The organism is Marinobacter sp. DY40_1A1 (genome assembly GCF_016597815.1).
Taxonomy (GTDB): Bacteria; Pseudomonadota; Gammaproteobacteria; order Pseudomonadales; family Oleiphilaceae; genus Marinobacter; species Marinobacter xiaoshiensis.
In genome coordinates, this window is the sequence record NZ_VCHA01000005.1 from 1 (window position 1) to 446,167 (window position 446,167).

Consider the following 446,167-nt stretch of genomic DNA (forward strand, 5'->3'; position numbering starts at 1 on the left):
GGCCTGCGCCGATGGTAGTGTGGCATTTGCCCATGTGAGAGTAGGTCATCGTCAGACTCTTAAGTCCAAACCCCAGCTTCTTGCGAAGCTGGGGTTTTTTTATGCCTGAAATAAATCAGATAGCTCGGACTTATTGAAATAGTTAAAAAAACACTTAAGGAAGCCATATCTCGAAAACACCACCACCCAATTCACCGCCATTGTGGAGCTTGATGTAGCCCTTTCGATCTCCTTCGCTATGAAGGTTGGCGACAGCAGATACGAAGAAGAGACCAAGGCTGGTACTTCCTGTATTAAAATCTAAAGACTTGAAGCTAAGGGGCCCTGTATGTTGCATACTTTCGGGGTATCCCTCTCCATCGTCTTCTACCCGGATTACAAGGTAACCTTCACGTTCGGCTGCAGTTAGTTTGATCTCGCTCTTTGTATACCGTATAGCGTTGTTGATGGTGTTGTTCAGGACCCCTGTAAGTAGATCTGTATCAAAGAAACCGTTTATATCGTCGGACTCAATAGAGCACTCAATTCCCAACCCCTCCAGAAGCGGTGTATGCCTGGCAAGGTGTTCAGACAAAAACTCAGAAACGGAATGTTCTTCTATATGGGCTGACAGGTTATTTTCGCCTAGCCGGTATATTCCCAGAAGCTGTACCAGATCGTTGTGTATTCGCTCAGCTTCGTATTGGAGAGTATTAAACTTTGAGGACTCGGTAAGCTTTGCTTCATTTTCTGCTCGAAGTTCGTCCAGTGAGTTGAGCAGCATCCCCAGCGAGTTTTTCATATCATGTACCGCCAGAGCGAGAACCATAGAAAAGTCGATGTTTCGGTTTTTCATAGGGTTAGTGCCTTCAGTTTTCGTTGTAGAGCCAGGTAGCGCCTGTATTGCCCATGCTGCTCAGGAAGATCATCCAAACGACTAATATGTTGCTGGCAGCGATCAGTCAGCTTGTCGATCGAGCCGGTATCTTCATGTTGTTTGATTAAGACCTGTATCAGATTCAGGTTAAGGGCGGGGTGATCTGGAATTATCTCAAGTGCTTTAGAGAAGGTTTCCTCTGCCTCTTTAAGTGCTCCGGATTCGAAAGCTGCGATCCCCTCCCGGTTAAGGCCGCGGGCTTTGATCTTCATGCGAAAGCTGACGGGTTCGTCTAACAGGCTTTCGATCTTTCTGGCTGCTTCAGGATCTTCACCATAGCTTTCGTGTAGGCGTGCCAGCAGCGTTTTTGCCTCCCTTACGTTGTCCAGGCGATACAAGGTTTTTGCGTAGTCCAGCCCCATCTCCAACTCCAGTGGGTGAATCTCGCTTAGCCTCTCGCTGATGCTTTCCAGCATTGAATTAGCTTTCTCCACTTCCCCGCGTCCTGCCTGTATTCTGCATTGGATAACCAGGCTATGAAGTTCAAGGGTTTTACTTTCCGAAAACTGTCTTTCCATGCTGGCAAGAACTGATATGGCTTCATGTGCTAATGCTTGGCTCCCTTCATCCGTATCACCATCGCTCAGGTCGCAAAGCGCGTGAGCTAGTGCTATATGGTGGTCGGGACTGTGATGAATGGAGTGAGCACCAAGACGAACCGTTTGCCGCCATGCTTCTGTAGCTGTTTCCATGTCCTGATTGGCTTCTGCCAGCTCCGCCAAGTGCTTTTGACGAAGCAGGGCGTTTGGGGAGCGGGTTGTTGCCAGTTCCAGAACGTTCTGGGCTTGCCCTGAGCGGTTTTGACGTTCCAGTCCCTCTGCCAAAAGGTCGTAGGCCTCCATATAGTCCGGGTGGCTCTTAATCAATTTTCGCAAGCTTTCAACTGCTTCGTCGTAGCGATGGTTCGCAAGGAGCACTTTATTGCGTCCGACTCGGGCCCATGAAAGTTCGCGCTGGGAAAGAACCTCGTCATACACCTTGATTGCGTAGGATAGATCCCCTAACAGGAAATAGAGTTCTCCCAAGGTTTTCATTAACCATGTTTTGTACCGCGGTAGTCGCGAGAGGGCTGCATTGCAAAGCGAAATGGCTTCCGGATAATTTTCCCGGTCTATTTCGCGGTTGATCGGGAGTAAAGCGTTGCGTTGACTTATCAGGCTGCTAAGACGCTTTTCCAGCATTGCGTGGTTGATTGGCTTCGTGAGGTAGGCATCTGGTTGGTATTCTCGGGCGCCCATTACCATTTCTCTGGATGACTCCGACGTGACCATGAGAAACAGGGAGGACCTTTTCAAAAGCTTTTTATGACGCAGCTCCTCTAAAATGTGTTGGCCGTTTTTGCCCTTGCCCAAGTTATAGTCACAGAGCACTACATCAACGTGGTTGTAGGTGCAATATTCAATGGCGGGTTTGGCATGGGCCACCAGCTCAACATTATCTGCACCGCAGCTGCGAAGCATATGACGCATAGAGATCCTGAAGTTCTCAAAGTCGTCAACGACCAGGTAAGACAGCTTTCCAAAAACATTTTCGTTGGGATCACTCATGAGCGTTTCTGTTTCAGTAACTTATTCACCATAGCTCTCAAAGCTGCGGGTTTAACCGGTTTATAGAGGATCTGATAACCACGATCAATAGCATCCTCCCGCACTTCCGGAGCCATATACCCTGTTATGAGAATGCCTGGTACGTCGTGTTGAACCGATTCGCGTATGGAATCCATTGCGTCCAGCCCGTTTTTATCGTCATCAAGCTGGTAATCCGCAAGTATAATGTCGGGCGTCCTGCCTTCTAGCTTTTCCAAGGCATTTTCCAGGCTCTCAGCAGGTGTGATATCGCACCCCCAGTTTCCTAATAAGGCGACCATTCCCTGCAGTATTGCAGGGTCGTTATCGATGCAGAGAACGTTCAGGCCACCAAGACTGGAAACGCGGCGAGAGGTTTTTGCGGTAATCTTCTCTGTGGCTTGGTGAGCCTCGCCGGCCTGCGCAAGTGGAACGGTTACTGCAAAGACACTGCCTTTGCCCTGCACTGATTGCACACTTACAGGGTAGTCCAACATTCCGCTGATACGGTCGACGATTGCTAAACCCAGGCCTAAACCTTTTTTGTCCTTTCCATGCTGAAAGCGGCGGAATTCCTCGAAAATCAGGGTTAGCTGGTCTTCCGGTATACCCGGGCCTGTATCCCAAACCTCTATGCGCAGGTAACCTTTCAGGCGCCTGCATCCCATCAGGATTTTACCTTTCGTCGTATAGCGAATTGCGTTGGAAAGGAAGTTTTGTATCACCCGTCTGAGCAGTTTTGCGTCTGAGTATATCCAGGCGGTGCTAGGTACTACATGCAGCTTGAGGCCTTGGTCCTCTGCAATCGCTGTAAAGTCAGTTGCCAGGTGGCGCATAATATCGTTAACCGGAAAAGCACCAAGGTCTGGTTCCAGAGCGCCTGCGTCGAGTTTGGAAATATCAAGGAGGGTGCTGATGATCTCTTCTGCTGCACCGAGTGAACTGTCGATGTGATCAACAAGTTCTCCTATCTCAGTGCTGGTGGCTTTGCCAGCAAGTGCTGAAGTAAAAAGGCGAGCGGCATTGAGGGGCTGCAGGAGGTCGTGACTGGCGGCGGCCAGAAAGCGGGTTTTACTTTGGTTCGCCTTCTCAGCAACCGACTTGGCTTTGAGCATCTGCTCGTTGATTACCTGCAGTTCCTGAGTTCGTTCTTTGACACGCTGTTCAAGATAGGTGTTGGTCTCTTTCAGGGCCTGCTCAGTACGGCGCATGGCTGTAATATCCTGAAATGTCGTGACATAGCCGCCACCGGGGATTGGGCTGCCATCTATCTTGACGACGGTTCCGTCAGGCCTCTGACGCTCATAGGATATGCGTTTGCCTTCGCGCATGCTGGCGTAGTGGTCGGAGATGATTTCATCAATACGCCGTGCTGGCAGGTGGACGTTCGTCAGGTTATACCGCATCAGGTCTTCTGCAGGTCTACCGGCTTTCACAAACCCTTTCGGATAGCTGAAAAGCTCAAGGTAGCGTTGATTCCAGACCACTACTTGCTGCTGCTGGTTTACCACTGATACGCCAAGACTGATATTCTCAATAGCCGATTGCAGCAGTTCCCGGCTGAAAGTCATGGCTTGCGAGGCTTCATCAACGATGCTGACCACGTCTTCGATCTGCATGTCGCGGCCCGTGAGGGTCGATTCCAGCACAACCCTGGCTGTAGATGCCCCAATCACCGACGCAAGCTGGCGTTCTACATATTTCATCAGGTGGGAGGATGCAGGGCGATGCAGATGCAGCCTCACTGCATTGCGGCGCTCATAATTATGAAAAATGGTCTCAGAGCGTTCCTCACCCATAAACCTGTCGCTAAGTGCTTGCAGGTCTGATGTGAGTATTTCACCTTGCCAGCTTTGGTGATGGACCGTATCGCCTTTTGGATGCGGGTCCTGAAAGAATGAGGCAATCTGTATTTTCTCGCGCACTCTTTGCTGGGTTACCAGTGAAAGCAGCACGTAAACCAGAGTGTTTGTGCCCAAGCTCCAGATAATGCCGTGGCTGGTCTCGTCGAGGTCCAGTCCGAAAAGAGCGGTCGGTCTGGTCCAGCTTAGTCCCCATATACCTTCGTTAATGAGTGAATCACTAAACCAGCCTGTTGATGCCAAGGCGGGAAGCAAAAGAGTGTAGCACCATATAAGAAATCCCAGGCCCAGCCCCCAGGCTGCGCCGGTGGCATTTCCGCGCCGCCACAGAATACCGCCTACCAAAGCAGGCCCAAATTGGGCGGCTGCAGCGAAAGATAAAAGTCCGAACGAGGTCAGGCTGTAATCTTCTCCCGCCATACGGTAAAAACCATAAGCCGTCAGCAGAACCACAAAAATAGCCACTCTGCGAATACCCAATAGCAGAGAACTCAGGTCGGCTTGCCGGTTCATCCTGGGACGGAAGAACTTCAGCAGGGCAGGCATGATGATTTCATTGCTTACCATGGTGGCGATGGCAACGGAGCAAACGATAACCATGGCAGCAGCAGCTGAGCCGCCGCCGAGGAACGCGAGAATCGCCAGCCACTCTTTGCCGGCCATAATTGGTAGCTGCAGAATGAGAATGTCCGGGTTACTTGCAATTGCTTCTGGCGCCAAAAGACCAGCGGCTGCAATGGGCAGAACAAAGGCGCTGGCCACAACGAGATAGACGGGCATTGCCCAGCGAGCGACTTCGAAGTCCCGGTGATCGGCGTTCTCGACTACCATTACGTGGAACTGTCTTGGCAGACAGATAATGGCAAGCATGGCAACGAGTGTCTGGGTGATGAACGCAGGCGCTTCAAGGCCATCGGTTGTAAGAATGCCGGTCAGGTTGGCTTCCTTTATATTACCTACCAAGTCGCCAAAGCCATTATAAAGCCCATACCCAACGAATAGCCCAACAGCTACAAAGGCAATAAGTTTGATCAGTGATTCAAATGCCACGGCCTGAATCATGCCGCGGTGGTGCTCTGTAGATTCCAAATGACGAGTGCCAAAAAGAACGGTAAATGCAGTTAGCGCGAGGGTAATGTACCAGGCCGCGTCGCTCCAGGCTGCTGTGCTTAACTCCTGGCTACCTGTGCCAGTGTTGGACAGCACACTAAAGCCCATTGCGATGGCTTTAAGCTGCAGTGCGATGTATGGCACGCTGCCAATCAGCGCAAAGGCCGCAATCATGGCGGCTAGCAGCTGGGACTTGCCATAGCGAGAAGCAATAAAGTCTGCGATAGAGGTGCTGTTGTTGCGCTTGCTAATATAAATGATACGTCTCAGCAGTGGCGCACCGAATACAAAGACCAGCAAGGGGCCCAGGTAGATAGGCAGAAAACCCAGGCCTTCTTGAGTGGCTCGGCCTACGGCTCCATAGAATGTCCAGGAAGTAAAATAGACGGCCAAAGACAGCGAATAAACATGCGTTCTGGCGAAGCGCCGGCTATAAAGTCCTGGATGCTTATCACCCGCCCAAGCGATGATAAACAGGATAGATATGTAGGTGATGGAAATTAAAACCAGCAGCCAGACACTAATCATATTTCTTTGTTTCCGTCAGGTAGGGCGGGTTACCAGGTCTTAATACCAGAATGTCAGCTGGAACATACCGTTGAATAAAGTTCGTCACTCCTCTCCAGGACCTTGAGGTTGTCTATTCGCGGTGTTCCGTCTGAGCCGAGAGGAACGAGCTCGCGAGTCGCACAGTTAATGATATGTACCCTGTGAGAAACGGCATCCGTTATCTTCTGTTCGAAGCGATACAGTGTAAATCTGACGATATTCGGATTGCTGGTATCTCCCCGGCCGATGCTGTTTGTGTCCACTGTAGAAAACGCAGTTACATAAGGATAGACCAGAGACCATGGGCGCCAGAAGATGCCTTTCCGCTCAGTGCTAACGACTACGGCTTCATCAGGCAGGCGCGATTGCTTGTGGTCAAACCAGGTGTATTCTCCGTAAATCAAATAACCAAGCATACCGATGCCGGCAAATACCGGAATTATCCATTTAGGCGCCATATTGCGGGTTGCGACCCGGATGCCTAAAGCAATACCAGCGGCACCCAGCCCGCAAAAAACGGTGGCGACAAGAGTCCAGAACATAAAATATTTTCCTTAAAAAAGAACGGGCTCCCTCATTGAGGAAGCCCGTCCAGAACAACCTGAGAACTCGTTGAGTCAATCAGGCCAGAGTATTACTTAGTGGTCTTGAGCTTGTCCGGCACCGCGTGGGTAACGAACGCTTTCAACCAGCTCCTGAATCTCAACGGGCGGCTCATCAGTTGCATTGGATACAACGAAGGCTACCGCAAAGTTAACCAGTGCACCAATAGCACCGATCGACAGGGGAGAGATTCCCAATACCCAGTTTGCAGGCGTGTCCGCAAGGTTAGCTGTGCCTGGAATGAAGAACCATCCTTTGTACACAAAGATATACGAAAGGGTGAACACCAAACCGCTCAACATGCCCGCAATAGCACCGGTATTGTTAATACGCTTGGAGAATATGCCCATCATCAGAGCGGGGAACAGTGAGGCTGCCGCGATACCGAAAGCCAGCGCTACAACCTGAGCTGCAAACCCGGGTGGATTGGCACCGAGGTAGGTTGCAACAACAATTGCTATAGCCATGGAGATACGGGCTGCCAGCAGTTCGCCTTTATCCGTGATGCCCGGATTGATTGAGCCCTTGATCAAGTCATGGCTGACTGCCGAAGATATGGCTAACAGGAGGCCCGCCGCTGTTGATAGTGCGGCAGCAAGGCCACCTGCAGCAATCAAGCCGATAACCCAGCCAGGGAGGTTAGCGATTTCGGGGTTGGCGAGTACGATGATGTCGCGGTTCACATCAAGCTCATTGCCTTTCCAGCCACGAGCTTCCGCCTTAGCCTGGAACGCTGTGCCGGGGGCGTCGGATGCATCATTGTACATCTGGATGCGGCCGTCTTCGTTTTTGTCTGTGAACTTGATCAGGCCAGTAACTTCCCATTCCTTAACCCACTGTGGGCGGTCTTCATATTTAATGGGTTCGGCTGCAGTGCCATCCGGGTATACGGTTGTCATCAAGTTCAGTCGAGCCATGGATGCAACCGCAGGTGCTGTCAGGTACAGCAAGGCGATGAACACCAAAGCCCAGCCAGCAGACCAGCGCGCATCAGCAACCTTCGGAACTGTGAAGAAGCGGATGATAACGTGGGGAAGGCCTGCTGTACCGATCATCAGGGTCAGGGTGAACAGAACCATGTTGAGGTGGCTGTCAACATCAGCAGAATACTCGCTGAAACCAACATCAGTAATAACCTGGTTCAGCTTGTCGAGAATCGGCATGCCAGAATCAAGGTGTGTTGAGAACAGGCCCAGTGCCGGAATGGGGTTACCGGTCAACTGGAAGGAAATGAATACAGCTGGAATCGTATAGGCAACGATCAATACGCAGTACTGGGCAACCTGGGTGTAGGTGATACCTTTCATCCCGCCGAGTACGGAATAGATGAAGATAACGACAGCAGCAATCATCAAGCCTGTTGTGGAATCAACTTCCAGGAAGCGAGAGAAAGCCACGCCGGCACCAGCCATCTGGCCGATTACGTACGTCAGGGAGGCAACAATCAGGCAGATTACAGCAACCAGACGAGCTTTTTTGCTGTAGAAACGATCGCCGATAAATTCCGGAACCGTAAACTTGCCGAATTTACGCAAGTAAGGTGCAAGTAGCATGGCTAGCAGAACGTATCCACCAGTCCAGCCCATCAGGTAGGCGGAGCTTGCGTAGCCACTGGCGGCAATAATACCTGCCATGGAAATAAAGGATGCCGCAGACATCCAGTCGGCACCAATAGCCATGCCGTTCGTAATAGGGTGAACGCCGCCGCCAGCAACGTAGAAGTCTTTTGTACTTCCGGCCTTGGCCCAGACAGCAATGAGTATGTAGATGAGGAAGGACCCACCTACAAACATGATGTTGATTGCAAATTGGCTCATACGCTTACTCCTCGTCCACGCCGAATTGTTTATCGAGTCTGTTCATGCGCCACGCGTAGTGGAAGATGAGTCCAATGAACGTGAGAATAGAACCCTGTTGGGCAAACCAGAAACCCAAATCGGTTCCGCCGATTGGGATACCTGAAAGCATAGGGCGCAGAACGATTCCAAAACCGTATGAGACCAGAGCCCAGACAATCAGGCTCCCAAATATAAGGCGAAGGTTCGCCTTCCAGTACTTTTCAGCATCGTAGCTATGACCTGACATAGGATTACTCCTGTCTTGTTGTTGTTTGTCTGCAGTGGGTATTTTGTGAGCTGAGAGAGCCAGAGAGTTTATTATTCATATTAGTACTTCCCCTACTTGTTCTCTTGACTGACTCTACCGGGAAGGTGACATATAGATATTGGCAAAAAGTCTAATTTTGGGTTGTTTGCGGTCGTAAGCGTCGGTTTCAGAAAGGGCGGCTGGCGCAATCACACCCCGTGAATGCTTTGCAGTCGGCGATGGTAGCGTAGTTTATCGTGCAGCTCCTTCAGGGTTTTCAAGCCGCTTTTATGGGCCTTGTTCAGTGCGATGAGGGTTAACTCGGCAGTCGCCAGGGCATCGGAAGCAGCATGGTGTCTGGCACTGACCTCAAGGCCAAAAAAGTCTGCCCAGTGATCAAGCCCCTTGCCTCCGGTGAGGGCGTCCGGAAAGAATGCAGGTAACAGATCTGCCACATCCATCCAAGTGTGGTTTCGGGTATAGCCGAGCTCAGCTTTCAGGGTTTTCTCCAAAAACTTTTGATCAAATGCAGAGTGATATGCGAGCACCGGATCACCGTTCATCCATTCCAGCAAAAACAGTAATGCGTCCTCGGTTTCGTGGCCTTGAGTGAGAGCTTCCGGCCCGATGCCGTGAATCAGTACTGTCTCGGTTAAGTCCAGTTCAGGGCGCCGCAAAATCAGATCGAATTGGTCGCTGAGATCTATAGCCCCTCCGTTGATGGCCACTGCACCAACGGCAATGACCTCATCCTTGCTTGCATTCAAGCCTGTGGTCTCTAGATCCAGTACTATCAGGCGGCACTCTGAGAGCAGTTGATCCCCGGGGACTTTGGGGTTGGGTGTCTTCTCTGGCGCAATGTTGCCAGTCTGGCCACCGCGGCGGCGTTCAATCCACTGCTTGATCTGTTCCAACATGGGACGGCGGCCTGGGTTCAGAGTTGATAGGTAACTTCGAGTTTCTGTTGCAGGCGTTGGGCCTGCCGGAAAGACTCACGGAGAATTCGCCTGTCCAGCGGATTCAGATCGTCCGGATCTATGTAGTTGGTGAGTTCGTCTCCGCGCTCCAGCATTTCCTGATGGGAACGCATGCGGATAGCCTGTATGAGGCTGTAGGCATCTTTCCATGCGTTAGCATCTTTTGCATCGAAAACGCCTGCTTTCGTAAGGTCGTCCATTCTTTCAAGTGTGTTTGCGCTTTTTACTCCATTGGCCAAGGCAAACACGCGTACTGACTCCACAAAAGGCGCAAGGCCTTGGCGCTTCAAATCGAGACTGCGCTTTTTGCCGTCCGTGACATAACGAAAATTGCGGAACATGGTTAGCGGCGGCTTTCTCTGAAATGCGTTGCCTGCCAGCATTTTCTGGAACAGGGCATTTTTCTGGATTCTAGTGAGCACTTTATCGAGGAGTTCATCCAGCGAGTCTGTTGGGCCATAAATGGCTCTCATATCCAGGAAGATGGATGAATACACAAGGTTTTGTGGGGTGGAGGCGTCTATGAACCGGACGAACCAGTCGTCCCATTCGCGGTCGCTCAGGCACAACTTTGGGTTGCTGGCCATGATGTTGCCTTTGCACAGAGTGAATCCGCACTCTGCAAGCTCATCGTTAACGACCCGGGCAAATGGCAGCAGCTTTTCCCGCACCTGATCTTCCGTCATGCCGTCAGGCGTTTGAAACAGGATGCCGTTGTCCTGGTCGGTCAGCAGAGTTTGCTCTTGCCGGCCCTCACTGCCGAATGTGAGCCAGGTAAAGGGTATGCCCGGGTCATTTTTCTTGATGTTAAGCTCAAGCACACGGCGCACAGTAACGTCGTTAAGCGTGGTTATGATCTTCACAACTTGCCCTGAATCAGCACCGTGGGCCAGCATGGCATCTACCAGTCGTGAAACGTCTGTGCGCAGGCTAACCAGAGTTCTCAAGTGGGTTGCGGTGCCAATTGTTCTGGCCAGGCTAACCAGATCCACTCGCTGCAGGGAAAACAGGTCTCGCTCGGATACCATTCCAATCAAGCAGTTATTCTCGTCCACCAGGCACAGGTGCGAAAAATGGTGTTCTGCCATTAGCATGGCTGCGGCAAAAGCATCTGCCGTTGCGGGCAGACAGCAAGGATCTTTTGTCATGATCTGGCGTACCGGGGCATCCAGAGAGCAGGTGTCTTCTGCAATCATGGTGCGCAGGTCCCGGAGGGTGAAAATCCCGGCGGGGTGCCGGTTATCATCAGTGATAACAATGCTGCCAACGTTATTCTCATGCATCCTGGCAACAGCTTTACGCACAGGCAAATCCGGCGTACATACAATCGGATTGCGAAGCGCATAACGGTCTAGAGGGGTGCTCAGGGATATGCTGGAGCCCATTGATGCCATTGCGCCGGTTTGTATGCGCTGGTTCACTTGGTCGAGCAGACTGCTTACGCCACGCAAACAAAAGTCACGGAAGGGCTCGCTTTCGGATATCAGGGTAATAAAGGCATCCTGTTCGATGCTCAGGCAGAAGGTGTCTCCGGCCGCGCGGTGCAGTGTCCGGGTGGGCCGTTCGCCTACAATGGCCGCCAGAGGAAAGCACTCGCCAATACTTATTTCGAAGGTGGTCTCGGTTTTGTCGGCTTTGTCATTATGGCGTTCGCCGCGAATCCGTCCCTGTTTAACAACGTAGAATCTGTTAACAACACCATCTTCTGCAGCGAGAACAACATCACCATCGGCATAGAAACGCAGCGTGGCGTGTTCTGCAAAGTGCGCGAGGTGGTCATCGTCCATGTTGGAGAAGGGTGCATGTGCTTGCAGGAAGACCATAATGGAGCGGGTATTCTGCGGTCGTGTATTGTCCTGGTTGGAAGCTGCCATGGCCGTTCCGCTCTTTCGTTATTATTGTGAGTTTACAGTGTAGAACACTGGACCGCGTCTCCACCCTACGATTTTGGTCGAATCTGCGACCGCTCTTAAAATGCGTGGAACAACTACGAGTAATCCCCCAGCTTTCTTTATGGAAGGACTGGCGGGTGGTAAGGTCTATTCATTCAGCAGGTTATTGAAAGCACGGCCATGATTACCAAAAATGATCGCCTCAGTTTTCTTGAGGAAATGAAGGATGTCAGACGCATCCGAAAGCCCAATCGGGCAGAGATAACTTCGCCCCGAGAGTTGACGCCTGGCCATTTGGAGCGCCAACGTTCTGCTGTGGAAAAGCCCCTCAAAGATGCCAATCCTCTCACCGCCGACTTTGTTGAGCCCTTGACCGCGCACGATATCCTTAGTTGGCAGCGCCCAGGTATACAGAATGGTGTTTTTCGCAAGCTTCGGCTAGGGCAGTATCCCATCGAGGCGAGGCTCGATCTTCATCGTATGACAGTTGAGGAAGCCCGCAAAGAGGTATACCAGTTTATTGAAGATTGTGTCCGGTACGGCCTGCGATCCGTCATAATTCTTCATGGCAAGGGTGAACGCAATCCTGATGGCATAGCTCAGCTCAAAAGCTATCTCGCCAAATGGTTGCCAGAACTCTTGGCGGTAATGGCATTCCATTCGGCCCAAAAGCGCCATGGAGGAACCGGGGCGGTGTATGTCATGGTGCGTAAAAGCGATAAGGAAAAACAGCGTAACCGGGAATTATATGGATCAGGCTAGTACTGCGCTTTTTGTTTTGTGCACCGGGGCTGAAACCAAAGCTGTAACAAACTGAATTTAGGAGTTTTCTATGAAAAAAATCTCATTGATAATATTTGTTGTTCTCGCGCTGGCGGGCTGCAAAGACCGTGTAATCTGGGATGACAACGGTAAGCTCGAAGAAAAGACGCAGAATCGTGAAATTTGGGATTCTAAAGGAAAGATGAATAAAGGTGAGCGTGAAGTCTGGGTTAATAAAGACGGCGAAAAGGTTGTGAAGTAAAGCCTATATTCAAGCCAGTTAAACGGCCTCCGACTACATAAAACAAAGAACCTGGCGAGAAGCCGGGGAAAAAGAGCGGGAGAGAGCAGGCATGGCACTGAGCCTTACAGTTAACGGCGAACAGTGGTCGCTGGATATTGAGGGTGATACCCCTCTTTTATGGGTATTGCGTGACGAACTTGGGCTCAAGGGTACAAAGTTTGGGTGTGGTGTGGGGCTTTGCGGTGCCTGCACGGTGCATCTGAATGGGCAGCCAGTGCGCTCCTGTTCGACACCAGTAGAGATGGCTGTTGGTGGTGAGGTGACGACCATAGAGGGTTTGGCGGAAGAGGGTCAGTTGCACGCCCTGCAAAAAGCATGGATTGCAGAGGGGGTGCCCCAGTGTGGCTATTGCCAGTCTGGCCAGATAATGAGTGCTGCACATCTTCTTGCAACCAATTCGGCACCTGCCCGGGACGATATTGTTGCTGCCATGACCGGTAATCTTTGCCGTTGTGGCACCTACTCTCGAATCATTGCCGCGGTTGAATCAGTTGCAGGAAATTCTCTGGCATACGATGCCTCTGGCACTGGAGAAGGAAACTGATATGACGATGAACCGACGTGATTTTCTGAAGGTGGGTGCAGGTGCATCCGGGTCATTGATGCTGTCCCTCTCACTCCCGGGTTGTTCCGGAATGCCGACAGGCTACAAGGAAGAAACGGGTGAGTGGAAACCGGATGCCTGGCTTGAGATAACGAATACGGACGACATTCATTTTACTCTGGCCCGAGTCGAAATGGGGCAGGGTACCTATACCGGCCTGACCACTCTGATTGCAGAAGAGCTGGAAGTTGACCCGGAGGCGATCACCCCCAGATTCGCGCCAGTGGCGCCGGAGTATCGTAACCCCTTGTACAAGCTGCAGCTCACGGGTGGCAGTACCAGTATATCCACCAGCTGGGAGCCGCTCCGTACGGCCGGGGCTTCGGCGCGGCAAATGCTCATTATGGCGGCTGCCAGGGTCTGGAATGTGGATGCGGATAAGTGCACCGCACGCCAGGGCCAGGTATTTCACCCCAATGGCCTGGATTCCTTGCGCTACGGACAGTTGGTAGAGCTAGCCTCCAAAGAGGTTATTCGCGGGGATGTTGCACTCAAGCCTGCCAGTGAGTGGAAGTACATTGGTAAGCAGCGAGGCAGGCTTGATGCCCAAGCCAAGTCCACAGGCACTGCGGTTTACGGAATAGATGTTGAGCTCCCAGGCATGGTTTACACCGTGGTAAGCCGGCCGCCCCAATACGGTGGTCGTGTAAAGGCCTTTAATGAAAGTGAAGTCCGCGCCATGCGGGGTGTTCTTGATGTGTTTGAGATTGAGCGCGGCGTGGCTATTGTTGCTGACAAGTACTGGAGTGCCCGAAAAGCCCAGAACGCGTTGAAAGTAGAATGGGACAACTCGGATGCCTTCTCGCTTTCCACTAGCGAGGTGTTCGCTTCCTACCGAAAGGCAGCCGACAAAGATCGCGGCAAGTCAGAGCGTAGCGAAGGCGACTATGAGGGGGCTGTAAAAAAGGCCGGTAAGGTATTTGAGGCAGAGTACAGCCAGCCCTACCTGGCCCACTCAACATTGGAACCGATGAATGCCACGGCGTGGTACAAAGGTGACAGCATTGAAGTTTGGGCACCTACACAGGCTCCGGATCTTGGCCGAATTGCAGCGGCTCGGGTAACTGATCTTTCCCCAAGTGAAGTCACGATTCATACCACGTTTCTCGGTGGAGGATTCGGTCGCCGCTTGACTCAGGATTTTATCGAAGAGGCTGCAGCAGTTGCCTATCGGGTAAAGAAGCCGGTGAAACTTATCTGGTCGCGGGAAGAGGATACGCAGCACGACCTGTATCGCCCCGCTATGTTGCACCGGATGCAGGCTAGCCTTGAAGCTGATCAGCTGACTGGCTGGCACCACCAGATCGTTGGTCCCCAGTTGCTGGACTGGTATGTGCGTAATGCCGCGCCGGCCCAATACCCTTGGGCGCCCAAGTTCATGTACGACACCCTGGGCAAGGTTGGTTTGCTAGCCGAAGGGATAGCGACCCCCAAGGACATGTCTGCGATTGAGGGGGCTATTGAGTACCCCTACAACGTAGAGAATCTTGATGTTCGACACACCCATACCGACCCCGGCGTCCCTGTCACTTTTTGGCGATCAGTGGGTTACTCCCATAACGGTTTTGCCGTTGAAACCTTTATGGATGAGCTGGCACACGAAACTGGAGAAGATCCCTATCAGTTCCGTCGCAAGCTATTGAAAGGCCAGCCCCGGCACTTGGACGTCCTCGACAGGGCTGTGCGAATGGCCGGCTGGGATACCCCGGTTCCGGAAGGTCGCGGGCGAGGCATAGCGTTGTTCAAAAGTTTTGGAACCTTCGTGGCGCAAGTGGTCGAAGCTGGTATAGAGAAGGGTGCCATCAAGGTTTACAAGGTGGCCTGTGCTGTGGACTGCGGCCAAGTGGTGAACCCACGCATTGTGGAAGACCAGATTGAAGGCGGGATTATCTTTGGACTGACGGCAGCCCTTTACGGCGAGATAAGCTTCGAGGGTGGCAAAGTGCAGCAGAGCAACTTCCACGATGTTCAGTTGATGCGGCAGTACGAGCGGCCAGAAGTAACGGTGGATATAGTGCCGAGTACCGAATCGCCAACCGGTGTTGGTGAGCCAGGAGTGCCGCCGGTTATCCCTGCACTGGGCAACGCGCTGTTCGCACTGACCGGCAAACGCCAACGCACCTTGCCTCTGAAAGCAGATGCCTGACGCACCAGCATCACAGATGACCAGTGGCCACGAATCGGTAGTCAAAGATGTTTTGTCATGGCTTGAGCAAGGCAGGCGGGTGTGGCTGTGCACTATTGTGGAAACCTGGGGCTCATCGCCCCGGCCCGCCGGGTCCTGGCTTGCGGTTAGTGATTCAGGGCAGTGGAGTGGTTCGGTGTCTGGCGGCTGCCTGGAAGAGGATCTTCTACGCCGAACTGTGGCAGAGGGCGCGGATTACCCGGTGGTCGTGGACTATGGCATTACCGACGGTGATCGTGACCATTTCCGGCTGCCCTGTGGCGGTCGCATCCGGTTACTGGTGGAACCCTTGGGCAGCACCGCATCGACCAGAAGCGGCGCGCTAGAGCATGTGCGGCAGTTGGCGGAGTCCTTGAGGAGCCGCCAGCCTGTAGCTCGGAGAGTCAGCCTGCAAGGCGTTGTTGAACTGGAGTTACCGGAGCCAGCTGCTCAGCCAGGTATTATGTTTGATGGTGAAGAGCTGCTCCAGATACTGCAGCCGGAGTGCAGGTTACTGCTGATAGGGGCAGGTGAGGTGGCGCGTTATGTGGCTGAATTTGCGACTGCTGCGGATTTCACCGTAACCCTTTGCGAGCCGCGGGAAGCTTTTTCCTCTGGTTGGGGGTACCCGCACCTGCCACTCGACCGGCGCTTGCCAGATGATCTGGTCGCCGAGTCTTTTAATGATAGCTGGTGCGGAGTCTTGGCCCTGGCCCATGATCCGAGAATAGACGATATGGGTCTGCTGGCGGCCTTGCAGTCGTCGGCATTTTACGTGGGTGCCATGGGCTCTAAACGAACCTCTGACACCCGGCGGGAGCGGTTGTTGTCACTTGGGCTTGGTGAGGCAGATTTGCAGCGCCTGAGGGCACCGATTGGCATTAACATTCCCAGTAAAACCCCCGCAGAAATTGCCATTTCTGTTGTTGCTGATCTGATTGCAGCACGGCATCATTTGCGCATAACTCACGAGCCATGCGCTTCATATTCTGGAAAGTAAAACCGTGCTTGATGTAAACCAATACGCTGTTGTTGCCGAATCCATCGCCGATGCCGGGCGTTTTCTGTACGAGCGCGGCTGGTCCCCGGCCACAAGCAGCAACTACTCTGCCCGAGTAGATCAGGATCATATTGCTATTACAGTGTCTGGCCGCCACAAAGGTCAATTGGGTGCAGGGGATGTCATGGTGGTCGATCTTCAGGGCAGGCCGGTACAAAGTGACAGCCGCGCGTCTGCAGAAACCTTGCTGCACACGGCGTTGTATCAGGTATTTCCGGATGCTGGCGCGGTTCTTCACACGCACTCTGTTAATGCAACGGTGCTAAGCAGGTTGGTGCCAGCAGGGGAGCTTCTGACATTTGATGGCTACGAACTGCAAAAGGCGTTTGATGGCGTGGAAACCCACGAGACAGCGGTGACGGTTCCGGTTTTCGACAACACCCAGGATATTGAAGCTTTGGCCAAGGATACCCAGGAATGGTTCCTGAAACACCCAGAGCAACCCGGTTACCTGATTCGCGGGCACGGGCTGTATACCTGGGGTAAAACCATGGCGGATTGCCTTCGGCATGTGGAGGCCTTTGAGTTTCTTTTCGAGTGTGAGCTTGCAACCATGAGGGTTCGCCCATGACGACATTGAGCATTTTTGACGCACATAACCCGGAAGCTGCGCCGGCAATCACCCATGATCCAGGTGAGATAGCCGCTCAGCTGAACAGCAAGGGTGTCCGTTTTGAACGCTGGCCCACCCAGAACCTGCCGGCGGATGCAGCACCGGAGGAGATTCTGGAAGCCTACAGCGCTGAGATTGCGAAGCTGAAGGCCGAGAGCGGATTTCAGACTGCCGATGTGGTCAGTCTGAATCCGGATAACCCCCAGAAAGACGCTTTCCGGAAGAAGTTTCTGGATGAGCATACCCACAGCGAGGATGAAGTGCGTTTTTTCGTTCGTGGTCAGGGCATATTCTATCTGCATCTTGGCGATCAGGTGTTTGCTGTTCAGTGCCAGAAGAACGATCTGATCAGCGTGCCTGAAGGTACTCGACACTGGTTTGATATGGGGCCGGAGCCGGAGTTTACCTGCATCCGCCTGTTTACCAATCCTGAAGGCTGGGTCGCGGAGTTCACCGGGGACGATATTGCCGGGCAATTGCCGCGCTATGAAGCTCTGGAAGGAGAAGCTGTATGATTCGGGTGATTCTTACCGACATTGAAGGCACAACCAGTTCCATTTCCTTTGTGCACGATGTGCTGTTTCCCTATGCCGCCGAGCATCTGCCGGAATTTATCCGCAAACATTGGGATAGCCCGGAAGTGTCGGAACAACTGGATGGAGTGGCAAAAGAGTCTGGTGCAGATCGCGAGGATGCCGGGGCATTGATCGAAGCACTGCAAGGGTGGATTCGTGAAGACCGCAAGGCTACATCGCTCAAGGCGCTTCAGGGCATGGTTTGGGAACAGGGCTACCAACAAGGTGAACTCAATGGCCATATCTACGAAGACGCCGCCCAATACCTGCAGCACTGGCACGACCGTGGTCTGCGTTTGTACGTTTACTCGTCTGGTTCGGTGAAAGCCCAAAAACTTATTTTTGGTTTTACCACGTCTGGCGATTTCACACCGTTTTTCTCTGGTTATTTCGACACCCGGATTGGTGGAAAGAGAGAGCCGGAAGCTTACCGGAACATTCTTGAGGAACTCGGTGTAGAGGGCGCGACTGTCCTGTTTCTCTCGGATGTTGAGGCTGAACTTGTGGCAGCAGAAGCCGCAGGTATGAAAACTGCCTGGCTGATCCGGGATGGTGATTTGCCCGAAACAGAGCGTTTTGTCGCCCGGGATTTCGCCGAGGTAGACGCTGCCTTGCTGCGGAAGCGGTAGTCGTTCGCTCGCAAGCACAAGCGAGTGCCGGGAGGTAAATATGTCTGCAACCCGATCTGCCAGGCTGCTTGTCTCCAGTGCAATTATCTTGCTGCTTGCCGGGTGCAATCCTTTCTCCGATGCCCGCCCCATGATGGATGAATACGTGGAGCGGGTTGGCCGGGTTCTGGACGCAGAGCCAGAGCTTTCAGAGATTCCTGCAGCAAGCCCCATTCCCAGACGTCGTAACCGTGTACTGCCAATGCCCGAGTTGGAGCTGGGCATGTTGGATTTTCTGTCTCTGTACGGCTGTGAACTGCAATATGTGGTGGGGGAGAAAAACTCCGTTATGGGCAAGGTGATGCAGCCCCTGAACCGCCTACGCTATGAAGTTCGTTTCATCCGCGCCGCCGGCGAGTGTCTGAAAACGGTAGAAGATGAAGAACTTCAGGATGTTTTAAACCAGGCTATTGCCAGCAAGCGTGAGTCACTGCCAATAGCCATCTGGAACGCTAGCTTGGGTTTGGAGGAAGTAGAAACCCTGTTCACGCTCGCCAAGGGTGAGTATCCGGTTGGGGCCGAAGATCCTCTCTCGGACCTTGCCCGGGATACCCGTCAGTTAAACAAAACCGTGGCAGCACTTCTCGATCAGAACCTTGAGGTAGATCTGGTCTTCTGGGGAAGCGTGCATCAGCGCTGGCAAGCGGAATATAGGGCAGGGCAACTCATCAACAGCAGCAAGCTGGTCGCTACGCGCCTCGACGATGCTACCCACCTGATTCAACAGCGGTTGGATAGTCGGCAGCTCTGCTTCAACGGCAAGCCCAACAGTCAATCGGATATCGTTCAGGGCATGTTTTTCAGTATCTACATAGGGAAGGTTCAGCCCTATCTGGCCGACTTGCGACGGGCTCGTAGGGATTTGATCGAACCTTTAACCGAGCTGGCGGAAATGCAGGCAGAGGTAATGCCAGCAGACTTTCGTGAGTGGCGACGCTCAGCGCTTGCCCTTGAGGGCGTGGAAAGTGTGTGGGCGAACCTGGATCGTGCCGTGGAGAGCCATACCAAAGCCTGGCAGTCTTTGCTTGAGCAGTGTGGGCTTAGACCCGGAGCATAGGGTAGAGCCTCCCTCACTTGACCGTGAGCTTACTGCAGCATCAGCGCTGGCTTGCCGGTGTTACCCTGAGTATTTCTTCAACGGTGGTCAGGCCGCTGGCCACTTTCTGGGCGCCGCTCAAACGCAGCGACTTCATGCCTTCGCGGTAGGCGTCCAGCCGCAACTGCTCCAGCTCGCAGTGGTCCGTAATCTGGCTTGTCAGTGCACCGGAAAGCGTCATGATCTCATACACCCCGGCACGGCCAAGGTAGCCGGTATTGCGGCACTCCAGACAACCCACGGGTTTGTGAAACTCCTTTGGTGGCGGAGCTTTCCAGGGCTTGGTTAGAGTCTGCCATGCCTGGAGGTCAACAGGCGCCGTTGCTTTGCAGTGCGAGCAAAGTGTTCGAACCAGCCGTTGGGCCATAACGCCTAACACGGTTGCGCGAATCAGGTAGGGCGGGATGCCCAGTTCCATCATTCGCGTCAGGGCACTCGGAGCATCGTTAGTGTGCAAGGTAGAAAGCACCAGGTGCCCGGTCAGTGCGGCCTGTACCGCCATTTCGGCAGTTTCCAGATCGCGAATTTCACCAATCATAATGATGTCAGGATCCTGACGCAGCAGAGCTCGAACGCCGGATGCAAACGTCAGATCGATATTAGTTTGAACCTGCATCTGGTTGAACGCAGGCTCAACCATCTCGATTGGGTCTTCGATGGTGCAGACGTTCAGCTCGGCAGAGGCGATTTGTTTCAGTGTGGAATACAGAGTGGTGGTCTTGCCTGAGCCTGTGGGGCCTGTAACCAGAACAATCCCGTGGGGTTTCGAAGTGACTTCTTGCCAGCGCTCCCGGTCTTCGCGATTGAACCCGAGCTGTTCGTAGGATTTCAGCAGCACATCCGGGTCAAATATCCGCATCACCATTTTTTCCCCGAACGCTGTTGGCATGGTGGCCAGGCGCAGCTCCACTTCGCTGTTGTCGGGTTTGCGGGTTTTCAGGCGACCATCCTGTGGGCGGCGCTTTTCAGCAACGTTTAATCGCCCCAAAATCTTCAGCCGGCTGGTAATGGCCATGCCCACATGCTCGGGGAATTCGTAAACACTGTGCAGTACGCCATCAATACGGAAGCGGATGTGAGTCAGGGTGCGTCGTGGCTCAATGTGGATGTCTGATGCGCGTTGGTCGAACGCGTATTGCAGCAGCCAGTCCACGATGCGCACAACGTGTTGATCGTTGGCATCAGCGCTGTCGCTGGCGCCTAAATCCAGTAGCTGCTCAAGATTCTGCTGGCCAGCTTTAATTCCTCCAGCCTGGCTGCCACTTGCTTTATTAACGGAGTTTGCGAGCTGGTAAAACTCCACAGAGTAACGGCGGATATCTTCAGGGTTTGCCACCACCCGGCGGATATCCTTGCGTACTGCTTGCCGAAGATTGCCTTCCCAGTCAACTTTAAAGGGCTCGGCACTGGCCACCAATATTTCATCCTGGCCAATCTCAACCGCGAGAATATCGTGACGCTGGGCGAATGCGTAAGACATGACACGGGCAATTGCAGGCGTATCTATTTTCAATGGATCGATATGGTAATAGGGCTGGCCTGCCCAATCTGCCAGCCACTGTGTCAGTCGCTCAAGACCAAGAGTCTTGCCACTTTTCTCGCTGGTGAGCGCTGCAATAGCCACAAGTTCCAGCGGGTGTCGCTTTGATGTGTGGTTGCTGGCCGCGCCCAGGTTGGCGGAAAGCACACGTTCCGCGCTCTCCTGGCCGATTTCGCCGTCGGCGACCAATGCCGTACAGATATCCCGCAGGGTCAAAGTGCTGCGCGGAGGCGCTGCCGGCTTCGATAAGGGTGCTGGTGACGTTTGCTCTGTTTTAGTGGAATTGGGCATAGGGTGTCACTTTCCGGTAATGGAGCATGTCAGACTGCAACCGGCCGGTTCACTTTCAGATGAACCATCGCCATGATGAATAACAGGAGCGTGAGTATCATAAGAACAACATGGCCGAGTGCACCTTGGCTTAGCCATGATGAAACAACGGCCTGAGTGAAGTAAAAAATCACCACAAAGGCTAGCCAGATATAACCACGATTGTTGCCACGGAACACGGGAACGATCAGTGCCAGCAGGGGAATCAGCTTGACGGATAGAATCAGTGCAATGGAAACCCCCTCGATTGGCGCTGGGTAGAAGGTTGTAATCAAAAGCGTTGCCAACACGGCCAGATAGAGAAATTGGGTCGCTTTTGCAGTGTTCCGGGCTTTGGGGTTATGGAGCATTGTCAGATTCCAGAAAAGTATAAATAGCTTTGCGTTGCATAGCCGTGTTCGTATCAATCAGCCAGTTTGAGCGCCAGTTTTGCGAGGCGTTCACCGAAGAGTTGGCAAAGTGCCTTCTCATGGTTGCTCAGGGGTTGCTGCTCTCCGGTGCCGGCCCAGTGCGAGGGGCCGTATGGTGTGCCTCCGGTTGTGGTCTTACTCAGGTTTTCGTCTGTGTAGGGCAAGCCGCACAACACCATGCCGTGATGAAGCAGGGGGATCATCATGGTCAGGATTGTGGCTTCCTGACCACCGTGCAGGCTGCCAGTTGACGTAAATGCCCCGGCTGGTTTGCCGACGAGCGCGCCGTTCAGCCACAGATCGCCGGTTGTATCCAGAAAATATTTGAGTGGTGCTGCCATGTTACCGAAGCGGGTAGGGCTGCCGATGGCCAGCCCGGCACAATTGGCGAGATCGGACTTGCTGACATAGGGGGCTCCCGCATCGGGAACCGCTGGCAAGGAGGCTTCGGTATCCGGTGAAACCACAGGAACAGAGCGCAGCTTTGCCTCGATGCCGGCTACCCTGGCGACCCCTCGGCCTATCTGGCTTGCCAGCTCTGCAGTCTGCCCTGTGCGGCTGTAATAGAGGATCAGGATGTACGGCAGTTGCTCAGGCACTTTGGCTTCCTTCAAACAGTGGTCGTGCAATTATAGAATGGTGAGTATGTTTTCCGGTGGTCGTCCCACAGCGGCTTTGCCATTGGCAAGTACAATTGGCCGCTCAATCAGTTTCGGGTTTGTTACCATAGCAGCAATCAGTTGATCGCGGCTCAAATCCGGGTTGTCCAGACCAAGTTCCTTGAACTCACTTTCGCCGGTGCGCATAAGCTCGCGGGGCTGGCGGTCGAGCGCCTCAAGAATATCGGAAAGCTCCTGTGCTGTTGGTGGTGTTTCCAGGTAGCGTATAATCTCTGGCTCAACCCCCCGGCTAGTGAGAAGTTCAAGCGCTTGGCGAGATTTTGAGCAGCGAGGGTTGTGGAAAATCCGGATGGGTTCTGTCATGTTCGTGCCTGTTTGTTGAATTGGAGCTGCAATTGTTTGTGGCGAGCAGTCTAACAGGAGGTTTTCCCTTGCAGAACCCTGTCATCTACCGGTTACCTCGTGGAGCGGTCGTTACAACTGTACTGTTTCTGATGGCTTTACTGGCAGGTTGCCAAAAAGTTGAACTGGAAAGAGCAGAAGGCACAAAGCTGGCCTGGAGCGACCTGCGGGGGCAGTGGGTCTTGGTGAACTACTGGGCCGAATGGTGCAAGCCCTGCCTGGAAGAAATACCGGAATTTAACGAGCTGGACAATGCTCCGGACATTACTGTTCTCGGGGTTAATTTTGACGATGTGAAGGGTGAGCAACTGGTTGCTCTCGGCAAGCGTATGGGTATTGAGTACACCATGCTTGCAAACGACCCTGGCCCTGAATTTGACTGGCAACGCCCGGTTGCCTTGCCAGCAACCTTTGTTGTGACCCCCGACGGAGATCTTCTGGAGGCTCGTTTTGGCCCTCAAACAGAAGAAGATATACGTGCATTAATCAGCGACTGATTGCTACAGGCAGTTTAAAGGTGCCTTTTTTCAGGCGCCGTTAATAGACTTTTAATACATAAGCAGGAACCAGCTGACGCTATGTCGCAGACTTTTGTACACCTTCGCGTGCACTCAGAACATTCCATGGTGGACGGCCTCGTTCGCGTTAAGCCTCTGGTCAAACGAGTGGTGGAATTGGGCATGCCGGCCGTGGGCCTGACCGAGCAGTCGAACATGTGCTCTCTGGTCCGCTTTTACAAGGCAACAACCGGTGCAGGCGTTAAGCCTGTTATAGGTGCGGATCTCTGGCTGGAGAACCCGGATGAGCCGGAAAGCCCGTTCCGTTTGACGTTGCTGGCCCGAAATGACAAAGGCTACCTCCACCTTACAGAAATTATTTCCCTTGGATATACCGAGGGGCAGAGGTATGGCAAGCCGATTATCCAGCGCAAATGGCTGGAGGAAAGAACCGAAGGCCTTATTGCCATGTCTGGCGCCAAAATGGGCGATGTGTGCAAGGCTTTGCTGGCGGATAAACCTGAACTTGCAAAGGCCAGGGCAGAGTACTGGATGAAACTCTATCCCGGCTCTTACTATCTGGAGTTACAAAGAACAGGCCGTCCCGGTGATGAGGACTGCCTGCATATGAGTGTTGAGTTGGCCCAGCAACTTGGGTTGCCGGTCGTTGCTACAAACGACGTGCATTTTCTTGAGGCTGAGGATTTTGAAGCCCACGAGGCTCGCGTCTGTATCGGTGAGAGCCGGGCACTGGATGATCCGCGCCGTGATCGTCGTTTTAGTGATCAGCAATACCTGCGCAGCGCCGAGGAAATGATTGAGCTATTCAGCGATATCCCCGAGGCGATTGAGAATACCCTTGAGATAGCCCGGCGCTGTTCGGTAACCGTGCGTATGGGCGAGTATTTCCTGCCCAACTATCCAGTACCGGAAGGTATGACTATGGATGAGTACTTCCGCAAGGTGTCTGAGGACGGCCTGGAAGAACGCTTGGCAAAAACCCTTTCCAAAGACGATCCGGAATACGAAAGCAAGCGCGAAGCGTATTTTAAACGGCTTACATTCGAGCTGGATATCATCATCCAGATGGGATTTCCCGGCTACTTCCTGATCGTAATGGACTTCATCAAGTGGGCCAAGAACAACGGCGTTCCCGTTGGGCCGGGTCGTGGTTCCGGTGCTGGCTCGCTGGTTGCTTATGCCCAGTTGATTACGGATCTGGATCCGCTTGAGTACGACTTGCTGTTCGAGCGCTTCCTTAACCCTGAACGGGTATCCATGCCTGACTTCGATGTCGACTTCTGCATGGAAGGCCGCGACCGGGTCATCGCCTATGTAGCTGAAAAGTATGGTCGGGAAGCGGTTTCCCAGATTATCACTTTCGGTACTATGGCCGCCAAGGCGGTAGTGCGGGACGTTGCCCGGGTGCAGGGTAAGTCCTACGGGCTGGCAGATAAATTGTCCAAACTGATCCCCTTCGAAGTGGGGATGACTCTGGAAAAGGCAATAGAGCAGGAGCCTGCCCTCAAGGAATTTCTGGAGCAGGATGAAGAAGCCCAGGAAATCTGGGAAATGGCCCTGAAGCTTGAAGGTGTGTGCCGAAACGCCGGTAAGCACGCCGGTGGCGTGGTGATTGCCCCCACCAAGATAACTGATTTTTCGCCGCTGTATTGCGATGATGACGGCGGCAGTCTGGTGACCCAGTTCGACAAAAACGATGTGGAAGAAGCCGGGCTGGTGAAGTTCGACTTCCTGGGTCTGCGCACGCTCACCATCATCGACTGGGCGCTGAAAATGATTAATCCGCGGCGGGAGAGCCGAGGCCTACCACCGCTGGATATCAGCGAAATTCCGCTGGATGACCCGGCTTCATTCGTGATGCTGAAAAAGGCGGAAACCACCGCCGTATTCCAGCTTGAATCCCGCGGGATGAAAGATTTGATCCGACGCCTGCAGCCGGACTCCCTGGAAGACATGATCGCCCTGGTAGCGCTGTTCCGCCCTGGGCCCCTGCAGTCGGGCATGGTTGACGACTTTATCGACCGTAAGCACGGCAAGCAGCCGATGTCCTTCCCGCACCCGGACTACCAATACGAAGGCCTGAAGCCGGTTCTTGAGCCCACCTACGGGGTTATCCTTTACCAGGAGCAGGTTATGCAGATTGCTCAGGTGATGGGTGGATATAGCCTGGGTAATGCGGACATGTTGCGCCGTGCCATGGGTAAGAAGAAGCCCGAGGAAATGGCCAAGCAGAAGCAGTTTTTCCTCGATGGTTGCGAAGGCAATGGCATCAACAAAACCCTCGCTGAAAACATCTTTGATCTGGTTGAAAAGTTTGCCGGCTACGGCTTCAACAAATCCCACTCTGCCGCCTACGCGCTGGTGTCTTATCAGACTCTGTGGCTGAAGGCCCATTACACGGCCGAGTTTATGGCTGCTGTTCTGACCGCCGATATGCAGAACACAGACAAAGTCGTCACGCTGGTCGAGGAGTGCCGCAACCTCAAACTGGATTTGGTACTGCCTGATGTAAGTCGTTCGGAATATACCTTCACGGTAAACGATGAAGGTCAGGTTGTGTATGGGCTGGGTGCTATCAAGGGGCTGGGTGAAGGCCCCATCCAGGCCATTGTGGAGGGTCGCGTCAGTGGTGAGCCTTATCAGGATCTTTTCGATTTTTGCCGTAGGGTTGATCTCAAAAAGATTAACAAACGCGCTATGGAAGCCCTGATTCGTTCAGGTGCCATGGACAAGCTCGGGGCCAGTCGGGCCCAACTGATGGCAAGCATCCCCAAGGCTGTCCAGCAGGCGGACCAGCAGTCGCGTAATGAATCCGTAGGCATGATGGATATGTTCGGCGATATGCTGGAAGCCGAGGAAGGTGGCGATCCTTATGCCGATGTGGCGGATGTGCGTGAGTGGCCGGAGAAGCAGCGGCTGAAAGGAGAGAAAGACACGCTGGGCCTTTACCTTACAGGGCATCCGTTTGATGAATATGAGCGGGAAGTTCGCCGTTTTGTTCGCTCTTCTATCTCGGATCTGAAGCCCAACAAATCACCGCAAAGGGTTGCGGGGCTTGTTGTAGCGCAAAGAACCATGAAAACCCGCACGGGTTCCACCATGTGCTTTATCACGCTGGATGATCGGAGCGCGCGGATTGAAGCCACACTGTTTTCTGAAGCCTTTTTTGAGAACCGGGAATTACTGCAGTCGGATCAGGTGATTGTGGTTGAGGGTCAGGTGAGCCACGATGATTACTCTGGCCAGATGAAAATGCGTGTCAGTTCGGTAATGGATGTGCCCAGTGCCCGGAAGCAGTTCAGTAAAGGCCTGAAGCTGAACCTTCACGCTGACCAACTTCAAAATGGTTTTCTGGACAAGATTGATAGCACTTTAAGGCCGTTTCGCTGCGAGGGCAGCCCGGTGTGGATTGAGTACAGCAGCCCCGAAGCCAGCACTCGAATTGAGCTGGGTGAAACCTGGCGTGTGCAGCCAGACGACAACTTGTTGCTGGAGTTGAAGTATCTGGTGGGCGACCAGTGCGTGGAACTGGTCTATGATTGAGTGAGAAAGACAAAGAGCTGCGCGGAAAGTTAAATATCTGTCAGGTTGCGGACTCATACCAATGTCCGCTTTAGCCATGAGCCGGGCACTGCTATCTTTGTACCAAATTCTGAATAGGCGGCGTGCTATCCCGCCTGGTAATAAAATGATGGAACATCATGAACCCTAATTATCTGGATTTCGAACAGCCGATTGCCGACCTGGAAGCCAAGATTGAAGAGCTTCGCATGGTGGGTAACGATACCGACATCAATATTTCTGACGAAATTACACGGCTGAAAAAGAAAAGTTTCAGCCTGACTGAGAACATATTTTCTGATTTGCATCCGTGGGATGTTGCCCGTCTTGCGAGGCACCCACGCCGGCCTTATACGCTGGATTACATCGAGATGGTCTTTGAAGATTTCGATGAACTCCACGGCGACCGCCGTTACGCAGATGACCAGGCCATTGTGGGCGGTACTGCACGCTTGAACGATAAACCTGTGATGGTTATCGGCCATCAGAAGGGGCGTGAAGTGCGGGATAAGGTGAAGCGCAACTTCGGAATGCCGCGCCCGGAAGGCTATCGCAAGGCCTTGCGTTTAATGGAAATGGCAGAGCGATTCAGAATGCCGATTCTCACGTTTATCGATACTCCGGGTGCCTATCCCGGTATCGGTGCCGAGGAGCGTGGTCAGAGTGAAGCCATTGCGTTTAACCTGGCGGTGATGTCCCGCCTCAAAACGCCTATCATTTCGACAGTCATCGGCGAAGGTGGTTCTGGCGGAGCGCTGGCCATCGGCGTATGCGATCAGTTGAATATGCTGCAATACTCAACCTATGCGGTGATCTCGCCGGAAGGCTGTGCCTCTATTTTGTGGAAGAGTGCGGAATTTGCCTCTCTCGCAGCAGAAGCCATGGGTGTGACTGCGGATCGCCTGAAAGATCTCGGGCTTGCGGACAATGTAATCACTGAGCCTCTGGGCGGTGCGCATCGTAACCCGGAAAAAATGGCTGAGGCCCTGCGTGAGACCCTGGCAAACGGGATGGCAGAGCTAAGTCGCTTGCCTTTGGATGAATTGGTCTCCCGGCGGTACGAGCGGTTAACCCGCTATGACACTGGGCGCTAAGCCCGCAATCGGGTACGCCTTTCCCGAGGCGTTGCTTGCGCCGGTTAAAGCCATTTCTGGCTACCGGCGTCTTTGGGTTGCCCTCAGTGGCGGCCTGGATTCCACCCTTCTTTTGCATCTTGCCGCACTCTGCCATTCCGGAGTGCGAGCGGTGCATATTAATCATCAGCTTCAGGCCAATGCTGGCGATATGGAAGTCTTTTGCCAGGAGCTCTGCGCCGGGTTGGGCATTCCTCTCACTGTTCAGCCTGTGTCGGTCAAACTCGGTGCCGGCCCTGGTGAGGGCCTTGAAGAGGCAGCACGTAAGGCCCGCTACAGTGTTTTTGAAACACTTCTTGAGCCTGATGATGTGTTGCTGATGGCCCATCATGGTGATGATCAGGCTGAAACAGTGCTGTTTCGAATGTTCCGTGGCAGTGGTGTTGCCGGTCTTGCAGGCATGCCTGAAGCCCGCCCCTTAGGCCAGGGCCGCCTTGCCAGGCCATTGCTGGGGGTCGAACGGTCGGAACTTGAGCTTCACGCTCGCCAGGCCGGACTTTCCTGGGTTGACGATCCCAGCAATACAGATCAGAAATTCGATCGAAACTTCATCCGTATCAGCATTCTTCCGGCATTAAAAAAGCGCTGGCCCGGGCTGAATCAGCGACTGCGGCACAGTGCGGGCGCTTGCTCGGAAAGTGATTTTTTGAACAAGCGGCTGGCGGAGTTGCAGTGGCAGTCACTGGGAGGACATAAGCGTCGCCTTCCGGTCGCGGGGTTAGGTGCGCTTACTCTGGCGGAACAGAAAAATCTTCTGCGTTGGTGGGTCCGGCGAGCCGGGTATGATGCCCCTTCAATAAGTGACTGGTCACAGGTGCTGGGCGATCTATTGCAGGCTGCAGAGGATCGGTCCCCGGAATTGCGGGCTGACAATTACAGCCTTAGACGTTTTCAGGGAGAGTTGTATTTGGTGCCTGAGGCCGCTGATTTGCCCCAGGAATCTGTAACGCTTCAACCTGGGCAGTCGGCGCAGTGGGGCGAGTGGACGATTCGTCTGATTCCCTCTTCTACAGCGAAAGCCGATGCGCCGCCAATACGAATATGTACGAGGCAGGGTGGAGAACGCATGCGTTTTTACGCTGGAGGCCAGTCAAAATCACTGAAAAAATGGCTGCAGGAACAGGCTGTTCCACCTTGGGAAAGGCTGCGCCTGCCCTTGATTTTCAGGGGTGTGGAGCCGGAAGAAGAACTCATCGCCATTGGCGATTTATGGTGTTCTGAACAATACTGCGGGAAGGCGCCGGCTGCAGGCTTGCAGCTGATTGTAGAGCGGGATTGTGATTGAGTCGCTGGGGGCTTTCTGGTAGTCTGGCGTCCCATCTTGAGATGACAATCTCCCTCCTTCACAGAACCTGACAATCATGGAATCTGCATGACGCGTTATATTTTCGTCACCGGCGGTGTTGTGTCCTCACTGGGGAAAGGAATCGCATCGGCCTCCCTGGCTGCGATCCTTGAGGCACGCGGCCTGAAGGTAACTATCCTCAAGCTGGACCCGTACATAAACGTTGACCCAGGCACCATGAGCCCGTTCCAGCACGGTGAAGTCTATGTCACCGAAGACGGCGCTGAAACCGACCTCGATCTTGGCCATTATGAGCGTTTTATTCGCACGCCCATGAGCCGCCGTAATAATTTTACGGCGGGCCGGGTGTACGAAGAGGTTATACGCAAAGAACGCCGCGGCGATTACCTTGGCGGTACCGTTCAGGTTATTCCCCATATCACCGACGAGATCAAGCGCCGTGTGGTAGAAGGTGCAGCCGGCGCGGATGTTGCTCTGGTTGAAGTGGGCGGTACTGTTGGTGATATTGAATCCCTGCCGTTTCTTGAAGCCTGCCGTCAGCTGAAGGTTGAAGTGGGCTCTGCCCGTGCGTTGTTTATGCACCTGACACTGGTGCCTTACATTGCCACCGCGGGCGAAATCAAAACCAAACCGACTCAGCACTCCGTGAAGGAAATGCGCTCTATCGGTTTGCAGCCAGACATTCTGCTGTGTCGTTCAGAGCATGAAGTGGACGCCAGCTCCCGCCGGAAAATCGCGCTGTTCACAAACGTGGAAGAGCGCGCTGTTATTCCGATGCGTGATGCAAAGTCCATCTACGCTATTCCCCGCATGCTGCACGAGCATGGCCTGGATCAGTTGGTTATTGATCATTTCAGGCTTGATGCACGGGAGGCGGACCTTAGTGATTGGGACGGTGTTGTCGAAGCACTGATGAATCCTGAGCAGGAAGTGACGATTGCCATGGTTGGCAAATACATGGAGCTGCTCGAGGCCTACAAATCACTGATCGAATCTCTGCTGCACGCCGGTATCAAAACCCGCACCAAGGTAAAGATCAATTACATTGATTCTGAAGACATCGAACGCGACGGCACTGCTGTGCTTGAGAGTGCCGATGCCATTCTGGTTCCCGGTGGTTTTGGTGAGCGTGGTGTGGAAGGCAAAATACGCACTGTGCAGTATGCCCGTGAGAACAAGGTTCCCTACTTGGGTATCTGCCTGGGTATGCAGGTGGCTGTTATCGAATACGCTCGTAACAAAGCCGGTCTGGTAGATGCCCACAGCACCGAATTCCGTGCGCACACACCAGAGCCCGTCGTAGGTCTCATCACCGAGTGGCTGGATGCGACCGGAGAGCGTGAAGAACGCTCAGACGACTCGGATCTTGGTGGCACCATGCGACTGGGTGCTCAGGATTGTGTGCTGACAGAGGGCTCGAACATTGCCAACTGCTACGGCAGAAGAACTATCCGCGAACGTCATCGCCACAGATATGAGGTGAACAATCACTTCCTGCCACAGCTCGAAGCCGCAGGTTTGGTTGTTTCCGGTCGTTCGACTGATGGTAAGTTGGTAGAAGTGGTAGAGGTGGCTGACCATCCCTGGTTTGTTGCTTGTCAGTTCCACCCGGAATTCACTTCGACACCCCGCGATGGCCATCCGTTGTTCAAGGGGTTCATTGAAGCAGCGCTGGCGAACCGCAAGGAATCCTGATCATGGCTCAGAGCACCGTTACTGTTGCTGATATCGACATCGCCAACGACAAGCCGTTCGTGCTGTTTGGTGGTATGAACGTTCTGGAATCCCGCGACCTGGCGTTTGAGGTTGCTGAAAAATACGTTGAGGTGTGCACCAAGCTGGGCATTCCTTATGTGTTCAAGGCCTCCTTTGATAAAGCTAACCGCTCTTCGGTTAACTCCTTCCGGGGGCCGGGTCTTGAGAAAGGCCTGCAGATTCTGGCCGATATCAAAAGCAAGTACGGTGTTCCGATTATTTCTGATGTTCACGAGCCAGAGCAGGCGGCGCCTGCTGCTGAGGTGTGTGACATCATTCAGCTGCCGGCTTTTTTGAGCCGTCAGACTGACCTGGTTGTTGCTATGGCAAAAACTGGTGCTGCAATTAACGTCAAGAAAGCTCAGTTTCTTGCGCCTCAGGAAATGAAGCACATCATCACCAAGTGTGCGGAAGCCGGAAACGACCGGGTTATCTTGTGCGAGCGGGGCAGCAGCTTCGGGTACAACAACCTTGTGGTCGATATGCTTGGCTTTGGCATCATGAAGTCGCTGAACGTGCCTGTGATGTTTGATGTGACTCATTCGCTTCAAATGCCAGGCGGCCGTTCAGATTCCGCCGGTGGTCGTCGTGCTCAGGTTACTGATCTGGCGTTGGCTGGCATGACTCAGGGCTTGGCGGGGCTGTTTCTTGAGGCTCACCCGAACCCGGACGAAGCCAAGTGCGATGGCCCTTGTGCGCTGCGCTTGAGCCAACTTGAGCCGTTCCTGCAGCGAGTTAAGGCTGTTGACGACCTTGTGAAGAGTTTTAAACCTATCGACACCGCCTGAATGGCGGTGTTCGTGTTTTAGCCTTGGTGGCACGAGCAAGCTGGTAGGGCCTTACGAAACACGCTGAGAATACGTCCATGTACGCTTGGCTACGCCATCCATGGCTTCGCACAGTTTCGTAAGGCCCTACCAGCTCGCTCTTGATCAAACCTTTATAAATGACCTTTGAAATTGTAAATCTGGAGACTTCCGAGAATGACCAAGATTGCCAACATTAAAGCCCGTGAGGTTATGGACTCCCGTGGGAACCCTACTGTCGAAGCAGACGTGATTCTGGAAGACGGTACCCTTGGCCGCGCTTGTGCACCCTCGGGCGCTTCCACCGGTTCTCGCGAAGCGCTGGAATTGCGCGATGGTGATGCGTCTCGTTACCTGGGTAAGGGCGTACTGAAGGCAGTTGCGGCTATTAACGGCAAGATCAACGATGCTCTGAAAGGCAAAGATGCTGCAGACCAGCGCGGGCTGGATAACATCATGTTGGAGCTCGACGGTACTGAAAACAAAGCCAATCTGGGTGCGAATGCCATTCTGGCGGTGTCGCTGGCAGCGGCAAAAGCGGCGGCTGAGTCTCTGGGCAAGCCACTTTATGAGCATATTGCAGACATCAACGGTACTTCCGGCAAGTTCAGCATGCCTGTGCCTATGATGAATATTCTGAACGGCGGCGAGCACGCGGATAACAACGTCGATATTCAGGAGTTTATGATTCAGCCAGTTACCGCCAAGAGTTTTTCAGAAGCTCTGCGCATCGGTGCTGAGATTTTCCATAGCCTGAAAAAGGTTCTGCAGGCCCAGGGCCTGAACACGGCTGTAGGCGATGAGGGCGGTTTTGCTCCTGACCTGCCGTCGAACGAAGCAGCCCTGGCTGTGATTAAAGAAGCCATTGAAAAGGCGGGCTACAAGCTGGGCACCGATATTACTCTTGCTCTGGACTGTGCTGCGTCTGAATTTTACAAGGATGGCCAGTACGTTCTGGCTGGAGAAGGCAAGAGCTTTGATTCTGAAGGCTTTGCTGACTATCTTGCTGGCCTGGCTGAGCGCTATCCTATCGTATCCATCGAAGATGGTATGGATGAGAGTGACTGGGACGGCTGGAAAGTGCTGACCGACAAGATCGGTGACAAGGTACAGCTGGTGGGTGATGATCTTTTTGTTACCAACACCAAGATTCTGAAGCGAGGCATCGACACAGGCGTAGGTAACTCTATCCTGATCAAGTTCAACCAGATTGGTAGCTTGAGCGAAACCCTGGATGCCATCAAAATGGCTCAGGATGCCGGCTTTACGGCGGTTATTTCTCACCGTTCTGGTGAAACCGAAGATACGACAATTGCGGATCTTGCAGTTGCTACCTGTGCCGGTCAGATCAAAACTGGCTCGCTTTGCCGTTCAGACCGGGTCGCCAAGTACAATCAGTTGCTGCGCATTGAGGAGGCCCTGGAAGGTAAGGCGCCTTATCGCGGGCTGGTAGAAATCAAAGGGCAAGGCTGAGCTATAGCCGCTTTTGGTTGTGTATAGCATCCTCGTAGTTTGAGGTGGCGAAAAGTTAAGGCCGTCGTGTTTTGAATGAAAATTCAGTCACGATGGCCTTTTTGCCCAATCGGTTAGAAGAACTTGTTGTGAATTTGCTCTAAGGTCTATACTTACCAACCGGTGTTGGTTTTTTGATCGTTTAACTCCTGAACGGAATCGGTATTAATGAAGTTGCTTTGGGCCCTCATGGTTGTTCTCATTCTCCTGCTGCAGGTGCGCCTGTGGATTGGGGAGGGCAGTTTTGCGCAGGTCTGGACGCTGGAAAAGTCGATTGCCGAGCAGCGGGAGGAGAATGCGGAGTTGTCCACTCGCAATGAGCGTCTGTATGCGGAGGTGCGTAACCTTCGTAATGAGCAGGGTGCTGTTGAAGAGCGGGCCCGGATGAATCTTGGGTTGATTCGTGATGATGAGACCTTTTTTCTTGTTGTTGAGCAGTAATTTTCGGGTTTGGAGTTCAGAGCGTCGGATAGGCCTTTTCCGGGAAACGCTACGAGCACATCCATGTGCGCTTGACGGTGGCCATCCTTGGCCACCGACATTCCCGGAAAAGGCCTATCCGCCACTCTCCAGGCATTGTGCGAAATTTCTATGACTTCTCCAAAACTCTGGTTGATTGTCCCAGCCGCAGGTATCGGTCAGCGGATGCGGGCCGAGTGTCCCAAGCAGTACCTCCGTATTAACAATCGCTTTATTCTCGACATCACCTTGTCACGCATTGTGGATTCCGGTTTTTTTGCCGGGTGCATGGTTCCGTTGAATGCAACGGATAGTTGGTGGCCTGAGTCTGATGCCAGTAAAGATGACCGTATTCAAACCTGTAGCGGCGGCGCGGAGCGGGCGGATTCTGTTCTTTCGGCACTGCACGCACTCAAGGAGCAGGTGGCTGCGGATGACTGGGTTCTGGTTCACGATGCAGCGCGTCCTTGTGTTCATCCGGCCGATCTTGCGAAGCTGGTTTCAACACTGGCGGATCATCCGGTGGGTGGTCTGCTGGCTGCGCCGGTTGCGGATACGCTTAAAAAGGCGGCGGCAGGCGATGTTCCTGAGGTTGTCGAGACCGTGGACCGCAGCCAACTTTGGCGAGCGTTAACGCCTCAGATGTTCCGTTATTCCATGCTGGTTTCGGCATTGGAGAGGGCACTGAAGGATAAACAGCCGGTTACGGATGAGTCCTCGGCTATGGAGTTTTCCGGTAATATGCCGGTTCTTGTGGAAGGTCGGCCGGATAATATCAAGATTACCGTGCCTGCTGACCTGGATCTTGCTGGCTTTATTCTCAGCCGGTTCTGAGTTTCTGGATTTTCCCGGAGTTGATTATGCGAATTGGTCAGGGCTTTGATGTTCATGCCTTCGGCGAGGGCGATGCCGTTATTATTGGTGGTGTTTCCATTCCTTACAGTCAGGGCCTGAAAGCCCATTCGGATGGGGATGTGTTGCTGCATGCTTTGGCAGATGCCCTGTTAGGAGCGGTTGCTCTGGGCGATATCGGGCATTTGTTTCCGGACACCAGTGCTGAGTGGGCGGGCGCAGATAGCCGCGATCTTTTGCGTCAGGTTATGGCTCGTGTCGCGGAGGAGGGGTTTAGTGTGCTGAACGTAGATACCACGATTATTGCGCAGGCACCCAAAATGGCGCCGCACATTGAGGCAATGCGTCTGAATATTGCGGATGACCTGGGCATCCCGGCCAGTCGTGTAAGCGTAAAGGCAACCACCAGTGAGAAGTTGGGATTTACCGGTCGGGGCGAAGGGATTGCTTGTCAGGCAGTGTGTCTGCTCGAGCCGGTGACGGTGTGAGTAAACCTGAAGCTAATGTAAAAAACTGGCGGCTGGACTGGCCAGTATCCGGTGGCGTGCGGGTAGCCCGTGCGCAGTTGAAAACCGTGCCGGAAGATTTTCGGGTTAGTGAGGTTTTGGAGGAGTTCCCGGAACAGGCGGAATCATCCGGTGTTTTAAGCGTTACTGGCGAAGGCGAGCACCTGTGTTTGCGTATCGAAAAAGTCGGTGACAACACGGAGTTTGTAGCAGGGGAGCTGGCCGCTCTCGCGGGCTGCCGTTCCTTCGATGTGGGGTTTTGCGGGCTTAAAGATCGCCACGCGGTAACCAGTCAATGGTTCAGCCTTTATCGTCCCGGTATGATGAGTGATGACATGGCTCTGATCGAACAGGTTTCAGAGCGCTGGTTGGTGAAATCGGCTCATCGCAGTGTGCGCAAGCTGCGCCGTGGTGATCATCAAGGTAACCACTTTGTGATTACACTCCGGCAGGTTAATGCTGATCGCGAGTGTGTTGAAGATGCGCTTGGCCGCCTGAAAGTTCAGGGCGCGCCAAACTACTTTGGGCCCCAGCGGTTTGGCTTTGCCGGCGGTAATCTGGATCGGGCGGTTCATATTGACCCTGCAGCATTGAATCGTGGTGGCGGGCAGGGGAAGCGCAGAGGTCGGGGGCGCGGCGCGGGCAAGTCAGGCGGTGGCAGAGACGACCGGAAAAACGTATTGTACTTTTCGGCCGCCCGATCCTGGTTGTTCAATGAAGTGCTCGCGGACCGGGTAGCAGAGGGAAGCTGGACAGTGCCTTTGCCAGGCGAGCCTTCGGAACACCCAACGGGCCCGTTGTGGGGCGATGGCGGAACTGGCGCCGGTGGTGAGGCAGAGCAGCGCGAGCGGGAAACCGTGGCCCAAACTCCTGAGTTGGCGTCTTTGTTTCTGGCCACTCGTATGAAGCCCGAGCGTCGACCGCTGGTCGCCATGGCAAAAGATTTGAGTTGGAACTGGCTCGATGATGGTGATTTGGAGCTGGATTTCTTTCTTGAACCAGGCCAGTACGCCACCACGGTTTTAGGTGATATTTTTGAGCTTGAGGACATGAGCCTCGGCCAACATAACAAACAACACGGCTAACCGTTGACGGTTGGTTAGTGTGCAGCTGGCAAATATCTGGAGTGTACTTTGCGTATTCTGTTGTCTAACGATGATGGTGTTCATTCACCGGGGCTTATTGCCCTGTATGAAGGCCTCAAAGGCTTGGGTGATCTTGCGGTAGTTGCACCGGACAGGGACCACAGTGGGGCGAGTAACGCTTTGACACTCAATCGCCCCCTTACGGTTGAGCGCCACCCCAATGGTTTTCGGTCAATCGATGGGACGCCCACAGATTGTGTGCATCTGGCGGTAAACGGGTTGTTCGATGAGCCTTTCGACCGGGTGGTTTCAGGTATAAACACCCACGCCAACCTGGGTGACGATATTATCTATTCAGGTACCGTGGCTGCCGCTACTGAAGGCCGTCATCTCGGTTTGCCTGCTATTGCGGTCTCTCTGGTTAGTGAGGGGCGTAATCATTACGACACAGCCGCCAGAGTTGTGCGCATGCTCCTTGAAAGCGAACGTCCTTTTGTTTTGGGGCCGCGCTCCATTCTGAATGTGAACGTGCCGGATCTGCCATGGGAAGAACTCTCGGGTTTCCGAGTCACCCGCCTGGGCGACCGGGAGCGAGCTGAGGGCGCTGTACCTATGACTTGCCCAAGGGGCAAGGAGCGTTACTGGATTGGTGCTGCGGGGAAGGGGGGTGATGCCGGCCCGGGAACCGATTTTTATGCCGTTGCGCAAGGTTACGTTTCTCTTACGCCAGTCCATATTGATATGACTCGCCATGAAACACTTGTGTCGCTCCGAACCTGGGTAGATTCGCTCCAGGCATCCATGGGGGATGATGTGTGAGTGGTGAGCTTCAGGGTATAGGGATGACGTCCCGGCGCACACGCATGCGTCTGGTTCAGCGCCTCAAGGAATCCGGTATCAGTTCTGATCGTGTGCTGGAAATAATGGGGCAGGTACCCCGTCATATCTTTCTCGATGAGGCATTGTCCCATCGTGCGTATGAAGACACAGCCCTGCCTATCGGCTATGGGCAAACGCTGTCGCAGCCCTACATCGTTGCTCGAATGACCGAGCTGCTTCTACGGCATGAGCCAGCCAGAGTGTTGGAACTGGGTACAGGGTCGGGCTATCAAACGGCGGTCTTGTCGCAATTGTTTGACCAGATTTACAGCGTTGAGCGGATCAAGCCGCTCCAGGATCGTGCCCGCGATCGGTTGCGGCAACTCAATATCCGGAATGTCATGCTCAAGCATGCAGACGGAGGTATGGGATGGCCAGATAGGGGGCCATTTGACGGCATTATTGTAACCGCTGCCCCTGTTGAGATCCCCCCAGAGCTTTTGGACCAGCTTGCTGACGGGGGAGTGCTGATAGCACCTGTCGGTGAAGAGCACCAGGTACTGGTTGAGGTGATACGCAAGGGGGATCAGTTTGAGCGGCGAGAGTTAGAACCTGTTCGCTTCGTGCCCTTGTTGGGTGGGGTTGTCCGTTGATCGATCAGCAACAGGAAGGCCAAGCAAAATGTTCGGCCCACACGCAACACCCCGCCTCAGTGTTTCTCAGAGGTATGGCGATGGGAGCGGCGGATATTGTTCCTGGTGTATCCGGGGGCACCGTGGCCTTCATAACCGGCATTTACTTCCGGCTTTTGGAGGCGATCAATGCTGTTCCGGGAGCTGTGTTCAGGGATCTGCTCCGGGGCAATGCAAGGTCCTTCTGGCAGGCTTGTGATGGCACTTTTCTCGCTACGCTGCTGCTGGGCATTCTTGTCAGCATTGTGACTATGGCCTCCGGGATCAGCTACATGCTGGCCGAGTATCCAATCCTGATCTGGAGCTTTTTCTTTGGGCTGATCGTTGCGTCTGTCTGGCACGTTGGGCGTCAGGCGAGGCATTATCGGGCATCGCTGGTCTGGCCCCTTGTGTTTGGTATTGCCGCCGCATGGTGGATCACAACCTTGTCTGCAGGACAGGTTAATCCATCGGCGCTGACGTTTTTCGCTGCTGGCGCTGTCGCGATATGCGCGATGATTCTGCCCGGCATTTCTGGCAGTTTCATTCTGGTTATTATCGGTATGTACGCTCCGGTTCTTGCGGCCATTAAATCCCTTGAGATCACCGTGTTGCTCTTGTTTATGGCAGGTTGTCTGGTGGGGCTCCTGTCTGTTGCAAGGCTCATCACATGGGCTTTCCACAATTACCACGACCATGTTTTGGCCTTGCTTACCGGTTTTATGATCGGCGCATTGAACAAAGTCTGGCCCTGGAAAGAAACGCTTAGCTGGCGAACCAACAGCTCGGGTGAGCAGGTGCCCTTGACTGAGGTCAGTATCAGCCCTTGGGAATTCCTTGATCTGACTGGCACAGACCCGCAGATTTTCATGGCTTTGGCAGCAGCCGCAACAGGCCTGGCGCTTGTTCTTCTGATTGAGTGGCTTGGAGGGCGTAAGCCGAAAACTGAACAAGTGTCAGGCGATCGCAGTTGTTAAGTCGTGTTACCTTTTCAGGCATGCTGTTGTTCCCGGCCGTAACAAAGGGCGGAGCAGGTAACAGAGATAGCCGGTAAGTAACTTGGAATTGATTTTAAAATGTGTAATAAATTAGCGAGTTACTTTTGAAACTTCAGGATCTTCTTTGATCAGATTCAGAGCCTGTAAAGATTATTCCTAACCGAGCTGGTGCTATTCCTGTGAGATCATTTCGTGGGTCAGCTAAAGCCGCACAGTCGGCTTCCCCGCGGTTCCTCGTTGGTGCCCAGTTTACCTTGTGGGTTTCTCAAAACAGTCGAACTTGCCTGTTCCTGTTAGGGCTCTTGTTGCTCTCGGGTGCCTTGTCTGGTTGTAATACCCAAGCCATTCATCAGGATGATATCTATAATCCTCCGGTGTATTGGGGGCGCCATGTTGTGCGCCCGGGCGAGACCTTGTACGGGATTGCCTGGACTTATGGTCGCGATTACCGCGAACTGGGAAGCGCCAATGGCATCAGTTCGCCCTGGACTATCCGTGCTGGGCAGGTGCTTCGCCTGGACCTTCGCGGTACAGCCCAACCCAGCAGCAATTCACGGGTAGCAACACAGCCAGCCAGACCAACTGCGACTACCTCGGCGGGGGCTTCTCGGGCAAAGCCCCCTGTGCCAACTCCTGCAAATACCCGGAAGCCTGCAGTTACTCGAAAGCCTGATACCTCTGCACCATTAGCGACACGAACCCAAACTGTGGCAGGTGTTTCATGGCGCTGGCCACACTCTGGCACCGTAATTGCAAGCTATTCAGCATCCGGAAAAGTCAACAAAGGCGTTGATATTGCAGGGAAAGCCGGGGATGCTGTTAGAGCTGCCGCAGATGGAAGTGTGGTCTATGCCGGCAATGGTTTGCTCGGATACGGCAATTTGATTATTGTGAATCATAACGAGCGTTATCTGAGTGCTTATGCTCACAACCGGAAGATACTGGTCAGCGAAGGAGAGGGTGTAAAAGCCGGGCAAGTCATAGCAGAGCTTGGTAGTAGTGGTGTAGATAGGCCCAAGTTACATTTTGAAATTCGTAAAAATGGAAACCCGGTTGATCCAGCACACTACCTTCCGCCGCGCTAGTGACAAATTCGGTGCGACAAATAACAAGAAAAGGTGGCTGTAGCTCATACAGGCCATTGAAGAAGTCCTGAAGAAATGCGAAGTATCCAATGCCCGCAATAAAAAGAAGTATCGGGCGAAAACCAGGATTGTTGAAAGGCGGGGTAAGAGATATGTCAGCAGAACAAGAAGATATCATTATTGATCGCATAACAGATGTTGATGGCTCTACAGACGTTGAAGACTCTGAGGAACAGCTTCTCGCAGAAGAAGAAAACGATAAGGTAGCTCCAGAAGCTACTGAAGTTGAAGGGAAGTTCTCTACCAAAGGTAGTTACTACAGTAATGCCTCCAAGCAGCTGGATCCTACACAGCTCTATCTTAACGAAATTGGTTTTTCACCACTCCTGACCCCGGAAGAAGAGGTCTACTTTGCACGCCTTGCGCGCAAAGGGGAGGAGTCCGGCCGTAAGCGAATGATTGAAAGTAACCTTCGGCTGGTTGTGAAAATAGCACGGCGCTATGTGAATCGCGGCCTGACCCTGCTTGACCTGATTGAGGAGGGTAACCTCGGCCTGATTCGTGCGGTTGAGAAGTTTGACCCGGAGCGAGGCTTCCGTTTCTCTACCTATGCAACATGGTGGATCCGTCAGACCATTGAGCGGGCCATTATGAATCAGACCCGCACCATCCGGTTGCCTATTCACGTGGTTAAAGAGCTAAACCTTTACCTGCGGGCGGCTCGAGAACTGACACAGAAGCTTGATCATGAGCCTACGGCTGAAGAAATTGCCCAGTTGGTCGGCAAACCAGTCAATGATGTAAAACGAATGCTTGGCCTGAATGAACGTGTTGCCTCCATGGATACACCCATTGGCCCTGGTGGCGAGAAATCCCTACTTGATACGGTTGCAGACGAAGGCGCGACTGACCCTGCTGATGTGTTGCAGGAAAATAACATGACCGCCTGCATTGGAAAGTGGATAGACCAGCTAAGCGAAAAGCAGCAGGAAGTGCTGTCCCGGCGATTTGGTCTTCGGGGTTACCCGGTTAGCACGTTGGAAGAGGTTGGTCAGGAAATTGGTCTGACCCGGGAGCGGGTTCGCCAGATTCAGGTAGAAGCATTGAGGCGTCTACGTGAAATCCTGGAAAAAGAAGGGCTCACAGGAAATCTGCTATTTAAATAGCCTTTCTGACGCAGCACCCTGAACGCCGGCCATGCATCATGGTCGGCGTTTTGTGTTTTACTGGCGCTGAAAAGTAGTTCTGCAAAAATAGCTCGCAAAAAGTAACCCTGCAAATGAGAACCAGGTGGCGCTTCACCTCGCGCGGTCGTTGGTAGAATAGCTGCGCCGGGGCTAAGGATTTGTACTTGGTGACGAATGAATTCTCATAATAATGACTGAAAAGGAAAGGACTATGAAAAAAGCGTTTTTGACAGGCTTTGCATCTCTTATGTTGGCGGCCACACTCTCAACACCTGTTGCAGCACTGACGGTTGGCGGTGTTGATGTTCCGGATACTTATACCGCTGGCAGTACTGAGCTGCAGTTGAACGGCGCGGGTACCCGGTCCAAGTTTTTCATGGATCTGTATGTAGGCAGCCTTTATGTGCCCCAGGCGCAGAATGATGGTACTGCCGTTGTTGAAGCGGATGAACCCCAGGCTATCACGCTGCACATTATCTCTGGCATGATCACCAGCGACCGCATGACTGAAGCAACCATGGAAGGCTTTGAGGCCTCAACAGATGGTGATATGTCATCGGTTAAAGCCGATATTGATCAGTTCATGTCTGTGTTCAAAGAAGAGATCAAAGAAGGTGATGTGTTTGATCTTGTCTATGTGCCTGGGGAAGGCGTTAAGGTACTGAAAAACGGCGAGCAAAAAGATACTGTGGGTGATCTGGCGTTCAAAAAGGCGTTGTTCGGTATCTGGTTATCGGATGCTCCCGCACAGAAGAGTCTGAAAAAAGAGATGCTCGGCAAGTAAGAGCAGAGCTACTTCAGCATCCCACTAAAAAGCCGGCAACTGCCGGCTTTTTAGTGTGCAAAATGACTGTTTACTGGTAGTCGTTTTTATCCTTGAACTCGCATAGATCCTCAATAATGCATGCGCCACATCTGGGCTTTCGCGCTACGCACGTGTAACGTCCATGCAGAATCAGCCAATGGTGGGCATCTAACAGGAACTCCTTGGGTACAAGCCGCATTAAACGCTTTTCCACTTCTAGTACGTTTTTACCCGGAGCGATACCCGTGCGATTGGATACCCGGAATATATGGGTATCGACAGCCATAGCCGGCTGCCCAAAAGCCGTGTTCAAAACTACGTTTGCCGTTTTTCGGCCAACACCGGGGAGGGCTTCAAGGTCCTCCCGGTTATCAGGGACAACGCTGTTGTGCTTCTCAACCAGTATGCGGCATGTCTTGATTACGTTTTCAGCTTTGGTGTTGAAGAGCCCGATGGTCTTGATGTATTCCTTCAAGCCATCCACGCCAAGCGCAAGTATCGCTTCGGGTGTATTGGCAACAGGGTAGAGTTTGTCTGTGGCCTTGTTTACGCCGACATCCGTTGCCTGGGCCGACAGAATGACGGCAATGAGCAGCTCAAACGGGTTGCTGTAGTTCAGCTCGGTTTCTGGTTTGGGGTTGGCATCCCGAAAGCGAGAGAATATTTCAATACGTTTTTCTTTATTCATGGTGTTTCGTTACGACTCCGATGATAAATCATGAGACGTTTCCGGTTACGCGCACGCGTTTGCTGCCGGGTGTTGCTGCAGGCTGGAGCGTCTTTTGACGTTCCTTGAGATGGCGGTCAATGCCATTTTTCATGGCGATCAACAGACCGAGACCGACGAATGCGCCGGGCGGCAGTACCATGAATAGCATGTCCGGATAGTTTGCAAAGGGCTTTATAACCCAGTCTGACGCCATGGGGCCCAGTAGCAGGTGCATATCAACAAACAGTGTGCCTTGGCCGATCAGTTCGCGTATACCGCCGAGAATGATCAGCACGACAAGAAAGCCTGCGCCCATCATTGCACCGTCAAGCAGTGCAGGGCCTGGCGCATTGCGTGAGGCAAAAGCATCGGCCCGGCCAAGGATGGCGCAGTTGGTGACTATGAGAGGGATAAAAATACCCAGAATCTGGTACAGCTCGTAGGTGTAGGCCTGCATCAGCAATTCCGCACAGGTTACGAACGACGCAATAATCATCACGAATGCAGGTAGCCGCACGGACTCACCAACGAAGTTCCGGATCAGCGATACTGCGAGGTTCGAACCCATCAGCACCATCAGAGTGGCAAGCCCCAGGCCAATCGCATTAACGACAGTGCTGGTAACTGCAAGAAGCGGGCACAGCCCCAGTACCTGAACCAGGGCAGGGTTGTTGTCCCAAAGCCCATCGCGAATGATCTCGCTGGAGGTTTTAGTTGCCATGATCAGAACTGCTCCACATTCAGGGATTCATCTGCCAGATCTCCGGGCGTAACCACCGGGCCTTGTCCGGAGGGGGCACTGTTCAGTTGCGCCTGGATTGCCTGCTTGTTCTGCCGGAAATAAATCAGGGATTTCTGTACGGCTTTCACCACGGCTCTTGGCGTGATGGTGGCTCCGGTAAATTGGTCAAAGACGCCGCCGTTCTTTTTCACGTTCCATTGCTTTGGTACGGGGTTTCCAATGGAGCGCCCTTCAAAATCTTTAACCCAATCGGATTTCCGGGTTTCTATCCGGTCGCCCAGCCCCGGGGTTTCCTTGTGTGCTATAACCCGAACACCCAGAACCTTTCCTTCAAGATCGATACCGACCAGCAGCTTGATAGTGCCTGAATAGCCGTCTGGTGCAACCGCTGGCATGATCATACCGACTGGCTCTCCGTCCTGGCGAGCTACCCATACTGTGACCGGCCCTTCGGTGGCCAAGCGATCACTGGCAGGCAGGACCAGAGTATCCCGGAGCAGATCGTTGTTGTGGTCACTCTCCGGGATAATCTCAAACAGTGCTTTGGCTTCTGCTCTGGCAGCCTGCTCCTTGATACGTTCACTGGTCAACGCCTGAGTAAACGCAATAGTACCGCCAGTAATGACTGCAAATATGCCAAGGCCAATGGCGCTGCGACGAATTGATTGAATCATGGTCGCCATGGTCAGCTCCTGCCTCCGCCAGAAAAGCCTCTGCGGGCCTTGTGATGGCCGTAGGTCCGTGGCGGCGTGTAATGATCGATAAAGGGCACGGCAAAGTTCATAAGCAACACGCTGAATGCAACGGCATCCGGATAGTTACCCCAGCTACGGATCAGATAGATAAGTATTCCAATACCCGCGCCATAAATCAGTTTTCCCTGGTGGCTGGTTGCTGCAGAAACCGGGTCGGTGGCGATGAAAAATGCGCCAAGCATGGTGCCGCCGGCCAACAGGTGCAGTGGAAGTGGCGCAAACTCATCAGCATTGCTCCCAAAGGCCAGGCTCATAACAATCAGTGAACCCAAAAACGCAACTGGAATGTGCCAGCTGATTATTCTGAGGCCGATCAGCACAAGCCCACCCGCCAGGAAGGCGGCATTAACCCACTCCCAGCCCCTGGCAAAACCATTGCCGAACGTGGGGTGGGCAAGAACTTCCTCCGCAGTGTGGGTCGCAATTTTATGTTTGTATTCGTCAAGTGGGGTGGCCATGGTCCAGCCGTCAACCGCGGTTTGCTGTCCTGAGGCAATGGTTGCCAGCGTATCTCCGAAGCCAGGAGCCTTGTCCCAGAGCAGCGCCGGTTCAGCCCAGTTGGTGGTCATGGCCACCGGGAACGAGATCAGCACCAGCGCGTAACCCACCATGGCGGGATTGAAAGGGTTAGAACCCAGCCCACCATAAAGCTGTTTGGCAATCACGATTGCGGAAATGACCGCCACAGCAGATACCCACCAGGGTGCAAACTGTGGCAGGGAAAGCCCCAGCAGCAGCCCGGTTACGGCGGCTGTGTTGTCCTTGAGAACAAACGTAATCGGTTTGCTGCGCAATTTGAGAACAGCTGCTTCCGAAGCCAGAGCGATGGCGATGCACCAGACAACGTTGATGAGGTTGCCCCAGCCGAAAAACAGGGTTTGTGCCAGCAACCCGGGCAAGGCCGCGAGTATGACCCACAGCATCACCTTAGAGGTTGGGCGAGCCTTGTGAGCATGGGGTGAAGACTGTTGAACAAACGCCATGAAAATCGGGCCTGATTCAGATTATTTGATGGATTGTGGTTCAGTTTGGGCTGCCAGCGTTTTGCGTGCATCCGCAAGGGCTTCTTCTGCCCGCTTGACCCGGTCGTGGTTCTTGGCAACAGCTCGTTCAAGCTTGTCCACGTTGTCTGCTTGTTGTGCTTTTGCATCTTCAAGCATGGCCTGCATGGTTTCCAATTTGGACTGCGCCTGAGAGAACTGTTTTTCCAGTGCATCCAAATCGGGCGCTTCCTGCTCTGCCTCTGAGGGAGGAGCTGCCTTTGCATTGCTGGCTTCAGCGCTGGCTTTTTTGCGTGCCAGGGCCTGCTCCACCAAAGCAGATTTCGCTGCTCGCTCGTCGACAGCCTCTCCGCTCGCTGCAGACTGCTCCGCTTCTGCTTTCTTTAAGGCCTGAGCTTCCGCAGCGGCTTTGGCGCGCTCTTTGCGGCGCAGTTCTTTCTCCTGCTGTTCGCGCTCAAGCCTTTGCTGGCGGGCTTCGAAACGCTCCCGAGCTCTATCTGCTTTCAGCTGTTCTGCCCGCTGTACGCGGATCTCGCCCTTGGCGTAGCGATAGTACTGCACCAGCGGGATGGAGCTGGGGCAAACGTAAGAGCAGGCACCGCACTCTATGCAGTCGAACAGATTCAAATGCTCTGCTTTTTCGAACTCTGCAGCTTTGGAATGCCAGAACAATTGCTGCGGTAGCAGTTCCATTGGGCAAACCTCTGCGCATTGACCGCAGCGTATGCACGCTTGCTCCGGTGGCGGTGCAGGAAGCTCACTGGCGGTCGCAGCAATGATGCAGTTACTGGTCTTGATAACCGGCACCGCTGTGGTGTTCAGGGTGTAGCCCATCATGGGGCCACCAAGTACCAGGCGACTGACCCGGTCTTGCTGCAAGCCTGCCTGTTCCAGTAGGTAAGCAATGGGTGTGCCCAGCAATACCTCAAAATTGCCCGGGCTTTCAGCGGCTTCACCGCTCACAGTGACCACCCGGCTAATAAGCGGCGAACCCTCGAAGACAGCATCAGACACGGCTACGGCGGTACCAACGTTCTGGCACATGACACCTATATCTGCCGGAATGCCGCCACTGGGCACTTCCATGCCGGTGAGGACCTGGATTAGCTGCTTTTCGCCTCCAGAGGGGTATTTGGTCGGGATAACCGCAATTTCAATTTGCGTGCCTTGAATGGCTTCGCGCAGCGCTGCGATAGCTTCCGGTTTGTTGTCCTCTATGCCGATCACGCAACGCTCGGGTCGCAGTATCCAGGCCATTATCTTTAACCCGGCAACGACCTTGTCGGCTCGCTCGCGCATGGTCATGTCGTCGGCAGTAATGTAGGGCTCGCATTCCGCGCCGTTGAGAATCAGCGTGTCAACCTTGCGGTCCCTGGGTGGTTTCAGTTTGATATCTGTAGGGAATCCCGCGCCGCCCATGCCGGCGACACCGGCTGAGTGAATCACGCCAAGCACCTGATTCCGCTCAAGAGTGCGGTAGTCGCTGATCGGGAAGCGCTCGCACCACTCGTCCTTGCCGTCTGGCTTCAAAACGATGCATTGGTCTGTCATGCCGGAAGGGTGAGGTACCGGGTAGTCACCAATGCTCTCGATCACGCCAGATGTAGGTGCGTGCACTGGAACGACCATGCCATGGCTTACGTCGGCTATTTTCTGGCCTTTCAGGACAACATCGCCAACCGCCACTACAGGCTCCGCGGGCTCACCGATATGCTGCTGCAGTGGCAACACCAGTTGCCCGGGAATACCTGCGGTTTGAATGGGTCGGCGGGTTGAAACCTGCTTGTTCTCTGCGGGGTGAATGCCGCCGCTAAAGTCCCAAAGCTTGATAGTTGAGGGCATCAGGAGTTGGCCTCCTGTTTGTCTGTAGTGATAATCCGGGGCTGCGACCAGGTCCATCCACGAATATCAGGCTCGATAGTGATCATGTCGATGCAATCAACCGGGCAGGGCTCCACGCATAGATCACAGCCTGTGCATTCACTTTCGATAACCGTGTGCATGTGTTTTGCAGCACCCAGAATCGCATCCACCGGGCAGGCCTGAATGCACTTGGTGCAACCTATACATTCATCCTCCCGTATCACAGCAACCCTGCGCGCCTGTTCCACTCCGTGTTCTGCATCCAGCGGTTGGGGGTCAACATCGAGCAGGTCGGCCAGCGCTTTGATAGTGGATTCGCCGCCGGGAGGGCATTTATTGATGGCACCACCCTCTGCAATGGATTCGGCATAGGGGCGGCAGCCGGGGAATCCGCACTGGCCACACTGGGTTTGCGGCAGCATTGCGTCGATCTGTTCCACCAGTGGATTGCCTTCTACCCGAAAGCGCTCCGAGGCAAAACCCAGCAAAGCGCCAAACGCCAGGGCAAGGCTCAGCAGAACCAGAACGGCGATAAGAATGCCTGTCCACATAATACTGCGTCTCCGTTAAACGCTGACCAGGCCGGTAAAGCCCAAGAACGCCAGTGACATCAACCCTGCGGTAACCATGCCAATCGCGGCGCCCTGAAAGGACACAGGGACATCAGACACGGCAATGCGCTCGCGCATTGCGGCAAAGAGCACCAGCACCAGCGAGAAACCGGCGGCAGCGCCAAAACCGTAGAGCACTGATTCAACGAAGTTGTTGTTTTTGTTCAGGTTAAGAAGTGCCACGCCGAGTACGGCGCAGTTAGTGGTAATCAGCGGCAGGAAAATACCCAGCACGCGGTAGAGCAGAGGGCTGGTTTTACGTACAACCATTTCGGTGAACTGAACCACCACGGCAATCACCAGAATGAAGGTGATGGTTTTCAGAAACACCAGATCCAGAGGCGCCAGCAGGTAGGTATAGGCAAGATAGCTGCATACCGATGACAGAGTCAGCACAAACGTGGTGGCCAAAGACATGCCCATGGCTGTTTCCAGTTTGCCTGAAACCCCCATGAAGGGGCACAGGCCAAGAAACTGCACCAGCACGAAGTTGTTCACCAGAATGGTGCTGACCAAGATCAGTAAGTATTCTGTCATTGTTGCATCACCGGATCGCTCTGCCTCGACCTTTGTTTACATCACACGCATGCCGGGCGTGGCACCCGAATCAGGAGACAGGATAAAAATATCCTTGCCGCCCGGGCCAGCCGCCAGAACCATGCCTTCGGACATGCCGAACTTCATTTTACGGGGTTTGAGGTTGGCTACCATGACCGTAAGACGGCCCTCCAGATCCTCAGGCTTGTAAGCAGACTTGATACCAGCAAACACGTTGCGCTCGCCTTGCCCCAGGTCAAGCGTCAGGCGAAGTAGCTTGTCTGCGCCTTCCACATGCTCGGCTTTGACTATTTTAACGACCCGCAGATCCACCTTGGCGAAATCATCAAACTCGATTTCATCAGCAATAGCTTCGCTGGTGTCCTGCTTGTCTGCCTGAGCTGGTTTGCTGATGGCAGCAGGCATCTCTCCTTTTGACGCATCCAGCATTTTTTCGATCTGTGCCATGTCTACCCGGCTCATCAGAGGGCTGAACTTGTTGATGCTGTGGTTTTCCAGCCGCTCGCTGCGATTGTTCCAGTCCAGCTTCGCGTTGAGGAAGTCCTCCGAAGCCTTGGCCGTCTCTGGCAGCACCGGAGCGAGGTAGGTCATCAACAGGTGGAACATATTCAGGGCGTTGGTGCAGATGGCCTGCAGTTTTTCGTCCTGACCTTCCTGCTTGGCTACGACCCAAGGCTGCTCATCGTTAACATACTGGTTGGCAATGTCTGCCAGCTCCATGATGCGGCGCATGGCACGGCCAAACTCACGAGCCTCATAAAAGGCTTCCAGCTCTTCGCCCGCTTCAATAAATTTCTTCAGCTTGTCGTGCTCAGTTACCTGGCCAAGCTTGCCGTCAAAACGCTTGGTAATAAAACCGGCACTGCGGCTGGCAATGTTGACTACCTTGCCAACCAGATCTGAATTCACTCGTGCGGCAAAGTCCTCGAGATTCAGATCCATATCGTCCACGCCGCCAGTCAGCTTGGCTGCAAAGTAGTAGCGCAGATATTCCGGGTTCAGGTGGTCCAGATAGGTGCGGGCCATAATGAACGTGCCCCGGGATTTGGACATCTTCTTGCCGTTAACCGTTACAAAACCGTGGGCCCAGACCGCTGTTGGCGTGCGGAAGCCTGCATCGTGCAGCATGGCCGGCCAGAACAGGGCGTGGAAGTTGATAATGTCCTTGCCGATAAAGTGATAGACCTCGGCAGTGGAATCTACCGTCCAGAAGTGTTCGAAATCCACGTCTTCCCGGTTGCAGAAGTTTTTGAAGCTTGCGAGGTAGCCGATAGGCGCATCCAGCCATACATAGAAAAACTTGCCAGGGGCATCGGGAATCTCAAAACCAAAATAGGGCGCATCGCGACTGATGTCCCATTCCTGGAGACCTGCATCCAGCCATTCAGCCAGCTTGTTGGCGACTTGAGGTTGCAAGGCGCCACTGCGAGTCCACTGAGTCAGGAATTCGGTGAATTCCGGCAGTTTGAAGAAGTAGTGCTCCGAGTCTTTCTCTACCGGCGTGGCACCGGACACTGCAGAGCGCGGGTTGATCAGCTCGGCCGGGGTGTAGGTTGCGCCGCAAGCTTCACAATTATCGCCATACTGATCGTCGGTTTTACACTTGGGGCAAGTGCCCTTGATGAAGCGATCCGCAAGAAACATGTTCTTCTCAGGATCGAAGAACTGGGTGATGTTACGAGTCGCGATATTGCCGTTTTTCTGTAACTGGCGGTAGATGTACTCAGAGAAGTACCGGTTTTCTTCCGAATGGGTGGTGTAGTAGTTATCAAAGCGGATGTGGAACCCGGAGAAATCCTGCTGATGTTCTTCACGGATCCGGTCAATCAGCTGCTCGGGCGTGATGCCTTCCCGCTCGGCACGGAGCATAATGGCGGTGCCGTGGGCATCATCGGCGCAAACGTAGTAGCAAGTGTGGCCTCGCATATTCTGATAGCGCACCCAGATATCGGTCTGAATGTATTCCAGCAGATGGCCCAGGTGAATGGGGCCGTTGGCGTAGGGCAGTGCGCTGGTAACCAGAATATCGCGCTGTTGCTTTGAACTCGCTTGCGTCATGGTGTATCCGAACCTTTCATCAGAGTAAGGGTTGTATGGTCAGAAACGGGCACAGATGATACCTTTTGAACAGATAATTTTCACCCGAAACACCTGTTTTCATGCTGAAAACCCGCATGAGCTTATTTCCGGAGAGCCAGATGACACAAATTTCAGAGCAGGCCCTGCAAGCGGCCGTGCGTGAATACCGAGATCCGTACCTGGAAAAGGATCTTTATGACCTGGGTGCCGTAAAGTCACTGGTAGCTGATGAAGCAGGCAAGGTTACGGTAATGATAGAGCTGCCATACCCGTCAAAAGGGATCGCAGGTGGCTTGAAGCAGTTAGTTGCCAATGCGCTGGAAAATGTTGACGGGGTTGAATCTGCTGAGGTTCATGTGGCTCAGAAAATTCACTCCTACAAGGTGCAAAAAGATCTGCCATCTGTTCCCGGTGTCAAAAACATCGTAGCTGTCGCATCGGGCAAAGGCGGCGTGGGTAAATCCACAACAGCCGTCAATCTGGCCCTCGCACTCCATGCCGAGGGTGCTCGTGTAGGCGTTCTTGATGCCGATATATACGGCCCCAGCATTGGCATGATGCTTGGGGTCCCCGAAGGCAAGCGCCCGGACGTGCGAGAAGAAAAGTATTTCGTACCCATGGATGCCCATGGCCTCCAATGCATGTCCATGGCCTTCGTGACCACCGACAAAACCCCTATGGTATGGCGCGGCCCGATGGTCAGTGGCGCTGTTATGCAACTCTTGCAGCAAACCCTGTGGGATGAACTTGACTACCTGATCGTCGACATGCCCCCAGGTACCGGCGACATTCAGCTCACCCTGGCACAGAAAGTCCCGGTTACCGGTGCGGTGATCGTCACCACTCCTCAGGACATAGCACTTCTCGACGGCAAGCGCGGTATAGAAATGTTCCGAAAAGTTGAAATCCCTGTGCTGGGTGTTGTGGAAAACATGAGCGTGCACATCTGCAGCAACTGTGGCCATGCAGAGCACCTCTTCGGAGCTGGCGGTGGTGAACGCATTGCTGATGAATACGAAACAACCCTGCTGGGCCAATTGCCCTTGCACATGACCATTCGCGAACAAACCGACGGCGGTATGCCCACTGTGGTTGCCGTACCTGAGTCCGAAGTGGCACTCCGTTATCGCGACATCGCCCGCCGGGTTGGGGCAGAGCTTTCCACAAGGGAGCGAAACCTGAGCGGGGCTATTTCAAGTGTGTCTGTGAAGTCACACTAGATAAGAGCTGGGAGCTGGTTTGCGCAGCGGACTGCTTGGTGGTCTGATCGCAGGCGCGGGAAAGGCGGTTCAAAAATGTCGTAGGCCAGGGATGGCCGGAGACAAGCCCACATGGATGTGCTTGAAGCGGTTTTTGAACCGCCTTTCCCGTGACTGCAGCCCCCAAAACCAGAACCCTCTGGGCGGCACAGCGAGGCTTCGACAGAACCCAGCCGAACAGGTAAACTACGCCCCAATTTTCCCAAGTAGAAACGAGATTTCGCCATGAGCATCAAAGCTGACAAGTGGATTCGCCGAATGGCTGAACAGCACCGCATGATCGAGCCCTTCGAAAGCGGCCAGGTTCGTGACGGTGAGCAAGGCCGAGTTATCTCCTACGGCACCTCAAGCTACGGCTACGACGTACGTTGCAGCAACGAATTTAAAATCTTCACCAACGTGCACTCAGTCACCGTCGACCCCAAAAATTTCGACGAAAAAAGCTTCGTAGACTTCACCGGCGACGTTTGCATCATCCCACCGAACTCCTTTGCCCTTGCGCGCACCGTCGAATACTTTCGAATTCCGCGCAGCGTACTCACCATCTGCCTCGGTAAATCTACCTACGCACGCTGCGGTATCATCGTAAACGTCACGCCGCTGGAACCAGAGTGGGAAGGGCACGTAACCCTGGAGTTTTCCAACACCACCAACCTACCGGCGAAAATTTACGCCAACGAAGGCGTCGCTCAGATGCTCTTCTTTGAGTCTGACGAAGTTTGTGAGACCAGCTACAAAGACCGAGGCGGAAAGTACTTTGGCCAGACCGGCGTAACGCTGCCAAAAACATGAACGCCAACCAGTTTCTTAAAGCTGTAGCCCAGTTGCAGGGATGGCGTGAATGCGCCTTCCTGCTGGCACTTGCCGAGCGATCATTTCCTAATTACGCGCTCTTTGCCGAAGCGGTTGACCTGAAAACCGGCGGCAAAATGCACCAGATACTCGATCTTGCGTGGGGCACACTCCAGCAGGCTGCAACCGAATCTGCCATACCGCAACTGCTGGTGAAACTCGAAGCCTTGTCTCCGGATGTTGAGGCCTACGACGCCTACGGCGTCTACCCGGCGTTTGATTTCTGCCAGTTGCTGGAGCAGGCACTGCTGAATCGACTGAATCCCTCAAAACATCGGGCCACAGAAGCCTCACAACTGGCAACAAGCACGGTGATGAGTTTTATTGAGTTGTCTGAAGGTGAAGGGCTGGAAGAATATGAGCTGGTTCGCTTGCTCGACTCACACCCCCTGATGAAAGAAGATAAAGCCTTCCAGCGCAACCTGGTGCTTGAGCTGAAACGCCAGCGTACGCCAGTAGAGCAGTTCATCTCCGAAATCAGGGAAATGGCTGCCAATGAGGGCGTCAGCAATCTTGGTATCTCGCCAGGAGACTGAATCCCTCCCGTTTTCAGAACAGGCTTACATTAATCCCGCTAAATGTTCAGTTCCGACCTATGGAAGCAACCCCATGAAACTCTCCACTTTTGGCCGTAAGTTCACTGCCGACGCAGGCATCACCTCATTGATGGATGACCTGGGTAATGCGATGGCGTCGGGCGACGATATGATCATGATGGGAGGCGGAAATCCGGGGCACATCCCTGAAATTCAGGCGCGGGTGCAGGAAATTCTGGCGGATATGAGTAAGAGTGAAAACGATGTTCGCCGACTGGTGGGAATATACGATCCCCCTCAGGGAGAAAAGCAGTTCATTGCGTCACTGGCAGACCTGCTAAGCCGAGAGTATGGCTGGGATCTTAAACCGGAAAATATCGCCCTGACCAACGGCAGCCAGGCTGCCTTCTTCATGTTGTTTAACATGTTTGGTGGCGATTATGGCGAAGGTCACCGCAAGCATATACTGCTGCCGCTGGCGCCAGAGTATATAGGTTACGCAGACGCCGGTATTGAGCCGGGATTGTTTCATGCTGTGCAGCCTGACATTTCGTTCACCGATGCTCACGAATTCAAATACCGTGTGGACTTTGACGCGGTAGAAGTCACGGGAGAAACAGGTGCCATCTGTGTCTCCCGGCCAACCAACCCGACCGGCAACGTGGTGACTGACGAAGAGTTGGCCAGGTTGGAGGAGATGGCGCGCCAGCACAACATACCTCTGATTGTGGATGGAGCTTACGGTACACCTTTCCCAAGCCTGTTGTTTGTAGATGCCAAGCCCACCTGGAACGAACAGATTATCCTGTGCCTGAGTTTGTCCAAGCTTGGCTTGCCGGCAGCTCGTACCGGGATTGTGATTGCTGCAGCGCCCGTCATAAAAGCCTTGTCTGGAATTAACGCGATCATGAACCTGGCCACAGGGAGCTTTGGTGCCATGCTGGCCGAGCCGCTGGTTCGTTCCGGAGAAATTCTGTCATTGAGCCGGGATGTGGTTTGCCCATTCTATAAGCGGAAGATGGAGCGGGCAGTAGCAGCGTTTCGTGAGGCTATGGGTGAAGACAGTTGCCGCTGGTACGTACACAAGCCTGAGGGTGCCATGTTCCTGTGGTTGTGGTTCCCGGAGTTGCCCATTACCAGCCTGGAGTTATACCAGAGGCTAAAGGCCCGTGGGGTACTGGTGGTTTCGGGGCATTACTTCTTCCCCGGTTTGCCTGAGGATGGCTGGAAGCATCGCGATGAATGCTTACGCGTGACCTATTCCCAGGACGACGAGCGGGTGGCGCAAGGGCTGCGAATTATTGCGGACGAAGTTAAGGCTGTGTGGGCCGAAGTGGATCGGGAGGTTTAACCTCCCAGGTCCACACTCTTGAGCTTGAGTTCGTACTTGCTGCCGTCTGGTTCCACCTGGAGCAGACGCACCAGTACGAATTCGCTGTCCGGATCAAACCACATCAACGTCTCTCGTTTGGAGTTTTCACGAATCTTCTCGGCTTTGAGGAGTGAAGAGCGGGAGCCATCGGTGCCACTGGCATCATCATTCACAACGGCAAACCGCTCGCTGTCGATTTTGCCGCGATCCAGAACCTGATACTCCATCTCACGCTTACCGTTCAGAACATCCTGGTGCAGTTGTACCTGAAATCCAAGAGGGTCGAGAATACCTTCCTGCAGCTCCACCTTGAATGATTTGCCTCTGTAATCTCCCGCAGCTACTCCGGCCTTCCAGTCGAAATCGATAGACTGCTTTCTGTCCTTGATAAGGAGGCCGGACAGGCGATACCGGTACCTGAGGGGAACAACCTTGCCATCTTCCCATTTCAGTACCAGGGATTCGTCCAGGTCTGCTATAAAAGACTTCACCTCTGTTCGGTAGAGCCATACATCATTGCCTTGGGAGGTGAGGATGCGTTTCGCGCTGCCATTAAGGGAGACGCCCTTTTCCATGGAGGCGCCATAACTGACCTCAAAAGGAAATAGATCCGGGGCCGACTCCGCCTGCGCAGCGCTCGTCAGCAACAAAGCCAGCGTGCACAGAAGGCTGGCTGCGATGTTTCGGCTTGTTTTCAGGGCGTGCACAGTACTTCGAGTTGGGAGCATTTCGTTGACCTCGAATCCTTCAAGTATGATGAAAGTCTAGCGGGTCGGTGGGCACTGTGTGGTGACAGTCTGGTAAGGTGCGCCTTAATTATCGGGGAGGCGCATGGGCGTTTTCATTACCTGGCCGTCGAACAGCACAAAATCGCTGCCCAGCTGAATCCGGCCTTCGCAAAACCAACGCACAACTATCGGGTACAACAGGTGTTCTTTGCGTTGTACCTTTTCGGCAAGGGTTTCACTTGTGTCGTCAGGCGCCACAGTTACTTCCGCTTGAGCGATTACGGGGCCACCATCCAGCTCTTCTGTCACGAAGTGAATGGAGACGCCGTGTGTATCATCGCCGGCATCCAGTGCTCTTTGGTGAGTATTCAGGCCGGTGTACTTTGGTAAAAGTGACGGGTGAATATTCAGCAGCTTGCCGCGGAAGGCCTGCACAAAGCTCGGGGTGAGGATGCGCATGAAGCCTGCAAGCACTATGACATCCGGGTTGTAGCGCAGAATGTGGGCGATTAAGGCTGCGTCGAACTCGTCTCTAGAGCCAAATCCCTTATGGTCAACGACAAAGGTCTCAATGTTGGCCTGGGCTGCGCGTTCAAGGGCAAATGCTTTTGGCTGGTTGCAGCCCAAAGCGATGACCTGGCCGGGGAAATCCCGTTCCCGGCTAGCGTCTACCAAGGCCTGGAAATTGGTTCCGCTGCCGGAGGCCAAAACCAGAATTTTGGGTAGAGTTGGTTGGTCTGCCTTCATTCTGAAAGCAACCCCGGCGCGTAGCGCACTACCGCCTCTTCTTCTGCGTTTTCAGCGCGCTCAATAACGCCTACCTGCCAGGCAGTCTCTCCGAGCACCTTCAGTGTATCCAGGGCCAGGTCTTTCTGACTATGCGGGACGCAAACGATCATGCCAATGCCGCAGTTAAAGGTGCGGTACATTTCTTCAATGGCAACACCGCCGGCTTCTTTAAGCCATTGGAATACCGGGGGCAGCTCCCAGCTTGCGGTATCGATAGCGGCAATCATACCCTTGGGCAGAACCCTGGGAATGTTCTCTGGTAAACCGCCGCCCGTAATGTGGGAGAGGGCGTTTACATCCACCTGTCGGATAAGCTTCAGCACGTTCTTGACGTAGATCCGAGTGGGCTCCATCAGGGCGTTTTCCAGAGTGGTGTCGCCAACAGCTTGTTTGAGGTCGGCGTTACTAACTTCAAGGATTTTGCGAATCAACGAGTAACCATTGGAGTGAGGGCCTGAAGAAGCCATCGCCAGCAAAACATCGCCTTCGCGCACATTACTGCCGTCTATTATTTCGCTGCGCTCTGCTACGCCAACGCAGAAGCCGGCCAGGTCGTAATCGTCGCCTTCATACATGCCCGGCATCTCGGCTGTTTCGCCACCTACCAGTGCACAGCCAGCTTGTTCGCAGCCTTCGCCGATGCCCGCCACTACCTTTGCGGCGATGTCTATATTCAGCTTGCCCGTGGCGTAGTAGTCGAGGAAGAACAGAGGCTCTGCGCCACCCACAATGAGATCGTTTACGCACATGGCGACCAGGTCGATACCAATGCTGTCGTGCTTTTCAAGTTGCATGGCCAGTCGGAGTTTGGTGCCCACGCCGTCGGTGCCGGACACCATGATTGGCTCTTTGTACCCTGGGGGAATCGCGACCATGGCACCAAACCCGCCAAGCCCTCCCAGAACCTCAGGGCGCCGGGTACGTGCGGCGGTTTCCTTGATGCGGCTGACAAGTTCATTACCGGCGTCAATATCAACGCCGGCATCGCGGTAGGTCAGGGAAGGCTTCTGTTCGCTCATGGGGATCTTAACCATTAGGCCAGTGGGTCAGGCGGCGGATTTTAGCAGGTGCGGTGTGGGGGTCCAAGTGCAATTGCTGCGAGCGGGTGCAGATTCGAGCAACTGGGCGGTCCGGCGCGGGCAAGATTGCATTTCAGCAACCCGGGTCGGCTACTCAGGCTCCGGGCCATGGTGTATCCTATGCGCCATTCATGCGAACAGCAGGGTGTTTCATGCCAGTACCAGACCAGAACCGGGCTCTAAAGTCCTTGTCAGCCCTTTGGCTTGCCATTATTTGTGCGCTTATGGTGGCAGTATCCACACCCGCGACAGCCGTTACGGTGTCAGGGCTTTATACTGTTGAGGTTCCTGTGACCGGCTCCGGCCCGGATGCTCTGGCGCAGGGCTATGCAGACGGGTTAGCCCGGGTTTTTGTGCGAATTTCTGGCACCCGTGAGGTGCTTGCACTGGACGGCGCCAAGGCTTTGATGGCAGATGCCGAATCCCTGCTTCTTTCCTATCAGGTGCTCCGTGGTGAAAATGGCGATAGCCGTTTGAGTATGGCATTTGGTGCAGTGGGTGTTAACCGTGCACTGGCGTCGATTGGTGCCCCTGTTTGGGGTGCAAACCGTCCTCTGACCTTGGCGTGGGTCGCCGTAGAAGATCGCGGTGTTCGCAAGCTCGTGACTGGGACGGGTGAAGGACTTGCCGACACCGGAGACTCCGGAATCTGGACTTCCGCATTTGCCCGCGCGGCTCAGGAGCGGGGGCTTCCGGTGACGCTGCCGCCAGCCGGGTTCAGCGATAATAGAGAGTTGTTATCGGACATCTGGGGGCAATTCACCGGTCGTGTCCGCACTGCCTCAGAGGGCGTTGAGCACGATGTGCTTGCTCTGGTTCGTGTCAGCCGCTCTGGTAGTCAGTGGCGTGCAGGCTGGGTGTTTGAAGGTGCAAAGCTTAATAGTAGTGAAGAGGCGGTCAGTGCCGATACGCGGGAAGCTTTGGCGGAAGCGTTGGTTAATCGTTGGGCAGAGTTGTACGCCAGCCGTTACGCAGTTGCAGCCGGCGAGGTTGGAGACTTGCCGCAGGTTGATATTGTTCTTCGCGGCGTTACCTCAGTTACGGACTATGGCAAGGCTACCCAGGTTCTTGAGGGGCTGACTCCGGTTGTAAGTGCAGGTGCGTCCCGGGTCAAGGGTGAGCAACTAACGCTCAGAGTGGCGTTTTCCGGTGAGTTGGATCAGCTCAGAGAATATATTGCCCTGGATTCCAGGTTTGTGCCGGTTGACGGTGAAGCTCCGGATATGCCGCAGCCTCGTTTGACGTCACCAGAAGCTCCTGCTAAGCCAGCTCAGACGCAACCCGGGCAGAACAGTCCGGAAGTAGCTCCAGAAACAGCTCCTGCTGAGCCGTCTATGTTTACCTACCAGCCATCTCCTGCAGATGAAGAAGAGGCTGAGCAGGCATTTGAGTCGCTCTATCAGGTCCTCTATTACCGCTGGCAACCTGTGCCGGTCATTGTGAATGATGGCGGGCAGTAAGCCGCAACCGGAGGCAGCACATTGAACACTTACGCCTGGCGCTGGATTCCCAATGCTTTGACGTTTGTGCGCATATTGCTGATTGCTCCTTTTGCCAGGGCGTTACTGGTACAAGAGTACCGCCTTGCGTTGTTTATATTTGCTGTCGCCTCGCTGACTGACGGTCTTGATGGTTTCCTCGCTCGGCACTTCAATTGGCGTTCACGCTTTGGTGCTGTGGCCGACCCTCTGGCAGATAAAGCGCTATTAATTACAGCCTATCTGGTACTGACCTACACTTCTGTCCTTCCGTTGTGGCTGTTCGCGCTCATACTCGGGCGGGATCTTCTGATTGTTGGTGGTGCACTGGTTTATCATTACGGTATCGGTCGCTTTGAAATGGAACCCAGCATGCCCGGAAAATTGAATACGTTGGTTCAGATTCTGGTGATTCTGGGCATTATTGTGATCATGGCCGGCTTGCCGGTACCGCCGGGGTGGCTGGATGCAGGAATCTGGCTGGTTGCGGCTTCAGCTGTGTTTAGCGGGGGCCATTACATGGTCGTCTGGGGTGCACGGGCAAGGAGGGCCAGGCAGTCGTGAGCGCATCGCAATTGGTTCTTGGTGTCCGCCTTCGGGATGATGCACGTTTTGATAATTTTCACGGGGATCGCAACCGGGAAGCTGCGCTGCGGCTTTTATCAGTGTTCAGTCAGCCTGAAGGGCTGCCGGTGGTAGTGGTGTGCGGCGATTCTGATACGGGCAAAAGCCACCTGTTGCAGGCAGCGTGTCACCATGGAGAGGCCGAAGGGAAAACAGCCGTGTGTATCAGTATTGCAGAACTGGAACCTTTCGGGCCAGAAGCGCTTGCCGGACTGGATACCATGGATGTTGTTGCCCTTGATGATCTTGACCGGATAGCCGGTAAGGCAGACTGGGAAGAGGCGGTTTTTCACCTTTATAACCGCCTGCACGACGGTGGGCGTATGCTCGTTGTCAGTCTCTCGGAGGTTCCTGGCTCCTTGCCCTTTGTGTTGCCAGATCTGGTCTCACGGTTGCATCACGGTGTTACGGTGCAGCTTGGAATTTACCGTGACGATGACCGGTTAAAAATTCTCATGGCCCGTGCCGAGCAACGGGGACTAACAATGACGGACGACGTTGCCGGCTTTATCATGCGCCGTGCACCAAGGCGTCTCGGAGAATTGTTGAGTATTCTCGATACCCTCGATGAAAATTCCCTGCAAGCACAGCGACGTCTCACTATTCCGTTCGTGAAAACGGTCATGCAATGGTGAGTCAAAGGCACAGACATAACCAAACACAAAGACAGCAATCAAACGATAAGACGCTGAATAAAGCGCCAGATGGAGAAATGACATGAGACGGGTAGTATTCAACCAGAAGGGCGGAGTTGGAAAATCCAGTATTACCTGCAACCTGGCAGCGATCAGCGCGGCAAGAGGCAAGCGCACGCTGGTTGTTGATCTGGACCCCCAGGGAAACTCAACACATTATCTCTTGGACAAACCGGCCAGCGAGCTCAAAGATACGGTTGCAGACATGCTAGAGCAAACGGTGGCCTTCAAGGTGTTCAACCGGCGCCCGGAGGAATTTGTTCACGCGTCGCCGTTCAGAAACCTCTATGTGTTGCCCTCCAGTCCAGAGTTGGATTTTCTGGAGCGCAAACTGGAAGCAAAGCACAAGATTTACAAGTTGCGGGAAGCCCTCAAAAAGCTGGGTGAGTCCTTCGACGAAATCTACATCGATACAGCGCCCGCCTTGAACTTCTACACCCGCTCGGCACTTATCGCGGCTCAGCGTTGCCTGATCCCATTTGATTGTGATGATTTTTCCCGTCAGGCGCTTTATAACATTCTCAATGAAATTGAAGACCTGCAGGAAGATCACAATGAAGAACTTGTGGTGGAGGGTATTGTCGCCAACCAGTTTCAGCCCCGTGCCAGCCTCCCCAAAAAACTGGTAAGAGAACTGATCGAAGAAGGGCTTCCAGTGCTGCCAGTACGCTTGTCAGCTTCTGTAAAAATGAAAGAATCTCACCAGTGTCGGCAGCCGCTCATTCACATGGCGCCAAAGCACGCGCTTACAAAGCAGTTTGAGGATTTGTATCGCGTGTTGAACGGTGAGACGGTAGAGCTTGAGCCCTTGGCAGATTGAGGGGGGATATTTATGTCAGGCACAGGTGACGTTACAGGGCAGGTGGCAGATTGCCTTCTTGGTATTGAGATGGAACTGCGCAAACTCGATATGTGGGCGGTTGAGCGCCCGCCGATTGAAGCATTCGACAGCACCGAGCCCTTTTGCATCGACACTCTGGCGTTTACCCAGTGGATTCAGTTTGTGTTTCTTGAGCGCATGAAACTCATTGTTGAAAATGGCCACCCTTTGCCCAGGGTTTCAGGCATTGCGCCTATGGCAGAGGAGTACTTTCGTGGTCGTCAGGAATCAGGGCGGGGGTTGGTACAGGAGCTAGAGGCTGTTGATCAGCTACTCTCTGGTAGCTGATCACTGTTCTTTCAAACTGAGCCGCCCGGCTCAGTCCAGGCGCATGGAGAGGTCAATGGCTTTGACATCTTTGGTCAGCGCGCCGATGGAAATGTAATCGACACCGGTTTCTGCAATGGGAACCAGTGTGTCTGTATTGATGCCACCGGAAGCTTCCAGCTTAGCTCGCCCCTCGTTCATGGCAACGGCTGTGCGCAGATCTTCCATGGAAAACTCATCAAGCATGATGATATCAGCTCCGGCGCTAAGGGCCTGCTCCAGCTCCGCGAGGTTTTCAGTTTCTACCTCTACAGGCTTGCCGGGGGCAATTCTGTGGGCAGCAGCAATAGCGTTGGCGATGGAGCCGCAAGCGGAAATGTGGTTTTCCTTGATCAGAAATGCATCCCAAAGCCCGAGACGATGATTGTGGCAGCCGCCGCAGGTTACTGCGTATTTCTGGGCAAGCCGCAACCCCGGCAGCGTTTTGCGGGTATCCAGAAGGCGTACGCTGGTGTGAGCAACTCGCTCAGCATAGCCTGCGCAGCTTGTCGCAACGCCTGAAAGGGTTTGCAGCCAGTTCAGAGCGGCTCTCTCTGCGGTCAAAAGGCTTCTGGCTGTGCCTTTCATGCGGAACAGGACCTGATTGGGGGAAGCGGATTCACCATCCTTGATCAGCCACTCCAGAGTAACTGAGCTGTCTACCTGGCGGAATACTTCATTCACCCATTCGCGCCCGGCGATGTGGGCTCTTTCCCGGGTAATAACATGACCGGTCGCCTGCTTCTCCAATGGAATAAGTTGAGCCGTGATATCGCCATCGCCGATATCTTCTCGCAGGCTTGCTGCGACGGATTCAATTCGTGACTGGCGTAGGCGTTCAGTGAATTTCATGGTCATGCATCCGCTTGTGTCTGGGGCCAAAGAGTTCTGAATCAGTTAAGGGGCACGATTCTATAGCCCGCTAGCGGTTTCGCCAAATTCTGCCAAAATTGTGATCTGGGTCTGCTCTACACAAAAGGTGACAATTTCTGACACAAGGTGACGCTACTAACTCGTATGATATGTAATCAGAGTAGTTTCAAAACGATGGTCAGGCGTTTCACATACCTTGGCTGAGGGGTGGTCAATGAAGCAGGAAAACAAGGTTGTCAGTTTTTCCGGGCAGAAATCGTTTTCACGGTTTGATCTGCCGCCGGCCCTTGTTCGCCTGCGAGACTCATCCGGTCAGTCCTTGAAGGGTGTGCTCGAACGTTTTTTCGAGCGTGCTGACGATGCCTTGTTTGAACTTGCGGATCGTGCCGGCTCCAACATGGATCAGACGGTCTATTTTGATGCCATGCGCGAATTGCGGCTGCGCCGCAAAGCCATGGTCGTTTCAATGCTGCAGTACGTCAGTCAGGCTTTTAATGATATTGGCAAATTCCGGCCCCGACAGACCGCAAATGCGCTGGACGAAGTTGACCGGGATTCCCTGAGCCTTCTGGAACACTCAGATCTGGAGCAACAGGTAGCGATTGATAACCTGATCAATAAGCTACGAAATCAATATCAGGCTCCCATCCAGCTTTTGTCTCTGCGGGTGAACCATCTGGTGACGGGAGTAGATCTCTCCGGCAGTCAGATGCCTCTCAGTCCCGAAGTGCTCTGTGGCGGTATTGCGGAGGCTTGTGCTGATCTCGATATCGACATCCGTGCAAAGCTTATTGTTCTCAAGCTGTTTGATCGCCTGCTGGCAGATACGCTTGGCGATTTTTATCAGGAAGCGAACCGCACGCTGGTTTCAGAAGGTGTTCTTCCAGACGTTAAACGTCCACCAGCCCGTTCAGCTGGAGCCAGGTCTGCGACCTCTGCCCCGGTGCCGCCAAGCTCAGTGCAGCAAGGCGCGGGCGCAGGATCGGGTGAAGTCAGCGGCGGCCAGTATTACAGTCATGACCAGATCCAGGGCGGTTCTTCCTATGCAACGTTTTCCGAATTGAGCGCGCTCCTGCATCAGCGAGGTGCATCCCAGACTATGTTTGAGCCGGACAGGGCTGATGAGGCCTACCTGGATACTGATGGCTTGTTGGCTCGCCTCAGCGAGGCGCAGACATCTTTCAGCCAGTGGGAAGGTGGTGAAGTTGCCTCTCTTGATCAGCGGCTTCAGCCGGTGCTCCGGGCGGCTAATGGTCAAAAAGCAAGCATCGGGCAGGTAGACAATGATGTCATCAACCTGGTCTCCATGCTGTTTGATTTCATCCTGGAAGACAGGCAATTGCACCCGGTTATGAAAACGCTTATCGGGCGTTTGCAGATTCCCGTTCTGAAAGTTGCCCTCAGCGACAAGAACTTTTTTAACCGTGGCGGCCACCCGGTAAGGAAGTTGTTGAACGAACTGGCACTATCCGCCATTGGCTGGACTGAAAAGCGGGCCGGTCAACGCGACCCCCTGCACGAAAAGATCGAGGCAGTTGTGGATCGGGTGTTGAGTGAGTTCACTAACAATGTGTCACTCTTTGAAGAGCTATTAAAGGATTTTTGCCACTTTACGGACCTTGATCGCCGCCGCCGGGAATTGGTAGAACAACGTTTGCGCGATGCCGAGGAGGGCAGGGCGCGGCAGGAGCAGGCGTCCCAGGTTGCTGATGCGCTGATTGCAGGGCATACAGCAGGCAGGGATATTCCTGAGCCTGTGCTCGAAATGCTCACGGAAGCATGGACAAAATACCTGCAGTGGGTGGTATTGCGGGAAGGAGAAGAAAGCGAGCGCTGGGCAGATGCAAAAGAGCTGACTGGTCACCTTGTTTGGAGTGTGGATCCTCAACCGGTTGAAAGCTCTACCCGAAGCGACCTGCTTCGCGCAATCCCGGCTATTGTGGATGACTTCCGCATGGCGCTTCAGGAAATTTCCTGGGATCCATTTGCAACAGATACCGCAGTTAGGGATCTCGAACTGGCTCACGTGGATGTGTTTCAGCGACTGGCAACGGCCCCCTTGCGGGCCGCACCTGTGGTGGAAGACGAAGAGCCGTTTGTTGAAGCTTTTGTGGCACCCGAAGCCGGGACTGGACTGTCTGACACCGGAGCACAGGCTGAAACGAACGAGCAGCAACAACATGTGCTGTCAGAACTCGTGATTGAAGCGCCTGCACAGCAGGCAGTGGAAGAGGTTGCGGCTGAGTGGTTGAACCGGGCTGACAGTCTTCGTGTTGGCGCCTGGGTTGAGCTGAGCCGCGACGAGACCAAGCTTCGCTGTAAGTTGGCGGCTGTTATCAGGGCCACGGGTAAGTATATATTTGTTAATCGCAGCGGTGCCAAGGTGGCGGAGTATCATCGCCAGGAACTGGCCTCTGCAATGGCGGCAGGTGCTGTGTGTATGCTTGATGATGGGCTTATCTTTGACAGAGCACTGGAATCCATCATCGACAACCTGCGCAATACCCGCAAAGATTGATCCGTGGTAACAGGTGTTACTTTGTGATTCAATCAGATCACAGTGTAATGCTCTGATAATAATGGATTCATCTTGCCCCATTCAGCCTGCGATCATGTTAGTACGACCATTTGCAGCGAAAACATAGAGACGCTTCGCGAAACCGGGCGTCTTGAATCTGCTCGCTGGTGCCCTTCGCCGAACTACGGCCCTCGCCCGGAAGGCACCACCATAAGCCTTCTGGTAGTGCACAATATCAGCTTGCCGCCCGGCGAGTTTGGTGGCACCTATATTGAAGACTTCTTCACCAATTGCCTGGATCCGGATTTGCATCCCTACTTCGCAACAATTGCCGGGATGCGCGTGTCAGCTCACGCACTGATTCGCAGGGATGGCAGCCTGGTTCAGTTTGTCAGCCTGTTGGAAAGAGCCTGGCACGCGGGGCGATCTTGCTTTGAGGGTGTAGAAGAGTGCAACGACTTCTCTATTGGAATTGAGCTTGAAGGCGCAGACGACATTCCTTACACGGCTGAGCAGTATCGGGCGTTGGCAGAAATCTCGGTAGTGATCGGTTCTGCCTGGCCCGATATAACCAACAACCGCATTACTGGCCACAGTGATATTGCGCCCGGTCGCAAGACAGACCCTGGGCCTGCATTTGACTGGCAACACTTTCAGGCGTCTCTGCAGGCAGTTCAGACTGGACAAAAACAGTGCTGAACTGTCTCCCAAAGGAGCTGTTTAGATGATTCTGGTGGTATTTCTCATTGCCTACCTGGTTCGCAGGCGGCTTGATAGCCTGAACGCGATATCCGGGGATGAACTCTGGCGGCGCTGGTTTCGCCAGGGCACCGTTGTTAAAGCAGGACGCGAATCAAGTATTGGGGCTGGCCTTTTTTTGATCGTCGTACCAGCACTGCTCGCTGCCTTGGGCATATATGCACTGGGGCTATACGGCTGGCGGCTTGCTGCCTACCCGCTGGAAATTCTGGTGCTTGTGCTACTTATGGGGTCGCCTGGCTGGCGGCAAGTGCTTGAGCCTTATGCGGAAGCTTGGCGGAAGGGCGACATGCAGGCTGCCTGGCACTTTATACAGGAGCGGCTGCCTGCGAACGAGCGGGGCGCTGCCGCATCACCAGATATCATGCACCTTGCCTTATCCAAAGCACTGATGCTGGCAGTTTTTCAGCGTTTCTTCCTTATTGCATTCTGGTATGTGGTGGGAGGCATAGGCCTGGCAATTTTTGTGCGGGGATTAGTCGCACTGTCTGAGCAGTGGCCGCAGGCAGGCGCCAGGCCATGGTATACCAAAGCATGTGAATGGTTTAGCTGGGTGCCGGTAAGAATGCTGTCAATAACTTTTGGGATTGCCGGTGACTTGTCGGGCTGGCTGCGTGAATCCAGAGCTGCGATGGCGGGTGTCACGAAAAAGGCGTCAGAGGTGCTCATGATTTCCGCCAATGGGTCGTTAACCGGGTATGCGCTTGATCCAGCCCGCTTTTCCCGGATTCACCAGGATGAGTGGGCCAGCTTTGGTGGCCGCAGTTTGAGTGCGGTGAGGGACCTGCTCAGCCGGAGTATGCTGGTCTGGATTTGCGCACTTGCTTTGCTCGTAATCGCAGGCGTTGTCTGAATCCTGGTTGGATAATAAAAATTACTTAAGTTTCCCCCTGTTTGGGCGATAATAAGAACAGAACATGCATTCATTTGTTTGCATTTCAAAGAGAGGGTCGATGTGAAGCAACTCATTAATCCCGCAGTAGCACTGATGAACCGGTTGCCGATGCTGTACAAGTTCAGCCTGATCAGCATCCTGTTCCTCCTCCCGATTGGTGGCTTGTCCTGGCTTGTGATGACAGAACTCAACCGCTCGGTCGCGACCATGACCCGGGGTGTGGAGGGTCTTGAACAGCTGCGCCAGATCGATCGCCTTGTAGACGCGTCTATTGATTATCGGGATTATCGGGCGCCAGCAGTAGCCAAAGATGAAGCTAGTCTCAAAGCTCTTTCTGACAAGATCGCCAGCGAAATAGGCTCTATTCTTGATAGCCTGACTGCAGAGCCGCGTTCTTTTGATACCTCCGGGGCTTGGGCCGACCAGGTAGAGGCGCTCAAAGCGGAGTGGCAGAGCATTCGTGGGGATGATAACTATCAGACCAACTTTGATCCCCAGTTTAAGTATTTTCAGGAATTTGTTCAGAAAGCGCTTGCACTGATTCCCGCCACGATAGAAACGTCAGGCTTGGGCCAAGGCGCCTCGAGGGAAAACCTGCTCATTCTTGGTCTTATCCGTGAAACTCTTCCAGATGCCCGCAGCGAATTGGGGCGGGCACGTTCCTATGGCCTGTTCGCTCTTGTTGACGGTCAGTTAGGTTATGCCCTCAGCGAAAATCTGAATGAAATATATGATGCGCTGACTAATCGTAGTTCACTGCTTTCGCCTGCCTTGACCCTCGCGGCAGATGCGTCGCCGGCGTTTGCCGCCTCGGCGGGAACTGCATTGAAAGATGTTGATGAAAGTCTTTTGAACGCACGTGAGTTGCTTGAAGTTAATATTATTGCGCCAATGCGGCTGGAGATGGCATGGCCAGATTATGATTCGCGCATTTCTGCGAAGCTGGGGAGCTATGTTGAGCTAAAAGATGCAGCGTTTGATGTGGTCGATGCCAATCTGGGAGCCAGGCTGGAGCAAGAGCTAAGCCAGCGTCGCCTCATAGTAGTCGCGCTGATTGTTGTTTTGCTTTTTGTTGTATATCTCTATGTTGGCTTCTTCATGTCTGTGCGCACTGCCATCAATCGCTTTAGTGAAGCAGCGCGCAAGGTTGCTGCTGGCGACATGACGACCCGGATTTCCCTTGATAATCGCGATGAGCTTGGTGAGTTGACGGGTGAGTTCAACAATATGACGGATCGTATGGCTGAACTGATACGCTCTGTAGGCCAGACAACACAGGAAGTTGATCAGCAGGCCACGCGAGTGAAGGACACAGCTGCCGCTAACAGCGAAGCAGTAACGCGTCAGATGGCCGAGAGTGGTCAGATTAATGAGGCTATGAGCCAGATGGTCGAGGCGGTGAGTGAGGTTACTGAAAGCGCCCACCGGGTTGCAGACAGCGCCACCGCTGCAGAGCAAGATACGGAAACTGGCCGCGGCGTTGTTTCCGATACCGTTGAAACCATCAACCGTCTTGCGACCGAGATTTCTGGCGCTGTAGATGTGATCAACCGGGTGAGTGAAGACAGCAACAACATCAGTCAGGTTTTGGTTGAAATCAAAGCCATCGCTGAGCAGACCAACCTTTTAGCCTTGAACGCTGCCATTGAAGCAGCCCGTGCGGGTGAGCAGGGGCGTGGGTTTGCGGTGGTTGCAGATGAGGTGCGCTCGCTGTCCCAGCGCACTCATAAGTCGACCGAAGAAATTGAAGGCATGATTTCACGACTTCAGAGTGGCGTAAAAGATGCCGTAGCGGCCATGACCAATAGCCGTGACGTTACTCAGACAACCGTTCAGAAGTCGGGAGAGGTTACTGAGGCGTTGAGCAGAATTGCCAAGGGTATTTCGGTGATTGTGGACATGAGCCACCAGATTGCCCAGGCCGCTGAAGAGCAGTCTGCAGTTTCCAAAGATGTGAATGCTAGCGTTGCTCACATTGGCGAGTTGGGTGCATCGACTGCCGCGAACGCTGAAGAGACTCTGGCTTCTTCCCAGGAGATGTCCGATTTGACGGCTTCTTTGCAGAGGCTTGTTGAGGCGTTTAAGGTTTGAGTTTTTAAGACGGCAAGGTGATCAGACGGTCAGGCAGCGTCATCCACCTCAGAAACACGCTGTGAATACATCCTTTTACGCTTGGCTCCGCCATCCATGGCTACGCACAGTTTCTGAGGTGGATGACGCTGCCTGACCTGATGTTGGAGCAAGCCGTCTCGCAGTTATAAAGGGTATTACATACCTGACTTCTTCTGATCCCACAGAATCTCTTCAGCGCCTTCCCGGCGCGCTAACACCCTTGAAGCTACGAATAACAGGTCTGATAAACGGTTCAGGTACTGGCGTCCCAGAGGGTTGATTGAATCCTCATGGCTGAGGGCTACCACTACACGCTCCGCACGGCGGCAAACGGCGCGGGCCAGGTGACACTGGGCCGCAGCCGGGCTTCCGCCTGGCAGGATGAAGTTTTTCAGAGGCGGCAAGGGCTCGTTCATTTCATCCAGCAGATTTTCCAGCCAGCTAATATGATCTTCAGTAATCGCCTTGCTTCCGGGAATCGCAAACTCACCACCCAAATCAAACAGGTGATGCTGAATGCGGCGCATGGATTCCAGCATGTCATCATCACTGTCCAGGGTTTCGATCAACAGGCCGATATGGCAGTTCAACTCATCGGCCATGCCCATTGCCTCAACACGCTGAGCGTTTTTGGCAATACGATTACCATCGGCCAGGCCGGTGGTGCCATCGTCACCTGTGCGGGTGTAAATCTTGGAAAGGCGGTTGCCCATGATGTTGCTCCTGGTAGTTTAAGCTGATTGGTTAAAAGCCTTATAGACCTTGTACTCGTTCGGTCAGCATTTGGTTTACCGGCGTGGCAATGCTATGGCACCTTCCGCATTGCACTAGATAGCCGTTGATATAGTCAATCTCTGTTTTACGACCCGCTAAAACATCCGCGCGCATGGAAGACGTATTGCTGGCGGTGTTTCTCGCCACAGTTTCTATACGCTCCCGAAGAACCTCCGGCGCAATGGCTTCTGAGGTCTCAGCTTCCAACAAAACAGATATCTCCGAGCAAAGCTCATCAATGTTCTGCTGATAAAGAGGTGAGTTCAGAATGTCTCCGTTAGGGCAGTCGAGCAGGGCTGTAAACGGATTTATCCCGGCATTCACTATCAGCTTCTGCCAAAGCCGCTGCAGAATGTTCTCCTCAGCATGAACCCGCAAGCCGGTTTCAGCTAGTTGCTGAACAACACTCGCGGTGTGGTCAGCGGCACTAGCCGTAAGCGCGCCCACCCAGGTATCTCCTGCTCCGGCGTGAACCAGTACTTCAGGGGAAGGGCGGTTCGCGCCTTCGGTAGTGCTGGCCGCCAAAATCGGCCGCTCCGGCCAGCGTTCGGCCACTTCCTGTTGGCTACCCAAACCGTTCTGAAACAAAACAACCGGCGTGTTTTCCGGAAAACGAGGGAGCCACTCTTCTAGCGCCGAAAACGTATCTCCGGCTTTCGTTGTCACAAGCAGAAGCCCCACGTTCTCAGGGGACTGAATCCATGGAAGGCTAACTTTGTCGCGGGCTTCACCAGAGTCCGGCGAAGCCGTCAGGCGGGGCTTTCCGAAACCTTGTGGAGCCATGGATGGCGGAACAGAGCGTACAAGGACGTATTCACAGCGTGTTTCGGAAAGCCCCGCCTGAAGGCTTACGCTTCTCCCAAGCCGATAAGCGTGCTCAGGCCGAGGCAAGAAACCACAAAGAGCAGAAGGCAAAAGGGCGGCCCAAAGCCGCCCCAAAGAACCCGCTCCAAGAATGGCGATCACCCCGCCACCCCCGGAACGCTTACCCGCAGACACCATGCCTACATGGCCTCAATATCTGCACGCTGCTGCTGCAATCGGCCCAGATTACCCTGAACCTCAGCCAGCTTCTCCTGCTCCTTGGCAACCACTTCCGCAGGCGCCTTCGCAGTAAACTTCTCATTGTTCAGCTTACCCTCAAGGCGTCCAATCTCCTTCTGCAAACGCTCAAGCTCCTTATCCAGACGCTTCAGCTCCGCATCCTTATCGATCAGCCCAGCCATAGGCACCAACACTTCCATATCGCCAACCAACTGAGTGGCACTCATGGGTGCTTTATCGCCTTCAAACCATTCAAGACTTTCCAGCTTGGCCAAAGAACTCAAGAACTGGCGATTCTCATTCATCCGACGTTGACCTTCGGCGCTGTTGCCACGGAACAGAACCGGAATCTTCTTCGCCGGGGAAATATTCATCTCGCCGCGAATATTGCGCACCGCCACAATTACACCCTTCAGCCATTCAATGTCTTCGACGGCTTTAGCATCGTGCTTGCTGGCGTCCACCTGCGGGAATGGCTGCAACATGATGCTGTCACCGGATTTTCCAGCCAGCGGTGCAATGCGCTGCCAGATTTCTTCCGTGATAAACGGCATGATCGGGTGCGCCAGACGCAGAACGGTTTCCAGCACGCGAACCAGGGTGCGGCGTGTGCCGCGCTTCGCCTCAACACTGCCGGTGTCGTCGCTCAGGCAAGGCTTGGAAAGCTCCAGGTACCAGTCGCAGTATTCGTTCCAGATGAACTCATACAGAGCGTGAGAGGCCAGATCGAAACGGTACTGATCCAGATGGCGGGTCACGTCCTGCTCGCACTGCTGCAGGGCACTGATAATCCAGCGATCCGCCAGAGACAGTTCTACCGGCTCACCATTTACGCCGCAGTCTTCGCCTTCCACGTTCATTAACACGTAACGGGCAGCGTTCCACAGCTTGTTGCAAAAGTTACGGTAACCTTCCAGTCGCTTCATATCCCAGTTGATGTCACGACCGGTAGTGGCCATGGCTGCCAGAGTGAAGCGCAGGGCATCGGTACCGTGGGCAGAAATACCTTCCGGGAATTCCTTTTCAGTCTGCTTGGCAATTTTCTTCGCCAGCTTGGGTTGCATCATGTTGCCGGTGCGCTTTTCCAGCAGTGGGGCAAGATCAATGCCGTCAATCATGTCCAGCGGGTCAATGACGTTGCCCTTGGATTTGGACATCTTGTCGCCGTGCTCGTCGCGGATCAGACCGGTCACATAAACGGTTTTGAAGGGAACCTGCGGGGTGCCGTCTTCATTTTTCATGAAGTGCATGGTCATCATGATCATCCGGGCGACCCAGAAGAAGATGATGTCAAAACCGGTCACCAGTACATCGGTAGGGTGGAAGGTCTTCAGGCGCTCAGTGATTTCCGGCCAGCCCAGAGTGCCGAAGGTCCACAGGGCAGAGCTGAACCAGGTGTCCAGAACATCGTCGTCCTGCTTTAGGGCGAAGTCGGCTGCCAGGTTGTGCTTCTGGCGTACCTCATCTTCACTGCGACCTACATAAATATTGCCTTCGGCGTCGTACCAGGCTGGAATGCGGTGGCCCCACCAGAGCTGGCGGGAAATGCACCAATCCTGAATGTCGCGCATCCAGGAGAAGTACATGTTCTCGTATTGCTTTGGCACAAACTGAATGCGACCGTCTTCGACCGCCTCAATGGCAGGCTCGGCCAGTTTTTTCGCATCGGCAAACCACTGGTCGGTCAGCATCGGCTCAATAACCAGTCCGGAGCGGTCGCCACGGGGAACGCTCAGTACGTGGTCTTCGATTTTCTGAACCAGGCCGGCGGCTTCCATATCGGCTACGATCTGCTTGCGGGCGTCTTCCCGGGTCAGGCCGGCGTAGGCGGCGGGCAGGCTGGCGTCGAGTTCGGTGTTCTCTGTGCCGTCACTGTTGAATACTTCTGCCTGCTCACGGATGTCCGCATCCTGAGTCAGCACGTTCATCATCGGCAGGTTGTTGCGTTTGCCTACGGCATAGTCGTTAAAGTCGTGTGCTGGCGTAATCTTCACGCAGCCGGAACCTTTCTCGGGGTCGGCGTGGTGGTCGGCAATCACCGGTATGCGGCGGTTTACCAGTGGCAGCATCACGAATTTGCCAATCAGGTGCTGGTAACGCTCGTCGTCCGGATGAACGGCTACGGCTGTATCTCCCAGCATGGTTTCCGGGCGGGTAGTGGCGACGACCAGATAGTCTTTGCCATCCTGAGTGGTGGCGCCGTCGGCCAGTGGGTAGCGCAGATGCCAGAAAAAGCCTTTCTCTTCCTTGTTCTCAACTTCCAGGTCGGAAATAGCGGTGTGCAGCTTCGGGTCCCAGTTCACCAATCGTTTGCCGCGGTATACCAGGCCGTCTTCGTACAGGCGAATAAATACTTCCTGTACGGCTTTGTAAAAGCCGTCGTCCATGGTGAAGCGTTCGGTATCCCAATCAACGGAGTTACCTAACCGGCGCATCTGGCCGGTAATAGTGCCGCCAGATTCTTCCTTCCATTCCCAGATGCGCTTGATGAAGTCTTCCCGGCCAAGGTCGTGGCGGGTTTTGCCCTCTTCCGCCGCCAGCTTGCGCTCAACCACCATTTGCGTGGCGATACCTGCGTGGTCACTGCCCACTTGCCACAGGGTGTTGTGGCCCTGCATGCGCTTGTAGCGAGTGAGGGTGTCCATGATGGTGTGCTGGAAGGCATGGCCCATGTGCAGGCTGCCGGTCACATTGGGTGGCGGAATCGCAATGCTGTATGCCTGACCTTCGCCGCTGGGGCGGAAGTAGCCTTTGGATTCCCAGTTTTCGTACCACTGGCGCTCAATGTTTTCTGGCTGGTAGGTTTTTTCCATGGGTTTTTCTGGCGACCGTTTGATTGATTCACAAGGGGAAATTGAAACGCTGGATTATACATGGTCGCTTGCCTTCGAGCCATGGAGCTCGGCTTTGGCAGGCGTGTCCCACCTCCGAGCCTGCGAAATCGACATGTAGTCGTGGAAGATGTTCGATATTTTTCTCTATAATCGCCGGCTTTGCTGCGTGGGTGCGCTGCAATAAAACTCAGTCATAGCTGGCTCAGGTCTTGCGCTGTGCACTCGCCGGTCACTCTGTAAGCATCTTAACGAGGGAATACCATGGATTTGGTTTACAAGAACGAGAAGCCGTTGCTCAGGATAGCGGTCGTGTTTTCAGCGGTTATCTGGCTTGCGTTGTTTGTCGGGACGTTCGGGATTTTGTTGTTGTACTTGCTTTTGGGCTATGTGTTTTTTCTGTTTGCGCATTCGGCATTTATCTCCCACCTGAAAGGCTCGGGTGTGCGCATAAGCCAGGATCAGTATCCGGATCTATATGAACGGATGGTTCGTTGTTCTGAAAAAGTTGGCGTCACAGAGTTGCCTGAGGCATACCTGCTTCGTACCGATTTTTTTAATGCGCTGGCCACCAAATTTCTCGGTCGTCATTTCGTGGTGCTGTTTACCGATGTCATTGACGCCCTGGAAGACCAGCCGGGCGCAGTCGATTTCTATATTGGCCATGAACTTGGCCACATACACCGCAAGCATCTTTCCTGGCGCGCGTTTGTCATGCCGGGCTCGCTGTTGCCGGTGGTTGGCCCGGCTCTGCGCCGCGCAGAGGAATACACCTGTGATCGCTACGGCGTTGCCTGTTGCCAGTCTTCAGAGGATATCAAGTCCGCCATAGCAGCCATTGCTGCAGGGGATACCCGTTGGAAGACCATCAATGTGGATGCATACCTCAGTCAGATTCAGGCAACCAGTGGGTTCTGGATGTCGTTCAACGAACTGACCGGCGACTATCCGTGGCTGACCAAACGCATGGCGACCGCCTTGGCACTGGCACAGGGCAGGGAGGTAAAGCATCCTCGTCGCAGCCTTGGGGCCTGGGTGTTATCGATGTTTGTGCCCCGGGTGGGTGGTGGTGCGGGCGGAGCTGCATCCCTGCTGGTGACTGTCGCGATCATCGGTGTGCTGGCTGCGCTGGCAATTCCTGCTTACCAGCAGTATGTCGAAAGGGCACGTTATTCGGCTGCATACTCCATGGCTCAGGAGGTACAGGCTCGAGTCACTTCCTACGCCACTGAGAACCAGGCTTGGCCGGTAACCATGCAAGAACTGGGGTACCCGGAGTTAATCCTGGAAAATGACGTGCAGAACTATTCAATTGATGTATATGACGACGGCATGATCGGGGTCGAAATGGGCGTGGATGATTCCGGCGAGTCCAAATATATCGTGCTTGAACCTGCCGTCGATGAGGGCGAGATCAGTTGGACCTGTTACGGCCAGAATGTGAACGAAAAGCATTTGCCGGCGAGCTGTCGTTAATCACGTCGCATTCGCACTCTGGAAGCTCTAATTCAGCGCTGCCCGGCAGTGTATGATCACGATCACGATCGCGATCGTTGATCATACACTTGGGCCTCGATACCTAAAGCGCGCAACTGCCTGAAATGTGATCGAGCCTGGTTGAGAACGACAGGGTCGCTATGGGCCACCAGGGCGAGGCGTTTGAATTGGTCCGCGTTTGCCGGAAGGGTCTGGGAGAGGATGATTACGGTATCCCAGTCCTCTGCAATTGGCGGGCACAATAGTATTCCAACAGGATCAGTACAGGGTGTGGCAGCATCGGGTATGACGCTGTGCGGGATGAATGCATCCGGGCTGAAGTTCCAGATTAGTTTGTCCAGTTCATCAGCTTGCTGCTGGGAGTCGCACACGATGCACACCCGGTCGCCTTGCTGCCAGGCTTTGCTTACAAGCTTGGTGGCGTGCAGGTTACGGGCGGCGGGAGTGTCTTGGAGGAGAATATGAAACCAGTAACGCTGGTTTTTATCCTCCAGAGCAGACGCAGTCCGAGAGTTGCCGGCAGCAGGGCTGCCGGCTTGTGAGAGCAAATTACTTTCCATTATTTTCCAGCGTGGGACATCAGGTAGTCGACCAGCAGGGGAACCGGGCGGCCAGAGGAACCCTTGGCTTTACCCGAATGCCATGCAGTTCCGGCGATGTCCAGATGCGCCCAGCGGTATTCCTTGGTGAAGCGAGCCAGGAAGCAGGCGGCAGTGATGGTACCCGCAGTGCGGCCGCCGATGTTGGCCATGTCTGCAAAGTTACTGTCCAGCAGGGTCTGGTACTCCTCCCAAATGGGCAGGCGCCAAGCCTTGTCGTTGGCACGTTCACCCGCAGCCAGCAGTTCGTTTGCCAGCTCGTCATTGTTGGCCATCAGGCCTGTTGTCTCGTGGCCAAGGGCAATGATGCAGGCGCCGGTAAGCGTTGCCAGGTCGATAACCACTTCCGGATCAAATTTCTTCACATAGGTGAGGGCGTCGCACAAAACCAGGCGGCCTTCAGCATCTGTGTTGAGGATTTCAACCGTTTGGCCAGACATGGTGGTGACAATATCGCCAGGGCGGCTGGCATTACCGTCGGGCATGTTTTCAGCAGCAGCGATAACCGCAACCACGTTAATTTTCGGCTTGGTCTCTGCGAGTACTTGCATGGCTCCGAATACGGCAGCTGAACCGCCCATATCGTATTTCATTTCATCCATGCCAGCGCCGGGCTTGAGGCTGATGCCGCCTGTGTCGAAAGTAATGCCTTTGCCTACCAGAACATAAGGCTTGTCTTTAGCATTACCACCACGGTATTCCATGATGATCAGGCGTGGTGGTTGGGCACTGCCCTGACCAACGGCAAGAAGGGAGTTCATGCCGAGCTTTTTCATTTGCTTTTCATCAAGCACTTCGGTCTTGATGCAGTCGTGTTCAGTGGCCAGTTTGTTGGCTCGCTCTGCCAGCCATGAGGGGTGGCAGATGTTCGGTGGCATGTTGCCCAGATCGCGGGCCAGATTCATGCCGCGACCGGTTGCCAAGCCCAGGTTAAACGCTTCTTTTTGTGCTTTTCCGGCATCAGAAGTGGCGACCAGAACTTTGTTGAGCTTGCGCGCTGAAGGCTTTTCGCTCTTGAACTCGCTGAAGCTGTAGAGCTGATCTTCCAGAGTACGGCCGATCAGGCTCAGCTTTGCCAGTTCGGAGCTAAGGCTGTCATTGCCAGTCAGGGCGGTATCGGTCAAGCTGATCAGCACACTCTTTGAAGGACCATCCTTCAGGGCACTTGTCATGGCCGCCAGTGCCTTTCGGAAGTTTGCGCCAGTGCGCTCGGTGTCCTTGCCTGTACCAACAACAAGCAACCGATCCCAAGGCTGGTCGTTAAGTGGAATCAGGCTTGTTTCAGCGTTTTTGCCATTGATGTCACCGGCTTTCTGGAGTTTGGTGATCAGCCCGCCAAGTGCGCTGTCTGCCCCAGTGGTGGAGGCTGGCCAGTCGCCCTGTTCCGGAAGGGCGACGACCAGGCAGTCGGCTTTGGTGCTCGCAATGGCATTGCTGTTCAGGCTGAAGTTCATGGAAACTCCTATAGTTATCCGGGGAAAGCCGCAATTGTGAGCGGCGAGAATGATTTGATCCTGTACCACCAAGCATTGGGGTTTGGAGGCGGATTATCAAGTTAGGCGGGCTACACTGTTATTCAGCCCCAAGGTTACATAGAATACTCGCAGTTTCCTCATTCCTCCATGTTCCGGTTTACACGGGCAGAGAAACCGTTTTGAGCATTATTTTCCGCTATCTCATACGTCAGGTTATGGTCAGCATGGTTGCCGTCTCAGGCATTCTTCTGCTGGTGTTTATGAGTGGGCGCTTTCTCAAATACTTGGCCGGTGCCGCGGAAGGCAAGATTGCACCCGGCGTGCTGTTTGAAATTATGGCGTATCGCTTTCCCGGGTTTCTTGAGCTTATCCTGCCGTTGGGGCTGTTCATTGGCATACTGCTGGCCTATGGCCGTATGTATCTTGAAAGTGAAATGACCGTGCTTTCCGCCTGTGGTGTAAGCGACGGTCAGTTGTTGTCAAAAACCCTGGTGGGCAGCCTTGCCGTCATGTTGATTGTCGGAAGCATGAGCCTGGTGGTTTCACCATGGGGAATGCAGCAGGTTGAAGAGATTTTTGCAGAGCAGGCCAAGGCAACAGAATTCGATCTGCTGGCGCCGGGGCGCTTCCAGAAGCTTTCGTCGGGCGGCCGCGTTACCTACACCGAAGCTCTCAGTGATGACAAACGCCAACTTCAGGGTGTGTTTATTGCCGAGTACGGGCAAGACGGAACCGGTGTAAACGTAATTACCGCCGATTCCGGCTCCCAGTTGATTGATGAAGAAACCGGTAGCCGCTTTCTTATTCTCGAAAACGGTGCGCGTTATGATGGGACGCCCGGAAAGCTGGATTACCAGATTACAAGTTTTGAAGCCTACGGTCTGAAGATTCGCAGCGGTAGTAGTGGTGATGTGGTTTTGGATGAGGGGGTTACTACCGGCCAGTTGATGCGATCGGACGATCCCCGCGACCGCGCATTGTTGCACTGGCGCTTTTCGTTACCGCTGATTGTCCCAATAGTGACACTGCTGGCAGTCCGGTTGAGCCGGGTTAATCCGCGACAAGGGCGATTTTTCCATCTATTGCCTGCCATGCTTGTGTACGTTGCCTATCTTGGTTTGCTGATTGTCGCCCGGGATGCCATGGCAGATGGCAAGGTGCCTGAATGGTTGGGCATGCTCTGGGTACACGCCATCTTCCTTGCGCTTGGTCTTTGGCTGCATTTTGGTCCGGCCTGGCTTTATAAGAGAAAGCTGAAGCGGGAGGGAGTGGTCAATGCGTAAGATTGATCACTATGTGATGCGCAATGTGGGCGGTGCCATGCTGCTGGTGATGCTTGTGGTGCTGTCCCTCGATCTGATTTTTGCCTTTGTTGCCGAGCTGGATGATACCCGTAACAACTACCAGATTCTGGATGCACTCTGGTTTGTAGCCCTTACCTTGCCGCGCCGGGTATACGACTACCTGCCTCTTGGGGCTTTTATGGGCTGTTTGATTGGACTGGGTGGCATGGCCAGCTCTTCCGAACTTACAGTGATTCGCGCGGCCGGGGTTTCTATAAAGCGGGTTGTCTGGTCTGCAATGAAACCTGCATTGGTGATCGTTCTGGCGGGTGTTCTTATCGGTGAGTATTTGGCGCCTCCTGCGGAGCGTGCTGCCCAGAGTCATAAGGCGGTTGCTCTTGGTGCGGGCCAGAGTGTGGCTGCTGCCCACGGGGTATGGCACCGGGAGGGCAATGTTTTTATGCACCTCAATGCTGTGCAGCCAAACGGTGTGTTGCACGGTGTTTCTTTGTTTCGATTCGACGATCAACGGCAACTGATAGCAGCCAGTTTCTCGGAGCGGGCAATTTATCAGGGCGACCACTGGCTGCTGGAGAACTCCACGACCACGCGCCTTGAGGGTGAATCCACCAGGCGGGTAGATCATAAGAGCCTGCGTTGGGACACTGGCCTGTCCCCAAGTGTATTGAGTGTGCTGATTGTTAAGCCGGAAAACCTTTCAATGACTGGCTTGTATACCTACGCAAACTACCTTGGCGACCAGGAGCTAAATGGCTCTCCATACTGGTTGGCCTTCTGGAAGAAGGCTCTGATGCCGCTGGGCACAGGCGTGATGGTGCTGGTGGCGATTTCCTTTATCTTTGGGCCACTGCGCTCAGTTACTATGGGGTTTCGGGTGTTTACCGGGCTACTCGTAGGGCTGCTGTTCAAGTATATGCAGGACCTTTTGGGCCCCATGAGCCTTGTTTACGGGTTTAGCCCGGTTCTTGCGGTGATTGTGCCAATTGGGATCAGTGCGGTGTTTGGTGGTGTGTTGATGCGCCGGGCAGGATAGCTACCCGGCATACCGGTTCAGCCAGCCTTGGCTTTATGGGGAACACTAACAACCATGCTGTCTGAAAATCTGTCTGTTATGGACAGGCCGTTAATGGGGTAAAAAAGCCCTATCATGGCTGGAACAGACAGGAACAGCGTTGCCGAACCCAGATAGTAGCCTGCCAAAATGGCCACAAAAAACACGGCTGCCGCGCTCACATACCTACGAAGGGCCTGGCTCCAGCTCACTGAGGAGCCGTCCAGATTTTCGATGCGAATCCGCCATACCTGCATGCCCAGTGTTTGCCCTATCCGCGTCCAGAAGTACGCAAAGAACAGGTACATCACCAGAAACAATACGAACGTCAGGCCGGGGTCGCCGGATAACTGACCCGCTTCGGCTTTCTGCTCCATGCTGTCCCAGCCGGTAATCCAGCCAGTTATCATGGTGTATATCCATGTGGTAACCAGAAGTACGGCAATACCGATCAGGCCGTCGTAAATAATGGCGAGTGATCGTTTGAGAAACGTCGCTGGGGGTAGCAGTTCATCAGCGGCGTGGAAGCGGCGGGGCATGGGCTCTCCTGTGATTTTTCACGTTTTTCCTGTACTCAGCGTGTGCTAGAGTAGCCGATTTGCACACGCATGTAAGTATTCGTATTCAATCGCGGATCCCGCCGCTTCCCGGTGGGATTTCTGGAAAGGTATCAACGGGCTATGAAAACCGCAGAGTTGCGACAGGCATTTCTCGATTATTTTAAACAGCAAGGTCATTCCATTGTTTCAAGCAGCTCGCTGGTGCCGGCAGACGATCCGACACTGCTGTTTACCAATGCGGGAATGAACCAGTTCAAGGACGTATTTCTTGGCCGTGAGGAGCGTGACTACACTCGCGCAACTAGCTCCCAGAAATGCGTGCGTGCAGGCGGCAAGCATAATGACCTGGAGAACGTGGGTTACACAGCGCGCCACCATACGTTCTTCGAAATGCTGGGCAACTTCAGCTTCGGTGATTATTTCAAGCGCGAAGCCATCAATTATGCGTGGACCTTTCTGACCGGCGAGCAGTGGCTAAACCTGCCCGCTGAGAAACTCTGGGTGACCGTTTATGCCGATGATGACGAAGCCTACGACATCTGGAATAAAGAAGTCGGCGTGCCAGTAGATCGTATTGTTCGCATTGGCGACAATGGCGGCGCACCTTACGCTTCAGATAACTTCTGGCAGATGGGCGATACCGGCCCCTGTGGCCCTTGTACCGAAATATTCTATGACCACGGCCCGGACGTAGCGGGCGGCCCCCCCGGAAGCCCGGAGGAAGATGGTGACCGCTACATCGAGATCTGGAACGTGGTTTTCATGCAGTACAACCGCACTGCTGATGGCGAGATGCTTAAGTTGCCCAAGCCTTCCGTCGATACAGGCATGGGCCTGGAACGTGTTACAGCTGTGATGCAAGGCGTACACAGCAACTACGAAATCGATTTGTTTGATGATCTTCTCAAAGCGGCTTCAGCCATACTTGGCGGTGCGGCGACAACAGAAGCCAGCCTGCGTGTGGTTGCCGACCATATTCGCTCCTGTGCCTTCCTGATTTCCGACGGTGTTATGCCTTCTAATGAAGGTCGAGGCTTTGTTCTTCGCCGGATTATTCGTCGGGCAGCTCGTCATGGCAACAAGCTTGGTGCCACCGGCCCGTTCTTCTACAAATTAACCGGTGCTTTGGTTGAGTTGATGGGTGAGGCCTTCCCGCAACTTGTCAGCAGCCGGAAGCAGATAGAGAGAGTGCTGCTGCAGGAAGAAGAGCAGTTTGTAAAAACTCTGGATAAAGGCTTGCGCCTGCTGGAGCAGGATATTGCCGAGCTGAAAGGCGACGTGATTCCCGGGCAGACGGTTTTTACCCTGTATGACACCTATGGCTTTCCTGTGGATCTCACCAACGATATCGCCCGTGAGCGTGGCCTGACGTTGGACTATGAGGGCTACGAAAAAGCTATGGAAAGCCAGCGTGAGCGGGCCAGAGCTGCCAGCAAGTTTGGCATGGATTACAACGCAGCAGGCCTGAGCATTGAAGGTAAAACCGAGTTCACTGGCCACGAGCATGTTGATGGTCACGAGCGTATCCGTGCCGTCATCGTCAACGGCGAGCAGAAAACAGCAGAAGCCGGCGATGAAGCAATTGTGGTGCTGGAGCGCACACCGTTTTACGCTGAATCCGGTGGCCAGGTAGGTGATACCGGGCTGCTGACCTGGAGCGGTGGCCGCTTCAAGGTGACCGACACTCGCAAGGATGGCGATAACCATCTGCATGTGGGCACTCTTATAGAGGGTGAGCTGTTCGAAGGACTGGAAGTAGACGCCCGTATTGACCACGCACGCCGTGAGCGGGTTCGCCGTAACCACTCTGCCACGCACTTGCTGCATGCGGCGTTGCGCAAAGTGTTGGGTGAGCATGTAGGGCAGAAGGGCTCTCTTGTGGATCCGGACAAGCTGCGCTTTGACTTCTCGCATTTTGAAGCGGTTACTCCTGAGCAATTGAAAGAAATCGAACGCCAGGTAAACGAACAGATTCTCAGTAACACAGCGGTACAGACCGACATAACAGACATGGAACAGGCGCAAGCAAAAGGCGCCATGGCGTTGTTTGGTGAGAAGTACGGTGATGTGGTTCGAGTGCTGAGCATGGGTACTGACAGCTATTCTGTAGAGCTGTGTGGTGGCACCCACGTAACTCGCACCGGCGACATTGGCCTGTTCCGTATAACATCTGAAAGCGGCATTTCTTCGGGTGTTCGTCGAATTGAAGCTGTTACCGGGTTTGGCGCCCTTGAGTGGGTGGACGACACAGAGCGCACTCTGCGTGAAGCGGCCCGACTGGTAAAAGGCAGCCGGGAAACGGTTATCGACAAGGTGCAACAGACCATTGAGCGCAATCGACAGCTTGAAAAAGATGTTGATGCCTTGAAGGCCAAGCTTGCCAGTTCCGCCGGAAGCGATCTGGCAGATTCTGCAGTAGAGGTTGCAGGCCTGAAAGTTGTCGCTGCCGAGCTGGAAGGTGCAGATCGCCAAACGCTTATGGAAACTGCAGACCAGCTTAAAAACAAGCTGGGAGAGGGTGTGGTTGTTCTCGCGAGTGTTGAAGATGGAAAAGTGACCTTGGTTGCAGGTGTTACAAAGTCTGCAACTGGTCGCATCAAAGCGGGCGATTTGATGAAGCACCTTGCGGCGTTGGTCGACGGCAAAGGCGGCGGTCGGCCCGATATGGCTCAGGGCGGTGGTAACGATGCCTCTAAGCTTGGGGAAGCCCTTGCCGGGGTGCCGGAGTGGGTTGGGAAAAATATCGCCTAAGCAACTATTTTTCAGAAGCGATCGGGGTTTATAATTCCGGTCGCTTGTTTATTGACGGGCAGGGTGCTCCGCCCTGCCATAGGCCTCGATTCGGATATTGGAAAGACAATGGCTCTGTTTGTTCAGAAATTTGGTGGCACCTCGGTGGGTACAACCGAGCGCATAGAGGCAGTGGCTGAAAAAGTAATTGGCTTCCGCAACGCGGGGCATGACGTGGTTGTTGTAGTTTCTGCCATGAGCGGCGAAACCAACCGGTTAATTGGGTTGGCCAGCGATATTATGGAAGATCCTGAGCCTCGTGAAATGGATGTGCTGATTTCTACGGGGGAGCAGGTAACCATGTCACTTCTCTCCATGGCGCTGCAAAAGCGAGGCTTTGATGCTCGCTCTTATACAGGTTCGCAGGTCCGTATTCTGACGGACAGCATGCACACCAAGGCCCGCATAAAACAGATCGACGAGCAGCGTATACGCGCAGATCTGGACGCGGGCCGTGTTGTAGTTGTTGCCGGGTTCCAGGGTGTTGATGAAGAAGGCAATATAACTACCTTGGGCAGAGGTGGGTCAGATACCACTGCGGTGGCTCTGGCGGCTACTCTGAAGGCGGATGAGTGTCAGATTTATACCGATGTGGATGGCGTTTATACAACGGACCCACGAGTGGTAGACAGCGCCCGTCGGCTGAAACAGATTACATTTGAAGAAATGATGGAAATGGCGAGCCTGGGATCCAAGGTTCTCCAGATTCGCGCTGTAGAATTTGCAGGGAAATACAACGTTCCGTTAAGGGTTCTTTCCAGCTTCGAGGAAGGTGAAGGCACCCTGATTACTTTTGAGGATAATAACGCCATGGAACAACCGGTCGTCTCCGGCATCGCTTTTAATCGTGATGAAGCCAAAGTCACTATCTCTGGAGTGCCTGATACCCCGGGCAGTGCGCTGCGTATTCTGAAGCCGGTAAGCGAAGCCAATATTGGCGTGGACATGATTGTTCAAAACGTTGGCGAGGATAACCGCACAGCTTTCACGTTTACCGTTCATCGCAATGATTTCAAGCGTGCTAAAGACGTCCTTCAGCGTGTGTCGGATGAATTGGGTGCCCGTGGTGTCAGCGGCGATACCAAGATCGCGAAGGTCAGTATTGTTGGTGTTGGCATGCGTTCCCATGCAGGTGTAGCAACTCAAATGTTTGAGGCACTGTCGAATGAAGGGATCAATATTCAGATGATCTCCACATCGGAAATCAAGATTTCTGTTGTGATTGATGAGAAATACCTTGAGCTTGCTGTGCGTGCGCTTCACAGTGCGTTTGAGTTGGATAAGCCTGGGGTGGAAGAAACCCTATAAAAGAGATTCATTTTCTGACCTTGTGCTCGCGTGTGTCCGTATAAGGGAATGTGCGTCTTATGGTTAGCCCGTGTTCTCACTATAAAAGTCGAACTAACTAAAACATTACTTGTCGGAACAGGTAGCTCAGGATAGGGAGTAAAGGATATGTTGATTTTAACTCGCCGTGTTGGCGAAACATTAATGGTTGGTGATGATGTCACCGTTACTGTGCTTGGGGTTAAAGGAAATCAGGTGCGGATTGGTGTAAATGCCCCGAAGGAAGTTGCTGTGCACCGTGAAGAAATCTATCAGCGTATTCAGTCCGAAAAGGGCGTGGATGAGCCGGAGCCGGGCAATAGCTGAGAAGTAAAAAGAAGCCGTCAGGGCTAAATTCTGACGGCTTTTTCATTTTCGGGTAAAACAAGGTTTAAAAAAGTCTTGTCAAGCCTATGAAAACAGAAAAATTATGGTAGTATACGCCCCGTTCTGAAGGAGAGGTGGGTGAGTGGCTGAAACCAGTTCCCTGCTAAGGAACCGTACGAGCAATCGTACCGAGGGTTCGAATCCCTCCCTCTCCGCCATTTTCTTTTTATAAGAAAAGCGGAACAGGTTGAAGTTGCATTCAACCAACTAAAGTGATCAATGCGCGGCTGTAGCTCAGCTGGATAGAGTACTCGGCTACGAACCGAGCGGTCGGAGGTTCGAATCCTCCCAGCCGCGCCACTTAACAGAATGATGATGAATGAACCCGGCTTTAGAGTCAGGCTCATAAGTCAGACAGGATTTGAACCGAAAAGAGGTTCGACCGAAGCACACGCAGTGTGCTGAGGAACGTCAGAGCGAAGCGACGGCGGCCCCGAAGGGGTGAGGGCCAAAGGCCCGAATAATCCTCCCATTGGCTCATACCCATCCGGGCAGGATAGAAAGTTATTGGCGGCTGTAGCTCAGCTGGATAGAGTACTCGGCTACGAACCGAGCGGTCGGAGGTTCGAATCCTCCCAGCCGCGCCATATTAAAATCAAAGCGCCTCAGTTTGTGTACCACACAGCCTGAGGCGTTTTGCTATCTGCAGCTGGGAGAATTTGAACCGAAAGAGGTTCGACCGAAACCTGCAAAGCAGGTTGAGGAACGCCAGAGCAAAGCGACGGCGGCCCGCAAGGGAAGGGCCGAAGGCCCGCCTAATCCTCCCAGCCGCGCCATATTAAAATCAAAGCGCCTCAGTTTGTGTACCACACAGCCTGAGGCGTTTTGCGTTGTGCCCCCGCAATCATTCCCACCTATGGGAATACCCCTACAGCTCAACAACTCCCAATTGACCACCGTCAAGTTCCTCCATTCCGCCCTTGCTAGACTTTCGTTAGTTACCTTATTAATCCGCGTCCAGTGCTAATGGATGGAGATCTCATGGATAAAATTCGCCGCACTCTGTTAGGGCAGATTGCCAAATTGACCGCTGGAGCAGCGCTTGTGCCCCTCAGCAGCATTGCCGCTGCTGGAATTAACGACCAGCCTGCGCGCCGAGAGGGAGATCCGGAGAAGCGCTATGCGATGCTGATCGATCTGAGGGCGTGCATTGGGTGCCAGGCTTGTACGGTTTCCTGCCATATTGAAAACGAGGCGCCTCTCGGTAGCTTCCGCACCATCGTCTCGCAATATGAAGTGGAGCACGAAGAAACGGGCAACACTGCCACCTTCATGCTGCCGCGCTTGTGCAATCACTGTGAAAATCCGCCGTGTGTTCCCGTGTGCCCTGTACAGGCAACCTTTCAGCGCAAGGACGGCATTGTTGTCGTCGACAACGAGGCTTGTGTGGGCTGTGCCTACTGCGTTCAGGCTTGCCCATACGACGCCCGGTTTATCAATGAGTACACCCAAACCGCTGACAAGTGCACCTTCTGTGCTCACCGCCTGGATGTGGGTCTTCTGCCAGCGTGTGTGGAATCCTGTGTGGGCGGCGCCCGTATTATCGGCGACATACGCGACCCCAACAGCCAGATCAGCCGCATGATGAAAGAGCACTACAACGAGTTGATGGTGCTCAAGCCGGAAATGGGCACAGCCCCACACGTGTTCTATTTGGGCATGGACGAGCGGTTCGTATCCCGGCCAGACGCCAAGCCCGCAATCTGGGATGTGCGTGACCAACAAGGTGAGGAGATTGGCTATGAATTCAGCGGTCATTGAGGTTCTGGCACCTCGTTATGGCATTGCCTGGTACCCATGGGCAGTCCAGTACTTTTTCCTGATTGCGATCTCATACTCGGCGCTGTTGTTGACGGTGCCGGGTTTGCTGTTCGGTAAGAAGAATTATGAGTCGCTGGCGAAAGTGGCCCTGTTGGTCACTGTGAGTTGCACTCTCGTAGGCCCTGTAGCTTTGTTGGCGGACCTGCATCAGCCGCTGCGGTTTTGGCATTTCTACGCGAACCTCACACCCTGGTCGTGGATGTCCATAGGCAGCTTGTTGCTACCCGTGTATCTCATACTGGTTGTGGCCTATGCATGGCTCGCATGGCGGCCGGCTATGCAGGTACAGGCTCAAGGGGAAGGGTGGATAGCTAAGCTCTCGGGCTGGGTCAGCTTGGGCCAGTGGTGTGCGCCTCGCTGGATGCTGGTAGTTGCGGGGCTTGGTGCGCTCGCCCTGTCTGTTGGCATCATGGTCTATACCGGTGCGGAAGTGGCGATCGTTAAAGCCCGCCCTCTCTGGAATACCCACTGGCTTCCAGTCATGTTCGTGCTGACAGGATTGGTCGCAGCGGCAGGATTGGTGATTCTGATTAACCGCCTGATGACTGGTAACGATCAGGAGGTTAACGAGCAGAGTCTTAAAGTGATCGTTGTAACCATGATTCTCTCTGCCCTGGTCGCGGCGCTTTGGATTTCTGAAGGTATTACCGGCTTTAGCCCCTCGGTTGAGCAGGCCTTTGCATCGCTACAGAGAAACCCTGAGTGGCGCGCAGTCGCGATCTACGGCTTGTTGGTGGGTATTGCTCTTACGCTCAGTGCCATCGCTATGCTGCGGCGCCCCGGCTGGATAGGGCGCTCCTGGATAGCAGGCTTGTTGGCCGTGCACATCGGCTGGACGTTTCGCTGGATGGTGCTGATGGAAGTGCAGACCGTGGCCAAAAACACGGCGGGCTACTACCACTATGCCATTGAGGCTGGTTCCAGCGGGTTGATGGGCATTATCGGAACCTTCGGGCTCTGGCTGGCCGCACTGCTGATTATTGACATTCTGGTGCCCTGGAAGAAAAGCCTCCAGGCGAGCAGCCACTGATTCACGTCTTCGGAGCAAAATAATGGACAAGAATCGTCGTAATTTCCTGAAAGGTGCAGCCGCTGCCGGCGGTGCTGCAACTTTCGCGGCGGGCTACTACGGCCCGCTGGAAAAAATGGGCAAAGGTCTGGTAAACGGTACTTCTGGTGTGGCCACAGCGGATCGGCTCCACGGCAACAGCCTGGCGCCTGAATATTCGGTTGATCCAAAAACCGGCCAGGTAACACTGAACCCGGACCAGCGCATCGCCTTTACCGTCTGCTACGGCTGCACTACCCAGTGCGGCGTGCGGGTGCGCATCGATAACAATGAGGAAAAGGTATTGCGGGTGTCTGGTAACCCATACCACCCGTTGTCCTCTGATGAGCATCTTGATGAGCAGACCCCGGTGCTGGAAGCTTTTCAGCGAATGAGCAATTTTCAGGATCAAGGCCAGCTTAACCGTTCTACCGCCTGCGCCCGCGGTAATGCGGCCATGTCTCAGCTGACCAGCGACCAGCGTGTACTGAAGTGCCTCAAGCGCACCGGCCCCCGTGGTGGCAATCAGTGGGAGACCATTCCCTTTGAGCAGTTGCTGGACGAAATTGTGGCTGGCGGCAACCTTTTTGGAGAGGGCGAGGTTGAAGGTCTGCGCTCTATCCGCGATGTAAAAACCCCGCTGGACCCGGAAAACCCGGAGTATGGCCCCAAGTCGAATCAGCTTCTGATGATGGAGGCAACGGATTACGGCCGGTCAGCACTTCTCAAGCGCTTCGCCTTCAACGCCTTCGGGACTCGCAACTACGGGCATCACGGAGCCTACTGTGGTTTGGCATTCCGTATGGGTTCTGGCGCTCTGATGAATGATCTGGCGAAGAACGCTCACGTGAAGCCTGACTACGCCAACGTAAAGTTTGCCTTGTTTATCGGAACCGCGCCCAGCCAGGCGGGTAATCCGTTCAAGCGTCAGGGCCGCTTGCTGGCGCAAGCCCGTACGACAGGCAACATGGAGTATGTACTGGTTGACCCTGCACTGACTGCGGCTGCATCCCATTCCGCCAGTGACCGTAACCGTTGGGTGTCGATCCTGCCGGGCACCGATACTGCCTTTGCCATGGCATTGATTCGCTGGATGCTGGTGAATGAAGCCTATGCCAAAGATTATCTGGAACTCCCCGGCAATATGGCGGCCAGTAAAGCAGGCGAGCCTGGCCACACCAACGCAACGCACTTGGTGATTGACGACGACAACCACCCCCGTGCCGGTTACTTCCTGCGCCTGAGTGACATCGGCCAGGCACAGGCAGGTGCCGACGATGATCACCCTGTTGTGGTGAACATGGCGGGCAACCTGGAAAGCTCTGAAGTAGCTGCGCGCGGCCAAATGTTCGTTGAGCGCACTGTGGAAACGAGCGCTGGCCCGGTAACGGTGCGTAGTTCATTGTTTAAACTACGCCAGGAGGCCATGCGATACAGTATCGAAGAATACGCAGAGTTCTGTGGCATTGAGCCTGATGTTATACGCAATCTCGCCAAGCGCTTCACAAGCTTTGGGCGTATGGCGGCAGCAGACACCCATGGTGGAATGATGTCGGGCTCTGGCTTCTATGCCTCATACAGCATCAATATGCTGAACCTGCTGGTTGGCAGCTTTAACCAGAAGGGTGGGGTGGCCAAAGGTGGCGGAAGCTTTAATGGTGTTGGTGCTGGCCCTCGCTACAACCTTGAAGATTTCCCCGGGAAAGTCGGGCCCAAAGGCGTGTTCCTGTCGCGATCCCGGTTCCCCTATGAAAAGACCAGTGAATACAAGCGCCGGGTGGCCGCGGGTGAATCTCCATATCCGGCGACAGCTCCCTGGCGCTCATTGGCCCCGCCGGTTCTCACTGAGCACCTGCTCTCTGGTCTGGAAGGGTATCCGTACAAGATCAAAGCAATGATAGGGGTTATGGCTAACCCCATGTATGGCCAGGCCGGCTTGACCTCCTTGTTGGAAGAAAGGCTGAAGGACCCGAAGAATATTGGTTTGTATGTGGCGGTAGACGGCTTCATTAACGAGACCAACCGTTTTGCAGACTACATAGTGCCGGATTCGGTTATGTATGAGGTTTGGGGCTTTACCGGTGCCTGGAGTGGCACGCTGACCAGGATGACCACGGCTTGCTGGCCAGTTGTTGAGCCTCGGCAGGCTAAAACCGCTGCGGGTGAGCCTGTATGCATGGATAACTTCTTTATTGAGCTGGGTAAGCGCCTTGAGTTGCCGGGTTTTGGTGATAATTCCATCAAAGGGGCAGATGGCCAGATGCACGGTCTGAACCGCGCCGAGGATTTTTATCTGCGCGCGGCGGCCAATATTGCCATGGCTGGAACGCCTTTACCGGTGGCCAGTGACGAAGACATCCACGCCAGTGGCATTGAGCCATTGCTGGGTCGAATCAAAGACACGGTAGCCGGGGATGAAGTTGGCCCTGTGGCTCACCTGTACTCCCGCGGTGGTCGTTTTGAAACCATGGAGAGCGCCTATGACAAGGATAAGCTCGGCCATGCCTGGAAGCGCCCCTTGTGCGTTTACAACGAGGCTGTGGGCACGGCAATTGACAGCTACAGTGGAAAGCGACTGGTGGGGACACCAACGCACCATGCGCCAAGGTTCTGGGATGGCTCTCTGTTAAGAGACCACTACCCCGAGAACGAATGGCCATTGCTGGCTTTCTCGTTCAAATCGAACCTGATGAACTCCTACGCCATTGGCCTTGAGCGCCTGCGCATGATCAAGCCTTATAACCCGGTGCTTTTGCACCGCAACGATGCTGAGAAGTTCGGTGTGAGTCACGGAGATACCATCAGTATTGAAAGCCCTGGAGGCAAGGTTCTCGCGCTGGCGTTGGTGGGGGATAACGTGCACGAAGGCGCACTCGGCATTGAGCATGGCTACGGGCATCGCGAACTGGGTGCTGCGAGCCATATCATTGATGGTGAAGAGCGCGCCGGGAATCCCTACCTTGCAGCGGGTGTGAACATTAACGATCTGGGCTTCTCGGACCCCACCCGCAAAGACGGCACAGCGACCTGGCTGGAAAACGTCAGCGGTGCATCTGTTCGGCAGGGATTGCCGGTACGGGTGCGTGTGGTAGAGGGTATGGCCTGATACTTGTGAGGGTAACGGCCCAGCAACGCTGGGCCAGAATCTCTGCATGGATCAGGGTTTCGGGCTGCCCATGATGGCTTCCATTTCATCGGAGCGCGGCGCACCCTGTTTCATCTGGATGGAGCCATCAGCTCCCTTGTAGTAGGTGCTTGGTGTAGCACTCAGCCCCAAGTCAGACATCAGTCGGTTGTTCTGTCTGATTTTTTTCGCATGCGCACTGACGATGTTGCGATCTACTTTAACGCCACCCTGAGCATGATTTTTCTGGTTTTCCTTCAGAGCTTCACCGGGGTTGTCTGAGCCCAGGATTGTCGCGGCCTTGGGCAGGCTGTCCTGTGCCAGTATGCCCACCATTACATGCCGGAGTTGCACCTTGCCCGCATCAATCCAGGGCTCCGCGGCTTGACGGAATCTGTGGCAGAACGGACAGTTAGGGTCGGTAAAGGTATAGACAATAATCGGTGCATCGGCATTGCCATCACGCACCCAATTGGCTTTCTCAATCTCACCCCAGGCTTTCTCGTTCTGAGGCCCCAGCACCAATTCCTGTATTTTCGGAGCCGTCAGGTTCTCGCCGCTACTATCCAGCATGTTGCCTACGATTACGTGTTCCTTGTCTGGCGTTAAATAAAACGCAACTGGGCCACCCTGCATGCTGCCAACATAACCGGTTATGCCTCCGGGGCCTTCAAAGGTCGCCTCGATAGTAACGCCACGGTCAACCAGAAGCTGAACCGGGTCAGGAAGTTTCTCTTGCGCCAGCACAGGAAGGCTTAACAGCCCACTGGTGATCAGCGCCGTTGCAAGCAGAGATCGCTTCTTAGAGAAATTTAACAAGCGCATAGTCGGTCTCCAGGTCAGGTTCAGTCCGCGCTAAAGCTTCGGAGATTGTGAGCAAGGGATGCTTTCGACAGCTCGCCCAAGTGGGCATTTACCTGCTTGCCGTCAGCATCGTAGAAGAGGGTTGTTGGTAAAGCCTGGCTCCCTGTTGTGCGGCCAAGGCTGGCGCCGGTGTCAGTCAGGACATTGTTCAGCGAGAGTTTGTGCTGGCCCATGAACTGAGTAATGGTTTCAGGGTATTCGCCCTGATTTACAAACACAAAGGTAATGTCCGGGTTTTCCAGTTGAGCTTGTTCCAGTACAGGCATCTCCCGGATGCAGGGCGGGCACCAGGTTGCCCACAGGTTCACCACAATGGGCTTACCTTTTGCTACTTCCTGAAGCGTTACCGGCGTGCCGTCCATCAGGCTGAAACTACTTTGAGGCATGCTTCTGGAGCTGCTTTCGACCAATGTGACCAGCATGGATATGGAACCCCAGGTTAGCATCCCGGTTGCTACAGCAATCGATAGTGGTTTGCGGATACTGGCGTGTCGCCAGAGTTTCCAGGCAGTCAGCGCAATGGCGCCGAGCACGCCGGCGACAATATGAAAGCCGCCATCCCGAATATCGACGATGCCCCACAGGTTATCCTGATAGTACTCGAAGTACTGGATTACAAAGCCGACTCGCGCCGCAACCATGGAGACCAGAAAAATATCAGACAGGGTTCCGGCAATAGGCACGCCGTGTTTTCGCCCGCTGATAGCGCCAACAACCAGCGCAAGCACGAAAGCGCCAAGCAACAGAACATGCCCCAAAGACAGGCTTAGCGGGCCTAAACTAACCGATAGCATCATCGCTCCTTGTTTATAACTTTATAACTGGCGGGCATACGACCCGAAGATCTCCCATGAGTTCCTTTTTCAGGCTATTGTTAGGCTCAATAGTTTGTTTTTTAAGGATGACTGGATATAAGCATGTTGTTGAATTGCGATATTGGTGAGAGTTTTGGTGCCTGGACGATGGGGCTGGATGAGCAGGTTATGCCCTATATTGACCAGGCAAACATTGCCTGCGGCTTTCATGCCGGTGACCCCTTGGTCATGCACAACACCGTTCGCTTGGCGTTGCAACATAATGTGGCTCTGGGCGCTCATCCTGCTTACCCGGACCTTCAGGGTTTTGGCCGTCGCCCTATGGTATGTAGCCCGGAAGAAATCCACGCCATGGTGCTTTACCAAGTGGGCGCTTTGGGCCAGATAGCGGCAGCGCAGGGTGGCAAGCTCAGCTACGTTAAACCCCATGGTGCACTTTATAACGACATGATGCGGAATGAAGCGGTGCTCAGGGCAATTCTTGGAGCGCTTGGTCAGACTACTGGCAAGCTTGCACTCATGGCGATGACAACTGCTGACAATGAGCCGTTAAAGGTGTTGTGTGCGGAGTATGGCGTTGAGCTATTACTGGAAGCCTTCGCGGATCGTGCATACGACGAAAACGGCTACATTGTTCCTCGCAGCATTGCGGGAGCCGTGCATCAGGATTGGGACGTTATTCTGAGCCAGGCAAAAGCGATTGCCGAAGGGGGGGGTATCCAGACGATTAGCGGGAAACCGCTTACTCTGGAAGCGGATACCCTGTGTGTTCATGGCGATAACCCCGAATCGGTTGCCGCCGTGCGAACTATTCGTCAGGCGTTGATGGCCTGACGAATAGCTCATGCAGGCAGGGCTGTGCACTTCCGGGCAACAACCTTTACCACATCAGGTCGTCGGGAATTTCATAGCCTGCGTACGGATCATCGTCACCCACATCGTCTTTTTTGCGGTCGTGGAGCACAACCACTGCCTGGGCATCACGCTCGATAATCTTGCGTGCAACGCCTTCAGCCACAATTTCATATTGATCATTCACCGCTACGATGGCCAGGCGACCACGGGATAGCTGGTCGGCCATGGTGTCGTCGACGTAAAGCTTCTTGATTTTTTTGTCGTGAACAAATTGGTATGAGGTTTCGCCCCGGCTACGATCCAGCCTGTTGGTTTCCACCAGTTGGCGAATTTGGGCCTGAATGGCTTTTTTCTCGGCTTCCTGCTGGCGTTTGAGGTTCAACTGACGATCCCGCTCGGCCTTTTCTTCACGGGCCTGCCGCGCACGGACCTCGGTCTCATTAACCTGTACGGCACCTTTGGGCTGCTGTTTGCGCTGTTTGTGTTTTTCATTGCGTATAGCCTTGGCCTTTTTCTGATCGGCCAGGCCCGCTTTCAATAGCTGATCCTGCAGGGACGCCATGGGACAACTCCGTTAATTGGTCATGATTTCTGGTATTCTATGGCGCTAGTATACGCCCTCGTGCTTACCTTCTTAACCAGCAACCGCTGATTCCGGGATTTTCTTGTATGCCTTCCTTTAAAGATCTTGATCTGTCTGCTGCCATGCAGGCCAATCTGGCCCAGTTGGGTTTTTCACAACCTACGGATATTCAGGCAAGAGCCTTGCCTCATTGCCTGGCAGGTCGTGACGTGATCGCCATGGCGCAAACCGGCAGTGGTAAAACCGCCGCTTTCGGTATCGGACTGATTGAAAGTCTCAAGCCGAAACTGTTTGCGGTGCAGGGGCTGGTGTTGTGCCCCACCCGTGAGCTGGCCGATCAGGTAGCGAAGGCACTGCGGGAAATGGCGCGGGCACAGGAAAACGTAAAAATTCTGACCCTCTGTGGCGGCGTATCCATTGGCCCACAAATTGGTTCTCTGGCCCATGGCGCTCATATCGTTGTGGGTACACCCGGACGAATCGCTGACCATTTGCGTAAAGGAACCCTGGATCTGAAGCGCCTCACGACTCTGGTTCTGGATGAAGCTGACCGTATGCTCGATATGGGTTTCCAGCCCGCCATGGAAGAAATTTTGAGTTACACGCCCAAGCAACGCCAAACGCTCATGTTTTCAGCTACCTGGCCAGACTCGATCCGTAAGCTCAGCGCAGGGTTTCAGCGGGAGCCGGTGGATGTGCGGGCGGAGTCGCAAAGCGTCAACACCGATATTCGTGAGTTGTTTTATGAAATTCCTGCCCCGGAGCGCACCCGAGCCATAGTGAGCCTGTTGTCTGAACATCAGCCTGCGTCCTGTCTGGTCTTCTGTTCCATGAAGCAGCAGTGCGACGAACTGGCGGCAGAGCTTGGCGCTCAGGGCTTCTCGGCGTTGGCGTTGCACGGAGATCTTGAGCAGCGTGAGCGCGACAGCGTGTTGGTGCGTTTTGCTAACCAGAGTTGCCAGGTACTGGTGGCAACAGACGTTGCAGCACGGGGTCTGGATATCAAGGCGTTGCCATTGGTTATCAATGCCGAGCCCGCGCGGGACCCGGAAGTGCACACTCATCGGGTAGGGCGCACGGGGCGTGCAGGTGAAGCAGGGCTGGCGGTTACGCTATGCAGCCCGGCGCAGGGTCATAAGATTAATCGTCTTGAGAGTGAGCGGGGGCGCCCGGTTACCTGGGGGGACACCGAGATTCTGCTTTCAGTGCCAGTCGAGCCGGTTGCCCCTGCCATGAAAACTCTTTGTATCGCCGCTGGTCGCAAGGAAAAGCTCCGCCCGGGAGATGTGCTTGGTGCACTTACCGGAGAGGCCGGCCTGGATGGTAAATCCGTGGGGAAGATTGATCTGTTTGAGTTTCAGTGTTTCGTCGCTGTAGAGGCAGGACAGGCCAAACGTGCACTTAAGCGCCTTGAAGATGGGAAAATAAAGGGTCGCAAGCTAAGAGTCCGGATGGTCTGAGAGTGCGTTGCCGTGGGCTTTCCCGGTGGGTTGGGGAGGTGGCGAAACGCTCGGAAAGTTCGTATAGCCATTTTTGATTTGGTTGCTCAGCGCGTCCGAAACCGGTAAATTACGCAGGATTTTGCCTCCCGGTTTATTCCGGTGCCCCTTAAAGCTCAAGCTTTAGGCGCTTCGGTTCCCCGGAAAAATCCACAAATAAATCACAGGTAGCTATTCAATATGGATGACCTGATGTCACAAGCCGTCGATCTGATGGTTGCGGGTATGGGCTTTGTGTTCGTGTTCCTGATTATTCTGGTGTTCGCGACCATGCTTATGTCCAAACTGCTTATCCGGTTTGCACCGCCTGAGCCGGTAACCCCGGCCAAAAAGCCCCGTGCCAAGCCAAAGGCACCTGTTTCAGTTGATCCTGATACAGCAGAGGCGATTAAACAGGCGATTGCCAAATTCCGGTCGCGCCACAAGAAGTGAGCCGGTAACCGATTAGATAGAACCTTTAAACAGAAGGCTGACACGATGACTGACACAAAGAAACCGCTGGGGATTACGGACGTTATACTACGCGACGCCCACCAGTCCCTGCTTGCCACCCGTATGCGGCTTGACGATATGCTGCCCATTGCCGAGAAACTCGACAAAGTCGGTTTCTGGTCTCTGGAATCCTGGGGTGGAGCTACCTTCGACTCCTGCATTCGTTACCTGGGCGAAGATCCCTGGGAGCGAATTCGGGAACTGAAAAAAGTAATGCCCAACACGCCTCAGCAAATGCTGCTCCGTGGCCAGAACCTGCTGGGATATCGGCATTATGCGGATGACGTGGTAGAGCGTTTCGTTGATCGTGCTTCCGAAAACGGCATTGATGTATTCCGCATTTTTGATGCGATGAACGATCCCCGCAACCTGGCAACCGCCATCAAGGCCGTCAAGAAAACCGGCAAGCACGCGCAGGGCACCATTTCTTATACCACCAGCCCGGTGCACACCATCGAGATGTGGGTAGAGCTGGCGAAAGAAGTTGCTGACATGGGCGCCGATTCCATCGCGATCAAGGACATGGCCGGTATTCTCAAGCCTTATGTGGCTTTTGATCTGGTTAGCCGCCTGAAGAAAGAACTGGATATCCCGATTCACATGCAGTGCCACGCGACTACTGGCATGTCTACCGCGACAGCTATTAAAGCAGCAGAAGCCGGTATTGATAACGTGGATACGGCCATCTCTTCAATGAGTATGACCTACGGCCATTCGCCCACTGAGGCGGTTGTTGCCATTCTTGAAGGCACCGAGCGCGACACCGGGCTGGACCTGGTGCTGCTGGAAGAAATTGCCAGCTACTTCCGTGAAGTTCGCAAGAAGTATGCGAAATTTGAAGGCAGTCTCCGTGGTACCGATTCCCGCATCCTGATTGCTCAGGTACCGGGTGGCATGTTGACCAACATGGAAGGCCAGCTCAAAGAACAGAATGCTGCGCATCGTTTTGACGAAGTGCTGGCTGAAATCCCCAAGGTTCGCGAAGACCTTGGTTTCATCCCGCTGGTAACGCCAACGTCGCAGATTGTTGGTACTCAGGCTGTTCTGAACGTTCTGACCGGCGAGCGTTACAAGTCTATTTCCAAGGAAACCTCTGCAATCCTGAAAGGTGAGTATGGTTCTGCGCCAGCGCCATTCAACAAAGAGCTGCAGGAACGGGTTCTGGAAGGTAAGGAGGCTATTACTTGCCGTCCGGCTGACAATATTGAGCCGGAAATGGACAAACTGACCGACGAGCTGAAAAAGCTGGCGGGCGAGAAGGGCATCAAGCTGGCGGATAACACCGTTGATGATGTTCTGACTTATGCTCTGTTCCCGCAGATTGGACTGAAGTTCCTGGAAAACCGTAACAACCCGGATGCTTTTGAGCCAGTGCCGACAGCTGAAGACGCGCTTCCGGCCAAGAAGGCCAGCGGCCCGGAAACTTACACCGTTGATGTTAATGGTAAAAAGTTCGTGGTTGCCGTTACTGAAGGTGGTGAAATCACTCAGATTCAGGGCGAGGGCGGTGCTGCATCTGCTCCTGCGGCGTCTGCTGCGCCAGCTCCCGCTGCCGGCGAAGGTGAGCCTGTTATCGCACCTCTGGGAGGCAACATCTTCAAGGTACTGGTTTCACCAGGTGATGCCGTTGAAGAAGGCGATGTGCTGATTATTCTCGAGGCCATGAAAATGGAAACCGAGATTCGTGCACCAAAAGCCGGCACTGTCGGCGAAGTCTTCATCAAGGTCGGTGATGCCGTCTCCCCTGATGATGAAATGCTGACAATCGCATAAAGGGCCAGCATTCCATGGATAAGTTAATGACGTTATGGACAGGTAGTGGCCTGTTCAATATAGAGTTTGGTCAGGTGATCATGATCGCCGTTGGCCTGCTTCTTCTGTTCCTTGCGATTCGCAAGGGGTTTGAGCCATTGTTGCTGGTGCCTATCGGGTTCGGCGGTATTCTGGCGAATATTCCGGAGGCAGGGCTTGCTCTGACTGCGGCGGAAAATGCAATCCATTTCGCTTTGAATGGCGGTAAAGGTGAGCTTTTGGCTGCGCTTGCGGCGCCTTTGGATGTTGCCTATCAGGCTGGTCAGGCGATTACGCCTGAGCTGAAAGAAGCCTTCAAGGTAGCCGTGAAAGAAGCCAGCTATTCCGAAATGGCAGCAGTTAATGCGGTTGCTCAGGATGCCGGCTACGGTAACGGCATGCTGTATAACTTCTATTCTGTGGTTATCGGCAGCACCATTGGTCCTCTGGTGATTTTCATGGGTGTTGGCGCAATGACGGATTTCGGTCCGCTGCTGGCGAACCCGAAAACCATGCTGTTGGGCGCCGCAGCCCAGTTCGGTATCTTCGGAACGGTTTTGGGTGCCGCATTGCTTGACTGGCTTGGTGTTCTGGACTTTACCATTCTGGAAGCCGCTGCTATCGGTATCATTGGTGGCGCTGATGGTCCTACGTCGATCTACGTTTCCAGTGTCCTGGCTCCGCATCTGCTGGGTGCAATTGCTGTCTCTGCGTACGCGTACATGGCGATGGTCCCAATGATTCAGCCGCCGATCATGAAAGCTCTGACGACTGAAAAAGAGCGGGCTATCAAGATGTCCCAGCTGCGCCCTGTCAGCAAGCGTGAAAAGATTGTTTTCCCGCTGGTTGTTCTGATCGCTGTGGTTCTGTTCTTGCCAGATGCTGCGCCTCTGCTGGGTATGTTCTGCTTCGGTAACCTGATGCGCGAATGTGGTGTGGTGGAGCGTCTGAGCGATACCGCGCAGAATGCCCTGATCAACATCACGACGATCTTCCTGGGTTTGTCTGTTGGCTCGAAGCTGATGGCAGACAAGTTCCTGGATGGCCAGACTCTGGGTATTCTGGGGCTGGGTATCGTAGCGTTTGGTGTGGGCACAGCGTGTGGTGTTCTCATGGCCAAGCTGATGAACAAGTTCAGTAAGGATCCGATCAACCCGTTGATTGGTTCTGCCGGTGTATCTGCGGTGCCGATGGCGGCGCGGGTTTCCAACAAGGTTGGTCTTGAGGCGAATCCGCAGAACTTCCTGCTGATGCACGCTATGGGGCCGAACGTTGCTGGTGTTATCGGTTCTGCTGTTGCTGCGGGTGTGATGATCAAGCTGCTTAGCTGATTGTTGCTCTTGTAGTGCTTTACAGAAAACCCCGCCTTTGTGTGGGGTTTTCTGCTTTTAGGGGCGTGACTTTGGGAGTATGAGCCGGCACGGGGCCGATTTTCAGGAACCGCTACGAGCACATCCCTGTGCGCTTGTCTCCGGCCGTCCATGGCCTCCGACATTCCTGAAAATCGGCCCCGCACCGACTCTATGAACTCCGGTGATATTTCCCTTTAATTCAGCGTTGGCAACACAAGCTTAGTGAAAATCCCGTGAGTTAACCGGAAGGGCCTGAATGAGGTGGCTCAGGTCCGAGAGTTTCCCCGCCATTACGTGAACAATCTCCCCCTCTCTTTCCAGAATGCCTTTTACGTGTAACAACCGTGCGGTGAGTAACGGCTTGCGCTGCCGGCGGGCGGTTTCCAGCCAGACGACTACGTTCACGTTGCCGGTTTCGTCTTCCAGGGTAACGAAGGTAACGCCGGAGGCGGAGCCGGGGCGTTGGCGGCCGGTTACCAGGCCGGCTACCTGTACCGGGATGCCGGCTTTGGTGGTTTTTAGTTGTTCGGCGCTTAGGCAGAACTGTAGGTGGCCTTGTTCCCGGAGCAGGGCCAGTGGGTGGCGTTGGAGGGTCAGGCCCTGGCTGGCGTAGTCGGCGAGGACGTTCTGGCCTTCGGTGGGTTCTGGTAGTTGGCTGCAGGTTTCCAGTTCGTAGTGTTCGTCTTCTTCTGCCGCAGCGAAGAGCTCTGAGGGCTTTTCGTGGCCCAAGAGTTGCCAGTAGGCCTGGTGGCGGTTAGCCGCGAAGGCGGGCATGGCGTTGGCGCCGGCGAGGAGTTCCATTTCGCGCTGGTTGAGGCCTGCCAGGCGGCGTAATTCGGCGGAGGATCGGTAGCCGGTTTCGGGACGGTTTTGGTGTAGGCGCTCGGCGGCACTGGCTGGGAATCCCTGGATGATTCTCAGGCCCAGGCGTAGTTGAAGGTCCGGGCCTTCCAGAGTGTGGTTCCACTGGCTGTTGTTGATGTCTGGAGGTAGTGTCACTACGTTGTGGCGTTTGGCGTCCTGTAGCAGTTGCGATGGGGAGTAGAATCCCATGGGCTGGCTGTTGAGTAGGGCGCAGTAGAAGGCGGCTGGGTAGTGGCGTTTTATCCAGGCGGAAATGTAAACGAGCAGGGCGAAGCTGGCTGCGTGGGATTCCGGGAAGCCGTAGCCGCCGAAGCCGCAGATTTGCAGGTATAGGCGCTCGGCAAAGTCCGCATTGTGGCCCCGTGCCAGCATGCCATTGATGAGTTTTTCCCGGAAGGGGGTCATGTCGCCGTGGGATTTCCAGGCGGCCATGGCGCGGCGGAGTTGGTCGGCTTCGCCAGCGGTGAATCCGGCGGCCACCATGGCCAGTTTGATGACCTGTTCCTGAAAAATGGGCACGCCCAACGTGCGTTCCAGCACGCCACGGATGGCGTCGTTGGGGTGGTCCACCGGTTCCAGCCCGTGTTTTCGGCGCAGGTAGGGGTGCACCATGTCACCCTGGATGGGGCCGGGACGGACGATGGCCACTTCGATGACCAGGTCGTAGAAGGTTTCGGGTTTGAGCCTGGGCAGCATGTTGATCTGGGCGCGGGATTCCACCTGGAATACGCCGATGCTGTCGCCTTTTTGCAGCATGTTGTAGGTGGCCGGGTCTTCCTGGGGAATGTCCTGCATGCGAAAGGGCTGGCCTTTCTGCTGGCTGATCAGCTCCAGGGCTTTGCGGATGGCGGTCAGCATGCCCAGTGCGAGCACGTCTACTTTCATCAGGCCCAGGCTTTCAAGGTCGTCTTTGTCCCACTGGATAACGGTGCGGTCTGCCATGGCGGCATTTTCTACCGGCACCAGTTCGCTCAGCGGGCCCGAACTGATAATGAACCCCCCCACGTGTTGGGAAAGGTGCCGGGGGAAACCGAGGAGGGTATTCACCAGAGCAAAGAACTGGTCTGCCACTTTCGGGTTGCGGGTCAGGCGTTTGTCGAGAATCTGCTGACGCCAGTTGGTGGCTTTGTCACGCCAGTCGATGCCTTCCAGTAGTTGTTCCACCAGTGCAGGGTCAAGCCCCAGGGCTTTGCCAACGTCGCGAATAGCGCTCTTTGGGCGGTAGCGGATAACGGTTGCGGCCAGTGCAGCCCGCTCCCGGCTGTAGCGTTGGTAGATGTACTGAATCACTTCTTCCCGGCGTTCGTGTTCAAAGTCCACGTCGATGTCCGGCGGCTCGTTTCTGTCTTTGGAAATGAAACGTTCAAACAGCAGGTCGACCTGGGCCGGGTTTACTTCGGTAATGCCCAGGCAATAGCACACGGCGGAGTTGGCAGCGGAGCCACGGCCCTGGCACAGAATGCCCCGGCTGCGGGCGAAGGCAACTATGTCGTGGATGGTGAGGAAGTAGTGTTCGTACTTCATCTCAGAAATCAGCCCCAGTTCTTTGCGTATCAGGGCCTGAACAGACAGTGGTGTGCCTGCCGGGTAGCGTCGCCGTTCACCTTCCTGAGTTAAGCGCTTCAGATAGGCGGCCGGGGTGTCCCCCTTGGGTACGAGATCAGGAGGGTATTCGTAACGCAGGCTGCCGGGCTCAAAGGTGCACTGTTGAGCAATGTGTAAAGATTCTTTCAGCCAGGCTTCGGGAAACAACCGTTGCAGAACCGGTAGAGGGCGCAAGTATCGTTCACCGTTCTGAAACAGGCAGTGGCCGGCGTTTTCCAGGCTGGTGTGGTTACGCAGGGCAGTTAAGACATCTTGCAATGGCTGGCGTTGCCGGCTGTGCATGTGCACTGCGCCGGTGGCGGTTACCGGGCAGCGCAAATGCTCGCAAAGCCAGCGAACCCGGGCCAGTTGTTGCTCTTCACCGGACTCAAGGGTGCGGGCGGCGGCAATCCAGAGGCGGTGCTCAAACAGCCGGAGCAACCATTCGCCGCAGGCCAGCGCTTGATCTGCATCGGCTTCAGCCGGTGAGGGCGGTAACCACAGGCACAGGCAGTCATCCAGGGCATGGGTTTCCGCATCACTATGAAAAAGCTGATATTGGCCTTTTTCTGCCCGGCGCCGACCGGTGGTTATAAACTGGCAGAGCTGGCCATAGCCTTTGCGAGTGCGGGCCAGAAGAATAAATCGGGGTGTGCTGGCATCGGGTGGGCTGTCGGCCAGCTCAAACCAGCTCCCGGTAATCAGTTTAACCGGGCTTTCTTTCAGTGCTGCCCAGGCTCGGGGGATGCCCGCAACCGAGCAGGCATCGGTAATGGCCAGTGCTGTATACCCAAGCTCTGCGGCGCGCTCCGCAAGCTCATGGGGATGAGAGGCTCCAGTCAGGAAGGTGAAGTTACTGAAGCAGAACAGCTCGGCATAAGAAGATTCGCCCATCAGCCAAACCATCCGTGTATAAACCAGCCTTCCCGCATATCCCGGAATACCCAGGCCAGTTGTCCGCTGTTCAATTGGGCAATGTAATAATCCCGGTGTACTCGCTGGCCGTCCCACCAGCCCCCGCTAATCCGTTCCGGGCCGGTAAACCAGGCTTTGGGGGTTTCTGTTAGCGGCTGAGGGCCTTGCAGAAGCCACAGAGGGCGACAGGGCAGTTGGCCTGTCGCTGCTATGGTTGCGCGGTTTGATCGTCGCACGTCTGAGGTGCTCCATGCCCGCTCGGGCCGGTGGTCATCCGTGGGTGCCAGCTGTTTAAGTGCATTCTCCCCAAGCCTTGCCTGCAGGCGGCTTATCAGGGTGTGCCAAGCTTCATTCAGGTCTTGGCTTTCGCCTAGCAAATCTTGCCCGCCGTGCATTTCCCGGCCTAGAAACCGTTTAACCGTCAGGCGCAACGATGCGACCGGAGCTTTAAGCGCCTGTTGTTCAAAGCGTAGGGTGATGAGGCTCAAAAATGCCTCCGCGCGGTGTTCCGGGCCGGATGTACGAATGCGAAGGTGCGTAGGTTCCCCGTTTCTGTGCTGAAGCACTAGCAGTAAGCAATCGGTATCCTGCTGGCGCCAACACAGATCTTTTTCCAGTTCAGAAAGCATGCGATGCAGTGGGAAAAGCAGCCCCTGTGACCGTTCAATATCCTGAACAAAGTCTGCTTGTTGCCGGAAGTGATGTGGTGGTTGCCAAGGGGGTTGAGGATCGGCTCTTGACCCCTGAATTTTCTGGATAGTCGCCAGGGTTTCGGGGGATAGCCGCCGCGCCATCTCTGCCGGGGGTAAACCGAAGACTTCACCAAGGGTGCTCAAACCAAGCCGTTTCAAGCGTGTGCTGGTGCGCGTATCAAACTCCGCGGCTTGCAGGGGTATTCTGCCTAGAGTCCGGAGGATTTGGGCTGTATCAGATGTGCATTCACCCATGCCGTTGCGTGCGATAAGGCCCGCAGCCAAGGGGGTGTGGCCAATGCCCAACCAGGCATTAAGCTGACGCTCGTGCAGTACTTCTTCTATTGTTCGCCAAGCTGCCGGAAGGCCGCCGTACAATCGCTGCAGACTGCCTATTTCAGCCAGCAAACCGTTAGGCGGAACCAGAACAATATGAGCCGCATAGCGGTACACCCAAAGGGCCTGGTCTTCCAGAATACGGGTTTCCTGTGCCTGGTCTGCTCTTACTATTCCCAGATCTGGCGCAAGACTAATGGCCGTTTTTAGCCGCATGCCAGCTTTCACGCCCAGATCCCGGGCAGCGGGGCAGGCCTGTATTACCTGTTGCCCGGAACCCTCCACAATCGCCAGGGCAGCGACGTTTTCACCGGAACGGCGAATGTGATCCAGTAGCAGGTGAGGAAAGTGTAAATGCAGCCAAAGCATGGAAGTTACCGTGCCGCCGTAGGCCAGGGGCCTTGAACCACTCGGGGTGTTTCATGGTGGGACAGGCTTGCCCGATGGGCTATGGCAAGCGAGCAGCGTTGCCCCGGCCAGCTACCGCGACGTTTCACTACATTCACTTTCAGGCTCTGCTGATGCTCAGGCTCCAGCTCAAGGCGCAAGGCAGCCGGGGAGTTTTGTTCGGCGTAATGGCGCTCACGAAAAAGCACGCAAACGTTGCTTCCGGCCTCAGCCGCCAACTGCAAGCGCCGGATTTCCCGGGCAGCCAGTTTGCCGGGCCAAGCCATTACCAGGCCGGTAACCGGGGAGCGCAGGCAGTTTTCCAGAGTCCATAGAAAATCGCCCTTGTCTTCAGTGTGGATCATGATGACCTGGTCCAGGTTGATGCCTTCTCTCGCCAGCGCCGGGGCATAGGGCGTGTGTGGCGGGTTCAGCCAGAACACGGTTTTGCCATCTTGCGAAAGCCTCTGCATTAGAGGCACTAACAGGGTCAGCTCACCGATACCGGGCGCGTCCAGCAGGCACTCGCTCAAAGCACCACGGGGCCAGCCAAGTCCGCCAAGCTGGTTATCCAGAGCCTGGTAACCGGTCGGTTCTGCCGGTTGAGTGGTTTTGTTGTGCCTGTGTCCCTGCCAGACACGGGCGTCCTGCATTAGCGTATTAATAAGCTCGCTCATGGCATATTTCCGAAATACTGTTTAAATGTACAGTATTCCGAAGAGAGGCTGATTTCAAGACGCCGGTTGATAAAATGAGTGAGCGGACCCATCTTGTATTATCTATAGCGGTAGAAAATTCGGATATCAGCTCGGAGGTTATGCATGAGTGGACTGGCTGAACAGCATTGTGAGGCGTGTAATGCTAGCGCCCCCAAGGTAACCGATGAGGAGAAGCGCTCACTGCACAAAGGCGTTCAGGATTGGGAAATTCTCAGCGTCGATGGCGAAGAGCAATTGCGCCGGGCATTTAAATTCAAAAATTTCGCTCAGGCTCTGGCGTTTACCAACATGGTGGGCGAGCTGGCTGAGGGAGAGAATCATCATCCGGCTATCTTGCTGGAATATGGGAAGGCGACAATAAGTTGGTGGACCCACTCAATCGGTGGGCTGCACAAGAATGACTTCATCATGGCTGCGAGAACAGACGCGGCTTACCACTGATCGTCTTTTTTTTCCTCGGCTTCAAGCTCTGCCTTGCGCTTACGGATTTTCTCCAGCTTGTCTTTCGGAATATGCATTTTGCTGGCTGAGTCCCGAAGCATGAACAGACTGCCCAATATCAGGCCCAGGGCAGCGAGTATAAAAATCCAGCCTATCATTGGCATACGCCAGGTTCCCTTTTGGTTGGTATCGTGTTGTTGAAGTGTTTTCTTCTATAGTGGAATGTCCTGGCCGGCTTTGCAGAACGTTCCATGTCTTATTAAGCATTATGGCAGCGTCTGCCGAAAACAGGAGTTCTATCAGATGGCAAAGTTATTACAGGTTGATTTTCCTTTTACTGGTCCTTTTGGTGCAGAAATGGCTGAGGCGCTAAAAGATCTTGCTGTTTCTATCACTGAAGAGCCCGGCTTTATCTGGAAAATATGGACAGAGAACGCATCTGAAAATGATGCTGGCGGGATTTACCTTTTTAAAACAGAAGAAACGGCTCAGGCTTATCTTGAAAAGCACACAGCAAGACTCAAGGGGCTTGGTGTTGAAAAAGTTCATGGCAAAATTTTTGATGTGAACCTGGACTTGTCGAAGATCACAAACGGGCCTGTTTAAGGTTCTGAGATCGGCGCAGAATACATTCATTAGCAAACAAACAGTGTTCAAGGAGCCCGTCATTATGAGCGATTCCAGCTACGTCCCGCCCAAAGTCTGGAAATGGGAGTCTGCAAGCGGTGGCGCTTTTTCAAATATTAACCGCCCCATTGCTGGCCCGACTCACGATAAAGAGCTGCCAGTTGGTAAGCATCCTTTTCAGCTTTATTCACTGGCTACGCCAAATGGTGTGAAAGTTACGATAATGCTGGAGGAGCTGCTGGAGCTGGGTATTAACGAAGCGGAGTACGATGCCTGGATCATCCGCATTAATGAGGGCGAGCAGTTCGGCAGCGGGTTTGTGGATGTGAACCCCAACTCCAAAATACCCGCGCTGATGGACCGGTCTCAGGATCCTGCTGTTCGCGTATTTGAATCTGGTTCCATACTGCTTTACCTGGCGGAAAAATTTGATCGGTTCCTGCCATCGGATATCAAAGGGCGCACCGAAACGCTTAATTGGTTGTTCTGGCAGATGGGCAGTGCGGCTTTTGTGGGTGGTGGCTTTGGACATTTCTTTGCCTATGCGCCTGAAAAGTACGAGTATCCCATTAACCGCTACACCATGGAAGTGAAGCGGCAGCTGGATGTGTTGGATCGTCAGTTGGCCAATAACCAGTATATTGCCGGCGATGAGTACACCATTGCCGATATGGCAGCCTGGCCCTGGTACGGCGCTCTGGTGACTAACGCCGTATACGATGCCGCAGAGTTTCTTGAGGCGCACACCTACACCAATGTGATGCGCTGGGCACTGGAGATTAAAAAGCGCCCGGCTGTGCAGCGTGGGCGTATGGTGAATCGCGCCTGGGGTGAGCCAGAAACCCAGCTGCATGAGCGCCACGATGCGAGCGACTTTGAGCACAAAACCCAGGATAAGATTGGTGGGGTTTCCGAAGGCTCCTGATTAATTAATTCAGGGATTTTGATGATTTCTGACATTGCCTACATCGTTGGTCTGACTGCTCTTGCCGGTATCTGCATCCCACTTGGCGGATTACTGGCAAGGGTTGAACGCATTGGTCCCAACTGGCTGGAACAGGAGTTTCGGCACTTTCTGATCGCCTTGGGCGGGGGCATTTTGCTGGGTGCCGTGACCATTGTGCTGATACCGGAAGGGCAGTCGAGCATTGGCGATTCTTTCTGGGCTATTCCCGCCATTATTGCCGGCGGCCTGCTGTTTTTCTGGATTGAGCGGATGCTGGGCGTTCATCATCGGGAATCGCCGCAGTTGATGGGGGTGATGCTGGATTTCGTGCCCGAAGCCGCCGCCTTGGGTGGGCTGATCATCGTTAACCCAAGCCTTGCGCCCTTGATGGCTGTGCTGATTGCTATGCAAAACCTGCCGGAAGGCTTTAACGCCTACCGCGAATTTCTGAACAAGCCAGGCTATACGCCAAGGAAAACTCTGGCAGTAATGTCCAGCCTGGCAATGGCCGGTCCAGCCGCGGGACTGCTTGGATACTTTTTCCTGTCTGAGCAGCCCGTGGTTCTGGGAACCATCATGCTGGTGGCATCTGGCGGTATTCTGTACCTGATTTTTCAGGATATAGCGCCCCAGTCCCGATTGGACAAGCACTGGGGGCCTCCACTTGGTGCGGTGTTAGGGTTTTGCCTGGCATTGTTCAGCGATATGCTGGTTACGCAGGCTTGAATTACTTCGGCCTCCGATCACCCTCCATAATCTTGGCAACAAAAACCGACTTTCCGTAGGTCTCGAATGACCACCTCATGGTGTCTGAGAGTGCCTTCATAACTTCGTCGTACTCGCCGAAGATTTCGGTGCTCATACGACCGGCGACAACTTGCAGGCCGGTCTCTTCCAGCCGGGCGATGAGGTCCCAGATGGGTTGTTTATAGTCATCCTTGAGGGGATAACAGCTCAGTTGTACAGACAGAAACATAATAGATGCCTCCAGTTTGTCTATTGAGTTAGTAGCCCATGGCCGAAGACGTGCTGCGCCTCGGGTCTGCTCCGCCATATAGCGTGCCATCTTCTCCAATCATAATACTCTGAATGGCACCCATAGCCGAGTTGGTGACCACCTTGTGCCCCCGGCTTTCCAGCAGGCGTATAGTGTCCTTGCTGATACCTTGTTCAATGCGAATTTCATCCGGCAACCACTGGTGATGTATGCGTGGCGCGTTGACGGCGGTTTGTATATTCATGCCGTGGTCAATCACGTTCATGATCACTTGCAGGGTTGTAGTGATAATGCGCGAGCCGCCAGGGCTGCCGGTGACCAGAAAGTTGCGGTCACCTTTGCGCACAATGGTGGGCGACATGGAGCTGAGCATGCGCTTACCAGGCCCCACTTTGTTTGCTGCGCCGCCAATCAGGCCGTAGGCATTGGGCACGCCCGGCTTGGCGCTGAAATCGTCCATTTCATTGTTGAGCAGAAAGCCGGCACCTTGTACGGTGATGCCTGAGCCATAACTGAAGTTGATGGTGTAGGTGTTTGATACCGCATTGCCCCACTTATCTACAACCGAAAAATGCGTGGTTTCAGGGCTTTCGTAGCTTGCTGGTTGGCCGGGACGAACCTCACTCGCCGGGCGAGCCTTGTCCATCTTGATGCCTTGCCGCAATTCGTCGGCATAAGATTTACTGGTCAGTCCTTTCAGTGGCACGTCTACATAATCCGTATCGCCCAAATATTCAGAGCGGTCGGCATAGGCCAGCTTCATGGCTTCGGCCATATAGTGAATCGTATCCGCCGAGTTGTGGCCCAGCTCTGAGATAGGGAAGCCTTCAAGAACATTCAGTATCTGCACAATGTGAGCGCCTCCAGAGGAGGGCGGTGACATGGAGTAGATATCGTAGCCCCGGTAGTTTCCATGCACAGGGGCGCGCACAGCCGGCTGATAGTTTTCAAGATCCTGTCGGGTAATGAGGCCGCCGTGCCTTTCCATTTCTTCAACAATCAGCCGTGCAGTTTCCCCTTCGTAAAAACCTTTCACGCCATCATCTGCAATACGCTGCAGGGTGTCTGCCAGTTCCGGTTGACGAAAACGCTCGCCGGCTTGCCAGGCGGAGCCGTCTTCCTTGTAAAAAGTTGCCTGGGTTGCGGGCCAGCGCTGAAGCCGCTCGCGGGCTTGTTCAAGACCTTCGCTGAAGCGCTTAGGAACAATAAAACCATCCCGGGCAAGTTTGATTGCCGGTGCCAGTGCCTGCTTCAGGGATATAGTGCCGTGGCGTTCCAGTGCCAAGGCAAGGCCGGCAACAGTGCCGGGGACGCCCGCAGCCAGATGGGTAAACCGGCTGCGATCCTTGACCACTTCTCCGGATTCATCCTGATACATGGCTTCAGTGGCGCCTGAGGGTGCTTTTTCCCGGTAATCTATGGCTTCCGGTTCAGAGCCATCGCCTTTTGAGATCAACATGAAACCACCACCACCGATGTTTCCGGATCTTGGCTGGGTGACGGCCAAGGCAAAACCGGCAGTTACAGCGGCATCCACAGCGTTGCCGCCGTTTTTCAGTACGTCCAGAGCTACCTCTGTAGCCAGGGTGTGGCTGGTTGCCACCATGCCGTTAGACGCGCTGGCGGGGTAAAAGCGCTCGCCCTCCAGAATGGCCTGGCTGAAAACCGGTGATGCCAGAGTTGCAAGGTATACAGTCAGGCTTGCCATCAGGGTGAGTGCGCGTAGCCTGCCTGAGGGTACAGTGAGTCGGGCTTTTCGAATTTGCTGGTGCGGGCCTCTGTCCATGTCTCCATTCCTCGTTTCTGATGTTCAGATAGGCTATAATAGCCCGTCATTTTATAGGGTGCGTACCGGCTAACCTTGGTTTCTGTTCGGGTTCCTGTTCGGGCTGCCGTTTCCGGCAAGAGTTTTCGTCGCATCCGCTTTCCCGTTTGTCAGTTAAGGAAAGGCTTTCATGGAGCATACCTACCGTCTTGTGATTTCCTGCCCCGATGGGGTTGGAATTGTCGCCAAGGTGAGTAATTTTCTGTCCACTTATAATGGCTGGATAACCGAAGCAAGCCACCACTCCGATACTCACAGTGGTTGGTTTTTCATGCGTCACGAGATCAAAGCCGAGTCTATCCCGTTTGGTCTTGAGCAATTCCGTGCGGCATTTGCGCCGATTGCCCGGGAATTCGATATGAATTGGCACATCGCCGATTCGGCCCAGCCCAAAAAGGTGGTTCTGATGTGCAGCAAGGAGTCCCACTGCGTGGCCGACCTCCTGTACCGCTGGCACAGTAAAGAAATCAACGCCGAAATTGTTGCTGTCATCTCCAATCATGATGATTTGCGCAGTATGGTGGAGTGGCATGGCATTCCATACCATCATATTCCGGTGAGCAAGGCTAATCGTGAAGAAGCGTTTGCCCAGGTCGACGAGCTTTTTGAGGGCTACAAAGCCGATGTGGTGGTGCTTGCGCGCTACATGCAGATTTTGCCTGCCGAGCTTTGTGCAAAGTACTCAGGCAAGGTGATCAATATTCATCACAGCTTTCTGCCGTCCTTTGCCGGGGCACGTCCCTATCACCAGGCATACAGCCGCGGCGTGAAGCTGATCGGCGCTACCTGCCATTACGTGACTCAGGACCTTGATGAAGGGCCGATTATTGAGCAGGACGTTATTCGCATCAATCACAGCGACACCATCGAAGACATGGTGCGTCTGGGTAAGGATGTAGAGAAAAATGTTCTCGCACGGGGATTGCGCTCTCATATCGAAGATCGCGTGATTACCCACGAAAACAAGACTGTAGTATTTGATTAAGGCTGACGCACAGTTGCCCCCAGCAGGGTGCGACTGTGGTAGAGTTGGCGGTTTGACGAAGAATAATTATGGGGCCGGGAAGCGGCCCTGAAACGACTTCCAGATAACGCAAAGGAACCTTTCTCGATGGGTGAATTAGCCAAAGAGATCCTGCCGGTCAATATTGAAGACGAACTGAAGCAGTCTTACCTCGATTACGCCATGAGCGTAATTGTCGGGCGAGCACTTCCTGACGTGCGGGATGGCCTCAAGCCGGTTCACCGTCGTGTTCTGTTCGCTATGTCCGAACTGAACAACGACTGGAACAAGGCCTACAAGAAGTCTGCCCGTGTGGTGGGTGATGTTATTGGTAAATACCACCCGCATGGTGACTCTGCTGTTTACGACACCATCGTTCGTATGGCCCAGCCTTTCTCTCTGCGGTATCCGCTGGTAGATGGCCAGGGCAACTTTGGTTCTATCGACGGTGATAACGCGGCAGCCATGCGTTACACCGAAATCCGCATGAAAAAAATTGCACACTCGTTGCTGGCGGATCTCGAGAAAGAAACCGTAGATTTTGTTGATAACTACGACGGCACAGAGCGCATTCCTGAAGTTATGCCTACCCGGGTTCCTAACCTGCTGGTGAACGGCTCTTCCGGTATCGCTGTAGGCATGGCGACCAATATTCCGCCCCACAACCTGACCGAAGTGGTTAATGGTTGTTTGGCGCTGATTGATAATCCGGATCTCACCTGCGATGAACTGATGGAGTTCATTCCGGGCCCGGATTTCCCGACAGAAGGTATCATCAACGGCCGTGCCGGCATTGTTGAAGCCTATCGTACCGGTCGTGGCCGCATCTACATTCGCGCCCGCCACGAAATCGAAACCGATAAGAAAACCAATCGTGACGCCATTATTATCACCGAGCTGCCGTATCAGCTGAACAAAGCTCGCCTGATCGAAAAGATCGCTGAGCTGGTGAAGGAAAAGCGGCTGGAAGGCATCACCGAGCTGCGGGATGAGTCCAACAAGGAAGGTATTCGGATCTTTATAGAGCTGCGCCGTGGTGAAAACCCGGAGGTTGTGGTCAACAACCTGTTCAAGCACACCCAGCTGCAGACGGTATTCGGTATCAACATGGTTGCGCTGATCAACGGCGAGCCAAGAATACTTAACCTTAAAGAAATGCTGGATGCGTTCGTGCGCCACCGCCGTGAAGTGGTCACTCGCCGTACTATCTTTGAGCTGCGTAAAGCCCGTGAGCGTGGCCACATACTTGAAGGCCTGACTGTTGCGCTGGCCAACATCGATGAGATGATCGAGCTGATCAAGGCCTCCCCAAGCTCTGTGGAAGCCAAGGAAAAGCTGATGGCCCGTGGCTGGGCGCCAGGTGATGTAATGGCGATGCTTGAGCGTGCTGGCGAAGATGCCTGCCGCCCGGACGATCTGCCAGAAATCTATGGCCTGCGCGATGGCCTGTACTTCATGTCTCCGGAACAGACCCAGGCTATCCTGGATATGCGTCTGCACCGCCTGACGGGCCTGGAAACTGAAAAGCTCCAGAACGAGTACAAGGAAATCCTGGAAAAAATTGCTGGCCTGCTTGAGATTCTGGCTGATCCTGATCGTTTGATGCAGGTTATCCGTGAAGAGCTGGAAGCCGTAGTAGAAGAGTTTGGCGATGAGCGTCGCACTGAGATAACTAGCTCACAGCGTGACCTCACAATCGCCGACCTGATTGATGAAGAAGAACTGGTTGTCACCATTTCCCACAGTGGTTATGCGAAGACTCAGGCAGTAGAAGATTACCAGGCTCAGCGCCGTGGTGGCCGTGGTAAGGCTGCGACCTCCATGAAAGACGAAGATTTCGTTGAAAAACTTCTGGTGGCCAACTCCCACGATACCATTTTGTGCTTCTCAAACCGGGGCAAGGTGTACTGGTTGCGAGTGTTCGAGATTCCTCGTGCCAGCCGTGCGTCTCGTGGCCGGCCGATGGTGAACATTCTGCCATTGGATGAAGGTGAGCGTATCACTACATTCCTGCCGGTGCGTGATTACCCCGAGAACCAGTTTGTTCTGATGGCAACGTCTGCCGGAGTGGTCAAGAAGACGGCTCTGCCCAACTTCTCACGCCCACGCAGCAGTGGCCTGATTGCCTTGTCTCTGGATGAAGGCGATACATTGATCGGCGCGGCAATAACCGAGGGCGATGCGGAAATCATGCTGTTTTCTTCAGCTGGCAAGGCGGTTCGCTTTAATGAAGAAGCCGTTCGTCCGCTGAGCAGAACAGCCCGTGGTGTGCGCGGTATCAGAATGCCAGAAGGCCACCAGGTGGTCTCCCTGATCATTCCACAGGAAGGCGGCGTTATTCTGACCGCGAGTGAGAATGGTTATGGCAAGCGCACTGCACTTGAAGAGTTCCCAACCTACGGCCGTGGCAGTCAGGGCGTTATTGCCATGCAGTGCTCCGAGCGTAACGGCAACCTGGTAACGGCACTGCAGCTGTTCGAAGGCGACGAAATGATGCTGATTTCCGACAAGGGCACGCTGGTTCGTACCCGTACGGATGAAGTATCGGTTCTCAGTCGGAACACTCAGGGTGTACGTCTGATCAGATTGAGCCAGGAAGACGAGCGCCTGGTCGGTGTGGAGCGGATAGCTGAAACCGACGATGACGACATCGAAGATGCTGATGTAGATGTTGAAGATACAGATATCGAAGGCGAAGACGTTTCAACCAACGAAAGCGAAACTAACAGTCCGGAACAGGATGCTGGCGAGGAATAAGCCAGCACTGCCGAACACCGAATCCGCAAGACGTGAGAGACCACAGGAACATGAGCAGGGCGTATAACTTTTGTGCAGGTCCGGCAACCTTGCCGGAAAGTGTGCTGGCACAGGCACGGGATGAAATGCTGGACTGGCGTGGCACAGGCATGTCCGTAATGGAGATGAGCCACCGTAGTGATGCGTTCGTTGAGATCGCCGAAACTGCTGAGCGAGACTTGCGTGAATTGGCTGGTGTATCAGATGATTACGCCGTACTTTTCATGCAGGGTGGAGCATCAAGCCAGTTCTCCACGATTGCTCTGAACCTGCTTGGTGACAAAACGTCTGCGGATTATGTAAATACTGGAATCTGGTCGAAAAAGGCCATTGATGAAGCCAGACGCTACGCCGGTGTGAATGTGGTTGCGAGCTCGGAAGAGGGCGGCTTCGTCAGCATTCCTGATCAAGCCACCTGGCAGACCAGTGCCGATGCCGCATACCTGCATTACACCCCCAACGAAACTATCGGTGGACTGGAGTTTGATTTTGTTCCCGATAGCGCCGGCGTTCCATTGGTGGCAGACATGTCTTCTACCATGCTTTCGCGCCCGGTAGATGTTTCAAAGTTTGGTCTTATCTACGCAGGTGCCCAGAAAAACATAGGCCCCTCCGGCCTGGTTGTTGTCATTATCCGGAAAGACCTCCTTGGCAAAGCCCGCAAGGACACGCCAACCATGATGAATTATCAGGTGATTGCGGATAACGGCTCCATGTACAACACGCCTGCAACATACTCCTGGTATCTTGCGGGGCTGGTTTTCAAGTGGTTGAAAGCCCAGGGCGGCGTAACTGCCATGGGCGAGACAAACCGCAGGAAAGCAGAAAAGCTGTACGGCTTTATTGATGCTAATGAGTTTTACGCCAACCCAATCGACCCACGCTTCCGTTCCTGGATGAACATTCCCTTCACCCTTCAGGATGACGCCCTCAACGGTGCTTTCCTTAAAGGAGCCGATGCGCGGGGCTTGTTGAATCTGGCAGGGCACCGCTCGGTGGGAGGTATGCGTGCCAGTATCTATAACGCCATGCCTGAAGCAGGCGTAGATGCCTTGATCCAGTACATGACTGAATTTGCGAAGGAGCGGGGCTGATCATGAGTGATGAGCAGACTCGCTTAGGAGAATTACGGGTAGAAATAGACAGCCTTGATCAGCAGATTATGGAGTTGATCAGTGCTCGTGCGAAATGCGCACAGGAAGTGGCCCATGTAAAAATGGATGCCAACCCTGGGGAGGATGTGTTTTTTTATCGCCCGGAGCGTGAAGCCCAGGTGCTGCGCCGTATCAAGGAGGCCAACCCCGGCCCATTGCCAGATGAAGAAATGGCGAGACTATTCCGGGAAATCATGTCGGCTTGCCTGGCGCTGGAAAAGCCCATGCATATTGCCTTTTTGGGTCCTATCGGCACTTTTACCCAAGCTGCAGCGCTCAAGCATTTCGGTCACTCAGTAGTGAGTGTGCCTTTGCCGGCGATTGATGCGGTTTTCCGCGAGGTAGAATCCGGAGCTGCTCATTATGGCGTTGTGCCAGTTGAGAACTCCACGGAAGGCATGATCAACCACACCCTTGATATGTTCATGACATCTCCGTTGAAAATTTGCGGTGAGGTGCAGTTGAGAATTCACCACCATCTGATGGTGTCGCCGGAATTCCGGGATCAGGAAATTACCCGCATATACTCCCATCAGCAGTCTTTTGCCCAGTGTCGCCAGTGGTTGGATACCCATCGCTACGGGATTGAACGGGTAACCGTTTCCAGCAATGCTGAGGCGGCTCGCCGTGCAGCCAAAGAGCCGGGTACAGCAGCAATTGCTGGCGATATGGCCGCAGAGCTCTATGGCCTGGAAAAACTGGCGAACAGCATTGAGGACCGGCCGGACAATACCACCCGGTTCCTGATTATTGGCCGCGAAGATGTCCCTGCTAGCGGGCACGACAAATCATCCATTCTTGTCTCCATGAGAAACAAGCCGGGCGCTTTGTATCAACTGCTTGAGCCGTTTCACAGTCATGGTATCAGCCTCACGCGGATTGAAACCCGGCCGTCACCAAGTGGCACATGGGCCTATGTGTTCTACATCGATTTTGAAGGCCACATGAGCGATGAGCAGGCTCGCAAAGTGCTTGCCGAGGTAGACGAAGAAGCCGTCGAGCTCAAGCGCCTGGGTTCCTATCCCATCGGTGTTCTTTAGTAGATAGTTTTAAGGAAGGTATATGGCCATCGATTATCAGAGCCTTGCGGTAGAAGGCGTTCAGGCTTTGTCTCCCTATCAGCCGGGCAAGCCAATCAGTGAGCTGGCCCGTGAGCTGGGGCTGGACCCCGCCGAAATTATCAAGCTTGCCAGCAATGAAAACCCTTTGGGCCCCAGTAAAAAAGCAATTTCAGCGGCCGAAAACGCGCTGAAGGAACTTTGCCTGTATCCCGATGGCAATGGGTTTGAACTGAAGCAAAAGTTGTCTGCATATCTCGGTGTGAACCCGGGCCAGATTACGCTCGGAAATGGTTCAAATGACGTGCTCGAAGTGATTGCCCGTTGTTTTGCCGGTGCGGATTCGGAAATTGTATTTTCCCAGTATGCGTTTGCTGTTTATCCAATTGTTACTCAAGCTATTGGCGCCAAAGCGGTTGCCGTGCCGGCCAAAGACTGGGGTCACGACCTGGATGCCATGGCGGCGGCAGTCACAGAGCGCACTCGCCTGGTCTTTGTAGCCAACCCGAACAACCCTACGGGCACCGTGCACGATTCAGACGCGATTGAAGCATTTTTGGGCAAAATTCCGGCCGATGTGTTGGTAGTCCTTGACGAGGCCTACTACGAATACATGACCGGAGAGAAAGACCCGGATGGTGTTGCGCTACTAAGCCGTTTCCCCAATTTGATCGTGTGCCGTACCTTTTCCAAAGCCTGGGGCCTTGCTGCTCTGCGCGTTGGTTACAGCATCAGCTCACCGGCGATTGCCGATATCCTCAACCGCGTGCGCCAGCCTTTCAATGTAAACTCCACTGCTCTTGCGGCCGCCGCCGCGGTGCTGGAGGACACAGATTATCTGCAGCGCTCCCGCGCTGCCAACACCGCTGGCCTGAAGCAGTTGCAAGAAGCCTTCGATCAGATGGGTCTTCGGTATATTCCCTCATCGGGGAATTTTGTGGCCGTTGAAGTGGGGCCGCAAGCTATGGGGGTATATCAGGCATTACTGAGCCACGGAGTCATTGTGCGCCCTGTAACAGGCTACGGCATGCCCAATCATCTTCGGGTGTCCGTGGGGTTGCCTGAACAAAACGAACTATTTATCAACGCCCTCGCAAAAGCGTTGGCGGCAGCAGGGCAGGGAGCCTGAGGTGCCAGTGCGCGAGCCGCTATTTCAGCGTGTAGCCATAATCGGGTTGGGCCTGATAGGTGGTTCGTTGGCGAGTGCCATCCGGAAAAACAACCTTGCTCGGGAAGTGGTTGGGGCGGATCAGCGTAAAGAGGATCTTCTGTTAGGTCAATCGCTGGGTGTAATTGATACGGTTGCGGAAACCACTGCAGAGGCAGTGCGGGGCGCAGACCTTATCGTACTGGCGGTGCCAGTGCAGGCGACCCGCAAGGTGTTAGAGGAGATACGCCCACACCTTGCAGCAGATGCCATTCTTACTGATGTGGGCAGTACCAAGTCTGGCTTTGTAAAAGATGTAGAGGCGGTATTTGGTGAGTTTTCGCCTCGCGTTATTCCCGGGCACCCGATTGCGGGATCAGAGCGAAGCGGCATTCGTGCGGCCAATCCGGATCTGTTCAGCAATCACAAGGTAATACTGACGCCTCCGGATAACGTCAGCGCCCCTCATCTGGAAAGGCTCCAGGCCTTGTGGGAAGCCTGCGGTGCCACTGTGCTTACCATGTCTGTGGCGTATCACGATGAAGTGTTGGCGGCGACGAGCCACTTGCCCCATCTGATTGCCTTCTCGCTGGTGGATACACTGGCTGGAGAAGACGAGAACATGGATATTTTCCGGTATGCTGCAGGCGGGTTCCGTGATTTTACCCGCATAGCCGCGAGTGATCCGGTTATGTGGCACGATATTTTTCTTTCCAACCGCGATGCCGTTCTCCGGGTTATTGACCACTTTACCCAGGATCTGGATCAGCTGCGCACAGCAATAGCGGATCAGGACGGCGCCACATTGCTGCGAGTGTTCGGCCGCGCCAAAGCAGCACGCGAACACTTTTCAAAAATGCTTTCAGGACAGGCTTACGTGACAAATAACAGTGAAAATCAGGTGACGTTCCGTCTTCAGCCCGGCGGCTCAGTAAATGGCGACATTCGGGTGCCCGGCGATAAATCCATTTCTCATCGCTCGATTATGCTCGGAGCGCTTGCAGAGGGCATAACTGAGGTAAAAGGTTTCCTCGAAGGAGAGGACAGTCTTGCAACGCTGCAGGCTTTCCGTGACATGGGTGTTGCCATCGAAGGGCCGGATAACGGCTTTGTGCGCATTCACGGCGTCGGAATGAACGGCTTGCAGGCGCCTCGTGGGTCAATATACCTCGGCAATTCAGGCACCGGCATGCGCTTGTTTGCGGGACTGTTGGCGGCGCAGCCATTTGCGTCCGAACTGACGGGTGATACCAGTCTTTCCGGACGGCCCATGAATCGTGTTGCCGATCCGTTAAGAGCCATGGGTGCTGTTATTGATACCGCCGAGGGCGGTCGCCCGCCTCTAAAAATTCACGGTACTCAGGATAAGAAGTTAACCGGTATTCATTACGATATGCCGGTTGCCAGTGCTCAGGTTAAATCCTGCCTGTTGCTTGCCGGCTTGTATGCCGATGGCACTACGTCTGTTACTGAGCCTGCACCAACGCGGGATCACACCGAGCGTATGCTGGCGGGCTTTGGCTACAAGGTAGAGCGTGAAGGTCCCACAGCCAGCGTTAAAGGTGGTGGCAAGCTGAAAGCCGGCGTGATTGATGTCCCGGCAGATATTTCATCAGCGGCCTTCTTTATGGTTGCCGCGAGCATTGCTCCGAATTCTGATCTGTTACTGCGCCATGTGGGCATGAACCCGACACGGGTAGGGGTAATTAATATTCTGCGCCAGATGGGTGCCAATATTGAAGTTATGGCCGAGCGTGAAATTGGTGGCGAGCCAGTGGCCGATTTGCGCGTTCGCTCAGCAGAGCTCAAAGGCATTGATATACCGGTAGACCAGGTGCCCCTGGCCATCGACGAATTCCCGGTGTTGTTTATTGCGGCTGTCTGCGCAACTGGCCGTACGGTTCTGACCGGCGCTGAGGAACTTCGGGTAAAGGAAAGTGATCGCATTCAGGTGATGGCTGATGGCCTTGCAACACTTGGGGTGGAAACCACGGTTACGGAAGATGGCATTATTATCGAGGGCGGGCAAACCATTAAAGGCGGCTCTGTTTACAGCCATGACGACCATCGCATTGCTATGTCTTTTGCAGTGGCCTCGTTGCGCGCCACCGAAGAGATCGAAATTAACGGCTGCGCGGTTGTGGCAACATCCTTCCCGGGCTTTGTGGAGCTTGCGAAGGAAACGGGTATCCAGATATCCGCCGAGGGGGCCGAAGGCGGCGCTGAACAGGGAGCACATTAATGTCGAAAGGCAAGGCACCAGTCATCGCAGTGGATGGCCCGGGCGGATCGGGTAAGGGCACAGTTACTCAAATGCTGGCCAAAAAACTGGGCTGGCATCTGCTCGACAGTGGCGCGCTATATCGGTTGACCGCGCTTGCTGCCATTCGCCAGAACGTGGCCCTGGATGATGAGGCACAACTGGTGCGCGTAGCGGCTTCGCTGGACGTTGCTTTCGAGCCCACCCCTGAAGGTGAGCCTGCGAAAGTGATTCTTGCAGGAGAGGATGTTACCTCGGAAATTCGTACCGAAACCTGCGGGGATAATGCATCGCGCATTGCTGTAATGCAGCCGGTTCGGGATGCACTTTTGCAGCGTCAGCGGGATTTTCAGCAAAGCCCCGGGCTGGTTGCTGATGGTCGCGACATGGGCACCGTAGTGTTCCCGGATGCCACCGTTAAAATTTTTCTGACGGCCAGCGCAGAAGAGCGCGCACGCCGGCGTTTCGGCCAGTTGAAGGCAGCGGGTGTCGATGTTAGTATTGACGCCCTTTTAGAGGAGATACGGGTTCGTGATGAACGGGATATGAACCGTTCCGCAGCCCCTCTCAAGCCCGCAGACGATGCGCAAGTCATTGATTCTACGGGGTTGAGTATACAGGAGGTGCTAGACAGGTGTATGGCCGCAGCAGGTCAGACCTGACTACACCTTTTTGTCGTTGAAATACCGGGAGCAGCGTAATCTGCCAGCCGCTGGCTGATTCCGGAATTTATTAACAGACCGTGTTGCTGGCGACACGGAGCATACTTGCATTGAACCTATAGGACTCATAATGAGCGAGAGCTTTGCGGATCTTTTTGAAGAAAGCCTAAAAGAAATTGACATGAAACCAGGTTCCATCGTCCAGGGAACCGTAGTTGATGTTGATAGCGACTGGGTCACAGTTAACGCCGGGCTGAAGTCCGAAGGTGTTATCCCCGCCTCCCAGTTCCTGAATGAAAAAGGCGAGTTGGAAGTAGCTATTGGCGACGTAGTCGACGTAGCACTGGATGCAGTGGAAGATGGTTTCGGTGAAACCCGTCTTTCCCGTGAAAAGGCCAAGCGTGCTGAATCCTGGAAGGTACTCGAGAAGTCCTTCGAAGCGGAAGAAGTCGTCAAAGGTATTATTAACGGCAAGGTTAAGGGTGGTTTCACCGTTGATCTGGCTGGTATTCGTGCGTTCCTGCCGGGTTCCCTGGTAGACGTTCGTCCGGTTCGCGACACTGCGCACCTGGAGAACAAGGAGCTCGAATTCAAAGTTATCAAGCTGGACCAGAAGCGTAACAACGTGGTTGTTTCTCGCCGCGCCGTTCTGGAAGCTGAAAACAGCGCCGAGCGTGAAGCTCTGCTCGAAACCCTGACAGAAGGTCTGTCAATTCAGGGTATCGTCAAGAACCTGACCGACTACGGCGCGTTCGTAGATCTGGGCGGTGTTGACGGCCTGTTGCACATTACCGATATGGCTTGGAAGCGCATCAAGCACCCGAGCGAAATCGTAAACGTTGGTGACGAGATCAACGTTAAAGTACTGAAGTTCGATCGTGAGCGTAACCGTGTATCTCTGGGTCTGAAGCAGCTGGGTGAAGATCCCTGGGTTGATATCAAAGGCCGTTACCCTGAAGGTACCAAGGTTACTGCACGTGTAACCAACCTGACCGATTACGGCTGCTTTGCCGAGCTGGAAGAGGGCGTTGAAGGTCTGGTTCACGTATCTGAAATGGATTGGACCAACAAGAACATCCACCCATCCAAAGTCGTTAATGTTGGCGACGAAGTGGGCGTGATGATTCTGGACATCGATGAAGAGCGTCGTCGTATCTCCCTGGGTATCAAGCAGTGCGTATCCAACCCATGGGAAGATTTCTCCGGCAACTTCAACAAGGGCGACCGCATCTCCGGTAAGATCAAGTCAATCACTGACTTCGGTATCTTCATCGGTCTGGACGGTGGCATCGATGGTCTGGTTCACCTGTCAGACATCAGCTGGAACGAAACAGGCGAAGAAGCCGTTCGTGAATACAAGAAGGGCGACGATGTTGACACCGTTATCCTGTCTGTAGATCCCGAGCGTGAGCGTATTTCCCTGGGTATCAAGCAACTCGAAAGCGATCCGTTCGCCGAGTTTGTTCAGCTGAACGATAAAGGCTCTATCGTCAAGGGCACTGTTTCCGCCATTGATGCCAAGCAAGCTACTATCGCTCTGAACGACGAAGTTGAAGCGATTCTGAAAGCTTCCGAAATCAGCCGTGACCGCGTTGAAGATGCGCGTAACGCTCTGAAGGAAGGCGAAGAAGTCGAAGCCAAGATCATCAGCATCGACCGCAAGAACCGCATCATCAACCTGTCTGTCAAGTCCAAGGACGTTGAAGACGACAAGCAGGCTATTGATACAGTGCGCAGCAAAACTGCAGAAACTTCCTCCGGTGCGACCACCATTGGCGATCTCATCAAGGAGCAAATGCAGCAGCAGAACGCCAACAAGGACTAATATCCGGTTGGTAAGAAAAAAACGGGCTCTAAGAGCCCGTTTTTTTTGTGTTTTTTTCTGATTTAGCTAAACTGAGGGAGTGGGAATTCGGCAATCATTGGCCGAATAAATAAGAAAAGAGGGAAGTGCCTCATGACGAAGTCAGAACTGGTCGAATTAATTGCCTCGAAACAAACGCAGCTCTCGGTTAAAGATGTTGAGTTGGCGGTAAAAACAATTATTGAGCATATGTCCCAGTCGCTTGCTAACGGACAAAGAATCGAGATCCGGGGGTTTGGTAGCTTCTCCCTTCACCATCGCGCCGCCCGTACCGGTAGGAATCCGAAAACCGGAGAGGCTGTGCAGTTGCCAGCAAAGTATGTTCCTCACTTCAAGCCCGGCAAGGAACTTCGTGAGCAGGTGAATGACAGTTTGAAGCAGGGTTTTTAGGCTTTTCATCTCTGAATTGAAACACCTATAATTCGGACACTTATCAGCGTTTGGGAGAGCTAAAGCTATGGCAGGATTACAGAAGATCCTTTTGATTCTGTTGGTACTGGTCCTGGTATTGCTGGCGCTTGTGTTCTCCCTGAATAACCAGATGGCGGTTGCTCTTAACTTTCTGGTATTTGAGACCAAGCCCCATGGTGTCGCCGTCTGGATTATCATGTCGTTTGTTATCGGTGCGCTGGTTGGAATACTGATCACCATTCTCGCCACATTCCGCACATCGATTTCCCGCAAGACTCTTCAGAAACGACTTGGTCGCGCCGAACAGGCATTGGAAAAATCCAAGGCCCAGAACGACCAGGCTATTTAATGGACATAGTGTTTCAGTGGCTACTGTTGACTGTTGCAGTTGCCGTTGGCTGGTTTGTCGGCCGGCTGGGTAATGGTCGTAGCCGGGCCCGAACAAAGATTGCCGATGAAGACTCTGTCAAAGATCGGTTGCAGTTTCTATTCACGAATTATTCAGATCAGGCCGTCGATAATTTTGTGCAGTCGTTGGCTGTAAACAAGGATACCGTAAGTCTCCACCTCTCTATTGGCAGGCACTTTCGCAACAAAGGCGAAACGGATCGAGCCATTCTCGTGCACCAGAATTTGCTCGCAAGGCCTGAACTGCACCCCCGGTTCTCCCCCCAGGTAACGCTTGAGCTTGCAATGGATTTCCTGAATGCCGGCTTGTTGGACCGAGCTGAAGCGTTATTGCAGCAGTTGATGGGAGATCGGGAGTACGGCCGAAAAGCTGCACAGCAACTCATCGAGCTTTATCAGCAAGAGCGGGAGTGGGGCAAGGCTGCAGATGTAGCTCGAGCCCTGACCAAAAATGATGCAGATCCCGGGATGTTCAAGGACCTTGCTTATCTTACCTGTGAGTTGGCGGAAAAGGCACTTGTGAAGGATGACCGCTGGGGCGCTCAGAAGCTTGCCAAAGAGGCGCTGGATTACGACCGCTCCTGTGTTCGCGCTACATTGATTTTGATGAAGATTCTGGTCCGGCAGGGCAGCTATCGAGATGCGGGTAACCAGGGGTTGAAAGTCTTTGATCAAAACCCGGATTTTGGGCCAGAAGCCATTGATCGCCTTATGAAGCTTGAACACGAGCATGGAGATATTGGCAGGCTGGTCAAAAAATTACGTAAATTATACGAGGCCTACCCGAGTACCAGCTTGCTATTGGCTCTGGTAGAGTCGGTAGAGCGAGTTGCAGGCCGCCCTGCCGCAATCGAGCTGCTGCGCATGGAACTGGAAATACGCCCGAGCATGAGAGGTCTGTTACGGCTTGTTGAGATGGCAGGCTATGAAAAGGGTATGACCACTGACGAAGGGCGCCTCGTTAGTCGTATCGGTCTCATGATTCTTGCCAACAGGCCGGTTTACCGTTGTGTAAGCTGCGGCTTCTCGGGGCAGCAGCTGCACTGGCTGTGCCCCAGCTGTAAACAATGGGAGACAGTTCGTCCCATACAGGGCGTTGAGGCTGAGTAGCTTTGTTCCCTGTTTTCAGTTTTTAACATCTACCTTCATTCTTTATCAAAACCTCGCAGGACATACCAACGTGCAAACTTCGAACGACCCCAATATCATCGTTGCTCTGGACTTCCCCTCTGCAAACCCGGCGCTGGAGCTGGCAGATAGGCTGGATCCGGCAAAGTGCCGGTTAAAGGTTGGCAAAGAACTTTTTACGCGCTCCGGCCCTCAGCTGGTTGAAAGCTTGCAGAAGCGCGGTTTTGATGTGTTTCTGGATCTGAAATTCCACGATATCCCTAACACGGCCTCGTCAGCTGTCGCTGCTGCTGCAGATCTTGGCGTGTGGATGGTAAATGTGCATGCGTCTGGTGGTGAGAAAATGATGTTGGCTTGCCGCGAACGTCTGGAGTCGTTTGGTAAGGATAAGCCGCTGCTGATCGCTGTAACGGTTCTTACCAGTATGGGCGCTGATGATCTTGCCGGTATCGGGATAAGCAGTTCTCCCGAAATCCAGGTTTCCCGCCTGGCAACCCTGACCCGTAACTGTGGTCTTGATGGTGTTGTCTGTTCTGCGCAGGAAGCAAGCAAGTTGAAAGCAGAGCAGGGTATCGACTTCAAGTTGATTACCCCGGGTATTCGGCCCTTAACCGCCGATAAGGGCGATCAGCAGCGCATCATGACTCCCCGGGATGCCCTGGCGGCTGGTTCTGATTATCTCGTTATAGGCCGGCCAATTACGCAGGCTGCCGAGCCATTTGCTGCACTAGAGGCGATTTACGCAGATGTGGCCGGAATCTGACCCGTCTAACCTGTTGTAACTCTGGTGGTTATTCGATCTGAGTAAAAGTCATTCATTTTAGGTCAATCATATTGGGCCAGTACTGGTCAACCCCTTAACCCCGACATTAGTCGGGTTTTTTTTGATTTATGACAAGTGTCACACTTCCTGCTTGGATCTGCTGATAGAGTCAACTGTAAGAATTAACAAAAAGCAAAAACTAACGGCGCCGAAGTGAATTAGTTCGGCGCAGCGCGAGCACCACTCACCCTTTGATGAGCCGTCAAAAATAACAAAACGGCCGCAGTGGGATTCCAAAATGACCAGATTTTTTTCAATGGCTGTTCTGTCAGTGTTTCCCATGGTTGCCCATTCAGAGTTAAGTCCAATTTCTGACGAGGCGCTTTCAGAAGTCACGGGGCAGGCATTCGTATCCGTTGATCGGCAGTACCATCCGGATGCAAACGACTCCACCGCCTATACGCGCGTGAACCTTGGAATGGATATAGAGGTCCAGACCAACGTTGATGTGCTTGAGTTGGGGCGTTATGAGCGAGCTGGTGAAAAACCGGGGTCTTCGGATGTCTATATTGAGGACTTTGCGCTTGGGTATATCAACAATCAAGCGTATTACAGTGCAAACCCTGCTATGCCCAGGCAACGAAAGGCTGATGGAAGCGCCTATGCGCAGGGTGAGATTGTTCCTTTTACTATCAGTGACCCGTTTTTCGAGCTCGCCCAGGATGAGGTTACCCGCGAAATTTTGGGTTTTAGAATTGGTTTTGGTGATGCGATGGGTGTGCTTTCAGGATCGATTAAGAGCCTGACGGGTAACGTGAACATTGAGATTCTGGATCGCGGTGAGGGGCTCAAAAATGCGGAATCCGATGGCAGTTTCGGTGACTCCCTTATCGTTGCGCTCGCCCCTTACCTGACAAGTGGTGACCCTCTGTACGCGAAAGCCCAGCTTGTTCATGGTGAAGGTCCGGATATTGGTTCGCTGGACCCGCTGCGAGCTGAGTATGCAGGTATTCCGGATGGGGAAAAGATTGTTATCAAGGATGTGGCAGGTATCACTCGCGGACTTCTGAGGCTTGTAGGTGGTACGGCGAGCTCCACTATTGATTTTGTGAACCCGGGCTGCGGCTTGTTCTGTGGAAAAGGCGATGTTGAGGTTACTGTTCAGGATTGTAAGGCGCTAGGTATCGGCGTCTGTTTCAGGCTTGATAGCTACAACAGCTTCCCTATAGGTGAGATTAGTGAGGTGGGTGGAGAACCCCGTTTAACGGGGCCGGTGGATGGTGTATTCATGTCTTTCCAGACAAAGGATCTGGAGTGGCTTAAAGATGTGAAGAAGGGAAACATTACTCCCCAGGATTTTATTCGCACAACCCAGGGTGCGTTCTTCAATATTCCTAACGGTGCAACAGTTGTAAATCTGGAACAGGCGCTTCACGGCATTCCCCGTTTGCGTACTGAGCATATTGATCGCGGTTTGGGGTTATTCTAGGTAGCGGGCTTTGCTGTGCGGCAGGGCAGCTTGGCTCGGAACGAAGCGCCAAGCGATAATAAGAAAAAACCCGCTAACTCATAGAATTAGCGGGTTTTCAAATAGTGGCTCCCCGAGCTGGGCTCGAACCAGCGACAAACGGATTAACAGTCCGTTGCTCTACCAACTGAGCTATCGGGGAACGTCGTCATGTGACGAGGCGCGTATATTAAGATTACGCCACGGCCTCGTCAACCCCTTACCGAAGTTTTTAGCCCAAAGCCTTCTGCAACCGCTCAATGGCCTTTTCCAGATTATCCATGCTCGTCGCAAAACTCAGGCGCATGTGGCCAGGGCAACCAAATGCAGAGCCCGGAACCAGTGCAACACCCGCTTCGCTCAGCAGCTTCTCTGCGAACTCCACATCGTTGCTGACACCTTCGGTGGCATCAATTGCTGCCTGGAAGCTTGGGAACACGTAGAAGGTGCCGTCGCCTTTCAGGCATTCAACACCCGGCAACTTGTTCAAAGCAGCTACCAGCCAGTCATGACGCTTTTCGAACGCCTTGACCATCTCTCCCACGCATTCTTGCGGGCCATCCAGAGCGGCCTGTGCTGCGGCCTGGGAAATGGAGCAAGGGTTTGAGGTGCTTTGAGACTGAATTTTCTTCATTGCCCCAATGGTTTTAGCGGGGCCTGCAGCATAACCGATACGCCAGCCCGTCATGGAATAAGCCTTGGATACACCGTTGAGAACAAAGGTGCGATCGTAAAGCTCGGGGCAAGCATTGAGAATGTTGCAAAATGGCTGACCCGTCCAGAGGATAGGCTCGTACATATCATCAGTAGCGATCATGATGTTCGGGTGCTTTTTCAGCACCTCGGCAATGGCCTTCAGCTCTTCCATGGTGTAAGCCATGCCACTGGGGTTGGAAGGGCTGTTGATCACGAACAAGCGTGTACGCTCGGTGATGGCACCTTCCAGTTGTTCCGCAGTGATCTTGAATCGGGTGTCTGCTCCGGTTTCGATGATAACCGGCTTGCCTTCAGCAACCAGAACCATATCCGGGTAGGATACCCAGTAAGGCGCGGGAATAATGGCCTCGTCGCCAGCATTCAGAGTCGCCAGGGCAAGGTTGAAAAAGCTCTGTTTGCCACCACTTGATACGAGTATCTGGTTGGCTTCGTATTCCAGGCCGTTGTCCCGTTTGAATTTCGCAATGATTGCTTTCTTTAAGGCTGGCGTACCATCAACAGCTGTGTACTTTGTCTGGCCACTTTTGATGGCCTCAATGGCTGCCTGCTTGATGTGCTCCGGGGTATCGAAATCCGGCTCGCCTGCACCAAGGCCGATGATATCCTGGCCCGCTGCGCGCAATTCGGCAGCTTTGTTGGTGACCGCGAGGGTGGGGGATGGCTTGATTGCCTGTACTCGGCTGGAAAGTTGAAGGTCCAAACTTGCGCTCCTTAAAGCTGCATCTGATAGGTCCGTGACCGGCGGGGTGTCTGAATCCTTGCCTTATGGCGGCTGATTTTCGCCCAGCCGTCGATCGCGTTGATGGTACCATGAAGCTGGCGTAACAATAAATTTCTCTCTTGGGCCAAGTCTTGCAACCGTAAGATATGGCTGGGATTCGTAGTTTGTATGAGTGGAGGTTGTGTGCCGATTATGGGCAGTAACGATTCCAGCAATTCAGGTAAAGAAGGCGTCTTCATTGTTGACTCGCCATTTGAGCCCGCAGGCGACCAGCCAAAGGCTATAGAAGGCCTGATTGACGGCATTCATTCGGGATTGGCAAGCCAGACATTGTTGGGCGTTACCGGCTCGGGCAAGACGTTTACCGTAGCTAAGGTGATTGAATCGGTACAACGTCCGACCATTGTCATGGCTCATAACAAAACCCTGGCTGCGCAGCTCTACGGCGAATTTCGCGAATTTTTCCCCGATAACGCCGTGGAATATTTCGTGTCTTACTACGATTATTACCAGCCAGAGGCCTACGTTCCGTCATCTGATACATTTATTGAGAAAGATGCCTCTATTAACGAGCACATCGAACAGATGCGGTTGTCCGCCACAAAAGCACTGCTTGAGCGTCCGGATGCGATTATCGTGGCAACGGTATCTGCAATCTATGGTTTGGGTGATCCCAAGTCCTACCTGAAAATGATGTTGCATCTGGATAGGGGCGACAAGATAGACCAGCGGCATATTCTGCGCCGGCTGGCTGAGTTGCAATACACCCGCAACGACATCGAATTCCATCGGGCCAATTACCGGGTGCGGGGTGATGTTATCGATGTGTTTCCGGCGGAATCGGAAAAGGAAGCTGTGCGCATCGAGTTGTTTGATGAAGAGGTGGAAAACCTCAGTTATTTCGACCCGCTTACAGGCGAAGTGCTCCGACGGGTTCCCAGGGTTACGATCTATCCCAAGTCGCACTATGTCACACCGCGGCAGACGATTCTGGATGCCGCGGAGCGAATCAAGGTGGAGCTGGACGAGCGCCTGCAGCAGCTCCGGGACAACAACCGCCTTGTGGAAGCCCAGCGGCTCGAAGAGCGAACCCGCTACGATATGGAGATGATGAACGAGCTGGGCTATTGCAACGGCATCGAGAACTACTCTCGCTACCTTTCAGGCAGGGAGCCCGGCGAAGCCCCTCCAACACTGTTTGATTACCTGCCGCCGAATGCGCTGCTGGTTGTTGATGAATCCCACGTGACCATTCCGCAAATCGGTGCCATGTACAAAGGCGACCGCTCCCGGAAAGAAACCCTGGTGGAGTATGGGTTCCGCTTGCCGTCTGCGTTAGATAACCGGCCCATGCGGTTTGACGAATGGGAGCGCATCGCGCCCCAGATGATCTTTGTGTCAGCCACACCCGGCAATTACGAAGCCGAACATGCGGGGCAGGTGGTAGAGCAGGTTGTGAGGCCCACTGGCTTGTTGGATCCGGTGATAGAGGTTCGCCCGGCATCAACACAAGTGGACGACCTGCTTTCTGAAATACACTCCCGGGTAAAGGTAGACGAGCGGGTTCTGGTCACCACGCTGACCAAACGTATGGCAGAAGATCTGACGGACTTCCTGATGGAGCACGATATTCGTGTGCGTTATCTGCACTCGGACATAGACACGGTTGAGCGCGTAGAAATTATTCGTGACCTGCGCCGGGGTGAGTTTGATGTGCTAGTGGGCATCAACCTTCTGCGTGAAGGGCTGGATATGCCGGAAGTATCGCTGGTGACCATTCTGGATGCCGATAAAGAAGGCTTTCTGCGCTCTGAGCGAGCATTGATCCAGACCATCGGCCGGGCCGCCAGAAACCTCAATGGTAAAGCCATTTTGTACGGCGACCGCATTACCGGTTCCATGCAGCGTGCTATTGATGAAACGGATCGCCGGCGTGCCAAACAGCAAGAGCATAACGAGGCCCACGGCATCACACCTCAGGGTCTTAACAAGAAGGTTGCGGACATCATGGAGGGTGCCGGCGGCGGAGGTCGTGGCCGGCGTAAATCCAGCCGGCCCGGTGATATGGCGGCTGAAGAGGCTGAACAGTATCGAACCCGTGTTGGCAGCCGTTCGCCACAGGATTTGCTCAAGGAGGTGACACGCCTTGAGGACGAGATGTACAAAGCTGCTGCCGAACTCGATTTTGAGGCTGCCGCCCGCTTGCGGGATGAAATATCCGGCCTTAAAGAGGCGGCCCTGAGAACCGGTTAAACCGGTTCTCAGGTAATATCAGCGCTTGGGGCCAACAATAACGGCGGCCCGAAGTGGCTGAACGCTGCCGTAGCGTGAAATTTGGCTGAATACCCGTTTATCCACCGGTAAATACTGTTTGTCTGCTACGGTTTCGCCGTCGTCTGCGTCTATTTCCGGATCGTGTAAATACACAAACTGGTCATCTATGGCGCATACCGTAACCCAGTGGGGCACGCGGCTGCGGTTCAGTTGCCAGGTACTGATCAATATGACTGGTATCTGGCCATTTAGCAGGGCCTGTTCCATGGCTTCCAGCGTCAGCGGATCGTGGTGTAACTGTATATCAGTTTGGCCAATATCGTGCAGGAAGCCTTCATGTACCAATTCCAGAACCCGCTTTTTGTCATCGTTGCGAACGGTGTCCCGGAATAGCGGGCCTTCCGTACTGATCCAGATACTGGCTTCAAAGCCGCGTTTCCATGCCGACAGCGCAAGACCATGGGGGCCGCAGCCGCCATGGCCGGCCAGCATGAAGATTGTGGTGGCCTCACGCCAGATTCTGAGTTCTTCCAGGGTGGTGAGTGATTGCTCCTCATCTAGCGCTGCCATGGCCATAATCAATGCGGCCGGGCCACAGGAAAAGTCAGTGGTTTGCGGATAATAGGGTACGGGCAGGAAATCCTGCGTGGGCTCATAAAACAGGATGCGGCGTTCAAAGCGCAGGGCCGTGCCCTGATCTTCGTAATAGTCCCGATAGGTACCAAACTGCCGATAGCCAAGGCGCTTGTACAGGGCAATGGCGCCGCTGTTGTCTTCCCGAACTTCCAGGCGCATGAGAATGCGGCCTGCTTCTGCTGCCTCTCGTTCCGCTGCCTTTACCAGCTTTTCACCAACACCACGGCCGCGCGCTGCTGGCAGCACTGCAATAGAATAGATGCGGGCCATTCGGGTAGCTGCGCTCATCAGGACCAGGCAATAGCCCAGAAGCTCGCTCACGCCCTCATTTTTTGTTTCTGCAACAATCAATCTGTCCCGGGGCATGTCCAGAAAACGCCGAAAGCTTCGGCGGGATAACCTGTCTTCCTTAAAACAGCGATGCTCAAGCTGCAAAAGTGCATTCAGGTCATCACTTGTGGCTTGCCGGAGTTGCAAATCGGACATGTATAAAGCGGCCTTGAGAATATAGGCATGGGGCATGCTGGTAGGCTTCCCGTATGCAGCTATTATGATTGAGAGTAACGAATTGGAAAATACGCTTATTATGAGTAAAAGCACTCATTATCCGTGGATTGTTCCAGCGCCACTGGCGGCGTATTGTTGCGACTTGTTTTCCAGGCAATTATCTCCGGGGAGGAGCGCCTTTAATGTCTCGTTTGCTTATCGTTGTAGACCGCACCAAGGACTGGGCTCCATATTACCCCAGTGAGGATGTACTGACGTTTGATCAGTACCTGCAGTTTTCTGCGCCGGCGAATAGCCGCGTGCGTGTAATAAACCTTTGCCAAAGCGCAAAATACCTGAGCCGTGGTTACTACTGTTCTCTGCTGGCTGAAGCCCGTGGACACCATGTGGTTCCATCAGTGATGACGTTGAACGATCTGAGCCGAAAGGGGTTGTTCTCTCTTGAGTTGGAAGAACTCGATGCCAGTGTCGTCAATTGGCTGGAAGCTGCTGGCTCAGCCATTGACCCGGCCAGCGACGAACGTAACGCTACCCATGAGGTCCGGATTCGCACCTACTTCGGGCAAACCGAACATCCGGATCTCAAGCCGGTGGCGCGGGCCTTGTTTGAGCGGTTTCCTTGTCCAATCCTTGAGATAGTGTTCCGGCGCAGGAAAACCTGGCAGATAGAATCCATGAAGCCCGCCGCCCCTGCAGATCTTAATGAGGCTGATCAGGATGTTTTTGCCACTGCATTCGATCGCTTCAGCAGCATGGTTTGGCGAAAGCCCAGAACCCGCCGCCGCTATCGCTTTGACCTTGCGATTCTGGTGAATCCGGACGAAGAAATGCCGCCCAGTGATGCGGTGGCGCTGAAACGCTTTGAAAAAGCCGGGCGCAAGCTGGGTATTAATGTGGAGCAGATTACGCGTCGGGATTATATGCGCTTGCCTGAGTACGATGGCCTGTTCATCCGTGAAACCACTGCCATAGATCACCACACCTATCGCTTTGCCCGTAAGGCAGAAGCGGAAGGCTTGGTAGTGATTGACGATCCCGCATCGATCCTGAAATGTACCAACAAAGTTTTTCTGGCTGATTTGCTGAAGAACAATAAAATACCTACACCGAAAACGCTGATTCTCTCAAAAGATCAGAAAGATGCAGTGGAGCAGGTGGTTCAGGAGTTGGGCTTTCCGGCCGTTATCAAAATACCGGATGGCGCGTTCTCCAGGGGTGTGACCAAGGCCGAAGATGAGGCATCCCTAAGGGCAGGGTTGAAAGACTTGTTCCGTCAGTCAGCGTTGGTGTTGGCACAAGAGTACCTTTACACAGATTACGACTGGCGTATCGGCGTACTGGGCGGGCGGGCTATCTATGCATGTAAATACATGATGGTGAAAGGTCACTGGCAGATCTATCAACATGGCGAATCAGCAAGTGAGAGCGGCGGGTTTGAAACCATGCCCACCTATGAAGTGCCGAGAAATGTTATTCAGGCGGCGTTAAACTCCACCCGACTGATCGGTAACGGGCTCTACGGTGTGGATATCAAACAGTCTGGAAACCGGGTTGCCGTTATTGAAGTTAACGATAACCCGAGTATTGATGCGGGTGTTGAAGACCTGTTTCTCGGCGGCGAACTTTACACGCTGATCATGCAGGAATTCCTTTCCCGAATGGAAGAGAATCGCCGCCGTTAATGGCCTTTAAAGTGAAGGATGCCGGGTGGCCCGTTTACAGGCCGGCCACCCAGATTCTTACACTGCCAAACCAGGGATAAGCTTCCAGATGCTGCCGGACGTTTTCAGGTGTGAAGACCGCCTCCGGGTCCTGCTCATCCAGAAAAATCTCCATATGCAGCTTGTTTCTCAGGTAATGAAGTCTTAGCCGGCTACGCTGTGGGATTTCCCCAAGGTGTTCCGCAATGATGCTTGCCACTTCTGCACGGGAGGGCAGTTGTTCTGTGGTTGCAAACTCATGATCTTCGTCGTTCTCGGCATCAATATGAAAGTTGATGTCGAGAATGTTATCCAGAGCGTTGCGCATTCCGGCGACCACTTGCATGCCTATCTGATGGCCTTCGGACACGCTGATTTCAGGGCGCACCACCAAGTGAATATCCAGAAGAATATCCTGCCCCATGCGTCGACTGCGAAGTTCATGTACGTTCAGAACGCCGTCAGTCTCCCGCGCTATGGTTTTCAGCATTTCGGTATCGTCGGGCGATAATCCTGTGTCTACAAGCTCCTGAACGCTGTCCCAGGTAAACTTCCAGCCAATGTGAATAATGATTACCGCAATTGCCACGGCCGCGAGCATATCCAGCCATACAAATCCAAGCATGGCACCGGCGGTTGAAGCCAGAACCACCAGGGAAGAAAGGGCGTCGGTGCGGCTGTGCCAGGCATTGGCGATAATCAAATCCGAGCGGATGGCCAGGCCGACATGCTTGGTGTAGCGGAAAATCCACTCCTTTCCCACTACAGAAATAGCTGCGGCGACCAGCACCGGCCATTCGGGAATGTGGTCAACATCGCCTTCAATCAGCCTGAGGGTGTTTTCCCAGGCAAGGGCTGCACCCACTGCAATCAGGATGCTGCCGAGTACCAGGGTGCCAAAGGTCTCTATGCGCTGATGGCCGTAAGGGTGACAGTCATCGGGTTCCTGGCGGGAGACTTTCATTACGCCCAGCACAACAACGTCGGATGCTACATCCGTAAACGAGTGAATGCCGTCAACCAGAAGAGCTTGGGAATGAAAAAGGGTACCGCCGATGACCTTGATGATTCCAAGGAAGGCATCAAGGATCATTCCTATAATGGTAACCCGGGAAGCTGCTTTCACTTCAACCGCCAGGTTGTCGCGGTTGCGTTGGGCTGGTGAAACGGGCTGTTGCATTGAAAAAAACTCCGAAAATTTCCGCATTCCTGCTTGATTTATACACATCATAGCAGTAGTGCCTTTGAATGACAGTTTGTTCAGAATCTTTTCTATTTTAAGTGAAATTTAAATAACATGTTGAAAATAAAAGAAAAATAAACTGGTTAAAAAATGATCAATCTGTAGATGGGCGCAGGTTGCAAGGGGTAGGCAAGGATGCTCCGCAATTTTCAACAGGGTTATCCACAGATTCCGTGGAAAAGCTCCCAAGAGCCTAAGTATACAGATGTTTAGCACTGTTGTTTTATGTTACCGGGCCGCTGTGGAAAACTTCCGGTATACTCGCGAGCACGTTTTATTGAGGAGCTTTCAGATGTACGGCGTTATCCGCAACCTGCTTTTCCGGTTACCACCCGAACAGGCTCATGCTGTTGCATTAAATGGCCTGGATCTGGCGCATCGCCTGCACCTGCTGGGTGCTTTTGCACCGAAAACAGAGGTGCTGCCAGTCAATGTGATGGGGCTTGATTTCCCCAACCCGGTGGGGCTCGCAGCAGGGCTGGACAAAAACGCAGATCATCTGGACTCTCTGGGCGCCCTGGGGTTTGGCTTTATTGAAGTTGGAACTGTTACACCACTGGCACAACCGGGTAACCCGAAACCCCGTATGTTCCGCCTGCCAGAGCACCAGGCCATTATTAACCGCATGGGTTTCAATAACGAAGGTTTGGCCCACATGCTGGAGCGAGTAGACAGGCGCAGCTATCGGGGCATTCTCGGGATTAATGTTGGTAAAAACAAAGATACGCCAAATGACGAATCCGAGTCGGATTATCGGAAGGGCATAGCAGCAGTTTATAACCGGGCAGACTACATCACGGTAAACGTATCATCACCGAACACGCCGGGTTTACGGGATCTTCAATTTGGTGATTCACTGAAAGGTCTGCTTCATGCTATTAAGGATGAGCAGCTAAAGTGTCAGAGCCAGCTCGGGCGTTACGTGCCAATTGCCGTTAAAATTGCTCCGGACATGGATGATGCAGGCATAAGGTTTGTGGCCTCCGCTCTGAAAGAAGCCGGGCTGGACGGTGTTGTTGCTACAAATACCACCATAAGTCGCGACGCAGTGGCAGGTCATGTCTATGGGGCCGAAGCCGGTGGTCTTAGTGGTGCTCCGGTCAGAGAGGCATCTTTAAGAGTTATCAAGGGGCTGTATGCAGAGCTTGGTGATGACTTACCCATTATTGGTGTGGGTGGTATTACAGATGGTGAGAGTGCAGCTGAAAAGATCCGTGCGGGCGCTAAACTGGTTCAGTTATACACCGGCTTTATCTACCGGGGGCCTGATCTGATCGGAGAGGCTGTTGAGGCGATTCGAAAGCTCAAATAGATAGGCGGGTGTAGAAACGACAGGCGGAAAACAAGGAAGGGCCCGCAATGCGGGCCCTCACGGGGAGTTAACCCCGTTGCGCTCATCAGCGCATGAGACGGGGCGGGAGGCCCCGTATTGGTTGTGCTGAATACTGCGTCAAATTGTGTGACAAAAGATCAGATTAAGAAGTCGGGGTTTAGCAAATATCACGCGGTGGTGACGTTTGCCATTTTGTGGATACCAGAGACGCCAGTCATGCCATCCCATTGATCTGTGCGGCCTTCTCGCCACCCATTCAACCATTCCTGGCGGACTTCTGCCTGGTCGAGCGGACAGCTGTCTTTGGACTTTCCGGACACGCCAGCGAGGTAACCCCGCTTGAATGCACGAGCGTACATATCTCTTTTCTGTCTTTTCATGCCGTTCCTCACTAATGGATTAACAGAACAAGCGTGTACACTTCTGCAGTGGCTTTGGCATGTGGAATCCACTCCGGGATAACCCACTATTGCCAGCTCCAGCCAGAGCAGTCAGGATCCTGTTAACGAAAGGGAGTTACCCTTTCCGAACGACGCGTCACCTACAAGGTAAGCCGAAGTTCGAGCATAAGTACACTATCGTTTTGATCTAACGGTTCGCTTTTTTTGATCTAAATTGAATAAGCGATTATCTGAAACCTATGAACGCTGCAATTCCCGTGACTTAGCGAGAGTTGCCTAAAGAACCTGGAGTTGAACTTGTCCAAATCTGTATTTTTTGTAAGTTGCCCAAAGGGTGTTGAGTACCTTCTGGCGGACGAGCTCGGCACATTAGGTCTCGGGCTGGTGAGAAACGCACCCGCTGGCGCATGGGTAGAGGGTACGCTTGAGGCCGGATACCGGGCCTGCCTGTGGTCGCGTTTGGCGAACCGGGTGATTCTCCATATTGATGAGGTAGCAGCTACCAGCGCTGACGAACTTTACGATGGCGTTGTCCACCTTGACTGGCAGCAGCACATCCCTGTGGATGGCAGCTTTCGAGTCAACTTCATTGGCGAAAACGAGGAAATCCGTAATACCCAGTTTGGTGCTCAGCGTGTCAAAGACGGAATCGTAGACCGATTTACTATGGGCGGCGGGAAACGCCCTGGCGTTGAAGCAAAAACACCGGATGTAACCGTGTCTGCCCGGTTGCATCGAGGTAAATTGGCATTGGGTATAGACATCAGCGGCCACAGCCTGCACCAGCGCGGCTACCGGACAGAGCAAGGCCTCGCGCCCCTCAAGGAAAACCTTGCTGCTGCTTTGCTGTTGCGTGCGGGCTGGCCTGAAATCGCTGCTGCAGGTGGCGATTTTGTTGATCCAATGTGTGGTTCCGGCACCTTGGTTATTGAAGCCGCCATGATGGCGCTGGATATTGCCCCTGGTCGCCGCCAGGAGCGTTTTGGTTTTGAAAAGTGGTTGGGTCACGAACCCGAAACCTGGCTTTCCCTTCGCCAGGAAGCTGAAAGGCGAGCCTATGAAGGAAAGCAGGGCAGAATACCGAAATTTTCAGGCTTTGATCAGGATGGCAGGGTCATCACGACCGCACGCAATAATGCTCAACGGGCAGGCCTTGATGGGTTACTTGAGTTTCAGGTGCAGCCGATTGAAGAGCTCTCGCTGGGTGAAGATCGGGCAGAAACCGGCCTCGTACTTGTAAACCCTCCTTATGGTGAGCGCTTGAGCGACAGGCAGGCACTGGCCGGTTTATACGAGTCATTAGGTGATGCAGTTAAAGCGGCCGCATCAGGATGGCGTCTGGGCGTGTTTACGGGTGCTCCGGAGTTCGGCAAGTCCATCGGCCTGCGCAGTTTCAAGCAGTACAAGTTGTTTAACGGCAAACTGCCAGCACAACTGCTTCTGTTCGCCATTGACGAGGCGAGTGTACGCACGCCTCGTGAGCCCGGATTACCGGGTGAAGTTCTGCCACGCATCGCGAATGAAGAGCGTGCAGCCATGCTGAGAAACCGCCTGAAGAAAAATATGAAGACCATTGGGCAGTGGGCTCGTAAGCAAAATATTGGCTGTTACCGCCTGTACGATGCGGATATGCCAGAGTATGCGCTGGCGATCGATATGTATGAGGGCAGGGTGCATGTGCAGGAATACGTTGCACCCAAATCCATTGATGAGCGTTCTGCGCGGGAACGCCTGGCTGAAGCACTGGCAGTGATTCCGGAGGCTCTGGGTATTGAGCGGGATCAAATGGTGTGCAAGCAGCGGCAGCGTCAGGCTGGCGTTAGCCAGTACGAAAAGCAGGATGCCAGCGGCGAGTTCTTTCAGGTGCAGGAACACGGTGTCACCCTCAAGGTGAACCTCAAGGATTATCTTGATACCGGGCTATTCCTCGATCATCGCCCTGTGCGCCATTGGATCCAGCAGAATGCTCAGGGTAAGCGTTTCCTGAACCTGTTCTGTTATACCGGTGCTGCGACTGTTCATGCGGTTGCTGGCGGTGCCAGTCGCTCCCTGAGCCTGGATTTGTCTAATACGTATGTTGGCTGGGCTCAGGACAATCTGAGGTTGAACGCGGCAGACCCAAGGAAGCACAAGGTAGAACAGACTGATTGTCTGGCGTGGTTGGCTGCAAAACCCAGGCCCGATCAGGTTTACGATTTGATCTTTATGGACCCGCCAACCTTTTCCAACTCCGCCCGTATGGCGGGTGTATTGGATGTTCAGAAGGATCACGGAAAATTGATCCGGCAGGCCATGGCAAGGTTGAGTTCAGACGGCTTACTGATTTTTTCCAATAACTTCCGACGCTTCAAGCTTGATGAAAATCTGGCCAAAGAATTTGAGGTTGAAGAGGTGAGTGCCAGCACTCTGGATAAGGATTTCCAGAGAAATGCACGGATTCACCGGTGCTGGCATATCCGGCAAAGTGCTTAGTGTTTGCGGCCGGTCACGCTCTTACGCTTTAGAACTCGTATTTGAGGCCGGTAGAGAACTGGAAGATATTGGCATCGGTGCCAGTATCTTTTGACAGCTTTCCGCCTTCAAAAACAAGATAGGTATCGCTGAGTACTTCGACATCCAGGCCTACTACCCAGCCTATGCCAAAACTGCTGTCCGGGAAATCGCCCTCCAGTTCACGGAATTGGGCGTTGCGGGGATCGCCCGGATTGCGAAGCTCTGCGGTTCCTTGAATATACGAGAATCCCGCCTGGCCATAGATATTGGCGTAGCTGGTAACGGGGTAGTGCAGGCCAATATACCAACTGGCAAAGTAATCGATTGAAAGGCTCAGGTCACTGCCTGGCACCTCAGCATCCCGAAAGCCGCTCCCTGCCCGAACCTCTGCGTGAAACAAATCGCTGAGGTGGCCCCCGACTACCAGCGTTCCGCCGCTACCTGTGGCTTCCTCTTTGGATGTCGTGCCAATGGAACGATGATTGAACGCAGTTACCAGAAGGCCAACGTAATGTTTGTCCTCACGGGGCGTTTCCTGCGCCAGGGTAGCCTGAGTGTAGAGCATGCAAGCAGGCACCAGTGAGAGGATCAGGTGCGATCGAACAACATTATTCATTAGTAACGGATTTCCTGACGTGAGCGGTTAGGGGCTGAGTTTGCCTTGTGTAACCGATTGTTACGTCGACCCGTGTCACAGTTTAGTCTTCCTCAAACAGGCCATGTTCCTGAGCCATCAATAGCAGGGCGTACACGCCGTTTTCCGGCAGTTGTGGCTCCAGACTTTCTTCAAACAGCAACTGGCGCCGGCGATCTTCCAGAGCGTCGCTGTCCATGCCAGTAATCAGGTCTGTAATCGGTGCGATCTCGAACGGGGCTTCTTGCTCCATCGCGGTAAAAATAAGATCAATCAGGATTTCGTCCGGATCCAGGCCGTCTACGTATACGGTCTGATCGGGCAAGTCTTGGTGCAGCTCATGAACAAGCTCGATTAATGGCACGCCCTGTTCTGCCAGGTAGTCCAGATCGATGTCGCCCAAGTCGCCGTCTTCTGATAGCCATTCATCCACAGGAGCTATTACCACGGTCTTCATCTGGCCATCTTCCAGCGACCAAGCCATTGCAATTGGAAACAGGGCATCTTCGGTCTGGCAGTACTCGATATCGAGAAATCTTGGTGTCGACATGGCAGGCTCCTTTTAGTGGCTGGCAATCAGTGGGTTCAAGGTTCTAGCGCAGGCGATTAATGTCTGTTGGTCAGGTATGAGGTATCAAGGCTTCATGCCATACTATTGCAATCCATACCATTCTATCAGGGACACCATGGAACAAGCTGAATTCAACAAAGATTTACTGAAATTTCTGAACGCCTCGCCGACGCCTTGGCATGCTGTGGCAACCATGAAAACAAGGCTGGATGCCGCCGGCTTCAAAGAACTGGATGAAAAAGAAGACTGGTCTCTTGCCAGGAATTGCAGTTATTACGTTATCCGCAACGGGTCTTCTATTGTCGCTTTCCGCACCGGGGCAAACGATGCAGTAACATCGGGTATCCGCATGGTTGGCGCTCATACCGACAGCCCGTGCCTGAAAGTTAAACCCAACCCCGAGCTGCGCCGAAAAGGCTATTATCAGCTGGGTGTAGAGGTTTACGGAGGCGTTCTGATGAATCCCTGGTTTGACCGCGATTTGTCGTTGGCCGGCAGGGTGACGTTTCTCGATGGCCAGGGCAAGGTCGTGGATACGCTGGTAGATTTCCGCAAACCGGTGGCCTTTATTCCCAGTCTCGCAATTCACCTGGACAGAGAAGCCAACACCAAGCGCACGGTGAATGCTCAGACGGATCTTCCGCCGGTACTGATGCAGGTGGCTGAAGACGATGCTACCAGCTTTAACGAGCTGTTGGGGCAGCAGATAGCCAGTGAGTCCGGACTCAAGGTACGCAAGGTTCTTGGCTATGAGTTGGGCTTTTATGATGCCCAGGAAGCAGGTTTTGTGGGCCTCCGTGAGGATTTCATTGCATCCGCCCGGCTGGATAACCTGCTGAGTTGTTACATTGGCTTGCAATCGTTGTTGAACACCTCGGGTGATGAGGCTGCACTGCTAGTGTGTAACGATCACGAAGAGGTGGGCAGCGTATCCTCCGAAGGTGCTCAAGGGCCATTTTTGACTGCGGTTCTTGATCGCTGGTGTGGCGCCGGCAAGGCAAAGGCCATTGCACACTCCATGATGATTTCAGCCGACAATGCCCATGGTGTTCACCCCAACTTCATCGACAAGCACGACGAAAACCATGGCCCCATTCTGAACCAGGGCCCGGTCATCAAGGTGAACCACAACCAGCGCTACGCAACCAACAGTCGTTCAGCCGCCGTTTACCGGCATATCAGTGATGAGCTGGGTTTGCCGCACCAGAGCTTTGTGGTGCGCAGTGATATGGGCTGTGGCAGCACCATTGGTCCGCTGACGGCTGCAAACCTGGGCGTAACCACGCTGGATATTGGCGTGCCGCAGTTTGGCATGCACTCGATTCGTGAGCTGATTGGTACTGAGGATGGTTTTACACTGTTTCGGGTATTGACCGAGTTCATGCAGCGCAAGCAGGTATTCTGAAGATTTTTGTACGTCTGAAATGAAAAATGCCGCTGCTTCATACGAAGCAGCGGCATTTCGGAATAAGTGGCTCCCCGAGCTGGGCTCGAACCAGCGACAAACGGATTAACAGTCCGTTGCTCTACCAACTGAGCTATCGGGGAACAGCATCAAGTCGGGCGGCATAGTAGTCGCTTTGAATTACCGGGTCAACCCCCTGATATAAAAGGTCAAAATTTGTACCGCAGTATGGCTCACCAATACCGCCCTCCAGCCTGGCTTCGCAGTGGCCATGTTCAATCCGTGTGGCCGGCGTTGTTTCGCAAGGTACACCTGCAGGATCCGGTAGCGGAAGTGCTCGCAACGGATGACAAAGATGATTTGCATCTGGACTGGTACCGACAGGGCAGCGGGCGCTTGGCTGTCATTTCACATGGCCTGGAAGGGCACAGCCGAAGGCCATACGTGAGAGGGCTGGCCAGGGCGCTTTTGGCCGAAGGCTGGGATGTTTTAGCCTGGAACTTCCGCTCCTGTGGCGGCGTGATGAATCATCAGCCAAGGTTTTATCACAGTGGTGCCACCGAAGACCTGCGACGGGTTGTCGATCATGGTCTGGCACAAGGTTATCAAACAGTGTTTCTTTCCGGTTTCAGTATGGGAGGTAACCTTACGCTGTTGTATCTGGGTGAGCAGAGTGAGCGCGTTGACAGCAGAATCTGTGGCGCAGTGGCGTACTCAGTTCCCTGTGATTTGGCGGGCAGTGCAGACAAACTGGCATTGCCCAGTCGGAAGATCTACATGCAGCGGTTTTTGAAGGATCTTCGCGTAAAAATGGCTGAAAAAGCGCAAAAGTTCCCCGATCTTATTGATGTGTCCGGTTTTGAATCAATCCGGAGTTTTCATGACTTTGATGAGCGCTATACCGCGCCACTGCACGGATTCAAGAGCGCTGAGGATTATTGGGAGCAGTGCTCTGCATTGGGCAAGCTGAGGCATATCCGGGTGCCGGCGCTGATGATTAATGCCGCTGACGATCCATTTTTATCACCCGCGTGTTTCCCGGAGTCGCCATCCGTACTTGGTGCCCACGTGAGCATGGACGCACCCAAGTGGGGCGGTCATGTGGGGTTCGTGGAGCATGGACATGGCGGCTTCTATTGGTCTGAGCGCCGGGCACTGGCATTTTTGCAAGGTGTGGTGTGAGCTGCGTTACTGAAGCAAAGGTTTGAGCACCGGCCATACGTTGTCAAGGAGTATGGGTTGGGCTTCGGCGGTGGGGTGAATGCCATCGCGCTGCATCAGGTTCTTTTGATCGTAGATATTGTCGAGAAAAAAGGGAACCAGAGCGGTGTTGTAGCTGTCTGACAGCGCTGGAAAGATGTCAGCAAACATTTGTGTGTAGCGCTGGCCGTAGTTGGGAGGTATTTGTATTCCTATCAGAATGGCGCGGGCGCCAGCGTTCTGAACATGCCCAACCATGGTTGCGAGGTTGGATTTGATTACATTGGGTGGAAAACCCCGCAGGCCATCGTTACCACCCAGCTCGATAATCACCACGGAGGGGCTATTCTTTTCCAGCAGCTCAGGCAGGCGGCGAACACCGCCATCGGTTGTTTCGCCGCTGATGCTGGCATTTATTACGCGCCAGTTGCCAAGGCCGTTGTTTTGTAAGCGCTCACGCAAGAGTTGTACCCAGGCGGTTTCTGTTGGCACGCCGTAGGCAGCGCTGAGGCTGTCACCCACAATCAGAAGCGTTTGCTGGCTGGCCATCACTGGCACGGCAATGAATGCCAGCAGAATGAATACGATTGATCTTGAATACAGCAGCACTTTATACATAAACAATCCGTATACCTTGATAAATGAACGTGCTTTTTCCGGGAGCCCCGTAAACAAAATGCAGACTACAAACTCCGATAGCCAGCGCCCGATGTTGCGCGTTGAAAACCTGACTCATCGCGTAAGCCTGGAAACAGACACGCTGACGATATTGAAGGCGGTCAGCCTTGAAATCAATCGGGGAGAATCCGTAGCCATAGTCGGCCGCTCCGGTTCCGGCAAAACCACCTTGCTTGGGTTGCTTGCCGGCCTTGATACACCCACCGAAGGCACTGTGGAGCTAGATGGCGCCATTATAAGCCGGTTAAGTGAAGATGAGCGGGCCCAATTGCGTGCTCATCGGGTGGGATTCGTATTTCAGTCATTCCAGTTGCTGCCGGCGTTGACCGCTTTGGAAAACGTGATGCTGCCACTGGAGTTGGCAGGTATGGAAGCGCCGGAAAAGCGTGCCCGTGAATTGCTTGAGCGGGTTGGGCTTGGTGAGCGGCTTACCCATACCCCTCGGCAGCTATCTGGCGGTGAACAGCAGCGGGTGGCCATTGCCAGGGCCTTTGCCTCTGACCCGGCCATCCTGTTTGCCGATGAGCCGACTGGCAACCTGGATAACCGCACGGGGCAGGAAATCTCTGATTTGCTGATGGCGTTGAATCAGGAGCAGGGCACCACACTGGTGATGGTTACCCACGATGAACAGCTGGCGGCGCGCTGCTCCCGGCAATTTCATATTGAGGCGGGCGAGTTGACTGAGCCAGTTGCTCAGGTGGAGCTTGCACACTGATGGCTGCTGCAAAAAAGCTCATGTCGGTGCGCCGCGACTGGCGCGAGAGAGATGTGCGGGTGGTGCTTGCGGCGCTTATTATCGCCGTCGCTACGGTAGCCACCATTGCCCTGTTTGCCAGCCAGTTGCAACGCACCCTGGTGTCTTCTGCCAGCTCATTCCTGGCAGCAGACAGGCAACTCGAAGCTGAAAACGGCCGCCCCGTGCCCGAGCCCTGGATTACTGAAGCCATGGATCGCGGGTTGGAAACAGGCCGCATGGTGGAGTTCTCCACCATGGTGTTTGGTAGCGATGCCTTTCAGCTTGTGTCGGTAAAAGCGGTCAGCAACGAGTACCCGTTGCGTGGCGAGCTTGAGATCCAGGGGCCGTCAGAAGGTTCGCGGGTTCAAGTGCAAAATGGCCCGGCGCCGGGCGAAGTGTGGATCAACCCCAGGCTTTTGAGGCTGTTGGATATTCAGGTTGGCGATACCCTCGAAGTCGGTAGCCGCAAGCTGACAGTGTCGGGCCTGGTGCTGCGGGAGCCGGACGGCGGGTTTAGCCTCTCTGCACTGGCACCCCGAGTGATGATGCACGTGGACGACGTGGCGTCGACCGGCGTTCTGCAGGAAGGTAGCCGGGTAAAATACGTTTACCTCTTTGCCGGCGAAGAAGCATCTCTCGAATGCTATTATCAATGGCTGCAACCTCAACTGGAGCCCAGTCATGAGTGGGAAGGAGTGCGCGACGGTGAAACCTTTTCACGCTCGCTTGATCGCGCTGAGAGCTTCCTGCTGTTAGGCGGCAGCCTTGCGGTCTTATTGGCCGCTGTGGCGGTGGCTGTTGCCAGCCGACAGTACGCACTTTCCCAACGCGACACCGTGGCACTACTCAAAACTCTGGGCCTTGGCAGTTCCGGCATCGGCCGGCTTTACCTCAAGCGGCTTGGGCTCTGGGGTGTGACTGGTATGGTCGGCGGCCTTCTGGTGGCCTTGCCGCTGTTCTGGATACTCACCCGATTACTCAGTGAAGCATTGGAAAGGCCTGTGCCGTTTCAGCTGGATTCAGCGGCACTCACGCCAGCGCTTTTAACAGCGGTCGTTTCATTGTTTGCCTTTGCATACCCACCTATCAGGCGGCTCAGAAACGTGCCGGCCATGCGCGTATTGCGCAGCCAGCCAGGCGAAACAGGGCGCGAAGCACTGCCTGACATGCTGATTGCTATTGTGGCCGTGTTTGGCTTGGTGTGGCTGTATGCGGGTGAAGTGTCTTTGGTGATTTCCCTTCTGGGAGGCCTTGCCTTGCTGTTGGGCGCTTTGGGCGTACTGGGTTGGGTGCTTGTGGCAACCCTTAGAAAGGTTCGAGGTGGCGGGCATGCCTGGCGCCTGGCGCTGGTTGGGTTGTACCGGCATCGCCGTGCCAGCTTGTCGCAAATTGCCGTATTTGCCATGACGCTCATGCTGGCAACAACACTGATTCTGGTGCGCACCTCCTTGCTGGACGACTGGCAAGCTCAGCTTCCAGACGATGCGCCCAATCACTTTCTGATCAACATTGCTCCGGATGCAGTGGATGAGGTTGCCGCCTACTGGGAAGAGCGTGGTCAGCCTCTGGACCAGCTATACCCCATGGTGCGTGGGCGGTTTACCGAACTGAACGGTCAGCCGGTAAAAGAAGTGGTGAGCAAGGACCAGCGGGTAGGTGCCCTTAACCGGGAACTGAACCTTACCTGGATGCCCTCGCTACCGGCTGACAACGTTATTGTGGAAGGCAGTTGGTTCGAGGAAGGCCAAACCGACGGTGTCTCCGTGGAGGCAGATCTGGCGGCCGCGCTTGATTTGGCGCTGGGTGATGAACTCACGTTCACCATTGGCTCCGACAAGGTCAACGCAACGGTCACCAGCATTCGCACGGTTCAGTGGGACAGCATGAAGCCCAACTTCTATATGGCGTTTCCTCCGGGCGGGGCTCTCACCAATATGCCCGCCACCTGGATAACCAGCTTTCATCTGCCAAGAGACCGTAAAAGCGAGCTGAATGAGTTTTCCCGGCGTTTCCCGACAGTGTCGCTGCTGGAAATCGACAATATTATTGAACGCATACAGGAAATTGTGCGGCAGGTTACCCAGGCCATAGAGGCGATTCTGGTGTTGATACTGGCAGCAGCCCTGGTGGTGATGGCTGCGGTCGTCAGCGCCACGCTTCAGGACCGGCAGCGGGAAGGCGCACTTTTGCGCACCCTTGGCGGTCGTCAGAGCCTGTTGGTGCGCAGCACTATGCTGGAGTTTGCCTTGCTTGGTGGCTTTGCAGGCATTCTTGGGGTGGCAGCGGCAGAAGCGGCGGTATGGGCGTTACAGTTCCGGATGTTTGAGGGCGCCTTCAGCTGGCACTGGCAAGTTGTTCTACCTATACCGATAATCAGTGCAGTGGTGCTTTCACTGTTTGGGCGCTGGCAACTTCGGCCAGTGTTGAGTGTTTCGCCTATGCTACTGCTAAGGCGCCTCGAGTGAGGTGATGCCTCCTGTACATGGATCTTTTGTTTCAGGGGGCGCACACAGGGAAAATAAATGCCTAAAAGACAAGGTTGGTATCGGCAGCCACCGCGGCTAAAAATAGCGGGGATGGTTGCAGGACTTTTTTCCCTGGTATTGATCGCTATGATCTGTGCCGTTTCCATTGTTCAGATTCAGGCTGCGATCACGGCCTATGCGGGTGGCGAAAGTATCTGGTCCAGATCCCAGCTTGCTGCAGTGATCTATTTTGATCGCTACGCCCTTTCTGGTGACCCTCAGGAATTGGAACAGGCCAGAAACAGGCTTTCTGTCCCGCTTGCCGATCGCGAGGCACGTTTGGCCATGGAGGCCGAATCGTTTGATAGAGGTGCGGCCAGAGCCGGACTTATTGCCGGCAATAATCACCCGGCTGATGTTGATGGCATGATCTGGCTCGTGCGCAACCTGTCTGATTTCGATGACTTCAAGAAAGCGATAGTTGCATGGCAAGAGACAGATCCCGGATTACTTGAACTTCGCGAAATTGGTAATGAACTGGAATTGGAATGGTCCCGAGCGCAGCCTGACCGGGAGAAACTGGCATTGCTGCGGCAACAGCTGGCGGAGGCAAACGACAAGCTGCAGATACATGCGGTGCGATTTCGCGAAGCTATGGCCAGTGCAACCAGAAGGTCAGCAAGCGTACTGTCTATTGTAAGCACAGTCTTTTTGTTGATCCTTGCGCTTGTGGCCTGGCAACTTAGTTCCCGCCTGACACGCTCGGTTCGGCACTCGGCACAGAATTTCCGCGCTATTTTTGAACAGGCAGCAGTTGGTATAGCTCAGCTCAGGAGCGACGGCCGTGTGCTTGATGTCAATGAAGCGCTCAGCGGAATTACCGGGTATTCCAAACCCGAGTTACTTGCCATGCGGTACGAAGACCTGTTGTTTCCCGAAGACTGGGAGTCCGGTCGCTTACAGCAGCAGGCAGTGATGCTTGGGGAATCTGCCAGCTATTCCTTTCAGCAACGCCTGAAGAATTCCAGCGGAGACGCACTCTGGGGAAGGCTCACTGTGTCTATGAGCGACTTCCCCAAAGATCGCACAAGCAATTATATCGTTGTACTGGAAGATATTTCCGACTCCTACCGCATGTCAGAGGAGTTGAGCTACCAGGCGAATCACGATGCACTAACCGGGCTGATAAACCGTCGGGCATTCGAGCGTCATCTGGAGACAGTACTGAGAGAGGCGCGCTCAGAACACAGTAATCATGCCTTGTGCTTCCTTGATCTGGACCAGTTCAAAGTTGTTAACGATACATCCGGCCATTTGGCGGGTGATGAGTTGCTTCGGCAAGTTGCTGCCATTGCCCGCCACTCACTGCGGGAGAGTGACATTCTTGCACGACTGGGTGGCGATGAGTTTGGCATTATTCTGCGCAACCTCTCGGCAGATGCAGCGTCCGACATAGCGGAAAAACTCCGTGCGGCAATTGAGGATATGACGTTCACATGGGAAGGCCGAAGCCACAGTGTGGGTGGCAGTATTGGTGTTGTGCCAATAACCCCCGGGGTTGCCAATGCCAGTTCGCTGATGCGTGCAGTGGATATTGCTTGCTACGTGGCCAAAAGCCGCGGACGTAACCGGACTTACCTTTCCGTTAAAGATGACCTTCAGATCACCGAGCAACGTACGGAAATGGAGTGGGTGAGTCGTATTCATGAGGCTTTGCAGGAAAACCGCTTCTTTCTTGACGCCCAGTTTATCCTGCCTCCGGCGAATACAGACGGTCGGATAAGGTACGAGGTTCTGGTCCGGATGAAAGGCGAAGACGGGAAAACTGTTCCCCCGGGCGCCTTTCTTCCTGCTGCTGAGAGGTTTGGAATCGCCCCCAAGATCGATCGCTGGGTGATCGACGAAGCTTTCCGCCAGTTAGTGGCTCATCCAACGCACCTGAATGAACTTGATGCCTGTCATATTAACCTGTCTGGTCGCTCATTTGACCAGCCTGATTTTGCTGACTTCGTGATCGAACGGTTACAGCATTACGGGCTATCGGGCAGCAAAATCTGCTTTGAACTTACTGAAACAGCGGCCATGCATAACCTTGCAGATGCTCAGAGTTTCATGGAACGCCTGAAAGGCTCGGAGTGCAGGTTTGCACTGGATGATTTTGGAACCGGATTGTCGTCGTTCAGCTACCTTCGACGGCTGCCGGTCGACTATCTGAAAATTGATGGTGTATTCGTGCGGGACATAGTCACTGACCAAACGGATTTGGCGATGGTTCGGGCAATAAACGATATTGGTAAAACCCTGAGGAAAAAAACCATCGCCGAGTTTGTCGAGAATGACGACACACTGGAACTGCTCAAAGAAATGGGCGTGGACTATGTGCAGGGATACGGGCTACATCGCCCGTGTTTGTTCCAGGATATCCTTACCGGTAGTTTGCGAGGATAGCGGCCAGTTCGCCGCTCTTGCGGATACGTGCCAACTCAGCGTTGAATTGATCGGCAAAAGGCCGGGCTTCCTTGCGCAGCATTATCCGGAATCCGTAGGAACTGATATCCCCTGAAGAAACTGCAAATTGATCCTGCAAACCTTCGTTTTTCAGTATCCACTTGCCCACAAGCAAATCCACTACCGCAGCGTCAAAACGGTCCCCGTGAAGTAAAAAGTTAAACATGTCCCTGTCCTGGGACACATCAAAACGCTTGATAGCACCAGACTCAAAATGCGGTTCCAGTACAGGGTAGATGTAGCCTAGATGGGCAACGACCGTTTTTGAGAAAAGGTCTTCGGGGGAATGATAGGTCTCGCCAGTGCTTTTGGGTGTAAAGAAAACCTCTTGCACATCCACTACAGGCTCTGTGAACAGAAAGTCGTCGGGGTTTTGTGTCCATTCAATTGCTCGGGAGGTGCCATCGATATAGCCATCCAGCAGCATCTGGTCCACGCGTTTGCGAGGGATCTTTTTAGCGACTATTTCATAGCCCAGGCGCTCGGTAATCAGCGAAACCACGTCCCACATGATGCCGGAGGGCGCGTCCTGATCAACGATCATATAGGGCGGGTAGCCGTTTGGTGAAATATTGAAGCGAAACACCTTTGCATCGTTCGCAGAAGCGGTGTTTATGGCCAAGGCAAACATAAGCAGGAAAGGCAGGCAGACAAAGCGTCTTGTAAAAACTGTAATCCAGCCGAGTGTCGGGTGCTTCATCAAAAGGGGCTCTCTGGGGGTGGTGCTGTCCGTGAAAGAACTGACCCGGCTAAATCCCTGCCAGAAAGGAAGCAATTGTTACTCGTCTGTCTCCTTATTTCAATGCTGTTGGGTAATCTTGTGTTAACCGGAAACGGGGCCAGTATGCAGGCCCCGTTTCTGTGTGGCTGTTGTATCAGGCCCAAGCGCGTTGCAGCACGGCTCGCGCGTCCTTCAGAGTAACCTCTTTAGGATTGAACATGATAGAACCGTCGTCGAGCGCCATTTCTGCAATCTGGTCGAGCTGATCTTCAGTAACCTTGCCTGTTTCTTTAAGAGTGCGTGGCAACTTGCAGCGCTTGTAAAGCGCATCTCTGAGCTTGCGCAGCGCTGAAATACTGGCTTCTGCACGGCGGCTGGCAGGAGTGGCAGCGTAGACCTCCGGGCCTTCCAGGTGCAGTAGCAGTTCACTCAGTGGCTCGCGAATGGTTTCAAGGTTGTATTCAAGCACATAAGGCAGGTACAGGCTCATGCACAGGCCGTGGGGCAGGTGGCAGATAGCACCAGTAGCGTGGCCAAGAGAATGTACAAGCCCGACCATGGAGTTGGAAAACGCTATGCCAGCCATTGTGGACGCCTGCGCCAGCTCAAGCCTGCCATCGCTGTCTTTAGGGTTGTCCATTACCTGCAGCAGAGAGCGGCTGACCTTTTTGATGGCCGCTGTAGCATAGGCATCGCTCAGCGGGTTTTTCGCCATACATGTGAACGACTCAACCGCATGGGTCATAGCGTCCATAGCCGTGGCGGCCGTAATGTGCGGCGGCAGAGTCAGGGTCATACGCGGGTCAATCACCGCCGCGTTGGGCAGCAGGTAAGAAGAGGTGAACGGCAGTTTTACGCCTTTTTTCTCGTCGGTGATTACAGCAATGGAGGTCACTTCGGAGCCGGTTCCCGCAGTGGTAGGCACCACCAGGAAGGGTTTGAGCGGGCGTTTCAGCACGCCGGCACCGGAGTACTTGGCAATGTCATCACCGCCTTCTGAAACCAGAATGTTTACAGCTTTGCCGGTGTCGATGGCCGAGCCGCCACCAATGGCAATAATGGAGTCGCATTTTTCCTTCCGGTAAACCGCGGCAATATCACGAACGACGGTGGTGGATGAATCTGGTGGCACATCGTCGTAAATGTTAACGATTTCTAGACCGCTTTCTTCGCAAGCTGCAATCACAGGGTCCAGTAATCCTGCGGCACGAACGCCCTTGTCTGTCACAACCATAGGGCGCTTGGCACCCAAGGCGCTTAGCTCGTAAGGGATATGCTCAAGGGCGGCTTTGCCGGCAATGACTTTTACCGGGCAGAAGAACTCATAGTAAGTGTTAGACATTTAGGCTCTCACTGTCTGGACAAAATGGGTGGCGACTTTCAGGTAAATCTGTGCGGCACTGATCAGCTTTTCCGGGAGGTGCAAGTTTGCCGGGTATTCTTTTACAGCACGCTCGGCAATGATCTTGGGCAGAATGAATGCCTCCAACCGGTTCAGTACCCGTGTCATGCGCACGGCGTAGCTCACATCGCCATCCACCAGCATGCGGTCATTGGCGAACGCGACCGAGGTTTTTTCCTGGAATGACAGCACCAGAAAGGCATGGGTAAGGTGCTTGAACTTGATGGACACGTCCACCGGGCGGGGGGCGGAGTCACCATGGTAATGGAAACGGCCGTTACCAATGTGCTCCACGATAAGCCTGGAACCCTCGGGCATTACCATCATTTCAAACAAGAACCCTTCAGGCAGTACTCGCGCCTCTCCCTGAACCTCGCTATCAACCTCACTGACCGCCTGTAGAGCCCGTCCCATAACCTGGAACATCAGCTCTACATAAAGGCGTTTAGCCTGCGAAGCCATCGGCTGGATACGTTTCGCTAACATGTCCGTCACCTGAATCTGGTTATTGATGACTAATTTTTAGAGTTATTGCTCTAGAAGTCAATGATCATGATGACAGTAAAATTGCGCATCCCCGGCAAACCCGGATTCAGAAACAAAAAAAGGCCGACATTCCAGGGAAGTCGACCTTTAGAAGCGTGATTTGCAGAGATGTTACTGGGTAAGCGCGGCCAGCTTTCGCCTGGCTTCTTCTGCAATTTCGCCGCTGGACTCCGCCGCTTTGCTGTAATAAGCGATAGCTTCCTTGCGGTTGTTTTCTTTCACGGCGATATCTCCAAGTCGCAGAAAGGCTATAGACGTTGGCACTACCTCGTTAGCGCGGGTCAGGTTCTCCCGCGCTTTGCTCAGATTATTAAGCTGCAGTGCGGTCAGACCATTGTGGATTCGATACATGAACATTTCGGGGTACATGGACACCGCTTTATCAAAATCAGCCTGGGCTTTTTCGGGCTGCTTTTGCTCCTGATAGATACCGCCACGCAAAGAATAGAACATGGCTTCGCGGGGTAGCAGGTTAATGGCCTCATTGACCTTTTTAAGCGCTGCATCCATATCGCCATTGGAGGCAAGTTTCATAGCTTCGTCGTGGGCGTCGTAAGCCGGTTGAGCCTTGCGCAGGAAAGCTGTTTTCTTCCTGTAAACATCTTCACCACGGTAGCCACCGCCACCTATCCTGGCGACCAGTTTACTGTTCTCCTGCACGCGCTTGGCGGAAGGTGGGTGGGTCGCAAAAAGGCCGTCTACAAATCCTGCCTGCTGCCCCTTCGAAAGCTGAAGAAAAATCTCTTGCAGCTCAACAGCAGCCTGCGGGTCGTAGCCAGCTTTTTTCATATAAACGATGCCGTAGTAATCCGATTCCAGCTCATCCCCCTGGCCGTATTGCGCCAGAGCAAGCTGCGCGCCGACAGCCGCACCACCCATAAGCAGACCAGCCCACTCATTATCAGACAGCGCAAACCCCAAACCGGCCACGCCCGCGCTGATCAGCATCCCCTTTTGCATACGTTGAACACTGTGGCGCGCCGCCGCATGCACAATCTCATGGCCCAGCACAGACGCAAGCTGGGCTTCATCACTAAGCTGAGTCAACAGGCCGCGGTTAATAGCAATCTTTCCACCAGGCAACGCCCAGGCATTCGGCACGCCGCTGTTAAGAACCACGAACTCGTAGGGCAGGTCAGGGCGGTCACTCACTCGCGCCATCTTCTCACCAACCTCCCTCACGTAGAGCGTAAGCTCGGGATCAACGTAAAACTGCCCGCCTTGAGTCTGCTGGGTGGGCGTATATTGCTCAGCACCCATGGCGAATTCCTGGCTCTCACCAATCAGCGAAAGCTGGTTCTCCCCGGTAACCGGGTTTACAGAGCACCCGGAAAGCACCAGCACAAGTGCCATAATTGGCGCACAACGTTGCAAGACGGCGTTTTTCACTCTCGACTCCTGTAATTGAATTCCTGAAACATATGATTACACGGCGGCTGCCTGCTTTACATACTTGAAAATTAAAACCGCTCCACTCCGGGGCTTGAAAACCCTCTGAACGACCCCATTTTCCTGCTAGACGAACTCACAAGCTGGATAACACGGGAGCAAGGGGCTTCTCCAAAACCGTGCGGAGCCATGGATGGCGGAGCCGAGCGTACAGGGATGTATCCACAGCGTGTTTTGGAGAAGCCCCTTGCTCCCGTGTTCACCTCAAATGTCGATTGCAGGAGAGATCAAAGAATGACAGTTGAATCGCAAAAAGAAACTCTAGGTTTTCAGACGGAAGTAAAACAACTACTTCACCTGATGATCCATTCCCTGTACTCAAACAAGGAAATTTTCCTCCGCGAACTGATTTCCAACGCCTCCGATGCCGCAGACAAAATGCGCTTCGCCGCCGTTAAAGATGACGGCCTTTACGAAGGCGACTCAGAGCTGCAGATCCGCCTGGATTTCGACAAAGAAGCCAACACCATCACCCTGAGTGACAACGGCATCGGCATGAGCCGTGAAGACGTTATCCAGAACCTTGGCACCATTGCCCGTTCAGGCACCGCAGAATTCCTCAAACAGCTCTCCGGTGATGAAAAGAAAGACAGCAAGCTCATCGGCCAGTTTGGTGTGGGCTTCTATTCTGCCTTCATCGTTGCCGACAAAGTTGATGTATTCACCCGCCGTGCAGGCACGCCAGCAGAAGAGGGCGTACATTGGCAATCAGCAGGTGACGGTGAATTTACCATCGAGCAAGTTACCCGCGAAAAGCGCGGAACCGAAATTGTTATACACCTTAAGCCAGACGCCACCGAATTTGCCGATGGCTTCCGCCTGCGCAACCTGGTGAAGAAGTATTCCGATCACATCTCCTTCCCGGTGGTTATGAAATCTGAGCCAACCGAAGAAGGCGAAGAGCCAAAAGACGAGACGATTAACGACGCTACCGCGCTGTGGACACTGCCTCGCACAGAAATCAAAGACGAGGAATACAAAGAGTTCTACAAGCACATTGCCCACGACTTTGAAGACCCGCTCACCTGGTCCCACAACAAGGTTGAGGGCAAGCTCGACTATACAAGCCTGCTGTACATTCCGGCCCGTGCGCCGTTTGACATGTACAATCGCGAAGCGCCTCGTGGTCTGAAACTGTATGTTCAGCGCGTATTCATCATGGACGACGCAGAACAGTTCCTGCCGTTGTACCTGCGCTTTGCCAAGGGGGTAGTGGACTCCAACGACCTGTCCCTGAACGTGTCCCGTGAAATTCTGCAGAACGACTCCACGGTAGACAGCATCCGCACAGCGCTTACCAAACGTGTGCTGGACATGCTAGGTAAGTTGTCCAAGAAAGATGCCGGTGAATACCAGAAGTTCTGGGATGAGTTTGGCACCGTTCTTAAAGAAGGCCCGGCGGAAGACTTCAGCAACCGCGAGAAAATCGCCGGCCTGCTGCGCTTTGCCTCCACCCACACAGGTGAGAGCACCCAGAATGTATCTCTGGACCAGTACATTGAGCGCATGAAAGACGGTCAGAACAAGATCTACTACATCACCGCTGACAACTTCATGGCCGCCAAGAGCAGCCCCCACCTGGAAGTCTTCCGCAAGAAAGGCATCGAAGTGCTTATCCTCTCCGACCGTATCGACGAGTGGATGATGGGTTACCTGAACGAGTATGACGGCAAATCCTTCCAGGACGTTGCCCGTGGTGATCTTGACCTTGGTGATGTGGAAACCGAAGAAGACAAGAAGCACAAAGAAGAAGCTGCTGAAGAACACAAAGAGCTTCTGGAGCGTATCAAAACAGCACTTACCGACCGGGTTCAGGAAGTGCGTGTCACCAACCGCCTGACAGATTCACCGGCGTGTTTGGTAACGGGCGATTTTGATATGGGAGCCCAGATGAAGAAGATCATGGAAGCGGCGGGCCAGAAGGTTCCCGACAGCAAGCCAATCTTTGAAATCAATGTAGATCACCCACTGGTTCAGCGCCTGGAAAGCGAGAAAGGTGATGAGCGCTTCAATGAGCTCGCAGCGGTTCTGCTGGATCAGGCTACACTGGCCAGTGGCGAGCAGTTGCAAGACCCGGGTGCTTACGTATCCCGCCTGAACCGTCTGTTGCTGGAACTGGCTAACTAAGCCCATGCACCAGATTATTGTGGACATAAGCATTAGCCCTGATGAGTGGATTAAATTTTATCAGGGCATTGCTACTGATGTTCACACCACGGCCCGGGACGGACGCTCCGTCCGTTTCCCGGCCCGTATCCTCTCCCGTTTCTATCTACGCGACGGCGTTCGTGGCTCCTTCCGAATTGTGTTCAATGAACAAGGTAAGTTTGAGTTCATTGAGCGTATTTAATGCCTCCTATTTATTGATAGTTAAAAGCTTTCGCAGTCTTTTCCGGAATTGATTATCCAGAAGGGCGTTGTAGTGCTTGAATGGTGGTTGAGGCTTACACCGAAACAAGGGATTGAGGAAAAGTTGCGAGGCACGAGTTTTGGCTCATCTATCCTCCAAAGCTTTAGTATCTCCAAGCCCGGGTATAAGCTGCTTAATTGTGTTTGGAACTTCAGAGGAATTGACCATGACCGATGAAAAATCGAATAAGAGCAAATGTCCGGTATCACACCTTACAACTGCCTTTGGTGCCCCGGTAGTCGACAATCAGAACTCGATGACCGCTGGCAAGCGTGGGCCTGTGTTGGTCCAGGATGTGTGGCTGAACGAAAAACTCGCCAATTTCGTGCGTGAGGTCATCCCTGAGCGTCGCATGCATGCCAAAGGCTCTGGAGCGTTCGGCACATTCACCGTAACCAACGATATCACCCGGTATACACGCGCCAAAATTTTTAGTGAAGTGGGTAAAAAGACTGAAATGTTTGCCCGCTTCAGTACCGTGGCAGGGGAGCGGGGCGCGGCTGATGCTGAGCGTGATATTCGCGGCTTCGCGCTCAAGTTCTATACCGAAGAAGGCAACTGGGACATGGTGGGCAACAACACACCTGTATTCTTTTTGCGGGATGCCAAAAAATTCCCAGACCTGAATAAAGCAGTAAAACGCGATCCAAAAACCAACATGCGTTCGCCGACGAACAACTGGGATTTCTGGACGCTTCTGCCAGAAGCCCTGCATCAGGTGACTGTAGTCATGTCGGATCGTGGCATTCCCAAGAGTTACCGGCACATGCATGGTTTTGGCAGCCACACCTATAGCTTCTGGAACGAAGCAGGTGAGCGTTACTGGGTGAAGTTCCACTTCAGAACGCAGCAGGGCATTGAGAACCTGACCGACGCCGAGGCTGCAGCGATTGTTGCTGATGACCGCGAAAGCCACCAGCGGGATCTCTTTGACGCTATCGAACGGAGCGATTTCCCACGCTGGAAAATGTATGTGCAGGTGATGCCGGAAGCCGATGCGGAAACCTACCACGTTCATCCGTTTGACCTGACCAAGGTTTGGCCAAAAGGGGACTACCCGCTTATCGAGGTCGGCGAATTTGAGCTGAACCGAAATCCTGAAAACTATCACATGGATGTTGAGCAGGCGGCCTTCTCGCCATCAAATCTCGTTCCTGGTATAAGCGTGTCCCCGGACAAGATGCTTCAGACACGACTAATCAATTACCCGGATTCGCAAAGGTACCGCTTGGGCGTAAACTATCAGCAGGTGCCGGTGAATGCTGCCAAATGTCCGGTTATGAGCAACCACCGCGATGGTCTTGGCCGGATGGACGGCAATTACGGTAGTTTGCCCCATTACCAACCAAACAGTTTCGGCCAGTGGAAAGATCAGCCCGAGTACGCAGAGCCGCCGCTCAAGATTGACGGCAATGCGGCCATGTTCGATTTCCGCGAAGATGATGACGATTATTACAGTCAGCCGCGCGCACTGTTTCAACTGATGACACCTGCCCAGCAGCAGGTACTGTTTGAAAACACCGGGCGGAATATGGGGGATGCTCCAGACTTCATCAAACAGCGCCACATCGACAACTGCACCCGTTGTGACCGCGCCTATGGCGAAGGGGTTGCCAAGGCTCTGGGTATGTCGGTCAAGTCGCCGGATGAATTATCTGCAGACCCTGAACTGGCAGAGTAATATCGGCTTGAATAAAAGCCCTCACGAGAAGTGAGGCAGTTGCCGAACTGCGCGGTTGCTTTTAGGGCTTCCGCGCATTTTTAATTTTGAATATATGGAGACCCTATGCGGATCATTCTTGCCCCGATGGAAGGGCTGGTTGACGCACCTATTCGAGAAACGCTCACAAAAGTTGGCGGGATAGACCGGTGCGTGACGGAATTTATCCGTGTGACCCACAGCATGTTGCCGCCAAGGGTCTTCTACAAGTTTGCGCCGGAGCTGCACAACCAGTCACTCACGCAAGTGGGTACCCCCGTGGCCGTTCAGCTTCTGGGTTCAGACCCCGAACAAATGGGCTGGCATGGCCGTAAGGCGGCGGAACTGGGCGCGACTCAGGTTGATATTAACTTTGGTTGCCCAGCGAAAACGGTGAACAAGCACAAGGGTGGCTGTGTGCTGATGCGTGAACCGGAATTGATGTATGAGATTGCAGCGGCGGTTCGCAAGGCCGTGCCCGCAGATGTTCCGGTAACCGCTAAAATACGCCTGGGGTATGACGATCGCTCAATGGGCGTAGCCTGTGCTCAGGCATTGGACGCTGCGGGCGCTCAAGAGATTGTTATTCATGCTCGCAGCAAAGTGGATGGCTACAAACCGCCTGCTTACTGGGAGGAAATTGCCAAGGCACGGGAGGCGGTGAAGGCCAAAGTCATTGCTAACGGCGAGATCTGGAGCGTGGCGGATTACTGGCGTTGCCGTGAGGTGTCCGGTTGTGAGGATGTAATGATTGGTCGGGGCCTGATTGCAAGGCCAGATCTGGCTCTCAAGATCAAAGCCAGCCAGCAGGGTGTTCAGATTGACGATATGACCTGGCCAGAAGCAGTGGTATTAGTGAAAGAATACGCCAGCGTGCTTCAGGGGTGGCTGGAAGACAAGTACGTAACCGGTCGCATCAAGCAGTGGCTGAACTTTCTGCGGCAGGGATTCCCTGAGGCTGAAGCTCTGTGGCCGCACGCCCGCAAGATCCGTGAGGTTGCGCCTATGCTGGCGTGCCTTGAGCAGGTTGTTCCTGCCTCCATTGCCAAATCCAAGGCTGCAGTGCAGGCAGCCTGATCTACCTTCAACTTTCCATATCGGGTGTGTACGAGCCTTGGGTCGCGGCTCCGTTCAGCCGTGCGCGTTTAAGCATGGCAGCCTGGGTGCGCGACCCGTTGTTCAAGTCTCCGGCCCAGGCTTTCTGTGCAGGCTCTTGTAGCGCACGACCGTAGGAAAAGCTCAGGTACCAAGGCTGTCGGCCAAGGCTGTTCATCGCGCTCAGGTTGAGAGTGGCTTCTTCCGGGGTTTGCCCTCCAGAGAGGAAGTTAATACCCGGAACGGCCGCCGGAACCACTCTGCGAAATACTCGTAAAGTGGCTTCTGCCACGACTTCCGGGGAGGCCTTCGGACACTCTTTGCCCGGCGTTACCATGCTTGGTTTAAGAATGATGGTTTCCAGTTGCACACGGTGGCGGCGAAGTGCATTGAAAACCTCTGCAATCACGATTTCGTTTACTTCCGCAGACCGCCCGATGGTGTGATCACCATCAATCAGAACCTCGGGTTCCACAATGGGCACAACGCCTATGGCCTGGCAGAGCGCGGCATAGCGTGCCAGCATTTCGGCGTTGGCCTCCACCGCCTGTCGTGAAGGCAGGGTGTCGGAAATATTGTACACGGCGCGCCATTTGGCAAAGCGGGCCCCCTGATTTTTGTAGATTTCCAACCGGTCGTCCAAGCCGTCCAGGCCGTAGGTTATTTCATCACCCGGGGCATTAATCAGTGGCTTCTTACCCTTGTCTACCTTAATGCCCGGCACAATTCCCTGGCTTTTCAGCAGGTCTGGAATGGTTACTCTCTCAAGGCTGTTTTGGCCAAGGGTTTCCTCAAAAAGAATCACGCCACTTATGAACTCACCAAGCCCGGGCGTGGAGAAAATAAGGCTGCGATATTCCTGGCGTTTGTCCTCGGTGGATTCAACACCAACGGCCTTGAACCGTTTGGCAATCGTGGGGTGGCTTTCATCGGCAGCGAGAATGCCTTTGCCAGGCTGAACAAGCGCCTGAACGGTTGCGTGCAATTCGGCTTGAATGCTCATATTGGCTCCTGTTGAAGGGGAAGGTATGTCGGGGCAGATATCCGTTGTGATATATCTTCAGTGTAGCCTGTTCATTTGGGGGCGGTTGGTATGACGCAGGATAAACTTGACCTGTGCTAAAACAATAATGGGTACATAGTCCTACTCTGTACATAACAAGGTTTCGGCAAGAACAAGGATTGGGTATGAAAACTGTTATCAGCGTAAGCCAAGGTTCATCCGAATACGATTACGATCTGGAAACCGAGTTTCTGGGACAAGCCTTCCGGGTGATCCGTGCCGGGACCGACGGAGATCTTTCTCGCGCGGTCGCGCTTCTGAAAACCTATCATGAGCGGGCCGACGCTTTTGGCCTCAGTATGGTATCCGATCATTATCAGGTTGGCTCTGTGAAGCTGGAACACCCGGACACCGCAAAGCTTGAAGCCTGTATTCCAGACAAACCGATAACCAGTGGCGCAGGGCTTCGGGGTATTCTTCAGGAGTGGGCTGTGCGCCTAACCCAAACCGAGTTGGGGCACTTCTTCGATAACGCCCGGGTACTCTTCCTGAATGGACAAGCCGGCTACCGGGTGGCAAAAGCCCTTTCCGAGCATACGGATAACCTTTTTTTTGCTGATCCGTATATGGACTTCGGCGTGCCACGGTTGCTCACCTCCCTCAAACAGCTGGAAACCTACAGCTCGTTGACCGCGCCGATCATGTTTCGCCCGTCAGCCTTGAAAACGCTTGAAACCGTGCTCCGCACGCCGCTGTATCGTCTTGGGGAGGGGCTGATCAAAGGCTCCCTGCATCAGGCTGCGAAAGACTCCCATGTTATCGTTGGCCACATGGGTGATCTGGCAAATTTCACCCACAAAGAGCTGGATGGCAAAACCATCATCACTTCCCGCGTAACGGAAGAGGCTCTGGACTGGATGCGGTCACGCAAGGTGGCCATGGTGGTGGATTACAGTCCCTGGCTGGAAGGTAGACCAGTGGGCGTGAATGTGATGGAAGCCATGATCAGCGCGGCGCTCTCACGTACCCCCGGCCAATTGGGTGCTGATGATTATCTTGGGGTGATTCAGAGCCTGGGTATTGAGCCGCGGATTCTCTACCCAAACGGTTATCGGCGGATAAACCGGTTTGCCTTTGTGATCCACCCTCTATCTCAGCAATACCTGACTAAAACGCGGCCACTGGATTGGGTTGCCAGTGTGTCACCGCCGATGGTGATGAACCTGGTGGAAAAAGCAGTGGCTTACGCGCCACCGTTCATCTATTCCAAAGTTAGCGGCATCAAATCGCCCACCGGGGATGAGGTGGAAGGGTGGCTGATTACCGTAGGCGGTACGCCAAAAGAAATCATGGCTCATGACCCCGAGTTTACCTATAGCCGACTGCTGGCTGCTGCCAATCTCGCGAAAAAGCTGGGGGCACAGATCATGGGCCTGGGTGCCTTCACAAAAGTGGTGGGAGACGCAGGCATTACCGTTGCAAAACGGGCACCGCTCCCGATTACCACAGGCAACAGTTACAGCGCTTCCGGTGCACTCTGGGCTGCCAAGGATGCGGTGAAAATGATAGGCCGCGCCAAGATAGGTAAAAACGGCAAGATGACAGGCAAAGCCATGGTGGTGGGCGCAACGGGTGCTATTGGGTCGGTATGCGCACGGCTGCTGGCCAAAGCGGTGGATGAGATTTATCTGGCCGCACCGGAACCGGCCAAACTTCTGGCTCTAAAGGAAAGCATTGAACAGGAGACGCCGGGAGCCATAGTACACGTGGCGGGCTCTGCTGACCGTGATCTGGCAGATATGGACATGATCGTGACAGCCACCTCCGGTGCCGGCAAACGCATTCTGGATATCATGAAAGTAAAGCCCGGTTGCGTGATCACTGATGTGGCTCGGCCGCTGGATATATCAGCAGAAGATGTGGCCAAACGTCCCGATGTGCTGGTAATTGAATCCGGAGAGGTTCAGTTGCCGGGCAATGATGTATATATGAAAAACATCGGCCTACCTGAAGGTGTAGCCTACGCCTGCCTGGCAGAAACTATTGTGCTGGCGCTGGAAGGCCGTTTTGAGAACTTTACACTGGGCCGCAACATTGAGTGGGAAAAGGTTCGGGATATTTACAAACTGGGCCTGAAGCATGGCATGACGCTGGCGGCCATATCCGGTGTGAACGGGGTATTCAATGAAGAGGACTTCGAGCGGGTGAGGGTGCTGGCGGCAAAAAGTGATGCCGGCGACTTGGCAGCAGCTACGCCGGACGCCTGACGCCCGGCTATCTCAGCTGGCTGTCTTTGCTGCCTCGGCGGTTGATGCCGCCTGATGTGGTTTCCTGCTTTTCCAGGGCCGCCTGGCAATTCACACACAGGCGTACACCGGAAATCGCTTTGCGCCGAGCTTCAGGAATAGGGCAGTCGCACTCTTCGCAGAATTCTGCACTTTCACCCCTGCCGAGCCGGCTACGTGCCTCAGCCACGGCATCCTCTACGCTCGCATCAATCTGATCTTGTACAGCCCCATCACGGGTCCAGCCACCAGCCATAACCTTACCCTCGGCAAAGCCTTTACCTGTTGTGATCCTTGAGCATACCAAAGCCAGGGTGATCGGGCTAAGGTATGGCATCGTAATAGTTTGTCCCATCCACAATGAAGGAATCAAAATGCTGTCAGCAAACAACTCACCACGACGCGGCGGAAAGTGGCCTCTTGTTACAGCGTGGCTTGCCATAGCCCTGTTGATCGTTGCAGGTGTGTTGATGGCCATTGCCGGGCCAGCTTACAAGGCAGAGTGGATCGGATTGGGTACTTCCTTCACGTGGTTGCGTCAGGGTGCACAACTGGCAATGGGCGCGGCTTTGCTTGGGCTGATAACTCTGGTACTTGCGGGTGTGTTGCGCCGGTGGCGGCCGGCTCTGGTGGGTGTGTTGGTAACCTTGGCGGTTGTGGCAATGGTTGCCATACCCATGCAGATGAAGGAGCGCGCCCAAAGCGTGCCCCCCATCCACGACATCACAACGGATATGGAAAACCCTCCTGCCTTCACATTGTTGGCGGCGGCCCGTGAAGAAGCCCCCAATGCCGTGGACTATCCCGGAGCGGAAACAGCGAAGCAGCAACAGTTAGCGTACCCCCAGTTAAAACCGATTCTGGTGGACGCGCCCCTGGCCAGTGTTATGGAAACGGTAAAAAGGAAGATTCAGGCCCGTGGCTGGAAGATTGCCGGAACCACCGACAACACCATCGAAGCCACTGCGACCACTCGCTGGTTCGGGTTTAAAGACGATGTGGCTATCCGTATGACGGAAACAGAGCAGGGCGTGCAAGTGGATATGCGTTCTGCCTCCCGATTGGGTAAGAGCGATCTTGGTACCAACGCCGAGCGGATTCAGATTTTCTTTGAGGATCTGGCAAAACGATAAAATAGTTTCTCAAGTCAGCCAGGGGGTATACTCTGAAGGAATAGGATTTGCCGCTTCATTTAACAGGTTGGCGGGCCTAACTCCTTCAGTGTGACCCTCAATGAAATCACCACTACGTCTTCGCTACCAAACTATTGAGTTCGGCAACGTGGACATTCACGTGTGCACTTTGCGTGATAATCAGCAGTTCGACGATCCAAACGATATCGCCCTCAAACTGGGCATTTCCTCTGCTACCTGGCCCCTGTTCGGGATTATCTGGCCATCAAGCCTGGTGCTTGCCCATTACATTGTGAACCATCCAACCGAGGGCAAGAGAATTCTGGAAATTGGCTGTGGAATGGCGCTTTCCAGCCTGCTTTTGAATGAACGTAATGATGATATTACAGCGACGGATTATCATCCTGAGGTGGGCGTATTTCTGGAGCGGAACACACAGCTCAATCACGGTAAAGCGATAGGTTATCAACGAGTTGACTGGGCGGACAAAGCCAGCGATCTGGGCTTGTTTGATATTATTATTGGTAGTGATGTGTTGTACGAAGACGAGCACATAAACCTGTTAGCGGATTTTATTGACCGGCACGCCAACACGGCCTGTGAAGTCATTCTGGTGGATCCGGGAAGGGGCAGAAAAAACAAGTTCAGTCGTCGCATGGAAACTCACGGGTTCAGCTTTTCTGAGGAAAAGCCGGAGTGTACAGACTATCTGGACAAGCCTTTCAAAGGGCATGTGCTCAAATTCCGGAGAGGAGATGCGCTGAGCCCGCCAGGCTCTGATTCAAGCAGCAATACCTGAATCGCTTGGTGTCCAGCGTGCACCGTGCGCCAGTTATTCAGCTCTTTTTCTCAAGCGCTTCCTTTAGCCCTGCAAACGGGTTGTGCGTTGCGGCTTCCCGGCGTTTTTCGGAACTGCCTCCGTAGCGCACAAAATCCTCAAACTTGCTGTGCTCTTCATCGTGACAGTACACGCACAACAATTCCCAGTTACTGCCATCGGCGGGATTGTTGTCGTGGTCATGGTCAACATGATGCACAGTAAGCTCACGCAAATTGATGCGCGTAAACTCACGGGCACAGCGGCCGCATACCCAGGGGTACATTTTCAGAGCGCGCTCTCGGTACCCACTTTCGCGTTTCGCAATATAATCACGCTGTTCAGCCAGCAGTCTGTCTACCTTGCTTGTGTTGCCTGTATTTTGGCTCATGCAGGATATTCCTTTAATAAACCGGAAGCGCCCCTCGGGTAAAGGGCTATTCCACTGTCGGGGCGTGATTGGGGCCCATGCTGTTTTGAAGATCAATCATCGACTGCTGGCTCACCTTTATCAAACCGCTTTGCGGGCGGTTCAGATCAACAACCAGTGTCATCAGCACTGCAAACGCCAGTATCAAGGGGATAGTGGCGACAAGTCGTCGTTTCCCTGTAAACCCGGCCTGAGTGCCCAGGGTGATCATCGTAAGCGCAATGATGGCGGATAGCGCTATCCATACAATGCCTGGAATACGGTTGCGCAACGCATCGGTCAGGCGTTTCTCATGCATATCAATCACATCGTTGACAGACTGGACCACCAGCGAAGTGTTTGTATTGGGGCGCGCAATGGCTGCTGCTGACACCTGCGCCCACAAGAGGCTATGGAGTTCAACAGATTCGGCTATCAGGGCGTTCAGGTTGCGGGTATTCGCAGCTTCTAACCGAACATCAACGTAGTCCTGCAAAAGCCGTTTAACTTCGGTTTTATATTGCTGATCAAGCAGATCAGCTCGCAAGTAGGCCGTGCCGATGCTGTTGGCTTCCTGAAGCACATCCTGTTTTCTTTGGTCATTCTGAGACGAGGCCATGGAAAAAGTGAATGCCAGCACAAACGCTGCCATAGCTAACAAACCACCAACCATTGAACCTAAAGACGCCATTGCGTCTTCATCCCGGCGAGTTCGGGTGCGTACGCCAAATTGGTAGCCTATTTCGCCGAAAGCCATCATCAGAAATGCAACTGCTACGTAAAGACCAGTTATAGGCAATGATTCAAACAACGCACTATTCATAGGTGCTCCAGCGCCGCGCAATGCTGCTCGTCTGCTATCGTTTTGGCAGAAAACGCGCGGCTAGAGAACAATATGAGGCTGGCAACAACTCCCAAATATTGCATAGCTATACCTCTTGAAGCAGGGCTTCGGGAAGCGGGAATCCAGCCTCTATATTAGTTCAAATGCGACAGAGCAAGCGTGATTTTCATCTCTTTCGACGCTCAGGATTCAGCACAGTTCTCTATTATTTTGCCGGAAGTGCCATCAGGCTTGTGGTGGAGCAGGGCAGCCTCAGCACCGGGCCCGGAGCCCTTTGTCCACCATTCCAGTTCGTTGCCAACGTAGCGTGAACCACTGGCAGACACTGCGATTTGCATGGTGTGCTTGGCACCCTTGTGCTGAATTACAGCAGATGTGTTGGAAGGGTAGGTTGCCGTAATCGTTTCGCCACTCTCGCATTGATAGGTGTGCGTGGCGGCTGTCTGGCTTCCGGCTTTTGCATCATCCTGTGGCGAACTTGCGCAGGCAGTGAGGAAAAGGGCAGACGCCAACGTAAGGGGAGCATAGATCTTCATACATACCTCAAAAGTCAGATGAGTGATGGAAAAGTTGATCAGGGTTCAATAAACCCTGAAAACTTTACTCCTGATAACAGAGCCATCTCCCGATGCCAAGTTGCCAAATCGTCTCTGTTGAATGAATTCAACGAATCGTGGCCACAAGCTCTGGCCATCACTTGCATCAACTCTACAGAGGCTTCAAAGAAATTCCTGAGCTGCCCGGCGGATTTTTCGACGTTCAAACGCTGCCGAAGATCTGCTTTTTGTGTGGCTATACCGGCAGGGCAGTTGTTTGTATTACACATGCGTGCAGCGACACAGCCTATTGATTGCATGGCGCTGTTTGCTATGGCTACGCCATCGGCGCCCAAAGCCAGGGCCTTCACGAAATCCATGGGTGTGCGCAGGCCACCGGTAATAATCAGGGTAACGTCGCCACCCGCGTCTTGCTCATCCAGATAGCGCCGTGCCCTTGCAAGGGCTGGTATGGTTGGCACACTGATGTGATCGCGGAACATTTCCGGCGCTGCACCTGTGCCGCCGCCACGACCGTCCAATATGATGTAGTCAGCGCTGGCATCCAGAGCAAACTGAATGTCCTTTTCAATATGGTTGGCGCTGAGTTTGAAACCAATGGGAATGCCGCCCGTTACCTCACGCACGCGATCGGCAAATTTCTTGAAATCTGCAGCCGTGTGCAAATGTGGGGGGAGATACAGCAGGCTCGCCTTCGGGAATACCGCGAACCTGTGAAATTTTACCGACGTTTTTATTGCCTGGCAGATGGCCGCCAGTACCGGTTTTTGCGCCTTGCCCACCTTTGAAGTGGAAAGCCTGAACATCTTTCAGTTTTGCTTCGTCATACCCGAATTGCGCACTCGCCAATTCGTAAAAATAGCGGGAGTTAGCGGCCTGTTCCTCTGGCAGCATTCCGCCTTCTCCAGAGCAAATGCCTGTCCCTGCCATTTCGGCGCCTTTCGCCAAAGCCAGCTTGGCTTCTTCAGACAGGGCTCCGAAACTCATGTCGGAAACAAGCAGGGGAATCTTGAGCTTCAGCGGCTTTCTGGCTCTGGGCCCGATAACCAGCTCGGTACTAACGGGAACATCTTCAAGCAGAGGCTGTGTAGCCATTTGCGCCGTCATCACCTGAATATCATCCCAGTGCGGCAGCAAATGACGGGGCACCCCCATGGAGGTCATAGGACCATGGTGCCCCATCTTTGATAAGCCATCTCTGGCCAGTTGATGTATGAACTCGACCGTAGGTTCCTCAACAGTGGCACTTGCCACGGGAATCTCACTTGCTCCCGCTTTGATGCCAGGCCCTTCCTTGCCAACTGCACTGGCATCAAACTGCTTATGAGTACCATCGCAAAACGGCAGATTTGCCGAATGTTTGCACTGGCACAAATAGGCATCACCAGATTTTTCAGCCGTGAAGGGTTTTGGTTTGAACTCAGTTCCCACGTGGGAACCGTCGCAAAACGGCTGTTTGCTGGAACGGCCACAGGTGCAAAAGTAGTATTCCTCGCCGTCTGCAAGATCCACTTTTACAGGCCTGTTATTCGCTACGATCGGGTTCATTAATTAACTCCAGGGTTCAGCGTCAGCTTATATGCCCATGCAGTTGGCGTAGTAGGTTGTAGTGGCCGGCCAGTCTGAAAAAATGCCGATTACACCCACTTCCTGAGCCAACACATCAATCACCGTGAACATGTCACCGTCATTGTTGATGGCATCGGTTACGCTCTGATAGTACCACCCGCCGCCAGAGTTTAGTGGCCCGCTGCGCTCAAGCGACCAGCCAATCAGGTCAAGGCCTGCGGATTTGGCGTTGAGAGCGTACTCGGAAGGTACAATTTCGTTGTTGCTGTTCAGGGTCAGCATTTTCCAGATTGCAGGTGCCAGAACAGGAACCCCTTGCTGAACGAGCTTCTCCATGTGTTCCAGGGATACGTTTTCAGGGGAGTGGTCGTCTTCATCAAGGAATACTGCCTGTTTTCCGAATTCAGGCGTTTCGTTTACCCAGAAAATCACGTCTTCCAGCAGGAACGATTGAGGCCAAACATCGGAGGGGCTAACGCCCGCCTGACGGTATTCATTGATCATCTGGCGCGCATAATCCTGCTGTGTGTACTCGCCTTCAAAAGGCATATCAACCACCGGGGTTTTCAGTTCCGGTGTAAATTGAACGCCCAACTCTTTGAGTAGTTCAATGCTTTCGCGATGGCTTAGCAAGGTACCGTTTGTTGAATATAAATCGGTTCGCCAGGCTGCAGTGCCGCCCAGATATTCCTCCGGGGTCGTTGCATCCGGGTTAAATGCGTCCATCTTTCCTCTGAGCGATTTAAACTCAGCCAATGTAATGTCGCTTGTGCGGCATTCAGCTTCTGCTTTTGTGCCTGTGGCCGGATCTGCAGGGGTGAAAGGCTTTGTGCACTTGGCGTTCAATTCCGGTACAGCCACTATGTTGGTGGTGGTGTGCAGATCATTCTGGGCGTGGCGGCACACAAGTTGCCTGTCCTTGGTAAAGGCCACGTCGCACTCCACAATCCCGGCCCCCATTCTGGCGGCAGCTATGTAGGATTCGCGGGTATGCTCGGGAAACTGCATGGGGGCACCCCGGTGGCCGATAGAGAAGGTCGACGACGTTACCGGCTTGGATTCACACGCTTGCAAGGACTGCTTCAGCTTGCCCTCGTCCATGTTGTTAACCAGGAAGTAAGGCCGTGGCCCAAGCTGAACCAGCGCCTGGCCATCTGTAGGGGTGGCTTCAGGTGCGTTGGTATCGTGGTGCATGCTGCTGCAACCAGACATAACCGCAAGAGAGCCAACTAGCAAAGGAAGGTACAAAGTGCGTTTCATGACAGAATCCTTCTGTATTTTTTGTTTAGGTTTGTAGTTCCGAGCTGAACATTAGTAGCCACCTCTTTAATGGTCAACTAATCACAGGTTGTGATTCGTCGCACTCAATAATGGCTATATAAGCGGGCAGATTTGCCCGTTGTTTCCGGGGTACGGAATCGGTATAAAAACGGTCAACATACTTGAACGTTGCGACCTTGCAGTGTGAATTCAGAGTCCATTTTCTGTGGTCTGCCACAAGCATACGGGTTCTGGTATTTGCAATGATTGCACGGCTAACTTCAGCCTCGCGGATTTCGTGATCCATCAAGCCTTGTTCCAGGTCCATACTTCCGGCACTGAAAATACCAAAGTCGGTTGTGAAAGAACTGAAGAAGCTGGTGACCTCGGGGCCAACCACATCGTGATGGTTGTGCCGGTACATGCCACCCGACACGATAACCTCAATACCCGGGTTGCTCGATAGGGCTGCTGCTACGCTGAGGTTGTTAGTCAGTATTCGAAGGGATTGATGATGAATCAACGCTTTCGCGACCTGCTCAACCGTACTGCCAACACCCAGACTAACGGTAGCGCCTTCCGGAATATCTGCCGCAACGCGTTTAGCCATCAGTTGTTTGACTAGCTGATGGGTGGGTTGTTCATCATGCAGGTAGGCCAGGTTAGAAGCGGGTTTTGCTGGCGGCAGGCTGACACCGCCATAACGGCGCCGTAACAAACCCAATTCGCACATCTTGTTGATGTCGCGACGAATGGTTTGCGTGGTGACGCCAAAGCGCTGAGCTATGTCTTCAACTTCGACATGCTCCTGTTCATGCACCCATTCCAGGATGCAGCGCTGGCGTTCTTTGGCACTCATCAGATTAGGTGCTCGGTCAGGTGCGATGTTGCAGCCAGGCCTCTGCCATTTCAGCAAAGCCCAAACCCGAGGGCTGGCTGACAATTGCCGCGGGCTGATGGGTCATAACGGGTAAATGCTTACGAATATTGGCCACACCAACACTCATCGGAAAACTGCGGAACATGCTCTCGTCGTTGGGTGCATCACCAATGAAAACAGAGCGCTTCTGCAAGGACTCGATATCCAGCCCCAGTAACTCCTGGCCCACTCGAAGCGACATAGTGGATTTGTCGAAATCGCCGAGCCAGATATTGATGTGGATAGAGCTTTGGCGAACGCTGAAGCCCTGAGCCACCAGAGGATCGTGAATCGCAGCTACCTGTTCAGGTGTCAGCGATTCCTGCTGGTTGTAGTCCACGGCAACGTCTACAAAACGGAAGGGTTGGTCTGTGGCCAGCTTGGCCTCGAAGTCCAGATCCAATGCGGCAACCGCATTCAAGATGGCCTGCTGGTCGCGGCGGTGTTTGGCCTCGTTTTCCCAGAAGTGCCAGCTAACTGTTTGTGGGGCAGTGCGTTCGGCATAGAAGGCTCCGCCTTCACCAATAACCGCTTTTACTGGCCAGGTACGAATGATCTGATCACACCAGCCAGCGCAGCCTCCGGTTACCGGGATGATACTGATGCCGGCCTCTGCCAAACGGCAGATAGCCTGATAGGTCTCTGGCAGAAGCCGGCCACCGGTGGTGAGCGTATCGTCCACATCGGTGAAGAGAATGTCGGCCTTGCCAAAATCGATACTGTCTTTCATAGAATCGGTTTTCCAGTCCATAGTGCGAGCGCCTGCCGCCCGAAACGCTCGGGCGACAAGCAACTCCAGGTCAAATTACTTTTTTGCGCAGGACGCTGGTCAGCGCCTCGCCCAGAATGACCAACACAACGATTGCGAGCAGGATAGTTGCAACAGTTTGCCAAGCAAACATGTCGATGGAACCCTGCAACAGCACCCCGATACCACCAGCACCCACCAAGCCCAACACAGTGGATTCACGGATGTTGATATCCCAACGGAGAATAATGATGGCAAAAAAGGCCGGCATTACCTGAGGCACAATCGCATACAGAACCACCTTCATTTTGCTGGCACCGGTTGCTTCCATGGCTTCCACCGGGCGGCGGTCAATCTCTTCTATCGCCTCGCCCATCAGCTTGCCGATAAACCCGACTGAGCGGAACATCACCGCCAAAATACCGGCCAGCACGCCGGGGCCAAAAATAGCCACGAACAGCAATGCCCAGATAATGGTGTTCACAGAGCGGCTGGATACCAGAATGAACCGGCCAATCCAGAGCGTGATCTTGTTCGGTGTGGTGTTCTGAGCCGCTATGTAAGACACCGGCAGAGCGATGAAAATCGTCAGCATGGTGGACAGGGTGGCAATGTGCACCGTCTCCAGCATGGCGGAGAAAATCGCACTCCACTTGCTGAATTCCGGCGGCCACATGCGTGCGCCCAAGCTTTGGATCTGGTTGGGCGCATCCCAAACCCAGGGCCAAAAAATATCAATATCACGCACGGCCCAAACAACAGCTATCAGCGTGGCCAGGTAGACCGCATAGCGCGTAAGCTGTTCTTTACGGTCGTAGCGCGACCAGACTCGGTCGGTCAGTTTTGCAGCGTGATCTACCATACTTTTTTCCTCACCCATCCGCTCAAGCCTTCACTGACCAGAATGATCGCAATAATCATCAGCAAAATGGCAAAGGCGAAATCGTAATCGTAACGTCCGAAAGCGTTCATCAGCGTGCCACCGATACCACCGGCACCCACAATGCCAACAACGGCCGATGCGCGAAGGTTACTGTCGAGCTGATACATGGATAGCCCGATCTGGCGCGGCATGATCTGTGGGAAAACCCCATAAACCAGGATTTTCATGTAACCGGCGCCAACAGAGCGCATGGCTTCAACCTGGCCCCAATCAATTTCTTCAATCTCTTCTGCCAATAACTTGGCAACGAAGCCGATGGAATAGAGAGTCAGGGTAAGAATGCCCGCCATGGGGCCAAAGCCCACCGCTGCAACAAACAGAATGGCGACGATAACCGGGTGAAAGCTGCGGGAGACGATAATAAGAGTCCGCCCCAGAATGTAAACGGGAAGGGGCGCTACGTTACGAGCCGCCATGACCGCAATGGGAACCGACAGGAGAACACCCAGCATGGTCGCCAAAAAGGCGATCTGGAAGCTTTCCTTGAAGCCCGTCCACAGCAGCCCGCCGCGTTCAAAACTGGGAGGGAAAGCGCCGCCAAAAATTTTGCCTGCACGGGGCAAGCCTTCAGCGATACGCTGCCAATCAAAAGGCAGTGTTGAGAATGCCCAGTACAAGTAGGCCAGGGTGATTGCGACCAATCCATAGCGAATCCAGGGATTTGCTATGAAAGGGGGCTTTTTCCAGACCCTGCCCGGCTGTGCACCGGATGCAGTGTTCCCGGATGTCATGCCGAAGCCTCCTCAGTTGGGGATGCAGGCTCACCAGCATCTTCTTCCGGCGACTCAATGCCACCGTAAATGGCATCCAGAGCATCCTGGTTGAAGTCTTTGGGTTCACCGTCAAAAATCATCTGCCCATGACGCATGCCGACAATACGGTCGGTGTACATACGCGCCTGAGTTACGTTGTGAATGTTGATTAGTACAGGCAAAGACATTTCACTGGCAAGGCTTTGCAGCAGGCTCATGATCTGCTGTGAGGTTTTCGGGTCCAACGACGCCGTGGGCTCATCGGCCAAAAGAATTTCGGGCTCTTGCATCAAAGCACGTACCACGGCAACACGCTGGCGTTCACCACCGGAGAGTTGGTCGGCACGTTTATCGGCGTAGTGGGCGATACCCACACGCTCCATGAGGCTGAACGCGCGGTCGATATCCGATTGTGGGAAGCGACGAGTCAAAGCCTGAAAGAAGGACACATAGCCCAAGCGACCGGAGAGCACGTTTTCCATAACGGTTAAACGGTCAATCAGGTTAAAGCCCTGAAACACCATACCGATCCGCCGACGAGAGTGGCGCAGGTCGCTTCCGCGAAGATTGACCAACTCGTGGCCGTTCAGCTTGATCGAACCCGACGTTGGCTCGACCAACCGGTTGATGCATCGTAACAAGGTGCTTTTACCTGCACCGGATGCGCCGACGATGGAAACAACACTGCTGCCTTCCACCTTCAGATTCAGGCCTTTGAGCACAGGTTCGTTTTGCCCGTAACGTTTTACGAGGTTGGTAATCTCTAACATGTGTTTACTCCGGATAGAGCCTCTGGCGCGATGCCAGAGGCTCCTGGGCTACTTATTTAAGGTTATCGCGGGTGTACTGAACGCCATTAGAGGCCTGGATGGTGCGGATGACCTTCCAGTTATCTTTGTAGTTGATGGGAATGAACGTTTCGACGCCTTCAAATTCCTCACCGAGCTCAGTGCCGGCAAACTTGAAGGTGTAAAACGCTTCGCGGATCTTCTCAACCAGATCCGGGTGCAGGTTGTGCGCATAGTTGTATGAGGTAGTCGGGAAGCGATCTGATTCCCAAACCAGACGCACGTCGTCTGTGTCATACAGCCCGCGAGCCGCCATACGCTCCACGACTTCTGATGCTACCGGAGCGGCATCATAGTCTTTTGCGACCACACCCAGCATGGACTGGTCATGGCTACCTGAGAAGGAAATCTCATAGTCTTCTCCAGGTACGATGCCCATCTCAGGGAACAGGGCCCGTGGAGCCTGGTTACCAGAGTTAGACGTTGGGGAAGTGTGAGCTACGCGCTTGCCCTTCAGATCTTTCATCTCATGAATATCTGAATCAACGTGGGTGAACACCTGCAACGTATAACCAAACTGACCTGTTTCTGAACCCATCAGCGCAAAAGGAACCGCACCAGCCAGGTTTACCGCAAAAGGCGTTGGGCCAGTGGAGAAACCAGCAATATGCAGACGGCCACTGCGCATAGCTTCTACTTGAGCTGAGTTGGACTGAACAGCAAAGAAGCGAACATCACGGCCGGTCACTTCCGAAAGATGATCGATAAACGGCTGCCAAATATCGGAATAAATGGCGGGGTCTTCAACCGGGGTGTAGGCAAAAATCAGGGTGTTGGGATCGTTCCACTTGGACTTGTCCGCAGGCAAGTCTGCAACCATGTCGCCATTTTCATCGCAATACAGAGTATCCAGTGCGCCTCTCTCGCAGTCGGCAAACGCCTGACCGCTGAAACTTGCCATCAAAACGGAAGCCGCTAAGGCAGCAGAGGGCAGTACCCCGGGAAGCTTTTTTTTATGGAAATTCATTGTGATTCTCCGTCGGGAGCGGTCCAAGCATGGGGTTCCATGCGGTTTAATTGAACATCTGGGGAGGGCCGACTCCAATTGGTTTTTTATTGCTAGATGTTCAATTGAACATTCATAGTAGCAGCAACTTGCCATGAGGCAAGACCGGGAGTGCATGAAATGAAGACACAACCTGAGAGCAAACGCGGGAAGAGAGGAACAAATGGATGCAGCGGTGGATGTGACAGCGCCATTCCACCGCTATTTGGGAGGGACTTACTGGTAAATAACTTCTCTTTTTGAAACCAGGCAAATGTTGTCGTTTGTGCCTTGAGCAGAGAGGTAAATGTTTACGGTATCATTTTCATTTTTCAGAATTAGGGTCTTGCCGTTCATGGTGCCTACATAGGCCCAGTCACCGAACACCTCTTCCCTGGTGAGCATGCAGGACTTTGGTAACGCAAAGGTTTCAACATAGGTGGTGTCGCATTTGCCTGATGACGTAGGCGCGGCAATCACAGTTACATGGGAATCGCCATCAGAGTAGCCCTTGCTCGACAAGGAAGCATAGAGGCGGTTATCCGGGTCGCCTGAGTTCCAGGTTGAATGGGTTGCATGGTTTTTATCACCAATAATGAAATCACCCATCTCTGCCAGAGGTGCCACACACTTTACAACACCATTCTTGACGGCCTGGGATTCAATAACCGTGGTATCGGCATTGGCATTCAAAGCAAACAAAACAGAAGCGGCCAAAAGGATTTTCTTCATTGTGTCTCCAAAATAAAACCAGTCTTCGCATAGTCTCAGCCGCCAGAGTGGCCGGCAGTTAAAGGTTGCGCTAACCCTAGCCCAAAGCAATTGTAACGGGAACACGGAACCCCTGAATTTTGCAGTGTTTTACGGAACCTTATCAACCTGCCTGGTTAACTAGCCTGGGGTGCCAGTTTTATGCGATGTAAAACTTCATAAGGGCCTTGCACCTCCCTGGTTTTGTATTGTGCGAATACAATTTCATTAACCATAAACTCGATATCCGGCGAGTGTATTCCGGACATTTCTTTCACTATGCATGAAGTGGAATGTGCCTGGTTGTAAAAGCCCAGTGTGACATGCGGCGTGTAGGGTTTCGGGTTTTGCTGGTGCTCAACAGTGTTGAGGCAGTTTCGGATAGAGCTCAAATAACCGCGTGGGTCAGCAATTTCCAGATAAGGGCAGGTGGCAAAGCTGTTGCACCTTGCTAACTGCAATGGGAAAGGCCGCAGATTGGCAGCCTCCAGTTGCTCAATGGTTCTGATTATTGACGGTGCAAGCGAAGGGGGGTCTTTCAGCAAGCCTTCCAAGGCTAACGTAATATGAGGCTGGCGTTGGTAGCCAGGATGCAAACGGTGGGAAAGATATTCCTGGTGAGAGTGTATTTTCTCGAGACAATCAGAACCTGTTGTTTCAATCGCCCAGAAACCAAAGTGCTCAATGCCTTTGTGCCATTCTTGGAAATCTCGCAACTCAGTAGCGTAGGTCGTTTTACGGTTCAAAAAGTCGGAAAACATAATCGAACGGCTGGGTTCTGAGTTTTGGGGTGCATAATGGCGCCCCAACAAGACTCGGAGCGCCATTATGAGGTGGCGTTTTACTGCACGTTTTCCGTATCGCCAAACTGCTCGGCAAACAGGGCGCTGGAGAGGTAGCGCTCGGCAGAATCCGGCAGAATGACCACAATGTTCTTACCTTTGTGTTCAGGCTGCTGGCCAACCCGGACAGCGGCAACCACTGCCGCACCACAGGAAATGCCGCACAGAATGCCTTCTTCCTGCATCAAGCGGTGGGCCATGGCCATGGCGTCTTCATTGGTGACTGTTTCCACCTGATCAACCATCTCCAGATCCAGATTCCCTGGCACAAAGCCAGCGCCAAGGCCCTGGATTTTGTGCGGTGCCGGCTTGAGGGCCTCGCCATTACGCACTTGGGTGATGATAGGGGAGTCGGCAGGCTCAACAGCAACCGTAGTAATGGCCTTGCCTTGGGTATTCTTGATATAGCGAGATACGCCCGTAAGCGTGCCGCCGGTGCCTACGCCCGCAACAAAAATATCCACGACACCATCAGTGTCGTTCCAGATTTCAGGGCCGGTGGTGTCTTCGTGAATTTGCGGGTTAGCCGGGTTATTGAATTGCTGTGGCAGAAAGTACTTTTCAGGCTCGGCCGTTGCCAGTTCTTCTGCTTTGGCAATCGCGCCAGGCATGCCCTTTGCAGGCTCGGTCAGCAGCAGGTCCGCACCCAGCGCTTTCAATACCTTGCGGCGCTCCAGGCTCATGGAAGAGGGCATTGTAAGAACAATCTTGTAGCCTCTGGCTGCAGCAACAAACGCCAGAGCTATGCCAGTATTGCCACTGGTGGGCTCGATAATGGTCATGCCCGGCTTCAGCACGCCCCGCTTCTCGGCATCCAGTATCATTGCCGTACCAATTCGGCATTTTACCGAATAGGCCGGGTTACGACCCTCAATTTTGGCCCAGATAGTAGCGCCATCGTTAACACGGTTCAGCCTGACCAGAGGCGTATTGCCAATAGACTGAGAGTTATCTTCAAAAATGCGGGGCATGGGTAATCTCCTTGGCACCGTGTTGCTTAATCGTAGTAGGCCTCAACCTTACCTTTCATAGTCATCAACAGCGGCTGGCCACGACGGTCCAACGCTTTGGGGGAGGCGATTTTTATCCAACCCTCACTGATGCAGTATTCCTCAACATTGGTGCGCTCTTTGCCATTAAGCTTGATAGCAATATCGTGCACAAAAACTTCAGCGACATGGTGCGGGCTGTTAGGGTTTCTTGAAAGACGATCCGGTAGATCTGGCAGTGATTTAGTATCGCTCATGGTAGTAACCTGCATTGAATAAAAGGAGCGCCATTCTAGGCAATATGGATTTGATGCTCAATCACAGCTGTAGGGTTGCCCCCTCTGCCATCCGGTTTACTGTCTTTGGATCAAAACCCGCTGGATAATATGACCAGCGGTGCGATCTTTTGCATCGCTGGCATGCTGGTCAGCCCGGCTTCGGGCTTCTGCTTGGCTGGCACTTGATACAAAGGCCGTAAACTGTTTGGTCACGGCTTGGTGATAATTCCTGAACGCAGCTTCACAGCCCGCCTGGGCACCCTTTGCAATGTCTGAAGGGGGTGCAGATGTGATATGGCTGAAGCGGTCGGATTCACTGGCCATGCAGTCCTGATACGCCTTGTATTTCTCGTTCAGATTGGCACTGAGGGCCTTCTTTTCATCAGAGGTCAAATTCGGCGCAGGCGAGAGAGCCGCGCAGCCAGCCAGCGATCCGCACAATGCCACCACCATGGTAGCGCCCCGCCAACGGGCAGCATTAAAGAAAATCATACCTGTCAACCCCTTATATTATGTATTGAGCCTTGTGTTCTAGCTTTTATAGAGCCGGGCCCGCTTTAATTCTACCTTCACGGGTAAGGGTTCAGAAAATACGGAAGCCAGCCCCAGTTCTTGGATAAACCCTTTAAGCTCTGAAGAGCCTGCCTCCACATTTTGATTGATTCGTTGCACCATCCAATAAGGATAACTCACGTTGTAGCGCGTCTCCGATTCTCCCTCAATCGTTAACCTGGCGTCTCCAAGGCGTTGGGGTATCTTATCTTTAGCGGGGTTTTCATCTGCCCAGGATTTCACCCCCTGAATAGCTTGTTCTAACAACGGGGCCTGCAGTGATGACATTGCCTGCAAAACAGGAATCAGTGTGTCAGGTAACTCATCATTTGGGAGCAAGGCTTCACAAGGCTGACCGAACGATCCATGCATTGCCATTAGCCACGTATGAAGATGATCGTATTTTTTAATTAGATCTACCGGTTCGGGGTCACGATGCAGGTGGGCGTATAGCTGGCCATATAGTGCAAAGTCTCCAATGGTAGGCTGGCCGCCTAATAGAAATGCATAGGCCTTAAAGTGCTCGTCCAACAGGGACAGAATGTTTTCAACCGCGACCTCTAACCTGGGCTCCATTTTTTTCGTGATGCCCAGTATTGGCAAATAGCCTGACATCTTTCCGGCGAATTTTTTAGCCACAGTGCGTTGTAGGACACCGGGGAAATAGGGGAGTGCATTCTTGCCGAATTCGCCAATGATAAACTTCAAGTTACCCTTGTAGTTCCAACGGTAGTGAAGAGAGGCCATGGGCAACCATTCATCAGCAAATAGCTCCACCAACAGGCTGGCAAGGGCTTGTTTTGGCGTTTCCGGGAAAACCGGTTTGAGTCGGTTTTCGGTTTCATAAACATCGATGATATGGCTTGAATCTTGTAGCACGGAGCCATCGAGCCGAAACACAGTGGGCATTATTATTTTCCCAACGGCAGGCTGCACTTTTCTGAAAAGCGTATGAGCGTTGGGTGGCTTGTAGTCGTAGGGAATATTTTTGTAGTTGAAATAACTGCGCACTTTTGCGGTGTATGGGGAAACATCCCACCCTAAGAGCTGGTCTTTTCTAGCCATTTTGTTCTCATTATTTTATGTTTTTTTGGCCGACGCTAAGCTGACGTTGATTGCGCAATATACTAAATGATTTCTTTTACGATCATGTTGCGAACCAGTTCAACGGCATCTCGGTCGTTGCCGGCAACCGCCACCCAGACCTTGCTTTTGCCTTCTCCCATAGCCAGGCATTTTACGACTACTCGGTTGCCTTTGTAGGTGCCATAAATGCCGTGCTTGTTCTCGACCTGATTCTCCAGGCCAATCTTTTGCAGGGTAAATGAGCTCTGAATTTCACAAGCTGCAGCAGACTTGTCGAGATCTTTGAACCAGGACCAAAGTTCCGGAGCTTTATAAGGTTCTTGGGCAAAACATGCACCACTGAGCAATACCAATGCCAGAATCCACTTTTTCATACACGTTCCTTGTCTTGAAAGTTAGCCTTGTCCCAGGCGTCTAGAATCAACTGCAAGCTGCTCAGGGGTAGATTGTGCTAATCCGAACCTATGAACTGAACAATGGGTGATTTCTTCTCATGGTTTTTAAGCCAGTCTCTCACCTCTACGGCTTTCGCTGCATCGTCTTCACCCACGATTCTTTTTAACCGCTCAACCTTCATGGAGTCCATCCTTGCCCCTCGCACATTTCTTTGCCATTGGTCGGTAAAAACCTTGGGAAGCTTGTGGGTAAGCTCTAATGACTTGAGTAGCTTCCATTCACTGCCGTCCAGCCATGCTTCATCACAAAAGCTACAAAGATCAATACGGTTTTTGTGGTCGCTCGATATAGAGAATTTGGTCATTATTTTGCTGCACTTTGGGCAGCAAAGGGCGGTTTTGGCATCGCTTTCCACAGTGACATCTGTGTCAACTTCCTCACTCTCGCCGATGGGCTGGTTCCTCTCCGCCCAATCACGATAGTAGAGCAGTGACAGCAAAGAGCCCTCACATTCCGGGCACCCCATAACGGGAAGTCCTTCTTCCATTCTCGTAGGCTTCAAATCAATATTTCTACATTTGGGGCACTGCATAATGCTTCCTTTTTTCAAAAAAATCCTGATGCGTGGTGTGCAGCATACTGAGGCGCAGCGTTATCTATCTCTCTCAATCACCTGCAGAAGATGCAAGCTGGCGATTGAAAGCGCAGCGACAGCAGCATTCGTTGTTATTGGATTGAACGCGCCACCCAGCAGTATGGGTTGAACCCGCATTACGAATGCCAGCAAACCTACCATTGCGGCTAATGTAAGCAGCAGCGGCCAACGCTGTCGCCAAAATATCAAGATAACAACGGCCATGGCAATCTCTAACACGCCAGCGATAGCGGCCAACTGAACCGCACCAGAATGTGAAAACCCTGCCGCCATGCTCATTGCCAGCTCATCCTCATGGGGGTAGAGCAATTTCGGAATCAAGCCTTGATAGAACCAGATAAAAGCAATGGTGCCCCGGCATACTGCGTAGCTTAAAAGTGGACTATTCACCCAGGAACCTTGAATCATGATCTTTGTTGGGAATCACACAAGCATCGTAGCGACCGAACAGCTTGTAGCGGTTTAATGCAATTCGGTCGTATAGCCAGTCTCGAATCACTGACGGCACAACCCAACCAATGCAGGCCAATGGCCACGGCCAAGGCAGTTCACGCATTACCCTGAAAAAGGCAGTAGATTTTGTATAAATATCCGGCCCCTCAGCAAGCAACATGGTTTCGTAATAGTCCGTCGGGAAACCGTGCGACTGAAGAATCGCCTGGCCTTCAGGTGATTGAACGGTCGCTAATTTAAATCGACGTTTTTTATCGAACCTAATGAGGAAGCGCGCCCATGCGGCGCAAAGTCGACACACGCCATCGAACAAAACTACCCGGTCCTCAGCAGCAATACTTGGTTGAGCTTGCGATTTCTGTTTCATATTAAACTGAAGTTATCGGTGCGTAGTGATTGAAGTGGGGGAGAACCCGAGGGCAACCAAATACTACTATAGGAAGGCCTGCCTTCACATGACGCACGTCGTCACTTGGAGAATTCGAACGGGGTTTTCTTCCACCTGATGTATACAGCCAAGAAGTTCGGATCTTGATTTGAGGGAGCGGCGCCGGCGATGCTGCTAAAGCGGGGAGGGGGGGAGACGATACAGCAAGAGTGAAATCTGAAAAGCCGACCTGAATGGCCGGCTATATCAATACTGCATCAGAAGAGATAAGAAGCACCCACAGAAATGCCAGAAATTTCTGCACCGTCTTTATCAATATAGCTCATGTACTCCGCATTCATCTGAACGTTGCTGCTAAGGTCAAAATTCGCACCAACGCCGTAAGAAATATCAGATTCAGACGCAGATACAGTTGCTGAACCGCCAGGCCCTTTAGCAGAAGCCGTCAGCTCACCCTTGGTAAAGCCCAAAACAACATAGGGATAGATCGGCGTTTCATTTGGAATGCCCAACACGCCATAGCCGCCAACAAGGTAATCAATTTCAACTTTAACGCTAACATTGCCAACGCTGGCGGATTCATCAGCAACGCCAAAACCCGCGCGCAACTCGGCTGCAAAATAGGGATTGACTTTGGTTCCCACTTTGGCGACCAGCGCACCCAAGTCTATGTCTTCCGAGAGCCCTTCTTCTTCATAAGTAACAAAAGCATAGTTCACACCTGCATAGGCTTGTTGAACATTACCTTGAGCAGATGCGAATACTGGAGCTGCCATCAACGCGACAAAAGAGCCCGCTAAAATAATCTTTCCCATTATTCTTCCTTAAATTTTAATATTTACCAGGTTGTGCCACATCATATCTTTGATGCTGCGAGACCATAGCAATCGCTTTTGGCATTTTCTATAGATTTAACAGAGTATTACAAAGGTCTGTGTGGCCGGGAATCGCCAACAATTCAGCGAGCATCCTATTCCTGTTTACTGCATCAGAGACGTTAAGCCTCAAGGGCAGGGGCCAAGTAGCGCTTCTGAATATACTCAAACGCAGCATTCATATTTGGCAGAACCGCTGTGGCCAAAGAGAAATCGTGGTTCCTGGTCATTTCGGTTGGAATGGCCAGGCACGCTATTCCGGCCAAGGCTGCGGCACGCAATCCATGCTCCGTATCCTCAATCGCTACACAATCTTCTGGCTTCAGGGACAGGCGTTCAAGGGCCAGCAGGTAGCAATCTGGTTCCGGTTTGCTTCTCATCACATCGTCTCCTGAAACAGTAACACTAAACAGCGATTCCAATTGATTGGCGCCAAGCGTTGCCCGCACACCATTTGCGCTGGCGCCAGTGACTACGCCGAGCTTTAAACCTGATTGGTGCAAAGACGAAACTGTTTGGATAACGCCGGGCATCAGAGGAAAAGAATTCTGTTCAAGATACTTGGCAGTTTGAAGGTTCTTCGCCTTCGCAAGAGCGACTGCCTCGGCCGGGATGCCAAACCGTTTGACCAGATCAACTGCGTTTGCAGGGGTCGGAACACCAGCATACAAGTCCTTGTATTGTTGTTCTGTCAGCTGAACCCCATAAGTTTTAAGAACCGTATTCCAGAGTTCCAAGTGAACCGGTTCGGAGTTTACAAGTGTTCCGTCGTGATCGAAAAGTACAGCCTGGATGGACATATCGCTAAGATTCCTTTGTCGTATTTACCAACCCCACCAGTCCCAAACTTTGGCTATAGCGCGCCAAACAGCCCCGAGAATAGATGGGAAGAGTTGCGGGAGTAGCAAAGCCAACACAGCAAATACGATGATGCAGGTGACGAGGTAGCTACTACTGAGAAAGCCATCCCAATAGACGGCCAGTTCCAGGTTTGCCCAGAGCCAAACGAACGCTGCGGTTGGGATAGAGAAGAACAGCGATGCGAAGAGACTGATCAGCCTCGATTAAATCGGCCCACTTTGTTCGCGATTTTTTGCCATGATAGATGACTTCCTTGTGTATAACGTCAGCGTCCGCACCCGCCTGTAATAATAAAGCAGAAGCACGCCCCATTCAGCTCATTGTCGGTGCTATTGAGGGCAGTTGAACATTAATGCTTGGTGAAGTGCTAATCTGACCTCAGTTTTCCGCTACGATCAAACAGTTCAGCGAAGTGACAGACAGCCTAACGTTTTCAGGAGAAGAAAAATGTCGGACACCAACATCGAACTTATTTCCACCATTAGCGAAGACAACACACTGGAACTTGCCCTGCGGGAGATCGAGATTCCCCAGCCCGGCGAAAACGAAGTGATCATCCGCATCGAAGCCGCTCCTATTAACCCGTCTGACCTGGGGGTGATGTTCAGCGCGGCCGATATGACGACTGCCAGCCAATCCGGTAGCGCCGATCGCCCGGTTATCCGTGCCGATGTTCCGGCCAAGTTCATGGGCGCCGTTAAAAAGCGGGTTGGCAAGGCTATACCCGTAGGCAACGAAGGGGCCGGTACAGTAGTAGCTGCGGGCTCATCCGCCGCTGCGCAAAGCTTGATGGGCAAAACCGTTGCGTTCATTGGCGGTGGTAGCTACCGCCAATATCTCTGTGCCAAGGTGCAAAGCTGCCTGGAATTAGAGCCGGGTACGACTGCAGCCGAAGGTGCTTCAAGCTTTGTTAACCCGCTGACCGCATTAACCATGGTCGAAACCATGCGAGCTGAAGGTCACAAGGCCATCGTTCACGCTGCCGCCGCCTCCAACCTCGGACAAATGCTCAACCGCATCTGCATCGCCGACGGCATCGACCTGGTCAATATCGTCCGCAAGCCAGAACAGGAAACCTTGCTGCGGGAATTGGGTGCCAAATACGTGGTTAACTCCAGTAGCGACAGCTTTATGGCTGACCTGACCCAAGCACTGATCGAAACCGGCGCGACCATCGCGTTCGACCCGATTGGTGGCGGTAAATTGGCCAGTGACATTCTCACCTGCATGGAAGCCGCCGTGTCTCGCAACACCACCGAATACAGCGTGTACGGATCTGATATCTATAAACAGGTTTATATTTATGGCGGGCTTGACCGCGACCCCATCACGCTAAACCGCAACTTTGGTTTTGCCTGGGGTGTGAACGGCTTTTTATTGTTTAATGCATTAGGAAAACTGAGCAAGGAAACCGCCATCGCCATGCGCAAACGCATAGCAGCAGAGATCAAAACCACGTTCGCCAGCCACTACACTCACGAAGTATCGCTGGCCGGTGCTTTACAGCTGGATGCGATGGCGGTTTACGGCAAACAGGCTACTGGCGAGAAGTTCCTGATCAGACCACAGAGCTGAGGTTTGGTGTGTGGCCGTGAGGCCATCCCAGGCTGCTGGGGGCAGAATGACTTCAGCGGCCTGGGTCTCTTTTTGTGCGGCTTAACGCCCCAATCACCGGGCCAGCGGTCTGGGGCAATTATAGTGGTAAGCAAGAGCGCAGCGACATCACAAACAATTGCGCAACGTAGCTGGCTCCGAGTACATTGGATTGATATAACTCTTCTTACAACACGTAACTTTCTTCAAAACATCAAGCCTATTTCTGGCGCATATACGCTTTCAAGCACCGAGTAAAATCAACACTTATCTGTTTCAAATATAAACAGGGGTATCAATTCGCATTAAACCTTTCACATTGTTCCTTGGCTTTTAATTCCGATGCGATAAAACCCTTCAGGCTAAACGACACTTTGTTCAGCAGAACGAATTCAGATACACCGCTTGTATTGTGCTCTTTCAAGGAAAAGGAAAGCTGGTCTCCTTTGCGCAACTGGCTGGGCAGTGAGGTAAAGGGCTGCAACTGGAACAACAATAATCCCACATCCAACGTATCGGTTCGCGGTGTGGCGATGATGATGGCATCTTGACTGTCAACGTTAGCAATCAGGGACACGATAACGGGCAGCGGCTGAGAGGGCTTTTGTCGCAAGGGTGTATACAGCATGAATATCGGGTTATCACAGTGCTTTGCACCGTAGAGTATTTGAAAAATTGAGTTATCGCTCATGGTCTCGGTGATCACGCCACGGGACTTAGGGTTGGTTTCGACGCTCCAGTTGCCGTAGTGCCAGATTTCAGTAGGTTCGCTTGTCTGAGCGTTTGGTTGATCGTAATCGAATCCCCTGAGAGGTTCTGGCAGGATCGGTGGAGTGGAATCCATGGAGTTTAGATGATCTGACCAAAGGTTATGGGTACGCTCTTTCGCCAGTCTATAGGCGCAGGACAAGTACATGGATCCGCGGATAGTGCCCTCTATCCAGGATTGATAGACGGAGTCACAATAATTTCGCTGGTAATCGAGCCAATTTGTTTGGCTTGCTTCCAGCGCCCGCACGACCTCGGGGTAGTCTCTACGGACCTCTTTTGCTTTTTGGTAGTAGCGCTCCATTTCCTGTTTTGCCGCCTTAACAACTTCGGTTCGGCATTGGTCGATGCTGACGGTGTTTTCACGATGGCCACACTCGACCATGCTAGTTGCGAAGGATGGGTAGTGTGCCAACAACAACGAAAGAATGATTAGTCTCTTCAAAAAACTTCCCCATACTAAAATTGAGCAATATCGCTAGTTTCCCGGAGCGCGAGCGCATCTCCTGGCACCCCAAGAAGTAATTGAGCCTCGGGGGCATTAGTGGCGGCGCTCACCTTGTTATGCCATCCCTGTGAAGCTGGATTGTTGCAGGGGTGTCAAGGCGGTTGGCCGCACCCTTCACAAAAAGTATTCTACTTTGACTCATGTAAATAATTATAACGCTGCCAACACGCGCAGCTTTGTAGTGGAAGCAAAGCCGAAACTAAAAGTTGTCGCTGTGCTTGGCCTTGTTAGCTCAATAAGTTCTCGACTAGTCCCGAGCCCTTTGCAACTTGATCAGTTGCACCTAAGTCATTGAAAGCAGCAAGCACAACATTTAATGATTCCGCCAACAACTCTGGACTTATGGATATTGCCGGGAGAGATGATAATTTAGAAGAGATATTTTCCTTTCCCCCTGCAAGGCTGATGCTAACCATCATAGCCACATAGTATTTAATATTTGTGACCATCTTCCTTTCTAAATCAAGGCCGCATTGCTCAGGTTTAAGGTATATTTCTACAGCCTTCATTATTTGTATGACCTTAAGATAAATATCTATAGGGTAATCTAAACTAAAAATCTTTCGATACTCAGTATCAGAGTTTATTAGCGTAGATGGTCTAGCCCTTGCGCTGTCCGGCTTCAGCAATGTTGTTGCCATCATTGCTTGTGCCATATAGGGAATGCTAATAATCTTAGCGACTGGCATACCTTGATTTTTATAGTGATTTTTCTTCCTGTCGTAGTAGAAATCATTTGCTTTTAGAAAATCTTCAATGTTTCTATGTATTTCATCTGAACTTCGCAATGACGCAGGAGGAATGGATGTCTGGCTATTTGTTGCCCTAATTATCCTATCCCTTGCTTCTTCATCTTCTTCACAAATAACACGAACTAAAACAGCTCGACCATCACCTTCTGTATTTTCTAACTCAGCAAAATGTTGGTAAATTTCATGAGATGTTTGTAGGCCGTTAACGATTTGTGGGTCTTCGATTGTTAATTGCTTACCGGCTAAGACAGCTTTTGGTGTGATTATGGTTACTCCATTATTTAGATACCAAAAGTTTTCAGAATGGATGTTTTCTAGTGTTTTTCGAATACCAGTATTTACAATAACACTTCCTTGATAATCACGTACGTTTGACTCAAATATACTCCTTGCCAAAGCTCCAGAATCAGAAATAAAGTCAAAGTATTTTGATAAAGAAACTAAACATATATAACTTCCAGCGTCAGTCCCAATTGGCGACTCAGAAACAGTGAGAATTCGTGAATTTGATGGGATATTACGTGTCATTTCAAGTAGTTTTGAAGCCCCAACAAAATCAAATGAGAACTCAGCACCACCAAACATTTTCCCTACATCTTCACGAAGTTTAGGGACCTTACCTGCAACGTTAGGGTGAACTTCATTACCCTGAGTTGCGTAGTAGTAATGTATCTCTAAGCGAGGAAATGTACTTGCTAATTTGGAATAGGCATCTCTGAATAGCTTAGTTTTATCTATCAAACCGCTATTGTACCGATCTGCATAATCATCGGGATCGTTAGCGAGGTTGAGCAGATCTTCTGCCGACTCTCGGAATTTTATTACTGCATCTTCCTTAAAAGAGGCAGAGGTTTTAGACTGAATTATAATAAGTTCGATGTGATTCTTTTTCTGATTAGAATTAATTGTCGTATCTTCTTTGATCAGTTCGCCATTTAAAAATGTATATATTGAGTCAATCCCACCATCACCACCATCACCTACTATTCCGTAAGCAATGTCATCATAGGTCAGATCGTAGTCTTTTAGGATTTCTGATGACGAGTAAATTTCGAAATACTCGGGTATAGATAGCTCGCCTCCAGACTCTGCACATCTTTCTGAAATTTTCTTAGCAAGTATTATCTGGTCATTTGTTTTTTGATTCATTCTAACTCTCTATCGATTGTAGCGAGATTCATTTGACGTGAAGCTAACGCCCGCAACACCGGACAATTTGTAGCGAAGCTGAAAATTGTTCCGTATGCTTGCACTTGTTAGCGTCTCTGTCGCGTGAATTGTATCCATCTACGATCCAGCAAATGTCTGGAAGCCGCAATTTTTTTAGAATTCTCTAACGGACGACCATTCATATGTCTATACTCATCGACACTATTAATAATGTGAACTTTTAAAGTATCGGGTTCAATACCCAAGAGATAAAAGTCGAATAACCGATGTAAATCAACTCGCAAAAGCAATCCATTTTGCAAGCTATTCGAATCAGCACCATCATATGGAGCGATGTGGGCCGCTTCGACGACTTGCGGAATTTTTACGCCGCTAATCAAACATGCACCGCCATAATACTCAAGCAAATCCCTTCGAAACTTAGCCTGCCCTTCACGTATGGTCTGGCGGACTAAATCAATACGCTTACTTTCTTTATTATCTTGCGCCGTGCCGTGGCTAAAACTACTTCTTGGAATATCGAGAGGCATAAACCCCGCGCGCTCAATAACTAAGTGCAACACCCTCTAATCGAGTACCGTGTTGCCATGGAAAAACACTATCATCACCTTAGTACCACCGACCGCGTTACGCTCATGTTCCTGAAGCGCCAGGGCCTAAGCCTTCGTGCCATTGCCAGTGAGCTGAACCGCTCACCCAGCACCCTGAGCCGGGAATTGCAGCGGCGTGCGGTTGAAGGCCGGCCCTATGATGCCGAAGCAGCAGAACTCGCAGCTCGTTCAGCACGTTTGCTATGCCGGCCCCGGCGCAAGTTGGTCGAGGGCACAGACCTCCATGAGGTGGTCGTCGACATGCTGCGAAACAAGTGGTCTCCTCAGCAAATCAGCGGCACACTGAAGACCATGTTTCCTCATCATCCTGAGTTTCAAGTCTCACATGAGACCGTGTACAAAGCCATTTATGCCCAGCCTCACGGCGAGCTGCGCAAGGAGCTGATTACCTGTCTGCGTCAGGGTCACACCAAGCGCCGTCCCCGTGCTGGCGGGGTTGATCGTCGCCAACAAATCCCGGATCTGGTCAGCATCCACTTGCGACCGCCGGAAGTCGAAGAACGACTGCTGCCTGGACACTGGGAAGGCGACTTGATCAAGGGTGCCTTCAATCGCTCAGCCGTTGGCACCCTGGTCGAGCGTGTCAGTGGTCTGGTGTTCCTGGCCAAGATGGATGGTGCCACCGCCACAGCGGCCGTTCAGGGCTTCAGTGCCGCGTTGAATCGGGTACCGCTGAAGATGCGCCAGACCTTCACTTACGACCAGGGCCGCGAGCTGGTGCGCCATGCTGAGATCACCCAAAAGACTGGCACGGCGATCTACTTCGCTGATCCACACAGCCCCTGGCAGAGAGCCATTAACGAAAACACCAATGGCTTGTTGCGGCAGTACATGCCCAAGGGGACTGATTTGTCTGTGTTCAGCCAGGATGAGCTCGACGCCTTTGCCTTCCAGCTCAACACACGGCCTCGGAAGCGGTTAGGCTTCAAAGCGCCACTGGAAGTGTTTATGGATCTGATCAACCGTACCCAGGAAGCGCCATCAGGCGTTCATTAAACCGAGTGTTGCACTTGGAGTTGGAGACCGCCCCCTTCCAAACTCTTGATAGAGTCATGGTCAATCAATTTATCAGGGCTTTGTAACTGTGAATCTATTCCCATGTGGTAACGGATATAAGCAAGCAGCACGGCAGCGTCTGCTTGAGATGAGAGCTTCGTATCTCTCATTCCCCACAAGACATTCAGCTCTTCGATCGACCAATTTGCTATAGCCTCTTTTAGTTCATCACTGACGATCCTGCGGCTTCTCTCCATTTTTCTGAGATTAGTCTTTAATAAGTACTGTTCGAACTCATCTTTGGTATCATCATCGGTGTTCCATTGTGGGATACCTTTAATACCGGCATCTAATTTTTCTTCGCGGCGCAATTCAATTTTTTTTCGTGCTTCCGCATTTCTTTGGGCAGCCTGTTTGTCTCTTTTCTTCAGCTGCTCATGCTGTTGCCGCAACGCTTCGAGTGATTTGACCTTTCTCTTCTTCATCATGTCCTTATTTGGTTGGTCGCTAACGCGGAGCACAGCGGCGGCCACCGGCCGCGCACTGATGCGGTTTGTTAAGGGGTCTATTAGCTACGTTTACCAAGACCGGGGGCTCCAGAGGAAATCTCATATCCTTTTATTTGGTTGAATCCACTCGCTCTGTGCATTTGCTCTCGCTTGATCCGCTGCTCCATAAGCACTATCTGCAGCGTAAACTTTGCTTTCACTTTCTGTGAATCGGCTTCAGCACGATCACGACGTAACCTCTCGAGATGATTTTTGAGCTGAGTTAGCGTGCTCTGCTTTCTCTTACGCTTCTTTTTCACATTGTCCCTCTATTCCCTTAACGCCAATATTAAGCGGCGCCCGACTAGGGCGTCCGGTGGACGGCCGCCAGGCCGGGAACGAACTTGAATGACTGGTTAAAACCTGACATCAGGAACCACCGGGTTTAGCCAACCGCACCAAGACATTGCTATGTTGCGATCCAGATTCGTTCTCATGCCGCGAACCGAAAAGATTGACCCACTGGCCCTGAACTAGCAGCAACTCCCCAGCACCAGCACTGTTCCCATTACTCGCAGTGTAATTGCCAGCATAGTTGAATTGAAATTGGTCGGGCGAGCCTGCGACTGGCTTGAGCTCATAACCTATGGACAACTCATTTGAAGAAACAAAGCCTTTATCCTCGCTCGATACGCCAACCTTTAAAAGACGCGACTTCTTCAGAAAACTGGGCAAAACATCAGAAGGTGTATTGTTAGCTTGGCACTCACAATACCGAACCTCCAGCACCAACGACTCACTCGCAAGATAATCTTCAGGAACGGGATTCCCGGCAAGGGCAAAGCCGGGGAGCAGGAGTAGAAAGAGTAGACGAAACTGCCAAGCAAAATGTGGTGCTATCCGTTGCATGTAACCTCCTGGTTTTTAGTTTTAACGCCCGGCTCCCGCGCCGGTTTGGAGCCGCAAAGCGGCGGAAAATCGGTCGCTGTGCAGCCGTTTGTTAAGCATTTGCGGCTGCTAGTTTGAAATCCTTGTCAATTGCCAGATCGGTGTTTAGCCGAATGCGCTTACACATGTGATTTGGCACTTCATCGCTTAAAGGCTCTATAAGGAAAAGATTTTCTGCACACCAAGACTCCACTTCGAGATTTGTAGACATTACACAGTGCGAGATTCCTAAGTCCTGTTCATCCCTTTTGACCGTGACCGTACCCATAACGGATAGTGTGCCGAACGTCTCATGGTGCTCAACTGGGTTTCCCTTCACGTCGACGAACTGCGCATTGTGTGATATCGAGCTTTTTTCAGCAGCGACTTCACATTGCGCTTTTTTATGGCTCCGAATATCAAACTCTGACTGATGGAAAAGCAGAAGCGTGCACAGCGTTATCTTGTCCGATAGAGAAAGGATCACGTCGGTGTCAAATCGTAAGCGATTAGCTCCGAGGACGCCTACCAACTCGTCGATCAGTTGATCTTGGGTAAAAGCAGCATTGCCACTGATGAAGCTCATTACGTACTGAATTGCTTCGAAAGTATTTTCCGATAGCTTACCGTCTTTATACTGAGCTATTTTCTCCTTTTTATCGATTTTAAAGCTGTTTTCTATTCTGCTTTTTAACCGAGATGCAGTTACGTTGAATTTTTCCTTTAGAATTTCTTCTCCGCATTTTTCAACCTGAAATATCATCAAGCGTTTAATCCAAAGCGGAAACGGCCGTGATAAATCCAATGTCTTTTTGGATGAATTATATTCTAGGAAAAACCTCATACTAAGATACATGGTTTCAAGAGCCTGGTTTGCCAGCCCTCTGTCCCGACTATCATTGTGAGCTACGAAGTCGGCTATCTCTCTGAAGACCCTGTGATCAGAGGAATAAGCGCGCAGCTTCATGAAAAGGTTGTCAATATCGTTTTCATCAAAATTGCCAGCTTCGATCTTATCGACAATCTTTTGGGTTTTAATTTTTTCCGCTGGCTTCACAATGCCACCCTGATCTTGTTGATGCTTAACGCCTTTATAAACGGCGCGCGTATCTTAGCGCGTCCAGTGTAGGCCACGTATTTTTGTGGTCGAAACGATGTTTTATAAACTTGTTATTTTTCGCATAAAAATATAGAAATTACAGAAAAAAATCCATGCACACAACATGCTACCATCTAAAAATAAACTTAAATGGCAAATATATTAGACTTCCAATTATTAGAGTATATAGAGAAATAGCTAAAAAAACGCCAAATGGGGGAGCTAAGACGGCAATGTATATCCCCGGTATTAACATTAGATCGTACCACATTGCTTTACCGCCACCGTGTCCACCCGAGTGGAGTAAAATATAAAAGGATCCGCTAACTGATACTAACAACCCAAACAAGTAACTAATAATTATTGTCGTAACCTTTACTACTTGTTTACTCATTCGTAATTCACTCCTGAAATATAACGCTGAGTACGGCGGCAGCTCCACCCGCTGCAATTACGGTTTCACTCAAAGCTAAATCCAAAGATGTGATTTTTGCGGAAAACCACAAAACCATACCGCCGATTAAGGCATCCAGAACGACAACTACCAACTCATCCATGAGGTCTATCCTTATCTTTTAACGCTTGCAGCATGCGCGCCTACGGAGTGGAGCCGAAGGCGCAATGTAGTGGGCGTCGCCGTGCCTGCACTGGTTAAGTGCCTTTATATGGCCCGACTGTGCACTCCGTCGGCCTGGATTCATCCCATGCTTTGATCAAGAGCGGTTTCGCCTTTTTATGCCAGAACCGAATTTTTCGGTAGTCCTGGGATTCGATATTTCCCTCTAACTTCTCACACGACTCGATAGAGAAGCTGGCGTCCACATTGGGGGACTTTACATGAAAATGCGGTGGTGGATGCTCATTCGAGTAGATCTCAATTTTCAGCCCGTTGACCCTTGCCACAAGTTTGCGAATTTCTATGAGAAACTCGTCTCCATCTTCTTCCCACACGGAACAGGGATTGTGGAGCAGCGCCTCTAGCCACTCAGCAAACTCATCCATGCCCTCAAGCTCGTCGGGATCAACGAGATGGAATCGTCCGAATTTTCGGTGTTGCTCCTTCGTTGGCTTCATGGTTTGCCCTAGCACTTAACAGCGTATTAGACCGCATTCTTCGTTATTCAATATCGTGACTTCCACATTTCAGGCATCGCGATTACGTGCTTCCTAAGCAAGCTACTCACAAAACTAGCCTAAAACCAAACAATTACAACCGCGCTGCAATGAAATTCCGTAATATCACCTCGCAATAACGAAGCGGTCACGCGATTACAAGGCTGCGGTAGGTGAGGGCACAAAAAAAGGCCCGAAGCGTTAACCCGGGCCTTCCTGTTTCTCTCGCTATCGAGTTACCTCAACCGCACTTACTATCCCCGCAAGACAAACAAGTCGCGCAACCATCCATCACAATCACCGCCTTGGTGCTGCACTTGCCGCACATGGTGGCATTGGGTGGGAAGTCGCCAGCCTTGTCATCGTTGGTTGCCTTGGCGTTATTGGCTTCAAACTCTGCACGCTTTTCGGCGAGGATGCGCTTGGTGGTTTCGCTCATTTCCTCGCTTTCCATTAGGCCTACGGCCTTCAGGTGCTTCTCGATTACCGCACCAATTTCTGCCACCAGGGAGGGCATGAATACGCCGCCCTTTTTGAAGTAGCCGCCGTTGGGGTCGTATACCGAGCGCAGTTCTTCAACCAGGAACGTCAGGTCGCCGCCTTTGCGGAATACCGCAGAGATTACGCGGGTGAGGGCGATTACCCACTGGAAGTGCTCCATGGATTTGGAGTTGATGAACACTTCGTACGGCTGACGGCTTTCGTGGTCTGTGTCTTCGTTCAATATGATGTCGTTAATGGTGATGTACATCGCGTGCTCGGCCACGGGCGGTTTGATCTTGTAGGTGGTGCCTACAAGAAACTCTGGCCGCTCGATGTACTCGTTCATTTGTACCAGTGAGGTTTCTGGCTGTGCTGCCGGCTGTGGGCTGGCTGCATCTGTGTCGGCTTTCTTTACCCGGTAGCCGACGATTTTATTGCTGATTTTAACTGTCATGTCTCTATGTCCTGTGTCGGTGTTCCGGATCAATACTTTCCGTAGGTGCCTTCTTTAAGCGCGTCAAACAGGTTGGCGGCGGTGTGCATTTCGCCGTCGTACTCTACCTGTTCGTTGCCTTTCAGCTCTACTTTGCTGCCGTCGTCGAGGGTGAACTCGTAGAGGGTGTTTTCAAGGTCTTTCTCTTTTACCAGTACGCCCTGGAAGGCTTCCGGGTTAAAGCGGAAGGTGGTGCAACCTTTCAGGCCCATGTCGTAGGCGTAGAGGTAAATGTTTTTGAATTCCTGATATTCAAAGTCGGTCGGCACGTTCGCGGTTTTGGAGATCGACGAATCTACCCACTTCTGTGCGGCGGCCTGGATGTCTACGTGCTGTGCCGGGCTTACATCATCTGCCGTGGTGAAGTAGCTGGGCAGTTTTTTGTCTTCTTCGTCTGAGAAGGGCATGGCACCGGGGTTTACCAGGTGGCGGTAGGCCAGCAGCTCGAAGGAGAATACGTCGACTTTTTCTTTGGTCTTACGGCCTTCGCGGATTACGTTACGGGCGTAATGGTGCGAGAAGCTTGGCTCAATGCCGTTACTGGCGTTGTTGGCCAGGGACAGGCTGATGGTGCCAGTAGGTGCAATGGAGGTGTGATGGGTAAAGCGGCCACCTTTCTCAGCCAGCTTTTCAACCAGCTCTGGCTCAACCTTGGCGATTTCCTGCATGTAGCGGCTGTACTTGGCGTGCAGTACGCGGCCTTTAAGCTTGTCGCTGATTTTGTGGCCATCTTTGGCCAGTTGCGGGTTTTTACCCATCATTTTCGGGGTAATTTCAAAGTCGTCGTCCATGATTGGCGCAGCGCCTTTCTCTTCGGCCAGTGCCAGCGACTGACGCCAGCCTTCTACGGCCATTTCACGCACAACGTCTTCTGTGAACTGTACGGATTCATCAGAGCCGTACGGCATGCGCAGCATGGCAAGGGTTGAGCCCAGGCCCAGAATGCCCATGCCGTGGCGGCGCTTGTAGGTGATTTCGTGGCGCTGTTCGGCCAATGGCAGGCCGTTGATTTCTACTACGTTGTCCAGCATGCGGGTGAATATGCCCACAACCTTGCGGTACTTTTCATAGTTGAAGCTGGCTTTATCAGTGAACGGGTAGTCCACAAATTTGGTCAGGTTCACAGAACCCAGCAGGCAACTGCCGTAAGGGGGCAGGGGCTGCTCGCCACAGGGGTTGGTGGCGCGGATGTCTTCACAGAACCAGTTGTTGTTCATCTGGTTGACCTTGTCGATCAGGATGAAGCCGGGCTCTGCGTAATCGTAGGTAGAGGTCATGATGGTGTCCCAGATGAACTGGGCTTTCAGGGTGCGGTAAATGCGGCACGCCACCTTGCCTTCATCGTTAACCACATAGCCATCCAGTATCGGGAAGTCGCGGTATACGAACTGGCTTGGGTCGGTCAGGTCCAGGCCTTCTTCTGCTACTTCTTTCTCGGTTACCGGGAATGAGAGGTGCCAGTCGCTGTCGTTGCGAACCGCTTCAATGAAGTCTTCAGTGATAAGCAGGGACAGGTTGAACTGGCGCAGGCGGCCATCTTCCCGCTTGGCCTGGATGAAATCGATTACGTCCGGGTGGTGAACGTCGAAGGTTGCCATTTGCGCGCCGCGACGGCCACCGGCAGAAGACACGGTGAAGCACATGCGGTCGAAGATATCCATGAACGACAGCGGGCCGGATGTAGTTGCACCGGCGCCGGCAACGTAAGCACCTTTCGGGCGCAGGGTAGAGAACTCATAACCGATACCACAGCCTGCCTTGAGGGTGAGGCCTGCTTCGTGGTTTTTCTCCAGGATGTCGTTCATGGAATCCTGAACGGAGCCAGATACGGTGCAGTTGATGGTGGAGGTTGCAGGCTTGTGTGCTTCGGCACCGGCGTTGGAGGTAATCCGGCCTGCAGGAATGGCACCGTTTTTAAGAGCCCAGGCAAAGTTTTTCATCTGCTCGGCGCGAACATTTTTGTTCTCTACCTGAGACAGGGCAACCGCAACGCGGTGATATGTGGCGTCGATGTCCTTGTCTACAGGTTCGCCGGTTTTGGTTTTAAGCTGGTACTTGCTGCTCCAGATGTCTAGCGACGTTTCCTGCATCGGAATCGTTGTAACCACTGCCTCTGCCTTAGCCTTAGCGTTCATTGCCACCCTCGATCTTTAATAATGTCTGTTGTCTGTCGATGACACCCTTTCGGCGGTGCCATATCCCTGTAAAACCTTGCTAAACCTGCGCTTGTGCTCTTGATTTTTGCGCGGCATTTATGTTTTGCCGCTAAAACACTATATGTGGTGCTCGGGAGAGCCTGTAATAGTGCTCCGGTACCTGATAACTACACCCGGGAAGCGGCTGCTTTAGGGGCTTTGGCCGCTAGTACGCTTGCTTTTGCGCAGGTTTGGTGTGAAGTGGTTTGCCCTATATATGGGCTTGTTGTGGGGTGAGTATAACAGGATATAGTGGTTTGTGAATTTAAGTGGGGCTATTGAGATGTGACTTCTCGCAAAGAAAATCAATGGGAAATGGCTTGCAAGAAATAAAAGTTCAGTAAATCCGTCGCTTGGGCTCTAAAAATCGAAATTACTACATGTTGTGATCAAAAAATGCTCTAGAGCGGTTGTTTTACTTAGTAAATACACACTGTTTGTGACTCCTGCACGTATTCAGATTGTATGTGTCGCTAAAGTAGTGATGTGGCGTCGAAAACCGTAGTGGCCCACAGGATGTGGTAACGACTATAAAAAGGAAAAGAACAATGAAAGGCCTGAAACCTACATTGCTAGCGCTGTGTATTGCGGGGGTTACACCTGCAGCCATGGCTGACATACAGCGCCTGGATGATTCCATGATGGGTAACATCACGGGGCAGGCGGGCGTAAGTATTGAACTTGAAACGAAAATCGATATCGGCCGCTTCCTTTATTTCGATGAAGGTGCGCTGGCTATCGAAAACATCAGTATTGGCGGTGCCGAGCGCACGGATTTCTTCGGGTTCGGCGGGATTGCCGGGCCAACCGGTACAGATCGGTTGGACAATATCCGGATTGATATTGATGTGCTTGCGGATGGCGATGCTGCGATTAATATCGTGCCAACAAACTTTGCTGCGGTGGATTTTCGTATCACCACAGGTGCCTGGTATCTGGCTGCCACAGACGGAAGTAATAATTCCACCGATCTGATTGGCAACTTTTTTGCGGAGGGCTTGATGGGGCGTGGCTCTATTCACATTGATACAGCAACCGATGTGATGCGCTTCAGAACAGCTTTCGCGATTGAGACCATGGAGTTTGATGTGCCATTCCTGGCGATTGGTGTGCGTGGCATGCAAATCACCGGTGCCGATTACGATCGCTCTTTCCCCAGTCCGTTGGATCTGTTTGCTGAGGTGGATCTTTATATCTACGAAGGCGCTCGGTTCTCTAACGGTTGGTCGTCTTTGGCGATTGAGATGCCGTCGTTCCGGGCGGATATCGGGATCAATGAACTGATTGTTGGCCAGCAGTCCATAGGCAGTATTTTTGTGGATGACCTTGCGATTACAAATACGTCGATGCGTATCTACGGTCACTAAGGGTTGGTGCAGTAACAAAAAAGCGGGAGCTTCAGGCTCCCGCTTTTTTGTTAACCGAGCAGTAAACTGTCGTCGTCTACCGTTAGCCCGCGCTGTTTTTCAAACAGTTCCAGAAGATCCTTCACTTCCAGGCCTTCCCGGTCTTTGCCTGCAATATCAAACACCACCTGGCCCTGATGCAGCATGACTGTGCGGGTGCCCACTTCCAGCGCCTGCTTCATGCTGTGGGTGACCATCAGAGCTGTCAGCTTTTGCTCGTTGATGATCTTGGTAGTGAGTTCCAGTACAAAAGCAGCGGTTTTCGGGTCCAGTGCTGCGGTGTGCTCATCCAGCAACAGAATGGCGGATGGAGTAAGACTTGCCATCAACAGGCTTACGGCCTGGCGTTGGCCACCGGAGAGTAGGCCCATTTTGTCGCCAAGGCGGTTTTCCAGCCCAAGGTTCAAAGAGGAGAGGCTTTCCCGGAATTTGTCCATGTACTGCCGTTTAACGGCGGTACTCAAGCCGCGGCGCTGGCCACGCTTTATGGCAAGCGAGAGGTTTTCTTCAATGCTAAGGCCTTCGCAGGTGCCTGCGAGTGGGTCCTGAAATACCCGTGCTACCCGGCCCGCCCGTTTATGGGTTGGCAGTTTGGTAACATTTACGTTGTCGACCACGATAGTGCCGCTATCGACCAGGGTTTCACCTGCCAGAGCGTTCAGGAAGGTGGACTTGCCGGCGCCGTTACTGCCAATCACGGTAACAAATTCACCCTGATTCACGGTCAGGCTCATGCCTCGCAGTGCAGGGTTCTCCAATGGAGTGCCCTTGCCAAAGGTAAGCCGGAGATCGGTTGCGCTGATCATAGTGCCTCCTCAGGCCTTTTTGCTGGTGAGTTTGTTTACCAGAGAAGTGCGAACCCCAGGCAGTACAATCGCCAAGGTAACCAGCACAGCGGTAATCAGGTTCAAATCTTGCGCCTGCAGGCCGAGGAAGTCGGCGTTCAGGGCAAAGGCAATGGCCAGGCGGTAGATGATGGCGCCAACTACGCAGGCAATCAGGGCGCGTACAACGGTTGATGGGGTGATAACCGCTTCACCACCAATCAGCGAGGCCAGGCCAATAACAATTACACCAACGCCCATGGTTACATCTGCTGCGCCTTGGCTCTGGGCAAACAGGGCACCCGCCAGGCCAACCAGGCCGTTGGAAACGGCAACGCCGAGAATGATCATGGCGCCTGTGGCAATGCCTTGGGCACGGGCCATTCTGGGGTTAGCTCCGGTGGCGCGCATGGCCAGGCCGGTTTCAGATTTCATGAAGCGCCAGAGCAGAATAAGGGCGACAACAATCACGATCGCAAACAGCAATACCGGCACCTGATGGTAAGCGATGTCCAGCGAGTACCACGGGGTGAGTACGGTTTCTTCACCTAGCAGCGCTATGTTTGGCCGCCCCATTACCCGCAGGTTAATGGAGTAGAGGGCAATCATTGTGAGGATGGATGCCAGCAGGTTCAGGATGTTCAGTTTTACGTTGAGTATCGCAGTGACCGCACCGGCGGCCATGCCGGCAAGAACCGCAGAACCGGTTGCCAGCCACGGGTTCCAGCCTTCCATAATAAGGACGGCTGCAACAGCAGCGCCAAGGGGGAAGCTGCCGTCAACGGTCAGATCCGGGAAATCGAGTACACGAAAAGAGAGGTAGATACCGAACGCAACCAGACCATAAATAAGGCCAGTTTCGACTGCGCCGTAAAATGCAATTTCACTGAGCATGGGAAAGATTCACTGTGGAAGAAAAACGGGCGGGCCCTTTATACAGAACCCGCCCGTGTAAGTCAGGTGTTACTTGCCACTACTAATCACTTCAGCAGCTTCTGCGAGTACGTCGTCTGGCAGGGTGATGCCCATGCGCTCACCAGCTTCGGGGTTTACAAACAGGTTGAGCTTTTCCATGGTTTCTACCGGCATGCCAGCTGGCTTTTCACCGTTAAGGATGCGCACAACCATAACGCCGGCCTGACGACCGTGGTCGTAGTAATCAAAACCCAGTGCGGCAACAGCGCCACGGGCAACGGTGGCTGTATCGGCTGCAAATACAGGGATCTTGGCGCGTTCGCCTACTGAGATAACTGCCTCAGCAGCGCTGATCACAGTGTTGTCTGTGGTCAGGTAAATAGCATCGGCTTTGCCTACCAGGGAGCGCGCTGCACCGAGCACTTCGGAGGTCTTGGTGGCAGCACCTTTAACCAGAGTCAGGCCGCGGGCTTCAAGGCGCTCTTCAAGCAGTTCAATAAGAGATACTGCGTTGGCTTCACCGGGGTTATATACGGTGCCGATGCGCTTGGCATTCGGAACCATGCGCAGCAGCATGTCGATGTGCTTGTCGATCGGCAACATATCGCTTACGCCGGTTATGTTCGCGCCGGGTTCTTCAGCAGTTTTTACGAGTTTAGCGCCTACCGGGTCTGTTACGGCTGCAAACACTACCGGAATATTGCGGGCAGCTGCTGCAACGGTTTGTGCGGAGGGCGTTGCGATGGCCACAATCACGTCGGTGTTATCGCCCACAAATTTACGGGCAATCTGGGAGGCGATAGCGGAGTTACCTTGGGCGCTTTCGTGCATGAGTTTCAGGTTTTCACCTTCAATAAAACCCTGTGCAGCCAGTTCATCTTTAACACCCTGGTGAACGGCATCGAGAGCAGGGTGCTCTACAATTTGCGTAATAGCGACAACACGAGGCTCTGCAGCCTGTGAAAGACTTGCCAGTGCCATTAATGACGCGCCCAGCAGGGTGCGCAGGGTTTTCTTGGCCATATGCCCATCTCCGAGGTATTTTTTCGTTATATGTGGTTATTAAGGTGCGAGAGTTTAACACAGCCCCACCAACGGGACACCAGAGCATGTTAACGTGGTGGGCGCCTGATCCGATATACCTGATTGAGTTTCTCTTCAGTTGGCCTAAGTCACGCTTTGGCTGGCCATAATGTGTTGAAATACCCTACTAAAGTCTAAATAATGCCCTTATAAATCAAATAACGAAAGCAAGGAAAATCCATGCAAACAAAAAATAAGCTTCCGCTGGATATGGTCTATCACTGGGAGGCTGCCAAGTCGAATTCCCTTTATATGACTCAGCCCATCGGTGATGGCAAGGTGGTGGAGTACACATGGGGGAGGGCCGTTGATGAAGCACGTCGCATGGCGTCTTATCTGAAATCTCTGAACCTGCCAGAGAAAAGCCGCGTAGGCCTGATTTCCAAAAACTGCGCGCACTGGATTATGACCGATTGGGCGATCTGGATGGCTGGCCATATTTCCGTGCCTTTGTATCCAACGCTCAACGCAGACACAGTCAACTACGTACTGAACCACGCCGAATGCGATGTTCTGTTCGTAGGCAAACTGGACGACTGGGATATGATGAAACCGGGCGTTCCTGAATCTGTTCGCTGTATTTCTTTCCCCCTGAGCCCCCCCAACGACTTTGAAACCTGGGATGACATTGTTGCCAAGTATCCGCCTCTTGAAGAGAAGGTTCAGCGCGATGCAGACGAGCTGGCAACCATTGTTTACACCTCGGGCAGCACCGGAAAGCCTAAAGGCGTGATGTTGAGCTTCCGTAATATGGCATTTGCAGCCGAAGGTGGCATGGAGGTTCTGCAGGTTGGTGCCAATGAGCGCATGCTGTCTTACTTGCCGCTGGCGCACGTGTTTGAGCGTACGTTTGTGGAGCTGGCGTCGTTGTATGCAGGCTTTCATCTGTTTTTTGCAGAATCTCTCGACACGTTTGTTGACGACATGAAGCGGGCGCAGCCAACACTGTTCCTTTCAGTGCCACGGCTGTGGGTGCGGTTCCAGCAAGGTGTTCTGCAGAAGCTCCCGCAGAAGAAGCTTAACAAGCTGCTGAAGATTCCTGTGGTAAGCAAGCTGATCAAAAAGAAAGTTCTCAAGGGGCTGGGCCTCGATAAGGTCAAGCTGGCTGGTAGTGGGTCTGCTCCGCTGGCCGGTGATGTGCTGGATTGGTATCGCAACCTCGGCCTGGAGTTGCTGGAGGGTTATGGCATGTCGGAGAACTTTGCCTATTCCCATATCAACAAGCCAGGGCGTTCCCGTACTGGTTATGTGGGCGAGTCCATGCCAGGAGTAGACACCAAGATTAGCCCCGCGGGTGAAATCCTGATCAAAAGCCCGGCAACTATGATGGGCTACTACAAGGATGAGGAACAAACCAAAGGTGTCTTTACCGAAGACGGCTACCTGAAAACCGGCGATAAGGGCGAAATCGACGAGATGGGCCGCCTGAAAATCACTGGCCGGATGAAGGAAATCTTCAAGACCAGTAAGGGTAAGTACATCGCCCCTGCGCCTATTGAAAACAAGTTGATGGCAAATCAGTCTATCGAATTGGTTTGTGTGTCTGGTGCCAACCAGACCCAGCCCTTTGCCATGATTCAGTTGGCGGAAGGCATCAGGCCCAAGCTTGGCGATCCGAGCGTGCGTAAGGAGCTTGAGGAAGAATTAACGGAGCTGGTTGAAAGGGTGAACAAAACTGTGGATCCCCATGAGCAATTGGCCTTCGTTATTATTGTTAGCGATGAGTGGAGTATCGAAAACAGCTTCCTGACACCAACGCTGAAGCTGAAGCGGAACGTGGTGGAAGACACTTACGAAGGCAAAGTAAACGAATGGTATGCGCAAAAGAAGAAGGTAGTTTGGCAGTAACGCATAATCCGTTTTGTTTTCAAATCAGGCCCGGCTCGCGCTGGGCCTGATGCGTTTTGGAACCGACATTGGTCGCATTGGGAAAGGCGAATGGCGGGCATAGAATTAACTCACATCAGGAGGGGGTTATGGCTCAGCTTTCCGCATTCCAACGGCGCATCCATGAGGAAATTCCACTTTCCCGCGCCCTGGGCATTGAACTGCATTCATGGGATGGCAGTTCGTTGCTTCTCAGTGCACCGCTTGCACCTAACATCAATCACCAGGGTACCGGTTTTGGCGGTAGTGTTTATTCGGTGGCCGTAACGGCAGCCTGGAGCCTCACGGAGCTTGCGCTGGCCGATCTTGGGTTGAAGGGAAATGTGGTGGTGCAGACAGGAAGTATTGATTACCTTGAGCCAGTGACCACTGATTTCTACGCCATTTGTCGCTTGCCAGGGGATGAAATTCCCGAGCGTTTCAGGAGGAGTCTGGCAAGGCATGGTAAGGGGCGTCTGGATTTGACCACAGAAGTGTTCTGCGGCAAACCGAACCCTTTGCCCAAGGGTGATCCGGTGGCGGTGTTTCAGGGCAGGTTTGTGGTTCAGGATGCCCGCTCAAAAGTAACACCGCAGCTTTGAGGTGTATCAGGCCATAGAGCGGGTATTGGAGATGGACCGGCTCATCAGAATGATTGGAATAATGCCGGCCAATACAATAATCAGGGCAGGTAGGGCGCTGTGGTACAGGCGCTCATCAGAGGCAAACTGATACACGTAAGTAGCCAGTGTTTCAAAGTTAAATGGCCGGAGTATCAGGGTGGCCGGCAACTCTTTCATGCAGTCCACAAACACCACCAGTGCAGCGGTTATAAGGGTTCCGCGTAGCATGGGCAGGTGCACTTTTACCAATGTTTTGCCTGGGCTGTTGCCCAGTGACCGCGAGGCCATGTCCATGCTCGGGGTAATCTTCTGCAGAGCACTTTCCACACTGCCGGCAGACACCGCCAGGAAGCGCACGGTATACGCAAACACAATAGCGAAGGCTGAGCCGCTCAGCAGCAGGCCGGTGCTCACACCGAAGTAATCCCGCATCAGGCTGTCCAGCCAGTTGTCAAAGCCCGCCAGGGGTACAATCACACCTACTGCCAGTACTGCCCCCGGCATGGCGTATCCCAGGCTTGAGAGGCGCATGAGCACCTGCATACCACGGGTGTTGTGGAGCCTGCGGCTGTAAGCAAGAGTAACGCCGATCAGGAGGGTGGTCAGGGCCGCAGTTCCCGAAAGGAACAGACTGTTAAAGGTGTTGCGTACAAAATCCGGGTTCCAGCTTTCACCAAAATACTCCCAGGCATAAACACCAAGTGTGACCCCGGGAATGACAAAGCCGAGCACTACTGGCACAGCGCAAACGGCTACGCATATCAGTTGTCGGGGGAATGACATGGTGAAACGGCGGATAGGGTCGCGGTTGTCTCGCGCTGCGAACTGTTGCTGGCGCCGGCGGGAATAGCGTTCAAGGGTGACCAGAATCACAACAAAGATGAGCATGGTGGTGGCTATCTGCGCGGCACCGCCCAGGTTGCCCAGGTTCATCCAGGTGTCAAACAGGCCTGCTGTCAGTGTTTGAACCGCAAAGAAGTCGACGGTGCCAAAATCGTTCAGTGTTTCCATCAATACCAGTGACAGGCCAACAGCAACGGCAGGGCGGGCGATGGGTAATACCACTTTGAAAAACGTGCTCAGCGCTGAGTGGCCAAGGCTGCGGCTAACAGCAAACAAGGAGGGCGACTGTTCCAGAAAGGCGGCGCGGGCAAGAAGGTAAACGTATGGGTAAAGCACAAGGCCGATCATCAAGGTGGCGCCTTCGAGGCTGCGGATTTCGGGGAACCAGTAATCCGCGGCGTTGGTCCAGCCAAAGATATCTCTCAGAGCACCTTGTACGGGGCCAGCATAATCCAGAAGGCTGGTGTAAACATAGGCAATAACGTACGCAGGCACGGCAAACGGCAGCAGCATGGCCCATTCAAAGAACTTGCGCCCCGGGAATTCGCACATGGTGACGGCCCAGGCGGTTGAAAGGCCGATGACCAGAGTAATGGCACCTACTCCGGCCATGAGTTTAATTGTTGTTACAAGATAGCGGGGGAGTGTGGTGTCCAGCAGGTGTGGCCAAATATTCTCTTCAGGGAAGAAGGCCAGGAATATAACAGAGAGAACCGGTAGTGCGACGATGGCTGTGGTGAGCGCGGCGCTGAACAACCAGCGGCGTGAAGTGCGCTTTGCCAGCAGGGGCTGGGTAAGCCCGGGGTTAACGCTGGTCGCAACCTCGCTCATAGGGTTCCTGTTAACAAATAAAGATGGAATAGGGTTTAACGTTGAAGGGTAGGGATTGTAGTCAGCTCAAATAGCCGCTGCAATGATTGGTGTCATTTGGCTGGTCGATTTAAAGGTAAAGCGAGGGTGGTTGTTTGTGCCACCCTCGCCAAAGCAATTTTACTCGCCGTCGTAATCTACGCGGTCAACCAGTTTCACAGCTGCGTTGCGCTTGTCTGCAATTTCCTGGAGGGAAAGGCTGTCTGGCTGGATTTTGCCCCATTCTGCTACCAGGCCAGTTGGTGTTACGTTCGGGTTTGCAGGATATTCAGTGTTCGCCTCAGCGTAAATGCCCTGAGCTTCCGGTGAAGACAGGAATTCCATCAGCTTGATTGCGTTGTCCCGGTTCGGGGTGCTCTTGGTCAGGGAGATGCCACTGATGTTGATGTGAGTTCCACGGCCGTCGGCGTTGGGGAACACCAGTCGAACGGCTTCTGCCGTTGGGCGCTGGCTCTCATCCTGCAGCATATTGCCGTAGTAGTAGCTGTTGCCGATAGACACATCACACACGCCTTCCGCTATGGCTTTAATCTGGTCGCGGTCGCCGCCCTGTGGCTTGCGGGCGAGGTTGTCTTTAAGGCCCTTGAGCCAGGTTTCCGTCTCGGCTTCGCCGTGGTGGGAAATCATGGATGAGATCAGAGCAATGTTATAAGGGTGCTTGCCGCTGCGGGTACAGATGCGGTTATCCCACTTGGGGTCAGCCAGTTGCTCGTAGGTTGTGATTTCACCTTCTTCAACGCGCTCTTTGGAAGTGAAAATCAGGCGCGCACGGGTAGTGAGGCCAAACCACTTGCCTTCAGGATGGCGAAGGTTTTCCGGTATGTTTTTCTCCAGTACGTCGTTATCCAGGCCTTGTACCAGATCGCGCTCTACCAGTTCGTTAAGGCGAGAGATGTCTACGGTCATCACAACGTCGGCTGGGCTGTTGCGACCCTCACGCTCCAGGCGCTCGGCCAGACCTTGCTTTGCAAACACAACATTGCTCTTGATGCCGGTCTCTTTTTCAAAAGCGTTTAGCAGAGGCTCAAGAAGATACGCTTGGCGGTACGAGTAGATATTCACTTCGCCGTCTGCGGAGGCGGCAAGGGGAAGAGCGGTGAGGGCGATTGCCGCAGTTGCAGCGAGTTTCATGCGCATAGTGCATCCTTTAATGAGTCTGTTTGGGTTCGCATCAGTGTTTAAGATGCGCTGTGACCTGTAAACGCCAACCATTCTCATTTCTATTACAGGTGTTGTCAATATTCCCTTTGGTGTACTTCTTCAAAATGGTGTTATTCTTTGCATTGATGCGCACACGATATAATTCGTATAAACACATAATAATCTACAATGTACCGTAGTTGAGCAGTGGAACCTTGTTGATGCCTGTAGATGACCGCAGAATACACTGTCGCACCGCGATGAGTGCCAAGGTAAAAGTAACCCACGAACGACTGGGGGAGTTTCTGTTTTGTACCCGGGACATATCGGATGGCGGCGTGTTTATAGTGGTAGAGAATGAGCCGTTCGTTCCGGAAATGGGTGACAGAGTGAGTGTGCAGGTGCAAGGCCTTCCCATTCCGGCACCTGTGCTGGATATGGTTGTTGTTCGCAAAACCATCGATGGATACGGTTTGCAGTTTGATGAAAGCGTAAACTAGGACACATTGGCAAACGGCATTGCCCACATATTCCCCATGAATAGATTAGGTATCATGACTGCTTCCCGATTTAATGCCTCTTTTAGCAATGGTTTCGCGCGTCTGCTGGTTATCGCCGGGTTGTTGGTGGCTCAAGCGGGCTGTGCAACCTATTACTCCCACTACGCTATGTTCCCCGCTGAAAACTCGAAGGGAGAGCCTCGCACTGTGCGTCTGTCCTGGGACACCGCCGAATACCCCGGTTGGTGGGTTTTATCCGACCGCGCCACGCCTTTAACTCTTGAAACCCAGTGCAGTGAGCGAGTCTGGAAGCTTTATGATGACAGCCATGCTGAGGCAGGAGGCTGTGGTGAAGGGATCCGTGCCTGCGGGCAGAGCGGGCAAGATCAGCTGGCACAAAGTGGACAGCCGGCAGATGCGGGTAGTCTGTGTATGTCGGTGAATTCTGCTGATCCGGAAGCGAGAATTGCAGGCATCCCCGGCCGTTTGGAGCTTCTGGTTGCCTGTGAGCCGGTTTCTCCTGTGCAGGGCGTAGGTAAAGAGGCAGTGAGTGTTGACTATATTCGGGCGTCAACGGTGCCTTATGCTGTTTACTCTCGCAAGGCGCCAAGGGGCTCTCTCAATGCTCGCCCTCCAAAGTTTGAGCGTTCGGTATGTGAAGCCAAGTGATTGGTATTTAGTGACCTGGCTAAGGTAAACATTGTGATGTCTGTCACGCTGCTACACTCGGTTTCCGGCTGAATATAGTCGTTACTGTTTGTGTTCCCGCTGTTACTTTAAGCTACCAAAATGTAATGGACTATTCCCTTTCATCGATTGAAAATAGTAGCAATCGAAGAAGTATTTGGCTCAAGGAGTGATGCGGTGGGTGTCTGTCAGAAAAAAGTAGCGGTGCATGATCTTGAGGTGGGCATGTTTGTGTCTGACCTGGATCGGCCATGGCATCAGACCCCGTTCCCTATTCAGGGTTTCCACATCCGTTCCGAAGACGATATTCGTGCGCTTGTCTCCCATTGTAAATGGGTTTTCATCGACGTTGCGGAAGCATCTGGTTCCGTTGAGCTTACTAGAATCGTGCGGCCGACTTTTGGCAAAAGAAGCCAACAGAAGAATGATGGCCGTGAACAGCTCCAGCTTCCGCCGCTCAGCATACGTGAGCCGGTAAAGTATCAGGCAAGTACCACGCTGAAGCGTGAAATGAAAACCTCCAAGCATCTGCTTGAAGATGCTGCAACAGCGCTTGAGCGGCTTTACTCCGCTATAAATACTCAGGAAACCCGTGACCTGCGCCCGGTTGCTGCCGTGATCAATAAAATGGTGCGTAGCGTTATTCGCCAGCCAGATGCGCTGTTATGGCTGAGCCGTATTCAGCAGCATGATAACCATATGTACCGGCATGCTCTCAATACTTGCGTTTGGGCGCTGGTTTGCGGCCGTCAGCTTGGTTTGAATGAAGGCTTGCTGAGTCATCTTGGATTGGGTTGTCTGTTGTCTCAAGTAGGTAAAACCCAGCTACCTCAAGATCTGCTCAGTCGGGAGGGGCAGTTGGGTCCGGAAGAATTTGCGTTGTACCGGAGCTATGTCGAAAAAGGTATGGCAATGCTGGAGGATAGCGGGCTTTCCCGTGCGGTTCTCAGTGTTGTGCAGGGCCACCGTGAGCGCCATAACGGTTCGGGTTTTCCTGAAGGTATTCGGGGCGACAGAATTCCCTTGCTGGCCAAGATTGCCGGGATTGCAGAGTTCTTCGAATCGCTCATTGAGCCCAGGGAAGGTTTGGGTGAACCGATGACGCCTGCAAGAGCCGTAACGCTACTTTATGATATGCGCAACATAGAGTTTCAGGATGAGCTTGTTGAAGGGTTTATACGTGCCATAGGCATTTACCCAACGGGCAGCCTTGTGGAATTGACCGATGGGCAGCGCGGTATTGTGGTGTCGCATTCTCCCGAGCGCCGTTTATGGCCGAAGGTGATGGTGATGTCAGATAGTAACCATTCGCCTCTGAAAGCGGCCAAGGTTGTTGATCTTGCGAAATATAACGAGAACCGTTCAGCAGCCCAGGTTCTGGCTATCAGGGAGTGCCTTGCTCACGGAACCGAAGGCCTGAATCCGGCTGGTTACGATGTTACCGGCTCAGAATCCCGTTGGAGTGTGAGCCGGTTAATCAGTCGATAACCGTTTTTACGGTGTAATAACAACTCGCAGAGCCTTCCGTACCCACCGGTAAGTAGATTCTGGCAAGAAGCTGGTCACAAGCTCGGACTCGCCACCGGCAGGTCCGTCTACAAAATATTCCACATCTGCCGTCTGCCAACTAAAAGAGTGCACGCCCACATCTTGTGGTCGGGTTGTGATGGCTTCAATATCGGCAAGCTCAGCACTGCCGCCAATACGACGTATTTCAAACCGCTTTATTCCAGTGTCGCTAGCCGAGTGCTTGGCTACGTGATTTTCCAGATAATATCGGTTCCCAATTGTGGTCGAAATGCTATCCAGCTCCCGGGTTAAATAGAGCCTGGCATCTTCAGCATCGACATCCTCCATGGAGCGAACCGAGTCGAGAATGCGTTGTTTTTTGTTGCGTAGATCTTCCTTGTACTCAACATTCGGGTCCCAGAGCGCTTCGTCTTCCGGGCGTTCAGGGGCCATGTCTATCTCTTCGTCAGTCGGGGGCGCTTTACACAGTTCATCATCTGGCGGGTAAAAACAGATGCTGGTCAGCAATTGATTAGCGGGAGACGGCGAGGCACCTGTTGCATTAAATTCGGCTTCACTTACGCGAAAATCAATTGGGCTGCTGAGATCGGGCAGGGCTGCGTTCAGCTGTTGTATTACGCGGTCACGGATATCGATGCCTTTGCCTTCCCGCAGGTTCTCAGACCAGTTGAGTGACATGAGAAAGCGGGTGAGGTTGGTCAATGATACGTTTGTAATGAGCTGCTGTTCGGTAATTTTGTGAGTGCTGAGACCTTCAGCATCGACGGCGGGTGTTGTCAGTTGGCTGCGCACTTCCGGTAAAAACTCAAGCAACGTGACCCATTCCTGTGCAGGTACGTCCTCCGCCAGAAGCAGATTGCCAACTTTGAGGCGGAGTGTCTCACCCGGGTAATACAGGAATTGGCCTTTGGTATCGGTTTTATTGTATTGGCTGGCGGTTTGGTAGCTTAGCCCGCTCACACCCAGTGCGTTTATGGTCCCTGTGCTCGGGCCATCATTATTATTGTTGCTGTCACTGTCCAGACAGCCAGAAAGAAGAGGTACGAAAATCAGCGCAGCAATGAACGCGCGGGGCAGAGTAAAGAGTGGGCGAGCAAGGTGAACGGCAGCCATGGTTCGTTGTACATTCCCTGAAGTTGGGCCGTGCCAGCTGAGCAGTCGTGGACGGCCTTCTGTAAATTGTTGTAACCGCATTATAGGGAGCCCAATCAGGGTATATCGGGATACCTGTCGCAGTTTGCAGATTTCAGGGGGCCTGAGTGAGCGCGTGCGCGACTTGAAAAAACGTGATGAGCCTCAATAAAAGAGTGTTCCCCGAACACTGCTTATTTTAATCGGAACCTTTTATGACCAACGCTCTGGAAATCGAGGGGCTTACCAAAACCTACGGTAGTGGGTTTGAAGCGCTTAAGGGAATTGACCTGAAGGTGACGCAAGGCGATTTCTTTGCCCTGCTGGGCCCAAATGGCGCTGGTAAATCTACCACGTTGGGCATTGTGTGCTCACTGGTTACCAAAAGTGCCGGCAAGGTAAGCGTATTTGGCTACGATATTGATACCCATCTTTCTGCAGCAAAAATGCATCTTGGTGTGGTGCCACAAGAGTTCAATTTTAACCAGTTTGAAAAGGTGTTTGATATTGTCACCATTCAGGCGGGCTATTACGGAATCCCACTGAAAAAAGCGGCTGTTTCCGCAGAAAAGTACCTGAAAAAACTCGGTCTGTGGGATAAGCGAAATACTCCGGCACGTATGCTCTCTGGTGGCATGAAGCGCAGGCTGATGATTGCCCGTGCCTTGGTGCATGAACCCAAATTGCTGATTCTTGATGAACCTACAGCGGGCGTAGATATCGAACTTCGGCGTTCCATGTGGTCATTTCTTGAGGAAATGAACCGGCAGGGCACCACCATCATTCTCACGACCCATTATCTGGAAGAGGCGGAGGCGTTGTGCCGGAACATCGCCATTATTGATCATGGTCGTATTGTTCGGAATACCAGCAAGCGGGAGTTGTTACAGCAGCTGAGCCTTGAGACCTTTCTGCTTGATACCGAGGTGTCGTTGGATAAGACGCCCGAGCTGGAGGGTTTTACCTGTCGGCTAGACGATGAGGGTGTTCTGGAAGTGGACGTACACAAGGGGCAAGCGCTGAACGATGTATTCATGCAGTTGGGGCAGCAGGGTATTAAAGTTATCAGTATGCGCACCAAGGCAAACAGGCTTGAAGAGTTGTTTATTCGCATGGTGGAATCCAATGCTCCCGAAGGCGAAAGCATAACGGAGGGCAGGGCATGAATGCTCAGGCTCTGTTCACCGCGTACAGTACCATTGTGCTGCGGGAAATTCGTCGGTTTACCCGTATCTGGCCCCAGACGCTGCTGCCACCCGCAGTTACTATGACGCTCTACTTTATTATATTTGGCAACCTGATTGGCTCCAGAATCGGTGAGATGGGTGGTTTCGACTATATGTCGTTTATTGTGCCCGGGCTGATCATGATGGCGGTTATCACCAACTCCTACGCCAACGTGGTGTCATCGTTTTTTTCCATGAAGTTTCAGCGCAGTGTTGAAGAACTGCTTGTTTCACCTGTGCCTAACTGGGTGATACTTGCGGGCTACGTGACGGGAGGCATGGCGCGTGGGCTGGGAATTGGTGTGATTGTCACCGTGCTGTCTCTTGCCTTTACGCAGCTGAAGATACACAACTTACCCATGGTTGTGGTGACGGTGTTTCTGACATCGGCACTGTTTGCGGTGGGCGGCTTTATTAACGCGCTGCTGGCGACGAAGTTTGACGATGTTTCCATCGTGCCCACCTTTGTTTTGACACCGTTAACCTACCTGGGAGGGGTGTTTTACAGCATCGACCTGCTACCGGACTTCTGGCAGGGCGTGTCTATGGCGAACCCGATTCTGTATATGGTAAACGGCTTCCGGTTTGGCATACTCGGCGTTTCTGATGTAAACCCGTTTGTGTCTCTTGGGATGATTCTGGTGTTCATCTTTGTGCTTTCCTTTATCGCGCTCAAACTGCTGGCGCGGGGCAAGGGTATCAGGCATTGATGCCAATCCAACTTCTGGCAACTGTTATGTTTAGGACGTTTTATGGCTCTTGATAATGCCCCGCTTGGCAAAACCAGCGACTACCCGGATCGGTACGATCCATCCCTTCTTTTCCCGGTAGCACGGGATGAAAATCGCCGACGAATCGGTCTTGAGGATGGGCGCTGGCCCTGGTTTGGGGGCGATTTGTGGCAGGCTTGGGAAATCTCCTGGTTACGCCCCGGCGGCATTCCCACAGTTGCCTGGGCAGAGATCCGGTTTCCGGCAGCGTCTCCGTCGCTTGTTGAGTCCAAGTCGCTCAAGCTCTACCTGAACTCCCTGAATCAAACCGTGTTCTCATCCGGTAATCAGGTTGAGGAAACGGTCACTGCAGACCTTTCCAGCGTGTGCGGTGCGGCAGTGAACGTTCGGTTTTTGAGTGTGGATGAGTCAGATACCGCCACCGGGCGCCCCTCGGGATACGAGTTGATTGATAACGAAAAGGTTGAGGATGTGGTGTATGAGTATGCACCGGAGTCGCTTGCAGCCAGCGGGCCGGTGGTTACCGAGAAGTTGTGCTCACACCTGTTGAAGAGTAACTGCCCCGTTACCGGGCAGCCGGATTGGGGCACGGTGCTGATAAGCTATACCGGCTCTGCCATCGATCGTGCGGGGTTGTTGCGCTACATCGTGAGTTTTCGGCAGAAGCAGGACTTCCACGAGCATTGTGTGGAAACCTTGTTTACGGATTTGTTGAGTCGCTGCAAGCCTGAGAGCCTGACAGTCTGTGCCCGCTATACCCGCCGGGGTGGATTGGATATCAACCCCTGGCGCAGTACGGAACCGGAAGAGCAGGTTGGCCCCAGGCTGATTCGTCAGTAATCAGTCCCGGGCGCTGTCTTCTTCATGCCGCAATCGCTCTGCGGCATCTTCCAGAGCATTGAGGATACTCTGCCGCTCTTTGCCGGTGATTTTTTCTGAATCCAGGTACATGGCAAAGCCGCTGTGTTCATGCTCCATGAAGCTGCGGTTTGGCCCCATGTCCCTGCGGAAGTCTACAACTTCGTAGATGGGCACAGGGCGGCCGAAGCCCTTCACGGTGATTTCGCCTTTATCACGGCACATGATCCGGTCTTTAATCAGTGAGAAGGTCTCGTAGGAAACGAGAATTTCCCCTGGCTCTGCGAGAGATTCCAACCGGCTGGCCAGATTCACCTCCTTGCCAATAATGGTGTAGTCCATACGGTTTTCAGCGCCAAAGTTGCCTACGGTTGTGTAGCCGGTGCTGATGCCCATGCGAATTTCAAGGGGAGATTTTATGCCCTGGCTGCGCCACTTCTGGCGCATGATTTTCATGTGCTTGCGCATATCAATAGCCATGGACACGCAGGCAAAGGCGTCTTCCCGCTGGCCGCGGCTGGTGGGATCGCCAAAGAAAATCATGATGGAGTCGCCCACGAACTTGTCGATGGTGCCACCATACCTGAGGGCCACTTCAGACATACCGTTGAAGTAGTGGTTGAGCAATTCTGTAAGCGCCTCTGGCTCCATTTCTTCCGACAGCTCGGTAAAGCCTTTTATGTCGGAGAAAAATACGGCCAGCTTTTTACGTTGGGTTTCAAGGCGCACGTCCCTTTCCCCGGTAAAAATGGATTGCCATACCTGGGGAGAGAGGTATTTGGACAGCTTGTGGGAGAGCGCTATGGACTGCTCCCGCTGGTTTTGAATCTGGGTTTTTGCCAGCATGAGGGCACGGGCCTGCTGGTGCGAGTAAAAGGCTGTTACACAGATGTAAAAGCCCGTGGCCAGTATAGAGGACAGGCTGGTGAGCAGAGGTGATTGAAATGAATCCGCAGTACCCAGAACAGCTAAAAAGGCCAGGGCGGATACAACCATGAACACGCAGCCAATAAGCCATTGCCTGATGCCGCCTATGATCAGCGCGCTGAACATCATCATGAGCCCGGCCGAAGCAGATGGAATGGCTACCAGCCCTATACAGCCGATAAAGCCACCTCCAATTACGCAATCAACCGTCAGCATTTTCTGACGAATGCGGGGGGAGTTTTTCAAAAACGTGCGGCGGCTTAACAGGTGCGCAACATGGGGCCAGACCAGGGCGCCGGCAACCAGCCACAAGTGCCAGGTCTGGAATACTTCTTCCCAGACCCCCATTACAATGATGATGGCGGTGGCTGTATATGCCAATACTCGCCCGCTATAGTCGGGCATAGGGGGGATGGCTACCGGTCTGTTCTGAGCCTCGGATGCCAGAGATTTCCCCAAGCTATTGCTGGCATTGCGCAGATCTGCCGGAGCACTCATCATGTAAGCTGATCACTCATGGTGCTTGAACCATTCAAGTTGGTTTTTAGTTTGTAAGGCATCTTTGAGAGCACAGATTGGAAGTACGACTAAAGGTTAGCAGTATTACGTATAACCCACAATTCACCGGCACGGTTTGAAGGCAAACCGGGCCGGATTCAGTTATTGGAAAACTATTGATATGAGTTCAGTCACTGACTTTTTGCTCAACAGGGCATCTGAGCCACGGCTGGAAGCGCCAGCTCCTGATGCCGCAACACTTGATCGGGCATTCAGGTGTGCAGCCCGGGCGCCCGACCATGCGCTGCTGCGCCCATGGCGTTATCTGGTAATTGAAGGTGAAGATCTGGATGCGCTGGGTGAGGTACTCGCGGTTGGCTACTCCGATTTAAGGGGTAAAACCGATGATAAGAAGCTCGATATTATACGCAATAAGGCTCACAGATCCCCCATGATCATTGTGGGAATTGCGTCCCCCAAACCCCACCCGAAAGTTCCGGAAGTTGAACAGATACTCTCGGCCGGTGCCAGTATGAGTTATCTGGGGCTTTCCCTTCAGGATGCCGGCTATGGGGTTATGTGGCGTACAGGTGAGCTGGTATACAACCGGCTGGTTCTGGAGGGGCTTGGCCTTGAAGAGGGGGAGTCTATAATCGGCTTTCTCTACACCGGCACTGTATCCTCGAATAAGCCTGCAGTTCCCAGACCTGAGTTGTCGGAATTTGTTGCGCGCTGGCCTGGGTAGTGGCCAGGTCAGCCTCCCCTGCTGATTCAGCGGGGGAAACACCTTGCCGCTTTTATCAGGCTTTGCCGTTTCTTTATCTGCATTATTGCTCTTCCCCTCTCTTTAATCCCCTTAAAGTGCCCGAATTCAGTGTGCTTCCAAAATCTGGCATCAGCATTGCTTTAGTTCTGCCATAGAACGAAACCGGCAAAGCTCAACATGGCTGGTGACAGTATTTCGGAGGTTGTATGGCAATCACTTTTGATAGAGCTCTTGGTATTCACCAGCATGCGCTGCAGGCGAGGGTTCAGCGTGCTGAAATCCTGGCGAACAATCTTGCCAACGCCGATACGCCGGGCTTCAAGGCTCGCGATGTGGACTTTCAGGCCATGATGCAGAAAGCCCAGGACAGTTTGAGCGGCATCAGCATGGAGAAAACCCATGCAGGTCATATGGATACCGCAGCAGGTGGGGGTGATTCAGATTTGCTGTATCGGGTACCAGATCAGCCCTCGGTAGACGGCAACACGGTGGACGCCCAGGCAGAACAGACCCGGTTCATGCGTAATGCGATGGATTACCAGGCGAGTTTCCAGTTTTTGAACAGTAAATTTACCGGCCTGACCAAAGCCCTGAAAGGCGAGTAATCCGCAGTTCCACGATTTGTGAAGGAGTATCACCATGTCACTGGGCAACATATTTGATATCGCCGGTTCCGGCATGACAGCGCAATCGCTGAGGCTGAATACTACCGCTTCAAACATTGCTAACGCAGAGACGGCGAGTTCCAGCACGGATACTACCTATCGTGCGCGCAAGCCGGTTTTCTCGGCGATCCAGCAATCCATGATGAATCCGGGCCAGCAAGGTTTTGGGGTTCAGGCAGGAGAGGATGCTGGTGCGGGCGTTCGCGTGGAAGGCATTGTTGAAAGCGATGCAGAGTTGCAAATGCGATACGAGCCCCACCACCCGGCCGCTAATGAAGACGGCTATGTGTTTTATCCCAACGTGAACGTGGTGGAAGAAATGGCAGACATGATGTCTTCCTCAAGAAGCTTTCAAATGAACGTGGACATTATGAACACGGCTAAATCCATGATGCAGCGCATCCTGACACTTGGTCAGCAGTAACGGGGCGGGGATTGAATCATGAGTGCAATTAACGCAACAGAAGCCTCAGATGTACTGGCGAATTACAGAAGCCAGCCACAGAGCGGTACCAGCGGCAAAGGCGACCTCGGCAAAAACGAGTTCATGGAGCTGATGCTGGCACAGCTGAAAAACCAGAATCCGCTAGAGCCTCAAGACAATGGTGAGTTTATTTCCCAGCTTGCCCAGTTCAGTTCACTGGAAGAAATGCAGAAGCTGTCGGGCACGGTTCAGGATGTAGTGGGACAGTTCCGCTCCACACAGGCACTGCAAGCCTCTGCAATGGTTGGAAAGACGGTACTGGCGCCATCAGAAGTCGGCATTCTTGGTGCGGAGGGTGAAATCTCCGGCAATATTCAGGTGCCTGCATCCACCGGTGGCGTCCGCCTGTCTATCCAGAGCCCCAACGGTGAACTTGTTCGTCAGATTGATCTTGGCAGCAGTTCCGCCGGAGTTAAAGCGTTCAGCTGGGACGGCAAGGATGGTAACGGCAATAGCTTGCCGCCAGGCCCTTATCGAATTGTGGCTGAAGCATCGTATCCGCAGGGCAGCTTGCAGCTTCCAACCCTTGTCAGCGCTAACGTAGACAGTGTGTCTTTGGGGCAGGGCGGGTCCGTTACTCTCAATCTGGCCGGCATGGGTTCCATCGCGCTGTCAGATGTTCAACAAATCAATTAATTCCGGTGTTAGACCAGGGGTGAATTATGGCTTTTAATACGGGGCTCAGTGGCCTGCGGGCTGCAGCGGTAGATCTGGACGTGACCGGCAACAATATTGCCAACGCCAGTACGGTGGGGTTCAAAGGGAGCAAGGTTCAGTTTGGCGACCTGTATGCCAGTGGCTTTTTGAGCGGTGGTTCCAATCCCATTGGTGACGGCGTAAACGTTCAGGACATCAAACAGTCTTTTAGCCAGGGCAACATCAGCTTTACCGATAGCGGTTTGGATATGGCCATCAGTGGTGATGGCTTTTTTATCCTGAATGCCGGTGGCGAAACCCGTTACACGCGGGCAGGGCAGTTCACTATTGATAAAGACGGTTTTGTGGTTAACAACCAGTCTATGAAAGTGCAAGGCTATACGGCCGATGATGACGGTAATCTGTCAGGCATTCGTGGCAATCTTGAAATTGCCACCGATAACCTGGCGCCGCGCCGTACTACCAGTTTGCGTACTGACGTGAACCTGGATTCCCGCCAACCCGTGCTGGAATCCCGAGTGCGGGATGTGGTGCCCTTGTCTTATAATGACATTCTTGGCGAAATGTTCGATGTCAGCTACACCGATGGTACTCCTTCCTATTCAGTAGACTTGGGGGGATTGCCCACCGCCCGTGCGATGGCCGATCAAATATCCAGTGCGCCCGGACTGAGTGCTTCCGCGACAACTACTGCGCCAATTCAGCACCCAACCACACCAGCCCCCGCCGGCTCGGTGCTCAACGATACTTATATTTCAACGGCGGGGACTTTTTCATTCAATCTCAGCGTTAACAATGCGCCTATTCCTATAGATACCAGCTCTGTGAACTCGCTGGCGGACCTTCGTGACGCAATTAACCGAACAAACGATAGCGCAATCTTCGCCACAATCGATAGCACAACGGGTGTGTTGAATGTTGTTCATAACCAGGGCGAGAATATTCAATTCAGTTACGGCAATGGCAATCCTGCTCAATCCATAGACCCTGCCAGTCCTGTAACTGTATATGGTGACGTTAATGCCGTAGGCGACCGAACCATTTTGGGCCTCACGGCTACTGGCGGCCCAACCAGTAACTTTGTTACGAGTTATGGGACATCTCCGATCCGCATTACCAATGAGTTTAACCCGCAGGATCAGCGTACCTATAACCACGCCACATCCACCTCAATTTTCGACAGTTTGGGGAACTCTCATGAGCTGACGCAGTTCTTCGTTAAAGAGCCTGCCCCCGGGAACGGTGTAGGTGTGAGTGAGTGGTCCGTGTATCTGCAGATTGACGGCGAAATGGTAGCGGGCACAGATGTTACTCCCTACACAGCAAGGTTTGATCAGGATGGTGTACTGCAATCCATTGACGGGGATGTCAGTGGTGAAATTCTGATCACAGACTGGATTCCAAAGGATAGCCAGGGATTGCCTAACGGTGCCGATGGCCCTCCTGCACCGGGCACCCCTGTGATTACTCCCATTCCGGAGCCACCAACGTCGTCGGCTTTTGTGTTGAGTCTTGCAGAAACCACCCAGTACGGTGCGTCCTTTGGGGTGGATGACCAGCGCCAAAATGGTTACACCACGGGCCGGCTGTCTGGTCTTGATGTATCCAAGCAGGGTGTGCTGTTTGCCCGCTACACCAATGGTCAATCCAAAGCTTTGGGCCAGGTAGCACTGGCTAGTTTTAACAATACTGATGGGCTGTCACCTGTGGGAGACACCAGTTGGGTTGAAACCTTCGAATCTGGCCAGCCAGTTATTGGCCAGCCTGATACCGGAACATTGGGTGGCATCAAGGCCAGTTCGGTGGAAGAGTCCAACGTGGATCTTTCTGCCGAACTGGTGAACCTGATCATTGCCCAGCGCAACTATCAGGCAAACGCCAAAACCATTGAAACCTCCGATGCGGTCACCCAGACCATCATCAACCTCCGCTAAACCGGCTTTGATATGAACATGGCATGACTCCTGCAGGAACGACTGTAAGAACACTGAAAACAGTCAAAATTCCGGCAGGAGTTTGCCCATGGACAAAGCACTTTATCTAGGTATGTCTGGCGCCAAACAGAATATGCTTTCCCAGCGTGCCCATGCCAACAACCTGGCAAACGTAAGCACCACAGGCTTCAAGAAGGACTTTGCCCAGGCGAGAAGTATGCCCGTATTCGGGGGGCATCATCCTACCCGTGCATACGCTATGGCTGAACGTCCCGGTACCGATCTGTCCGCAGGTGCACTTATGCAAACCGGCCGCAAGCTGGACGTCGCGATTGAGGGCGAAGGTTGGCTCGCCATTCAGAACAATCTGGGTGAGGAAGTTTTTACCCGTTCCGGCAGCTTGCAGATTGATGTTAACGGATTAGTACGTCTTGGTTCCGGCGAAATGGTGTTGGGTAATGGCGGACCCGTGGCGCTGCCTCCTTTTGACAACGTTCAGATAGGTGCTGATGGCACTATCTCTATTGTCCCGGTGGGTGGGCCACCAGATCAGTTGGTGGAAGTTGACCGGCTAAAGCTGGTAAACCCGCCATCAGATACCCTTGAGAAGGGGCTGGATGGTTTTATCCGGCGCCAGGCGGGGCAGGAAATTGACGGTGGTGAGCCTGTTGACGCAGCAATGCGAGTGGCCTCCGGGTTTCTTGAAAGCTCTAACGTAAATGCTGTGGAAGAGATGATTTCCAATCTTCAGCTCTCCCGGCAATACGAAATGCAGGTAAAGGTTATGCGCACTGCAAACGAGAATTCCGAAGCAGCGGCACGACTGTTGCAGAATCTTTGATAGCTATTGAAAACAACGCCCGTCTGGCCCGGAAGCGGCAAATCTTAGCCGCAGACCAGACACCGGCAAGGAGTAATAAAAATGCATCCAGCTCTTTGGGTTAGTAAAACAGGGCTTAGCGCTCAGGACACCAATATGTCCACCATCTCCAACAACCTGGCCAACGTGAACACCACGGGCTTCAAGCGAGATCGGGCGGTATTCCAGGATTTGCTGTATCAGATCAACCGGCAGCCTGGGGGCATGAACACGCAGAACTCTGAGTTGCCATCAGGTTTGCAGCTGGGTACGGGTGTGCGGGTTGTTGGCACGGCAAAGCAATTTAGCCAAGGCAACCTCCAGATTACCGAGCAGCCTCTTGATCTGGCGGTTAATGGCCGTGGTTTCTTACAGATTGAAATGCCGGATGGCCAAACCGCTTACACAAGGGATGGTCAGTTTCAGCTTAATGCCGATGGCGATGTGGTTACGCCCGAGGGTTATGCGCTCCAGCCCAATATAAACGTACCTGAAGACGCGACCACCATAACCATCGGAAAGGATGGCACTGTGTCTGTCATTACCGATGACCAGGCGGCACCCGTGAACCTTGGTCAGATCACTCTGGTGAATTTCATTAACCCGCAGGGCTTGCAGGCTATTGGTAACAACCTGTTCAAAGAAACCAATTCCAGTGGCGACCCCACAGAGGGCGAACCGGGCCTGGCCGGGCTGGGCACCTTGGAGCAGGGCGTAATCGAGTCATCCAACGTGGAAGTTGTCGAGGAGTTGGTGAACATGATTACCACCCAACGCGCTTACGAGATGAACTCAAAAGTTGTTTCTACTACCGATCAGATGCTCCAGTTCATTACCAACAATATTGGTTAATAAACTGAAAGAAGTGAGGAGTGTGCTCATGAAACCGATTACATCAACCTGGATAACCCGGCCAGCAGGAACTCTCCTGTTGGTTTGGCTGTTGATCCTGTTGCAGGGATGTACGGCCATGAGTCGGCCCCGGGCCGAGCCGAATGATCCCGCTTACGCACCAGTACGTGCTCAAGCCATGATGCAGCGCGATCCGGAGTCGGGCGCCATTTACCAGAGTTCCCGTAACTACAATTTCTATGGCGATACGGTTGCGCTGAATGTGGGAGACGTGCTGACAGTTACGCTTAAAGAGTCCACAAGAGCCAGCAAGAATGCGGAAACCAAGATCAACAAGGACAGTGATATTTCACTGCCAGAGCCCAATATTCTGGGCAGGAATGATTTTGGTATCGCAACATCCATCAAGAATGAAAGAGACTTTAATGGCAAAGCCGAGGCAGACCAGAGCAACAGTCTGGCGGGCAGCATTACGGTAACGGTTACAGAAGTTTTGCCAAATGGCGTACTCAAGGTGCGGGGCGAGAAGTGGATCTCGCTGACCAATGGCGATGAATATGTGCGTCTGACGGGGCTTGTGCGGCCACAGGATATCGATCCGGGCAACATAGTTGCATCCAGCCGTATCGCTGATGCCCGCATTGCATACGGTGGCACCGGAGACTTCGATCAGGCGAATCAGATGGGCTGGCTGGCCCGGTTCTTCAACAGTGAGTGGTGGCCCCTATGACATTTCGCCGGTGCGTGGTTCTCTCACTGATGCTTGCCGTAATGGCAGGGCCTGTAATGGCTGACCGACTGAAGGACCTGGCACGGATCAAAGGAGTACGTAACAACCAGCTCGTGGGTTATGGCTTGGTGGTTGGTTTGGATGGTACAGGTGATAAAGCACCATTCACCAATCAGACGTTTAGAAACATGATGAACCAGTTTGGTATCACTTTGCCCGAGGGGGTGAACCCGAACCTGGCGAACGTGGCTGCGGTGACTGTCAGTGCAACCTTGCCGCCGTTTGCCAAGATGGGGCAGGAAATGGATATAACCGTTTCATCCATCGGTAATGCCGACAGCTTGCGTGGCGGTACCCTGCTAATGGCGCCCCTGAAAGGCGCTGATGGTAATGTTTATGCTATGGCTCAAGGCAGTCTTGTGGTGGGCGGTTTTGGCGCTCAGGGGCAGGACGGTTCACGTATTACAGTAAACGTACCCAGTGTTGGCCGAATTCCCAATGGCGCGACCATTGAGCGTGAAATTGTCTCGCCATTTACTCGTGGTGACACGATTACCTTTAACCTGATGCGCCCGGATTTCACTACGGCCAGGCGCGTGGTGGAGGTGGTTAACGAGTTTCTGGGCCCTGATATGGCTTATGCCCATGATGCGACTGCTATCTCGGTCCGCGCCCCGCGCGACCCGTCGCAGCGTGTGAGCTTTTTGTCCATTCTCGAAAATCTCGAAGTAGAGCCGGCAGAGGAATCTGCAAAAGTCGTCATAAACAGCCGCACTGGCACCATTGTTGTTGGGCAAAATGTAAAAGTGAGCCCTGCGGCCGTTACTCACGGCAACCTTACGGTGACCATTCAGGAAAACCCGGCGGTTCAGCAGCCTTTGCCATTTTCTGGTGGCACTACGGCGATCGAATTGGATAGCCAGATTGCTATTACTGAAGACCCCGCCCGCATGTTCAAGTTTGGGCCGGCGGTTACGCTTAATGAAATTGTGCAGGCTGTAAACCAGGTAGGTGCGGCTCCTGGCGATGTAATGGCTGTGCTGGAAGCCCTCAAACAGGCTGGCGCATTGCGCGCTGAGCTTATTGTTATCTAGGTGATGTGATGCAGGACTATCAGCTTCAACAAGCCAGGGTATACACAGATTTTAGTGGTCTGAATGCACTGAAGCACAGCGCCGGGGATGACAAACAGGCGGCGCTGGAGGAAGTGGCGCGCCAGTTTGAGAGTATTTTTCTGTCTGAAATGCTGAAGTCCATGCGCAAAGCGGGAGATGTGTTTGCTGAGGGCAACTACCTCAATAGCAATCAATCTGAGATGTATCGTGACATGTTCGACAGCCAGCTCAGCCTCACCATGGCTGGCGGGCAGGGCACCGGGCTTGCAGATGCTCTTGTGCGACAGCTGAGCAAAAGCATTCCTGGAATGGATAAACAGGGTAGCCCCTTGGCTGCTCAAAAGAAGGTCCTGACGGATTATGAACGCAGCCTGCCGGTCATTTCACATCGTTTGCCAGAAAGAGTGGATGAAGTGGCAGAGGTTGCGCAGAAATCAAATGCAAACCCGGTCGCCCCAACGGCTATGTTGCCTGAACAGTTTGACTCGCCTGAGCACTTTGTAAGTACATTGCTGCCAGTGGCGGAAACGATTGCTGCGGATACCGGAATTAGCCCCAAACTGATGGTTGCTCAAGCGGCTCTGGAAACCGGTTGGGGTCGGCACATGATTCGTGGCGATGGAAACCAGCCCAGTTTTAACCTCTTTGGTATCAAGGCAGACAGACGTTGGCAGGGTGATGCGGTGACTATAACCACCACTGAGTTCCGTGAGGGTGTGCCGATGAAAGAGCGTGCTGATTTCCGCGCGTATCCGGATTACGAATCCAGCTTCCGTGACTATGTGGCCTTTCTGGAATCGAACCCCCGTTACCGTGATGTATTGGCCAGCGCCGATCAGCCAGACGTGTTTGCCAGAAAGCTGCAGGAAGCCGGCTACGCTACTGATCCGCAGTATGGGGACAAGATCAACCGGATAATGAACCGTGATTCTCTGATGACACTTTCAATGGGCAATGGAGCCGGGGAGTAAATTATGGCGGGACTGATTGGGATTGGCCTGTCCGGTATCCTTGGCCACCAGAGTGCTCTGAATACCACGGGCAATAACATTACCAACGCAAATACGCCTGGCTACAGTCGGCAGGAAGTGGTGTTTGAAACCCAGCAGGGGCAACGCACCGGTGCCGGTACAATCGGTAAGGGCGTTAGCATTGTAGACATTCGCAGGCTGGCGAATGAGTTCCTTGTGCAGCAGGTTCGTGAAGACAGTACTCTGGCCGGCGAACAGCAAACTCTGAATTCCGAACTGAGCCGGCTTGATAACTTGCTGGGCGGTGAGACCACGGGGTTGAACAATGCCCTGAACAACTTCTTTGCAAGCCTGCAGAATGCTGCAGAAGATCCTGCCTCGTTGCCGCAGCGCCAACTGGTTCTGAGCGAGGCGCAGCAGGTGGTTAATCGGTTTCAAGCCCTGAGCCAGGAGTTCATTCAGCAGCGGGAATCGATAAAGACTCAGATGCAACAGGGTGCCAAGGATGCCAATACCCTGCTTAACAGTATTGCCGATCTGAACCTGGCTATTTCTGAATCTCCGGGGCTGGCCCAGGGCAGAATGCCCAACGAGTTATTGGACCAGCGTGACGAAAAACTGCGCCAACTCTCTGAACTGGTGAACATACGGGTAACAGAAACAGAAGGTAGCCAGGTAAACGTTTCTCTATCCAACGGTCTGTCTCTTGTTGTTGGAAACAATGCTGCCCAGCTTGGTACCCGGAATAATGCCGAAGATCTTACCCGCCTGGAATTTACGCTCAGTACCGGTGGCCGCACTCTCAATATTGACGAACAGATTACCGGTGGAAAACTTGGTGGTTTGCGGCGTTTTGATAATGAGGCACTGAAACCCGCATTTGATGAATTGGGGCGGATTGCTATCGGGCTTGCTGCCAGCGTGAACCATCAGCACGAAATCGGGATGGATCTTGAGGGTGATCTTGGCGGGCTGTTTTTTAACGACATAAATGACCTGGCTGTGCAGCGAAGCCGTGTAGTGGCCAACGCCAACAATCAGTTGCCGAAAGATGGACGATTGGCAGTTGAGATTACTGACAGCACAAAACTGCCGGCGGGTAGCTGGACACTTCAGTTCAGTGGCGATGGCAGTAGCTTTGAACTTATCGACAAAGCCACCGGGAAGGTTGTTAATCAGGGCCGACTGCCGAACCCTGTGCAGTCTGAAATTTCCATGCCCGGATTTAATATTCGTATTGAGGGCGGCACGTTCAATGCGGGTGACAAGTACCTGATTCAGCCCAGCCGAAACGCTGCGCAGTCCATGGGCTTGCAAGTAAACCGGGAAGAAGACCTGGCATTTGCCAGCCCGATAAGGGCCACTACCGGTGAGCAGAACGTAGGCACCGGCAAGATTGACCAGGGCACCATGCTGGACGTGCGCAGCCCATTTACGGGTTCGTTGTTGCCGGGTTTTCAGACTGCCGGTGAGTTGGCGAATGGGCCTTTAACGATCATGTTTGAGGCGGGTGGCTCTACGGGCATAAGGTACGTTGTAAAGGGTCCGGAGGCTGTGCCTGGTGATCCTTCGAGTGCACCTACTATCGGCTCTCCAAGGGAATACACTGGCGGCAATATCAATCTGGTCTTTAGCAGCGACCCTGCTGCGGGAGCGGATTATCAGGGCTTTCAGTTCAAGCTGACAGGGCAGCCAGCGGTAGGTGATACCTTCGAGATTAACTACAACAGCAACGGCGTGTCAGACAACCGCAACGCTGAGCTACTGGCTGCATTGGGCACCGCTAATACACTGAACGGCAAAAGCCAGAGCTTCACTGAAGGCTACGCCGGTTTGGTTGAAGATATTGGTGTAAAAACACGCCAGAGCCAGTTTGATCTTTCTGCAGGAAAAACCCTGCTGGAGCAATCCACGGCCCAGCGGGAGTCTGTTTCAGGGGTGAACCTTGATGAGGAAGCCGGCAGGCTGATTCAGTACCAGGCCGCTTATAACGCCTCGGCACAGGTGATTTCAGTGGCCCAGGATCTATTCAATACGCTGTTGCAGACGTTCCGGTAGCAGACGAGGTGATGTGACATGATCAGAATTTCATCACAACAGGTGTTCTCAAGCGGTATTAACCGGTTGCAGGAGTTGAACAGTAACCTGAACAACACGCAACAACAGATATCCACGGGTAAGCGGGTGAATAAGCCGTCGGACGATCCGGTGGCTGCGGCCCGTATTCTCAAGCTTGATCAGGAGCTTTCACGGGTCAAGACCTACGAGCGCAACGTGGATTTAGCGGATAACCGGCTCAAGCAGGAAGAAAGTGCGCTAACCAGCGCGGTGGACGTTATTCAGCGCATCCGCGAGTTAACTGTGCAGGCGGGCAACGGGGCTTTGTCACCGAACGACCGCAAGTCGATCTCTTCTGAAATGAAAGAGCGGTTAGGGCAGCTGGCGAATATCGGGAACACCCGGGATGCGTCAGGTGAGTACATTTTTAGCGGGTTCCAGGGGTCGGTGCAGGCCTTTCAGGTAAATGACCAAGGCAAGTACGAATATAATGGCGATGAAGGCCAGCGCGTTCTGGAGATTGATGACGGCGTAACCGTGCCGATCAGTGATAATGGCAAGGGCATTTTTGTGAATGTGCCTGCAGCGGTGACAGGGCAGTTTGATGGTACAACCCCTGTCGGAGAGTCTATTTCAGGCGTTAAGGTGGTTAACGAGGCTGATTTGGCTGGTGCGTTTCCGGGCGGCTTCCCCAACGATATAACGCTTGAGGTAGATTACGGCGGGCCTACCCCCCAGGTGTTGGCCACTGATAATAACAGCACTCCACCGCGGACGTTGACTGTTACCCCGCCGGATTACGAGGATGGAGGTGTGTTTGTTGTTGCCGGGATCGAGGCAAGCATTACCGGCGTGACCGTAGCCACGACGGATACGTTCACGTTGAAGGTGGGTGAGAAGCAATCTGTCTTCGGCACCATCGAGAACCTGATTGCCGGCCTGGACTCAATCAATAAAGGCACTCCGGAAGGCCTGGCTGAATATGACGACTTGATCGCGCAATCTCTGGTGAATCTCGATAACGCTCAGGAGAGTTTTATCCTCAAGCAAACAGAGCTCGGCGGGCGCATGAACGCGGTTGAATCCACTAAAAGCTTTTTGGCAGATTCTTCGGTGTATACCAATGAAATCCGCTCGCAGCTGCAGGATGTTGATTATGCAGAAGCAATCAGTAACTTGAGTTTCCAGAGTTTTGTACTTCAGGCCGCACAGCAGTCGTTTGCCAGGGTTTCGCAGCTATCGCTGTTCGATCGTTTATAAATATTCGGGCCAGCGGGAAAACTCCTGTCTCTGTGTATTGATTTCACGGGCAGGCTCAGTATAATTCCCCCTCTCTTCGTTGGCGGCGTGGTGGAATTGGTAGACACGACGGATTCAAAATCCGTTGCTAGAAATAGTGTGGCGGTTCGAGTCCGCCCGCCGCTACCAAAATCTTACGAAGGTTTTTGGTTAAAAAGAGAAACACAAAACCAGCTTCAAGGCTGGTTTTTTTGTGCCTGTTTGTTTTTCGCTGGAAATACCCGATACGCCAATTTGAACATGCGGCGAATTTTTACGGGTGCTGATCCTACCTCTGAACTATAATATTTCTTCGAATTAAGTTGAGGCTTTCAAATGGGGGCCTTTGGGGCTGGCTGTCGATAATGCTCTATTAGCTATGGATAGATCTGAATGGGGATATAAGGGAATGAACATCATTATCAAATCTTTTTGCGTAGCCTTGATCATGTTTTTTGCGACGGCGGGTGCCGTGCAGGCAGCTGACACTGTCGAAGAATATATTCGGGAGTTTCCCAACCAGGAACAGGTCAAGATGATGCACGCCTGGCTGGAAAAAAATGAGAAAGGTACGTTTCAGTTTACCGGCTTGGTAGACCCCACCGACAGTACCGTTGTGACGCCCCAGGCCACGGTGAACTATGGGTACAACTGGTTCTCGGTTTCTGATGATCCCGCCATTGTTAAAACTCCGAAGTATGACAAGTTTTTCTCAGTTTCGATCTTTGATATGAAACACAATGTGCCTGCAGTGATTGTAAACCCGGACAAACCTATTCTGATCAAACGCCCGGGGCAGAAGGTACCTGACGGCGACTTCCATGTTGTTTCACTGGAAACTGATCAAGGCGTGATTCTTACGCGCATGGTTGTTGTGGATAACCTAAAAGAGGTTATGGGACTGAGTAAGAAGATCGTTATGGAAGGCGGGAGGGGTAGTATGGTTCGAAACGTGCAGCGCTTCTCCGCTGAAACAGAAAAGAACGCGCTCTCTGTTATAGATGCCATTGTATCTTATGCGAACCCGGATGTTGCTTTCGGGGAAGTTAGTGGCGACGTGAGTTTCCTAAATCTTGCCGCAGGTGTGAAACTGGGGCAGTTGGGGACGCCGGCCGATACTGTCCGCTACGGCATAATGCTGACGGATGATAAGGGGCAAGCACTCAATGGTAAGGATACTTATGTAGTTACCGTCCCTGCCGGGCTTCATTTGAAGGGTGGCTATTATTCGGTCACGCTTTATGGAGCAGACAACCAGCTACTGATTCCAAACGACAAGAAGATCTACGATCGCACCACTTTTTCATCTAAAGCAAATGTGGACGGCAGTTATACCTTGACTTTTAGCCCTGATGGCGAAGGGATTAATGGCATACCGACAGGCAAGGCTTTCTATGGGGTTTTGAGAGCCTATGTGCCTAACCCGGATGCAAACATGAAGGTTAAAGTTGTAAGGCAATAGTTTCTGGCAGAGGTTGGCTGGAACTGCATCCAAAGTGATTTATCCAACAAAAGGCGGCCGCAAATGAGGCTGCCGTGAGCTTCTGAGAATTAAGAGGGAGAGTATGAAAGGATCTACGGCGATGATGAAATATGTCTGCTTTTTTATTGCTGCACTTCTGGCCGGGTGCGCTAGCTCCGGTACGAAGGTTGAGCGAATTGATGCGGTTTCAGAGGTTGATAAAGACTATAAGCGCGTAATGGTGTTTGCGGTAACGGAAAAAGAGCACAACCGCTCAGCGATTGAAGCCGAGCTTGTAGCTGAATTGAACAAGAGTGACTTCAAGGCCAGTCGATTTGCAATGTCGAATTCTGACATCCCTTGGGGCGATCCTACCAGGCTGCAGAACCTCGTTGCAGAAGATGCCAGAGCCGGAAATTATGATGGTGTTCTGGTGGTTTCGCTTGTGAGCAAGCAGCGCGAATCACGGTATGTGCCGGAGCAAGTGAACTACCAGCCAATCGTTACATCCTTTGGGCCTCTCGCTGCATCTACCTACATGCAGACAACGGTAGCGCCAGCTGATTACGAAGAAACAACAACCTACGCGTTGAAATCGACGTTGTTTGATACCGACTCCGCCAAGCCCGTTTGGCAACTTTATTCCAGCACCGTTGATCCAACATCCATAGATTCTGCTGCCAAAGACTTTGGAGCGGTTATTGTTAAAGCGCTTGAAAAGACCTTGCCCCACGTAAAGAAGGGCAAATAAGGGTGTTCAGACCCTGGTCGGTTACACTGTGCTGCAGCGTGGGTTACTAGCGCTGCGTGGTTGTAACCAGGCTGGTGGGCGTGCGATACTATGCCGCCTCCGTAAGTGGGTGAATCCTGCTAAATCAGTCACTTACGGAAATTAACCAGCAGCGATCCGGAACTGGCATCTGCAGCTACCCCAATCAAGTCGCAGTAATGCGGCGCCTTGAATAGTCTGGTCCATGAACGTCTCCGATTTTCATTTTGATCTCCCGGATGAGCTCATCGCCCGGTACCCCCTCAGGGAACGCAGTGCTTCCCGTATGCTATGTCTTGATGGCAGTACCGGCGACACTGCACACCGGGCTTTTACCGATCTACCGGATTTACTCCAATCAGGCGACCTGCTCGTTTTTAATAACACACGTGTTATACCGGCCCGGCTGTTCGGCAAAAAAGAAACCGGTGGCCAGGTTGAAGTATTGGTTGAGCGAGTTACCGGAGAACATAGTCTTGTTGCGCATGTTCGTGCCTCGAAAGCATTAAAGGAAGGGCAGAGGGTAATCCTTGAAGATGGCAGCGCGCTGCGTATGACGGGGCGAAACGATGCCTTGTTCCATCTTGAAAGTGAGGCATGTGAGCCGGTGCTGGATCTGCTGGAGCGGATTGGGCACATGCCGCTGCCGCCGTATGTTGATCGTCCTGATGAATCAACCGATCGCGAGCGGTATCAAACCGTTTACGCGAAAGAATCCGGTGCGGTTGCTGCGCCGACAGCGGGCTTGCACTTTGATTCGGAAATTTTGGATGTTTTGAAGGCCCGGGGTATTGAAAGTACGTTTGTTACCCTTCATGTGGGGGCGGGTACTTTTCAGCCTGTGCGGGTAGAGAATGTAGATGAACATATTATGCACAGTGAAATAGTGCATGTGTCTCAAGATGCGGTGGATGCGGTCAAGCGAACCCGAGCCCGGGGTGGGCGAGTAATTGCTGTTGGTACAACGTCTGTGCGATCGCTGGAGTCTGCCAGTCGGAGCGGTCGCCTTGAACCCTTTCAGGGCGAAACCGATATATTTATCTACCCCGGCTATCGGTTCCAGACCGTAGACGCACTGGTGACTAACTTTCATTTGCCAGAATCCACGCTCATCATGCTCGTCAGCGCGTTTGCGGGGTATGCGCATGTAATGCGGGCGTACCATGAAGCGATTAGCGAAAAGTACCGCTTTTTCAGCTACGGCGATGCCATGTTTATTACCGGGCAGGAGCCGAGCAGGGGTATGCTGCTTGGCGCGCACGATGAGCCTGCGGCTAGCCCATCAACATTCAATACCGGAGATAAGTCGTGAGCCAGTCCTGTTTTATGACCTTTGAAAAACTGGGGGAAGATGGCCTGGCCCGGCGTGGCAGGCTGACATTCCCCCGTGGAACTGTCGAAACGCCAGCGTTTATGCCGGTAGGTACCTACGGCACGGTAAAGGGAATGTTGCCCCGGGATATCCACGAAACCGGCGCAGAAATTATTCTCGGCAATACATTTCACCTGATGTTGCGCCCTGGCACGGAAGTGATCAAGGCTCATGGTGACCTCCATGATTTTACGCAGTGGAAAGGGCCGATTCTTACAGATTCCGGCGGCTTTCAGGTGTTCAGTCTGGGTGAGATGCGAAAGATCACGGAAGAAAAGGTGACGTTTCGTTCGCCGGTAGATGGATCGCCGGTGGAGTTGTCACCAGAAATCGCGATTCAGGTACAGCGCGATCTGGGCTCTGATATCGTCATGATTTTTGACGAGTGTACGCCTTATCCTGCAACAGAGAAGCAGGCAAAGGAGTCCATGGAGCTTTCGCTACGCTGGGCAAAGCGCAGCAAGGACGCCCATGGAGACAGTCCTTCTGCGCTGTTCGGTATTGTTCAGGGCGGGATGTATGAATCCCTGCGCGATCGTTCCCTTGAAGGCCTTACAGATATAGGATTCGATGGCTACGCCATTGGGGGGCTTTCTGTTGGAGAGCCCAAAGAGGACATGATCCGAATACTCGACCATTTGCCAACCAGGATGCCGGCGGACAAACCACGGTATCTTATGGGTGTTGGTCGGCCAGAGGATCTGGTGGAGGCAGTACGCCGTGGCGTCGACATGTTTGATTGTGTCATGCCTACAAGAAATGCCCGCAACGGCTACTTGTTCACATCCACTGGAATCGTAAAAATCCGAAATGCCAGACATCGCCATGATACTGGTCCTTTGGATGAGCGGTGTGATTGCTATACCTGCAAGAATTTTTCGAGAAGCTATCTGCATCATCTGGATAAATGTGGAGAAATGCTCGGTTCGCAGCTGAATACAATCCACAATCTGCGCTACTACCAGAACCTTATGGCCGGATTGCGCGGGGCCATTGAAGAAGGTACATTGTCGAGCTTTATAAATGACTTCTATGCTCTGCGCGGCGAGACAGTGCCTGCCATGGGTAATGAGTAAATCCTTTTGCTTAATCAACGGAGAATTTTGATGAAATCAGTCAAGTTGTTTTTGGCCGGCCTTATGGCAATGATGCCAGCATTGGCAATGGCCCAGGCGGCCCCTGCTCCAGGTGGCATGGGTGTTATGGGTCAGGTTATCTTTTTTGCCGGCTTTATTCTTATTTTCTATTTCCTGATCTGGCGCCCACAGTCCAAGCGTGCGAAAGAGCACAAGTCACTTATGTCCGGCTTGAACAAGGGTGATGAAGTGATTACCTCTGGCGGCATTGCCGGAAAGATCACCAAAGTTGCTGACGACTTCATCGTTGTTGAGATTGCCGACAATGTTGAAGTAAAGGTACAGAAAGTGGCTGTAGCCGCCGCACTGCCTAAAGGTACGCTCAAAGACATCTGAGCAAGGACTCTCTGGTCGGCCCTGATACCTGCCGGCCTGAACCTTCCTGGCTGAAACACCAAGGCCGGCTTTTAGGCCGGCTACAAGGGATCCCATGCTGAACAAGTACCCGCTTTGGAAAAACCTGATTATCCTGGTCGCGATCGTGATCGGGTTTATCTACGCTTTACCTAACCTGTTTCCCGATGATTACGCTGTACAGATCACGGGTGCTCGCAGTAGCACCGAAGTAAACTCCGCTGTTCTGGAAAGAGCCGTAAAAGCACTGGAATCGGATGGCATTGAGGTTAAAAGCAGCACGCTTGAGGATCGGGATGCCCTTATACGGTTAACCAGTTCCGATGACCAGTTGCGTGCTCGCCCTGCCGTTCAGGCCGCTCTTGGCAGAGACTATCTCGTCGCGTTGAATATGGCACCGTCCACGCCAGCCTGGCTGAAAAGTCTGGGTGCAGGGCCGATGAAACTTGGCCTTGATCTGCGTGGCGGCGTCCACTTTTTGCTTGAAGTTGATATGGATACCGCTGTTGGTCAGAGATTGGAGGCGGTTTCAGGGCAGATCAAGCGAGAGCTTCGCGAAGAGCGCATACGCTACCGCGGGGGGGACGTTAAAGGTACCCGTGATATCGTTTTGAGCTTCCGTGACGAAGCGTCGCGCACCGAAGCCTTTAACCTGATCAAGCGTCAGTACAACGAGTTTCTGTTAGATGAGAAAACCGTTGGTGATGAGTTCCAGATTGTTCTTACGCTTTCTGAAAGCGAAGTAAACGCAATTCGAAAGTATGCCCTCGAGCAAAACCTGACTACCATTCGCAACCGGGTGAACGAGTTGGGTGTTGCCGAGCCTTTGGTTCAGCAACAGGGCGCTGACAGGATTATTGTTGAGCTCCCAGGTGTGCAGGATACTGCTCAGGCCAAACGGGTTCTCGGTGCTACGGCAAACCTGGAATTCCGCATGGAAGCCCGCCCGGATGCTCCCGCTGGCGAAACAGAGCAGTTCAGTTTCCGCAATGAGCGACAACGCACTGCCCGCCTGGAGCGGGACACGATTGCTACTGGCAATAATGTGGCAAACGCCCAGCAGGCTTTTGATGAAAATGGCCAGCCTCAGGTAAGCATCACTATGGATTCTATCGGTGGCGATTTAATGAATCGCGCTACGCGGAATGCCATAGGGCGGCGCATGGCAGTGTTGTTCATCGAATTCCGTACCGAAACTGAAACCAGAATGGTGGATGGCGAACCTGTTGAAGTCGACAAGCGTATCGTAGAGAAAGGAATTATCAGCCTCGCGACCGTTCAGTCTGCTCTGGGTAGCAGTTTCCGTATCACCGGCTTGGATTCCATACCTGAAGCATCCGAGCTTGCGCTGCTTCTGCGCGCAGGTGCGTTGGCGGCGCCTATGTACTTTGTACAGGAGCGTACCATTGGGCCTAGCTTGGGGCAGAAGAATATTGACGCGGGTATGATGTCGGTAGCTCTGGGTTTCATTCTTGTGCTGCTGTATATGCTGGTCTATTACCGGGGGTTTGGGGTTGTAGCAAATATCGCTCTGACCATTAACCTGATGCTTCTGATAGCTTGCATGTCCATTCTCTCCGCTACGCTAACGCTGCCTGGTATTGCCGGTATCGTTTTGACAGTGGGTATGGCAGTAGATGCTAACGTATTGATATTCGAGCGCATAAAGGAAGAGTTGAGGTCAGGGGTGTCGCCACAACTTTCCATTAACGCCGGCTATTCACGTGCGTTTGTGTCTATTTTCGATGCCAACATAACCACATTGCTAGTTGCAGTTATCCTCTTCGCAATGGGCTCGGGCCCGGTAAAAGGTTTCGCAGTGACGCTGTGTATCGGGATTATGACGTCCATGTTCTCAGGACTGATGGTCAGCCGCAGTATCGTCAATATGGTTTATGGCGGCCGCAGGGTCGAGAAACTGTCGATCGGAGGAAAAAACGCCAATGTCTGATGATCAGAAGCAAAAATTTGATTTTATGGGGTTTCGGAAGTTTGCTTCCGTAATCTCCATTATCTTGGTGGTTGCGTCTATTGTGCTGCTTGGAATCCGTGGCCTTAACTTTGGCATGGATTTTACCGGTGGTACGTCGGTAGAGTTGGAATATGCGCAGGCACCGCAACTGGATGAGGTTCGGTCAACGCTTACCGAAGCTGGTTACGAGCAGTTTGTCGTGCAGAACTTCGGCGCTGATACCATCGTTCTTGTGCGCCTTAACGAATCCGGTAATGATCAGTTAGCTCAGGAGATCGTCAGCGTTTTGACTCAAAATGGTGGCGATCTGAAGCTGATAGGCTCCGAATTTGTGGGGTCCCAAGTGGGCGACGAACTCAAGGAGAACAGCGGTCTTGCGCTTCTCATAGCGCTTGCGGTGGTACTCATCTATGTGGGTATGCGCTTCCAGTTCAAGTTTGGTATTGCGTCGGTGGTGCCTTTGGCCCACGACGTTATTATCGTTCTTGGCATCTTCGCGCTGTTCCAGTGGACGTTTGACCTCACAGTTCTTGCAGCTCTGCTTGCGATTATCGGTTACTCGCTGAACGACACTATTGTTGTGGCAGACCGTATCCGTGAGAATTTCCGGAAAATGCGGGTGGGTGAATCCTGGGACATTATCAATGAGTCTATCCATCAGACTATTGCTCGTACCATAAACACCTCTGGCACCACGTTGGTGGTTCTTCTGGCCCTGTATTTCTTCGGAGGCGAAGCCATTAACAAATTCGCTTTGGCATTGATTATAGGTGTGGTGGTGGGTACCTATTCATCTATCTATGTCTCTGCCAACTTGCTGATGGTGATGGGTGTTTCTCGCGAAGACCTCATGGTGCCTGCAAAAGAGGGCACGGGAGAGGGTGAAGAAGAGGAGCAGCCACCGGAGTGGCTCGACCGTATGTAGTTCAGGTTCCGGGTTAATAACCCGGGCACAAAAAAACCGCCACAATTAGTTGGCGGTTTTTTTGTGCCCTGAACCTGGGTTTGGCTTAGTTCAGGGGTTAAGCGTATTCAGCTCAGGCGGGTAGGCGACCACGGAACGGGTGCAATACCTTGAGAACCTCCCGGAACAGCTTCGGGTTGGCAACTACGAGTTGTCGCGCCTTGTCTGTTGAGGGGTTGCCTGAAAAATCTGCGGTAAGAGCACCGGACTCCATTGCCAAGGCTACGCCAAGGTCGAGATCTGCTGCATCAGGGCGGAAGATAACGGCAGCATCAAGAAGGCCGGCCGAAACCCGCGCTATATCAAGAACAACGCAGCCAGACGTGCGGAACATAGAGGAATTCTGGGCCAACACTGCGGCCATCTCGCCCCACAACAGCGGGTTCTCACTATTGCGCGCCTGGTCAAGCAGGTTAGTTGCAAACGCAGCTTTTTCAGCATGCTTGACGTCAGATACCCGAACTCGGCGGCTGTTCAGTGCGGCGCCTCGGCCACGGCTGGCAGAGTATTCTTCGCCGGTGACAGGATTAACCAAAAGAAGGTTTTCCGTACGGTTGTTCTTCTTTTGGGCCAATGCCAGAGCGAACTCAGGGATGCCACGAAGGAAGTTTTCGCGTCCCAAAACCGGGAAAATATGCCAGCTTCGCTCGCTGGTTCCGGCATCTGATTCATTCAGAGGCGCAATGGTGTGATCTTTGTAGGCCTTTTCGAGTTGCTCTGCAAAGTTGTCATAAATGGATTGCTCAACCCGGTCCAACTGGAAGCGACGTTCGTCGTCGTCTTTTCCGGTAGGCTCCTGGCGCTCGAAGTGGGCTTTCAGGTAATCCGACCCTTGACGCGCGACGCGCAGGGCCATTTTAATAGCTGGTTGCATCTGTGTGATCGTTATCCGGGAGTGTGAAGGCCGGGTATGATAGCAAAAGATCCCCTTCGTTGTATGTTTTTTGACTCAGGAAAAGCACGGATGCTGCTTTGTCAGGGAATATCCGGAGCGCAGAAGGTATCTGGTTTCTGCTATCATTGCCGCCCTTAAATTTTAACCTCGGGCTAGTCACCAATGCATAAGCCATCTCCGCCTCTGGAAGGGCCAGACGCGTTTCAGGATAAAATCCGAATTGTCCTGGTCGAGACCTCTCATTCCGGGAACATCGGGGCCGTCGCGCGGGCCATGAAAAACATGGGGTTGGCCAATCTTTGGCTGGTTAATCCCAACTCTTTTCCTGATGAAGCCTCATACGCTCGAGCGGCCGGTGCGTCTGACATACTCGACAGAGCCCAGGTGGTGCCAACCCTGGACAAAGCACTTGAAGACTGCATTGTTGTGATGGGTACCAGCGCCAGGGGTCGGAAAATTCCCTGGCCAGTATTGCCGCCACCAGAAGCCGCTGAGATTGCTGCAGAGAAGAGCTTGTCAGGCCCCGTGGCGATGGTGTTTGGGCGTGAGAACCATGGACTGAGCAACGATGAGCTCCACCTGTGTCATTACCATATTCATATTCCTACAAACCCGGATTACAGCTCGTTGAACCTGTCTATGGCGGTTCAGATTATGTGCTACGAATTGCGTATGCTTTTCTTGCGTAATCTTGAAGATGGCAAAGACAGCCCATACTTAAAGCCGATGTTGGCGCCAGGCGATGCTGGGTGGGATGTGCCGCCTGCCAAGGTGGGTGATGTGGAAGGTTTTTTTGGTCATCTTGAGCAGACGTTGCATGATGTGGATTTCCATCGTCGCGACAATCCCCGGCAATTGATGTCTCGCTTGCGCCGATTGTTCCAGCGGGCAAAACTCGATCAGATGGAAATCAACATTCTCCGGGGCATTTTGAGTGCCGTTCAAAAAGCGGCAGGCGTATCCGGAAACTCCAATTCAACCAAGGCCAGTACAGAGCTGACCGGGCAGGATAATGGCCATGTTTAGGCATTTGCGAGAAGATATAAACAGTGTTTTTCATCGGGATCCTGCCGCCAGGAACACCTTTGAGGTACTCACCAATTACCCGGGGCTTCATGCTCTGCTAATTCACCGGTTCTCTCATTGGTTGTGGAATGCCGGGCTAAAATGGCTGGCTCGTACAATATCGACCTTGGCTCGATGGTTTACGGGTATAGAGATACATCCCGGCGCAACCATTGGCCGGCGCTTCTTCATTGACCATGGCATGGGTGTGGTAATAGGAGAAACAACAATTATTGGCGACGATGTAACTCTGTACCAAGGGGTTACTCTCGGCGGAACAAGCTGGAATAAGGGTAAGCGGCATCCCACAATTGGCAATGGTGTGGTTGTTGGTGCAGGAGCCAAGATACTGGGGCCCTTTGAAGTAGGCGAGGGCGCCAAGGTTGGGTCTAACTCGGTGGTCACCAAGGCAGTTCCGGCTGGTGCGACTGTTGTTGGAATTCCCGGGCGAATTATCGTGAAGCAAAAAGCGGAAGACGATGCTCGCCGTAAGGTTATGGAAGAGCGCATGGGGTTCGATGCCTATGGCGTAACCGAGGAGATGCCGGACCCGGTGGCTCGCTCCATGCGAGCTCTATTGGATCACATGCATGCAGTGGATGATCGCATTGAGATCATGTGCAAGGCGCTGCGCAAAGTGAACAGCGAGTACCAGAACGGAGAGCTTCCGGTACTTGATGAAGGTGACTTTGATTGCGTGCGTGATGAAAGCGAGGAGCGCGGCTGAATACTTGACTGAATTACTTGGTCAATTCATACTCAGTCTCGCAAACTGAGATTCATTCCCATCATGGGGCTGATGCCATGAAGTTGACTACTAAAGGCCGCTACGCCGTTACGGCAATGCTGGATCTTGCTCTCCACGGGGGGCAGGGGCCGGTAACTCTAGCGGATATTTCAGCCCGTCAGGAAATATCGCTTTCCTATCTGGAGCAGCTGTTCTCACGTCTTCGCCGCCGGGAACTGGTGGTGAGTATACGTGGGCCCGGCGGTGGCTATCACCTTAGCCGCGGGGCGGCCAGTATTTACATTGCCGAAGTAGTTGATGCGGTCAGTGAGTCCCTGGATACGACCCGTTGTGGTAATAAGGGCGACTGTCAGAATGGTGAAAAATGCCTGACGCACCATCTGTGGTCTGACTTGAGTGATCAGATTCATCAGTTTCTTAGCGGGATCAGTCTCGGGGATCTGATGCAACGACATGAAATCCGCCAGGTAGCGGACCGGCAGAATCGCCGTCAAGCCGAAGGCGATTCCGACACAATTAATACCGAGCGTCTGATAGATCAGGCGCCCGCCTGAATCAAGCCTCTGTATTTTATGAAAAAGCCTGTTTACCTCGACTACGCGGCAACAACGCCCGTTGATCCCGCTGTTGCGGAAGAAATGATCAAATACCTGACGCCGGATGGTTTTTTTGGTAACCCGGCTTCCCGTTCCCACGGTTTTGGCTGGCAGGCTGAGGCGGCCGTTGAGGCTGCCCGAGGTCAGGTGGCTAGCCTGATTCATGCTGACCCTCGCGAAATTGTCTGGACTTCCGGAGCAACTGAATCGGACAACCTTGCAATTAAAGGTGCGGTAGCGGGCCGCGACAAAGCGCACATTATTACATCTGTGATTGAGCACAAGGCCGTTGTTGATACCTGTAAGTGGCTTGAAGCCCGTGGTGTTGAAGTTACCTGGCTGGAACCAGGAAGTGACGGTGTGATTCAGCCACAGCAAGTGTTTGATGCGCTTAAGCCAGAAACCATTCTGGTTAGCCTGATGCTTGTGAACAATGAACTGGGGTGTGTAACAGATATCAGCACGATTGGGGCCGAGCTGCGAGCCCGCGGTGTTCTGTTTCACGTCGACGCGGCCCAAGCTGCTGGTAAGATCGCTGTTGATGTTGCCACTATGCCTGTCGATCTTATGTCTCTCTCGGGGCACAAGGTATACGGCCCCAAAGGTGTGGGCGCACTTTATGTGAGGCGCTCGCCGGATGTTCGCATTGAGGCTCAGATTCATGGTGGTGGCCATGAGCGGGGTATGCGTTCGGGAACCTTGCCAACGCACCAGATTGTGGGCATGGGCAAAGCATTTGCAATCTCTGAGTTGGGTCTTGTGGATGAGATCCGCAAGCTGGAAGCCTTGCGTGCTGAGTTTCTTGGTGGTCTTGAAGGCTTGTCGGGGGTGTCGCTTAATGGCTCAGAGACGTGCCGTGTGCCGGGAATAATGAATCTTTCTTTTGAAGGCGTAGATGCAGAGTCTCTGATGCTCGGCCTTAGGCAACTGGCTGTTTCATCCGGATCGGCGTGCGCGTCTGCCACCATCGAGCCTTCTTATGTGCTTCGCGGTATAGGGTTGAGTGAAGAGTTGGCCCATCGCGCACTAAGGTTTTCCATCGGGCGCTTTACCACGTCAGAGGAAATTGCCTTTGCCAGCGCACAAATTGTTGATGTTGTTACCCGCTTGCGCGCAGTGCGGTAGGCAGTGGGCCTCTGACTGCGTATAATCGCAGGCCTGAAATTCACCCGTATTCCATAACCCAATCCCTATAGGAGAAGTACCATGGCTAATGAGCGCACGCTTTCCATCATCAAGCCCGATGCAGTTGCAAAAAATGTGATCGGTGAAATCTACAGCCGTTTTGAAAAAGCCGGCCTGAGCATCGTAGCGTCACGCATGATGCACCTTACCCAGGAGCAGGCTGAAGGCTTTTACGCTGAGCACAAAGAGCGTCCTTTCTTCAATGATCTGGTTGCGTTCATGACTTCTGGTCCTGTTGTGGTTCAGGCTCTGGAAGGCGAAGGCGCCATCCTGAAGAACCGCGACCTGATGGGTGCAACTAACCCTAAAGAAGCTGACGCCGGTACGATCCGCGCTGACTTCGCTACATCTATTGATGCGAATGCGGTTCACGGTTCCGATTCTGCAGCTTCTGCAGAGCGTGAAATCGCTTACTTCTTCAGTGACAACGAAATCTGCCCGCGCGGCTGATTTTGTTGGTCGGGGGCTGCCATTGGTGGTCCCCGCATTGATTATCTGATCGAGGTTATAGAATGACAGCTGCTGCTGAAAAGACCAATCTGCTGGGAATGCCGAAAGCCAAGCTTGAAGCTTTCTTTGAATCCCTGGGGGAGAAGCGTTTTCGCGCTACTCAAATGCTCCAGTGGATGCATCAGCGGGGTGTGGATGACTTCGATCAAATGACCAATGTGAGCAAATCCCTGCGGGAAAAGCTCAAGGAAATAGCTGTGATTCGCGGCCCGGAAGTTGTCTACGACGAAACGTCGAAAGACGGCACCCGCAAGTGGGTCATGCGTATGGATAACGGCAACAGTGTAGAAACTGTTCTCATACCCGACGGCGAAAGAGGCACCTTGTGTGTGTCTTCGCAAATCGGCTGCACCCTTGATTGCACCTTTTGCTCAACGGGCAAGCGGGGTTTTAACAGAAACCTGACGGCTGCCGAGATTATCGGGCAGGTGTGGGTGGCGCGCAAAGCTTTCATGCCGTTTGAGCCAGGTCCGGATCGGCCAATTACCAACGTTGTCATGATGGGGATGGGGGAGCCCCTGATGAATTTCGACAACGTGGTGGATGCAATGAATCTGATGATGGAGGATCTCGCTTATGGGATCTCCAAGCGTCGGGTTACCCTGAGTACTTCTGGTGTGGTTCCGGGCATTGATAAACTGGCAGAAGTTACCGATGTTTCACTGGCCATTTCCCTGCATGCGCCCAATGATGAACTGAGAAATAAACTGGTCCCGCTTAACAAGAAGTACCCGATTGCGGAACTTCTGGCGGCCACTAAAAGGTATTTCAGCCGTCTTCCTGACAAGCGCAAAGCCACCATTGAATACACGGTTATTGAAGGCATGAATGATAAGCCAGAGCATGCTCACGAACTGGCGGAGTTGCTGCGGGATATTCCCTGCAAGATCAACCTTATTCCCTTTAACCCGTTCCCGGAAAGCGACTTCCGTCGGCCTAGCATGAACGCTACCCGGCGTTTTCAGGCTGTTCTTAACGAGGCAGGCTACATCGCAACCATCAGAACAACTCGCGGCGATGATATTGATGCTGCATGTGGTCAGCTTGTCGGGCAGGTAGAAGATCGTACCCGTAGAAGCCAACGATACATCAATGTTCAGCAGGTGAATTCCTGAAAGGACGCTTGCAGTGCTTAACCCGCGAGGAACGCATTCTATGGCTAAAAAATTGCTAAATGGACGTTGTTCTGCAGCAGCCTTGTTGGTTGCTCTGTTAGTCACCGGATGTGTCACCACAACCGATAACCGTTTTTCCCGAGAAGCGGATCGTCAAAAAGCTGTTGATAATTATGTTGAGCTTGCTTCAGCCTATATTGGCCAAGGTAATATCGAGCGTGCGCGACATCACCTGGATCGTGCTCTCGAAATAGAACCGAATAGCCCTCAGGCCCTTGCCGCTCTAGGATTGATTTATAATGCTGATGGCGAGTCAGAGTTGGCCGAAGAGAACTTCAAAAAAGCAATCTCCAAGGACTCAGGGTACACGCGCGCAAGAGTGTATTATGGCGCCTTTCTGTACTCCAAGCAGCGGTTTGCTGAGGCGCGCGATCAGTTTAGTGCAGCGTCCAGAGATACGAGTTACAAAGATCGTGGGTCTGTTTTTTACAACCTGGGCATGACACAGGAGCGCCTTGGAGAGCAGGACGATGCAATCGTTTCCTATCGTCGCGCGTCGGAGCTTACCCGTGGCGACGCCCGCTCGTTGCTTTCGCTCTCCCGGGTGATGGTTGAATCGGGCGATGTGGCCGGGGCCAAGCGCTATTACGACCGCCTTTTGTTGATCATGCAGCGTAACCTGAATTTGCAGCATTCGCCCGAGAGTCTTTTTACGGGTATTCGTATTGCGCGTTATTCCGGGGATCGTAATCAGGAAGCCAGCCTGGCTTTGCAGTTAAAGAACAAATACCCGGAGTCGGTAGAGTACCAACAATACAAGGCATTGATTGCAAATGACTAGTGATGACTCCCAACAAAATGCAGCGAAAGAAGCCGTTGGCCAGCAACTGAAGCGGGCTCGGGAAAAGCAGGGGCTGAGCATTGCCCAAATTGCCGACGCCCAGCATTTGAGGAATGGCGTTGTTCAGGCTATTGAGAACGGCGACTATGCGCAAATCGACAGTGAGTTGTTCCTTAAGGGTTATGTTCGGGCCTATGCGAAGCAGGTGGGCCTGGACGCTGACGCCATTATTGCAGACCTCAATGTTGAGCTTGAGCCGGCACGAATCCAAAAAGCACGGGAAATGGAAGCCAACCCGTTAATTGATATTGAGCGCCGGAGGCGGAGAAAGCGCCGCATCGCCAAGCTTTTCTTGCTGATTGTGGCAATCGTGGCAATGGGTGCCCTGATCGTTACATTTGTTGTGCCGAAGTTTACTGCTGGCCAAGCAGACGCGGAGCTTCCTGCTTCAACTGATATTATGGCCCAGCCTGATGACGCGGTGCCGGAAGATGAGGTCAGCCTGCCTGTCGAGCCCAGCGGTGATGATGCTGGCAGTGGAGAAGGCGTGACGGATTCTGGCTATCTCGACGAAGCCAATGCGGAAGGATCGGAGGTCTTCGATAGTCAGGCTGAGCAGGTTGTCGAGCCTGAAGTGACGGGCCAGATACCCGCTGTGGCTCAAACCATAGAACCTGCTCTGGTACAGGTGCCGGTCAGCGATGAAACTGGTCCTGTGTCGGGGATGCTGGAAATTGCGTTCACGGGTGATTGCTGGGTGCAGGTACGTGATGCCAGTGGAAACCGTTTGGCGAGTTCCCTTCAGCGAGCGGGCGATACACTGCAGGTGTCTGGCAAAGCCCCTTTGAAGGTTGTTATTGGCGCTGTCAGCACCGTCGATAGCATTCGCTTCCAGGGAGAGACTGTAGACATAAGGGACTTTCCAGTAGTGAACAACCGTTCTGAGTTCACGCTGACTATCTGAACATCTTTTTGCACTTATCTATATCGGTCGTAAGCACATGAAACACGAATCCCCGATCAAAAGACGCAAATCCCGCCAAATCATGGTTGGGGACGTTCCCGTTGGTGGCGATGCACCCATAGCCGTCCAGAGCATGACCAACACCAATACATGCGATGTTGACGCAACGGTGGGTCAGATTACTGCGCTGCAGGATGCAGGTGCCGACATTGTCCGGGTATCTGTGCCCTCAATGGAGGCTGCCGATGCCTTCGGAAAGATTCGCGAGCGGGTGTCCCTGCCGTTGGTTGCAGATATCCATTTTGATCATAAAATAGCGCTGCGGGTTGCCGAGCTTGGTGTGGATTGCTTGCGTATCAATCCTGGCAATATTGGTCGTGACGACCGGGTGAGTGCTGTCATCAGTGCCTGCCGTGATCGCAACATACCTATGCGTATCGGCGTTAATGCCGGGTCACTTGAAAAAGAACTTCAGCGCAAATACGGCGAACCCACGGCGGACGCCTTGGTTGAGTCGGCCATGCGCCATATCGATATTCTTGATCGGCATGATTTCCAGAACTTCAAAGTGAGCCTGAAAGCCTCGGAAGTGTTCATGACGGTGGAAGCCTACCGCAAGATCGCGACCCAGATCGATCAGCCGCTTCACCTCGGCATCACCGAGGCAGGTGGGCTCCGGTCTGGCACGGTTAAATCATCTATCGGCCTTGGCATGCTGTTGATGGATGGCATAGGCGATACTATCAGGGTGTCGCTGGCCGCAGACCCGGTCCAGGAAATCAAAGTCGGTTTCGATATTCTCAAAAGTCTTCGCTTGCGTAGTCGGGGCATTAACTTTATTGCATGCCCAAGCTGCTCCCGCCAGAACTTCGACGTTATTCAAACCATGAACGATCTCGAAGTACGCCTCGAAGACGTAAATGAATCCCTGGATGTCGCCATCATCGGCTGCATTGTTAACGGCCCCGGTGAAGCCAAAGTGGCGGATATCGGTTTGACGGGAGGTAGCCCCAAAAACCTGTTTTACAGGGCGGGAAAGCCAAACCAGAAGCTTGATAATGCCAATCTTACTGACGATCTTGAACGGCTGATTCGTGAAGAAATCGCCCGGAAGAAGGAACAGGAAGATGCCATTATTGCGCGCACGGGCAAGTGATCGAGCGGGCACGATTTTCCAGCAGGAATTAAGGGTTTACATTGGCTAAGATTCAGGCAATACGCGGGATGAATGATATCCTGCCAGAACAGACACCCATCTGGCAGTTCGTTGAGTCCACCGCGCGCAGAGTGCTCCGGCAATATGGCTATCAGGAAATCCGGATGCCTATTGTCGAGCAGACAGATTTATTTAAACGCTCTATTGGTGAAGTTACAGACATCGTCGAAAAGGAAATGTATACCTTTGACGATCGTAACGGCGATAGCCTGACGCTTCGGCCTGAAGGAACAGCCGGGTGTGTTCGCGCTGCTGAAGAGCACGGTCTGTTGTTCAACCAGACCCGGCGGTTGTGGTATACCGGGCCGATGTTCCGGCATGAGCGGCCACAAAAAGGACGCTATCGCCAGTTCCATCAAATTGGCGTTGAGTGCTTCGGTATTCAGGGGCCGGACATTGATGCAGAACTGTTGATTCTTACTGCCAGGCTCTGGCAGGAACTGGGTCTTACAGATCATGCTCGTCTGGAAATTAACTCAATCGGGTCATCTGCTGCTCGCAAAGAGTTTCGTGGGGCATTGGTTGAATACCTCACGCAATACAAATCAGAGCTTGATGAGGACAGCCAGCGACGGCTCGATACAAATCCGCTGCGCATTCTGGACACCAAAGACCCGGGCACCCGCAAGTTGCTTGCCGATGCACCGCGTCTGGAAGACTACCTTGATGCAGAATCACGTGAGCATTTCGGGCGGCTAAAAGAGCTATTGGATGCTGCTGGCATCGCCTACACCGTTAATCCAGCCCTGGTTCGTGGGCTCGATTATTACGGGAAAACTGTTTTTGAGTGGGTTACCGAGAGCCTTGGTGCCCAGGGAACTATCTGTGCAGGCGGTCGGTACGATGGCCTGGTAGAGCAGCTTGGCGGCAAGTCGACGACTGCTGTCGGTTTCGCCATGGGGCTGGAACGTCTCATTCTGCTGCTGGATACCCTGGGGCTTGTACCCGAAGAGGCAAACAGCAATGCAGATGTGTATGTAACTGCTATGGGTGATGCAGCAATAGCACCTGCGATGGCGCTGGCAGAAACCCTGCGCAATCAACTCGATGGTCGGGTTGTAATCAGTCATTGTGGCGGTGGCAGCTTCAAAAGCCAGATGAAAAAAGCAGACAAAAGTGGCGCTCGGTATGCAGTGATTCTGGGCGACAATGAAATTGAGAATGCAACGGCAGGTCTCAAGCCGCTGCGTTCCGATGAAGAACAAAGCAGTGTGGCACAGAGTGATCTTGCAGCGGTGCTGGCGAAAGCCTTGGCGAACTGAATTCGTACCAATATAAAAGTAATAAACCATTACAGGAGTCATCATGGCGGAATTGCGCACCGAAGAAGAACAGGTTCAGGCGATCAAGGACTGGTGGAAGAAAAATGGCAGTTCTCTGCTCATTGGTATCGGTGCCGCCCTTGCGATTGTGTTCGGCTGGCAGGCTTGGCAGAACCATCAGGAGCAACAGCGAGCCGAAGCTGCCAACCAGTTCGCCACACTGTTGAACGCGTTCGGTAATCAGACGGATGAGACTGCCAGTGAAACCGTTGCGTTTGTGGCTAACACATTGCGCGAAGATCATGCCGGAAGCGCGTATGCCGTATATGGCAATCTGATTCTGGCTCGTCAGCAACTGGTTGAAGACCAGGATGCAGAAGCAGCCGTTGCGTCTCTTGAGTGGGCTCTGGAAAAAGCCGGTGACCATAAAGCACTGGCGCTTGTGGTTCGCAATCGCCTGGCTCGCGCTCAGTTCTCTGCCGAGCGTTATGATGATGCGCTGGCGACCATTGATGGCGCAGGGAATGCGGAAAGTGCCGATGCGTTTGCTGCAATTTTCTCTGAATTGCGTGGAGATATTCTTTTGGCAAAGGGTGACAAGAAAGGTGCGCTTGACGCTTATCTGGCGGCCCGTGAACAAAGCCAGCAAGGCCGCAGCGGTATTTTGGAGCTCAAGCTTTCTGATCTTGGCGTTGGAGAGGAGGCCTGATGAGGTTTGCTGGCAGCAGGCTGTTTCGGGCGGGTGTTTTTTCTGTCCTTATAGCAGGGCTGGGTCTGGCGGGGTGCAGCACAACCGATACCTTTGAACAACCGGTGCCGGTTCCTGAAGTGGACACTACCGTTACGTTTAAAACTGTCTGGAAAATGTCGGTCGGCGACGGGCATGATGACGATTTTCTGTATCTGGCACCATTGAATGCTGGAGAGGTTGTGTATGCAGCCTCCGCTGACGGTGCGCTGGTTGCTGTGAATTCGGAAACCGGGAAGTTGCTGTGGAAGCGGGAGCTTGAAGATCGCATATTTGCGGGTGTTGGCGGGGATCTGGACCAACTCTATCTGGTCACTCGTGAAGCAGATCTGATTGCGCTCTCCCGTGAAGACGGGCGCGAACTGTGGCGCAAGGCCTTGCCCACAGAAGCTTTGGCAGCACCTCAATCAAACGGATCTCTCGTGGTAACCCAGACAACGGATGGCAGGGTTCTGGCCTTTAATACAGCTGATGGCGAAATAGTCTGGCAGTACGATGGGGTGGTGCCAGCTCTGTCGCTGAGGGCCGCTGCCGCGCCATTGGTAGGCGGCGATGTGGTGATTGCGTCGTTCTCCAACGGAAAGCTCATGGCCTTGGCTGCCGAATCGGGCCAGCCTTTGTGGCAGTACGAAGTTGGGCAGCCTCAGGGACGCACGGAGCTGGAACGGCTGGTAGATATTGCGGGTCAGCCGTTGGTGCTTGATAGTGCGATAATGGTCTCTGGATATCAGGGAAAACTTGCTCTGGTCGATATACGTACCGGTCAGGAAATATGGAGCCGTAAGGCATCCAGCTTGCAAGCCCCAATGATTGGCGGTGGCAATATATATATGTCATCTGCTAACGGCGATGTTGTTGCCTACCGTGGCTCTGATCGCAGAGAGGTATGGCTTCAGGAGGGATTGTCCTGGCGCCAGCTGACTCAGCCGGCTGTTTACGACAACTATCTGGTTGTTGGCGATTACGAGGGTTATCTGCATGTACTGTCTGCAGATGATGGACGCCTTGTTGGTCAGACGCGCTATGATAGTGATGGCCTCCGGGTTCCATTGCAGCGCCTGGCCAATGGTAATCTGATGGTTTTCGGAAACAGCGGTAAATTGTCTGTATTCACACTGAGGGATCGGAACGGATCTGCGCTTCCTCAACGCTCTGGCCAAAGGCCGGGCCTAAATTAACTGTATAGCGAACCATTATGACCCCAGTAATTGCCCTTGTTGGCCGGCCAAATGTTGGCAAGTCGACATTATTCAACCAGATGACGCGTTCCCGCGATGCTCTGGTGGCGGATTTTCCCGGCCTGACCCGGGATCGCAAGTACGGTGAGGGCACTTACGAAGAGCAGCGCTTTATCGTTATTGATACCGGTGGCCTGACAGGAACAGAAGAGGGGCTGGATATCGAAATGGCCCGGCAGTCCATGCAGGCCGTAGACGAGGCAGACATAGTTCTTTTCCTGGTTGATGGACGTGCAGGCCTGACTGCCGGGGACGAAATGATAGCGGATCATCTGCGTCGGTCGGGCAAGCAGGCTCATCTTGTGGTTAACAAGACCGACGGACAGGATCCCGATGTAGCTGCGGCTGAATTTTATAGCCTCGGGTTTGCATCAACGTTTATGGTTGCCGCATCCCACAACCGCGGCATACGATCTATGCTCGAGATGCTCCTGCCTTCTGCAGAAGAGCGTGAAGCAGCCGATCGGGCGGATCGTTATCCGGGTATTCGCATTGGCATTGTTGGTCGTCCCAACGTGGGTAAATCCACACTGGTGAACCGCATGCTGGGCGAGGAGCGGGTGGTCGTTTATGACATGCCTGGCACGACCCGGGATAGTGTTTATATCCCTTATGAGCGCCACGAAAAACAATATACTCTTATCGATACCGCAGGTATTCGTCGCCGCAAGAATGTGAATGAAGCGGTGGAGAAGTTTTCCATTATCAAAACATTAAAGGCCATCGACGACGCCCATGTTGTGATACTGGTTATTGATGCCCGTGAAGGGCTTGTTGATCAGGATTTGCACCTGATCGGGTTTGTCCTTGATGCGGGCCGATCATTGGTCATTGCGGTCAACAAGTGGGATGGCATGGATCCTGAAGCCCGCGCTCAAGTGAAGGAGCAGGTGAAGCGCCGCCTGGACTTTCTCGATTATGCCGACAAGCACTATATCTCTGCGCTCCATGGCTCTGGCGTGGGGGTTCTGTACGAGTCAGTGGAAGCCTGTTATGAGTCGGCTATGGCTAAATGGCAGACCAACCGACTGACAGCCATTCTGGAGGATGCTATTGCTCAGCATCAGCCGCCTATGGTTCGTGGGCGCAGAATCAAGTTGCGCTATGCACATCAGGGGGGATCTAACCCGCCGGTAGTTGTTGTCCATGGCAATCAGACAGATGCCTTACCTGGCTCATACAAGCGCTATCTCGAAAACACGTTTCGCAAAGTGCTGAATGTGACTGGTTCACCAATCCGCTTTGAGTTCCGTTCCGCCGAGAACCCGTTCGCCAACAAGGTTGATCGGAAGACGCCTCGTCAGAAGGTTAAGCAGGACAATGATCTGAAGGTAGGTCGTCATGTGAAAAAGACCCGTCAGAAAAGCACCAAACGCTGACAGGCCTGTTTGTTGAGCGGGGCGGCTCAGGCCAGCCCCGCATCCTCAACCTGTTTTGCCTGCACCGCTGTCAGTGCAATGGTAAACACAATATCCTCTACTAACGCCCCCCTCGAGAGATCGTTAACCGGTTTCCTCAGGCCCTGAAGCATTGGGCCAATACTCACCACATTAGCGCTACGCTGAACCGCCTTATAGGTGGTGTTCCCGGTGTTGAGATCCGGGAAGATGAACACCGTCGCCTTACCCGCAACCTTGCTATTCGGCGCTTTGCTCCGCGCTACGCTTTCGATGGCTGCAGCGTCGTATTGCAGCGGGCCATCAATAAGCAGGTCTGGCCTGCGTTCACGGGCTATTCTGGTTGCTTCTCGCACCTTCTCCACATCGTGCCCACTGCCTGACTCGCCAGTGCTGTAGCTGATCATGGCAACGACGGGCTCCACACCAAACGCTTCTGCAGATTCAGCGCTCTGGATTGCGATATCGGCCAGCTCCTCTGCATTGGGGTCGGGGTTGATGGCGCAGTCACCGTACACCAATACCTGTTGTGGAAGCAGCATGAAGAAAACCGAAGACACTACTTTTGCATGGTCATGGGTCTTGATTAGCTGCAGGGCAGGGCGCACGGTGTTTGCGGTGGTGTGGATAGCGCCGGAAACAAGTCCGTCGGCCTCATCCAGAGCGACCATCATGGTGCCCAGAACCACGTTGTCTTCAAGCATCGCCTCGGCCATATCCGGCGCGAGCCCTTTGTGTTTGCGCAGTTCGACCATGGGAGCGATATAGTTTTTTCGCACCTCAATCGGGTCAATGATTTCAATATCCTCGGGCAGCTCAAAGCCTTGCGACGCTGCTACATCTCGAATTTCTGCTTCGTTGCCAATCAGGGCGCAGCGTGCAAGTTTGCGTTGGTGGCAAATGATTGCTGCCTGAACCGTGCGCGGTTCGCTGCCTTCTGGCAGTACGATGCGCTTGTTTGCTGCCCGCGCCCGCTCAGATAGCTGATAGCGGAATGCCGGAGGGGACAGCCGGCTCTGAACTTCAACGCGCAGGTGTTCCTGCAGCCAGTCTGTATCAATCTTGGTTGCTACTGCTTCCATTGCTTTCTCGACACGGTCGGGATCGTCGGTGGGAATCGCGTTGGAGAGGTTCGCCAGCATGTGGGCGGTTTCGTAGGTATTGGCAGGTGAGCTCAGTACTGGTAAGCCTGTATGCAGGGCCCGCGAACACAGGTCAATCACCCGTTGATCAGGCATAAGCCCGCCGGTCAGCATGAGGCCCGCCAGGGGAACGCCATTTAACGCCGCAACGGCCGTTGTCACAATAATGTCTTCGCGATCGCCGGGGGTCACCATCAGGGTGCCTGGACCCAGAGTTTCCGTCATATTGCGGATGGAGCGTGCGCAGACAGATACCCTTTGCACCCGGCGAGTGTGCATCTGGCCTTCATACAGCACCGGCACATTTAGCTCCCGGGCAATATCAGACACACGCGGTGCTAATAAATCAGACTGCCACGGGATCTGGCCCAGCAAGCGGAAGCGCCCATCCCGGAACACCTTGCAGCTATTGCGGTAGTCTGGAGTTTCACCTTCGGTCTGGCTGATATTGCTGTAGGGTTCCATTCCTGAGCGCTCGGGTTCACCAAGCTTGTTGAGGATAACGGCAATCACATCCTGAGCCGAGACATCGGAAAACAGGCGTGCAGCGAAATCCAGCTCCTCATCGAGTTCGAGAGGGCTGCTCTTGCCCGGTGTGCTGACCAACACCACGTCTGAACCCAGATTACGCGCCACTTCCACGTTAAGACGGGCTATGTAGGCTTCGCGACGGTCGGGAACAAGGCCTTCAATAATCACAACATCGACATCTTTGGCGACTTTCTGGTATTCGCCTACTACTGTCTCCATGAGCAGATCGGATTTGCCACGGTTAAGCAGGTGCTGAGCCTTCTTCAGGGGAATCGGTTCAGGGGGCTGCAGATGGCTCCGCGAACGGACAAAGGTCACGGATGAATCCTTACCATCGTTATGCCGCGACTCGGCCTGGTTTACTGACTGGTAAAAAGGCTTGTAGAATCCAACGCTGATGCCAACGCGCTCCATGGCGCGCAACAAGCCCAGACAAACAGATGTGAGCCCAGAATCCATTGAAGTAGGTGCAATAAACAGACTTTTAGCCATAGAAAGAGGTTCCGGTAGTTCAGGTAATAAGTTCTGGTGGCAGGTTCTGGCGATAGAGTAAGCTGACAGCCCGGCAGATCTATCTAAAACTGGCAGCCAGGCGCGAAGCCTCGCGTGCGATTACAAGCTCTTCATTAGTCGGGACGACCAGGACCGGGAATCGCGAACCGGCACTTTCTATTCTGCCACCGCTTTGACGACCGTTGTGCTCATTCCTGTCTGCATCCAGCTCAAACCCGAGCAACTTCAGATGACCTAGTGTTTTTTGCCTGACCCGACTGCTGTTTTCGCCAATACCGCCAGTGAAAACCAGTGCATCAAGGTGGTCCAGTGATGCCATCATGGCGCCAACGTACTTTGCCAAGCGGAAACAGAATATGTCGATGGCAAGAGCTGAAGGCTCGTGTCCTTGATCAGCCAATTCACACAGGGTGCGCATATCGTTGGTTTTGCCAGAGATTCCAAGGAGCCCGCTGTTCTTGTTAAGTTCCTTATGAACGTCGGCTAACTGCATACCCCGGGAACTCAGGTAATCAAAGAGCCCTGGGTCAATGTCACCGCAGCGGGTTCCCATTACCAGCCCTTCCAGCGGTGTTAGCCCCATGCTGGTGTCGACACTGAAACCATCTTTGATTGCCGTAATACTGCAACCATTGCCCAGGTGGGCGGAAATGATCGAGGTGGTTGCAAGGGTTTTGTCGAGTAGGCGAGCGGCTTCGTTGGCCATGAAGAAATGGCTGGTTCCGTGGAATCCATAACGCCTTACGCTCCAGTCCCGATAGAAGGATTCGGGCAGTGCATATAGGTATGCATGGGGTGCAAGAGTCTGGTGGTAAGCGGTATCAAACACGGCGACTTGCGGTGTTTCGGGAAATTGCTCCCGGGTGGCTTCAATCCCGGCAAGATTGACCGGGTTATGAAGCGGAGCCAGGCCTGCGCAGTCGTTGATGGCTTCAACCACATCATCGTTGATCAGAACAGCTTCGCGGAAGGTTTCGCCCCCGTGCACCACGCGGTGCCCTACAGACGTGGGGGCTGCCGGCATTAACTTACGCTCGCGAAACGCCAATACCAAAGCCGTCAAAGCCTGTTTGTGGTTGGCATTGCGCGGCAGAGGTACAGTGCGGTCATCACCATCGATTCGCGCAAATGCGTCTGATCCGTTCAGTCTCTCTGCTATCGCAGAGGCCAATTTGTTTTCATTTTCATCGAATAGCGCAAGTTTCAGAGACGAACTGCCGCAGTTAACGACAAGAATGGATTGTGTCATGTTTCCCTGGTTCCCTGAGTGTCACGTTTGTGTCTGGTGATTGGTATTGAGCCATTCATTGAACTCCCCGGCAGGGAGTGGGCGGCTGTAGAAATAGCCTTGAGACATATCACAGCCTTCCTGCTTCAGGAAAAGGGTCTGTGCTTCCTCTTCAACGCCTTCCGCTATGATAGTCAGGCCCAGGCTGTGTGCCATGTTGATTATCGCACGCACAAGGGAGCCTCCCCCTTGGGTTTTGGTCACATCGTTGATGAAGGTGCGGTCGATTTTCAGGGTGTCGAACGGGTAGCTCTTGAGGTAACTGAGAGCTGAGTAACCCGTACCGAAATCATCGACGGAGAGGCGAATGCCAGCCCTATCCAGTTCCCTGAGAATTTCGGCAGTTTCGATTGAGTTGTCTAGCAGCAGGCGTTCGGTAATTTCCAGTTCCAGCAACTGCGGAGCCAGGTCGTTGTTTGATAGCGCGCGCATCACTGCGTTGATAAACCCGGAGTCCCTGAACTGTCTTGGTGACACGTTGACTGAAATTCCAATGTCCCGGCCAGTGATTGCCCTCCAACCGGTGGCTGCAAGGCAGGCTTGCTCAAGCACCCATTCGCCAATGGCAATGATAAGACCTGTCTCCTCGGCCAGCGGAATAAAGCGATCCGGCATTATCATGCCCATAGCAGGGTTGTTCCATCGCAGTAGCGCTTCTACAGCGTGCACTTCGCCGGTAGCGGTCTTAACAATTGGCTGAAAATAAAGTTCGAACTCGTTCAGCTCCAATGCTCTCCGCATGCGGGATTCCATTTGTAGCCGCTCATGGGATACCTCAGACATTTCGGGGGTGAAGTGTGCGTATGAGCTTTTGCCCTGACGCTTTGCCTGATACATGGCAGCATCCGCGTGCTGTAGAAGGGTGCCGCTGTTGTCGGAATCGGTCGGGAAAATTGCAATACCGATGCTGGTCGTAACAAAAACTTCCTGGCCATTCAGGGTATAGGCCGGAGTAAAGTTTGAAAGAATGCGCTCAGCTACCTGTGCCGCGGATTCAGAGCCATTTAGCCCTGGCAGTATCACAAGGAATTCGTCGCCGCCAAGTCTTGCAACGGTGCTTGTTCCCCGCAGACAGCTGGATATTCGCCTCGCAGCTTCAATCAGCAGATTATCGCCGGCATCGTGGCCCAGGGTGTCGTTGATGTGCTTGAAGTTATCAAGATCCAAAAACATGACCCCAACCATGGAGCCCTCGCGGCGAGCTTGAGCCAGTGCCAGTTTGAGCCGGTCTAGCGCGAGCATGCGGTTAGGCAAACCCGTCAGTATGTCGTAGTTTGCCTGGCGCAATAACTGCTGCTCGTAGCGTTTTCGGATGCTAATGTCTTCACCAAGAATGAGGTAGCCCGTTGCTTCACCGGTGCCGTCCTTTATGGGTGTTACGATCAACTGCTCCCAAAAGCGCTCGCCATTGCGCCGTGCACTGTTCACTTCACCCTGCCACACACCAACGCGCTGAACCTGCAGGCGGATGGATTGCCATAGTTGGCGGTTTTCACGGATTTCCATGCTGTTGTCGCTTAATGCGCCAGGGTGTCGGCCGACAATCGCTTTTGCGTTATAACCCGTAAGCTGTGTGAACTTGTGGTTTGCAAACTCGACCCGCCACTGACGGTCGCAAATAACAACGGAGGAAGGGCTTTGCTCAATTGCCATGGAAAATTTATGGATTTCGGCGGCATCTTTTTCCTGGCGCACCATGTCGTCATTCAGACGCTCGCGCATCTGATTTATTGCATCGCTTACCCGACCAATTTCATCGTTGCGGTGCGACGGCGTGTCTGGACGGTCAAGAGTTAGAGGTGTGCCGAGGTTCTTCAGGGAGATGTCTTTGGCGTAGTTGGCCATAGTTGTCAGATGGCGGGTAACAAAATGCTGAAAAACCCAGATGATTAGTATCGATACAAAAAAAGTCTTAAGGAATTGAGTGGCGAGAATAATGCCTACCTTAACTTTCAGGTCCTCATAAACACGATCCAGATTGGCTGTTACCGTGAGTTCACCCAGCTTGAATGTCCCTTCGCCCTCGTGAACCAGGTCAAATTGGTGCGATTTGGTATCGGAACCTCGGGGGATCTCCCCCATAACCAGTTCAGAGTCGGGCTCAATGCCCAGCCTCAGATGAACAATGTCTGGCAGGCTGAGAATCCCTTCCATTTGGGTCTGGAGCAGTTTTTGGTCAAGGGCCCAAAGGCTTCGGGCCAGACTGGATGCGTATCCGGATTCAACCACATGCATGCGGCTGTCAATCTGCAAAAGGTCTTTGCGGTAATCAGAATAGATTTGAATAGCCGATGCAATCAGCGTGAAAACCGAGCTGAATAGAAGTATCCAAGCAAGCAGCCTGAAGGACAGGGGAGAGCCCGAGCGAAAACGTTGTAAGCGTGTCGGCAGTTTCGGCATCTTGTACGTCAGCCACCCAGTCCGGTTGATATAAGCGGATAGTCCATTATTGGCTGACTATAACAGTCCTGTTATCCAAATTCCCTGCAAATCCGCGAAAACGTGGGAGAATTATGTTCACTTTTGTATTCGCGTGTTTTTGAGTTACAGCAGTGATGCTGCCATTGATGTAGATCAATATCTGTATTCTGGAGTGACGTAATCTGAGCTTAATCAAGTTTGAATAAGGGCAGGAGAAGAATTATGTATATGGACGTGGTGGTTTTCGCTGGAATTGCGACTGTATTACTTATGGTGGCTTTTTTTGTTGGCGTAGGCATATTCGTGATGCGAGACCAAAAATCTCACGCTGCCAATCCAATAAAGAAGGATATCAAGCTGGATAGAAAGGCCGCCTGAAAGGGCGAGCCTTGACTTCGGCAGATAAGCGCATTTTTCTTCTCGGGTATTTTGAGAGGTAAAAATGGCGTCCCCTAGGGGGTTCGAACCCCTGTTGCCGCCGTGAAAGGGCGGAGTCCTAGGCCACTAGACGAAGGGGACGCAACGCTTTAAACCTTTGCCTCGTCGAGGTGGCGCGTATATTAGGTAAGCCTTTCACCCCTGTCAACGTTTTTGATGTAAAAAAACGAATAAGTTATTTGGTGGCATCTTCGAGCGCTTCTGCGAGCGTCGGATAGCGAAACACGAATCCGGCGTCGATCAGTCTTTCTGGAATCGCCTTTTGACCTGTTAGCAAGAGCCGTGACATGTCTCCCAGCGCCAGCTTAAGCACTTGTGCCGGAACCGGGAAAATGGCGGGTCGCTTGAGAGTGTGAGCGAGGCAGCTCGTAAACTCACGGTTGGTGACAGGGTTGGGACTCACTACATTGTAGGCTCCGGAGGCCTGTGGCGACTCCAGCATCCAGATAAGAGCCGCTACTGCATCCTCACGATGAATCCAGGGCATGTATTGATGCCCGGAACCGAGTCGCCCGCCGAGTCCAAGTTTAAACGGTAAAACCATGCGCTTTAAAAAACCTCCCTCAGGACCTGCCACAATGCCGGTTCTGGAGAGGCATATGCGTACCCCAAGGGGCTGCAGCTTGAGTGCTGCATTTTCCCAATCCCTGCACATCTGGTGAGTAAACTCATCGTGAGGCGCAGTACCTTCGGTTACTCGTGCGTCACCCTGATCACCATAAAAGCCAACGGCTGAGCCAGAAACCATGGCCTTGGGTTTTTGTTCCCAGCTCTGAATGACCTTTGTCAGGGTGTTGGTCAAGCCAATACGACTATCGGAAAGTGCTTGTAGTCGCTGGTCACTCCAGCGCTTGTCGGCGATGCCTTCCCCTGCAAGATTGATCACGGAATCGTAACCCTGGTGGCCGCGGAGGCTTTCAAGGTTATGAATCACCTCCACCGGGCCACACAACATGCGTACCACATCGGCAGGCTGCCGGCTTAAAACAGAAAGCTTGTAGCCACGATCAAGCAGTTTTCTGCAAAGTTCTCCGCCAATAAAGCCAGTACCACCGGTTATAAGTACGCACTTGTTCATGATGTTGCTCCCTAATCGTCGGTGTTATGGGCTAGCTGCTGTGTCACTACATCCTTGATTGCCTGACCCAGCAAGGGGTTCTCTCCAATAGGAGGGGATAGCGTAATGCTTGCCCCTGTAGAATTTTCAAGAGCTTCGATCATGGCTGGCACATCTTTGCGCAGGTGACGTCCGGCGGCGAGAAAGAGTGGAACAACGGTGAATTCCAGGCTCCCGGCTGACACGCCTTCATGCACGACAGCCTCCAGGGATGGTTCAGCCAGCTCCATATAGGCAATTCTGGAGTTGGTTACAGCCTTTAGCGTCGGCTCGGCGAGAGTTTCGAATGTGTTGCACCAGCGTTTGTCGCTGCTGCCGTGGGCTAACAAAATGACGCGACGACTGCTCATCAGCGCTCCTCTATGATCTGTCAAAGGTGTCTGTCGTAAATCTGGTTGCGGGCCGGTATTCTCTGTTGGTCCCGTCAATCAAGATAACAGGGTGTTCTTTAATGTTCGATTGAAAAGAGATTCTGGATTTCTGGTTCGGAGAATTTGATGAAAATGGATTGCCTGATAGCGAACACCGCAATCGTTGGTTTCGCTCAAGCCGGAAGTTCGACCAGGAGATACGTCGCCGGTTTCTTTCCATGGTTCTGTTTGCGTCGGAACAAGGGCTAGATCACTGGCGTAAGACACCAGGTGGTCGGTTAGCTGAGATTATCCTGCTCGACCAGTTTTCCAGAAATATTTTCCGGGGCGGCGCACTTGCGTTCGAGCAGGACAAGCAGGCGAAGGAGCTTTGTAAAGAGGCTATGCGTAAGGGGTGTGATGTTGCGCTCCCGCCGATTCAGCGCGCATTTATGTATATGCCGTTGCAACACTCGGAGCGACTCGATGACCAGGCTCTGTCGGTTGAGTGTTATGAGCAATTGGTAGCATCCACTACGGGGATGCTGCAGGATTTTTTGAAAAGCTTTCTACGATCCGCGCAGGACCACCATGAAATCATTGAGCGTTTTGGGCGGTTTCCTCATCGAAACCAGGCGCTCAGAAGACCCTCTAGTGAGGCGGAAAGGGACTATTTGGGTACCGCTAATCGATTTGGGCAATAAAAAGTTTGGAAAGGAGGTTGACGAAAGGGGCGGGATGCGTAGAATACACATCCGTTGTCAGCGCAAGCTGGTCAATTTTGCGGGAATAGCTCAGTTGGTAGAGCACGACCTTGCCAAGGTCGGGGTCGCGAGTTCGAATCTCGTTTCCCGCTCCAGATTCCGGAAACCCGGCCTCGAAAGAGGCCGGGTTTTTTGTTTTTGGTTATACTTGCCGTCTCCCCACACTTGATTTTGGCTCTGGAGACGCGCCTTGAAAGTTCACTCACTCCATGTTTACCCAGTAAAGTCCCTCGCTGGTATTGAGGTTTCCTGTTTTGAAATGGATGACTTCGGCCCTAAAGGCGACCGGCGATGGATGATAGTCGATGAGGAACGCCGCTTTGTTACCCAGAGGGAGCTTCCGGTATTGGCCAGGGTATCAGCCTCTCTGTCTGCAGAGGGTGTCAGTATCCGAATACCGGGTGAGGGCGATTTCACATTGCAGCAGACAGGTCAGGAACTACGAGTGCTGGTCTGGCGCGACTGGGTTAAAGCTCTTGAGGGCGAGTCGTTTGCCAGTGAAGCGCTGAGCCGCTTTTGCGGCAAGACTCTGCGTCTTGTCTATATGCCCGATTCCTCGTTTCGGCGGGTCGATGCCGGGCATGTAAGTGAGTATCGCCGTGTAGGCTTTGCTGATGGCTTTCCTTTTTTGATCACCAATCTGGCTTCATTGGATGAGCTGAATGGGCGTCTTGACGCGCCCGTAGATATGCGCAGGTTTAGGCCCAACATTGTTATCGAGGGCCCGGCTCCCTGGCAGGAAGACCACTGGCGTAAGATTTCGGTGGGAGGGCAGTGCTTCAGTATCGTGAAGCCAAGTTCCCGCTGTGTTCTGACCACCGTTGACCCGGATACGGGCCTAAAAGATCCCGGCCTGCAGCCCTTGAGGGCGCTCTCAGGTTATCGCAGAACGCCAGATGGCGTAATCTTCGGCCAGAATGCTATTCATGAATCCCCCGGAGTGATCCATGTGGATGATTCCGTCACTGTTATCGAATCGGAGTAGAAAACAACGTGCCACTGTTAACGCTGGACTCGATTTCCCTGGCTTTCGGAATGCACCCGCTGCTTGATCAGGCTTCACTGAATATTGAAGCTGGTGAGCGGGTGTGCCTGTTAGGAAGGAATGGCGAGGGTAAGTCGACTCTTCTGAAAATCGTGAGCGGCGAGGTTGTTCCGGATGGTGGCAAGGTGCGCCTTGACGATGGCGCGGTGTTGGCGGTTTTGCCCCAGAACCTGCCGTCTGACGACACCAGGACGGCATACGAAGTTGTGTCGGGAGCCTTCCCTGAAGCGGGTCAGCTTCTTGCAGAGTTTCATACGCTTACACAAAGCGCAGACGAGTCCAGTCTTGATCGTATGATGAAGGTTCAGGAGCGTATCGAAGCGCTTGACGGGTGGCGGCTGGATCAGAAGGTTACGGCCATTCTGGCGCAATATGGTATCGATCCGGATCAGCGGCTTAATACGCTTTCCGGTGGATGGCAGCGCCGTGTTCTGTTGGCAAAAGCACTCGTTGGAGAACCCGATATTCTTTTGCTGGATGAGCCAACCAACCATCTTGATGTGCCAGCCATTGCATGGCTTGAGGAGGCTCTTGGTGCGTTTCGTGGCGCCATGCTTTTCGTGAGCCACGATCGTGCTTTTATCAGGCGGATGGCTACCCGGGTTGTGGAGCTGGATCGCGGCAAGCTGGTTAGTTTTGCAGCGTCTTATGACCGATATCTTGATCTGAAAGAAAAGGCCCTTGAAGAGGAAGAACGGGAAAATGCCCTTTTCGACAAGAGGCTGAAACAGGAAGAAGCCTGGATACGCCAGGGCATTAAAGCTCGTCGCACTCGCAATATGGGTCGGGTCAGGGCGCTGAAAGCGATGCGGGAAGAGCATCGGCAGCGTCGGGTCAGGGGTGGCACAGCAACCTTCGCAGTGGAGGATGCGGCACGCTCAGGCAAGCTGGTGGTTGAGGCAGTGGGTGCCGGCTTTGCGTACCCGGATGGAACAGCCATTATTCGGGATATGAACCTCACTGTGCTTCGGGGCGACAAAATTGGCCTTGTGGGGGAGAACGGAACTGGCAAAACAACACTGGTACGCTTGTTACTGGGTAGTCTTGAGCCGACACAGGGCACCATCCGCCTGGGAACAAATCTCGAGGTTGCCTATTTTGACCAGCTTCGTGGTGAACTCGACCTCAGTCTGAATGCTCTCGACAACTTGTCGGAAGGTCGGGAATTTATTGATATCAACGGCCAAAGCAAGCATGTGCTCGGCTATTTGCAGGAGTTTCTTTTTACCCCTGAGCGGGCGAGATCCCCTGTTCGGGTGTTCTCCGGGGGGGAGCGTGCAAGGCTGTTGCTGGCCAAGCTGTTCAGTAAGCCGGCAAACATTCTGGTGCTCGATGAGCCAACCAACGATCTGGATGTGGAAACCCTTGAGTTGCTGGAAGAGCAGCTTTCCGAGTTTGCTGGTACCGTGATTGTTATCAGCCACGACCGTGAATTCCTCGATAACGTTGTAACGGAAACGGTTTTCCTGGACGGTTCTGGCTATGTGCGGGAATACGTAGGTGGATACAGCGACTGGCGTCGACAGGGGGGGCGTTTCCCGGCTGAGGCAACGGGCGCGCGACCCGATCGGCACGACAAAGCGGCAAAGTCAGGGAAGCAAAATAGTGGCAAGGGCAATGTTAATTCTGTTGCGAAGGATGATCAGGTCGCAGCGGGGTCGCAAGATGGCGATGCCAGTAAGCCCAAGCCAGTCAAGTTGAGTTATAAGTTAAAGCTCGAACTTGAACAGTTGCCGGGGCAAATAGAGGCCTTGGAACAGGATGTTGCGAACATTCAGGCACGAATTTCTTCTGCTGACTTCTATTCAGGGGCGGCTGAAGAGGTTGCAGAGGTTCTGGAAGAGCTGGAGCAGAAAGAGCTCAAGCTCGAGAAGGTGATCGAGAGGTGGATGGAGCTGGAAGAGCAGGCACTTGGTTAAGGATTTCAGATACAAAAAGCCCGGTGGCAAGGAATTGCCCCGGGCTTTTCTTTAAAGCTGGATGTTGCAGGGCGACTTAGCGAATTCTGATCGCTAAAACGTCGCACTCTGTGCCATGCAAAACGCCATTTGCAGTGGAGCCCAGTAGCAGCTGGAAACCCTTCCGTCCGTGGCTTCCCACAATCACCAGGTCTGCAGCCTGTTCTTTGACCAAGCGGTGTATCTCCGATTCCGGCCGGCCCACAGTTACAATCTGGTTGGTTTTGTCAACGCCATACTGAGCACCGTATGCAGCAAGCTGTTCCCGGGCGGCCTTATCGAGCTGAGTTTGAAGCTCGGTAAGGTCCATTGGAATATCTCCGCCATAGGCATACCCCACTGGCTCCACAACGTGCACCAGAACAAGGCTGGCACCGTGAGCTTCGCTCATGATCTTTGCTTTTTCCAGAACCTGGGGTGCTTCTTCGGTAAGATCGATAGCAACCAGCATCTTTTTGTATGCAGACATCCCTAACTCCTTTTGTATCGGCTTTCCTACAGCATAATACGCGAGCCCGACCGGGGGAAGGGCTCCGGTGCTGCTCAGGCGTTTTGCTGGAGCAAAGAGATAACGGAAGACAGGCTTTCGAGAATGCGTTTGGAATACCGGTCGATTACAAAACCCACGTTGTTTTCGTTGTAGTTGATATAAGAGCCCCGGATGAACTGCCATTTTGCATTTACATCGCTCAAAAGTTCACTCAGCTCTTCTTTGCTTTCGCCTGTACTCATTGTTTCAAGCAGCATGTCGAATTCTTTAGCCTGATCATCAAGTGACGTTTCGAGGGCAGAGCCTTGAAATATTTGCGCAACCGAAGAGTTGGTGCGAACCGAGTACTTGGCCATCATCTGGGCGATGACGACTGCTCCCATCCGGGCTGCTTCTACCCGTGGACTTGTTTGTGTCTTCGAGGTTTCCTGGGCAATCTGGTAGAGTTCGGATGCCTTGCTGTTCATTTCCAGCGCCTGGTTGGCCATGTCTGAAACCAGCCGCAAGTCCGGATAACCAGTTGTCCGGACATCGTTTATGTTGTCGCGCATCAGGTTTTTGAATTTATCGAACTGGCTGTTGAGCTCTTCAAGTTGCTCATTGGATAGTCCGCCACCTGTGTTGCTCGTAACGAGGTTCATGGCGTCGTTGGCTGAGTTGATACCCGCCACAATCTCGTTCAAGGTATTGGTGCTGCCGGATCCGATAAAACGGTAGTAGGCGTCAAGCGCGACATAATTGCTTACGCGGAAGTTATGTAGCTGGGCGAGGAAGTCGTCAGACTCCTGTGCCTTTACGTTCATGGATGTGAGCAAAAACAGAAACAGTGAGGCAACCATAGAGGCGCGAGCGCCGAGGTAGGTGGATTTCATCGGACGGATTCTCCGTAAAGCGTTTATTATTGTGTACGAAAGTCGTAGATCGAAGGTAAAGTAAGTTTCCCGGCCAATCAAGCAGTTTTGCGGGCCCGGGATTCGGGAAATGTAAATATCTTTGAAATTTGCATCGCGAAGTTCAGGTGCATTCTCTGTACTGGCTTGTAAAGCCTTGATAGATAAGCATACTGGCTCGTAATGTAGGTGTTATTTCCGCATGTTGCGTCTGATCACAAAGAAACAAATTGACAAACGTGCTGTTTTTTCACATCGTGTGCCCTCACGATTCAAACGACTGTATGAATTTTTAGTCGTTTGATCGGGCAGTGACAGAAATCTCGCTGCATCAAACAGCTCTGACGACTCCTCAAGCGAGGCCGTTCAGAGTTGGAGGCAGTTCCAAACACAGACTGGAGATCAGTTGATGATTTACGAAGGTAAAGCCATCACGGTTAAAGAGATCGAAGGCGGGATCGCTCAGTTGGACTTCGACTTGCAAGGCGAGTCGGTAAACAAGTTCAACCGTCTTACCATTGAAGAGCTCCACGCCGCGACTGATGCACTTAAAGCACAGAAGAAACTCAAGGGCCTGGTAGTAACCAGTTCCAAAGACAGTTTCATTGTTGGTGCCGACATTACAGAGTTTACTGATCTGTTTGCCGGTTCCGAAGAGGATCTGGTTGCCAACAACCTGAAGGCTAATGCCATTTTCAGTGCGGTAGAAGATCTGCCGTTCCCGACCGTAACAGCTATTAACGGCATTGCGCTGGGTGGCGGTTTTGAAATGTGCCTGGCTACAGACTTCCGGGTTATGGCTCCCAAGGCAAAAGTAGGTCTGCCAGAAGTTAAGCTGGGTATTTTCCCTGGCTTTGGCGGTACTGTTCGCCTGTCCCGCCTTGTGGGTGTGGATAACGCCGTAGAGTGGATTTGTGGCGGTGCAGAAAACCGTGCCGACGTGGCTTTGAAGACAGGCGCTGTCGACGCCGTCGTTGAGCCAGAAAAGCTCGTTGAGGCTGCTGTTGCCATTATTAACCAGTGCAACGAAGGCAAGCTTGACCACGAAGCGCGCCGCGAAGAGAAAAAGGGCAAGATCAAGCTGAATGCCATGGAAAGCATGATGGCATTTGAGATCTCCAAAGCATTTGTTGGTGGCAAAGCGGGTAAAAACTACCCGGCACCAGTAGAAGCTATCAAGGTGATGCAGAAGCACGCCGGCATGACCCGCGACAAGGCGATTGAAGTTGAAGCGAAAGGCTTTGCCAAAATGGCGAAGACCAACGTTGCAGCTTGCCTGGTGGGCCTGTTCCTGAACGATCAGGAGTTGAAGAAGAAGGCCAAGGCGTGGGAAAAAGAAGCGTCTGAAGTGAAACTGGCTGCCGTATTGGGTGCCGGTATCATGGGTGGTGGTGTGGCGTATCAGTCAGCACTGAAAGGCACGCCGATCATCATGAAGGACATTAACCAGGATGGTATTACCCTGGGTCTGAATGAAGCCAAAAAGCTGCTCACCAAGCGTGTCGACAAAGGCCGCATGAAAGCAGGCCAGATGGCAGATGTTCTCAACAGTATTACTCCAACGCTGAACTACGGTGATTTCAAAAACGTAGACCTGGTTGTTGAGGCCGTTGTTGAAAACCCGAAAGTAAAAGATGCGGTTCTGCGTGAAGTAGAAGATGCGGTTCGTGAAGACGCGATTCTGACGTCTAACACCTCGACCATTTCCATAGATCTTCTGGCCAAGAACCTGAAGCGCCCGGAAAACTTCTGTGGCATGCACTTCTTCAACCCTGTGCACATGATGCCGCTGGTTGAGGTTATCCGCGGCAAGAAGACCAGTGATCGCGCTATTGCGACTACTGTGGCTTACGCCAAGGCCATGGGTAAGACTCCGATCGTTGTAAACGATTGCCCGGGCTTCCTGGTTAACCGCGTTCTGTTCCCTTACTTTGGCGGTTTTGTTGGCCTGGTACGTGACGGTGCCGACTTCCAGAAAGTCGACAAGGTTATGGAAAAGTTCGGCTGGCCGATGGGCCCGGCATACCTGCTGGACGTTGTTGGTATGGATACCGGCAAGCATGCTGGTGAAGTAATGGCTGACGGCTTCCCCGATCGTATGAAGCACGCAGAAACCACTGCAATTGACGTAATGTTTGAAAACAACCGTTACGGACAGAAGAACGATGTTGGTTTCTACAAGTACGAACTGGACCGCAAGGGCAAGCAGAAGAAGGTTGTCGATGAAGAGACCTACAAGCTGCTTGAGCCGGTTGTTCAGGGTAAGAACGAGTTCAGCGATGAAGACATCATTGCTCGCATGATGATCCCATTGTGCCTTGAAACCGTTCGCTGCCTGGAAGATGGCATTGTTGAAGACCCGGCTGATGCCGATATGGGTCTGATCTTCGGTATCGGCTTCCCGCCGTTCCGTGGAGGCGCCCTGCGTTATATCGACGACATGGGTGTCGACAAGTTCGTTGAACTGGCAGACAAGTATGCAGATCTTGGTCCTTTGTACCATCCGACCGATAAGCTGCGTGAAATGGCCAAGACTGGCAAAAAGTTCTTTGGTTAACCCTGAACGAGATTTCCGAACGGAGAAAGATCTATGAGCCTTAATCCGAGAGACGTTGTCGTCGTCGATTGCGTGCGGACTCCGATGGGTCGTGCCAAAAATGGTTGTTTCCGCCATGTGCGTGCGGAAACCCTGTCGGCTACGCTGATCGATGCTCTTTTCGAGCGTAACCCGAAGCTCGACCCGAAAGAAGTTGAAGATGTGATTTGGGGCTGTGTAAACCAGACCAAGGAGCAGGGCTTTAACGTGGCGCGGCAGATTTCTGTGCTGACCCGTATCCCTCATGAGTCTGCAGCCCAGACTGTTAACCGTCTGTGTGGTTCTGCCATGAGTGCAATCCATACAGCAGCCCAAGCCATCATGACCGGCAACGGTGATGTGTTTGTGGTTGGTGGTGTGGAGCACATGGGCCACGTACCCATGACGGAAGGTTTCGACCATAACCCGGCTGCTTCCAAATACACTGCTAAAGCCTCGAACATGATGGGCCTGACAGCAGAGATGCTGGCAAAAATGCACGGCATTACCCGCCAGCAGCAGGATGAGTTTGGTGCTCGCTCACATCGTCTAGCCCATGAAGCGACCCTCGAAGGCCGTTTCAAGAACGAAATCGTGCCTGTTGAAGGTCACGACGAGAATGGCTTTAAGGTGCTGATTGAGCATGACGAGACTATTCGTCCCGACACCACCGTGGAGTCACTGGGCCAGCTTAGACCGGCTTTTGATCCAAAGAACGGTACGGTAACGGCGGGTACTTCTTCTCAGCTGACAGACGGTGCCTCTGCTATGGTCCTGATGTCTGCAGAGCGTGCAGAAGCACTGGGTCTGAAGCCGATGGCGAAGATTCGCAGCATGGCCGTTGCTGGCTGTGATCCCGCAATCATGGGCTACGGCCCTGTACCGGCAACCAAAAAGGCACTTAAGCGTGCAGGCCTGAAAGTTGAAGATATCGACTTCTGGGAACTGAACGAAGCCTTTGCTGGTCAGTCTTTGCCAGTGTTGAAAGACCTGAAACTGCTGGGTGTGATGGAAGAGAAGGTTAACCTGAACGGCGGCGCGATTGCTCTTGGGCATCCGCTGGGCTGCTCTGGTGCCCGTATCTCTACCACTCTGCTGAACGTAATGCAGGCCAAAGGCGGTAAGCTTGGTGTATCCACCATGTGTATCGGCCTTGGCCAGGGTATTGCGACGGTCTGGGAGCGCCTGTAATCCGTTAAGCGGGTTCAGTAACGCTTTCATGGGAGGCCCGGCATTCGCCGGGCCTTTCTTGTTTCAGGGTGGGTGCAGAGTGCTTCTTTAAAACTTGAAAAATGCATGACTGAAACAAAGAATGGGTTGTCTTGCTATTCCTGACACTGTAAAACAGTGAGCCTATACATAATGGCGGCTTCTATAGTTTTTCCAGCCGATTGATTTTACAGCGAGTTTACGGTCTGCTTGTATGTCGACCGATTTATCGCCAAGGATACAGATCTCCGATATGGGTAAAAGTCTCGTAATTGTCGAGTCACCAGCGAAAGCGAAGACCATTAACAAGTACCTGGGTTCTGACTTCATCGTAAAGTCCAGCGTTGGGCACATTCGTGATCTGCCAGTTAGTGGCAGTGGGTCCCAGTCTGATCCGAAAGAACGTGCCAGGCAGGCGGCGCTTACGCGCAAGCTCAGCCCTGAAGACAAGATTGTGCATAAAAAGCGCAAGGCACGGGAGCAATTGGTTGCTCGTATGGGGGTTGATCCAGACAATGACTGGAGTGCCCGATACGAAGTCCTTCCTGGCAAGGAAAAGGTTGTTAGTGAGCTCAAGCGTCTCGCAAAAAATGCCGACCACATTTACCTCGCAACGGATCTTGACCGCGAAGGGGAGGCTATTGCCTGGCACCTGAAGCAGGCCATTGGTGGCGAGCCTGAAAAATACCGCCGTGTGGTGTTTAACGAGATCACCAAGCGTGCCATTCAGGAAGCATTTGAAAACCCGGGAAGTCTCGATACGAATCAGGTGAACGCCCAGCAGGCTCGTCGCTTTCTCGACCGGGTTGTTGGTTACATGGTGTCGCCGCTATTGTGGGCCAAACTCGCCCGTGGGCTGTCTGCAGGCCGTGTTCAGTCAGTGGCTGTACGTTTGATTGCGGAGCGGGAGCGGGATATCCGGGTGTTTGTACCGGAGGAATATTGGCAGTTGTTTGCCGGGCTTGGTGCCAAGGCCGCTGCGCAGCCGGTTCGGTTTGAGGTTACCCGCTACGACGGCAAGCCTTATCGCCCGGTTAACGAGCAGCAAAGCAATGAGCACGTAGAGCGCCTGAAGGCTGGCGCCTTTGAGGTGGCCAAGCGGGAAGACAAACCAACCAGGTCTCGCCCGGGCGCACCTTTTATTACCTCAACGCTACAGCAGGCTGCAAGTAACCGCCTTGGGTTCAGTGTCAAGAAAACCATGATGCTGGCACAGCGGCTGTATGAGGCAGGTTACATCACCTATATGCGTACCGACTCTACCAACTTGAGTCAGGACGCGATTAATAGCTGCCGGGAGTTCATCAAGGATCAGTTTGGTAATCGTTATTTGCCTGAGAAGCCCAAAGTTTATGGCAGCAAAGAAGGGGCTCAGGAAGCGCACGAGGCCATTCGTCCTACAGAGGTGTCTCGCAAGGCCGCGGCAATCAGTGGCTTGGAAAAAGACGCTGAGAAGCTCTATGACCTCATCTGGCGTCAGTTTGTTGCCTGCCAGATGTCTGAGGCCGAATTCCTTAGCACCTCTATCGTAGTGGCTAACGGCGATTACGAACTGCGTACCCGTGGTCGCATTATCAAGTTTGAAGGTTTTCTGAAGGTGGCCCCTCAGTCGGCCAAGAAAGAAGAAGACGTTGCCCTGCCAGACATCAAGGTAGGTGAGTCTCTGAGTCTCGAAAAGCTCGAGCCAAGCCAGCACTTTACCAAGCCAGCGCCTCGCTATACGGAAGCAAGCCTGGTTAAAGAGCTTGAAAAGCAGGGTATTGGTCGGCCATCCACATACGCATCGATCATCTCGACCATTCAGGATCGTGGCTACGTGCGTCTGCAAAACCGTCGCTTCTACGCTGAAAAAATGGGTGAGATAGTCACGGATCGCCTGTGCGAGTCGTTTTCCAACCTCATGGACTTCGATTTTACCGCCAAGATGGAAGGTGATCTTGACCGCATTGCTTTAGGCGATGTGGAATGGAAAAAGGTTCTTAACGACTTCTATGCCAACTTCCGTCAGCAGCTGGAGTCTGCTGAAACGGCTGATGGTGAAGGCGGTATGCGCCCGAACGACCCGACCGAAACCAATATTCCCTGCCCAACCTGTGCGCGTAATATGCAGATTCGTGTTGCAAGTACGGGTGTGTTTCTGGGCTGTTCCGGATATTCGTTGCCGCCGAAAGAACGCTGTAAAACAACCATCAACCTGGTGTCAGGTGATGAAGTTGTTAGTGCTGATGATGATGTTGAGGGCGAGGGCGAGACCCGGCTGCTGCGTAAAAAACGACGTTGCCCTATCTGTGCAACGGCCATGGACAGTTATCTGGTGGATGAAACCCGTAAGCTCCACGTTTGCGGTAATAATCCCGACTGTGCCGGGTATGAAGTGGAAGAGGGCACTTTCCGGATTAAGGGCTACGACGGCCCCACGCTTGAGTGTGACAAGTGCGGTTCTGAGATGCAGCTCAAAACCGGGCGCTTTGGTAAGTATTTCGGGTGCATGAGCGACACCTGTAAGAATACCCGCAAACTGTTAAAGAGTGGGGAGCCGGCGCCACCCAAAATGGACCCGGTACCAATGCCAGAGCTGAAGTGTCAGAAAGTCGATGACACCTATGTGCTGCGTGATGGCGCATCAGGAATGTTTTTGGCGGCTAGCAAGTTCCCGAAAAACCGTGAGACTCGGCCACCTCTGGTTATGGAGATTAAGCCGCATCGTGAGGAAATAGATCCGAAACACGATTATCTGATGGGAGCGCCAGAGCGTGATCCTGAGGGCAATCCGACGGTCATCCGTTATAGTCGCAAAACCAAAGAGCAGTATGTGATGACGGAAAAAGACGGTAAGGCTACGGGCTGGTCTGCATGGTATGTGAACGGAAAATGGCAGCCCCGGGAAAAGTAAAAAGATAATCAAGGCTGGTCAGGCCAATAAGAAAAAAGGCCAGAGCGCAAGCTCTGGCCTTTTTTGATTTGGCTGAGTTCTTTTCAGGCTTATCTGAATTTCCGCAATCTTTGAATAAGTGACGACGTATCCCAGCGTTTACCGCCCATCTCCTGAACGTCGCCATAAAACTGGTCTACCAGGGCTGTAACCGGTAGCGAGGCGTTCACCTTGCGTGCTTCATCGAGGCATATGCCGAGATCTTTTCGCATCCAGTCAACTGCAAATCCATGATCAAATTCACCGTCAATCATGGTTCCTGAGCGGTTTTCCATTTGCCAGGACTGTGCGGCGCCCTTGGAAATGACGTCAACGACTTTTTTAACATCCAGATTTGCCTGTTCGGCAAAATGAAGAGCTTCCTATAGTCCTTGTACCAAACCGGCAATGGCAATCTGATTGACCATTTTCGTTTTTTGGCCGCTTCCTGCAGGGCCCATAAGATTCAGGGCTCTGGCGTAGTGCTGCAGTAGCGGCTGAGCTTTCGAGTAGTCTTCATCTGAGCCGCCGCACATAATGGTAAGCTGTCCCTTCTGGGCACCCTGTTGACCTCCTGACACTGGTGCGTCGATAAAGCCCATACCAACCCTGCCTGCAGCCGCGGCAAGCCTCTCAGCTACGCCGGCAGAAGCAGTGGTGTGGTCCACAAGCACGGCACCGTGCTTTGCGTGCGCCAGAATGCCACTCTCGCCTTCGTAAACCGTAATCAGGTCCTTGTCGGCACCAACACAGGTCATTACAAAATCAGCGTCTTTGACGGCTTCTTCTATGGTCTGACAGGCGGTTCCCGGGTAATCCCTGGCCCACTGAACCGATTTGTCCGTTGAGCGATTCCATACCCGAACGGTAATGCCGGCTTCGGCCAGATGGCCTGCCATGGGATAGCCCATAACGCCAAGACCGATAAAGGTTGCGGTTGTCATTGGTTTCTCCTTGTAGAGTTCTGGAGCTTAACTTAGCACAGCGTCAACAGATTGCAGGCGATAAGACACGTTAATTAAAGGAATAAAAAAGGCCGCTGAATCAGCGGCCTTTTGGGCATTACGACAGGCAGGACTTATTTTTTTGGGTAGTCCCGTGCTGGAGAGCCAGTGTACAGCTGGCGTGGGCGGCCAATGCGATAGTCACCGCTGACCATTTCGTTCCAGTGGGAGAACCAGCCGATTGTCCGCGCCATGGCAAAGATTACCGTAAACATGGATGTCGGGATCCCGATTGCCTTCAGAATGATGCCTGAATAGAAATCTACGTTCGGGTAAAGCTTGCGCTTGACGAAGTATTCATCTTCCAGGGCGATTTGCTCAAGACGCTGGGCGATCTTCAGAAGAGGGTCGTTTTCCAGCCCGAGCTCGCTCAAGACTTCGTGCGCAGTTTCGGCCATAACCTTGGCGCGCGGGTCGAAGTTTTTATAAACCCTGTGCCCAAAGCCCATCAGTCGGAAAGGATCATCTTTGTCTTTAGCTCTGGCAATAAACGCATCGATGTTGGATACGTCGCCAATTTCCGCAAGCATATCCAGAACAGCCTCGTTAGCGCCGCCGTGCGCGGGGCCCCAAAGAGCCGCAATGCCTGAAGCGATACAGGCGTAAGGGTTGGCGCCGGAAGAGCCTGCCAGTCGCACAGTTGATGTGGACGCATTCTGTTCATGGTCAGCGTGAAGAATGAATATCTTGTCCATCGCTTTCCCAAGAACCGGGTTCGGCTTGTATTCTTCGCACGGCGTGCCGAACATCATCTGCAGAAAGTTCTCTGCGTATGACAGGTCATTGCGCGGATACATGAACGGTTCGCCCTTGGAATATTTGTAACACCAAGCCGCAATTGTTGGCATCTTGGCAATCAGGCGATGGGCTGTGATTTCCCTTTGTTTTGGGTCGGTGACATCCATCTGGTCATGGTAGAACGCAGACAGGGCGCCGACTACACCACACATAATGGCCATAGGGTGCGCATCACGGCGGAAGCCATGGAAGAAATTGCGCATCTGGTCATGCAGCATGGTGTGCTTTTTGATTGTTTCGTGGAACTGCTTGTTATCTTCGGCAGTTGGCAGTTCGCCTTTCAGCAGCAGGTAGCAGACCTCAAGGTAATCTGAATGCTCTGCGAGCTGCTCGATTGGATAGCCCCGGTGCAGTAGAACACCTTCGTCGCCATCGATGTAAGTGATAGCAGACTCACAGGCGGCCGTAGAGACAAAGCCCGGGTCGTAAGTGAAAACGCCATTCTGGACTAGGCCTCTAACGTCGATAACGTCAGGTCCAACGGTGCCGGAATAAATCGGTAGCTCAATGGACTCATTCCCCACCGAGAGCGTGGCTTTCCTGTCGGTCATAGTGCTCTCCTGTTTATCAGCTTTGACAGTGCTAGCTGTCTTTATAGTTGCGCGAGAAGGCGCGTATTATCGCAAAACTGGCGGCAAAATATAGGGCGTTGGCTTTTTTTGTCAATGAAAGAGTAAGGAAACATTACGATCATCCCTTTGCTGTAAATCAGGGATATCACGAATAATGCGGCCTCGGATGGAAAAAAGCATTTGTCAATACGCTTAATAGCTTGCTCTGCTACAGTGCTCACGCGGCTTAGGCGTGTGTTGCGCGTTTGTAATTATACGGGCGTCTCCTTATAATCCCTAGCCCGGAATTGGGGATCCATCTTCACGGATGCTTGTGCGTAGCAAGCTACCTTGTTGGTGTTCACCCTCCTGAACCAATCGTCTGTCGATATCGTATTCAACATTCGATCGTTACATACCAACTAACCGCCGCCGGCTTGCCGGTTCTGCGGCACCAAAAGAGAGTGTGAGAGCGCTGTGAATAGCAAACGACCAGTAAATCTCGATCTCGGCACGTTTCATTTTCCGCTGCCAGCCATTACGTCCATATTGCACCGCATCAGCGGCATCATCATTTTTGTTGGTGTTGCGTTCATGCTCTACGGACTCCAGCTTTCCCTTTCAGGGGAAGAAGGCTTCAGTCAGGTCAGTGAACTGCTGAACAGCTTCCTTGCCAAGCTGATTACCTGGGGCATTCTGTCTGCTCTGCTTTATCACCTGGTTGCGGGTATCAAGCATCTGCTTATGGATATGGGTATTGGTGAAGAGCTGGAAAGCGGGCGAGCCGCTGCAAAAATCACAATTGCAGTCTCCGTTATCCTCATCGTTCTGGCGGGAGTTTTCGTATGGGCATGAATAGTGTGACCAACATTGGCCGTAACGGTATCCAGGATTGGATTATCCAGCGGGTTTCTGCATACGTTCTGGCTTTTTATACGCTGTTTTTGATTGGTTTTTTTGCCATAAATACTGATCTGGACTACCAAACCTGGTCGGCTTTGTTCAGTCAGACGTGGTTCAAGATCTTTTCATTGTTGGCCTTGCTTTCAATCGGCGCTCACGCGTGGGTCGGGCTTTGGACCGTGTCTACCGACTACATCAAGTCAGCAATGCAGCGCTTTCTGTTTCAAGCAGCATTCATTCTGGTTAGTTTTGTGTATGTGGTCTGGGGAATCCAGATTATTTGGGGGCTTTGATCGATGTCTAACATTAAGACCATCTCATACGACGCAATTGTAATCGGCGGCGGCGGTGCCGGCATGCGAGCGGCCCTGCAGTTGACTGAGTCGGGCGTTAAAACCGCGTGTATTACCAAAGTATTTCCAACTCGTTCGCACACGGTATCTGCCCAGGGCGGTATTACTTGTGCGATCGCAAGCGCTGACCCCAATGACGACTGGCGCTGGCACATGTATGACACCGTTAAGGGGTCTGACTACATTGCCGACCAGGATGCAGTTGAGTACATGTGCTCTGTTGGGCCTCAGGCTGTTTTCGAGCTTGAGCATATGGGCCTGCCTTTCTCCCGTACTGAGCAGGGGCGCATTTATCAGCGTCCATTTGGTGGTCAGTCCAAAGGTCCGGACAACCCGACTCAGGCAGCACGTACTTGCGCAGCCGCTGACCGCACCGGCCATGCTCTGCTGCACACGCTTTATCAGGCAAACCTGAAGGGCGGCACTACCTTCCTGAACGAGTGGTACGCCGTTGATCTGGTCAAAAACAGCAAGAACGAAGTTGTTGGTGTTGTTGCCATTGAAATTGAAACCGGCGAAGTGGCTTACATCAAGTCCAAGGCAACGGTTCTGGCAACTGGCGGCGCTGGTCGTATCTACGCTTCGACCACCAACGCGCTGATTAATACGGGCGATGGTATTGGCATGGCGCTGCGCGCGGGATTCCCGATGCAGGACATGGAAATGTGGCAGTTCCACCCAACCGGAATATACGGTGCTGGTACGCTGGTAACGGAAGGTTGCCGGGGTGAGGGTGGCTACCTGATCAACTCTGAAGGCGAGCGGTTTATGGAGCGCTACGCTCCGAACGCGAAAGACCTTGCGGGCCGTGATGTTGTTGCGCGCTCCATGGTTATCGAAATCCTTGAAGGTCGCGGCTGTGGCCCCGAGAAGGATCATGTGTTGCTGAAGCTGGATCATCTGGGCGAAGAAACACTGAACCTGCGACTACCGGGTATCTGTGAGTTGTCTCGCACATTTGCTCACGTAGACCCTGTTAAAGAGCCAGTTCCGGTTGTTCCTACCTGTCACTATATGATGGGCGGTGTTCCTACAAACGTAGGCGGCCAAGCGCTGACTCAAGACGAGAATGGTAATGATCAGCCCATTCCGGGTCTGTTTGCCTGTGGTGAAGCTGCTTGTGTTTCCGTTCACGGTGCAAACCGCCTGGGCGGTAACTCGCTTCTGGATCTGGTAGTTTTCGGTCGTGCGGCAGGCCTGCATATCGAAGAGCAGTTGCGCGGTGGTTTTGAAACTGATGGCGCAACTGATGAAGATATCAAGCGTGCGATGGCCCGTCTGGATCGCCTGAACAGTGCTTCTGAAGGTGAGAGCGTTGCTGAAGTTCGTAAGGATCTTCAGAATTGTATGCAGCTCTACTTTGGTGTATTCCGCGATGGCAAGAGCATGGAAGAAGGCTTGAAGAAGCTTGAGGCCATTGGTGAGCGTGTTCGCAACACCAAGCTTACGGACACCAGTAATGCGTTCAACACTGCGCGCATTGAAGCACTTGAGCTGGACAACCTCTTCGAAGTAGCCCTGGCGACTGCAATCGCTGCAAACGAGCGTAAAGAAAGTCGGGGCGCTCATGCTCGTAACGATTTCACCGAGCGTGATGACGAGAACTGGTTGGCGCATTCTCTCTACTTCCCGCTGGACAAGCGTATTGGCAAGCGCGCTGTTAACTTCGCGCCTAAAACTGTCGAGTCTTTCCAGCCGAAAGTCCGGACTTACTAAGGGGAACGTACACTATGTTGGTAAGCCTTTACCGTTATAACCCGGAAACTGATAACGCCCCCTACATGCAGGACGTCGAAGTCGAGCTTCCGGCAGGAAAGGATCTGATGGTTCTTGATGTTCTTAATCTCATCAAGGAAAAGGATTCGTCCATGGCCTATCGCCGCTCATGCCGTGAAGGTGTGTGTGGCTCGGATGGCATGAATATGAACGGCAAGAACGGCCTGGCATGTATTACCCCGATGTCGCAGGTCGTAAAGAATGGCAAGTTGGTATTGCGCCCACTGCCAGGCTTGCCGGTTATCCGCGATCTGGTTGTAGACATGAGCCTGTTCTACAAACAGTACGAAAAAGTAATGCCGTACCTTGTGAACGATACGCCTGTGCCTGCCATTGAGCGTCTCCAGACACCAGAAGATCGGGAAAAGCTGGATGGTTTGTACGAGTGTATTCTCTGTGCATGCTGTTCCACATCCTGCCCTTCGTTCTGGTGGAACCCGGACAAGTTTATTGGGCCGGCGGGGCTGTTGCAGGCATACCGCTTCCTGGCGGATAGCCGCGACACAGCGCAAGCTGAACGTCTTGCTGACCTTGATGACCCGTTCAGCGTGTTCCGTTGCAGGGGCATCATGAACTGTGTCAGCGTATGTCCGAAAGGCCTCAACCCCACAAGGGCAATCGGCCACATCCGGAATCTTTTGCTGCATAGAGCTACATAAGCGGCAAGATTTCAGACAGGCGCTATACTGGTCTGAACAGGTTGGAACCCCGGAAGGCCTCGCATTTTTGCGGGGCCTTCAACCAAAGGCTTATAGTCAAAGGTCTTACCCGGGTGCACACTACGCAAGCCGTGGCGGGAACTCACCAGGTTTTCTTGCGGCGTTGCAGAGTATAAAAATCATTGGGGAACGGAAAACATCCATGTTGGGTGTGGTGGCCACAGTCGATCCCGTAAAAACCCGTATTGACTGACAGTTACCCCTGGCCGACCATACTTGGCTCCCCCGCACCAGCCCAAGGTGAGCTATTCAAAATGCAAGAAAGCATGATGGAGCAGTTATGGCAGACGTCCCACTTGCAAGGTGGAAATCTGGCCTATGTTGAACAGCTTTTTGAAACCTACCTGACAGACCCTAATGCCGTTCCTGAAGAGTGGCGTAGCTATTTTGACAAGCTTCCAAGCGTTGATGGCAATCATGGCCGCGACGTTATTCACTCTTCGATCCGGGAACAGTTTGAACACATCTCCCGCAATCAGCGTTTCCTCACGACTAACAGCGTGCCAGCAGGCGTTACGTCTGATGCTGATAAAAAGCAGATTCGTGTTCTTCAGCTAATCAACGCATACCGTTTCCGTGGTCACCAGGAAGCAAAGCTTGATCCGCTTGGCGTTTGGAATCGTCCCAAGGTAGAAGATCTTGATCTTTCGTTTCATGATTTGTCCGAGTCAGACCTTGATCTGGAGTTCCAGACTGGTTCCCTGAGCTTCGGTTCTGACACCATGAAACTTGGCGATATTTACGATGGTCTCCGCAAGACATACTGCGGAAGCATCGGCGCTGAATACATGCATGTTGTTGATACCCGCATCAAGCGCTGGTTTCAGCAGCGTATGGAGCCGGTTCGTTCTGAACCCGGTTTCGAAGCCGCTACCCGTACCCACATTCTTGAGCGCCTGACAGCGGCTGAAGGCCTGGAGAAATATCTCGGCTCCCGCTATCCCGGCGTTAAGCGTTTTGGTCTTGAGGGTGGTGAAAGCCTCATTCCCTGCATGGACGAACTTATCCAGCGTGCCGGCCATTACGGTGCCAAGGAAATTGTTCTGGGTATGGCTCACCGTGGCCGGCTGAACATTCTGGTCAACACCTTGGGCAAAAACCCCAAAGAGCTGTTTGACGAATTTGAAGGCAAAAGGCTGGCCGATTCCGGTTCTGGCGATGTTAAGTATCACCAGGGCTTTTCGTCCAACGTTATGACCGAAGGTGGAGAAGTGCACCTGGCTATGGCCTTCAACCCATCTCACCTGGAAATAGTATCTCCAGTGGTTGAGGGGTCGGTTCGTGCCCGCCAGACACGTCGTTCCGATACCGAAGGCAATCAGGTTGTTCCGGTTATCATGCACGGTGATGCGGCGTTTGCCGGCCAGGGCGTGGTAATGGAAACCTTCCAGATGTCCCAGACCCGTGGTTTCGGGGTGGGCGGCACCATCCATATAGTTATCAATAACCAAGTTGGCTTTACCACCAGCAAACAGGAAGACGCACGCTCTACTGAGTATTGCACCGACATCGCGAAGATGGTTCAGGCGCCGATACTGCATGTGAACGCCGATGATCCTGACGCGGTTGTTTTTGTGACTCAAATGGCGATGGACTATCGTAACGAGTTCAAGGGTGACGTGGTTATCGATCTGGTTTGTTATCGTCGCCGCGGGCACAACGAGGCGGATGAGCCTGCTGCAACCCAGCCGATGATGTACCAAAAGATTCGCAAACTGAAAACCACACGCACTATTTATGCAGAAAAGCTGGTTGCTGCCGGTGTGGTGACAGAAGATGAAGTCAAGCAGATGGAGAATGAGTACCGTGATGCGCTGGATAACGGCGAGCACGTGGTCAAGTCTCTGGTAAAAGAACCCAATAAAGACCTCTATGTTGATTGGGCTCCGTATCTTGGCCACGCATGGACTGCCAAGTGCAAATCCAGTGTGCCATTGAAAACCATCCAGAAGCTGGGTAAGAAATTAACCCAAGTACCGGAAGGGTTCAGCGTTCAGCGTCAGGTATCCAAGATTGTTACTGACCGTGACAAAATGACGGCCGGTGCCCTGCCCATGAACTGGGGTTATGCAGAGATCATGGCCTATGCGACTTTGCTGAATGAAGGGCATCCAATCCGCTTGACCGGACAGGATGTTGGCCGTGGAACCTTCTCGCACCGCCATGCAGTGTTGCATAACCAGAAAGACGGCTCGCGGCATATTGCGCTGGCTCAGCTTTCTGAAGACCAGCCCAAGTTCGAAATTTATGACTCCCTGCTTTCTGAAGAAGCAGTGATGGCGTTCGAATATGGCTACGCGACGACTGCGCCTAATGCGCTGGTGATCTGGGAAGCCCAGTTTGGTGACTTCGCCAATGGTGCACAAGTGGTCATTGACCAATTCCTTACCAGTGGTGAGCACAAGTGGGGTCGCCTGTGCGGGCTAACCCTGTTGCTGCCTCACGGCTATGAGGGGCAGGGGCCAGAGCATAGTTCTGCCCGCCTTGAGCGATTCCTCCAGCTTTCGGCAGAGCACAATATTCAGGTATGCGTGCCTACAACGCCTTCGCAGGTCTTCCACATGCTGCGCCGTCAGGTTAAGCGCCCGTTGCGCAAGCCCTTGATCGCAATCACGCCCAAGAGCCTGTTGCGCCACAAGGAAGCCACCTCGGATCTGGAAGATCTGACCTCAGGAACCTTCCAGACGGTACTTCCTGAGAAAGATTTGCCTGAAGCAAAAAAGGTTACTCGAGTTATTCTTTGCAGTGGCAAGGTCTATTATGACTTGCTGGAGAAGAAGAAAACCGAAGAGCGAGACGACGTTGCGCTCGTACGCATTGAGCAGCTTTATCCGTTCCCCGGTGAAGATCTGGATGAAACTTTGGCGCAGTATCCCAAGCTCAAGCATGTTGTCTGGTGCCAGGAAGAGCCAATGAACCAGGGTGCCTGGTATTGCAGTCAGCACCATATGCGAAATGCGCTGCAACGTCTGAACCCGAAGCTGTACCTTCAGTATGCCGGCCGACAGGCTTCCGCTGCTCCGGCGGCAGGGCACATGTCTGTGCATATTGAAGAACAGAAAAAACTTGTTAACGACGCGTTTGAAATCTGACGAGCTACCGAACTAAGGAACTGTAATGTCTACTGAGATTAAAGCCCCCGTATTCCCGGAGTCGGTCGCAGAGGGTACCGTCGCGACCTGGCACAAACAGCCTGGCGAAGCCTGTTCGCGTGACGACCTGATTGTCGATATTGAAACCGACAAAGTGGTTCTCGAAGTTGTCGCACCTGCAGACGGCGTAATCGAGGAAATTCTTAAAGGTGAAGGCGACACCGTAGAGAGCGGTGAAGTTATTGGTAAATTCAAAGCGGGCGCTGTGGGCGACTCTGGCTCGTCGGATAGCAAAGCCAGCAGCGCCGCTTCTGAAAAAGATGAAGCCAAAACTGAGCAAAGTCAGGATTCAGGTGACGCGATTCTGAGCCCTGCCGCGCGTAAGTTGGCTGACGAAAATAATGTAGATCCGGCTACCGTAAAGGGAACTGGAAAAGACGGGCGTGTTACGAAAGAAGACGTTCAGAACCATGTGGATACTTCCAAGGCCTCTGGCGGTTCTGCAAAAGCAGCTGCACCGTCTGCAGTGCCTGAGGTAAACGTGGCCGCTGGTGAGCGTCCTGAAAAGCGCGTGCCGATGACGCGCCTGCGTGCCAGTATTGCCAAGCGCCTGGTTAATGCTCAGCAAACAGCAGCTATGCTTACGACCTTCAACGAGGTCGATATGGGCCCGATCATGGAGCTGCGCAAGGCGTACCAGGACAGCTTTGTTAAGCGTCATGACATCAAGCTGGGCTTTATGTCCTTCTTCGCCAAGGCCGCCACAGAAGCGTTGAAGCGTTTCCCCGCTGTTAACGCATCGATCGACGGCAACGACATGGTTTACCACGGCTACCAGGATATTGGCGTGGCTGTATCTACCGAGCGTGGATTGGTTGTTCCTGTTGTTCGCGATGTTGATGCGCTGGGTCTGGCTGATATCGAGAAAAAAATCGTCGAGTACGGCACCAAGGCCAAAGATGGCAAGCTTGCAATTGAAGATATGACCGGTGGCACCTTTACCATCACCAACGGCGGCATCTTCGGCTCGCTGTTGTCTACGCCGATCCTGAACCCGCCCCAAACCGCTATTTTGGGTATGCACAAAATTCAGGAGCGCCCGATGGCGGTCAATGGCAAGGTGAAAATCCGCCCGATGATGTACCTTGCGCTGTCCTACGACCACCGCATGGTGGATGGCAAGGAAGCGGTGCAGTTCCTTGTAGCTATCAAGGACATGCTTGAGGACCCGGCGCGTATTCTGCTGGATGTGTGAGCTGACACCTAACGAATCGGAAAACAGGATTAACTATGTCTGACAAGTACGACGTAATTGTTATTGGCGCGGGCCCTGGTGGCTATGTTGCTGCCATTAAAGCGGCTCAGCTAGGCCTCAAAACCGCATGTGTAGAGTCGTGGAGTTCCAGTGATGGCAAGAGCCAGGTGCTTGGTGGAACCTGCCTTAACGTAGGTTGTATTCCATCCAAGGCATTGCTTGAGATTTCTCACAAGTTTGAGGAAGCGAGCCACGACTACGAAATGCAGGGCATCATCGCTAAAGATGTCAAAATTGACGTCACCAAGATGATGGAGCGCAAGAGCGGCATTGTTAAGCAGCTAACAGGCGGTATCGCCGGGCTGTTCAAGGCTAACGGAGTGACCTCTATCCATGGTCACGGCAAGCTTCTGGCCAATCGTCAGGTCGAAGTCACGGATAGCGACGGCAAGACAAAAACCTACGAAGCTGAGAACGTTATTATTGCTACCGGCTCCAAGCCCATCGAGATACCACCGGCTCCAATGACGGAAGGGTATATCGTGGATTCTGAAGGTGCCCTGGAGTTCGATGAAGTTCCAAAACGTTTGGGCATTATCGGTGCTGGCGTTATCGGGCTTGAGTTGGGCAGCGTTTGGGCACGTCTGGGCTCCGAAGTCACTGTTCTGGAAGCTCAAGACACCTTCCTGCCAGCGGTTGATCAGCAGATTGCAAAAGATGCGCTGAAACAGTTCCGCAAGCAGGGCCTGAATATCGTCATGGGTGGCCGTGTAACCGGCGCCGAGGTCAAGCGCAAGCTGGTTAACGTGAGCTACGAAGACAGCAAGGGTAAGCAGGAACTGAAGGTTGACAAGTTGATTGTTGCCGTTGGCCGTCGACCCTTTACAGACAATCTGCTGGCAGCAGATTCCGGCGTAAACATGGATGAGCGCGGCTTCATCTTTGTTGATGAAAAGTGCAAAACCGAAGCGCCGGGTGTTTGGGCTGTAGGTGATGTAGTGCGCGGCCCGATGCTGGCACACAAAGCCTCGGAAGAGGGTGTAATGGTTGCGGAGCGCATCGCTGGTCAGAAGCCCCAGGTAAATTACGACTGCATTCCTAACGTTATCTACACCTCGCCGGAAGTGGCCTGGGTTGGTAAAACGGAAGAGCAGCTCAAGACTGAAGGTGAAGCCTACAAGGTTGGTACTTTCCCATTTGCAGCGAACGGTCGTGCAATGGCTGCAAACGCCGCCTCTGGTATGGTGAAGATTATCGCCGACGAGAAAACTGATCGAATTCTTGGTTTCCACGTTGTGGGGCCACAGGCATCTGAAATTGTTGCCCAGGGCGTTATCGCCATGGAATTCGGTTCCAGTGCAGAAGATCTGGCGCTGACCTGTTTTGCACATCCGACTCTTTCCGAGTCTGTGCATGAGGCAGCTCTGGCAGTCAACGGTGGTGCGATTCACATCGCGAACCGTCGCAAAAAGAAGTAACGCAAAACAGGAAGGAGGGGCGTCCGTAATGGCGCCCCTTTATTATAAAAAGACAGATTTCCGTTTGCGATCGTGGTGAGCTGAGGTGATCCCCTGCTCATCGAACAGAATTCGCGTTTAAGGCTCCTCCTGTGGGGAGTGGCGAGTTCACTTCCGTACGTGGTTATCCTCCATCAAAAAGCGGGACACTAACTATGAATTTGCATGAATATCAGGGCAAGCAGCTTTTCGCTGAATATGGCCTGCCCGTATCCCAAGGCATTGCCTGTGATACTCCGAAAGATGCGGTTGCAGCCGCAGATGAAATTGGCGGCAATGCGTGGGTGGTCAAAGCCCAGGTTCACGCGGGTGGCCGTGGTAAGGCTGGCGGCGTAAAGCTGGTCAAGAGCAAAGACGAAATTCGCGAGTTTGCTGAAAAGTGGCTGGGTAAGAACCTGGTAACCTACCAGACAGACGAAAACGGCCAGCCAGTCAGCAAAATTCTGGTTGAATCCCTGACTGATATTGATCAGGAGCTTTATCTGGGCGCGGTTGTTGATCGCGCATCCCGTCGTATTGTGTTCATGGCGTCCACTGAAGGTGGAGTCGAGATTGAGACGGTTGCAGAGGAAACGCCGGAAAAAATCCTGAGAGCTGAGATCGATCCACTGGTTGGAGCACAGCCATTCCAGGGCCGCGAGCTGGCATTCAAACTTGGGCTTGAAGGCAAGCAAATCGGTCAGTTCACCAAGATTTTCATGGGTCTGGCGAAATTGTTTGAAGACCGTGACCTGGCTCTTCTGGAAATCAACCCGCTGGTTATCACTCCAGCCGGTGACTTGCACTGTCTGGATGCCAAGATTGGTGTTGACGGCAACGCACTGTACCGCCAGAAAAAGATTCAGGAAATGCACGACCCTTCCCAGGAAGATCCTCGTGAAGCCGAAGCAGCCAAGTGGGAGCTCAACTATGTAGCACTGGATGGAAACATCGGCTGCATGGTTAACGGTGCGGGCCTGGCGATGGGCACCATGGATATCATCAAATTGTCTGGTGGTGAGCCGGCAAACTTCCTTGACGTTGGCGGCGGTGCAACCAAAGAGCGCGTTACCGAAGCGTTCAAGATCATCTTGTCTGACGACGCAGTACAAGCCGTTCTGGTAAACATTTTCGGTGGTATTGTCCGTTGTGACATGATCGCTGAAGGCATTATTGGTGCGGTCAAGGAAGTGGGCGTCAAGGTTCCTGTGGTTGTGCGCCTTGAAGGCAACAACGCTGAAAAAGGCACCAAGGTACTTGCCGAAAGTGGCCTGAACATTATCGCCGCCACCAGTCTGGCGGATGCTGCAGAGCAAGTTGTTAAAGCCGCAGGGGGTAAATAATGAGCATCCTGATCAATAAAGACACCAAGGTTATCTGCCAGGGCTTTACTGGCGCACAGGGTACCTTTCACTCTGAACAGGCTATCGAGTACGGCACCAAAATGGTTGGTGGCGTTAGCCCGGGTAAGGGCGGTACTGAGCACTTGGGCTTGCCAGTATTCAATACTGTTCGCGAAGCAGTAGAAAAAACCGGAGCCGAAGCTACCGTGATCTACGTTCCTGCTCCGTTCTGTAAGGATGCGATCATTGAAGCGGCAGATGCCGGTATTGAGCTGATTGTTTGTATCACAGAAGGCATTCCGACCATCGACATGCTCTACGCCAAAGAATACGTTGATCGTAAAGGCGTTCGCATGATCGGTCCTAACTGCCCAGGTGTTATCACCCCGGGTGAGTGCAAGATCGGTATTATGCCAGGCCATATTCACAAGCCAGGCAAGGTGGGTATTGTATCCCGTTCCGGCACCCTGACTTACGAAGCGGTCAAGCAGACCACAGACTTCGGCTACGGCCAGTCTACCTGCGTAGGCATTGGTGGCGACCCGATTCCAGGCTCCAACTTCATCGATATCCTCGCACTGCTGCAGAATGACCCGCAGACTGAGGCGATTGTGATGATTGGTGAAATTGGCGGTACTGCTGAAGAAGAAGCGGCTGCCTTCATCAAGGAAAACGTCACTAAGCCAGTGGTTGCCTACATTGCCGGTGTTACAGCACCTCCGGGCAAGCGTATGGGCCACGCCGGTGCCATCATCTCTGGTGGTAAGGGCACAGCAGACGAGAAATTCGCGGCTTTGAACGATGCCGGTGTGAAAACTGTGCGCAGTTTGGCCGATATTGGTAAGGCTCTGAAGGAAGTAACTGGCTGGTAAGTTGGTTTCTTTCATGAAAACCCCCGTTTCTGTTCTGCAGAGCGGGGGTTTTTTATTTATAATGCCGGGTCGTCTGATCTAGTATGGGCGAATCCCATTCAAAAGAAGGAGTTTGTGCTTTGAGTTCAGTAGAGTCCCAGCAACGGGTTTTGTCCGGTATGCGTCCGACCGGCAAGCTTCATCTAGGTCATTACCATGGTGTTCTGAAAAACTGGGTGAAACTCCAGCACGAATTTGAGTGCTTCTTCTTTATCGCCGACTGGCACGCCCTGACAACGCAATACGATGATCCATCCGGCATAGAGCAAAGCGTGTGGGATATGGTGGTTGACTGGTTAGCGGCAGGGGTAAACCCCGGTTCATCCACCATGTTCATCCAGTCTCAGGTGCCTGAACACGCAGAACTGCACCTGCTGTTGTCCATGATTACCCCGCTGGGCTGGTTGGAGCGTATTCCCACCTACAAGGATCAGCAGGAAAAGCTGCGGGAAAAAGACCTGGCAACCTATGGTTTCCTGGGATACCCGCTGCTGCAGACCGCCGACATTCTGATGTACCGCGCAGGCAAGGTGCCTGTAGGTGCAGATCAGGTGTCCCATGTGGAAATCACCCGCGAAGTTGCACGTCGGTTTAATCATCTTTATGGCCGCGAACCCGGTTTTGAAGACCAGGCCGAGTCGGCCATCGTGAAGATGGGTAAGAAAAACGCCAAGCTCTACCGAACCCTCAAGAAACGGTATCAGGAAGAGGGCGACATGGAGGCTCTCGAAACTGCCCGTGCATTACTCATGGAACAGCAGAATATCTCCCTTGGTGATCGTGAGCGCCTTTACGGCTTCATCGAAGGTGGTGGCAAGATCATATTGCCTGAGCCGCAGCCCCTTTTGACTCCGGATTCGAAAATGCCGGGGCTGGACGGTCAAAAAATGTCCAAGTCTTATAACAACTATATCGGGCTGCGGGAAGATCCGGACACCGTGGCACAGAAAATCCGCACCATGCAGACCGACCCCCAGCGAGTTCGCCGCACCGACCCGGGCGAACCCGAAAAGTGCCCTGTTTGGGGGCTGCACAAAGTGTACTCCGATGAAGCCACCAAAGAGTGGGTGCAAACGGGCTGCCGCAGTGCTGGCATAGGGTGTCTGGACTGCAAAAAGCCTCTGATTGATGCGATTGTGGAAGAGCAGCGCCCCATACGCGAGCGTGCTCTTGAATATGAAAACAGTCCCGATCTTGTGCATTCCATTCTGCAGGAAGGGCGTGAACACGCGCGCGACGCTGCAAGAGACACTCTGGACGAAGTCCGGGCCGCTATGGGATTGAGCTATCGATAAGCCAGATCAGGCTCCGTTAGCGCGGGTATCCGGGAAGGAGGTTGTTGACCTTCCCAGTGATCTTTATATCCCGCCGGATGCCCTCGCGGTATTTCTAGAGGCTTTTGAAGGCCCGCTAGATCTATTGTTGTATCTCATACGGCGCCAGAATATGGACATTCTGGATATAGACGTAAGTGAGATAACCCGGCAGTACATGGAATATATTGGTGCCGTTGAGGTCATGCGCTTTGAACTGGCAGCTGAATATCTGGTAATGGCGGCGACGCTCGCAGAGATCAAGTCCCGCATGTTGCTGCCTCGGCATGAAGCCGAAGAAGACGACGAAGTCGATCCCCGCGCAGAGCTCATTCGTCGGCTGCAACAATATGAGCGTTTCAAAAAGGCGGCTGAGGATATTGATACACTGCCTCGTATGGAGCGCGACACCTTTCCTGTGTCTGCCTCCTTGCCGAAGCTTCCATCGAGCCAAGCGCATCCGGATGTTGATATGCGTGATCTGCTTCTTGCCTTGCAGGGCGTACTGAACCGGGCCGACCTTTTTACCAGCCACCATGTGGAACGGGAAAGGTTGTCCACCCGCGAACGCATGTCCGCTATCTTGTCAGTGTTGCGGGATGATCAGTTCGTTACCTTCCAGAGCCTGTTTACCATCGAAGAGGGGCGACTGGGGGTGGTGGTAACATTTCTGGCAACCCTGGAGCTGGTGAAAGAACAGCTGATAGAAGTGGTGCAGGCGGAAGTTCTGGGCCAGATTCACGTGCGTGCGCGTGCTGCGCGCTAGAAATATACCGCACTGGAAAGTTATACAGAGAAGGCGAGTAGCCATCATGAATGAAGAAAACCTCGCTAAAATTCAAGCGATTGCCGAAGCAGCGCTACTTGCAGCGGGCAAGTCTCTGACTCTGGACCAGCTGAGAGAGTTGTTCGCGGAGGATGAGCGCCCGGCGCGGCAGGTTATGGAACACGTTATGATGCTCGTGGGCAACGCCTGTGAGGGGCGCGGTTTCGAACTGCGCAAGGTTGCTAGCGGCTATCGTCTGCAGATACGTGAGGAATTCGCGCCCTGGGTCAGTCGTCTTTTTGAGGAGAAGCCCCAACGCTATTCCCGTGCGCTACTGGAAACTCTGGCCCTGATTGCCTATCGTCAGCCAATAACTCGCGGTGAGATTGAAGATATCCGTGGTGTTGCGGTAAGCAGCAATATCATTCGCACCTTGCTTGAGCGAGAGTGGGTCCGCATTGTAGGGCATCGTGATGTTCCTGGCCGACCGGCTATGTATGCGACAACCCGTCAGTTTCTTGACTATTTCAATCTTTCCGGCCTGGGTGAATTGCCACCTTTGTCTGAAATCCGGGATCTGGAAGAAATTGGAAGGGAAATTGAAAAGAATATACAGGCTGAGATCGAGTTTGATTCAACATCAACCCAGCCCACTGGTGATAACACGCCAGACCAGACATTTCACTGATACCATTCGGGTACCAGTCAGCGATTAAGGATTAAGTTCATGGCGTCAGAACGCCCCGGAAGAAAAGTAAAACCGGCTGCAGATACGGTTATCAATGACGAGCCAGAGCGGATTCAAAAGCTGCTGGCTCGAGCTGGTGTGGGCTCACGCCGCGAAATAGAAGGCTGGATGGAATCCGGGCGGCTTATTGTGAATGGCGAGCCTGCAGTGCCGGGCCAGAAAGCTACAGTAAGTGATAGCTTTGAGCTGGATGGAAAGCGACTGGATGTTGCAGCAGCGGCTGTTACGGTGCGCCGGGTTCTTATTTATAACAAGCCTGAGGGCGAGGTAACTACCCGCAAGGACCCTGAGGGGCGGCCAACGGTCTTTGACCGTCTGCCAAGGCTGAAGGATAACCGCTGGATATCTATTGGTCGTTTGGATATCAACACCACAGGTCTGGTGCTGTTCACCACAGATGGTGAGTTGGCCAATCGCCTTATGCACCCCTCTAGCCAGATTGATCGGGAATACGCTGTCAGGGTGTTCGGTGAGGTTGATGACGACATGATAGCGCGCCTGATGGCGGGCGTTTTGCTCGAAGATGGTATGGCAAAGTTCAGCGATATCAGCCAGGCAGGTGGAAGCGGGATAAACCGCTGGTTCCACGTTACACTTCTTGAAGGTCGCAACCGTGAGGTTCGTCGTTTATGGGAGTCCCAGGGGGTGCGGGTAAGCCGGCTTAAGCGGGTGCGCTATGGCCCTGTTTTCCTGCCTAGCCGACTAACGCTCGGAAAGTGGGAGGAGCTGGACCAGAAGGCAGTTGATACCCTTAGTAAGACAGTTGGGCTTGCCTCGGTCGATATACCTCAGAAAACTCCGGATGAGCAGGCAGCGCATGAGCGGCAGAGAAGAAAAAGCCCTGGGGGCGGTGGCAAGAAACCCGGAACCCGGCGTTGGGATGTCAGTGATACCAAGCCTGCGCGCAGTGGTGGCTCTGATAAGGCCCGTGGCGGTGCCGGAAAGCCACAAAAAGGAACGGGCAGGCCTCGTAAATCCCATTCCGACAAATAAGCCCTGAAGCTGGATAGTCTGGTTGCACACGGCCCAGGCTATTCAGCCAATGGTTGCAAACACTCGGGTGCAGTTCCGGCCTTGGGCTTTCGCCCTGTATAGAGCTTCGTCTGCGCGAGCTATCCACTGGCTTGCACCTTCTTCGGCCATGTGTCTTGCTACACCGCAGCTGATGGTTACGGACAGGTCTGTGCCTCCGCAATCTATCTTGATGCTGGCAACTGCGTTTCTTACGCGATCAGCAACATCTCGAGCTTCCTGCTCACCTGTGTGTGGTAACAAAATCGCAAACTCTTCACCACCAAACCGGTAAACGCTGTCTGAGTTTCTGATGGCGTTTTCAATTGCTTCTGCAGTCAGTTTCAACAGATGATCGCCAACTACGTGGCCATGCTGGTCGTTTACAGCTTTGAAATGATCCAGATCGCAAAGAATCAGCGTGTATTCTTCGCCATGTCGGTCGGATAGCAAGCTTGCACGCTGAAGGTGTTCGTCAAGCGCGCGCTTGTTGGGAATTGATGTGAGCGCATCTGTCAGGGCTGCTTGCTCGATTGCAATATATTGGCAGGCATTGCGAAGCGGAAATATAGCGGCACTGATTATCATCTCGATGGCTTGAAGCTCATCATCTGAAAATTTCTTACGGCGGTTCAACGTCAGAGTGCCATAAAATACACCTTCCAGATTAAGGCGATATTCGCACCTGTGCGGGCCACCCATACCAGTGGCAAACACAAAGTCACGGTGAGCGATTTTATGGCGATAGCTCAGGGCGTCGAACGGGATAACACTGTCCAGCTCCTCGGCCAGAATTGCCAACTGAGTCTCCAGGGATAGAGTGGTAGAGAGACGGCGCGTCAGCTTTGTGAGCGGATCGGGGCTGTTTGACCATCCCTGGAACGCCTGCCTGATTGCAGCCAGGTCTATGGGCTGCGTGGTGGTTCGTTTTATCGACGGTGTGTATTTCACTTGGGCTCACTCGCTGGCAAAGAGTATCAATGCTTTGGGGTGGTTAAAGCACTGTTCGTGCCCAAGTGTTTTTTATACATTATAAACAATGGCGTAAGAGATAACTTTAAGCCAGTTTGGTTGCTGGGTTTGTGGAGGTAAAGCGAAGCGTCAAAAATACGGCAAGCCTCTTCCTGCCCTAGCGCATGCCTGAATAAAATGCCTGTTCAAGAGGGGTGGGGATGTAGAATCCCTGTGGTAAACTCACGTGCTTAAGAACGCCCCATTTTCAGAAGTGAGCACCATTTCGTATGACGTTTCAGGCCCCAGAGAGTCTTTCCGAACAGATCGCCCAGCATTTAGGGCAACGGATTGTTACACGGGATCTGAAGCCTGGTAGCCGCATTCAGGAGCTGAAGGTTGCCAGCGATCTTAGCGTCAGTAGGGGGTCTGTGCGCGAAGCCTTGTTGATTCTTGAGCGGAGGCACCTGGTTGAGATATTTCCACGCCGTGGTGCAGTCGTCTCCAGCCTGACAGTGTCCAGTGTCAACAACCTTTATGATATTTACATTAACCTGCTCTGCATGCTCGGGCGCAAACTTGTTGAACGCTGGGCAGGTAACGCTGAGTTGGGTGGCATTCTGGGGCGGGTGCGAGAGGTTGAGGCCATAGCGCGAGCTGTTAACTCGACAGGACCAGATGCCGCGGAAAAGGTGATTGAAGCGGGCTTTGAGGTCATGCTTTATGCCTACAGACTGGTAGAGAATCCGTTTCTGGAAGAAACTCTGGAGAACTTTCGGCCGGCAATCAGTCGCACCTATTTTGTTGCACTTGAGAACTTTCGGGGCGGGATAGGGCAAACCGCCGTCTTTTTTCAACAGCTTGGCGAGGCCGCGCTGAGTGGTGATGCAGACCGTTTAGAGTCTGCAATACAGGCATTTGGCGAGCACCAGCGCCAACAGGTCCTGAGTATTCTCATGGAGGAGGAGAGCGCGTGACATGCGCCTGAAGTCCATCAAGCTTGCGGGATTCAAGTCATTCGTTGATCCCACTACCGTACCTTTCCCTACCAACCTGACTGCAGTAGTCGGGCCTAATGGCTGTGGTAAATCCAATATTATTGACGCCGTTCGGTGGGTAATGGGGGAGAGCTCCGCCAAGTACCTCCGTGGCGAATCCATGACTGACGTTATCTTTAATGGCTCCAGCTCCCGTAAACCGGTTGGGCAGGCGTCTATCGAACTGGTATTCGATAACACAGATGGCTCTGCACCTGGCGAATTTGCGCGCTTTAACGAGATTTCCGTTCGGCGCAGAGTGTCCCGGGAAGGCCAGTCTGAGTATTTCCTGAACGGCACGAAATGTCGACGCCGCGATATTACTGATCTGTTCCTTGGCACCGGCCTTGGTCCTCGAAGCTATGCCATCATTGAACAAGGTATGATTTCACGGCTGATTGAAGCCAAGCCGGAAGAGCTTCGAGTTTATATCGAGGAAGCTGCAGGCATTTCAAAATACAAGGAGCGGCGCCGCGAAACGGAAAACAGAATGCGGCGCACCCAGGAAAACCTTGAGCGCCTCACCGATCTTCGTGAAGAGCTGGGCCGGCAGTTACAGCACCTTGAGCGACAAGCTGCCGCTGCAGAAAAATACAAAGCCTACAAGCAGGAGGAGCGCCAGAAAAAAGCCGAACTTACGGTTCTGCGCTGGCAAGCCCTCGATAATGATCTTCAATCCTGGCGTAGCAAAATCCGCGACACAGAGCTGGAGCTTGAAAAGCAGCTTACTGAACGCATCAACCTTGAAACGTCCCTTGAATCCCTTCGTGACAGCCACCACGAGCGCACAGAGCATTTTAATCGTGCTCAGGCTCGCTATTACGAGGCTGGCGCCGATATTGCCCGCATTGAGCAGAGCCTTGAACATCAGCGGGAGCGCAGCCGGCAGACAGCAATGGAACTGGATCAGGCCATGGCCAACCAGCGTGAGCTCACTCGCGAGCTGAGCCAGGACGAAGACAAACTGTCTGCTATCCGCGAAGAGCTGGAAATGATTGAGCCTGAGCAGGAAGCCCTCGCTATCCGTTCGGAGGAATCGGGAGAGAAGCTTCAACTGGCGGAAGATGCCATGAGCGAATGGCAGCAGCGATGGGAGGAGTTCAGCTCACGGTCTGCCGATGCTCGCCGTGAGGCAGAGCTTGCTCAGTCACGCATCAAATCCCTTGAGGAAGCTATAGATCAACTTCTTGCCCGTCAGCGCAAACTTCAGGAAGAGCAGGCGCAGCTAGACGGCCAGATTGATCGGGATGAACTCCAGGAATTCCAGGAGCAGCAGGAAGCACTGGCGCTGCAGCGGGAGGAAATGACAGAGCGCATTGAGGCGGAACAGGATGAGTTGCAGCATGCCCGGCAGGCTCAGCGCGATACTGAGCAAAGCCTGACAGAAGTCCGGCAGCGGGTTCAAAGTTTGCAGGCTGCACTGGAATCCCAGCAGTCGCTCTTGGATGAGCAAATGGGCGGGCAGAATGACACGCTGCAGGCGTGGCTGGCAGAGCACGGGCTTAGTGATCTGCCACGTGTTGCGGCCGAGCTGCGAATAGATGATGGCTGGGAGTTTGCGGTAGAGCAGGCCATTGGTCGCCTGAGTCAGGGGCTCTTGGTACCAGATATCAAGCCTGTTTCAACGGCCTTGCAGAGTGCGCCAAAAGGCCTTGCTTTAATCGAGGCAGGTACTGGGGGCAATGCACCCGTTTATAGCCTTGCAGCTAAAGCGAAAGGGGTCTCTGCGGTAACCGTCATGCTGGCGGACATCCACGTTGCTGACACTCTTGAGGAGGCCTTGTCGCAGAGGTTGGAGCTGGCTGAAGGGCGCAGCATCATTACCCGTGAAGGTGTGTGGGTGGCGAAGGATTGGGTTTTGATGCCTGATTCTGATGTCAGTCAGATTGGCGTTATCGAGCGGCAAAAGAAAGTTGACGAGCTGACGGAGCAACTGGCTCAGGCAGAGCACTCCTTGGAAGAGGTGCTTGCTCGATATGAAGCGCTACAGGAGCGGACAGAGCGGGCAGAAGCTGCAAGAGACGATGCTCAGGCGCAGCTAAGCGAAACTGATCGTGAGCTCAGCCTGGTCGTGTCCAGAATCAGTGGTCTTCGTGCCCGTGCGGAGCAGATTGATGCTCGGCTTGCACGAATTCAGGAGGATGCGTCGGATGTGGCGCTGAACCTCGAAGGTCAGCAGGAAAATCTCGGCATTGCCCGTGAAGAATGGCAGCAGGCGCTAGAGCAGGCCGAAGACGGTGATGACGAAAAAGAACGCCTTCTCGAGCAGCGCGACCTGCTCAGAGAAAAGCTTGATGGACTGCGCCAGGAAGCCCGTCATGATCGTGATCATGCCCATCAGTTGCAATTACAACTGCAAACCCTGAGCAGCCAACGGGATGGATTGAGCCAGACGATAGACCGCATGCAGCTGCAGAAAGAACGGTTGGAAGAACGGCTTGAAATGCTCAGAGAGTCCCGGGAAAGCGCGGAAGAACCCGTGGAAGATCTGCAAATGCAGCTTGAAGGGCTGCTGGATCGACGGCTTGCGGAAGAGGAAAAGCTTGGAGCGGCCCGTGATGCCTTGGAAGAAATCGATCGCGAAGTACGGGAAAAAGAGCAGGGCAGAAGTGGCACCGATCACCGGGTGCAGGACGTTCGTAGCAGGTTGGAAAAGCTGAAAATGGAATCTCAGGCCCTCGAGATCCGGGCGGGTAATCACATAGAGCAGCTTGAAGAGCTGGATGTGAAGTTGCAGGAAATATTGCCGCAACTGCCGGAAGGCGCCACCCAGGATGAATGGGCAGAAGAGCTGGAAAAAATTGGTAATCGTATTCAGCGGCTTGGTGCCATTAACCTTGCGGCGATTGACGAGTATCAGGTGCAGAGCGAGCGTAAGACCTACCTCGACAGCCAGCATGACGATCTGACCGAAGCACTGGATATTCTCGATACTGCGATTCGCAAAATCGATCGGGAAACCCGTCAGCGCTTCAAGGAAACGTTTGATCAAGTGAATGCAGGCCTCCAGGCATTGTTCCCGAAGGTATTTGGTGGTGGCAACGCTTATCTGGAACTGACAGGTGAAGACCTCCTGGAAACGGGAGTGGCGATCATGGCGCGCCCGCCAGGCAAGAAAAACAGCACCATCCACTTGCTTTCAGGTGGAGAGAAGGCGCTCACGGCCATTGCGTTGGTATTCTCGATTTTTCAGCTTAACCCGGCGCCATTCTGTATGTTGGATGAAGTTGACGCCCCCCTGGATGATGCAAACGTTGGGCGTTATGCGAATCTGGTCAAGGAAATGTCAAAACAGGTACAATTTATATACATAACCCATAACAAGATTGCTATGGAAATGGCGGACCAGCTGATGGGGGTTACCATGCATGAACCCGGCTGTTCTCGCCTGGTTACTGTAGATGTGGAAGAGGCGGCCGCACTGGCTGAAGCCTGAAAACGTGTTGACCAGAAAACCGCCAAGAATGACAAAAAGGCCATGTGATGCGGCTTTGCGTTGTATTCATTACAGGCTTTTTTTAGAGTATCAACCGGGGCCCTTTATTCGCCCCCGGATCTGATCTGCAAACAGGACAGCAGCACTATGTCACTTAGGGAATGGTTAATTGCCATCGGCACCTTGGTTATCATCGCCATTGTTATCGACGGATTAAGGCGAATGCGTCGAGCCCGCAAAGAATCTATTGCGATTTCATCCGGTATGGGTGTTGATGACCTGAAAGAGTCACCGCTGGATGACTTCCATAATCCTGAGCTTCCCAACGGTGGGGCGAGGGCGATTTCGAAAGATACTTTGGAAGAACGTGGCTACGTGCGACGTGAAAAACCATCGCGCTTTCAGACAAAGCAACAGAAGCCAACACGACCTGTTCGGGAAACTTTTGCGGAAACTGAGTTTTCATCTGATGACACTTCATGGGAGCATAAGTCCCTCGAAGATAATGTAGATGACTGGGAACTGGAAAACACAGATGAAAGCCACGATGAAGTCAGGTTGTCGTCTGCTGAACTGGATGATGTAACTGCTGATACCGGTTGGGGGGCATCAGAGGAAGATTTGCCTGTTTCCGAGCCTGCTGATAGTCCGGTTATTGATGTTGAAGAAGATACCGCCCGTCGAGAACCGCAGAAAACAACCGGTACAGATCAGCCTTTGGCAGGAGCCAATCGCCCGGAAGCCCGTGAGGTTATCGTTATTAACGTGCTTGCTCGTCAGGGGGAAGAATTCAGCGGAAGCGCTTTGCAGAAATTGTTTGAAGCATGCGGCCTGGCTCACGGAGATATGGAAATTTATCATCGGCATGAGGCAGAAGATACCACCAGCCCCGTTCAATTCAGCGTCGCAAACGCCGTAGAGCCGGGCACGTTCAAACCGAATGACGTGGCGGCCATGACAACGCCCGGCATCAGCTTTTTTATGAGTATGCCTGGGCCAACCAATGCGCTTCAGGCCTTTGATTTTATGCATGAAACCGCCCAGTGTGTAGTTCGTAATCTTGGTGGTGAACTCAAAGATGAGCGGCGCAGCGTGATGACAGCTCAAACCATAGAGCATTGCCGGCAGCGCATACGTGAGTTTGAGCGCAAGCAGCAAACGCCACGCCACTGAGCCGGCCTGGAACAGAATTGAAATAACGATGCCCGGGCTTGTCCGGGCATTTTTTTGACAGCCAAGAGCACCAAGCTATGAACAAGCCGTTACCGGAAACTATCAAACGGGTAGAGGAATTGCGTTCTGTCCTTGATGAACACAATTACCGGTATTACGTGCTGGATGATCCCGGCATCCCGGACGCAGAGTATGACCGCCTGTTCCGGGAACTTCAGGCCCTCGAGGCAGAGCACCCGGAACTGGAATCTGCGGACTCGCCTACTCAGCGGGTAGGAAGCAGCGCGGAAACCAGCTTTGAGGAAGTTGTTCATCGCTTGCCCATGCTGTCGCTCGACAATGCTTTCAATGAAGACGAACTCCGTGACTTTGACCGTCGGGTCCGGGAGAGGTTGGGAACAGATAAAGACGTTGAATATGTTTGTGAGCCCAAGCTGGATGGCCTGGCGGTCAGTCTGCATTACGAACACGGTTCCCTCACGCGGGCGGCAACCCGGGGTGATGGTTATGCCGGCGAAGATATCACCGCTAATATTCGCACTATCCCATCGGTGCCATTGCTGCTCAGAGGCAGTGATGTTCCGGATCTTGTGGAGGTAAGAGGTGAGGTTTACATGCCTCTTGCCGGTTTTGAGGCGCTGAATTCGAGGCTGGAAAGCCAGGGCGAAAAAGTTTTTGTAAACCCTCGCAATGCAGCGGCCGGAAGCTTGCGGCAGAAGAAATCAACGGTCACTGCACGACGGCCACTGGAAATGTGTGCATACAGTGTTGCGGTTACAGATGAGAGTTTGTTGCCGGACACACAGTGGGAGGGTTTGCAGCAGGTTCGGCGATGGGGATTCCGGATTAATCCTGAAATGCGTAAGGCTGTGGGCGCCGCGGAATGCCTGGAGGCTTATGAAGAACTACTGCAAAAACGCGGTGAGCTGCCCTATGAAATAGACGGCATCGTATTCAAGGTAAACCGCTTGGAGTACCAGCAAGCCCTGGGGTTTGTTTCCCGTGCACCTCGCTGGGCTATTGCCCAGAAATTCCCCGCTCAGGAAGAGTTGACGGTTGTGGAAGATGTTGAGTTTCAGGTAGGGCGCACTGGTGCTGTTACACCGGTTGCGCGCTTGAAACCGGTGTTTGTAGGGGGGGTGACGGTGAGCAATGCCACTCTCCACAACATGGATGAAATACGCCGTCTGGATGTTCATATTGGCGACACGGTATTTATCCGCAGAGCTGGTGACGTTATTCCAAAAGTTGTGAGGGTTGTTCTGGAAAAGCGCCCGGCACACGCACCGTCGGTTGAGCTACCCAAACAATGTCCGGTCTGTGACTCAGATGTTATCCAGATTGAAGGCGAAGCAATCGCACGTTGTTCTGGTGGCCTGTTTTGTCCTGCCCAAAGAAAAGAAGCTATCCGCCACTATGCCTCCAGAAAAGCCCTGGATATCGAGGGGCTTGGCGATAAGTGGATCGATATTCTGGTTGACCAGAACATGGTCAAGACCGTTGCAGATATCTACCTTTTAACTACCAAAGACTTGACCCGCCTGGAGCGAATGGGTGAAAAGTCGGCGGCTAATCTGATTGAAGCCATTGATCGCTCCCGGCGGCCAGTGCTCTGGCGCTTTCTTTACGCGCTGGGGATTCGGGAGGTGGGTGAAGCAACGGCAAAGTCCCTTGCATCGCATTTCGGCACTCTGGAAGCCATAGCAGAAGCAGGCGAAGATGCGCTCATTGCAGTACCCGATGTTGGGCCAATTGTCGCTGGCCACATCAAGAGCTTTTTCGAACAGCCACATAACCGTGAAACTCTCCAGGCTCTTCGCGCTGCGGGTGTGGAATGGCAGGAAGAACACATTACCACCGGCGAGAGGCCCCTCCAGGGGCAAACCTGGGTGCTGACTGGCACCTTATCCGGGTTGACTCGCGATGAGGCCCGGGCAAAGCTGGAATCCCTCGGTGCGAAGGTGGCTGGCAGCGTGTCGAAAAAAACCTCCTGTGTGGTGGCAGGCGAGGCCGCGGGCTCCAAACTCACAAAAGCCGAACAACTTGGCGTTCAGGTTATGGATGAAGCGGCTTTGGTGGATATGCTTAAGGAACACCAGCTGTTATAAGCACTGGCTTCACAGTTTTTGGGCAACTGCCGCAACGAAGTTTGGCTGGCCGGTGAATCTGAGAACTCGCGCAGATACCCCGTTTCCGAAACTGGCTAACATGGAGTCACTATGTAACTGTGTGTAAATCGGTGGTTTCTGCCAGGGTATACGCACTGCTATAACAACAACGTTCTGAAACGGATTTTTCCATGCGCGCCGAGTTGTTTCCCCGCCCTGTCACCGCTTTGCAGGTGAGTATTGTTCTGTCGCTTACGCTCATTGCTGCGGGCTGTAAAACCGAGAAGGACCCTGACCAACCAACTATTCTGGGTATTCCACCAGCGGTTGCCTACTTGGGCGTTGAGTATTATTACAACTTTGGTGCTTATGGCGGTGAGGACATACTTGATTACTCGCTGACCAATGCGCCTTCCTGGCTGGCTTTGGAAGACACCAGTAACAAAGCGCGACAAGGCATTATCATGCGTGGTGTGCCCGGCTTGAGTGGTGGTGCCCGAGGTGATGCAGATCTGGGTAAGCTGAAGAATATCAATCTGGTTAGCACTGATGGGCGAATGGCAGGCTCAATGCCTTTCGATATTGAAGTAAAATACAACGTGCTTTCGCTCGAAGCCGAGACGTTTACAGAAGGTGAATCGCCCTCAATTCCAGACAGTAATCGGGAGCGCTGCGAGTTGCCCGATCTGGAAACTCCCGGTGAGCACAGTTTTACCGTTAATACCTATGATCCTAATGGTGCAGTTACTGCAACTCCCCTTGATCTTACGTTGCCCACCCGGCCGGTTTTCGTAAAAGTACTGCTGGATCGTCCATCAGTAACTCGCGTGGCTGTCGCTTTCGAGTTGAAATCGGACTACGACCCACAAAATTGCGATCCGAACTATTCCGCGCCGCATCAACGTTGTGATCATAGCCGTGCCAACACTGGCGATGCTATCCCCGGTACCGATATTGTAGCCTTGGGCAGTGGTAGTGGAGCTCTGCTCGAAAACATCCCCTACCTCACATATGAAACTGACACATCAGGGACTTATCCCGGTGTATATACAGGTGGCGTAATCACCTTCGAACCCGGCATTACCGAATGCTACATTCGACTGGAAGTTGTGGATGATAGTTTTGCCGAGCCTACAGAAGTTGCGCAGTTACACCTGACAGAAGTGCGCTCTGGCCTTGCTGCGGTTGGACCGACCAATGAGGGTGCGCGCACCAACCTTGTCATTGATGACAACGAACCAAAGGTAACTCTTGAGACGGCCAAAGGTGGAGCACGGGATGCGCTGAATGTGGGCGATTCCCGTACCTATATTGCGCGCCTGACCGGTGAACGGAATGGGGAGGTTCGTGCGAAGCTGGGTCATACGGAAGATTCGTCAGCGCGCTTGAATACCGAATTTAGAACCAATCTTCTGAACGACGAGTTGGTTTTCCCCGAGGGCACGGATGAAGTTAGCTTCACAGTGACTGTTGAGAACCCGGCTTCCTACTTCAATGCCGGTCCCGATGATCGTTTTATACTGCTTGGTTTGGATACGCTCTATCAGCTCGGCCGAGAGAGCTACGCCCGAGCTGAAAGCGAAGACATGCTTCGCGTCAGCATTAATGAGCTGAGATGGCCATTGACCGTTGGCTCCAGCGCTGGCTTTGTTGCAACAGATGTTGCGGTAGGGCATGGGGGCAAAATGTTCGTAGGTGGGTACGATAGCAGCGATAGTGGCCGTGTATTCGTGAAGATATACGACCAAAAAGGGGATTTGCTGCAGCAGCTTCCAGTCTCGGAGCCCGGCGACCAATTGGCAGCACCGGATCCGGTAGTTGGCGTGGCAAGACGTGAGGTGGTTCAAAATAATATCCGTACGATCCGTTATGAACTTGTAGTGGCATACACTGCGGAGGGCCCGGCCAGTGGTACGACCGGGATCGGCGGGAAGGATGTTGTTTCCTCGTTGTATTGGTATGACGAGGCAACTAATGCTGGTGAGTACGTGGAAATCTGGACAACTCGCACTGGTACAGATTCCGACGACATAGTTCGCTGGGCGGGTATCAATCCTGCAAGCGGTTTTGTCGTGCTGGCTGGCGAAACCGAGGGTGTATGGCCGAATCAAACATCTGCTGGCGGTTTTGACAGCTTCCTGCAGCGTATAGATTCATTGCCTGACGGGAACACCTTTGCTCCGACATTAGCCTGGACTCGCCAAGCAGGGTCCATTGGAGACGACCGTGTTGCTGGCGCAAGGGCTTCGGGGCTAAGTCCGATATTGTTTGGTTCTGCCACGGGTATGGTCAATGGTGAGCCCTCGTTGGGGGGCGAAGATGCCTATTTTTACAGTGCGGTATCGAAAGAAGGTGAACTTAACGTGCGCCAGCGGGGCACAGATGCAAATGAGCATGTTACTGATGGCGTAGCAGAAGGAACCACTTTGTGGTTGCTAGGAAACAGCGACCACCAATACACCGTAGTACAGGACGGCGAAGACAATTTGAGTCTGACAAGTCAATCAGGCTCCAGCCCGAGTGGCTTCATACTGGGCTATACAATCGACGGCGAGATTGTTCGGTCCTTTAACATGAATGATGAAAGCGACGTTTCTGGCGAGCAGTTTGCGGCACTAACCAGCTTTTTCGGAGACTTGATTGCCGGAGGCGTTACTGATGGTGATTTCACCGGCTCAGCATTAACCAGCGGCTCACAAACCGCGATCGTTACCCGGGTGTCTCTGGTACCCGAAGACGAACCGGGTGCAGAAGCTCCGGCATACCGTAACGAGTGGCGCTTTCAGATGAATACTGTGAATTCGGAAGTTACAAGGCTGGCTAATTACCGGGATGACGAAGTGGTGGCTCTGGCACGTATTGGGGCGGACTGGACGATATTGCTGCTAAGTCCTGAAGGTGCGCTGCTGACACCCTAGTCTGCAGAATGTTTGCTGCTCTTGATATTCAAACACTACCCTGCTGTCCGCCCACGCTGGCGTACAGGCGAAGGTAGTCAGTGCTGGTAACAACACCCATGGGTTCGCCTTTGGCATCAATCACAAGGGCGGCATTAAGTTGGTGTGCCAGCATCAGTCTTGCTAGCTGGTGAGCATCTGTTTCAGGAGAGGCCGTAAGGAATGCTGGCAACTCTATTTGAGTCAGGCTTTGATTCATTGCATCGGCTTGGTGTTCGTGGAGCCATGCCAGAAGCCATTGCTGGGCTACCAGCCCCGCAATGTGCGTATCTGCCGTTACCACCAGATGATTGGCGCCTTGCTCGTCCAGCATGGTGATCGCTTCGGCTACCGTCGCAGAGGCGGGTAATGAGTAGAGTACAGGTGAGCAGATGGACGATACCGGCAGATAGGGCCGTTGGTCTTTGCGCTCTCCTGAAGCGGCAGCGCCATACTCTTCCAGTGCACGATGTCGACCCGACCGTGCAGCAAGCTGAAACTCGGCATCCGTAGCTTCGCCACGCTCAGGATTGATGGCCTGGCTCTCTGTCAGCTCGCTGACATCACCCACGCGTCGCCCCCGAAATACTTCCGGCAACCTTGTCCCTACTGGACGACCTGGTTCGCTAACAAAAATGGACACCTGTCTTACCCTCTGGAGAACAGACCTATCTGTTATGTGTATCGGCGCCTTGGCGCGGAGCATTAGCTAAAATTGATTACGAAGACGCCACATTTGGCCTGTGCATACGGCCAGTAGCCAGTTTTTTGGCCAGGGACTCGGGCAGAGCAGTTGGTTGCCCGGTAACCTGATCTGCAACAAATTCTGCAAGCAGGGGCGCATAGGTAAGACCCTTGCTACCCAGGCCCGTAAAAAGGTAAAGCCCCGTCGCAACGACTCCGTCTTCGTCATAGAAGGGTCCTGCAACCGGTTGATAATCATGGGTTGTGCACCGAAACCCAACACGGCCACCAAGTTGCTCTGGCAGATCCTCGCTTGCCATGTGGGGTGGCATCATTTGCGGAACCATGGCAGAAAGGGCCCGGATATTCTCACGGTGGCTTTCGGTTGTGGGATATGGTTCATGGCTGTGAAGATCAAAGGTGGCGCCAATCACCGCCTGCTGCTGGCCTTCAAGACCGTGGGCAGGGTTGAGGTACCGAGCTCCACAGATAACTGCTCGGTGGCGGGTGGCAAGGGGTTCAGGTAGATGAGTGACCTGCCCCCGAATGGCCTTGAAGCGAAACGTACCTGAGCCCGGAATCAGTTGCGGGCTCAGGTGCCCGGCACAAATAACAACTCTGTTCGCTGTGATGTTCGGGCTGTCAGTGTTTGGTGTGAACAGGAGCCATTCATCACCGGAGGCAGCCATTTGCCTTATGGAGCAACCAAACAGTTTTTGTATGCGAGGGTGCACGGTAAGTGCCTTGCAGAGACTGCTTGGCTCAAGCCACCCGTTGCCCGGAAACCACAATCCACCGGTCTCCAGTGTTGCGCCAGTCAGTACTTCTGCTTTTTCCCGGGATACTTGTTGCAGGACATCTTGCGGGTATTGGTTGCGCTCGATAAACCGGCGCTGACGATCCTGCTCGTTGTCATTCCAGGCTAGTTGAAGCAGGCCAGTAGGATGCCAAAATGGCCCTCCATGAACCCTGTAATAGCGCTGACTGAACGTCAGCGCAGAGAGTGCGAGTTGGGTCTGGTGATTAAACTCCACGCCTAGCTTGACGTACATCGCTCCTTGCAGGTTTCCGGAGGCGGCGGAACCAGCGTCGTTTGCGGAGTCAACGAGCGTGACGGAATAGCCTCGTTGCGCAAGGTTGTTTGCAAGCAGGCAGCCTGCAATGCCGGCGCCAATTACTGCAACAGAAAAGCCTGATTCCACAGACTTGCCCTGTGTCAGAGAAGGCTGATCTTCGGGCTGAAAGACTCCGCTGAAACTACCAGGCTGAACGTCGGGCTTATCGCAGGAGATTTTGTGAAATCCTGCTTCTTCGAGCGCGAACTGGAATGCCTTGTTAGCTTTTACGGCAGCGAGTGTGGTGCCGGGCTTGCTGTGCTTGCAGACGTGTTTGATGGTCTTGTTTGGGTCTACTTCCCCGCTTGCGGCGTGCGAGCAGTCGTCAAGAAACCAGGCGTCGACCATAAAAGATGGAGTGTCGTAAGCTTTGTGCGTATCACCGAATATTAGGGTCAGGCGCACACTGCCACCAGCCAATACCAAGCGGTGGGTGCCACGAATCAGTGCCGGGTAGTTGGCAATCAGTTCAGCCGAGACGTTGTTCAGCTCTGGCCACCGGGAAAGCACTTTTTCAAGATCTTCACGGCTTAGCGGAAACGGTACAGCGGAGACAAAATGCAGAGTGGCTGAATGCGATGGACCAAAAGCTTGCCAAGCCTGCCATGTGGCAAGAAAATTAAGGCCCGAGCCGAAACAGTTTTCGGCAACCACAAAATGACCTGCCTCCGGAACCTCAGAAAAACGTGCGGGCAGTTGATTGAGCTCGATGTATGCCTGACTGGATTCTGACATGCCATCGAACCAGCTCATTTCCGCTGGCGTTATAGCGGGCGGAACAGGTGAGCGGTTCATGGCGGTGCCGGGCCGTGTTGCGTTACTCAACCAGAGTAACGCTTTCAATGATTACAGGGGTTACGGGCACATCGGCCATTCCACGCACACGTGCAGTTTTCACTCCGGCAATATTGTCTACCACGCCCATTCCGGCTGTTACCTTTCCAAAAACTGCGTAGCCGGCTCCCCGAACACCCGCATTCAGAAAATCGTTGTTTGCGACGTTAACGAAAAACTGGGAAGTGGCAGAATCGGGAGCATTCGTCCTTGCCATAGCAACAGTGCCACGTAGATTAGGCAGTGTTGGAGAGGCTTCGTTTCTGATGGGTGAATGGGTGTCCTTACGGGTCATGTCTTTTGTAAACCCGCCGCCCTGAATCATGAATCCCGGTATAACCCGGTGGAAAATTGTGCCGTCAAAAAAACCTTCACGGGCATACTGCAGAAAATTTTCTACGGTTTCCGGAGCTACGTCTGGGCGAAGTTGCAATTCGATAGCACCCTGGTTGGTCAGGATGCGCACTTTTGGCAATTCCTGGTTTGCACTATCTGCATTGGTCTGGGCGCTTGCATTAAGTGTAACCAGCGACAGGCCAAGAAACATAAGTACGACCTGGATCACAATGCTCAAGGGTTTTACCAAATTTGTCATTACCGGGATCTCGCTTAGTGTAGTCGTGAGTGAATTTCCTGTAATAATCAGGGAAGTTAATCAGTGCTCTGATCTTAACAGATATGTTTGATTTTACGGGATACACGTCTGAGCAGAATGTGCGGTTATCAGCTAATATTTTGGTACTAATTAAGTAGTAACTTACTCACCGGGCCGGGTTGTACGGTAATCACTGCGGGAAATGGGAGAGGCTTAGTGAGATTCCATAAAGGGTTTGAGGAAAAGTCACGACTCGGGCGGTTGCTGGTTAATCGTGGTTATTTGTCAGAGAGCCAGGTTGAGGAGGGGCTCAGACTACAGCGTGAGAGCGGTATACGGCTGGGTGAGGTGTTCATCACGGCAGGCTGGATAACCGAGAAAGAACTCGGCCGTGTGTTGAAGCACCAGTCCCGTTATCGTAGCGCTGCCGCAATGGTCACCATGGCAACACTACCATTTCAGCCTTTGGTTACATTTGCAGCGAGTAATAACGCCAATGCCGCTCAGGTGGCAGAAGCCGGTCAGCTATTTGATGCGGCTGGAATGTCGCCGCTGACAGAGGATGAGCTGTCGGCAGTTGCGGGACAAGGCAACAGCTCTTTGTTTGATCGGGTTGATATTGTCAGCAGTATGGCTGGCGGCTCTGGTTCCGACGAGGGTGCCGGCCAAGTGGAGCCGGATGTCATAGAAGGCATGAAGCTCACAGCCAATGTGTTTTTCCCGGTACTTAATGTTCTGGATTCAGACCTTACGATCACCGGAGTTCATTATCGTGAAGGGGAGCCACGTTACACGGTGGCAGAGAATGGCCGGGTATCCATGGCATTCCCTGAGCGAATTGAGGAGATCCGCATGGACAACATTCGGGTCAGGGGTGGGGGTAGCCCATCCATGGGCAACGTCAGTATTCAGGACATCAGCTTTCACCCCGATTCCAGAATGACTATCTATACGAGATAATCAGGCGCTGGCAAGCACAGTTCGGCTTGATACGGTTGTTTGCTGGCCCTTTGCACCATATAGTTTTTGCTGGCCTGAGGCGCCCCGGAATATGTCTGTAAGCCGGGTAAGGCGTTTTTGAAGATGGTTTATGATACGCCCGTTATTCTCATTGAGAACATGGCATTCCCGAAGCTTTGAATCGGCTTCTTGCCAAAGGGCGTAAAGCTCATCAAGTCCGGCACTGCGAATAAAGCGGGAGGGGTCGCCAGAGTCTGGTCGAAACCCCATTGCCACAAGCGTGCGGATTTTTTGCTTGGCACGTTCTCGAATTTCCCCCAAGACCGCGTTTTTTTCTCGCGTCAGAGTATCGAGTGCTTTTGTATCAGAGCCGGACAGGCAAGTTTTTTCGTTCTTCAGGATATCCGCCAGGGTTTCAAGCTGACGGATATCCAGCGAAAGGAGATTCTTCAGATCATCAATTGCAGCCATGATTTACTCACCCAAAAATGCTTTCATCCATATCAAGCATTTTTTGGGCCAGTTTTTCTGCATCAATTTTATAGGTGCCGTTTTCCAAGGCTGAACGAATTTGCTCGATTCGCTCGTCATCCATTTCAGGATAATCCCCCAGCTTTTGCTCCAGCTGCTTGAGGTTTCGGGCCTGGCTGCTCAGGTTTACGTTTTCGCCGCGGGCACTCTGAGCCTTGGCATTTGCCTGCTCGGGGGCTGCTTGCTTGGCGCTCTGAGCATTAGCGGACTTGTCGGCCGTGGTTCTCTGGGTGTTGACCTGGCCTTGGCCAATTCCATTTAAGTCAACTGACATATCAATACCTGCTTTACGGTGACGCCACACATGTTGTGGGCTGACTCTGGTTTATATCCACTTAACGGCTAGTGGCTGGCATACTTTAGGGGCAAATTATCAAATCTTGTTAACATTTTGTCACAAACCTGATCCCGCCTTGGACGGGGTGCTCCGCCGGCATGTTTTTGCCGCCGGAAGGGGGTTGCCGTGAGCATGTCACATCGGCACTTCAACATGCCCGGGAGCGGTTACATTCGCCTTTACCGTGCGGGCTGAGCCAAGGTTTTCCACAAGTACTTGCTCACCCACCGACGCACTGGCCAGAGCCTTACCGCGGGAGCGCACTGAAAAGGGCCCCCGGCGGGCGGTAATAATAACATGATCGCCGCGGCTGACAGCGATTGGTGCGTCCAGAAGATCAGGAGTGAGTACCGAGCCGGCGTTTACGGGCCGGCGTATAATCATGCCCTCAATCATCTGTGAATCAGTTATTATTCCCCGTCGGCTGGCGTTAAGCACAACATCGCGGGTTTCAAGCATGTTGCCTGTTACGCGTTCACCTCTTCCGAGCGGGCGGGCGGCGACCAGGGCAGGGCCACTGATGGATACCGTGGTCGTTACAAACATTCGCCACGGGCGATCGCCGGCGCAAGCTATCTGAACTGACGGGTGTTCACTTTTCCATGGATCACCTGTGAACTCTATATCCAGATCGTCAGAGCAGGCGGCTAATGCAAGCCTGTTGTCAATGTTGCCGGTCTCAAAGGCAACTTTGTAGCCTCTTTCGGTCTGGGTTGCTGCAAAGGTCTCAAGGAATGCTGCTGTTGCTTCGCGAATCTCGTCGGCGGTTGTTCTTGCCTGCACTTGGTTGGCGAATGTCGCTGCGAGCATGATCCATACTAAAAGCTGGGTGCGCATATCTGCTGGTTTGTCCTATGCTGTCAGTAATACGGCAAATGCTACTGAAAATGCCTAAGGATTGCGGCGTTCTGGCCGTTAAACAGGCCTGACCGCTTTCAGGCGACGTTATCGCGTCGTCCTGACAACTTAACGTGATAGAAAGCAAAATGTATGCCGGTGCTAATTACTGGCCAGGGGAGACTGCGATGGCAGGGGTATTGGATAGTGTAAATCAGCGCACGCAGCTGGTCGGACAAAACCGTCTTGAGCTCCTGCTTTTCCGTTTACGTGGGCGTCAGATATACGGCATCAATGTCTTTAAGGTGAAGGAAGTGCTGCAGTGCCCCAAGCTGTATTCCATGCCTAACAGCCGTGCGGTGGTTCGTGGTGTGGCACATACTCGGGGTGAAACCATTCCGGTTATTGATCTGAGTATGGCTATTGGCCTGCCGGGTATTCCTCAGGAGGAGTTGCCCAATAGTTTTGTGATCATCACTGAGTACAACCGAAAGACCCAGGGTTTTTTGGTTACGGGCGTCGATCGGATCCTGAATATGAATTGGGAAGACATTCTTCCTCCTCCTAAGGGGGCGGGTAAGGATATCTATCTTACAGCTGTCACTAAAATTGATGACAAGTTGGCGGAAATCATAGATGTAGAGAAGATTCTTTCCGAAGTTTCTCCGATTAGCGATGATGTGACTGAAGCAGTTCGGAGTAAAAGTGCGGAAAGAGTGACGGGGCATCTGCCAGTTCTGGTGGTGGATGACTCTTCGGTTGCACGCCGGCAAATAGAGCGCTGTCTTACAGCCATTGGCATGGAAGTAATATTGCGGAACGATGGGAAACAGGCGCTCGAATACCTCAAGGAAGTGACGGCGGATGGCTCAAAGGCAACCGATCATTTTTCATTGATTATCTCGGATGTGGAAATGCCCGAAATGGACGGGTATACACTGGTCACGCGAATCAAGAGTGATCCCGCACTCAGTGGGCTGTTTGTTATGCTCCATACTTCACTGAGCGGTGTGTTTAACAAGGCGATGGTGAAGAAAGTCGGTGCTGATGATTTTATGGCAAAGTTCAGTCCGGATGAGCTGGCTGAACGGATCATGGAAGTGTTAGACCAGAGCTGACGCTTTTTCGGCAGGAAATTCATACAGAACTGAGATCCAATGAAAGCAGAAATTACCCCACAGGAATATGAAGCCTTCAAATCGTTCCTGCAGGATGCGTGTGGTATTTTGCTGGGCGAAAACAAGCAGTACCTGGTGAAAAGCCGTTTGCGGCGGATATTGGAAGAAAACGATCTGAATTCTCTGGGTGATCTGCTTGGGCTTTTGAAAAAATCTGGCAGGGCAAGCCTCAGAGAGGTGGTGATCGATGCAATGACCACCAACGAAACCCTGTGGTTCCGTGATAATCATCCTTTCCGTATTCTCCAGGAAAAACTGCTCCCTGAGTTTGCCGAGCGCTCGCCTGCGACCCCATTGCGAATTTGGTCAGCTGCCTGTTCGACGGGTCAGGAGCCATACTCGGTTGGTATGATTGTGGATGAGTTTCGGCGCCAGAAGCCCGGCAAACTACGCAATGTTAAGGTAACTGCGACGGATATATCCAAAAGCGTGCTTGAAGTCGCCCGCCGAGGTGAGTACGAGATGATCGCTATTGGCAGGGGCTTGTCACCTGAACGTCAGAGAGAATTTTTTACACCTTCTGCAAATGGCGGCTGGCAGATTCGGCCCGAAATCAAAAGCATGGTGGAGTTCAAGGAGCTTAACCTCCTTGAGCGCTATATGCTGGGCAAGTTCGACATTGTCATGTGCCGCAACGTGTTGATCTATTTCTCTGCAGCCCACAAGAAGGATATTCTCACCCGTATCCACGCCACCCTCAATCCCGGAGGCTATCTGATTTTGGGCGCATCAGAGTCGCTTAATGGCTTGCCGGACCTTTACGAAATGGTTCAGTGTCACCCCGGAATCATTTACAGGAAAAAATAAGCAATGCCTTTCAACGTATGGGTGCTGGTAGCTGCCCAGGCGCTAGCCATGTGCACAGCGCCTTTTATTGTGTTTATAGGAAGCATTCAGGGGCGTCTGTTGGCGCCGGCCCCGGAATACGCAACGCTGCCTGTCGGATTGGTGGTGGTGGGCACTGTACTTGCAATCAAGCCTGCCACCTGGTTGATGGAGCGGCTGGGGCGCAAGCAGGTAATGCTGCTTGGAACCTCTATGGGGATGCTGGCGGGCATTCTTGGCGCCCTGGCTTCGTGGTTGGCCCTGTTCCCATTGCTTTGTCTGGCGGCAGTGGTTGGTGGAACCGGGCTGGCAGTGGTGCATCAGTATCGCTTTGCTGCGATGGAATCAGTGCCTCCCAGCATGGCTGGGTCAGCTGCTTCGCGAGTGTTGCTTGGCGGTCTCATTGCTGCCTGGCTTGGGCCTGAGATTGCGGCACTAGGCAGTGGGGCGGGAACAGATCATCCGTTTCTCACAAGCTGGCTTGCGCTGGCGGCTGTCCAGTTTGCAGCGCTTGTAATACTGGGGCTGGGTTATCGGGCGAAGAGTGAGTTGGTAAGGGCTGCTCACGCGAGCGGCGGCGGCCGGCCAATGAAAGAAATTCTCGCCATCCCGCTGATCTGGGTGGCCATCAGCGGCGCTGCGATCGGCTATGCCGTGATGAGCTTTATCATGACGGCAACGCCACTCAGCATGACGGAAATGGCGGGGCATGATCTGGATGATGCCAAGCGTGTTATCCAGCTGCACATCATGGCCATGTATTTGCCATCGCTCATCAGTGGCTGGCTTACACGGGTTGTCGGTATACCCCTTATGATGGCGGCCGGGCTTCTTGCTTATCTTGGGTGCATTGTTCTGGCTGCCAGCGGTATCGAATTTCACCATTATCTTTCGGCGCTGGTGTTGCTGGGTATTGGCTGGAACTTTCTGTTTGTGGGCGGCACCACATTGTTGCCGCGTGGCTATACAGATGCGGAACGGTTCAGGGTTCAGGGCCTCAACGATGTGTTCGTGTTCGGCTCCCAGGCCACAGCGGCCTTGTCGGCCGGGGTAATACTGTCATGGGTTGGCTGGTCTGCGCTCGTCATGGTCGCTGTACCCTTCCTGGTCATCCACGGGCTGCTTATGGTGTTCTGGTTAACTCGAGGGGCAGGTGGCCGGTCTTTACCCAGATAACCGTCTCTTGCTCCACAAACGGGTGGTGCTGGCTCAAGTGCGGGCTCCTTATCCATGTACCTTCAGGATAGCGCCCGTACTCGTCACAAAACTCACCTGAAAGAACGAATATTTCTTCGCCTCCGAAGTGTCGGTGAGGCTGAAATATTTCATTGGCGGGCCATTTCACCAGCGCTACATGCTCGTGCTCAAATTCATGCAGCGGCATTACTTCAAGGCCACCGATCCCGGGTAACCAGTCGGTATTGCTGGTGTCGACTCGCACGGTGCTGAGGTCTCGTTCATCAAACTGGTGCAGCTTTACCAGTAAAGTACAGCCAGGCTTGCTGAACGGGGCGTGCCCGCTTCCGGGCGGGTTTCTCAAGTAGGTGCCGGCAGGGTAATCACCATTTTCGTCCGAAAATACACCTTCCAACACCAGGATTTCTTCGCCGAGAGGGTGCTCATGCCGGCTGAATGAGGCGCCAGGCTCATAGCGAACAATGCTGGTAGCATGGCCTCGCTCGGCTTCCTCCCTTGCTAACGGCTTTCTGACAACGCCGCTGGCAGGGCTGGCAAGCCATTCCTGTTCGTTTGTGTGGATGACCACCCTGCGGTCAAAATCCATGTTCAGCATTATGTGCCTCTTCGAGAACTGTCTAGTTACTTGATTAACATCTGAATATCACGAAAGGCGGGGTGCCTGCAGTGCCCCATCCATTCAAAGGCAGCCATCTCGACCGTGACAATACGCGCGCCGCTCGCGCTGAGCCGATCAAGCGCAACATCCCGATCAAACTCGTTCCGGGACCCTGTAGCATCGGCAACAACCCATACCTTGTAACCCGCATCAATCAGGCTGAGGGCCGTTTGCATCATGCAAACATGGGTTTCGCAGCCGGCAATAATAATATGCTGCCGACCTTCGGGTAGGCTTTCCACCAATCCGTCGGGGCAGGCATCAAAGTGGTACTTTGCAAGCGTGTGGTGGCAAAGCTCCTTCACCGCCTCTACATTTGGCCCCAGTTTTTCTGGCAGCTGCTCGGTTGCCACAACGGGGATATCCAAAAGTCCTGCAATTGTTGCGAGGGTTATGCATCGGCTGACTACGTCCTGGCCATAGGCAATGGCTGGCATCAGCTTTTCCTGAACGTCTATCAGCAAAAGAATCGATTGGTCGGGTTTCATTAGCATGGATAGCCCCCCAGGCTTGAATAACATACTGAACAGATTGGAAATGCCATGATACTCCCAACGCGAGTAGCGAGCACCTTACTGCCTATTATTGGTGCAAACCGGAAATTTTGCCGGGATTTATCCCAAGGGAGTTGCCAAGCGCCCCTAAAACCATTAAAGTTTGCGCCCTCAAATGAGCGACGATATTGCTGATTTGAAACAGGTTATTGGAGAGGTGGCCGAGTGGCTGAAGGCGCACGCCTGGAAAGTGTGTATACGTTAATAGCGTATCGAGGGTTCGAATCCCTCTCTCTCCGCCAATACTGAACCCCAGCAGAAGTGCTGGGGTTTTTTATTGTACGTGTCAAAGCCACTTCCTGGCTTCTGCAATCACTGTATGCATTCTGTTCTGCAACGACTGCTCGCGCCGAACTACAAGGTACAGGGTCTCACTGACGGGTTCCGGCAATTGATGGCTTTTGATGGTCTGTGGCCGATTGAAGGCCTCAACTGCGTGAGCCGGCAATACGGTAAATCCCAATCCCATGCTAACCGGTTCCAGGATCAAGCCAATCTGGTTTGAGAAGCCATTCCTTTTAAACAGATTGCTGTGCTGAAACTGTGGGAAGTTGGCGCTAAGCAGCATGTTGGCATGATGGGCACCATCAGGGTGATCGATAAAGCCTAACTGTGTTAACGCGTCCCAACTTGGCTCAGAGACATTCGCAGGTGTCACCAGAAGCAAGGGCTCATGTGCAATCGCTTGGCAGCTCACTTTCTCGAGGGTTGGGGCGCTCGTCATGAATCCAATATCGGATTTGTAGTCTGCGATCGCATTTTCAACATCCGTGTTTGGTGCGAATCGGTAGTCAATCACCAGTTCGGGGTGCTTGCTCTGCAACTCAAGAAGGTGCGGGTAAAGCTTGAGCCCTATGCTTCCTGGCGACGTCAGCCTAACCAGCCCCTTGTATGGAGGATCCTCCGCTATTCGTTGATCAAGACTCGATAGCGCCTGAATGAGAGTGCGCCCTTCAGCGTAAAGGCGTTCGCCTGCATCCGTGAGTGAAAACTGCTTACCTTCCCTTAGAAGTAGCGCTACTCCTGTTTGATCTTCCAGTTTCCGTACATGCTGGCTAACGCCGGATTGAGTCATATGGAGGCGCTCAGCTGTACGAGTGAAGTGCCCTGTTTCAACCAGCGTGCAGAAACTGCGTAGCCATGTCGTGTTAATCATTACAAAACGTACTCATTGTTATGACGAATGATAATTTTACGTAATCACTCTGCATTTGTAACCTGAAGCGAGGTTTAAACAGGAGAGCAGAGCATGAGTAACGTATATCCAAGAAACTTTTCACACATTGGGCTTTCAGTCCCCAACCTGGAAGAAGCGGTTAAATTCTATACCGAGGTGATGGGTTGGTATCTGATCATGGAACCGACTGAAATCGTCGAGGATGAAAGTGCCATTGGTGAAATGTGTACAGAAGTATTCGGGAAAGGTTGGGGGAGTTTTCGAATTGCTCATATGTCGACCGGTGACAGGATTGGGGTAGAGGTGTTCCAGTTCAGAAATCAGACTAACCCGGAAGATAACTTTGAATATTGGAAAACCGGCATTTTCCATTTCTGTGTGCAGGATCCGAATCTTGAAGAGTTAGCTGATCGGATTGTTGCGGCGGGTGGCAAGAAGAGAATGGAAAAGCCGCGGTACTACTACCCAGGCGAAAAGCCTTACCGCATGATCTATATGGAAGACCCGTTTGGTAACATTGTGGAGATTTATAGCCACAGCTACGAGCTGATATACAGCGAGGGTGCATACTGAGGCCGGCCCCGATGCTAGCATCGCCTCCAGACCAGCAACCGGTTGTTGGCCGGCATTTCGAAGTCGGATTCCAGAACCAGCCCGATCGCATCGCCGGTTCGTTTGAGGTCATCCATATCCCGAATACCCATTTCCGGGTTTCGCTGCTTCAGATGAGTATCAAACTGCCGGTTGCTGGGGCTTGTGAATTGGCCTCCGTAGTTGAAAGGCCCGTACAGGCAGAAGGCTTCGCCCGCATCGAGAATGGCAGCCACGCCCCGGAACATTGCTTCAACCTCAGGCCAGGACATGATGTGTGCTGTGTTGGCAGAGAAAACACCATTGATTGGCGGGAGTCGCCAGTCAGGCGCGCTGACATCCAGAGGCAAGGGGGTGTTGATGTTGGGCAGGTTCGCATCTTCCAGCCAAGGCATACACAGCTGAGCGTTATTTGGGTGGTCGCTGGGCTGCCACTGAAGGTGCGGAAGGTGCTGGGCAAAATGAACCGCATGCTGCCCGGTACCTGTGCCAATTTCCAATAGAATTCCAGGCTCATTGAACACAGTGGCAATCTTTTCGAGAATAACTTGTTTGTTGTTCTCGCAGGCTTGGGAGTACGGCTTTCCGTCAGTCATTGGAGGCTCTGATTGGCTGTTGGAGGTTCGAGCGTAGACAGATGTTTATATCAGGCCAGCGCCCTTCAGGACAAATACTCCCAAGGTTACGGTGACGCTTGCCATCAGTGTGGTTATTGCAATGATGTTCGCCGCCAATCGGTCATTGCCGCCAAGCGCCTTGGCCATCACAAAGCTTGCAGCTGCTGTCGGACTCGCGAAGAACAGGAACAGTAGGCCAAGCTCGGGCCCCGAGAAACCCACCGCCCAGGCAGCGCCAGTGCACAGTGTTGGCAAGAAAACCATTTTCATCAGGGATGAACTAAATGCCGTTGAGCTGTCATTGCGTAGGGCGCTGAAGGACACGGTTGCGCCGATGCATAACAAGGCCAGTGGAAGGGTGAGCGATGCAAAGTAGTCGCCACTGGTAAGAATCCATTCCGGCAATTGCAGATCAAGCCAGGCCACAGGGATGGCGGCGAATACTGAAAGTATCAGCGGATTGCGCAGGATATCCTGAAAAATACGGTGCCATTGGGCGGATTGCCCGGGCTGATAGGCAGTGAGTACGATCACAGAAAGCGCATTGTAGGAAAGAATGACTACAGCCAATAAAATGCTACCCGCCGAAAGACCAAAGTCTCCGTAGAGGTTCGCTGCCAGTGCGAGCCCGACAATACCGCAGTTGCCCCGGAAGGCGCCCTGAACATACACACCGCGATCTTCGTGGGCAACGCGCCAGCGCGCCCATAGCCAGGCCAGGGCGAAGCTGGCGAGGGTGGCAAAAAGATAGAAAGTTAGCAGGCGCAGATTCAGTGAGGTGCTGAGATCAGCTTTTATGATGCTCAGAAACACCAGTGTTGGCAGTGTGGCCTTGAATACCAGTGCAGAAGCTGTGTGAACGAACGTATCGTCAATCCAGCCAACCCTTCGTAATCCAAGCCCGATAAACACCATGGCGAAAACCGGGAGGGTGGTTTCCAGTGTTTGCTGGAAGAGTGTGATCAAATCCATGTAAGGTGGCCGAAAAGCTGAAGAGTTGAGTGTGTATGATAGATCTGACGGAACGGTAATGAAATCACTTGCCGAAGCCCGTAAAGGGTGGGCTATAGTATGGTGCAACCGATAACATCAAAAAGGCCCAGCATGAACGCCGTTAATCCTACGCCGGAACAGCTGAAGAAGGTTCTGGCTGATACGCCCAAAGACCAGCCAGTGGTAATGCTGAACCTGCTACGGTTTCGCGACAAAGCAAGTTATGTCGATGAATCCGGTGAGCGAAGCGGTCGAGAGGCATACCAGCTTTATATGCAGGAAGCGGCTGCGTGCGTGAGCGCTGTGGGTGCCGAAGTTATCTGGTCTGGTCGTAGTGTTGGTTCTCTTATTGCACCGCCTGATGAATCCTGGGATCAAGTGCTGCTCGTGCGTTATCCGTCAATTGACGCATTTATGGCAATGATTCAAAGCTCTGAATACAAGGGTGTGGTTAAACATCGCACCGCTGCTTTGAGTGATTCGAGACTGGTTGCCAATCTGGAAGGTCAGCGCTGAGGCAATACTTCAGCCCGCGAGCCCTGAATCCAGTATGCCAGTCTGTCGTATCAGCATGTATGCCGCTGTGCCTGCAGCGATAGAAAGTAGGGCATTGCGGCGCAAGAGATGAATAATCACCACAAGCATTCCTGCCAGAATGGCATCAAGCCCGGGCACTGTGGCTGACCAATCCCCTGAACGCTGCAAAAACACAGTCGCCAGCAAAGCCATAACTGCCGCCGGTAAGTATCGCCCCAGGTGCTTGATGAGTGGATGCTCGGTATGACGTTCAAAAAACAGAAACGGTATGATTCTGGTTGCGAAGGTTGCGATTGCAGCAACAGCCACAAATGCCGCCAGATACACTGTATCAGCCATGACTGTGGCCCTCAGCGATGGATTTGGTGCGCAGGTGCCGGTACTGCAGCAGTAGCACAGCAGTCACTATGGCTATAGCGCCAATTAGCTGATGCGCCGGTGGTAGCAGGATCATGGCAACACCGGCAGCTGCTGCGCCAGCCCACACCGGAAACGCATCCCCCAAGGCTTTGAACTGTTCAATTGTGAGTACGATAAATAGCGCCACAAGTGCAAACTCGATTCCTGTGCTGTCGAACGCCACGTTACGACCCAGAAGCGCCCCCAGAGTGCAGCCAATCACCCAGTAAACCTGATTGAAGGCCGTTATACGGAAATCCACGTCCAGCTCATGAAGTCTATCCTGAGTGCGCGCCCGGCTGGTGAGAAGTGAGTAGGTTTCATCGGTAAGGCCAAAAATAAGATAGAGCTTGCGCCAGCCGGCCCCTCGGAACTGCCCGAGCAGAGACAGGCCATAGAAAAGATGGCGGGCGTTGAGTACAAACATAGCGATGAATACTTCCAGCAAGCCGGCGCTCGCCGCTAACAGGCTGACCGCGAGAATCTGGCCGGCCCCAGCGTAGATTACTACGCCCATGAGCGGTGCTGCCCACCATGCGTAGTCGAGCTGAGTTGTGAACAGCACCCCGAAAGCCATGCCCAATGGGAGGTAGCCGAACAGGATTGGTAGTGTGAGGCGAAAAACCAGAGAGTTCATTAGCATCCAAACATTCTGAAAGTGAAGGATGATAGAGAATCGATCCGAATTTTGAAAGTGGGTATAGTGGCCCGCACAGGAGATACTATGAATCATGAAACCGGGCACCAGTCACAATCCGATCCTCGCGAGGAAAAGTTCATTGTAGACAAGGAGTTGTTGACCGAGGATCAGTTGCTTGGCTTGGCAGAAGAGTACTGTACTCGCTACCATGGTCTAAATGATAACGAAAACCCCTTGGCAGAACTGAGCGGCGTGCAGGCGGCAATCAAGAGGGGAGATCTGGTGGTTTGGTTTGATCCGGTAGAGAACACTGCCGGGCTTGGCGTACCGGAATGAGTGCTCAACCTCGAAGAGTATTTCGGTTTGCACCTACCCGGGGGCGACCGTAACCGGTACAATCGCGCAGTTCTTTGAAGCGGTTTGCGAGGTGAAATTTGATCAGGGTATTGGTTGTAGATGACCATGAGCTGGTTCGTTCCGGGATAACCCGGATGCTCGCGGACAATCCCGATATTGATGTTATTGGTCAATCTCCATCCGGAGAAGACGCCATAGAATTCGTGCGTAAAGAGCGCCCGGATATCGTATTGATGGATATCCGGATGCCTGGCATTGGCGGCCTGGAAGCTACCAGGCGCATCCTGCGAATCGATGACACTATTCGTGTGATCGTGGTAACCGCCTGTGCCGACGACCCTTATCCAGCTCGCGTAATGCAAAGCGGAGCCTCCGCTTACATCACCAAAGGTGCGGATATCCGGGAAATGGTTCGTGCCATTCGTATGGCCCATTCGGGCCAGCGCTATATCAGCCCCGAAATAGCTCAGAAAATGGCCCTCAAACAGCTGGGTGGCGACAAGGAAGAGGAAGGCGAGCTATCCATGTTTGATCGCCTGTCTGAGCGCGAGATGCAGATAGCCATGATGGTAGTGGACTGCCAGAAAGTGCAGGACATTTCAGACAAACTCTGCCTTAGCCCGAAAACTGTTAACAGCTATCGTTACCGGATTTTCGAAAAGCTGGAGATCTCCAGCGACGTTGAGTTGGCCCTGATGGCAGTACGGCTCGGGTTGCTCGATGCCCACAAGGTCTGATTCCACCGGTGAAAGCAGCGAGGGGTTTGACAGCAAGCACTTCCTGAAACAGCTAACCGAGCGACCTGGCGTCTACCGAATGTACGACGACGGTGGCTCGGTGCTGTATGTGGGTAAGGCCGGAAATCTGAAGAAGCGGGTCAGCAGCTATTTTCGGAAGACTGGCCTGGCGCCCAAAACGGAAGCCCTGGTCGCAAAGATTGCCTCCATTGAAGTCACTATTACCGGAAGTGAGACAGAAGCTCTACTGTTAGAGCAGAACCTGATCAAGTCTCTGCGCCCGCCATACAACATCCTGCTTCGGGATGATAAATCCTACCCCTACATTTACGTGTCTGCCCACAGTGATTATCCCTCGCTGACCTTTCGGCGTGGGCGCACCAAAAAGGGTGGAGGCACCTGGTATGGGCCGTTTCCGAGCTCGGGTGCCGTCAAGGAAAGTCTTAATGTATTGCAGAAGGTCTTCCGGATAAGATCCTGTAGTGAAAGCTATTTTCAGAACAGATCGCGCCCCTGTCTGCAGTATCAGATCAATCGATGTACGGCGCCGTGCGTTGGATATATTTCGCCAGAGGACTACCTCCAGGATATCCGCCACGCCACTATGTTTCTCGAAGGCAAGAACCCCGCCATTATTCGTGACCTGATGGATGCCATGGAAAAGGCTGCCAAAAACCTCGAGTTTGAAAAGGCCGCTGCCTACCGTGACCAGATCAATCATCTGCGTCATGTACAGGAACAGCAGTCGGTGGATGGCGAAGGCGGGGATGCGGATGTGGTTGCCATTGCGCAGGATGCCGGTGTTGTGTGTATCGTGGTCATTATTGTGCGTGGTGGCAGGGTTTTGGGAACCAAGGATTACTTTCCCCGCTATTCTCTTGAGCAATCAGAAGGCGAGTTGTTAAGTGCGTTTCTGGGCCAGTACTACTTCGGTGGCAACACGCGCCGCGAGATTCCAAAAGATGTGCTGGTTCCGGTTGATGTTGACGGCCAGGAGTTGCTCGCTCAGGCGCTTTCTGATGCAGCCAATCGGGAAACCCGCATTCGTGGTAATGTTCGCGGGGAGCGGCGGCGCTGGCTGGAGTTGGCGATGACCAATGCCCGGCAAACACTGCTTACCCATATCGCCAGCAAGGAAACCGTTTATCGTCGTTTGCTGGCCCTGCGAGACATGCTGGAGCTGGCGGAAACGCCTTCGCGGATGGAGTGTTTTGATATTAGCCACAGCCACGGCGAAAACACCGTCGCATCCTGTGTTGTTTTCGATGAGAATGGTCCCCTTAAAAGTGATTACCGACTGTATAATATCGAGGGCGTGAAGGCAGGAGACGATTACGATGCCATGCGCCAGGTTCTGACTCGACGGTACCGCCGAATGGTTGCAGGTGAGGGCAAGCGCCCGGACCTTGTGTTTATTGATGGCGGTAAGGGGCAATTGAATATTGCCCGGGAAGTATTTGATGAACTTGGGGTTTCTGATATTCCCCTTATTGGCGTGGCCAAGGGTGTTACCCGGCGCGCAGGTATGGAGCAGTTGATCGATGCGATGACCGGTGACGTGTTTCGTGTGCCTGCTGATTCACCGGCTTTGCATTTGATTCAGCACATCCGGGATGAATCTCACCGCTTCGCCATCAGCGGACACAGGGCAGGACGCGATAAAAAGCGCCGCCAGTCTACACTTGAAGGTATTGAAGGGGTTGGTCCCAAAAGGCGCCGGGAGCTGATTCGTTATTTTGGTGGAATACAGGAACTTCGCAAAGCCAGTGTAGACGAGATGGCCAAGGTTCAGGGCATCAGTAAATCACTGGCTGAAAACATATACGCAGCATTGCATGATGAGTAACAACCGTATGAACTTACCAAACCTGCTCACACTCTCCCGCATCATTATGATTCCGGTCTTTGTGGCGGTGTTCTATCTCCCCATGCACTGGAGTTATATGGCAAGTGCGGCGATTTTTGGGCTGGCGGCGGCAACGGACTGGCTGGATGGCTATCTGGCTCGCAAGCTTGACCAGAGCACACCGTTCGGGGCTTTTCTCGACCCGGTTGCTGATAAATTGATGGTGGCTGTGGCTCTGGCGATGTTGATTCAGGAATACTCGGCAATTCTACTGACCATTCCAGCCACTGTAATTATCTGCCGTGAAATCGTGATTTCCGCATTGCGGGAATGGATGGCTGAAATCGGCAGCCGGGCAAGTGTTGCCGTGTCTTACATCGGTAAGATTAAAACCACCGCGCAGATGGCGTCGATTGTGGGCTTGCTGGCGTTTCCCCCCGGCCAACTTCTATCCGAAATTGCCGTGGGGTTATTGTATATTGCCGCCATTTTAACGCTCTGGTCTATGGGGTTGTATATCAAAGCGGCCTGGCCAGACCTGTTCCCCGAGAAGAGTTAGCTCGGAGTCGCTTCACAGCTTGTTGCCCAGGCAATAAGCTCGTCTGCAAGTTGTTCTCCTGCGTTACCAAAGGCCAGTACTACCGCATCAATGCTCGTGTCCTCCGCGGGTGCAGACACGGTGAAGCTCCTTGAGCACAGAATCCCCTGTGAACGGTTATTAACCAGCTGCCCGTAAACCGATACGGTTACCCGAGTGCTGTCTCCCTGATTGATCGCATGAAAGGCGTTAATTTCTGTAGAAAGGCTCAAGTCAGCACTGCCTGGGGCAGGATCCATGACCACATGCTGAAAGCTTGCGCTGGCTCTGAAAGCGCCTGCCAACATGTCCCTTACCAGAACCGGTACCGTATCTCGCCACCGCACTCCGCCATACACTCTGAACTCCCACGGCTGAGGTTTTGCCAGAATCCGTGAGCTGTTGTACGGGTCAGATGCTACCGGCATATCAATCCTCAGGCTTTCGGATCTGCTGATGGCGTTGCTGTCGGGTTTAAGAGGGGTTGGGAAATCCATCACTCTGGGCGCTTCAGGTACCGGGAATACCGTGCAAGCGGCCATTGAGCCAGAAATTACAAACGCGACACCCGCAGCCTTTAAACCCTTGATCGCTAAACGGCTCACTGTGATACCTCCTTGATCGTTGGGGCGCCCAAGAGAGTGCCTCTGGGGTCTTCTTCCAAACGACGGGTAAATTGGTTCAGGTTTCTAAGGGTGCCACGAAGTTCTCTCAGTGCCGGTGCTAATTCGCCCATTCCCTGGAGCCCTGAATCCAGAGCACCTTCGTTTTTCCGGGTTAGGTCGTCGATACGAACAACCGCTTCCTGAACACGGGTCATGGCTGAACTCATGCTGCTTAATACCGATTTTGTCTCGTTTTGCAGCAGGGCGTTGGCGTTATCCGAAACCTTGGATACTTTTGATGCAGCTTCAGCGGCACGTTGACTGGCATCATCCATACGTTCGAGAAGGGCCGTCAACTGTTCACGGCTGTCCAGTAAGGATTCACTCGCTTCGCGGGTGTTGCGGAAAATCGCTGTCAGGTTCTCGGTGTTTTCCTTTGAGAGCAAGGTGTTCGCGCTGGTCAGCAGTTGCTCTGCCTTTGTCAAAAGGGCCTCGCCATTGGTCAGTAGGCTTTTAAACGCTGAAGGTTCGGCAGTAATCTGCGCCGGATCAGTTCGGGTGCCCGTCAACACTGGGCTATCCTTGGTGCCACCGCTGAACTGAACGCTCATGCTGCCTGCAATATTAGCCAGCACCAAGCCCGCACGGGTGTTTTTCCGTACGGGAACAGTCTGTTCAACCCGCACCAGAACTCGCACGTGGCCGGGGTTGTCCGGGTCGAGTTTCAGTTCCAGTACATCGCCCACAGCAACGCCACTGTAAAGAACCGGGTTGCCTTTGGCGAGACCGCCCACGGCCTGGTCAAACACGATTTCGTAATAGGACCATTCGCGGTCTGCAGAGGACTTGACCAGCCACAATGCGAACAATAAGGCCGCCAGCACCGCAGTGAGCGTAAAAAGCCCAATAATAAGATGGTGTGCTTTTGGTTCCATAGCCTCTTACTCCGGTAACCGTCTCGTATCTTGAGCGCGGAATGCGTAACTGGCGGCCCGCCCGCGGGGGCCCTGAAAATAATCCTGAATCCATGCATCGTCTGTTGCAGCGACGTTTTCGATGGAGTCTGCAACCAGAACTTTCTTTTGTGACAGCACTGCCACCCGATCGCAGGTTGTATACAAAGTATCCAGATCGTGGGTGACCAAAAACACAGTCAGCCCCAGAGCATCCCGAAGGGTAACGATCAGCTTGTCAAATGCTGCAGCGCCAATAGGGTCGAGCCCGGCGGTTGGTTCATCCAGAAACAGAACTTCCGGGTCCATTGCCAGCGCCCGCGCCAAGGCAGCGCGTTTGACCATGCCGCCCGAGAGTTCTGACGGGTATTTTAGGGCGGAGTCTGCTGGCAAGCCCGTAAGAGCAAGTTTCATGTGGGCAAGCTCTTCCGCATCCGGGCGGGACAAGTCGCAGTGCTCAATTAATGGCAGTGAAATATTCTGAAGCAGATTCAATGAGGTGAACAGCGCGCCTCTTTGAAACAGAACGCCAAAGCGCTGCTCGGTTTGCGAGCGTTCTGCAGCGCTCAGTTCATCGAGATCTTTCCCGAAAACCCTTATACGGCCGGCTGAAGGTTTGAGGAGGCCCACTATGCTTCTCAGGAGCACCGACTTGCCCGTTCCTGAACCGCCTACAACGCCCAGGATTTCACCTTTGACGAGATCCAGATCCAGGTTTTTGTGGACTACATGACTACCAAAGCGGTTATCAAGCCCGCGCACTTCAATAACGGACGCTGGGCGAGTGTTGGCTGCGTGAATGGTCTGCTCTGCCATGGTTTACCAGCCCATTTCCATGAAGAAAAGTGCAGCCACCGCATCAAGAAGAATAACCATAAAAATCGACTGCACTACAGCAGACGTGGTGTGCACGCCAACGGACTGAGCGCTGCCGCCCACTTTGAATCCTTCAAGGCAGCCGATGGCCGCGATCAAAAAGGCAAAAATGGGCGCTTTCGACATACCTACAAGAAAGTGCTTTAGCGCAATGTCCCGCTCTACAATCGCCATGAATTGAGTTGGAGTAATGTCCAGTGCAAGAGCGCAGACCATGCCACCGCCAACAAGACCGGAGATAATGCCCACAAAGGTCAGAATCGGCAGGCTGACCATCATCGCCAGAACTCGCGGAATGACGAGCAATTCAACTGGGTCCAGCCCCAGAGTGCGGATGGCATCCAGCTCCTCGTTTACTTTCATGGCACCGATTTGTGCAGTGAAGGCGCTGGCCGTTCGGCCTGCAAGCAAAATGGCCGCAAGCAACACGCCAAACTCCCGAAAAAACGAGAAGGCCACCAGATTGACTGTATAGATCGTAGCGCCAAAGTCTTTCAGAACCGTGGCACCCAGGAAGGCGACCACGGCTCCCACCAGAAATGTGAGCAGGGCAACAATAGGAAGCGCGTTAAGGCCGGTAGCCTGAATCGCCGCGACGAACGGCGTGACACGCCAACGGCTGGGTCGCGGCAGAATAACCACCAGCGTTGCGATTATCTGGCCGACAAATCCGGACAACAGGTAAGCAAGGTGCCAAACGGCCGCAACTCTCTTGCCAGTTTCGGTCAGAAACTCTGCAACTGGCGTAAGACCTTCAGGCTCAGGGGATGGCTCTTCTCGCATTGCATCTGCCACTGCGTGCAGCAGTGCGCTTTGTTCCTGGGGCAGGGTTGTCGGGGTGTTACCATCCTGTTTAGTCAGCGAAATGAGAGTGTCTGGCCCGAGCAGGGTGGTCAGAAGTGATGCGCCGGCCGTATCAACTTGCCCCAGACCTTTCAGGTCTATGCGTTCAGCGGCCCACTGTTGGTCGGAATTCGCCTCAACACGCTTTTTGAGTGCTTTATAGTCGGCCAGAGTCCAGTCGCCCTGAATAATCAGGTGGCCGTTCTCACTCGCCAGAGATCCTGGCTGACGGTGATTCAATGAGGGTTTTTCGTGTTCCGGGGAGCTGGCACTGATGGGCACGGGTGTCAGAATTCCAAAGGTTGGTTTATTAGCTTACTAGCTTAGAGTCTGTGAACGCTATCTGCCAGTAACTGGCGGTCTTCCTTATCATGGCTGGCGAGCACAATGAGTGTACCCCGAGCTTTCTCATCTAGCAGCAATTGTCGAAGAAGATCCCGTGCTTCGCTGTCCAGGCCCGTAAGTGGCTCATCAAGAAGCAGTATTGGCTTTTTGCGCAGCAGCGCCCGTAATAAGGCAACACGCTGTCGCTGGCCGCCAGAAAGGTCTCCGGGTAAACGCTTGCCAAAGCCTTCAAGACCAACGCTGTCCAGTCCCTGCTCGATAGCCTGTTGGTTCTCAGGTGTGAGTTTTAGCCCGGGGTGGATGCCAAGGCCGATATTCGTCTCAACATTGAGGTGTTCAAACAGGTTGTGCTCCTGGAACACGCTGGTGAATGGTCGTTGCCAGGGTGCCTGTTGGCGCAGGCTTTCATCCTGCCAAAGGATGTCCCCCGATTGTGGCTCAAGAAAACCTGCCAGCAGGTTCATCAGTGTGGATTTGCCCGATCCGCTGGCGCCGTGAATCGCAATGCATTGCCCTGGCTCCACGGTGAAATGAAAATTCCAGGGAGATTCCTGGTCCGGGTATGAAAATACCAGATTCTTTACTTCAAGCATGTTCAGGCTCCGGAACACTTCTGGGTAATTTGGTTACCAAACCGGTTTGGTGTAACGGCGATCCCAGCCTGTTAAAAACGCTAAACAGTACGAGCAAAAGCAGCACAAGCCAGAGCCCGGTGGCGGCCGCGGCATCCATTCGGTAGCTTCCAAGCTGTTGATAAAGCAAGACCGGTAGTGTGGGTTGGCCCGGGGTTCCGAAGAGCGCAATAACGCCGAAGTCGCCCAGCGATAAGCCTGTGCCGTAGGCCATGGCCAAAGCCAGTGGCTTGCGCATTCTTGGCCAGTGCAGCCAGCGCCAACGATACCAGCCCAGTACGCCAAGCTGATCCGCTTGCTGACGACTGGCGGAGTCGAGGCTGCCTAGCGGGCCTTTGAGCATCTGCAATACAAAGGGCAGGGCCATCATGGCGTTGATCAAGGTAACCAGCACTAACCCTTCACTTGAGCTCCCAAGGCTGGGTCGGAACAGCAGAAACAGGCCTGTGCCGAGAACCAGCGGTGGAATCATCATAGGCAAATACGCTGCCACATCGGTTAGCTGAGTGATTGCAGGTCTCTTCGATACCGATCCCGAAGCCAGCATTAGTAGAGCAGCGCATACGGACATCAGCCCGGCGGGAAGGGCGATTGCCAGGCTTCTCTTTGTTGCATCGAGCAATGCGGGATTTACCGAAAAGCTGCCTTGCGGGAAGAAAGCGCTGCCCATGCCGGGCAGCCCTCTAATCAAAATGGCCAGCAGTGGCATTACCAGAAAGAACACAAACAATAGGAGAAGGGTGCCATCTGCCAAGCGCGCTTGGAGGGAACTGCCTGCTTTGGTTCGGTGCGACGCAACGCGCCTGTCCGGCAGTAGAGAAGCCGTAAGCCCGCGGCGGGCTGCCAGCCACCAGAGGAACCCGCAAATAATAAGTTGAACCATGGCAAGTAGTGCTGCCTGGCCGGAATCGAATTCGAATCGCAAAGACTGGTAGATGGCAACTTCAATGGTGGTTGCCGCTGGGCCGCCGCCCAAGGTCATCACTATGGCAAAGCTGGTAAAGCACAGTGTGAATACCAGTGCCGCAACGCCAGACAAGACAGGCTTGATGGCAGGCCACTCCACCGCTCGCCAATACCACCAGCGCCCAAGCCCGAGCTGGGCGGCAACCCTGAGTTGCGATGGGGGTGCACCTTCAATTGCCTGCAACAGAATCCGTGCGGCCAGCGGCGCGTTGAAAAACACATGGGCCAACACAATGCCGTTGATGCCGTAGAGGTTCCATGATGCGCCAAGCCAGTCATGGGCAAAGCCGGTGAACCAACCTTGGCGCCCGTACACACCAACCAATCCAGATACCGCAACAATTGAAGGGAGCACCAAACTAAGCTCCATGAGGCGAAGAAGCACGGCGCGCCCGGGAAAAGCCGTTTGTCTTGCGAGGATTCTGGCAATCGGAATAGCCACAAGCAGGCTGAGTAAAACCGAAAGAAACGCCTGCCAAATCGTAAAGGTAACCACGGTGCGCAAATAGCGGCTTTGCCAGAGTTGGCTGATATCCGGTAGTGAAGCCTCCCAGATAAGGGATGCCAGCCCCGCCACCGAAAGCAGCACCAGCGCACTGGCGATCGTAAACCCGGGCCAGAGCTGCCACCCGGGGCGGCTGAAAGGTGCAGGCCGCCCGGGTGTCGAGTGCGAAGGTAACGCGTGTTGCTGGCGCTTAGCGAGGCTGCTCATGGGCCTTGATTACCGTGTCATGGCATCCAGCCACTCGTTCATCCATTGGCGGCGGTTATCGCTGACCGTTTTCGGGTCAAAATACAACGCTTCCTCTGGCTGGATCAGCTTGTCGAAAACAGACGGCAATTCATCGCCCAAATCGGTAGCCGGGTACATCACGTTTTTAAGTGGAATGTGCCTTTGAAAATCCGCGCTCAGCATAAAGTCGAGAAATTCACGCCCGAGTTTTTTCTGATCGGATGAATCAACCAAGGCAGCCACTTCAACTTGCAGATAGTGACCCTCTTCGAACTGAGCGGCCTGGTAACGATCTGTTTTATCTACGGCCATGTGGTAAGCCGGGGAGGTGCTGTAGGAAAGAATCATCGGCGCTTCGCCATTCATGAACAGCGAGAAATAGCCGTCGCTCCAGCTTTTGGTTGTGGTGAGAATCTTGCCGTTGAGTTGTGCCCATTTTTCGGCCGCCTGGTCGCCGTATACATGGCGCATCCAGAGCAGCAATCCAAGGCCGGGGGTGCTGGTTCTAGGGTCCTGGATGATGATCTTCAGGTCGTCAGGGGCAGCGATCAGTGCTTCCAGACTTTTTGGTGGATTAGGCAGTTGTTCGGTATCGTAAACGAACGCAAAGTAGCCCCAGTCGTAAGGTACAAACACCGGGTCTTGCCAGTTGATGGGCAGGTTCAGGGCTGAAAGATCGGTTTCGTGGTTTGCCAACAAGCCTGTTTGCCGGGTTGTTTCCATGGTGGCGGTGTCCAGACCCAGCACCACATCGGCCTGAGTGCTTTTGCCCTCAAGGCGCAGGCGTTGGAGAATGTCACCACCGCTGTCCAGTACCACATAGTTGATCTGGCAGTTGCAGGTTTGCTCAAAGGCTTCCTTAACGGCTGGCCCCGGGCCCCATTCTGCGGCGAAAGAGGGGTGGGTATACACAGTAAGGATGGCTGCCTTTTGGGCGTGTGCGGGCGCAAAGGCCAAAGCAAGCAGAAACAGTGCAAACGCTCGGATGAGCATGGTGGTATAACCTCCGCAACAAGTTAAGGGTGGCCATAATTGGCAGCCATGTCGCGGGCCCCACCGAGGGTGGTGAGTGCTCAATCCCTTCGCCGGCATAATCCGGATCAGGTTCCGCGGGTATGGTCTCAGCCCGGCATTTGCCCGGCACCCCGTTGAGTTGAATAAAGTGTACCATGCTGGCGGTTGGCAATGGTAAGAGGCAAGGAGAACGCAGGTGCCAAAGTTTTTACATACAGCAGACTGGCAGATGGGCCGAACCTACAGCCGGTTTGACGCCGAAGATGGCGCGGCATTGGTTGAAGCACGATATGAAGCCATCGAGCGGCTGGCGGCGCTGGCCACTGAACACCAGTGCGATGCGATATTGGTTGCAGGCGATGTGTTCGATGCCCAAACAGTGTCTGATCGCACCATCAGGCGCGTGTTTAATGCCACCAGAGGTTTCGCTGGCCCTTGGGTAATGCTGCCAGGCAACCACGATGCGGCACTTGCCGAGAGTGTATGGTCTCGGGCAAAGCGGTTGGGAGCCGTTCCACAGAACGTTTACCTTGCACTTGAATCCGGAGTTACATCTTTGCTGGACCAGGGTATCGCAGTGCTGTCGGCGCCTCTTACCCAGCGACACACCTATGGCGACCTGACCCAGCCATTTGCTGAAATGGAAACTTCTCCCGATTTGCTCCGCATAGGTTTGGCCCACGGCAGCGTTCAAGGCTTGCTGCCGGATGAAATTGATTCCACCAACCCCATCGCCCCCGACAGAACCACCACAGCTAATTTGGATTATCTAGCCTTGGGCGACTGGCACGGCGTTAAGCAAATAAACGAACGAACCTGGTACAGCGGTACGCCGGAACCTGAGCGTTTTCGCAATAACGATGCCGGGTACGTGTTGATTGTTGATATCGAAAACCCCGGTGCGACACCTCAAGTGAGCCGCCATGAAACCGCCCGCTATCAATGGCACCAGTGGCGGGAGACTCTATCTGTGCCCTCCGATCTGGACGAACTGCTGATTCGCATAGGCCAATTGCCCGAGGCTTCGGTTCTGGACCTGAAACTTACCGGCACACTCACACTGGCCGGCGACCAAAAACTGACCGAAGCACTGTCTGTCGCAGAAGCTCGCTACCGCAGTGTTACCTGTGATCGAAGTGGCTTGCAGTTGGAGCCCACCGAAGACGACATTGCCGAGTTGCGTGCAGACGGATACCTCGGGGAAGTGGTTCAAGAACTGAGGGAGAGCCAGCAGACGACTGAAGAAGATGAGAAGGCTGCCGTAGCACGGGACGCGCTCGGCATTCTTGCAGGCCTGCTCAAACCAAAAGACGCGGAGGTGGCCCAATGAAACTCCAGCGTTTACGTGTTGAGCAGTTTCGCCAATTCAGACAAGGCCTGGAGCTGGATAGCCTGCAGCCAGGTATTAACCTGATTCACGGCCCTAATGAATCCGGTAAGAGTACCTTGGTTCGCGCCATCCGTGCCGCTTTCTTCGAGCGTTACAGATCCAAATCCGCTGAAGATCTTGCCCCTTGGGGAGATTCATCCGCTGCCCCGACCGTTGAGTTGGTATTCGAGCACAAAGGCCAGCGCTGGCAGTTGGACAAGCGTTTCCTCAAACGCCATCGCTGTGACTTGAAGGTTGATGATGCAGTGTTCAGCGGTGAAGAAGCCGAAGAAAAGCTTGCCGAGTTACTGGGCTATCAGTTCCCCAAAAAAGGCGCCAGTAAAGAGGAGCACTGGGGAATCCCCGGTTTGCTTTGGGTTGAGCAGGGTACCGGGCAAAACATTGAGAACGCCGTACTGCACGCCGGTGGACACCTGAAATCCGCACTGAACAACCTGGTGGGAGAGGTCGCCAGCAGTGGCGGTGATGAAATTATCCAGGCCGTGGAGCGGCAGCGCAAAGAGCTACTGACATCAACCGGGAAGCCAAGAGGCGACTATCTTGAACTAGCGAATACCCGGGAGGCACTGCAACTGCAGGTGAGGGATCTGAAGTCACGGGTTGAGCAGTACAAGGCTCAAGTGGATCGTTTGGGAACCCTGGCCGCAGAGCATGAACAGGCCAATCGCGAACGCCCATGGGAAGAGGCCCGGCGCGAGATGCAGCTCGCAGAAGCAAAATACCGTGAAGTTGAGGCGCTGCAGGAGCAACAAGCTCGGGGAATCGAGTCGCAAAAACAGATTCAGCAAAACCTCTCCCTGCTTCAGCAAAGCCAGATTCACTGGCGTAACCAAAATGAACAACTTGAGTTACGCCATCAGAACTACCTGAAGGCCAAGCAACAACTGGAAAAGGAAGAGCTCGCCAGCCCTGAGTTGGTTAAGCAGGTTGAGGCTGCACGCAGCCAATACCAGCTTGCCAATCAAACCGTGCAGCAGGCCCATCTCAGAGATAAACGGGAGCGCCTGGAGAAGGACTGCGCCAGACTGAAAGCGGATCTGGCGCAACTGAAACAACGCCAGGAAGAGGCCAAAGGCATTCAGGTTTCGCTGGACTCAGCACGAAATACTAGAAAGATAAACCTAATAGATATCGGCGCATTACGAGAACTAAAGAAGAATCAACGTGAACTTGATGATGCGAATATTCGAATCCAGACCGTAGCCACCCGTGTTACCTGGAACCTGAAGCCAGGCGCATCACTGGATCTGGATGGGCAGAGCGTTGAGGGGCAGGGCGAGAAGCTGCTGCTGGAACAAGGTGTTCTCGCGATTCCAGGTGTAGGTGACCTTGGCATTCAGCCCGGTGGCAATGATCTTGCCAGCCTCCGACGACAGCTTGAGCGGTTGGCGCAATCTGTGACGCAGCAGCTCGCAGAGCTGGCAGTTGAGTCTGTTGAGGCGGCAGAGTTGAAGCTGACGCGACTGCAAGATGCTGAGGCACAGATACAGCGTTTCGATGACCTTCTGAAATCCCTGGCGCCCAAAGGCGTCGACCAGCTTGGCTCTGACCGATCTGAGATTGAGTCCGAATTGCTCGCCCGAACCACTGAGCTTGAAGTCCTGCCACAAGTTGAGGCGACGGGTGGTGATGCCAAGCCGCTCAGCCAAGCTGAGGCGGAGCTAAAGCAAGCGGAAGCGCGGCTAACAGAAGCGGAGACCGGGCAGAGGAATCAGGAAGGCCTGCTGCATAAAGCCCGCTACGTTAGCGAAACGGCAATGCGGGAATGGCAACGCATGCAGGATGAGCTGAACAGCCCAGAGCGCCAATCACAGATAGAAGGCATAGCTCGCGATATTGCTACTGCCGAAAAGCAGAACGCAGAACTCGAAGCCTCCTTGAAAGACCGTGAAACCCTGATTCGAGAAGCTCGTCCAGAGCTTTTGAGGCAAGACATAACGCGTTACCGCGCTACTGCTGAGCACCAGGAAGCTGCCCAACAGAAGCGGGCCCTGGAGCTGAGCGAAATCCGTGCGAGACTTGAAGCCTGGGGTGCGGAGGGACTTGAAGAGAAGCATAACGAACTGGTTGCAGAGTTGGAGCACGCCAACCGTCGATATCTGGAACTCGATAGGCGAGCAAAAGCGTTAGACCTTCTTCTGAACCTGTTAATTGAGAAACGACAGGCTCTCACTCGCCGGTTGCAGGCCCCGCTGCAGAAGCATCTAGATCACTATTTGACGGTTTTGTTCCCCGAAGCCAGCCTGGAAGTAGACGAAAACCTGATGCCCGGCAAATTCAGCCGGGGAAGCGAGCTGGGGCAGATGGCAGAGCTCAGCTTTGGTGCCAGGGAACAAATGGGACTTATCAGCCGCCTGGCCTATGCAGACCTGTTGCAGGAGGCAGGGCGACCCACACTGATCATTCTGGACGATACCCTTGTACACAGCGACGCAGGGCGCTTGGACGGCATGAAACGGATCCTGTTTGACGCAGCCACTCGCCACCAGATACTGTTGTTTACCTGTCATCCTGAAAAGTGGCGGGATCTGGGCGTTGAACCGAGGGACCTCGAAGCACTGAAGATTCAGAGTGTTTCTGGTTAAAAAACGCTCACAAACCTCCACTAAAACAAAAACTTAAAAAAAGGTATTGACGAAAGATCCGTAATCCGTAGAATACGCATCCGTTGTCGGGGCATTGCTTCGATACGCTTGAAGCGGGAATAGCTCAGTTGGTAGAGCGCAACCTTGCCAAGGTTGAGGTCGCGAGTTCGAATCTCGTTTCCCGCTCCAATTTCTTCAAGTCTCTCAATGCCAACCTGAGAGCACAAAGACTCGATTCCTTCGATCTTTTTAGGCGCGGTGGCAGAGTGGTCATGCAGCGGACTGCAACTCCGCGTACGCCGGTTCGATTCCGACCCGCGCCTCCATTATTTCTCCATAGTTTCCACAAGACATTGTCGCTGGTATTGTAATTGCCAGACACGGCTCACGGTTGTTCGTGTCCGCAAGACAAGGAGTCCCGTTTTGTCCAGTACTGCCATTCGCTACCTGAGCATGCTCAGGATGGTGCCTAGGTATCCCAAATCGATTACAACTACCGAGCTTGCCCAACGGCTGAAAGAGCATGATTTTTCTGTGACCATTCGCTCGATACAGCGGGATCTTGAAAAGCTAAGCACCGACTTCCCGTTGTATGTGGATGATAACGCCCGGCCGTTTCGCTGGTCGTTTGATCGGGAAGCCTCGATGGATATTATTCCGGCTTTGGATCTTCCTGCTGCGTTGACCTTTGAATTGGCTAAGGCGTATCTCACACCTATGCTGCCGCCTAGAGCGTTGTCCCATCTGGAGCCTCATTTCAAGGAGGCCCATCGAACGCTGTCCCGGGATCGTAATCCGCTGGGGCAATGGCCAAGCCGGGTTCGGGTAATCAGTCGTGGCCTGGGAGGGCGGCGTCCAGACATCGATGCCGATGTATTGGAGACGGTCACTGAGGCATTGCTTCGGGAATACCAGTGCAAGCTGACCTATCAGGCGCGTAATTGGTCCGAGCCGGAACAGGTCAGAGTCCACCCGTATGGCCTGATATTCCGAGACCCCAACGTTTACCTCATCGGGACCATTGAGGGCAGGGAAGGTGTTCGTCAGTTAGTCCTTCATAGGGCCGCCACCGGAGAGATTGTTGAAGAGCCGGTAGAGCGCCCGGATGACTTCGACCTGGACTTGTACATCCACTCGGGTGCCATGGGTATTCTGAAATCCGACAAACCGGTTTTCCTGCAGTTACGCTGTGACAAGCCAGCATTGAACCACCTGATTGAATCTCCACTGGGTTTTGATCAGATCACCAGCGAGATAGATGACAGCACTTTTGAAATATCTGTGACGGTAGGAGATACCCAAGACCTGCGATGGTGGTTAACCGCTCAGGCAATTCATTGCGATATTCTTGAGCCAAAGTGGCTGCGCAGTGAAATCGAAAGCACCCTGGAAAAGGGGCTGGAGCGTGTTGGTCGTCATAGTACAGAGTAGTTAAAGAGTCTGTATGCATGGGACAAAGTGGGCAGATGAGACTTATCCGGTCCGCTGTGCCGCAAGTTAATCTGCAGGCAGAACTTCAACATCTCCTACTGGCCTCAGATCTTTCGTGCCACGGACTGGCTCGCAGACTAGTGGTGCGGGAATGTGTGTTTGCATAAGTGCTTGAAACGCCTCCACTTGATGAAAACCTGGATCCAACCAAAGATCAAAATCTGTAGGGCGAAGCATCAGCGGTATGCTCTTCGGGTGAATATGGCTAAATCTAGGGTGTGGTGGAAGTGTGATAACGGTAAACGAATTTACCTGCTCTTCACCGAAGTGCCACGATTGCCAAAGGCCGGCCAGGGCAGTGGCTTCATTCAAGGGGTGAATGTTGTAGACCTGCTTGCCTTGCCATTCATGGAAGGCGCTTACCGGAACAATACAGCGTTTTGAGGGAAAGGCTCTTTTCCAGAGCGGGCTGCTGGTTAGCCGGTCACTTCGGGCATTGAAGGTATGGAACTTGGGGTTAGGGCGGTAACCATGGCCTTCAGGTCTGGGTTCAATCAGTAGCGACCAAATGCCCGGCAGCAGATATCGATCGTCAGCTGCCTCTATTACAAATTCACCAGTATTTCCTGGGGGAACGTTGTGCTGAAACCTCGGAGTTATGCAGGGCAAACCGAGCTGCTCCATGAGTGTTCTGATTTCAGGCGAGTCTGTAACGTTGTATCGGCCGCACATAGAACCCTCACGAATTGGTGATAATCCAAAGTGGTTTTGGGGCGCCATAAACGAATACTAGAGTAGCGCATTCTTTGGGGAGTAGCCTGCTTCCGGTAGTTGCAAGAGTTCGTATCAACATAGTTGGCCACATGCCTTAGTGCGAACATCCTTCTGTTGGCGAGATCATCACTGGAACTATTTTGATAGATAAATGCTGGAGTTAAAGTGGCGTCTTAGTATTAAAAAATACATTAATGTGTTGATGATGGCGCTCACTACTATGCCGAAGCTAGGCTCGATAGAAATTATATGGTATTTTGTTAGTTTATCGAAGCCGAAGCTTAAATATAAAAGTATGAGTAATGGAGAAAAACCTGCTACTAGGTACCAATAAATACGATCCTCTTTTTTTAGAAAAAATACTCGTAATATAAGTAGGGTCCAGTTTCCTAATAAAAAAATATTTAAGTATTTGCCATATTCAGAATTTAGTATCGTTTCTCCTTGTACGTAGGCTGCAGTAAAAGAAAGTCCATGTAAATTAAGCGAAACCTCCGCCCAAGGGAATGTGTACGAAAAAACCAAAAAAAAGTAAAGAGTTAAAAATATCTTTTCATTTCTTCTAAGATTTTTCCATCCTTCTACTAGTGGTCGAAATAGTAATAATAAATAATTCCAGCCTGTTTTTTTCGATTTCTCTTTATGAATGATGTTTTTTCTGAAGTTTTTAATTCTTTTACGGACTTTTAAAGAGAATATACTGAATGCTAATAATAAAAAGATGACCATCGGGTTCAACTCTTTCGTGTCAAGAGCGTAAATTGTAAAAACCCATAGAACAGATGTCAGTAACGATACCCAAATAAGGTATTTAAAGGCTAAGAATAAAGAGGTCAGAGATTTTTTTGAGAAAAGTACAATAAATTCAATAATATTTGTGTATTTTTTAGCTAATAATTTAGTAACGTCGTGCCCATCACGTTCTAAGTATTTTTTGGCACCAAAGTATAATATCCAAAAAAAAATTAACGCAAGTCCACCGAAAATGATGAGCATAGTATTAAACCCGTCCATTATTATTTAGGGGCGTTCTGAATAACTACTGGATCCTTCTGATCTTGATTTTAGCCGATAAAAGCTGAGGGTTCAGGCGCAATTCTCCCGTTATTTAGATGCCTCTTGCCTATTAACCGCCATTCTGAAGGAAACTGGCGAGAACCTGCGCCATCACGTATCTTACACCAATCAGCAGGTTTCGGAACGTGGGAAAATTATGGCAGGTCGGTGTTCTTAGCCGAGCCGCAATATCGGACCTTCTATTGCCGAAGACCTGCCAAATGTAGTGGAAAGGATCCTTCACTTTGCCAAGCATCTGGGATTGTGCCCCACTTGAATTCGATCATTAAACCTTTCGGGAGTGCTCTTTTGTTGTTTTGAGCTGGTCGCGTTTCACTGCCACGTGCTAAGTATTGTTCTACCCTTAAGCTCTTCATGTTTGTCACACTAGGTAATCCGAGTCAGTAAACACGCCGCTTGGACAACTGGGTTGAAAATCGCCGTGACTGCGAATCCCATGCGGCTGACGATGGCCGAATCATCGCTGATTTTTGGGAACTAAGAACTTTTAGTCCGACCAACTAGATCTCGCAACCCCTTTTTCGCACTATTAAATCCTGAGCCAAGCCCGTTGAATGTAGCTTTTCCTATAGATGAAATCTGTTGCGCCCCGTATTTTGCAGATTCTGAGAAGGTTGTGGAAAAAGAGTTGATATCTTGAAACACAGCTTCAACTCTGGAGATTGCCATTTCCTCACGCTCATCGAAGTAACCATCTGCTTCCGCTATGCCTTTGATAAAAAATATTATTTCCCGCGACATGGAGCTGTAATTGCAATCGGGATTCTCCTTTTTGAAGCGGGCCAGTTTTTCGGTAATCTCTTTAATCGAGTGCTCGTGTGAGTGTTGTTCAATAAGCTTCAGGCTATGCTGAACGAAAAGTGGGTCATACCCCCATTCTTCAATAAAGTAGGTCGTTATAAAATCACGCTCTTCGGGGACGAATTCACCATCGATTTCCGCAAGCTTTATTCCAAGAGTGGCAATCATGTCGAAGAGACCAGTTGCCAGGACATCCATCGGAGTATTGATGAAATCAGGAATTTGTTTTACCCGGTTGGATGATCCTCTGATGAAGTACCTGCCGATAACTAAGCTCAAACCTGCACCTGCCACTCCTGCACCTATAGCCCAGCCAACAGGTGTCGCTGCAGTTCCGATACCTAGTACGCCTAGAAATCCGGAGGGCGCAAAAAAAGTTGATGCTATAAGGCTTGATTTGGCAAAGACAAAGCCAGTTGCTGCGCCATTTGCGGCATCAACACTGTCAAGAAGGTACTTTTTAATTCGCAGTGAAGAATACGCCTCATCACCGATATCAAGCTTAATTTTAAAGCGCAAAGGATCGCGAATGACTGTTTCAACATCCTGCATCCCGTCTTTGGATTCGAATTCGTCCATAGGAATCATGCTCTTAAGTTGTCGAACCTAGCGCTTGCCTCTGCAATCGCGTTAGCTAGATTTTTATCATTAAGGTCCTGTTTTATGCCAACAACAAAGCCGTAAATCATCGCGAGGGGAGCAAGAAACGGTGCCATAATCGCGCCGATAAATGGAATAGATGCGACCAAAATCCCCATCATTCCCCCCAGAACCAGCCCAAACGATGCATTAGGAAAGTTCTTGAGGGTTTCGATGACAACGTCGAGAATCTTTCGGCCGATCTTAACGATGAACCTTCCTGCCCGAACAGTGGCGTTGATGATTGAGTAAAGGGCTGACTTTGCGTCAGCCGAAATGTTCAGGTTCTCAATCGTTGATTTGATCTTCGATTCGCTATTGGTGGTGCGATTGATCTCCTCTGCATCCTCGGGCCCGAAATTGAGTTTCTCTGATATGAAAGATTTTCCATCAGGAGTTTCTGCTTCAAGAATCATTGTTTCGCACCTTACAAGTCTGAGCCTGTTGTTTCTCTAATGAACAATGGAGCAGTTATGAAAACGGCCGACTGTCAATTGTTTTTGTGTTTCCGAATATTTGGCTATGACGAGTCGTCTGTCAACACAGTTACACGTGTAGCGCTGGGAATATAGTCCGTTACCCTGCTTGTATTATTGGCCCTGGGAATATGATGCAGGGTGGTGTCGCCCCACGATTGCGTTTTTGGGGGAGATTATCTGAAAGTTCGGAAAGAAGGGCTTGCGGTATGTTCAAACCAAACGTTGAGGTTCTGAGAGCATTTAAATTAAATCGGCGGAGCGTAGGGCCCGCAATCCAGCAGACTCCTGCTGGTTCGGGGGTGAGTTCTCTGCATAAACCTAAAGCGTGAATAAGGGTAAGTGCAAACCAAAAGCTCTGAACCGATGTGTGTGCAAGTACTTGGTATCGCATCGAGCATGGGGTGGTTACAGTCAAGCAAAATTTCACTTCAAATCTGAACTAAACGTCAAGCGCGAGTTTCAGTGTTGAGCTGACTTGTTTCTAATTTCATTTTCAATCACCCAGAGCCGATCCTGGCCCCAGCAAGTGACTTCGCCGTACCGGAAGCTCGGCACGCCCCAGAGCCCGCAGTTATACATCGCTTGAAGATTAACTTCTGCCCAGTCACGCCAGCTCTGGTCGTCCAATAGGGCTTTTGCTTTATGCCATTCCAGCCCTGAACGCTCTGCGATCAGCTTGAGACCCTCATCGGTTTCTGAGCGAATGCCTTCGGCATTGACTGCGCGGGCGTAGGTGCGCATGTACTCAATTCCTCGGCCCAGAGAGCGGGCATATTCAAACAGGGCGTAGCATCGCTCCACGCCGGGCCCGAGTGGGTCAGCGACAAAGCCGTAGGGAATACCCAGTTTATTGGCTTCTCTTTTTGTATCGCGAAATATGTACCATTTCTTCGCATCAGGCACCGATAGCCCGCGCATCACCATAGGTAACACTGGCCGCAGATGGAGAGGGATGTTCCAGGCTTCTGCCAGCTGAATCGCCCGCTCAAGGCCGAGGTAGGAATAGGGGCTGCGGATGGAGAAGAATATCTCAAGGGCGGTATCCGACTCTGGAGGGTGATCGGGTAGCCTGATGGCATCTTTCGTTAAGTCAGCCCAGGTGCGGGTATAGGTTATGGCAGGTGCGGTGTCTCGCTTCAGGCCCTGATCAGTGAGACTGCGCTCAAGATGGTCCAGTCGATCAACGCCCCAGAACCACTCACCAAGGTAACAAGTCATGCTGCCCTGATAATGCCCGAGCCGCCTGAGCAGATTCTCATTCTCGAGCAGGGATTGGTTGTGATGATCTGATGGCTCCAGAGTTGGCTCGCTGGGGGCGTTTGAACTCCAGAGATCCTGCAATATTTGGGTCGCAGTGCTGAGCCCTTCGTCAGCTTTTTCAGTGTTGAGCAGCCGAGTTTTGGCGGACATTAATTCGGTTTTCGAGGGTGGCGTTGGCCGACAAGGAGGTGTGAGGTTATACAGCTTGGCAAGTTTGATTGCATCTTGTTGGGCCCAGTCATGCCAGAGTGCCGGCTCGGGGAATATCTCGTCATCCTGTTGCCAAACGGTATGAAGCTGAAAGCGCACCCGAAAACGTTCCTGCAGTTCCAGGAGGGCTTGCAACAGGGGCAGTCCGCTAGGGTCACGAGGGTTTACAAAAACCAGAACAAGGTCTCTCTCGCCCCGCATCCTCGCACGAACGCTGTGAATAGACCGTTGCAGGGCATAGTGAGGTGAGCTGGACAGTGCGCGGGCAAGCCAGGGGATAAGGTCCGCTTTGACTGGGCGGCGCATAGGATCGTCCTTCTTTTTATTATTGATAGATTTGATGCCAGCAGACTGCGTGGGAGCCGGGATAGCGACTGATGGATCAAGGTGGTTATGTTATCTGTTTGCGGGCTTCACTGTAAGCGATGTCCCAGCTCTCATTAGACGTCGGCATTCCGTTCGATCCAAGGGGCTGTACACCAAGCTTTTTACGACGCTCGTTCACTTCTTTCGTGTAGTCGGCATTCATAGGGTTAATCCCGCTTCTTCTATCTGCAGCATCGGCAATGGAGTCCAGTTGATGGTCGTATTCTTCGGGAAACCACTCAAGATGAATGGTTCGCGCTATTTCTGAGATCTTCTTGTTCAGTGCATCTTGCTCGTCTACGAGTTTTATTTCCGCATCGGTTAAACCTTCACGGGCTTTTTGGTGTGCGCGGGCTTCTTCTTTTTTAAAGCGGTTCATAGGCGTTCCTCGACAGGTGGCAGAATGTTGATTTCAAGAGTCATGGCGTTGTGTTGGCTTATGATCAGGGCGCGGATTTCAACGGTGTTTTGCTCCTGAGTAATGTCCAGGACCTCCCGAGTTACTGTGTTGTACCTGAGTTCGGACACCCAGCGCTGCAGGAAAAATCTTAATGCGCTGTTTGTATCGCAGCTTCGGGTAATCAGTTCGCAGCGCAAATAAGCGCTGGGGTTGTCCCATTGGCGAACGATGTTTGATTTCTCGATATCGAAAATGCTGTCTTGATCGAACAAAGCGAACTGCAGGTCGTAATCGAAACCGGCGATGGTGGAATCAAAGTCGTATGTTTCTGGTGTAAACCCGTGCTGGGCAAGAACGGTTGAAAAGTCGTGCATGGTGGCTCCTTGGGTGATTGGCTTGCCGGATTCATTGCCAAGTCATCGAGGAGTTATTGATACTGTAACCTGCGGTTGCGACAAATGGTGTCGTATGGCCTTGCTGCTCTACACATCTGTTTCCGAAGTTTCTGCCCGTAGTGTCGGCAAATTCAAAGCGGTATCATGCGGCCGCTGTTAAATCCAAAAGCTGATACGCGACGACGGAGGCCCATTGACCGAGCGCGCAGAATCCAGAGCCAGGCCTTCCCTGATTGGCGGGGCGAGTATTATTGCCAGTGTTTGCGTCGGTGCCGGTATGTTGGGCTTGCCCAGTTCCGGTGCAGGTGCCTGGACGACCTGGTCCAGCCTGGCACTGGTGCTTACCATGGTGGTGATGACACTGTCCGGCTGGATGCTGCTGGAAGCCTTCAAGCACTTCGGTTTGCGGGCTTCGTTCAATACCGTTACCAAATCTCTGCTCGGCTCCCGGGTGAACGCATTCAGTAATCTGACGGTGTACTTTGTTGGCGGCATTCTCCTGTATGCCTACATCACGTCGTCTGGCCTGATCCTGCAGAGCATGACCGGGGTCGACAGTAAGCTGGCTTCGGTTATTTTTGTCCTGTTGTCCTCTTTGGTAGTATGGCACTCAACCCGCGCAGTGGACCGACTTTCGGTGGTGCTCATCACTTTCATGCTGGTGAGTTTTGTACTCGGCGTCTCTGGGCTAGCGGTCAGAATTGACCTGGCTATTCTGTTTGATACCGCAAATGCCGACGGCCAATATGCGCCCTATGCGATGGCGATGTTGCCAGTGGCGCTGACATCTTTCGGCTATCATCATTCGGTGGCATCAATGCGCGCCTATTATGGCGAGGAAAGTAAGGCCCAGAAAGCCATTCTGGGCGGTACACTGGTGGCTTTGATGTTCTACCTGGTGTGGCTGTTCAGCATATTTGGCAATCTGCCGAGAGCGGACTTCGGCCCGGTGGTCGACCAGGGCGGTGACGTGGATGTCCTGCTCGCCGCCCTTGGTTTTGCCATCAATTCCGAGCGGGTGGCGACCACCATCAGCGCTTTCTCAACGGCTGCCATTCTGTCGTCTTTTGTCGGCGTTGGCTTGGGCACCTTTGATTACATGGCCGACCTGCTGGGCTTCGATAATGATCGCAAAGGGCGCTCCAAAACCTGGGCAATTACGTTTATTCCGCCATTACTGCTGTCGTTGTTTTTTCCGTTTGGCTTCGTTCTTGCCATTGGCTATGCCGGTGCGGCTGCGGCGGTCTGGGCCTGTATTGTTCCGGCGCTGCTGGCCCGAAAGTCCCGAACACTGAAGGGTGGGCGTCGTGGCTTCATGGCCCCGGGTGGCCAGTTGGGCATTGCCCTGGTCCTGATTTTTGGCGGGCTGACCATCCTTTTCCATTTCATGGGGCTGGCGGGTTGGTTGCCGGAACCTGTGTTGCTCTGAGTTGCCACGCCCGAAAAGAGAGGCTCGATCCTCTCCTGATCGTCCGCTTTGCGACCAAGGCTGCTCACAGGTGTCAGGTTTTAAACAAAAGCGAGCATTGGCGAGCCATCTGTAAAGGTGCAAGTTTCCATTGGAACGCGAACCTTTTTATCATGCCAAGATGGTCTTTTTAGGGCAGGGTGGATAGTGCTCCAAAGAGCACAATTTAACGTCGGCGGCAATAGGCAGGGCGTAGCGGTAAGATGCTTGTGCGATATAGGCACGAAACGAACACCGCGAAAGATCGTCCTTCTTGATCGGCCTTGATACGGACACATTTACACGACAATATTAAGAGCCTCTTTTACGAGACTGATCGCTGAGTTCAGGTAGCCGACTCTTTGAGAGTGCTCTATTGTTGAGTTATTAGCATTTTTAATATTACTATCCATATCGTGGACGCTAGGCAGATTAACAGCTTGCATTTTCTCGGCTATTGAAGATACAGACATGCCCATTACCTCTATCTCCAATTGACGAATATCACTTAGAGAGAATGTTTTTTCAGGCTCATCCATATTTTCAGCGGCTGATTTCATGCTGTTAATTTTTTCGATTAGTTCATTTTTTGTCATTTCTAACCCCTCACTGCATACCACTAATTAGAGATTGTAGGTCTTGACTTCCCTGCTTTATTTTTGGTATCAGATTGTTAGCCTTGGTTACAAGGTCATTTACAGAGGGATATTTCAGCATATCAGATACGACCTTTTCACCGGCTTTTTCAGACTGTACATACGCATCAATAGCTAAGTGTACTTCTTTCATTTTCCTTAAGTATTGAGTAAGCTCATCTGACTTATTTCTAACCTTGTCTAGATCCTTATCTAGGTTCGATCTAGACTTTTCAGCAACTTTAACGGTTTCCTCTACTTCGCTGAGCATTTTTAGAGCTGCCTCTTTTTTTTTCTTATCAGTTAATGTCGGGATTATATTAACCGCGAGATTTTCCATGCTTGCTTTGCTCTCACGTTCCCTATTTTCTATTCCTAACTTAGCATTTTTTACTATTACTTCTGTAGCCATTATCAGTGCCTCAGACTGAGCCGATACGGCCTCAATTGCTGAATCAAAATACTCCATTTGCTGTAAGGATAGTTGCTTTACTTCTGGTGGCGTAGCGCAACCACTTACCACCAAAATGACCATGAATACCAATGAATTTAAGTTTTTCATAACTCCTCCGTTATGTCACATTGAGCGTATGAGATCACAGCTCAGCTGGTTTTATCCAGTTGAACGCCAACCACTAGCGAATGGTAAGGGGCAATTCGATAGGGCTGATCTGACCTGCACCCAACTTTTTAATCCATTCTGATCTTAGTAATATTCAGTAGCATCCAATAAAACATTTTAACTAGCAATAATTGATCCAATGATCTATATAATTGATTTATTTGTAATAAATTTAATGAGGATCACTTCGACGTAAAAAAAAATCGACGTCCGTCTACTTATCCTGATCCTTCAACGTGCTCAGAAAATAATTTGAAACGCTGTTTTCGATACAAAACTCTGTAGAGCAGATCGCTCAAGGTCAATTCGGTATTTGAAAGTAAAACGGAACCACCAATCAAATCACCTCAATTGGCCAAGGCGAACATTGGAAAGCGGATTTTTTTTGCGCTGAGATGAGCTAGTAGAAAAGACTGGGGAGTCAGCGAAAGACGAGGATTCTCGATTCAACACCCGCACTCAGGTGCGTTTGAGGCGGTGCGTGCGCTTGGGACAAGGATGCGCAACGGGTCAAACGTCGCCTGCAACGTGTTGTTAGACCCCACTGGCCCCAAACAGCCGAAACGATACCGGCAAACTGAAAGTTACGTCTCCCGAATGCGAGGACGAAAAATATCCAGCGCTCAAAATATCGATATCGTCTGATGAAACCCCTTTGGAGGGGGAAAAGCTTTCATTTCTAATAACAGCCATTGCCCAAGCAAATTGAATATTAGTGCCAGCTACGGCGACACGGTGTGGAATATCGATACACTCAGTATACGCAACGCCGTTTACTACGCGGCAAATTGCCAGCTGATCTGCGCTACAAACGGCCCGTCCACCAGGAGGTTGCGGACATTCACATGAATTTTTTCCAGACGCCATCGTCCTTCCCTCCTTATTTTGTATGATTTTTCTTGGCCTTTAACACGTAACCACCAAAGGATGAGCGCGTAACCTGAAACGGTGGTACCTCACCACCCGAAAGACCGCGAACCATCTCCATCGCCTCTTCAGTCGTATCTGCTGTAATCTGCTGCGACCTAACATGCGCTTCTAATACTTCATCACTAAACCCTTCATATTCAACGGACTTGTGATTATTTGCAGCTAGCATCTCGATAACGAACTTGAATGTTGCCCCATTTTTTGGCACAGAAATTGACACGCCGGTGCCATCACCTGACATAGACGGTCTCCATAGCGTCAGGGCATAGAATGTGATTGCCCCAACAATCAGCATAAACAAAACAATTATTGGTCCAACCCAGCCCGCCGTCACCTGCGGAAAGGAGAATCCGAACGACTTAAACAATAAATAGAAGACTCCCAGCGCCACGCCAGGAACTCCCAAACTTACCAGTACCTTTAATATCCGATATTCCACAAATTCCGCCTCCCTATTTATCGGGACTAATTATCGGGTCTAACGTCGCCGCTCACTCACTCGTTCCGCTGGAGCGCCGGCTGGATCAGCCATGTTAGGCATATAATCCTAGAACTCTTTCTGCGATCTTTAGTACAGCCTCACCCAACTCTTCATATTTTACTCGAGTGAACCTGACAAGTTAGGTGCTTCCGGAGTTTGCTTCACATATGGCAACCCGGAACTCGATTTTTGCTTCTTAGAATATCATGCCTTTGATTCTGGATGATTTACTGCCAGATCGTTCTCAACATCTGACCACCATTCAAGATAACGCTTTGCTGCCTGCTTACCGGATTTTACAAGCGACTGCTTTAGTTCTTCACTCAAATTGAAGTCTGTGGTTCCAACTCCCAAGGTGTCGATATAAACAGTTCTTTGCCAGTCATCGCTGTGAAGATGTTGGCTATCTTGGACTGCGAGCACGGTCTTGATCAGTTGCATCGTGTAGTCCAGAAAGTGTTCTATTTCTTCACTCTTTGGAGTCTGGCCGTCTCGAAAAACGCCAATTTCTGTCGCGGAATCGAGCCGGAAGCCGAGCGTCTCTTTGTTATAAACGTATGGGCTGCTTTTGGGGGAAACCTGGCTCAGTTTTTTATTTTCCTTTGCATAGTAGCCAGGAATCCTTTTTAAACTACCATTCTCAAGGTACTTTTGTCGGTCAAAGATCTTTACCGGGTAATTGTTGATCGCGCCGCCATCAACAAAAACATCTTTTCGGTCGTCTCGCACTACGCGAAAGAAGAGGGGGATCGACATTGAACGTCTTACAGCATCGACCACTCGCATTCTTGGCGTATGCTCTGGCGAGTAGACTTCACCGAACATGGTAGAGAGGTTTGATGAGTAGACGTAAAGTTCTTTGTCGGTGTGTTCGTGTAGAGCTTTGAAAGTGACATTGGCTGAGCCGGTCTTCTGTTTTAGCAAGTCACCGATCCAGTCCCGGAAATAATCTCCCTTATACCAGCCGTACTCATCTTTGAGTCGTCTCATGTCCCTGAGAGCGAACCAACTATCATCTTTAAAGTCGTTAAAATCCAGCCGCTTCAGAACCTTCAACATTTCTGCATTGCTGTAGCCAGCCGCGAACAATACCGCGTTGATTGAACCTGCGGATGTTCCGCCTACACGACTGATGTTCTTGAGAATCGACTCACTCTCAAGAACCTGCATAGCACCAACGTAGGCAATGCCCTTTACACCACCACCTTCAAAAACTAGATTTCTGAATGGATACGACATTTTGCACTCCTCCCTTGAGCTTCGAAAACGCCGATACAACTGAGCTACTTCTCCTATATCAATTTGCTTAACATCACCGGCCCAAATTAATATAAGCACAAAATGATCAGAGCGGCCACTCGATCACCTCGGTTTCACAGGTCAACGCGGTAGATTGAAGTGACTTCCATCAAATATGGGGCTTGCCGTCCCAGATCAAACCTTTCAACGAATCCGTTGGCGTCGACTTTTTGTACCAGGTCTTTGCTGTATGCCCCGGCGAGAGATGAATGCATGTTTACTCGCGTCACCGGCGTCATACTCTCTCGGGTCAGGAGTCGAATGTCTCGAGCCCCTACTCGGCCAAATGCATACCTGCCAGCCCTCGCTTGACGTGTTTTAGTTCGATGCAGGTCACTCAAACCACTGTTCTTCACGACTCGCACGCTCCGCTTCATTTCGGTACGTTCCGTGTCTTACGGGCCTTAAGCGGACAGCATTTTCTCCGCTTCGCTACGCAAAGGTCGCCTCCGCCGAATTTTGGCGTTATCCCTCAACCTGAATGTCCGCTTTGCGACCGCAGGGAACACCTTTCAACTCTCGTGCTGTATTCATCCAGCTTTCGCCTGTTCCCGATACAAGGCCGCACCAAGCGAAGCAAAATAGTCTTGGAATGTTTCGTTGATACGCCGGCGATGCTCGCCCTTTGGGTAAAGGCCTGCATCAGCTTCGTCAGAATAAACGGTACCGCGCACCAGGAACGAGTTGTTGGGTGTGCTGTCTTCGATAAAAGCCTCAAACGCTCGAGCGCAAAGCTCTTCTGGTTTTGCGTAATACAGCACCTTTAGTCGCTTGTCAGCTTCCTTGGATGCCTGAAACAGGGGGCTGGGCGCTGTTCCGTCTTCAGTCAGCAAGATGGTTTGAAAACAGGCACTGAGCAGGTTGTTTAGAGGGTGCTCTTTCGGCTTGGCACTACCGAGCCAGCCGCTGGAGGCAAAGCCAAACTTTCCTAAACTCCGGAAGGCTCTGTTCCCCATGTAATGATCAAACGCATGAAACCACTCGTGAGCCAGGCTGCCGGCGCCGGCGTTCTTTGCGAGTGCCAGTTGCCGGGTTGCAGGAATATAGTGGGCAGATACTCCAGGCCGACCACCAATGCCGTACTGCATTCCGAGAGACCCACGAAGGGAGATGAGGTTCTCTGGCCCCTGCAGAATGGTCATCAGATCACAGAGAGCCTGGTAAAACCGATCAGCGGCTCGATCCCGCTCTGCTGGAGTCACCCAGCGGCCGACCTCTATGCTTCGGAAATCGAACCGGCGTCGTACCGTAACAAAGGAGATGGGATGAGACGTCGTCATGAGTTTCCCCCACGCTTGAGTGATCGAACCACATTGGTGACAACACCAAACACCTCCATCACCATATCGCCCTCAATGGTAATGGGTGTGTAAGCCGAATTTCTTGGAAGCAACAGAACCGGAGGCGGGGTGAGGTGAAGTTGTTTCACTGTCATTTCAGACTCCAAGCTGGCGATGATAATGTCGCCGTGCGCGGCTCGTAGTGAGCGATCAACCACCAGTACATCGCCTGGGTAGATGCCAGCGTCAACCATGGACTCACCTTGTACCCGCACGAAAAAGGTTGCGGCCGGATGCTGAATACACAGCTCGTTCAGATCCAGGGTTTTCTCAACGTAATCCTCGGCAGGGGATGGAAAACCCGCCGATACACGTTCCAAAAAGAACGGGATGCCAAGTTGAGAGAGCGACTTATGGTCGCCAAGAAGTGTGACGGGCATATTACACCTGAATACTGTTTATATGTACAGTATTCTGGTGTGGTTTCTCCGTTGGGTCAATTCCGGCAACCAAAAATCCCGTAAATTTGTGGGCAGAGGTGGCACCGCAATGCAGTGCCCCTTTCAACTACAGCAGGGCTTATGTGCTCCTGGTTCGGAGAAACAAAACACAGGGGAGGGCAATAGCGATCAGTACACAGACAATTGGAACCGCATCGGACTGGAAGGTTGGCAGCACAATCTCTACGGCAAAATAGCAAACCAGTAGCGCGCTCAGATGCAGAGTGACGAACAGCAAAAAGTCGCGAGGACTGGGCTGAGTGTGTTCAGACCACATGGTCGAGAGGTGAATCCCACTCATCACCAACGCAGCGTCTAAGGGGAGCACAAACATTAGCCCAGATTGTCCACTGACACTTGCGATGACCTCCGGGCTGATCAAGTTCAACGGTGAGTAAGCAGCTATCAGTGTTCCGATGCTCATCAGGAACACCGCAATTGAGGCAGAGTTCAGATATGCCTGAAGGTTGCTTATGGCCTGTTGGTAGCGATTATGCTCTTCCATTACGAATCCTCTTTTTTATGCTCTCTTATTCTTGGGCGCGATGATTTTTTGGTTATTTGAGGCATCGCCCTAGCAGCATATCGTAGTTCTTGATTCCTCCTAATCTGTCCCTTTTTAAGGGGAAAATATGCCTCCTGCGACGAACCCTGTCGCTTTCGCTCTGTAATATGGCCATTCAAGATATGGAGGCTCGCCTATGTTGCAGTGGAGCGAACTTATCGATGAAGCCCGTGAAATGGATCAAGACACGACGGCATCCAAAGATGACCTGACCCTTCTTCAGATCTATCTCTGCAGGCTTTATCTCACTCCAGGGTATGAGCACACGCTTAGTCTGTTTAACACCGAAGAAAGCCTGGCGTTTCTGGGCATTGAAGCACCAGAGCATTCGGATTCACTACGCACCCGTGAGTGCCTGAGTATCATAAGAAAACGAGAGAAAGTGCTTGTCGCCTCTCTAAAAGGCAAGCCGAAGTTGTCTTTCGAGCCGCTCCTGAACAGCCTGGTGAACCTGCTAAAGCCCGACATGGTCGAAACCAAGTTGCTGATCTACGCCATGCTTCTGCTCAAACATCCTCAGGCTCAGCCAGTGCTGCGTGAACTTGAAATCAACGAGATCAACAACTCGGTGAATGCACTGGCGAGGGCGATGCGTGAGTCTCCCCGTACAGTTGCGCGGGCGCTCGATGAAGATTCCATGCTCTGCCAGATCCGCCTGCTGGAGGCACCCAATCGTGGAAGCGATATCTGGGACCTTGTAGAAGCAGGCCCTTTGCTTGGGCAACTCGTGTTGGCCACCTCCGATAACCATAACGGCCAGAGTGAACGTGACATCGAGCAGATGTTATTCAGATATGTATGCCCTCGAGGACCAGAAGCACAGCATCGAATCGGGGAGTTCAAGGGGGTGCCAGAGTTACAGCTGATGCTGGACTATCTCCAGAGTGCGCTCTTCAACAAAGCCAGAGGCAAAAATATCCTGCTTTACGGTAAGCCCGGTACCGGCAAAACACAGCTGGCGCGTGCTATGGCCGAACAACTTGGGGCTCCACTCTACGAAGTGCCCACCAAAAGTGAGCGGTCCGGTGCTATGACCGGTCGCATCCGCCTGGACGCTGCGAAAATGGCCCAGATGTTTCTGGAAGACCGCTTGGGTGCCATTTTGTTATTTGATGAAATGGAAGACGCGTTCCGAAAATCGGGCGATCTCGCAAAGGGCTGGTTCAACCAGCTGCTGGAAGAAAATCAGGCACCGGTCATCTGGATCAGCAATAACATTCGCGAAGTCGATCCTGCCTTCCTCCGCCGTTTCGATTTTATTTTTGAGGTTCAGGGTTCCGGCTCTGATCGACAAACAGAGATGCTGAAGAATGAACTGTCTGCGCTACCCGTGGCCCCCGACTGGATTACCGGTGCGGCCAAACAGCCGTGGATGACGCTCGCCTTGGCCAAAAATCTGACAGAAGTGGCGCAGCACCTTCCACCAAAGCAGTTGGTTCGAAACCAGCAACGGCTCGAAGCGCTGATTGCGCAGCGACTGTCCGCCATGGGTGAGAATAAGCCGATCAATGTTTTAAGAAAGCGCACAGTGCCGGACTTTCCCGCGTTCAGAACGGAGTGGATCAATACCCGGCCAACTCTGAGGAACGTTGAGCGAATTGCCCGCAGGGAAGGTACTGCCCGCATCTGCCTTTATGGGCCGCCGGGTGCCGGTAAAACTGCCTACGCCCAGGAATTGGCCAAGCGCCTTAAAAAGCCCTTCCTTTTACAATCCGGTGGTGACTTGCTGGGTAAGTATGTCGGTGAGACAGAAAAGAACATCGCAGCCATGTTCGACAAGGCAGAAAAGACCGGTGCGGTGCTTCTGCTAGATGAAGCAGATACCTTCCTCTACAACCGTGGTATGGCGCAACGCAGTTGGGAGGTGAGTGCAATCAATGAGTTCATGGTTCGACTGGAGCGGTTCGAAGGTGTTTTTCTGGCGACCACCAACCGCTTTGAAAGCTTCGACAAAGCCATCCTGCGTCGCTTCCAGCTGAAAGTGGAGTTTGGTTGCCTGAGTTCCGGTCAGATTAGAGCCATCATAACGGCTTGTGTAGTGGACACAGGCAAGGCAAAAGCTCTGACAAACGACCAGCTCAACCACCTTGATCACCTGACACCGGGCCTTATTCGAGCTGCTGTTCAGAACCTCCATTTGCGAGGATTCAGGGCGAGGACGGAAAGGCTGCTTGAAGCCTTGAAAGAGGAGCAGCGCCTGCAGACTGAAGGCGTTGTTAGCCAGCCGATTGGCTTCGTACAGCAATAAGGACGCACCTATGACTAAGCAACTCCAGCCCTGGAAGGTTGGCTGTGCCCATGCAGGGCATATCAGAGCTTCGGTCAGATTCCGCCTGCTCAGCCTGGGAAGCGCAAGCCCGAACCATAGCAGCCCGTTAATCCAGTTCATCCGGGGAGAGGGCAAAGACCACCGGGGACGAACCTTGGATGAGGTGCTGGCAATGGACGATTTCTGGTTGGAGCATACCCACGATTATGTACAGTGGCTGTTCCCGCTCCCGGAGCCAAGTCGGGCGAACCCAATGGCGCCAGTTTTGACGATGGCCGATATAGAACGCTTTCGCAAAGACAGTGCACTGCGAGAGCAACACCGTGAAGCTTTGGACCGAATGTTGAGGTTCTTCGGGCTAATCCGCCGGCGTGGTTTAGTTGAACCACTGCATGCGTTGAACCCAAAAGAGCACATATGGCTCAAAGCCGGTGGCCATAATCATCTGCGGATAACGCGCATTATCCGCAGTTTTCATTATTGCCAGCAGCCAGTGCTGGCCAGGCGCCTTCAGTCAGCGTTTATCAGCATTGGACAAAGCCAGGGCTATGTGGGTGAGCAAACAATTGGATATTGGTTGAGAGCCACAGACTAAGGGGTTATTGGCACCGGATTTCAACAATTACGACAGAGAATGGCTTTTGGTTGTTTAATGGTCCGACGAGGTAGGAGTTGTCGGAATCGGGTTCTTGCCAGACAGCTTTAACTGAGCAAATCGTGTTATTGGTGATTTTATTCTGGCCGATGAGGCTGCCCGCTACGATTTGATCGAGCCGTTCAGACCATTCGGCAAACGTGCGATGGAAGTTACGTTTGCTGATAAAAACAAGGTAGCTCACCAAGGCTCAATAGCTCTGAAAATCCCGGTTTTGGTCATGTCACGTTTAAGCTCAAAAGCTGCCAGTGCCTTCACCGGATCTATCGCTTCAAGATTGCCAGAGTGAATCTGGCTCCAGGCCGCGCGATTTACCTTAACGCTATAAAGATACTTGTCCTCAACCCCGCCGGTTGCGGCATTGGGCACTTGAGTAAAGGCCGAGAGAATCACCTGCTTAACCGATGGCGCAGAGGCAAAGCATTCGCCTATCAACCGAATACCCATGCCGTGCACATGGGCCATATATAGCTTGCGTGAGGCGGTATCCGAAAGTTCGCTTACCGATACGCCCACGCCTCGCTTGTAGGTGCGTAGCTCCGTGGTTGGAAAATCTTCAATCTCGGGTAAATCCACATCCAGCATCAGTGTTTGGCCATCAGCGGATAGCTCAAACGAAAGCTCGGTTTCCAGCGGCCAGTCTATATCCTGCAGATGATCGTCCAGCACAGATTCCATAGCAGTAACATCTCCAAGCTTGGCGCTTCTGTAGAGGCTTTGACGTTCAGATTCAGCCCTCTCGAAGGCTAGCTTTTCACTCTCCCACTGCTCACGCCGTTGCCGGTATTGAGCCTGCTTGCGCTCATTGGATTCACCAAAAGCTCTGCGCCGGGCAGGGCACAGGTAGGCCAGCCAGTCCAGTTTTCTTAATTGTGGTGGGGTGGGATTGGCAATCTCAAACGGCTCTGAAATAAATGAGGGAAACCTATGAGGCGGCGGTGTGTCCAGATGAACAGTGCTGATCGTCGCCATCATCCGGCTATGATTATCCACATACCGCTGCAGTGCTCTCTCCAAGTCTTCCCGGCCATAGGTTTTGGCAACCTCCAGCGCCTCGTCGCCCAGATCATTACCCTCAGCATCGATAATGCTGATGTCGCCGGTTTTTGCGTTTAGCTGTACACCTGCAATTTTCTCTGCGAAAGGCGGCAACGCAGATTCCTGGCGTTTACCCCGGGTGCGTCGGCTTTTGCCTCTTCCGGTTTTTCCACCAGATGTAGAGAGTTTCTCTCGATAAGACAAACCCGTGCCGGGAATGCCCGCGTTGCCGTAAAGGCCATTTCGTCCCATGGTGACATTGGCGCCCCGGACACCTGCGGAAACGCTTACTCCACGTTTGCCAAGGTTGAGGCGAACGCCGGGGAAGATTGAGACGGTTCTGCGGAAACGAAAAGCCATATACGATCTTGCCTGCCAGTTAACTCAGGAATGGATAAGATGCTGCTATGCAGTGATATTCCAAACAACATTCGCCAGTTCCTCAACATATCGAAAGCGCCCGCGTAATGGCGGGCAGACCCGCACTACATCATCCACTACACCTTCGTTGTTCTGACTTTGCCAGCTCAATGGTCTCTGTGAATGCCAACTTTGAACGATCAACTGAATGGGATAATTCAGAAACGGGGCCAGGTCGAAAACGATAGGGTTTTCTGAGGAGGATGCTGCGTTCAATACAGACTCAGTCATGATTTTGCCCTGTAGTTGTTTGGTATTTGAGAGTTTATAAAATCGTGACGACATAAACTGTCGCAGCGCGCTTGCATAATGATCCTATCAAACAGGAGGATCTTATGAACGGAAATCTCACTCCAAAGCAAATCTCAAGGGCGCTATTCGAAGCCGACCCCATGAACACCAGTTGCCGGGAGAACGATTGTCTCGATGAGTACGACTATGTAGCCCAAGCGGTGGCCGACCGGCTAATAGAAGGATGGAGTCTCGATCGGGCACTGGTCACGGAAGTCTCGGAATGGTTTTTCAACGGCGAGCAATTTGATGTCAGCAGGCTGACACTCGCTTTTAAACTGATCAGGGAGGAATGGCCGTGATTTTCACATTCAAAGTGGATGGTTTGATCTACGAACTAGCAGCCAGTCGCAGTAATTCCATTTATCTGGCCATCATTGGCGGCGCGTCGCCAACCTATCAGCCGGAATACGATCCCTTTGACTGGAATTACACACCCTATATAACGGCAGATGTGGGTTCCACTCGCTACCCGATCACGGTGTTGCGCATGGTGCTCCGAAGAGTCATTCAGTGGATTGGAGAGACACGCCCACCGCTGTTCAGCTTTTCTGCCGAGACGGATAAACGCAGAAAGATCTACCGCAGGGTGGCTCAACATCTGGTCAAACGATTTCCCTACCAGTTTGCAGAAGAGGGTTCCGCTTTTTACTTCTATCGCATAAAAATGCCCCAGGAGGTGTAATGATAAAGAACTTCAAAACTGACCTGGTAATCCGCGTAGCCGCAATTCCACATGAAGAAATTCTAAATGCCATGGGATATAACCGAGCCACCTCCGCCAACCTGGAGCGCCTGCAAAACGTATTGGACGATGAAGAATTCGGCCTGAACGATGGTGGCTTCGATTTCAAATATAGCAGCGAAGGTTTCCTGCGGGCTTTATGTACCGTTACAGGCATGGATATGGCGTTGGCAGACCAACGCATTACCCGCTTGAAAAAGCGGCTCGGTGAAGAAAAAGCTGCCTTCAAACCCTACCTTTGGGTAGATACAGGCTTCAAACGTAAAAACCAGCCCCTGTTTGCGCTTTCGGTGTGCGAGCACCAACGCTATGTGCATTTTAAAAAAGGTTTCTGGCGCTTGACGCTCGACAAGCAGCTAGGCCTTGCACAGTGTATGGTTCGGGAGCATGTCTACGAAACCGGCGGAACCCTTGGAATCTGGGGTGATATCAAGCAGTATTGGTTCTATTACAAAAAGAACGCAGCCTATTTGTTAGCCCGCAACGGTGAATTAACAGGGAAATGTGAGGGATCAGAACCCAGCAAGGCCACGGGAAACAAGGCCTTTAATCTGATCACTTAGGCAACACGCACAGCCTCGCATTTGCGGATTAAGGAAGCAGTATCCATGTATGACCTGATTGGCGATATTCACGGGCACGCAAGTGAACTCAAAGCTCTGCTAACCAAAATGGACTATCGGGAGACCGATGGCGTTTGGCAGCATCCTGAACGCAAAGTGATTTTTCTTGGGGATTTTGTAGATCGTGGCCCCGAACAGGTTGAAGCCGTTCAGATTGCCCAGGGTATGGTTGATAGCGGAAATGCCTTGGCGGTCATGGGTAACCACGAGTTCAATGCCGTCGCCTGGGCGACGCCAGACCCACAAAACCCCGATGAGTATCTTCGCCCCCACACCGATAAAAACTTCAAGCAGCATAGAGCTTTCTTGGCGCAGGTAGGTGAGGGCAGTGAGCTTCACCACAGCATGCTTGATTGGTTTAAAACGCTACCGCTGTATTTAGATCTGCCGGAGTTTCGGGTGGTGCATGCTTGCTGGCATCCGACGTATCTGGAAATTGCCGATAAATACACGAATGCCCGGAACCGTTTGTTACCAGAGGCCTGGGAAACCAGTGCCCGGGAAGGTAGTGAGGCCTACGAGGCCATCGAAACCTTGCTAAAAGGGTTGGAGATACCCCTGAAGAATGGCCACTACTTTCTGGACCAAAGTGGCCATAAGCGCACCGATATACGAACCAAGTGGTGGAAGACAGAAAGCCTAACCTACCGGGATTTGGCGATGGTACCTGGCTCAGAAATTGAGAAGATCCCCCATGACCCTGTTGAGGCTCATATTCTTCCTGGCTATGACGGAGAAAAGCCGGTGTTTGTTGGGCATTACTGGATGATGGGGGAGCCAGAGCCTTTGAGTGAGCATGTTGCTTGCTTGGATTACAGTGTGGCTGGGGGGCGTGGAAAGCTTTGTGCATACCGGTTTGATGGGGAGAAAGTCCTTACCAATAGTGGGTTTGTTTGGGTTTAAAGAGGGGTACGATAACAAGCCGCGTTTAACGATAAGGGTTATGCACAATAAAAACGAAAGCTTGAACGCTAACCGTGTTGTATTTCCAAGGAAAAAGTAAAAGACTTTGTGTACTCTAGGCAGTATTTGGAATCCTGCGTAACGCAGCCAGCTTGGCAGCTGAAATACTGCGAACTAATGGAAAACAAACCGATAAGGGACCAAGAGGTCATCCATGAAAGATGTGCTAGCAACGTGTAAACCGCGCCCGGAGATTCTGGCAGGAACCTTTAATCCAGCCATATTTACGGCGCGCCTCAGTCAGGTGTTGGATGATTACCGTTTGGGAAATGCAGTAGAGGGTGCCGATTCCCTCTACTCAGATCCAGTCGCATTTTTCCGCGACGCAACTCATCCTACTCAAGGTCTGCGTTCAATCGTCGACAACGCTATGGCTCGGTTGGTTGAAGGCGATAAGTCGCGCCCTGCCATGCAGCGATTGGATACCGCATTTGGCGGTGGTAAAACACACACGTTGATAGCGCTAACCCACATAGCAAAACAGGGCTCACGCCTCGAAAGTGTTACTCAGAGCATATTGCCAGCAAACCGCTTACCAGAACCTGGTGCCATTCGGGTGGTGGGTGTGATCGGCGACACCGTAGACACTCTGCGCGAAACGGCAGGAGGTGATAAGCCAAAACCCAATACACTTTGGTGGCTTATTGCTCAGCAAACGCTGGAGGAAAGTGCACGGCAACCCATTGCTTCCCGCTTGGACAGCTCGGCATCACCCGGGTCCCCCGAGTTTTTTGATGCATTATTTGCAGGCAAAAAAACCGTTGTCATTGTCGATGAAATCGCGCAGTACCTATCCCGAATGGAGGCTGCTTTCCCGGGTCAGGGTGCAGAGCAGGCGGCGGCATTCCTTATGGGGCTGTCGACCTACGCTGAGAGCAACGACAACTTGGCTATTGTTATCAGTCTTGCTTCGGCAACCAATGCCTTTGGCGATTTCAACAAAATGATGCAAAAGCTCATGTCGACGCATGAGATGACAGAGGAGGAAGCTGAGGCGACGGCTGGGGCCGCTCATAAAATGGTAATGGATGTGGTTTCTCGTGCATCTGAATCCACTACACCTGTGCAGGAAGGTGACTTGTCACGAATTATGGCCAAGCGCTTGTTCCTGTCGGTTGATCACAGTGCGGCTGCGGAAGTCGCCGATGAGTTTATTGAAACCTACCGCCAGGCTGGGTCTGACTTGCCCGCTGCTACCAAAAATTCGGAACTGCGGGACCAGTTGGTAACGCATTACCCATTCCATCCAACTCTGATCGAATTCCTGTCTCAAAAGCTGGCCTTGGTTGAAAGCTTTCAGGGCACTCGGGGGCTGCTAAGAACTCTCGCGCGGGTAATTCGTTGCGTGTGGGAAGCCAAACTCGATATTCCCTTGATCCAGACCGGCCATATTGACCTGTCAGACGGCACTATCCGCAGCGAGTTGCTTGGCAAAACCGGCAATACCAGCTTTGCTGCGGTGCTGGACTCCGACATTAGCAAAGCATCGGGCACTCAAACCACGGGCCAGACTGTGGCTAATATGCTGGACACCAACAACCCCCACCCCGATGGCTATCCGGTACATGAATGGTCGTGGCGAGTGGTTTTTTTGCATAGCCTGGTAGGCCAGGGCGGTGGTCTGAATGATGAAAAATTCGGCATAGACATTACATCGGCTATTTATGAAATGGCGTCACCGGCAATTAAACCCGCAACGGTGCGCTCGGCTCTTGAAACTATCGAGCGTGAGGCCAACTATTTGCGGGCCCGGGAGAACCGTCTGTATGCAGATACGATTCCTACCCTGAACAATATTTTGCGCCGTATCGAGGCCAACGTCTCCCCCGCGGAAGCGATGGAGCGTGTAGAGCAGGTAGTGCGGGGGCTGATTAAATCCAGCTTGTTTGATGTACGGGCAAACATCAGCGAAAGCGATGAAATCCCAGATAAAGTAAATAAACCCCAGCTCGGGATTGTAGCGTTTAATTTGGAAAACCTCGTCCCGTCTGAGTTCGTTGAGCGGCGGGCCGACGCGCCACGTCAATATCAGAACCTGGTCTTTTTGCTTGTACCCGGCACAGTACACCTGGATGGTCAGCACTGGAACGAACAGAGGACACGCCAGGAACATCGCACTCGCCAGAACATACTGGCACTGGCGGGCAAAGCCATTGCGATCGAGCGCCTAAAAGCGGACCCGGATAACTGGGGCGTACGCCATGACCAGCTGAACAAAGATGAATTCAAACAGCGGGCGGCCAAGAGCCCACAGGAACTGCGGACAGCCGTTGACGAAGCCTATCGGTATCTGGTGTACCCAGGTCGCGATGGCGGAAAGGTGGTTACCCGTGATCTTGGTAAGCGGGGCAGCGGTCCTACAGCGGGTGGTTCGAGCGGCTTGCACCTTGAAGATGCCATTTTCAAACAGCTAACAGACGAAGGTGAGTTAATCACAGAGGAGCGTGCCACCACTCAGGAAACGCTCATTCTGCTGAACAAGCTCATTTTTGAGACTCACAAACAAGTGAACGTTAACCGGATTGTCGAGTTTTTCGCAACGCGGCGCCATTGGCCTATTCTACAGAAGCCAACCCTCTTGGCCGATGTGCTTCGGGAGGGGAGTAATCGTGGAGTTTGGTGCGTTGGTCACCTGGCGGAGAAAAACGCGGATAAGCCTGAGGTGCTCTACCACAAGGAATCGCCAGCGCCCCTTACCGAGGAGTTCAGTGGTGATGGTTGGATAGTCTGCACGCGTGAGCACGCAAAGCAGATGGGTTGGCTTGAAAGTGTAATGCGCAATCCGGACACCATATCCAAATGGGCAGAGCAAGCCATTGAAACAGCAGTAGAACTGGATTCAGATAAGTTACAGGATGTGGTTCAGAACGAACACGATAAAGTGGACCCGAACATACTTAAAGAACAGCTAACGCACCTGTTGGCTCAGAAAAAAGTGGTGGCTTATCCAAAGTCTAGCTTCAAAGATGGCAAGCCAGATCCGGATCAGGCACAAACAGGCAATAGCATACCCCTGGAGGGCGTAACGGGCGCAGTAGTGGTACCCTATCACGTTGCCCAGGAGCGAGGCTGGATAAAAGTAGCTGAAGCCAAGAGCCAAACAGTTGAAATTCAGAATGCGCAGATCGTGCAGTTGCTGAACCTGCTTTCTGGTAAGGCGCTTGAAGCTTCCAAAACTGAAATTAATGCCCTGCAGATTTTGGGTTTGACCGCGGATAAAACACAATTTCAGATCCAGTTTGGTAAAACGACACTGGGTGAGTTGGTAAAGAACCGAGATATCTTTGCCGGCGTGAAAACCCGAATTAAGTTTGACCAGGTCGGCAAGGCCCGGCTGGGTATTGGGGAAGTCGACCCCGCGTGTAAATTTATGTCTTACATTGACCAGATAAAGAGCTAATACCTATATGGCAGCCAAACCCGGCCAAACACGAAACGCCAGGCAAAAGCCTGGCAAAGCTCAGTTCGATGAAGCCAACCTGCAGCGGTTGGCAAAAAAGTCTCCTTACGCCTTGCGCCTAACTCGGCACAAAAAAGTACCGCCTCCAGTTATGGTGATCAAAGAGCGCATTGCACCGGAAGACAGAGATGACATCGAAGGCTTGACCAATCCACGCGCCAAGCATGTTGATCGAGGCATACTGCATGGCGAGTCTGTGCGCGCCTGTTTGCCTGTTCTCAAGCGGATTCTGGAAGAGGTTAAAGATGACCAGGGCATCTCCCTCAACCTGGAAAAGCTGATGACAGTCGAAGGTATCAAGCGCACAGACCTCAACTTGCCACTGGATGAAGCTGCCGGGGCTCGGCTTGCGCTTTTCTTCCGCTTGCAAACCAAAGTGAAAGACACCGACCGTATTGAGTTGATTGGTCGCCGTGTAGCCATGTTTTCTCGGGAAGAGGCCGTGTATTGGTTGGCCAACGTAACCACCTCTGATCCTGCCTTACGTAGCTGGGCTGTCAGTGGCCTGCGCATGATGCTGTGCGGCGAATCCGGCGACCCTCGGGCTAACCGAATTTTAGAGCGGCTCAGAGCTCGGGGCTGAGCGAAAGTTGTCTTAACCAAACATTTAGAATCATGAGCCAGCACCACCAGCTGGCGGAAATACCAAGGAGTTACCATGCCAATGTCTGACCAGCGCCTGATTGAAGCAGGCTTTCCGTGCCATCAGGTTGGGGCAGAGACGCAACGGGAGCGCAATACTGGCAAAGCCCCACCCACCCATAGGTTGCATGTATGGTGGGCACGTCGACCTCTTATTCCTAGCCGAGCAGCTATTCTTGGCTCTATTTTGCCAGGTGATACTGATTCCGATCAGTTCATAAAAAGTCTGGGAATTAAGGTTTTCGTTGCAGATTTGGAAGGTGTTGAGTGGGTGTTAGGCGAGCAGAAATTAATTGACCGGACAGTAAGCGTTGGAGATGAAAAGTTTCAGCTTGAGGTTGACGCTGTAGTTAAGAGGGCAATACTTAAAGAAAATTCGGTGAGAGCCGAAAACAGCCAACAGATAGATCTTCTTTTGGAGGGCGACCCGAGTCTTGCATATGACTCAGTTTTGCAGCGATGGAAAGCTGAAACTCTTCTTTTACCGGAGATTGCTGAGGGCGACATTCTCCATGTACGTGAGGTCGTCGGCGATCCAGCATGGGCTAAAGAAAAAATGGAATTCACAAAAGCTCATGGAATTCGCTTTTCTGGGGACGGTTACAACTATCCTCGAGCTTTTGGCGCACCTGTTGAGCCTTGTGAGCCAACAAGCTCAAAAGTGATTTTAGATCCAACTTCTGGAGGAGGGTCTATACCCTTTGAAGCCCTTCGTCTCGGCCATAATGTTATTGCAAATGAACTAAACCCAGTTGCAAGCGTTATATTAAAGGCGACTCTTGAGTACCCGGCCAAATTTGGAATGCAACTGCACAGCAGCGTTCAAAGCTATGCAACGAAATTGCTTACAGAGGTTGAGGGGAAGATCCAGTCCTATTTTGCTCTTGGGCAACGCTTGGAGAATCTAGGCATTGAGCCAATACAGCTCCCCCTTGGTATAAAAAAAGAAGAGAAGGAAAAGTTCCAAGTTGAGGACATAGCTGACTACTTATACTGCAGGCAAGTTATCTGTCCGCACTGTCACGGCAATGCCCCGCTGTTGAACTCTCAATGGCTTTCTAAATCTGGCGAAAAGTGGGCTGTAACCATGCATCCCCAGCCAGATAAAACCGTTCAATTTGAAGTTTGCCAGATAGTTAAGGGGAACAGGGGACCTAAAGGCGAAGATTTGGATGCAGGAACGGTGACACGAGGTGTTGGTCAGTGTGTCCATTGCCAGCAAGCTATTGATGGTGATGAAATTAAACGTCAAGCCCGGGGTGAATCTGAGCTAGGCGTCTGGAAAGATGTGCTTTACTGCGTAGTTGGTATCCGATTGGAGCCGAAATTAGATAAAGCTGGCAATGTACAGCGTACCAAAACGGGCGCCAACGCCGGTCAGATAAAGACGACGAAGATCCAGTACTTCCGTACTCCAAATAAATTGGACCAGCAAGCGCTAAATGCTGCAACTGAGCTACTTGAAAATCGTCGTTTTGATTTCGAGATGAAGGGACTTGTTCCAAACGATCCAATTCCGGTTGGCAGTAAGACTAGTGAACCGCATAGATACGGTATGATGTCTTGGGAGGAACTGTTTACACCGAGGCAATTGTTAGGCCACCTCACCGCTATGGAGGTCCTCCAAAACTTGAAGCCCGAAGTTATCGCAGAGCATGGTTTAGAGAATGCTCGAGCAATCATTACTTATCTTCAGTTCATGATCGATAAGTTCGTTGATTACAATAGTCGACAAACCAGATGGATAACTCAACGCGCCCAAGTGTCGGGAACATTCGGTAGGCATGATTTTTCGTTGAAATGGACCTTTGGTGAAATGGTATATGTGGGGCCGTCTTCAGGTTTCCGTTGGAGTATTGGTCAGGTACTTGACGCGTTGAGAGAAATTGTTCAACTGGTTGAACCGGTTTCTATTAAAAGACAGTTTTCACAGTCATTAACAATCAATAGAGGATCAGCTACGGAGCTCGGTGGTGTGGGGTCTAAAAGCGTAGATGCTATTGTGATGGATCCCCCTTATTACAATAACGTTCAATATAGTGAGCTATCTGACTTCTACTACGTTTGGCAGAAGCGAACTTTGAGTGACTTGTACCCGGGCTGGTTTGATGGGTCAGTAACCGAGAAAGATGCCGAGGCTGTTGCTAATCCAGCACGAGACGGTGGGGAAAAACCTGCCAAAGCTCGCTACGAAGAGCTGATGCAGGGCATTTTCAAAGAATGCTCCCGTGTGCTCAAAAGTGACGGCATTATGACTGTCATGTTTACTCATAAAAGCACGGATGCTTGGGAAACACTAACCAACTCGCTGATTCAATCTGGTTGGGATATTACTGGTACCTATCCAGTTGATTCTGAATTCGGTGCGTCAACTCACCAGCTTAATTTGGCCGCTGCGGCTTCGACGATATTCATAGCCTGTCGGCCTGCAAACCGTGAAGATCGCTTACCATCAAGCTGGGCCTACGAGGTAAAAGGAAAACTGGAATCTGCAGTGCGTGAAGGGTTGATCGAATTCGACGAACTCAAGCTGAACCCGGTGGATCGTATGATTGCTTCGTGGGGCAGGGCCTTGCGAGTGTATTCCAAGCATTGGCCGGTTCAGGATGGTGATGAAGAGGTGCCACCCACCCGCGCAATGCAAGAAGCCGCTCGAGTTGTGGCAGAAGAGGAAGTCAGCCGTTTGTCTGGCGGTATGGTTACCGTTGATGACCTGGATTCAGAAACCCGCCTGGCGGTAATAGCGCTCGGCATCAATGGCCTGGGTGATTTCGCCTACGACGATGCTCTGCAAATGAGCCGTTCACTCAACTTCAGCCTGCAGCTTCGCAATGGTAACTACCGTGTAAGTGACGATTTGGTGGCTTACGCCAAAGAGGGTGAAGATCAATTAGCAGCACCCTTGGCAATTAAGGGCAATAAACTGCGGCTCTTGAAGCCAGAAGAACGCACTGACGTGCGCCTGGAAAATCCCCAAACCTTGTGGGATGTGCTAAATGGGCTGATTGTCACCTATCGGGATGGCGGAATTGTCGCTGCCCGAAACTTCCTGGCTGAGCACGGAAAAACCGAAAATCCGGCGCTGCGAGGCTTGCTGAAAGTCTGGGCGAAAGAGTGCCGGGATGATGCATTGCGCCGTGAAGCACAGCTGATTGATTACGAACTTTAATAACAGGGATGTGATATGAGCTCTATCAAAGGTTCTGAACTGAAGTTGCACAAGGTCTTTTCCAGTGACTTTCAGTTTGAAATTCCTGATTACCAGCGCCCCTATTCCTGGCAGGTTGAACATGCTGAAGAGCTGCTTGACGACTTATGGACGTTTCGGGAGCAAGAGGATAAAAGTGAAGAGTATTTCCTTGGCAGCATCGTACTGATTAAGGGCGATGCCTCTAGCCAGGCCGATGTGGTTGACGGTCAGCAGCGCCTGACAACGCTTACTATCCTGTTAGCAGCGATTCGTGATCGGTTGAGTGGTCACCCGAAGTGGGGCGGGGCGTTCGATAAGTACATCATGGAACCTGGTGATGTGACGTTGGATTTATCCCCCAAACCACGACTGTTCCTGCGCAAGAAAGATCGCGAATTCTTCGAAATTTACATTCAGCGCCCCGGCGGCATCCTTGAGATGGATGGCTTGGACGTAAGCCGTTATAAGGATTCCAAACTGAATTTGATCAGTAACGCCCGCGCACTTCGCGATAGGTTGGCAGAGATAGATCAGGAGCTGGTTGGCCAGTTCGGCCAGTTCATTGTTCAGAAATGTTTGTTGGTATTGGTCACTACTGAAAATTTCAAATCGGCCTACCGCATTTTCTCGGTAATGAATGACCGTGGTATGGATCTCGCTCCCTCCGATATCCTTAAGGCGAATATCATCAGCAGTATTGGTGAGCATGAGCGGGAGCGATACACCGAACTCTGGGAAGATATTGAGGAGCGCTTGGGGCGGGAGAATTTCAACGACCTGTTTGCCCATATCCGGATGATCGTGCGAAAGGAAAAGTCCCGGCGCTCAGTGCTTGATGAATTCACTGATTATGTAGTTACACCTACTGCCAACAGCCGGAAGTTAATGGACGAGCTCTTGTTGCCCTATGCGGATACGCTGGATGCTGTTCTTAGCAACAACTTCAAGAGCGAAGCCAACGCCGCTCAGATTAACCGATTGCTTCAGTGGCTGCATTACCTGAACAACAAGGATTGGGTGCCGGTTGCCATGAAGTTTATCCGGAAGTTTGACCGGGATACCGAAACCCTACAAGCACATCTGCAGAAGCTTGAAAGGCTGGGGGCCAGTATGTTTATTCGTGGCATTTATGCCACTCCCCGAATCGAGCGCTTCGGCCAGGTGCTTCGTGAGTTAGAACAAGGAAAAAACTTGTTGGATGAAGGATCTGCTCTTGATCTTAGTAAGGACGAGCAACGGGATACACTCTACTGGCTGAACGCCAATGTGTACCGGTATTCAAACCGGTTGCGTTCTTACATTCTGATGCGTATGGATTCGTTCTTGTCTGACCAGAGTATGAACTACAAAGATCTCACGAAAACCATTGAGCATGTTTTGCCGCAAACACCGGCTTCTGACTCTGACTGGCGAAAGAACTGGTCAGATGATGACCGGGAACGCTGGGTTGACCGCATTGGTAACCTGCTATTGCTGAGCCGAAAGAAAAATTCGGAAGCCTCTAACTTCGACTTCGAAAAGAAAAAAGAGCGGTATTTCAAAACCAAGTCTGGCGTGTCGAACTTCGCCACGTCTACCGACGTGCTGAATTACGACTCCTGGACTCCCAAAGAGGTTCAGGAGCGTCAGAAAAAGATGATCACGCTTTTTGGTGATAAGTGGTCGCTGGCTTCAGGTGTTACCTGGGACGAACTGGAAAAGCTTTGACTTGAGGTCGCCCTGATGATCAACGAATTTCAGCTCAAGAACTTCAAAGCCTGGGAAGATACCGGGCCAATGGTGTTGAAACCTCTAACGGTAATTTTCGGCACAAACAGCTCTGGTAAATCCAGCCTCGGGCATTTTTTGCTGGCTTTAAAGCAAACTGTGCTGCTGACGGATCGCAAGCGAGCTTTGCACCTTGGGGATGAGAACTCGCTGATTGATTTGGGTACGTATGAAGAGTGTGTTCATAGCCATGATTTGGCCTCAGATATCGGCTTTCGGCTCAAGTGGGAGAAAAACAAACCATTTTCTATTGAGGATGTTCTGAAAAAGAATGTCCGTTATCAGGGTAACTCTTTAGAACTGGAATCCAGAATTTCTTCCCGCGAGAAGACTGGCCAACCTTGGACGCGCTCTTTTAGCTATCGCCTGCTCGATGGTGATGAGGAGCGGTTCCACGTAACTCACAGCAAAAATGACGGAAAGCCTAGGCTTGAATGCTCCCCTCTGCAGTTGGTGCGAGCAATGGGACGTGGCTGGCCAGTTGAGGCCCCTGAGAAATTTTATCTTTTCTCCGAGCGAACACTGTCACGCTATCAGAATGCGCAGTCGCTCAATAATCTCGCGCTTGAGACTGAGGCTCTGATTCAGAACTTCTATCACTTGGGGCCATTACGCAATCCACCCAAGCGGATATATCCCTGGTCTGGTGATACGCCATTAGATGTTGGCTCGCAGGGGGAGCTTACGATTGCGGCTATACTTGCGGCGACGGCAGAGGGTCGCAGGCTGAATCGAGGCCCTGGTAAGCGCAGGCAGAGCTTTGATGAGTTTATTGCCGGATGGCTGAAAGATCTCCAGATCATCAGTGAGTTTCGGGTGCGGCCTGTGGCCCCGGGCCGTAAAGAGTATGAGGTTTTGATTAAGGTGAATAAGGGCAGTGCAGAGGTAAAGCTCACGGATGTAGGGTTTGGTGTATCTCAAGTGCTGCCGGCGTTGGTGCAGGCGTTTTATTGCCCACCGAACTCAACTGTATGGATGGAGCAGCCTGAGATTCACCTACACCCGAGCGTTCAAAGCCATCTGGCTGATGTTTTTCTAAGTGCGATTAAGGCCACAGAAAATGGTGAGCCTCGCAATGTTCAGCTGGTGGTTGAGAGCCATTCAGAACACTTTTTGACGCGGTTGCAACGGCGGATTGCGGAGCGGGAAGTGAGTGTGGACGACGTGGCGATTTACTTCACCAGTCAGGATGAAAATGGCAATGCCCACCTTGAACCGTTGAAGATGAATGATTTTGGAGATATTGAGAATTGGCCAGAAGGGTTCTTTGGCGATGAGATGGAAGACATAACAGCAAGAACACTGGCCGCGGCGAAACGCCGACGGGAGTTAAAGAAGCAGGGAGGCTGAGACGTGCGGGCGATTCTGGATACTAATGTTCTTCTCGTCGCGAATCATAAACACCAGGATGCGTCTGAGGAGTGCGTTGAGGTTTGTGTAGAGGCGCTGAATGAAGTTCAATCGTCTGGCAAGCTTGTGATTGATGATCAATATTTACTTCTGGAAGAGTACCAACACAAAACCAACTCGAAAAGCCCGAAAGGTGTGGGTGATGTGTTCCTGAAATGGCTGTTACAAAATCAGGCTAACTCAGAAAAAGTGATTCAGGTGTCAGTTACACCGCTGACTTGCGACAGGTTCGAGGAGTTTCCGGATAGTGATCTGCAGGAGCGGTTTGATCCGCCCGACAGAAAATTTATTGCAGTAGCCGCCGCTGATGAAGGGCGTAGCACAATATTACAAGCTGCCGATTGTAAATGGCTGGATTGGTGGCAAGCTTTGAGCCAGCATAAAATTAAAGTGCATTTTATCTGTCCAGATGATGTTTGCCGGTTTTACGATAAGAAATTCCCTGAGAAGGCACGGCCTGAGTTACCCCAACTATGAGCGATTTTTTTCGGTTTCCTCACACGCCTCACCTTGCCTGGCTTGGCAAGGGGCAGCCGCGGGATGACAAGGTGCTAGACCCGAAGGCATTGGCTGAGCTGCTGTCTGCTCCGGTTATTGTCGAAGAGAAAATTGATGGTGCCAATCTGGGTATTTCATTTTCCAGTTCCGGTGAGCTCCGGGCCCAGAATCGGGGTGCTTATTTAGAGCGGCCTTTCCGTGGCCAGTTTTCACGGCTTGATCAATGGATGATGGAGCGCTATGCGTTTTTTCAAGAACATTTGCCAGATCGTTTGATTGTATTTGGCGAGTGGTGTGCCGCCCGCCATTCTCTTGGTTATGAGACCCTCCCGGATTGGTTTGTTCTGTTTGATGTTTATGATCGGCATGCTCAAAGGTTTTGGAGCGTGGAGCGCCGGAACAGGCTGGCTAAAGAACTGCAGCTTCCTGTGGTGCCTGTGGTTTATCAAGGTAAAACCGACGTTGCGAAGCTTGAAAGGCTGGCAGTTCAGCTAAAAAGCAGATATCGAAACGGCAACGCAGAAGGGATTGTTGTCCGAAAAGACTCTGATCAGTGGTGTCAGGCACGAGGCAAGTTGGTGCACCCGGACTTCACCCAGAATATTGAGGAGCACTGGCGTAGCCGAGCCATTGATTGGAATGCCCGGGAGCCAAGCTCGCGTTATTTGCACCCCACCGCCTGATAGTACGGAGTTGTTATGGCGCTAAAGGATTATCCCTGGGAGCCTTCTTATGCGTCGTCTGATGTGAACGACGACGGCACAGAAACCGACATTCTTCACGATTTCTATATCCCCATTCTTGAACGTTCAGTCTTCTACGATCGCGTCGCTGGGTATTTCACCTCTACGTCTCTGGCCTCGGCCTCCAAGGGCTTTTCTCGATTTGTTGAGAATAATGGCAAGGCAAGATTTATCGTGGGTGTCGATCTGGATCAGGAGGATGCGGAGACGATACTCAAGGTCAAGTCGGGCAACTTGGAAGATGTGCTTCTGAAAGAATTGGTTGATCTGGAAACGTGGCCGGACTCTGTTCGGCATGGGATTAAGCTAATGGCGTGGATGCTGACCCACGATCACCTTGATATCAAAGTGGCTGTGCGAGTGCATAAAAAAACGGGTGAGCCAAAGCCCATGAGCTTTCACGGTGATGGTTACATGCATGAGAAGTGGGCCATTTTTGGCGACGGCGAAGACAAAATTTTGATCAGTGGCTCTCTGAACGAGTCCCGAACGGCGCTAACGATTAACGCTGAGAATATCGACTTATCGAAAACCTGGGATGTTGATCCGGTTTGGGCGAAGAAAAAGTTTGATAAGAAGCATAAAAGCTTTGAGGCCATGTGGAGCCATCAGCATCCGTCGATACGCACTTATGAGCTTCCCAAAGCCATTCGTGAGCGGATTATAAAGTTTGCCGGGGATGTGGATTCTTTTTTTGAAATAGACGGTACTCCTGCAGAGCTACCGCAAGAGTCACCTCCGCAAAATAATATCAATGAATCCAGCCCTGAGCCGTCATTACTCGAAAAAATCCGTTTTGCGCTAATTCGTTTGGCTCCGTTGTTACCCAACGGCCAATACGTGGGTATGGAAACAGCCCCTGTTGCGCCTTGGCCGCACCAGCGTTTTGTAGCAACTCGGTTGATTGACAGCTATCCCAAAAACCACCTCCTGTGCGATGAGGTTGGTCTTGGCAAAACGATTGAGGCTGGATTGGCCTTTCGGTCACTTTGGCTATCCGGGCTTACTCGGAGCATCCGGGTATTTGCGCCAGCTTCTTTGACAAGCCAGTGGATGAACGAAATGGCCGAAAAGTTCTATATGAGCTTTTGCCGGCGGACTAGTCGTTCCGGGAGTTGGGAGAGGAAAGACCTGCAAAAAGGAGAAACGCTGCCGGGTTCCGGAAAGTTGTTCCAGGAACCCTTGGAGATAATTTCAACCGGATTGCTAATTAACCAGACTCGGGGCCAAATTCTCCAACAAATGCCAGAGACTGATATGGTTCTGGTAGATGAGGCGCACAAAGCCCGTCGTCAAAATCCCGATAATCAGGATAGGGAACCTCGGCCAAACAAATTATATAGAGAGTTACAAACCGCTCTCTATCAGAAATCACGTGCCTTATATCTAGCGACAGCTACACCCATGCAGTTGAATCGGGTAGAGGCCTTCGACCTTTTAAAAATGATGCCTTCAGCTGGCAATGTGCAGTTCTCAGAGGATCTTTGTGGTTTGTTCTATCAGATTCGCGACAGGCTGGTTGACGGCGAATCATTGCAGGAGCATGAAAAGAATTGGTTTCGGCGATATCTGGCAAACGTGCGTGTGAGTGCACCTGAGCATTGGGCATTTGTAATGAATCATGTGCTTGGCCCTATAAATGCTGGCAATCTGTTGGATTTTATAGAATCCGGGATTGAGCCTTTCGGCATGAACGGTTGGGATGATTATTTAACGGCTGTGAATATGCTGGCCCCGCTGGGGCGGAGCATGTTGCGGCATACCCGGGCGCTTTTGAGGGAATATCAAAAAGACGGGCTGTTGAAAGAAAACCTTGCCCAACGTCACGTTGAGCCAAAGGTCATTCAGCTAAAACCCTCAGAGAGAGTGGTTTACGACAAGCTTCAGGATTACTGCGCTGGGTTAGCAGAGCATATTGCGGCCAATATGAATGAAAGCACGCAACAGGCTGCAATCGGCTTTTATCTGAGTTTCCTGAGGCTCCGGTTCGCCTCTTCCTTTGAAGCACTAAAACTCTCTCTTGAGCGTCGTTTGATTAAAATTGCGCGAACACTTGAGCACAAGTTAGCAAGCTCAGAATCTGCTTCTGGAACCAGGGATGAGCTAGAGGAGCTGGATGAGGCGGAGCTTGAGGGACTGGTCCTAAAGAATCGGCAGGAAGGTGACCTTGTTTGGGAGCAGGGTGCCGTCAATACGCTTCTAGCCGAGCTGGATAACCTACCTTCTACGCCATCGAAAACCTTTCAGCTTCTTGAAGAACTTCAGGCCCGGGCAAAGCCAGGACATGGTCGTGTTCGACAGGTTGTTGTTTTTACCCGATATACGGATACTTTGAACTACCTGTATCGAACACTGATGCTGAAGCTGCCGAACTGTCCAATTGGTACTTTTTCGGGTGAGGGTGGCACCTTGCGCAAACCTGGTCAATCTAGCCCTGAATCTCTCGATCGCACAATGATTAAACAACAATTTGTGCAAGGGCAGATTGATATTTTGTTGTGCACTGACGCGGCGGCTGAGGGGTTGAACCTACAAAGTGCTGACCTCTTGATCAACTTTGATTTGCCGTGGAACCCGATGTTACTGGAGCAGCGGATAGGTCGAATCGACCGTATTGGCCAACACCACCAGCAAATTTACGTTTCAAACTACCTGTATCAAGGTAGTGTTGAGGAGGTGGTTTACGTTCGATTAGTACAACGCTTTCACGAAGCAATAAGCGTGACGGGGGCGTTGCAGTTTTCGCTGTTACCTATCCACCAGGAAGATTTTGAAGATCTGGCCAAGTCTGATTTTGAGGATGGCAAGATTACGGAAAAGGAACTGCTGATCCGAGCAGAACAGCACGCGAGGAAGATTAAGGAACGGCAGTCGCTTACCGAATACCCAGCGAAAGACCAACGCAGTGCCTATGAAGAGTTGTTTCGAGAACACTCCCAGAAAACATTGCCGGTCACTCTCGATGATATATGGGAGGTTTTGATCACCAGTGAATACCTTCAAACTATTGGATGTAAAAAAGAGGCTTTTTCTGAGGGTGAAGCGCTTGCCTTGTTTGGTATACCGGGTGTTGATGATGGTACTTTGCTGACGATATCGCGATCACTGATAGAGCATGGTTTGCGTGCGAATGAATTAAGAGACCTCCGGTTCGCGACATATGGTGATCCAGTATTTGACAAGCTATTGGATCATATGACGACAGGGCTGGCGGATGTTAATGACGCATGGGTTAATAGAAAGCCGATAGCAGTGGTTGGTAATGATGAAATTGCTTTCAACTCCGTTAGGGAAGCACTGGATCATTTGGAGCAGCTTTCCGGCGACGTGCGCATTCGGCCCAGGGCGGGTGTGACTATGACGCCTGAATCTGACAATGTTGGGGTGCAGCAACAGCGGGAGCTAATTGCGGGAGCTGCACGTTTGGCTCAGCTAAAACTTAGACCCGCGAATGATACTCCGAACAACCAGATTAGTGAGATTGATCGGTTCAGGATTGATGTCATTAGGCGCAGTTTGCCTGCAGTCAATCTTGAGTTTTCAGTCAATAATCAAAGTGCTCTCTTGGCCACAGAGAAGCACCTACTTTGGCCAATGAAGCAGCAGGGGGAGAGCCTTTCCGTTCAAGGTGATGTGTTATTTATTGATGCCTCTAGGTCTATAATTTATAGAGCTCTGAATAGTATAAAAAAAGGCGAGCGAACACGTGAGCGGGTGGTTCAAAAGCTAACTGAGGGAAATTAAGCGAATCATAAGGATAAGTCGTAAGCAGTCGTGAGAAAATTACACAGTTGCGTAGGCAGGTTGTTTCGCTTCCAATTATCTGGGTGCCTGTATAGGTGCAGGGAACTGTTTATAGCCAATGATTTGGGATGGGCAGCTCGTAGTTTTTCTCAACAATGTTTAACGTAGCTAGAATTTCTGAGTGCCTTGCTACTTGCTCCGGAGTCCATGCTGCACGCTGCTCTAAAAGGGTAGCGAGCTCCCTCAGATTGAACATTCCAAGTCGGTGGAAGTTGCCCCAGCTTGGTTGCCCAAATAAGTTGTAGATGACAACAGTGCTATCGCGCTCGCTGGCAAGTCGCTTTTTTCCTTTAAGTAGTGCCTCTGCAGCTTCGGCATCGTCTCGGTCATCGTAAGTATTGAGTAATTTCACGTTCGTTCCGGTCATCCTGAATCAACTGAGCATGGTAATGGATCGGGCCAGAGGGTCAACAGCTATCGATAAAAGGAGTTCGTTATAGTTGACGCGCGCAATTACTCAGGTACGCAAGCTTCAGTCACGCATAAAAATCATACATGGAAGGGGCGGCATCAATGCCATTACAGAACCGAGTCACACCCACTGGGACGATCGAGGCTATCAGCGCCCGAGGTGCCCTCATGGGGAACCGGGGTGTCTTGCACAATGCAAGCAAAGAGCTAAAGCATCTTTATAAAATCAAACCATGGATTACCTGTGCCTTGGAGTTTAAGGGGCGTCGTCGTGAATTGATGACTCCCGGCGCATACACTGAATTATTCTTTCTCGATGAGGTCACTGCCTTCGCAGCCGGTCACCGGCCTTGTGCCGAATGTCGCCGGGCTCGTTACAACGAATTCCGTGATGCCTGGACGTCTACTAATAAATCAGAAGAAGTCCCGAAAATTCGAGCGCCTGAGATGGATGAGGTGCTTCATCGAGAGCGGATACATGAAGGTGGTAAAGTCACCTGGAGCTCCCTATTAGCAGAGCTTCCGCATGGAACCATGTTTCAAGTAAACGGCGATTGTTTTGCCGTCTGCGATGACAGTATTCTGAAGTGGGATTTCGAAGGGTACACGGCTGTTGGCCGAGGGCCTATTCCTGACAAAGTCGACGTATTGACACCGCGCTCAGTTGTGAAAGTGTTCGCTAACGGCTTCAGGCCGGAGTTTCACCCAACCGCCACTATATAGTTCAGGCCTGTCCCCGAGGAATAACTATGATTTTTGAGCAACTTAAACAGCGTCAAAGAGCCGAGCGTGATGGTTACCACCCAAACCTGGGGCTCCGAGTACATCGCTCTTTAAGCTGGCTACAGCGGGCAGAGCAGGCTGACGACTTGGACAGCCAGTTCATCTTTCTTTGGATTGCCTTTAACGCAGCTTACGCAACTGAGATAAGTGAAGAGTATCGAACCTCAGAACAACACTCGTTCAGAAATTTTCTGGAAAAGCTTTCCGAGTTGGACAAAGATCGTCAACTAGAGCAGGTAGTGTGGAAAGAGTTTCCCAAGAGCATTCGCGTTCTATTGAGTAACCGCTACGTGTTCCAAGGCTTTTGGGATTTCCATAATGGGAAGATAGCAAAAGAAGAATGGGAAGATCAGTTTGAGAGAGCAAGGGTGGCTGCGCAAACAGCCCTTGGAAAGCAGGACACCCCAACTGTTTTGGGGATTGCATTGAATCGAATTTACACGCTCCGTAATCAAATTATTCACGGTGGCGCTACTTGGGGGAGTTCCGTAAACCGGGATCAGCTTCGTGATTGTGTGGCACTTATGGAAAAGCTCGTGCCGATTATTGTCACCATTATGATGGATAACCCTGGCACACTTTGGGGTGATGCGTGCTATCCGGTAATTGAAGGGTAGGCTGTTAATCTGAGCCTTTACAACTCAACCCAACGCCTCACAATATCCATAGTTCCGAATGGTCATTACTTTCTGGGGGGATTACAGTCCGCTCCGGTAGTGTGTTTCAGCACATGGTGGATATAAGCGGGAGGCTCTAGGCTATTCGCCTTGGCCGTTTCGGTCAGAGAATAGCCAGTGGCACTGGCGATCGCGTCTTTGAGGTATCGGCGAACAGCCAAGCCTTACGGCCCACGACGAAGGGCCGGATGGCATTTTCGACCAGCACATTACTGATGTGGAAGTCACCGCGTTCACAATAGCCTGTCAGGGTTTCCCACTGGTTCAGTGGTATAGTCCATCGCCTTGCGAGTAAACATCCCTTTCATCACCTTTGGCGCTGTGTTCTCCAGCCAGACTTACGACTAATCTGATATTCGATAATAGGAAATTTGTATAAGTCAGACACCCTTCGTGCATAGTATTTAAGCACGAAGCATATCGACGTTGATTTACGAGTTGGTTTTACGGCGATACCTCCTCGTGAATAGTCTTTATACACGTAGAGCTGTAAGCGGTAATGTTTCCGCATGGCTTCTGTCTCATGACCACCCTTGTATCGCCCTGCCATTGGTCAGTCGACCATCTCAAGGAGTTCTTCCTCGGTGTACAGAGTGCCGTCTCCCAGCCTGGAGGGTCAGAGCGCTAAAATTGCTGTGCTGGCGGTGGTGGCAGGTTATCGCTGTGGGCATAGCCGGCTGCCCCTGAACGAAATGGCTGCTGGTTTTCAAACCGTTTCGAGAAGGCGCTGATAGCATCTCCAGAAATGGCCACAGAGGCGCTTTCTGCAGGAACGATGCTCCCGGTAACCAGCCTGAATACGGGAACCTCAGGTATCTCTTTGAGCAACACCAGCTCGCCATTGGCAAGCTGATCTCGTAAACGGGAAGGGGTATAACTGGAATTCGGTAGATAGCTGGTCAATTCCTTATCGGAATATTGATCCCAGCCACCTTCGATCATCAAGGCTTCATAAACCGCAAGCGAGTGCGGGTCTGCAATTTTGGTCACGTCCGTGTTCCCACAAAGTATTAATCGGCATAATCCATGCCTTGGCTGTTGTCGAATGTACAGGAAATTTTTGATTGGACCAAGCCTGCATTAAGTCTCTCAACCCCAACCGGATAATCATCCTTGAGTCAACAAATTAACGCTCCCAGGGAAAACCGACACTAAAAGTCAGTTTAGTGTTTTATATGCACTATTTAATCAGTATAATGACTCCATTCATCATTTTTTTGGTTTTGCGCCAAAATAACGAATATATGGGTGAGTTATGAAGACCAAGCAAGGCATTCTCAAAGCGGTCAACGATCAAATAAAACAACTTCAGGCACTGGCTCACACAATAGAAGCATCAGAAAGCCCTGATCTGCGAGAATTGGAAGAGCTTCCAGCGCTACTGGCTGAGCGGCGTGAATTACTGAATATGACCCCAGCAGAAGTTGCAGACCTCTGTGGGCTATCCCCAACCACTTATCGCTCAATAGAGCGTGGCTCGGGTAACCCCCGAATTCAAACACTGCAGACGGTGTGTGATGCTCTAAACGTAAAAATATGGGTAGATCGTTCATGAGGGCCTGCGTCCGAATGAACGGCAGGGTGGCGGGTGTACTGGAGCGCATAGGCTCAACCGTAACGTTTCATTACGACGCGACTTATCTCCAAATGCGACTACCGCCTCTAAGTTTGAGTTTACCCTTGCGACTGGAGCCCTATGAATATGAAGGGTTGCCGCCGTACTTCAGCGGTCTTGTAAGCGAAGGTTGGCTAAAGCGTATACAAGCTAAAGAACAAAGAATTGATCCGAACGATGAGTTTTCGTTGCTGGTTCATAACGGAAAAGACCTTCCAGGAGCGGTAACCCTTGAATTGCTTGATATGCCTTAAAGAGATCAATGCCAAAACCACTTCGGGATACCATTCAAAGTGCCTGAAGGATCTGTTCGGCAGCGATAAGATTGACGTCACTTTGTCCGAGAGCCGAAGAGATCTGGTCACTGAAATGCCAAAGCAAACCCATGGCTTTTCGATCAGTGGTGTGCAGATGAAGTGCCAGTTGGCCATTGAAGAGGGAAAGCTGGAGCTGGTCGACAGTGGCGGCCAATTCATTATGAAGCCCTCTCCTGAGGAATACCCTAACGTTGCTGAGAACGAGCACGCAACGCTGAAGCTCATGGCCCGAATTGGGTTCGAAGTGCCACCTTGTGGACTTATCAGGCTTGAGGATGGCCATTTGGTGTTTGTTATACGGCGTTACGACAGAAACTTTCTTGATGGAACCAAGTACCACCAAGAGGACGCAATGCAGGCACTGGGAATAGCGAATTCAGACTCAGGCTTGAAATACACGGCTGCAAGCTATGAAGAAGTTCTGACGCTTGTGAAAGAACACGGAGGTGATGCGGTAGCGGCATCACTATTTGACCGCTTGGCATTCAGCTACCTGGTTGGGAACGACGATCACCATTTAAAGAACATAAGTTTTTTATACGAGCCCTCTTTCCGACTTGCTCCTTGCTATGACGTTCTTGGATCATCGCTCTATAGCTCGAAGGCAGATAGCCCAATGGCTCTCGCCATGCTTAAGGGCGGTGATGAGCCAAAATACTATGCAGAAATGGGCAATGGTTTTTATTCCGGTTCCGACTTTATCGAGATGGGTGCCAGGGCAGGGCTAAGAGCCAGTGCTTTGAGGAGTCGGTTAAATCGTTTGGTCAAAAGTGTTGGCGTACACGCCTCCGGGATTATCCAAAGTTCTTTTATGCCGGAAGAGGCCAGGTCAGAGTATGAGGAGCTTGTTAATCAACGAATTAAATTCATGGCTGCATAGGGAGTCGTCGAACTAATCTCGGGTAGCATTTCAATGGTTGGCATAGAGTGGCCAGGCCGGTAGCTGTACCTCTATCCCGATCTTATTAGGAATGAAGGCATCGATTTCATTTTGACTGACTGTGTACCCAGGCGCTCAAAAATGTTCATAGCGCTGCCTCTTGGTATCACCGCTCCCAGTACTAAAAACGGCAAAATCCATGGCGACAAAACGACTGTAACTAACTGATTTATATAGTCTCTAAAATGCGTTTTTAGCTCACATTCTGCTTTAATTAAACCCTATAACCTATTGTTTTAAAATAAGTTAATGCTCAATCAATGCCAAGCCTGGCGGGTATGTGCTGATCCAACTCGGCGTAGTGGAACAGCATCGGCTGGCGTATCTGTCCTGCCAACTCCAGATTATTTTGAATGCCACCGCCGTAATAACTTACTGCTGCATCCACTTTTCCGCTGGCGGCAGCGCGGTATGCTAATTGCCCTCCCATACAAAAACCCAGCACGCCAACCTTGCCTGAAACCTGTGGCAATCCACGCAAGTGTTCGATGGCGGTGACAACATCCTCTCCGGCCTGGGCGAGGTCTGTGCCTTTCAACAATGCAAAGGCTGTGTCTGTGTCCGCCTCGTTATAGTCGAGGTTGGTTCGCGTCTGTTGGCGCCAGAATACATCTGGTGCCAATACCACGAATCCGTCCAGTGCGTATTGCTTGGCGACGTCGCGAATGTGCTCATTCACACCCCAGATTTCCTGCACCAGAACCAAGCCGGGGCCTGTGCCCGCAGGTGGTAGGGCCAAGTAGCCGGAAAAGTTGGGCTCATCCGCAGATAATAGATTAATCCAGTCAGCTGAAATCATATTGTTACCTGCCTTATTTGACGAATAGTGTCCCTTCCGTGAAATATTCTACGGGTTCCAACACCAATGGCCAGCGAGCAGCAAAGACGCTGATTGGACTTATAACGTAAGGCAGGCCACCACACTTCAGCCTGACTCGATTCATTCATGCTTTAGGCTGGCTGTTTTCAGCCCGTGCAGCTCTTAAACGCGCAAGAACTTTCGCTCCATCGCTCGCTCCGTTGTCGATGCCGGCGGCTTTCAAGCGGGCATCCAGGTCGCCGTTCTGTTGTTCTTGGTCCAGCTTGGTCAAAGCGGCTTCTACGTCTTCGGCCTGGGTTTGGCGGGCACGAATTCGATTGGCTGATAGGTTCAGGTCTTCCATATGGCTGTGTAATCCGGTTGCGTGGCCCCGAAGCTGGCGGGTGACCTGCTCGGCGTGTCGGTTGGCTTTCGCCAGACGCATTTCACTGTAGAAGTGTTTCAGCGCTCGGCCGGAACCCCTCAGCTGGCGGCGCAGCTCGCTTTCCTGTTGCTGCAGCTTTGCGTGCTGTTGTTACTGACGCTCTGGCTCTATCGGAGGCGAGTGTTAAGCGCCTGTTTTCCGAGAAGCAGTTTTCGCTCAAGCGTCTTGATAAGATATGTGCGTTGATGGGGATAGAGATCAGTGATGTTGTGCGCAAGCTGTCGCCAGAGCTTGAAGTCGAGCAGTTGAGTCTGGAGGCTTTTGGTCAGCCACGATTTCGCCTGGCAGCCGGGCGGGCCTATACAGCGCTTTTTCGAGGCTGAAGTGCAGCAGGATTTTCTGAAGTGCCGGTTTAATCAGCCTGGTGAATTGCGACTGTTTGTGAGTGGCATGCTGTCCGCTCAGTCCAACGAGGTGGTTCAGCAGAAGCTCAAACGCTTGGCTCTGGAGTTTAGGCACTGCCATGAGGAAGATCTTGCGCTGCCCTTGGAGCATCGTTTCGGGGTGAGCCTTTTGATGGCTATGCGCCCATGGGAGATTGAGTCTTTTGACAGTTTTCGACGCCCCGATTCGCATAAGGACTACCCACCGTTTAGCCGTTGACGACAAAGTGGGGTTTGTTATCAGCTTCGGTTATCCTGATAAGATCGAATACCTACAATAACAAGATCCAAAAAGAGATAACGCGATGACCCCGTACGATTTCATCATCGAAGGCGGCCGGTACTTCGACGGCACTGGCGCACCATCTTCCATTCGCAATCTGGCGATCAAAGACGGCCGTATTGCAAAAGTGACTGCAGACCCTATTCCCCATGATCAGGCAATCCGTGTAATCGATGCCTATGGCAAATGGGTTACGCCGGGATTTCTGGATACTCACACCCATTACGATGCCGAATTGCTGGTGAGCCCGAGCCTTTCCGAATCGGTTCGTCATGGCGTAACGACGGTGCTGGTGGGTAGTTGCTCCCTGAGTATGATCTGCAGTGATTATGAGGATGCCTCAGATATTTTTACCCGCGTTGAAACCGTGCCGAGGGAACGGGTGCTGCCGATCCTGAAAGAGCACAAATCCTGGTCGACCCCAAAACAGTGGGTCGATCACATCAAGCAGATGCCTCTTGGCCCTAATGTGGTCAGCTTTCTGGGTCACAGTGACATGCGAGTTGGCGTGATGGGATTGAGCCGGGCCACAGACTTATCAACCCAGCCCACCGAAGAAGAAATGCGGACCATGGAGCGTTTGCTGAAAGAGGCGCTTGATGAAGGGTTTCTCGGCCTGTCGACCATGTGCCTTAAGTGGGACAAGGTGGATGGTGATCGGGAGTGGTCAAAGAGCTTGCCCAGCACTTACGCCAAGTGGGGTGAGGTCGCACGTTTAAACAAGTTGGTGCGCCAGTATAATCGGGTGCATCAAGGCGCGCCGAATGCCGCTACGCCCTTGCAGATTCTGCAATATGTGCGGGAGTGTGTGGGGTTGTTACGGCGGCCGTTAAAAACCACCTTGATAAGCCAGATGGATTTGAAAGGCAGCGCCGCGCTAACAACTCTCACCAAGCTAACATCCATGTTTACCAATGCCTTGCGGGGAGACTTCCGCTGGCAGGTGCTGCCTACACCTTTCACGGTTTACGCAGACGGTATTGATGTTGTGTTCTTTGAAGAGTTTGGTGCCGGGGAAATGGCTCTGGATTTGAAAGATGCGGTCGAGCGAAATGACTTGCTGAAAAGCGAGGAATACCGTCGTAATTTCCGGAAGTTCTATGGTGAAAAACTGAGCCCTCGGGTTTGGCAGAGGGATTTCGGTGATGCCATGATCATCGATTGCCCTGATGAATCACTGATCGGTAAGAACTTTGAAGAAGTAGCAAAGGCGCGCGGTATTCATGTGGTGGATTTGTTTCTCGACCTGGTGGTGGAGTTCGGTAAGAAAATACGCTGGTACACCACTGTCGGAAACCACCGAAAACAGGTTCTCAAACAGCTGGTCAAAGACCCCACTACACTTATTACCTTCAGCGATGCCGGTGCCCATATCCGTAATATGGCGTTCTACAACCTGCCGTTGCGCATGTTGAAGCTGGTCCAGGAGTCCATCGACGAGGGCGATCCGGTAATGACCATGGAGCAGGCTGTTCACCGTTTGACAGGCGATCAAGCCGATTGGTTTGGTATAGAAGCCGGTAAGATCCGGGTAGGTGACCGAGCCGATCTGGTGGTGCTGGATCCCTCAGGCTTTGACCAGAATCTGGAAGACGTGTCCTGGGGCGAAATGGAAAACTTCGATCTTCAAAGACTGGTTAACCGTAACCCGGGTATTGTGAAAACCGTTATGATCAATGGAAAACTGGCGGTGGATGATGAGCAGTTCTTGCCGGAGTTTGGTCGCGAGATGGGCTACGGTACGTTTATTCCCGCCCGTTAACCGGGTCTGCAGGCACTTCGAAATCCATAGAGCCAGATCGGGCTTGTTTGCGCCAAGCCCGCGGCGAGCATCCTTTCCATGTTTTAAAAGCCCGGCTAAATGGCGCCAGGTCCGTATAGCCCAGGCTCATTGCGAGCTGGGACAGATCAATGTCTGTGTTTTTCAGGTACTGGCAAGCCAGGCGCTGGCGGTTAACCCTCAGGCGCTCGCAAAAACTGGTGTTCTCGGATTTCAAGCGGTTCTGCAAACTTCGTGGATGGCTGCCCAATACACGGGCAACGGTATCCAGGCTGCATTCGGCAGTGGGGAGCAGGGCTGTGATGGTTCTGTCTACTTGTGAGCGCAGGCCAGTTACCTTGAGTTGGGGCTGGCTCTTTTGCCACTGCTGACTGATACGCTGGCGCACATCGTTTGTGGCCAGAACGGGAAGGTTCAGAATTGATGCAGGAAACTGAACGCGGTTTTCGAACCCTCCAAATTGCAGGTTCGGGCCGAGGAAAGCCCGATATGCCTCGAAATTTCCGTTATCACGTGCGGTCAATTCCACTTCTTCCGGCCGCGGGGCTCCCGCATTCAGTTGCTTTGTGCCACTGACCAGCAGCGCCAAACTGAGTGCCATCAGTTGGTGGCAGTCCGTACGGGCTTCAAACGCGAATGCCATCCGCATTTCCAACACCGGCCCACTAATATCCACATCAATCTGGACGCCGTGAGCGTGAAAGGCGAGATTTCTCAGCAGAATGCGGACTGCATCTGCAATAGTGGACTGCATGCACATCAATGATCCCAGTGCGCCCACTGCTTCCAAGCCCTGACGATACCCAAGCCGGGCGCCAAATTCCGGTGCACAGCATCGTTCTGCAGCCAGGGCCAACAGCGCTGCCAGGCTCGTGTAAGGAATATACAGATCGGTATCTTTCAGGACCGCTGGGCTCAGGCCGACCTCCCGCATCAAGCGGTAGGGGTGCTCGCCATAACTACGCACCAGTTCGGGAAAGCCCACTAACGCACCGCTGCGTGCAAAATATTGCATGACGCCTGTCCTGAAAATGACTTATGTTCGTGTATTGTCAAATTGTGATTCGCCTTTGGTCAAGTAAATAAGGTTGATTTGTTCTAATCTGGTTATCCTAACGGCCAACCAAGGTTGATGTTCTACTTGCCCCAAGGAGATTCTTTATGGCCAGCCATGTTACTGCAGACACGCTTGTTATTGGCGGAGGTATAGCCGGTATTGTCACCGCGCTGGAGCTCCTTCGGGCGGGCAAAACCGTCACGCTGGTAGACAGGGATACACCAGAGCGTTTGGGCGGGCTGGCGTTGTGGGCGTTTGGCGGCATGGCTCTGGTCGGCACACCATTGCAACGAAAAATGGGTATTCCGGATAATCCCGAGCGTGCCCTCAAAGACTGGATCAGCTTTGGTGAGCTGGACACCAGCGACGAGCACTCCCTGGCCTGGGCTCGTTACTATGTGGAGAATTCCTGCAGCGAGGTCTACGACTGGCTGAAAGCCGAAGGCATCAAGTTTTTGCCTGCAGTGAACTGGGTTGAGCGGGGTCGACTAGGCGAAGGGAATAGTGTGCCGCGCTATCACATAGTGTTTGGAACTTCCCGAGAGCTCACCCGAACTCTGATTTCGGCTATGGAGGATGCCGCCGAGGGAAATCGCCTCACGGTATTGCATCAGCACAGTATCAGTTCGTTGGAGAGCAGTGATGGTCGCGTTACCGGAGCCATTGGCAGCAATGATAAAACCGATGAGCCGATCCATTTAACGGCGCAGACGGTAGTGGTGGCTACTGGCGGAATCAACGGCAACCACCAGCAAACCCGTGCTAACTGGCCGAAAGATCGGCCGATGCCAAAAACCATGCTGAATGGCGCCCACCCATACGCTGATGGAAAGCTGCACCACGAAGTGGCCAACAAACTGGGTGGAAATATCGTTAATGCGGGTGAAATGTGGAACTACGCCGCCGGCTTTCCCCATCCGTATCCGCATTTTAAAGGCCACGGCTTATCGACCATTCCTTGCAAATCCGCCTTGTGGCTTGATCACAAAGGCAAGCGAATCGGCCCGGAGCCGCTGGTGACCGGCTTTGACACCCATTGGCTTTGCCAACGTGTTGCCGAGCAGGAAAAACCCTGGACCTGGCACCTGTTGAACTGGCGTATTGCCGCCAAGGAATTCGCCATCTCCGGAGCCGAACACAATCACAGAATACGCGACAAGCAGTTGATTCGTTTTGTGTTCGAGACCCTGACCGGCAACCATAACCTGGTCAAACAAATGGCCCGTGAAAGTGATGACTTCCTGGTTGCTGACACACTCGAAGAGCTGACAGGAAAAATGAATGCGCTGACCCGATCCCACGATGTCGATCCGGCCACACTGCAGGCTACGGCTGATGCCTTTGATGCGAATTTTGCCGCGGGCAGCAAGCTGGAAAATGACGATCTGATCCGCCGTATTCTTCATGCCCGCCAGTGGGGGCCGGATAAATTGCGTACCTGCAAGCCTGCGCCACTGCAAAAGAAAGGTGCCGGGCCGTTTATCGCCGTGCGCATGCAACTGATTACCCGCAAAAGCCTCGGTGGCTTGCGTACTGACCTGCAATCCCGCGCCCTTGGCCCAGACAACCAACCGATACCAGGGCTCTACTGTGTGGGTGAAGCCGCCGGTTTCGGTGGCGGCGGCTGCAACGGCAAACGGTCTCTGGAAGGCACCTTTTTGCCTGGTTGCATTTTGACTGCCAGAGCAGCAGCACGGTCGATTTTGTCGGGCTCATAATCCAAACAAAGCAGCTAGCTGAATACTGATAAAAAATAACAAGGAGAATAACGATGAACGGTGCGCAAGCCCTGATGAAAACCCTGGTGGACGCGGGTATTGAAGTTTGTTTCAGCAACCCTGGAACCAGTGAAATGCACTTTGTGGCGGCGCTGGATGATGAACCGAAAATGCGCGCCGTGTTGGCACTGTTTGAAGGCGTGGCAACCGGTGCGGCGGATGGTTATGCACGGATGGCCGACAAACCTGCCGCTACCTTGCTGCACCTGGGCTGCGGCCTTGGTAATGGCTTGGCCAACTTGCACAACGCCCGCAAAGGCAAGGTGCCGGTGGTAAATATTGTTGGTGACCATGCCATTGACCATGTGAAATACGATGCCCAGCTCCAGTCGGATATCGAAACCGTTGCCCGTAATGTGTCACCGGGTTTTGTCCGCACATCTCAAACCACGGCCGAATTGTGCAAAGATGCCGTCGATGCCATAACGACAGCCCGCGGACTGCCCGGCCAGGTGGCTACGCTGATCCTGCCCGCAGATGTTTCGTGGGGAGAGGGTGGTAGCCCCTCGGTTGTGCCCAAACAAGTTGAGTCTCCAACTGCCGGCGATAGCGCCATTCAAGCTGCGGTTGATGCCGTTCGCTCCGGAAAAAAGACAGCGCTGCTGCTGGGTGGCCGAGCTCTGCGGGAACCGGCTCTCATGGCAGCCGCTAAAATCGCCGCCGCTAAAGGTGTGAAGCTTTTGGCAGAAACCTTTCCGACACGCATAGAGCGCGGCGAAGGCCTGCCTCCGGTTGAAAGAGTTGCCTATCTGGCGGAACTGGCAGGCGTGCAACTGGCCGACATTGATCACCTGATACTGGTGGACAGCAAAGCGCCCGTTTCCTTCTTTGCTTATCCCGGGAAAAAGAGTTATCTCGTACCGGATAGTTGCACTGTTCACACCTTGTCCAGCCCAGAACAGGACGCCCAGGGCAGTCTTGAAAAACTGGCCGGGGCATTGGGAGCCGACAAGGCCCAGCCCGAACTGCAGCAACTGCAGCGTCCATCGGCACCCCGCGGTCGCCTTTCCGCACCCAAAGTCTGTAAAGCGGTTGGTCACTACCTCCCAGAGAACGCCATTATTATCGATGAGGCCATCACCTCCGGATTAATGTTGAATGCCATGACCGCAGGTTCGCCTCGTCATGACATGATTGCCCTTACCGGAGGGGCCATTGGCCAGGGCCTGCCCAACGCTGTCGGCGCCGCGATTGCCTGTCCGCAACGCCCGGTGATTGCATTGATCGGCGACGGCACGGCTATGTATACCATTCAAGCCCTGTGGACCATGGCCCGTGAGCAGTTGAATGTCACCACCATTATTTTCAACAATGCGTCTTACTCGGTGCTGAATATAGAGCTGGAGCGTGTAGGCGCTGAAGAGGTGGGCGACAAGGCCAAATCCCAGTTGGATCTGAATGGCCCTGTGCTGAACTTCGCCCAATTGGCCCAAGGTATGGGAGTTCACGGCGTGCGGGTTGACACCGCCGAGGCCTTCAATCATGCCCTTGACTACGCCCTGTCACAGCCGGGCCCCCACTTGATCGAGGCCATGGTGCCGGAATCCCTGAGTGGCTTGAAAAGAAAAATCCTACCTTGGGTGTTGCGTTCGTTACCGAGCTTGCCTGTGTCGGTAACCCGTACCCTGAAAAACAAGATCGCACCCTGATACCGGGAGCCGCCATGTACGACTACATCATCATCGGCGCCGGATCTGCCGGCTGTGTATTGGCCAACAGACTGTCAGCAGATCCGGGAAACCGGGTTTGCCTTCTGGAGGCTGGCCCCAGCGACCGCACACACTGGATACGCAACTGTAACCCCCTGAACATGCTGATGTTGATGAATAGCCGCACCTACAACTGGCGTTATCACACCGAGCCTGAAGCACGCACCGGCAACCGCCCGTTTTTCTGGCCACGGGGGCGCGCACTGGGCGGGTCCAGTTCAATCAATGCCATGATTTACACCCGGGGCCATCCGGAGGATTACAACCACTGGGCATCATTGGGTAATCGCGGCTGGGATTACCAGAGTGTATTACCCTGGTTCTGCCATTCGGAGCGGCAAGGGCGTGGAGCGAACGACTGGCATGGCGATCAGGGGACCATGGATGTTGTGGATACCAACTACCATTTTCCTGTTAGCGAGGCTTTTGTGAAGGCCTGTGGTGAAGCTGGCCAGGCCGTCAAAAAGGATTTCAATGATGCAGAGCAGGAAGGCTGTGGTTTTTTCCAGGTAACACAGACCCCTTCGGGGCAGCGGGCCAACAGCGCTTACTCGTTTCTGGATGAAGCCGCGGGCCGGCCCAACCTCACGGTTTTGACGGGCGTGCATGTTACCCGGATCTGCTTTGAGGGCAGGGTTGCGACTGGCGTTGAAATTGGCCGCAACGGGCCCAAGGGGCCTCGCGAAATCCTGAACGCGGCCAAAGAGGTTATTCTCAGCGCGGGCGTTATCAACTCACCGCAGCTGCTAAAACTCTCCGGTGTTGGCCCGGCCGGGGAACTGGAAGCCCACGGCATCCCCTTGGTCCATGATCTGCAAGGTGTTGGTGAGAATTTGCAGGATCATCCCGATGTCATCATTCGGTGCCGGGACAAGACCGGCACCTCGCTGGCAGTTGCTCCAACCCGTAACAGCATGGCGTTTTTCTTGCGGATGCTCAGGCAGAAAAATTTCGTGTTTACCCCCACGGACTGCGGTGGCTTCGTGCGCTCGCAGCCCAGCGAGCCAATCCCGGATCTGCAGTTGCAGTTTGCCGCCATACGCATGCAGCCCCATGGGCGTGGCCTGTTTACATCCATGCGTGCGGGCTTCGTGCTGCACATCTGCCACCTGCGTCCGGAAAGCCGTGGGCGTGTTTTGTTGCGCAGTTCCGATCCTTTTGCCGCTCCGGTTATTCAGGCCAACTACTTTGATCAGAAAAAGGAGCTTGATGCGTTGGTGCGGGGCATTCGCTTGGGCCGAAGCATTCTGTCCCAGCCCGCCATGAAACCTTTCCATGGCGCTGAGGAAAGCCCGGGGCCGGAGATCCAGAGCGATGAGGAATTGACCCAGTGGGTGAGGGACCATGTGGAGACGGTCTACCACACTGCTGGCACCTGTAACATGGGTAAGGGTGTCATGGCTGTAGTGGATGCTGAGCTGCGGGTACATGGAGTGGAACGGCTGAGGGTTATCGATTCCTCTGTGATGCCCACTATCACCGGCAGCAATATTCATGCACCTACGGTGATGATTGCCGAGAAGGGCGCGCACAGCATTCTTAATCCGTCGGCAATTGGGCTGTGAGCGACTCCCGGTTAATCTGTGATTTGCCACTATGGCGACAGACTGTCGTGTTATATCAAAAATCTGTCTTGTTTTGTCGATATTGTCGCAACTGCCTTTGAGAGAATCAGAGTTACCATTGGTTGACGAATAACAAAAAGGAAACTCAGGTGGCCATTGAACACTACGACATTATTATTATCGGTGCCGGGCTCTCCGGCATTGGCACGGCATGCCACATTGCGCGGGAACACCCCGGAAAGTCCCTGGCGATACTGGAGCGCCGGGAAAATGTGGGAGGCACCTGGGATTTGTTCCGTTACCCAGGTATACGCTCCGATTCTGACATGGCCAGCTTCGGATTTAACTTCAAGCCTTGGTATTCCGATAACGTATTGGCCCAAGGCGGCGATATTCGCGAGTACGTACGTGAAACGGCAGAAGAGTTCGGGTTGTACGACAAGATCAAATTTGGCCTGAAACTCAAAAACTCTAACTGGTCGACCAAAGACCAAAAGTGGGTTCTTTCTTCCGTGAAGGAAGCAACGGGCGAAGAGAAGGTGGTGAGCTGTAACTTCCTGGTTAACTGTGCCGGGTATTACAACTTCGATCAGGGCTACCGTCCGGATTTTCCAAAGGAAGAAGTCTTTAAAGGGGATATCGTTCACCCTCAGAGTTTGCCGGAAGGTTTCGACTATAGTGGCAAAAAAGTGGTGGTTATCGGCAGTGGCGCTACAGCCATAACACTGGTGCCCGCCATGGCGGATAAAGCTGCAAAAGTCACCATGGTGCAACGCTCACCCAGCTACATTATGTCCCTGCCGAACACCGATAAAATATCCATGGTGTTGAACAGGTTTTTGCCAAAAGCCTGGGTATTCAAGCTCGCCCGCCGGCGCAACATTCTATTCCAGCGTGCTCTATATCTCGCCTGCCAGCGCTGGCCCAAACCGATGCGCAAGATGTTTTTGTCGCATATGTACAAACATGCCCCAAACGTTGATAAACGCCACCTTACACCTGAGTACATGCCTTGGGATCAACGCTTGTGCGCTGCGCCCGATGGCGACTTTTTTGAAAGTTTGCGTTCGGGCAAGGCGGACATCGTAACCGACCATATAGATCATTTTGATGAAACAGGCATCGTGTTGAAATCCGGCCAGCATATCGACGCAGATATTGTTGTTGCTGCGACTGGCCTGGAGGTTCAGTTGATGGGGGGATCGACACTCAGCATCGACAACGAGGAGGTGAATCTGCCCAGAAAAATGGCTTACAAAGGTATCCTTATTCAGGATGTACCAAACTACGGGTGGATTTTCGGGTATACCAACGCGCCCTGGACCCTAAAGTGCGATATTGGCGGGCGCTACTTGTGCCGATTGCTTGCTCACATGGATAAAACAGGAGTGTCTGTCGCAACCGCAGTAGACACAGGAAATAACGCGACCGATGCCAGTGTGCTGGATGGGTTTGCACCCGGCTATATCGTGCGGGCAATCGATAAAATGCCTCGGCAGGGTAAGGCAGATCCCTGGAGGATAACCATGCACTACGGCAAGGATAAAAAAATGCTGGTTGACGACCCTGTGGATGATGGGAATATGCAGTTTGAAACTGCGGCTTCCGCTTCAGCCCGGGAGTCCGATGTTCTTCAGCAGGCCAGAACAGCTTAAAGCCAAACTGCGATAGAAAAGGGAAGGGTTATGAACAGGGGACGCAGTGGCAAACCGCCGGTAATGCTGATTCATGGAATGTGGAGCAATGAAGAGACATTGCGAGATGTGAACGAAGCATTTGTGTATCAGGGATACACTGTGGATTCTCTGCGCCTGCCATACCATTTACCCAAAAAAGAGCATACAGCGGCCAGTCGTTCGAAACTGGCTAAAACACGCGTGCAGGAGTACGTCGCATATATTTTAGAGCAGGTAAAGCGTCTCGACTCCCCGCCAATTCTGGTGGGACATTCAATGGGCGCACTCTTGGCCCAGTTGGTGGCCGCCCAGGTACCCTGCCAACGACTGGTTCTTTTATCCTCCGCGCCCCCGGCAGGTATAAATGGCCTGAGTTGGTCAGCAATTCGCACTTTGGGCCGCAATCTGTTTCGTTTTCCTTTGTGGAATAGTGTTACGGAAGTCGGGCTTGCCAACGTGGAGTATGGTATCGCCAATGCCCAGAGCCGCTCTGTGCAGAAGGAAATCTACGAAAGCTGTACATACGAATCTGGCATGGCTACATTTCAGATTAGCGTCGGGTCCTTGTTGAGAAGCAGGTCTGCAACACATGTGAACACACAGAATATCAAATGCCCGGTTCTCATTGTGGGTGGCACTGCGGATCGAATCACCCCTATCAATATCCAGCGTAGCATCGCCCAACGTTTTGGTGCACAGGCGTCACTAGTGGAAATAGAGAGTTGCTGCCACTGGACCGTGGGAGGGGCCTACTTCCCAATGATTCGTACTGAGATATTCAAATGGCTGAAGGTCCAGCAGGGGTAGCTTTTCCCGGTGAATTTTATGCCTTTAAATGTGTGATTCCCGGAAGGCTCAATTCTATCGGTGATTGAAGGATCGGCTGGTTTATTTGCGCCCTAAAGCTCAACCCAGCGCCTCACGATATCCATAGCGGCTTGCGAAGGGTTAGCATTTCGGCTCCCGCGTACTTCACCAACAACCCAGGTGTTATTTCGCTGCTCGAGAGAAATAGTCAGCCGCTGCGGCGCTGTCATGCGGTAGATAAACACCTCTCCCTGTGCAATAAACGTATCGTAGCTGCCCGTGCAATGATGCATTGTGGAACCTTCATCCAACAGCTCTAACCGCGATGTGAGTGGTTCAATGCCTTCGATGGCGGGTAAGGGAGCGTTGGGTAATCCCCATGTTCCTGCTCAAGTGCCGCAGCACGGGCGGCCCGTTTTTGCTCAGACCCCATGCTGTTCCAGCCTTTGTACAATTCCGGCGGCCGTGTTCAGGCTGTCTCAGTGCCTTAATGATATCCTCTAGTTCCCAGGGAATTCCGGCTGAACCAACGGAGCGGCATGGCAGAGTGCCAACTCTGAACAATTAACTGAATTGGGTATTTCAGGATGGTGCTGAGGTCGAACACTACCTGATGTTCAGAATTGACAGGATCGTCAAGGGTTGGCTCAGCCATGCTAAGGCGTTAATGTCATCTTCACAAAACCAGCCAATGCCCCGCGAAGCTTTTCAGCTACCGCGCATTCAGGAACGTCATGGCGCTTGGCCAAATAGGTTGGATCGTTGTAGCCCAACCATACCTGTCCTGATTCGTCCTCCCAAACCAGCGCCTTGAGAGGCAGATCGATCGCGACAGTCTGCGCGCATTTCATGAATGGGGTTCCGCCCTGTGCATTGCCAAAAATCAGCAACTCAGTAGGCCTGAGCGCCATACCTGCTTTTTCTGCCCCTGCCGCATGATCTATGCGCGCGAAAACGTTCAAGCCTTTGCTTTTAACAACGTCTTCGAACTTGTTCATGGTTGCTTGAGCGCTGTAAGGGCTCTTAACCGTAATCAGGCCATCCGCTGCTTGGGCTTGGGAGAAAGCCACAACCAGGAACAGTGCAACAACGTACTTGAATGTCTTCATGATCTACCTCGATGACGATGTTCGTTCATGTGTGTGCATTTAGTACGATCTACTGTCGCACGTGGTTTTCAATTCAGACTATCACTTGGCCCGTCCTCGCTATAGATAAAAGGGCAAGTAAAGCGCCACGATAGGGAAGAAGTAAACAATCAGCAGGCAGCCGAACATCATGATGATAAATGGCCACACGCCTCGCACCACATCCATCACTCTGCCCCCGGCGACAGCCTGTATTACGAACAGGTTTAGCCCTACGGGTGGGGTTATCAAAGCGCATTCGATCATGATCACGAAAATGATGCCGAACCAGATGGGGTCTATGCCAAGTGGTGCCAATGAAGGGTAGAGCACCGGCATCATGATCAACAGCATAGAGATGGACTCCAGGAAGAATCCCATCACCAGTAATACCAGGCACACCGCCAGGATGAACAGGCCAGCACTGCCAATGTGCATGGTGACGAACATCGAGATGTCTTGCGGGATTTGGTAGAGGGTAATGGCCTTACCAAACACTTTGGCACCCGCCATGATGATGAATATGGTGATCGTGGTTTTCATGGTGTCGATGCAGGCTTTCTTAAAGCGCTCCCAGTTCATTGTTTTCAATGCGAGAACAATGATCAACGAGAGAGCCACGCCGATGGCTGCGGATTCTGTCGGCGTGAACACGCCTGCATAGATTCCACCAATAATAATGACGGCCAGAATGATGATGGGCAGAGCCCGCCAGGTGGCTGCAAGACGTTCACTTTTAGTGGCCTTGGGCACTGGTGTGCAGGCCTTGCCAAGCGTCGCGTACAGGAAACTGAAAATGATAAAACTGCCGGCCATAATCAGGCCCGGAATAATACCGGCCAAGAACAGGTCAACAATGGATTCCTCGGTAATAACGCCGTACACGATCATCGGGATCGACGGCGGAATAAGTATGCCGAGCGTGCCGCCCGCGGCAATCAAGCCCAACACAAAGGGGCGGTGGTATCCGCGATCGGTCATCTCTTTGATGGCAACACTGCCAATGGTTGCGGCAGTGGCAACAGACGACCCGGAAATTGCCGAAAAAATAGTGCACGAGGCGATGGTGGCGATTCCCAAACCGCCGGGCCAATGCCCAACCCAGGTTTGAACCGCGTTGAACAAGTCTTTACCAACGCCACCTTGCAGCAGGATGTTAGACATCAAGAGGAAGAGCGGTACAGACAGCAAAATAAAGCTGTCGAATGAGGAATACATGGCCATGGGCACCATTAAAGGTGACATGTCGGCCAGTAGCAGCATGCCAAGCCCAAGCCCACCCAGTACAAATCCAACCGGTACTCCGGAAAGCAACAACATCAACAGGGCGAATATAATCAGAGCAACAGCCATCAGACGTGAACCTCTTCAGCAGGCTGAATATGCCCTGTTAGTACAAGCGCAGCCTCTGTGAGACATTGAATAAAAAGAAGGCCAAAACCCACTGGAATGGCACTTTTTGTGATCCACATCGGCATACCTAACATGGAGGCTGAGGCGGCATTAATGGCGATAGCATCCTTCACGATGTACACGCCGTACCAGGTTACCCAGCCCGAAAACAACGCAACGATAAGCAACGACCACAGTTCTGCAACAGCTCGCATACGAGGGCCAAAGCGGCCGATCAACATGTCGATGCGGATCAGCGCCTGGTGCTGAAGTAGCCAGCTTGCGCCCAGGCAGGAAGCCCAGATCTGACATAGCAGTGACAGGTCTTCTACCCAGATAGTGGGGGACAAGAAGACGTAACGGGCAATGACTTCATAGGTGATCATGGCCGCAATCACTACAAACAAGGCTGCAGCGAGTCGCCCGCAAAGGGTAACGACTGCATGATTTATACGCACCCAGGCGGAGGGATGGCTCGCGCGCCAGGCCTGCGGGTCTTTTGATGTGGCGTTGTTAGTTGACATGGATAATCCCGACAACAGAAAAACAAACAATAACGGACGCCTGCAAAGCAAGCGTCCGTATACGGGAGAAAGTATTCAGATCAGAGCGCGTTTGCGGCTTCGATCACTTGCTCACCCAAAGGGCCGGCGTTTTCGATGAAGCTCTTCAGCACAGGGCGGGTTGCCTCCTGCCACTTGGCGATGTCTTCCGGGGTGAGATCAATCACGTTCATTTCGTTTCTGGCTTCTGCAATGGCATCGGCTTCAAGGGACTGAATCTTGTCGCGCAGTTGCTTTTCGACCTTTAGCGCTGCGTTTTGCAGAATGGTCCGCTCAGTGTCAGTCAAACCCTGCCAGGTTTTCTCGTTAATGAGCGTCATGAATTCGATGTTGGCGTGGTTGGTCAGGGTGAGGTGATCCATAACCTGATACAGCTTGCGTGGGCCAACAGCGGTTACGCCGGTCATGCCTGCATCAACGGTTCCGCGCTGGTACGCCAGGAACTGCTCAGAGCCTGCCATCACAGTCGGTGCAGCGCCGACCGATTTGGCGAATTCACCAAGGGTTTTACCAAATACACGCACCTTCATGCCTTTCATGTCGTCTGGCTGCTGAATGGGCTTTTTCTTGGAGAGTAGCGCAACGCCACCATAAGCCTGCCACCACAGAGGGCGAGCGCCGGTTTTGATGATTTCATCGTCCAGCAGGGTACGCACAGGGCTGCCGGGCTCAGTGGCTTTAACAACCTTCTCGTTTGTAGGGAACATGAACGGTACGTAGAACACATCCACGGCAGGAATGGTGCCCGCCATTTGGGTAACGCTGATAACGCCCATTTCAATGGCGCCAGAGCTCACGGCGTTGTGAACTTCTTTATCCTTATAGAGCTGTGCAGCCGGGAAAATCTGGATCTTTATATCACCATTACTGCTGCTTTCAACTTCGTTTTTGAAGTCGACCAGGTTCTGGCCCAAGTGATGTTTCAGGGGCAGTTGCAGTGTTACTTTCAGAGTGGTTGCTGCAAGTGCAGGCATGGCTGCGCCAAGGGAGCAGGCCAACACGCCTGAGCAGAGAAGGTGTTTTAATTTCATGTTAGATCCTTATTATTGGCTGTTTTTGGTTTTTTAAGGTGGCCTGATCAGCTGCGGCCGTTTTGCATCAATTCTTTTACAGACTGTGGGAGCGGTCGAGTGTCGCTACGTTTTCCGGCTTTGCGAACCTGACCGGGAAGATCATGGTTAACGATTTCTTCCAGGCGTTGCGATTGTAGCAACAAACCATCGAGATCTACGCCGGTATCCAGCCCCATTTCACTGAGCATGTGTACCAGATCTTCGGTGCAAATGTTGCCGGTCGCACCCGGAGCGAATGGGCAGCCGCCGAGCCCGCCGAGTGACGCATCGAACTGGTTAACCCCGGCAGCGAGCGCTGCATACACGTTCGCAAGCCCAAGGCCGCGGGTGTTATGAAAGTGCAGTGTCAGCTCCAGTTCTGGCCAGCGCCTGCGAACTTCCTCGCACAATGATTGCACCTGATTGGGTACCGCCATGCCGGTTGTGTCGGCCAGGGTCAGACTATGAAGGCCGCGTTCCAGGTACGCATCCACAAATCGCAGTATGCGTTCCTGTGACTGTTGGCCTTCAAAGGGACAGCCAAAGGTGGTGGCCAATGAGCCGTTCAGGCGCATGGGTGTGCCCGATGCCATCTCCGCAATATCTTGGAATTGCTGTAACGATTGATCGCAGGTCATGCGCATATTCGCCAGGTTATGGCTTTCGCTGACCGACATAACGAGGTTGATTTCATCCACACCCAACTCTAGCGCACGGGCACAGCCTTTCTGGTTGGGCACGAGAGCGACGTAGCGGGTCGGGGTGTCCTTTCGTATAGCTTGGACAACCTCGGCGGCATCGCTCAGATTGGGGACGGCGCGCGGTGAAACAAATGAGGTAACCTCGATTTTGTTCAAGCCAAGGCCCGCAAGAGCATTGATCAGCTCAACCTTGGTTTCGGTTGGTACGAAATCCGGCTCGCTTTGAAAACCATCGCGCGTCACCACTTCATTGATGAGTACCCGTTTTGGGATATCAGTAAACATCAGATCACTTCCTTGGCTTTCAGCGCCTGAATATCGTCATCGGAGTAGCCCAGGCTAGCCAGAATTTCGCTGTTATGTTCGCCAAGACTTGGGCCTACCCAGCGGGTTGCTCCGGGTGTGCCGCTCAGTTTTGGCACTATGCCCGGCAACGAAATCTCGCCGCCACCGGGTAGGGGGCGCTCGATAATCATTTCTCTGGCGCGGAAATGAGGGTCTTCAAATATTTCGGCTGCGGTATTGATTCCGCTGGAGGGTACAGCCGCGCCTTCCAGAACGGCCAGGGCGTCTGCAAGGTTATGCTGGGAGGTCCAGGCTTCTATGGCTTCATCCAGCTCATCACTGCGCTTCGCTCGGCCATCGTTATGGGTCAGCTCGGGATCATCCGCCAGGTCGGGCCGATCAATAGCGTTCATCAGTCGTTTGAAAATGCTGTCGCTATTGGCGGCAATGACGATGTATCGGTTGTCCCGGCTGCGATACGTGCTGGAGGGTGCAATACCGGGCATGCTGGCACCGGTGCGCTCCCGAACAAACCCAAACATACCGTATTCCGGGATCAGGCTTTCCATAACGCCGAAAACCGCCTCATACAGAGCCACGTCAACGAACTGACCCTTGCCACCGTTAACCTTCAGGTGGTGCATTGCCATCATTGCGCCGATCACGCCATACAGGGAGGCCAGAGTGTCGCCAATGCTGATGCCGGCACGAACAGGTGGGCGGTCCGGATAGCCCGCAAGATGACGCATACCACCAATTGATTCGGCAATCGCTGCAAAGCCCGGGCGTGCTGCATAGGGGCCGTCCTGGCCGTAGCCAGATACCCGAATCATGATCAGTGCAGGATTAATAGCCGACAACTGCTCCCAGCCCAGATTCCACTTTTCCAGTGTGCCGGGGCGAAAGTTCTCGATAACGATGTCGCACTCTTCCACAAGCTTGTGAATGACGGCCTGGGCTTCGGGATCTTTGAGGTTGAGCGTAAGCGACTTTTTGTTACGGCTCTGGGAGTACCACCACAGCGACGTGTCGTTGTGCATTTTGCGCCAACGCCTTAGTGGGTCGCCGGTACCCGGTGGTTCCACCTTGATGACATCGGCACCGAACTGGGCAAGGATGCTGGCGGCATAGGGGCCGGCAATCAGTGACCCCAGTTCAAGCACGCGAACGCCTTCCAGGGGCTGTGGTGTTTTCTCCTGATCCCCTGGGCAGGAAGATTCCTTGGTCATGTTCATCTCACCTTGAATGGCATTGTTATCGTGTTGTTTTACAAAATAATGAGCCGGAAGGGAGAAATAACAAAATGGTTATATGTGAGGCTGCCATCGCGAAATACGATGGCAGAAATCCTCAGCTGGGTGTGAGGTGTTCGAGCAAGCGTAACGTCGCTTGCGACAAGGGGTGTTGATTGCTGGTGCATAGCTTCAGGTTGCGGCTTGCCCAGCTGTCATTAAGGGGAATGGCCTTAACGCGATGGGTGGTTACATAAGGCTGCGCAATATCCTGGGGCATGATGCCAATGCCGAGATCCTGTTCGACCATGCGCAGCAGTGCTTCATAACTGGTGACCTGTATGCGCATGCGAAAGGTTTTTTCAGCTGTAGCGGCGGCTTGTAGCAGTTTGTTGTTTATAGCGCTACCGGTGTGGAGGCCCACGTAATCGTATTGCAGGGTATCGATAAAGTTCAGGCTTTGGGCTTGGCTGAGGGGGTGTTGGTTCGCGGTGATCAGGGCCAGTCTGTCGGATTGGTATGGGTAAATGGTCAGGTTTTCCGTGTTGCCAAGCACCTCGGTAAAAATGCCGATGTCTGCCTGGTTTTGCGCCACGGTTTCAATAATTTCTGAACTGATACGTTCTTCCAGTTGAATCTGGATAAAGGGGTGCTGGTCCAGAAACGCTTTCAACTGGCTGGGCAAGAACTGAGTGATGGCTGAAATATTGGCGACGATTCTGACTTCCCCTCGCACACCCTGGGAGTATTCATGCATTCGCGCATGAACCTCTTCAAGCTGATGCAGTACACCTCTTGATAGCTGAGCCAGTGCTTTTCCAGCTTGGGTGCCGCCAACGCCCCGGTTAGTGCGCACCAGCAATTGAGTGTTCAGGCTGGTTTCGAGTTCACTGATGCGTTTACTGATTGCTGAGGCAGCGATGAATTCCTGTTCTGCCACAGCGGCTATCGTGCCCGTTTCCAGAACTCGCACAAACAGCCGCAATGATGTGGGGTCCAAATGCATACAACAAACGCTCCGGAGCAAATGACTCCATTGATTCTAGGGGGTTGGTCTGAAAAAGGAAGTGGCTTTCAGTTATGCTCCTGGTTCCGCAATCATTCTGCCCAGGACAGCTTCCATTTACCGGGCAGGCTTTCAATGCGTTACTATAGGCCGCCAATATATTCATCCATTGCAAAAGCAACGCGAGGTTTTCATGTTTTCAGCACTGAGTGCGGTTTTCCGCCCATTAATGCGATTGGGGCTTGTTGCCCAAATTGCCTTGGGGATTGTCGCAGGTGTGCTGTTGGTGATGATATCGCCTGAGGCTGCGGGTTCAGTCGCGTTGCTTGGCCAGCTGTTTGTGAAAGCCTTGAAAGCCGTAGCCCCGGTGTTGGTTTTTGTTTTGGTAGCTGCTGCCATAGCCGGCCACAAACAGGGGCAACCCACCCACATACGCGGAGTGTTGCTTCTTTATGTAATCGGAACACTTGCGGCAGCAGTAGTCGCTGTGGTCGCCAGTTTTCTGATTCCCACCCAGCTATCGCTGGATTTGAGTGGAGTTAGCGGCAATCCTCCCTCGAATATTGGGGAAATCCTGAAAAACCTTGTGCTCAGCGCGGTAAACAACCCGGTCAGAGCACTAATGGAATCCAATTTCATTGCCATACTGGTCTGGGCGGTTGGGCTAGGCTTTATGCTGCGCACCGCCAGTGATACCACCCGCCAAGGCCTTGAGGACTTGTCCGAGGCAGTCTCCGGGATTGTTCGTGGCGTGATCCGGCTTGCGCCCCTGGGTATTTTTGGGTTGGTTGCCAATACACTTGCAGAGTCTGGCATCAGTGCTTTGCTGGGTTATGGTCAGCTCCTGGCTGTTATTGTTGGCTGTATGTTGTTTGTGGTATTGGTTACTAACCCGCTTATCGTGTTCTGGCAGATTCGCAGCAATCCCTATCCTTTAGTATTCGAGTGCCTGCGCGGTAGTGCGATTACGGCATTTTTTACGCGCAGTTCCGCTGCTAACATCCCCGTTAATCTGGAGCTTTCGGAGCGCCTGAAGCTGGATCCCGATACCTACACAATTTCTATCCCTCTCGGCGCTACGGTAAATATGGCGGGCGCGGCTATCACTATTTCTGTGATTACTCTTGCTACGGCACACACGCTAGGAATCCCTGTGGATTTCGGAACGGCGCTGTTGCTCTGCGTAGTGTCGGCATTGGCGGCTTGTGGCGTTTCGGGCGTTGCTGGCGGGTCGCTTCTGTTGATTCCCCTGGCGACCAGTCTGTTTGGTATTCCTGCAGAAGTGGCCATGCAAGCGGTGGCGATTGGCTTTGTGATCAGCGTTGTTCAGGATTCAGCCGAGACTGCATTGAACTCGTCTACCGATGTCTTGTTCACGGCTGCGGCCTGCCGCCGGGCGGAGTCGAAGCCGGATTAGCTTTCCTATGGATAATTTTAACTGTGGCAATCAACCGAAATCTGGCCGTCGATCATGAGCAGTGATTGGCTCATTGGAATTGATCTTGGTGGCACCAAGACTGAAGTAATCCTCATGAGCCAACAGGTTGGCGGATTCCGGCTCGATTACAGTGAGCATTTCAGAAAGCGTGTGCCCACCCCCCAGGGGGATTATCACGCCACGCTTCAGACCATACATTCATTGGTGTTGGAGGCTGAATCACAGGCAGGGGCCAGCGGTTTGCCCGTGGGCATTGGTATTCCCGGTAGTGTTTCTGCCATCACCGGTAGAATCAAGAACGGCAACTCCACCTGGCTTAACGGGCAGCCTATGCAGGATGACTTGCGTGCCCTGCTGCAAAGGCCTGTAACTCTCTCCAACGATGCGAACTGTCTGGCGTTGTCTGAGGCCACAGATGGTGCGGGTAAAGGCTATGGCGTAGTGTTTGCTGCCATACTCGGCACAGGCTGCGGTTCAGGCATAAGTGTAAATGGTCGGGTTCTTAGCGGTCCAAACGGCGTTGCAGGTGAATGGGGGCACAACCCGTTACCCTGGACTGCGCAGCATGAGCTTAAGCTGCGCCCATGCTTCTGTGGCCGCAATGGATGCAATGAAACATTCCTCTCGGGCACCGGGCTATCAATGACCCACAAGCTCACCACTTACAAGGCTCTGCCAGCCAAGGAAATTGCTGAAAATGCCCGCCAGGGTGACAGAGCTGCAGCTGAATCCCTGAACCAGTACATGGAGCATCTGGCCCGTGGTTTTGGAGCAGTTATTAACCTGCTGGACCCAGACATTATCGTACTGGGTGGTGGCATGAGTAACGTCGAACAGATCTACCAGGAACTGCCCCGGCGATTGCCAGAGCACGTGTTTGGTGGGGAGTGCGGAACACCGATAGTTCGAGCTGCCCATGGAGATTCCAGTGGGGTTAGGGGGGCAGCTTGGTTGTCAAAGGCCTGAAGTATCGCCGCCCAGAGATGATTCCATCCTAGAAATTCAACTCCAGCCCCGCATATCAAGGCAACTTGCGGGCAGGCTTCCTGGCCTGTAATCCGGCGATGGCAAAGATTTGTGGTTACGAAAACCCGGAGGATCTGCAGCAGCGAGTAATACGCCTCAGGGAACAGCTTTTCTGCAGCGCCAGTGAGTTCGACACCCTCCGGCAGGAGTTGCTTGACCACGGCAGCCTGAGTGCGCGGGAAACCCGGTTACGGCGAGCAGATTCAACCCCGGTGCATGTGGCAATTACCTTGCTTAGGCGGCCTGACTTGGGGCCGGAAGTAGTTGAAGCCTTTGTTGCCGACTGAAAAAAGCCGAATGGTTCAGCAGGTTCACCGCGCGCTAGAGGGCGCAGAGGATTTGCTGGCAGACCTGCTGGATATATCGAAGCTTGATCAGCAAGCCATGGTGCCTGACTGGGTTATGACCGATGTTGCGGCTCTGGTCGAAGGGTTAGGGGAGGAATTCGAAGCGATTGCATCCAATGCCGGGTTAGATTTTCGCATTCGTAAAATACCAGCCATGGTTAAAACTGATCAGAGAATGCTGACCAGAGTATTAAGAAATCTGCTCAGCAACGCCTTTCGATATACTCCGAAAGGTCGGATTTTGCTTGCGCTGAGATCAAGGCCTAACGCCCTTCGGATTGAGGTGTGGGATACCGGAGTGGGCATTGAGGAAAGTAAGCTGGAAGAGATTTTTACTGAATTTCATCAGCTTTTGCCACAGGGCACCGGTGGCCGGCAGGGAGCAGGGCTTGGGCTGGCCATAGTGGATCGAATGGTTCGAGTACTCGAATGCAAAATGGATGTTGTTTCCCGCCCAGGGCGAGGTTCTCGATTTGCGTTGACGCTTCCGATGGAAAAGATGTGCGAGCCGCAATTGTCGAAACCGAGTATCAATACCGCGCAAATTTTTGCCAAAGGGTTTGCGGGAGCAAAACTTCTGGTAATCGATAACGACCTTTCGGTGCTGGAAAGCATGAAACTTCTGCTGGAGCGCTGGGGTTGTTCCGTTATCACTGCACCTGGCGGTGAGGCCGCAATTGCTTATCTTGAGCAGACAGATGAACACCCCGTCGCTATTCTGGCTGAACGAGCTTAATAGCATCGGTTTGAGTCTTATTAGGCAGGTGGCAGTCTGCCCCCCTTGGATTGATTTCCGGAAACCCGAACGCTTGTCTGGTTGACACTGTCACCCGGTCTTTGTGCGGTTGGTTGGCAACATAGGCCATTCATCGTGATTTCGCGGAGGTCCGATGGTTGAGGGCGTCAATTAAAGCTACATTAATAACGGGGCTGGAGCGCTCCACCACTAAAGGTTTTAGGGATCCCGTTAGAGCTTATCAGTTTGTTGGTTTGGCGCTTTAGGGAAAGTCAGCGGCGTTGCTGCACACAATTCTCCAATGTGTGAGTTTCCGTGCATTTGTAGAGGGTTTTCCTTTGAGAGGTTTGTTCCTGCTGATTGGGCTGATGATTTGTGTGTCCCCAATCAAGGCTATTGAGCCAAGCCCAAGGAATGCCTCGGGCCTTGGCGAGGCGTATGGGTTTGTGCTCGGACAAAATCTCACATTGCAACGAATTGCAGATGACTATCCCGACCTTGCACGCGAGGCTTTGCTGGCCAAACTTGAGTTTCAGAGAACATTTGGTGACATCCACGCAAATCTGGAGCCGAAACTGGTCGAGTTTTTAGGCGAGGAAGTGTTTAAAGCATTCAGGGCCAAACTCGAAAACCAGCTAATGGATATGGCCCAGGGTGAGGAGACTAGACGGATTCTCGCCGAGAACTTTCTGGAAGAAGTGCGCAACAGGGCAAGGGGTGATATCTATAGCCCGACTAAGGACAGGGCAGTTTCTGTTCAGTGCTCGGTCGGCGCACTTGAGAGTGACCATGAATTAGTCGAAGGTAGGTTCGCACGGGTTAAGCCGCTGTGTGCGCAGATATTTAATTCGGTGGTTATACCCGAGCTCTATCTAGCCCCGGAAAAACAGCGCGGTAAAATCGAAAGTGTGATGATGCCGACTAAGCCCTTGGATTACCGATCGAAATCAAGCAGTATTGCCTCTCTAAGCAATTGAAGCTGCCTACCTGTTAGCCTGCAACAATTACCTTTATTCAAAAGCTTGAAATTCTGCATACGGAATCCTGAGCAAATGAACCCACACATATTGGCAGCCATTCTGGCTGCCGTTTTTATGGGCACCATCGGGGCGATTTCCATCTACGCCGATGTCAGCGCTGAAACGGTAACCTTCTATCGCCTGTTCATTGGCGCCGTTTTGATGGCTGGCTTTCTTCTGTTTACTGGCCAGAAAGATAAGATGCTTGCATGGCCAGGCCTGAAGGTTTTGGTAACAGGCGGGTTCCTTGCGGGGTTTGTGGTTTTTTATATTGTAGCGATGAGCTATACGACTATGGCGAACGCTGTAATGTTGCTGTACCTGGCACCTGTAACCGCGTCTATTACTGCGCACTTCTTTATGGGCGAACGGCTAACAGGTTCCAGCACAGCATTGATCGGGGTGGCGTTGTTTGGCTTCGCGATGATGATGGAGTTTAACTTCAATCTCTCGGGGCGAATGGAGGAAGCAGTGGGTCTCTTTTACGCTCTGTGCGCCATGCTTTGTTATGCAGCCTTTATCGTGACCAACCGGTTGATTCCTGAGCAGGTGCATGTGCTGACACGCAGTGGCTATCAGATGCTGGTAGGTGCTTTGTGTATGCTGCCTTTTATGCTGCAACAGGGTGATAGCATTGTTGGCATGCAGTGGGGGTGGCTTGTTACAGCGGGTGTTGTCCCAGGATTTCTGGCTATTATGTTAGCCGTTGTAGCCTTGAAAGCACTCCCAACGGCTACTTATGGAACCTTGGCATACCTGGAGCCCATAACCGTGGTGGCGCTCGGGTGGTTTCTGTTTGGCCAAAGCCTGAACACGCTGCAGATGTCTGGCTGCGCGTTAATTATCGTCTCGGGCGTTATTCAGGCAGTGTTGTCGCAAAGAGACGCTAATTTTCAGCAGCCTATTTTAACAACAAGGACCAATCATGATTGAAGCGCTATTTCGGCGTGAAGGAGACTTTTTCGTTCCAACGCCTTCGAGTCGGGGCCCCTGGAGCCGACACCACCTGCATGGCGGGCCAGTGGTGGGATTGATGGCACATGCCATGGAGCATGCGTCGGATAACGCGAGCTTGAATTTAACGAGGCTTACTGTGGATCTGCTAAGGCCTGCACCGGATGCACCTCTAACGGTGACCACCCGGTTGGTTCGTGGCGGCTCGCGGCTTCAAATACTTGAGGCATCATTACTTGCTGGCGACACCAAGGTTGCTCGCGCAAGTGCCCTTTTTCTGGAGCACTCTCAGGTCGCCGTTCCGGAATACGGTCGCTTTTCGCCATCAGAATACGAACCTCCTGCAGGACCGGTTGAGGCAAACATATCGGAGGCAGCAGGTTGGACAAATCAATACAGTCCGGTGGGGCTCCATAGCACCGCCAAAGCTGTTCTCATCGATGGTGTTAAGGCTCAAGGTCAAGGCATTGCATGGATGAAGCTGCCGGTGCCTGTTGTGGAAGGCATCGAAACAAGCCCTGGCGTTATGGCTGCTACGCTTTGTGATTTTGGTAACGGTGTAGGTCAGTTGGGCTTGGGTGGTGATGTTGGTTGCATCAATGCTGATGCAACACTCTATCTTCATCGAATGCCAGTGGGGGAGTGGTTGGGGTTGGATGCTCGCAGCCGAATGCAAGATACAGCTGTTGGCCTTGTTGAAACCACTCTGTTCGACCGCCACGGCCCTGTGGGCAAAGTCATGCAGGCCATCATCCCCATGAGAATGCCTGGAGCTGAGGGCTAGCTTAAAGAGGCTGGCATATAGGGCCAGCCTCTTTCAATTTCTATTACTCAAACGTTCTTGAGCGAATTGAATCGGGTTTCAGGAAGGGTTTCTCACCTGTGTTTCTGTGATCCCCGAGCACGTGACCGTCAGTTTCCCTGGTCTGCCCGTACATTGAATGTTTATGGAAACGTGCCTCGGTATTTTTCAGGGTTTCTGCCACATCTCCCGTGTAACGGGGGTCCTGTGGGCGCTCCTGATTGCTCATGTAGTAAGCTATATCCCAGGATTCCTGATCGCTAAGGCTATTAGGCTGCCCTAAAGGCATGTTGTTCTTGATGAACCCGGCCGCAGTGAATATCCGCACAATTCCGGCTCCCCAGTTGTTAGACATATCACCCCAGGTTGCCGGAAAAACAGTCTCACTCCCCACGCGTAGCCCTTCACCATAGTTGCCATGGCAAACGGAGCACTTTTCTTCAAAGGCCGCTTCACCGCGAGCATAGCTTAGTTCTTCAGGGCGATCTGGTGCGGGGAACCCGCGGCCATAGATGGGCTGTTCCGGGTACATGGCGACGCCCTTGGCCAACCACTGGTGGTAAGCGGATATGGCAAGCATATTGTCGCTGCCATACTCTGGCGGCTTGCCGTTCATGGAGTAGGTGAAGCAGCCCGCAATTCGCTCTTCCAGGTTATTTACATGATCATTTTTACCACGGAAGTTCGGTAGCGTTACGGCTGCAGGCCACACAGGGGCGCTGAAGGGCATGCGGCCTTCACCCAAATGGCAACTGGAGCAGTTCATGTTGTTGAATACGTTCTCGCCACGCAGCTGTTGGGTGTTGGTGAACAGGTCGTAGCCGCGCCGGATAACACGCTTTAACTCCGGATGCAGTTTGGCGCTTTCGAGATCTTCCATCGTGGGCGGAATGTGCACCAGCTCGTTGCCCTTCGGGGCCGGGTAACCGAGTTCTGTCAGTGTGTCGATATACTGTTGGGTAGTTGTGTCTTTTGCAGATGCATTTACCGAAAGCAACAGGGTTCCAGACAGGGCGGCGTAACTCAATGTGCGAATCATGATGTCGGAATCCTCTTAGTTGCCCGCAGGGCTTTGGCTTGCGAGCCAAACGGCTACTGCGTGAATATCATCATCGCTCATCCGGCGGGCGATGGAGCCCATCAGGTCTTGGGTGTCATTCTTTCTGTTGCCTGCTTTCCAGGCTTGTAGCTGGGCTTCAATGTAACCGGCGTGTTGACCGGAGATGCCGGGGAAATCACCCCCGGCACCCTGGCTGTCCGAGCCATGACAGCTTTTGCACGAGACAATGTAAGCAGACCAATCACCACGTTCTGCAAGCTGCTGGCCGCGGTTGAGGGTTGCTTCATCTGCACCTTCACTGCCTTTACCTTGAGTTGCCGGGAGGCTGGCATAGTACGCGGCCACATCTTCGATCTGCTGCTCATCCAGCATACTGGCGAACGGTATCATGCTGGCATTGCTTCGGGCGCCGGATTTGTAGTCATGCAACTGCTTGGAAATGTAAGTTGCGCTCAACCCGGCCAAGCGTGGCCAGGATTCACCGCCTGCGATGTTCATGCCGCCGCCATCGGCCTGGTGGCAGGCCATGCACATGGCCGCAGATGCTGCGCCTCGCTCGGCGTCTGCTTCCGCAAACACCCAGGCCGAGCAGCTAGACAACCCAAATGCTGTCAGCAGTATCGGAATTTTTTTCATGGTCAATTAGCCTATTGGTAAACACTATCTGAGGATGGTGTATTTCTATGAATTTAGCCAAGATGCCTGTGATGAAAGAAATTATCTTGATAATTGTCAAAATAAAATGACTTGTATGCTGACAGGAGTGGGAGTCGAGCCCTACGAACAAATGTATTGTTGCCGCCAGTATTACCTTTCCGGAATATGTATTTTGAGTAAGGTAGGGCCGCCTTCGATGCCAAAGGCGTGTGTATCATGTACTTTAACCGGTAGTGTCATTTCCGCATTAACCTGCTGCAACCCGAAAGGTAACCTTGAATGAGAAAGCACAGCCTACTTGCAATCGCCATTGCGTTAGCGCCGTTAAGTGCTCAGGCAGACATCACCGCCGCAACTCTGTATCCATCCCACGCCGAGCTCACCTGGCTGGAGAGCGAGCAGGTAAGTTCAGGTGTAGGCATTATCGAAATCGATGGCTTGCCGGTTAGCCTGCAGGATCAGAGCCTTCAGGTAGTGCTTGAGGGAATTACCGGAGCCCGGATACAGCAGGTACAGATTAGCCGTGTGGAGCAGGCAGAGTTTGTGGCCGGTGAGACCCGCAGGCTCCGGGATGAGCTGGATATTGTTAATGCACGGATTCAGGCGCAAGAGGATTTGATAAAAGCCTGGAACCAACAGGTAACCCTTGCCAGCAAAGCCGCAGAACTGCCCCATGAGTTGAAGGCTTCCGAATTGAACGAGATGGCCGCTGCGTTGAAGGATACAACCCAGGGAGCATTGTCGGAGATCAGGGCTATTCGATCGGAAATGACTGGCGACGTAGCCTTGAGGGACCGTTTGATGCGGGATCTTGCTCAAATCAAGCAAGGTGCCAAGGCCACCAAGAAAGTGCGTGTGCATTACCAGGCACCGGTGACTGGTGAGCTTCAGGTAAAGCTCAAGTTTCAAACATTGGAGGCCAGCTGGCGCAGCGAATTCACTGCACGCCTCAAATCCGAGCTGGAAGGTAAGGCTGGTGGCGAAATGGCCCTGGAACATCTTGCAGTGGTGCAGCAATCAACAGGCACCAATTGGGAGGGTGTAGAGCTGCACCTTGCAACTGCCAATGTCCGCCGGGGAACCGCGATGCCACCACTATATTCCTGGGTCGTCAGCCCAGAGCCGCCTGAGGTATACAACACCAAGTCTTTAGCGCGCTCAGCAGATATGCAGGCTGAAATGGTAATGGCTAGCCCGGCTGTTGTGGAACGCCAGAGCACCTTCACTCAAAGTTATCGGCTGTCCCAGCCGGTGGACATTCCAAGTGGCAATTCCGGGCAGCGTTTGACGGTAGCGGAGCACCGCATTCCTGCTGAGGTTGCCACATGGGTCGCACCGGTAATGAACACGACCGGCTACCTGCATGCTACGGGCATATTCAAATCAGAGGCTCCGATTCCCGCAGGGCGAGTTACTCTTTACAGGGATGGCCAGAGCGTGGGAGAAAGCTATCTGCCGGAACTGACGGATGGCGAGGAGCTAACCTTGGGGTTCGGCGTGGATGAAGGCATCCGGGTAGCGGTAGTGAATGAGCTTGAGCGCACAGGCGAGGAAGGCGTGTGGAAGAGTGAAAATGTTCAGCGCCGGCAAAATCGTTTTGAGATCACCAACCATCACTCCAAAGCGGTAAATGTCCGGGTATTTGATCGGATTCCTGTATCCCAGAAAGACATCCTCACCGTTAAGCCCCTTGAGATAAGCGAGCCTGTTCAGCGGAATGTTGATGATAAAAAAGGCGTTTTGGCGTGGGATCGAGAGGTACCCGCAGGTGGAACCGTCAACCTGAAGTCCGGGTTCGAGATTCGGGTTCCTGAGGGAACCGAGCTGCCACGGCTTTGATCCCTGAATTCCAAGGGCACCTGCAGGCATGCCCTTGGAGTTAATGTGAATCTAATTTACTTCGGGTAGCCAGTGATATCCCGGATCTTCTGGTACAGCGGTTGCAGTTGCGGATACATGCGCAGGTAAACCTCGGAGTATAGCTTTTCGTAAAGGTTGCGTGCTTCGGGGTTGGGATGAAACACGTCCCCAACTCTTGTCATTGCGGCGACCGCTGTTTCAAAATCCGGGTGCAGGCCAAGGCCAACTGCGGCATCTATGGCCGCTCCCAACCCCGAGGTTTCATAGGTGTGGGGGCGCTCTGCGGGTAAGCCGAAAACGTCTGCCGTGAGTTGCATGGCTGCATCGCTCTGGGAGCCACCGCCGGCCACTCGAAGCTTGGTGATTTTGATACCGCTGCGCTTTTCAATTTTCTCTTTGCCTTCCCGGAGTGCGTAAGCCAGGCCTTCCAGGATCGCTCTGTAGATGTGCGAGCGGGTGTGAACATCACCAAACCCGATAATAGACCCTTTTGCTTCCGGCCCCGGTTGGCGCACGCCAGGTGACCAGTAGGGCTGCAACATCAGGCCCATGGAGCCGGCAGGCACGGACTTAACCAGCTCATCAAACAGTTCTTCAGGCTCTATGCCTCGCTTTTCGGCAATCTCCCGTTCCCTCAAACCGAATTCCCGCTTGAACCAGCTAACCATCCAGAATCCCCGATATATCATTACCTCGGTGGAATAGTGCCCGGGTCTTGCGGAAGGATAGGGCGGCATCAATTTAACCGGTTCCACATACCGCTTGTTGGTGGCATTGATGGTGGCGGTTGTTCCATAGCTCATGCAGCCAACATCAGGTGTGAGGCCTCCGGAACCAAGGATTTCACAGGCCTTGTCAGACGCAGCCGCAATTACCGGCAAACCTTCCGAAAGCCCAAGATGGATGGCCGCTTCTGCCGTGAGGTGGCCGAGAGTGGTGCCGGGGCTGACCAAATCTGGCAGCATGGACCTTTTGACGGGCATTACATCCCACTTGAAATCCCTTTTGGCGGCCCATCGGTGCCTTTTGTAATCAAAGGGCAGGTAACCCACCTGGCTGCCGGTAGAATCTTTAAATTCGCCTGTTAAACGGTAATTCAGGTATCCGGATAACAGAAGGAAGTGTCGGGTCTTTTTCCAGATTTCCGGTTGGTTCTGGGAAATCCAGTTCGCTTGTGTATTCTCTCGGAACCGTTTAACCGTGTCTTCAAGCCGCGCCAGTTTGAATATCCACCCCCAAGGACCTTTTACCGGGCCGTCAACCCGAGCATGGCGCTGATCCAGCCAGATAATTGCTGGCCGTAGCGGTTTGCCATGCTCGTCGAGGTTAATCACGGTGCCGCGCTGGGTGGTTACCGCGATTCCTGCCACTTGGTCGGGTGTTACATTTGTAGATGCCCAAAGTTCAACACAGGCTTTGCCAAGACTTTCCCAAAAGTACTCTGGATGCTGTTCCGCCCAGCCCGGCTGAACTGAGAAGTATGGCTCAATCTCTTGTCGACCCTTGGCAATCAGGTTGCCTTTGGTATCGAAGAGCAGGGCGCGAATGCTTTGAGTGCCGTTATCAATGGCTAAAATCAGTGGGTCAGGCTGCATGCTTTGGCTCCGGCCGTCCCGGGAGGGAGTAGGCCTCACTCCAGAGTGCCAGATACCTGGCTTCTTCGGCATGCCAATGTTCGTCATCCCAGTTAAGAGCGCTTTGGCAATGTTGTTTCAGTGCTGGTAACAGCGCTTTGCCGCCTTCGGGGACTATCAGCCCAAGCCGGGTGCGGCGCAGCATAAGATCGTCCAGGTGTTTGACATCTTCCTGCAAGCAGGCCCATGTAACCTCGGCCCACAACAGTTCGCCCGGGATTGAGGCTAGGCCACTACTATTACTTACAGGGACAGCGGGGCCGGCTTTAAGTACGGAGGCCAGATCTGCACCATAAAAACCGGTGAGGCGTTGCCAATTCTGATGGGTGATGCCCCCGGGCTTGTGAGCCACTGGCGTTGGTCTGAATACCGCATCTTTCTCGGGGCGCAGTTTCTCGTTACCGCCGAGGCCTCTTGTGAGAGCTTCTCTTGCGATCAAGCGGAAGGTGGTGAGTTTGCCGCCCGCGATACTTATAAGGCCTTTGTCCTCACGGAACTCATGCTCCCGGCTTTCTTTGGACGGTGCTTTTGACTGGGCATTCCCGATAGCAGGTTTTGGCGCTGCGGTAACGACCGGCCTTACACCAGCCCAGGTTGAGATCACATCGTCTTTTGAAATACCGGCACCGGGAAACAGGCTGTTGGAAATACGCAAAAGGTAATCAACTTCCTCAGCTGAAATGCGCGGTTCTCTATCCAGGCTGTCTGTATGGTCTAGATCAGTTGTGCCCAACACTGTAGTGCCGGCCCAAGGGAAGGCAAAAACAGGGCGTTTGTCATCCGGGTGGAGCAAGGAAACAGTGCAGGAAATGGGCAGAGTTTTCCACGGGAGGACAAGATGGCTGCCACGAAGGGGACGAATCGTCATCGGCTGCTCGCCGTTGTCGGATTGCTGCAGTCGGTCTGCCCACACACCGGTGGCGTTGATAACCACAGGTGTATCAACCGCAAAGGTGTTCGCATCGTCTTCAGCTTTAAGTTCAAGCCCACTGACTTTTCCATTCGTGCGGAGTACTTGCACGGCCTTAACGTAGTTGAGGCACCATGCGCCGTCCTGGCGGGCTTCTGAAATTACTCGTTGTACAAGCCTGGCGTCGTCTGTGACAGCATCAGTAAAGCCACTGGCACCTATCATTTTTTGCATATTCAGGCCGGGCACCCACTGCATGGTTTCACCCGGGGTCAGCAAATGGCGGGATTTGGAATGGGCTATCCAGTCATAAACACGAAGCAGTATCTGAAACAGCCGGGGCCCGGGAAACTGGCGCTGAAAGTGGGGCATGATAAAGCGCAGGGGATCAATGAGCCCCGGCGCTTCTGTCATCAACCGCTGGCGCTCAGTTACAGCATCGCGAGTCAGACCGTATTGGCCGCTGCCAAGATACCTCAGGCCACCGTGAACCATTTTTGAGGATCGGCTGGAGGTGCCCCATGCAAAATCTTTTTGTTCAACCAGCAAGGTTTTCAGGCCGCTGCCTGCAGCCTCCCGTGCTATGCCTGCACCCGTAATGCCGCCCCCAATCACAACCACATCAAAGGCTTGGGGGCTACTCTTAAGTTCGCGTAGCAATGCGTCTCGGCGGTTCATCGGGGGCGCTCCGCTCATTCGATCAAGGTTTTCGGGTTGAGCATGCCTTCGGGGTCGAAGGTGGTGCATAAAGACCGAATCGCCAGCATTCCAAGTTCACCTTTTTCAATCGGCAGGAAGGGCGCGTGGTCTTTGCCAACTCCGTGCTGATGGCTGATGGTGCCACGGTTGCGCACGATAAGTTCAGAGGTGGTGTTCTTCAGGTGTTTCCAGCGGGCCAGAGTTTCGTCGTAGCTGTCTGCAACCCGGAATACGTAGGTTGTGTAAATGCTGCAGCCCTGTCCATAAAAGTGCGACAAATGAGTGAATACATGAGCCCTTTCGTTTTTGCTTTCTTCCCGGCTCTGCAAACTGGTGCGAAGGCTGTTTTCCATCAGGCCTAGCAGACTGTCTACGTTTTCCCAGTCGGTCGCTGTTTCAAGCGTGTCCACCGCGTAGCCCAGCTGCCATAGTGCCTCTCTGAGGTAGGGCATGGTAAAACGCTTTTCCGACCATTTCTTGCCAAGCCGGGTACCGGTGTACACACCTTTGTACTCCGAGCAGATGCGTTTTGCCTCCTGTTTGGCGCTGGCACATTGATGTTTGCTGCCAGTCAGCCCGAAGGTCATCATGCATTTGCCTTCAGCAGCTCCGCGCAGGGACAGAACTTTTTCCATCACACCGATAAGGTGAGGGTGCCCGGCCAGTGCAAGTTGAGTTTCTGTTTCAATGGCATTGCTGAGGCGCAGCATGGAAAGCTGTGTGCGGTTTTGAACCAGCTTGCGACATGCGGTGCGTGCTTTGTCCCAATCCGGGAAAAACACAACGTGAAAGCTTTCCTGTTCTGCCAGGCGGCTAACCCGAACTTTCACCTCAGTAATCAACCCAACCCGACCTTCGGAACCCAGGATCATCTCGCGAATGTCCGGCCCGGCACTTGAGGCTGGAATGGATGGAATGTCGAGCGTGCCTTTCAGTGTTTCAACTCGAGCGCCTGCAAACAGCTGTTCAATTCTGCCATAGCGCAGGGATTGCTGGCCGCTTGAACGGGTAGCTACCCAACCGCCTACGGTAGAGAGTTCGAACGACTGGGGGAAGTGGCCAAGAGTGTAGCCGTGAGCGCGCAGTTGCGACTCAACCAGTGGGCCTGGAGTGCCAGCACCGAACGTTGCAATCTGGCTTTCCCGGTCAAGATCCATAAGGCGGTTCATTCTGCCCATGTCTACAGTAAGTACGGGCTTGTCGCCAGCTAGCGGGTTGATGTGCCCGGCAACGCTGGTACCACCACCGTATGGGATAACATCGATTTTGTTGGCTTGTGCATACTGGAGCAGCTTCTGTACGTCCAGACTGCTTTCAGGGCGGGCAACGCCATCGGGGAAAACCTTGAATTCGCCACTGCGCATGGCTAACCAGTCATCAAGACTCTGGCCACGGGAATAGCGAACACGAGTATCGGGGGTGGTGTCGATCAAGGCGTCAACGGTGGCGTCAGCCGGAAGACGTGAGTCAGGAACCTTGGCGCAGACAGACTCAAGGGTGGCTTCACTCAGAGGTTGGCTTGCCCCTATGCGCTCTGAAAGAAAGCCCTGGCCCTGTGCGGGAAGCTCCAGGCTGAATTGTTCATCGCCCCAACCGTTCCAACGTCGCATCAACATACACTCCCGTTATCAATTGAATAGCGTTCATTCTATCGATTTATCGGGCGGGTACACTGTCCCATGGCGACATTGGTTGTGTCATTTGCCGCCATGAACACTAACACTGGAAATCTGCTAGCCGTTGGTGCGCAGACGTTCTCTGAGTTGCTCAAGGCGTTTGCGGATTTCTTCCCGGCGGGGCTGATCATTCGCTGCAGGCGTCGCTGGGGTGGGCAGGCTGGAAGTGCTTGGTGTCTCGGCTGGACCTTCAGCTTGGTCAAGGTCGTCCGCACCGGCGGAGAAGGTCATACCGGAACGATCGTCAGGCTCTGGAAAATAAAGGTTTTCCAGTTTTCCGCCGCGATCCAGAATTACGCGGTTTGGATGAACAGAGCGAAGTTTGGCGTTGCCGGGCAATTCATCGCCCACAAGAAAAACATCTGTTTTGCTTTTGTCATTCTCGATGAGGGCGCTGCCCGGGAATTCGCCGTCGGCTGCCAGAACCCCCCGGAGAAAGATTCTCAGATTGGTTTCTGGCAAATCCTCAGTGCTTTCTTCAGCCTCGATCTGGCCGATTTGCGCTGTGCCAAACAGTTCCAAAGATGCTAGCGGTAATTTGGGTGTATTACGCTTATCTTCCAGAGGTTGTGTGACAGCCGTTTTCCCCTGTGGGGCAATGTTGCTTTGGGTTTGCCAGAACCCATAGCTCTGCCATGCGGTAACGCCCACCATGGCCAACCCTGCGACAATGGCCAGTGCGGGTGGAACCTTTGGGTTTATAGAGAGCATTGATTGTCCTGAATGCACGTTCGCAAGCTGCCAAATACCGTTGATCATTAAAGGCAGGCTGAGAACCACTGCCGTGAAAACGCTGAAAGTACCACAGGTTATCAGAATAACGTCTTTTATTGGGAGTATAGTGTACAGGGTTATTCAGCAGGCCTATATCCTGTGGTAGCCTTCTCTGATCCTATAAAACAGAAAGGGTTTCAGAGTGTGCGCGTGCGCACAAAACCCCGATTGCCCGATAATAACGAGGACAACCTTGACCACAGAAACCGAACTTCAGCCGCAGGATGCTCCGCTGGGTCGTCTGCCCTTTACCTTTGCAAAGCGCAACGGCGTAATTCTGACGCGCTCAGAAGAAGGCAACCCGGTTATTCTGGTCAGGCCCGGTGCTCCTCACTCTGCATTGGCAGAAGCCAACCGCATCAGCGGCGGCCGTGCCCGGTTTACGACCATCGATCCAAATCACTTTGATCATGCGCTGAATGCCGCGTATCAGAACGACTCTGCCGAAGCCATGCAAATGGTAGAGGGGATTGGTGATGATATGGATTTGGCGTCCCTTGCCGATTCGGTACCGGAAACGGAAGACCTTTTGGAGCAAGAAGACGACGCACCGATAATCCGACTGATCAACGCGATTCTCACTGAGGCCGTAAAAAGCAGTGCCTCGGACGTGCACATTGAAACCTATGAGAAACGCCTGGTGGTTCGGTTTCGTGTAGATGGTGTTTTACGGGAGGTTGTACAGCCAAAGCGGGCATTGGCACCTTTACTGGTTTCCCGGATCAAGGTTATGGCAAAGCTGGATATCGCCGAAAAGCGGGTACCGCAGGACGGACGGATTGCTCTGAGGGTAGCAGGCCGTGAAGTCGATATTCGCGTATCCACAATGCCTTCATCCAGTGGTGAGCGGGTTGTGTTGCGATTGCTGGACAAGCAGGCGGGCGCTATTCACCTGGAATCTCTGGGCATGGCCCCGGATGATTTGAAAATCCTGCGTAAGCTGATTCACCGGCCATACGGCATTTTGCTGGTTACAGGGCCGACGGGTTCGGGTAAATCCACAACGCTCTATGCCTCATTGCAGGAAATAAATGATCGTAGTCGCAATATCCTGACGGTTGAGGACCCTATTGAGTATAACCTGCCGGGCATTGGACAAACCCAGGTAAACCCGAAGGTTGAAATGACCTTTGCACGAGGTTTGCGAGCGATTCTCCGTCAAGACCCGGATGTGGTAATGATTGGTGAAATCCGGGATCTCGAAACGGCTGAAATTGCCGTCCAGGCCAGCCTCACTGGCCACCTTGTGCTATCCACACTGCACACCAATACTGCGGTAGGCGCCATTACACGCCTCATGGATATGGGCATTGAGCCCTTCCTGATTTCATCAAGTCTGGTTGGAATCGTGGCTCAGCGCCTTGTAAGAGTCCTGTGCAAAGAGTGTCGCGAGGCCTACACACCAACTGAAGAGCATTGTGCATTCTTGCAGCAGGACTTTTCGAGACCTCCAACCATATACCGGGCTAAAGGGTGCGAGGAATGTAATCACCTGGGTTACCGCGGGCGGATTGGTATTTATGAGGTGGTAGAAATAACTGAGGAGATCAGCGCCTTGATTCACAAGCGTGCGGGTGAGTTGGATCTGGAGCGCGAAGCCCGTATTAAAGGCCCGAGTATTCACTCAGACGGTGTCCGAAAGATCCTGGAAGGTATTACCACGGTGGAAGAGGTGCTCCGTGTAACGCACCGGGGCCAGTAAGCCATGCCTGCCTACGAATACAAGGCCCTGGATGCAAAGGGCAAACAAAGACAGGGAGTAGTCGAGGCCGACGCACCACGTGCTGTGCGCCAGCAACTCAGGGAAAAGGGCCTTATACCACTTGCGGTTGAGCCGGCCGTACAGAAGCGCACCCCGACTAACCCCTTAAGCAGTGGAGGTTCGTTAGCCGCTGCAGATCTTGCACTGGTCACACGCCAACTGGCAACCTTGATCCAGTCTGGTATCCCTATTGAACAGGCGCTATCGGCTGCGGCTCAGCAAACCGCAAAGCCACGTATCCGCAGCATGCTCATCGCCATCCGTGCGAAAGTCATGGAAGGCTATACGTTGGCAGATAGCCTTGGAGAATTTCCGAAAGCCTTCCCGCGTCTTTACCGCTCAACCGTTGCAGCCGGGGAGCATGCAGGGCATCTGGATCTTGTACTTAACCGGCTGGCGGATTACACCGAGAACCGTCAGGAAGCGCGTCAGAAAATCCAGCTGGCAGCAATCTATCCAATTATTCTGAGTTTTGTGGCGATTGCCATTGTGGTGTTCCTGCTGACATATGTGGTGCCGGATATCATTGATGTGTTTCTCAAGCAGGGCCAGGAATTGCCAGCTCTTACACAAGCTATGTTGGCTATGTCGGAATTTCTTACCAGTTACGGTGTCTATGTCTTTGTTCTTCTGGTTTTAGCGATTATGGCGTTCCGTTTCGCATTAACCAAAGCGGCATTCCGGATGCGTTTTCATAAACGCCTGCTGCATTTGCCGTTGTTTTCCGGCATGGTTCGCGGGGTAAACACAGCCCGATATGCGAGTACACTTAGCATCCTGACAACCAGTGGTGTGCCTCTGGTGGATGCCATGAGAATTGCGGGCGAGGTGCTATCCAATGATTATTTACGACAGCAGCTACGGGAAGCAGCCCGCAAAGTTAGTGAGGGCGGTTCCTTGCATCGGGCATTGGATCAGTCCGGCTATTTTCCGCCGATGATGTTGCACATGATTGCGAGTGGAGAAGCCAGCGGTGAGTTGGATAGCATGTTGGAGCGCACCGCCAATATGCAGGAAAAGACACTGCAAGCCAAAATTGCCGCCATCGTTGGGCTTTTTGAGCCCATGATGCTGTTGATTATGGGCGTGGTCGTTCTGATCATTGTGATGGCCATAATGCTACCCATACTGAATATGAGTAATCTTGTCGGATAGTGCTGAAGCTTGACAATTAATCTATATAAACCAAAGCTTTAACTAACCTTTTTAAACCAAAATAAAGAGAGTGACGTAAAGACGATGAAACAACTGAATAAACTAACATCCAGCCGGGGTTTCACCCTTATCGAAATCATGGTTGTCATGGTCATTCTTGGCCTGTTGGTGGCCGTTGTGGCGCCGAACATTATGGGCCGGAGTGACCAGGCGAAGGTGACTATTGCTGAAACCCAGCTGAAGAACCTTGCGGGAGCGTTGGACATGTACCGACTGGACAACAGCCATTATCCCTCCACACAACAGGGCCTGGATGCATTGGTATCTCGCCCGAGCGGTAGCCCTGAACCTAAGAACTGGAACCCCGATGGCTATATGAAAAGTGTACCCATGGATCCGTGGGGCAACGAATTTCAGTACGTGAGCCCGGGCAGGGATGGCGCCTACGACCTCTACTCCAAAGGATCTGATGGTCAGGACGGCGGTGACGGCGACGCTGCAGACATCAGCGTATCGAATATCGGCAATTAATTGATGAGGCGCACAGGGCCAGTAAACAACGACAGCGGTTTTACGCTGATTGAGATACTTGTTGTCCTGGTTCTTGTGGGCCTGCTTGCTGCTCTGGCGGTTTTTACCATGGGAGGGAACTCCCAGCAGCGTGAGCTGCAAAATGAAGTGCGGGAGCTATACCTGTTAATGCAGACCGCATCAGAACAGGCAGTGTTGAATAATCTCGAGCATGGTTTGCTCTTTGAAGAAAACGGTTATCAGTTTGTTGCGTTTCAGGATGAATCCGGCGACTGGAAAGCTACAGGGGAGCGTATATTCCGAGCCAGAGACTTCCCAGATTGGTTGGTTGCCACCCGGTTTATCGAGAGTGACGCACCGAGGCTGGCGTCCGTTGAGGACAAACTAAGGCCCGATCTGGTGTTTTTCTCCAGTGGCGAAACCACGCCTTTTGAACTTGAGTTCACCATTGGTAGCCAGACGGACTACACCCACATTTTGGCATCGGATGGCATTTCTCCCATCGAGTGGCGCAAACCCGGCGATGAGGGTAGCGACCGATGAGGCCTCACACCCATGCCAAGCTCCCGAATTACGGCAAAGGCTTCACTCTCATTGAAGTGATGATCGCACTGCTGGTGTTCGGCCTGATCGCAACCGCTTCAGCGGAGGTGGCCAGTCAGTACATCTCCAGCTATGAGCGCATCCGGGACAAAACCCTTGCCGGGTGGCTAGCCGACAATCGCATGAACGAAATTCGCTTGGATAAAAGCCTGCCAGGCATATCCGAGAACTCTAAAGATAGAGACTACGGCCCTTACCGCTGGCAAGTGACCACGAAAGTCATGGCCACCGCCGAACCTAAAATGCGCCGTGTAGAAGTTGAAGTTGCTCGTTACCGGGACGGTAGTTCAAAGTCTTACCCGGTCCATACGCTCTCTGCTTTCGTAGGCCAAAAATGAGAGACGTTAAGGGCCTGCGGGGCTTTACGCTTCTTGAGGTGATGGTAGCCATAAGCATCACTGCGGTTATCGGCATCGGCGTCTGGCAGGTTTTAAATAATGTGATCGCTTCCCGAGATCGCGTGGATGAGCTTTCCGAAAGCTTCGATGGCCTGCAGAGGGCCATGCTCCTTATGGAGCGGGATATCATGCAGATTGTTAACCGATCCGCACGAGATATCTACGGTGATTTCAAGCCGGCATTAACGAGTCGCGAAGATGATTTTTCCCTTATGCTGACCCGGCAGGGTTGGCGTAATCCCCTCGGGATAAGGCGCAGTAGCTTGCAGCGGGTTGGCTGGGAATATACAGGCAGTGAACTGCGGCGGCGTTATTGGCCTACTGTGGACCAGGGTCAGGAGGACAACAGCCAGGACCTCCTGCTTCTGGATGGCGTTACCGCCTTTGATTTGCGGTTTATGAACGATCAGAACAGCTGGGAGCCGGAATGGCCCCCGGAACAAGCCATGGCTTCGTTAAGCCCCGGTACACGTCCGGAAATAGCCTTTCCTCTAGCGATAGAAATCACCCTGGAGCACGAGCGTTTTGGTGAGATCGTGCGAACCTTTGTGCTGCCCGACTTCGATCTTGAAGGTGCTCAGGGTCTTCTGGACCAGTTGAAGCAGGCGAACGACAAAGCAGCTGAAGAAGAAGCTGCGGGCACGTCGGGGCAAGGGGGGTAGAATGCTATGACTATGCACTCCTATGATTCGGGCCCGAACACCCAGCAGGGTGTTGCGCTGATTATGGTCCTGCTCGCCATGGCCCTGGTGGTCATGCTGGCATCCGGAATGAGCCAGCAACAAAATGTGCGGGTATTCAAAGCCGGCCATTACCTGGCACAGCAACAAGGCCAGAGTATTGCCTTGGGTGCGGAAGCATTCGCCAGGCAGATTCTGGTGAGGGATTTTGAAGAAGATAAAGAAGATAACCTGATGGTCGACAGCCTGGATGAATTCTGGGCCAAGAACGCCGCTATCCTGCCCCTCGATAACAATGGCGTAGCAGAGGTGCAGATAGACGACCTTGGAGGACGGATTAACCTGAATGATCTGGTTATTGGTAAGGGGCAGGTGGATCCGATAACCAAAGACCGCCTTGCCCGTTTGCTTGTGGCGCTGGGCATTACAGGCATTTCTGCGGATGCCCTGGTTGACTGGGTAGATCCTGACGACCAGACAATCAGTGCCTATGGCGCAGAAGACGGGCAATACCTTATGGCAGAGCCAGGTTACCGTGCGGCAAACCAGCCTTTTGTGAGCGTGTCTGAACTTCGCTTGATAGAAGGTATGACTGAAGAAATCTATGTCGCTTTGCGCCCCCATGTTACGGCCTTGCCGGTGAATGGGTTGGGCATCAATGTGAACACGGCAACGGCCGAAGTATTGATGTCGCTGTATGATGAATTGTCGTCTGCTCAGGCTGAGTCTATTGTTGAAAAGCGTGAAGAAAAGCGATTTGAAAATCTTCAGGATTTTCTCGCACTCCCGGAGCTTGCCGCATCTGGCCTGAAGCCCGTGGGATTGGGTTTGCAAACCCGTTTTTTTGAAGTTGTTTCACGGATTACCTACGATAACCGTGTTGTAAATATGGTGAGTACAGTTTTCCGTAATCAGGAAGGGATTGTCCGGACGGTTCACAGGGATACCGGACAGAAGAACCGAATTACCAAAGAACCCTACACCATCTCGGAAGGATAACCATGTCTTACCGCCTTTACGTGCGACCCTTAGCGCCCTTTGCGGACTCTGGAGAAAATCCGGAAGAACGCCTCTTCAACTGGGTACTTTATGATGCCGGTGGTGATGCACAGGCACAGGGTAGCCGTGATTTTCGTAGTACCATTGAACAGACGTTGAGTCAGAACGGGCTTGACGATGTTTTGCTTGTGGGGCTCATTCCAGGTGATGAAGCCCTGTTTTGTTTGGCGGATATTCCTGCCAAGCAAAGCCGGTTTATTAACCAGGCCCTGCCTTATGCGGTAGAAGAGCAGATAGCCCAGGATATAGACAGTGTGCATCTGGCGCTGGGCATGCACACACAAGAGGGGTACAGGGTCGCAGCGATTGATCGGGACAGAATGGCCCAATGGCTGGAACTTTTCAGGGGCTGGCCCCACACCAGGCTCGATGCCATATACCCCGATGCCGCATTGCTCCCGGTTACAGAAGAAGGATGGTCTATTTGCCTTGATGGAGAGTCGGCAATGATGGCCAGCTTCCGTGGGGAGTGGCTGAGCATGCAGTCGGCCAACCTTGGAATGTTTGCACAGACCCTGGCAATGCCACCTTCTGAAGACGTGGTTGCTGAAGTCCCCGTGGTCATCTATGGCACTGATACTGAATTTGACGAACAGCAGGCTGTGCTCGGTGAAATCATGGTGCCAGGGCGACTGTCCGTTCGCCGTGAATCGCTGGAACTGATGCCATTGGAGTTGCTTGCCCACGCTCACCATCACCACTTGTGTCGCCCCATCAACCTGTGCCAGCGTGATTTCTCGGTAAAAGGCGGCAAAGCAAGTCCGTTGAAGCCCTGGAAGCCCCTGATTGCAGTCGCGGCAGTCTGGTTTGTTGTGCAGTTGGCTTTGGAAGCCGGAATGGGCTTTTACTACCAGAAACAAGCTGACCAAATGCGGCAGCAGGCCATGTCGGTATACAGGAGTGCATTTCCTCAGGACCGAAGAACCCACGCGGGTAATGTAAAGCGGGTAATTGAAGGCCAGTTACGCATGGCGGGCTCAGACGGCCCGGGTGCTGACTTTGTCACTCTGATGAAGTACACCGGCCAGCAATACTCCAATGTTGCAGGCACAGGTACGGTGACGTTTAATTCCATTAACTACAGTCAGTCTCGAGGGGAATTGGTGGTTGATGTGCGGGCAGATAGCTACGATCGCTTGAGCACACTCAGAAATGGCCTTGCGAGTCAGGGACTGGATGCCAAAATAGGCTCAGTGGTGAACGAATCCAGTGGCGCCCGTGGCCGCCTCACAGTATCCGGAGGCTAAGGCCATGCTAACGAAACTGAAAGAACAGCCCGCCGTCGGAAAACTGATTGCACAGTACGATCAACTTCCCAAGCGTGATCAGCAGGCGCTTGTGGTTCTGGCGATTGCTGTGTTTCTCGGGATTCTGTATTTCGCAATTTGGAGTCCGGTTACCAGCTTTCACGATAAAGCGGCTGCCAGTAAAGAGAATGCTTCCGAATTGGTCGCCTGGATTCAAGCCAATGAGCCAGTTATCCGACGCTTGGGCAGCAGTGGCAGTAAACCGGCAGCAACCTCCGGAGATGTACCGGCCGATGGCCGCGCACTGATGGGCTTGGTAACCCGCTCGGCTAGGGATTCCGGCCTTACGCTGCAGCGCTTTGAACCTAGCGGTGACAGCGCCATTCGGGTTTGGTTGGAAGCCGCTCCTTACTCAGACGTTGCGGCATGGCTAGAAATGCTCAATGGCAAACACGGGGTTGTGATAGACCAGGCTGCGCTGGATCGTGGTAACGAGCCAGGCAAGGTGTCTGTTCGCCTGACATTGGCAATCTGATTCTGAATAACTTGGTTCCGGAGTGGTCTCGCCGGACAGGGGCAGGAGCAAAAATATGAGTGGCGATAACAAAAAAGAGTCGGATCCGGTTATTGTTCGGTTAGACATCAGTGCTTTGAATGAAGCCAGATCGATTCTGTATGATGCCTACCGGGATGAGCCAACGTTCCAATACCTGTTTAATCATCGTAAACCCGGTTATAAGCAGCGCGTTCGGGCAACCGTTCGTGAGCTTGTTGATTTGTACTTTGATCTGAATCAGGAATCGGTCGGCGTGATGGTTAATGATACCTTGGTCGCTGTGGCGTTTATCGGCGATCCGGATCTGAGGTTGAATCTGGCGAACCAGTTTAGCTGGCGAATTCGCATGGTTCTGACTGCAGGTTTTGCCTCTACTCGCAGATACCTGCACTATCACGAAAGGATACGTGCAATGTTACCTCAGCCACTGGCTCATCAGTTGCCATTGATGGGGGTTAACCCCAAGTACCAGAATCGTGGGTACGGGCGGCTCTTGCTACAAGCCGTTCAACGTTTGTGCGCAGAAAATCCTCGTGGAACAGGCTTGGTCCTCGATACGGGAAACAGTCGTTATCTGCCGTTTTATGAATCTGAAGGCTTCCGCAGCCTGGGAAAACTCCGTGTTGGAGGTTTTGAGGATCACATACTGTTCCGCGAGATCCATCCGGAAGCCAAGGTTGCCGCTAACCAAAATTAACGCCGTAATATGCAACAGGAGACAACGTGTCTGACAGCCTGGATTATGATCTGATTGTGATTGGTGCCGGTTCCGGCGGAGTGCGCCTTGCGCGTATGTCTGCCGGGCGTGGAGCGCGAGTAGCTGTAGTTGAGTCCCGTTATCTTGGCGGCACCTGCGTTAACGTTGGTTGCGTGCCTAAAAAGCTGTTTGTATATGGGGCTCATGTTCGCGACGACCTTGAGGATGCAGCAGGTTATGGCTGGGATATCCCGATGGACGGCGTCAGCTTTGACTGGCCAACACTTGTCGCCAACAAAAATGCTGAAATTGAAAGACTCAACGGAATTTATGGCCGCCTGCTTGAGAATGCTGGCGTTACCATCATTGAAGGCACCGCATCTATCAAGGATCCGAATACGGTTGTCGTAGGTGATAAGGAATACTCAACCAAGCACATAACTGTTGCAACGGGCAGCTGGCCAGTTGTTCCTGATATTCCAGGTAAGGACAGCATTCTTACATCGAATGAAATGTTCTATTTGCCGCAACTGCCCAAACAGGCTGTTGTTTGGGGCGGTGGCTACATTGCAGTTGAGTTCGCCGGTATTCTTGCAGGCCTTGGTGTGGAGACAACGCTCCTTTATCGGGGCGATCTGTTCCTTCGTGGGTTTGACAACGATGTGCGCAAATTTACTGAACAGGAAATGCGCAAGAAGGGCATTCGGCTCGAGTTTGGCGTAACAATTGAATCTGTTGAGCCTGAAAACTCCCACTACCGAGTCAAACTCAGTAATGGCGAGGTCATGGAGACTGGTCTTGTGATGGCGGCAACGGGCAGAAGGGCGCTGGTTGATGGCTTGGGCCTTACTGAGTTGGGCGTCGAACTTAATGCCTCTGGGCATGTGGTTGTAGACGATTACTTCCAAACCTCTGTGCCTTCAATAACCGCTCTGGGCGATGTGATTGGTACGCCACAGTTAACGCCGGTAGCGCTTGCACAGGCTATGGTTCTGTCCCGCAGAATGTTCGGAGACGGAAAGGGCGAGATGGATTACACCGCAATCCCGACTGCGGTTTTCTGCCAGCCAAATATCGGCACAGTGGGTCTGACAGAGGAAGAGGCGCGCGAAGCAGGGCATACCTTGAGAATCTACCGCTCAGAGTTCCGCCCCATGAAATACACACTCAGTGGCCGTGAAGAGCGCTGCCTGATGAAACTGGTTGTTGATGACGCAACAGATCGGGTTCTGGGGGCACACATGGTGGGGGCAGATGCAGGTGAAATCACTCAGGGGCTTGCCGTAGCCATCAAGGCTGGCGCAACCAAAGCCCAGTTTGATTCAACAATTGGCATTCACCCAACCTCCGCAGAAGAATTCGTCACCATGCGGGAGCCAGTCGCCTGATAGATACCATGGGCCCAGGGACGGGCTTATATACCGATTGTTTTTTCGGGCTGCTCACAGCAGTGTTACCCAGCGCCCCAGCACTTCCCGAAGATTTTCCTTCCGTACAGGTTTGGACAGGTAGTCGTCCATGCCACTTTCATGGCAGTTTTGTTTCGTGCCGGGCAGAACATCTGCGGTTAGTGCAATTACTGGCGTTCTGCCAACACCGTTAGCAGTCTCCCATTCCCGGATATAGCGTGTCGTTTCATAGCCATCCATGACTGGCATCTGGCAGTCCATGAGGATGACATCAAAGCCTTGGTGGCTGGCATGAACTTTTTCCAATGCTTCCTGCCCGTTGGTGACGGCTTCCGTATCAAATCCAAGACGATTTAACAGTGCTACCGCCACCCGCTGGTTTACCGGGTTATCCTCAACGACCAAGGCACGCCTGGAAAGAGGTGTCTCCACATGTAATACAGATTCAGGTTCAATTGATAAGGTTGCTGTAGAGGCGACTTCAAGAGGTAACTCAAATCGAAATGACGAGCCTTCCCCATGATGTGATTCCACCTGGATATGACCACCGAGTAGCTCCACCAGCCTTTGAACAAGAGACAGCCCAATACCGGCGCCACCGAAACTTCGGGCATCTCCACCCTCGAGTTGTTGGAAAGTACTGAACATGTCTGTAACGCGGCCGTTGGGAATACCGCTTCCCGAATCGCTAACGGAACAGTTGATAATGATGCAGCCGTCCTCAACTCCAAAGCACCCTAGCTGTACGTTAACAAAACCGTCGGTGGTGAATTTGATTGCGTTATCAAGCAGGCACGCGAGAATCTGACGAATCCGGGGTGCATCCCCTTTTACCATAGGTGTTTCGGGCCAGTCCCCGTAAAAGTTAAGGGTTAATGCTAATCCCTGTTCTTCTGCCAAGTGGCGATACGATGCAACGCAATTTGTAACAAGCGTGTGCAGATTGAACGGCTGATGGTCTACCACGATACCGCCGCTATCCATATGGGAGTAATCAAGAATGTCGCTGATAACTGTTAAGAGGTCTTCCGTTGACTGCCTTGCGGTCTTCAAAAAATCACGCTGCCTCGGGCTCAGGGTTTCTTCCTGAACAAGATCTATCATGCCCAGGACTCCATTTAACGGAGTGCGAAGTTCATGGCTCATTGTTGCCAAAAACTCGGATTTTGCCTGGCTTGCGGTTTCCGCTTTTTCACGGGCCCGCTCAGATATCGCCAGTGTCTGATCTCTCGAAGCTTTCAATGATTCAAGATGCTCGGCCAGTTGGTTTAACTGCTGTTCAATCGCAACCAACTCCCGGGAATTTTTACGTCTGTTCACTTTGCTCAAGCGATAATCGCCCTCGATAAGGCGATTGATGCGTCCCGACACCTCAGTAATCGGGGAGAGAATCGTATTCAACGTATGCTTTATGATCAGAATGCTGAATAGCAATAAAGACAAGCCTACCGTTAGCGACGACCAGAGGATATCGTTTCGTCGTTCTATCAGGGCGTTGCTACTCACACCAACCATAACTGTGCCGACCCGCAGCGCTCCGGAACTGAGGCCAAACTCGGGCTCAAACCACAGCGTTGGGCGATCGGTTTCAAATTCCAGAGGGTTCTGCAGTATTTCTGCCTGATATATCTGAAATTCGCTCGACTTATCCCCGGGTTCGCTGTCAAGGGAGTTGACGTAACCGATCTGTTCGCCGGTCACGTCCACCACGCGAATCCAGTCTGCCCTGCTGTGCCGGATCGACTGGGAAAGTATTTCCTGCAGCGCCTGAGTGTTGCCGGATACAACGGCGTATTCCAGAGAAGGGGCCAAGGTATCAGCCAGGAGCTGATTGCTGTCCGAGAGATCGCGCCTGGCGTCATCCAGACGGGCGGAAGTAAAAAAGCCCATGAAGGTAATGAACATCACGACGGAAGGGAGCGCACCTAGTAGTAGGAGCTTGCGAGCCAAAGGCGTGTTGATGGGCTGCTTACTCATCACCTTGTCCTCCATGGCTGTCTAAGCGTAGTTCTACGTTTTGGATGATCTGCTCTTGTGTAGCCAGTGGAATGTTCAGTGAGCGAGCAACCTGTTCGTTGATATCAACCCGAAATTGGGGAGGATAACCCGGGTCTGGAAACCTTCCGGTTTCGAAGAATGTCTGTAGATGCCCCCCTGCCATCTCTACCATGGCGGGGAAGGATGCGTAGCCAGAGGCAAGGGAACCCGCTTTGACATAAGCTTGGCTCGGACCTATCACAATTCTGTTTCGGCGATAGGCTGTAAGCAGAACGTGCTTCATGGTTCTGGGGTTATAGATTGTGCGGTCTGGCGCAGCCAGCAAAAAATCGCCATAGCTTAGCGCTCTGTTAAGTGTAGAGATGAGCTGTTTGTCATCATCCACTACGAAAAGTTGTGCCTCGAGGTTGTAAGCTGGAAGTTCATCAATGAGCGTATCGTATAGCTCTGCCGTACCAGCAGTCGCAATCAATGCGATACGCGTAGCTTGAGGGAGAATAGCTTTGCCAATAAGTGCTTGCCTGAGTAACGGAGCACCGTGGTAGATACCGGAAATCTGCCCTGATGAGCGGCGAGCGAACCCGCCCAGGAAATCTGGCTCTACGAGCAGAGCTAACACAGGGGCTTGACGGTTCACTTGTCGTATTCGTGAAAATGCACCAGGCCCCAAGGTGACAATTGGGCCGTCGTCAGTCTGCGCCGCTTGTTCGTCCGTAACAGGCACCAGTTGGTGCTGTCCGCCGAGTGTTTGTTCAAGGAGGCCTTGGATATGACTATCCAGAGCCAGGTTTCCAGAGCTGGCCAGATACACGGGTGAAGGGTCTTGGGCGAGGGCAGTAGGGGTGGCGGAGAAAATGGTGGCTGCTATCAGGGTGCAAAGCAACGCAGTTGCAGTCAGGGACTTAGCTGCCTGCATTGCTGCGCGTCTTATGACTTGCCCCTTTTGTTTCATACCATCCCAGGCCAGAAATCGTCCCTGATTAACGATCAGAAACGTATACCCGCTTCAACGAAGAGTTGATTGGGATCCGCAATATTGTTGGCGCTGCTCATATCCGGTTCTTCGTTTATGTAGTGTTGCATGGTGAGCGCAAGTTCCGCTGAGTAGCGCGGTTGAAAAAACCGCTTTGCCAATCGGAAATCGATGCGCTCAAACCGGGAGCTCCGAAACTTGTCCGCCCAGTAGTATGCGGAAGAGCCCCTGATGCCAAATGGCAGATCCTGAATAAGTGCCAGGCTGCCTGAGTGTCTGGCCGACATGCGGCCAAGCAAGTCAACATTGTATTCCTGGCGAGCTGGGTCGGGGTTGCCATTTTCATCACGAATGACCGGGCCTGTATACCAGCCATCCTGCTCAAGATAGCCATAACTTGCCCTGAATGTTGTTCCTGGGAACTCAAGTGACGCCTCAATTTCAACGCCCTCCTGATCCAGTGCCACGTTGTTATCAATGGTCCAATCCTTAAACTGGATAACGCCGCTAATCATATCCCGGAGTTCGTCCTTGAATAAGCGAACCTCCAGGGACAGTTGACCTGTCTCCATAGGAAACTGCCCGAAGTAGCTGATTTCTCTCGATACTATCGTCTCTTCTTTGAGCGTTTCCCCGAGTGTTACGTAGGAGTAGTGCTTCCATACATCAGTACTATTTACCCGGTACCCCTCGTATCCCGCATACTTTGCGGGCTCAACATTTCTAAGTGTATATCCATAATCCGGGTTTTGCTCAAACCCGTCGGGCGTGCGAACTGCTTTTGAGAAAACGAACCTGAGTGCGTGGTTATTGCCAAGGATGAAGTTCGCCGCAACCCGGGGTGAAAAATAACCTTCATCCGTTGTCGTTGTGCGCTCCCAGTTACCGCCACCATTCAAAGTGAGCCAGGTGGTCGGTGAGTATTCAAGATTACCAAACACCCTGGATTGGTGGTTGTTACCCCGGCCATTAAAGTAGGTTTCAGAACGATAGGTGTCTTCCCGGAAGCCAATGCCAGTTACCAGCTTAAGATCGTCACTAAATAAAAGCGTGTCTTGTAGTTCCAGTTCAAACCGGGAGTCTTCTGAATCTGCGTTAACTTCCGCCGTTAACGGGATGCCTCCGGGGCTTCCGGGGAAACACAGGCCTTTGTTGGCCTTTAAAAAAAGGAGGTCACCATTGGCAAGGCAGTCCACGGCTGTTTCCGGTAGTTCAATGGGCCACTGCTGTCTGCGGTCATAGTTCTCGAAGCTCGCCAGAATATGAAAGAAGTGATTGTTTGAGGGTGTAAAGTTAAGCTGCGTCTGGAGGTAATAGTCCCGCAGATCAATATCTGGATGACCGACAGCTTCCAGTTCTCCGCTTCTGTCCTTGTCTTGCTCGTTTACGCCATCTACGACACCCAGTCGAATATCAGCGTTAAACCCGGAGTTTACCTTCAGGCGGGAAGAATAATTAAACGAGTTGATATTATGTCCGTCATGAAATGGCTCCGGATCAGGGCCTCCGCTTTGGTAATCAAAGCCATCAAATTTTCGCTTCTCAAAGGCAAGCCGCCAGTCGTAACTATCATTGGCATCACCAACCGAGGCAAAGGTGCGAACGTAGTTTCTGGAGCCCCGAATGGCTCGTATCTCGACACCAGAGGTGTCGGCGGGGTTTCTGGTGATAATGTTGATGGTGCCTAAAAAGGCGTTAATTCCATATGCTGCTGAGTTAGGCCCCCGGCTTACCTCTATTCGCTCGATGAGTTCCAGCGGCACCGGCATGGTTTGCCAGTCCATGTCAGACAGTGTTGCGCGATGCGCTGTCCGACCATCAACCAGGACCTGCATGCGCCGCTGTTCGTAATGAACCGTGCCGTGATATGTGGTGACAGGGGAGTTGCTGCCAACCTCAGCCACAACCATGCCGGGAACCAGCCGAAATACCTCAACAAGGTTCATAATGCCAAGATCACGGATCATTTCGCCTTCAATGACCGTCGTGGTGCCTGGAACCCGAGTTTTGGGTTGTCTGAGCCGGGTGGTTGTTAAAACTTCTGGAATCTCGTCGTTAAACCCGTAGAAGCCAGCCAATTGAGCATCACCATCCGGGGATTGGGCGGCAGTATCCATTGACACCAATGAAACGGCAGTCGCCAAAACCATTACCGTCACGTTTGTGCGGTAAAAAGCGGTGGGCCGAAAGGCGGTTTTGTCGAAATTCGTAACGGACATGGGTGTCGTTCTATAATCTGCCGAGTAGAAGGTAAAACGTCGTTTTTTGTATGTTTTAGCTATCGTATTTGACTACACGATGATTGTCTCTCAAAAACGTAATGAATCGATAGGTTTGGAATATGCCTGATAAGAATTTAAGCCTGGTTGATCGTGATCTTGATGCCTCGGAAGGGCAGGTCGTCCGTGAGGTTATGATCCAGATCAAGGCGCTTTTGAATGATCCGGCTAGAAGCCGGGATGCAGGCATATGGAAGGCTATTCTTCGTGAGCCACCTGCTGATCAGGCGCTGTTGCGGCGGGAGCTTGGCCGACAACTGGAGCCGCAGCTTCGGCCTATGGCCGAAAACGGCAGTCTTCCTCCCCCGGTTGTTATCTTTTTGGCGGAGTGGTTTGAATGGCAAAGTCTTCAGGAAATAGCAATCCAGGATGAGGAGCGCCGATACCCTGACCCGGAGCCGGGCCAGGAGCATATGGATGAAGACGCACCGCAAATGGTTAACTTCTGGCCGGCCGTTATAGGTTGGATCATCGGGCTTGTAGTGCTTGCCACAATATTTGGAGGTATGGGTGGCGGCTGAAGAGGCAGCCGCCTATTGTGATTCGCCTGGTAATTTCGACTCGGCAATTTTGTCACGATACTTTTGTGCCAGTATGGCGCCAATAATAACCTGGACCTGGTTGTAGCACATAATCGGCAATACGATCATCCCAAAGCCGGGGTGTCCGGAAAATAGCACTTTGGCCATGGGCAGCCCCGAAGCCAGGCTCTTTTTTGAGCCGCAGAAAACTACCGCAGCTTCGTCCTCCAGACTGAGCCCGAACCGCCGCACCATAAAGCGTGCAAAGAACATAAACAGAGCCAGCAACCCGATACACAGCAGTATGGTGAGAACAATAGCTTTCAGCGGCAGGTTTTGCCAAAGACCACTTTCCACGGAATGGGAGAAGGCGGAATACACGATCAGCCAGATCACACACTTGTCGTAGCGCGCCATCAGATGTTCATTCCGGCCCAGAAATCCTCCCAACATGGGGCGCATGGCGTGGCCGACAGCAAAGGGCAGCAGTAGCTGCAGAACGATATCTTTCAGGGCTTCGCCCACCGCAAAATCCCCGCTACCAGCAGAGCTTACCAATAGGAGTAGCAGAAAGGGCGTCAGCATCATTCCGAATACGTTCGATGCTGCAGCGCTGCATATAGCCGCCGGTACGTTACCGCGGGCCAAAGCTGTATATGCAATGGATGAAGACACGGCAGATGGCAATACACCCAGATACAAAAAGCCAAGCCCAAGGTCTGGGGGCATCCATGAAGGTGCGAAGTTGCTCATGCCGTTAATGGGGAGCACGACCAGAGGGAAGAAGCCAAAGGTAAGCGCGGTGATGAGTATGTGCAGTCGCCAGTGAGATGCCCCATCGACGATTTGTTGTCGTGATAATGCTGCTCCATGGAAGAAAAAGAGCAGGGCAACGGCAACTGTCCCTGCCACCGCCAATAACTCTCCGACAACGCCGGTGGCCGGCAAAAATGAAGCAAGGGCAACAGCGCCCAGTAACATAATGGTAAATGTGTCTGGCCGGAATTTCATGGTCACGTGCCCCTCTTTCGTAGGGCCTGAAGGCTGGGGGAGAGGAGTGCCCGGGCAAGTTTCTCCGCTTTGTCCGAATCCTGACGGCGAACGGCCGCAAGAAGTAGTTCGTGATCTTCCTGGGAGGGCTCCGGAAGGTCTGCGTCGCTTTCGGTGCGCTCGATTGTCTGAGTTATTGCGTGGGAGAAGTAATCGTAAAGTTCCGAAAGCGCCGAGTTATGGGACGCGGCCACAAGCGCGTGGTGGAAAGCCTCATCGTGACGAATGCGCTCTTGCAAATTCGAATCGGCCTTGCCTCTGGCATCCAGTGCCATGGTCATGGCACGAACGTCCTGGTCAGTGCGCCGTTGTGCCGCCAGTTTTGCGGCTTCGGTCTCCAGCATAATCCGAACTTCAAGCTGATCGGTTAGCTGGGTGCGGGCGATCCTCTTGAGGGTTTCACCGGCGTCCCGGGTGGCTCTCACATAGGTGCCGTCTCCCTGTCGGGTTTCAAGCATACCGACATGAGCGAGCACTCGTACCGCTTCTCGCACCGTGTTGCGACTGACACCAAGGGCTTCTGAAAGCTCAGCTTCCACCGGAAGCTTGTCGCCGACCAACCATTGTTCCGTTTCTATCGCGTGCCTCAAGCTTTCTATAGCGGTCTCTACCAGAGAGCCTTTTTGAATTTTTTTGAGCATTGTGGGTCATCCCTTCAGCTGATCATAGAATCATCCTATGAATCAGTTGTCGATGCAAATGCATTAGCAAGGAAATCACAAACACCAAGAGACGGTGCAAAGCGCCGCTCTTGTTGAGTATGCCAAAAGCCGGGGGTTACCCGGCTGATTTAAGGAGTTGGTAGTCCGCCGGGTTAACGTTACGAGTGGCAAGACGATAGGAGAAGGTAAACCCCGGCCAGTTCAGTGTGTTTTTGCCATTGGCATCAAGATACCAGGATGAGCAGCCGGAGCTCCACACGCTGCCTTCAAGATCTTTCTGAATGGTGCTGGAATAGCTCTCTACCCGGTGTTGATGGACATCCATGGCCGCACCCGGATGCTCTTGTAGCACCTTCAGGCAGCCAAGAATGTACTGAAACTGTGATTCGAGCATGTAGAGAATGGAGTTATGGGCCAGATTTGTGTTGGGTCCATACAGTATGAACAAGTTTGGAAAACCCGATACAGTGATGCCTTTAAACGCTGTCGCACCATTCTTCCAGGCTTCGTTCAGTGTCACGCCGCCGCGCCCGGTAACACGAATCGGAGACAGAAATTCAGAAGCACGAAACCCGGTACCAAAAATGATGACATCAACCGGGTAATGTTTACCCGATTGCGTTTGAACGCCAGTCGCATCTACTTTGGCAATGGGGTCTGTAACGAGATCCAGGTTGGATCGATTGATGGCCGGATACCAATCGTTGGAAATCAGAATGCGCTTACAGCCAATCTGGTAATCCGGAATGATCTGTTTCCGTTTCCCGGGATCGCTAATGTGCTTGCGCGCTTCTTTTTTGGCCTGCAAAGCCAATACTTTCAACAGGCTGCTGAACCCCGTGAAGGCGAGGCCTCGGCTTTCATTCTTCCAATAGATCAGGTATCGGTACAGCCTGTCCCATGCAGGAACAGCTTTGAACAGGTTTTGCTCCCAGGTTTTAAAAGGCCTGTCAGGCTTTGGGACTACCCAGGCAGCAGAACGCTGGAAGAGCGCGAGCGATTTCACCTCACGGGCAATCTCGGGCACAAACTGGATGGCGCTGGCGCCCGTGCCGATAACCGCAACCCGCTTGTTTTTGAGATCGTAATCGTGATTCCAGCGAGCGGAGTGAAAGGAGGTGCCTTTGAACGCTTCCATGCCGTCAATATTGGGTGACGCCGGCTGATTAAGTTGGCCGGTGGCTGAAATGACAACCTGTGCTTGCAGTTTTTCGCCGCTTGTCAGCGTGAGGATCCAGTGGTTATGCGCCTCGTCAAACACGGCTTCCGCCACCTCACAGTTGAAGCGGATCTGTTCACTCAGCCCATACTTTTCAACGCAGTGTTCCATATAGCCAAGGAGTTCGTGTTGCAGCCCGAATTTTCGTGACCAGTCGTGCTTTGGCTCGAAAGAATAGGAGTAAAAGTGGGACTGCACATCACATGCTGCACCGGGGTAGGTATTGTCGCGCCAGGTTCCGCCAACCCGATCGGCTTTTTCCAGCAAAGTGACATTGGTGAATCCGGCCTTGTTTAGCTGGATAGCCATGCCTATTCCGCCAAACCCTGTTCCGATTATGATGACAGAGGGTTGTGTGTTGCTGTTTTTGTTGGCCATACCCGTGATATCCAGTCTTGTGAAAATAATGACGCCTTGTTCACTATATGTGTCTATTGCCACCCAAGTCATGGCTTTTTGTGCCAGATTTGGTGGCAGTAAACGCCAGGTCTCACGTTCTCAGGGGTAGTTTTACTGACCCCAAAAACCATCAAGCCGCACTTCCCAGGGAGGCGCGGCTTGATAGATAGGGCTTGTAAGGGGAAAGAGCTATTCTTGGGTAGCGTTGAGCAAATCCGGTTTTTTCAGGGCTCTCTGGAACAGATCTTTATCCTCGGCTATGGCCATGGCGCACTTTTCCGCCAAGTCGTCGCCCAGTCCTTCTACTTTTCGGGCCAGATAAACCTGAATTTCTTCCGCCAACTCCAGGATCTTATCTCTGGCATCGGCATCCGCCTTTGATGTGAAAAGCATGGTCTCAGGATTTTTTAATGCCATATCCAGGCCGTCCCTATCGGAAAAATAGACTGCTTGTACCGCCATGGTCATTCCTCGCAGTGAATGTCTAATTTACTGTATAGGTATACAGTGTATCCGACTTGCCCGGAGAAATACACTCAATCGGGGAGAAGCAACCCATTTACTCACGCTCTACGGGGCGATCTGGACGAATTTCCGGATAAAGCGACTCGAACAATGGCTTCAAGCCCTTGGCTTCATCAACAAACAATTGAAGGTGCGGGAAGGGTATTTCGATGCCAGCCTCATCGAGCGTCTCTTTGATCTGCTCCAACACTTCGGCCATGATGCCGGGCTGAACATCCAGATTATCTGGAGTAATCCATATTTTTACTTCCAGGTCTACTGAGGAGTCGCCCAGATTTTTAAGCACTACCCGTGGCTCCATGCCCGGAGATTGCAAAACCTCCGGGTGCGCCAAAAGTACCGGCATAATGATATCTCTGGCGGCCTTGGCAGACTCTTTGTAAGCAATGCCGACAGGGATGTTCAGCCTTGTAGCGCCTTCTGCGCTGTAATTCACAATCTCTGAAGACGCCACGCTGTCGTTGGGAATCATGGTGAATATGTTGTCGCGAGTCCGCAGCCAGGTGGTGCGCAGGGCAATCTTCACCACCTTGCCATCCTGGCCATTAATTGTGACCCAGTCGCCAATGCGAAATGGCCGCTCAATCAATAAGGTGATACCAGCGATGAAGTTTGACAGCGTCGACTGAGCCGCAAACCCTACAGCAATGCCCACAATACCCAAGCCAGCAACAATCGACAGCAGGTCAAAACCGAATTGCGCAAGAATGGTGACCACTGCAAAGGTCGCCATCACCACAGACAACACATTGCCCGCTAACTGTTGGATAGATGCATCTAACTGGTTGCGACGCAAGGTTTCGGTGGTCAGACGACGGCTAACCAGCCATGCTACGTAGAAGCTCAGCGCTAACAGACCCGCTCTGGATGCCGCCTTTAGAAACTCAACCCCAGCTCCAAATTGCGCCAGTATTATCAGTAGCGCACCCAGCCCGGCAAGATAACGCAAACCGCTCCTACCGTGCCTGAACATCGGGCTCTTTACATTGCGCTTTCCGACTACCAATCGAACAAGCCCAATCACCACCAGGTAGGCGCCCAAAAACAAAGCCAAATACAGAGTCGAAATCACGGCTTGGCTGAACACATAAGCGCCAACTTCACGCCAAGCCACCTCATGGCCGCCAAAGGCGTTTAGTGTGTCACCAAGGTTTTTCTTTATTTGCTCAGCCACGGCTGCCATGAATTCGACCATCAATCCTGTCCTTTGCCAAAAAGAGAGCGGAGTGCTTTCGAATTATAGAAGCCCTGATGAGTGTCAGTAGCGTAAAAGAGCTGAACCCCAGGTAAAGCCCCCGCCAAAGGCTTCAAGCATTACAACATCGTTGCGCTGAATACGTCCGTCTCTAACGGCAACATCCAGGGCGAGAGGTATAGAGGCCGCTGAGGTATTGCCGTGCTTGTTAACGGTAACCACAACCTGATCCATGGGCATGCTCAGCTTTTTCGCGGTAGCAGCAATGATGCGCAGGTTAGCTTGATGAGGCACCAGCCAGTCGATTTCGGATTTTTTCATCTGGTTGGCTGCGAGAGTTTCATCAACGATCTTGCCCAAGGTGTTTACGGCTACCTTGAAGACTTCGCTGCCTTTCATTTCTACAAAGGCCTTGCCCGCTTTAACCTGGTCGTAATTGCTGGCAATTCCGCAGGGCACATGAAGCAAGTCTTCGTACTGTCCGTCTGCATGAATATGGGTGGAAAGAATCCCTGTGTCTTCATGTGCCTCCAGAATCACGGCGCCAGCACCATCTCCGAAGAGCACACAGGTGCCCCGGTCGGACCAGTCAATGATTCGTGAGAACACTTCAGCGCCTATAACCAGTGCTTTTTTGCTGGACCCGGTTTTTATAAACTTGTCAGCAACCGAGAGTGCATACACGAAACCGCTACACACGGCCTGAATATCAAACGCCGGGCATCCATGAATCCCTAGCCGGGCTTGAAGAATGCAGGCAGAACTAGGGAAGATCTTATCCGGGGTGGACGTAGCAAACACAATGAGGTCAATCTCGCTGGCATCTATGCCGGCAGCTTCAATGGCATTCAACGCGGCTTGCTCTGCGAGATCCACGGTGGTCTGGCCTTTCAAGGCAATGTGCCGCTGCTCAATGCCGGTTCGCTCACGGATCCATTTGTCCGTGGTATCAACCGTCTTTTCGAGGTCTTTGTTGGTAACAATGTTCTCTGGCAGGTAAGAGCCAGTGCCGGCAATGCGTGCAAAGGTCATTCGCTAAATCCCACGATATATCCGATTGGGGAGCTCTGTGCATTCAGGGGGCCTTTTGGTTTGCAGGGTTCTGAATGCGTTTTAAACGCTCCTTGGCTTTAGACCATGCTATACCCCTGAACCATTGTCTGTTATTAGCTGTTTGTCAAAGACGACCGTGAAAACACTGGCTAAATGGGCCTGTTTCGCCTTATTGGGCTGCCGCAGCGTGCGGTAATCTGCGTTACACTCCAGTCTTCAGACAAGGACTTGCACTAAATGCCCGATCTGATTCTCTACAATTACGCCTTACCCCCTTTCTCCGAGAAAATCCGCGTAATGCTTGGGATCACGGGTTGTGGTTCGTTGTTGAATTGGCGGGAAAGCCTTGGTTGCAAGGTTCCCCGAAGGTAAGTGCCTGGTTGTCACGAATGACTGCATTCGGACATTGACAGCCTGAAAATCTCAGTGCCGGCGAAGCGGCTATGCGAACAAAAAATGCACAGCCTCGAGCATTGCCCGATGCGGAAGACGAGTTTCAGCTGATCCAGGAAGTCACTATTGCGCCGGACGATTATGGCCGTGACCCGGTTACTGGCACACTCGTCTATACCGATAAAAGTGTGACTATTCTTGCCAGAGAAACCTCAGAAGTTGGGCTTGTCCACGTACATTTCCCGAAACTCGGGTTTCGCGTACGCCCAGTGGAATAAGCAACTTACGAAAACGCCTCATCAGAACAGGAGCCTGTATGAATTCTTCCAGCCGTCTCACAGCGCGTTTAGGTATTCGCCATCCGATCGTGCAAGCACCAATGGCCGGGGTTGCTACACCGGAATTGGCTGCAGCGGTCACCAATGCAGGAGGACTGGGTTCGCTGGGGATCGGTGCCAGCACACCGGCTCAGGCCCGGAAGATGATTGAGCAGGCCCAGGCGCTTACCAGCGGGCCGTTCAATGTGAATGTGTTCTGCCACGAACCTGCACGCCGGGATGAGAGCACTGAGGCTGCCTGGGTGCAGTATCTGGCCCCTTTGTTTGGCGAGGCCGGCATAGAACCACCGGATTCACTCGGCGAACTTTATACATCGTTTATTGAAGATGACGAAACACTGGCCATGCTGCTTGAGCTGAAACCAGCGGTTGTCAGCTTTCACTTTGGAATTCCATCGGCAGAACGTATTGCCGCACTGAAGGAAGCAGGCATTTTTACCATGGCGACGGCTACCTGTCGTGACGAAGCCGCAATAATTGAAGCTGCAGGAATTGATGCCATAGTGGCTCAAGGTATTGAGGCAGGCGGCCACAGAGGTATGTTCAATCCGGAGGCTGCGGATCAGTGCCTGAGCACCTTTGTGCTTGTGCGGTTGCTGGCGCAGAAGACCACGCTACCCATTATTGCCGCTGGTGGCGTGATGGACGGTTTCGGGGTGAGTGCTGCAATTGAGTCAGGTGCGGCAGCGGTTCAGCTCGGAACAGCGTTTGTTTTGTGCCCGGAGTCGTCTGCGAATGAGGCCTACCGTGAAGCGCTCAAGAGTGAGCGGGCAGCAGATACACGGTTAACAAAGGTGCTTTCTGGCCGCCCGGCACGTGGAATCGTTAACCGCCTGATATCCTTCGGCGAAGCTAGCGACAGCCCTCAAACTGCCGATTACCCGGTGGCTTACGATGCAGCAAAGCGCCTGAACACGGCAGCTTCGAAGCTCGGTAATCATGAATTCGCCGCGCAATGGGCAGGTCAGGGCGCACCCATGGCGCGGGAATTGCCCGCCGCCGAATTGGTGGCGCTGATTATGGAGGAGTACCGCAGTAGGTATCCTGGCTAAGGCCTGCTACGCGAGCCATTCCAGTATCTGGTCGTGCACCACCTTGTTGTCGAGCAAATCCAGATGATTGAGCTTTTCAAATACACGACAATCTTCGAGGCGTATTGGCAGCCTTCGCGAGTCATCCGCGTGATGCCCTTTGGCGCTGTCCAGACGAACCAGTAGGTCACCCATCATAGTGCTGGGAATATTCGACACACGCTTACCTATAGCTGCGGCTATAAAGTAGTGTCGGGTGCCTTCGCGAAGTGGAACCGGCTTGCGCCCATCCGGGTGGAAGTCGTCTTGGTCAATGCCATCCCAGTCATCGTCCAGCAAGTTACCGTGTCGCAGGTCTTTGATGCCGGCACTGGTGTGTCTACCAAGCGCTAAGGGGCTGACGTAGCGAAACTGCCTCATGAGGAAGGTCAGCATATGCCCGGCCTTGGCGACGGGCGAACCGTGATGTGGTGAACCAAGATAAAGGGCGTTTCGCAATAGCTTTGTCCAGGGCAGGTTTCGTTCACTGCCGTACCAGCATGCGCTACGTATAACGAGCCCACCCATGCTGTGGCCAATCAGTGTGAGCTCTTCAACTTCAACAGGCCAGGCTTCAACTAACTTCTGAAGTTGTTCACTTAACTCTTTGCCATTACTGGAAATGTGTCGACCCGTATTGTAGTTCAGATACAATGGCGTGAAGCCATGAGCGGACTGCAGTTCCGTGCCCAGGTTGCCTTCGTTGTGCCCTTTCCAGTACTCATGTGAGAGGCATAAACCGTGAACCAAAACCACGATACGCGGGCTGGCACCCGGAACCGTTGCGCTGAGATTGCCCGAGCCCGGCTGTACCTTCTCTCCAAGACTGTTTCGGAAATTCATGTTGATTGCCAGCGGGTTGTTACTGGCCTCAAGGTGATCGCCGCAAACACCATTCAATGCAGCTACAACTCTCATACTTTTTGAAGTATATGGGTGCCCCTCACTCCTTGAGAATCTGGAGAGGGAGTAATGCAACCCCTGTTTCAGCACATAGGTGGTTGATTGAATAGCCTGGTAAGCGGTGTGCCTTCGCTGATCTTGCACAGGCAAGCCTGCAACATCGAGCAACCGATACAACGGATTGGCATCACGGGCAATTGTGCGGTGCATGTTTTCCGTAATATCAGTAACGCCACTGGTAGCATCCAGGAGCAGTTGTGCTGAACCATGTAAGGTTTTAACTGACACCATTTTGCTGTGCTCCCAAGCTGCGTTCGGAATACGCGGATCAAGCCATGTATGTACTATCAAGGAAATAATGGTCGGTGCATATGGCTTGTTTTAAGGCAGAAGCAGTCATTTCGGTATTATTCCTCCTCTAACGGCCTCTCTGTCAAGAAGCGTCAGACCAAATAGAAAGTGTCAAAAGTGGTCATAATGATCTATATTGTACATATGTGAACAAAGGGATCGCGGGAGGTGGCCCATGACAGCTGTAGTTGAACGTAGAAGCACTGAAAGTGATCGCGCGGCTGAAAAGGGGCGTGTGGCACTAAAAGGCTTTTTCCGGATAACGGAAGAGTGGGGGTGTAATGCCGATGAGCGGAGCAAGTTGCTAGGTGGGCCCTCCAGGACAATGCTCTATAACAATGCCAAGCGGGGATGATGATGCTTTCAACCCCTCCGCATTTTTTTCAAAGCTGCTGTCCTGGCTGCCAAGAGTCGGGAACGGTTGAGGCGTCTGCAGCAGTGGACGTGTCCGGGTATCGTAGATGGTGACGGCTAAGAAGAGTTTGTTCAGTCCCGAGTAGATGTCGTTGGTTGCTTCATCGTTCTGGGTATAGATCCAGCGCTGACCGTAAAATATTGCCTGTAGGGCACCATAGAGATAAGCCTGCTCGGCGATCGCTTCCGGTTTGTTTTCGGTCTTTGAAACAGCCTGGGCGAAGGCTGCGAAACCGAATCAATTATGCGTAAGACAAAGCCGGGTTCAGAGGGTAATCTTGAAAGGGCGCCTAGCTGATTGCTTGTTGATGGTTTTCTAGTGGTGAGGTGCCGTCTGACCTATACTTCTACGGGCCTATCAAAAAATCGCAGGAAGCGTTCCATGAGCGAAGGATTTGGTACTTCAGGAAATCAATACCAGCCCCCGGCTCGATATCACGATCTGGACGAGGTTAATCATGCCGTTAGCGGCGCCAACCTGGAATTTGTCCAACTGAAGCCCGGAAACCTCGATATTGCGCTTGAGCAAATTTCACTAGGTGATCTTTCAATCGACCTCGGTACCGTCAACCTGCCTATCCGAGCGATGGGCGAACTGGATCCAAGTCGATTCAGCATTGGCGCGTTCACCAAGGGCGTTCAGGCTACCTGGAACGGCAATCCCGTCGACGAGTCGCATCTATTAGTCTGCCAGCCAGGCCAGGAACTCAACGGTTACCTTTCGAAAATCTACGGATGGATCTCCCTAGTCGTTCCCCCCGAATGGATTGAGTCAATTGAACAAACCACTTCGCGTACGAACATAACCAAAATCGCCTCTTGTACAACCATCAGGCCCCCCGCCGATAAATTAGAGGATCTGCGGCAAGCCATTGCAAACATTGTGCAACTCGTTGAAATTCCGCTGGGTCCTCTGGGGGACGACTGGTTGGTCACCGATCTCCGTAATGCGTTGGGCGCTGCCCTGAGCTCTATGGATGCCCCTTCAGCGAAAGTCATGTCTCAGGCGTGGGGGCATTATATTTTCGCGAAGCGAGCCGAAGATTATATGCGCGAGAGAATCACAGAACCGGTCAGCATCGATAAACTGTGCGCGTCGATGCACGCCAGCCGTCGATACCTGGAATACGCCTTCGCTGACGCTTTCGGAACAAGCCCTTCGCGCTATTTACGCCTGATGCGGCTGCACCAGGTCCGCAGCAGGCTCAAGATGTCAGGTGGCCGAACGACTGTCACAACTGAGGCGCTCAGATTGGGCTTTAACCACCCAAGCCTGTTTGCCACCCAATACAAGAATGCATTCGGTGAGTCCCCCAGCGTCACGCTTGCGCGGGCTACTGCATAGTTACAGTAAGGCTCGCTCCCATTTCTTTCTCGCCAATCGGTACCCGTGCGGATTCGCGATAGCGAAGCTGTTCCTCACAGCACTAGAATCAACTCTTACGCAACCTGGCATCCAGGGGTGGCCTCAATTAACAAGACCATAGAAAGTAAGGGATCGACTCATCACAACAGGCTGGATGAAGCGCTCGCCTACATCGCGCAGCACATGAAAGAAAGAATCCAACTCGGTCAACTTTCTGAAGCCTCTGGTGTGAGCAAGCGAACGATCGGTTATCTTTTTTTGCACACCTACGGTATTACACCCATGGCTTTCGTTAAACGGGAACGTTTGAGGAAAGCTAGTAGGCTACTGCACCATGCCGACCCGACTACTACCACGGTTGCGAGTATCGCGCGCGAATGCAGCTTCGCCCACATGGGGCAATTTTCGCTCGACTACAAGCGACTGCTTGGCGAATCACCGTCCGACAGCTTGCACCTACACCCACAAGCCGACCGGATACCGGGCAGGCAGTAATCAGCCGATCAGCCATCCTGTTTCCAATCCTGTTCTGATAAGGCCATGCGTTTTCTTGATAGCGAGCGGATGCGTTGAAGGGAATACTGAAAAAAGAATTTCAGAGGAGGGGATAACACGCGAGCCACGTCGCTTTTTATGTACTAATAATTCAGAAGCACCTTATAAATATCCAGCATATGAGCGGAAATTTTTCCCACGGAGTTGTTATGAAATTTCGAATGATATTGATAATGGCCGCCTTTGTGGCGCTCGTCGGTGCGGCCCATGCAGAAAAGCTCAGCACAGAGCAATTTAAAGCCATCGCCGAAGAGGGTTATATTTATGGCCTGCCGTTAGTCATGAACTACGCCGTCATGAACGAGTATGCCGTCAACAAGAACACGGATCAGTACAAAGCACCGTTCAACCACATCAAGAACGAGGCGCGTGTCTATACTTACAAGGACACCACGATCCTCAGCCCGAACAGCGATACGCCGTACTCGGTTGCGTGGCTGGACCTGCGCGCGGAGCCCGTTGTAATCAGCGTCCCCGAGGTCGATAAGGACCGTTACTACTCCGTACAATTGATCGACGGGAACCTCTACAACGATGGTTACATCGGCAGCCGTGCCACCGGTAGTGACGCCGGCTCCTATGCGGTTGTTGGCCCCAACTGGCAAGGCGAAACACCTGAGGGTACCAACAAACTCTTCCGTTCGACGACGCCCTTCATGTTCGTCATTTTTCGCACTCAGCTTTTCGACCCCGAAGATATGGTCAACGTAGAAACGGTGCAGGCCCAGTACAAGGTGGCACCGTTGTCAGCATTTCAAGACAAGCCCGCGCCAGCGGCTGCGCCGGCGATCGACTTTGTGCCCGCGACATCTGCTGGGGTCAAGGCCCACTTCTGGAACTATCTCAGCGCTGCGCTTGAGTTCATTCCGGAAACCGACGACAACGAGGCCATTCGCGCCAGGTTGGCCAGCATAGGCGTCGCCCCGGGGAAGACCTTGGATATGGCCAGTTTCTCGTCGGAGCAACTACAGGCGATAGCCGAAGGGATGAAAGCCGGCGACGAAAAGGTTAACCAGTTCGTAGCCGGTGGCGCCACGGACATCAATGGTTGGCAGGTCGGCTCTTTATGGGGCGACAGCGATTTCTACAACGGTGACTGGCTCAAACGCGCCGGCGGAGCAAAGGCTGGAATCTACGGCAACACCGCCGCAGAAGCGGTATACATTCTGGGCCGGACCGATGCAAAGGGGCAGGTTCTGGATGGCAGTAAGCACAACTACACCCTCACTTTCGCCGCCGACCAGTTGCCACCCGTGAACTCTTTTTGGTCCGTGACTATCTACTACGGTGATAGTCAGTTGCTGGTCAAAAATCCGATCAACCGTTATCTGATCAATTCGCCAATGCTGCCTGATATGAAGAAGAATGCAGACGGTTCACTGACTGTCTATATACAGCATGAATCGCCCGGCACGGGTAAAGAGTCGAACTGGCTGCCGGCGCCGGATGGGCCGATCTACCTGGCACTGCGTATGTACTGGCCGAAACCAGCTAACGAGACGCCTTCCGTATTGCCGCCGGGCCAAGGTACTTGGCAACCACCAGGCATAGTTATGGTCGACTGAGGCAATTGGCAAAGCAAAGGGATGCCGTCAGTCACCGTGACTAAACGCGGAGCAGTATGTCGCTGCAGTATACAAGCGGAAACACAAACACAATCAATGACTTATGCTCGCAACTTTGGAGATTACTATGATAAGCAAATACCGGAGCATGCGTGGTTGGAGCATTTGTTCAATGGTCTGCGCCATGCTTGTTTTAGGAACTTCAGCCTATGCGGAGCAAACAACGCCTGGTTACAACCACAAAATTCCTACCAAAATCCTAACTCCGGACGAGGTAGAAACACCCATTGGCACATTGAACTTTTTTGATGGCATGCCTGATTCAGCAACCGTTGAGAAGGTTTACGACAACCTTGATCTCATTCGCGGAACGGAAACCTTTTTGAACGGAATTCCCGCTACCTCAATAGAGGGGATGCGTCTGGGTTTTCGGGACATCGGGGCCGACGCGTCGAACAAAGCTGTCATCATGGATAAGCTGCTTGATTCCAGCCCGCTGTTCCTGACCGGTAACACCGATACGGTCTACTGCATGGCATTTCTCGATCTCAAGAAAGACGGAGCCACCGTCGTCGAGATCCCTGCTAAATCTGCGCCTGGAACCGTGGATGACGCTTACTTTCGCTTCGTAACAGATATGGGAGTAACCGGGCCCGACGCGGGTGAGGGTGGTAAGTACCTGATCTTGCCGCCTGATTATGACGGCGATCTCAACCCTCCTGAGGGCGGCATGAAGGCAGTAGTGGATGGAGAGACATATTTCGTTTCCAAATCTACCAGCTATATCAACTTACTGTTCCTGCGTGGATTTTTGGTCGACGGAAAGCCCGATGTGGCAACCGCGATGTTTGAAAACGGCCTTAAAATCTACCCGCTGAGAGATGCTGGCAACCCGCCGAAGATGGAGTTCATCAGTGGTTCGGGGAAAAGCTTCAACACCATTCACGCAAACAACTTCGATTTCTACGAAGAATTGCATACGGTGATCGAGCGCGAACCGGTATCAATGCTTGATCCGCAATTGCGTGGTCTGTTTGCGTCCATTGGCATTGAGAAGGGTAAACCGTTCAATCCCGATGCCCGAATGAAGAAAATACTGACACAAGCGGTTGCAATTGGTAATGCAACTGCTCGCGCAATCGTTTTTCGTCCGCGCCTCGAAGGATTTTCTTATTATCCGGGTAGTGGCTGGGGAACCGGTTTTGTTGGCAGCTCTTACCAATGGTTGAAAGATGGTGGCAAAGGTGGGCGTAACCTGGATGCTCGGGCACTCTTTTTCTATCAAGCCACAGTCAATACGCCTGCAATGGTCATGGAAATGGTCGGCAAAGGATCGCAATACGCCGCTACCACGGTGGACAAGAATGGTGATTACCTCTATGGCGATAAGACTTATCGGCTGAAAATTCCAGGCAATGTTCCGGCTGCGGACTTCTGGTCGGTGGTGATCTATGACCCGCAGACCCGCTCCGAACTGCAAACCAGTCAACCGTTCCCAAGCAAGAACAGCAAGCGGGATGCCTTGCAGGAGAACGCTGACGGTTCAGTGGACTTGTATTTTGCCCCGAAAGCGCCTGAAGGCAAGGAAGCTAATTGGATCCAGACAGTTCCAGGCAAAGGGTGGTATCCGATTTTGCGCCTTTATGGCCCATTGAAGCCCTGGTTTGATAAAACGTGGCGACCCGGTGAGCTGGAGTCGATAAGTGGTGTTGATTCCAGTCGTGAAATGCCGGCCGTGTTGGTAGGAGAGGGCGCTACGGTGACCGCTATCGTTGTCGCAGTTGATTGGGACAACCGTGCCTTGGTGCTGAGAACTGAAGATGACGAACTCATTCGGCTAGAAGTCAGTGAGGAGGCACGCAATTTTCCTCAGGTGCGGGCCGGTGACAGGGTCGTTGTGGCCTACAGCATTGGGGTCGCGTTGGCACTCAGCCCATCTGATGCCTCCAACGGCATGCGCGAACGTGTCGATACCGTGACTCTGGATCGTACCGAGCTTGGCCAAAAGCCTGGCGGAACGCTACGTTCGACCATCCATGCCACGGGTGTGGTACGCGCTATCGATCCGGAATTACGAACAGTGACGTTTGATGGTGCTGAGCACACTGTGACATTGGCCGTGGATGAGGATATCGATCTGCCCAATATCCATGTTGGTGACCAAGTGGATGCCCTGTACCAGGAATCACTTGCGATTAGCGTAGAGCCAGCGGTTGGGCATCCGGTTCTAAAATAACGACATAAAGGGGCTATGGAATGAATACGTTAAACCAATGCTTGCTCACTTTATTGCTACTCAGTGCCGCACATCAGGCACTGGCACAAGAGTTATTCATCTATCCGGATAAAGGACAGTCATCCGACCAACAGGCGAAGGACACGCTCGACTGTTCTAACTGGGCAAAATCAAATGCGGGCTACGATCCGGCTAATCCGGCGCTTGGCAATGTGGCGCAGTTGGGGCCAGAGCAGAAAGCCGGCGGTGCAGTGCGTGGTGCCGCCGGCGGTGCCGCCCTGGGTGCCATCGCGGGCGATAGCTCGGAAGCGGCGCGGCGCGGTGCTGTGGCAGGGGTCGTTGTTGGTGGACTAAGGCAGCGCCGTGCCAATCGGGAGGCGCAAGAGGAACATCAACAGGAGGAGCAACAGCTGGTAGCCCAATCTACTGCAAAGAACGACGATTACAATCGTGCCTATGCTGCCTGCCTCGAAGGCCGTGGCTACACGGCTAAGTGAATAGAAGAAAAACCTTACGAACCCTCACAGCTTTGGGACCGGAGAGTAAACCAATGCGCCCACAATTAAGAAAGAATGTGCTTTTTCGGCAAGCTTGCTCGTTGACTGTTTTGGCCATTCCGCTGGGCATCGGTTGCACTGCTGCCTATGCGCAGGGTTCTGCTGACGAGCTTGCCAAGCAACTCGCAAACCCCATTGCCAGCCTTACCAGCGTGCCAATGCAGCTCAACTACGACGACGGTATCGGCACTAAGGATGATGGTTACAAGTACACCCTCAACGTGCAGCCAGTGATACCCGTCTCGATCAGTGAAGACTGGAATATGATATCGCGCACGATCGTTCCGCTCGTTTATCAGGATGAGATCTTTCCCGACGCAGGCGACCAGTCTGGACTTGGCGATGTAACGCAGAGTCTATTTTTTTCGCCCAAAGCTTTGACGGCAAGTGGCTGGACATGGGGCGCCGGACCGGTTCTTCTTATTCCTATAGCAACCGACGACCTGCTTGGGACAGAAAAATGGGGTGCGGGTCCTACTATTGTTGCATTGAAACAAACGGCCGCCGATTGGACGTACGGTGCGCTGGCTAATCATATTTGGTCCTTTGCGGGAGCGAGCGACCGAGGGGACATCAACACCACCTATTTACAGCCGTTCCTTGCGAAGGGCCTTGGTAATGGTCGTACTGTCAATGCCGCCCTGGAGTCTACCTATAACTGGGAGACTGAGCAGTGGACCGTTCCGCTCAATATCGCCTACAGCAAAGTAACCAAACTCGGCAAGCAATTGGTAAGCTTTCAGGGCGGTGCCCGCTATTACCTTGATGCCCCAGATAATGGACCCGAATGGGGACTACGATTCACGTTTACGCTCCTGTTTCCTAAGAATTAATGAAAGCTTAGTCCCAATCGCACGAAGCAATAAATGATCGCAGAATTGATAGTTAGGACTCCCATGCAAGTTATCTTTGTGTGAGTTGCGGTGGTGGTTACAAAGATGCTTTTCTTCGGCGTTTCGCCTGGCGCAATGGTTTTTAACGATAAGGCGGATGTTGGCCCTATTCCTCAGCATAGCCAGCTCTACGGGCTGGATTATCGCCCTCTGTACGTAGATTACTGCCACCTTTACTACATTCGTACGCACCCGCTTTACAACGCAAAACCGCCGCCCCAACTGCTGGGCCAGGTCCTCTCCAGCAAAGTTCCTTTAACAATGGGCCAACGGCACCTGAAATATCGAAGCAGACACTTCTATTGTGCAAATATGAACAGGATTTGCTATATTATTCATAGTTGGGCATCGCAAGGCGGGAGGTAATCCATGACGGCTGTCGTTGAACGTAAAAATGTTGACGGTGATCGCGAAGCTGAAAAAGGCCGAGTTGCGCTAAAGGGCTTCTTTCGAGTAACCGAGGAGTGGGGGTGTAACGCTGAAGAGCGAAGCAAAATTCTGGGCGGTCCCTCCAGAACAACGCTCTATAACTATGCCAAGCTGAATCCAATCAAGCTTTCTAACGACACTATGGAGCGCATCAGCTACATTCTGGGCATCTATAAGGCCTTACAGCTTCTATACCCGACCCATGAGCGAGCAAACCGCAGAATTCGCCTGAAAACATCAGACATACCCTTTTGCGGCAAGTCTGCCATGGAGTTTATGACACAAGGCTCCATGATGAACCTGATGATGACCCGTCAGTATTTCGATGCCAAGCGGGGATGGTGATGTTTTCACCCCCTCCGCTGTACCTTCCCGAGTGGGAAACCTACCGGATCATCCCCAGCCATTACCCGCCCATAGATCTTTTCGAACGCATCTATGAGCCAGACGAGTTTGAGCTGGCGTTCGAGATTGAGAGTATGACAAACCCCAGGCTGCGGGATGAAGCAGGGGATATCCATCTGGTGCAGCCCTGCGACAGGATCAGTGGCCCCGGAAGTTCGCCTGTAATGGCATCGTTCACGCACCTTGGGTTTGGAAGCCGCTTTGCTGACCGGCATTTTGGGGTTTACTACGCGGCCAGCACTCTTGAAGGCGCTATTCGTGAGACCGTATTTCACAAGGAGCGGGAGATGGCAGCCGCCAACGAGGACTCAATAGCACTGACCATGAGAGCCTACATTGGCTCCGTGGTGATGAAGATGCACGACATTCGCGGGCCTGAATTCAAAGATCTGCACAATCCGGATGCGGATGATTACGCCCTAAGCCAGAAGTTTGCGAGCCGTTGGCGGCAAAAAGGATCAAACGGGCTGCTGTATAACAGCGTTCGCCATCCGGGCGGTGAGTGTATTGCAGCGTTTAAACCCAAAGCTGTCTCCATCCCGGTGCAAGGGCCACACCTGAAGTATTTCTGGGATGGAGATAAACAACGCATTACTCATTGGGCGGAAATAGGGGAGGCGCACTCCCTGACTGGCAAAGTAGGTATGAATGAGTGAATCCGTCGTGACCTTAATTATTTCAACTTGATTCCAACTGGAGTTATTGCCCATGAAAGTTCTACTGGTTGAAGACGACGGCATACTCGGTGACGGAATTGCTGCAGGGATTGCTCAGTCCGGCCTGGTGGTGGACTGGGTACTGGATGGCCGGCAGGCCGATACTGCACTCGCCACAGGCTCCTACGATGCTGTTGTCCTTGATCTGGGCCTTCCGGGGCTTTCCGGAATGGAGGTCTTGAAACGAGCCCGTGCAAGCGGAAAAAACCTTCCGATTCTGATTCTGACTGCACGTGATGCCGTGGAGGACCGAGTGGCCGGCCTGGATGCCGGTGCCGACGATTACCTTGTAAAGCCTTTTGATCTTGCCGAATTACAGGCACGGCTGCGGGCATTGCTGCGTCGCTCCAAGGGGCATGCCGAACCGGTCATCCGTCAAGGAGAGCTCCAACTCGACCCCGTCAGTCATTCGGTGTTTTGGTCCGGAACGCCTGTTGATCTCTCTGTACGTGAATTCTCGATTCTCCACACTTTGTTGCTTAATGCAGGGAGAGTAATGTCAAAGGCACAGATCGAGGAGCAGCTCTACGGCTGGGGAGAGGAGATCGAGAGCAATACGATAGAGGTCTTTATTCATCACCTGCGACGAAAGTTGTCTCCGCAACTGATCCGTACTATTCGCGGTGTCGGTTACATGATTGAGAAAACTACGCCATGAGGTCGTCGCTGCGTTGGCGCCTTTTTACGATTCTTGCAGTATCAGTATTGCTGGCCTGGATTGCGACTGCGTTCTTCACCTATCTTGATGCGCGCAAGGAGATCGGCATGACGCTTGACTCCCGACTGGTAAAAGCGGCTGAGCAGATCTCGATGCACCTGGACAAATCACAAAATGCCAGTGAGGTCGGGCAGCGAGTGCGTGATTATACGGGCACCGTGCTGCAGGTATGGAACAGTGACGGCACGCTGCTCCTCGATTCGAGCACGGCTCCTGAAGAACGCCTGGGTACACAGCGCGATGGTTTCGAAAGCACCACTATCAATGGTGTTCGCTACCGGGTTTACAGCCAATGGGACAAGGCCGGCCACCTGAATGTGCGCGTTGGTGAGCAATATGAGCTGCGCGATGCACTCGCAGAAAGTGTTGCAAGCCACCTTCTGCATCCCCTGTATTTTGCTGTTCCTGTGTTAGGCCTACTGATTTGGCTGTCCGTTGGTGCTGGGCTTGCACCCTTATCCCGATTTACCCGGGAAGTAAAACAGCGTGAACCGGATAAACTGGACCCCCTTGATCTTACTGATACTCCCCGGGAAGTAATGCCATTGCAGGATGCGCTCAACGCTCTTTTCGGGCGCTTACAGGTTTCACTGGAGCATGAGCGACGCTTTACTGCCGATGCGGCCCATGAGCTGCGTACTCCGCTGGCGGCCATAAAAACTCAGGCGCAGGTGGCATTTGCTGCCCGGGACCCGAGAAAACTGGAGCATGCGCTAGACAGGATTGTCAGTGGTACAGACCGTGCGGCGCATCTGATTGAACAGTTGCTGGTGCTTTCGCAAGTAGATTCAGAACAAGCATCGGCGAATCCAAAACCGGTCAAACTTTCTGCAGTGGTGAACGAGTGCGTGGCTTCACATGCCCAAGCGGCGATACGCAAGGGCGTGGATCTGGGGTTTGAGGCGGCCGATGACGGGGCGGTTCTGGGTGATGCAACCTTGCTTGGGATTCTTGTTCGTAACCTCGTGGATAATGCTGTTCGGTACACACCTGCGGGCGGACAAGTGGATGTACGAATCAAGCGAGTCGGCGAGGAGGTGGTGCTTCTTGTTGTTGATACCGGGCCGGGAATTCCGGAGAAAGCGCGTAATGTGGTGGTGTCGAGGTTTTATCGCGGGCTTGGCAGCGGTGAAGAAGGTAGTGGGCTGGGGCTATCAATCGTAGAACGCATAGCTCACCTGCATGGAGCTTCTCTGAGGTTTGATGATAACAATGATTCGGGAGAAGGCCTGATTGTATCCGTGCGTTTCAAAGCAGCTTCAGAATAGAGACGGTCGATCCTTTCGGTTTGTCGATATTTGTGGCCACAAATTGCATCCTTAAGCGAATATTAAGGTGATTTTGGGATACTTCTTTCAAGCCGACCAAACGGTGCACTCAAAGGAGCGTTTCATGAACATCAAATCCCGTTTTTCAAAGTTTGCAATCATCACTGGCATGGTACTTGGCCTGTCAGCCACCAGTATTATGGCCGCGCCGGCCAACAATGAACATGAGCATGGCCATGGCCATGGGGAGATGGAACTCAGGCTGAACGATGGCAGCAAGTGGGCAGTTGATGCGCCACTCAGTCGTGCGATGAACAATATCGGAAGTGCCATGCATAAGGATTTGGACGCCATTCATTCTGGCAAACTGCCAAAAGAGAAATATTCTGTACTGGCGACTAAAATCAATAATGAAGTCAACTACATGGTTGAAAACTGCAACCTTGAGCCTGAGGCGGATGCCCAGCTTCACCTGATTATTGCCGAACTGATGGAAGGGGCATCTGCAATGGAAAGCAAAGCCAATGCGCGGGATGGTGCGGTGAAAGTTATGGGCGCAATTGAAAGTTACGCTACCTATTTTGATGACCCGAATTTCAAACCAATCAAACACTGATGATTAGCCTGGTACACCCGTCCAACAGATGATCCGGTGTACCAGGCGATTCGCTTTACCTGTCAATAAACATCCTCCAGGTAACGCCCGTCGTTTCTCAATTCTTCTACATCCAGGTTTAACGGCTTGAGAATTGAATCAAACACCTGGCGTACACCGGAGGCCATATCCCGCCCTCCGCATACCAATATCTGTGCACCTGCCTCAACCAGTTGTCGCAGTGCGGGTTCATCCGCAATGATGGCATCCTGAACGTAGTTTTTCTCTGCCGACCGTGAAAACGCGGTGCTCAGCCCGGTAAGCCGGTGGTCATCGAGGTAACAACCCAGTTCCGGTCGGTAGAGAAAGTCTGATTGCGGGTTACGGCCGCCCCAGTAGAGGTACATGGGGTTGCGCTCGGTATTCTTTCGGATGAAACCGGCAAGTGGACCGATTCCCGCGCCAGCGCCAACGAGAATGATCGGCGTAGCGCCTCCCGCCGGGCGAAAACCCGGATTTTTCTGGATAAACCCGCTGATTCTGTCTCCTGGTTTTAGGCTGTGCAGATATCCTGAGCAAATGCCATGGGTCTGTTTACGCACACAGATTTCCAGTATCCCATCCGACGCAGAGGAGGCCAGCGAATAGAACCGGGCGGCCCGATCTCCAGGTGGCGCAACCCCAAACAGATCGCCAGCCTCGAAGTCCGGCAGATTCTGCCGGTTTTGAAACAGCAGTTTCTGCCAGAGCTTTCTTTCACTTTTTACCGGCTTGAAGCGCAAGATGCTGGTAGGCGCATTGACTGCAACCCCGTAATCAACCCGCTCAACAAGCTCAAACTCTGAAGTGACGGCGGGTGCGGGGTTATGAGTCAGTGCCAGCGGAATGCCCATGCGTTCACTGATAGCCTCGCCCCATTCCTGAAACTGCGTGGCGGAACCGCGGTCAATTCGGGTAAGGGGATGCATTTGTTTTAGGCCTTTGCTGCGGAGCGCTGTATCCACGTCCTGCGCATACTGGCAGAACTTCGGGAACTGTTGGTCGCCAAACCCGAGAACCACAAACTTCAATCCGTCATCCGCCTGAAAGTGTTCAAGTCGAGCGATAAACTGACTGGCGGAAGAGGGCGCGTCACCATCACCATAGGTTGATGTCAGAATGAAAAGCACAGAGGCCTGCGGATAGTGCTCCGCCAGATCATTCATGGGCGCGCAGTGCACCTTTTTGCCTGCCTGATTGAGCTTGTTTTGAAGGTCTTTGGCAAAGCCCCAGGTGGTATTGCCTTCCGAGCCCACCAGAATGACGGTGTCAGCGGCTTCGATGCTCGCACTTTCACCCAGGCTTATGGCTGATGAGCGCCGCTGCCACCAGATCTGCAGGCCGGTAAATGACAACATCGGCACGGTCAGCGCAGCTAGCCCGAGAATCAGACCTAACCACCACAAGCCTTCACCCGTGTGCAGGCGAGCCATCCAGTGCTGAAACTTGCTGCCGGCTGAACGTGGCTGGTACTGCAGCAGCTCCCCGGTTGCCTGATCCACGAATCCGGAACCCTGGGCAGTGCTCAGTGAATAAACATCCATGGGGTCATCCGGGTAGGGGAACACCAGCTCACGCAGTTCGTTAACGTCCACGCTCTTTAGCGCGCTCAAAGAACCTGCCGGTGCCGGCGTACCTCCTGAAACCTCCGCAGGAAAAGAGAGCTCCGTAATCGTCCCTTCCGGTAAAAGACCAAACCTTACCGCAGACATATAACTGCCGGTCAGTGCCGACAGCAACAAGCCAATAACCGCAAATCGTGCCAGCTCGGCGTGAATTCGCGGGCTACCAGAACCTGCAATGGGTCGTAACATTGCCTTCCAGCCCCCCAGGCGTCGAGCCAACAGAAAGGCTCCGGACAGACAGATCAATACCATTAGTGCTGCCAAAACTCCGGCCAGTATTCGTCCGGCATCGTCCATGAGAAAGGATCTGTGCAAGTTTTTTACCCAGCGGAACCAAGCCGATGGCTGGTAGGGGGCAATGCCTTTACCCGTCAGGGGATTAACCCTATCGGCACCTGGCTGGCCATCACGGCTGTAATAAACAACAACCTCGCCTGATAGAGAGCGTGCGATCTGTTCGGTCCCGGGATAATTCGCCACTACGTGCTCGGCCAGGTCGGCCACGCTTAGTTCGCCGGCAGCGGGAACCGTCGCGGCCGACCTCTCAAGTGTCGGCACTACCGACAACACAACCCCGGAAGTCGCCAGCACCACCAAAAACAGTGCGGCGACCAATCCCGGTAAACCATGGAGCTTGCGCAACATTAATGTGTCTCCCGTCGTTTACTTGAGGTTATAGACAAAGGACTGGACATAGCCGCGGCCAGAAACCGTTTTTCCGGAGCCTTCAGTGGTCAGAGGCACAACCACATCCGAACGGTTGTCACGCATGTCTTCAACGGCAGTATCAACACGAATCTGATAACCGGAGTCGATCAAAGCGTCTTCAAGTTCCAGAGTCACTTTCAGAGCGCGGCCGCTGGTCACACTGGCGCCGGTTAGGCCGTCGTATTCAGCTTGATTCAGGCCACTGCCGCGTGCCCAGTCCCGCAGGTGCTTGTAATATTTGCTTTTCTCACCTGAAATCCAGAGAGTTCCCTGGTACTGTCCGTTGGCATCCGTCAAGTAGAGAGCCAGGTAAGCCCCGTCACCGCCATAGTTTTTCAGCTGCGTGGTAAAGGTGACTTCCCGGGCCTGTGCATAAGCTGGCAATGCCATTACAGTCGCAAGCCCCAGAGCAAACAGAATCTTTTTCATGATGTAATCTCCTTTAATTATTCAACCGTTACGCTGGGGCGACCTTTAACAATGCCCTTGCGCGGAACCCGATCTTCATTGGTCGGTTCGCTGTAGCGCTTGGACTTGTCGTGATGCTTGTCATCGTCATCGTCATCGTCGTCCACTCGCTCTATTTCCATTAGCTCAAAGGTTGCCGGAGAGTATTCAGCTTCCACGCGGTAGCCATCCGGGTCCCTTCCTTTGACCTCGTAACATCCGTCATCCACTTTGATGCGGAACACGGTCCAGCCTTCAGCTTCCAATTGCTTTCGCAGGTTTTCTCGGGGCTGCCATTGGGCAACCGGGTCATCGCAGTCATCGTCTGCCAGGGCGGCACCGCTCACCAGCAGTAACGAAAGGCTGATAACAATGGGTTTGATATTCATGGCATGTCTCCCGTTGAATCGGTTTAATCAACCCTAAGGCTTTTACCTGACAGTGGGCTGAACGGACGACCACATAATAGGGTTGCCAGCGGGTATTTGAGCGCTTCAGGCTGCTGTCAGGTTACGGCTGTAGTATCTTCGGATCGTGATCAGGCAAAAGGTGAAACATGCGGGTACTGTTGGTTGAGGATACAACCGGGCTGGGTGAGGCAGTGCGGGATCAGATCAGCGAGGATGGCCATGCCGTGGACTGGGTGCAAAGTCTCTGTTTTGCGGAAACCAGCGTGAAAACCACCGCTTATAATCTGATTTTGCTCGATTTAATGCTGCCGGATGGCCACGGTTTTGATTTTCTTAAAAAACTGCGAGCGGCCGGTGACACAACGCCCGTCATCATTCTGACCGCCAGGGACCAGGTTTCAGACAGGATTGCAGGGCTGAATGCCGGTGCCGACGATTATCTGGTGAAGCCTTTTGATCTGTCAGAGCTGTCTGCCCGTGTGGCGGCAGTGGCACGACGCTATCGCGGCAATCCGAACCCTCTGGTGCATATCGGCGATCTTGAAGTGGATCTTGGTGATCACCGCATCAGCCGCAACGGCGAGCCAGTGGAGCTCACCGCCCGGGAGTGGGCGCTCTTTGAAGGGTTTTTGCAGCGCCCGGGAATACTGCTTTCGCGTTCACAGCTTGAAGACCGGTTATACGAATTCGGTGCCGAAATCGAGAGTAATACGATTGAGGTGTATATCAGCCGTTTACGTAAAAAACTGGGGCGCGATGCCATAGTGACGGTCCGGGGAATGGGGTACCGGTTAAACGCTTATGACCACTAAAACCAGTTTGCAGAAAACCCTTGGTACCTGGCTGACCCTCGGCGTGACCTTGCTCTGGCTGTTGGGCGTTATTGCTTCCGGGGTCATTGCCCGGCATGAAATGAATGAGGTTTTCGACAGCGCCCTGGAGGAGACTGCGCAGCGAATCTTGCCACTGGCTGTGACCGATATTCTGAATCGGGAAAATGAAACAGGCAATCAGCGGGCACTGGCCCTGAGAGAGCATGACGAGTACCTAACCTATCTGGTTCGTGACGCATCGGGCAAACTCCTGCTGCAGTCCCACGACGCAGATCCCCGAATTTTCGGTGCCAAACCCCAACAAGGGTTTTCTGAAACGTCAACGCACCGGATATACGGGGAGGGCGCCATCAGCGATACCCTGTACATTGAGGTTGCCGAACCCTTGGCCCACCGCAACGAAGCCATACTGGATACCAGCCTCGCATTGCTCACTCCATTAATACTTCTGATTCCCATCAGCCTGATCGGGGTGTGGTGGGTGATAAAACGGTCACTTCGTCAGGTGGTTTTGCTGCAGCAATCGATAGAAACCCGTGGTGGTAGTGATCTTTCTCCGGTAGTGGTAGATCGCCTGCCAAAAGAGTTTGAACCTACCATGGTTTCAGTCAACCGCTTATTGGAACGTTTGCGCAGGGCGCTTGAAGCCGAGCGAAGCTTTACCGCCAACAGCGCCCATGAGCTGCGAACCCCGCTGGCAACGGCGTTGGCCAAGCTTCAGCGGTTAAAAACCGAAACCCGGGATGCCGGAGTTAAAGCACGAGCTGGCGAAATCGAACAGTCTCTTCGCACCCTGTCCAGACTGTCGGAGAAGCTGCTGGAACTGGCAAAGGCTGAGGGTGGTAGCGCGCTGTCTGAACACTACAACGACCTTGTACCCATACTGAAAATAATCGCCAGCGATTATGAGCGTAATGCCCCCGGGCGCCTCAGGCTGAATTTACCTGAAGATAGCGTGATGTCATTACTCGATCCTGACGCCTTTGCCATCCTGCTAAGAAACCTGATAGAGAATGCACTCAGGCACGGCGCAGCCGACAAGGCAGTAAATATCAGCCTGACAGGTGAGGGCACTTTACGAGTCGCTAATGCAGGTGAGGTTGTACCGCCAGAGAAGCTCGCATTGTTGCGCAACCGGTTTGTGCGTTCCGATTCGAAAACACTGGGCTCCGGTATCGGGCTTGCAATCGTGGACGCCATTGCCAGCGGTGCGGGTACGGTCCTGACCCTCCGATCACCAGCCTCAGGCCGGAGTGATGGTTTCGAAGCAGAAGTGAATGTTGTCGTGGTTCACACAGACGTTTAAGGCTGGTGTCAGGTTAACCCTGCAGAATTCAAACAAACCCAAGACGGAGTTTGTTTGTGCCTAACCTACGTACCAGTGTCACCCTTTTGCTGCTTTTGGCGGCTCAGATCAGCTTCTGGACCCCGGGGCTGAGCTATGAGCAGTTCCTGACACTCAGCGGCTATCTTGCCATCAATTTCATGTCCATCACCATGGTGCTGGCTACCCGACCTGCATGGCTGGAATCCCCGCTGGGTGGTCTGGACAGCATGTATAAACTGCATAAATGGACCGGAATTTTGGCCGTCGTTTTTGCGGTCACACACTGGCTTACCGAAATGGCGGATGATGGCCTGGAAGCGCTGTTTGGCTCGGATCGCAGCTTGAAAGAAGCTGACTTTTCGGGCCTGCTGGACAGCCTTCAGGATGGCGCTGAAGACCTGGGCGAACCCGGCCTGTATCTGCTGCTGTTTCTGGTTGTTATTACCCTGACTCGATGGGTGCCCTACTATTACTGGCGTTATCTGCACCGGGTGATGCCAGTGATCTATCTGGTACTGGCCGCCCACGCACTGTTGCTGGCCCCGCTGAAATGGTGGCAACAACCCACTGGTTGGCTCATGACGTTATTGATCGCAGGTGGTGCCGTTGCAGGCCTACAATCACTGACCGGGCAAATCGGAAGGAGTCGTCGTTATAAGGGGCTGGTTCAGGCCGTCAAGCAGACATCAGCCAACATCACAGAAGTCGTCTGTGACATGGGCAAGCGGTGGCCCGGTCATCAGGCCGGACAATTCGCCCTGGTAACCTTCGACCGAATCGAAGGGGCACATCCTTTCAGCCTGTCCAGTGCTGACGATGACAGCGGACAGCTCAGTTTCCATATCAAGGCACTGGGAGACTACACCCGCAAGATTCCCCGTAAGCTACGTAGTGGCCAGACAGTTACTCTGGAAGGCCCTTATGGTCGCTTCGACCCCGACAGCGGCAGAAAAAACGCCCAACAAATCTGGGTGGCTGGCGGAATAGGTATCACACCGTTTCTGGCTGCTCTGGAAAAGCGTCTGATCAATTCCGAACAAAAACATCCGGCTATCACACTTCATTACTGCACTACCGGAGCTACAGTCGACCCAATGGTGACCCGTCTACAAGAGTTGACGGAGCAACTTCCGGACATATTGCTGCACATATACGATAGCCAGGTGGAGCAGCGATTGACAGTGGATCAACTGCAAATCCATGATCGCCGGGTGGATGTTTGGTTTTGCGGGCCGCAGGGACTGGCCAAAGCCTTGCGAAGCGGTCTGAAGCAACAGCCTATTTCATTGCGCTTTCATCAAGAAAGTTTTGAGTTTCGCTGAAACAGATTTCCTTTTCGGCCCCGGATTAAGCAATCGGTGGCGGCCATGGATCTTGATGTGGTGAGGTGAAGCGTAGAAGATAATCGTGTCTTTGTTCGGCAGCGTGATTGGGAAAGCATATGAGTCATAGTGAAGTCCATCGCTCACATCGCGTGGGTTGGTTACGCGCAGCTGTATTAGGTGCAAACGACGGAATAGTTTCCACGGCAAGTCTGATTATTGGTGTGGCTGCCGCTAACAGTGCTCATGGAGGCATTCTTCTGGCAGGCCTTGCGGGGTTAGTAGCGGGCGCTATGTCTATGGCTGCTGGGGAGTACGTGTCCGTTAGCTCGCAGTCCGATACGGAAAAGGCAGACCTGGCTATTGAAAAAAAATCATTGGAACAGGACTTTGAGTTTGAAAAAGAGGAGCTCGCTTTAATATACGAAAGCAGAGGGCTTGAGTCGGCTCTCGCGAGGCAAGTCGCTGAGCAGTTAATGGCTCATGATGCTCTTGGTGCACACGCCAGGGATGAAATAGGCATCTCGGAAACGGTTAGCGCCCAGCCCGCTCAAGCGGCATTCTCATCGGCAGGCACTTTTACCATTGGTGCCGCACTTCCGTTGGCTGCGGCGTGGGTTGTACCGGGCAGCCAACTAATTTTTGTTGTTGCAGGATCCTCACTGGTTTTTCTTGCGTTTCTAGGCGGGATTGCTGCGAGAGCGGGTGGGGCTTCTATTACTATCGGCGCAATCCGAGTTACATTTTGGGGTGCACTCGCAATGGCACTTACGGCCGGAGTAGGTCGAATATTTGGTGTGGTTGCGTAAAAGATTTTTACTCGCCACTTATATAAATCAAGCCTGCTTAAACTTTCCTGCCCATTATTAATCCGCAAGCCGGATTCAGGCGCGGATCATCTCATGTTTTGACATTTTCCTGATAAAACCTCCACAAAGCTGTGACACAGGGTGGGTCAATATACCCACTCAATGTCAGGTCGACTTTTTCAGTCGTCAATGTGGTGATTATTGTCATGAGCACACTCCTATCTCGCCAACTGCAGGGATTCGTAGCGGCCGGCGGCCTTTCTACGTTGTTCCACTGGCTTGTAATGGCAGCATTGATCGCTGCCGGGCTTGAACCAGTGCTGGCAACCGCTAGCGGAAGCGTGTCTGGTGCGCTGCTAAATTACGGCCTCCAGCGGCGCCTGGCATTTCGCAATGCCGGCCCTCACAGGGTCACGCTGTGGCGTTATATCGGCTCCTGTCTTGGTGCCTGGTTCTGCAATCTCGCCTTCTTTTTTCTACTCAATAACGTATTGGGACTTCCCGTCACCTTGTCACAAATCGTGACCACAGGGCTTGTCGCTGCACTGAATTACATCGTCTACCAAAGGCTGGTTTTCCATGAACAAACGCGTTGAATTCCCCGTCGTACTTTTTGATGGCCCGTTTGATAAGCCGTTATTATCACTGGTGGTGCCGCTATATAACGAACGCCCGATGCTGCCCCTTTTCTTTGAGCGGGTTCTACCGGTGCTTGCCACCCTGGACCTGCACTGGGAAATCGTGCTGATTGATGACGGCAGTGATGATGGCAGTGCCCAATACATCCGCA

Annotated in this window: 405 protein-coding genes, 11 tRNA genes, 3 pseudogenes and 1 riboswitch; of the genes and pseudogenes, 242 read left to right on the forward strand and 177 right to left on the reverse strand. The window is 52.9% G+C overall.

Features of this window, described 5'->3' with window-relative positions; translation table 11 throughout:
- Positions 1-154: 154 nt before the first annotated feature.
- The 8 genes from FFI61_RS12880 to FFI61_RS12915 all read right to left on the reverse strand — a co-directional run bounded on the left by FFI61_RS12880 (position 155) and on the right by FFI61_RS12915 (position 11,541).
- Positions 155-835: a sensor histidine kinase gene (locus tag FFI61_RS12880; RefSeq protein WP_200370954.1), complete on the reverse strand. Its 681-nt coding sequence runs from the start codon at positions 833-835 to the stop codon at positions 155-157.
- On the reverse strand, positions 832-2,463 hold the full coding sequence (locus FFI61_RS12885; RefSeq protein ID WP_200204102.1) for a tetratricopeptide repeat-containing response regulator: 1,632 nt from the start codon (positions 2,461-2,463) through the stop codon (positions 832-834). Before FFI61_RS12885 ends, FFI61_RS12880 begins: the two co-directional genes overlap by 4 nt.
- Positions 2,460-5,981, reverse strand: a complete 3,522-nt coding sequence (locus FFI61_RS12890) for a NahK/ErcS family hybrid sensor histidine kinase/response regulator (protein WP_200370958.1) — start codon at positions 5,979-5,981, stop codon at positions 2,460-2,462. Before FFI61_RS12890 ends, FFI61_RS12885 begins: the two co-directional genes overlap by 4 nt.
- A gap of 53 nt (positions 5,982-6,034) precedes the next feature.
- On the reverse strand, positions 6,035-6,544 hold the full coding sequence (locus FFI61_RS12895; protein WP_200204115.1) for a hypothetical protein: 510 nt from the start codon (positions 6,542-6,544) through the stop codon (positions 6,035-6,037).
- Positions 6,545-6,640: 96 nt separating this feature from the next.
- Complete coding sequence (locus FFI61_RS12900) at positions 6,641-8,422, reverse strand: sodium:solute symporter family protein (protein WP_200204117.1); 1,782 nt, start codon at positions 8,420-8,422, stop codon at positions 6,641-6,643.
- A gap of 4 nt (positions 8,423-8,426) precedes the next feature.
- On the reverse strand, positions 8,427-8,690 hold the full coding sequence (locus FFI61_RS12905) for a DUF4212 domain-containing protein (RefSeq protein WP_200370959.1): 264 nt from the start codon (positions 8,688-8,690) through the stop codon (positions 8,427-8,429).
- 209 nt (positions 8,691-8,899) lie between these two features.
- Positions 8,900-9,607, reverse strand: coding sequence for a PolC-type DNA polymerase III (locus FFI61_RS12910; protein ID WP_200370960.1), 708 nt, complete (start codon positions 9,605-9,607; stop codon positions 8,900-8,902).
- A gap of 17 nt (positions 9,608-9,624) precedes the next feature.
- A complete protein-coding gene (locus tag FFI61_RS12915) occupies positions 9,625-11,541 on the reverse strand; it encodes a putative nucleotidyltransferase substrate binding domain-containing protein (protein ID WP_200204130.1) in 1,917 nt (638 codons plus the stop codon).
- A 198-nt stretch (positions 11,542-11,739) separates the two neighbouring features.
- Here FFI61_RS12915 and smrA point away from each other — a divergent pair, with 198 nt between their 5' ends.
- The 9 genes from smrA (at position 11,740) to FFI61_RS12960 (ending at position 19,366) form a co-directional block, all read left to right on the forward strand.
- On the forward strand, positions 11,740-12,321 hold the full coding sequence (smrA, locus tag FFI61_RS12920; protein WP_200204132.1) for a DNA endonuclease SmrA: 582 nt from the start codon (positions 11,740-11,742) through the stop codon (positions 12,319-12,321).
- 70 nt (positions 12,322-12,391) lie between these two features.
- Positions 12,392-12,583, forward strand: coding sequence for a membrane lipoprotein lipid attachment site-containing protein (locus FFI61_RS12925; RefSeq protein ID WP_200204134.1), 192 nt, complete (start codon positions 12,392-12,394; stop codon positions 12,581-12,583).
- 91 nt (positions 12,584-12,674) lie between these two features.
- The gene (locus FFI61_RS12930; protein WP_200370962.1) at positions 12,675-13,169 is read left to right on the forward strand and encodes a (2Fe-2S)-binding protein; all 495 of its coding nucleotides are present in this window, start codon (positions 12,675-12,677) and stop codon (positions 13,167-13,169) included.
- A 1-nt stretch (position 13,170) separates the two neighbouring features.
- The gene (locus tag FFI61_RS12935) at positions 13,171-15,375 is read left to right on the forward strand and encodes a xanthine dehydrogenase family protein molybdopterin-binding subunit (RefSeq protein WP_200370965.1); all 2,205 of its coding nucleotides are present in this window, start codon (positions 13,171-13,173) and stop codon (positions 15,373-15,375) included.
- Entirely contained in the window at positions 15,368-16,393 is a 1,026-nt protein-coding gene (locus FFI61_RS12940; RefSeq protein ID WP_227714920.1) for an XdhC family protein, read from the forward strand. The genes FFI61_RS12935 and FFI61_RS12940 overlap by 8 nt, the downstream gene beginning before the upstream one ends.
- 4 nt (positions 16,394-16,397) lie before the next feature.
- On the forward strand, positions 16,398-17,024 hold the full coding sequence (locus FFI61_RS12945; RefSeq protein WP_200370967.1) for a methylthioribulose 1-phosphate dehydratase: 627 nt from the start codon (positions 16,398-16,400) through the stop codon (positions 17,022-17,024).
- Positions 17,021-17,581, forward strand: coding sequence for a 1,2-dihydroxy-3-keto-5-methylthiopentene dioxygenase (locus FFI61_RS12950; protein WP_200370974.1), 561 nt, complete (start codon positions 17,021-17,023; stop codon positions 17,579-17,581). Before FFI61_RS12945 ends, FFI61_RS12950 begins: the two co-directional genes overlap by 4 nt.
- Positions 17,578-18,270 (forward strand): acireductone synthase, encoded by a 693-nt coding sequence (mtnC, locus tag FFI61_RS12955; RefSeq protein ID WP_200370976.1) that lies wholly within the window; start codon positions 17,578-17,580, stop codon positions 18,268-18,270. Before FFI61_RS12950 ends, mtnC begins: the two co-directional genes overlap by 4 nt.
- Before the next feature lie 40 nt (positions 18,271-18,310).
- Positions 18,311-19,366 carry a DUF3080 domain-containing protein gene (locus tag FFI61_RS12960; RefSeq protein WP_227714921.1) on the forward strand — a complete coding sequence of 352 codons (1,056 nt, stop codon included), beginning with the start codon at positions 18,311-18,313 and terminating at the stop codon, positions 19,364-19,366.
- A 40-nt stretch (positions 19,367-19,406) separates the two neighbouring features.
- Here FFI61_RS12960 and FFI61_RS12965 read toward each other — a convergent pair whose 3' ends face one another.
- Genes FFI61_RS12965 through arsC form a run of 4 tightly spaced genes read right to left on the reverse strand, consistent with a single transcriptional unit; the run spans position 19,407 to position 22,668 of the window.
- Positions 19,407-21,236 carry a GspE/PulE family protein gene (locus FFI61_RS12965; protein WP_200204147.1) on the reverse strand — a complete coding sequence of 610 codons (1,830 nt, stop codon included), beginning with the start codon at positions 21,234-21,236 and terminating at the stop codon, positions 19,407-19,409.
- A 29-nt stretch (positions 21,237-21,265) separates the two neighbouring features.
- Positions 21,266-21,625, reverse strand: a complete 360-nt coding sequence (locus tag FFI61_RS12970; protein WP_200204149.1) for a DUF2069 domain-containing protein — start codon at positions 21,623-21,625, stop codon at positions 21,266-21,268.
- Positions 21,626-21,678: 53 nt separating this feature from the next.
- Positions 21,679-22,284, reverse strand: coding sequence for an NAD(P)H:quinone oxidoreductase (gene wrbA / locus FFI61_RS12975; protein ID WP_200204151.1), 606 nt, complete (start codon positions 22,282-22,284; stop codon positions 21,679-21,681).
- 30 nt (positions 22,285-22,314) lie between these two features.
- Entirely contained in the window at positions 22,315-22,668 is a 354-nt protein-coding gene (gene arsC / locus FFI61_RS12980) for an arsenate reductase (glutaredoxin) (protein WP_200204153.1), read from the reverse strand.
- A gap of 131 nt (positions 22,669-22,799) precedes the next feature.
- Here arsC and FFI61_RS12985 point away from each other — a divergent pair, with 131 nt between their 5' ends.
- The 17 genes from FFI61_RS12985 to FFI61_RS13065 all read left to right on the forward strand — a co-directional run bounded on the left by FFI61_RS12985 (position 22,800) and on the right by FFI61_RS13065 (position 41,744).
- Positions 22,800-23,204, forward strand: a complete 405-nt coding sequence (locus FFI61_RS12985; RefSeq protein ID WP_200371471.1) for a TlpA family protein disulfide reductase — start codon at positions 22,800-22,802, stop codon at positions 23,202-23,204.
- An 81-nt stretch (positions 23,205-23,285) separates the two neighbouring features.
- Positions 23,286-26,768 carry a DNA polymerase III subunit alpha gene (gene dnaE / locus FFI61_RS12990; protein ID WP_200370978.1) on the forward strand — a complete coding sequence of 1,161 codons (3,483 nt, stop codon included), beginning with the start codon at positions 23,286-23,288 and terminating at the stop codon, positions 26,766-26,768.
- A 158-nt stretch (positions 26,769-26,926) separates the two neighbouring features.
- Positions 26,927-27,880 (forward strand): acetyl-CoA carboxylase carboxyl transferase subunit alpha, encoded by a 954-nt coding sequence (gene accA, locus FFI61_RS12995; RefSeq protein ID WP_200204157.1) that lies wholly within the window; start codon positions 26,927-26,929, stop codon positions 27,878-27,880.
- The gene (tilS, locus tag FFI61_RS13000; RefSeq protein ID WP_200370980.1) at positions 27,864-29,204 is read left to right on the forward strand and encodes a tRNA lysidine(34) synthetase TilS; all 1,341 of its coding nucleotides are present in this window, start codon (positions 27,864-27,866) and stop codon (positions 29,202-29,204) included. The genes accA and tilS overlap by 17 nt, the downstream gene beginning before the upstream one ends.
- A gap of 87 nt (positions 29,205-29,291) precedes the next feature.
- Positions 29,292-30,920, forward strand: a complete 1,629-nt coding sequence (locus FFI61_RS13005; protein WP_200370986.1) for a CTP synthase — start codon at positions 29,292-29,294, stop codon at positions 30,918-30,920.
- Positions 30,921-30,922: 2 nt separating this feature from the next.
- Positions 30,923-31,768, forward strand: a complete 846-nt coding sequence (kdsA, locus tag FFI61_RS13010; RefSeq protein WP_200370987.1) for a 3-deoxy-8-phosphooctulonate synthase — start codon at positions 30,923-30,925, stop codon at positions 31,766-31,768.
- 195 nt (positions 31,769-31,963) lie between these two features.
- Positions 31,964-33,259 carry a phosphopyruvate hydratase gene (gene eno, locus FFI61_RS13015; protein WP_200370988.1) on the forward strand — a complete coding sequence of 432 codons (1,296 nt, stop codon included), beginning with the start codon at positions 31,964-31,966 and terminating at the stop codon, positions 33,257-33,259.
- A gap of 207 nt (positions 33,260-33,466) precedes the next feature.
- Positions 33,467-33,739, forward strand: a complete 273-nt coding sequence (locus FFI61_RS13020) for a septum formation initiator family protein (RefSeq protein WP_200370989.1) — start codon at positions 33,467-33,469, stop codon at positions 33,737-33,739.
- 150 nt (positions 33,740-33,889) lie between these two features.
- Positions 33,890-34,591 (forward strand): 2-C-methyl-D-erythritol 4-phosphate cytidylyltransferase, encoded by a 702-nt coding sequence (gene ispD, locus FFI61_RS13025; protein ID WP_200370990.1) that lies wholly within the window; start codon positions 33,890-33,892, stop codon positions 34,589-34,591.
- 26 nt (positions 34,592-34,617) lie between these two features.
- On the forward strand, positions 34,618-35,097 hold the full coding sequence (gene ispF / locus FFI61_RS13030; protein ID WP_200204177.1) for a 2-C-methyl-D-erythritol 2,4-cyclodiphosphate synthase: 480 nt from the start codon (positions 34,618-34,620) through the stop codon (positions 35,095-35,097).
- On the forward strand, positions 35,094-36,200 hold the full coding sequence (gene truD / locus FFI61_RS13035) for a tRNA pseudouridine(13) synthase TruD (RefSeq protein WP_200370991.1): 1,107 nt from the start codon (positions 35,094-35,096) through the stop codon (positions 36,198-36,200). The genes ispF and truD overlap by 4 nt, the downstream gene beginning before the upstream one ends.
- A gap of 48 nt (positions 36,201-36,248) precedes the next feature.
- On the forward strand, positions 36,249-37,019 hold the full coding sequence (surE, locus tag FFI61_RS13040) for a 5'/3'-nucleotidase SurE (RefSeq protein WP_200370993.1): 771 nt from the start codon (positions 36,249-36,251) through the stop codon (positions 37,017-37,019).
- Positions 37,020-37,042: 23 nt separating this feature from the next.
- Positions 37,043-37,672, forward strand: a complete 630-nt coding sequence (locus FFI61_RS13045; protein ID WP_227714947.1) for a protein-L-isoaspartate(D-aspartate) O-methyltransferase — start codon at positions 37,043-37,045, stop codon at positions 37,670-37,672.
- A 74-nt stretch (positions 37,673-37,746) separates the two neighbouring features.
- A complete protein-coding gene (locus FFI61_RS13050; protein WP_227714923.1) occupies positions 37,747-38,667 on the forward strand; it encodes a DUF368 domain-containing protein in 921 nt (306 codons plus the stop codon).
- Between the two features lie 305 nt (positions 38,668-38,972).
- Positions 38,973-39,773 carry a peptidoglycan DD-metalloendopeptidase family protein gene (locus tag FFI61_RS13055; RefSeq protein ID WP_413785038.1) on the forward strand — a complete coding sequence of 267 codons (801 nt, stop codon included), beginning with the start codon at positions 38,973-38,975 and terminating at the stop codon, positions 39,771-39,773.
- A gap of 152 nt (positions 39,774-39,925) precedes the next feature.
- Positions 39,926-40,939, forward strand: coding sequence for an RNA polymerase sigma factor RpoS (rpoS, locus tag FFI61_RS13060; RefSeq protein ID WP_200204186.1), 1,014 nt, complete (start codon positions 39,926-39,928; stop codon positions 40,937-40,939).
- A gap of 232 nt (positions 40,940-41,171) precedes the next feature.
- On the forward strand, positions 41,172-41,744 hold the full coding sequence (locus tag FFI61_RS13065) for a chalcone isomerase family protein (protein WP_200204188.1): 573 nt from the start codon (positions 41,172-41,174) through the stop codon (positions 41,742-41,744).
- 70 nt (positions 41,745-41,814) lie between these two features.
- Here the strand turns inward: FFI61_RS13065 and nth are convergent, their stop codons facing one another.
- The 8 genes from nth to metG are packed head-to-tail and all read right to left on the reverse strand — an operon-like array spanning position 41,815 to position 50,062.
- Positions 41,815-42,453 carry an endonuclease III gene (nth, locus tag FFI61_RS13070; protein ID WP_200370995.1) on the reverse strand — a complete coding sequence of 213 codons (639 nt, stop codon included), beginning with the start codon at positions 42,451-42,453 and terminating at the stop codon, positions 41,815-41,817.
- Positions 42,454-42,481: 28 nt separating this feature from the next.
- Positions 42,482-43,195, reverse strand: coding sequence for an electron transport complex subunit E (locus tag FFI61_RS13075; protein ID WP_200370998.1), 714 nt, complete (start codon positions 43,193-43,195; stop codon positions 42,482-42,484).
- A gap of 2 nt (positions 43,196-43,197) precedes the next feature.
- Positions 43,198-43,899, reverse strand: a complete 702-nt coding sequence (gene rsxG / locus FFI61_RS13080) for an electron transport complex subunit RsxG (protein WP_200371000.1) — start codon at positions 43,897-43,899, stop codon at positions 43,198-43,200.
- 2 nt (positions 43,900-43,901) lie between these two features.
- Positions 43,902-44,954 (reverse strand): electron transport complex subunit RsxD, encoded by a 1,053-nt coding sequence (gene rsxD / locus FFI61_RS13085; protein WP_200371005.1) that lies wholly within the window; start codon positions 44,952-44,954, stop codon positions 43,902-43,904.
- A gap of 21 nt (positions 44,955-44,975) precedes the next feature.
- Entirely contained in the window at positions 44,976-46,814 is a 1,839-nt protein-coding gene (rsxC, locus tag FFI61_RS13090) for an electron transport complex subunit RsxC (protein ID WP_200371007.1), read from the reverse strand.
- Complete coding sequence (gene rsxB, locus FFI61_RS13095) at positions 46,814-47,386, reverse strand: electron transport complex subunit RsxB (RefSeq protein ID WP_200204224.1); 573 nt, start codon at positions 47,384-47,386, stop codon at positions 46,814-46,816. Before rsxB ends, rsxC begins: the two co-directional genes overlap by 1 nt.
- 15 nt (positions 47,387-47,401) lie before the next feature.
- Positions 47,402-47,983 carry an electron transport complex subunit RsxA gene (rsxA, locus tag FFI61_RS13100; protein WP_200204228.1) on the reverse strand — a complete coding sequence of 194 codons (582 nt, stop codon included), beginning with the start codon at positions 47,981-47,983 and terminating at the stop codon, positions 47,402-47,404.
- Between the two features lie 36 nt (positions 47,984-48,019).
- On the reverse strand, positions 48,020-50,062 hold the full coding sequence (gene metG / locus FFI61_RS13105) for a methionine--tRNA ligase (RefSeq protein ID WP_200371015.1): 2,043 nt from the start codon (positions 50,060-50,062) through the stop codon (positions 48,020-48,022).
- Between the two features lie 140 nt (positions 50,063-50,202).
- Between metG and apbC the strand changes: the two genes are divergently transcribed.
- The 4 genes from apbC to FFI61_RS13125 all read left to right on the forward strand — a co-directional run bounded on the left by apbC (position 50,203) and on the right by FFI61_RS13125 (position 54,081).
- Positions 50,203-51,303, forward strand: a complete 1,101-nt coding sequence (gene apbC / locus FFI61_RS13110; protein ID WP_200371016.1) for an iron-sulfur cluster carrier protein ApbC — start codon at positions 50,203-50,205, stop codon at positions 51,301-51,303.
- A 264-nt stretch (positions 51,304-51,567) separates the two neighbouring features.
- Positions 51,568-52,134 (forward strand): dCTP deaminase, encoded by a 567-nt coding sequence (gene dcd / locus FFI61_RS13115; protein ID WP_200371017.1) that lies wholly within the window; start codon positions 51,568-51,570, stop codon positions 52,132-52,134.
- A complete protein-coding gene (locus FFI61_RS13120) occupies positions 52,131-52,730 on the forward strand; it encodes a YjaG family protein (protein WP_200371018.1) in 600 nt (199 codons plus the stop codon). The genes dcd and FFI61_RS13120 overlap by 4 nt, the downstream gene beginning before the upstream one ends.
- Positions 52,731-52,803: 73 nt before the next feature.
- A complete protein-coding gene (locus FFI61_RS13125) occupies positions 52,804-54,081 on the forward strand; it encodes a valine--pyruvate transaminase (RefSeq protein ID WP_200371019.1) in 1,278 nt (425 codons plus the stop codon).
- On the opposite strand, the gene FFI61_RS13130 is transcribed toward FFI61_RS13125, so the two are convergent.
- The 3 genes from FFI61_RS13130 to purM all read right to left on the reverse strand — a co-directional run bounded on the left by FFI61_RS13130 (position 54,078) and on the right by purM (position 56,638).
- Entirely contained in the window at positions 54,078-54,830 is a 753-nt protein-coding gene (locus FFI61_RS13130) for a DUF3108 domain-containing protein (RefSeq protein ID WP_200371020.1), read from the reverse strand. The two genes, FFI61_RS13125 and FFI61_RS13130, sit on opposite strands and share 4 nt — an antisense overlap.
- Positions 54,831-54,914: 84 nt before the next feature.
- Positions 54,915-55,577 carry a phosphoribosylglycinamide formyltransferase gene (gene purN / locus FFI61_RS13135; RefSeq protein ID WP_200371021.1) on the reverse strand — a complete coding sequence of 221 codons (663 nt, stop codon included), beginning with the start codon at positions 55,575-55,577 and terminating at the stop codon, positions 54,915-54,917.
- Positions 55,574-56,638: a phosphoribosylformylglycinamidine cyclo-ligase gene (purM, locus tag FFI61_RS13140; RefSeq protein ID WP_200371023.1), complete on the reverse strand. Its 1,065-nt coding sequence runs from the start codon at positions 56,636-56,638 to the stop codon at positions 55,574-55,576. Before purM ends, purN begins: the two co-directional genes overlap by 4 nt.
- A gap of 212 nt (positions 56,639-56,850) precedes the next feature.
- On the opposite strand from purM, the gene FFI61_RS13145 reads away from it, so the two are divergent.
- The 5 genes from FFI61_RS13145 (at position 56,851) to FFI61_RS13165 (ending at position 60,663) form a co-directional block, all read left to right on the forward strand.
- Positions 56,851-58,158, forward strand: a complete 1,308-nt coding sequence (locus FFI61_RS13145; RefSeq protein ID WP_200371024.1) for a DUF2066 domain-containing protein — start codon at positions 56,851-56,853, stop codon at positions 58,156-58,158.
- A 21-nt stretch (positions 58,159-58,179) separates the two neighbouring features.
- A complete protein-coding gene (locus FFI61_RS13150) occupies positions 58,180-58,740 on the forward strand; it encodes a CDP-alcohol phosphatidyltransferase family protein (protein ID WP_200204252.1) in 561 nt (186 codons plus the stop codon).
- A complete protein-coding gene (gene hda, locus FFI61_RS13155) occupies positions 58,737-59,435 on the forward strand; it encodes a DnaA regulatory inactivator Hda (RefSeq protein WP_200371025.1) in 699 nt (232 codons plus the stop codon). Before FFI61_RS13150 ends, hda begins: the two co-directional genes overlap by 4 nt.
- An 82-nt stretch (positions 59,436-59,517) precedes the next feature.
- Positions 59,518-60,315, forward strand: coding sequence for a ParA family protein (locus tag FFI61_RS13160; RefSeq protein ID WP_200371026.1), 798 nt, complete (start codon positions 59,518-59,520; stop codon positions 60,313-60,315).
- A 12-nt stretch (positions 60,316-60,327) separates the two neighbouring features.
- Positions 60,328-60,663, forward strand: a complete 336-nt coding sequence (locus FFI61_RS13165) for a YqcC family protein (protein WP_200204255.1) — start codon at positions 60,328-60,330, stop codon at positions 60,661-60,663.
- A 30-nt stretch (positions 60,664-60,693) separates the two neighbouring features.
- Here the strand turns inward: FFI61_RS13165 and nadC are convergent, their stop codons facing one another.
- Complete coding sequence (gene nadC, locus FFI61_RS13170) at positions 60,694-61,533, reverse strand: carboxylating nicotinate-nucleotide diphosphorylase (protein WP_200204257.1); 840 nt, start codon at positions 61,531-61,533, stop codon at positions 60,694-60,696.
- A gap of 235 nt (positions 61,534-61,768) precedes the next feature.
- Here nadC and FFI61_RS13175 point away from each other — a divergent pair, with 235 nt between their 5' ends.
- The 4 genes from FFI61_RS13175 (at position 61,769) to FFI61_RS17965 (ending at position 67,817) form a co-directional block, all read left to right on the forward strand.
- Positions 61,769-64,072 carry a DUF1631 domain-containing protein gene (locus FFI61_RS13175; RefSeq protein WP_200371027.1) on the forward strand — a complete coding sequence of 768 codons (2,304 nt, stop codon included), beginning with the start codon at positions 61,769-61,771 and terminating at the stop codon, positions 64,070-64,072.
- A 72-nt stretch (positions 64,073-64,144) separates the two neighbouring features.
- Positions 64,145-64,771, forward strand: a complete 627-nt coding sequence (ampD, locus tag FFI61_RS13180) for a 1,6-anhydro-N-acetylmuramyl-L-alanine amidase AmpD (RefSeq protein WP_227714924.1) — start codon at positions 64,145-64,147, stop codon at positions 64,769-64,771.
- 25 nt (positions 64,772-64,796) lie between these two features.
- Positions 64,797-65,684, forward strand: coding sequence for a histidine kinase (locus FFI61_RS13185; protein WP_200371028.1), 888 nt, complete (start codon positions 64,797-64,799; stop codon positions 65,682-65,684).
- Between the two features lie 102 nt (positions 65,685-65,786).
- Positions 65,787-67,817: a methyl-accepting chemotaxis protein gene (locus FFI61_RS17965; RefSeq protein WP_200371029.1), complete on the forward strand. Its 2,031-nt coding sequence runs from the start codon at positions 65,787-65,789 to the stop codon at positions 67,815-67,817.
- A 176-nt stretch (positions 67,818-67,993) separates the two neighbouring features.
- On the opposite strand, the gene FFI61_RS13195 is transcribed toward FFI61_RS17965, so the two are convergent.
- The 3 genes from FFI61_RS13195 to FFI61_RS13205 are packed head-to-tail and all read right to left on the reverse strand — an operon-like array spanning position 67,994 to position 72,469.
- Complete coding sequence (locus tag FFI61_RS13195) at positions 67,994-68,551, reverse strand: cob(I)yrinic acid a,c-diamide adenosyltransferase (RefSeq protein ID WP_200204267.1); 558 nt, start codon at positions 68,549-68,551, stop codon at positions 67,994-67,996.
- A gap of 40 nt (positions 68,552-68,591) precedes the next feature.
- Entirely contained in the window at positions 68,592-69,614 is a 1,023-nt protein-coding gene (locus FFI61_RS13200) for a ketopantoate reductase family protein (RefSeq protein ID WP_200371032.1), read from the reverse strand.
- Positions 69,615-69,616: 2 nt separating this feature from the next.
- Entirely contained in the window at positions 69,617-72,469 is a 2,853-nt protein-coding gene (locus FFI61_RS13205) for a valine--tRNA ligase (RefSeq protein WP_200371033.1), read from the reverse strand.
- Between the two features lie 282 nt (positions 72,470-72,751).
- Here FFI61_RS13205 and FFI61_RS13210 point away from each other — a divergent pair, with 282 nt between their 5' ends.
- Positions 72,752-73,963 (forward strand): pilin, encoded by a 1,212-nt coding sequence (locus FFI61_RS13210; protein WP_200371035.1) that lies wholly within the window; start codon positions 72,752-72,754, stop codon positions 73,961-73,963.
- A gap of 62 nt (positions 73,964-74,025) precedes the next feature.
- Here FFI61_RS13210 and FFI61_RS13215 read toward each other — a convergent pair whose 3' ends face one another.
- On the reverse strand, positions 74,026-74,544 hold the full coding sequence (locus FFI61_RS13215) for a DNA polymerase III subunit chi (protein WP_200371037.1): 519 nt from the start codon (positions 74,542-74,544) through the stop codon (positions 74,026-74,028).
- Positions 74,544-76,037 (reverse strand): leucyl aminopeptidase, encoded by a 1,494-nt coding sequence (locus FFI61_RS13220; protein ID WP_200371039.1) that lies wholly within the window; start codon positions 76,035-76,037, stop codon positions 74,544-74,546. Before FFI61_RS13220 ends, FFI61_RS13215 begins: the two co-directional genes overlap by 1 nt.
- Before the next feature lie 200 nt (positions 76,038-76,237).
- Between FFI61_RS13220 and lptF the strand changes: the two genes are divergently transcribed.
- Positions 76,238-77,341, forward strand: a complete 1,104-nt coding sequence (gene lptF / locus FFI61_RS13225) for an LPS export ABC transporter permease LptF (protein ID WP_200371041.1) — start codon at positions 76,238-76,240, stop codon at positions 77,339-77,341.
- Positions 77,334-78,395, forward strand: coding sequence for an LPS export ABC transporter permease LptG (gene lptG / locus FFI61_RS13230; protein ID WP_200371042.1), 1,062 nt, complete (start codon positions 77,334-77,336; stop codon positions 78,393-78,395). Before lptF ends, lptG begins: the two co-directional genes overlap by 8 nt.
- Before the next feature lie 17 nt (positions 78,396-78,412).
- Here lptG and FFI61_RS13235 read toward each other — a convergent pair whose 3' ends face one another.
- On the reverse strand, positions 78,413-78,952 hold the full coding sequence (locus tag FFI61_RS13235) for an RDD family protein (protein ID WP_200371043.1): 540 nt from the start codon (positions 78,950-78,952) through the stop codon (positions 78,413-78,415).
- A 141-nt stretch (positions 78,953-79,093) separates the two neighbouring features.
- On the opposite strand from FFI61_RS13235, the gene alaS reads away from it, so the two are divergent.
- From alaS to FFI61_RS13280, 9 genes are all read left to right on the forward strand, one after another.
- The gene (gene alaS / locus FFI61_RS13240) at positions 79,094-81,724 is read left to right on the forward strand and encodes an alanine--tRNA ligase (RefSeq protein ID WP_200371044.1); all 2,631 of its coding nucleotides are present in this window, start codon (positions 79,094-79,096) and stop codon (positions 81,722-81,724) included.
- Positions 81,725-81,832: 108 nt separating this feature from the next.
- The gene (locus FFI61_RS13245; protein WP_200204305.1) at positions 81,833-83,071 is read left to right on the forward strand and encodes an aspartate kinase; all 1,239 of its coding nucleotides are present in this window, start codon (positions 81,833-81,835) and stop codon (positions 83,069-83,071) included.
- Between the two features lie 147 nt (positions 83,072-83,218).
- Entirely contained in the window at positions 83,219-83,416 is a 198-nt protein-coding gene (gene csrA / locus FFI61_RS13250; RefSeq protein WP_144780424.1) for a carbon storage regulator CsrA, read from the forward strand.
- Between the two features lie 128 nt (positions 83,417-83,544).
- A tRNA-Ser gene (locus FFI61_RS13255) sits at positions 83,545-83,634 on the forward strand.
- A 65-nt stretch (positions 83,635-83,699) separates the two neighbouring features.
- Positions 83,700-83,776: transfer RNA gene (locus FFI61_RS13260), tRNA-Arg, on the forward strand.
- Positions 83,777-83,986: 210 nt separating this feature from the next.
- Positions 83,987-84,063 (forward strand) — tRNA-Arg (locus FFI61_RS13265).
- 394 nt (positions 84,064-84,457) lie between these two features.
- Entirely contained in the window at positions 84,458-85,237 is a 780-nt protein-coding gene (dsrO, locus tag FFI61_RS13270) for a sulfate reduction electron transfer complex DsrMKJOP subunit DsrO (RefSeq protein ID WP_200371045.1), read from the forward strand.
- Positions 85,218-86,327: an NrfD/PsrC family molybdoenzyme membrane anchor subunit gene (gene nrfD, locus FFI61_RS13275; protein ID WP_200371048.1), complete on the forward strand. Its 1,110-nt coding sequence runs from the start codon at positions 85,218-85,220 to the stop codon at positions 86,325-86,327. The genes dsrO and nrfD overlap by 20 nt, the downstream gene beginning before the upstream one ends.
- Positions 86,328-86,349: 22 nt before the next feature.
- Complete coding sequence (locus tag FFI61_RS13280) at positions 86,350-89,451, forward strand: molybdopterin dinucleotide binding domain-containing protein (protein WP_200371050.1); 3,102 nt, start codon at positions 86,350-86,352, stop codon at positions 89,449-89,451.
- Positions 89,452-89,502: 51 nt separating this feature from the next.
- Here FFI61_RS13280 and dsbG read toward each other — a convergent pair whose 3' ends face one another.
- Complete coding sequence (gene dsbG, locus FFI61_RS13285) at positions 89,503-90,294, reverse strand: thiol:disulfide interchange protein DsbG (protein ID WP_200204313.1); 792 nt, start codon at positions 90,292-90,294, stop codon at positions 89,503-89,505.
- Positions 90,295-90,314: 20 nt separating this feature from the next.
- On the reverse strand, positions 90,315-91,127 hold the full coding sequence (locus FFI61_RS13290) for a TlpA disulfide reductase family protein (protein WP_200371052.1): 813 nt from the start codon (positions 91,125-91,127) through the stop codon (positions 90,315-90,317).
- 123 nt (positions 91,128-91,250) lie between these two features.
- On the opposite strand from FFI61_RS13290, the gene FFI61_RS13295 reads away from it, so the two are divergent.
- Positions 91,251-91,982, forward strand: a complete 732-nt coding sequence (locus FFI61_RS13295) for a 5-oxoprolinase subunit PxpA (RefSeq protein WP_200371053.1) — start codon at positions 91,251-91,253, stop codon at positions 91,980-91,982.
- 46 nt (positions 91,983-92,028) lie between these two features.
- On the opposite strand, the gene FFI61_RS13300 is transcribed toward FFI61_RS13295, so the two are convergent.
- Positions 92,029-92,565, reverse strand: a complete 537-nt coding sequence (locus FFI61_RS13300; RefSeq protein ID WP_200204319.1) for a DUF2058 domain-containing protein — start codon at positions 92,563-92,565, stop codon at positions 92,029-92,031.
- A gap of 107 nt (positions 92,566-92,672) precedes the next feature.
- Between FFI61_RS13300 and dbpA the strand changes: the two genes are divergently transcribed.
- The 4 genes from dbpA (at position 92,673) to FFI61_RS13320 (ending at position 97,699) form a co-directional block, all read left to right on the forward strand.
- Entirely contained in the window at positions 92,673-94,046 is a 1,374-nt protein-coding gene (gene dbpA / locus FFI61_RS13305; protein WP_200371055.1) for an ATP-dependent RNA helicase DbpA, read from the forward strand.
- 219 nt (positions 94,047-94,265) lie between these two features.
- Positions 94,266-94,517 (forward strand): OadG family protein, encoded by a 252-nt coding sequence (locus FFI61_RS13310; protein ID WP_200204323.1) that lies wholly within the window; start codon positions 94,266-94,268, stop codon positions 94,515-94,517.
- A gap of 45 nt (positions 94,518-94,562) precedes the next feature.
- Positions 94,563-96,350, forward strand: a complete 1,788-nt coding sequence (gene oadA / locus FFI61_RS13315) for a sodium-extruding oxaloacetate decarboxylase subunit alpha (protein ID WP_200204325.1) — start codon at positions 94,563-94,565, stop codon at positions 96,348-96,350.
- A gap of 14 nt (positions 96,351-96,364) precedes the next feature.
- Complete coding sequence (locus tag FFI61_RS13320) at positions 96,365-97,699, forward strand: sodium ion-translocating decarboxylase subunit beta (RefSeq protein WP_227714925.1); 1,335 nt, start codon at positions 96,365-96,367, stop codon at positions 97,697-97,699.
- Positions 97,700-97,939: 240 nt separating this feature from the next.
- On the opposite strand, the gene FFI61_RS13325 is transcribed toward FFI61_RS13320, so the two are convergent.
- Genes FFI61_RS13325 through imuA form a run of 3 tightly spaced genes read right to left on the reverse strand, consistent with a single transcriptional unit; the run spans position 97,940 to position 103,175 of the window.
- Complete coding sequence (locus FFI61_RS13325) at positions 97,940-101,062, reverse strand: error-prone DNA polymerase (protein ID WP_200371059.1); 3,123 nt, start codon at positions 101,060-101,062, stop codon at positions 97,940-97,942.
- Positions 101,062-102,480 carry a Y-family DNA polymerase gene (locus FFI61_RS13330; protein ID WP_200371061.1) on the reverse strand — a complete coding sequence of 473 codons (1,419 nt, stop codon included), beginning with the start codon at positions 102,478-102,480 and terminating at the stop codon, positions 101,062-101,064. Before FFI61_RS13330 ends, FFI61_RS13325 begins: the two co-directional genes overlap by 1 nt.
- Before the next feature lie 5 nt (positions 102,481-102,485).
- The gene (gene imuA / locus FFI61_RS13335) at positions 102,486-103,175 is read right to left on the reverse strand and encodes a translesion DNA synthesis-associated protein ImuA (RefSeq protein ID WP_200371069.1); all 690 of its coding nucleotides are present in this window, start codon (positions 103,173-103,175) and stop codon (positions 102,486-102,488) included.
- Between the two features lie 144 nt (positions 103,176-103,319).
- Here imuA and FFI61_RS13340 point away from each other — a divergent pair, with 144 nt between their 5' ends.
- Positions 103,320-103,658, forward strand: coding sequence for a 4a-hydroxytetrahydrobiopterin dehydratase (locus tag FFI61_RS13340; RefSeq protein ID WP_200204335.1), 339 nt, complete (start codon positions 103,320-103,322; stop codon positions 103,656-103,658).
- Here FFI61_RS13340 and FFI61_RS13345 read toward each other — a convergent pair.
- Positions 103,649-103,816: a DUF2897 family protein gene (locus FFI61_RS13345; protein WP_265092138.1), complete on the reverse strand. Its 168-nt coding sequence runs from the start codon at positions 103,814-103,816 to the stop codon at positions 103,649-103,651. The genes FFI61_RS13340 and FFI61_RS13345 overlap by 10 nt on opposite strands.
- A gap of 145 nt (positions 103,817-103,961) precedes the next feature.
- On the opposite strand from FFI61_RS13345, the gene FFI61_RS13350 reads away from it, so the two are divergent.
- From FFI61_RS13350 to FFI61_RS13360, 3 genes are all read left to right on the forward strand, one after another.
- Positions 103,962-104,264 carry a monooxygenase gene (locus tag FFI61_RS13350; RefSeq protein WP_200204341.1) on the forward strand — a complete coding sequence of 101 codons (303 nt, stop codon included), beginning with the start codon at positions 103,962-103,964 and terminating at the stop codon, positions 104,262-104,264.
- Positions 104,265-104,328: 64 nt separating this feature from the next.
- Complete coding sequence (gene yghU, locus FFI61_RS13355) at positions 104,329-105,210, forward strand: glutathione-dependent disulfide-bond oxidoreductase (protein ID WP_200371073.1); 882 nt, start codon at positions 104,329-104,331, stop codon at positions 105,208-105,210.
- A 21-nt stretch (positions 105,211-105,231) separates the two neighbouring features.
- A complete protein-coding gene (locus FFI61_RS13360; protein ID WP_200371075.1) occupies positions 105,232-105,957 on the forward strand; it encodes a ZIP family metal transporter in 726 nt (241 codons plus the stop codon).
- Between the two features lies 1 nt (position 105,958).
- Here FFI61_RS13360 and FFI61_RS13365 read toward each other — a convergent pair whose 3' ends face one another.
- Together FFI61_RS13365 and ggt are read right to left on the reverse strand one after the other, a co-directional pair.
- A complete protein-coding gene (locus FFI61_RS13365; RefSeq protein WP_200371078.1) occupies positions 105,959-106,207 on the reverse strand; it encodes a YkoF family thiamine/hydroxymethylpyrimidine-binding protein in 249 nt (82 codons plus the stop codon).
- Positions 106,208-106,235: 28 nt separating this feature from the next.
- The gene (gene ggt, locus FFI61_RS13370; RefSeq protein ID WP_200371080.1) at positions 106,236-108,014 is read right to left on the reverse strand and encodes a gamma-glutamyltransferase; all 1,779 of its coding nucleotides are present in this window, start codon (positions 108,012-108,014) and stop codon (positions 106,236-106,238) included.
- Positions 108,015-108,183: 169 nt separating this feature from the next.
- On the opposite strand from ggt, the gene purU reads away from it, so the two are divergent.
- From purU to FFI61_RS13435, 13 genes are all read left to right on the forward strand, one after another.
- Positions 108,184-109,038, forward strand: a complete 855-nt coding sequence (purU, locus tag FFI61_RS13375; protein ID WP_200371082.1) for a formyltetrahydrofolate deformylase — start codon at positions 108,184-108,186, stop codon at positions 109,036-109,038.
- Positions 109,039-109,164: 126 nt separating this feature from the next.
- Entirely contained in the window at positions 109,165-111,813 is a 2,649-nt protein-coding gene (gyrA, locus tag FFI61_RS13380) for a DNA gyrase subunit A (RefSeq protein WP_200371084.1), read from the forward strand.
- A 50-nt stretch (positions 111,814-111,863) separates the two neighbouring features.
- Positions 111,864-112,946 (forward strand): 3-phosphoserine/phosphohydroxythreonine transaminase, encoded by a 1,083-nt coding sequence (serC, locus tag FFI61_RS13385; protein ID WP_200371085.1) that lies wholly within the window; start codon positions 111,864-111,866, stop codon positions 112,944-112,946.
- Positions 112,947-112,948: 2 nt separating this feature from the next.
- Positions 112,949-114,046: a prephenate dehydratase gene (pheA, locus tag FFI61_RS13390; RefSeq protein ID WP_200371086.1), complete on the forward strand. Its 1,098-nt coding sequence runs from the start codon at positions 112,949-112,951 to the stop codon at positions 114,044-114,046.
- A 22-nt stretch (positions 114,047-114,068) separates the two neighbouring features.
- Positions 114,069-115,193, forward strand: a complete 1,125-nt coding sequence (gene hisC, locus FFI61_RS13395) for a histidinol-phosphate transaminase (protein ID WP_200371087.1) — start codon at positions 114,069-114,071, stop codon at positions 115,191-115,193.
- Between the two features lies 1 nt (position 115,194).
- Positions 115,195-117,453 (forward strand): bifunctional prephenate dehydrogenase/3-phosphoshikimate 1-carboxyvinyltransferase, encoded by a 2,259-nt coding sequence (locus FFI61_RS13400; RefSeq protein WP_200371088.1) that lies wholly within the window; start codon positions 115,195-115,197, stop codon positions 117,451-117,453.
- A complete protein-coding gene (gene cmk / locus FFI61_RS13405) occupies positions 117,453-118,133 on the forward strand; it encodes a (d)CMP kinase (RefSeq protein ID WP_200204362.1) in 681 nt (226 codons plus the stop codon). Before FFI61_RS13400 ends, cmk begins: the two co-directional genes overlap by 1 nt.
- Positions 118,134-118,263: 130 nt before the next feature.
- On the forward strand, positions 118,264-119,958 hold the full coding sequence (gene rpsA / locus FFI61_RS13410; RefSeq protein ID WP_200204364.1) for a 30S ribosomal protein S1: 1,695 nt from the start codon (positions 118,264-118,266) through the stop codon (positions 119,956-119,958).
- Positions 119,959-120,090: 132 nt separating this feature from the next.
- Positions 120,091-120,387 (forward strand): integration host factor subunit beta, encoded by a 297-nt coding sequence (locus FFI61_RS13415; RefSeq protein ID WP_100640373.1) that lies wholly within the window; start codon positions 120,091-120,093, stop codon positions 120,385-120,387.
- 67 nt (positions 120,388-120,454) lie between these two features.
- Positions 120,455-120,757, forward strand: coding sequence for a LapA family protein (locus FFI61_RS13420; protein WP_200204366.1), 303 nt, complete (start codon positions 120,455-120,457; stop codon positions 120,755-120,757).
- Positions 120,757-121,926, forward strand: coding sequence for a lipopolysaccharide assembly protein LapB (gene lapB / locus FFI61_RS13425; RefSeq protein WP_200371089.1), 1,170 nt, complete (start codon positions 120,757-120,759; stop codon positions 121,924-121,926). Before FFI61_RS13420 ends, lapB begins: the two co-directional genes overlap by 1 nt.
- Before the next feature lie 70 nt (positions 121,927-121,996).
- On the forward strand, positions 121,997-122,707 hold the full coding sequence (gene pyrF / locus FFI61_RS13430) for an orotidine-5'-phosphate decarboxylase (RefSeq protein WP_200204370.1): 711 nt from the start codon (positions 121,997-121,999) through the stop codon (positions 122,705-122,707).
- Between the two features lie 298 nt (positions 122,708-123,005).
- The gene (locus FFI61_RS13435; RefSeq protein WP_200204373.1) at positions 123,006-124,196 is read left to right on the forward strand and encodes a hypothetical protein; all 1,191 of its coding nucleotides are present in this window, start codon (positions 123,006-123,008) and stop codon (positions 124,194-124,196) included.
- Positions 124,197-124,301: 105 nt separating this feature from the next.
- Here the strand turns inward: FFI61_RS13435 and FFI61_RS13440 are convergent.
- Positions 124,302-124,377, reverse strand: a tRNA-Asn gene (locus tag FFI61_RS13440).
- A 69-nt stretch (positions 124,378-124,446) separates the two neighbouring features.
- On the reverse strand, positions 124,447-125,631 hold the full coding sequence (locus FFI61_RS13445; protein WP_200371091.1) for a pyridoxal phosphate-dependent aminotransferase: 1,185 nt from the start codon (positions 125,629-125,631) through the stop codon (positions 124,447-124,449).
- 213 nt (positions 125,632-125,844) lie between these two features.
- Here FFI61_RS13445 and uvrB point away from each other — a divergent pair, with 213 nt between their 5' ends.
- Complete coding sequence (gene uvrB / locus FFI61_RS13450; protein WP_200204550.1) at positions 125,845-127,905, forward strand: excinuclease ABC subunit UvrB; 2,061 nt, start codon at positions 125,845-125,847, stop codon at positions 127,903-127,905.
- 18 nt (positions 127,906-127,923) lie between these two features.
- Here uvrB and FFI61_RS13455 read toward each other — a convergent pair whose 3' ends face one another.
- The gene (locus FFI61_RS13455; RefSeq protein ID WP_200371477.1) at positions 127,924-129,048 is read right to left on the reverse strand and encodes a GNAT family N-acetyltransferase/peptidase C39 family protein; all 1,125 of its coding nucleotides are present in this window, start codon (positions 129,046-129,048) and stop codon (positions 127,924-127,926) included.
- A gap of 203 nt (positions 129,049-129,251) precedes the next feature.
- Here FFI61_RS13455 and FFI61_RS13460 point away from each other — a divergent pair, with 203 nt between their 5' ends.
- Entirely contained in the window at positions 129,252-130,751 is a 1,500-nt protein-coding gene (locus tag FFI61_RS13460; protein WP_200371097.1) for a RimK family protein, read from the forward strand.
- A 34-nt stretch (positions 130,752-130,785) separates the two neighbouring features.
- On the opposite strand, the gene FFI61_RS13465 is transcribed toward FFI61_RS13460, so the two are convergent.
- The gene (locus FFI61_RS13465) at positions 130,786-131,949 is read right to left on the reverse strand and encodes a cation diffusion facilitator family transporter (protein WP_200204381.1); all 1,164 of its coding nucleotides are present in this window, start codon (positions 131,947-131,949) and stop codon (positions 130,786-130,788) included.
- A 355-nt stretch (positions 131,950-132,304) separates the two neighbouring features.
- On the opposite strand from FFI61_RS13465, the gene FFI61_RS13470 reads away from it, so the two are divergent.
- Positions 132,305-133,324: a quinone-dependent dihydroorotate dehydrogenase gene (locus tag FFI61_RS13470; RefSeq protein ID WP_200371099.1), complete on the forward strand. Its 1,020-nt coding sequence runs from the start codon at positions 132,305-132,307 to the stop codon at positions 133,322-133,324.
- A gap of 188 nt (positions 133,325-133,512) precedes the next feature.
- On the opposite strand, the gene rmf is transcribed toward FFI61_RS13470, so the two are convergent.
- Positions 133,513-133,725, reverse strand: a complete 213-nt coding sequence (gene rmf / locus FFI61_RS13475) for a ribosome modulation factor (RefSeq protein ID WP_200204386.1) — start codon at positions 133,723-133,725, stop codon at positions 133,513-133,515.
- Positions 133,726-134,043: 318 nt separating this feature from the next.
- Between rmf and rlmKL the strand changes: the two genes are divergently transcribed.
- On the forward strand, positions 134,044-136,218 hold the full coding sequence (rlmKL, locus tag FFI61_RS13480; protein WP_200371105.1) for a bifunctional 23S rRNA (guanine(2069)-N(7))-methyltransferase RlmK/23S rRNA (guanine(2445)-N(2))-methyltransferase RlmL: 2,175 nt from the start codon (positions 134,044-134,046) through the stop codon (positions 136,216-136,218).
- Positions 136,219-136,246: 28 nt separating this feature from the next.
- On the opposite strand, the gene FFI61_RS13485 is transcribed toward rlmKL, so the two are convergent.
- Positions 136,247-136,855, reverse strand: a complete 609-nt coding sequence (locus tag FFI61_RS13485; protein ID WP_200204399.1) for an outer membrane beta-barrel protein — start codon at positions 136,853-136,855, stop codon at positions 136,247-136,249.
- Between the two features lie 82 nt (positions 136,856-136,937).
- Positions 136,938-137,423, reverse strand: a complete 486-nt coding sequence (locus tag FFI61_RS13490) for a hypothetical protein (RefSeq protein ID WP_200371106.1) — start codon at positions 137,421-137,423, stop codon at positions 136,938-136,940.
- Positions 137,424-137,559: 136 nt separating this feature from the next.
- On the opposite strand from FFI61_RS13490, the gene FFI61_RS13495 reads away from it, so the two are divergent.
- Positions 137,560-138,849, forward strand: a complete 1,290-nt coding sequence (locus FFI61_RS13495; RefSeq protein WP_200371107.1) for a M18 family aminopeptidase — start codon at positions 137,560-137,562, stop codon at positions 138,847-138,849.
- 67 nt (positions 138,850-138,916) lie between these two features.
- Here the strand turns inward: FFI61_RS13495 and FFI61_RS13500 are convergent.
- A tRNA-Asn gene (locus FFI61_RS13500) sits at positions 138,917-138,992 on the reverse strand.
- A 73-nt stretch (positions 138,993-139,065) separates the two neighbouring features.
- On the opposite strand from FFI61_RS13500, the gene FFI61_RS13505 reads away from it, so the two are divergent.
- Positions 139,066-140,031 (forward strand): YheT family hydrolase, encoded by a 966-nt coding sequence (locus FFI61_RS13505; RefSeq protein ID WP_227714928.1) that lies wholly within the window; start codon positions 139,066-139,068, stop codon positions 140,029-140,031.
- Positions 140,032-140,037: 6 nt separating this feature from the next.
- Here FFI61_RS13505 and FFI61_RS13510 read toward each other — a convergent pair whose 3' ends face one another.
- A complete protein-coding gene (locus FFI61_RS13510) occupies positions 140,038-140,667 on the reverse strand; it encodes an arylesterase (RefSeq protein ID WP_200204410.1) in 630 nt (209 codons plus the stop codon).
- Between the two features lie 58 nt (positions 140,668-140,725).
- Between FFI61_RS13510 and FFI61_RS13515 the strand changes: the two genes are divergently transcribed.
- Genes FFI61_RS13515 through FFI61_RS13525 form a run of 3 tightly spaced genes read left to right on the forward strand, consistent with a single transcriptional unit; the run spans position 140,726 to position 146,379 of the window.
- Positions 140,726-141,445 (forward strand): ABC transporter ATP-binding protein, encoded by a 720-nt coding sequence (locus FFI61_RS13515; protein WP_265092139.1) that lies wholly within the window; start codon positions 140,726-140,728, stop codon positions 141,443-141,445.
- Positions 141,445-143,931 (forward strand): ABC transporter permease, encoded by a 2,487-nt coding sequence (locus FFI61_RS13520; protein WP_200371108.1) that lies wholly within the window; start codon positions 141,445-141,447, stop codon positions 143,929-143,931. The genes FFI61_RS13515 and FFI61_RS13520 overlap by 1 nt, the downstream gene beginning before the upstream one ends.
- 57 nt (positions 143,932-143,988) lie before the next feature.
- On the forward strand, positions 143,989-146,379 hold the full coding sequence (locus FFI61_RS13525; protein ID WP_200371110.1) for a putative bifunctional diguanylate cyclase/phosphodiesterase: 2,391 nt from the start codon (positions 143,989-143,991) through the stop codon (positions 146,377-146,379).
- Here the strand turns inward: FFI61_RS13525 and FFI61_RS13530 are convergent.
- The 4 genes from FFI61_RS13530 to FFI61_RS13545 form a co-directional block, all read right to left on the reverse strand.
- Positions 146,357-147,139, reverse strand: a complete 783-nt coding sequence (locus FFI61_RS13530) for a substrate-binding periplasmic protein (protein WP_200204430.1) — start codon at positions 147,137-147,139, stop codon at positions 146,357-146,359. The genes FFI61_RS13525 and FFI61_RS13530 overlap by 23 nt on opposite strands.
- A 175-nt stretch (positions 147,140-147,314) precedes the next feature.
- Entirely contained in the window at positions 147,315-148,502 is a 1,188-nt protein-coding gene (locus FFI61_RS13535) for an iron-containing alcohol dehydrogenase (protein ID WP_200204433.1), read from the reverse strand.
- The gene (locus FFI61_RS13540) at positions 148,503-149,048 is read right to left on the reverse strand and encodes a hypothetical protein (protein WP_200204436.1); all 546 of its coding nucleotides are present in this window, start codon (positions 149,046-149,048) and stop codon (positions 148,503-148,505) included. It lies immediately after the preceding gene.
- 171 nt (positions 149,049-149,219) lie between these two features.
- On the reverse strand, positions 149,220-150,461 hold the full coding sequence (locus tag FFI61_RS13545) for a M48 family metalloprotease (RefSeq protein ID WP_200371488.1): 1,242 nt from the start codon (positions 150,459-150,461) through the stop codon (positions 149,220-149,222).
- A 330-nt stretch (positions 150,462-150,791) separates the two neighbouring features.
- On the opposite strand from FFI61_RS13545, the gene htpG reads away from it, so the two are divergent.
- The 4 genes from htpG to FFI61_RS13565 all read left to right on the forward strand — a co-directional run bounded on the left by htpG (position 150,792) and on the right by FFI61_RS13565 (position 155,743).
- On the forward strand, positions 150,792-152,684 hold the full coding sequence (gene htpG / locus FFI61_RS13550) for a molecular chaperone HtpG (RefSeq protein WP_200371112.1): 1,893 nt from the start codon (positions 150,792-150,794) through the stop codon (positions 152,682-152,684).
- A gap of 4 nt (positions 152,685-152,688) precedes the next feature.
- Positions 152,689-152,907 (forward strand): DUF2835 domain-containing protein, encoded by a 219-nt coding sequence (locus FFI61_RS13555; RefSeq protein ID WP_200204447.1) that lies wholly within the window; start codon positions 152,689-152,691, stop codon positions 152,905-152,907.
- Between the two features lie 226 nt (positions 152,908-153,133).
- Positions 153,134-154,648 carry a catalase gene (locus tag FFI61_RS13560; RefSeq protein ID WP_200371113.1) on the forward strand — a complete coding sequence of 505 codons (1,515 nt, stop codon included), beginning with the start codon at positions 153,134-153,136 and terminating at the stop codon, positions 154,646-154,648.
- A 105-nt stretch (positions 154,649-154,753) separates the two neighbouring features.
- Positions 154,754-155,743 carry a tRNA dihydrouridine synthase gene (locus tag FFI61_RS13565; RefSeq protein WP_200371114.1) on the forward strand — a complete coding sequence of 330 codons (990 nt, stop codon included), beginning with the start codon at positions 154,754-154,756 and terminating at the stop codon, positions 155,741-155,743.
- A 7-nt stretch (positions 155,744-155,750) separates the two neighbouring features.
- Here the strand turns inward: FFI61_RS13565 and FFI61_RS13570 are convergent, their stop codons facing one another.
- The gene (locus FFI61_RS13570; protein ID WP_200371115.1) at positions 155,751-156,764 is read right to left on the reverse strand and encodes a class I fructose-bisphosphate aldolase; all 1,014 of its coding nucleotides are present in this window, start codon (positions 156,762-156,764) and stop codon (positions 155,751-155,753) included.
- Positions 156,765-156,949: 185 nt separating this feature from the next.
- Here FFI61_RS13570 and FFI61_RS13575 point away from each other — a divergent pair, with 185 nt between their 5' ends.
- On the forward strand, positions 156,950-159,031 hold the full coding sequence (locus FFI61_RS13575; RefSeq protein ID WP_200371116.1) for a dehydrogenase: 2,082 nt from the start codon (positions 156,950-156,952) through the stop codon (positions 159,029-159,031).
- A gap of 7 nt (positions 159,032-159,038) precedes the next feature.
- Here FFI61_RS13575 and FFI61_RS13580 read toward each other — a convergent pair whose 3' ends face one another.
- The gene (locus tag FFI61_RS13580; RefSeq protein ID WP_200204580.1) at positions 159,039-159,305 is read right to left on the reverse strand and encodes a DksA/TraR family C4-type zinc finger protein; all 267 of its coding nucleotides are present in this window, start codon (positions 159,303-159,305) and stop codon (positions 159,039-159,041) included.
- Between the two features lie 118 nt (positions 159,306-159,423).
- Between FFI61_RS13580 and FFI61_RS13585 the strand changes: the two genes are divergently transcribed.
- Positions 159,424-160,182 (forward strand): DUF1499 domain-containing protein, encoded by a 759-nt coding sequence (locus FFI61_RS13585; protein WP_200371117.1) that lies wholly within the window; start codon positions 159,424-159,426, stop codon positions 160,180-160,182.
- 100 nt (positions 160,183-160,282) lie between these two features.
- The gene (locus FFI61_RS13590; RefSeq protein ID WP_200371118.1) at positions 160,283-160,981 is read left to right on the forward strand and encodes a class I SAM-dependent methyltransferase; all 699 of its coding nucleotides are present in this window, start codon (positions 160,283-160,285) and stop codon (positions 160,979-160,981) included.
- 37 nt (positions 160,982-161,018) lie between these two features.
- Here FFI61_RS13590 and FFI61_RS13595 read toward each other — a convergent pair whose 3' ends face one another.
- The 24 genes from FFI61_RS13595 to FFI61_RS13705 all read right to left on the reverse strand — a co-directional run bounded on the left by FFI61_RS13595 (position 161,019) and on the right by FFI61_RS13705 (position 178,897).
- The gene (locus tag FFI61_RS13595; protein WP_200204462.1) at positions 161,019-161,390 is read right to left on the reverse strand and encodes a YajD family HNH nuclease; all 372 of its coding nucleotides are present in this window, start codon (positions 161,388-161,390) and stop codon (positions 161,019-161,021) included.
- 46 nt (positions 161,391-161,436) lie between these two features.
- On the reverse strand, positions 161,437-162,231 hold the full coding sequence (locus FFI61_RS13600; protein ID WP_200371119.1) for a hypothetical protein: 795 nt from the start codon (positions 162,229-162,231) through the stop codon (positions 161,437-161,439).
- Between the two features lie 203 nt (positions 162,232-162,434).
- A complete protein-coding gene (locus FFI61_RS13605; RefSeq protein WP_200204466.1) occupies positions 162,435-162,788 on the reverse strand; it encodes an MliC family protein in 354 nt (117 codons plus the stop codon).
- A 38-nt stretch (positions 162,789-162,826) separates the two neighbouring features.
- Complete coding sequence (locus tag FFI61_RS17970; protein WP_320159569.1) at positions 162,827-163,435, reverse strand: FMN-binding glutamate synthase family protein; 609 nt, start codon at positions 163,433-163,435, stop codon at positions 162,827-162,829.
- Complete coding sequence (locus FFI61_RS17975; protein ID WP_265092141.1) at positions 163,428-164,357, reverse strand: glutamate synthase-related protein; 930 nt, start codon at positions 164,355-164,357, stop codon at positions 163,428-163,430. Before FFI61_RS17975 ends, FFI61_RS17970 begins: the two co-directional genes overlap by 8 nt.
- Positions 164,358-164,384: 27 nt before the next feature.
- Positions 164,385-165,638 carry a glycerophosphodiester phosphodiesterase family protein gene (locus FFI61_RS13615; RefSeq protein ID WP_200371120.1) on the reverse strand — a complete coding sequence of 418 codons (1,254 nt, stop codon included), beginning with the start codon at positions 165,636-165,638 and terminating at the stop codon, positions 164,385-164,387.
- Between the two features lie 73 nt (positions 165,639-165,711).
- A complete protein-coding gene (locus FFI61_RS13620; protein ID WP_200371122.1) occupies positions 165,712-166,497 on the reverse strand; it encodes a DeoR/GlpR family DNA-binding transcription regulator in 786 nt (261 codons plus the stop codon).
- 16 nt (positions 166,498-166,513) lie between these two features.
- Positions 166,514-167,308, reverse strand: a complete 795-nt coding sequence (locus FFI61_RS13625) for an HAD-IIB family hydrolase (RefSeq protein ID WP_227714929.1) — start codon at positions 167,306-167,308, stop codon at positions 166,514-166,516.
- A 49-nt stretch (positions 167,309-167,357) separates the two neighbouring features.
- Positions 167,358-168,167, reverse strand: coding sequence for a phosphonate ABC transporter, permease protein PhnE (gene phnE / locus FFI61_RS13630; RefSeq protein WP_200371124.1), 810 nt, complete (start codon positions 168,165-168,167; stop codon positions 167,358-167,360).
- Complete coding sequence (gene phnE, locus FFI61_RS13635) at positions 168,161-168,979, reverse strand: phosphonate ABC transporter, permease protein PhnE (protein WP_200371126.1); 819 nt, start codon at positions 168,977-168,979, stop codon at positions 168,161-168,163. The genes phnE (FFI61_RS13630) and phnE (FFI61_RS13635) overlap by 7 nt, the downstream gene beginning before the upstream one ends.
- On the reverse strand, positions 168,976-169,770 hold the full coding sequence (gene phnC, locus FFI61_RS13640; RefSeq protein WP_100640337.1) for a phosphonate ABC transporter ATP-binding protein: 795 nt from the start codon (positions 169,768-169,770) through the stop codon (positions 168,976-168,978). The genes phnE (FFI61_RS13635) and phnC overlap by 4 nt, the downstream gene beginning before the upstream one ends.
- Positions 169,771-169,822: 52 nt before the next feature.
- Positions 169,823-170,815, reverse strand: coding sequence for a phosphate/phosphite/phosphonate ABC transporter substrate-binding protein (phnD, locus tag FFI61_RS13645; protein WP_200371130.1), 993 nt, complete (start codon positions 170,813-170,815; stop codon positions 169,823-169,825).
- 255 nt (positions 170,816-171,070) lie between these two features.
- Complete coding sequence (locus tag FFI61_RS13650) at positions 171,071-171,565, reverse strand: hypothetical protein (protein WP_200204492.1); 495 nt, start codon at positions 171,563-171,565, stop codon at positions 171,071-171,073.
- A gap of 155 nt (positions 171,566-171,720) precedes the next feature.
- The gene (locus FFI61_RS13655; protein ID WP_200371131.1) at positions 171,721-172,344 is read right to left on the reverse strand and encodes a 2'-5' RNA ligase family protein; all 624 of its coding nucleotides are present in this window, start codon (positions 172,342-172,344) and stop codon (positions 171,721-171,723) included.
- An 80-nt stretch (positions 172,345-172,424) separates the two neighbouring features.
- On the reverse strand, positions 172,425-173,396 hold the full coding sequence (gene cysK, locus FFI61_RS13660) for a cysteine synthase A (RefSeq protein WP_200371133.1): 972 nt from the start codon (positions 173,394-173,396) through the stop codon (positions 172,425-172,427).
- 26 nt (positions 173,397-173,422) lie between these two features.
- Positions 173,423-173,671, reverse strand: a complete 249-nt coding sequence (locus FFI61_RS13665) for a DUF3297 family protein (RefSeq protein WP_200204499.1) — start codon at positions 173,669-173,671, stop codon at positions 173,423-173,425.
- Positions 173,672-173,767: 96 nt separating this feature from the next.
- On the reverse strand, positions 173,768-174,184 hold the full coding sequence (locus FFI61_RS13670; protein WP_200371134.1) for a hypothetical protein: 417 nt from the start codon (positions 174,182-174,184) through the stop codon (positions 173,768-173,770).
- Between the two features lie 39 nt (positions 174,185-174,223).
- Entirely contained in the window at positions 174,224-175,309 is a 1,086-nt protein-coding gene (locus FFI61_RS13675; RefSeq protein WP_200371135.1) for a glutathione S-transferase family protein, read from the reverse strand.
- 62 nt (positions 175,310-175,371) lie between these two features.
- Positions 175,372-175,704 carry a hypothetical protein gene (locus tag FFI61_RS13680; RefSeq protein ID WP_200371136.1) on the reverse strand — a complete coding sequence of 111 codons (333 nt, stop codon included), beginning with the start codon at positions 175,702-175,704 and terminating at the stop codon, positions 175,372-175,374.
- Positions 175,705-175,781: 77 nt separating this feature from the next.
- On the reverse strand, positions 175,782-176,318 hold the full coding sequence (locus FFI61_RS13685; protein ID WP_227714930.1) for a zf-TFIIB domain-containing protein: 537 nt from the start codon (positions 176,316-176,318) through the stop codon (positions 175,782-175,784).
- Between the two features lie 60 nt (positions 176,319-176,378).
- Positions 176,379-176,771, reverse strand: a complete 393-nt coding sequence (locus FFI61_RS13690) for a DoxX-like family protein (protein ID WP_200371138.1) — start codon at positions 176,769-176,771, stop codon at positions 176,379-176,381.
- Positions 176,764-177,201, reverse strand: coding sequence for a thiol-disulfide oxidoreductase DCC family protein (locus FFI61_RS13695; protein ID WP_200371139.1), 438 nt, complete (start codon positions 177,199-177,201; stop codon positions 176,764-176,766). The genes FFI61_RS13690 and FFI61_RS13695 overlap by 8 nt, the downstream gene beginning before the upstream one ends.
- Positions 177,202-177,479: 278 nt before the next feature.
- Positions 177,480-178,037: a porin family protein gene (locus tag FFI61_RS13700; protein WP_200371141.1), complete on the reverse strand. Its 558-nt coding sequence runs from the start codon at positions 178,035-178,037 to the stop codon at positions 177,480-177,482.
- Positions 178,038-178,219: 182 nt separating this feature from the next.
- Positions 178,220-178,897, reverse strand: coding sequence for an HAD family hydrolase (locus FFI61_RS13705; protein ID WP_200371143.1), 678 nt, complete (start codon positions 178,895-178,897; stop codon positions 178,220-178,222).
- Positions 178,898-179,405: 508 nt separating this feature from the next.
- Between FFI61_RS13705 and FFI61_RS13710 the strand changes: the two genes are divergently transcribed.
- A complete protein-coding gene (locus tag FFI61_RS13710) occupies positions 179,406-180,533 on the forward strand; it encodes a zinc-binding dehydrogenase (RefSeq protein ID WP_200371145.1) in 1,128 nt (375 codons plus the stop codon).
- 313 nt (positions 180,534-180,846) lie between these two features.
- Here FFI61_RS13710 and FFI61_RS13715 read toward each other — a convergent pair whose 3' ends face one another.
- The 3 genes from FFI61_RS13715 to FFI61_RS13725 form a co-directional block, all read right to left on the reverse strand.
- Positions 180,847-181,764, reverse strand: coding sequence for a lysozyme inhibitor LprI family protein (locus FFI61_RS13715; protein WP_200371147.1), 918 nt, complete (start codon positions 181,762-181,764; stop codon positions 180,847-180,849).
- A gap of 290 nt (positions 181,765-182,054) precedes the next feature.
- Positions 182,055-183,728, reverse strand: a complete 1,674-nt coding sequence (locus tag FFI61_RS13720) for an AIPR family protein (protein ID WP_200371149.1) — start codon at positions 183,726-183,728, stop codon at positions 182,055-182,057.
- A gap of 107 nt (positions 183,729-183,835) precedes the next feature.
- Positions 183,836-184,279: an HNH endonuclease gene (locus FFI61_RS13725; RefSeq protein WP_200371151.1), complete on the reverse strand. Its 444-nt coding sequence runs from the start codon at positions 184,277-184,279 to the stop codon at positions 183,836-183,838.
- Positions 184,280-184,336: 57 nt separating this feature from the next.
- On the opposite strand from FFI61_RS13725, the gene FFI61_RS13730 reads away from it, so the two are divergent.
- The gene (locus FFI61_RS13730) at positions 184,337-185,356 is read left to right on the forward strand and encodes an IS30 family transposase (protein WP_200371153.1); all 1,020 of its coding nucleotides are present in this window, start codon (positions 184,337-184,339) and stop codon (positions 185,354-185,356) included.
- Here the strand turns inward: FFI61_RS13730 and FFI61_RS13735 are convergent.
- The 7 genes from FFI61_RS13735 to FFI61_RS13765 all read right to left on the reverse strand — a co-directional run bounded on the left by FFI61_RS13735 (position 185,353) and on the right by FFI61_RS13765 (position 192,094).
- Entirely contained in the window at positions 185,353-185,841 is a 489-nt protein-coding gene (locus FFI61_RS13735; RefSeq protein ID WP_227714932.1) for a hypothetical protein, read from the reverse strand. The genes FFI61_RS13730 and FFI61_RS13735 overlap by 4 nt on opposite strands.
- Positions 185,842-186,273: 432 nt before the next feature.
- A complete protein-coding gene (locus tag FFI61_RS13740) occupies positions 186,274-186,753 on the reverse strand; it encodes a hypothetical protein (RefSeq protein WP_200371157.1) in 480 nt (159 codons plus the stop codon).
- Between the two features lie 91 nt (positions 186,754-186,844).
- On the reverse strand, positions 186,845-187,828 hold the full coding sequence (locus FFI61_RS13745; protein WP_200371160.1) for a hypothetical protein: 984 nt from the start codon (positions 187,826-187,828) through the stop codon (positions 186,845-186,847).
- A 443-nt stretch (positions 187,829-188,271) separates the two neighbouring features.
- On the reverse strand, positions 188,272-188,427 hold the full coding sequence (locus FFI61_RS13750; RefSeq protein ID WP_200371161.1) for a hypothetical protein: 156 nt from the start codon (positions 188,425-188,427) through the stop codon (positions 188,272-188,274).
- 94 nt (positions 188,428-188,521) lie between these two features.
- Positions 188,522-188,944 carry a DUF4160 domain-containing protein gene (locus FFI61_RS13755; RefSeq protein ID WP_200371163.1) on the reverse strand — a complete coding sequence of 141 codons (423 nt, stop codon included), beginning with the start codon at positions 188,942-188,944 and terminating at the stop codon, positions 188,522-188,524.
- A gap of 280 nt (positions 188,945-189,224) precedes the next feature.
- Positions 189,225-189,920: an NrdJb gene (locus tag FFI61_RS13760; RefSeq protein WP_200371165.1), complete on the reverse strand. Its 696-nt coding sequence runs from the start codon at positions 189,918-189,920 to the stop codon at positions 189,225-189,227.
- Positions 189,921-189,949: 29 nt separating this feature from the next.
- The gene (locus FFI61_RS13765) at positions 189,950-192,094 is read right to left on the reverse strand and encodes an adenosylcobalamin-dependent ribonucleoside-diphosphate reductase (RefSeq protein WP_227714933.1); all 2,145 of its coding nucleotides are present in this window, start codon (positions 192,092-192,094) and stop codon (positions 189,950-189,952) included.
- Positions 192,095-192,702: 608 nt separating this feature from the next.
- Between FFI61_RS13765 and FFI61_RS13770 the strand changes: the two genes are divergently transcribed.
- Complete coding sequence (locus FFI61_RS13770) at positions 192,703-193,521, forward strand: DUF6160 family protein (RefSeq protein ID WP_200371167.1); 819 nt, start codon at positions 192,703-192,705, stop codon at positions 193,519-193,521.
- A gap of 50 nt (positions 193,522-193,571) precedes the next feature.
- On the opposite strand, the gene FFI61_RS13775 is transcribed toward FFI61_RS13770, so the two are convergent.
- The 3 genes from FFI61_RS13775 to FFI61_RS13785 form a co-directional block, all read right to left on the reverse strand.
- On the reverse strand, positions 193,572-194,366 hold the full coding sequence (locus FFI61_RS13775; protein ID WP_200205020.1) for an ABC transporter ATP-binding protein: 795 nt from the start codon (positions 194,364-194,366) through the stop codon (positions 193,572-193,574).
- 9 nt (positions 194,367-194,375) lie between these two features.
- Entirely contained in the window at positions 194,376-195,278 is a 903-nt protein-coding gene (locus tag FFI61_RS13780; RefSeq protein ID WP_200205019.1) for an ABC transporter permease, read from the reverse strand.
- 69 nt (positions 195,279-195,347) lie between these two features.
- Positions 195,348-196,322, reverse strand: a complete 975-nt coding sequence (locus tag FFI61_RS13785; protein ID WP_200371169.1) for an ABC transporter substrate-binding protein — start codon at positions 196,320-196,322, stop codon at positions 195,348-195,350.
- Between the two features lie 240 nt (positions 196,323-196,562).
- Between FFI61_RS13785 and FFI61_RS13790 the strand changes: the two genes are divergently transcribed.
- Together FFI61_RS13790 and FFI61_RS13795 are read left to right on the forward strand one after the other, a co-directional pair.
- A complete protein-coding gene (locus tag FFI61_RS13790; RefSeq protein ID WP_200205017.1) occupies positions 196,563-198,230 on the forward strand; it encodes an AMP-binding protein in 1,668 nt (555 codons plus the stop codon).
- A 128-nt stretch (positions 198,231-198,358) separates the two neighbouring features.
- A complete protein-coding gene (locus tag FFI61_RS13795) occupies positions 198,359-198,850 on the forward strand; it encodes a thioesterase domain-containing protein (protein WP_200205016.1) in 492 nt (163 codons plus the stop codon).
- A 6-nt stretch (positions 198,851-198,856) separates the two neighbouring features.
- Here the strand turns inward: FFI61_RS13795 and FFI61_RS13800 are convergent, their stop codons facing one another.
- Both FFI61_RS13800 and FFI61_RS13805 read right to left on the reverse strand, forming a co-directional pair.
- Positions 198,857-200,545 carry an ABC transporter permease gene (locus FFI61_RS13800; protein ID WP_200205015.1) on the reverse strand — a complete coding sequence of 563 codons (1,689 nt, stop codon included), beginning with the start codon at positions 200,543-200,545 and terminating at the stop codon, positions 198,857-198,859.
- 159 nt (positions 200,546-200,704) lie between these two features.
- Positions 200,705-201,721, reverse strand: a complete 1,017-nt coding sequence (locus FFI61_RS13805) for a Fe(3+) ABC transporter substrate-binding protein (RefSeq protein ID WP_200205014.1) — start codon at positions 201,719-201,721, stop codon at positions 200,705-200,707.
- Positions 201,722-201,945: 224 nt separating this feature from the next.
- Here FFI61_RS13805 and FFI61_RS13810 point away from each other — a divergent pair, with 224 nt between their 5' ends.
- From FFI61_RS13810 to FFI61_RS13820, 3 genes are all read left to right on the forward strand, one after another.
- A complete protein-coding gene (locus FFI61_RS13810; RefSeq protein ID WP_200205013.1) occupies positions 201,946-202,224 on the forward strand; it encodes a PilZ domain-containing protein in 279 nt (92 codons plus the stop codon).
- A gap of 54 nt (positions 202,225-202,278) precedes the next feature.
- A complete protein-coding gene (locus tag FFI61_RS13815) occupies positions 202,279-202,893 on the forward strand; it encodes a hypothetical protein (RefSeq protein ID WP_227714934.1) in 615 nt (204 codons plus the stop codon).
- Between the two features lie 195 nt (positions 202,894-203,088).
- The gene (locus tag FFI61_RS13820; RefSeq protein WP_200371171.1) at positions 203,089-204,399 is read left to right on the forward strand and encodes an HD-GYP domain-containing protein; all 1,311 of its coding nucleotides are present in this window, start codon (positions 203,089-203,091) and stop codon (positions 204,397-204,399) included.
- A gap of 6 nt (positions 204,400-204,405) precedes the next feature.
- Here FFI61_RS13820 and FFI61_RS13825 read toward each other — a convergent pair whose 3' ends face one another.
- The gene (locus tag FFI61_RS13825) at positions 204,406-205,554 is read right to left on the reverse strand and encodes an organic solvent ABC transporter permease (protein ID WP_200371173.1); all 1,149 of its coding nucleotides are present in this window, start codon (positions 205,552-205,554) and stop codon (positions 204,406-204,408) included.
- Positions 205,555-205,787: 233 nt separating this feature from the next.
- Here FFI61_RS13825 and FFI61_RS13830 point away from each other — a divergent pair, with 233 nt between their 5' ends.
- The 3 genes from FFI61_RS13830 to queF are packed head-to-tail and all read left to right on the forward strand — an operon-like array spanning position 205,788 to position 208,369.
- Positions 205,788-206,738, forward strand: coding sequence for an ABC transporter ATP-binding protein (locus FFI61_RS13830; protein WP_200205011.1), 951 nt, complete (start codon positions 205,788-205,790; stop codon positions 206,736-206,738).
- Positions 206,735-207,508 carry an ABC transporter permease gene (locus FFI61_RS13835; RefSeq protein WP_200205010.1) on the forward strand — a complete coding sequence of 258 codons (774 nt, stop codon included), beginning with the start codon at positions 206,735-206,737 and terminating at the stop codon, positions 207,506-207,508. The genes FFI61_RS13830 and FFI61_RS13835 overlap by 4 nt, the downstream gene beginning before the upstream one ends.
- A 42-nt stretch (positions 207,509-207,550) precedes the next feature.
- A complete protein-coding gene (gene queF / locus FFI61_RS13840) occupies positions 207,551-208,369 on the forward strand; it encodes an NADPH-dependent 7-cyano-7-deazaguanine reductase QueF (RefSeq protein ID WP_200371174.1) in 819 nt (272 codons plus the stop codon).
- On the opposite strand, the gene FFI61_RS13845 is transcribed toward queF, so the two are convergent.
- Positions 208,370-209,815: an adenylate/guanylate cyclase domain-containing protein gene (locus FFI61_RS13845; protein WP_200205008.1), complete on the reverse strand. Its 1,446-nt coding sequence runs from the start codon at positions 209,813-209,815 to the stop codon at positions 208,370-208,372.
- A 178-nt stretch (positions 209,816-209,993) separates the two neighbouring features.
- On the opposite strand from FFI61_RS13845, the gene FFI61_RS13850 reads away from it, so the two are divergent.
- The 20 genes from FFI61_RS13850 (at position 209,994) to secF (ending at position 230,171) form a co-directional block, all read left to right on the forward strand.
- Positions 209,994-210,557, forward strand: coding sequence for a nitroreductase (locus FFI61_RS13850; RefSeq protein ID WP_200205007.1), 564 nt, complete (start codon positions 209,994-209,996; stop codon positions 210,555-210,557).
- Between the two features lie 227 nt (positions 210,558-210,784).
- Positions 210,785-211,183 (forward strand): flagellar basal body rod protein FlgB, encoded by a 399-nt coding sequence (gene flgB / locus FFI61_RS13855; protein WP_200205006.1) that lies wholly within the window; start codon positions 210,785-210,787, stop codon positions 211,181-211,183.
- A gap of 34 nt (positions 211,184-211,217) precedes the next feature.
- On the forward strand, positions 211,218-211,667 hold the full coding sequence (gene flgC, locus FFI61_RS13860) for a flagellar basal body rod protein FlgC (RefSeq protein ID WP_200205005.1): 450 nt from the start codon (positions 211,218-211,220) through the stop codon (positions 211,665-211,667).
- Between the two features lie 18 nt (positions 211,668-211,685).
- Positions 211,686-212,363, forward strand: a complete 678-nt coding sequence (locus FFI61_RS13865) for a flagellar hook assembly protein FlgD (protein ID WP_200205004.1) — start codon at positions 211,686-211,688, stop codon at positions 212,361-212,363.
- 26 nt (positions 212,364-212,389) lie between these two features.
- Entirely contained in the window at positions 212,390-214,318 is a 1,929-nt protein-coding gene (locus tag FFI61_RS13870) for a flagellar hook protein FlgE (RefSeq protein WP_200371175.1), read from the forward strand.
- An 88-nt stretch (positions 214,319-214,406) separates the two neighbouring features.
- Positions 214,407-215,159 (forward strand): flagellar basal body rod protein FlgF, encoded by a 753-nt coding sequence (locus tag FFI61_RS13875; RefSeq protein ID WP_200205002.1) that lies wholly within the window; start codon positions 214,407-214,409, stop codon positions 215,157-215,159.
- Between the two features lie 81 nt (positions 215,160-215,240).
- Positions 215,241-216,029, forward strand: a complete 789-nt coding sequence (flgG, locus tag FFI61_RS13880; protein ID WP_200205001.1) for a flagellar basal-body rod protein FlgG — start codon at positions 215,241-215,243, stop codon at positions 216,027-216,029.
- Between the two features lie 28 nt (positions 216,030-216,057).
- Positions 216,058-216,759 (forward strand): flagellar basal body L-ring protein FlgH, encoded by a 702-nt coding sequence (gene flgH, locus FFI61_RS13885; RefSeq protein ID WP_200205000.1) that lies wholly within the window; start codon positions 216,058-216,060, stop codon positions 216,757-216,759.
- A complete protein-coding gene (locus tag FFI61_RS13890; protein WP_200204999.1) occupies positions 216,756-217,853 on the forward strand; it encodes a flagellar basal body P-ring protein FlgI in 1,098 nt (365 codons plus the stop codon). Before flgH ends, FFI61_RS13890 begins: the two co-directional genes overlap by 4 nt.
- A gap of 8 nt (positions 217,854-217,861) precedes the next feature.
- Positions 217,862-218,845: a flagellar assembly peptidoglycan hydrolase FlgJ gene (gene flgJ / locus FFI61_RS13895; protein ID WP_200371177.1), complete on the forward strand. Its 984-nt coding sequence runs from the start codon at positions 217,862-217,864 to the stop codon at positions 218,843-218,845.
- Between the two features lie 3 nt (positions 218,846-218,848).
- A complete protein-coding gene (flgK, locus tag FFI61_RS13900) occupies positions 218,849-220,903 on the forward strand; it encodes a flagellar hook-associated protein FlgK (protein WP_200371179.1) in 2,055 nt (684 codons plus the stop codon).
- A gap of 18 nt (positions 220,904-220,921) precedes the next feature.
- A complete protein-coding gene (gene flgL, locus FFI61_RS13905) occupies positions 220,922-222,163 on the forward strand; it encodes a flagellar hook-associated protein FlgL (RefSeq protein WP_200371181.1) in 1,242 nt (413 codons plus the stop codon).
- 81 nt (positions 222,164-222,244) lie between these two features.
- Positions 222,245-222,331: transfer RNA gene (locus FFI61_RS13910), tRNA-Leu, on the forward strand.
- Positions 222,332-222,590: 259 nt separating this feature from the next.
- Positions 222,591-223,643: a DUF1214 domain-containing protein gene (locus FFI61_RS13915; protein ID WP_200371184.1), complete on the forward strand. Its 1,053-nt coding sequence runs from the start codon at positions 222,591-222,593 to the stop codon at positions 223,641-223,643.
- 103 nt (positions 223,644-223,746) lie between these two features.
- On the forward strand, positions 223,747-224,394 hold the full coding sequence (locus FFI61_RS13920) for a hypothetical protein (RefSeq protein WP_200371185.1): 648 nt from the start codon (positions 223,747-223,749) through the stop codon (positions 224,392-224,394).
- A gap of 223 nt (positions 224,395-224,617) precedes the next feature.
- Entirely contained in the window at positions 224,618-225,724 is a 1,107-nt protein-coding gene (queA, locus tag FFI61_RS13925) for a tRNA preQ1(34) S-adenosylmethionine ribosyltransferase-isomerase QueA (protein WP_200371186.1), read from the forward strand.
- A gap of 14 nt (positions 225,725-225,738) precedes the next feature.
- A complete protein-coding gene (gene tgt, locus FFI61_RS13930) occupies positions 225,739-226,860 on the forward strand; it encodes a tRNA guanosine(34) transglycosylase Tgt (protein ID WP_200371498.1) in 1,122 nt (373 codons plus the stop codon).
- 63 nt (positions 226,861-226,923) lie between these two features.
- The gene (gene yajC, locus FFI61_RS13935) at positions 226,924-227,256 is read left to right on the forward strand and encodes a preprotein translocase subunit YajC (protein ID WP_200205026.1); all 333 of its coding nucleotides are present in this window, start codon (positions 226,924-226,926) and stop codon (positions 227,254-227,256) included.
- A 94-nt stretch (positions 227,257-227,350) separates the two neighbouring features.
- Positions 227,351-229,225 carry a protein translocase subunit SecD gene (secD, locus tag FFI61_RS13940; protein ID WP_200204993.1) on the forward strand — a complete coding sequence of 625 codons (1,875 nt, stop codon included), beginning with the start codon at positions 227,351-227,353 and terminating at the stop codon, positions 229,223-229,225.
- Positions 229,218-230,171, forward strand: a complete 954-nt coding sequence (gene secF / locus FFI61_RS13945; protein ID WP_200204992.1) for a protein translocase subunit SecF — start codon at positions 229,218-229,220, stop codon at positions 230,169-230,171. The genes secD and secF overlap by 8 nt, the downstream gene beginning before the upstream one ends.
- 112 nt (positions 230,172-230,283) lie before the next feature.
- Here the strand turns inward: secF and FFI61_RS13950 are convergent, their stop codons facing one another.
- A complete protein-coding gene (locus FFI61_RS13950) occupies positions 230,284-231,084 on the reverse strand; it encodes an inositol monophosphatase family protein (RefSeq protein WP_200371187.1) in 801 nt (266 codons plus the stop codon).
- Between the two features lie 183 nt (positions 231,085-231,267).
- On the opposite strand from FFI61_RS13950, the gene trmJ reads away from it, so the two are divergent.
- The 13 genes from trmJ (at position 231,268) to der (ending at position 243,972) form a co-directional block, all read left to right on the forward strand.
- Positions 231,268-232,131: a tRNA (cytosine(32)/uridine(32)-2'-O)-methyltransferase TrmJ gene (gene trmJ, locus FFI61_RS13955; protein WP_200371188.1), complete on the forward strand. Its 864-nt coding sequence runs from the start codon at positions 231,268-231,270 to the stop codon at positions 232,129-232,131.
- The gene (gene cysE, locus FFI61_RS13960) at positions 232,124-232,897 is read left to right on the forward strand and encodes a serine O-acetyltransferase (RefSeq protein WP_200371189.1); all 774 of its coding nucleotides are present in this window, start codon (positions 232,124-232,126) and stop codon (positions 232,895-232,897) included. Before trmJ ends, cysE begins: the two co-directional genes overlap by 8 nt.
- Positions 232,898-232,974: 77 nt before the next feature.
- A complete protein-coding gene (locus FFI61_RS13965; protein WP_200204988.1) occupies positions 232,975-233,472 on the forward strand; it encodes an Rrf2 family transcriptional regulator in 498 nt (165 codons plus the stop codon).
- An 18-nt stretch (positions 233,473-233,490) separates the two neighbouring features.
- Positions 233,491-234,639 carry an IscS subfamily cysteine desulfurase gene (locus tag FFI61_RS13970; protein ID WP_200371190.1) on the forward strand — a complete coding sequence of 383 codons (1,149 nt, stop codon included), beginning with the start codon at positions 233,491-233,493 and terminating at the stop codon, positions 234,637-234,639.
- Between the two features lie 81 nt (positions 234,640-234,720).
- Positions 234,721-235,149 (forward strand): nucleoside-diphosphate kinase, encoded by a 429-nt coding sequence (ndk, locus tag FFI61_RS13975; RefSeq protein WP_200204986.1) that lies wholly within the window; start codon positions 234,721-234,723, stop codon positions 235,147-235,149.
- Between the two features lie 62 nt (positions 235,150-235,211).
- Positions 235,212-236,324 carry a 23S rRNA (adenine(2503)-C(2))-methyltransferase RlmN gene (gene rlmN / locus FFI61_RS13980; protein ID WP_200204985.1) on the forward strand — a complete coding sequence of 371 codons (1,113 nt, stop codon included), beginning with the start codon at positions 235,212-235,214 and terminating at the stop codon, positions 236,322-236,324.
- Between the two features lie 40 nt (positions 236,325-236,364).
- Entirely contained in the window at positions 236,365-237,165 is an 801-nt protein-coding gene (gene pilW, locus FFI61_RS13985; RefSeq protein WP_200371199.1) for a type IV pilus biogenesis/stability protein PilW, read from the forward strand.
- Entirely contained in the window at positions 237,158-238,129 is a 972-nt protein-coding gene (locus FFI61_RS13990) for a RodZ domain-containing protein (RefSeq protein ID WP_200371200.1), read from the forward strand. Before pilW ends, FFI61_RS13990 begins: the two co-directional genes overlap by 8 nt.
- Positions 238,130-238,166: 37 nt before the next feature.
- Complete coding sequence (gene ispG / locus FFI61_RS13995) at positions 238,167-239,285, forward strand: flavodoxin-dependent (E)-4-hydroxy-3-methylbut-2-enyl-diphosphate synthase (RefSeq protein ID WP_200204982.1); 1,119 nt, start codon at positions 238,167-238,169, stop codon at positions 239,283-239,285.
- Positions 239,286-239,326: 41 nt separating this feature from the next.
- Complete coding sequence (gene hisS / locus FFI61_RS14000; protein ID WP_200371202.1) at positions 239,327-240,607, forward strand: histidine--tRNA ligase; 1,281 nt, start codon at positions 239,327-239,329, stop codon at positions 240,605-240,607.
- A 43-nt stretch (positions 240,608-240,650) separates the two neighbouring features.
- On the forward strand, positions 240,651-241,316 hold the full coding sequence (locus FFI61_RS14005) for a YfgM family protein (RefSeq protein ID WP_200371204.1): 666 nt from the start codon (positions 240,651-240,653) through the stop codon (positions 241,314-241,316).
- On the forward strand, positions 241,316-242,533 hold the full coding sequence (gene bamB, locus FFI61_RS14010; protein WP_200371213.1) for an outer membrane protein assembly factor BamB: 1,218 nt from the start codon (positions 241,316-241,318) through the stop codon (positions 242,531-242,533). The genes FFI61_RS14005 and bamB overlap by 1 nt, the downstream gene beginning before the upstream one ends.
- 17 nt (positions 242,534-242,550) lie before the next feature.
- Positions 242,551-243,972, forward strand: coding sequence for a ribosome biogenesis GTPase Der (der, locus tag FFI61_RS14015; RefSeq protein WP_200371219.1), 1,422 nt, complete (start codon positions 242,551-242,553; stop codon positions 243,970-243,972).
- A 26-nt stretch (positions 243,973-243,998) separates the two neighbouring features.
- Here der and pta read toward each other — a convergent pair whose 3' ends face one another.
- The 3 genes from pta to FFI61_RS14030 form a co-directional block, all read right to left on the reverse strand.
- Positions 243,999-246,155 (reverse strand): phosphate acetyltransferase, encoded by a 2,157-nt coding sequence (gene pta / locus FFI61_RS14020; protein ID WP_200371220.1) that lies wholly within the window; start codon positions 246,153-246,155, stop codon positions 243,999-244,001.
- Between the two features lie 79 nt (positions 246,156-246,234).
- The gene (locus FFI61_RS14025) at positions 246,235-247,425 is read right to left on the reverse strand and encodes an acetate kinase (protein WP_200204976.1); all 1,191 of its coding nucleotides are present in this window, start codon (positions 247,423-247,425) and stop codon (positions 246,235-246,237) included.
- Positions 247,426-247,446: 21 nt separating this feature from the next.
- Positions 247,447-249,864 carry an EAL domain-containing protein gene (locus tag FFI61_RS14030; RefSeq protein WP_200371221.1) on the reverse strand — a complete coding sequence of 806 codons (2,418 nt, stop codon included), beginning with the start codon at positions 249,862-249,864 and terminating at the stop codon, positions 247,447-247,449.
- A gap of 243 nt (positions 249,865-250,107) precedes the next feature.
- Between FFI61_RS14030 and ccoM the strand changes: the two genes are divergently transcribed.
- Positions 250,108-250,263, forward strand: coding sequence for a cytochrome c oxidase subunit CcoM (ccoM, locus tag FFI61_RS18060; RefSeq protein ID WP_200371222.1), 156 nt, complete (start codon positions 250,108-250,110; stop codon positions 250,261-250,263).
- A gap of 65 nt (positions 250,264-250,328) precedes the next feature.
- Here the strand turns inward: ccoM and FFI61_RS14040 are convergent.
- From FFI61_RS14040 to FFI61_RS14050, 3 genes are all read right to left on the reverse strand, one after another.
- Positions 250,329-250,404 (reverse strand) — tRNA-Glu (locus FFI61_RS14040).
- 94 nt (positions 250,405-250,498) lie between these two features.
- Positions 250,499-251,401 carry a TIGR01777 family oxidoreductase gene (locus FFI61_RS14045; protein WP_200371223.1) on the reverse strand — a complete coding sequence of 301 codons (903 nt, stop codon included), beginning with the start codon at positions 251,399-251,401 and terminating at the stop codon, positions 250,499-250,501.
- An 11-nt stretch (positions 251,402-251,412) separates the two neighbouring features.
- Positions 251,413-251,790, reverse strand: coding sequence for a sirohydrochlorin chelatase (locus FFI61_RS14050; protein ID WP_200204972.1), 378 nt, complete (start codon positions 251,788-251,790; stop codon positions 251,413-251,415).
- Positions 251,791-251,909: 119 nt separating this feature from the next.
- Here FFI61_RS14050 and FFI61_RS14055 point away from each other — a divergent pair, with 119 nt between their 5' ends.
- The 4 genes from FFI61_RS14055 to FFI61_RS14070 all read left to right on the forward strand — a co-directional run bounded on the left by FFI61_RS14055 (position 251,910) and on the right by FFI61_RS14070 (position 255,518).
- Positions 251,910-252,494, forward strand: a complete 585-nt coding sequence (locus FFI61_RS14055; protein WP_320159570.1) for a DUF924 family protein — start codon at positions 251,910-251,912, stop codon at positions 252,492-252,494.
- Between the two features lie 79 nt (positions 252,495-252,573).
- Positions 252,574-252,649 (forward strand) — tRNA-Gly (locus FFI61_RS14060).
- Between the two features lie 95 nt (positions 252,650-252,744).
- The gene (locus FFI61_RS14065) at positions 252,745-253,539 is read left to right on the forward strand and encodes an MOSC domain-containing protein (protein ID WP_200371225.1); all 795 of its coding nucleotides are present in this window, start codon (positions 252,745-252,747) and stop codon (positions 253,537-253,539) included.
- Positions 253,540-253,547: 8 nt separating this feature from the next.
- Positions 253,548-255,518: an ATP-binding cassette domain-containing protein gene (locus FFI61_RS14070; protein ID WP_200371227.1), complete on the forward strand. Its 1,971-nt coding sequence runs from the start codon at positions 253,548-253,550 to the stop codon at positions 255,516-255,518.
- 76 nt (positions 255,519-255,594) lie between these two features.
- Here the strand turns inward: FFI61_RS14070 and FFI61_RS14075 are convergent, their stop codons facing one another.
- Positions 255,595-256,026 carry a universal stress protein gene (locus FFI61_RS14075; protein ID WP_200204968.1) on the reverse strand — a complete coding sequence of 144 codons (432 nt, stop codon included), beginning with the start codon at positions 256,024-256,026 and terminating at the stop codon, positions 255,595-255,597.
- A 74-nt stretch (positions 256,027-256,100) separates the two neighbouring features.
- A complete protein-coding gene (locus FFI61_RS14080; protein ID WP_200204967.1) occupies positions 256,101-256,919 on the reverse strand; it encodes a hypothetical protein in 819 nt (272 codons plus the stop codon).
- 427 nt (positions 256,920-257,346) lie between these two features.
- Between FFI61_RS14080 and fadB the strand changes: the two genes are divergently transcribed.
- The 3 genes from fadB (at position 257,347) to topA (ending at position 263,614) form a co-directional block, all read left to right on the forward strand.
- Positions 257,347-259,494 (forward strand): fatty acid oxidation complex subunit alpha FadB, encoded by a 2,148-nt coding sequence (gene fadB, locus FFI61_RS14085; RefSeq protein ID WP_200371231.1) that lies wholly within the window; start codon positions 257,347-257,349, stop codon positions 259,492-259,494.
- A gap of 33 nt (positions 259,495-259,527) precedes the next feature.
- Positions 259,528-260,703, forward strand: a complete 1,176-nt coding sequence (gene fadA, locus FFI61_RS14090) for an acetyl-CoA C-acyltransferase FadA (RefSeq protein WP_200204965.1) — start codon at positions 259,528-259,530, stop codon at positions 260,701-260,703.
- 271 nt (positions 260,704-260,974) lie between these two features.
- The gene (topA, locus tag FFI61_RS14095) at positions 260,975-263,614 is read left to right on the forward strand and encodes a type I DNA topoisomerase (protein ID WP_200371233.1); all 2,640 of its coding nucleotides are present in this window, start codon (positions 260,975-260,977) and stop codon (positions 263,612-263,614) included.
- Positions 263,615-263,703: 89 nt separating this feature from the next.
- Here the strand turns inward: topA and FFI61_RS14100 are convergent.
- Both FFI61_RS14100 and gltA read right to left on the reverse strand, forming a co-directional pair.
- A pseudogene (locus FFI61_RS14100) lies at positions 263,704-264,576 on the reverse strand (NAD(P)-dependent oxidoreductase).
- 134 nt (positions 264,577-264,710) lie between these two features.
- Positions 264,711-265,985: a citrate synthase gene (gene gltA / locus FFI61_RS14105; protein WP_200204962.1), complete on the reverse strand. Its 1,275-nt coding sequence runs from the start codon at positions 265,983-265,985 to the stop codon at positions 264,711-264,713.
- Between the two features lie 477 nt (positions 265,986-266,462).
- Between gltA and sdhC the strand changes: the two genes are divergently transcribed.
- The 13 genes from sdhC (at position 266,463) to rluB (ending at position 281,653) form a co-directional block, all read left to right on the forward strand.
- On the forward strand, positions 266,463-266,840 hold the full coding sequence (sdhC, locus tag FFI61_RS14110; RefSeq protein WP_200204961.1) for a succinate dehydrogenase, cytochrome b556 subunit: 378 nt from the start codon (positions 266,463-266,465) through the stop codon (positions 266,838-266,840).
- Positions 266,831-267,181, forward strand: coding sequence for a succinate dehydrogenase, hydrophobic membrane anchor protein (sdhD, locus tag FFI61_RS14115; protein WP_227714936.1), 351 nt, complete (start codon positions 266,831-266,833; stop codon positions 267,179-267,181). The genes sdhC and sdhD overlap by 10 nt, the downstream gene beginning before the upstream one ends.
- A 3-nt stretch (positions 267,182-267,184) precedes the next feature.
- Positions 267,185-268,957: a succinate dehydrogenase flavoprotein subunit gene (gene sdhA, locus FFI61_RS14120; RefSeq protein ID WP_200204960.1), complete on the forward strand. Its 1,773-nt coding sequence runs from the start codon at positions 267,185-267,187 to the stop codon at positions 268,955-268,957.
- Positions 268,958-268,971: 14 nt separating this feature from the next.
- On the forward strand, positions 268,972-269,676 hold the full coding sequence (locus tag FFI61_RS14125; protein WP_200204959.1) for a succinate dehydrogenase iron-sulfur subunit: 705 nt from the start codon (positions 268,972-268,974) through the stop codon (positions 269,674-269,676).
- A 314-nt stretch (positions 269,677-269,990) separates the two neighbouring features.
- A complete protein-coding gene (locus FFI61_RS14130; RefSeq protein WP_200204958.1) occupies positions 269,991-272,828 on the forward strand; it encodes a 2-oxoglutarate dehydrogenase E1 component in 2,838 nt (945 codons plus the stop codon).
- Between the two features lie 25 nt (positions 272,829-272,853).
- A complete protein-coding gene (gene odhB / locus FFI61_RS14135) occupies positions 272,854-274,083 on the forward strand; it encodes a 2-oxoglutarate dehydrogenase complex dihydrolipoyllysine-residue succinyltransferase (protein WP_200204957.1) in 1,230 nt (409 codons plus the stop codon).
- Between the two features lie 35 nt (positions 274,084-274,118).
- Positions 274,119-275,561, forward strand: coding sequence for a dihydrolipoyl dehydrogenase (gene lpdA, locus FFI61_RS14140; protein ID WP_200204956.1), 1,443 nt, complete (start codon positions 274,119-274,121; stop codon positions 275,559-275,561).
- Positions 275,562-275,755: 194 nt separating this feature from the next.
- Complete coding sequence (sucC, locus tag FFI61_RS14145; protein WP_200204955.1) at positions 275,756-276,922, forward strand: ADP-forming succinate--CoA ligase subunit beta; 1,167 nt, start codon at positions 275,756-275,758, stop codon at positions 276,920-276,922.
- Positions 276,922-277,794, forward strand: a complete 873-nt coding sequence (gene sucD / locus FFI61_RS14150; protein WP_200204954.1) for a succinate--CoA ligase subunit alpha — start codon at positions 276,922-276,924, stop codon at positions 277,792-277,794. The genes sucC and sucD overlap by 1 nt, the downstream gene beginning before the upstream one ends.
- A 119-nt stretch (positions 277,795-277,913) precedes the next feature.
- Complete coding sequence (locus FFI61_RS14155; RefSeq protein ID WP_200371234.1) at positions 277,914-279,128, forward strand: tryptophan--tRNA ligase; 1,215 nt, start codon at positions 277,914-277,916, stop codon at positions 279,126-279,128.
- Positions 279,121-279,912 carry a segregation and condensation protein A gene (locus FFI61_RS14160; protein ID WP_200371501.1) on the forward strand — a complete coding sequence of 264 codons (792 nt, stop codon included), beginning with the start codon at positions 279,121-279,123 and terminating at the stop codon, positions 279,910-279,912. The genes FFI61_RS14155 and FFI61_RS14160 overlap by 8 nt, the downstream gene beginning before the upstream one ends.
- A 46-nt stretch (positions 279,913-279,958) precedes the next feature.
- Positions 279,959-280,600, forward strand: coding sequence for an SMC-Scp complex subunit ScpB (scpB, locus tag FFI61_RS14165; protein WP_200371239.1), 642 nt, complete (start codon positions 279,959-279,961; stop codon positions 280,598-280,600).
- Positions 280,601-280,639: 39 nt separating this feature from the next.
- Complete coding sequence (gene rluB / locus FFI61_RS14170) at positions 280,640-281,653, forward strand: 23S rRNA pseudouridine(2605) synthase RluB (protein ID WP_200371240.1); 1,014 nt, start codon at positions 280,640-280,642, stop codon at positions 281,651-281,653.
- Between the two features lie 42 nt (positions 281,654-281,695).
- Here the strand turns inward: rluB and FFI61_RS17980 are convergent, their stop codons facing one another.
- Positions 281,696-282,622 (reverse strand): GGDEF domain-containing protein, encoded by a 927-nt coding sequence (locus tag FFI61_RS17980; RefSeq protein WP_200371241.1) that lies wholly within the window; start codon positions 282,620-282,622, stop codon positions 281,696-281,698.
- 290 nt (positions 282,623-282,912) lie between these two features.
- On the opposite strand from FFI61_RS17980, the gene FFI61_RS14180 reads away from it, so the two are divergent.
- From FFI61_RS14180 to FFI61_RS14200, 5 genes are all read left to right on the forward strand, one after another.
- On the forward strand, positions 282,913-283,599 hold the full coding sequence (locus FFI61_RS14180; RefSeq protein ID WP_200371242.1) for a GntR family transcriptional regulator: 687 nt from the start codon (positions 282,913-282,915) through the stop codon (positions 283,597-283,599).
- Between the two features lies 1 nt (position 283,600).
- On the forward strand, positions 283,601-287,095 hold the full coding sequence (gene smc, locus FFI61_RS14185; RefSeq protein WP_200371245.1) for a chromosome segregation protein SMC: 3,495 nt from the start codon (positions 283,601-283,603) through the stop codon (positions 287,093-287,095).
- Between the two features lie 147 nt (positions 287,096-287,242).
- Positions 287,243-288,268, forward strand: a complete 1,026-nt coding sequence (gene zipA, locus FFI61_RS14190; protein ID WP_200204947.1) for a cell division protein ZipA — start codon at positions 287,243-287,245, stop codon at positions 288,266-288,268.
- A gap of 77 nt (positions 288,269-288,345) precedes the next feature.
- Positions 288,346-290,376: an NAD-dependent DNA ligase LigA gene (ligA, locus tag FFI61_RS14195; protein ID WP_200371247.1), complete on the forward strand. Its 2,031-nt coding sequence runs from the start codon at positions 288,346-288,348 to the stop codon at positions 290,374-290,376.
- A gap of 191 nt (positions 290,377-290,567) precedes the next feature.
- A complete protein-coding gene (locus tag FFI61_RS14200; protein ID WP_200371249.1) occupies positions 290,568-293,294 on the forward strand; it encodes a hypothetical protein in 2,727 nt (908 codons plus the stop codon).
- 28 nt (positions 293,295-293,322) lie between these two features.
- Here the strand turns inward: FFI61_RS14200 and FFI61_RS17985 are convergent, their stop codons facing one another.
- The 3 genes from FFI61_RS17985 to FFI61_RS14215 all read right to left on the reverse strand — a co-directional run bounded on the left by FFI61_RS17985 (position 293,323) and on the right by FFI61_RS14215 (position 296,540).
- A complete protein-coding gene (locus FFI61_RS17985; RefSeq protein WP_200204944.1) occupies positions 293,323-293,955 on the reverse strand; it encodes a CBS domain-containing protein in 633 nt (210 codons plus the stop codon).
- A 76-nt stretch (positions 293,956-294,031) separates the two neighbouring features.
- Entirely contained in the window at positions 294,032-295,906 is a 1,875-nt protein-coding gene (gene mnmC / locus FFI61_RS14210; RefSeq protein WP_200371251.1) for an FAD-dependent 5-carboxymethylaminomethyl-2-thiouridine(34) oxidoreductase MnmC, read from the reverse strand.
- A 22-nt stretch (positions 295,907-295,928) separates the two neighbouring features.
- Entirely contained in the window at positions 295,929-296,540 is a 612-nt protein-coding gene (locus FFI61_RS14215) for a peptidylprolyl isomerase (protein ID WP_200204942.1), read from the reverse strand.
- Positions 296,541-296,756: 216 nt separating this feature from the next.
- Between FFI61_RS14215 and FFI61_RS14220 the strand changes: the two genes are divergently transcribed.
- Positions 296,757-297,500, forward strand: coding sequence for a pilus assembly protein PilB (locus tag FFI61_RS14220; protein WP_200204941.1), 744 nt, complete (start codon positions 296,757-296,759; stop codon positions 297,498-297,500).
- Here the strand turns inward: FFI61_RS14220 and FFI61_RS14225 are convergent, their stop codons facing one another.
- From FFI61_RS14225 to flgA, 3 genes are all read right to left on the reverse strand, one after another.
- The gene (locus FFI61_RS14225; protein ID WP_200204940.1) at positions 297,501-297,971 is read right to left on the reverse strand and encodes a flagella synthesis protein FlgN; all 471 of its coding nucleotides are present in this window, start codon (positions 297,969-297,971) and stop codon (positions 297,501-297,503) included.
- Between the two features lie 7 nt (positions 297,972-297,978).
- On the reverse strand, positions 297,979-298,305 hold the full coding sequence (gene flgM, locus FFI61_RS14230) for a flagellar biosynthesis anti-sigma factor FlgM (protein ID WP_200204939.1): 327 nt from the start codon (positions 298,303-298,305) through the stop codon (positions 297,979-297,981).
- A 198-nt stretch (positions 298,306-298,503) separates the two neighbouring features.
- Positions 298,504-299,205 (reverse strand): flagellar basal body P-ring formation chaperone FlgA, encoded by a 702-nt coding sequence (gene flgA, locus FFI61_RS14235; protein WP_200204938.1) that lies wholly within the window; start codon positions 299,203-299,205, stop codon positions 298,504-298,506.
- Positions 299,206-299,393: 188 nt separating this feature from the next.
- Between flgA and FFI61_RS14240 the strand changes: the two genes are divergently transcribed.
- Genes FFI61_RS14240 through FFI61_RS14250 form a run of 3 tightly spaced genes read left to right on the forward strand, consistent with a single transcriptional unit; the run spans position 299,394 to position 302,384 of the window.
- Positions 299,394-300,323 carry a chemotaxis protein CheV gene (locus FFI61_RS14240; RefSeq protein ID WP_200205023.1) on the forward strand — a complete coding sequence of 310 codons (930 nt, stop codon included), beginning with the start codon at positions 299,394-299,396 and terminating at the stop codon, positions 300,321-300,323.
- 39 nt (positions 300,324-300,362) lie between these two features.
- Complete coding sequence (locus FFI61_RS14245; RefSeq protein ID WP_200204937.1) at positions 300,363-301,190, forward strand: CheR family methyltransferase; 828 nt, start codon at positions 300,363-300,365, stop codon at positions 301,188-301,190.
- 3 nt (positions 301,191-301,193) lie between these two features.
- Entirely contained in the window at positions 301,194-302,384 is a 1,191-nt protein-coding gene (locus tag FFI61_RS14250) for an MFS transporter (RefSeq protein ID WP_200371253.1), read from the forward strand.
- Here the strand turns inward: FFI61_RS14250 and FFI61_RS14255 are convergent.
- Both FFI61_RS14255 and FFI61_RS14260 read right to left on the reverse strand, forming a co-directional pair.
- Positions 302,332-303,000, reverse strand: a complete 669-nt coding sequence (locus FFI61_RS14255; protein ID WP_200204935.1) for a cupin domain-containing protein — start codon at positions 302,998-303,000, stop codon at positions 302,332-302,334. The two genes, FFI61_RS14250 and FFI61_RS14255, sit on opposite strands and share 53 nt — an antisense overlap.
- Before the next feature lie 26 nt (positions 303,001-303,026).
- Entirely contained in the window at positions 303,027-303,557 is a 531-nt protein-coding gene (locus tag FFI61_RS14260; protein ID WP_200371255.1) for a hydrolase, read from the reverse strand.
- A 211-nt stretch (positions 303,558-303,768) separates the two neighbouring features.
- Between FFI61_RS14260 and FFI61_RS14265 the strand changes: the two genes are divergently transcribed.
- Positions 303,769-303,859 (forward strand) — tRNA-Ser (locus FFI61_RS14265).
- A gap of 44 nt (positions 303,860-303,903) precedes the next feature.
- Here FFI61_RS14265 and FFI61_RS14270 read toward each other — a convergent pair.
- Positions 303,904-304,773, reverse strand: a complete 870-nt coding sequence (locus FFI61_RS14270) for a LysR family transcriptional regulator (RefSeq protein ID WP_200371257.1) — start codon at positions 304,771-304,773, stop codon at positions 303,904-303,906.
- Positions 304,774-304,866: 93 nt separating this feature from the next.
- On the opposite strand from FFI61_RS14270, the gene FFI61_RS14275 reads away from it, so the two are divergent.
- A complete protein-coding gene (locus FFI61_RS14275) occupies positions 304,867-305,367 on the forward strand; it encodes a lactoylglutathione lyase family protein (RefSeq protein WP_200204775.1) in 501 nt (166 codons plus the stop codon).
- Between the two features lie 14 nt (positions 305,368-305,381).
- Here FFI61_RS14275 and FFI61_RS14280 read toward each other — a convergent pair whose 3' ends face one another.
- Both FFI61_RS14280 and FFI61_RS14285 read right to left on the reverse strand, forming a co-directional pair.
- A complete protein-coding gene (locus FFI61_RS14280; protein ID WP_200204774.1) occupies positions 305,382-305,981 on the reverse strand; it encodes a DUF938 domain-containing protein in 600 nt (199 codons plus the stop codon).
- Between the two features lie 45 nt (positions 305,982-306,026).
- A complete protein-coding gene (locus FFI61_RS14285) occupies positions 306,027-306,974 on the reverse strand; it encodes an AEC family transporter (protein ID WP_200204773.1) in 948 nt (315 codons plus the stop codon).
- Between the two features lie 132 nt (positions 306,975-307,106).
- Between FFI61_RS14285 and FFI61_RS14290 the strand changes: the two genes are divergently transcribed.
- A complete protein-coding gene (locus tag FFI61_RS14290) occupies positions 307,107-307,511 on the forward strand; it encodes a DUF1330 domain-containing protein (RefSeq protein WP_200204772.1) in 405 nt (134 codons plus the stop codon).
- Between the two features lie 9 nt (positions 307,512-307,520).
- Here the strand turns inward: FFI61_RS14290 and FFI61_RS14295 are convergent, their stop codons facing one another.
- Together FFI61_RS14295 and FFI61_RS14300 are read right to left on the reverse strand one after the other, a co-directional pair.
- A complete protein-coding gene (locus FFI61_RS14295; RefSeq protein WP_200371258.1) occupies positions 307,521-307,871 on the reverse strand; it encodes a branched-chain amino acid transporter permease in 351 nt (116 codons plus the stop codon).
- Complete coding sequence (locus tag FFI61_RS14300) at positions 307,864-308,568, reverse strand: AzlC family ABC transporter permease (RefSeq protein ID WP_200371259.1); 705 nt, start codon at positions 308,566-308,568, stop codon at positions 307,864-307,866. The genes FFI61_RS14295 and FFI61_RS14300 overlap by 8 nt, the downstream gene beginning before the upstream one ends.
- Positions 308,569-308,655: 87 nt before the next feature.
- On the opposite strand from FFI61_RS14300, the gene FFI61_RS14305 reads away from it, so the two are divergent.
- The 4 genes from FFI61_RS14305 to pgsA all read left to right on the forward strand — a co-directional run bounded on the left by FFI61_RS14305 (position 308,656) and on the right by pgsA (position 312,070).
- On the forward strand, positions 308,656-308,907 hold the full coding sequence (locus FFI61_RS14305) for a hypothetical protein (protein WP_200371260.1): 252 nt from the start codon (positions 308,656-308,658) through the stop codon (positions 308,905-308,907).
- A gap of 98 nt (positions 308,908-309,005) precedes the next feature.
- Positions 309,006-309,665, forward strand: a complete 660-nt coding sequence (gene uvrY, locus FFI61_RS14310) for a UvrY/SirA/GacA family response regulator transcription factor (protein WP_200371261.1) — start codon at positions 309,006-309,008, stop codon at positions 309,663-309,665.
- Positions 309,649-311,511, forward strand: a complete 1,863-nt coding sequence (gene uvrC, locus FFI61_RS14315) for an excinuclease ABC subunit UvrC (protein WP_200371262.1) — start codon at positions 309,649-309,651, stop codon at positions 311,509-311,511. The genes uvrY and uvrC overlap by 17 nt, the downstream gene beginning before the upstream one ends.
- A gap of 7 nt (positions 311,512-311,518) precedes the next feature.
- A complete protein-coding gene (gene pgsA, locus FFI61_RS14320; protein WP_200371503.1) occupies positions 311,519-312,070 on the forward strand; it encodes a CDP-diacylglycerol--glycerol-3-phosphate 3-phosphatidyltransferase in 552 nt (183 codons plus the stop codon).
- Here pgsA and FFI61_RS14325 read toward each other — a convergent pair.
- From FFI61_RS14325 to thiB, 7 genes are read right to left on the reverse strand one after another with little or no spacing between them, the layout of a single operon-like run.
- The gene (locus FFI61_RS14325; RefSeq protein ID WP_200371264.1) at positions 312,067-312,693 is read right to left on the reverse strand and encodes an ABC-type transport auxiliary lipoprotein family protein; all 627 of its coding nucleotides are present in this window, start codon (positions 312,691-312,693) and stop codon (positions 312,067-312,069) included. The two genes, pgsA and FFI61_RS14325, sit on opposite strands and share 4 nt — an antisense overlap.
- Positions 312,690-313,628 carry an MlaD family protein gene (locus FFI61_RS14330; protein WP_200371266.1) on the reverse strand — a complete coding sequence of 313 codons (939 nt, stop codon included), beginning with the start codon at positions 313,626-313,628 and terminating at the stop codon, positions 312,690-312,692. The genes FFI61_RS14325 and FFI61_RS14330 overlap by 4 nt, the downstream gene beginning before the upstream one ends.
- A 6-nt stretch (positions 313,629-313,634) precedes the next feature.
- Positions 313,635-314,462, reverse strand: coding sequence for an ABC transporter ATP-binding protein (locus tag FFI61_RS14335; protein ID WP_200204764.1), 828 nt, complete (start codon positions 314,460-314,462; stop codon positions 313,635-313,637).
- 3 nt (positions 314,463-314,465) lie between these two features.
- Positions 314,466-315,647, reverse strand: coding sequence for an MlaE family lipid ABC transporter permease subunit (locus tag FFI61_RS14340; protein WP_413785037.1), 1,182 nt, complete (start codon positions 315,645-315,647; stop codon positions 314,466-314,468).
- Positions 315,648-315,688: 41 nt separating this feature from the next.
- Entirely contained in the window at positions 315,689-316,303 is a 615-nt protein-coding gene (locus FFI61_RS14345) for an ATP-binding cassette domain-containing protein (RefSeq protein ID WP_200371269.1), read from the reverse strand.
- Complete coding sequence (gene thiP / locus FFI61_RS14350; protein ID WP_200371278.1) at positions 316,296-318,020, reverse strand: thiamine/thiamine pyrophosphate ABC transporter permease; 1,725 nt, start codon at positions 318,018-318,020, stop codon at positions 316,296-316,298. Before thiP ends, FFI61_RS14345 begins: the two co-directional genes overlap by 8 nt.
- A gap of 9 nt (positions 318,021-318,029) precedes the next feature.
- The gene (thiB, locus tag FFI61_RS14355) at positions 318,030-319,034 is read right to left on the reverse strand and encodes a thiamine ABC transporter substrate binding subunit (RefSeq protein WP_200371280.1); all 1,005 of its coding nucleotides are present in this window, start codon (positions 319,032-319,034) and stop codon (positions 318,030-318,032) included.
- Between the two features lie 67 nt (positions 319,035-319,101).
- A riboswitch (TPP riboswitch) is annotated at positions 319,102-319,199 on the reverse strand.
- A gap of 52 nt (positions 319,200-319,251) precedes the next feature.
- Here thiB and FFI61_RS14360 point away from each other — a divergent pair.
- The 5 genes from FFI61_RS14360 (at position 319,252) to FFI61_RS14380 (ending at position 324,461) form a co-directional block, all read left to right on the forward strand.
- The gene (locus tag FFI61_RS14360; RefSeq protein ID WP_200371282.1) at positions 319,252-320,385 is read left to right on the forward strand and encodes a metallophosphoesterase family protein; all 1,134 of its coding nucleotides are present in this window, start codon (positions 319,252-319,254) and stop codon (positions 320,383-320,385) included.
- Complete coding sequence (locus FFI61_RS14365) at positions 320,382-323,030, forward strand: AAA family ATPase (protein ID WP_200371284.1); 2,649 nt, start codon at positions 320,382-320,384, stop codon at positions 323,028-323,030. The genes FFI61_RS14360 and FFI61_RS14365 overlap by 4 nt, the downstream gene beginning before the upstream one ends.
- Before the next feature lie 113 nt (positions 323,031-323,143).
- Positions 323,144-323,219 (forward strand) — tRNA-Gly (locus FFI61_RS14370).
- Positions 323,220-323,282: 63 nt separating this feature from the next.
- Positions 323,283-323,356, forward strand: a tRNA-Cys gene (locus FFI61_RS14375).
- A gap of 97 nt (positions 323,357-323,453) precedes the next feature.
- Positions 323,454-324,461 carry a helix-turn-helix transcriptional regulator gene (locus FFI61_RS14380; RefSeq protein ID WP_200371285.1) on the forward strand — a complete coding sequence of 336 codons (1,008 nt, stop codon included), beginning with the start codon at positions 323,454-323,456 and terminating at the stop codon, positions 324,459-324,461.
- 66 nt (positions 324,462-324,527) lie between these two features.
- Here FFI61_RS14380 and FFI61_RS14385 read toward each other — a convergent pair whose 3' ends face one another.
- The 7 genes from FFI61_RS14385 to FFI61_RS14415 form a co-directional block, all read right to left on the reverse strand.
- A complete protein-coding gene (locus FFI61_RS14385) occupies positions 324,528-325,241 on the reverse strand; it encodes an SOS response-associated peptidase (RefSeq protein ID WP_227714937.1) in 714 nt (237 codons plus the stop codon).
- Positions 325,242-325,370: 129 nt separating this feature from the next.
- Positions 325,371-326,231 (reverse strand): hypothetical protein, encoded by an 861-nt coding sequence (locus FFI61_RS14390; RefSeq protein ID WP_200371286.1) that lies wholly within the window; start codon positions 326,229-326,231, stop codon positions 325,371-325,373.
- A gap of 558 nt (positions 326,232-326,789) precedes the next feature.
- The gene (locus FFI61_RS14395; RefSeq protein WP_200371287.1) at positions 326,790-327,692 is read right to left on the reverse strand and encodes a TerB family tellurite resistance protein; all 903 of its coding nucleotides are present in this window, start codon (positions 327,690-327,692) and stop codon (positions 326,790-326,792) included.
- 5 nt (positions 327,693-327,697) lie between these two features.
- Positions 327,698-328,168 (reverse strand): hypothetical protein, encoded by a 471-nt coding sequence (locus FFI61_RS14400; RefSeq protein ID WP_200371288.1) that lies wholly within the window; start codon positions 328,166-328,168, stop codon positions 327,698-327,700.
- A 522-nt stretch (positions 328,169-328,690) separates the two neighbouring features.
- Positions 328,691-330,007, reverse strand: coding sequence for a DsbA family protein (locus FFI61_RS14405; RefSeq protein ID WP_200371291.1), 1,317 nt, complete (start codon positions 330,005-330,007; stop codon positions 328,691-328,693).
- An 85-nt stretch (positions 330,008-330,092) separates the two neighbouring features.
- Positions 330,093-330,446: a hypothetical protein gene (locus FFI61_RS14410; RefSeq protein WP_200371292.1), complete on the reverse strand. Its 354-nt coding sequence runs from the start codon at positions 330,444-330,446 to the stop codon at positions 330,093-330,095.
- Positions 330,443-330,841: a hypothetical protein gene (locus FFI61_RS14415; protein WP_200371293.1), complete on the reverse strand. Its 399-nt coding sequence runs from the start codon at positions 330,839-330,841 to the stop codon at positions 330,443-330,445. The genes FFI61_RS14410 and FFI61_RS14415 overlap by 4 nt, the downstream gene beginning before the upstream one ends.
- Positions 330,842-331,055: 214 nt before the next feature.
- Between FFI61_RS14415 and FFI61_RS14420 the strand changes: the two genes are divergently transcribed.
- Complete coding sequence (locus FFI61_RS14420) at positions 331,056-332,291, forward strand: aromatic amino acid transporter (RefSeq protein ID WP_200371295.1); 1,236 nt, start codon at positions 331,056-331,058, stop codon at positions 332,289-332,291.
- A gap of 317 nt (positions 332,292-332,608) precedes the next feature.
- Here the strand turns inward: FFI61_RS14420 and FFI61_RS14425 are convergent, their stop codons facing one another.
- From FFI61_RS14425 to FFI61_RS14460, 8 genes are all read right to left on the reverse strand, one after another.
- Complete coding sequence (locus FFI61_RS14425; protein WP_200371296.1) at positions 332,609-332,905, reverse strand: hypothetical protein; 297 nt, start codon at positions 332,903-332,905, stop codon at positions 332,609-332,611.
- 10 nt (positions 332,906-332,915) lie between these two features.
- Positions 332,916-333,506 carry a hypothetical protein gene (locus tag FFI61_RS14430; RefSeq protein WP_200371297.1) on the reverse strand — a complete coding sequence of 197 codons (591 nt, stop codon included), beginning with the start codon at positions 333,504-333,506 and terminating at the stop codon, positions 332,916-332,918.
- Between the two features lie 940 nt (positions 333,507-334,446).
- A complete protein-coding gene (locus FFI61_RS14435) occupies positions 334,447-334,935 on the reverse strand; it encodes a hypothetical protein (RefSeq protein ID WP_200371298.1) in 489 nt (162 codons plus the stop codon).
- Between the two features lie 246 nt (positions 334,936-335,181).
- Positions 335,182-336,216, reverse strand: coding sequence for a patatin-like phospholipase family protein (locus FFI61_RS14440; protein ID WP_200371299.1), 1,035 nt, complete (start codon positions 336,214-336,216; stop codon positions 335,182-335,184).
- 134 nt (positions 336,217-336,350) lie between these two features.
- Complete coding sequence (locus tag FFI61_RS14445; RefSeq protein WP_200371300.1) at positions 336,351-336,491, reverse strand: hypothetical protein; 141 nt, start codon at positions 336,489-336,491, stop codon at positions 336,351-336,353.
- Positions 336,492-336,806: 315 nt separating this feature from the next.
- Complete coding sequence (locus FFI61_RS14450; protein WP_200371301.1) at positions 336,807-337,556, reverse strand: CLCA_X family protein; 750 nt, start codon at positions 337,554-337,556, stop codon at positions 336,807-336,809.
- Positions 337,553-337,996, reverse strand: a complete 444-nt coding sequence (gene umuD, locus FFI61_RS14455; RefSeq protein WP_200371303.1) for a translesion error-prone DNA polymerase V autoproteolytic subunit — start codon at positions 337,994-337,996, stop codon at positions 337,553-337,555. Before umuD ends, FFI61_RS14450 begins: the two co-directional genes overlap by 4 nt.
- A gap of 139 nt (positions 337,997-338,135) precedes the next feature.
- Complete coding sequence (locus FFI61_RS14460; protein WP_200371305.1) at positions 338,136-338,561, reverse strand: hypothetical protein; 426 nt, start codon at positions 338,559-338,561, stop codon at positions 338,136-338,138.
- Between the two features lie 196 nt (positions 338,562-338,757).
- Here FFI61_RS14460 and FFI61_RS14465 point away from each other — a divergent pair, with 196 nt between their 5' ends.
- Entirely contained in the window at positions 338,758-340,869 is a 2,112-nt protein-coding gene (locus tag FFI61_RS14465; protein ID WP_200371307.1) for an AAA family ATPase, read from the forward strand.
- 10 nt (positions 340,870-340,879) lie between these two features.
- Positions 340,880-341,485, forward strand: coding sequence for an opioid growth factor receptor-related protein (locus FFI61_RS14470; protein ID WP_200371309.1), 606 nt, complete (start codon positions 340,880-340,882; stop codon positions 341,483-341,485).
- Between the two features lie 240 nt (positions 341,486-341,725).
- Here the strand turns inward: FFI61_RS14470 and FFI61_RS14475 are convergent, their stop codons facing one another.
- Positions 341,726-342,943, reverse strand: coding sequence for a DUF4236 domain-containing protein (locus FFI61_RS14475; protein ID WP_200371310.1), 1,218 nt, complete (start codon positions 342,941-342,943; stop codon positions 341,726-341,728).
- A 45-nt stretch (positions 342,944-342,988) separates the two neighbouring features.
- Positions 342,989-343,234: a hypothetical protein gene (locus FFI61_RS14480; RefSeq protein ID WP_200371311.1), complete on the reverse strand. Its 246-nt coding sequence runs from the start codon at positions 343,232-343,234 to the stop codon at positions 342,989-342,991.
- A 104-nt stretch (positions 343,235-343,338) separates the two neighbouring features.
- Here FFI61_RS14480 and FFI61_RS14485 point away from each other — a divergent pair, with 104 nt between their 5' ends.
- The 12 genes from FFI61_RS14485 (at position 343,339) to FFI61_RS14540 (ending at position 361,079) form a co-directional block, all read left to right on the forward strand.
- Positions 343,339-343,596: a hypothetical protein gene (locus FFI61_RS14485; protein WP_200371312.1), complete on the forward strand. Its 258-nt coding sequence runs from the start codon at positions 343,339-343,341 to the stop codon at positions 343,594-343,596.
- Positions 343,593-343,979 carry a hypothetical protein gene (locus FFI61_RS14490; protein WP_200371313.1) on the forward strand — a complete coding sequence of 129 codons (387 nt, stop codon included), beginning with the start codon at positions 343,593-343,595 and terminating at the stop codon, positions 343,977-343,979. The genes FFI61_RS14485 and FFI61_RS14490 overlap by 4 nt, the downstream gene beginning before the upstream one ends.
- Entirely contained in the window at positions 343,979-344,602 is a 624-nt protein-coding gene (locus FFI61_RS14495) for a hypothetical protein (RefSeq protein WP_200371314.1), read from the forward strand. Before FFI61_RS14490 ends, FFI61_RS14495 begins: the two co-directional genes overlap by 1 nt.
- Positions 344,603-344,647: 45 nt before the next feature.
- On the forward strand, positions 344,648-345,565 hold the full coding sequence (locus tag FFI61_RS14500; RefSeq protein WP_200371315.1) for a metallophosphoesterase: 918 nt from the start codon (positions 344,648-344,650) through the stop codon (positions 345,563-345,565).
- A gap of 214 nt (positions 345,566-345,779) precedes the next feature.
- Positions 345,780-349,025 carry a DUF499 domain-containing protein gene (locus FFI61_RS14505; RefSeq protein ID WP_200371316.1) on the forward strand — a complete coding sequence of 1,082 codons (3,246 nt, stop codon included), beginning with the start codon at positions 345,780-345,782 and terminating at the stop codon, positions 349,023-349,025.
- A gap of 7 nt (positions 349,026-349,032) precedes the next feature.
- Complete coding sequence (locus tag FFI61_RS14510) at positions 349,033-349,668, forward strand: hypothetical protein (protein ID WP_200371317.1); 636 nt, start codon at positions 349,033-349,035, stop codon at positions 349,666-349,668.
- Between the two features lie 81 nt (positions 349,669-349,749).
- Positions 349,750-352,896 (forward strand): DUF1156 domain-containing protein, encoded by a 3,147-nt coding sequence (locus FFI61_RS14515; protein ID WP_200371318.1) that lies wholly within the window; start codon positions 349,750-349,752, stop codon positions 352,894-352,896.
- Positions 352,897-352,911: 15 nt separating this feature from the next.
- Entirely contained in the window at positions 352,912-354,624 is a 1,713-nt protein-coding gene (locus FFI61_RS14520; protein WP_200371319.1) for a DUF262 domain-containing protein, read from the forward strand.
- Positions 354,625-354,639: 15 nt separating this feature from the next.
- Entirely contained in the window at positions 354,640-356,034 is a 1,395-nt protein-coding gene (locus FFI61_RS14525) for a DUF3696 domain-containing protein (RefSeq protein ID WP_200371321.1), read from the forward strand.
- Positions 356,035-356,037: 3 nt separating this feature from the next.
- A complete protein-coding gene (locus FFI61_RS14530; RefSeq protein WP_200371324.1) occupies positions 356,038-356,571 on the forward strand; it encodes a hypothetical protein in 534 nt (177 codons plus the stop codon).
- Positions 356,568-357,275 carry an RNA ligase family protein gene (locus FFI61_RS14535; RefSeq protein WP_200371326.1) on the forward strand — a complete coding sequence of 236 codons (708 nt, stop codon included), beginning with the start codon at positions 356,568-356,570 and terminating at the stop codon, positions 357,273-357,275. The genes FFI61_RS14530 and FFI61_RS14535 overlap by 4 nt, the downstream gene beginning before the upstream one ends.
- Positions 357,276-357,338: 63 nt before the next feature.
- Positions 357,339-361,079, forward strand: coding sequence for a helicase-related protein (locus tag FFI61_RS14540; protein WP_200371328.1), 3,741 nt, complete (start codon positions 357,339-357,341; stop codon positions 361,077-361,079).
- 109 nt (positions 361,080-361,188) lie between these two features.
- Here the strand turns inward: FFI61_RS14540 and FFI61_RS14545 are convergent, their stop codons facing one another.
- Positions 361,189-361,491: a hypothetical protein gene (locus FFI61_RS14545; protein WP_200371330.1), complete on the reverse strand. Its 303-nt coding sequence runs from the start codon at positions 361,489-361,491 to the stop codon at positions 361,189-361,191.
- Positions 361,492-361,652: 161 nt separating this feature from the next.
- On the opposite strand from FFI61_RS14545, the gene FFI61_RS14550 reads away from it, so the two are divergent.
- Positions 361,653-362,273, forward strand: coding sequence for a hypothetical protein (locus FFI61_RS14550; RefSeq protein WP_200371332.1), 621 nt, complete (start codon positions 361,653-361,655; stop codon positions 362,271-362,273).
- A gap of 26 nt (positions 362,274-362,299) precedes the next feature.
- Positions 362,300-362,950: a HEPN domain-containing protein gene (locus FFI61_RS14555; protein ID WP_200371334.1), complete on the forward strand. Its 651-nt coding sequence runs from the start codon at positions 362,300-362,302 to the stop codon at positions 362,948-362,950.
- 86 nt (positions 362,951-363,036) lie between these two features.
- Here FFI61_RS14555 and FFI61_RS18065 read toward each other — a convergent pair.
- Positions 363,037-363,345 (reverse strand): annotated as a pseudogene (locus FFI61_RS18065) (IS66 family transposase); the annotation flags it as partial.
- A 289-nt stretch (positions 363,346-363,634) separates the two neighbouring features.
- Positions 363,635-364,000, reverse strand: coding sequence for a hypothetical protein (locus tag FFI61_RS14565; protein ID WP_200371336.1), 366 nt, complete (start codon positions 363,998-364,000; stop codon positions 363,635-363,637).
- 265 nt (positions 364,001-364,265) lie between these two features.
- On the opposite strand from FFI61_RS14565, the gene FFI61_RS14570 reads away from it, so the two are divergent.
- Genes FFI61_RS14570 through FFI61_RS14580 form a run of 3 tightly spaced genes read left to right on the forward strand, consistent with a single transcriptional unit; the run spans position 364,266 to position 365,822 of the window.
- Entirely contained in the window at positions 364,266-364,565 is a 300-nt protein-coding gene (locus FFI61_RS14570; protein ID WP_200371338.1) for a helix-turn-helix transcriptional regulator, read from the forward strand.
- Positions 364,566-364,579: 14 nt separating this feature from the next.
- The gene (locus FFI61_RS14575; RefSeq protein WP_200371340.1) at positions 364,580-364,879 is read left to right on the forward strand and encodes a HipA N-terminal domain-containing protein; all 300 of its coding nucleotides are present in this window, start codon (positions 364,580-364,582) and stop codon (positions 364,877-364,879) included.
- Positions 364,857-365,822 carry a type II toxin-antitoxin system HipA family toxin gene (locus FFI61_RS14580; protein ID WP_200371342.1) on the forward strand — a complete coding sequence of 322 codons (966 nt, stop codon included), beginning with the start codon at positions 364,857-364,859 and terminating at the stop codon, positions 365,820-365,822. Before FFI61_RS14575 ends, FFI61_RS14580 begins: the two co-directional genes overlap by 23 nt.
- 313 nt (positions 365,823-366,135) lie before the next feature.
- On the opposite strand, the gene FFI61_RS14585 is transcribed toward FFI61_RS14580, so the two are convergent.
- On the reverse strand, positions 366,136-366,681 hold the full coding sequence (locus FFI61_RS14585; RefSeq protein WP_200371344.1) for a dienelactone hydrolase family protein: 546 nt from the start codon (positions 366,679-366,681) through the stop codon (positions 366,136-366,138).
- Between the two features lie 145 nt (positions 366,682-366,826).
- Positions 366,827-367,045, reverse strand: a complete 219-nt coding sequence (locus tag FFI61_RS14590) for a hypothetical protein (protein ID WP_200371346.1) — start codon at positions 367,043-367,045, stop codon at positions 366,827-366,829.
- Between the two features lie 342 nt (positions 367,046-367,387).
- On the opposite strand from FFI61_RS14590, the gene FFI61_RS14600 reads away from it, so the two are divergent.
- Together FFI61_RS14600 and FFI61_RS14605 are read left to right on the forward strand one after the other, a co-directional pair.
- Positions 367,388-367,729: a hypothetical protein gene (locus FFI61_RS14600; RefSeq protein WP_200371350.1), complete on the forward strand. Its 342-nt coding sequence runs from the start codon at positions 367,388-367,390 to the stop codon at positions 367,727-367,729.
- An 85-nt stretch (positions 367,730-367,814) separates the two neighbouring features.
- Complete coding sequence (locus FFI61_RS14605; RefSeq protein ID WP_200371352.1) at positions 367,815-369,554, forward strand: N-acyl-D-amino-acid deacylase family protein; 1,740 nt, start codon at positions 367,815-367,817, stop codon at positions 369,552-369,554.
- Here the strand turns inward: FFI61_RS14605 and FFI61_RS14610 are convergent.
- Complete coding sequence (locus FFI61_RS14610; protein ID WP_200371354.1) at positions 369,538-370,587, reverse strand: helix-turn-helix domain-containing protein; 1,050 nt, start codon at positions 370,585-370,587, stop codon at positions 369,538-369,540. The genes FFI61_RS14605 and FFI61_RS14610 overlap by 17 nt on opposite strands.
- A 146-nt stretch (positions 370,588-370,733) precedes the next feature.
- On the opposite strand from FFI61_RS14610, the gene FFI61_RS14615 reads away from it, so the two are divergent.
- The 5 genes from FFI61_RS14615 to FFI61_RS14635 all read left to right on the forward strand — a co-directional run bounded on the left by FFI61_RS14615 (position 370,734) and on the right by FFI61_RS14635 (position 378,164).
- Positions 370,734-372,347 carry an FAD-dependent oxidoreductase gene (locus FFI61_RS14615; RefSeq protein WP_200371357.1) on the forward strand — a complete coding sequence of 538 codons (1,614 nt, stop codon included), beginning with the start codon at positions 370,734-370,736 and terminating at the stop codon, positions 372,345-372,347.
- A gap of 53 nt (positions 372,348-372,400) precedes the next feature.
- Positions 372,401-374,056, forward strand: coding sequence for an acetolactate synthase large subunit (locus FFI61_RS14620; RefSeq protein ID WP_200371359.1), 1,656 nt, complete (start codon positions 372,401-372,403; stop codon positions 374,054-374,056).
- The gene (locus FFI61_RS14625) at positions 373,984-375,681 is read left to right on the forward strand and encodes a GMC family oxidoreductase (RefSeq protein ID WP_200371361.1); all 1,698 of its coding nucleotides are present in this window, start codon (positions 373,984-373,986) and stop codon (positions 375,679-375,681) included. Before FFI61_RS14620 ends, FFI61_RS14625 begins: the two co-directional genes overlap by 73 nt.
- 149 nt (positions 375,682-375,830) lie before the next feature.
- Complete coding sequence (locus FFI61_RS14630; protein WP_200371363.1) at positions 375,831-377,336, forward strand: flavin-containing monooxygenase; 1,506 nt, start codon at positions 375,831-375,833, stop codon at positions 377,334-377,336.
- A 30-nt stretch (positions 377,337-377,366) separates the two neighbouring features.
- The gene (locus FFI61_RS14635) at positions 377,367-378,164 is read left to right on the forward strand and encodes an alpha/beta hydrolase (RefSeq protein ID WP_200371364.1); all 798 of its coding nucleotides are present in this window, start codon (positions 377,367-377,369) and stop codon (positions 378,162-378,164) included.
- A gap of 92 nt (positions 378,165-378,256) precedes the next feature.
- Here the strand turns inward: FFI61_RS14635 and FFI61_RS14640 are convergent, their stop codons facing one another.
- The 8 genes from FFI61_RS14640 to FFI61_RS14675 all read right to left on the reverse strand — a co-directional run bounded on the left by FFI61_RS14640 (position 378,257) and on the right by FFI61_RS14675 (position 385,522).
- Positions 378,257-378,514, reverse strand: a complete 258-nt coding sequence (locus FFI61_RS14640) for a PcfJ domain-containing protein (protein WP_320159571.1) — start codon at positions 378,512-378,514, stop codon at positions 378,257-378,259.
- A 306-nt stretch (positions 378,515-378,820) separates the two neighbouring features.
- Positions 378,821-379,273 (reverse strand): DUF302 domain-containing protein, encoded by a 453-nt coding sequence (locus tag FFI61_RS14645; protein WP_200204692.1) that lies wholly within the window; start codon positions 379,271-379,273, stop codon positions 378,821-378,823.
- 99 nt (positions 379,274-379,372) lie between these two features.
- Positions 379,373-380,644: a TRAP transporter large permease gene (locus FFI61_RS14650; protein WP_200371365.1), complete on the reverse strand. Its 1,272-nt coding sequence runs from the start codon at positions 380,642-380,644 to the stop codon at positions 379,373-379,375.
- On the reverse strand, positions 380,644-381,207 hold the full coding sequence (locus FFI61_RS14655; protein WP_200204690.1) for a TRAP transporter small permease: 564 nt from the start codon (positions 381,205-381,207) through the stop codon (positions 380,644-380,646). The genes FFI61_RS14650 and FFI61_RS14655 overlap by 1 nt, the downstream gene beginning before the upstream one ends.
- A gap of 80 nt (positions 381,208-381,287) precedes the next feature.
- A complete protein-coding gene (gene dctP / locus FFI61_RS14660; RefSeq protein WP_200204689.1) occupies positions 381,288-382,277 on the reverse strand; it encodes a TRAP transporter substrate-binding protein DctP in 990 nt (329 codons plus the stop codon).
- Positions 382,278-382,324: 47 nt separating this feature from the next.
- Positions 382,325-383,272, reverse strand: a complete 948-nt coding sequence (locus FFI61_RS14665) for a hydroxymethylglutaryl-CoA lyase (RefSeq protein WP_320159572.1) — start codon at positions 383,270-383,272, stop codon at positions 382,325-382,327.
- Between the two features lie 11 nt (positions 383,273-383,283).
- Positions 383,284-384,513 (reverse strand): CaiB/BaiF CoA transferase family protein, encoded by a 1,230-nt coding sequence (locus FFI61_RS14670; protein WP_200371368.1) that lies wholly within the window; start codon positions 384,511-384,513, stop codon positions 383,284-383,286.
- A gap of 121 nt (positions 384,514-384,634) precedes the next feature.
- Positions 384,635-385,522 (reverse strand): LysR family transcriptional regulator, encoded by an 888-nt coding sequence (locus FFI61_RS14675; protein WP_200371370.1) that lies wholly within the window; start codon positions 385,520-385,522, stop codon positions 384,635-384,637.
- A 193-nt stretch (positions 385,523-385,715) separates the two neighbouring features.
- On the opposite strand from FFI61_RS14675, the gene sstT reads away from it, so the two are divergent.
- The 7 genes from sstT to FFI61_RS14705 all read left to right on the forward strand — a co-directional run bounded on the left by sstT (position 385,716) and on the right by FFI61_RS14705 (position 391,826).
- Positions 385,716-386,939, forward strand: coding sequence for a serine/threonine transporter SstT (gene sstT, locus FFI61_RS14680; protein WP_200371372.1), 1,224 nt, complete (start codon positions 385,716-385,718; stop codon positions 386,937-386,939).
- Positions 386,940-386,993: 54 nt separating this feature from the next.
- Positions 386,994-387,926: an ROK family protein gene (locus FFI61_RS14685; protein WP_200371374.1), complete on the forward strand. Its 933-nt coding sequence runs from the start codon at positions 386,994-386,996 to the stop codon at positions 387,924-387,926.
- 98 nt (positions 387,927-388,024) lie between these two features.
- Positions 388,025-388,273, forward strand: a complete 249-nt coding sequence (locus tag FFI61_RS17845; protein ID WP_227714938.1) for a hypothetical protein — start codon at positions 388,025-388,027, stop codon at positions 388,271-388,273.
- Between the two features lie 10 nt (positions 388,274-388,283).
- Positions 388,284-389,069, forward strand: a complete 786-nt coding sequence (locus tag FFI61_RS14690) for a hybrid sensor histidine kinase/response regulator (protein ID WP_227714939.1) — start codon at positions 388,284-388,286, stop codon at positions 389,067-389,069.
- Between the two features lie 347 nt (positions 389,070-389,416).
- Positions 389,417-390,046, forward strand: a complete 630-nt coding sequence (locus FFI61_RS14695; protein ID WP_200371376.1) for a hypothetical protein — start codon at positions 389,417-389,419, stop codon at positions 390,044-390,046.
- 75 nt (positions 390,047-390,121) lie between these two features.
- On the forward strand, positions 390,122-391,021 hold the full coding sequence (locus FFI61_RS14700; protein WP_200371378.1) for a DMT family transporter: 900 nt from the start codon (positions 390,122-390,124) through the stop codon (positions 391,019-391,021).
- The gene (locus FFI61_RS14705; RefSeq protein ID WP_200371380.1) at positions 391,014-391,826 is read left to right on the forward strand and encodes a thioesterase family protein; all 813 of its coding nucleotides are present in this window, start codon (positions 391,014-391,016) and stop codon (positions 391,824-391,826) included. The genes FFI61_RS14700 and FFI61_RS14705 overlap by 8 nt, the downstream gene beginning before the upstream one ends.
- Before the next feature lie 43 nt (positions 391,827-391,869).
- On the opposite strand, the gene FFI61_RS14710 is transcribed toward FFI61_RS14705, so the two are convergent.
- Both FFI61_RS14710 and FFI61_RS14715 read right to left on the reverse strand, forming a co-directional pair.
- Positions 391,870-392,883: a c-type cytochrome gene (locus FFI61_RS14710; protein WP_200371382.1), complete on the reverse strand. Its 1,014-nt coding sequence runs from the start codon at positions 392,881-392,883 to the stop codon at positions 391,870-391,872.
- A 15-nt stretch (positions 392,884-392,898) separates the two neighbouring features.
- Positions 392,899-393,540 (reverse strand): c-type cytochrome, encoded by a 642-nt coding sequence (locus tag FFI61_RS14715; RefSeq protein ID WP_200371384.1) that lies wholly within the window; start codon positions 393,538-393,540, stop codon positions 392,899-392,901.
- A 300-nt stretch (positions 393,541-393,840) separates the two neighbouring features.
- Here FFI61_RS14715 and FFI61_RS14720 point away from each other — a divergent pair, with 300 nt between their 5' ends.
- The gene (locus tag FFI61_RS14720) at positions 393,841-395,400 is read left to right on the forward strand and encodes a DUF4139 domain-containing protein (RefSeq protein ID WP_200204678.1); all 1,560 of its coding nucleotides are present in this window, start codon (positions 393,841-393,843) and stop codon (positions 395,398-395,400) included.
- Between the two features lie 56 nt (positions 395,401-395,456).
- Here the strand turns inward: FFI61_RS14720 and FFI61_RS14725 are convergent, their stop codons facing one another.
- The 4 genes from FFI61_RS14725 to FFI61_RS14740 form a co-directional block, all read right to left on the reverse strand.
- Positions 395,457-397,016 carry an FGGY-family carbohydrate kinase gene (locus FFI61_RS14725; RefSeq protein ID WP_200371386.1) on the reverse strand — a complete coding sequence of 520 codons (1,560 nt, stop codon included), beginning with the start codon at positions 397,014-397,016 and terminating at the stop codon, positions 395,457-395,459.
- Positions 397,006-398,643, reverse strand: a complete 1,638-nt coding sequence (locus FFI61_RS14730) for a glycerol-3-phosphate dehydrogenase/oxidase (protein WP_200371388.1) — start codon at positions 398,641-398,643, stop codon at positions 397,006-397,008. Before FFI61_RS14730 ends, FFI61_RS14725 begins: the two co-directional genes overlap by 11 nt.
- Before the next feature lie 14 nt (positions 398,644-398,657).
- The gene (locus tag FFI61_RS14735) at positions 398,658-400,274 is read right to left on the reverse strand and encodes an FAD-binding oxidoreductase (protein ID WP_200371390.1); all 1,617 of its coding nucleotides are present in this window, start codon (positions 400,272-400,274) and stop codon (positions 398,658-398,660) included.
- Positions 400,275-400,397: 123 nt separating this feature from the next.
- The gene (locus FFI61_RS14740) at positions 400,398-401,051 is read right to left on the reverse strand and encodes a type II secretion system protein N (protein WP_200371392.1); all 654 of its coding nucleotides are present in this window, start codon (positions 401,049-401,051) and stop codon (positions 400,398-400,400) included.
- A 256-nt stretch (positions 401,052-401,307) separates the two neighbouring features.
- Between FFI61_RS14740 and gspE the strand changes: the two genes are divergently transcribed.
- From gspE to gorA, 11 genes are all read left to right on the forward strand, one after another.
- Entirely contained in the window at positions 401,308-402,816 is a 1,509-nt protein-coding gene (gspE, locus tag FFI61_RS14745) for a type II secretion system ATPase GspE (RefSeq protein ID WP_200204673.1), read from the forward strand.
- A gap of 3 nt (positions 402,817-402,819) precedes the next feature.
- On the forward strand, positions 402,820-404,031 hold the full coding sequence (gene gspF / locus FFI61_RS14750; protein WP_200371400.1) for a type II secretion system inner membrane protein GspF: 1,212 nt from the start codon (positions 402,820-402,822) through the stop codon (positions 404,029-404,031).
- 84 nt (positions 404,032-404,115) lie between these two features.
- Positions 404,116-404,562, forward strand: a complete 447-nt coding sequence (gene gspG, locus FFI61_RS14755) for a type II secretion system major pseudopilin GspG (RefSeq protein ID WP_200204671.1) — start codon at positions 404,116-404,118, stop codon at positions 404,560-404,562.
- 3 nt (positions 404,563-404,565) lie between these two features.
- The gene (gspH, locus tag FFI61_RS14760; protein WP_200204670.1) at positions 404,566-405,105 is read left to right on the forward strand and encodes a type II secretion system minor pseudopilin GspH; all 540 of its coding nucleotides are present in this window, start codon (positions 404,566-404,568) and stop codon (positions 405,103-405,105) included.
- Complete coding sequence (gspI, locus tag FFI61_RS14765; protein ID WP_200371404.1) at positions 405,102-405,503, forward strand: type II secretion system minor pseudopilin GspI; 402 nt, start codon at positions 405,102-405,104, stop codon at positions 405,501-405,503. The genes gspH and gspI overlap by 4 nt, the downstream gene beginning before the upstream one ends.
- Positions 405,500-406,225 carry a type II secretion system minor pseudopilin GspJ gene (gene gspJ / locus FFI61_RS14770; RefSeq protein WP_200371406.1) on the forward strand — a complete coding sequence of 242 codons (726 nt, stop codon included), beginning with the start codon at positions 405,500-405,502 and terminating at the stop codon, positions 406,223-406,225. The genes gspI and gspJ overlap by 4 nt, the downstream gene beginning before the upstream one ends.
- A gap of 6 nt (positions 406,226-406,231) precedes the next feature.
- Positions 406,232-407,242, forward strand: a complete 1,011-nt coding sequence (gene gspK / locus FFI61_RS14775; protein WP_227714940.1) for a type II secretion system minor pseudopilin GspK — start codon at positions 406,232-406,234, stop codon at positions 407,240-407,242.
- A 2-nt stretch (positions 407,243-407,244) separates the two neighbouring features.
- Entirely contained in the window at positions 407,245-408,549 is a 1,305-nt protein-coding gene (gene gspL, locus FFI61_RS14780; RefSeq protein ID WP_200371408.1) for a type II secretion system protein GspL, read from the forward strand.
- Positions 408,550-408,553: 4 nt separating this feature from the next.
- On the forward strand, positions 408,554-409,084 hold the full coding sequence (gene gspM, locus FFI61_RS14785; RefSeq protein ID WP_200371410.1) for a type II secretion system protein GspM: 531 nt from the start codon (positions 408,554-408,556) through the stop codon (positions 409,082-409,084).
- A 55-nt stretch (positions 409,085-409,139) separates the two neighbouring features.
- On the forward strand, positions 409,140-409,802 hold the full coding sequence (locus FFI61_RS14790; protein ID WP_200204665.1) for a GNAT family N-acetyltransferase: 663 nt from the start codon (positions 409,140-409,142) through the stop codon (positions 409,800-409,802).
- 26 nt (positions 409,803-409,828) lie between these two features.
- A complete protein-coding gene (gorA, locus tag FFI61_RS14795) occupies positions 409,829-411,190 on the forward strand; it encodes a glutathione-disulfide reductase (RefSeq protein WP_200371412.1) in 1,362 nt (453 codons plus the stop codon).
- Between the two features lie 54 nt (positions 411,191-411,244).
- Here gorA and FFI61_RS14800 read toward each other — a convergent pair whose 3' ends face one another.
- The 3 genes from FFI61_RS14800 to FFI61_RS14810 form a co-directional block, all read right to left on the reverse strand.
- Entirely contained in the window at positions 411,245-413,188 is a 1,944-nt protein-coding gene (locus tag FFI61_RS14800; RefSeq protein ID WP_200371414.1) for a response regulator, read from the reverse strand.
- Positions 413,181-414,125, reverse strand: coding sequence for an ABC transporter substrate-binding protein (locus FFI61_RS14805; RefSeq protein WP_227714941.1), 945 nt, complete (start codon positions 414,123-414,125; stop codon positions 413,181-413,183). Before FFI61_RS14805 ends, FFI61_RS14800 begins: the two co-directional genes overlap by 8 nt.
- Positions 414,126-414,196: 71 nt before the next feature.
- Positions 414,197-416,401: a TonB-dependent receptor plug domain-containing protein gene (locus tag FFI61_RS14810; protein ID WP_310966204.1), complete on the reverse strand. Its 2,205-nt coding sequence runs from the start codon at positions 416,399-416,401 to the stop codon at positions 414,197-414,199.
- Between the two features lie 167 nt (positions 416,402-416,568).
- Between FFI61_RS14810 and FFI61_RS14815 the strand changes: the two are divergent.
- A pseudogene (locus FFI61_RS14815) lies at positions 416,569-416,982 on the forward strand (J domain-containing protein); the annotation flags it as partial.
- A 12-nt stretch (positions 416,983-416,994) separates the two neighbouring features.
- Here the strand turns inward: FFI61_RS14815 and FFI61_RS14820 are convergent.
- The 6 genes from FFI61_RS14820 to FFI61_RS14845 all read right to left on the reverse strand — a co-directional run bounded on the left by FFI61_RS14820 (position 416,995) and on the right by FFI61_RS14845 (position 423,064).
- Positions 416,995-417,993: a bile acid:sodium symporter family protein gene (locus FFI61_RS14820; RefSeq protein ID WP_200371516.1), complete on the reverse strand. Its 999-nt coding sequence runs from the start codon at positions 417,991-417,993 to the stop codon at positions 416,995-416,997.
- Positions 417,994-417,995: 2 nt separating this feature from the next.
- Positions 417,996-418,673 (reverse strand): FadR/GntR family transcriptional regulator, encoded by a 678-nt coding sequence (locus FFI61_RS14825; protein ID WP_200204660.1) that lies wholly within the window; start codon positions 418,671-418,673, stop codon positions 417,996-417,998.
- Positions 418,674-418,809: 136 nt separating this feature from the next.
- On the reverse strand, positions 418,810-420,291 hold the full coding sequence (locus tag FFI61_RS14830; RefSeq protein WP_200371418.1) for a flavin-containing monooxygenase: 1,482 nt from the start codon (positions 420,289-420,291) through the stop codon (positions 418,810-418,812).
- Between the two features lie 210 nt (positions 420,292-420,501).
- Positions 420,502-420,774 (reverse strand): YebG family protein, encoded by a 273-nt coding sequence (locus FFI61_RS14835; RefSeq protein WP_200204658.1) that lies wholly within the window; start codon positions 420,772-420,774, stop codon positions 420,502-420,504.
- Positions 420,775-420,871: 97 nt separating this feature from the next.
- A complete protein-coding gene (locus FFI61_RS14840; protein WP_200371420.1) occupies positions 420,872-422,032 on the reverse strand; it encodes a mechanosensitive ion channel family protein in 1,161 nt (386 codons plus the stop codon).
- A gap of 63 nt (positions 422,033-422,095) precedes the next feature.
- Complete coding sequence (locus FFI61_RS14845; RefSeq protein WP_200371422.1) at positions 422,096-423,064, reverse strand: beta-ketoacyl-ACP synthase III; 969 nt, start codon at positions 423,062-423,064, stop codon at positions 422,096-422,098.
- A 464-nt stretch (positions 423,065-423,528) separates the two neighbouring features.
- On the opposite strand from FFI61_RS14845, the gene FFI61_RS14850 reads away from it, so the two are divergent.
- Both FFI61_RS14850 and FFI61_RS14855 read left to right on the forward strand, forming a co-directional pair.
- A complete protein-coding gene (locus FFI61_RS14850) occupies positions 423,529-423,756 on the forward strand; it encodes a hypothetical protein (RefSeq protein WP_200371424.1) in 228 nt (75 codons plus the stop codon).
- A 38-nt stretch (positions 423,757-423,794) separates the two neighbouring features.
- The gene (locus tag FFI61_RS14855; RefSeq protein ID WP_200371425.1) at positions 423,795-424,868 is read left to right on the forward strand and encodes an NAD(P)H-dependent flavin oxidoreductase; all 1,074 of its coding nucleotides are present in this window, start codon (positions 423,795-423,797) and stop codon (positions 424,866-424,868) included.
- 6 nt (positions 424,869-424,874) lie between these two features.
- Here the strand turns inward: FFI61_RS14855 and FFI61_RS14860 are convergent, their stop codons facing one another.
- A complete protein-coding gene (locus FFI61_RS14860; protein ID WP_200204653.1) occupies positions 424,875-426,080 on the reverse strand; it encodes an esterase/lipase family protein in 1,206 nt (401 codons plus the stop codon).
- Positions 426,081-426,315: 235 nt separating this feature from the next.
- Here FFI61_RS14860 and FFI61_RS14865 point away from each other — a divergent pair, with 235 nt between their 5' ends.
- The 12 genes from FFI61_RS14865 to FFI61_RS14920 all read left to right on the forward strand — a co-directional run bounded on the left by FFI61_RS14865 (position 426,316) and on the right by FFI61_RS14920 (position 437,878).
- On the forward strand, positions 426,316-426,495 hold the full coding sequence (locus tag FFI61_RS14865) for a hypothetical protein (RefSeq protein ID WP_200371426.1): 180 nt from the start codon (positions 426,316-426,318) through the stop codon (positions 426,493-426,495).
- A 441-nt stretch (positions 426,496-426,936) separates the two neighbouring features.
- Entirely contained in the window at positions 426,937-427,899 is a 963-nt protein-coding gene (locus tag FFI61_RS14870; protein WP_200371427.1) for an AraC family transcriptional regulator, read from the forward strand.
- A 117-nt stretch (positions 427,900-428,016) separates the two neighbouring features.
- Positions 428,017-428,415, forward strand: a complete 399-nt coding sequence (locus FFI61_RS14875; RefSeq protein ID WP_200371434.1) for a helix-turn-helix domain-containing protein — start codon at positions 428,017-428,019, stop codon at positions 428,413-428,415.
- Between the two features lie 209 nt (positions 428,416-428,624).
- Positions 428,625-430,040 (forward strand): DUF1254 domain-containing protein, encoded by a 1,416-nt coding sequence (locus FFI61_RS14880; protein ID WP_200371439.1) that lies wholly within the window; start codon positions 428,625-428,627, stop codon positions 430,038-430,040.
- A gap of 184 nt (positions 430,041-430,224) precedes the next feature.
- Positions 430,225-432,276 (forward strand): DUF1214 domain-containing protein, encoded by a 2,052-nt coding sequence (locus FFI61_RS14885; protein ID WP_227714942.1) that lies wholly within the window; start codon positions 430,225-430,227, stop codon positions 432,274-432,276.
- A gap of 20 nt (positions 432,277-432,296) precedes the next feature.
- Entirely contained in the window at positions 432,297-432,773 is a 477-nt protein-coding gene (locus tag FFI61_RS14890) for a glycine zipper family protein (protein ID WP_200371440.1), read from the forward strand.
- A 53-nt stretch (positions 432,774-432,826) separates the two neighbouring features.
- The gene (locus FFI61_RS14895; protein WP_227714943.1) at positions 432,827-433,666 is read left to right on the forward strand and encodes a transporter; all 840 of its coding nucleotides are present in this window, start codon (positions 432,827-432,829) and stop codon (positions 433,664-433,666) included.
- Between the two features lie 429 nt (positions 433,667-434,095).
- A complete protein-coding gene (locus FFI61_RS14900) occupies positions 434,096-434,500 on the forward strand; it encodes an antitoxin Xre-like helix-turn-helix domain-containing protein (protein WP_200371441.1) in 405 nt (134 codons plus the stop codon).
- Positions 434,500-435,216 (forward strand): RES family NAD+ phosphorylase, encoded by a 717-nt coding sequence (locus tag FFI61_RS14905; RefSeq protein WP_200371443.1) that lies wholly within the window; start codon positions 434,500-434,502, stop codon positions 435,214-435,216. The genes FFI61_RS14900 and FFI61_RS14905 overlap by 1 nt, the downstream gene beginning before the upstream one ends.
- A gap of 52 nt (positions 435,217-435,268) precedes the next feature.
- On the forward strand, positions 435,269-435,934 hold the full coding sequence (locus FFI61_RS14910) for a response regulator (RefSeq protein WP_200371445.1): 666 nt from the start codon (positions 435,269-435,271) through the stop codon (positions 435,932-435,934).
- A complete protein-coding gene (locus tag FFI61_RS14915; protein WP_200371447.1) occupies positions 435,931-437,262 on the forward strand; it encodes an ATP-binding protein in 1,332 nt (443 codons plus the stop codon). Before FFI61_RS14910 ends, FFI61_RS14915 begins: the two co-directional genes overlap by 4 nt.
- Before the next feature lie 124 nt (positions 437,263-437,386).
- Positions 437,387-437,878 (forward strand): hypothetical protein, encoded by a 492-nt coding sequence (locus FFI61_RS14920; protein WP_200371449.1) that lies wholly within the window; start codon positions 437,387-437,389, stop codon positions 437,876-437,878.
- 62 nt (positions 437,879-437,940) lie between these two features.
- On the opposite strand, the gene FFI61_RS14925 is transcribed toward FFI61_RS14920, so the two are convergent.
- Genes FFI61_RS14925 through FFI61_RS14935 form a run of 3 tightly spaced genes read right to left on the reverse strand, consistent with a single transcriptional unit; the run spans position 437,941 to position 441,065 of the window.
- The gene (locus FFI61_RS14925; protein WP_200371451.1) at positions 437,941-440,166 is read right to left on the reverse strand and encodes a PepSY domain-containing protein; all 2,226 of its coding nucleotides are present in this window, start codon (positions 440,164-440,166) and stop codon (positions 437,941-437,943) included.
- An 18-nt stretch (positions 440,167-440,184) separates the two neighbouring features.
- Positions 440,185-440,658 carry a DUF2271 domain-containing protein gene (locus FFI61_RS14930; RefSeq protein WP_200371453.1) on the reverse strand — a complete coding sequence of 158 codons (474 nt, stop codon included), beginning with the start codon at positions 440,656-440,658 and terminating at the stop codon, positions 440,185-440,187.
- Between the two features lie 17 nt (positions 440,659-440,675).
- The gene (locus tag FFI61_RS14935) at positions 440,676-441,065 is read right to left on the reverse strand and encodes a PepSY domain-containing protein (RefSeq protein WP_200371455.1); all 390 of its coding nucleotides are present in this window, start codon (positions 441,063-441,065) and stop codon (positions 440,676-440,678) included.
- Between the two features lie 167 nt (positions 441,066-441,232).
- Here FFI61_RS14935 and FFI61_RS14940 point away from each other — a divergent pair, with 167 nt between their 5' ends.
- The 6 genes from FFI61_RS14940 to FFI61_RS14965 all read left to right on the forward strand — a co-directional run.
- The gene (locus tag FFI61_RS14940; RefSeq protein WP_200371456.1) at positions 441,233-441,898 is read left to right on the forward strand and encodes a response regulator transcription factor; all 666 of its coding nucleotides are present in this window, start codon (positions 441,233-441,235) and stop codon (positions 441,896-441,898) included.
- Entirely contained in the window at positions 441,888-443,225 is a 1,338-nt protein-coding gene (locus FFI61_RS14945; RefSeq protein WP_200371458.1) for an ATP-binding protein, read from the forward strand. Before FFI61_RS14940 ends, FFI61_RS14945 begins: the two co-directional genes overlap by 11 nt.
- A gap of 56 nt (positions 443,226-443,281) precedes the next feature.
- On the forward strand, positions 443,282-444,568 hold the full coding sequence (locus tag FFI61_RS14950) for a ferric reductase-like transmembrane domain-containing protein (protein WP_200371460.1): 1,287 nt from the start codon (positions 443,282-443,284) through the stop codon (positions 444,566-444,568).
- A gap of 119 nt (positions 444,569-444,687) precedes the next feature.
- Positions 444,688-445,377 carry a VIT family protein gene (locus FFI61_RS14955; RefSeq protein WP_200371463.1) on the forward strand — a complete coding sequence of 230 codons (690 nt, stop codon included), beginning with the start codon at positions 444,688-444,690 and terminating at the stop codon, positions 445,375-445,377.
- A gap of 206 nt (positions 445,378-445,583) precedes the next feature.
- The gene (locus tag FFI61_RS14960; protein WP_200371465.1) at positions 445,584-445,973 is read left to right on the forward strand and encodes a GtrA family protein; all 390 of its coding nucleotides are present in this window, start codon (positions 445,584-445,586) and stop codon (positions 445,971-445,973) included.
- Positions 445,957-446,167 (forward strand): glycosyltransferase (locus tag FFI61_RS14965; RefSeq protein WP_200371467.1); only part of this gene is annotated, 211 nt, incomplete at its 3' end. The genes FFI61_RS14960 and FFI61_RS14965, both read left to right, overlap by 17 nt.

Coding starts and splice junctions, on each gene's coding strand:
- FFI61_RS14240 (WP_200205023.1), top strand. CDS start 299,394: ATGGCAGGGGTATTGGATAGTGTAAATCAGCGCACGCAGCTGGTCGGA.
- FFI61_RS14260 (WP_200371255.1), bottom strand. CDS start 303,557: ATGCTAATGAAACCCGACCAATCGATTCTTTTGCTGATAGACGTTCAG.
- FFI61_RS13495 (WP_200371107.1), top strand. CDS start 137,560: ATGGAACAAGCTGAATTCAACAAAGATTTACTGAAATTTCTGAACGCC.
- FFI61_RS14390 (WP_200371286.1), bottom strand. CDS start 326,231: ATGCTCATCATTTTCGGTGGACTTGCGTTAATTTTTTTTTGGATATTA.
- FFI61_RS13620 (WP_200371122.1), bottom strand. CDS start 166,497: ATGAGTGCCAAAGAACGCCAGCGCTGCATCCTGGAATGGGTGCATGAA.
- flgJ (WP_200371177.1), top strand. CDS start 217,862: ATGCAGGACTATCAGCTTCAACAAGCCAGGGTATACACAGATTTTAGT.
- FFI61_RS13725 (WP_200371151.1), bottom strand. CDS start 184,279: ATGCCTCTCGATATTCCAAGAAGTAGTTTTAGCCACGGCACGGCGCAA.
- FFI61_RS14720 (WP_200204678.1), top strand. CDS start 393,841: ATGAGAAAGCACAGCCTACTTGCAATCGCCATTGCGTTAGCGCCGTTA.
- FFI61_RS14670 (WP_200371368.1), bottom strand. CDS start 384,513: ATGACCAAGGAATCTTCCTGCCCAGGGGATCAGGAGAAAACACCACAG.
- FFI61_RS13845 (WP_200205008.1), bottom strand. CDS start 209,815: ATGATGAGTGCTCCGGCAGATCTGCGCAATGCCAGCAATAGCTTGGGG.
- gspM (WP_200371410.1), top strand. CDS start 408,554: ATGCTAACGAAACTGAAAGAACAGCCCGCCGTCGGAAAACTGATTGCA.
- FFI61_RS14840 (WP_200371420.1), bottom strand. CDS start 422,032: ATGGTCGAATTCATGGCAGCCGTGGCTGAGCAAATAAAGAAAAACCTT.
- FFI61_RS14805 (WP_227714941.1), bottom strand. CDS start 414,125: ATGCAGGCAGCTAAGTCCCTGACTGCAACTGCGTTGCTTTGCACCCTG.
- FFI61_RS14200 (WP_200371249.1), top strand. CDS start 290,568: ATGCGCGCCGAGTTGTTTCCCCGCCCTGTCACCGCTTTGCAGGTGAGT.
- thiB (WP_200371280.1), bottom strand. CDS start 319,034: ATGCTCATCCGAGCGTTTGCACTGTTTCTGCTTGCTTTGGCCTTTGCG.
- FFI61_RS13520 (WP_200371108.1), top strand. CDS start 141,445: ATGGCTGCTGCAAAAAAGCTCATGTCGGTGCGCCGCGACTGGCGCGAG.
- FFI61_RS13345 (WP_265092138.1), bottom strand. CDS start 103,816: ATGATAGGCTGGATTTTTATACTCGCTGCCCTGGGCCTGATATTGGGC.
- FFI61_RS13245 (WP_200204305.1), top strand. CDS start 81,833: ATGGCTCTGTTTGTTCAGAAATTTGGTGGCACCTCGGTGGGTACAACC.
- phnE (WP_200371126.1), bottom strand. CDS start 168,979: ATGACATCCGGGAACACTGCATCCGGTGCACAGCCGGGCAGGGTCTGG.
- FFI61_RS13525 (WP_200371110.1), top strand. CDS start 143,989: ATGCCTAAAAGACAAGGTTGGTATCGGCAGCCACCGCGGCTAAAAATA.
- FFI61_RS14820 (WP_200371516.1), bottom strand. CDS start 417,993: ATGAAATTCCGGCCAGACACATTTACCATTATGTTACTGGGCGCTGTT.
- queA (WP_200371186.1), top strand. CDS start 224,618: ATGAACGTCTCCGATTTTCATTTTGATCTCCCGGATGAGCTCATCGCC.
- FFI61_RS13865 (WP_200205004.1), top strand. CDS start 211,686: ATGAGTGCAATTAACGCAACAGAAGCCTCAGATGTACTGGCGAATTAC.
- FFI61_RS13295 (WP_200371053.1), top strand. CDS start 91,251: ATGTTGTTGAATTGCGATATTGGTGAGAGTTTTGGTGCCTGGACGATG.
- FFI61_RS14180 (WP_200371242.1), top strand. CDS start 282,913: ATGACGTTTCAGGCCCCAGAGAGTCTTTCCGAACAGATCGCCCAGCAT.
- htpG (WP_200371112.1), top strand. CDS start 150,792: ATGACAGTTGAATCGCAAAAAGAAACTCTAGGTTTTCAGACGGAAGTA.
- FFI61_RS13020 (WP_200370989.1), top strand. CDS start 33,467: ATGAAGTTGCTTTGGGCCCTCATGGTTGTTCTCATTCTCCTGCTGCAG.
- FFI61_RS14920 (WP_200371449.1), top strand. CDS start 437,387: ATGAACATCAAATCCCGTTTTTCAAAGTTTGCAATCATCACTGGCATG.
- FFI61_RS13695 (WP_200371139.1), bottom strand. CDS start 177,201: ATGAAACAGAAATCGCAAGCTCAACCAAGTATTGCTGCTGAGGACCGG.
- FFI61_RS14940 (WP_200371456.1), top strand. CDS start 441,233: ATGCGGGTACTGTTGGTTGAGGATACAACCGGGCTGGGTGAGGCAGTG.
- FFI61_RS13215 (WP_200371037.1), bottom strand. CDS start 74,544: ATGGAAAGTAATTTGCTCTCACAAGCCGGCAGCCCTGCTGCCGGCAAC.
- rsxC (WP_200371007.1), bottom strand. CDS start 46,814: ATGCCCTCAACTATCAAGCTTTGGGACTTTAGCGGCGGCATTCACCCC.
- FFI61_RS13205 (WP_200371033.1), bottom strand. CDS start 72,469: ATGGAAAAAACCTACCAGCCAGAAAACATTGAGCGCCAGTGGTACGAA.
- cysK (WP_200371133.1), bottom strand. CDS start 173,396: ATGCCCCGCATTTTTGAAGATAACTCTCAGTCTATTGGCAATACGCCT.
- FFI61_RS14080 (WP_200204967.1), bottom strand. CDS start 256,919: ATGAAATCCACCTACCTCGGCGCTCGCGCCTCTATGGTTGCCTCACTG.
- FFI61_RS12950 (WP_200370974.1), top strand. CDS start 17,021: ATGACGACATTGAGCATTTTTGACGCACATAACCCGGAAGCTGCGCCG.
- FFI61_RS14425 (WP_200371296.1), bottom strand. CDS start 332,905: ATGACAAAAAATGAACTAATCGAAAAAATTAACAGCATGAAATCAGCC.
- uvrB (WP_200204550.1), top strand. CDS start 125,845: ATGGGCAGTAACGATTCCAGCAATTCAGGTAAAGAAGGCGTCTTCATT.
- FFI61_RS13795 (WP_200205016.1), top strand. CDS start 198,359: ATGGCTCAGCTTTCCGCATTCCAACGGCGCATCCATGAGGAAATTCCA.
- FFI61_RS13300 (WP_200204319.1), bottom strand. CDS start 92,565: ATGGCGTCCCTGCAGGATCAGCTATTGAAAGCGGGCCTGGCCGATCAG.
- FFI61_RS13165 (WP_200204255.1), top strand. CDS start 60,328: ATGTCAGGCACAGGTGACGTTACAGGGCAGGTGGCAGATTGCCTTCTT.
- FFI61_RS14465 (WP_200371307.1), top strand. CDS start 338,758: ATGTTGCAGTGGAGCGAACTTATCGATGAAGCCCGTGAAATGGATCAA.
- rmf (WP_200204386.1), bottom strand. CDS start 133,725: ATGAAAAGACAGAAAAGAGATATGTACGCTCGTGCATTCAAGCGGGGT.
- FFI61_RS12905 (WP_200370959.1), bottom strand. CDS start 8,690: ATGTCAGGTCATAGCTACGATGCTGAAAAGTACTGGAAGGCGAACCTT.
- FFI61_RS13310 (WP_200204323.1), top strand. CDS start 94,266: ATGGATGACCTGATGTCACAAGCCGTCGATCTGATGGTTGCGGGTATG.
- FFI61_RS13530 (WP_200204430.1), bottom strand. CDS start 147,139: ATGAAGCACCCGACACTCGGCTGGATTACAGTTTTTACAAGACGCTTT.
- fadA (WP_200204965.1), top strand. CDS start 259,528: ATGAGCCTTAATCCGAGAGACGTTGTCGTCGTCGATTGCGTGCGGACT.
- bamB (WP_200371213.1), top strand. CDS start 241,316: ATGAGGTTTGCTGGCAGCAGGCTGTTTCGGGCGGGTGTTTTTTCTGTC.
- ccoM (WP_200371222.1), top strand. CDS start 250,108: ATGTATATGGACGTGGTGGTTTTCGCTGGAATTGCGACTGTATTACTT.
- lapB (WP_200371089.1), top strand. CDS start 120,757: ATGGACATAGTGTTTCAGTGGCTACTGTTGACTGTTGCAGTTGCCGTT.
- FFI61_RS13330 (WP_200371061.1), bottom strand. CDS start 102,480: ATGCTTTGGCTGCATTTACACTTTCCTCACCTGCTACTGGATCACATT.
- FFI61_RS14800 (WP_200371414.1), bottom strand. CDS start 413,188: ATGAGTAAGCAGCCCATCAACACGCCTTTGGCTCGCAAGCTCCTACTA.
- FFI61_RS13350 (WP_200204341.1), top strand. CDS start 103,962: ATGGCAAAGTTATTACAGGTTGATTTTCCTTTTACTGGTCCTTTTGGT.
- kdsA (WP_200370987.1), top strand. CDS start 30,923: ATGGCTCAGAGCACCGTTACTGTTGCTGATATCGACATCGCCAACGAC.
- accA (WP_200204157.1), top strand. CDS start 26,927: ATGAACCCTAATTATCTGGATTTCGAACAGCCGATTGCCGACCTGGAA.
- FFI61_RS13750 (WP_200371161.1), bottom strand. CDS start 188,427: ATGGATGAGTTGGTAGTTGTCGTTCTGGATGCCTTAATCGGCGGTATG.
- FFI61_RS14250 (WP_200371253.1), top strand. CDS start 301,194: ATGCCTTTCAACGTATGGGTGCTGGTAGCTGCCCAGGCGCTAGCCATG.
- FFI61_RS14900 (WP_200371441.1), top strand. CDS start 434,096: ATGACGGCTGTCGTTGAACGTAAAAATGTTGACGGTGATCGCGAAGCT.
- FFI61_RS14915 (WP_200371447.1), top strand. CDS start 435,931: ATGAGGTCGTCGCTGCGTTGGCGCCTTTTTACGATTCTTGCAGTATCA.
- FFI61_RS13785 (WP_200371169.1), bottom strand. CDS start 196,322: ATGGCCAAGAAAACCCTGCGCACCCTGCTGGGCGCGTCATTAATGGCA.
- apbC (WP_200371016.1), top strand. CDS start 50,203: ATGACACAAATTTCAGAGCAGGCCCTGCAAGCGGCCGTGCGTGAATAC.
- FFI61_RS14075 (WP_200204968.1), bottom strand. CDS start 256,026: ATGTCTGCATACAAAAAGATGCTGGTTGCTATCGATCTTACCGAAGAA.
- yajC (WP_200205026.1), top strand. CDS start 226,924: ATGGCAATGATGCCAGCATTGGCAATGGCCCAGGCGGCCCCTGCTCCA.
- csrA (WP_144780424.1), top strand. CDS start 83,219: ATGTTGATTTTAACTCGCCGTGTTGGCGAAACATTAATGGTTGGTGAT.
- FFI61_RS13460 (WP_200371097.1), top strand. CDS start 129,252: ATGTCTCGTTTGCTTATCGTTGTAGACCGCACCAAGGACTGGGCTCCA.
- rsxG (WP_200371000.1), bottom strand. CDS start 43,899: ATGGCGACCATGATTCAATCAATTCGTCGCAGCGCCATTGGCCTTGGC.
- FFI61_RS13755 (WP_200371163.1), bottom strand. CDS start 188,944: ATGAAGCCAACGAAGGAGCAACACCGAAAATTCGGACGATTCCATCTC.
- FFI61_RS14270 (WP_200371257.1), bottom strand. CDS start 304,773: ATGATTAACACGACATGGCTACGCAGTTTCTGCACGCTGGTTGAAACA.
- sdhD (WP_227714936.1), top strand. CDS start 266,831: ATGGGCATGAATAGTGTGACCAACATTGGCCGTAACGGTATCCAGGAT.
- FFI61_RS14700 (WP_200371378.1), top strand. CDS start 390,122: ATGAACCCACACATATTGGCAGCCATTCTGGCTGCCGTTTTTATGGGC.
- gspF (WP_200371400.1), top strand. CDS start 402,820: ATGCCTGCCTACGAATACAAGGCCCTGGATGCAAAGGGCAAACAAAGA.
- FFI61_RS13220 (WP_200371039.1), bottom strand. CDS start 76,037: ATGAACTTCAGCCTGAACAGCAATGCCATTGCGAGCACCAAAGCCGAC.
- FFI61_RS14410 (WP_200371292.1), bottom strand. CDS start 330,446: ATGAACCGCTTTAAAAAAGAAGAAGCCCGCGCACACCAAAAAGCCCGT.
- purN (WP_200371021.1), bottom strand. CDS start 55,577: ATGAAGGCAGACCAACCAACTCTACCCAAAATTCTGGTTTTGGCCTCC.
- FFI61_RS12880 (WP_200370954.1), bottom strand. CDS start 835: ATGAAAAACCGAAACATCGACTTTTCTATGGTTCTCGCTCTGGCGGTA.
- FFI61_RS13680 (WP_200371136.1), bottom strand. CDS start 175,704: ATGAAAAAGTGGATTCTGGCATTGGTATTGCTCAGTGGTGCATGTTTT.
- FFI61_RS14045 (WP_200371223.1), bottom strand. CDS start 251,401: ATGAACAAGTGCGTACTTATAACCGGTGGTACTGGCTTTATTGGCGGA.
- mtnC (WP_200370976.1), top strand. CDS start 17,578: ATGATTCGGGTGATTCTTACCGACATTGAAGGCACAACCAGTTCCATT.
- dbpA (WP_200371055.1), top strand. CDS start 92,673: ATGCCTTCCTTTAAAGATCTTGATCTGTCTGCTGCCATGCAGGCCAAT.
- FFI61_RS13565 (WP_200371114.1), top strand. CDS start 154,754: ATGCGGATCATTCTTGCCCCGATGGAAGGGCTGGTTGACGCACCTATT.
- ispF (WP_200204177.1), top strand. CDS start 34,618: ATGCGAATTGGTCAGGGCTTTGATGTTCATGCCTTCGGCGAGGGCGAT.
- serC (WP_200371085.1), top strand. CDS start 111,864: ATGAGCAGGGCGTATAACTTTTGTGCAGGTCCGGCAACCTTGCCGGAA.
- FFI61_RS13720 (WP_200371149.1), bottom strand. CDS start 183,728: ATGAATCAAAAAACAAATGACCAGATAATACTTGCTAAGAAAATTTCA.
- dsrO (WP_200371045.1), top strand. CDS start 84,458: ATGGATAAAATTCGCCGCACTCTGTTAGGGCAGATTGCCAAATTGACC.
- FFI61_RS12925 (WP_200204134.1), top strand. CDS start 12,392: ATGAAAAAAATCTCATTGATAATATTTGTTGTTCTCGCGCTGGCGGGC.
- nadC (WP_200204257.1), bottom strand. CDS start 61,533: ATGAAATTCACTGAACGCCTACGCCAGTCACGAATTGAATCCGTCGCA.
- yghU (WP_200371073.1), top strand. CDS start 104,329: ATGAGCGATTCCAGCTACGTCCCGCCCAAAGTCTGGAAATGGGAGTCT.
- FFI61_RS13810 (WP_200205013.1), top strand. CDS start 201,946: ATGCCTGTAGATGACCGCAGAATACACTGTCGCACCGCGATGAGTGCC.
- FFI61_RS13605 (WP_200204466.1), bottom strand. CDS start 162,788: ATGAAGATCTATGCTCCCCTTACGTTGGCGTCTGCCCTTTTCCTCACT.
- FFI61_RS13835 (WP_200205010.1), top strand. CDS start 206,735: ATGAATGCTCAGGCTCTGTTCACCGCGTACAGTACCATTGTGCTGCGG.
- smc (WP_200371245.1), top strand. CDS start 283,601: ATGCGCCTGAAGTCCATCAAGCTTGCGGGATTCAAGTCATTCGTTGAT.
- FFI61_RS13490 (WP_200371106.1), bottom strand. CDS start 137,423: ATGTCGACACCAAGATTTCTCGATATCGAGTACTGCCAGACCGAAGAT.
- FFI61_RS14395 (WP_200371287.1), bottom strand. CDS start 327,692: ATGGACGAATTCGAATCCAAAGACGGGATGCAGGATGTTGAAACAGTC.
- FFI61_RS14645 (WP_200204692.1), bottom strand. CDS start 379,273: ATGAAGACATTCAAGTACGTTGTTGCACTGTTCCTGGTTGTGGCTTTC.
- phnC (WP_100640337.1), bottom strand. CDS start 169,770: ATGTTAGAGATTACCAACCTCGTAAAACGTTACGGGCAAAACGAACCT.
- FFI61_RS14225 (WP_200204940.1), bottom strand. CDS start 297,971: ATGGCTGCAATTGATGATCTGAAGAATCTCCTTTCGCTGGATATCCGT.
- FFI61_RS13950 (WP_200371187.1), bottom strand. CDS start 231,084: ATGCAACCAGCTATTAAAATGGCCCTGCGCGTCGCGCGTCAAGGGTCG.
- FFI61_RS13805 (WP_200205014.1), bottom strand. CDS start 201,721: ATGCGCATGAAACTCGCTGCAACTGCGGCAATCGCCCTCACCGCTCTT.
- rsxD (WP_200371005.1), bottom strand. CDS start 44,954: ATGGCGTTTGTTCAACAGTCTTCACCCCATGCTCACAAGGCTCGCCCA.
- FFI61_RS14365 (WP_200371284.1), top strand. CDS start 320,382: ATGAAACTCCAGCGTTTACGTGTTGAGCAGTTTCGCCAATTCAGACAA.
- FFI61_RS13850 (WP_200205007.1), top strand. CDS start 209,994: ATGAGTTCAGTCACTGACTTTTTGCTCAACAGGGCATCTGAGCCACGG.
- FFI61_RS13735 (WP_227714932.1), bottom strand. CDS start 185,841: ATGAAGAAGAGAAAGGTCAAATCACTCGAAGCGTTGCGGCAACAGCAT.
- FFI61_RS13790 (WP_200205017.1), top strand. CDS start 196,563: ATGCAAACAAAAAATAAGCTTCCGCTGGATATGGTCTATCACTGGGAG.
- FFI61_RS14345 (WP_200371269.1), bottom strand. CDS start 316,303: ATGCTTGAAGTAAAGAATCTGGTATTTTCATACCCGGACCAGGAATCT.
- FFI61_RS14650 (WP_200371365.1), bottom strand. CDS start 380,644: ATGGCTGTTGCTCTGATTATATTCGCCCTGTTGATGTTGTTGCTTTCC.
- FFI61_RS14885 (WP_227714942.1), top strand. CDS start 430,225: ATGCTTGTTTTAGGAACTTCAGCCTATGCGGAGCAAACAACGCCTGGT.
- FFI61_RS13050 (WP_227714923.1), top strand. CDS start 37,747: ATGGCGATGGGAGCGGCGGATATTGTTCCTGGTGTATCCGGGGGCACC.
- FFI61_RS14460 (WP_200371305.1), bottom strand. CDS start 338,561: ATGGAAGAGCATAATCGCTACCAACAGGCCATAAGCAACCTTCAGGCA.
- FFI61_RS13195 (WP_200204267.1), bottom strand. CDS start 68,551: ATGGGCAACCGCCTTTCCAAGATTTACACCCGCACAGGTGACGATGGC.
- FFI61_RS13740 (WP_200371157.1), bottom strand. CDS start 186,753: ATGCAACGGATAGCACCACATTTTGCTTGGCAGTTTCGTCTACTCTTT.
- flgK (WP_200371179.1), top strand. CDS start 218,849: ATGGCGGGACTGATTGGGATTGGCCTGTCCGGTATCCTTGGCCACCAG.
- FFI61_RS14725 (WP_200371386.1), bottom strand. CDS start 397,016: ATGCAGCCTGACCCACTGATTTTAGCCATTGATAACGGCACTCAAAGC.
- FFI61_RS13235 (WP_200371043.1), bottom strand. CDS start 78,952: ATGCCCCGCCGCTTCCACGCCGCTGATGAACTGCTACCCCCAGCGACG.
- FFI61_RS14485 (WP_200371312.1), top strand. CDS start 343,339: ATGAACGGAAATCTCACTCCAAAGCAAATCTCAAGGGCGCTATTCGAA.
- dctP (WP_200204689.1), bottom strand. CDS start 382,277: ATGAAATTAAAACACCTTCTCTGCTCAGGCGTGTTGGCCTGCTCCCTT.
- FFI61_RS14735 (WP_200371390.1), bottom strand. CDS start 400,274: ATGCGACGTTGGAACGGTTGGGGCGATGAACAATTCAGCCTGGAGCTT.
- FFI61_RS14285 (WP_200204773.1), bottom strand. CDS start 306,974: ATGGATTTGATCACACTCTTCCAGCAAACACTGGAAACCACCCTCCCG.
- nth (WP_200370995.1), bottom strand. CDS start 42,453: ATGAATAAAGAAAAACGTATTGAAATATTCTCTCGCTTTCGGGATGCC.
- lpdA (WP_200204956.1), top strand. CDS start 274,119: ATGTCTGACAAGTACGACGTAATTGTTATTGGCGCGGGCCCTGGTGGC.
- FFI61_RS14845 (WP_200371422.1), bottom strand. CDS start 423,064: ATGACCTTTGCACGCATTGCCGGCACTGGCTCTTACCTGCCAGAGAAC.
- sdhA (WP_200204960.1), top strand. CDS start 267,185: ATGTCTAACATTAAGACCATCTCATACGACGCAATTGTAATCGGCGGC.
- FFI61_RS14505 (WP_200371316.1), top strand. CDS start 345,780: ATGAAAGATGTGCTAGCAACGTGTAAACCGCGCCCGGAGATTCTGGCA.
- FFI61_RS14415 (WP_200371293.1), bottom strand. CDS start 330,841: ATGCACGACTTTTCAACCGTTCTTGCCCAGCACGGGTTTACACCAGAA.
- FFI61_RS13360 (WP_200371075.1), top strand. CDS start 105,232: ATGATTTCTGACATTGCCTACATCGTTGGTCTGACTGCTCTTGCCGGT.
- FFI61_RS14440 (WP_200371299.1), bottom strand. CDS start 336,216: ATGTCGTATCCATTCAGAAATCTAGTTTTTGAAGGTGGTGGTGTAAAG.
- FFI61_RS13875 (WP_200205002.1), top strand. CDS start 214,407: ATGGACAAAGCACTTTATCTAGGTATGTCTGGCGCCAAACAGAATATG.
- lptG (WP_200371042.1), top strand. CDS start 77,334: ATGCGTAAGATTGATCACTATGTGATGCGCAATGTGGGCGGTGCCATG.
- FFI61_RS13655 (WP_200371131.1), bottom strand. CDS start 172,344: ATGTTTTCCGACTTTTTGAACCGTAAAACGACCTACGCTACTGAGTTG.
- metG (WP_200371015.1), bottom strand. CDS start 50,062: ATGACGCAAGCGAGTTCAAAGCAACAGCGCGATATTCTGGTTACCAGC.
- FFI61_RS14690 (WP_227714939.1), top strand. CDS start 388,284: ATGGTTCAGCAGGTTCACCGCGCGCTAGAGGGCGCAGAGGATTTGCTG.
- FFI61_RS13145 (WP_200371024.1), top strand. CDS start 56,851: ATGCCAGTACCAGACCAGAACCGGGCTCTAAAGTCCTTGTCAGCCCTT.
- FFI61_RS14295 (WP_200371258.1), bottom strand. CDS start 307,871: ATGGCTGATACAGTGTATCTGGCGGCATTTGTGGCTGTTGCTGCAATC.
- FFI61_RS14500 (WP_200371315.1), top strand. CDS start 344,648: ATGTATGACCTGATTGGCGATATTCACGGGCACGCAAGTGAACTCAAA.
- hisC (WP_200371087.1), top strand. CDS start 114,069: ATGGCCATCGATTATCAGAGCCTTGCGGTAGAAGGCGTTCAGGCTTTG.
- FFI61_RS17975 (WP_265092141.1), bottom strand. CDS start 164,357: ATGAACCCGATCGTAGCGAATAACAGGCCTGTAAAAGTGGATCTTGCA.
- FFI61_RS12960 (WP_227714921.1), top strand. CDS start 18,311: ATGTCTGCAACCCGATCTGCCAGGCTGCTTGTCTCCAGTGCAATTATC.
- FFI61_RS14050 (WP_200204972.1), bottom strand. CDS start 251,790: ATGAGCAGTCGTCGCGTCATTTTGTTAGCCCACGGCAGCAGCGACAAA.
- tgt (WP_200371498.1), top strand. CDS start 225,739: ATGACCTTTGAAAAACTGGGGGAAGATGGCCTGGCCCGGCGTGGCAGG.
- FFI61_RS13365 (WP_200371078.1), bottom strand. CDS start 106,207: ATGTTTCTGTCTGTACAACTGAGCTGTTATCCCCTCAAGGATGACTAT.
- FFI61_RS14450 (WP_200371301.1), bottom strand. CDS start 337,556: ATGACGACGTCTCATCCCATCTCCTTTGTTACGGTACGACGCCGGTTC.
- FFI61_RS14475 (WP_200371310.1), bottom strand. CDS start 342,943: ATGGCTTTTCGTTTCCGCAGAACCGTCTCAATCTTCCCCGGCGTTCGC.
- FFI61_RS13625 (WP_227714929.1), bottom strand. CDS start 167,308: ATGGACTGGAAAACCGATTCTATGAAAGACAGTATCGATTTTGGCAAG.
- ndk (WP_200204986.1), top strand. CDS start 234,721: ATGGCTAATGAGCGCACGCTTTCCATCATCAAGCCCGATGCAGTTGCA.
- FFI61_RS13130 (WP_200371020.1), bottom strand. CDS start 54,830: ATGCTCCCAACTCGAAGTACTGTGCACGCCCTGAAAACAAGCCGAAAC.
- cysE (WP_200371189.1), top strand. CDS start 232,124: ATGTTTAGGCATTTGCGAGAAGATATAAACAGTGTTTTTCATCGGGAT.
- FFI61_RS14245 (WP_200204937.1), top strand. CDS start 300,363: ATGAAAGCAGAAATTACCCCACAGGAATATGAAGCCTTCAAATCGTTC.
- purU (WP_200371082.1), top strand. CDS start 108,184: ATGGAGCATACCTACCGTCTTGTGATTTCCTGCCCCGATGGGGTTGGA.
- FFI61_RS14025 (WP_200204976.1), bottom strand. CDS start 247,425: ATGACACAATCCATTCTTGTCGTTAACTGCGGCAGTTCGTCTCTGAAA.
- FFI61_RS13485 (WP_200204399.1), bottom strand. CDS start 136,855: ATGAATAATGTTGTTCGATCGCACCTGATCCTCTCACTGGTGCCTGCT.
- FFI61_RS13650 (WP_200204492.1), bottom strand. CDS start 171,565: ATGAAGAAAATCCTTTTGGCCGCTTCTGTTTTGTTTGCTTTGAATGCC.
- FFI61_RS14835 (WP_200204658.1), bottom strand. CDS start 420,774: ATGGCGGTACAAGCAGTCTATTTTTCCGATAGGGACGGCCTGGATATG.
- arsC (WP_200204153.1), bottom strand. CDS start 22,668: ATGACAGAACCCATCCGGATTTTCCACAACCCTCGCTGCTCAAAATCT.
- rsxB (WP_200204224.1), bottom strand. CDS start 47,386: ATGTGGACAGGCATTCTTATCGCCGTTCTGGTTCTGCTGAGCCTTGCC.
- FFI61_RS13710 (WP_200371145.1), top strand. CDS start 179,406: ATGTCGGACACCAACATCGAACTTATTTCCACCATTAGCGAAGACAAC.
- FFI61_RS12895 (WP_200204115.1), bottom strand. CDS start 6,544: ATGTTCTGGACTCTTGTCGCCACCGTTTTTTGCGGGCTGGGTGCCGCT.
- gspJ (WP_200371406.1), top strand. CDS start 405,500: ATGAGAGACGTTAAGGGCCTGCGGGGCTTTACGCTTCTTGAGGTGATG.
- FFI61_RS13415 (WP_100640373.1), top strand. CDS start 120,091: ATGACGAAGTCAGAACTGGTCGAATTAATTGCCTCGAAACAAACGCAG.
- pta (WP_200371220.1), bottom strand. CDS start 246,155: ATGGCTAAAAGTCTGTTTATTGCACCTACTTCAATGGATTCTGGGCTC.
- alaS (WP_200371044.1), top strand. CDS start 79,094: ATGAAAACCGCAGAGTTGCGACAGGCATTTCTCGATTATTTTAAACAG.
- gspH (WP_200204670.1), top strand. CDS start 404,566: ATGAGGCGCACAGGGCCAGTAAACAACGACAGCGGTTTTACGCTGATT.
- secF (WP_200204992.1), top strand. CDS start 229,218: ATGTCTGATGATCAGAAGCAAAAATTTGATTTTATGGGGTTTCGGAAG.
- ligA (WP_200371247.1), top strand. CDS start 288,346: ATGAACAAGCCGTTACCGGAAACTATCAAACGGGTAGAGGAATTGCGT.
- FFI61_RS13320 (WP_227714925.1), top strand. CDS start 96,365: ATGGATAAGTTAATGACGTTATGGACAGGTAGTGGCCTGTTCAATATA.
- rlmN (WP_200204985.1), top strand. CDS start 235,212: ATGACAGCTGCTGCTGAAAAGACCAATCTGCTGGGAATGCCGAAAGCC.
- FFI61_RS14925 (WP_200371451.1), bottom strand. CDS start 440,166: ATGTTGCGCAAGCTCCATGGTTTACCGGGATTGGTCGCCGCACTGTTT.
- FFI61_RS14895 (WP_227714943.1), top strand. CDS start 432,827: ATGCGCCCACAATTAAGAAAGAATGTGCTTTTTCGGCAAGCTTGCTCG.
- FFI61_RS13065 (WP_200204188.1), top strand. CDS start 41,172: ATGAAAAAAGCGTTTTTGACAGGCTTTGCATCTCTTATGTTGGCGGCC.
- dcd (WP_200371017.1), top strand. CDS start 51,568: ATGAGCATCAAAGCTGACAAGTGGATTCGCCGAATGGCTGAACAGCAC.
- FFI61_RS14930 (WP_200371453.1), bottom strand. CDS start 440,658: ATGAAAAAGATTCTGTTTGCTCTGGGGCTTGCGACTGTAATGGCATTG.
- FFI61_RS14280 (WP_200204774.1), bottom strand. CDS start 305,981: ATGACTGACGGAAAGCCGTACTCCCAAGCCTGCGAGAACAACAAACAA.
- FFI61_RS14030 (WP_200371221.1), bottom strand. CDS start 249,864: ATGCCGAAACTGCCGACACGCTTACAACGTTTTCGCTCGGGCTCTCCC.
- FFI61_RS13990 (WP_200371200.1), top strand. CDS start 237,158: ATGACTAGTGATGACTCCCAACAAAATGCAGCGAAAGAAGCCGTTGGC.
- FFI61_RS13760 (WP_200371165.1), bottom strand. CDS start 189,920: ATGACAGTTAAAATCAGCAATAAAATCGTCGGCTACCGGGTAAAGAAA.
- FFI61_RS14130 (WP_200204958.1), top strand. CDS start 269,991: ATGCAAGAAAGCATGATGGAGCAGTTATGGCAGACGTCCCACTTGCAA.
- FFI61_RS12940 (WP_227714920.1), top strand. CDS start 15,368: ATGCCTGACGCACCAGCATCACAGATGACCAGTGGCCACGAATCGGTA.
- FFI61_RS13045 (WP_227714947.1), top strand. CDS start 37,043: ATGACGTCCCGGCGCACACGCATGCGTCTGGTTCAGCGCCTCAAGGAA.
- flgM (WP_200204939.1), bottom strand. CDS start 298,305: ATGTCAGTTGACTTAAATGGAATTGGCCAAGGCCAGGTCAACACCCAG.
- dnaE (WP_200370978.1), top strand. CDS start 23,286: ATGTCGCAGACTTTTGTACACCTTCGCGTGCACTCAGAACATTCCATG.
- scpB (WP_200371239.1), top strand. CDS start 279,959: ATGAATGAAGAAAACCTCGCTAAAATTCAAGCGATTGCCGAAGCAGCG.
- sucC (WP_200204955.1), top strand. CDS start 275,756: ATGAATTTGCATGAATATCAGGGCAAGCAGCTTTTCGCTGAATATGGC.
- FFI61_RS13005 (WP_200370986.1), top strand. CDS start 29,292: ATGACGCGTTATATTTTCGTCACCGGCGGTGTTGTGTCCTCACTGGGG.
- FFI61_RS13700 (WP_200371141.1), bottom strand. CDS start 178,037: ATGGGAAAGATTATTTTAGCGGGCTCTTTTGTCGCGTTGATGGCAGCT.
- FFI61_RS13555 (WP_200204447.1), top strand. CDS start 152,689: ATGCACCAGATTATTGTGGACATAAGCATTAGCCCTGATGAGTGGATT.
- smrA (WP_200204132.1), top strand. CDS start 11,740: ATGATTACCAAAAATGATCGCCTCAGTTTTCTTGAGGAAATGAAGGAT.
- FFI61_RS14620 (WP_200371359.1), top strand. CDS start 372,401: ATGAACGGTGCGCAAGCCCTGATGAAAACCCTGGTGGACGCGGGTATT.
- FFI61_RS13815 (WP_227714934.1), top strand. CDS start 202,279: ATGACTGCTTCCCGATTTAATGCCTCTTTTAGCAATGGTTTCGCGCGT.
- FFI61_RS13545 (WP_200371488.1), bottom strand. CDS start 150,461: ATGGCACTTGTGCTGGTGCTTTCCGGGTGCTCTGTAAACCCGGTTACC.
- rpsA (WP_200204364.1), top strand. CDS start 118,264: ATGAGCGAGAGCTTTGCGGATCTTTTTGAAGAAAGCCTAAAAGAAATT.
- FFI61_RS14590 (WP_200371346.1), bottom strand. CDS start 367,045: ATGGAAGACCTGAACCTATCAGCCAATCGAATTCGTGCCCGCCAAACC.
- FFI61_RS14520 (WP_200371319.1), top strand. CDS start 352,912: ATGAGCTCTATCAAAGGTTCTGAACTGAAGTTGCACAAGGTCTTTTCC.
- flgA (WP_200204938.1), bottom strand. CDS start 299,205: ATGCGCACCCAGCTTTTAGTATGGATCATGCTCGCAGCGACATTCGCC.
- FFI61_RS13685 (WP_227714930.1), bottom strand. CDS start 176,318: ATGCAGTGCCCCAAATGTAGAAATATTGATTTGAAGCCTACGAGAATG.
- FFI61_RS14880 (WP_200371439.1), top strand. CDS start 428,625: ATGAAATTTCGAATGATATTGATAATGGCCGCCTTTGTGGCGCTCGTC.
- gspK (WP_227714940.1), top strand. CDS start 406,232: ATGACTATGCACTCCTATGATTCGGGCCCGAACACCCAGCAGGGTGTT.
- FFI61_RS13965 (WP_200204988.1), top strand. CDS start 232,975: ATGAAGTTGACTACTAAAGGCCGCTACGCCGTTACGGCAATGCTGGAT.
- gltA (WP_200204962.1), bottom strand. CDS start 265,985: ATGACCGACAGGAAAGCCACGCTCTCGGTGGGGAATGAGTCCATTGAG.
- FFI61_RS14480 (WP_200371311.1), bottom strand. CDS start 343,234: ATGACTGAGTCTGTATTGAACGCAGCATCCTCCTCAGAAAACCCTATC.
- FFI61_RS14125 (WP_200204959.1), top strand. CDS start 268,972: ATGTTGGTAAGCCTTTACCGTTATAACCCGGAAACTGATAACGCCCCC.
- FFI61_RS13780 (WP_200205019.1), bottom strand. CDS start 195,278: ATGCTCAGTGAAATTGCATTTTACGGCGCAGTCGAAACTGGCCTTATT.
- pgsA (WP_200371503.1), top strand. CDS start 311,519: ATGAACTTACCAAACCTGCTCACACTCTCCCGCATCATTATGATTCCG.
- FFI61_RS14405 (WP_200371291.1), bottom strand. CDS start 330,007: ATGCGCCGCCCAGTCAAAGCGGACCTTATCCCCTGGCTTGCCCGCGCA.
- FFI61_RS14005 (WP_200371204.1), top strand. CDS start 240,651: ATGGCGGAATTGCGCACCGAAGAAGAACAGGTTCAGGCGATCAAGGAC.
- pilW (WP_200371199.1), top strand. CDS start 236,365: ATGGCTAAAAAATTGCTAAATGGACGTTGTTCTGCAGCAGCCTTGTTG.
- FFI61_RS14715 (WP_200371384.1), bottom strand. CDS start 393,540: ATGAAAAAAATTCCGATACTGCTGACAGCATTTGGGTTGTCTAGCTGC.
- FFI61_RS14555 (WP_200371334.1), top strand. CDS start 362,300: ATGATTTTTGAGCAACTTAAACAGCGTCAAAGAGCCGAGCGTGATGGT.
- FFI61_RS13675 (WP_200371135.1), bottom strand. CDS start 175,309: ATGGCTAGAAAAGACCAGCTCTTAGGGTGGGATGTTTCCCCATACACC.
- FFI61_RS12885 (WP_200204102.1), bottom strand. CDS start 2,463: ATGAGTGATCCCAACGAAAATGTTTTTGGAAAGCTGTCTTACCTGGTC.
- FFI61_RS13580 (WP_200204580.1), bottom strand. CDS start 159,305: ATGGCTGGTGGCTGGACCCGTGATGGGGCTGTACAAGATCAGATTGAT.
- FFI61_RS14535 (WP_200371326.1), top strand. CDS start 356,568: ATGAGCGATTTTTTTCGGTTTCCTCACACGCCTCACCTTGCCTGGCTT.
- cmk (WP_200204362.1), top strand. CDS start 117,453: ATGTCGAAAGGCAAGGCACCAGTCATCGCAGTGGATGGCCCGGGCGGA.
- FFI61_RS12915 (WP_200204130.1), bottom strand. CDS start 11,541: ATGGCAGCTTCCAACCAGGACAATACACGACCGCAGAATACCCGCTCC.
- ispD (WP_200370990.1), top strand. CDS start 33,890: ATGACTTCTCCAAAACTCTGGTTGATTGTCCCAGCCGCAGGTATCGGT.
- FFI61_RS14890 (WP_200371440.1), top strand. CDS start 432,297: ATGAATACGTTAAACCAATGCTTGCTCACTTTATTGCTACTCAGTGCC.
- FFI61_RS12970 (WP_200204149.1), bottom strand. CDS start 21,625: ATGCTCCATAACCCCAAAGCCCGGAACACTGCAAAAGCGACCCAATTT.
- FFI61_RS14585 (WP_200371344.1), bottom strand. CDS start 366,681: ATGATTTCAGCTGACTGGATTAATCTATTATCTGCGGATGAGCCCAAC.
- FFI61_RS13800 (WP_200205015.1), bottom strand. CDS start 200,545: ATGAGCGAGGTTGCGACCAGCGTTAACCCCGGGCTTACCCAGCCCCTG.
- mnmC (WP_200371251.1), bottom strand. CDS start 295,906: ATGAACCGCTCACCTGTTCCGCCCGCTATAACGCCAGCGGAAATGAGC.
- FFI61_RS14730 (WP_200371388.1), bottom strand. CDS start 398,643: ATGAACCGCCGAGACGCATTGCTACGCGAACTTAAGAGTAGCCCCCAA.
- FFI61_RS14525 (WP_200371321.1), top strand. CDS start 354,640: ATGATCAACGAATTTCAGCTCAAGAACTTCAAAGCCTGGGAAGATACC.
- trmJ (WP_200371188.1), top strand. CDS start 231,268: ATGCATAAGCCATCTCCGCCTCTGGAAGGGCCAGACGCGTTTCAGGAT.
- FFI61_RS14615 (WP_200371357.1), top strand. CDS start 370,734: ATGGCCAGCCATGTTACTGCAGACACGCTTGTTATTGGCGGAGGTATA.
- rluB (WP_200371240.1), top strand. CDS start 280,640: ATGGCGTCAGAACGCCCCGGAAGAAAAGTAAAACCGGCTGCAGATACG.
- FFI61_RS13705 (WP_200371143.1), bottom strand. CDS start 178,897: ATGTCCATCCAGGCTGTACTTTTCGATCACGACGGAACACTTGTAAAC.
- FFI61_RS13185 (WP_200371028.1), top strand. CDS start 64,797: ATGATTCTGGTGGTATTTCTCATTGCCTACCTGGTTCGCAGGCGGCTT.
- FFI61_RS13775 (WP_200205020.1), bottom strand. CDS start 194,366: ATGATCAGCGCAACCGATCTCCGGCTTACCTTTGGCAAGGGCACTCCA.
- FFI61_RS14910 (WP_200371445.1), top strand. CDS start 435,269: ATGAAAGTTCTACTGGTTGAAGACGACGGCATACTCGGTGACGGAATT.
- gspI (WP_200371404.1), top strand. CDS start 405,102: ATGAGGCCTCACACCCATGCCAAGCTCCCGAATTACGGCAAAGGCTTC.
- FFI61_RS13730 (WP_200371153.1), top strand. CDS start 184,337: ATGGAAAAACACTATCATCACCTTAGTACCACCGACCGCGTTACGCTC.
- FFI61_RS13825 (WP_200371173.1), bottom strand. CDS start 205,554: ATGGCTGCCGTTCACCTTGCTCGCCCACTCTTTACTCTGCCCCGCGCG.
- uvrC (WP_200371262.1), top strand. CDS start 309,649: ATGCCCACAAGGTCTGATTCCACCGGTGAAAGCAGCGAGGGGTTTGAC.
- FFI61_RS12900 (WP_200204117.1), bottom strand. CDS start 8,422: ATGAGCCAATTTGCAATCAACATCATGTTTGTAGGTGGGTCCTTCCTC.
- gspL (WP_200371408.1), top strand. CDS start 407,245: ATGTCTTACCGCCTTTACGTGCGACCCTTAGCGCCCTTTGCGGACTCT.
- FFI61_RS13175 (WP_200371027.1), top strand. CDS start 61,769: ATGAAGCAGGAAAACAAGGTTGTCAGTTTTTCCGGGCAGAAATCGTTT.
- FFI61_RS14445 (WP_200371300.1), bottom strand. CDS start 336,491: ATGCATTCATCTCTCGCCGGGGCATACAGCAAAGACCTGGTACAAAAA.
- FFI61_RS13200 (WP_200371032.1), bottom strand. CDS start 69,614: ATGGTGTCTGCGGGTAAGCGTTCCGGGGGTGGCGGGGTGATCGCCATT.
- FFI61_RS14605 (WP_200371352.1), top strand. CDS start 367,815: ATGACCCCGTACGATTTCATCATCGAAGGCGGCCGGTACTTCGACGGC.
- FFI61_RS14610 (WP_200371354.1), bottom strand. CDS start 370,587: ATGCAATATTTTGCACGCAGCGGTGCGTTAGTGGGCTTTCCCGAACTG.
- secD (WP_200204993.1), top strand. CDS start 227,351: ATGCTGAACAAGTACCCGCTTTGGAAAAACCTGATTATCCTGGTCGCG.
- FFI61_RS14255 (WP_200204935.1), bottom strand. CDS start 303,000: ATGCTGAACATGGATTTTGACCGCAGGGTGGTCATCCACACAAACGAA.
- FFI61_RS14945 (WP_200371458.1), top strand. CDS start 441,888: ATGACCACTAAAACCAGTTTGCAGAAAACCCTTGGTACCTGGCTGACC.
- gspG (WP_200204671.1), top strand. CDS start 404,116: ATGAAACAACTGAATAAACTAACATCCAGCCGGGGTTTCACCCTTATC.
- dsbG (WP_200204313.1), bottom strand. CDS start 90,294: ATGCGCTTGTTAAATTTCTCTAAGAAGCGATCTCTGCTTGCAACGGCG.
- FFI61_RS14330 (WP_200371266.1), bottom strand. CDS start 313,628: ATGGAACCAAAAGCACACCATCTTATTATTGGGCTTTTTACGCTCACT.
- FFI61_RS13830 (WP_200205011.1), top strand. CDS start 205,788: ATGACCAACGCTCTGGAAATCGAGGGGCTTACCAAAACCTACGGTAGT.
- FFI61_RS13765 (WP_227714933.1), bottom strand. CDS start 192,094: ATGAACGCTAAGGCTAAGGCAGAGGCAGTGGTTACAACGATTCCGATG.
- FFI61_RS13915 (WP_200371184.1), top strand. CDS start 222,591: ATGAACATCATTATCAAATCTTTTTGCGTAGCCTTGATCATGTTTTTT.
- flgC (WP_200205005.1), top strand. CDS start 211,218: ATGTCACTGGGCAACATATTTGATATCGCCGGTTCCGGCATGACAGCG.
- fadB (WP_200371231.1), top strand. CDS start 257,347: ATGATTTACGAAGGTAAAGCCATCACGGTTAAAGAGATCGAAGGCGGG.
- ispG (WP_200204982.1), top strand. CDS start 238,167: ATGAAACACGAATCCCCGATCAAAAGACGCAAATCCCGCCAAATCATG.
- FFI61_RS13210 (WP_200371035.1), top strand. CDS start 72,752: ATGGATTTGGTTTACAAGAACGAGAAGCCGTTGCTCAGGATAGCGGTC.
- umuD (WP_200371303.1), bottom strand. CDS start 337,996: ATGCCCGTCACACTTCTTGGCGACCATAAGTCGCTCTCTCAACTTGGC.
- FFI61_RS14905 (WP_200371443.1), top strand. CDS start 434,500: ATGTTTTCACCCCCTCCGCTGTACCTTCCCGAGTGGGAAACCTACCGG.
- FFI61_RS14575 (WP_200371340.1), top strand. CDS start 364,580: ATGAACGGCAGGGTGGCGGGTGTACTGGAGCGCATAGGCTCAACCGTA.
- der (WP_200371219.1), top strand. CDS start 242,551: ATGACCCCAGTAATTGCCCTTGTTGGCCGGCCAAATGTTGGCAAGTCG.
- FFI61_RS14850 (WP_200371424.1), top strand. CDS start 423,529: ATGCGAACAAAAAATGCACAGCCTCGAGCATTGCCCGATGCGGAAGAC.
- FFI61_RS13325 (WP_200371059.1), bottom strand. CDS start 101,062: ATGGGCGAATCTTCTTATGCCGAGCTGTTCTGCTTCAGTAACTTCACC.
- FFI61_RS13870 (WP_200371175.1), top strand. CDS start 212,390: ATGGCTTTTAATACGGGGCTCAGTGGCCTGCGGGCTGCAGCGGTAGAT.
- FFI61_RS13595 (WP_200204462.1), bottom strand. CDS start 161,390: ATGAGCCAAAATACAGGCAACACAAGCAAGGTAGACAGACTGCTGGCT.
- FFI61_RS14430 (WP_200371297.1), bottom strand. CDS start 333,506: ATGAAAAACTTAAATTCATTGGTATTCATGGTCATTTTGGTGGTAAGT.
- sucD (WP_200204954.1), top strand. CDS start 276,922: ATGAGCATCCTGATCAATAAAGACACCAAGGTTATCTGCCAGGGCTTT.
- FFI61_RS14955 (WP_200371463.1), top strand. CDS start 444,688: ATGAGTCATAGTGAAGTCCATCGCTCACATCGCGTGGGTTGGTTACGC.
- flgG (WP_200205001.1), top strand. CDS start 215,241: ATGCATCCAGCTCTTTGGGTTAGTAAAACAGGGCTTAGCGCTCAGGAC.
- FFI61_RS14335 (WP_200204764.1), bottom strand. CDS start 314,462: ATGGCAGAGCAGACCATTCACGCAGCCAACACTCGCCCAGCGTCCGTT.
- FFI61_RS14215 (WP_200204942.1), bottom strand. CDS start 296,540: ATGACAAATTTGGTAAAACCCTTGAGCATTGTGATCCAGGTCGTACTT.
- FFI61_RS13920 (WP_200371185.1), top strand. CDS start 223,747: ATGAAAGGATCTACGGCGATGATGAAATATGTCTGCTTTTTTATTGCT.
- FFI61_RS13435 (WP_200204373.1), top strand. CDS start 123,006: ATGACCAGATTTTTTTCAATGGCTGTTCTGTCAGTGTTTCCCATGGTT.
- FFI61_RS13470 (WP_200371099.1), top strand. CDS start 132,305: ATGTACGGCGTTATCCGCAACCTGCTTTTCCGGTTACCACCCGAACAG.
- FFI61_RS13420 (WP_200204366.1), top strand. CDS start 120,455: ATGGCAGGATTACAGAAGATCCTTTTGATTCTGTTGGTACTGGTCCTG.
- FFI61_RS14960 (WP_200371465.1), top strand. CDS start 445,584: ATGAGCACACTCCTATCTCGCCAACTGCAGGGATTCGTAGCGGCCGGC.
- FFI61_RS13515 (WP_265092139.1), top strand. CDS start 140,726: ATGCAGACTACAAACTCCGATAGCCAGCGCCCGATGTTGCGCGTTGAA.
- phnD (WP_200371130.1), bottom strand. CDS start 170,815: ATGAATTTCCATAAAAAAAAGCTTCCCGGGGTACTGCCCTCTGCTGCC.
- tilS (WP_200370980.1), top strand. CDS start 27,864: ATGACACTGGGCGCTAAGCCCGCAATCGGGTACGCCTTTCCCGAGGCG.
- FFI61_RS14300 (WP_200371259.1), bottom strand. CDS start 308,568: ATGAACTCTCTGGTTTTTCGCCTCACACTACCAATCCTGTTCGGCTAC.
- FFI61_RS14550 (WP_200371332.1), top strand. CDS start 361,653: ATGCCATTACAGAACCGAGTCACACCCACTGGGACGATCGAGGCTATC.
- FFI61_RS13535 (WP_200204433.1), bottom strand. CDS start 148,502: ATGTCTAACACTTACTATGAGTTCTTCTGCCCGGTAAAAGTCATTGCC.
- FFI61_RS13280 (WP_200371050.1), top strand. CDS start 86,350: ATGGACAAGAATCGTCGTAATTTCCTGAAAGGTGCAGCCGCTGCCGGC.
- FFI61_RS14675 (WP_200371370.1), bottom strand. CDS start 385,522: ATGCATTTGGACCCCACATCATTGCGGCTGTTTGTGCGAGTTCTGGAA.
- flgL (WP_200371181.1), top strand. CDS start 220,922: ATGATCAGAATTTCATCACAACAGGTGTTCTCAAGCGGTATTAACCGG.
- FFI61_RS14825 (WP_200204660.1), bottom strand. CDS start 418,673: ATGCTCAAAAAAATTCAAAAAGGCTCTCTGGTAGAGACCGCTATAGAA.
- FFI61_RS12910 (WP_200370960.1), bottom strand. CDS start 9,607: ATGTTGGAACAGATCAAGCAGTGGATTGAACGCCGCCGCGGTGGCCAG.
- FFI61_RS13465 (WP_200204381.1), bottom strand. CDS start 131,949: ATGCAACAGCCCGTTTCACCAGCCCAACGCAACCGCGACAACCTGGCG.
- flgB (WP_200205006.1), top strand. CDS start 210,785: ATGGCAATCACTTTTGATAGAGCTCTTGGTATTCACCAGCATGCGCTG.
- FFI61_RS13615 (WP_200371120.1), bottom strand. CDS start 165,638: ATGAAACGCACTTTGTACCTTCCTTTGCTAGTTGGCTCTCTTGCGGTT.
- FFI61_RS14385 (WP_227714937.1), bottom strand. CDS start 325,241: ATGGCGCCCCAAAACCACTTTGGATTATCACCAATTCGTGAGGGTTCT.
- flgH (WP_200205000.1), top strand. CDS start 216,058: ATGAAACCGATTACATCAACCTGGATAACCCGGCCAGCAGGAACTCTC.
- FFI61_RS13890 (WP_200204999.1), top strand. CDS start 216,756: ATGACATTTCGCCGGTGCGTGGTTCTCTCACTGATGCTTGCCGTAATG.
- FFI61_RS13970 (WP_200371190.1), top strand. CDS start 233,491: ATGAAAAAGCCTGTTTACCTCGACTACGCGGCAACAACGCCCGTTGAT.
- FFI61_RS14470 (WP_200371309.1), top strand. CDS start 340,880: ATGACTAAGCAACTCCAGCCCTGGAAGGTTGGCTGTGCCCATGCAGGG.
- FFI61_RS13075 (WP_200370998.1), bottom strand. CDS start 43,195: ATGGCAACTAAAACCTCCAGCGAGATCATTCGCGATGGGCTTTGGGAC.
- FFI61_RS13670 (WP_200371134.1), bottom strand. CDS start 174,184: ATGATTTTCTTTAATGCTGCCCGTTGGCGGGGCGCTACCATGGTGGTG.
- FFI61_RS14305 (WP_200371260.1), top strand. CDS start 308,656: ATGAATCATGAAACCGGGCACCAGTCACAATCCGATCCTCGCGAGGAA.
- FFI61_RS12930 (WP_200370962.1), top strand. CDS start 12,675: ATGGCACTGAGCCTTACAGTTAACGGCGAACAGTGGTCGCTGGATATT.
- FFI61_RS14635 (WP_200371364.1), top strand. CDS start 377,367: ATGAACAGGGGACGCAGTGGCAAACCGCCGGTAATGCTGATTCATGGA.
- FFI61_RS13665 (WP_200204499.1), bottom strand. CDS start 173,671: ATGAGCGATACTAAATCACTGCCAGATCTACCGGATCGTCTTTCAAGA.
- FFI61_RS14710 (WP_200371382.1), bottom strand. CDS start 392,883: ATGATTCGCACATTGAGTTACGCCGCCCTGTCTGGAACCCTGTTGCTT.
- nrfD (WP_200371048.1), top strand. CDS start 85,218: ATGAATTCAGCGGTCATTGAGGTTCTGGCACCTCGTTATGGCATTGCC.
- FFI61_RS14495 (WP_200371314.1), top strand. CDS start 343,979: ATGATAAAGAACTTCAAAACTGACCTGGTAATCCGCGTAGCCGCAATT.
- rpoS (WP_200204186.1), top strand. CDS start 39,926: ATGTCAGCAGAACAAGAAGATATCATTATTGATCGCATAACAGATGTT.
- gyrA (WP_200371084.1), top strand. CDS start 109,165: ATGGGTGAATTAGCCAAAGAGATCCTGCCGGTCAATATTGAAGACGAA.
- FFI61_RS14510 (WP_200371317.1), top strand. CDS start 349,033: ATGGCAGCCAAACCCGGCCAAACACGAAACGCCAGGCAAAAGCCTGGC.
- FFI61_RS14290 (WP_200204772.1), top strand. CDS start 307,107: ATGAACGCCGTTAATCCTACGCCGGAACAGCTGAAGAAGGTTCTGGCT.
- FFI61_RS13770 (WP_200371167.1), top strand. CDS start 192,703: ATGAAAGGCCTGAAACCTACATTGCTAGCGCTGTGTATTGCGGGGGTT.
- eno (WP_200370988.1), top strand. CDS start 31,964: ATGACCAAGATTGCCAACATTAAAGCCCGTGAGGTTATGGACTCCCGT.
- FFI61_RS14400 (WP_200371288.1), bottom strand. CDS start 328,168: ATGATTCTTGAAGCAGAAACTCCTGATGGAAAATCTTTCATATCAGAG.
- FFI61_RS12890 (WP_200370958.1), bottom strand. CDS start 5,981: ATGATTAGTGTCTGGCTGCTGGTTTTAATTTCCATCACCTACATATCT.
- FFI61_RS13160 (WP_200371026.1), top strand. CDS start 59,518: ATGAGACGGGTAGTATTCAACCAGAAGGGCGGAGTTGGAAAATCCAGT.
- FFI61_RS13575 (WP_200371116.1), top strand. CDS start 156,950: ATGAAAACTGTTATCAGCGTAAGCCAAGGTTCATCCGAATACGATTAC.
- FFI61_RS17845 (WP_227714938.1), top strand. CDS start 388,025: ATGGCAAAGATTTGTGGTTACGAAAACCCGGAGGATCTGCAGCAGCGA.
- FFI61_RS13290 (WP_200371052.1), bottom strand. CDS start 91,127: ATGCTATCGGTTAGTTTAGGCCCGCTAAGCCTGTCTTTGGGGCATGTT.
- FFI61_RS14740 (WP_200371392.1), bottom strand. CDS start 401,051: ATGCTCTCTATAAACCCAAAGGTTCCACCCGCACTGGCCATTGTCGCA.
- FFI61_RS13570 (WP_200371115.1), bottom strand. CDS start 156,764: ATGAGCATTCAAGCCGAATTGCACGCAACCGTTCAGGCGCTTGTTCAG.
- FFI61_RS13560 (WP_200371113.1), top strand. CDS start 153,134: ATGACCGATGAAAAATCGAATAAGAGCAAATGTCCGGTATCACACCTT.
- thiP (WP_200371278.1), bottom strand. CDS start 318,020: ATGAGCAGCCTCGCTAAGCGCCAGCAACACGCGTTACCTTCGCACTCG.
- odhB (WP_200204957.1), top strand. CDS start 272,854: ATGTCTACTGAGATTAAAGCCCCCGTATTCCCGGAGTCGGTCGCAGAG.
- FFI61_RS13540 (WP_200204436.1), bottom strand. CDS start 149,048: ATGTTAGCGAAACGTATCCAGCCGATGGCTTCGCAGGCTAAACGCCTT.
- ggt (WP_200371080.1), bottom strand. CDS start 108,014: ATGGACAGAGGCCCGCACCAGCAAATTCGAAAAGCCCGACTCACTGTA.
- FFI61_RS14855 (WP_200371425.1), top strand. CDS start 423,795: ATGAATTCTTCCAGCCGTCTCACAGCGCGTTTAGGTATTCGCCATCCG.
- FFI61_RS13585 (WP_200371117.1), top strand. CDS start 159,424: ATGCTGTCAGCAAACAACTCACCACGACGCGGCGGAAAGTGGCCTCTT.
- FFI61_RS14685 (WP_200371374.1), top strand. CDS start 386,994: ATGAGCAGTGATTGGCTCATTGGAATTGATCTTGGTGGCACCAAGACT.
- FFI61_RS14705 (WP_200371380.1), top strand. CDS start 391,014: ATGATTGAAGCGCTATTTCGGCGTGAAGGAGACTTTTTCGTTCCAACG.
- FFI61_RS12965 (WP_200204147.1), bottom strand. CDS start 21,236: ATGCCCAATTCCACTAAAACAGAGCAAACGTCACCAGCACCCTTATCG.
- FFI61_RS13455 (WP_200371477.1), bottom strand. CDS start 129,048: ATGTCCGATTTGCAACTCCGGCAAGCCACAAGTGATGACCTGAATGCA.
- FFI61_RS14790 (WP_200204665.1), top strand. CDS start 409,140: ATGAGTGGCGATAACAAAAAAGAGTCGGATCCGGTTATTGTTCGGTTA.
- FFI61_RS13340 (WP_200204335.1), top strand. CDS start 103,320: ATGAGTGGACTGGCTGAACAGCATTGTGAGGCGTGTAATGCTAGCGCC.
- queF (WP_200371174.1), top strand. CDS start 207,551: ATGGCTCTTGATAATGCCCCGCTTGGCAAAACCAGCGACTACCCGGAT.
- FFI61_RS14515 (WP_200371318.1), top strand. CDS start 349,750: ATGTCTGACCAGCGCCTGATTGAAGCAGGCTTTCCGTGCCATCAGGTT.
- FFI61_RS14865 (WP_200371426.1), top strand. CDS start 426,316: ATGACAGCTGTAGTTGAACGTAGAAGCACTGAAAGTGATCGCGCGGCT.
- FFI61_RS13120 (WP_200371018.1), top strand. CDS start 52,131: ATGAACGCCAACCAGTTTCTTAAAGCTGTAGCCCAGTTGCAGGGATGG.
- FFI61_RS14655 (WP_200204690.1), bottom strand. CDS start 381,207: ATGTCAACTAACAACGCCACATCAAAAGACCCGCAGGCCTGGCGCGCG.
- imuA (WP_200371069.1), bottom strand. CDS start 103,175: ATGAGCGAGCTTATTAATACGCTAATGCAGGACGCCCGTGTCTGGCAG.
- topA (WP_200371233.1), top strand. CDS start 260,975: ATGGGTAAAAGTCTCGTAATTGTCGAGTCACCAGCGAAAGCGAAGACC.
- FFI61_RS13590 (WP_200371118.1), top strand. CDS start 160,283: ATGAAATCACCACTACGTCTTCGCTACCAAACTATTGAGTTCGGCAAC.
- FFI61_RS12935 (WP_200370965.1), top strand. CDS start 13,171: ATGACGATGAACCGACGTGATTTTCTGAAGGTGGGTGCAGGTGCATCC.
- FFI61_RS14870 (WP_200371427.1), top strand. CDS start 426,937: ATGAGCGAAGGATTTGGTACTTCAGGAAATCAATACCAGCCCCCGGCT.
- oadA (WP_200204325.1), top strand. CDS start 94,563: ATGACTGACACAAAGAAACCGCTGGGGATTACGGACGTTATACTACGC.
- FFI61_RS13510 (WP_200204410.1), bottom strand. CDS start 140,667: ATGTATAAAGTGCTGCTGTATTCAAGATCAATCGTATTCATTCTGCTG.
- pheA (WP_200371086.1), top strand. CDS start 112,949: ATGAGTGATGAGCAGACTCGCTTAGGAGAATTACGGGTAGAAATAGAC.
- phnE (WP_200371124.1), bottom strand. CDS start 168,167: ATGGTAGATCACGCTGCAAAACTGACCGACCGAGTCTGGTCGCGCTAC.
- FFI61_RS12985 (WP_200371471.1), top strand. CDS start 22,800: ATGGCTTTACTGGCAGGTTGCCAAAAAGTTGAACTGGAAAGAGCAGAA.
- FFI61_RS13600 (WP_200371119.1), bottom strand. CDS start 162,231: ATGAATAGTGCGTTGTTTGAATCATTGCCTATAACTGGTCTTTACGTA.
- FFI61_RS13125 (WP_200371019.1), top strand. CDS start 52,804: ATGAAACTCTCCACTTTTGGCCGTAAGTTCACTGCCGACGCAGGCATC.
- FFI61_RS14830 (WP_200371418.1), bottom strand. CDS start 420,291: ATGGCCAACAAAAACAGCAACACACAACCCTCTGTCATCATAATCGGA.
- purM (WP_200371023.1), bottom strand. CDS start 56,638: ATGAGCGAACAGAAGCCTTCCCTGACCTACCGCGATGCCGGCGTTGAT.
- FFI61_RS14810 (WP_310966204.1), bottom strand. CDS start 416,401: ATGTCCGTTACGAATTTCGACAAAACCGCCTTTCGGCCCACCGCTTTT.
- zipA (WP_200204947.1), top strand. CDS start 287,243: ATGTCACTTAGGGAATGGTTAATTGCCATCGGCACCTTGGTTATCATC.
- sstT (WP_200371372.1), top strand. CDS start 385,716: ATGTTTTCAGCACTGAGTGCGGTTTTCCGCCCATTAATGCGATTGGGG.
- FFI61_RS14860 (WP_200204653.1), bottom strand. CDS start 426,080: ATGGTGTCAGTTAAAACCTTACATGGTTCAGCACAACTGCTCCTGGAT.
- FFI61_RS14570 (WP_200371338.1), top strand. CDS start 364,266: ATGAAGACCAAGCAAGGCATTCTCAAAGCGGTCAACGATCAAATAAAA.
- FFI61_RS14935 (WP_200371455.1), bottom strand. CDS start 441,065: ATGAATATCAAACCCATTGTTATCAGCCTTTCGTTACTGCTGGTGAGC.
- rsxA (WP_200204228.1), bottom strand. CDS start 47,983: ATGACAGAATACTTACTGATCTTGGTCAGCACCATTCTGGTGAACAAC.
- FFI61_RS14275 (WP_200204775.1), top strand. CDS start 304,867: ATGAGTAACGTATATCCAAGAAACTTTTCACACATTGGGCTTTCAGTC.